This window comes from Niabella pedocola, from assembly GCF_021044425.1.
Taxonomy (GTDB): Bacteria; Bacteroidota; Bacteroidia; order Chitinophagales; family Chitinophagaceae; genus Niabella; species Niabella pedocola.
On record NZ_JAJNEC010000005.1, the window covers coordinates 1,499,091 to 1,960,463 of the forward strand.

The window sequence follows — 461,373 nt, forward strand, 5'->3', positions numbered from 1 at the left end:
AGGTTTCCCATTGCTTCGCAAACTGGATGACCTTGCTTCTTACAAATGAAGTGCCGCCATTCAAACTCACCTTAAGGGTGGTTCCGTTCGGCCATTGCTTGGTCTTAATGGTGGCGCCTCTTTCCGATACTCCCCCGGGGTAAAGTTCCGTACAAACTTTCAGGTTCTGGAATTCAGGGGCAATTGCTGCAAGCGTTTCCGGTTGTTCTTCATTTTGTTCGTTTACGCCGCTTTTCTGGCAAGCGGTAAACACGCAGGTGGTTGCAAACAACCATGCGGCCATTTTAACATGTTTCATAATTTGGGAATTGATTTGGTGAATAATTACGGTTTAAAGGGTCAAATTCAGCGCTCAGGGAAGCGGTCCCGGCACACACGGAATGTTGTGATTCTTTCTCATGTAAATAATTTATACCTGCATTAAAAAAACAGGTCACTAAGGATTCAATCCTCGTTCATATAAAAGCACCATAAATATACATTTTATTTTAATATAACAAGTATATTTCCGGATCGCCTGATCAGGGTAGGGCCTGTTATCGTTTGCCTGCATCTGGTTCAAACCGGCGTTGCGGCAGGGCAAAAAAAAGGGCTGTCTCAGATTCTGAAGACAGCCCGGATCAAAGGTGATTACCTTGCTATTCTGAATTATTGTTGAGCATGAGCTCGATCACCGGTACCACATAGGGCGGCTTTTGCTTCGGCAATTTCAATTCGAGGTCGTTCCCCGAAGTGGTATGCTGTACTTCAGAAGCATCATGCAGGAACTGAGCATATTTTATCTTACCCTTATAGCCGGGCAGCACCAGTTTTCCATCGGCAGGATAATCAAACAGGTGCAGATAGAGCCGCTTTGTTTGCGGATTGTACGTTATCCGCATACTTGATGCTGCAGGTAATGCATATGCATCGGCCGGGTAGGTGCAATTATATATCGAACGTTGGTTGGCATCCATCCAGTAGCCCAGGCTATCCAGTGCCCGGTTTGCCCGGTAATCAAATTGTCCTCTTGCTGTGGGCCCCACATTCAGGATCAGGTTGCCGCCATTGGCTACTGAAGTGATCAGCAGATCCAGCAGCTGCCGCTGGTTCTTCCAGGAATGTTCGTCGCGGTGATAGCCCCAGGATCCGGAAAAGGTTTGGCAGGTTTCCCAGTATTTGCCTTTGTATTTGACGAGCTCTTCCGGCCCGACCTGCTCTGGTGTTTCAAAATCATACCCGTCGGTATAGTCGTTCAGATCCATGCGGTTGTCCAGGATAATTTGCGGCTGCAATTTCCGGATCGTTTTGATCAGATCCATGGAAGCCCAGTCATTGCGACCCTTACCAAAGGTTCCGGGATAGGAAAAATCCAGCCAGAGGATATCAATTTTCCCGTACTTCGTCAGCAATTCGGTAAGCTGGTTTTTCAGGTATTGCTGGTACCTTTTCATATCCTTGCCCTTGTTGGCCGCAGCATAATCGGCCTCCGTTCCTTTATCGATACGTTGCGGATGCACCCCGTCTATCGTAAAGTCCGGGTGATGCCAGTCGATCAGCGAATAATAAAACCCGATCCGGATCCCTTCTGCACGGAAAGCATCCACAAACTCCTTTACCAGGTCGCGTTTGGCCGCCGTATTGGTCGATTTATAGTCGGTGTATTTCGAATCAAAAAGGCAAAACCCTTCATGGTGCTTGGTGGTTAACACCGCATATTTCATACCCGCAGTTTTTGCTTCCCTTGCCCATTTTTTGGGGTCAAATTTATCCGGATCAAAATTGTCGAAATATTTCTGGTAATTGGCATCCGTAATCTGCTCATAATTCTTTACCCACTCGTGCCGGGCCGGCAGGGCATAAAGGCCCCAGTGAATGAACATGCCAAAACGGGCATCTTCCCACCACTGCATGCGTTTTTTTTTCTGCTGCGGTGTTTCATTGAAGATGGATTTTTGCTGAGCCACTGCATGTATACTCAACAGGCAGCAACAGCTAAATAAAATCAATACTGTTTTTTTCATTTTTTAGAATTTAGATCTGTTCAACCGGAAGCAGGAACAATTACGTATTGCCCGTTTCAAATTTACGCCCCGGTCCTGTTATGTTATGATTGGTTTTTTTAATAGTTATCACCGCCGCTGCACTACCCTGCCGGCGCATTTACAACCGGTACCAGAAACTAAGCTGGCTCAGGTTGACGTAATTGGAATTATTGACCGTTGCTTTAAACCGGACGCGGATGAACCGGATGGGTGGCGGATTGTTGATGAACGAAAATTTCAGGGCATTGGCACCATCATCGGTACGAACGGCATCGGTGAGCAGCGTCCATCCCTTTGCACTCATTTGTGCAGCCCACTGCGGATCATTACCCGGCAATGCAGGGAAGGCACCCGTGGTATCGGCAATGCCCCATACTTCAAACTTAGACGGGTTGTTGCAACAACTCCTGCCGGTTTCTTCAATGGCAGAAAGATCCGCGTATAGTTTCCCCATATCAAAACTGATGGTACCGGGCAAGGGAGACGTTCCTGAATTATGATAAATATTCGGATATTCCTGAGGTCCAACACTTCCGTTCCACAAACGGAACACCCCGGTTTGATCTTCATAATTCCCCATATCATAGGCGTTCTTTACCACCGCAAACAGGTTTTTGGGCACCGGCATCTGAATGGTCACCGATAAGGTATCCGGCTGAGGAACCTGGAAGGTATCAATCGCATTTGAGGCGGGCACAAAAAAGGACCGGATCCACAATTTTGTTCCGGGCTTAAACAATGGTATTGTTGTTACATCGCCTTTAAAAAGGGTGCTATCCAGCTTACCGCTTTGCTGGTTATAATACCACAATCTTGAAAAAATATTGGAAGAATCTGTTTTGGTAAAAAACAACCGGATAGAATCGGTACCTGCCAGCTCCAGCGGATTTGCCGCATTGAGTTGCCGGTTATACAAAGAGGATTCATAGATGGGACCGTATAGTTTTACCACCGGTGTTTTTTGCCCGATGGACCGGTTGCCCCTGGTATCATAGGTATACAGGATAAAGTTCTGAACATTGGACTCCTGCAGGTTGGCGCTGATAAGGGTGCGGATGGTATCCGAAGTATTACTGCTGGTAGCAGGCAATACCAATGAGTCGTTGCCATTGTTCCAATACACCACATACCGGGAAATCGACGGGTCCGGACTGGGATTCCATTCCAGCCGCACTCTCAGGTTACCGGGTTTGGCCCGGAAGTTTGTAACTGTCCCAGTGTACGTGATCTCTTTATTATCCAGGTATTTTTTATAGTCATCGGCCTTCCGGCTGCATCCGGTGTATACGCTGCTGATCCATATACCGCAGAACGCAAAAATTAAAATTGTTTTTATAGTATTCATAACCCGTTCATACAATTAAGGTGATAAAAAATTGCTTATCTGGGATCGCCGTAAAAAGTAAGTTCCATAATATGCGCAAACGTGTTATCTCCGCCCCAGTTTTCAGGAACCACCACACGCATAAACCGCACCCTGGGAGCTGCAAAAGACACATTAAACTCGGTTCCCTGGTTGGCCCAAACCCGGTCTGCATCGGTGGCTGCCGATGGCGGATTTCCGGAAGGTGGATCCGGGTACCGGTAGTTGCCGATATTGACCCAATCCCCGATCACGGTGCCCTCGGCTGCCGTCATTGGCGGCTTAAAGTCGCCCGGCTGTTCGGCATTGGAGCCCCAGAGGGTGAATGTTTTGGGATTTCCATGCCCCCAGAGATAGCCGTCTCTGGGCCACAGTTTAAAGCGGCTGAGTTTGGCAGATACCCCCAACCCGAAACTGGTAGTAGGCGGCAATACATACGGCACACGCTGATTGGTATGCCAGCCAGACCCGGTGTTACCATCCCACATATACGGCGTTAACCAGCCATACTGATCTGTTGGGCTGTCGCTGCCCAGGTGGTACTCAAAGAACCGGCTTTTATCCAGTGTGATCTCATAAAGCGGACTGACGGTTTTATAGATCGTGTCCGAGTGGTTGCCCCATTGATCCGTGGTATATACAGCCACCGGTTTGGGCAGGGTATCAAAACCTCTCGAGGCAAAGTTGATCTCCCTGAAATTGGAGAATATCTGCTGCCGGATGGTGTACTTTTTAAAGTACGGGTCGTTGTATAAAAACACCACTCCCACGTTTTGCTGCAACCGGTTGATACCGGCCACCCGCACACCCGCAAAGTCAGGGGTCATGGCCAGGGTTTGCGCCACCACCCGGTACACCGGCGTATCCGGATATACTTTTACCGTTACCGGGTCCGACTCCACATTTGCACGGTTCACCACCCGAAGCGTAACCTCGTATTCTTTTTTCTCCGCAAACCCGTTTACTGTAAGCGTGTCTGAATAATAGCTGGACTTTGTTTCAAGCGTTGCACCGGTTTTATCATTGATGGTATAATTGGCTTTCACATACAGGATATTCTCCGATTGGGGAAGATCGTAGGTTACATAAGCACCTCCGTTAAAATTGGTGACTTTAACATTGGTAATCGTTCCGGGTTTTGTTGTGTCGTTCGACAATGGGTTGTTATAATCTGCCCGCTTCTGACAGGCCCCGATAAAAAGTAACAGAGCGGCTAAAGAGCAGGGTATAATTAAATAATGTAAGCGACGGTTGCTCATATAAAAAAGTTTAAGGATTCTGCAATTATTTCCAGTAGGGACTTTGTACCAGGTTCTCGTTGTATTGAAGTGCCCCGTCTGACAGGGGCCAGAAATAATCCCTGACGGTAAGGCTGGGTATGAACTGCGTTACAGGGATATAAAAATCAGAAGGATCGTGCTGGAAAACAGACCAGCCCTGTACCGGCTGCGCCATTACGGTGGTCCACTCCTTCCAGCGGCGCAGATCCCATCCGGCTCTTGCCTCAAAGCAAAGTTCTACCCGGCGTTCTCGGTGAATGATCTCCCGCAAACCATTCTTTGTAAGCGGTTTTCCCGGGTTAAAGGAATAGTTTGCCCAGGATGCTACCACGCCTTTCAGTCCTGCCCGGCTTCTTACACTATCTACATAAGCGTATACTTCGGAAGAAGGTCCGCTGCTTTCATTTAAACATTCGGCATACAACAGGTAAAGATCGGCCATGCGCATTCTTGGAATCCGGAACGCCGTTTGAGAAAAGCCGTTCTTGTCAAAAACACTCAGGTAATGCGCCAGCTTTTTGGGCCAGATGCCGGTAACATTGAGCCGTGAATTATCTTTGGGAGCCGCCGGTCCGGTTCTTGCCTGCACGAATATGGCAGCATCCGGATCCAGTACGCCATTGCCATACCATACTCCTCCATCAAACCCGATATTGGCATAGTAACGGGGTTCCCGGTCAAAATTATTTTTGATGGTCTGGTAGTCCTGCCCGATCAGGTATTTATTTTCGGCATCACCGGTTTTAAGCGAAAAGCGGTTGGCATAATCCCAGGTTTTATCTTCATTGATGGGCACCCCGTTCTTCGTATAAAAAAGATCTGTAGTGCCAATGGGCACGGCCAGGGTACCCGGCGCCGAGCCCAGGTTAAAATCGGGTACCAGGCGGGGGATGGAGTTTGCCTGCTCGTAATAGTTCGTATTTAAGGCCCAAACCACTTCATTATTGAGATCCCATTTTTCGGTAACGGCATTCTGAAGGGTTAGCACCTGGCGCAGTACGGCAGGCAGATTGGCGGGCAGATTGGCAGGCCTTATAAATTGGTACAGTCCCAGGTTCTGCTGCTGTGCCGCGTCAATGGCGGCTTTACAGGCGGCGGCAGCCGTGGTCCATTTCCCGGCATCAAAAGTGGTGGAAAACAGTTGCTGCCCGTCATGGTTCTTATATCCTGTGTAATCCGGGTTTCCATTAAACAAAGGGCTGGCCTGTGTGGTCCTGATCTCCGCCTTTACCGCTAAGGCAATCACTTTTGTGATGCGGCCCAGCTCGCGGTTAATATCGGTAATCACCAACGGCAAATTAGGTATGGCTTCATCGATCAGCTGTACGGCGTAATTAAACACGGAATCCACCGGCTGCCGTTTCACACGCAGTTCCGAAATGGGTGTGGTGATATCCTGGTTCTCTTTATAGATGGGTACCGGTCCGTACATCTTTGCCAGGAAGTAATGATAATAGGCTTTCAGAAATTTTAATTCGGCGATCCATCTTCCCTTTTCAAACGCCGTCAGGTCGATGGGTTTATTAATATTGTCCAGCATGATGTTACAGCGGCGGATGGCCTGGAAGACGGCTGCGCCGCCATAGGCTCCGTCCCAATAATTCAACACGGGGTTCGATATGTTTTGTGTGCCGCGCATCAATTGAAAACCGGCATCAAACACCTTCGGTCCTTCCCCGATGGTGGCCGGATACATAATTTCCCCGGAAGTGGTGAAAGAAGGATCTGTTGTTGTATTGCCAAAAGACTGTAAGGTACCATAACAGGCAAACAGATAGTTCTCGGCCTCATTCCGGTTCCGAAAAGCATAGTCGATGGTACCTACATTCTCGGGGGTCACATCCAGGTATTTTTTACAGGAGGATGCCGTGCCAAGTATCAACAGGAGCACTAAAAACCAGGTGGTATATCTTGAATTGTTCATGAGCTTTTGAATTTGTGTTGTTACAGGGTGATATTAAATCCCAGGTTAAATGCCTTTTGTAAGGGGTATAAAAACCCGTTACCCGTTCCGTCGCTATTTTTTTGTTCCACATCCCAAAGCTTGAAACCGGAGAACAGGAACAGGTTGGATCCATTCACATAAATACGGCAATTCTTGAGCCCTATTCTCCTGGCAAGGTGATTGGGCATGGAGTAACCCAGCTCCACCAGTTTCAGCCGGAGGAAGTCGCCCTTGCGCATCCACCAGGTGCTGGATTGCAAATTGTTCACTACGGAATTGTAGTTAACCCCGAGGCGCGGATAGAAGGCATACAGATTCTGGTTCGATTCCGACCAGTAGTCGTCGGCAACCGACTGCAGTACCTGCGCATCCCCTGCTACAAAAGGACTGATATCATAGGGCCTGATGAAAAGAGACGTGCGTGCATTTCCCTGGAAACGGAATCCCAAATCAAATGACAGGTACCGGATAGAAGCGCCAAAACCATAGGACACCTGTGGTGTTGACGGAAACCCGATGGGTACCATATCGGCCACCGTGATCTGGCCGTCGCCGTTGATATCGCGGTATTTGATATCCCCGCCGCGGGGGGCAAGGGTACCAAAATTCTGCATGGGTGAGGAGGCCGCTTCCTTATCATCTACAAAAAGACGTTCAGCTACATAACCAAAGGGCTGCCCCACAATGGATCCGGTACGGCGGCGCCAGGGCTCCGTCAGGTAGGCCGGTTCTTCATAGTTGGTGTGGATGGCCTGCGAATAGGTAAGGTTCGACATAAAAGAAATGGAAAGCCTATCGGAAAACACCTGGTTATAATTCGCTGTAAGATCCCAGCCATTGGCATCCACCACACCCACGTTCGCAAATACGGCAGCTTCCAATCCTGTAGAGGAGGGTATATTCCGCTGCATTAAGATATCTGATCGTCTTTCCTTCCAATACTCTGCAATAAGATCGATCTTTTTGAAAAGGGTAATTTCCGCAGCCCCGTTAAACTTTAATCCCCGCTCCCAGGTTACGGCTTTGTTTTCATAGTTGTTAATCCTTACCCCGGGACGGCCATACCCGTTATTGATCCCGAAGGCGGCTCCGTTGCCGGCAGCCAGGTTTACATCCGAAAGATAAAAGAACCGCTGGCTGCCCACCTGGTCATTACCCGTATATCCAAAGCTGGATCTTAATTTAAACGAAGAGATCAGCTTTGCCAGGCCATCTCCCCAGAATTTTTCTTTAGACACAACCCAGGATGCGCCGATGGTTGGAAAAAATCCGTACCGGTGACTTTCATCAAACCGCTCGGAACCGTTGTACCCAAAATTGAACCGCAGGAAATACCGCGATTTAAAAGCATAGCTGGCTTCCCCCGCGAAGTTAATGTTGCGGTAAGGAAGCGCATAGGGCAGTGACGGCTGCCGGGTATTGGGATCAATGCCGTTTGCATTGAGTTGCTGCAGCCGTATAATGTTTACCGTAGCGCCAACTTCATGATCTCCCATCCGCTTTGTGTAATCCAGCCGGCCCTGAAAATGTACATAGGCCGAAGCATCCTTGTTACCGGGATAATATACCAGGTATTCCGTGGCAGCGCCCGGCGTATTGTTGATCCATTGAAGCGTATACTGATTGGTACCAATATCATATCCCCCATCTGGTATGGTATAATAAAAAGGATTATAGGCCATGGTATTGTCGAAATATCCATACCGCTTAATGGTTACAAAACCGTCAAAAACCAACCCCGGGGTAATAAAGTTCAGTTTTTGGTTCAGCTTCATGGTAGCCGTCATGTTTGATGTGGAAAACCGTTTGTATCCCCGGAGCATCTGTGCATAGGGATTGCCATAACCCACGCTGTTCATATTTGATCCAAAGGCATTTCCAAAAAGGATATGCTGCGTAAGCAGGTTGGCAGAATCGGGTGCATAATAAGGGGGAAACAACACCGGACTGGTATGGGTAGCCACATTATAAAGATCTACCGAATAGCTGGCGTCATTGGTCAGCGGGCCGGTATAATCATTAAAGATCCCCCACAGCTGGGTGGTGAGCACGGTCGTTTTGGAAAGATTAAAATCAATATTCGTTCGCAGCTGGTAGGTGGTAAACCGCAGCCGGTTTTTAAAACTATTGGCAGGATCCGATTTCAGACTTCCATTATCATTACTGTAGGAGCCGGAAATAAAATAGTGTGCAAAATCGGTTCCGCCACTTACATTGAGGTTGGCCCGTTGCGTATAGCTGGACTTCTTAAAAAGCAGATCCAGCCAGTCTACCGCAGGGTATACATAGGGGTTGCTGCCCGGCGTATGGTCCAGTGTCAATTGCGTGTTATGAATTTTGTCGGCGCTGAAAGGCGGTGCCAGCGTAGGATCGCGGGTAACCGTGGCTTCATTATACATTTTCATATAGGTAACAGGGTCGGCCAGTTTTATGGTACTGGTGGGCGTTGAAAGCGTGTTCTCCAAAACGAGATTGATTTGCGCTTTTCCTGTTTTACCGGATTTTGTGGTTACCAGTATTACCCCGTTTGCCCCCCTGGCTCCATACAGCGATGTGGCGCTGGCATCTTTTAAAATGGTAAAGCTTTCCAGGTCGTTTACCTGCAGGCGCGCCAGGTCGTCCTTGCCTACTTCAATATTATCAATCAAAATAAGCGGGTCTGCCCGGTAACCAAATGTGGTAACGCCCCGGATAAAAAAGTTCGAATTATCGAGCCCCGGTTGTCCGCTGCTCTGAAACCCGATAATACCTGCGGCCTGGCCCACGATGGCATTGGTAAGGTTACTGGCAGGGATCCGGAGGTTCTCCGGTTTGATGGTAACCACAGACCCCACCACGGACTCCCGCAGCTGTTTGCGTCCTAATGCGGTAACCACCACCTCGTCCATTCCTGAAGTGATCTGCCGCATGGTTAGGGCCACAGTGGTATGGGCTGGTGTGATCGTTACCTGTTCCGGTTGGTAGCCCACCAGTGAAAAATGAATGACGGTACCGGAATCTACTTCCAGGATAAATTTCCCGTTCACATCCGTGGATGTCATCTTCTTATTATTGGCCGTAGAAACGGTAACGCCCATTAAGAGACTACCGGTTGAATCAACAACGGTACCCGTGGCGTTGATTTTACCCGTTTGCGAATGGGAAAGCATGGGCAGGGCTATCAGTAAACCCAATATTGCCCAAATAGACAATCGTTTGGCAGCAAGCATAGCATTTAAAGATTCGTTAAAAATTGTTGTACAAAATAAGCGGGGATCAGGGTGTGAGTCAATAGGGTTTTGGTTTAAAAAGATGGATTATTCGATATATTGTTTAAACATATGAATACATAAATGCTTTAAAAAAGATTCCGCATTGTTGCCCTGTTTTTTTAAAGAATCACTACGCTTTTACCTATCTTTAGTAGGTATTAAACCAAAAACGAGATGGATTATTCACCATATTTAATGGACAATTAAATACTTCTTTCCTATGTCTACCTTTAAACGAAGAGATGGATTTGTGGGTGAAAAAATGCTGGAGATCCCCCATCAGCTCCTGCAAAAAACGCTGCAGCAAAACCCGTTTTTAAAACAACTCTACCTCACCCAGATCGGTTATTTTCCAAAAGCATTTTATCATTACCGGGAACGGAGGAATGGATGCCATGACAACATCCTCTTCTATTGCCTCAAAGGAAAAGGCTGGTATATTATTGATAAACATTATTTCGAGATCCGGGCAAATGAGTATGCCATTATTCCTGCCACGGCCAAATACATCCGCTATGGGGCCGACATGGATGAGCCCTGGACCATTTACTGGGTACATTATACCGGAAATGAAATTGAAGACATGAACCGTTCGCTGGGGATCACGGCCGATCGCGGGCCGCGGGCTATTACTTTTAACGACAGGGGCATTACCACCTGGGAAATTATGTATAACAGCCTGGAACGGGGCTTGAACAACGAAAGCCTTTTTAACGCCAATTTCTGCCTGTATAAATTTGTTGCGTCTTTTTTATTTTCAGAACAGTGGGAGCAAAAGCCGGTTTCCCAAACCGGGTTGTTCGTGGATGCAGTTAAGGCCCATATGCAGCAACACATCAACAGCAGGATAACCATTCCGGAAATGGCAGCCGCCCAGGGGATCTCCGTTTCGTATTTTTCCCAACAGTTCCGGAAAGCCACGGGTATTGCCCCGCTGGATTATTTTATCCAGCTGAAGATCCGGCATTCCTGCCTGCTGCTCCTGAATCATTCCATTAAAATAAAGGAAGTAGCCCGGCATGTGGGCATGGATGACCCCTACTATTTTTCCCGGATGTTTAAAAAATACATGGCCATCTCGCCCCAGCAATACCGCCTCCAGAAACGGACGGATGCAGACAATCCCGGTCCTGGGTAAATTTATGGTGTTGTTACCACTCCGCAGAACATGGGACCATATCCGGCGGGCATTTTGCAAAGCCGGCGCAAAAAGCAGGTTTTTGAAGCAATTCCTAAAAGTTTTTTACTTTTACAATATATAAACGTCGTTTCGGATTATGAAAACAACAAATAAGTTCTGGGTTATTACGTTAATGATCGTGATCGCTGCACTGAGCCGCATTCTCCCCCATCCTTATAATTTTACACCTTTGGTAGCCATGGCGCTGTTTAGCGGTGCCCATTTTGATAAAAAATGGATGGCCTATATCATGCCGCTGCTGGCCTACCTTCTTTCGGACCTGGTGATCAGTCTTACTGGTGCGCGGGGCTTTTACGGCATCAGCCAGTTATTTGTGTACGGAGGCATGCTCCTTGTAACGGCACTGGGTACCACGCTCCGCCAGCCAAAAACCATAAAGGTGTTGGGTTATGCGCTTACCGGTTCGGCCATTTTCTGGATCATTTCCAATTTTGGGGTATGGGTTGCCAGTGGCATTCCCGGAAGCATCGAATATGAGCCGGGTTTGACCCTTGGGATGACCTACCTGCGGGCTCTTCCGTTTTACAACCAGTTCAGCAACCAGTTGTTCCTGGGTGCTTTTGGCGGCGATCTGTTTTACAGCGCGGTGCTGTTTGGGGTATATGCCCTGGCGCAGAAGCGCCTCCCCTCCCTCCGGTATTCAAAAGCCTGATATATAAAATCTAAATCATGAAAGCATGAATTCTTCATTCATGCTTTTTTTATGCGCAATCGGTTGCAACAATTGCCATTAGCAGCAATAATTTCCCTATTTTTAGAGCCATTAATTCATTTTAAACGATTTGTAATGGCAGGAACCAATTCCAATTCCCAAAACATTTTGCTTCCATTAGCTACGATCTGCGGACTTTTCTTCATTTTCGGGTTTGTAACATGGGCAAACGGAACGCTTATTCCCTTTTTTAAATTGTCTTTTGGCCTTTCGGATATACAGGCTTTTTTGGTTACGTTCTCTTCCTATATGGCCTACTTTGTACTGGCCCTTCCATCTTCATGGATCCTGAAAAAAACCGGCTTTAAGACCGGTTTGGTGCTGGGATTGATCGTACTGGCCCTGGGTTCTTTGATTTTTATTCCTGCTGCTAAATCCAGATCTTTTGAATTATTCCTTACCGGTATTTTTGTGCAGGGTGCCGCACTGGCATTGTTACAAACCGCCTCCAACCCCTACCTGTCCATCATCGGCCCCATCGAAAGTGCGGCCAAAAGGATCAGTATGGCGGGTATCTGCAACAAATTTGCGGGTATGATCGTGCCTTTTATTATGGGCGCGGTGTTCCTGAAAAATGCCGCTGAAACAGAAGCTAAAATCGCCGCAGCAACCGGTGCAGAAAAAGAGCAATTGCTGAGTGATGTACTGGGACGGGTAAACACTCCTTATATTGTATTGGCCATTGTATTTATCTTGTTTGCAGTGCTCATCAAATTCCTTCACCTCCCGGAAGTAAACCCCGAGGAAGATGTGGTAGACGAAGCCAGCGGAGAAGTGGTACATCACAAAAGCATCTTCCAGTTTCCTCACCTTTTCCTGGGTGCACTTTGTATTTTTGTATACGTAGGTGCCGAGGTAATGGCGGGCGACATCATTGGAGTATATGGAAAAGAGCTGGGTATTCATGCCGACCAGGCTAAATACTTCACGTCCTTAACCCTGGGCGGTATGCTGGTAGGTTATGTAGTGGGTATTTTCACCATCCCCAAAATCCTTTCCCAACAAGCCGCATTGAGAATCTGTGCCATACTGGGTATTGTATTCTCCGTTATCGCTTATTTCAGCTCCGGTTACGCATCGGTGATTTTTATAGCCCTGCTGGGATTGGCAAACTCCTTAATGTGGCCGGCCATTTTCCCGTTGGGGATCAGTCACCTGGGCAAATTTACCAAGATCGGCTCCGCCATCATGATCATGGGTATTGCCGGGGGTGCTATTTTACCCATACTGTATGGCTTTTTAAAGGATCACCTGCATATTAATTTTCAGCTGTCTTACTTTATATTGGTACTTCCCTGTTATCTCTATATCCTGTACTTTGCCATTAGTGGTCACAAGGTAGGATTGAGCAAACTGAAAAAATAATTGCTGCGCATTGCGCAGAACAGGACCTATAAGGTTTTTCGCCCAGGCGGATCAATGAAACCTTATAGGTTTTTTTATTTGGAAGCAAATAAAAGTTCGCAGGGTTTTAAGCCGGTAAGCCGTTTAAAGGCGGTACTGAAATGGGAAATAGAGGAATAGCCCAGCATCATGGATACATCGGTTACGCTAAGTCCTTTTTCATACAGCAGGTATTTAGCATGCTCCATCCGCTGGTTCTGGTAAAAATCAAAAATAGTGGTGCCATACATTTCTTTAAACCCCTTTTTAAGATAGCATTCATTCATTGCCACCTTCCGGCTCAGTTCTTTAATGGTGATGGGTTCTCCGATATGCCGGATCAGGATCTCCCGGGCTTTTTCCACTTTATCCTTATCCGCTTCATTGGATAAGAACTTACAACTGATCACTTCCAGCTGTTTATCATCTGCCATCGAATCCATCGTCAGCAATAATAACATCTGCAACTGGGCATTTACATAAATGTTTTCCAGCGTGCCGTCATAGCTGTGCTCCAGCAGGCCTTCGATAACCGTTTTGGTTTTGCAGCATAACGGGAGCGTACGGGTAAAAGAAACCTTATGTTTAAACTTCAGCAGCGAATCGCTGAAGCTGTTGCTGGTTCTGGTTTTTATAAACTGCGACAAATGCGCCGGTGTAAAATGCACATTGACCACATCCAGGCTGTTCTTACTGTCCTCACATTCCCGGGCCTTGCCGATAGTGCATTTTCCGCAGTTTTCACGGGAACAATACATGTTACCGGCAATGCAGAATTTCAGTTTCAGGTTATTTTCTTTGGGTTTCTGGCTATTGTATTCATATACCAGCATGCCCATATCTTCTGTTAAAATATTTGCTGCACGGCTGTAACGCTTAATCTCATACTGAACCGCTCCCGGGATCTGGTGTACCCGGTGCGCCATCAGCTCCAGCGAAGAAGGATGATCCAAGTCCTTGAAACTTAATCGTATAATTTCTTCTGTATCACTCATAACCGCCGGCAAAGGTATCTCCATTCGGTTATAAAGCCAACAAATAAATGTCAATTAATGGTAATAATCCCTGATTTGCAACCCATTATTAAAAAAATAATTACAATTAGTCAGTGAATGTCTAAATTTGCGCCATTATTTATTAATGGTTTGACCCTGTAAGTACATGATCCATTTTAATTCATATATACATCCGGATGCCAAGGTAGCAAGGAATGTAAAGATTGACCCATTTACTGTGATCCACCAGGATGTTGAAATTGGAGAAGGTACATGGATCGGTTCAAACGTAACGATACTGGAGGGTACCCGTATCGGAAAGAACTGCAAGATTTTTCCAGGCACCGTAATCGGTTCAGAGCCCCAGGATAAAAAGTTTGAAGGAGAAAAAACCAACGTGGAAATCGGGGACGACTGTGTGATCCGGGAATTTGTAACCATACACCGCGGAACCCGCGACCGCTGGAAGACCGTGGTGGGTAAAGGATGCTGGATCCTGGCCTACAGCCATATCGGTCACGACTGCGTTATCGGCGATTATTGTACGCTGAGCAACAGTACACAGATCGCAGGGCATGTGGTACTGGGCAGCCATGTGGGTTTTGGAGGTGTTTGCGCCGTACACCAGTTTGTAAAAGTAGGATCCTATGCCTTTATCAGCGGCGGATCGCTGGTAAGCAAGGATGTACCTCCGTATATCAAAGCGGCCCGCCAGCCCCTGAGCTATGCCGGCATCAATTCTGTAGGATTGAAGCGCAATGGCTATTCGGTAGAAAAAATTAACCACATCCTGGATATATACCGCACCATTTATAACCGCGGACTAAATGTAACCCAGGCCATGCAGTTGCTGGAAGAAGAATTTCCGGTTACAGATGAGCGCGATGAAATCCTCACTTTTATCCAGGAAAGCACACGTGGTATTATTAAACGATATACCAAAGGGAATGGCGATGACGATAGCCTTGAATAAGGCTGGGAAACGGTTTAACCGCGACTGGATTTTCAGAAACCTCACCTTTCAGTTTGAATCCGGCAATAGCTATGCCATCATCGGATCGAACGGGTCCGGAAAAAGTACCTTTTTACAGGTTATCAGCGGCGCTTATCATTTAAATGAGGGACATTGCACATGGACGGATGGAGCCACCCTGCCCGTGGAAAAAGTATACCGCCATATTGCTTACTGTGCCCCCTACCTGGAATTGATTGAAGAAATGACCCTCCTGGAATTCCTGGAATTTCATCAGCATTTTAAACCCTTTGTGGCGGGCATGACCCCCAAAAAAATCATCGAAGAAATTGGAATGCAGGCGGCAGCACATAAACGGATCCAGCAGTTTTCAAGCGGTATGAAACAGCGGGCCAAACTGGCACAATGTATTTATTCCGATGTGCCGGTATTGTTGTTAGACGAGCCCTGTACCAATCTCGACCGGCAGGGAATTGACCTTTACTATACGCTTATTGACCAATATGCCAAAAACCGGCTGGTGCTGGTAGGCAGCAATGATGAGGTAGAATACAAGTTCTGCACGCAGCGCCTCAATATCATGGATTATAAATCCTTTTAATTTTTTTATCCGGCCTTCCGTACTCCTATCGGCCCGGTTGTGTCACTCACTGCATCGTCCGGTACAGTACCCGGCAGTTTTGTTTCCGATCATGCAAAGCGTTAATGCTCCGGACCAGCTTTTTGAAGCTGCTGCTTTCTCTTTTCAAAAAGCAGGGAATCGTTTCGCCGCTCTTCAGGAGTATTAGCATAAGCAAACTTCCCAAGGTAAATGGTTTTTAGTCCGATAATGCCGGCTTGATCTCTATAAAAACGTTTATCATCTTTAAAAGTAATGATGCCCCATTGTTTCCTGATTTCTTTTAGCACTTTTTTTTCGTCTTTTGGCCGGTAATAATAGGCCAGCAAAACCAGACCCAGGTCGTCTTTCTGCAGAAATAAAAGCTTTGCCCGACTATATACGGACCGGTACGGAGTGGTTGGATTGGGATTCTTGTTAAAAATATACCCCCTGTCTGCATTTATTTTTCTTAACGCCCCCGGGGCAACAAGCGTGCAGGCAAACCTGGCATCGGCATTGCTGCGCGCAACGCTGTCGAACCGGTTGTTCATATTTCGGATCCATACAACAGGATCGTAATTGGGAGAACGCATTGGTGCTGGCGGGGCAGCAAACCAGCTGGTGCTGTGAACCGCTACCACGATACCGTCCTTTATAAAGGCGGCTTCTTCAAAATTCCCAAGCCCCCAATACCCCGATCTTGTTTTGGGGATTTGTTTATATTGGGGCGGTTGTTTGAAAATGGCATTCACTGCACTTACCTGGTCCTTTGCATTTTTTAGTTGTTGCGGCAGGCTATCACCAGGCTGGGCAACCAGGTTTCCGGTAAGCGTAAGCACAAAAAGAAGTGAAACAGCAATTGGCCGGGTCATAAAGCACTCTTTTTGTTAAGATGCAGAATACCTCCAAAATACATAAGTAACATAATTTTTTACACATACATTTGTATGCATGAACAGACCCATCCGTGTTTTAGTTGCCAAGATCGGCTTAGACGGTCATGACCGTGGTGCCAAGGTAATTGCCACCGCCCTGCGGGACGCCGGCATGGAAGTGATCTATACCGGTCTGCGGCAAACACCCGAAATGGTTATCCAGGCAGCCATCCAGGAAGATGTGGATGTGATCGGCATCAGCATCCTGAGCGGCGCACATATGACCGTTTTTCCAAAAGTGCTGGAATTGATGAACGCCAAACAGATGGATGATGTGCTGCTGGTGGGCGGGGGTATTGTTCCGGAAGATGACGCTGCACAACTAACCGCGATGGGCGTGGGCCGGATCTTTGCGCCCGGAAGCACTACGCAATCCATCGCAACCTATATCCAGGGTGAAGTAGCGAAAAGAAGGAATTTTTAATTTTTGTTCAAGGTTTGAAACTCCAGGTTCCCGCCGTATCCGAACCTGAAACCTGAAACTTCAAACCTGAAACATTAATATGCCCGCGCAAACAGCACCCGCTCTTTAGACGGTTTTCCGGATAAGATGCAAATGCCATCTTCCTGCGGATTGTTTAAGGGGATACAGCGGATCGTAGCTTTCGTTTTTTCTTTGATCGCCGCCTCCGTTTCCGGTGTGCCATCCCAGTGCGCGGCTACAAAACCACCTTTTTCATCCAGCGTTTTTACAAAATCATCCCAGGTATCTACCCAGGTGGTCTTTTCTTCGGTAAATTTCCGCGCCCGCTGCAGCATGTCGAACTGTATTTTTATCAGCAGCCCATCCACATATTGCGAAATACCATCCAGGTTGATGGTTTCCTTTTCCTTTGTGTCACGGCGGGCCACCTCAATTTTATTGTTTTCAAGATCACGCGCACCCAATACCAGTCGCACGGGAACCCCTTTCATCTCATACTCTGCAAATTTCCACCCGGGACGGTTGTTGTCATTGTCGTCATATTTCACGCGGATGCCTTTGCCTTTGAGATTTTCGAGGATCTCCGTGGCCTTCGCATCAATCAGCGCTTTTTGTTCCGCTCCCTTGTAAATGGGAATGATCACCACCTGCAGCGGAGCGATCCGGGGCGGTAATACCAGTCCCTGGTCATCGCTGTGCGCCATGATCAGCGCGCCCACCAACCGGGTGCTTACGCCCCAGCTGGTAGCCCATACATATTCCTGCTGGTTTTCCTTATTCAGGAATTTTACATCAAAGGCCTTTGCAAAGTTTTGTCCCAGGAAGTGAGAAGTACCTGCCTGAAGCGCCTTTCCATCCTGCATCAGGGCTTCAATGCAGTAGGTATCTTCTGCGCCGGCAAACCGCTCACTGGCGGTTTTTACTCCTTTGATGACCGGCATAGCCATAAACTCTTCTGCAAATGTGGCATACACATCCAGCATTTTACGCGTTTCTTCCACCGCTTCTTCTTTGGTAGCATGTGCGGTATGCCCCTCCTGCCATAAAAACTCCGCAGTACGCAAAAACAGGCGGGTACGCATTTCCCAGCGCACCACATTGGCCCACTGGTTAATGAGCAGGGGAAGATCGCGGTACGATTGTATCCAGTCTTTATACGTGCTCCAGATGATCGTTTCGCTGGTAGGGCGTACGATCAGCTCCTCTTCCAGCTTTGCTTCCGGGTCTACCACCACCCCCTTCCCGTCCGGGTCATTCTTTAACCGGTAATGGGTTACCACGGCACATTCTTTCGCAAATCCTTCCACATGAGCAGCTTCCTTACTCAAAAAGCTTTTGGGTATAAAAAGCGGGAAATAGGCATTCACATGCCCGGTATCCTTAAACATTTTATCCAGCGCATCACGCATATATTCCCAAAGGGTAAAGCCATAAGGCTTGATGACCATACATCCCCTTACGGCAGAATAATCGGCCAGGCCTCCTTTTATTACCAGGTCATTATACCATTGCGCATAATCTTCCGCTCTTGAAGTAACTTCCTTGCTCATATAATAGTTAATAATTAATTGTTATGGGTCGGTTCATTTTCATACTGCATCAGGGGTACACAACGGTGCTTTTGCACCGGAAAAAATAAACGTTAAACCATCCATCACAAACCGCTTCCCCTGTTGCATTTTGAACCTTTTCTACGTTAACTATGTTGTGAATTAACAACATATTATGCATCTTTTTTAACAAAAGAACGTCATTATTAACGTAACTTTATCAGCAATTGCAAATGTATATTTAAAAGGGTAACAATTAGCTGCAATTGGTGATTAATTATAACAATCTGATTCATAAACTATTTAATATCGCCAAAAAATGAACATCAGAACATTGATACTACTGCTTGGCTGCGCTTTCTTTATAGGGGGGTGTACCACGGCATACAAAACCGGCCAGACACCTGACGATGTTTACAGTTCCCCTGCACCTCCGCAGGATGAATATGCCAACGTTAAAAAGTCCGGCGAAAAACGGTATCGTGATTACGAATCATATGATGAAGATGAGTACGCCGATTATGACGACCGTTATCTGCGCATGAAAGTACGGAACCGTTACCGCTGGTCAGACCTTGATGACTGGTACTATTACGGAAACCGCTACAACTTCAGTTATTACAATAACTGGTATTACTGGAACGACCCCTTCTACTGGAACAGTCCCTGGAGCCCGGTTAGTTACTGGAACATGTATTATAACCCTTATTACTCCGGCTGGTACGGCGGAATCGGATTCGGCTGGGGCAATGGCTGGTACAATCCCTGGTACAGCGGCTATTATGGCGGATGGGGCGGCTACGGCTGGGGCGGATGGTACGATCCCTGGTATACCGGCTGGTACGGTAATCCTTACTACTACGGTTACGGCCCGGGTATCATTGCGGGTAACCGCGTCAATTACGGACCGCGTCGCGCCAATTTAGATACTTACAATCCGCGTGTGCTGAATTCCAATCCGAATTACAGCCAACGGAACGATGCCATGAGAAGAGAAGCGTACAGCAATGGTTCTTATGGTGTGCGTAATAACACGAGTGTAAATACCAATCCCGGCAATTCTTCCGGCAGCGGAAGGGCAGCGGCTATAAGGGAGCGGTACAACAGCCGTGGATACAATAGCAATACCAACTACAATAACAGAACGGAAAGTTACAATACCCCCCGCTCTGAAAATTATAATCAGCCACGGTCTGAAAATTACAGCAGGCCGAGTGTAGAGCCACGGTCATCCACCCCGTCCTACTCTCCCCCGGCCTCATCCGGAAGCAGTGGTGGTGGCGGCGGCGGCGGGCGCAGCAGTGGTGGATCCGGAAGAAGATTTTAATCTGTAAAAACTAATTTATCAATGAAGAAACTAATCATTGCGGCTATCGTACTAACCGCTGCAGGAACCGCGGTTGCTCAAACACCCGAGGATGCGTTGCGCTATTCCTGGCAAACAGCCGGCGGAACCGCGCGTGTTCAGGCATTGGGCGGTGCCAGCGGATCCATCGGCGGAGAGATCTCCACCCTGTTCTCCAACCCGGGAAATCTGGGGTTTTATAAAACGGGCGACCTGGTGATCTCGGGCGGATTGAATATGCTTAGTAATAAAACCAGCTATTACGACGGAACGGAGACCGCCAAAAAATCGGCGGGATTCTTTGGTACTTCCGGCGTTGTTTTTGGCAGCCAAACCAGGGGCAACCGGGCCATTAAAAGCTCTTCCTTTGGTATCGGTATTACGCGGGTGGCAGATTTTAACAACCGCGTAAGCTTTTACGGCATCAACAACAAAAGTGCCATGGGCGATATGTTTGCAGAAAATGCAAATGCCTTTGGAGGTCATGAACAGGATCCTTATGGCGCCGACATGGCTTTTAATTCTTACTGGATCAATAAGGATGGAAACGGAAACTATTCTTCACCGGCGGGAGCCATTGCCCGCAGTACCGGTTTATACCAGGAAGGCACGCTGAAAACCAACGGAGGCATTACGGAAGTTGCCGTTGGGGGCGGACTGAACCTGAATGACAAAGTATACCTGGGGGGATCGATCGGGTTGCCAACCCTGCGGTACGGTGCCACCCGGACTTTTGATGAGTTTGACCGCAGCGAAAATACCACCAACCAATTTGAATACGGCTATTTCGAAGACGACCTGGTCACCAAGGGGATGGGGGTAAACGTGAAACTGGGTGCGGTATTTACACCCACACAGAATTTCCGGATCGGTATCGCGGCGCATACCCCTACCTGGTACAGCCTTACGGATCATTATGATGCCTATGCAGAAGCAGGGTCTGAAAACAACCCCGATAATAAAGGCAAGCAGGTGAACAGCTGGCGGCCCGAACAGCCATCGGTTTATGACTATTCGTTGCAAACGCCTTATAAACTGCTGGGCAGCTTTACCTATCTTTTTGGCGACGTAAACAATGTTTCCAGTCAAAAAGGGCTGATCACCGCCGATGTGGAGTACGTAAACCATATGGCCTCAAAGTTTAAAGCATACGACGACAACGGCGTAGAAGATAAAAGCTATTTCCGGGACCTGAATACCGCCATCGACAATGCCTATAAAGGAGCTGTAAACGCACGCCTGGGTGCCGAGTTAAAATTCAATACCATTATGGCCCGGTTCGGTGGCGCCTATTATGGCAACCCGTATAAGAACCTGGCAGGAGAAAAAGGAAATGTTTACCAGGGCTCTGCAGGTTTAGGCTATCGTAACCATGGTTTCTTCATAGACCTGGGTTATATTTACACCGCCAGGGATGATGTGTATTATCCTTATCGCCTGGAAAACAAAAGTGCTTTTGATCCGGCAACCATTAAAGCCAATGGATCAAGAGTGGTACTCACATTGGGTTTCAAGATTTAACACATATCGCTCTCTGATGATTTAGTTATTGCCTCCGGAACGATCCGGAGGTTTTTTTTGTGTTGTATCCATCTATCGCCACGCTGAAAATGGCATTCCGTTCCGATAGATCCTGAAACAAGTTCAGGATCTATCGGGTCATTGGCATTACCCTTATTGATTTTGCTGCGCAAATAAAATATCGGCAAGGCCAACGGCTATAGCCAATTTTGATACCGCCCCATTTACCGTCCAAACATTTTTTCGATCTGGTCCTGTTTAAATTCCAGGTAGGTAGGGTTACCATCCGGAGCCGTGTTAAAGGGCTCGCACTGGAACAGGTCGGTTACCAGTTGCCGCATTTCGCGTTCGGTTAAACGGTTACCATTCTTTACCGCCCGCTGCCGGGCAAGGGAGCGGATCAGTTTTTCCCGGTTAGACACGCGGATATCGCTGCTGAAATGTTTGTATTGTTCCAGGGTAAAATCGATCAGGTGCTTTTCATCGGTATCCTCCAGATCAGCCGGTGTACCCTGTACCACAAAACTATTTTTGCCAAAAGGTTCTATTTCATACCCCAGCATCAGCAAATCCGGCAACAGTTCACCAAGCAATACCGCATCCGAAGGCGAAAGCTCCAGGGTTACCGGAAACATACTTTTTTGAATGGTGACCGGCGCTCCGGCCGCAGCCTCTTTCATTTGTGTATACAATACCCGCTCATGCGCCGCCTGCTGGTTAATGAGCAGGAAACTTTTATCTGCAGGCATAATAATATAAGTATTCAACACCTGGGTGAGTTCTGTATCCCCGTCTACTTCAAACCGGTTCCGCTTGTTTTGGATCACCAGGTGTTGTTGCTGTGCTGTTTTCTCATAGTCAAAAAGGGCTTCTTCCCTGGGAAGGGGCTCATAAAAATCTCTCCAGCTTTTCAACTCCTGGCCGGAGGGCTTTTCAATAAAATGCGCCTGGTGCTTTTGCGTAAATCCCTGGTATAAGGACGAACCGGATGCCTGCTGCTGCTGATCGCTTGTAAACGGCTGGCTTACAGAGGGCAGTTGCTGAATGGAGGCATCCAGGTCAAAATCCAGGGTGGGTGTAATACTAAATTGCGCCAGGGCATGCTTTACAGCGGCCTGCACAAATGCATACACGATCTTTTCATCTTCAAATTTGATTTCCTGCTTGGTAGGATGCACATTTACATCCACCTGCGTCGGATCCAGGTCTATAAATAATACATACATCGGAAAACTGTCTGCGGGCAGTAGTTCCTGGTAAGCACTCATCACCGCATGGTTCAGGTAGGCGCTTTTAATAAAGCGGTTGTTTACAAAAAAATATTGATCCCCCCGGGTCTTTTTGGCAGTTTCCGGCTTGCCCGTAAACCCGTGGATGTTCATATAATCTGTTTGTTCGGCTACAGAAACCATTTTGGCATTATAGCTGTTGCCCAGCAATTGAACGATCCGCTGTTTCAGGCTGCCCGGCTCCAGGTGCATTACTTGCTGGCCATTGCTGGTAAGGGTAAACAGGATATATGGAAAGGCCATGGTTACCCGCGTAAATTCCTCTACAATATGTCGCATCTCCGCCGCATTGCTTTTTAGGAAATTCCTTCGCGCCGGTACATTAAAAAACAGGTTCTTCATGGCAATACTGGTACCGTTTGGACTGGCCGCGGGTTCCTGCGTAACCACTGTGCTGTTTTCTACTTCTATGTATGTACCGGTTTCATCCTCCGGCCGTTTGGTCTTTAGCGCTACCTGCGCTACGGCAGCAATAGAAGCCAGCGCCTCTCCGCGAAAACCCATGGTATGAATATGAAACAGATCATCAATATTCCGGATCTTGGAAGTGGCGTGCCGTTCAAAACACATGCGGGCATCGGTTTCGCTCATACCACTACCATTATCAATTACCTGCAACAACGTTTTGCCGGCATCCACCACAATCAGCTGAATGGCGGTAGCCCCGGCATCTACGGCATTTTCCAGCAGCTCTTTTACAGCGCTGGCCGGACGCTGGATGACTTCACCGGCGGCAATCTGGTTAGCAATATTATCAGGTAATAAAAGAATCTTATCAGACACGGTATCTTGAGTTTTGAACCGGTAAAGGTACGCTTTACGGCCTAAATCTTCCGGGGTAACCGATGGGAATTTCAGTAGTTACGAGCTCCGGGGCCAGGGCAAATACTGTCCCGCCTTCCGGAAGTGTTTCATATACTTCCATAGCGGCTCTTGGCGGACGCTGGTATTTTTCTTTTGCCATTGTAAGTCCCATAGAAGCAAGTTAAAAAATAATCGGGTCATAAAGATTTCACACGGCCGTTTTCATCAAATCTTTATTTTTGTCCCTCGCAATGTCTCACCTTATTGTGATCTGAAGGCGGAGTAAAATTCAAAAAAATCATGAGTAAAGGACCTGTTTCTCAATTTATTGAACATCATTACCGGCATTTCAATGCAGCGGCACTGATCGATGCGGCCAAAGGTTATGAAGCCCATATGAATGCCGGCGGTAAGATGATGATCACCCTTGCCGGTGCCATGAGCACGGCCGAACTGGGTATTTCGCTTGCTGAAATGATCCGTCAGGACAAGGTACAGATCATTTCCTGTACGGGTGCCAACCTGGAGGAAGATGTGATGAACCTGGTGGCACATTCCCATTACAAACGCGTTCCCAACTACCGCGATCTCACGCCGCAGGAGGAATGGGACCTGCTGGAAAACCATTACAACCGGGTAACAGATACCTGTATTCCCGAAGAAGAAGCCTTCCGTCGCCTTCAGAAACATCTTGTAAAACAGTGGAACGACGCGGAAGAAAAAGGCGAACGCTATTTTCCGCATGAATTCCTGTACAAAACCGTTCTGAGCGGAGACCTCGAACAATACTATGAAATCGATCCGAAAGACAGCTGGATCGTTGCAGCAGCAGAAAAGAATATCCCGATCGTGGTTCCGGGATGGGAAGACAGCACCACCGGAAATATCTTTGCCAGCTATGTAATCAAAGGCGAATTAAAAGCCAGTACCGTAAAAAGCGGAATCGAATACATGACCTGGCTGGCCGATTGGTACCGCAATAACAGCGAAGGCACAGGTGTTGGCTTTTTCCAGATCGGTGGCGGTATTGCGGGCGATTTCCCCATCTGTGTGGTACCTATGATGTACCAGGACCTGGAATGGCATGACGTACCGTTCTGGAGCTATTTTTGCCAGATCAGCGATAGCACTACTTCCTTCGGCTCCTATTCCGGTGCAGTGCCTAACGAAAAGATCACCTGGGGGAAACTGGATATTCATACCCCAAAATTCATCGTGGAAAGCGATGCTACGATCGTAGCGCCCCTGATATTTGCCTGGCTCCTGGGCTGGTAAACAATTTCAAATACAGATCAAATCAGAAAGGGCCTTATGGCCCTTTTTTATGCTGCTGTAAAATTTAAAAGAGGGCTCCCATCCCTGTTGCCGTTGCTCAAAAAACCAAATTTCGGATGGCCCTGTGTTGCTGCTATAACAAGAAATGGGCACAGGGAGCCCCTCTTTTAATTACACGAAAGAACTACTATTTTGCAGTGAAACTGGCGGTGGCCCCAGCCGAAGTAACCACCAGCACACTGGATGTAAGCTGCTGAACAGCCCAGGTAACCTTGTTAGAAGAAGCTCCCTTTACCGTCAGGTTGCCCGAAGCATCTACCTGTAATAAATTGCAATATGCCTGTATAAAGGCATTAAACGCCACCAGTCCCCCGGTATAGGCATTTACAACCGCCTGCAGGTTAGCGGCGGCGCCGCCGTTCACCGTATAGCTGATACTGATATTTGAAATTTCAATATTATTTCCATCATAGCTCCATGTACCGGTTACCAAAGCCCCGATGCTGCTATAACTTCCGGCACCGGCTATCGCACTGTTCAGGTTCACACTAAAATTATGATTGGCACTAAAAGTGGCCACGGGCTTTTGTTCACCGGTTGTAGCAGTTGTATTGGTTTGCTGCCAGGAATGGGCTTCAAGCTTTTGTTCATCAGCGGATCCGGCATCCCCGTTTTCTTTGCTGCAAGCCAAACACAATACGATCATCAAGGTAGGTAAAAGAAGGTTCAAACGCATATATACAATTGAATAGATAAATGGAACAGGTGCACAAGATAGGCGTGCATTATGAAGGAAAGGTGAGCTCCTTGGGAGAGGGCACAAAAAAGAGGCTGTCTCAAAAGTCGTTTTACAACATGATGTCATTCTGAACTTGTTTCAGAATCTATTGACAAGCAATCATCTTTAGATGCCGAAACAATCCCGACTTATCGGGACGGCATGACAAAATAGAGACGTTTGATACAACCTCTTCAAAAATCAGTTGAATAGGCTTATTCGGGTAATTTCAGGTCCCGTTTCAACATGGCGTCCCTGTTAGCCATTTCCCAGGCGGTATAAAAGATCATCTGCGCTCTTTTAGCCATCAGCGGAAAATTGATCTTATCGATCGTATCGGTGGGTTTGTGATAATCGGCTTTTAACATCCCATCATAAAAAAACAGGATCGGAACACCCTTCCGGGCAAAGTTATAATGATCGCTGCGGTAGTAGATACGCTCGGTATCATTCGGATCGTCAAATTTGTAATCCAACACCAGCTTGGTGTATTTGTTGTTCATTCCCTCGTTGATCACCGGGAGGTCGGTACTCAATTTATCATGTCCGATCACATATACATAATTCAGCGTATCGGCGCTCATGCGCTCCGTATCAATTCGGCCGATCATATCAATGTTCAGGTCGGCAGTAGTTTTATCCATCGGGTATACCGGGTTTTCTGAATAATACTCAGAGCCCCAAAGGCCTTTCTCCTCCCCGCTCACCGTCATAAACACAACGGTCCTACGCGGACCTTTACCCGCTTTTTTGGCCAGGGCAAATGCTTCAGCCATTTCAAGAACGCTTACCGTTCCGGAGCCGTCGTCATCCGCGCCATAATAAATATTTCCTTCCGCGTCTTTGCCAACATGATCATAGTGCGCAGTAATGAACAGATACTCATCTTTTTTGTCGGTACCTTCAATCACTCCCAGCACATTGGAAGCCGTAGCCCGGTCTTTCTGCAACTGGTAATTCAAGGTTACGGATCCCTGGTTCATTCCCGGCTTGGTTTGGCCGTTATCGAGGGCTGCCTTTATTTCTTCGAAGCCGTGACCGCTCACTTTTTCAACAACATCAGCACTGATATAAAACACGGGTGCCGCCTTGCCCGGGGCCTCTTTTTCCCATTCGGGCCGGTAACTTACCTTTATTTTTGAGCGGGGTGGGATCTCCTTGGTAGCAATGAAAACGGCACCAGCACCTTTCGCCAGGGCATTTCTGACCTTGGCAGTAAATGTAGTGGAGGCCAATCTTCCCTGCACCGAAGGCGTAAACCCCTTAGGGCTTCCGGCAATAAGCACTACCAGTTTCCCCTTCACATCCAGTCCCTCATAATCGTCCCGGTTCTGATCCACTATGCCGTACCCAACAAATGCATATTCGCTATAATTGAGGTTTAGTTTGTCGTCACTGGTCCATATGGGCGCCACTTCATCTATTCCTTTAAAAGGCATCCCGTTAATGGTTAGGTCCAATACGGCCAGCGAATCCCTGGACAACTGGTAGGTTTGCCGGAAGCTTCCGTTGTTGCCGGGTTTCAGCCCCAGTTTTTTGAAATGCGCCGTAATATATTCTGCGGCTTTCTCCAGCCCTGGGGAAGGCGTATCCCGCCCCTCCATTTCTGCACTGGCTATTACATTTAAATGATTTTTCAGATCGGTGGTGGTAATGGATCGCGCAAAAGTTTGCGGATCAGCCTTTTTTTGCGCCGTTCCTGTTATGGCGGAGCAAACAGCAGCCACGGCAAAAAGATGCTTTATCATATTTCTCATTTTCTGTATTTGAGTCCGTTAACCCACCCGGCGCCGGATTGTTTTAACCGCAGCAGATCTTATCCACCCGGTTTGCGTGGCGGCCGCCTTCAAATGCGGTGCTGATGAATGCTTCCACCATTACCTCCGCCACATCCTCCGGAATAAACCGGGCAGGTATGCACAGCACATTGGCATTATTATGTTTGCGGGCCAGTTCGGCAATCTCCTTATCCCAGCAAAGTGCCGCCCGTACGCCCTGGTGTTTATTGGCGGTGATGGCAACGCCGTTACCACTGCCGCAAAGCAGGATCCCAAATGCATATTCCCCGCTTTCAACCGCAGCGGCCACGGGATGGGCAAAATCCGGGTAGTCGACCGAATCGGAAGAATGTGCCCCAAAATCTTTAAATGCCAGCCCCTTCCCTTCCAGGAAAGAAATCACATACTGTTTATACTCAAAGCCGGCATGATCACTGCCAATGGCAACGGGCTTCTGTGTATCAAATATTGTTTCCATAAAAAATATTTTTAGCTCCACTCTTCCGGGTTCTCTAATTTTCTTTTCCGCTCAATCTTCGACGCCAGTGCCACACTTACCTCAAAAAGGATATACAGCGGTGCGGTAACCACGGCCAGGCTAAACGGATCCGTAGTGGGTGTAATGATGGCTGCGGCAATAAGGATTACCACAAACGCGTGCCTGCGGTACTTTTTCAATACGGTACCTGTAAGAATTCCGGATTTGGCCAGCAGCAATACCAGTAACGGCAGCTGGAACAGCACGCCGATTCCCACGGTGGTATAGATCACGTTCTCCAGGTAGTCTGAAAATGTGGGAATGATCTGGATTTGATCGCTGAGCTTATAATTAAAATAAAAGCTTACCATCAGGGGCGTAAGAATAAAATAGCCAAACGCCACTCCCAGGAAAAATAATACAGACACCCAGAAGATGATCCCGGATGTTCCTTTCCGCTCTTTATCCGACAAGGCCGGCTTTACAAAGCGCCAGATCTCCCAGAAAATATACGGAAAGGCCAGTATAAACCCTCCTACAAAGGCCACCGTAAAGGAAGCAATGAACTGTCCGGTCATGGTGGTTTCCTGGAACTTCGGCTCAACCTTAAGGCAAAGCCCATCAATGCCCATTCGCTGTCCCATCGAACAAAGCCATTTTACAGAAATAAAGTCCGGCCTTGTGGGGCCGAAAATAATGTCATCCACAAAAAAGTTGGAAAACATAAAAACCACAATGGCACAAATCACCACTGCGATCACGCTGCGTATCAAATGCCACCTTAAAACTTCCAGGTGGTCTATAAAGGACATCTCATCCTCGCCACCACTCCTTTTCTTTAAAAAATCCAGTAAAGCCATCGTATATCAAAAATGGAGGACAAAGATGCGTATAAAATGCTCAAAAGTCTATTTTAATTTTTTGATTTTCACCATCTCGATCCGCGTATCATTTACCCCAAGAATATCAAATTCAAAATCGCCGATAATGATCCGTTCTTTCTGGGCGGGAATGGTTTCATAAAAATTGATAATATACCCCGAAAGGGTTTCTGAATCTGCCTTATCTTCAAATTCAAAATCGTATTTTTTTTCCAGGTAATCCAGCTCCATCCTTCCGGAAAAGATGTATTCATCCTCGGATATCCGTTTTTCCACAAAAAGCTGGGTATCATACTCGTCCCATATTTCCCCAAAAAGTTCCTCCAGCACATCTTCCATGGTAATAATACCCGCAGTACCACCAAACTCATCCACTACCCAGGCGATGCTTTTTGACTCTTTGCTGAATTTATTAATCAGCCCCACAGCCGTCATACTCTCCGGAACAGCAATAATGGGGATCAGGATCGACGCAATATCCGCCGGCTTTTTAAACAGATCCAGCTCATGGGCAAAGCCCAGGATATTATCGATGTTCGACTCATAAATAATGATCCGGCTTCGCTTTGTTTCTACAAATTTCTGAATCAGGGATTCAACCGGCGCATTTACATCCACAGCAATGATCTCTTTGCGGGGCACCATGCTCTGCCGTATTTTGATATTAGCCAGTTCCTGCGCGTTCTCCAGGAGATGGGTGCTCGTTTCTTCGCGCAACGTTTTCTTACTGTCGCGGAACATAAACTGCAGGTCGTTCCGTGCAAACGGCGATTTGCCCTTATCCAGCCGCACATTAAACACATACTTCAGGATCCAGTTAGACAGCCGGAAAAGCGCCGCAGTGATGGGATACAGCAGCCATAAAAAGAAATTGATGATCACTGCCAGCCGGCTGAGCAGGGTATTACTGTTTGCCCTGAAAACCGCCCGGGGTATGAATTCTACAAATATCAGGATGATGAGGGTGTTAAAAGTGATCTCCAGCAGGATTTGCGCCGTGCGCGAATTGATACCGCTTTTTTGCCAGAAAGGGATCAGTACTTCACTGGTTTGCAATACAAAGATGGTAAGGGCCGTGATATACCCGATTACGGTTGTTCCCCAGAAGATCGCCGGCATATCCACAAACTTACCCAGCAACCGTCCTGTTAAGGTGCCTTGTTTTCTTTTTAGCTCAATGTTCAGCCTGCTGGCGCCAAAGAAAGCCATTTCCACGCCGGCAAAAAAGATCATGAACAGCAAAGAAACGATCCACATTAATAGCTGCCATTCCATAAGATAAAGATAAATAAATTGCTACATCAAACCGCCTTTGTTCAGGCAGGTAAATTCAGGAATTTTCGCACCAGCGCCTCGGTTTCCGCACAGGCCTCTTCCAAGTCATCGTTTACCACCACTTTATTAAAATGGTTCATAAACGACAACTCATACTCCGCTTTATTTAAACGGGTTTGCAGCGAGTCCTCGCTTTCGCTCCCCCTGGAAATCAGCCGTCTTCTTAACTCCTTTACGGAAGGCGGCTCAATAAACACAGACAGGCTCTCTTTAGGATATTGCTGCTGCACATGAATGGCACCTTTAACATCAATATCCAGCAACGGGTATTTGTCTTTCTTCCACAACCGCTGCAATTCACTTTTCAGGGTGCCGTAGTATTTACCTTCGTATACCATTTCCCATTCTACAAACTCATTAGCCTTGATCTTTTTTGTAAACTCCGCCTCACTGATAAAATAATAATCCCTGCCATCCACTTCCCCGGCCCGGGCAGCACGCGTGGCTGCAGAAATGGAAAAGGACAGCTGGGGTATTTTTTTTAATAAATGATGTGTAATGGAAGTTTTCCCGGCACCCGACGGCGCAGTAAGAATAATAATTTTATGGTTTGCCTTTGCACCGGTAGCTACCGGAAAATATAAAAACGGCCGATTGGTAAATATCATGCATCTGCAAAATACTAAATATTAGCGATCAGACAAATAATATCCCGTTCCCTGAAAACGGGATCAGCATACCTTTTACTTCCGGAAAAATTGGCCTGCAATTGCAGGCTGAGGCGATTAGAACCCCCGGTTTTCGGTAGTCTGGTATTTCAGCAGACTGGGGCAGCCGCCGGCAGCATCCTTATCTACCAGGATATAAAATGTAGGAATCTTTTTCTGCAGCCATTTGTCCAGCTCCTGGTTCTTTTTTTGGCCCAACGCCATGTCTGCAATCTTGGCATAGTCGTCGTTCAGGTTCAAACGGTGTGGTTCCGAACGGGATTTCAGGTACACCAGCCGTACGCCTTTTTTACCCTGGTCGTTGGTAAAGTTTACCGGCCGCGAGAGGTCGCCCACCTTCATATCCTTGATGGTGTTTACCATATCCTTATCCAACGCATCAATGTTTACATAGGTAGAACCATCCCGGTTTAAAACATAGGGACCATAATTTTTTACATTTTCATCATCGCTGTACTTGTAGGCCGCATCTTTAAAGCTGATCTTTTTGGCTTCGATTTCCGCATGAACGGAATCGAGTTTTAAGCGTGCTTCTTTTAACTCGTTTTCGGTAACCGGCGGAATGCGAAGGATCATTTTGATTTTGGCATTATCGCCGCGGCGGCTTATCTGCTGGATCAGGAAAAAACCGAACCGGTTCGATTTTACCGGCAACGATATTTCACCGGCTTTCAGGCGAAAAGCGGTAGAAAGGAATACCGGATCCCAGGTCGATTTATCAGAGCGGTTGATTTCATAAAGCCCCCCGCGTTCGCGGCTTCCCGGGTCTTCCGAAACCCGTTTTGCCAACGCATCAAAAGTGGTGGAACCCGATTCGATCTGCTTTTTATAATTCACCATCTCATTATAAATGTAGTCGTCCACATCCTTGGATGCCGAAGGCAGGATGGAGATCTGCCCTACTTCAAGCTCAGACTCCAGGAATGGCAGACTGTCTGCCGGTACTTTTTCAAAAAATGTTTTTACTTCTGTGGGCGTAATATGCACACCGCTAACCACTTTATTTTTCATGCGCTCGGCCAGCATCTGCTCTTTAATCAGCGGGCGTTGGTCGTCCTTTAACTGGTATACGGTTTTTCCCGCTACCGACTCCAGTTCAGCCTGGCTGCCGAATTGCTGAATATAATAACGGATCTTCATATCCAGCTGCGCCTCCACCTCCTCATCGGTCAGTGGGATCGAATCCCGTTCGGCCTGCAATGCCAGGATCTTCGACAGCATAATCTGCTCCATAATGATACAATTGGCATTAGGAGGAAGGGTCTCACCCCGGCGCGGCGCATCATTCAGTTCATTCTGAACATCTGAATTCAGGATGATCCGGTCGCCTACCACACCTATAATTTTATCAACAACCTGCTTGCTCGCCTGTCCCTGTGCGGTAACAAGCGTGGAAAATAAAATACCTACAGCAGCCAGTATGCCTTTTACGGAAAAAAGACCTGTTCTTTTACTCATAATAAACATAGATCAAAATTAGCCTTGCCCGGGGCATCCTGCTCCAAACAGGGCTCTATTTAACAAAAGTTTGTTGCCCCTTTCTGTGCAACGAAAAACACCAGCCGGCGTTCCGACTGATGTTTTACCTGTATTTTACGATCCGGGATGATTTATAAAGTACGCTTCACTTCTTCCAGTTCGTACGCCTCTACTACATCACCAACCTTGATATCGTTGTAATTCTTTATCGTTAAACCACACTCCATGCCGGTCAGCACTTCCTTGGCATCGTCTTTAAAGCGCTTCAGAGAGCCCAGTTCCGCCACTGCATTTTCACCCGTGGGGTAGATTACGATACCATCGCGGATCACCCGAACCTTGTTATCGCGTTTGATACGGCCATCCAGTACAAAACATCCCGCAACCACAGCCTTATCAAATTTGAACACTTCACGGATCTCTACGTTACCCACAATCTTTTCTTTCATGGTGGGCTCCAGCATACCTTCCATCGCACTCTTCACTTCGTCGATTGCGGTGTAAATGATCGAGTACATCTTGATTTCGATGCCGGCATTGCTGGCCAGGTGAGATGCCTGCTGCGACGGGCGCACGTTAAAGGCGATCACAATGGCATCGGAAGCTTCCGCCAGCACGATATCACTTTCATTGATCTGACCTACACCCTTATGAATCACATTTACAAGGATCTCTTCTGTAGAAAGTTTTTGTAACGAATCGCTCAGTGCTTCTACCGAACCATCCACGTCACCCTTAATAATCACATTGAGTTCCTTAAAGTTGCCCAATGCCAGGCGACGGCCGATTTCATCCAGCGTAATATGCTTCTTGGTGCGCATACCCTGCTCGCGCAGGATCTGGGAGCGGCGGTTGGCAATGCTCTTGGCTTCTGATTCTTCTTCGTATACCTTGAACTTTTCACCTGCCTGAGGCGCACCGTTCAAGCCCAGCACTACTGCCGGAGCTGAAGGACCGGCGGCATCTTCACGTTTGTTCCGTTCATTGAACATCGCTTTCACACGACCGTAGTACTGACCACTCACGATCAGGTCACCCGGGCGCAGTGTTCCGTTCTCTACCAGCAATGTAGCCACATATCCGCGTCCTTTATCCAGGGTTGCTTCAATGATGGTACCCGTAGCTTCCCTGTCGGGATTGGCTTTCAGGTCCAGCAGCTCTGCTTCCAGTAATATCTTTTCCAGCAGCTTATCTACGTTCAAACCTTGTTTGGCACTCAGCTCCTGGCTTTGGAATTTTCCGCCCCATTCTTCCACCAGGATATTCATTTGCGATAACTGCTCATAAATCTTCTGGGGATTGGCACCGTCTTTATCAATTTTGTTAATGGCAAAGATCATAGGTACACCGGCAGCCTGTGCGTGACTGATCGCCTCTCTTGTTTGCGGCATCACCGCATCATCGGCGGCCACTACGATTACGGCAATATCGGTAACCTTGGCACCACGGGCACGCATCGCTGTAAATGCTTCGTGACCCGGCGTATCCAGGAAGGTGATCTCTTTTCCATCGGCCACTTTTACACGGTACGCACCAATGTGCTGGGTGATACCCCCGGCCTCACCGGCTACCACGTTCGCATTCCGGATATAATCCAGCAGCGAGGTCTTACCGTGGTCTACGTGACCCATGATGGTCACGATCGGACTTCTTGAAACGCGTTCTGTTTCGTCGTCTTCCTCATCGGCCTCCTCTTCCATTTCCATCTGCTGCTCCATATCAATAAAGGAAACATCGTATCCAAACTCACTGGCCACCAGTTCAATTACCTCCGCATCCAGACGCTGGTTGATCGACACCATGATACCCAGGCTCATACACTTGCTGATTACATCTGCAAAACTTACATCCATCAGGCTTGCCAGCTCGCTTACGCTGATAAATTCTGTTACGCGTAATGTTTTATCAACACCTTCTTCCTCCATGGCTTCGGCCGCCTCGTTGCGTTTATCTCTACGCGCCTTGGCACGCATGCTTTTCTGCTTGTTACCACCACCGCCGCTCAGTTTTGCCTGTGTTTCACGGATCTTCTCCTGGATCTCTTTTTCATCGATCTGCTTCTCTTCGCGGTGTGGCCGGTGACGGTCTCTGAAGTTGCCGCCTTTTCCATGATGCCCGCCGCCGCCATGATGCTGGCCACCGCTGCGGCCACCCTGGCCCTGCTGTCCGCCACCACCAGTATGCGGTCTGCGCTGATCCGGATCTGCCTTCACTTCTTTCTTTTCGATCGGAATACGTTTCCGTTTCCGTTTTTCATCACGTTTCGGGCGCGTATCATTATCTACCGGCAATTCGATCTTACCCAGGATCTTCGGACCCTCGATCTTTTCTGCCTGGATATTGCTGATTTGTACTTCTGCCGGTTTTTCTTCTTCCACCGGAGGAGGCGTTTCCTTAACAGGCGCCTTTTCTTCCACCGGAGGTACTACTGCTACCGGCTCTTTGGGCGCTTCAACAGGCTCCTCAACTTTCTGCGGTGTGGCCTCTACTGCAGGCGTTTCTTTTTTAGCCGCCTTTTTCGGACGGGTAGAAAAATCGATCGCAGACAGATCAATCTTACTGATGATCTTTGGTCCGCCAATATCCCGCGTTGGCGCTTTTGCTACAGGCGCTTCTTCTTCAGGTGTTTCCGCCGGAGCTTCCGCCTCAGCAGGCTGCGGAGCAGGGGGTTCCGGCTCTGCTGCGATAGGGGCTTCCGCCTCTTTAACCGGAATTTCGGGCTCCGCCACAGGAGCGGGTTCCGCCACCGGTGACGGGGTTTCCGCAACCGGTTCTTCTTTCGTCGCCGGACGAACAGCCGGTTTTGGCGACTCTTCCTCCTCGCGACGCTTTTTATTCTCGCCACCCAGTCCTTTTGGTAAGTCAACCTGGTCGCTGATGATCTTTGCGGCCTTGTCTCCATGAAATCCCTGTTGCAGGGCAAGATACATGGCATCGGTCAGCTTAGTGGAAGGCTTTAAATCATCCCGCTCAAAACCTTTGCCTACTAAGAACTCAACAAGGGTATCCTGGCCGATGTTAAATTCCTTAGCCGCTTGTAATAATCTTGGAAGTTTCTTTTCTACCATAAAATTTTTTATCCCTTATTCCGCTTTTTAGCGGAACGTTTTGTTTATCATTCACACCAATTCCTTTAATGAAGCCCGGGTAGCTTCATTATTCCCGCTCCAGTTCTTCTTGTAAAATTTTCCGAACGTCGTCAACTGTTTCTTTTTCCAGGTCGGCTCTCTTTTCAAGTTCGCTGGGCGACATCCGCAGTACGCTGCGTGCCGTATCACATCCGATTTTCTTTAATGCATCAATGACCCACTCATCAATTTCATCCGCAAACTCTTCCAGGTCCACATCAAATTCTTCCTCTTCATCCTCGGTATCCCGGTACACATCCAGCTCATAGCCGGTAAGGTCTGAAGCCAGTTTAATGTTCACCCCTCTTTTACCAATGGCCAGCGACACCTGGTCGGGCTTCAAAAAAATGCTGGCGTGCTTGCCTTCCTGGTCCAGGCTCATGCTGGTAATTTTTGCAGGGGTCAGCGAGCGCTGGATCAGCAACTGTATATTGGTGGTATAGTTGATTACATCAATGTTCTCATTTTTCAATTCCCGTACGATGCCATGGATCCGGCTTCCCTTCATACCCACGCAGGCACCCACCGGGTCAATCCGGTCGTCATAGGACTCTACTGCTACTTTTGCTCTTTCACCTGGTTCACGAACGATCTTTTTAATCGTGATCAAACCGTCAAAGATCTCCGGCACTTCAATTTCCAGCAGCTTTGCAAGAAAATCGGGTGAGGTCCGGGAAAGGATGATTACCGGGTTATTGTTCTTCAGATCCACCCGGATCACCACAGCGCGGATGTTTTCGCCCTTTTTAAAATAGTCCTGCGGTATTTGTTCGCTCTTGGGAAGGATCAGTTCATTGCCTTCTTCATCCAGCAGCAGGATTTCTTTTTTCCATACCTGGTACACCTCAGCACTGATGATTTCACCGATCCGATCTTCGTACTTCTTTGCCAACACATTTTTCTTCAGATCGCTGATCCGCCCGGCCAGTGTTTGTTTGGCAGCCAGGATGGCCCTGCGGCCAAAATCGATCAGATCGATTTCTTCGTACAGGTCTTCACCCACTTCATAATCCGGCTCCAGTTTCACAGCCTCCGAATACGCCACCTGGGCCAACGGATCTTCTACCTCCCCGTCTTCCACGATGGTACGGTGCCTTACGATTTCCAGGTCTCCTTTCTCCGCGTTCACGATCACATCAAAGTTGTCATCGCTGCCGTATTTTTTACGGAGCAATGTTTTAAATACATCCTCAACAACTTTCATCATTGTAGGACGATCTATATTTTCTGCATCTTTAAAATCCTGGAATGCCTCAATTAAATTAATACTTGCCATAGTGAAGTACGATTTACCTTAGTGAAATCACAGCCCCTGAGCTGTTACTTTTAAAATTTAATTTGAATTTTTGTTGTTTTAATTGTTTCCAATAAAATAGTGTGCGCCGTTTTTTCCATCTTTTTGCCGCGCCCGCTGGTGGTTTCCACCACAATGGCGTCGTCGTTTACAGCTAACAGCGTTCCTTCTGTTTTTTGGCCATCCAGTTGCAATACTTCCACATTGCGGCCGGTATTTTTTATATACTGCCGGTGTAGTTTTAACGGCTCATCCAGTCCGGGAGATGATATCTCCAGGGAAAAATCGCCGTCGGGGAACAAATCTTCTTCTTCAATCTGCTTATACAATGCCCGGTTGTATTTTACCAGGTCATCGATCCCCACACCATTGTCACCATCAATAAATATCTTAAAGTTATTGGTAGGCTTTATGCGGATGTCTACTAAAAAATGAGACGGGTTTCCCACCAGCAACGCAACTACTTTTTCCTGTAAATTTTGAATTATTGCCTCCTTATCCATATTTCTGAAAAAAGAAGAAGGGAACGCCTCCGTTCCCTCTGTCTCCTTTTCTGCGGCAAAATTAAGACAATTGCAGCAAAAAGCGAAGTTTTTGCAGGTATTTTCTCAATAAAGCAGCAGGAACATTTGTTACCACTCCGGGAATTGTCTAAAAAGCCGCCCTTCCACAACAATTTTACGGCTACAGCGTTATTTCTGTGTAATTTAGTACCATATTTTAGCACATGTCTGTTATCTTATACGCCTTATTGTTTTTTTTCCTGTACAACCTGATTGTAAAAGTGGTGTTGCCGGTATACCGTACTACCCGCCAGATCAAAAAACAATTCTCCCAGATGAAACAACAATTCCAGCAGCCGGAAGCGGCCACGCAGCCAGGCAGAACCGCATCGCAAACACCGCCGCCTCCGAAAAGCGGATCCAAGCTGGGTGAGTATATCGACTTTGAAGAAGTGAAATAATTAGCTGCTGTGATCCTGGATGATCTTCCAGTTTCCGGCGATCTTCTTAAAAACCAGGGTAAAATGACCATCAAGGTCGCCCATTTTCCGGGAAAGTTGCCATTTCCCTACCACATTATAAAAACCGGGTCCCAGGGGTTGTACCTTCAGCAGCGTAAACTTCAGTTGCCCCATTTCATCTCTTGAAGGATAGGCTTTCCGGTAATGATCGAGTGTTTGCTGCCAGCCATAAGTAACGCCCTTTTTGCCTACAAATAACAGGGAATCATTTTTCCAGTACGTATCCATAAATGCTTCCAGGTTTCCCTGGTTCCAGGCCGTAGTTTGCTGCTCCATTACTGCCTGTATTTTCTGCACATCACCCGGCTGCGCCCGGAAGCCTGTAAATGCGATGCAGAATAAAATAAGGAAACTGTATTTATTCATAACTCGTTGGATTCTTTAATCGCTAAATCCATTCAAAGTTATCATACCCGGATCAATACCGGTACTGTTTATTTCACGTTTAAAGTTTCAGGCAGGCATCCTTTAATGCTTGTGGAGTATTGGTTATTTTAAATTCCCGAAGGGGAAGCGCTTCAGGTTAGATCCGGCTTGATATTTAACGCTCTGCTTTTACGGGCTCAAAGCTCAATTCTCGAATCTCAAATCTGACCGCCACTAATAATGATCATGGTCACAATCATCGGCGTGTGCGTGATTATGATTCCGGCAGTACCGGTAGTTGACGATATGTGCCGATATGATAAAAACAACCGCGGGAATCAATAACAGCGCATGATATTGAAGATATACCTGCTTCAGCACTAAAAAGAAAATACCCGTTGCAAACAGCAACAGCGGCAGTTTTTTATGGTGATGATACTTATAACCATGCCGCAGTGAATACACACCAATCACAAAGGCGAGGGCGATCATTCCCAATTCAAAAGCCACATTTTCAATGATATTGACCCCAAAAAGCGGAAGACTTGCCATAAACAAAGGCAAAACTGCGCAATGAATGGCACAAATCACCGAAGCAGAAATGCCCAGGGCATCCCAATTAATTTTTGACCGCATGTTGCAAAATTATAAAAAAAGAAACATTGTTGCAAATATTTGCCATACTTCTTCTGGAATAAACGTTTTCGGACGTTAATTGTTAAACTGTTGGAATAACTTTGCACTTTAATTTTCAATAATGTCAAAAAAAGCTATTTTTTATACCTCATTTTTTGTGCTGCTATCCATAGCGTTCTATTTAACAGCGGTTTATTTTATTCCGGGTTTTAACGACCGCAAGCTGGAACCCGTGAGCAAGGTGGGCCAGTTTGCCTTTACAGATCAGGATGGAAAACCGTTCTCCAATAAGGATGTGGAGGGCAAGGTATACGTAGCCGAATATTTTTACACGACCTGTCCGGGCATTTGCCCGATGATGAATGATAACATGAAGCAGGTGTATCAAAAATACAAAGGTACCCCCGGCTTCCTGATCGTATCGCATACCTGCGACCCGGAGCGGGATTCTGCCGCCCAGCTAAAACATTATGCCGATTCGATGAACGTGGATACCCGGCAATGGGTGTTTTTAACCGGCCGCAAGGATAGCCTTTATAAAATGGCGCGATTGAGTTACACGATCGATGATCCCAAAAACTATTTCAATTCAAACGAAGATGATTTTTTGCATACCCAGTTTTGGGCGCTGGTAGACCGGAAAGGAAATGTACTGAAAATTTATGATGGGTTGAAACAGAAGGAGATCAACCGGTTGATTGCTGATATTGGAGACGAGCTAAAAACAACATCAAAAAATTAATTAATTTTAGATATGGATAGCATTGTTCAGATCTTAAAGCAAAACAATTTAAGTGTAACGGACGGACGCCGGAAGATCCTGTCCTTATTCCTGAACAGCAACGGCGCCCTGGCACATGCGGATATTGAAAAAAATACCCATAGCCATTTTGACCGGGTAACGGTTTACCGCACCCTGCAATCCTTTGTGGATAAAGGCATCATTCACACCATTCCAACATCCGATAACAGTATCAAGTATGCATTGTGCAAAGACGAATGCGGGGAAGGACATCATCATGATCATCATGTGCACCTGGTGTGTACCCGTTGCGGCAATACGTTCTGCCTGGATAACGTGGTAACACCAACGGTTAAACTGCCCAGGGAGTATACGATACAACAGGTTGAAGTAGTGGTAAAAGGCATTTGTAAATCCTGCAATAACCCATAAAAAAAAGCCCTGATGTAGAAACATCAGGACTTTTGATTAATGTTTTGACTAGCTGCTAATTTACAGCCCTAAACCATTTTTTCCAAATAAAATATCTTAATTTTTGCCGCCTCCAACCAGTGAATATAACACGGAAGAACCCAGAGAAAGCAAAATACTGAATATCAACGCCCACCAAAATCCGTTTACTTCCACCCCTTTAAAAAAGTTGGCTGCGATCAATACCATAAAGGCATTAATCACCAGCAAAAAAAGCCCCAGCGTAACCAATGTTACCGGAATGGTAAGGATCACCAGCACGGGTTTTACAATGGCATTCAGCAAGGCCAGCACCAGGGCAAACAGCGCTGCGGTTTTAATGTCTGCCACTTTTACACCCGGCAATATTGCAGGTAGTAAATATGCGATAAGCCCTGTTATAAGCACTTTTAGCAAAAAATTCATTGATCGGAAATCTATATTAAAAGTTAAAGGTAGCTAAAATTGAAGGATTCTGCATGGAAACCAATGATCTTTTAAGCGGCTTCTCCATCCATTGGAAAATATATCACGCTTTTTTGGTAACTTGTAATAGTAAAAGTTAGCCTCAAAAGAAATGATGATGAATCCGCAAGAAAAACATAATGAAAACAAAAAAGAGGATTTAAAAGAGCATCCTAAACATGAAGGAGATCCGCAGGAAGATATGGAAGGACCGGTATCTTCTCTGTTACAACGGGGAAAAGAAACCATTGATAAGATTGGAGATAAGAAAGGACATGTGGAACATCCCGAAGGAAATGATAAAAAATAAGGCTTTCTCCTGCGCGTTTCTGTACCATCCGCCCTATTGCAGCGGAATGAATGCTTTTAATCCTCACCAGGTGAGATAGTGATCCTGTTTCACCAGGGTTATAGTATTTTGATGTTCCGATACCCCCCGGTAAGGACTACCTGTACGCATTGTACCATCTCCCGTGGATAAACCATTTTACAAAAAGGACCTGCAATTCAAAAATTCTTCCCGGTCTGCCGTTATCTGCTGCACATGATCAGCACCGGCATTTATAAGCAGTTGCAGCTTTTTGCAATTTTCAAAACGGCGCATATTACCTATATTTAATTTCTATGAAGCATTTATGCTGTTTTGGTATGCTTTTGCTGGCTGGTGTTTTGTATACAACCGGAATTGCGGCACAACGGGCCGTATCTGAAGTGCCTGTCAGGATTGGTGTGCTGCCCCGTGGGCTTTATAACGCCATCACGGATGTGGAAGGTGTAAAAGTGGGACATAAAACGCTGATCAGCGGCACCGCTGTAAGAACTGGCGCCACGGTTATATTACCCCATGGCGGAAACCTCTTCCAGGAAAAAGTACCGGCGGCCATTTATGTGGGCAACGGCTTTGGCAAATTAGCCGGCATTACCCAGGTTCGGGAACTGGGAACACTGGAGAGCCCGGTGATACTCACCAATACCCTGAACGTGGCAGCCGGTATCAATGCGGGCATCAGCTATACGCTTGCACAAAAAGAAAACCGGGAAGTGCAGAGTGTGAACGTTGTGGTAGGGGAAACCAACGACGGTTATTTAAATGATATCCGCGGCCGGCATGTAACTGAAAATGATATCCAGGAAGCCCTTCAGCATGCGGCCTCCGGAAAAGTAGCCCAGGGTAATGTGGGTGCCGGTACGGGCACCGTTTGTTTTGGATTTAAGGGGGGCATTGGTTCGGCCTCCAGGGTACTTCCCAAAGCTTCGGGGGGATATACGGTAGGTGTGCTGGTGCAAACAAATTTTGGAGGGGTACTGGAAATTGCAGGCGTGCCCGTTGGCAAAGAACTGGGCAAATACTTTTTAAAAGACCAGCTTAACCATCCGGTTGATGGAAGCTGTATGATTGTGGTAGCTACCGATGCACCACTGGATGCCCGCAACCTGGAGCGGCTGGCCAAGCGGGCCTTTATGGGACTGGCCAAAACGGGTGGCATTGCCAGTAACGGCAGCGGTGATTATGTAATTGCCTTCTCTACCAATAAGGGATTACGGGTTACGCATGCACCAAAAGTACCGCTTTATGCTACGCAAACCCTTTTTAATGATGACAGCTCTCCGCTTTTTCTGGCGGCAATTGAAGCCACCGAAGAAGCCATTATCCATTCCTTATTTGCAGCAGCTACCATGACGGGGTACAAGGACCATAAGGTAGATGCATTACCCAGGGAAACCGTTATTTCAATTTTAAAAAAATACAACCGATACCAGCCATGATATGGACTTTTGTAAACAATACTTTTGAACCGGAAGAAAAAGCAACACTGCAAACAGGCGATCTGGCCCTGCAACGGGGTTATGCCGTTTTTGATTATTTCAGAACCGTTGATCATGTTCCTCTTTTCCTGGAAGATTACCTGGACCGGTTCTTCCACTCTGCACAAACCCTTTTTATTACCATCCCCCATACCCGCTCCCAGGTGCGTGCGATTATTGCCGAACTGATCAAAAAAAACAACCTGCCCGAAAGCGGCATCCGCATGATTGCCACGGGTGGCTATTCGCCGGATAGTTATACACCCGTACAGGGAAATCTGATCCTGCAGCAACAGCCCCTGCAATTGCCGGATATGGCAAGGTTTGAACGCGGCATCCGCATTATGACCTATGCCTATCAAAGAGACCTGCCCGCCGTAAAATCCATTAATTACCTGATGGGAATCTGGCTGCAAAAGCAGTTAACGGAAAAGGGTCTGGACGATGTATTGTATGTTCAGAACGACCTCATTTCCGAGTTTCCCCGGGCCAATATTTTTATCATCACCAACGGGGGAACCCTGGTTACACCGGCACATAATGTGTTAGCCGGCATCACCCGGAAAAAAATACTGGAATTTGCCGGGGCCTTGCTGCCGGTAGAAACCCGCGATATATCTGTAGCGGAATTGAAAAATGCGGCAGAAGTTTTTATGACCAGTACTACCAAGCGCATTTTGCCGGTAACGGAAATTGACGGCATCCGGATCGGGAGCGGAACAGCCGGCCCCTTAACACGGCAGTTGCAGGAGCAGTTTATACGGTTACAGGAATCCGTTACAACAGCGCCATACAGCCGCGCTTAACACCGGCGTATGGACACGAGCCCTTAGTTTCCTTTATTGGCGAGCTGGCCACAGGCAGCGTCAATATCCTTGCCCCGGCTGCGCCGTAAACGGGCGTTCACCCTGTTCTTTTCGAGATGATGCATGAACGCATCCACCTTTTCTTCTGAAGGTTTGGTGAATTTTGCAAACGCAATGGGATTGTATTCGATCAGGTTCACCAGGTCTGCCGGCACCTGCCGGTAAATCTTGATCAACTCATCAGCATCTTCCAGGGAATCATTGAAATTATTAAACAGGATGTATTCGAACGTGATTTCGTTCTTTGTTTGCTTGTAAAAATAATTGAGTGCCTCAATCAGCGACTGGATATTGTTACTGTCGTTGATGGGCATGATCTCATGCCGTTTTTTGTCGTTGGCCGCATGCAGCGACAGGGCCAGTTTAAATTTCACCTGGTCATCGCCCAGTTGCCGGATCTGTTTGGCAACGCCGGCGGTGGAAACGGTGATCCTCCGGGGACTCATGCCCAATGCATCCGGCGAAGTGATTTTTTCTATCGCCTTCAGCACATTGCGGTAGTTTAACAAGGGCTCACCCATTCCCATAAATACGATATTGGTGAGTTTTTTATCATATACTTCCAGCGACTGCTGATTGATCAGGGCCACTTCATCAAAGATCTCATCAAAACTCAGGTTCCGCTTCCGCTCCATATAGCCGGTGGCACAGAACTTACAGCTTAAACTGCAGCCGATCTGCGAGCTTACACAGGCGGTCTTGCGTTCATCGGTAGGGATGAGCACACCTTCGGTCAGATGCCCTTCCACCGTTTTAAAACGGGTTTTTATGGTACCATCCTCAGAATGTTGTGTCATATCAACACCAAGGGCCGGAAACTGAAAGGCGTGTTGTAATTTCTGGCGCAGCTCCTTACTGATATTGCTCATGGCTTCAAAGCTTTGTACCGGCTTCAGCCACAACCAGTCATACACCTGCCGGGCCCGGAATTTTTTCTCTCCGATGGATAAAAAATAATCCTCCAGTTCTGTAAGGCTGAGGGTACGGATATTCTGCTGCTTTGTGTTCATCCGGCAAAGATACGCCGGTTTTGACTTTCCGGTTGTTTCAATATACCAAAACGGGTTGGCGTTCCCTAGTTGCCGCTCCCAAATACCCTTATAGCCTGTGCTTTTGAAGTCACATGCAGCTTCCGGTATATATGGGCAATATGATTGCGAACCGTATTGGGGCTTACATTCATTTGATGCCCTATCTCCTTGTATTCCAGCCCCTCAACCAAAAATGTCAACACCTCTTTTTCCCGGCTGCTCAGCTTAAATGCATCCGCATCCTGCCTGGGTGACCCGCTTTTCAAATCAACCGTAGCATTCATCAGTAAGTTGAGGGCCCTCCGGGCAATACTTGGCGACATCGGGGCTCCTTCGTTGTTCATTAACTGGGTAATGGCCTTCTTAATATTTTCGATGGGCTCATCTTTGAGCAGGTAGCCGCTGGCACCGGCTTTTATAGCGTTAAAGATCTTCTCGTCTTCTTCGAAGATGGTAAGCATCAGAAACCGGACCTGGGGATACCGCATTTTACCCTGCTGTATCGCCTCCACTCCGTCCATCAGGGGCATATCAATATCCATCAGTACCACGTCCGGGCAAACCGATTGGCGGGCAGTCCGCATTTTCTCCAGGAAATCGCTTCCGTTTTCGGCGGTAAACAGCACTTCATATTTGCCGGCCTCACTTAGTTTTTCCTGCAAGGTCTTTCTCAGGTGCTTTTTATCATCTATAATGGCAATATGTATCATATGCTTTTTATTAAAATTACAGTAGCCTCCTGTTAAATAAAATAGTACATCTATACTACCAGGTTGTAACGGGTGCCCGCCCCTACAGCGGTTTCCAATGTAAGTTCGATTCCAAATTCTCCTGCACGTTTACGTATATTTTGCAGGCCATAGCTTTCGGTATTCGGCTGCGAAACATCAAACCCCGTTCCGTTATCTTCAATAGAAATCATCAGTGCCTCAGCATCCGACCGGATCCCTATCCTGATTTCATCTGCCCCGCTATACTTAAATGCATTGGTAAGAATCTCCTGGCAAATACGATAGAGGTTCAAACCCAGCAAAGCATTTAACTCCTTTTGCGATCGGATATTTTCGTTGAAAACAATTTTCACCTGGTTGCGGTTAAAGAGATTCCGGACATACAATTTCAGCTTGTCGGAAAAATCCTGCAGGCGGATGCTGGCATCACTAATGGCCCAAATCGTTTCACGCAGGCTCCCGATCACACTGCGTACGGACTGATTGATATTTGCTGTAATTTCAGCACGTTTTTCCCTGCTTTCTTCATGCACCCCGTCAAGTGAATAAATAATATACGACAACTGTCCGCCCACATTGTCGTGCAAATCACGGGCAATGCGTTCTTTTTCTTTCTGCAGATCGGCAACCGCTTTTAATTCGCCTTCCTTTTTGCGCAGGCGTACCCGCATTACCCAGCCAAACAGCAGTGCGGCCACGAATAGGGCCAATGCCACAAGTATATAAATGGTTCGGTTCTTATTACTGATAAGTGCCGCCTTCAGGGCATTTTCGTTTTTCAGGAGTTTATTCTCGTGTTCCTTTTTTTCGGTTTCGTATTGCACCCGCATAGTTGCAATGGCCTCACTATTGGCCTTTTCAAACAGTGTATCTTTCAAAATGCTCAACCGTTTATAAGTGCCGGCCGCATCCCTGTAGTTACCTGCGGCTTCATACCCATTGGCCAGGGAAAGATACAGCATCGGCAGTTTTGCATCGATGTTACGGGCCTTCGCAATGTCGAGTGCTTCCTTACTGGTTTGAATACCCGCTGTCGTATTGCCCATGGCATTATAAAGCGATGCCAGCGTGGCCATATCGGATACGATAAAAAAAGGGTTTCCCACTTTCTGCCGGAGCGATTTTGCCTGCAACAGTTTTTCCAATGCTTCCCTGTATTTCTTTTCCTCCATGAATGCCGTTCCCAAAATATTCAGCCCGTTAGCCGCAGTGGCATAGTCGTTGATCTTTAGTGCAGCAGCGATGCCCTTATTGGTATACAGATACGCCGAATCCATTTGCCCCTTGGCGCCATAGCAAGATGCAAGGTTATTATAAATTTTGGGGATATATACCGGAAGCATTTCACCCGTATTTGTCTCCGCCAGCGATTTTGCGGTATTGAGTTCAGTAATCGCCCTGTCGAACTGGTATAGCTCCATATACACCCAGCCGATATTGGTGATGGCCGCTACGCGTCCATAAACAGCGCCCGATTTTTCACTTATTTTCAGCAGCTCATAAAAGGTGTTCAGTGCCTCCTGTTGCTCATTTAACAGCATCAGACAGCCGCCCTTAAGCCGCCAGAAATCCACCATCAAATCGGCATGCTGCTCGTCCTTTGGCAACTGCGCCAGCACTTTTTCGCAAATGGCAAGCGCCTCTTTTGCTTTACCCGTTGTTGTAAAATACTGTGCAATGAGTAACTGTGCCCGGTATTGCCGATGCAGATCCTTATGTGCCGTTGCCATTGCTTCCAGCCGTTGCGCAAACAGGTAAGAAGAATCGGGATGCGCATTCTGGTAATATTTACTTAGCTCGTAGAGGAGGTCTGATTGCTGTTCATAGCCCGACGCCTTTTTAAATTTATACATCAGTTCGCCGGCCTCCTGCGCCTGGGCAGCAGCCAGCAGGTAGGCAAACGACAACAGGCCCGTAAATAAAACTTGTCTCATAGCAGTGGCAATTCTGTAGCAAGTTTACAAAATATTTGTGACGCCACACGTACGCATAGTACATCTGCACTATTGTTTATACCGCAATTTCTTTGGTGATTTGTAGCGAAATAGGCCCCTGCCTGATCTTTAAAACTTCTTCTACAAATGAACCAAACGATCCATCCTTCTGATTGTCTGCCCAATCCGGTGAATATCCCGGAAGCTCAAAAGAGCCCTCCTTTAAGACGTATGGCCGCACTCCTGAAAATGGTCCTGTTGATTGTATGCGGTTTTTTGCTTTTAACCGGATATTCCCAGGTAAGCGACGAAAATAAGCAGAATGCCGAAAAAATAAAGCTGATGTTAGCAGGCACCTTTGCAAAACCCAGGATCCTTCCGGGGCTTCAAAAATTTGCCATTGCACAACTAAGCATAACCTATAAATTAAACACCAGCGAGTCCGTGATCGGTAAAGAACGAAGCACCGGAGCAATGGCTGGCGCAAAGCTGAAGGCCTTCCTGGAAACCACAGACGGCGAGCTCACACAGGAAGATTTCCAGGAAATCACCGATTATTTTTACCATTCCTTTCAAAGGAAGCTAAAAGCAGCCGGAATTGATACCGTGGCCTGGAGCGCCATCGCCAATACCGATTTTTATAAAAGCCAGGACGACCGGAAGCCGGAATTTGACAAGGAGCAGGTGGTGATCGCTACCAATGCGAACAATGGCAATACCCTATGGGCAGGCAAAACAGGCTTCGCCTTTGGCAAGATAAAAAAAGCCATGCGCTTTTGCGATGAGCTGGGAGCCGATGCCGGATATTTTTACCTAACGCTGGATTTCGCCGATATTTTACTGGATGTAAAAATTAACAGCGGCGAGAAGCAGCATATGTTTTTTATTGAAAAAACAAGAACGTTCAAATATTCCGGTGCGGTGATACCCCGGATGGTTGTAAGTGCCAATACCAATGCCAACGCCGCGTTATCCATGCTTACAAACGGAAAAGGAGGCACAGAAACCCTGGTGATCATGAATAATCTTGAAGGAGACGGCGGCTATTCCGACAAGGTATCCCAGGATCCATCCCGGCTAAAACGCAATCTTTTTGCTTTCGCCAAATCGTTGAACCCGGTAGTTATAGAAACTACCCGCGCAAAATATAAAGAAGCAGCAAAGCAATCGCTCGACAAATATGCCGATGCGTTTATTGCAAAATCGGTACTGTTAAAAAAATAATCTTCATAAAAAATCAGCAATCATGACCGCAATCAAAACCAACTGCAACATTTTTTTTGCCGCTATTTTACTGGCAGCTTTTACGTTTACCGGGTGCAAAAAATCCGGCTCCGGCGATGACTCCGGGGGCACGCTGGGCAAGGCCTCCATCCAGTTTTCCACTAACAAAGCATTCGGTGGTAAAAATGAGTTTAAATCCAATTCTGTTACCGGTGGCGTGGTATCCAAGGTAAACTCGCTAAATAAGACACAGATCAGCATCACAGCCATCCAGATGAATGGTACACAAATCGGCACTGCAATGCTGGTTATTCATGTGCCACAGGGGCAAACCGGTGCCATCAGCGGAAAATTTGAAAATGGCAGTTCCGCCAGCACCCAGGCCGTGCTCACCATCGGTATCTCCAATGCCGGCGCCAACCAGGAAGCCTATACTTCCAAAACCGGCAACTTCAGTATCACCAGGCTAACCGACAGCGAAATCGAAGGTACGTTTGACGCCTATTGCATCAACGAAACCACCAATACCAATATCAATTTGAGCAGCGGAAAATTTTCCGGCAAATTTTAATATACAACAACCCGCCAACCTTCCGGGTACATCCATACCCGGGCAAAGCCCCCAGCCGGGGGTTTTGTTATTTACCGGAAACACCGTTGCGCATAAACCTCCGGGTGTCATAAAATTGTGACGCAGCTTCTTAAACCGGCAAAATAAAAACCAAAACGATGGCTATCTTTGCGGCATGAAGATTTTAATGGTATGCCTGGGCAATATTTGCAGAAGCCCGCTGGCTGAGGGGATTTTACAAAAAAAAGCTGCGGAACGGGGACTGAACTGGCAGGTTGACAGTGCCGGAACCAATGGTTACCATACCGGAGAAACACCGCACCGCCTGTCGCAAAAAGTAGCCGCCCAGCACGGAATTGACATTTCCGGTCAACGGGCCCGGGATTTTGTACCTGAAGATTTTGACCGGTTCGACAAAATATATGCCATGGCCGGAGATGTGATCGATGAAATAAAATATATCGCCAGGAACCGGTTTGATGCCTCCAAAGTAGCACTCATTATGGATGAAATGGAGCCCGGCAAAAACCAGGACGTTCCCGATCCCTGGTATGGCACCGAACCCGGCTACCACGAAGTGTACGATATGCTGGACAAGGCCACTGAGGCCATTATTGAGAAATATGAGGTAACAAATTTCAAATAACAAATTCAATTTGCAAGTGAGCAAGCCATCCCTACCACAAGGAACGAGAGATTTTGACGCCGCAACGGTACGCAAACGCAACTATATTTTTAATACGATAAAAGAAGTTTTTGAGCTGTACGGTTTTCAACCGCTGGAAACCCCTGCCATGGAGAACCTGGAAACCCTGATGGGAAAATACGGGGAAGAAGGCGATAAACTGATTTTTAAGATCCTGAACAACGGTCTTGATAACCAAGCCAAGGCCGATAAAATAAAGGCCGGTTTTGAAAAAGTGATGACCGGCCGGTCCAGCAAGGATATCACCGAGCGTGCACTGCGCTACGACCTTACCATTCCTTTTGCCCGCTATGTGGCCATGAATTATAACCAGCTGACACTGCCGTTTAAGCGTTACCAGTTGCAGCCGGTATGGCGGGCAGACCGGCCACAGAAAGGCCGGTACCGGGAATTTTATCAATGCGATGCCGATGTGGTGGGCAGCCGTTCCCTCGTCAATGAACTGGAGCTGGCTTCCATTTATGCCACCGTTTTTCAAAAACTGGGCCTTCCCGTGGAAATCCGGATCAACAACCGGAAGATCCTGTCCGCACTGGCAGCCGAATGCGGAGGAGCCGAAAAAATGACCGACATCGCTATTGCCATTGATAAACTGGACAAGATCGGCATTGAAAAAGTAAACCAAGAGCTGGCCGAAAGGGGGCTTTCGCAAGAACAGATTCAGCTCATTCAGCAATTTCTTGAAATCAGCGGCAGCAACGAAGAGAAGCTGGCCCGGCTTAAAACGATCTTTGCCGGCAACAGCACCGCACAGGAAGGGATTGGCGAATTGGAATACATCATAGAAAAATTTCAAATCTCAAATTCCGAATCTCAACGCTCAATCGATGTTACCCTGGCCCGCGGGTTGAATTATTATACCGGAACCATCTTTGAAGTAAAGGCCCTGGGTGTACAAATAGGCAGCATTGGCGGCGGCGGGCGCTACGACGATCTTACCGGTCTGTTTGGCGTGCCCAATGTACCTGGCGTGGGCATTTCTTTTGGGGTTGACCGCATTTATGATGTGCTTACCGAGTTAAACCTGTTTCCCGCCGATGTGTACAGCGGCACACGGCTGTTATTCTTTAATTTAGGCGTTGCGGAAGCTGCAAAGGCGTTTGAACTGATGCAGGAACTCCGGGCCGGCGGGATCGCCTGTGAACTGTTTCATGAAACCCTAAAGTTTGATAAACAGTTTAAGTACGCGGAAAAAAAAGGCATCCCTTATGTAGCCATCCTGGGCAGCCAGGAGCTGGAGGCTGAAATCATTGTAATAAAAAATTTACAATCCGGTGTTCAGGAACAGGTGACCTTTACCGGTTTGAGGAATTATAATTTTGACGGAAGGGAGCGTGCATGAGCAATAGGGTACAATGAACAGCTGCCGGTTCGGATTTAAAACACAAACAAAAAAACCAATATAACATGACAAACGTGAAAAACAAGGGCTTGCTTATTTTGAGCTTTTGCCTTGCGCTTATTTTTACTGCCTGTAACAAAGGAGGCAAAACCGGCCTGCTGATCCCGAACGATGCCGGTATGGTGTTCCACGTAGATCTGGCATCGCTTTCCTCCAAGCTGACCTGGGCAGAAATAAAACAAACCTCCTGGTTTACAGCGGCGCTCAATCAAACATCCGATTCACTGGGAAAACAACTGCTCAACGACCCGGAAACCTCCGGTATTGATCCGAAAGGCAGCCTGGTATTCTTTTTAAAGCGGAACAGCAGCAATGGATACGTAGCATTTGAAGGCAACCTGAAAGATGCTGCCAAATTTGCTAAAGTAATTGAAGACGGCGGCAAAGGAAAGGTAAAGGTTGAAAAAGACGGCGAATACAGCTTTGTAAAATCTCCGGATAACGATAATGCCGTGGTTTACTTTAACGATAAACGGTTTATTGCCGTTATCGATGCATCCGGTGTTAGTAAAGGATTCCCCGGCAGCCGCAGCAGCTTTGGCGGAAGTGTTGAAAAATACCCGGTAGACAGTCTGAAACTCTTTGCCAAAAACACCTTCCAGTTAAAAGGCAGCGCATTACTGGACAGTGATAAACGCTTTGCAGAACTGATCGGTGACAAAGCCGATATGCATTTCTGGGTAAACAGCGGGAATCTTTACAGCGGGTTAGCCGGTGGCGTTATGGCAATGATGAAATTCAACGCATTGCTGGACGGTGCCATTACCGCAGGCAAGGCCAATTTTGACAACGGTAAAATTACCGCGGATATGAAGAATTATTACGGAAAGGAAATGACCGAGCTGTTAAAGAAAAACAGCGGCAGCAACATAACGGATGAAACCATCAGCCATCTTCCGGAGCAGGATGTACTGGCTGCGTTCAGCATGAGCTACGCCCCGTCTTATATAAAAGACCTGATCAAGCTGCTGGGTTTTGATGGCATTGCAAATGCCGGACTGGCCCAGCTGGGGATCAGTATTGACGACTTTACCAAGGCAAACGGTGGTACACAATCCTTTGCATTAACAAACGTTACGGTAACTGCAAAACCAACCGCCGTTACACTGGACAATGGAGAAACCATCCCCTATGAAAAAGATGATACAAAGTTCGATTTCGTATTCGGATCTTCAGTGGGGGATAAAACCAGCTTCCAGAAACTGATTGACGCGTTCCGGAAAACGATCGATAAAGAAATGCCCGTAAAAGACAGCGCCCTGGAGCGCATCAAAAACAAACTTACCGATAAATGGTTTGCCATCGGAGGCTCCGATGCGGAAGTGGATGCCTTTCTTACCGGTGGTAAAAAACCAGCCTACGCACAATCATTTACCGGCCACAGCATGGGAGGATATGTGAACCTGCAGAAAATTTTCAACACTGTTATCGCCAACAGTAAAAAGGATTCGACCTATAAAAAGAACCTGGAAGTTTCGGCCAATTTCTGGAAAACAGTTACCATGCATTCCGATATCAAAGGCGGGGAAGTGAGCAGCAAAGTAGAGGTAAACCTGGCCGATGGTACAACCAATGCCTTAAAGCAACTGAATAAATACGTTGACCAGATGTACCAGGCGGCGCCCAAAAAAGATGTGATCGATGTAGAAGAAATAACAACACCGGCAGACACAGCGGCAGCTCCGGCCCCGCCGTCATCTGTTCATTAATCAAAAGCATTCATGAAGCTTGAGATAAAGAATCTATTACCGGTATATTTTGAAGAGGAGCGCAAATCCACCTCAGAGATCTGGGGAAAGGAGCGCTCCTTTTCCAATGGCGACCTGGTAAACATTGTGGCCCCTTCCGGCACCGGCAAAACGTCCCTGATCCATTTTCTTTATAAAATGCGGGAAAGCTACAGCGGTTCCATTTTGTATGATGGCCAGCCGCTCAGCCAATTCAGCAAGGAAGCGATCGCCAGCCTGCGCAAGGATCATGTAAGTATTATCCTTCAGGACATGCGGCTCTTTGAGGAACAAACCATCCTGGAAAACCTCGAGATCAAACGTCAGCTCCATCCGTATCACCCGCAGGAACGGATCATTGAAATGGCCAAACGGCTGGGGGTAGATCACCGGCTGAATGCGCTGGCAAAAAACTGCTCCTATGGCGAGCAACAACGGGCCGTGATCATCCGCGCCCTGTTGCAACCCTTCGGAGTATTGTTAATGGATGAGCCCTTCAGCCACCTGGACCACGCAAATGCTCAAAAAGCCATCGACCTCATATTGGAGGAAACCGCCGGCCGCAAGGCACTGGTCCTGTTTGCCGAGCTTGAAAAAGCCACCGGCTTCCCGGCAACCCATTTGTATCATTTATAAATTGTTCCTGTGGCACTATCATTTAAGCCCATAAAACCTTTATTGTATACCGGAACCAATGCCTCATCCCGCTGGTTCTCTTATATCGGATTGGGTATCGGTGTATTGTTACTGTTGTGCTCGGTGCAGATGTTCATCAATATCCAGCAGTTATTAAAAGAGGGCAGCATCCGGAAAGACGGCTTTGATTTTGTGTCCATCACCAAGAACATCACCAATGAAACCATGGGGCAGCCGGAGAAAAATTTATTTCATGCAGACGAAATCGAAGCGGTAAAAAAGCAGCCCTTTATAGCCGGGGTATCGCCCCTGCTGGCCAATGATTTCCGGGTACAGCTCAGCGCAGGGAATGTATTACCCTTCAGCACCGATATGTTCCTGGAAGCCCTGGACAATGATTTTATCGATACCCTTCCGCCCAATTTTACCTGGAAAGAAGGCGATCAGCATATTCCGATTATCCTCTCGTCTGATTTTTTTGAGATCTATAACATCTTTGCTCCCGGTCAGGGCCTGCCCCAGTTATCCAAAGAAACCGCAATGGGCATTCCTGTGCAGGTGGCCTGTTATGGAAGAGACAATTCCATTACCTTTTCGGGAAGAATTGTGGCGTTCAGCGACCGGGTAAACTCGGTACTGGTACCTAAAAATTTCCTGCAATGGGCCAACAAAACCTTTTCTCAAAAAGACCGCCAGGATGCCAGCAGGTTATTTCTGAAATTAAAGGACGTCAATGATCCCCAGCTGATCCGTTACCTGGATGCCCAACACTATGTGATCAATCGCGACAAAACGCTGCTGGGGCGTAATAAGATTGTGTTGCAGGGCATTTTCAGCGGGCTGGGTATTTTCGGACTGCTGGTAGTGATCCTGGCGCTGATGCTGTTTTCATTTTACCTGCAGCTGGTTGTTGCACGCAGCCGTCAGAACCTGGAGTTATTGTTAACCCTGGGATATTCGCCGGCCTGGCTGGGCAAGAACGTATCTAACCAGTTTGTACCGGTTTATATTTTTATTGTATTAACAGCACTGATCTGCACCCAGCTGATGCAATGGGCCTTTCACCGGTTCATCATGTTCAACCGGCCGGAGCTGTCTTCGCTGATAAACTGGATCGTGCTCCTCCTGGCCGCCGTGCTGGTGTTACTGGCCATTGTTACCAATGCCCGGCTGGTAAAAAAGCTATTGTACCGGTTAAGTTAAACCCGGCGTATTTCCGTTGATCTCCGTACGGAACACCAATCATTCATCCTTTGATCGTTCTGTTACCGTTAAGTAAATCAGACGTCTTTATTTGTATCTAAATCACAAATAGAGTTTTGCCTCCGCTCAGGGATTGCGCTTGCATTGCTCCTGTCAGCGCTCCGCCCACTCCAGGCATTCAGTGCCAAAGAAACTGTGTTCCTGTGTTTCAGGTGCTCGCTGAATCACTTAACTTTACGGGCATGATCCAGAAAGCTACTTTAAAATTCTTGGAGGACCTCAGACGCAACAATAACAAACCCTGGTTTGATGCGCACCGGAAAGCATACGAAGCCGCCCGGGAAGATTTTGCCGCATTTATCGACAGCCTGATTGCCGCCTTCGGTAAAACAGAGCCCGCTATATTGCACCTGAAGGCAAAGGACTGTATGTTCCGGATCAACCGTGATGTGCGTTTTTCCAAAAATAAGGAACCCTATAAAACCAATTTTGGAGCCTATATCAATGCGGAAGGGAAAAAATCGCTAAAAGGCGGTTATTATTTTCACCTGGAACCTGGTGGCAGTTTTACAGGAGGCGGGCTGTGGCAACCCATGCCCGCTGAGCTGGCCAAAATAAGGCAGGAGATCGATTACAACCTGCCGGAATTTGACAAGATCCTGGGATCCAAAAAGTTCCGCGACACCTACGGAGGCCTTACCGTGGAAGCGGGCCAGATCCTGTCGCGGGTACCAAAAGGCTATGAACCCGATAACCCCGCCGCCACGTATCTCAAGTATAAAAGTTTTACGGCACTGGCCAACCTGCCCGATACCGTATTGACCGGTTCCGCCTTATTATCCACAACGGTAAAAGCATTTCAGACCCTGCTGCCCCTGATCACCTTTATCAACAGAGGCATCGACGAATAACAAACACCCGTTTTTTTGGCTCTAAACCATGACATGCAGGGGTTTAGCTGCCCTGCATAAAAACCGCTACCGGTATCGTACCCTGCCGGCCAAAAAATACCAGGGCATTAACCTATATTAAGCAATCTTTAAACTTCAAAATCGTAACTTTGCATTTCTTTTTTATAAAGTTATGAGTGATCCCATAAAGCACGAGTGCGGTTTGGCCTTTATCCGGCTCCGCAAACCGTTTTCACACTATTTAAAGCAGCATGGAACCGTAATGTGGGGGCTGAACAAGCTCTACCTCCTGATGGAGAAACAGCATAACCGCGGACAGGACGGTGCCGGCATTGCCGCCGTAAAATTGAATGTGGAGCCCGGCTACCCGTTTTTGCACCGTATGCGCAGTGCCGAACCGCAGGCGATTTCCGGCTTGTTTAAAAATATTGCCGACGAAGTAGACGAAGTTTGCCGTTATAACCCGGATGCCCTGAAACATCCCGGTTTGATGAAAGGGCATATTAAATTCCTGGGCGAATTGTTACTGGGCCATCTTCGGTATGGCACACAAGGCAAGAACAATGCAGATTTCTGTCACCCCTTTATCAAAAGAAATACCGTACCCGGGCGCAACCTGGCCCTTGCAGGTAATTTTAACCTGGTAAACACCCAGGAACTTTTTGAACAGCTGAACATCGTTCCGGGAAATTTCCAGAAACAGAGCGACCTGGCGGCGATGATGGAAATCATCCATCATTACCTGATTGAGGCCGATAAAAAAAATCCGGGCAATATAGATATCAAAAGCGTACTGCAGGAAGTGATCCCTATGTTTGACGGAGGATTTGCCGTAGGCGGGTTAACCGGGGAAGGACTGGGATTTGTGTTCCGGGACCGGAACGGCATCCGCCCCTGTTATTATTATATCAATGATGAGGTGATTGTGGCCGCCTCCGAAAGGGCAGCCATCCGTACCACGTTTAACGTGGGCGAAAACGAGGTAAAAGAACTGATGCCCGGCAATGCCCTCATGGTAAACGCAAACGGGGAATATGAAATTGCAGAAGTGGTAAGCCCGGGCGAGCGCAAGGCCTGCAGTTTCGAACGCATTTATTTTTCACGCGGCAGTGATGAAAAGATCTACAAAGAGCGGAAGGCCCTGGGTTTTAACCTGAGCGAACAGGTATTAAAGGCGATCGATTTCGATCTGAAGAATACCATTTTCTCCTATATTCCCAACACTGCAGAAGTAGCCTTTCTCGGGCTTCATAAAGGCATGCAGCTTTACCTGAATAAGATCAAAATAGAACGCATCCTAAGCTGGGGAAAAGACTTTGATGAGGAAAAGCTGAGTGAGATGGTGAACCGCCGCATCCGGATCGATAAAATAGCGATCAAGGATGTAAAGATGCGCACTTTTATTACCGAAGACGCCAGCCGGAACGAAATGGTGCAGCACGTGTACGATATTACCTACGGTACCGTACGCCCCGGCATCGATACTATTGTGGTGATCGACGATTCGATCGTTAGAGGTACCACGCTGAAAGAAAGCATCATCAAAATGCTCTCCCGCCTGCAGCCTAAAAAGATCATCGTGGTTTCTTCCTGTCCGCAGATCCGCTACCCGGATTGCTATGGCATCGATATGAGCAAAATGGGTGATTTTATTGCATTCAGTGCGGCTGTAAACGTGTTAAAAGACAAAGGAAAAGAATCCCTGCTGGATGAATTGCTGCAACGCTGCAAGGAGCTGAAAGAACAAAACCTGTTACATACCGAGAATGTGGTAAAACAGCTCTACAAGAGCAGCACGGTAGATGAGATCACCGAAAAGATTGCTGAAATGATCACTCCGGCCGGTTTGAACATCCCCGTACAGGTGATCTTCCAAAGCATCGAAGACCTTCATAAAGCCTGCCCCGGAAACCTCGGCGATTGGTACTTCACCGGCGATTACCCCACACCCGGCGGTAACCGCGTGGTAAACCAGGCCTTTATGAATTATATGGAAGGAAAGAATGAAAGAGGGTATTAACCTGAACAACTTATAAAAAAAGAGCGGCCGTCCAAAGCCGCTCTTTTTTGTATGAATACCCGACCACCCGGAAATCCTGCCGCCGCAGTTAATACATCAAATGGTCCCTTACCCAAACGGATATACTATCCGGTTTAATGTTGTATTTTTTAAAATCCTCCGGGTACACCAGCAGCATGATCACACCTTCGTCTTCAGTATACAACGCCGGGAAACTACGGCCAACAAGCAATGACCAATAATCGCTTCTTACTGAAGTCCAGGCTTGCCTCTCATAGCTTATTCCGTTATAATCAAATTTCACAGTCAGATTCGTACGGTTCCCAGCCCCCAAAGTATAGTCTATCACTTTGGCAGAAACAAGCTTACCGTCCTTTTTCAGACTTCTTTCGCGAATGCAGGTTACAACAGAACCCAACGCAAATAAAAGCAAAAAACAGATGACTATATTTCTGACGATTGCAGCTTCCGATTTTTTTGCACCTAAATCTTCCATCATAGAATATCATTATTTTTCAATTCTAAAGATTGTCACTTGCCCACTTTGCCAGGCTATCCGGATAAGGCATATTAAAGTCCTCAAAGTCTTCAGCTGAAATCAAAATTTTGAGCATTCCCAACTTAGGGGAATATACTGCCGGGAAAAAATGTCCCTTTAACCGCTTCCATTTTTTAGCTGATATCGAAGTATTTGCGTTGATGACTAACAGCTGATCGTTGAACTTAAATTCACATTTTATAAAATTCATCCCCTTAGGCATAAACTTGTAGTCGACCACCTGCACAGTAACAAGAACGCCTATTTCTTTTAATCTTTCCCTGTTGATACATCCTCGAATTATGATTATAAAAAGTAGGGTTAAAGAAACTCCTATGATAATATTACTTCTGTTTACTTTCATAATTACATGCGGTATTAATCAAAAAAGATCATCTTTTCCCTTTTGATACACTTGACTCTATAATCCTTTCGTTGCCCAGCTTGGTCTAGGATTTCCTCCGTGCAGACGTTTGGGAGATATAAATTCGACGTACTACGGAACTATCTGTCTCGTAAAAACTAAGCAAAATGCCAGGTGCGTGCCACCGGTAAATTGTCCTTTTTCTGCCGGCAGATATGTAATCCCTGTTCAGCGTAGTTACATTATATCAGCCCTTCTTTCTGTTACACAATATTTCAAAACAGCATACTACTAATTCTAATGCCGCGTTATTGCTGTTCCGGTACCGGATAAACAGCAATCCGGTGGGTCCTTAGGCGATAACTGGTATTTTTCCGTTCTGCACTATTATTAAAATCTAAACTTTTTGATGCTTCCAGCGGCATATGACAATTGACACAATCGCTTTTTGCGCTGCGCATGGCAACTGCATGATCCGATTTTAAATGGCAGGACATGCAGCGCTGCACAAAGACCTCCTGCATATTATCTTCGTTTTTATGTGTATCATGGCAGCTGGTACAGGTAAGATTGCTCTGCAAAAAACACTGGCTCTGCATCAGCGACTGCATTTGCATGCCATGTGCATCCGGGTTGGCGGCAGCGCCCGGGTAATACATATAAAAGTTGGACAACGAATCTCCAGGCACGAAAGCAAAGATCGATTTGAGCGTTACCGGGTCGCCGGAATGGCAGGTAGCACAAAGATCCAGTTGCTGTTGCCGGCTCAACGATTGAATGGCGGTGATAAACTGAGGCTGCTGCTCCTGCGGGTGCTCCTGGTGAAACGTTACGTGTTGTGCCGCCGGCCCGTGACAGCGTTCACAATCGATGCCATAGATGATGGAACCGGCGTCTATCTTCTGGGCATAGTTCATCCCCTGCTCCAGGCTGTTTTCAACCGCCGCATAAGAACTATGACATTCCATACACCGGCCTACAATAGGACGTGCATAATTGGGATGGTCTGCAGGAAAGCCCGGGCTGTTCGTCCAGCGCTTTAAATCTGACAGATACGTAAGCGGTAATTGAAACAATTGCGCGTCTTTCCAATAACCAAAGGTCCATGCTTTTTCTCCGGAGCCAAATGCAAGATCCATCGGTTGTGCAGCTACCTGTTTCCCATCCCGCATATAGGTTTGCATTCCCCGTTTATCCGCCACCGCCAGTTGTACCAGCTGATTACCGGAAAAACGAACGGTATCATTGAGCGATGTGATTATTTTTCTGATCGCGCCCACATCCGTTTTTGAAGATGTTTTAAAATGACCGGAATGCGCATAACTGCCCGCTATTTCCTTATGACATTGTACACAACTGGCTGCTCCGGCGTATGGTGCACCCCGGGGATCATTGCCGGCCTTGTACCGGCTTGTACAGGTAAACATGCAGATAGAAAAACCCAATAAGAAAAGAATGGCGGTAATGATTTTCAAATGGAATATTTTATCGTTGTTGTAAACGAAAATAACGTTTTATTTCCGGCAGGCCCTGCATTACCGGTTTTGAAACCGATCGTATGAACCGGCCGCTGAATGTGTAGGGGGCCGTTTTACCTCTTTATATAAACGACCCTGCGCTCGTTTTGCAGTACACCCGCGCCGGAAATATAAACCCCCAACAATGCAATATTGATGGGGGTTTGTTTACATACTCCGGCTACCGGTTGAAATGCATGGTTTACTTATTCTGAATAAGCACCCCTTGTGCCCGGTCAATCTGCTCCTGCGGAATGGGCATGCCTTTATCCCAATCAGCATACGTGAACGCTGCCGGCTGAGATGCGGAAACATATTGCTTTTCAAAATTCATATACGATTTCAGCACCGTTTCCGCAACTCCCCATCGGATCAGGTCAAAGTACCGGTGCCCTTCCAGCGCCAGTTCCAGCCTTCGCTCAAACCGGACCGCATTCCGCGCATAATCCTGGCTGGGGAAAGAGGTATAGGTTTTGATCATGTATTTGGCTGCGGGGTTGCCATAGGCTGTTAATACCGCGCCCAGTTGAGATGCGCGCGTTCGTACCGCATTTACCCAGTCTTTTGCATCGCCCAGGGCACCCGTTTCCACCGCACATTCCGCCGCCATCAGGTATACATCGGATAGCCGGATGATATTTATATTCTGTGCATTCAGATAATTGGCCCCGTTTGCTACATTCCCGCTGAAATCGGCCTGGTTGATCGATTGCTTTACGGCAACAAAGGGCCCTCCGAATGGCTGGTCACGGATCCAGCCTGGTACTACCACGCCCCAATCGCGGTATCTTACCAGCCTCCGGCCGATGGTATAATCCAGGCGGGGATCAAACGTCAGGGTAGTATCCAGTGTATATGTATCAACCGCTCCGCCGCTCAGCCCCTGGTCTGATTTATAGGGGTTGGTCCGGTAGCTGCCATCCAGGTAAGGCAAGCCGTCCGAGCCTACTTTAAAAGCGTTCACCAGGTCTACCGAGGGTTGGTAAAACCCGCAGCATCCGCCGGGTGAATTACCATAGAGCCCTGCCAGCATATCGCCCACATTGGCGTTATCACCGCTTCCATCCGGGTTGATAATGCTCTGCGAAACCAGGATCCCTTCCACACTGTTCTTGGTTTTAATATTAAAATTGGCATCAAAGGCAAGTGTTGTCAATGCCGGTTTATGCGTAATTACATCCTTTAAAAGGGTCAGGGCTTCTCCATATTTCTTCTGATAGAGATATAGTTTTCCCAGGTAGGCCTCTGCGGCATATTTATCTACCCGGCCCACTTCGCCCAGCGGTTTTGAATAATCCTGGGGCAGGCCGGCCACAGCTGCTTTAAAATCCGCTTCAATCATCGGGTAAACATCCTTGTCATTTTTCACCTGCGCTGCCTGCTGAACCGTCATCGTCTCGTCGATATAAGGAATGTTTTTAAATACCCGGGCCAGGAAAAAATAATAATGCCCCCGCAGCATCCTGGCTTCTGCAGCAATCTGCGTAGCACGCGCATCACTGAATTTATCACCACTGCCGCTTTGTACGGTACTCAGCAGCTTGAGTGTGGTATTACAGCGGATAACACCTTCATAATACACCCGCCACATGGTGGGCAGGTTGTCGTTGGAAGGGTTCACTTTGTGCAACTCGATATCATTCATCGGCGACTGATCTGTACTGTTGCTGCCTTTATGTGCATTGTCTGCCGCTACTTCTCCAAACAGCCACTGGCTGGGACCGCTGGAGTAATTGCCCCAGGTACCACTGATATTTCCGTTCATAATACCATAAGCACCAATAAGGGCCGATTCCACTCCTTTTGTATTCGTTAACTGGGCCTCAGCAAGCGCACCCTGTGGTTTGGCATCTAAAAAACCTTTTCCACAGGAGCAGACCATGACAAGAACGAAAACGATAAATATTGCTTTATATAATCTCTTTGTCATATAATAATATTTAAAAAATCAATGTTTAAAATGTAACGTTTAAACCAACCAGGTACTGGCGAGACATTGGATACATCCCCAGGTCTACCCCCGGAGCCGTATAAGTTCCTACTCCCGGAGAAGAAGTTACTTCCGGATCCAGTCCGCTGTATTTAGTAACGGTAAACAGGTTTGTACCGCTTACATACAACCGCAGGTTTTTGATTTTGTCTTTAAAGGCACCGCCCGGTTTGAAATTATAACCGATCTGTACCAATTTCAATTTTAAATAACTGCCATCCTGTACGAAATAGCTGTTGGACAACATTTCAATAGCGGGCCGGTTCCGGTTGGGCGCCGGTATATCACTATTGGGATTTTCAGGACTCCAGGCATTCAGCATCCGGTCACTTACAGCACCGTCAAACAGGCTAAGATCTGTGTACAGGCGTGTAAAATCGAAGATCTTGTTTCCCTGGGACCCGTTAAAGGCGAGCGAAATATCAAAGTTGCTATAGCTTGCATTCAGGTTCAAACCATAGATAAAGTCTGGATGCGGGCTGCCGATAAAAGTAAGGTCCTGGTCATCAATAATACCATCCGGTTTACCATCCGGGCCGGATACATCTGCATAACGGAATCCTCCTAAATGCGCACCGGTCTGTTTGGCTGCACCGGAAATTTCCTGGTCTGTTTTAAAAATACCCTCTACCTTATACCCGTAAAAAGCACCAAAGGGAAGACCGGCCATGATCACCGAGGGAATCACAGAACGGTTGGTAAGCATATTCACTTTTTTAACGCCTTCCCTCAGTGAAACCAGCTTGTTGATGTTTCTTGAAAAATTTACGCCGGCATCAAACGTAAAAGGATTGTTATTGGCAGGGCTGGCATAATGATAATTTAATACCAGTTCAAAACCCTTGTTGCTCATTTCACCCAGGTTTACATAAGGTGATGATCCGCCACCGATGGCCTGTGCCGGCAGATCCAGCTTATAAAGCATGTCTACCGTTTTTTTGTTATACACATCAAACGACCCGTCTAATTTATGACGCAGCAGGGTAAAGTCGATTCCCACATTCAGAGACTGGGCCTGTTCCCATTTAATATCGGGGTTATCATAACTATAGGTCCATACCCCGCTGGAAAGACCGGTACCGTTAATGGGGTAGTTGGCACTGTTAATAGAAGCCTGCAACAGTTTCAGGTATTGGAAATCGGGTATCGACTGGTTACCGGTAACACCCCAGCCGGCACGCAGCTTCAGGTCATCTACCCAGGTTACGCTTTTCATAAATGCTTCGTTAGACACCCTCCAGGCCAGGCTCACAGCGGGGAAATTACCATACTTATTATTGGGTCCAAACCGCGAGGAGCCATCCCGGCGCAGGGTTCCGGAGATCAGGTACCGGTCCAGGTACCCGTAGTCCACCCTTCCGAAGATCGAAAACAGCGAGTTAGGCTGCGTGATCGGATCGTTATTCTTGGCAACGGGAGTAGAGGTTGCCGTATTCATATAATAATAGTTCATATCCCCCATCAGGAAATAACCATTAGCAGAGCCGGTCAGGTAGCGTCCCCAGGCCTTTACCGCCTCGGTACCAACCATGGCGGTCAGATCATGTTTTTCATTAAAGCTCTTTTTATAAGTAAGGGTGTTGGACCAGGTCCAATCTGTACCCCATCCCATGTTTTCACTGAACGTATGGTTGTTGTAACTTCCTTCTGCGCGTTCCGGATTCGGATATCCTACGGTTACCCCGTTATAGGTTTCGTACCGGACCCCATACGTGGTTTTCAGGTGCAGGAATTCCAGGATCTTAAGATCGGCAAAAGCGCTTCCGAAGAACTGATTGGAGGTGCTCACATTATCCCTGGCTCTGTAGAGCGCCGCCATCGGGTTCTCTGCATTTCCCAGCAGGTTGCCCCGGCTGCCCGCAAAATTGCCCATGATATCGTATACCGGTATAATGGTTTGGATCCGGTAGGCCCAGCCGATGGGAGAACCTTCACCCATGTAACTTCCGGCAGTATTTACATTGGTGGCAAAGCCCTGGTTCTGTGTGCGCGAATACTGGATGTTTTCACCCAGCTGAAGACGGCCGTCCAGTACTGTAAAATTGGTGTTGGCGCGAATGGTATAGCGTTTAAACCCGGTATACCGCACAATACCTTCCTGGTTCATATAGCCGCCGCTTACCGCGTAATTTGCTTTTTCCCCGCCACCGCTTACTCCAAGCTGGTAATTCTGAATCGGCGCATTTTGAGTAATGGTCCGGTACCAGTCTGTTCCCGTTTGGTTGGCCTTGGTGATCTGGTAAAATGTTTTCCCATCCATGGAATAATTATACCGGGAAGGATCTGCCATCGCCGGAGTAATTTTCTGACCGTAAGTGCCTCCTGCAAGTAAATACTCCGGTAAGGTAGGATGGTTGGGATCTGATCCGTAATAATCGTTCGCAATCGATAACCCGGCATTTTTGTAGCCGGCGTACAAAAATTCAGCAAATTGCTGGGGATTCAGATACTTGGGAAACCGGCCCCGGTTAGGATTCTGGCTGCCATAGTATATATCCAGGTTTACGCGGGGTGCCCCTGATTTTCCCTTTCTGGTAGTAACAATCACAACGCCGTTATTGGCGCGGGAACCATAGATAGAAGCAGCAGATGCGTCCTTTAATACCTGCATACTTTCGATATCATTGGAGTTCAGCCAGCTTAATTTTCCCTGATAGGGCATTCCGTCTATAATATATAATGGATCATTATTACTGATGGTGCTAAAACCACGGATCCGGACCTGAGGCGTTGCGCCGGGCGATCCGTCATTTACGATCTGCACCCCGGCGGCTTTGCCCTGCAACGCTTCCAGCGGACTGGCGGCCGGTTGTTGTTTCAACTCTTTCATATCAACAACCGCTACCGAGCCGGTAAGATCTTTTTTACGCGCAGTCCCATACCCGATTACCACCACGTCTGTTAAACTGGAAACATCGGCGGTTAACTGAACCGTCATGGGAGCTGTAAGGTTCGCTTTTAACGTAACTGTTTTGAATCCGACGCTTGAAAATTCCAATTCATCGCCGGCTTTGGCCGCAATCGAAAATTTTCCTTCGGCATCCGTAGCCGTTCCCGAAGTGGCCCCTTTTAATACAACAGATACATTAGGAATTGGACTACTCTTATCATCCGTAACAGTTCCAATGACGGTTTTAGTCTGACTAAAACTGTGTAGCATAAAAACCGGACAAAAGAGCACAAGTAGCAAGCAAAAGGCTTTCATTCTTTTCATATGGCTTTTTTAGGTTTATAATTAAAAAGAGGGAGTATCGTATTGAAGGTAACATTTCTTTAACAAAAAATTTTTTTTTATTATGTACCAAAAACACGATATTATTGACCGGTTACCGCATTTCGATGCGGCCTGGCCTTTCATCCAAAAAGAAGCTTGTCTGAACCGTATTATTACTTAAACTTGTGAAGATTTTTAAATTTTATTCTTGAAAACAGGTGCATGAAAACATTGATCATCATCCGGCATGCAAAGGCCGAGCAGGGTTTTGGAAAAGATATCGAACGGAAACTGACCGACAGGGGGGAGCGCAATGCCGCGAAGATGGCAAGGCTGCTTAAAGAGAAAGGATACCATATCGACAGGATTTTTTCCAGCAACTCCGAGCGGACGATGCAAACGACCCGGATCTTTGCCGAAACGCTGGACATTCCCGGAAACCATATCCGTTATTTTGAAAGCCTTTACCTGGCAGATGTACTGGGCATTACCGAAACCATCGAATGGCTAAAAGAAGGTGAGAACATTCAAACGCTGGCCATTGTGGCCCACAACCCGGGTGTAACCAATTTTGTAAATGACCTTACCCACACCGGCATCGATAGCCTGCCCACCTGTGGTATTGCTGTAATGGAAGTGGCGATGAACGACTGGAGCAATTTTGAGGCTGCTAAAAAAACGTTTGTAACAACATTTTCACCCAAAGACTGAAACTGTTGAAAGGGATGACCGCAGGGATCGATACCAATGCGCCACTGGTAGCTTACCCTGTATGTACGGAACCGGCGTCATCGTTTAAAAAACGTGCCACGGCCTGTTCTAAAACAGCAGCGGAGTTACTAAAAGGTGCAGCGTAATGAAGTTGTTGTGCTTTCTCAAGCAATGCTTCCAGCTGGAAGGATTCCTGTGAACTGGATATGGCGCGTTGTTGCTGGCTCAGCAGTCCGGCCAGGTATTCCTGCTCCGTTTGCCCGGGCGTGGGCACCAGGATGGACCGGGCGCCCACCGCCTGCAGATCCATTACCGAACTGTAGCCACTCCTGCAAATGATATACGCCGCATCGCTGATAAGCTGGTTGAGCGCTGCGGAGGGCAGATGATCATATACTTGTGTATAGGGCAGTTCCGGGAGCTGCGGACCTCCACCTTTTGGTAACCCTCTTACCAGTACGCTTGCTGTTTTGAACGATTTCAGTTGTGTACACAGGAGCTGTTCAAAAAGCGACCGCTGCGGCTCCGGACCGGATAAAAGAATCAATATCATTTCTTTTGCAGTTCGCTCCTTTTGCGGCTGCATGCGGGAAAGTGGTCCCAGGTATTCATAAGGAACAGCAGGCATTACAGCCGGATGCGAAAGGTCTCCGGCAAGGCCTGGCGGCTCCGCGTAATCGGGGATCCAGCAACGGGAAAATTTTTCGATCCACCGGTAATTCATCCGTTGTGAAATCGTTTCCATCCGCGCGCCCAGCGGATTTTTTACCCGCAGCTGGTGGGTGATAAAAACAGTGGGTACCGTGGTATGGTATAATCCGAAACGGTTGTCGCTGATGACCCCGTCAATATGGTATTTCGCCACCACATGTTGCAGCCATCGGTGCTCATGCCGGATCGCTTTCCATATGCGCGGCGCCTGTTTGAGCAGGTTGAAAACAAAGCCGCTTCGTTTAGCGGTATAATGCACATTATACCCTTCCAGATGAAGATAACGGATTTGCGGAAACTCCTTTTCCAACAACCCGCACTGCACTTCATTACCCGCTGCTATTACCTGCGCACCCTGCTTTACAAGCTCATAAATTACTGGTATGCATCTCGTTGTATGACCTAGCCCCCAGTCAAGCGGAGCCACCAGTATGTTTTTCTTTTGCTGTTCCGCATTCATGAATTACCGGTTCTTTACCAGTGGTTACCGAATAAAAATATTCTTGTACTGGATCGGAAAAAATCTTATTTTTATAAGTGTGAATGTCACATTTTTTTTGAGAACAACAAAATGAACGATTATAGCCGCGATATTATTTTCTTGCTGAAAGAACATGAATGTACACCCGAGTATATTGACCAGGAAGTTCAGTTTGTACACAAGGTGATCGCATGTGTGGATACAGACGAAAATTTTTGTATCGCTCACGAATTGGCCACGCGCAACCGCATTACCGGTAAAAAAAGAAAGATCCTCAGGGCTATTAACCGGCCCCAGCTAAAGGCTTTCGAATTCCTGATCAATAAAAATTAACCGCGTTCATCCCCGGTTTCAATACCCGCAGTTACCCACTTTACATTATTGGTTTCACAAAGCACAAAGATGAGCATCAGCCCCGGCATCGTATTGATCAGTACACCCGCAATGGATGATCCTGAATTCTGGCAGGCCGTATTATTGATCACTGAATATAATGCAGCCGGCGCGATGGGTTTTGTAATGAACAAACCCTTTCCAAGAGCATTCAATGAATTGGTGGAATTTCGTCATTGCGCTCCGTTTCCTTTATATAAAGGCGGACCGGTGGACCAGGAGCATCTGTTCTTTATACATCGCCGACCCGATCTGATTGAAGCGGGCATAGCGGTTCATGCATCCCTTTATTCCGGAGGGAATTTTAAACAGGCCGTGGCCCATCTCAACCAGGCCCCTCATGCCAGCCAGGATCTGAAATTATTTATTGGATATTGCGGCTGGGATACTGCCGAGCTTGAAACCGAAATAGCAGCCGGTTTCTGGCGGATCATTCCTGGTACTCCGGACGACCTTTTTTTTCGCCCAACAGAAGGGCTTTGGGAAGCGTTACACACAGGGAATGCGCAGCCATTATCTTAAAGGTGATCCTCCATTGAGGGATTGGTTAAAGTAAGATATTGAATATAAAATGAAAAACAGAAAAGATCTGTTGCTGCTCAGTGAGCTTCATTACGGAACAATTACCACCGCTGCATTTTACATTTAATATTCAATATCTTAAATTTTTACATTTTAATTTCTTCCTCTTCGCTGTTAAAAAACCGGTATTCCACCAGCTGATACGTACTGTTCTGTTCCAGTTTTATTTTTTGTCCGAATTTCTTATTCCATTTGGCAAGTTTGCTATTGAACCAGAAACCTTTGGTAAGATAGGCGAACACAATGGGGTTCACCACCAGCTTCAGGTCTTTATGCTTGTGCGTGATCAGGTAGCTCAGGTTCTTCTCGATCTCATCCTCCAGGATCAGTGATGAAGCGATTTTGCCCGTACCATTGCAGGTAGGACAAATCTCCTGGGTATTGATGTTCACCTCCGGGCGCATCCGCTGCCGGGTAATCTGCATCAGTCCGAACTTGGAAATAGGAAGTACCGAGTGCCGTGCGCGGTCTACTTTCATAAACTCCTCCATCTTTTCATAGAGGGTGCGCTTGTTCTCGGCCTGTTTCATATCGATAAAGTCCACCACAATGATGCCCCCGATATCCCGCAGCCGCAGCTGCCGCGATATTTCCTCCGCAGCCTCCAGGTTCGTTGCCAATGCATTTTGCTCCTGGTTGTTGCTTACATTTTTGTAACCGCTGTTTACATCAATAACATGCAGGGCTTCGGTATGCTCAATGATCAGGTAGGCCCCGCTGTTGAGGTTAACCGTTTTCCCAAATGATGCCTTTACCTGTTTTGTAATGCCAAACGAGTCAAAAATGCCACCGGGGCTTTGGTAAAGTGAAACGATTTCTGCTTTTTCCGGGGCGATCTTCTGGATGTACTGCTTGGTTTCTGTATAAATGTTCTTCGAGTTTACAATAATGCGGTTAAAGTCCGCATTCAGCAGGTCTCTTAAAATGCTGTTGGTTTTATTCTGCTCGCTCAGGATCTTGGCCGGCGCCACCGCCCCTTTCAGGTTCTGCTCGATCGTTTTCCAGGAGTTTACCAGGTTGGTCAGATCTTCATACAGTTCGGCCGTATTTTTTCCCTCTGCAGCCGTACGAACAATTACACCAAAGTTGCGGGGCTTTACCGCTTCCACAATTTTTTGCAGCCGCTTCCGTTCCTCAGAAGAATGGATCTTCTTGGAAACCGCCACAATATTGTTAAACGGGGTAATGACAATATACCGGCCGGGCAACGAAAGCTCGCAGCTTAGCCGTGGTCCTTTAGCCGCAATAGGCTCTTTCAAAATCTGCACCAGGATATGTGGCTTGCCGCTCAATACCTCGGTGATCTTACCGGTTTTAATAATTTCCGGTTCGATCTCAAATTTTGAAAAATCCATTCCCTGGTCGCCGCTCTGGTTCATTGCCTGCTGGGTAAATTTCAGCAGCGATTTTACATAGGGGCTCAGGTCCGTATAGTGCAGGAATGCATCCTTTTCGTATCCCAGATCAATAAATGCGGCGTTTAACCCGGGCATCAGTTTCTTTACCTTGCCCAGGTAAAGATCGCCAACGGCAAAACGGGAATCCGTTTTTTCACTATGTAGCTCTACCAGTTTATTGTTTTCAAGTAGCGCTATGTCCACCCCTGTTGGAGTGGCATTAATAATAAGGTCTTTATTCATGAGAAACCACCATGAGTACTCATCTTGAAGTATTATAAAGAAACGGTTAGCAGAATAATGAGGGGCAAAATATTATTTTATGGCAGCAAACAGGATGGGTATGCTCACATCATTATTTAAAACCGGTCCATACAAAAGCAATAACAGGTAATTTCTATATCAACAGAATACTACCTGTTATTTCAAATGTCTTAAAAGAAAAACGCTATCCTATTTTCTTTTCTTATGACGATTCTTTCTCAGTCTTTTTTTACGTTTGTGTGTTGCGATTTTATGACGTTTTCTTTTTTTACCACAAGGCATACTCAATAAATTTTTTAAAATGAACTTTAATTAAATATTGTTATTTCTTTAATGCTTCAATCCGCTTTTCCAGCGCTGTCTTGATGTCCGCTCTTTGGACCAGTTTTACAGCTTTTGAGTACCACTGTATCGCCTGGTCTTTATTACCATCCTTTTCGTATAGATCTCCAAGCATCAGGATTGCCTGGATATTTTGCGGCTGCAATTTCAAAACAGTTTCCAAACGTTCCTGCGCTTTTTGCTTTTGACCACTCATAAGGGAAGCCGCGGCCAGCGTCATTTGCGCATATACATTGGTACTGTCTTTTTCAACTACAGCCCTGATTTTTCCAATTCCTTCCATTGGCGTACCAATACCTCCGTAGAGATAAGTGGCCCCCAACCCCACCTGTGCCGAATCATTGGCGGGATTTACAGACAATACCTTTTCAAACAGGTCCTTTGCCTGCTCAGCCATCCAATGACGCGTTTGCACATTTTCAACCTGAGAGAGCTGGTTTAAAAAGATTTGGGCTGCAAAGTTGAGACTTTTTTCGGAATTTTCCAACCTTGCAGACTCAGCAGTAAACCAGGCATAGGGAATAAAGGCTTTTGCCGTGTCTTTCCAGAAATGCGCCAACTGGTGATATACATCCAGTTTTTGCTTCTTTACATCACCGCGGGTAATGCTTTGCTCCAGGAGATCCAGCCTTAAAGCCTGATCAGCAGGAAGCTCTTTTTTCGACATTGCAAGCACTGTATCAATGGAAAAACCACCGGCCGCATCCTCATGATCAGCATGGTCATGCTCCTGCTTTTGCGCCGTTTCACCGGCAGCCGGTTTCTGACCCGCTTTGGGGGTAGTACGTCCGAAAGCCAGCAGTAGCACGATTGCCACCACCGCTATAGCGATTGTTATTACCTGAGGTTTCTTCAACTGTCCTTAATTGGACGGCAAAGGTAACTGCAATCCGCTACAAAACGAAGTTTTTTTAAAGAATTCTAATCGTCCGCATCCTCACCCGGACCCGTATCCGGTTTGGGCTCAACGAGTTTTTTTACCTCAGCAGTAAACTCCTTTGCGGGCTTAAAGGCAGGGATATAGTGTTCCGGAATATGAACAGCTACATTCTTTTTAATATTCCGGCCTATCTTAGCAGCCCTCTTTTTGGTTATGAAACTGCCAAAGCCCCTGATGTAGATGTTCTCCCCGGAAGAAAGCGTATCCTTTACTTCCTTAAACATCGTTTCCAAAGTAACAAGCACATCAACCTTTGGAATACCGGTTTTGTCTGAGATCTTATTTACTAAGTCTGCTTTTCGCATAGTTCCTGATATTAAGATAGTTTAATGATTACTGTTACGTAAAGTTACTGCAATAAATGTGCAAAACTTTAATAAATAGTTTACAATCAATTATTAATCCAAATTTTATAAAATTGAAAAATTTTAAGGTAATTTACTAAATTTAATTGACAATCTCCACTTTTTAACACATAAAAAATTGATCCATAATCTTTTTTCGCATTATTTAATTGACTGGAACCGAAATAAGAACAACCGGAAAATGCCCTGGAAGGGGGTCAAAGATCCCTATAAAATTTGGTTAAGCGAAATTATTTTACAACAAACACGTGTAGATCAAGGACTAAAATATTACGAAAATTTTATTATAACTTTTCCTACCATTCATGACCTGGCAAAGGCCGACGAAAAAAAAGTATTTAAGCTCTGGGAAGGCCTGGGCTACTATTCCCGCTGTAAAAACCTGATACACACGGCCCGTGTATTAAGTTCAACGCAAAACGGACAGTTCCCGGCAACATATGAAGACATCCTGAAATTGAAAGGGATCGGCCCTTATACCGCAGCCGCTATTGCTTCCTTTGCCTTTGATCTGCCCCACGCGGTTATCGACGGCAATGTATTCCGGGTGCTTGCCCGGATCTTCGGCATCCGGGAACCCGTAGACACCACGGCCGGGAAAAAGATTATTACTGAACTGGCTGAAAAGCTGCTGGATAAAGAGCACCCTGGCGAATACAACCAGGCCATCATGGATTTTGGAGCCACGGTTTGCAAACCCGCAAACCCCGATTGTGAGCAATGTCCGTTTAAAAGCAATTGCGTCGCCTATAAAGAAGATATTGTTGCATTGCTGCCGGTAAAAATAAAAAGGACCACCGTGCGAACCCGTTACTTTTACTTTTTCCTGCCGCAATACCGGAACGCGCTGCCGGTAAGAGAACGACTTGATAAAGATATCTGGCAGCATCTCTATGAATTTCCGCTGATTGAAAAGGAGGAAGAAACCAGCTCCGGGGCCATCGTTGCCGCAGCAACAAAAAAAGGGTGGATACCAAAGGGAACGGCGGTTACGGTTAGTCCCGTATACGCACAAAAACTCAGTCACCAGCTTATAAAAGCCGTCTTCATTTCGTACCGGCTTGCCGAAAAAAGCGGGTTATTTGAAAACTACAGCTGGGTAAAGGCTGCAGCTTTAAACACCCTGCCCTTTCCCAAAACCATCACACAATACCTCAATAAAGCCGGAAATGACCACTGATGCGCAGGTTCCCGGTGCTTTTATACTGATTTTAGCTCGCGTGACGCTTTTACTCCTACGCCTTCCCGGAAGCCAATCGGAAAGCGGCTTATAAATGAACCGGCAAACCGCCAGCTGCCAATGGGCAAACCAGCAGCGTCAATGACCGATTCCTAACCCTTCAGGGATTTATGTGTGTTGTGGCGGCACAGGGCATTTTGCTGATTTCTGAAATCTCATTCTTAATTTTGTTTATCCGTTCAAAAAAATTAATTTTAGTTAGATTTTACAGAAGCCGGGATGTTTTAGGATACCAGTGTTTTTGTTAAGGTTAACCTTCGTAAACAAAAAATAAGGAAAAATATATCATATGAGAGGCGTTAATAGAGTTATGCTGATTGGAAATTTAGGAAAAGACCCGGATGTACAATTACTGGAAGGCAATATCGCTGTGGCAAAGTTTCCGCTGGCCACTACCGAAACCTTTAAAGACCGTACCGGTAAACTGATTTCACAAACCGAATGGCACACCGTTGTATTATGGCGCGGACTGGCCGAATTGGCTCAGAAGTTCCTCCGCAAGGCAAGCCTGGTTTATATTGAAGGGCGGCTGCGTACCCGTAGCTGGGAGGATAAAGATGGCACTAAAAAATATGTAACAGAGGTGGTTGGAGAAAACCTGATCATGCTGGATAAAAAAACAGAAGGCATTCCGTCCCCCGATGAACATACCGGCAATACCGGGCCCGAAGGATTTGATCTGCACCCTTTCTAAAAGATGAACCGGCGGACGGGCCGCCTTTGAAAGATCTGCTTCACGAAAACTGAAATATTGGAAACCCTATCTGACGTATTTGTTTTTTTAGATGTTGTACAGGGACAGCTTCCTGTTGGCATACAGAACGCAACACTGCTGGTGGCCGCACTGGTGGTGCTGGTGATTATCTCTTTTTCTATTGCAGGTTCGCAGGCGGCTATTTTTTCGCTGGACGAAAAAGATATTGATGTATTAAAAACCAAGCAGCAACCTTCCGCAAAAAGGATCCTGAATTTGCTGGAAGAACCGAAGGAGGTTTTTACCTCCATGCTGATTGCCAAAACCCTGGTCAATATCTGTACCATTGTACTGGCCAATTACCTGATCAACTATTATGTGCCGGCGCAATACCTGGATACAACCTGGGGCATTTTCCTGAAATTCGCCATTATCGCCTTTGCCATTCTTTTCCTGGTGGAAATCTTCCCGCGTGTATGGGCCACTCAAAACAACCTGCGCTTTGCATTTGAATGGCCCGTGCTCATCATGATCGTTGAAGGAATTTATCTTTCCCTGAGAAGAATCAGCCGGTGGACGGTTGCTGTGGCCGACAGCTTTGGCCGTACGGTAGGCGCCAATAAAGTGGAAGAAACCAATATTCAGCAAATTGATGAAACCATCGATATTCAAACAGATGAGGTAACCCCGGAAGAAAAAAACATCATGAAGGGGATCGTGAAATTTGGAAAGATCTCCGTAAAAAAGGTGATGCGGAACCGCCTTTACGTAAGCGGTGTGGCATATGATACTCCTTTTGAAGAACTGATCCAGCAGGTAGGTGATCTGCATTACTCGCGCCTGCCTGTTTATAAAAACAGCCTGGATGAAATTGCCGGCGTATTAAACATCAAGGACCTGGTGCCTTACCTGGATGACGGGTCCGAAATCAAAGACTGGCATACCAAGATACGTGCTCCTTATTTTGTGCCGGAAACCAAGCTGATTGAAGACCTCCTGCTCGATTTTCAGAAAAAGCGGATCCACTTCGCAGTAGTGGTCGATGAGTTCGGCGGTACCAGCGGCATTGTTACCATGGAGGACATCATTGAAGAAGTGGTAGGTGAGGTGAAAGATGAATTTGATGATGAAGACCTGCTGATCAATAAGATCGACGACAATAATTACATTTTTGAAGGGCGTACCATGCTGCACGATATGTGCAAAGCATTAAAATTACCCATCGAAACATTTGATGAAGTGAGGGGCGACAGTGAATCGCTGGGCGGGCTGATCAATGAACTTTCCGGTGAGCTTACACGGGCCGGCGATGTAGTACGAACCGGCGACTTTGAGTTTACGGTAATGGAAACCGAAAAGAACCGGGTAAAAACAGCAAAAGTTACGATCAACCATACCTTTAATGGACGTTGATCCGCATTTTACAAATAAAATCCTGCGCACCCGGCCCCGGGTGCTTAATTTTGCAAAAAAATTGAAGTGATCGTTATCGACAATAAACTCATCAGCGATGATGTGATTGAAAAGCAGTTTGTATGCGACCTGTCCAAATGTAAGGGCGGCTGCTGCGAAGACGGAGACGCAGGCGCGCCCCTGGATGAAACAGAATTGAAGCTGACAGAGGAATACTATGAAATCATTAAGCCCTATCTGCCCGCACCAGCCATTGCAGAGATCGAAAAAAAGGGCAAATATGTATACGACGAAGAATTTGGGTGGGTAACCCCTACGCTTCCCACCGACAACGAGATCTGCGTATATGCGTACCGGGAGCCGGACGGCCTGATCAAATGTGCTTTTGAACAGGCATACAATGAAGGCAAGATCCCCTGGAAAAAGCCCATTAGCTGTCACCTATACCCTATTATTTCTTATAAAGGGAAACATGGTGATTATGAACGGCTCAACTACGAGCCCCGGAAAAAAATGTGCAGCCCGGCATGTAAATTGGGCGCCTCCCTACAGGTACCGGTATATAAATTTTTAAAGGAACCCATTACCCGCAAATACGGACAGGAATTTTACGACGTGCTGGATCAGATCGCCGTAAAAAACCAGGAAAACCAGGAGCAGTAAACGGAAGTACCATGCTGAACGAAGACGCTTTACAGATCAAGATGCTGAACTATGGCTATAAAGGTGCATCCCGGCTTATCATCCGCCAACTCCAGCTCACTGTTAAACAAGGCAGCCGGTTTGGATTGTTTGGTCCGAACGGCGCAGGGAAAACAACCCTGATGAGCCTGATGACGGGATTGCTGCCCTATAAAGACGGCTCAATACTGCTATTTGGAAAGGAAGTGCGTGCCAATAGTCCGTTTGTTAAAAACACCATCGGGTTTGTACCACAGGACTTTTCCTTTTATGAAGAACTTAGTGCTGCTGAAAATATGGAATTCTTTGGCGCCTGGTATGGCCTAAACAGCCGGCAGGTAAAAGATGCCATTTCAACGCTCCTAAATGTGATGGGCTTAAGTCATGTGGCCGATAAACCACTGAAAGAATTTTCGGGAGGTATGAAGCGCCGGGTAAACCTGGCCATCGGTGTAATGAATAATCCACGCATCCTGTTCCTCGATGAGCCCACTGTGGGGGTGGATGTACAATCGCGCAATGCGATTGTTCAGTTCCTGAAAGAGATCAATCAAAAAGGCACTACACTCGTTTATACCTCACACCAGTTAAAAGAAGCAGAAGACCTGTGTACCGAAGTAGCCCTTATCGACGGCGGTACCATCATCAGCCAGGGCACCCTGGATGCCTTGAAGCAGGAACACAGACAGGACGGACTTGAAGGGCTTTTCTTACAACTTACCGGGCGGGATTACCGGGATTAAAAATGAGGAAATAATTTCCCCGAAAGGCAGTAGTGTCATTACACCTGTATCCCGGAATGGCTCTCAAAATGGTTTTCCATCAGGCAAAATCTTAAGGATGCAGCATGATTTAATAGCCGGAATCCTTTTTTTGGCATAGTTATTTGTGTACCTTTATATTAGAACCCGAATTTTAAACCCAAAAGTTAAAATATTATGAATAAGCTCGTTACAGGTTTTGCCCTTGGCCTCATCGTTGGTATTTTATATGCCCCGGATAAAGGAACCGCTACCCGCAGGCGTATTGCAGATAAGGGAAACGATCTTAAAGATCAGTTTGCGGATTTTATAGACAGTGTTGCCAGCCGATTTGAAGACCGGGCGGATGATTTTGAAGAGTATGTTCATGAAGAAACTGAAAATCTGAAGGCTGAAAGCATTTAATCCGGGAAATCTTTTTTTACATAAGGCTGTCTCAAAAATGAGCCGGCCTTTTTTTATTTTAAGGCTTCAGAGGCACTGAAGCGCTGCGTTTTTTTATTTCCCGCATCGTCTCAAAACTAAATGACGCGAGCCCGGGATATCATCAGGGCGCCTCTTTTACTGAATGCCATTGAGACGCTGAACACTGATATTTTTTTGCTCCCTGAAACTTTTGCCAGTTTATGTGACCATGCGGAACACCGGATCAAAAAGATCAGTGTTTCTGTGTTTCCGCAGCATCCTCTCCTAAATAAAATCCATCGTATTATACCGTGCCTTCAGAATGCGGGATGAATCGGCAGCCAGCCATTTTTCAAGGATGGTTGCGTACACATTTTTAAAATCAACATTGTATTTCAGGTCACCCTGGTTCAGATCTTCGAGGTTGGGCATGGCATTGAGGATCCCCTTCTTTTTCAATCCGCCGCTGATCAGGAACATATTGTTGGCGGTACCATGATCTGTTCCGTTACTGGCATTCTGCGCCACCCGTCGTCCAAATTCTGAAAAGGTAAACAACAGCACATCTTCCATCCGGCCATTCTTTTTCAGATCGTCGGTAAACGCTTTAATGGCTTCGCTCATCTGGGTAAACAACCGCCCCTGCTGCCCGTCCTGGCCCACATGCGTGTCAAAACTGCCCAGCGAAATATAATACACCTTGGTATTGATATCGGAGAAAATAAGCGAAGCGATCGTTTTTAATCCGCCGCCCAACTCGGTATTGGGATACGATCCTGATGAAGGATGCATGCGGCTTTGCTTAAAAATATAATCCGCCGAAGACATCGTCTCGGCCAGTGTTTTATACAGGTAATCCACCGGCTTTTCGTCGTGATGATCGCCCCCGTGATTTTTATTGATCTCCCGGAAATATTTTTCATTAGAGGTCCCAAATAAACGACGTGGATCTTTTACTGCCAATGCATTATTCTGCTCTCCTTTCAAAGCCAGGCTTAGCACATCATCTACTTCCAGCGCCTGCGTGGGCTTATCACAGCCATGGCATTGTGCATCCAGGTAACGGCCGATCCAGCCATTATTCCAGTACTCATTGCTTTGACTGGCCGAATGCCAGATATCCATACTGCGGAAATGCGAACGATCCGGGTTCGGATAGCCCACATTGTTCAGGATGGCCATATTTCCTTCATCGTACAATCCCTTTAAAGCTGTAAGTGAAGGATGCAATGACACTTCGTCTGTGAGGGACAGGGTTTTATCCCGCTGTATGCCCAGGCCCGGCCGCAGTTTGTAATAAATATCGTTGCGCACCGGTATCACCGTGTTCAGTCCATCATTGCCGCCACTCAATTGCAGTACCACCACCACTTTGTTGCCCGCAGGAACGGCGGCAGGATTTTCAAGTGCCTTCAGGAATTTGGGCATCATCAGCGAAGCCGTTGCCAAAGAACCCAGCTGTATGAATTCCTTGCGTTTGATGAGCAGACCAGGGCCTGTATGTTTTTTGTTAAAGAAAGAAGCGCTTTTTTTGTTCATGGGGGTTGGGTTTAACACATTTGATATTCCGGAGTGCTCATTAACTGAATGGTTACCGACCGGATGTATGCATCCCGGGCAGAACTATCTACAAATTTGGTAGCCACCTGGTCCACACCGGCGGTGTTTACCTGGAACAGATAATTGGAAATGGTGGGAAAAATAGCCTCCCGCTTTACTTTTTCAAATTTAGCAATATACTGTGGCCAGTCGATCTTTGCATTGATCAATCCTCCGCCAGAAGCGGGTTTTGCAGGCTTTGCCGTTTGTTTTACCGGGATATTGGCCATCCCGTCGGACTTGCGGCCCATCATCACGTCATCATCCTGTTTAGGCTTTACATTCAGCAGGTCTTTATCGTTGAACAGCTGTGGAATCCGCAGCCGCATCATCAGGGTACTGCTGTCGATCCATGATTTTCCGCCCGGCCATCCGGCCACATTGGGCGGGTACAATAACTGTTGTCCCAGGATCCGTTGCAGGTTCATCAATGCGTTATCATTATCCAGTCGCATGGGCACCATTCGCTGGATGCCGGCCAGCAATTCAATGGGCGATTTAATACGCGCGCCGATCTGTTGATCATCATAAAACCAGTCGGCCGTAAAGATCCGCTCCATCAGTTTGCCGATATCGTAATCCTTATAAAAAGCATCGGAAAGCACCTGTACCCGGTCTTTGTCGATTGTGTCATTTACAAAAAAACGATAGATCTTTTCGGTGATGAATGTAGCGGTTTGCCGTTTCTCTAAAATAATGTCCAGTACATCATTCCCGTCAAAATTGCCCTTCCGGCCCAGGAACTCTTTGACACCATCATCATGCTGTTTTTTATTGAACACAAATTCACCCCGTGGGTTTGCAGACCATCCTGTAAACGCCCGGGCGCCCTCCTTGATATCGTTCTCGGTATAATTGCCACGTCCCAATGTAAACAGTTCCATCACCTCGCGTGCAAAGTTCTCATTGGGATGGCCTTTTTTATTTTGCTGGTTGTTGAGAAAATAAAGCATGGCAGCCGACTGCGATACTTCTTTCAGCAGGGTTCTGAAATTGCCCAGGGCATGTGTTCGCAATGTATGCAGAAAAAGCTGGTTGTAAAACAGGTTCCCGTTGCGGCAGGCAAAATGGCCGTGCCAGAAATAAGCCATCTTCTCCCGCAGCTGTGCCGAGCTGGCGATCATTTCCTTTAACCAGTACAGGTTCAGATCCTTTACAGCCGCCTGTTGCTTCCGGTTCAAGATCCTGCGGTCGTCGGCCGTGAGGGTAGCCCGTTTTCCCGGAGTGAGGTAGGATTCATACAACTGTAATAAATCGTCACTGGCAATATTGATGTATTGCGGTGCTTTGGCGGAAGCTTTTGCAAGGGCGGCATAATATTCCCGGGGCGTGTATTGCTGCAGGTCCTGCAATTGCTCCACAGCCGGCCCGAAGCCTGCGCGCCATAAAAGATGTTGATTTTTTTTCTGATCGGAAGCCATCATCACATCGTATTTTAATTATTGACCCTTCACATTGAAGAAAGTTTAAATCCAGGTACCAAAAAGATGCCAGAAGGAATTTAAAATCATCAATGAAAAATACTAAAAGTAAAAGTGAAGCTGCCGTTGCGGGATTTCCTCTGATATAAATATTAACCGTGGCATCTGGCATGCGCTACAACCATCAAACGGCGCCAACCGGAAATGCCCCTTAGCTATATGCCAGCCATCAGTCCAGTTGCACCGAAACCGGGTCCAGCATAAAACCTGAAATATTAACCCTTAGATTTGTAAAAAGATCTTTATGAATTATCAAACGATAGTAACATCCGCTGAAAATGCGATTTTAACCATTACCATTAACCGGCCGGATAAGCTGAATGCGCTAAACAAAACTGTACTGGAAGAACTGGCGCAGGTGATCGATGATTTTATTGCCAACCCCGAACTGAAAGCCGCGCTCCTTACCGGCAGCGGAGAGAAAGCCTTTATTGCAGGGGCCGATATTGCTGAATTTACCAGGCTGGATGCTGCAGCTGGTACTGCGCTTGCTCAAAAGGGACAAGCACTTTTTGCAAGGATCGAAAACGCCCCCAAACCCGTTATTGCCGCCGTGAATGGTTTTGCGCTGGGTGGCGGATGCGAACTGGCCATGGCCTGTCATTTCCGGATCGCCAGCGAAAATGCAAAATTCGGACAACCGGAGGTGAATCTTGGCTTACTGCCGGGGTATGGCGGCACACAACGGCTGACCCGTTTGATCGGTAAAGGAAGAGCACTTGAATTGTTGCTTGCCGGAACTATGATTGATGCAGTGACCGCTTTTAATTACGGGCTTGTGAACCGGGTGGTGCCCCAGGCCGGTCTGCTTGCTGAAGCAAGATCCATACTTGCCGTTATCAATACAAAAGCTCCCCTGGCCGTTGCGGCCTGTATTGAAGCTGCAAACCTGGCGGATGCACCCGGTAAAACGGGTTATGAAAAAGAGGCTGAAAGTTTTGGCAAACTGATCGCCACCGGTGATGCACGGGAAGGTATTACCGCGTTTATGGAAAAGCGGAAGGCGGAGTTCAGGGGAAGTTGAGCGGTCAGACTTCAGTCTTCAGTTTTTAGTTGGTTTACATCGGTGATCAAGAGCCGGCATTGAGTAGCAAACCGGATCCGGCCGGGAACGTTAAACCCGAAACGTTACACAAATGATAGGTGTCAGACTTCAGCTATCAGCCGATTACATCCAGCATCTGCCATCTGACATAAAACAACGAGTAAACCCGAAACGCTCCACTACAACCGCTCCAAATACCTGTTCACATCAAACTTGTTCGGTGCATCCGGGTGTTCCCGGAAATATTGCGCACAGGATTCCAATGCTTCTTTCAGCCATTGCGCGAAGGGGGTTTTGTCCTTACCATCCCAGCCCACCTGGAAATAATCACCGGTTAATGCACGGTAAAACAGGAAGGGATCTTCCTTATCAAAACTTCCATTGCTATACCCCTGGATCTTATAATAAGGCGACAGCGCGGAAGGGCGGCCTACGATCTCAAACTGCAATAAGGCGTCCTTGCCTTCCGCTTTGGTGGCAATATTGGCATTCCGGATCTTTGACAACACCTCCATCGCTTCAATCTCATCGAGGATCTTCCGCTCCACGGCGGTATATTTAAAAGGATAAGGAAGATAGCCACCATCCACGGGCAGGTCTTTTTCTGTTTTCCGCTGCTTCATCAGCTGAACGCTTTTGCCCTCCCGGTTGATATAAAAGGTCTTTGCATTTTCTTTATAGGCCATAGGCGGATGTTCTGCATCCTTGTTCCGGTCCCAGTAGCACCCGTTGCAGGCAAAAGCATATCCATAGTTGAACGGCGACACCCAATCCCATTGCGGCCGGATGGCCACTTTTCCCTGCTCATTTACAAACCCCACTTTTCCCTTTTGGACACAGCGGGCCAGTCCCTCTTCAAAATAATCCGGCCCGTTATCATAGGCCAGTGGCCGGTATAAAAACTGGCCTTTCCGGTTATACATACTGCCAAAAGAAAGGGCCGTACCGGTATCGGTTTCATCCATATCAAAAAGGTTGATCAGTGAATCGGTGATTGGCACACCCGGTTCAAAATACATAATGGGGGCACCTTTCGGGGGAATTATCACCCGTCCTTTATCATCCTTCACCCCGATCAACGAGTCTTTCGGATCCATAAAATAGTAAAGCCGGCCCTGGGCCCGGGACTGCGAAGGAAGCAGGCCAACAATCATCAGGACAACAAAGCCGAACAGGCGATTTTTCATGTTTTTCTTTTTTACAACGTTTTTATATTTAAACCGGAAGTGAAGGTAAATAAACTTCATTTACCAATACCTTTGCGGGAACAACCAGACCTGTAAGGTTTTGTAAATCTTACAGGTTCTCAAACTTAAAAAACGAATATGGAGTACAGAATTGAAAAAGACACGATGGGCGAGGTAAAAGTGCCGGCAGACGCGCTCTACGGTGCACAAACACAACGCTCGATTGACAATTTTAAGATTGCCGCCGACATTAACCGGATGCCCAAAGAGATCATTAAGGCCTTTGCCTACCTGAAAAAGGCAGCGGCCATTACCAACGCAAAAGCAAAAGTGCTTCCGAAGAAAAAATCGGACCTGATCGGAAAAGTTTGCAATGAAATACTGGAAGGAAAACTGGACAACAGCTTTCCGCTGGTAGTATGGCAAACCGGAAGCGGTACGCAAAGCAATATGAATGTAAATGAAGTGATCGCCTACCGGGGCCATGTACTCAACGGTGGTCAGCTTACCGATAAAGAAAAGGCGCTGCATCCCAACGATGATGTGAATAAATCGCAAAGCAGCAATGATACCTTCCCTACGGCAATGCATATTGCAGCCTATAAAATCCTGGTTGAGGTAACCATCCCGGGTATTGAAAAACTGCGGGACACCCTTCAGAAGAAAAGCAAGCAATTTATGAAGGTGGTGAAGATCGGCCGTACGCATTTTATGGATGCCACACCGTTAACACTGGGCCAGGAACTGAGCGGTTATGTATCCCAGCTGAACCACGGTTTAAAAGCCATAAAAAATACGCTTCCGCATTTATCGGAACTGGCATTGGGCGGCACGGCAGTAGGAACCGGTATCAATACCCCCCCGGATTATGCAAAAAATGTGGCGGATGAAATTGCCAAACTCACCAAATTGCCGTTTAAAACTGCGGAAAACAAATTTGAAGCGCTGGCCGCACATGATGCCATTGTAGAATCGCATGGTGCGTTGAAAACAGTAGCGGTGAGCCTGATGAAAATTGCCAATGATATCCGTATGTTGTCTTCCGGTCCGCGCAGTGGTATCGGCGAACTGTTTATACCGGATAATGAGCCCGGTTCTTCCATTATGCCCGGCAAGGTAAATCCCACCCAATGTGAGGCACTGACTATGATTGCTGCACAGGTACTGGGCAATGATGTGGCCATCAATATTGGCGGTGCTACCGGTCATTTTGAGCTGAATGTATTTAAACCGGTTATGATCTACAATTTCCTGCACAGTGCCCGCCTGATCGGGGATGGTTGTGTTTCCTTTAATGATAAATGTGCAGTAGGACTGATGCCGATTGAGGAAAATATTAAAAAGCACCTGGACAATTCCCTGATGCTGGTAACCGCCCTCAATCCGAAGATCGGGTATTACAAGGCTGCGGAAATCGCCCAGAAAGCACATAAGGAAAATACCACGCTGAAGGCCATGGCCGTGAAGCTGGGCTATCTTACCGAAAAAGAATTTGACGAGTGGGTAGTGCCGGCTAAAATGGTGGGAAAAATATAATATTTACTGCGGCGGCGAAGTCGCTTCCAGAAGATCACCGCAAAAGCAGGTTTATTGATTCTCAAAGAGAAAACCGCCTTCAGATAAGGGCGGTTTTCTCTTATCAGTAAGTTTCCTTATGACTCTCGAACAATTGAAGATACCCTTCAAAAGCATATAGCTTTCCTCTTTGTCCGCCGGTAATTTCTTTTACAATCTCTAATTCCTCCAACAACCCGATCATTTTATAGGCCGCCTTGGGTTGCTTTCCAATTACAACACCTACAGTTTGCGCATTTACTACCGGTTGCGAATACATATAATTAACCACTTTATAAGCATCTCCACTGCGTACGCCCACATCTTTCAGTTTTTGATCAATCGCTTTTTGTAATTGCAGAATGCCATCAAATGTTGCTACACCGCTTTTGGCCGTTTCTATGATTCCGGTAAGAAAAAACTTTAACCATTGATTGATGTCGTTATGAATACGTACCCGCATCAGGTTATCATAATAGAGTATCCGGTTGCGTTCAAAAAAATCGGAAAGGTATAAGATCGGTTGTTTTAAGATTCCTTTGCTTACCAGGTAAAGCGTAATCAACAGGCGGCCAACCCTTCCATTCCCATCTAGGAAGGGGTGAATCGTTTCAAACTGGTAATGGATCAGTGCGACCTTCAGCAAATCGGGTAAAGGATTAAATTCATCATTGGCAAACTTTTCCAGGTCGCCCATTAATTCATCAATGGTATGTTGCGCCGGTGGTATAAAAACCGCATCATTGATCGTTGCACCACCGATCCAGTTTTGAGACCTTCGGTATTGGCCGGGCTGTTTATGCTTTCCCCTCACCCCCTGTAACAATACTTTATGTGTTTGCCGGATGAGCCGGGAAGAAAACGGCAGGGTATGCAGCAGCTTTACCGCTTCATTCATTGCCTCAATATAATTTTGCACCTCTTCCCAGTCGTCACGCTTTTCACTATCGATCTCCTCCCTGGGCAAAAACGCTTCCTCTATATTTGTTTGTGTACCTTCTATTTTGGAGGATTGGGTAGCTTCCTTGGCAATATGCATACGGATGAACAGCTCAATATTCACGTATTCAGAATACATATCGAGGCGGCCCAAGTGCCGGTCGGCCCGGGATAACAGTTGTAATAACTGCATATCGGTTATTTCCCAGCTCCGGTTAATAAAACCTGGCTGAAAGCTTTTGTAATACCCTTGCTGAATATAGTTTCCTGCCTGAAATTGGTGCATAGGGACTAAGAATATTGTTATTTTCCAAAAATACAAAAAAGGAAAATAGCAAACATCGTTATTTTCCCTTTTTCTTGAAAAGGAAAATAACATACTTTCTAATTTTCCTTTTATATGTTTTCGAAGCCTTTTCCGTAAAAAAACGCCCTATCCAGGCGTTCATCGTATAAATTTCCAGTAGCTTATTTGTTTATTTCTTTGCAGCTTTCTTCTTTTTGTCTTCCAAAAGCCGGAAATAGCTGGCCCTGAACCGGCCGTTCACGATCTCACCCTGTACCTCCGCCTTCCGGATGCGGTTGCAGAATCCGTCCTTTGCATGCGCATCGCCATGCTCATCAATAGAAGTTCCGTCTACAAAATAGGATTTGCCGTCCATCTTTACTGCCAGGTCGCAGCTTTTCCCCTCCATTCCAAACTGGCATTCGCCACAGGCAGCCTCAACAACCTGTACCTTTTTAGAAGGATCCGGCACGGCTAATTTAGATGCTTTCTGGCCCTGTACAGCAAAGGATATCACCGTAAACAAAAAAGAAAAAAGAATCGTCTTCATGACGTAGCATTTAGTCTGCAGATGATGTTTCACTGCCGGTATTGTTTACAACAGCATCGCCCGATGTACTGGCCTGAACCGCTGCCCCATCCACTTTCCTGTAAAACTTCTTTTGAAAAACCAACAGCGCGATCACTCCGGTGGAAATAGCCATATCGGCGATGTTAAAGATGGGTGCAAAAAATTCAAACGGCTGACCGCCCACCCAGGGAAACCAGGAGGGATAATGGGTCTTTACCATCGGGAAGTATAACATGTCTACCACGCTTCCGTGCAAAAAGGAGGCATACCCTTTTCCGCCCATTTTGGCAATACCGTCATAGCCCACATAATCGCCAAATGCCGGGTCAAAGTGCAGCCCCTTGTCGAAAATCATTCCGTAGAACATGCTATCGATCAGGTTGCCCAGTGCGCCCGCATAAATCAGCGCCACGCAAATCATAAAGCCCCGGGTATATTTTTCACGGGCAAACCGCACCAGCAGGAAGGAGCCGAAGATCACGGCAGCCAGTCTGAACAGCGTGAGGGTCACCTTTCCGGCTTCGTTCCCAAACTTCCAGCCCCAGGCCATGCCCGAGTTCTCAATAAAGTGCAGCCGTGCCCAGTTCATTCCAAAAATGCGGGTCACTTCCCCAATGGGATAGTGCGTTTTTATATAGATCTTTACCACCTGGTCTACCAGTAAAACCAACAGAATGATCCCTATTGCTGTGCTTAATTTTCCTGCTTTCATGCGGCAGCAAATATACGAGACTTTCCCCTGTGGGGATTTAAAATAATCAATCTAAAATATTAAATTAAAAAACAATACAACTGCCGTTACGGTTCATTATTTTTTATTTCATCGGGAGATTCCGTTCCACTTCTGCCGGTTACATTCAATAGGCGTAGTTTTACATTTCCATCTGTAACCCTCCTCAAAAATAAGCAGTTAGTCTAACCCCGAGCACCACATAATCCATATGATTCCGCATGCGTACGCGATTGCTGAAACCCGGTTCTATTTCCACAATGTTCTCATTAAATGCATATTTAAAAACAGGGTTCGTATAGTGATAATCGGCATAGCCCGTTACCCCGAGGCGGCTGTTAAGCTTATAGGTAAGCGCACCGCCCGCCCCTACACGGAACGTATTAGAGGGCTTATAGGCTGCAATTTCCTGTACCTCACTATTATTGGCGGCAGCTGCTTTTACTGATATGGTTCCCCGGGAACCGATGGAATACCCGCAGTGCGTCTTCAACATGAGCTGCCAGCGGTTGGTAAGGTGCAGGGCATAATAAGGGCCGGCAGCAATATTGGCGGCGCCGATCGACTGTGTTTCAAACTTCACATTCCGGTAGCTTGGGTCTTGCGCATTGGGCGTATAGATCTCGGAAGCCGTGATGGGGAAGCTGGTAAACGAAAGATCTCCGCCAACACCCCAGTTGCGGTTAAAAAAATAGGCCCCTTCCAGTCCGGCCTCAAAGCCCAGCTTGGAAGATGCATTAATTTCCAGGTTCTTGGCCAGGTTATGCATGGCATTGGCGTATCCCCATTTGATGGCCAGGAATGAAGGATTTTGGCTGGTAGGTTTATAGGCCAGGTTATTTAAGTTATCACCCTTATTCTTATAGATCCGGTCAATAAAAAAATACCCCAGCTGGGTAGATAAAATACCGATGCCGGCACCGGCAAGAATATCCGGGAACCAGTGGCGGTTGTTCAGTCCCCGGGCAATGCCGGTAAAGGTAGCCGTGCCGTAACCTGCAATGCTGTAAGAAGGATTTACCAATCCGTATTCCTTATGCATAAAGGTGGCATTGGTAAAGGCCATGGCCGTATGCCCTGAAGGAAACGAATTCCTGGATGTGCCATCCGGGCGCTCCACTTTTGCCGTATATTTTATCCCGTTGACCAGCACACCCATAATAGCAATACTGGCCCCATAGGAAAACGCGCTGCGCAGCAGCTTGTTCCTTCCTTTTACCCCGGCAAACTTTAAACCAAAGGTAGTGGCTGCGGGCAGGTACTGGGCATAGTTATCGAAGGTATGTTTAAACCCGGGCAGATACCGGTTGCGCACTTCGCGGATGCTTTTCTTCTCGCCCCAGGTAACGGCGGATGCCGCTAAAAATAACGCCGGCGCAAATCCGATCTCCACCCCCTGTTTTTCAAAAAAAGGCTTCCGTCTGGGCATCCGGAAAACAGTGTCGGCACGGAAAACGGTTCCCGGGGTTACCGGTTGATCCGGCAACAACATTTCCTGCTGCGCCCTGGCAGCACCAGCGCAGAAAAAGCAGTATATGAAAACAATCACCTGTTTTCCAAACAAGTTCATTCACACGGTTTTAAAGCAGGAGCAGGGGTGTTTTACCATTTAATCTTCGCATTCAGTTACGGCAACACGCAATTTCTGCTACAACAATTGGGGTTTAAGTTCCGGTCCGTTAAGACCATTGCGAAAGTAGGGAAAATGATTAAGAGATGAGGCGTGGTCCATTAGCGGCTTATTGGCCCGGCTTTAATGCTTATGGCGTCGGTCTTGCTGCCTGCACCCCTGAAAGCGGGATCATTCACTTCAACAGCTCTATATGGGGCGGCTTATTATTTTGCGGGACCTGGGCGACTGGTGGCACATGGAGTAATCCCCAAAGTTTTGAAAAATATCCGCAATACCTGGCGTCACCCTGCAAAAACCTAAGCTAACAGCGCTTTTTCCTTCGGCAGGCCACCTGGTCAGGTGGGGGTACGCGCCTACTGGTCTTTGGCCACAAAGGTTTTAAAACACCCAGCTCATCTGCAAGCTGCGTGCGCCAGGCTTTTAGGTGGGCCGGTTTAGTTTTTCACTCCAATGACGAATGTTTTTGCTTTGTCAGTTCAGGTTTCAGGTTTTCCTTCTAACCTTTTAGGTAGGGAAGGTATGGGGCTATATTTGGAACTTAGGTGATTGGTGGAACATGAAGTGATCCTACATACCCCTCTTGCGCAGGTTCCCCGACCTGTATGCATCCGTAATTCATCAGCTACCCTTCACCATAGTACACCCGCTTTACGCGCTGCGAGATGCTGGTCATGATCTCGTAGGGAATGGTGCCGATCCACTGGGCCAGCTGCTGCACCGGAACGGGCGCGCCAAAAATGATCACATCATCGCCTTCCCTTACACCCGGAATATGCGTAATATCGATCATCGTCATATCCATGCAAACCGTTCCGATCACCGGGGCCAGTTGCCCGTTTACCCAAACCTTGCCCACGCCATTACCCAGCCGGCGCGAATAGCCATCGGCATAACCGATCCGCAGGGTAGCAATCACCGAATCTTCTTTGGCAACGCCCCTGCGGTTATAGCTGACCGTTTCGCCTTTTTTGATCTTCTTTATTTGGGAAATGGTGGTTTTTAATGTGGCCACGGTTTGCAGCGGAACCCGTTCATTGCCGGAAATACCGTAGAGGCCAATACCCAACCGCACCATATCCAGCTGCAATTGGGGAAAGCGCAATATTGCAGAAGTATTGGCAATATGCTTCAGAAACGGATAGCCGACAGTGCTTTCCAACACAGCAACCGCTTCCATCAACAATTCGTATTGGTGCAGGGTAAACGAGTCCTCCACCTGATCTTCACTGGCTGCCAGGTGCGAAAAAACAGATTGAATCCGTATCCATTCATTGTTCTTTAAATACGCCGCCAGGGCGGCCATATCGCTTACGGCAAAGCCCGTGCGGTTCATCCCGGTTTCTACTTCTATGTGTACAGGATAATGTTTTAACCCGGCATTTTTCACATGCCGTTCAAAAGCCAGCAGCAGTTCAAAGCTGAAAAGATCGGGCTCCAGGTTATAATCTGTAAGCGCATCAAAGGCATTGGCCTCCGTATTAAGCACCATCACCGGTATGGAAATGCCCGCCTTCCGGAGCTCCACCCCTTCATCAGCATAGGCCACGCCCAGATAATCAGCCTTGTGAAACTGCACCACACTGGCAATTTCCGCAGCACCGCTTCCATAGCCAAAGGCTTTTACCATGGCCATCACCTTTACTCCCGGTTTCAGTTGCTGCTGGATCATTTTCAGATTCTGCGCCACCGCATCAAGGTTAATCTCCAGCACCGTTTCATGCACCTTTTGCTCCAGCTGGTTTACAATACGTTCAAAGCCAAATTTGCGGGCGCCCTTTACAAGAATGTGTTCATCCTGGTACTGTGTGCTGTGAAACTGCTCTAAAAACGCATCGGTAGATATATAAAAGGCAGATTCCGGAACAGTGTTGCCGGCCGCAAACAGGCTGGCCTGCGCCTGCATTTTTTCACCGATACCGATCAGGCGGTTTACACCATAGCGCTGTAACAGTTCCCGGATGGTGTGGTACAGTTGCTGTTCCTCCCCTTTGCTTTCGGGGATATCAGAAAGGATTACCGTTTTCCGTTTGTTGCCGGCCTGTTGCTGCAGGAATTCCAATGCCACCTTAAGCGAGTTCAGATCCGCACTATAGCTGTCATTGATCACAATGCAGTTGTTGATACCCTGTTTGAATTCCATGCGCATATGCACCGGCTGTAATCCCCTCATGCCGCTAATGATTGAAGCAGGGGCGATATGCAGCCATCGCAGTACGGTAATACAGGTAAGTGCATTTTCAATGGAGGCCTGATCGGTGAAGGGTATGGTCAGTTCCATGGGATCTTCTTCCTGCTGCTTTAACCGGAGTACCGTTTCCTCTTCTTTTACCAGGATGTTTAGCACCTGTACGGCATTATGCTCCTGTTTGCCCCAGGAGAAAAAAACAGCCGGATAGGTTTTGATGCCTGCGCTGATCAGCGGATGATCGCCATTGGCGATGATCACCCCGGCATGTTTGAACAGTTTCAGTTTTTCGGAAAGCTTTTCTGCATCGTCTTTAAAGCCCTCGGCGTGCGCCGGGCCAATATTGGTGAGCACCCCGATGGTGGGCGCAATGATGGTTTCCAGTTTCTCCATTTCCCCGGGCCGGCTGATGCCGGCTTCAAAAATGGCCAGGTTGTTTTCGGCGCTCATCTGCCACACGCTCAGCGGTACCCCCAGCTGGGAATTGAAGCTTTTGGGACTTCTTACAATATTTTTATAGGGTTGCAGCAATTGATACAGCCATTCCTTTACCACGGTTTTACCGTTGCTTCCGGTAATACCGATCACATCCATGGAATAGTGACTGCGATGCGCCGCTGCTACCTGCTGCAGCGCCTGCAACGGATCGTTTACCTGCAGGAATACCGCACCCGGATAAGCGGCTTCATCTACCGGCTGTGCCACCACAAAATTGCGGATGCCCTTTTTGTATAATTCACCAATAAAAAGATGTCCGTTCCGCTGCGGACCTTCCAACGCAAAGAATAAAGAGGTAGCAGGAGTAACCAGTTTCCGGCTGTCGGTTAGCAGGGTATCGATAACCGCTGTTGGAAACGGCCCTTGGAGCTGTAAACCGAGCAGCCGGGCAATATCTTGGATCGTATAGGATTGGCCGGCCACCGTTATAAGTTTATACTGCCGTCTTCTGTTTCTTCGGGAACGCCTTTTTTCTTTTTATAAATTGAAAAAAGGATGCTGCCTACAATACACAGCACAATAATACCCAGGGAAATGCCCACCTGTTGTTGTTTACTAAGCCATTGGTTGATCCAGTGTTCACAAAGCATTTTTACCCCGATAAACACCAGTACAATGGCAATGCCCTGTTGCAGGTAATCGAATTTATTTACCGCACCTCTTAACAGGAAGAACAGGGAGCGCAATCCCAGTACGGCAAAAATATTGGAGGTATAAATGATCATCGGGTGCCTGGAGATGCCCATTACCGCCGGGATGGAGTCCAACGCAAATACCAGGTCGATCCCGGCCAGCATCAGCACCACCACGAAAAGCATGGTGTATTTCTTTTTCCCGTCTTCGATCACCGAAAATTTTCCGTTTCCGTCATGCGGCACCAGCGGGATCACTTTTTTGATCCACTTATAAATAGCATAATCATGGGGATCTTTTTCCTCACCATCACCGGATGAGAACATTTTAATACCCGTATACAGCAGGAAGGCCCCGAAAATATACAGCACGAAATGAAACCGTTCTACCAACGCCACGCCTACGGTAATAAATATGATGCGGAATACAATGGCCATTAAGATCCCCAGCAGCAATACCCGTCCAAAATGCTTTTCTTTTACGGCAAAGGATGAAAAGATCAGGATGAATACGAAAATATTGTCTACACTCAGGCTCCATTCCATGAGGTAGGCACTGATGTATTCCAGCGCCAGGGTGCGGCCATCTTCAAACCATACAAATGCAAAAAAACACATGGATAGTCCTACCCAGAAAATGGTCTGGATCAGCGCCTGTTTGATCGTAACCACTTTATTTTTTTTACTCAGCAGCCCCAGGTCAAAGATCAAAGCCAATACGATGACTATCCCGAAAACCAGGTACGTGATCTGTTCTTGTGTCATTTATTTGTATGTATTTTAATGTGGTAGTTGATCTAAACAGCAAAACTTTCCCCGCAGGCGCAGGTTCTGGACGCATTGGGATTATTGAAATAAAACCCTTTGCCGTTCAGTCCGTCAGAAAATTCAAGCGTAGTGTCTAAAAGGTACAGCAAACTTTTCATATCGGTAACCACCTTCACATCATTATCCTCAAACACCTGGTCCATGGGCTTTTGCTGCGTATCAAAATCAAGCTTATAGCTTAAACCGGAGCAGCCGCCGCTTACCACGCTTACCCGTAAAAAATACGCAGCATTATCTTCTGCCTGCTTTTCAGCCAGGATCTCACGGATGCGCTTTTTGGCACTTTCGCTTACATAGATGTTACCAGGTATTGTATTTTTAGTTTGCTCCGCCATTTTAACTGCTATTTAGAAGTAACGATAACAATTATCCGGCCCAAAATGTTCACTGTCGCCGTTACTGCTGCTTTTACTTTGCAAAGATACTTTAGAAAGCGGCTTTTGCCAAACCGGGTGTGCTGCTTTCAATGAGTATACATGGCCCAATTGCCGATGCCGTGGAACACAAGACCGTTAATAATAAGGAAACAACGCCTGTCATTACCATAATTAGCAGCATCTGTCGTACTTTTGTACTTTATTTCAACAGTCTATGATATTACAGGATCTTTATAAAAAAGCCGCGGCGTTTGAGTTTTTGAGTGTGGAAGAAGGCCTTTTTCTTTATCATCATGCGCCGCTTTCCGATCTGATGCTGATTGCAGACGAATTACGGAAACAGCAGGTACCTCATGGAAAAGTCACCTGGCAGATCGACCGCAATGTAAATACAACCAATGTATGTATCGCCAATTGTAAGTTCTGTAATTTTTTCCGTATTCCCGGGCATCCGGATGCTTACATCACCGATATGCCTACCTACCGGAAAAAAATTGAGGAAACGATCAAATACGGTGGCGATCAGCTACTGTTGCAGGGGGGGCATCACCCGGAACTGGGACTTCAATTTTATGTAGACACTTTCCGCCAGATCAAGGCTGAATTCCCGGATATCCGGCTGCATGCGCTGGGGCCACCCGAAATAGCCCATATCACCAAGCTGGAAAAAAGCACGCATAAAGCGGTATTGCAGGCTTTAAAAGATGCCGGGCTGGACTCCCTGCCGGGAGCCGGAGCCGAAATACTCATCGACCGGGTACGCCGCCTTATCAGCAAGGGAAAATGCGGTGCACAGGAATGGCTCGATATCATGCATGAGGCGCATAAGCTGGACATTACCACTTCTGCCACCATGATGTTTGGTCATGTGGAAACCATTGAAGAACGTTTTGAGCACCTGGTAAAAATACGGGAAGTTCAGAGCCGCAAGCCGGAAGGCGCCAACGGCTTCCTGGCCTTTATCGCATGGACCTTCCAGGATGTGGACACCTTGCTTACACGGATACGTGGCGTGCACAACCTCACCACGGCAGATGAATACATTAAAATGGTAGCCCTGAGCCGCATCATGCTGCCCAATATAAAAAACATTCAGGCCTCCTGGCTTACGGTTGGAAAACCCACCGCACAGCTGTGTTTACATGCCGGGGCCAATGATTTCGGAAGCATTATGATTGAGGAAAACGTGGTAAGTGCTGCCGGAGCTCCGCACCGGTTCACTTATAAATCCATACAGGAAGCCATCCGCGAAGCCGGTTTTGAACCGCAGCTGCGCACGCAGAAATACGAATGGCGTAAGATTCCGGAGGCTATTGTGGAGCAGGTGGTGAATTATTAGATTCTCCGATCGGAGCGGTTTCCGGTTCGCCGGTTAAAAACCTCGCCGTTCTATCAGCAGCGATTTGCCATAAACATTAAAACAAATTCCTATGGATCAATCGTCTAAAAAAGTAGTGATTGTTGGTGGCGGATTCGCAGGGGTAACCCTGGCCAAGCAACTCAATAACCAACCAGGTTTTGACGTAACCCTGGTAGACAGCAACAATTATAATTTCTTCCCCCCGTTGCTCTACCAGGTAGCTACCGGCTTCCTCGAACCCTCCAGTATCAGTTATCCGTTCCGGAAATTTTTAAGAGGTAAAAAAAATATCCGTTTCCGGATGGGTGAGTTAAAGAAGGTACTCCCCGATGAACGGCAACTCGTTCTCTCCAATGGTACCCTGAGCTATGATCTTTTAGTACTGGCCACCGGTGCCACTACCAATTATTTTGGAATGGAACAGGTACAGCAAAATGCGATTCCGATGAAAACATTAAGCGATGCCCTCGCCATGCGGAATACGCTTTTGAACCGGCTGGAAGAAGCATCCCGTACTACGGATGTGGAGTATAAAAGAAAGCTGGTGACCTTTGTTGTAGCGGGTGCGGGCCCTACAGGCGTGGAAATCTCCGGCATGTTTGCAGAAATGCGGGCTACGATCATCCGGAAAGACTATCCCGATCTTGTGGGGAGAAACCTGGGGGAAATTTTCCTGGTAGACGGCGGGGATGCCGTGTTAAAACCCATGTCGAAAAATGCCCAGCAGTATTCCAAGAAATCGCTGGAGGCCCTGGGCGTACACATAAAACTCAATACTACCGTAAAGGATTTTGTAAATGATACGGTTCTTTTATCAGATGGCAGCACCATTGAAACGAAGAACCTGATCTGGGCAGCCGGTGTGGCAGCAAAAACCTTTGAAGGCATCCCGGCAGCCTGCTACGGACGTGGTAAGCGCCTGATCGTTGATGCCTATAATAAGGTAGCCGGCGTTGAAGATATCTATGCCATCGGCGATACCTGTTTACAAACCACCGACGCCGCTTTCCCCAACGGCCATCCCCAGGTGGCACAGGTAGCCCTTCAGCAGGGATCCAACCTTGCCAAGAACCTGTTGCATCCGCAACGGTTGAAGCCTTTTGCCTATGTAGACAAAGGCTCCATGGCCATTATCGGGCGCAATAAGGCCGTAGCGGATCTTACCAAACCCAAAATGCGTTTTGGCGGTTTTTTTGCCTGGCTGATCTGGCTGTTCATCCACGTGATGTCGTTGCTTACATTGAAGAACCGGCTGCGGACGTTGACGAACTGGATCATTGCCTATTTCAGCAGGGACCAATCCTTCCGGATGATCATCCGGCCGGAAGACCGGGAGGAACAGGTTTAAGGTTTCAGGTTCAATGTTTCACGTCAGATCCGTTTTAAAGACGGTTGTTCAAGGTACAGGTTCGCATTTCTGGCTTCTCATTTCTAATCCAGGTATTTCATCAGCATACAGACCACCGAACCGGAACGGCATCTTTATTTCCACATTCCCAAATTTTCAAATTCAAAAAAAGAATTCCGTATATTAAGGCATGATCGAAAGCCGGCTTTTACTGATCCTGACCATGCTCTTCCTCATTACCCTGCTTACTATGCTGGGTAATAAACTAAAAATTTCCTACCCGATCTTTTTGGTGATGGCCGGACTCGTCATCAGCATGCTTCCGGGCACACCTGAGATAAAGATCAACCCTGATATCGTTTTTCTGATCTTCCTGCCGCCGGTACTTTTCTCCGCCGCAATGCAGATGCCCTGGGCAGACTTCTGGAAATTAAAACGGCGTATCGCCCTGCTGGGATTTGGTCTGGTATTTTTCACTTCCACTATTATTGCGTTCCTCTCCACAGCATTGATACCGGGTTTTACGCTGGCACTGGGATTCGTATTAGGCGGTATTATTTCTCCGCCGGATGCCGTTGCTGCCACTTCTGTATTAAAAGGGCTGAAGGTTCCCCGCAATGTGGTAAACCTGCTGGAAGGCGAAAGCCTGGTAAATGATGCTTCCAGTTTGATCGTTTACCGCTTTGCACTGCTCGCCGTAATCTCCGGTCAGTTCAGTGTATGGACGGCTACAAAAAGTTTTTTTGTGGTTGCAGGAATGGGCATTTGTATTGGTTTGGCTATCGCAGGTATCATTTACCTGATCCTTCGTTTCTTTCCTACCACTTCAGCGATCGATACGGCCTTCACCCTGCTGTCGCCCTACGTGATGTACCTGGTAGCGGAGTATTTTCATTGCTCCGGAGTATTATCGGTGGTTGCGGGCGGGTTGTTCCTGAGCTATCATACCCACCGGATGCTGGGATACCAGTCGCGGATCCATATGGCGGGCGTATGGGACACACTTACGTTTTTACTGAACGGATTTATATTTATTCTTATAGGGTTGCAGCTGCCCTTTATTGTTTCCAATTTTACTAAAAATACGGTCAAGGAAGCACTTGGTTACGGGCTCATTATCAGCGGAGCCGTGATCCTGATCCGTATTGTGTGGGTGTATACCTCCAATTATATCCGCGTACGTATCAAACGCAGATGGGCGCCGGATACCGCGGTTCCTACAAACAAAGAGACCTTCTTGGTAGCCTGGTGCGGCATGCGGGGTGTGGTGTCGCTCGCCGCGGCACTGGCCATTCCGTTTTACATAAAAAACAACGTAGAGTTCCCCTACCGGTACCTGATCCTCTTCATTACCTTTGTGGTGATCATTGTAACATTGGTACTACAGGGACTTACAATATCACCACTGATCCGGTTGCTGAAGATCCGGGATGTTGCCGAAGACAAACGGAAAACAGAGAACCAGCAATTGAAATTGCGACTGGCAGAGCTGGCGCTGAAATATATTGATGTACATTACAGGGACGACCTCGAAAAAAGCGAGCCTTTTTTACTCACGCGTAACCGGTACAGTCATATGATTGACGCCGCCAAACAAAAGCTGGGACTGAAATCCGGTGATGCCCCTGCGGTGGATGAGTCTATGCCGCGGTTCCGGCAATTACTGCTGGAACTGATCAATGTAAAACGCAATGAACTGATGAAATTCCGGGTAAACGGAACCTTTAGCGAGGAGCTGATCAAGGAAAAGGAATGGGAACTGGACCTGGAAGAAGCCCGGCTGAGAAGCCGGAAACGACAATAAGTTCCAGGTTTAATGCTCAATGTTTCGGGTTGGGATTCGTTTGTTGCTTGATGCCGGATCTTCGATTCGGGGGTACTGACGCTGCCGATAGAAATTGACTACTGAAAACTGTCGGCTCATTTCAGAATATCAATTTATTTAACCAATGCGTTTTACATTTTGCAAGGTTGACTTTAGATCGCTGTTAAAACCACTAACAAAATCCCATGCCTGGCATTTAAATTAAAAAAACACGATCAACTGTTCGTATTGCAAAGCAGCGCCACGCCTGCATTCTGGCTTGAATGCGATACTTTTGTGGGTATGGCAATACGCATCTTTATAACCGGCGGAACTTTTGACAAAGAATATAATATGTTGAATGGTGAGCTTTATTTTAAAGACACGCATTTACATGACCTGCTGGAAAAAGGGCGTAATACCGTGCCGGTGGAGATCCGCACCCTGATGATGGTGGATAGCCTGGAGATGACCGATGAGGACCGCGAACTGATCGCCTACCAATGCGAGCAAAGTGAAGAGGAGCAGATCGTGATCACCCATGGCACCGATACGATGTCTGTAACGGCCCAGTTACTGGCGGAACGTATAAAAGATAAAACCATTGTGCTTACCGGAGCGATGATTCCTATCAAATTCGGCAGCTCCGACGGATTGTTTAACCTCGGCAGCGCTATCGCCTTTGCCCAATCCTTACCTCATGGCGTTTACGTAGCCATGAACGGCCGGTATTTTAAAGCCGGCAACGTACGCAAGAACCGGCAGACAGGCGTGTTTGAAGAAACTGTTTAAGGTTATCTATTCTATTTTGCGGAAACGGTATGCACATCCTTCCACACAGAACATACCCGACAGTTCCAGTGTGTCTTTGGATACACGAATATTGAAAAAGGCGGTATCCCGGCTATTGGCCGGTAGCAGGTAAATGACTGTTGAGCGGACCCGGTTCGTTAACCCCGCTGTTCCTTTATTTGAAGTAGGTATATTCGGCCACAATAAAGACTTATCTCCATTTATCTCATATGAAGAAGAATCCTTAAACGTCAGCACCGGCCCGTTAGGCACCTTTCCCCAGTCAACAAGTACCCCCGGTGATATCCTGGTTTCAGATAATTGCCAGGAGCCTACTGGTGCTGCAACCATAACAATGTCTTGCTTCACAATATTGCTATCTGGCCTGGTTGTATTGTCAACCGCATCCTTTTCATTGTTCGTTTCTCCGGTTTTCGAGCAGGCAGCAGCGGTGATAAGCATCATTACAGCTAATAAAATCTTCTTATTTTTCATATATTAAGTTTTGGTGCATCTCAAAGGTATGCTTTTTTAGAAATTTGCCTATTCTACCACTAACGTCGTCCGCAACCGGATATCTGCAGACGAGGCCCCGATCATGATGCTGAAGCTTCCCGGCTCCACCACCCATTTCATTTGCTGGTTCAGCAGCTGCAATAATTCCGGTGTGATCAGAAAATCAAGTTCCTTTGTTTCCCTTGGTTTCAACTGCACCCGCTGAAATCCTTTTAAGGCCAGTACCGGTTGTGCCAGCGAAGCCTCATCATCGCGGATGTAAAGCTGCGGCACTTCGTCACCTGTCATTGCTCCGGTATTCTTTATGGTAAAATGTACACGCACCGAATCGGTTATACCCATGCGCTGTTTGTCTAAGCGGATATGACTGTACGCAAATGTTGCATAGCTCAGCCCAAAGCCAAAGGGGAATAATGGCCGGCCGGACAGGTTTTCATAATCATCGCCCCGTCCCGTGGGTTTATGATTATATACAAGCGGCAGCTGGGCTTCGTGCAACGGAAACGTAATGGGCAGGCGGCCCGCCGGGTTATAGTCACCCATCAATACATCCGCCACCGCATGACCTCCTTCTTCACCAGGGTACCAGGCCTGCAGGATGCCATTTACCTGATCCTTCCAGTTATGCATGGTTATGGCGCTTCCGCCCACAAGCACCACCACTACCGGTTTGCCTGTTTCTGATACCCGTTGTATCAGCTCCTCCTGTTTCCCGGGCAGGGAAAGCAGGGCCCGGTCTCTGAACTCTCCTTCCTCGATGCCCGCTACAATAACGACCGCTTCGGCCTTTTCAGCAACGGCTACGGCTTCCCGGATCCTCGCCGCCCGCTCATCACCCTGCTGAAGAACCAGTTGCAATTTCCCATTGCCCACCGGTTCGTAGTATTCTATTCTTAATTGATAGGTTTTGCCTTTTACAAAGGAAACGGGGATCAGTTGTGTATGAAATGATTCCTTTTTCCAGTTATCAATCACCAGCCGGCCATCGATATATAACCGGAATCCATCATTGCCACTTAATCCAAGCTGATAATTCCCGGAAACATCCGGCCGGATCACTCCTTCCCAGCGGACTGCATAAAAATCCTGCTGCAGCTTTGATGACGGGCGAGAGAGCGTCCAGAGTTTACTAAGCTCCCGGTCAATGCCCGTATCAACCGGCATGCCCGAAAAATCAATCCGGTCAAACACTGCAAACCGCAATCCCTTTTTTAACCCGCCTCCTTCATAATGCCACAACAAATCTGCCGGAACGGTCTTCCACAGGTCATTCATTCTGCCGGGACCAGGGGCATACAGGATTTCGGTACCTGTCCCCGTCTTTTCTTTTAAGCCTTCCAGGATAGAAACTTTTTGCGTACCCGGGCCGCTGTATCCCCCCAGCCGGGCTTCCGTAGCATCCGTACCAATTACGGCCAGCTTCCGGATATTTTTTGCAAGCGGCAGGGCCTTGTTTTCATTTTTTAACAACACTAACGATTCCAGTGCGGCCTGTTTACCAATAGCTTTATGATCAGGTTTTACCGCTGCTGTCTTTTCATCAACATAGGGATTATCAAACAGCCCCAGTTCAAATTTCGCGCGTAGCACGCGCGCCACGGCGTCATCGATCCGTTGCCGGTTGATTTTTCCATCATAAAAATGCGGCGCAAATAATTTATAGTGTTCATAGTCCGTCTGAAAAATCACATCCAGTCCGCCATTGATCGCCTGTGCGCCGGACTCCGGGTAATCGCCCGCCGTATGGTGCAGTACCAATGCCCCGCCGGTGGCTCCGGCATCTGAAATCACAAAGCCGTTAAAACCCCATTCCTTTTTCAGTTTGGTATTCAGCAACCAGGAGTTGGCCGTACAAGCGGTTCCATCCAGTGAATTATAAGCCGTCATCACCGACCGGCTGCCGCCCTTCAGGAAGCAGGCTTTAAACGGCAGGAAATGCGTTTCTTCCAGGTACCGCTCGTTCCAATGAATGGGATAACTGTCACGGCCGCCGTCGCCTACATTTGCCACAAAATGTTTGGGAGTGGTAATAATATTCTTTTTTTCAAAAGAACTTACGAAAACAACGCCCATTGCGGATGTAAGAAATGGGTCTTCCCCATAGGTTTCTTCCGTTCTTCCCCAGCGCACATCCGTAGCCAGGTTCACCACCGGGGTGAGGATCTGGCGGATGCCCCGTTGTTTCGTTTCATCGGCGATGGCGTTGGCCACCCGGCGCATCATGGCGGTATCAAAAGTAGCGGCCAGCCCAATAGCCTGCGGAAACGAGGTCGCATCACTACGCACCAGTCCGTGCAGCGCTTCATCAAAAAACAATAACGGGATCCCCAGCCGGGTTTGCTCCACAAAATACCGTTGAATACTATTGATCTTCTTTGCCAGCGCCAGAGCGTTTTCCTTACTCCAGTTGTAATTCAGCATTTGCTGTGCTGCCTCCCCCGCACCGGTTGTAGCCGCGCTTACCTGAAATCCAAATAACCCGTTCTTATATTGGCCCGGCGCAGCCTTATCCAGATCTCCCGGAATCATAAATAACTGCCAGAACTTTTCCTCCGGTGTCATACGGGAGAGGAGGTCCTGTACGCGGGTTTCGATAGATAAATACTGATTCTTGTAAGCAGGCGGCTGCCCCATAACAGAGCTGCATATGATGCTGTATATCAATATTACACTCAAACACTTGATCATGAGAAATATATTCTTTGCCATTTTACCAACAATATGTCTTAGTTATCGATCGTTAAGATACGAATTCCGATTTAAGGAGGTTCCTTTCTCCACCAAAACCAACACCTATTAAATAGCAATTGTGGATTAAAGAGCCGCGCTGCTCACTCTTTAAGACAAAAAGAGGTTGCATTCAATTTTTTGAATACAACCTCTTTCTTAAAAGGAGATGAGAGGATTACCAATTATTTTTTTAAAATCTAAAAACCACCTGTCATCACAGGATTGTCTATCTATAATAACTAACACCTTTTTTATTTGCAGGCACCCAGAAAATAGGCGTGGTATAGTTGTTATCCGCACCAACTTTCAGAAATTCCGCCTGGTTAGTCTGCAATTCCGATGAAGGGTATTTAATCCTTTCAGGGCAGGGCTTCATAACAGTTCCGTTAAACACAAACGGATCTAATAATGGGTGCCTTGTTCTACGCAGCTCTGCAAACAATTCATACTGGTTGGATATATTCAGATGAATATATTTTTGCTGCATCAGCACTTCCATTTGATTTTCAATGCCGGTTTGCGCGCTGAATTTTGCCCTTACCTTATTGGAATACGTGTCGATATCTCCTGTGGATTTTACCGGATGCAACACCGCCTTATCCGGCCGGAAGCTCTTGTTGAGATCGTTAACAGCATACCAAAAATCACAGGAGTGAACTACCGCATCTTTTATATAATCTGCGGCCGTTTTATTAGTTGATGCATAGCCTTTAATAGCAACTTCGGCCCTTAAAAGATCAACTTCAGCCAGGGTGATCATGACTGCAGGAAAATTTGGAGCATTCATTGCAAATGTAACAATACTATATTCAGATTTTCCGTTCTGAGAAAGCGCTGCATCAATATTATCGGCAGCGGTATAATACCTGTCGCCCGCATCATAGTACCGTGCATTTGAATCGGTATTCATGCTTACAGACCTGTAATCACCATATTTTGTTGGCATTACGAGAACAGGCAAACGAGGATCGTCAACGCCTGCATTATAAGAGCTATCGGCAAAATTCATATTGCGCATCAGCAGGTCCGGCATAAAATGCACAAAGCTTCTTTCATAAACGCCTCTCAACCAGGTCCCCCCCCCGCCGCCATTGTCTGTTGTATAAGTAGGAAACATCAAATCGGTAGTTGGCAAATTCGCCAGCGCCTCTGTAATGTGAGGCTTTGCAGTAGATTCATCTACTCCGGCCAGCTTTATAGCATACTGTAGCCTAAGTGCATTTATATATTGCACCCACTGATCTATATTTCCTTTTAATGCAATATCCTGTTTCGTAAACAGTGCCTTGCCATCAGCAGACATTTTATTATAATTGTCTTTCAACGATGCTCCAATATCCTTGAAATCATTAAGGATCGACACATATATTTCCTTAGGATCATCATATTTAGGATATAAAACGCCCAGGTTTCCCTTCATTGCATCGAAATACGGTATCTTATTAAACAGATCTACACATCTTAGCGCCCATACATCTTTCATTACGGTAGCCAGCTGAAAAAACACAAGTACTTCATCTTTTGCACCTCCGGTGAGCTTTTCAACCCCGTCTCGCATAATCGCCCATTCCTTCATTCGCGTATAGTGCGCATTAAAATGACTCATAGCTCCGGATTCCGTAGAATAGAATCCATTTTCATTTACCAAATCGCCATAATCACTATACCAGGCATATCTGGAAGTAATGTATCGGTGGTTGATCTGTGAGTAGCAGGAAATGGTATTGCCGTCATTTTCCCACCAATATTCTCCATAATCTTTTACATATAGCTTCCACTCATAAACCATCCCCGTAAACATACCGGCAAATAAATTTCCGGTTGGTGGATCAACTTTTGAAGGGTCCTTAAACTGATCTGACAGATCCTGCTTGCAGGAAGCAAAGCAAACCATTGCACCGATGAGTATTATTATTAATCTTTTCATTTTATTAGAATTTATTTTTACTAAAAACTCATGTCCACTTTTAACCCAACGGAACGCATTTGAGGAAAAGGAGAATACTCCACAAAGGAATTGCTACCGAGGGCTGATTCCGGATCCACGTGTTTTATGGTTTTATACAGGTAGAACAGATTTCTTGCAATTAAAGACACAGCAATTTTCTGGAACCCGATTTTATTAACAAACGTTTTGGGCAAGGTGTACATTAACGACGCCTCCCTGAATTTGATATAGTCGTTCTTTGTTAACATATCTGGCTGAAACCATTCATTATTATCGTGTATAAACTGCCCATAATAATCAGTAGCGCTTATAATAATATCGTTTTGTACATAACTCTTATTACCGCTGCCGTCTGTAACTTCTTTTACACCCGGTTGAATCAAACCATCATGATAAACCCGTGCATTTGCTGCCCCCGCAGGAGCCGGCTGATTATGCTGCCATGCGACTTTTTTTCCGCTTGCATCAATATAGTAAGCCATGCCTCCGTTTGCTTCATCCCTGTATTTAAGCGATTCTTTAACAGAGCCGTTTCCAAGCAAATAATAATTAGAATATGACAGATACGTTCCACCAAATTTATAATCGAATCCTAGATGCAGATTGAAGCTTTTATAATAAAAATCAGTACCAAATCCTCCAATAAAATCAGGATTTACATTTGCCACGGTTATGAGCTTTGTTTTATCCGCACCATAAAGACCTGTACTGCCCACAATTTTATTTCCATTGGGATCTTTTAAGTAGTCAAATGCCTGAACATCACCAATCGGCTTTCCTTCAATAGCCATAATAGAATATGCTCCGCTTCCTGTAATAGCATATTGCGTCATTCCTGGATATAGCTTTACCACTTTAGACCGTTGGTTTGCTGCGTTAAAAGTTATATCCCACCGCATTTTTTCGTTTGAAAGAGGACTGTATTTCAAAAACAACTCATATCCCCATTTTTTTACATTACCTGCATTCAGTTTAATATTTGAAAACGCTGTAGAATTTGTCAGGTTTAATGCCATGATCTGATCATATACATTTCCTGTATAGAAGGAAAAGTCTACTTCCAGCGGCGTTTTTTTAAACCACCTGGTATTAAAGCCCACTTCGTATTCATTATTTCTTTCCGGCTTAATATCGCCTGCAAACAATGAGGTTGGTCCATAAACAGTTGGCACCTGAGAGGTACCAGCTACACCAAGTCCGTAAGATTGATAAGCAAAGTAGGGATAAGGAGCTCCCCGGCCCACATTGGCCCATGAGAATCTGAATTTACCATAATTAAGTTCCGGAATCTTTACTGTGTTGCTAAAGTTCCATGTTGCAGATGCACCCGGGTAAAAGTAAGAGTTATACTTGGGTGGCAGCAGTGACGACCAGTCGTTTCTTGCAGACAATTCTAAGTAGTATGTACTTTTGTATCCTAAAGATGCAGATCCTAACACACTGTATAGGACTGACGAATTGCGGCCGGTACTCCCAGTCTGACTAAAATCGCCAGATTTTGAAATGGATGCAGAAATATCATACCAATTAGGGTATAATAATCCCCCAACAGTCTGTTGTGAAACATCATTATACGTTGTTTTGCTATACTCTGGTCCTGCAAATGCAAATAAATCCAACCCATTAGCAAAGGTTTTATTAAAGTTCAGGAAAGAGTTATAATTTAGAACATTGTAGTTTTTCTTTTGAAAGGCATACTTGCCCCCGCTTACTGTAGGTATTACTTTTGTTACCGCATTATTGGTAATAAAATCCCAATCTGTATAATCCATACCGGCACTGCTTGTTAAAGAAAGCCAAGGCGTGAATTTCAATGTAAACTTAATCGAGCCAACAAGGTGCGTTTTATTGTCAATATTCTGATTTTCATTTTGTTCCCAAAGCATACCGAAATAACCTACGCCATCGCCTCCAACAGAGGTTGGTACTCTCAACGGATTTACGCTATATTGATACTGCTGCCCCAATCCATCTTTATAGCTGCTTGCCAGCGATTGATAGTCAATATCTCTGTTGAAGCCGTAAGAAACCAACCGGGATATATTGGGATAGCGATTTTGCGTTGAAATATTATACAGGTTTGTATTCACTTCAAAATTTGCAAACTCGGAGACGTTCATCTGGCCATGAAAACTTATAGTATTGTCTTTTTGAAAAAAGTTATTCATTTGACCTTTATAATCCTTCCTTGTATAAGAAAGGCGCATGCTTCCCTTATCGTTCGCTCCGGAAATTGCAGCATTATAAATATTAGTAAATGTGTTTTTAAAAAGATCGTTCCAGTTATTTGGGTATGCGCTGTAAGTTCTCATGGTGCTGTCATAAAACATAATAGGCGAGCCATCGAACTTAGGACCAAATTGCTGGCGGGTATTATTCATAATTCTCACTCGGGCACCGCTCCTGTCTTTACCATACACGGTATCATAAATTGTCGTGCCCGATCCGTATTCATTTTGCCAGTTAATAAAACTAACCGGTGTCTCCATCATTGACTGAAAAGAGAGGTTTACGCCAAACCCTCTTGTTCTTGACCCCTTCTTTGTGGTGATCATAATTACACCATTTCCCGCCCTGCTACCGTATAATACAGATGCCTTTGCACCCTTTAATATTTCGATAGACTCGATATCTTCACCGTTGATATCATTAATACCCGAGCCATAATCGAAAGAGTTCAATGGATCGTATCCCCGTGATTCCATATTGGAATTTTCATCATAGATGGGCACTCCATCTACAACAATCAGCGGCCTTGTTTTAGTGTCTGTTTGTAAACCCGCAGCACCACGTATTTTAATGTTAACACTACCGGTAGGACCGGCAGAGCCTACAGAGATCCCCACGCCGGCGGCTTGCCCGTAAAGCGCCGTTAACGGGTTAACAGTATTACCCGCCTTCATCAGGTCATCGCCTTTCAGCGAAGTGATGGCATATCCTACGGACTTTTTTTCTCTTTTTATGCCTAATGCAGTTACTACGACTTCATCCTCCGACTTATCGCCTGCACTTGTTAGCGAAATGTCAACAGGTCCTTCCTGAGTGACTTTTACTTCTTTGTTTAAAAACCCGATTGAAGAAACTTCCAGAACAGGGTTGGATGTAGTTACTTCAATCGTGTACTTTCCATTTAAATCGGTTGATGTTCCTTTACCGGCACCCTTTACCGATATCGTGGCACCAGGCACTGGCTTTCCCTCACTGTCGGTAACCACCCCGGTTATAGTACGCCTTACCTGGGCCAGTAAGCCGCTAACGCCTAATAAAAGGGCAAAAAATAACAACATCAGATGTTTCTTCTGCATTTTTTCTCATTTTAAATTATTAAAAACTGTCTGGTTTACACAATCAATCGAACGGGTAACGAATTGCTAATAAAATCCTAAAGCAATGTTAATGCAAATTTAACAAACTTTTTAAATAAATTAATAAGTAGGCAATTATTTTTTTATTGGCAATTCCCCTAAGCATCTTAAGTGCTCGAATTAGCACCTCTAAAAGAAAAAAGCCGCCCCTGGACTCTCACCCCGGGCAGCTTTAGCGTACGGATTAAAAAATGATACTCTCTAACAGTATATCCTTTCAGCAACAGCAAACTTCAATCTATCCTATGGCATCCAGTACACTTTTTGAGTTGCTTGCGTATTGGGATCCGCCCCGTTTGTTACCTTCATCCAATTATCCTTATTGTTTACCGCTTCATCTCCCGGGTAAGGTAGTTTGTTGAATACCTGCGGATTGTAATTGGTGGCTTTGGGTGTAAGCCCGGTGCGCCGTACTATGGCCCAGGCCTCGGGCGCTTCCCAAAGAGCAGCCAGCCATGCTTGTGTAATAATCTTATTCAGATTCCCTGTATTATCTCCCGCAATCAGCGCTACCCTTGGGTGCGCCAGGAAGTCGACGATTGCGTTTGCCCCCAACACCGGCTTGCTGGCCGGCCAGATGCCACTGCTTGATTTTGCTACATACGTATACCAGAAATTCACCGAAGCGGTTAAACCTGCCTGATACTCCTGGTTAGCCTTGGCAAAATCAGCAGCCACTCCCATTCCACGGGCATAAATCTCGGCCTTCAGAAAATGAACATCCGCCTCGGAAAGGGTCACATAAGGAAACGCAAGAAAGTCTCTCACCATATAAAAATTGAACCCGGAAAACTTGTTATCTGTTAACGTATTTGGAGGCGCGGGAGCATTACTGCTGGTATTGGGGTACAGGCTGCTGGATCCTTCTGCTATTGACTTGTCCTGCGGCTGCGGTACCCAAAGTCCGGCATTATTGGGCATAAACCAAACATAAACGCGGGGATCAAAGATGCCGGAGCCATCCGTTGCATTGGATGCAGACATTTGGTTCCAAACATTGGAGCTTAACCGGATATTTGTTACCGATATTTCGCGGAACGCATACCAGTAACGATCTCCATAACTGGGATTTGTGCTTAACAGTTGCGGATAAGTTCCATAATTGCTCTGCCGCATGGCTTCCATGTCTGCGTAGGAAGTGGCATTTGGCAGCGGCTTATTCCCTCCGATGATATCGGCGATGATCGGCGTTGCCAATGCAGCATTTTTTGCAAAAAGGCGTACGGCATAACGCAGGCGCAATGCATTCCCAAACCGGATCCAGGAATCATAATTATTATTTAAATAGGATTCACTGGCGCCCAGTGCTACCTGGTCACTGGCTGCACTCCCGGTTTTAATGGCGCTTACCGCTGTTGCCAGGTCATTCAATACGGAGGTATATACTGATAATTCATCGTCATACTCCGGCCGGTATGAAGCCGGTCCCTGTGCCGCAATACCTGCTTTTGAATACGGAATACTTCCATAACGGTCTAACATCGACAAGGTCTTGGAGGCAATCAATATGGTTGCAATGGACCGGAGATTCGTATAGGACGCCGGAGCCACATTCTCGTCGATCAGTTTCACCAGGAGTTTGTAATCCGCCAGGTCCGGATAATAGTTATTCCAGAAACTGGAAACATAATTCGTGTACGGGATGGACACATTTTGTACTCCCTGCTGATTGGTAATGGGCATAAATACCCCTGTATAAAGGGTATAATCTTCATTGGTGGCATTTCTTGAAAGCTGGTTAAACAATGCAACGGGCGATGCCGTACTAACAGCCACATCTTTATACGGCGTATTAATCTTCTCAAAATCCTTCGTGCAGGAACTTGCAGAGACCAGTAAACCTAAAATCCCCACAGCAATACCCCTCCGCATATTTAAGCTATTTGTATGTATAATTTTTTTCATAATAAAGACTTTTTCAAATGATGAACTTCTTTCCTGTCAATTTAAAATGCAGTTCTTATCGTAAATCCAAAGGAGCGGGTTTTGGGCATTGAAGAATATTCAATTCCCTGAATATTTCCGATACCATTCACGCCTTCAGGATTCAGCCCCTTGGGAATAGTAGTAAAAATGTAAAACAGGTCACGCCCGTACACAGAAAGGTTCAGGTTCTGTAATACTTTTGTCGATTTTATAATATGAGAAGGCACCTGGTAGGACAGGGAAAGCTCTCTTAATTTCATCCATGAATTTTTAAATACACCCTCAGAACGGGGAATACCTATATGATTCCATGCGGAATAAGTTCCGGCATAATACCAGAGGTAGTGTACCACGTCTGTATTAGGCGTAGTGCTGACAACATTACCCTGGACGTCGTAGGTAGCAAATACTCCTCCGAAATTAACCCCGGTATTTGCAGTCGAACCGTCAGGATATACAAGCGGAAGTCCGCCTCCGTTGCGCTCCTTCAATGTTCCTTTAAGCGTACCGCTACCCATTCCCGCTTCATAAGAACCAAAATAAGTATCACCTCCTATTTTTGCATCCGTTAGTACATACAATGAAAAGTTCTTATACCTGAAGGTATTGGTAATACCGCCTGTTACCAGTGGTTGCGAATTACCAATGGGTACTACATCTGAAGTCAGCTCCCACAAGGTTCCTGCATAGTACGTTTTGCCGTTCACCGTAAAGGTTGCAGGGCTTCCATTAGGGCCTGTGGCACGTTTCACAATCTTCTCCCCATTATGGTATCTATAGTCTTTGCCATAAATGGTACCGTAATATTCGCCTACCTTCACTTTCTCAAAAACACCGGCGGTTCCAAAATAACTTCCCAGTTGCAGTTCATTGATACCCTCCTGTAACGCCAGTACTTTGGTTCTGCCATTAGCTGCGTTGATGCCAATATTCCAGGAAAAATTATTTGTTTTAACAGGCGTTGCATTTAATATCACCTCTATACCGTTATTGCCCAATGAACCGGTATTGATCGTAATGGCGCTATAACCGGAGGATACAGGCAACGGATTATTGAGAATCTGGTTAAAGCTCTTGCTCCAGTAGGAAGTAACATCCAGCGTGATCCTGTTCTGCAGAAAGGCAAGGTTTAAGCCCACCTGGAACGACTTATTACGAGCCGGCTTAATGTCCAAAGATTTCACATTGGAAGGCAGGCTGGAAGCCAGTACCCCGTTGTAGGTATTGCTTTCTAATAAATTATAAATGGAATAAGGATCCGTATCGCTGCCGGTTTCTGCATAGGAAACTTTCAGTTTTCCAAAACTCAGCCAGGGCAAGCTTGCTTTCAGGCGCTTGAATCCATCAGTAAACACATAGCTCATATTTACCGTGGGATAGAAATAGCTGTTGTACTGCAAGGGCAGCGTGCTGGACCAGTCGTTACGTCCGGTGGCTTCCAAAAACAATAAATTCTTGTATGAGAAGTTTAAAAGGGAATATACCGAATTGATTTTTTTAGCATATTTAACCTCGTCCGGAACCGCAGAGGCTGGGTTTCCGCCTCCATTGTTCAATGCAAAAATGAAGGGCTTTACAAAGTCGCCATTGGTTGAATTGCCTACAGAATAATCACTTCTGTAAAAAGTTTGTCCTCCCATTGTAAGACTGGCATTAAAATCCGGGTGTATGAATCCTTCTTTGTGGAGCCGCATGTATGCCGTCAGATCCCTGGTAAAATTTTTTGCCATAGTTTCTTTATACGCGCCGCCTGCCCTACCCAATACATCCGTAGGGTAACTAATAAATGTAGACACATCATTAGAGTTGTCCACACCACCTTGGGCGGTTATATTCAGGAAACTTGTAAGATCGGCCATCAGCTTCAGGCTTCCCAGGAACTGGTTCCTGGTAAAATCATTATTATTCTTTAACAGGTTCCAGTACTGGTTATTCAGGTATCCTGTATTATAGGGATAGGCAGGCACATTTGACGAGGGATATTTTCCACCTCCGTTAGTAACGTCAATCCGTTCTCCGTTAGGACCAAATTGCTGTGAAAATGCTAACTGCGGATCAAAGTCACGCGCCATAGAATAAGTGGGTGCAGCCTGCCAGGCATTCCCGATCTGCGGAGCATTCAGCCGGTAAAAATTCACATAGCTGGAGGTTACTTCTCCCCTCACCCGCTCACTTACCTTAAACGTAGATCCTAAGTTAAATGTATTGGAATACATCTTACTATTGATCATATTGGGCTTGGTATTGTTCCTTGTATAAGATACCCGGAACGTTGCTTTATCGTTTCCTCCCGATACCGCCACATTGTGCTGTGCTACGGATCCCTTGGGAAAGAACGCTTTCCAGTTATCGGGTTGTGCGGAATAGGGTCTTAGTACTCCATCGTAATTCATAATAGGCTGTCCATCCATTTTAGCACCCCAGGAATAACTGCCGGGATAACTGAAATAGGTATAAAAATCGAAAGCATTGGTATAGGGCAGTGCTCCGAATGAATTTTTTAAATAATCGCCGGCAGCGTTTGTACCATTTCCTACCTGCATCCGTTGTCCATTACTATTGAGCGGAAACCACTTGCTCTGATCGGCGGTGGTCATGCTAGCTACACCACCCTGCCCGTATTCGTTTTGATAATCCAGCAGCTCATAAGGATCCGTTGTTCTGTAAGAGAAACTGTAATCTACACCCAGACCAGGTTTATTACCCCCTTTTTTTCGGGTAATCAGGATCACTCCATTAGCCCCCCTTGTTCCGTAAAGTGCCGCAGCTTCCGGCCCTTTTAATACGGTAATATCTTCAATATCCTCCTGGTTGATCATATTCATACCTGTTCCCCAGTCGTTGTTACCAGATACATCGGCGTTGGCACCGCCCAAGACCGATTTTCCGTTTCCCCCGTTGTTGGAGTTTACGTTAACCGGATCATTATTAATGGGAACCCCATCCACAATGATCATGGCACGGTTATCACCGGTGAGCATGGTATTCCCGCGGATTACAATCCTGGAAGACGCCCCGTCCGCGCCTCCACCCGATTGGGAGATCTGCAAGCCTGCTACCTTACCCATTAAGCCCTGGGCAATAGTAGGCGCCTGGGCAATGGTGAGGTCACTCCCTTTTACTGTTTGGGCCGAGTAACCCAAGGAGCGCGCTTCCCGCTTTATTCCCAGGGCTGTTGTAATGACAACATCTGCCATATCATTCGCCTGTGAGATGAGTGTAATGGGCAAATCATTGTCTGCACCCACCCTTAACGTTTTTGATACGAACCCAACAGAAGATACCACCAGTTCGGGATTTCCCTGAACCTCAATTGAATACATTCCATTTTCGTTGGCAACCACCGCCCGGGCGGTTCCCTTAACGGTTACGGTGGCTCCCGGAACCGGCTTTCCATCCGCATCTGTAACAGTGCCTGTAATTGTTCGCCGTACCTGGGCCAACAGGCTGCCGCAACATAAGAGGGTGGCAAAGAATACGAGTAATAAGCGTTTCTTCTTCATTTTTCTCATTTTTAATCGTTAATATAGTTTGGTGTGTTCCGGTTCTATCGTTCAATCTGCATTTTTTTCACTTCCCTGTTTTTTATGCGTACCAGGTTCTCCAGCACCAGCGCCGCCGCACCGATAAGCTCCGCCCGGCTTCCCATCTGTGAAACCTTAATGCCTGTATTTTCGGCAAGACGCAGAATGCAATGCTCATTTACGGCCTGCAATACCGGGGCCTGCCAGATGCGGCCAGCCTGGGCGCCACGGCCGCTTAACAGTACGAGTTCCGGGTTAAACAGATGGATCAGTACAGCCACTCCCCGCCCGATATCATAGCCCGCAGCCGTAAGCAACCGGATCACGTACTCATCCCCCGATTGTGCTGCTTTTACAATGGCCTGCCAATCCTTTTCAATAGCGCCCGTCCGGAAATTTTTTTTCAGAAACGTTGTATTGCCCTTCCGTTTCAATCCCTGCTCGGCTTTATCAATGATCACTTTTAAAGAGGTTTCCGTTTCCAGACAGCCTCTTTTCCCGCAGGAGCATACTTTGTTGTTGTTAAAAAAGGGGATATGACTAAATTCTCCGGCAAATCCATTTTCGCCCCGGTACAACTGGTTGTTGAGGATTAAGCCCAATCCCACACCCCAGCCCAGGTTTACCACCATCGCATTCCGGGCTCCGGCTGCAGCACCAAACCGATGTTCCGCCAGCGCTACAATGCTGGAATCGTTATCGATGTACACCGGCACTTCCAGGGCATTGCTCAGGTAGGCGGCAATATTGCTGCCCTCATTGGAGAAAAAGGAATAATTAATCCCCTGTTGCGCGTCAATGAACCCGGGCATCCCGATACCGACCCCCAATACCTTTTTCCGCGGAACCTTCGATTTTTTGATCGCCTGTTCAATAATGGTTTTTAACTGCTGCAGCGCATTGGAATTATGCGCCAGCTGCAACTCATGCTGCGCCACCACGCCCACCGGTTTATTATGAAAATCTACAATGGCGATGCGGGTAATCATTTGATCCATTGCCACAGCCACCACGTACATGGCATCCGGTTTTACGGAGTACATGGCAGGCCGCCGGCCGCCGTTTGACGGTGCCAACCCGTTTTCCTCCACTACCCCTTCTTCGATCAGGTTACCGATCATTTGGGTGGTTAAAGGTATACTCTTGCCGATACGGGCACTTAGCTCTGCACAGGATAAGGATCCCGCATAATAAAACTCCCGGAAGATGGCATGTTTATATTGCAATCGTTTTTGCATGACAGAATCGTTAATTCAAATTTAACTAAGTTTTTAAAATAATTAATAAGTAAGTTAAATTTTTTTCACATTCAATAAAAAATATTTTTATCGGAAACAACAGGCACTCCCAATGCGCCTGGTTCGCTTACTGCTTATATTCCCGTACTCCTGCTGCATCCCGGTCTTGGCGTAACGCCGCTGTTCTATAAAAAAGCCGCCCCCGGCACTTTACATACCAGGGGCGGCTTCTTATCAATCATCCCATCCGGGATCGCCTATTGTTGTTTGGCCCACCAAAGAGGAGTAAGCACAGCATCATCACTGCCCAGGGCATCTTTTGCCTGCTGGTATCCCTCAGGACTGGAGTTGGATAATACCGAAGGATATTTCAACCGCTGCGGGAAGAACTTCACATTGGAAGTCATGTACGTGCCGTCTGTTAATGCCGGCAATGTGGAAATCGGAAGCTCGATGGTCGGGTTCTCAAAGAACGGCAATCCCAGCCTCCGGTGATCGTTCCAGGTTTCCAGCGGCAGCCAGGGACATTGAGCAATGAATTTTTGCGTAATGATCTTGGTTAAACGGTCGTTCTTTACCGTGCCTGATTTATACAATGTATTTGCAGGATATACAATGGAAGCGCTGCCAGGAGTACCGGTATACCCGTCTTCGAATTGCATCGAACGGGACGCCGGGGGCTCTGTGGTATGATCCCAGCTTACGGAGGTACCGCAGTTATTGTAATCGGCAGATGCCAAATAGGCCGTAACAAAAGGAGATATGGCCGCGGTGCCCGGAGCTACAACTCCGTTATCCCAATAATTGAAACTTAAAGTGATGCCTTTTTCGTAAGCCGTTTTTCCATTCACCGGGGTTGTCCAGCCGCGCACACTGGCCTCTGCTAAAAGGAAATAGGTTTCCCAGGCAGCAAAGAAGATCCGCTTTTGTGTACTGTTTCTGAATTGCATATTGATCCGGGGCATGGTACCGCCATAATTGAACAATTCATTCATAGGATCTTTGGGTCCAAAATCACCGTCGATCCGGGCATTCCAGGTATACTTGGCATCAACGGATTTCAGTTTATCTCCTTTGGAAGTTTTCAGATTCCGGGTGCTGATCACATCAAAATCACCATTCTGTTTGGGGTAATTCGGATTGTTTACATCGCCGGGAATGGAGAAGGCTTTATAGGCCCGGGGATCGATCGAGTAAGGAAGGCCATCCAGCCAGTAACCGGTAACCGGGTCATTGTTCTTTACGGGGAAATGATCCAGGTAGCGCTGTCCGAGCCAGTTGGCCGGTTTAATTGCAGATTGAAAAGCAGCACCCAGCTGGTCGGCCGACTTAACGCCACCCAGTCCGAGGTACATATTCCGGAGTGTGACAGACAGCGGCTGGGTGTCCCAGGAACGCGTCATCACACCTGTCAGGGGCGACCATCCGTCTTTTTCCTGTACCTGGAAATTATCATCCAGCGAGGTAATGAGATTATTTACATCCGCACAGGCATCTTCGAATTCTGTTTTTGCCTTTCCAGCATCCACCTCGGATAACCGCATAGCCAGCCGGAGCCGCATAGAAGTAGCATATTTTTTCCATTGCGTATAGTTATAACCATAAGCCGGATCCTGCTTGGCAATATCGGAGGAGTTGACGGACAAATCCAGTTTGGATGCCGCATCTTTCAGTTCAGCGAGCATATAGTAATATACCGTTTTTACATCATTGAACTGGGGATTGGTTCCTTTAAACGCATCCACCGGCATCGGTCCGAAGTTATCCGAAAACTCACTCATCAGATATGCACGCCAGATGCGCGCTACCTGGATCAGATTGGGAGTGTACGATTTGGCGGTACCTGCGGCGATCTTCGACTCACCGATCTGGATGGCCGTATTGGCATTGTTTAACCAACCGGATAACTGGTTGTAATAGTTGGTAGACCATCCGTCGTTATAACTGCCTACATTGATCGCACCGCCATCCCAGTCGCTGGCCTGCCGGCCGGCCGGTTTCCAGTACAATACAAAGGAGCGCTCGGCCACATCCGGATCCATTTGCGCACCAACGATGGAATTATTGATAAAGTATTCTACCTGCACCTGCGACGAATCCGCAGCAATCGGGTTTACATTTATATCTGAAAATTTCTTACAGGATGCGAGCAGCAATACCGCACATACTGATACCGACATCTTCTTTATTATATATTTCATGATCATAAGAATTAAAAGTTAGAAACTCAAGGTTACATTAAACATGTAGTACCGGGATGTGGGAGGCGCACCGTTCTCGAACCCAACGGCATTAGAGCCAACGGCAAATACGGATTCAGGATCCATTCCCTGCATATGGCTGCTGATCAGCCATACGTTGTTACAGGATACACCTACCCGCGCTCTTTGAATAAACGAATTGCCCAGCATCTTCTGCGGAAGCTGATAGCTCAGCTGCACGTTCCTTAAGCGGATATTGGATGCATCATAAAGATTGGCCTCAGTGATACCGATATTACCACTTTGAATGGCCTGCCAGTATTGTTGTGGGGTTACTTCCTTCGTATTGTTTACATATCCTCCGTTACCATCGCTGATCACACCGGGAACCACCATATTGTCCCGGGCGCCGTTTACAACGGTAGCCGCAGCCGTTCCTGCACGCTGCATGCTTGCCAGCGTTGCTGAAAAGATTTTTCCGCCGAAACGTCCGTCCAGTAAGAACGACAGGCCTACGCCTTTATAGGAGAAGGTGTTGGTATTTCCCAACAGGAAATCCGGTTGCTGGCTGGCCAGCCGGCGCGCATCTGTGCCCTGGGGTAATCCGGTAGCGCTCAGCAGCAGCTGACCATTGTAAGGGCTGTTGGGATCGGTTACTCTCTGGAAAGCCGATCCGTAGATCTGTCCGTACTTTTGTCCGGATTCCGCATAAACGGTTACGGCATCATACCCACCTAAAGAATAGAGATCAATACCCGGAGCAATTGCATTCACCACGTTCTTATTGTTTGAGAAATTTACCTGTGAGGTCCAGTTCAGCCCGTTCGGGTTATCCAGGATCTTACCATCCACAATCAGTTCAATACCCTTGTTCTGAATATCCCCGGCATTGATCATCTTGTATTTGTATCCGCTGAGCGGATCCAGCGGGATGGCAATCAGCTGGTTGGTGGCATTCGTTTTGTACCAGGAGAAATCAATTCCCAGCCGGCTGTTAAACATGCGCAGTTCTGCACCCAGTTCGTAGGTTTTTAACAGCTCGTTCCGAACATTCGGATCAAACAAGGTTTCGTTTCTTCCGGCAGTTGTATTTCCGTTTGCATCCTTACCAATGGTATAGGTATTGTACAATTGGTAGGGCGCCATATCGTTACCGGCCTGCGCGGCAGAAGCCCGCACCTTACCATAGCTCAGCCAGCTGGGCAATGAGCCTCCGTTTTGACGGATCATATCCGTAATTACGAAAGACAGGTTGGTAGAGCTGTACAGGTAAGAACGATGGTCTTTGCTCAGTACGGAAGACCAGTCATTGCGCAGGGTTGTTTCCAGGAACAGGTAACCATCCCAGTTCAGTTGCAACGATCCGTAAACTGAGTTGATCTTTTTATTGCTGTACAGTTCATCAACCGTTGCCGGGTTCTTTCCGTTGTTTACCGAGAAGAGATCCGGTACCACCAGGTCGCCGGAACCTGTTTTGATCGAATTTACATTTTGTGACATCAGGTTACCGCCTAATGTTGCCAGGCCACCCAGTTTACCGATCACATTATCTTTACGTGCAGTAATCAGGGTGCTGTAGTTGGTTTCTGAAAAAGAGTATTTCCCAATGCTGTACTGGCCGGTAGTGGTAAGTGGACTTCCGGAATAGGTTTTACCCTCTGCAACTACATTGTACATATCTGAACCTGCTTTTATTTCGGCATTTAACCAGTCGGTAAATTCATATTTCAATGACCCGGTCATGATATACCGGTTACGCGTATCACTGTTCAGATAGTTATCCTGTGCCCAGTACGGGTTTACCGTGGTGCTGTTAGGTGCATACCAGATCATCTTTCCGTTTGCGTCTTTGCTTTGCTTAAAGTCTTCAATGTTCAGCGACACCGGCAATATGTACATCAACCGGTAAATATTTCCGGAATTGTTCCCCGCCTGTGGGCGGTTGGTTGCTTTGGAGTTGATGTACTGCAGTTTTGCATCCAGCGTCCAGCGGTCATCTTTCCCGAATTTCGACAGGGCTCTTGTGGTGATATTCGTACGGCCCAGCTTGGCACCCGGTATCATGCTTTTATCATCGAGCCGGTTTAACGACGTATAAACAGAGGTTCCCTTGAACTGCTGTGAAAAAGTAATGCTTTGATTGGAATTAAAGCCGGTTCCGAAATAATTATGAATATTGTCATAATATTTCAGCGGCACCGTAGCACCATTCCAGTTTTCCACATTCTGTCCTTCGATCTTGGGGCCCCAGCTGTTCGCCTGTGTTTTATCATAAACGCCTGTAGAACCCTGGCCAAAGGCGGTCTGCCTGTCGGGATTGGTAAAGATGCTCTCCAAACCGATGGTAGAAGAAACCGTAATCCCCAGGCCTTTTTGCGCCTTCCCTGTTTTGGTGGTAATTAATATAACACCATTACCGGCACGGGAGCCATATAAAGAAGCGGCTGAAGGGCCTTTTAATACGCTGATGGAAGCAATGTCATCGGGGTTGATATCCGAAAGGCCGTTCCCCATATCCAGTGAGGGGTTCCAGTAATCGTTGGTAGCCCCGGGCACGATGCCGGATTGGTTAATACCTTTTCCCACACCGGCTCCGGAAGTATTGCTGATGGGCACCCCATCTACTACGATCAGGGGTTGGTTATCGCCGGTAAGTGAATTGTTTCCCCGCAAAATAATCCGCGAAGATCCGGCGGGTCCGTTACTGGAACGGGTCACCTGCAGCCCCGCTACCCTTCCGGAAAGCGCATTGGTCACATTGGGCTCTTTGGCATCCGACAGGGTTTCTCCTTTTACTTCCTGTACGCCGTATCCAAGCGATTTCCGCTCTCTTTTAATACCCAGCGCCGTTACCACCACCCCTTCCAGGCTACGCTCCACCGAGCTTAGCTGAACGGCGATCGTATTATTGTCGCCTACTTTTATGGTTTGGGTTGTAAAACCCACAGCGCTGATTTCCAGATCAGGATGATCCTCCACGGTGAGCGTGTATGCTCCATTGTCGTCGGCAACTACGGCCTGACCGGAACCTTTAACGGTTATGGTAGCGCCCGGTACCGGCTTACCATCCGCATCCGTAATGGTGCCGGTGACGGTACGCTTTACCTGGGCCATTAAACTTCCTGCACCCAAAAAAAGAGCCAGGAGCACCAGTAGTGCATGTTTCTTCTTCATTTTCTCTGTGTTTAAAATTTAAATTAATTATACAGTGTTTGGCAGAGGTGATATCGTTTTTAGAGATTGTATCCTTTTTGTTTTTGACAGATTTTCCAGCACCAGCGCCGCCGCGCCGATCAGCTCGGCTTTATGCCCCAGGGTCGACATTTTTACCACCGTATTGCCCACCAGGCGCGGAATACAATGTTCATTTACCGCCTGCAATACCGGTGCCTGCCAGATACGGCCAGCCTGGGCGCCACGGCCGCTTAGCACAATAAGCTCCGGGTTAAACAGATGGATTAGTACGGCCACACCCCGCCCGATATCATAACCGGCAGCCGTAAGCAATTTAACTACATACTCGTCACCCATCTGTGCCGCCTTTACGATGGCCTGCCAATCCTTTTCTATTGAGCCGGTACGAAAATCTTTTTTCAGGAACGCGGAAGTACTTTTTCTTTTTAATCCCTGCTCCGCTTTTTCGAGGATCACTTTTAAGGAAGTTTCTGTTTCCAGGCAGCCCTTTTTCCCGCAGGAGCATACTTTATTGTTATCAAAAAAAGGAATATGGCTGAATTCCCCGGCAAAGCCGTTTCCACCCCGGTACAACTGGTGGTTCAGGATCAGTCCCAGCCCGATACCCCAGCCGATATTGACCACCATTGCATTGCCCACGCCCATGGCCGCACCAAAATGCTGCTCTGCCAATGCGATAATACTGGAGTCATTGTCAATATAAACGGGCACATCCAGTTCCTTATGCAGGTAGCCCGAAATACTGTTATCATCAATAGAAACAAAGGAATAATTCACGCCTTTTTGCGGATCAATAAAACCGGGCATCCCGATCCCCACGCCGAGGATTTTCTTTTTCGGGATCTTGGCCTTCTTGATGGCCCGCTCAATCAGCGCTTTTAAATGCACCAGCGCTTCCGGGTTATCCGCCAGTTTCAGCTCTTCCTGCTGCAGCGGCATCACCGGTTTGTTTTCAAAATCCATTACCAATACCCGCGTCACCAGCTGATCCATGGCCACAGCAATCACATACATGGCATCGGGTTTTACGGAGTACATCGCCGGCCTTCGCCCGCCGGCCGAAGGTGCAAGCCCGTTTTCCACCACGGTACCTTCCTCTACCAGGTTGGCCAGTAATTGTCCCGTAAAAGGAATACTTTTGCCAATGCGGGTGGACAATTCGGCACAGGACAACGTACCGGCATAGTAAAACTCCCTTAAAATCAGCAACTTATATTGCAACCGTTTTTTCATAGCTACATTTATTAATACAAATTTAATAAACTTATTAAAAAAATTAAAAAGTTTATTAAAAAAATCTTATTTCAAGAGGGGAATATTGCTTCGCAAGATCCGGAAAATTTATTCATCTTTGCTGCCCTTTTTTTACAACCGGTTAAAAACAGATTACCACCGGAAAAACCAATCGAATGAAACAGTCCCGCAATGCTGCTATCGGTTTTATCTTTATTACCATGACCATCGATGTGATCGGCTTCGGGCTGATCATACCCGTAATGCCCAAACTGATCGTGGAGTTAAAACACATCAGCATCAACGAGGCCAGCGTATACGGCGGCGACCTGCTGGCACTTTATGCCATCATGCAACTTTTATTTTCCCCGTTTATGGGCAACCTGAGCGACCGCTATGGAAGGAGACCGGTACTCCTGCTGTCGTTACTGGGTTTTTGTGTAGATTACCTGATCCTGGCTTTTGCACATACCTATTCGCTGCTGGTGGTAGGACGTATTTTATCTGGTATCACCGGGGCGAGCTTTACAACGGCCACGGCCTATATTGCAGACATCAGCACCAATGAGAACCGGGCAAAAAATTTCGGACTGATCGGGGCTGCCTTTGGACTGGGCTTTGTGATCGGCCCGGCACTGGGCGGACTATTATCGGTATGGGGGCTAAGGGCACCGTTCTTTGCGGCAGCCGGGCTGTGCTTGCTCAATTTCCTTTACGGTTATTTTGTGTTACCTGAATCGCTGAAGCCCGAGCACCGGAGACCCTTTAGCTGGCTCAAGGCAAACCCTGTCGGGTCCCTGCGCCTGTTCTTTAACTATCCCGGCATCCTGGGGCTGGTGCTTTGCTTTTTATTTGTATTTCTTGGAGGTCATGCGGTTCAAAGCAACTGGAGTTATTTTACCATGGATCAATTTAAATGGTCCGAAAAAGAGGTAGGGATCTCGCTGGCCATTGTGGGGGTTTTGGTGGGCGTGGTACAGGGCGGACTGATCCGGTATACCAATCCCCGGCTGGGTAATGAAAAAAGCGCTTATATAGGATTGTTCTTTTATGCCTTTGGTATGATCCTTTTTGCTTTTGCCACCAGCAGTTGGATGATGTATGCCTTCCTGGTTCCTTATTGTATGGGGGGTATTGCCGGTCCGGCTTTGCAGGCCCTCATCACCAACGAAGTACCGGCCAATGAACAGGGGGCCTTGCAGGGCGGTCTTAATGCGGTAATGAGCCTCACTTCGATCATTGGCCCGCCGATGATGACCCGCACTTTCTTTTATTTCAGCCATGATCAGGCCCCGGTTTATTTTCCGGGAGCTCCTTTTGTGCTGGGCGCAGCATTGATGCTGATCAGCGCTGTAATTGCCTATTATGTACTTCATGTTAAAAAGAAACCAGCCACGGTTATATAAGACCAGGCCGGTTTCTTTGTCTATCACCAAATCAGGAATCGTACGGGTTGCCCTTAAGCCTATTGCAGGGCAGCCCGTACGGTCTTAGATGTATATTGCTGCCCGTCTTTATCAACCTGTATGATGCGCACAAATAACGGGTGTCCGGTTTCAACAGTAGCCGCCTTACGTTTGTTACAGGCCACAACGAAACAAACGCCCGCCAATGCCAGGGCTACCAGGGCCCGCCGTCTTCCTGCCCAAACGCCCATCAGCAGCGGGCATAAAGCCAGCATACCCAATGCGGCAGCACCCGTGGCTGTTGTAAATGTGTAGGAAAGCGGTTGGCTCGAGCTGCCCTGTATGGCCTTACTGGCCACGGCTCCTGCATGTTTAAACGTGTTGCCGTCCGCCGATACTTCTACCTTGTAGTGCGAACAGTTTTGCTCACTTGCCGTTTCCCAGTCAACCCGGAGCTGTCCTTCTGAAACGGAAGCCCGCACTCCGGTAAAGACCACCGGAAGTACGGGGTCGGGCGCCAGCTTTACCAGCCAGGCTTCCCACCAGCCATGGCTACCGGTTACATCTCCGCCCGGGGATTCGGTCATACCGGCCACAATATATCCTCCGTCTGCTGTGGGTTCAACAGCGATGGGATCATCGGTTAAATGGCCACCCATCGACTTTTGCCATTGAAGTGAACCACCAATATTGATCTTTACCATCCAGTAATCCAGGTTCCCTTTGGGATTGGTAATATCTCCGTTATCGGAATTGGTATACCCCGCTACAATATAGCCGTTATCCGTAGTTTGCTGTATGGAACGGGCAACATCAGCCCCGCGCCCGCCGTAAGTCTTTTGCCATTGGATGCCTCCGCTGTTACTCAGTTTTACCACCCAGTAATCGCTGTTGCCGTGGTTACCGGCAACATCCCCGCCGGTGGATTCTGTATACCCGGCCACGATATAGCCGCCGTCAGCAGTTTGCCGGACGGCATTTGCCGTTTCACCGCCCGCTCCTCCCAGCGACTTTTGCCACTGGAGCGCTCCGCTGCCGCTCAGCTTCACCACCCAAAAATCCATATCACCATGGTTACCTGTCACATCTCCGTCATTGGAACGGCTTGAACCCGCTACAATATAACCGCCATCCGTAGTTTGCTGTATTGAAAAGGCCCGGTCCTCCGCACTGCCTCCCAATGTGCGCTGCCATTGAATGGCACCCGTACCACTCAACTTTACCACCCAGTAATCACTATTGCCGTGGTTACCGGTAACATCCCCGTCTGTTGAATAGCTAAACCCGGCCACGATATAGCCTCCGTCAGCGGCCTGCTGTATGGCATAGGACACATCAGAGGAATTACCCCCCAGCGCTCTCTGCCATTGAAGATCCCCGTTGCCGTTTAATTTTATCACCCAGTAATCATAACTGTTCCGGTATCCGGTAACATCCCCGTCGTACGAGCGGGTATGACCCGTAACAACATACCCGCCATCCGCTGTTTGCTGTACGGAAGTAGCATACTCATCAATAGAACCGCCGTAGGTCTTCTGCCATTGGATAGTGCCGCTGCTGTTTACCTTTACGATCCAGTAATCATAGCTTCCCTTACCACCGCTTACATCTCCGTCATCGGAAGTGGTGTAACCCACCATAATATACCCGCCGTCCCTTGCAGGTGCTACATCATAGGCTACGTCGTAGGCTGAACCGCCCATGGCTTTTTGCCACTGGATGGCGGGCGCCTGTGCCTGTACCCCGAAAGCAGCACCGGCAATGAGGCATAAACATGCGGCGAATTGCACTGTTCTTTTTTGTAAGTGATTCATATGTGTTTTAGTTTGAGTGTTGATCCTGTTTCCCTGTTCTTTCGAAAAGCCCGGAAGGCATGTGTATAGCAGCCTGTGGTATTTTTCTGACGGTTGCCAAAATTAGATCGTGCCAACAGGCGTCCTTCACACAATCGACAAAGCGCACCCCCTGCCGATCAACTATCGCTGAAGCCGATCAACAGCAATCGGCTAAATGAAATACAGGTATCAAAACAAGGGGTCATCCCCGCCGGTACGCACGAATCCGGACCAGGCATTTATCGTGGGCCCCGGTTGCACACAGAGGGATTGGTGCCGGAGCAACCGGTTATTGCATTGTTTTTAACCGCCTGAGGAATCGTATTCCGGACTTTTTCCGGTAGTGAAGTGGTATATTTTTATGGGTGTAATGTAATAGGAGAACGGTTATAGGTCCCGTATTCAGGCCGGAATACAAAACTCAAAGCAAAGCCCCGATCCGTTATCGGAAACCGCCAGTTTTTCGTTGTAATGCCGCTCCAGCCGGCGGGCCATGTTCACCAACCCTACACCCTTTGAATGAAAAAGCTGGTCAACTGTTCCGGAAAAAGGACGTCCGGTATTACTGATTGCGATATGTACTTTTGCGCCTTTCTGCCGGCAGGTAACCGAAACCGCTCCCCCGTTAATCGCAGGCTCGATCCCATGTTTCACCGCATTTTCCACCAATGGCTGCAACAACATGGGAGGTATCCGTACCCTGGCAATGCTGCCGTCTGCATCAACAGAAAACCGGAGTCGTTTTCCAAACCGTGCCTGTTCTAAAGCAAGGTAGGTGCGCATAAAATTGAGCTCATCCGAAAGCGGCACCAGCTCCTCCCGGGTAGACAGCAGTGCATACCGGAATGTATCCGCCAGCCGGGCAATCAGCATCCGCGCCTGCTCCTGCTCGGGAGGTAAGGAGGCACTGATACTGTTAAGCGTATTGAATAAAAAATGCGGCTGTATCTGCGCCTTCAGCGCATTGATCTCTCCCTGGTATGCCAGCTCCCGCAACTCTTTTTCTCTCGTCAGCTGCGTTTCCCGCTCCCGGAAAAAATGATAAATATGCAGGATACCGAATACCTGGATATAAAAGAGCAGGTTGGGCCCCAGGTTCTGGATGATCTGCCGGGTAGTCATCCGCGGCAGGCCATCCAGCGGGTTATACCACTGGTACAGCAGCACCCATATTCCATAATAAATGTAACAGGTAGCAAAATGCAGCAGGAACCGCTTTTTCAACGGCCAGTGCGTCAGCTTTCTGAAATGGATCCACCACACCGGGAAACAGGCAATGGCCATAAATACACAGTCGATGGCCAGCTCTTTAATATAATGGAGCGATGCCCGGTATTCGATCAGCCGTGGCATACCGTACAGGATGCTCATGATTACAAAACACGAGATAAACAACAAAAGCTCTTTCCGCGTAGCATTCGGCGATTGCGACGGTTGCGTCATAAATAGGCGATTAATGGATGCAAGTTTACAATAAATAACCATCGGTACGGCTCAAATCTACCAACCGCCCGGTTGGCCGACGAAAACCTGCTGCCGTTCGGCCACTCACAGGATAACTCCGCGGGTCCTGGTGTTGTTTGTCGAAAAGAACAACGACATTCAGGAATTCGGTTTATCTTGGCTCTTATTTACCCTTTCTAGCAAAAAACGGTTATGTCAAAAAGATCCGTACTGGTTGTGGATGATGAGGAACATGGAAGAGTACTGGTAAAGCAATACCTGAAAGCCCATGATCATTTTTTTGTGGCAGGCGAATGCCACAATGGACTTGAAGCTATCAAATACATTAACGGGATGGAGCCGGACCTCGTGTTTCTCGACATCCAGATGCCGGGCGCCGATGGTTTTGAAGTATTGCAGCGTATTGAGCACGTGCCCCGCATCATTTTCACCACTGCATTTGACCAGTATGCCATTAAGGCTTTTGAGATCAATGCCGTCGATTACCTGCTGAAACCTTATACCCGCGAACGCTTTGATAATGCCATGACCCGTTTAAACACAACGCCCCAGCAGCTTTCCAGCTTGATGGCGGAGGTTACCGCAACAAGAGGCAGCTATCCCGAGCGCATCATGGTGGAACATAAAAAAAGATACCAGAATATACCGGTGGCAGCTATTATTTATATGAAGGCCAACCGCGATTATACCGAAGTGCATACAGCATCGGGCTCCTATTTAAGTACACTGGGCATCAGCATTATCGAAGGGAAGTTTGACCCGGCCAAGTTTATCCGCATACACCGTTCTGTTATTGTAAATATGGATCACGTACAGGAGCTTTACCGCGATGCGGGCAAAACCTTACTGGTAATGGATAACGGGCTGGAGCTGAACGTGGGCCGGAACTACCTGGGCCATATCAAAAACCTGATCATTTAATAGTATAAACAGCCGTCATTTCGTGTTCCCGGCTGCCATTGTTAAACCGGTGCAGCAACACCAGCCGGCTTGTTTCGGATATGGCGACTTCGTATACTTTAGGTCCGGTGTTTTCTTCATTTACCGTTAGTTTTTTCTGCAGGGCATCGTAGGTCCAGTTTCCGGTTTCTCTTTGTGCCGTTTCCTCCTCACAACGGGCAGCGCCGTAAAACCGGAGTACCCGGCGATTGCTCCTGAAAAGAAGACCGTTATCCCGCTCGCAAAGATCCAGTTTTGCAGCAATATCCGTTTCCAGCTTGCCGTCCAGATCCCAGTCTACTGCGGGTTGTACGGTTAGCGAAACCAGTTGCCAGTTCTTTTCTGTGAAAGGCACTTCGCCCTCCGAAGCGTTACGCGCCTGCAGCTGACAGGAAGCAACCGCAAAGAGGCTTATGATAAAAATTCCATACAGGTGCCCCAACGGCCAACCGGTTGTTCTGTTCATAGTTGTTAATACGTTTGAATTTTCCGGCAAAACTAAGCGGCCATTCTGTTTCCGGGCCGCCCCTTCTACAAGCAGCGGTTCCGGAAGACAAAAGGCCGGTTTTATCGACAAATACCATTTACACTTCCATGCCGGCCAGTTGCGGGTTTCAAATGTTCCGTGTTTTGGTTCCCTCCCACCAGGCTCATATAATCGCAATCATCATCTGGTTGCGGAGAAGCCCGGTTGTATTATGTCTGTTCATCCCCGTATGCTGTTGTTCAACTGCCGTATATGGATTTAGAAGAATAACTCAAACCAGCGGCCGATCGCAATTTATCTTGCGCGGGCCTTTTTAAAGGGTATTGATAAACCTAAAATCAACTATTAAAATGAAAAAACGAACTATTGCAGCTACCCTATGCCTACTGGCGCTTTTTTTTGCTGGCTGCTCCAAAAAAGAAGGCCCATCTTCAGATGAAGATCCGGGCAAACCTTCTCCTGCAGATGAAGTACGCACACCTGTTCCCTTTCAGCAACTGCCCGCATCTTCCCGGGAATTTACGGTTGCCGGCACCCGCACTTATGTGGATCTAATGGGAAAACAACGCAGCAAGTTGCCTGCTTTCCGGAGTCTATCCGTTAAACAAAATACCATGCGGGGATATGTAAAAGATATCTATGGCCGCCCGCTGAAGGGAGCTGATATCGGCATCCGCTCTTCCATCATTGGCGGTACCTACAGTTCAGCCTCCGGTCAAACGGATGCCAATGGCTATTATGAGATCCTGCTTCCCGTAGGTACCGTTGCCGTTTGGGGAGCCAAATACCTGATGGATTATGAATCAGGAAAGGCACCGGTGTCCCTGTTTCCTGCAGACAGCAGCCTGGCAAGCTTCACGTCTACAAACGGGGCTGTAAAAAACTTTGTGCTGCTTCCTTATGGCCAGGGGCAACCGGAGCAGATCATCAAGGGCCCCTATTGGCCCAGCAGCTATATGGGCGGTTCCATACATCTTTCGTACAGCCTGCGTACTGAGTCGCTGCCCCTGCCCGGAAGTTTTCCGGTGGGTTCGGTGATCCTTATAAAACTTACGCCGCTGGATCTGTTGCATGCCGATGAAAAGATCAGCTTCAATATCCGCAAAGTGGTAGAAAGCAATGAGCTTTACATCAACAATATTCCCCTGGGCCGTTATAAACTAGAGCTGAAACTGGAGAACGGCCCCGATATCCGTATGGCAGAAAGCATTAACCTCAAGCCGGATTTTGGTATGCAGCCCAAACAGGCATCAGGCAGCACCCAGATCACCTTTATCCCCGGAGATCCCGAAGTGATGGTGTGGTATGGCAACTGGTGGATCGTACCCATCAATATCGAACTGCCTTAATGGTGAGATAGTGATGCATTGTTATTTTATGAGCCGGCCGCAACACTACGATGAAGACCCGTTGTAGCTTGTCAACCGCGGCGGATCGCACACTTCAGCGTCCTTCCACGCAGCATCTTTTTACGCAGCGTCTCCCGCAGGGGGCGCTGCATATCTATATAACCGGATCCCGCAAAGGAGCACCGTGCATATGATTATCAGGATAAGAAGGCCGTCAGCGCCTCTACATTTTTCTTTTCGCTGCCAATAAAAATGCGGTCGCCAACGATCACCACCGGGCGCTTCAAAAACGTATCCTGCTTAAGGATATAATCGCGATAATCGCTTTCTGTTAGTTTTTTATCTTTTAATCCCAGTTCCTTATACAGCAGTGCCCGGCGACTGAACAGCGCCTCATAACTCCCTGCAAGCTGTTTCATTTCGCTTAACTGTTGCGGCGTTATCTTTTCCGTACGGATGTCTTGCAGCTGAAACCCGCTTTGCGCGCTGATTCCGGCATCTTCCATTATTTTTTTACAGGTATCGCAGGTGGCGAGGTAATATATTTTTTTCATGTTGAGAGTTGAGATTCGAGAATTCAGATTCGAGAATTGAGATTTGAGATTTGAGATTGGCAGATATCATTTGACTGCTGATAGCGGACTATCGGCAGCCGTGCAGCCGGAAAAAAGATCACCCCTCCTGCATTCCGCATTCATTATTTTAAATTTCATTTCTTGTATCCGCCGGATTTAAAGATCTTTTCTGCCAATTGATAATAGCTTAGGGCTTGCCGGTATAAACTATCATTCATCTTCATTTTTGTAGCAGTTCCGGAGCTGAAATCAGGGCGCTGCTGTTCTACTTTAAGCGGCGGCTTTTGTACAATCAGCTGACTATCTCTTAAATAACCCAGTCCGCTATATGTGCTGATAAACGCCCGGTCCTTTCCGGCCGGCATGCGCAGCAGATCCTGGCCAAAAAATTTGGAACGGTAGCTTTTATTCAAAAGCCCCAAAATAGTTGGCACCACATCTATCTGGGAAACCATATGATCCACTACCTGTGGCTGCAGGTTGGCCGGACTGTAAATAAACAGCGGAATATGATACCCCGTAACCGGCAGGTCTGTTTTACCGGCTGCCGAGGCACAATGATCCGCAACAATAACAAATACAGTATTTGCAAACCAGGGTTTTGCAGCCGCCTGTTTCAGGAAATTGCCGATACAATAATCCGTGTATTTAACTGCTCCTTCCCGCTTCTGCAATTTTGGAGAAATATCGATCCGCCCTTCCGGATAGGTATATGGCCGGTGATTGGAAACCGTCATGATCTGTGCAAAAAATGGTTTTCCTGTTGCCGCATTTTTATCAAACTGCTTTAAAGCCAGGGTAAACATATCCTCATCCGCCACGCCCCAGATATTGGCGTAGTGGATCTCCTCCGGCTTTAGCGCAGAGCGGTCGATCACTTCGTAGCCATTGGCCGAAAAATAAGGCCCCATATTGTCGAAACTACTATACCCGCCATATAAAAATTGCGTGGTATAACCCCGTTCCCGCAACACGGCGCCAATAGTAAACAGGCTGTCGTTATTGGGCCGCCGCACAATGCTTTGTCCGGGTATGGGTGGTATAGCCAGTGAAAGCACTTCCAGTCCGCGTACGGTACGGGTGCCGGTGGCATAACATTTATTAAAAAATATGGATTGCCGGCTGAGACTATCCAAATAGGGCGTAATATTTTGTGTGTTGCCAAATGTGCCCATAAACCCGGCGCTGAAGCTTTCAATGCTGATGAGTACCACGTTCATCCGTTTTTCCGGACCAGGGTAACTGACCATCCGCTCAATGGAAAAAGTGTCATTGTTAAAAAAGCTGTCTGTGGGCGAACGTTCCAGCAACTGTTTCCGTACTTCGGTTAACGCCTCCCGATCCGGTACCGTTTTATAGAACCGGTAAAAATCCAGGTCGTTATTCCAGAAGGCGGCACCAAATTCATATACGCCGTTACCGGCCAGCTGGTTCACATAATCGTTATCACTGAAATTTTTGATCCGGTTATTGATCAGGAAATACACCAGTACTGGTACGGCAAGCAATCCCAGCGCCAGCAGCGATCGCCTTGAAAAACCCGGCCGGGCAAATGCCCAGCCATCCAGGCGCTTCCGGATAAGCAGGAATATCAGTAAGGTTACCAGCAATACCCCTGCAATGATCCAGCCGATAGGGTACGATTCCCGGATATTACCCACAACCTCATTGGTGTAGATCAGGTAATCTACTGCAATAAAATTATACCGGGAACCGAACTCATCCCAAAAGAAATACTCGCTGATGATATTGAAGACAAACAAAAACAGGACTATAAAAAAGAACACCTTCATCCCGCGGGTTCTCCAGCGGTGGCGATAGGCATCTGTTTTAGAAGCAAGCAGCAGATAAATTCCAAACAACAGCACCACCAACCCGGTAAACACCCAGGGCAGCTTTTTATCAAACTCCTTTGGAATCGGGTTGCGGATCACTGAAAGAATGATCCCGATAATAAAAAGCACAATCATCCCTTTTTTCCAGGGATTTTTGAAAAGGAGGTCATTCGTGAGCCAAGCGATCAGGATAAACGGAATGGATACAAAAGACAAGAAACAAATATCATAAAACAGGCCGATGAAAAAAATTCCCGCGATATTTTTCAATCCCAGCGAAAGATCCGCAAATGAAACACAAAGCAGCACCAGGCGCGTAATAAAATTGATTACGATCCCTGTAAGATACAAAAGCGCCACAGGCTTAAACCGCTCACTTAAAACACCTTTATTATCAACCATTTAAATATTTTTTCTCAAACAGATGTATGGATTTACCGACTGTCCCGGAACAATCGCAGGCTCCGGCAGAATATTCAGGACAAGATACAGATTATTCACGGTGGATCGCATTTTTAGGAGCTGTAAAACCCTGAATTTGTCCGGGGGAAACGCAACGGGCAACCCGTACCCGAAAATGTTATACCACGCGGTCTACTCTTTTAAACCAATACGGTCAAATATTGTTAATTTTGTAAATTAATAGCAGCATATCATGATAAAAACAGGTAATCCAGTGATCAGTATTTATACAGAAATGACTCCGAACCCGGAAACAATGAAGTTTGTGGCTAACAAATTGTTGTACCCCGGTAAAAGCATTGATTTCCCGGATGCAGAATCGGCCAAGCCTTCGCCGCTTGCTACCGAACTGTTTGGTTTTCCCTTTATAAAAGCTGTTTTCATAGCCAGTAACTTCGTTACTCTTACCAAAACCACCGATGCGGAATGGCAAGATATAACACCTTCGATCCGCCAGTTTTTAAAAGACTACCTGGAAGAGGGGAAAGTGGTGATCAACGAAGACGAAGTAGTTACCGTTAAAAAAGAAAGCAGCAATGAAGTATCTGCAGACGACGATGATGTAGTAAAACGCATTAAGGAGCTGTTGGAGAACTATGTAAAACCAGCCGTTGAAATGGATGGCGGAGCCATCCAGTTCCGGAGCTATAACGATGGCGTGGTAAACCTGATGATGCAGGGAAGCTGTAGCGGATGCCCGTCTTCCATGATCACGCTCAAAGCGGGCATCGAGGGAATGATGAAACGCATGATCCCGGAAGTAAAGGAAGTAGTGGCAGAAGCCGAATAATCCATCAGAATTAATACATTTGTTGGCGTCACCAGTACCGGTGGCGCTTTTTAATGCGTTTGATCGTCCTCATATCCCTGGTCATGGCTGTTTTATCAGGCAGCTGTGGATACATGAACAACCCTTTGCGCCGGGAAACGCACCGGCTTCAAAGGGGAAAAATCATTGATACCAGTTCCTTTATTTACGACCTGCCTTACCCCAAAGGTGTGCGCCATACCCTGGTACAGGGTTATTTTACGCAGTTTACCCACAAGCGCCGGGCCGCCCTCGATTTTAAGATGCCGGTAGGTTCTGTGGTATGCGCTGCAAGAGGAGGTGTGGTGGTACGACTAAAAGAAGACGGGAGCCAGGGCGGTATTAAAAAGTCGAACCGGGTACATGCCAATTATGTAGTCATTCAGCATGCAGACAGCTCGCGGGCCGGATACTGGCATCTGCAAAAAAACGGGGTACTGGTACATACCGGCGATACGGTAAAAAAGGGGCAGCCCATTGCGTATAGCGGCAATACTGGGTATACCTATTTTCCCCATCTTCATTTTATTGTATGGACCTTCGACCGCAACGGGCGGTTTAAACAGATGCCCACCCGGTTCCGGATCAAAAAAGGTCCGCGGTACCTGCGTGCGATCCGCAAATACCGGAATCCGCCCGGCTAAGCCGTTCCGGCTGCGATGCATTTTATTCGTTCATTATGCGCTTACTAAAAAAATCATGCTGAAAAAAATTGTGATCATTGGCCCTGAAAGTACCGGCAAAAGCAATCTTTGCGCAGACCTGGCCCGGCATTATCAAACAGACTGGTGCCCGGAATATGCCCGGACCTACCTGGTGGAAAACGGGAAAGATTATACCTATGATGACCTGCTGGTGATTGCAAAAGGCCAGCTGGCACTGGAAGATAAATACAGCCACCGGCTCCGGACCGCCGGGATATCACCGCTTTTTATTGACACCGATATGTATGTAATGAAGGTATGGTGCGAATTCGTTTTTAATCAATGCCATCCTTTTATACTGGATACGATTGCAGCGCGCCGTTATGATTTGTACCTGCTCTGTAATACCGATCTGCCCTGGGCCCCGGACGCCTTAAGAGAATATCCTGACCTTCAGACCCGGGAGGAGCTCTTCAGGATCTATAAATCCCTCCTGATCGACCAGGATACACCATGGGTGGAAATTAAAGGATCGGGCGTTAACCGGCTTCACATGGCTATCAAAGCGGTAGACGGCTTATTGAATTCCGGATCTCGTAACATTGTTTTAACAGAAACCCCTTAGTTTTGGTGCAAAATTTATCACCAAACCGAAAAACATGAAGAAAGTCGTATTTTCTATCGCTATCCTCACAACACTGGGCACCACTTCATCTGCTCAATTCAAACTCAACTCAAAAACTATCGGCGCCGCAGAAAAAGGGGTAAAAGCCGCCACATTCAGTGATGCCGATGCCGCCAAACTGGCCAGCCAGGCTGTAGAATGGATGGACGCCAATAACCCGGTTGCCAAGGCGGATGACCCGTATGCCATCCGGCTGAACAAGATCTTTGCAAAGCATAAAAGTGAAGACGGATTGAACCTGAATTACAAGGTTTATATGGTGAAGGATATCAATGCCTTTGCCTGCGCCGATGGCAGCATCCGGGTATTTGCAGCACTGATGGATCTGATGACCGATGAAGAGATCCTGTCGGTGATCGGCCATGAGATCGGGCATGTAAAGAACAAGGATACACGAGATGCCGTTCGCGCGGCTTATAAAAGAGCGGCTATTACGGATGCCGCAGCTTCCCAGTCCGGAGCCGTAGCACAATTAAGCGAAAGCCAGCTGGGCCAGTTTGCCAACGCCATTCTTGAGTCGAAATACAGCCGCAAACAGGAATCGGAAGCAGATGCCTACGGATACGATTTCCTGAAGCGCAACGGCTATAATGTAATGGCAATGGCCAGTGCTTTTAACAAACTGGCGGAACTGAGCAGCGGCGCCAAGGCCAGCAATACGGAGAAAATGCTGAGCAGCCACCCGGACAGTAAAGACCGCGCTGCCAAGGTGGAAGAAAAAGCCAAACAGGACGGGCTGTATAAGAAATAATTGAGCGCATTTGCAATAGCGCAGCGATCCTCCGGGATCGCTTTTTTTGTGCCCGCAACCGGAGAGCTCCGGGCGGCACAAAACCGGCAAATGCCGTTTTGCTTTACCTTTTTTTTTACCGGCCCGGGCTTAAAAATCGGGGCATTCATCGAATAATTTTAAAACAGAATTTTCAGCGTCCTACTTTTACCACGGTTTAGAGGGCTTAAGAGTGGGCTACCGGATCTTTCCAGATCATCGTACCCCCTCTTATTTTTTTGTATATATGCCACTGAAACACTGAATATTTTGTGCATCGATCTGCGCAAATCACTGCCGGCGGCGACAAGCAAACAACTTTATCCGGTTCCCGTGAAGCACACGCTGGGCGCCAGGGCAATACGGAGCATACAGTGGCATTAAAACTTCTGGCCCTCAGCGGCAAAAAAAATCCCGCCGTATTACGGCAGGATCCAATAACTTATACTACTTGCTACTTTATTCCTCTATTTTTTCATCTTCCAGCCGGGAAACCACCTCCGGTGATACCTTGCGTAACGGGTTGGCCCGCTGCTCCCCATACTCCGCACGCTGGCCGATGATATCGGCACAGGTATAAACGGCCTGGAGGAACGATCCCCCATCTGCCCGCCCCTTGCCGGCAATATCAAAAGCCACCCCATGGTCCGGTGAAGTACGTACAATTTCCAGTCCCGCCGTATAATTCACCCCTTCGCCCTGTGCCAGCGACTTAAAGGGAATCAATCCCTGGTCGTGATACATGGCCAGTACGGCGTCAAATTTTTCGTATTGTCCGCGGGCAAAAAAAGCATCGGCGCTATAAGGGCCAAAGGCCAGGATATTCCGGTTCCGCGCCTGTTTAACCGCCGGGGCAATGATCGTTTGCTCTTCATTTCCTACAAGCCCTTCATCCCCTGCATGTGGGTTTAATCCCAGCACGGCAATCCGTGGTTTGCTGATACCAAAATCCTGCTGAAGGCTGCTGTGGATAATCGCCAGCTTGCTCAGGATCGCCTCTGCAGTAATCTGTTTTGCCACTTCACTGATAGGCACATGTTCGGTTACCAGCGCCACGCGCATATTTTCGGCACACATCATCATCACCACATCCTTGGCATTGAAGCTGGCTTTGAGATAAGGAGTATGTCCGGTGTATGAAAACTGTTCCGACTGTACATTGGTTTTGTGAATGGGCGCCGTTACCAGTCCGTCGATCTTTTTTTCCTTTAACGCGTTAATAGCCATTTCCAGCGAGGTTACCGCATAACGGCCACCGGTTTCATTTAATGTTCCGGGTGTAATGTTCACCTCTTCTTCCCAGCAATTAAAAATAGTTACCTGTTTCGGATTGATCTTTTCAAATTCCCGGGTATGGAAGAAGCTGAAATTGCTTTCCGATATTGTTTTCCTGTAAAAATTCACCGCTTTATTATTGGCGAAAATAACAGGGGTACAGATATCCAGCAGGCGTGCGTCCGCAAACGTTTTTACAATAAGCTCAAGACCAATACCGTTCAGGTCTCCGGAAGTGATCCCGATAACTGGTTTTTGTTTATGCGTCATAAAATGGATCTCAATAATTAAGCAGTGAAAATACGATAAAAACCGTTATGTGGCAGTCGCAAAAGCCGTTTACAACGTATTGTCTTTCTGAACTCGTTTCAGCATCTGTTGATGGATCATTTTTTAAATGCCGAAACAATTCCGATGGCATAACAAATGAGCAGTTTCAAATTGCCGGAGGCAACAAGGTAATCATGCGGAACCTGAAGCCCGCGCAGCATAGGACGAAGCGGCCAGTAAAAAAGCCGGTACAAATAAATTTGCCCGGCTTCACTATAAAGTATTGTATGCTGTTACTTGCTCAGGAACATGCTCCGGTCTTTATACAATTGTCTGAAATAGGGATCTTTCAGGTTTTTGATAAAACGGATGGCCTCTCCGGTACTCTTCATTTCGGGTCCCAGTTCTTTGTTTACCCCCGGGAATTTATTGAAGCTGAATACCGGTTCCTTGATCGCATAACCGGTCAGTTTTTTCTCAAATTTGAAGTCGGTGAGCTTGTTGGCCCCGATCATTACTTTGGTGGCAATATTCAGATAAGGGATCTGATAGGCTTTTGCAATGAACGGCGTGGTACGTGATGCACGCGGGTTGGCTTCAATTACATAAACTGTTCCGTCCTTGATGGCAAACTGGATATTGATCAGGCCCCGGATGTCGAGCGCCCTCGCAATTTTTTCCGCATAATGCTCCATGGTGGTCACTTCCATCGGGGAAAGATTGAAGGCGGGCAATACCGCATTACTGTCTCCACTGTGAATACCAGCGGGTTCAATATGCTCCATCACCCCCATTACATGGAAGTTTTCTCCATCATAGATCGCATCTACCTCAGCCTCCTGGCAACGGTCCAGGAAATGATCGATCAGGATCTTATTACCCGGGATGTGTTTCAGCAGGCTGATCACCGCTCTTTCTACCTCATCGTCGTTCAGTACGATCCGCATCCGTTGTCCGCCCAACACGTATGAAGGACGCACCAATACCGGGTAACCCACACGGTTTGCAATCTGCACCGCTTCATCAACCGTCCAGGCCGAACCATATTCAGGGTAAGGGATCTTTAATTCCTTCAGCATATCGCTAAACCGTCCGCGGTCTTCTGCAATATCCATATTATCAAAGCTGGTGCCCATGATCGCTACGCCCATGTCCTTGATCTTTTCAGCCAGCTTCAGGGCTGTTTGTCCGCCCAGCTGCACGATTACGCCCGCGGGCTTTTCGTATTCGATCAGCTCACGTACATGCTCCCAGTATACCGGCTCAAAGTACAGCTTATCGGCCATATCGAAATCGGTGCTCACCGTTTCGGGGTTACAGTTCATCATGATGGCCTCATAACCCGCTTCTTTAATGGCCAGCAGTCCGTGCACGCAGCAATAATCAAACTCAATACCCTGACCGATACGGTTAGGGCCGCTGCCCAGTACAATAATCTTTTTCCGGTCTGAAACTTTTGATTCGTTGTGCACCAGGTCGCCGGCGCTCAGATCCGATTTGGCAGGAGCATCAAAAGTAGAATAGAAATAAGGGGTTTTAGCTTCAAATTCGGCGCTGCAGGTATCCACCATTTTATACACCCGGTTGATACCCAGTTCCTTTCTGCGGGCATACACGGCTTCTTCCGTATTTCCATGTCCCATGATCTCGGCGATCTGGGCATCGCTGAACCCGTTCACCTTGGCATCCCGCAGCAAATCGGCCGGCAGTGTATCCAGGTTATATTCCGCAATTTTCTTTTCCAGCACGCAAAGTTTCTGGATCTCCGAAAGGAACCAGCGGTCGATGCCATTGGTGGCTTTTGAAATGGTTCCTACCGATACACCGGCCATCAAGGCATCCTTAATGCGGAAAATGCGGTCCCATTTTGGCGTTTTAATATATTCCAGCAGTTCTTCTGCCCGCATCAGGCTTTTACCATAGTATCCCAGGCCGATGGCATTATTTTCCAGGCTCTGGCAGGCTTTCTGCACCGCTTCATTAAAGCTGCGGCCGATGGCCATCACCTCACCCACACTCTTCATCTGCAGGCCCAGGGTATCATTGGCTCCTTTAAATTTATCAAAATTCCAGCGGGGGATTTTTACAATTACATAGTCCAGTGCCGGTTCAAAATAAGCCGAAGTGGTTTTGGTGATCTGGTTTTCCAGCTCATCCAGGTTATAACCAATAGCCAGCTTAGCGGCTATTTTTGCAATCGGGTACCCGGTAGCTTTTGAAGCCAGTGCCGAAGAACGGCTTACCCTTGGGTTGATTTCAATGGCAATGATCTCTTCGGTTTCGGGATTCATGGCAAACTGCACGTTACAGCCACCAGAAAAATTGCCCAGATCGCGCATCATCCGGATAGCCGTATTCCGCATCAGCTGCATTCCGGTATCGCTCAGCGTCATGGAAGGTGCTACGGTAATGGAATCACCGGTGTGCACACCCATTGGGTCGAAGTTTTCTACCGTACAAATGATGCAAACATTGTTGGCCGCATCTCTCAATAACTCCAGCTCAAATTCCTTCCAACCCAAAACCGCTTTTTCCACCAGCACCTCATGAATGGGCGACGCCTGCAAACCCCGGTTCAGGGCTTCATCCAGCTCATCTTTATCATGTACAAAACCGCCACCGGTACCGCCAAGGGTAAAAGAAGGCCGGATCACCAGCGGAAAACCGATCTCCTGGGCAAATTCTTTTCCTTCCAGGAATGAATTGGCCGTTTTTGCTGTGGCCACCTGAATACCCAGTTCAATCATCCACTGACGGAATAATTCACGGTCTTCAGCCTTATCAATGGCCTTGATATCCACACCAATAAGCCGTACATTGTATTCTTTCCAAAGTCCCAGTTCTTCGGCTTCTTTACAAAGGTTTAATGCAGTTTGACCTCCCATTGTGGGCAATACCGCGTCAATATCATTTTCCTGCAGGATCTGTTCAATACTCTCTGTGGTCAGCGGCAAAAGGTATACACGGTCTGCCATCATCGGGTCGGTCATAATCGTGGCAGGATTGCTGTTGACCAGGACCACTTTGATCCCTTCTTCCCGCAAACTGCGGGCGGCCTGGGTGCCGGAGTAGTCAAATTCACAAGCCTGACCTATTACAATAGGACCGGAACCGATAATCAGTACCGTTTTAATGGAAGTATCTTTGGGCATCTTTTAGTTTTCTTTTAAAAAAAATAAATTGCGCAAAAGTAGGCCTAAAACAGGAAAAAGAAGGCTTAATTACCGAAGAATTTCCAGCTTATTTTTAAAAACGAACGATAGTACATTTTTAAGACGGTCAGAAACCGCAATACCGGTACGCTATGGCTTTTCTACAAACCGGTAACTACCGTGCGAATCATAATCAATATGATGTTTTTCTTTTAATTCTTTAATATACCGCAATGTTGTTTTGGTGTGCGGACTGGCTACGCTGTTGCCATATGGTTCAAAACTATGCAATAGCATTTCCTCGAGGCAGCTGCTTACAGACATTCCTTTATGTACCGCCAGATCCTCGAGCAATGCGGCCAGCCGTTTTTCCAATCGCACCGGCACATCCACCCGCTCTATTTCGATGGGCGGTTCCATATTATAGATATAATGCCCAAAAACAAGATCATTTCCATAGGGATCCCGGACGGTATAATCACGGACACCATATTCCCGGTCGGCAATGGGTTCCGTTATGGATGTTCCATTGGATTTGTGAAATGCATACAACGCATCCGCATTTTCAATCATAAAGAAAACGGAGCTCCCGGTATAGGATGCTCCTGCCAGCGCCAAAAATATTTGCTTATCACCAAGGAACACTCCTGCAAAATGAGGTGTGGCGCCCCAGGTGAACCCAAAAGTAAAGCCCAGGTGCCGCGTATAAAAATCAATAGCTTCCTGAATATTGTCCACCTTTAATGTGGGCTGCACCTGTAATGCTTCAACAACTGGAGGCTTCATACAAACGTTTTTCCAAAGCTACAATTAATAACAGACGTTTCCGGTTCCAACTCAACCTGTGAGAAAACAGTTCCCGTGATCCGCCTATCAGTTACCGGCTATCTTTATTGCCAGTTTTACCGCTCCGGCGGCATTTGCGATCCTGCCGGAACTGCAAAGTTCGGAAAGCATTACTTTTTCATCGCTGGTACCGGGTTTAATGACCGGTTCCTTCAAAAGTGTGCCGGACCTTTTTAAAATGTCTACCACCTCTGCCGCCTTTAATTTGGGGAAGTACGACCGTAAAAGGGCGGCAATGCCCGCAACCACCGGGCTGGAAAGACTGGTGCCACTGGCCACCTGCGTACCATCGCCGGCAATGGCACAGTGAATTTCGAGCCCCGGGGCAAACAGGTCTACTTTTTTCTTACCGTAATTGCTAAAACCAGCCACCAATGCGCCCAAACTGGCATCCCCGCTGGCGCCCACCTGGATTATATTTGGCAAAAACCGGTTATCGATAGTATAGGCATTGGGATAATGATCATCCGTATCAATATCGGCGGCATCATTACCGGAACCATGTACCAGCACCACGTCTTTCGACAGGGCGTATTCAACGGCCTCATCCACCCAATGTTTATCGGGCGATATGTATTTTCCAAAGCTCATATTGATCACTTTAGCACCGTGATCAACCGCGTACCGGATCGCAAGCGCTACATCTTTATCAAATTCATCTTTTCCCAGGATCCCCCGGATCATCATGATCTTAACATTATCAGCGATACCATCAATGCCGATGCTATTGTTACGTACGGCGCCGATCACACTGCTAACACCAGTGCCATGATAACCGCTGAAGCCGGTAAGATTATGATTCCCGTACCGGGTCCTTGTAATATCATAATCATCATCTTTCAGCAGGTTTCCCCGGAAGTCCTCCGGAGCTGTGGTCAGTTTTAACAGGTTGTCCTCCTGCTCTTTCTTGTAGTCACCCAGCCCTTTCATAAAGCCGGCATTGCTGGTCTGGCCGTCTTCGAGTATTCTTTTCCAGATCCCGATCCATTCCCTGTTGGCATCGGAAACCGGAATGCTGTCCAGGTCCTTTAAAGTGAACACATCTTTATTCAGCGCTTTTTTCAGAATCGTATTGGACCGTTCGGCCACTTCCCAGTTTCCACGCAGGTTGTCAATGATCTTTGAGGCGCTGTTATACGACTCAACCAGTTTCTGATGCGCCCGTTTCCATTCGCGGTAATGCCACTGCTGGTCCTTTGCAACCGCCGCACTGTCCTTTCCCTCAAACTGTGCCTTAAACCGGTGATAGGTACGCCAGTCATCGCTCACACTTACCGAAAGATTTGTTCCATCCGGTGCGCCCAGGTAATTCCATCCATAGTAGTCGTCAACCAGCCCGTTACCATCATCGTCTATATGATTATTGGGAATTTCTTTAGGGTTCTGCCACAACACGGGTTTCAGATCCGGTTGCAGGGTATCAATACCACTGTCGATCACCGCCACGATCACCGGTGTGCTTTTGCGGCCTTTCAGAAGGGCATAGGCCTGGTTGAGACTGATACCCTGGTAACCATCCTGCTGATAATCGAGGTAATGCCAGTCTTTTATCTTCGGCTTTACAGTTTGCGCTTCGCCGGTATTTGATCCAAACAGCAACACAGCGGTTACTGCCATCCATTTTTTCATGTTTCTTTTTATAAAAGCTATGAAAGTAGCCTTTATTGCTGATTTATTGCTGATTTAAAAATTTTATAAACTCCGATTGTTCATCCAAAAATATAAAACAGTCCTTTAGCTGGTGATAATTTTGTTTATCCGTTACCTGCGGAAAAACCAGTTTCGCCATTTTCAGCTTGTTATTGCCAAATTTAAAACTGGTGATCCATTGCCGCACCTGTGCCGTGGTAAAAGAATTGTATTGGGTACCGGCTCTGAAGATCGCTTCTTTATCATCATCAAACGCTTTGCCGCCAATGGCCCTGGCAAGTGCATTTGCATCCGCGTCCTTCATTCTCGGGAGCCGGGGATAAGTGACTCCTTCCGGGTACGCCAACGGATCGCGGGAAACAACCGGTCTCCCGGACCCTGTTTTTAGCAGTTCCTCGGTTTTTTCTAATTGCATTTCCTGCCGCACGGAAATCGTTACTTTTTGACCGGGTTTGAGATCCACATTTGTTTCGCGGGTAGACGCCTGCGGAAAGAACGGGTCCCATATCCTCAGCTTGTACCTTCCTCCAGGCAGGTTGGCAATGGAAATATTCGACCCGCTTTCCTCAAAGTAGTGGGTAGCATTTTCCAGAATAATATTAAAGCTGTGATTCCGGTCGTTTTTCACCTGAACCGTCGATTGGGCACCGGCAAAACAAGGCAGGCCCAGCAGCAGGAGGTAGTACAACTTCTTCATAACAATTTTGCTTTACAGCATAGAAGCGCCGTTTTATAAAAGCGTTCGCCTCCGGTTGTTAAGAATGTTACAAATTAAATCTCCCCATTAATAAAAGCAGCTGTTTTACTCCGCTGCTATTTTTTTGCTGCTGTAAATATCACCACGCGATGATCTGCCGGCTTTATTGTTTTGAGGTATGCAAAGATCGCTTTCAGGTCGCCCTCTGTCATACCGGCGTACATGCTCCAGGGCATAATGGTGTTGAATTCATTTTTGCCCACAGGGTGCAGTGCTTCCGGCCTGTTGAATAATTTAAACCGGCTTACGAACATACTATCCGTCCAGGCACCAATGCCGGTTTTAACATCCGGTGTGATATTGGGTGTGCGTAAAACACCAGCCGGCATTACAAATTCCCTTCCTCCATTGAATGCCTTTTCCGGTATGATCTGCCCTTTATCAACGGGTGTATGACACTCCACGCATGCGGCGATGGTCACCAGGTATTCACCCCGCTTTACAATATCAGCCGTATCAGGCCGCGGCATCGGCTCCGCTTTTTTCGGAATCGTATTGATGATAAAGTTCAGGGGGAAGTCGATCTTCCGGGCCGGCGGATCGCTTTTTTGGGATGTCAGGGTGCGCAGGTACGCAATGATGCTTAACACATCCTCCGGATCCATTTTCCCATAATTTAAATAGGGCATTACCGGGAACAAGGCTTCTCCGTTCTTGTTGACACCTGTTGTAATTGTCCTGTAAATTTCACCGTCGGTCCAGCCGGAAAGATGATACGGGGTAATATTTTTAGAATAAAAGGTGCCGGGGAAACCCATTTCGGGGCCAAAATATTCACCGCCCACACCGGTTGAGCCTTCCACAACCGGCCCCGAAAACCGCGTCCAGTCTCTTGTTGAATGACAATCCATACAAACGGCCACATGATTGGCCAGATAGCGACCTCTTTCTACCCGGTCCGGCAAAGCTTTCGCCTGTACATCCGGAGCCTTTCCTACCGCAGGCAATAAAATTTTAAGGTAGCCCAATGCGGCTACCATCAATATAATAATAGCAAGGACCAAAAATTTCAAAAAACGTTTCATAAAGCAGTTCGTTTATATGCCATGCAAAGTTAGCCACACTTCCAGGAAAACTACCCCTTATCACTAAAAATTGCGATATGCAGACACCAAGTCTGCCTGTTTCCCTATTTTTGAATGGATGGCAAAGCATTTTATCTTATCCATACTCTTGTTAGCCGGCTTTTTTTCGCACGCCCAACTTTATAAAAAACCGGTTTACCCGCAAAATTATTTCAGGTGGCCAACATTACTGAATCCCGATATTGTGGCCAACATGGGCGAACTGCGTCCCAATCACTGGCATATGGGTTTAGACGTGCGAACCAATCAAAAAGTAAATCAGCAGGTGGTAGCAGCCGCGGACGGCTATATTGCCTTTGTAGGAATTGAGCCGTTGAGCTGGGGGCGCTGGATCATTATCAACCATCCCAATGGTCTATCCACTCTTTATGGTCATTTAAATGATTTCCGGCCCGATCTTGAAGCCTATGTAACCGATCACCAATACGAGGAAGAATCCTGGGAAACACATCTCAACATTCCGCCCGGAAAATTTCCGGTTAAAAAGGGTGATTTTATTTCCTACAGCGGCACTACCGGCGGCTCCCAGGGCCCCCATGTGCACTGGGAAGTGATCGATACCAAATCCGGAAGACGTTTGAACCCGGACCTGTTTGGCACTCCATTCAACGATATCTATCCTCCATCGATCGTGAAGCTGGTCATGTACGACCGCAATAACAGTACTTATGACCAATATCCGGTGAGCGTTCCTGTTCATAGGTCCGGATCATCGTACACCGTGCCGGGCGGGCAGCTCCAGACGGCGTTCAACAACCTGAGTTTTGCCATACAGGCTTACGATACCTGGAACAGCGCCGGCAACCGTGATGGTATTTACAGTGCCCGGCTTTTTTTGGATGACCGCGAGATCTCCAGCTTTTACATCGACAGCATCGGTTATAACAGTACCCGGTATATGAATTGCCAGGTCGATTATAAAATGAAGGCCAATGGCGGGGCCTGGGTGCAGCATATTTCCAAATTGCCCGGCGACCGGGGCGGCGTCTATTATGACCTGGGGTGGAACAACAATACCATCCGGGTAAAGGATACCAGCGAACATGATATACAGATACTGGTAAGTGATACCCGCGGCAATACAGCCACACTTGCATTCAAACTGAAAAACAACGGAGCAACGCCTCCTGCGGTTAAATCCTACGAATGGCTGCCCAACCGGCTGAACCGCATTTTTAAATATGACTTTGAAGCCTACCTGCCCATGTTTGTTTTATATGATAAAATGAACTCCGGTTATACCCGGCTTTCATCCGGCGGCGGCAGCAGTATTTCTGCAAGACACAAACTGGGAGAAAATGATATACCGGCGCACAGCGACTTTGAAGTACGCATTAAGCCTGAAAAATCCATAGCTCCGGAAAACCGCGATCGCATCGTAATCAAAAGAACCGGCAGCGGCAGTACGGTGAAAAAAGCAAGCTGGAACGGGGAATGGGTGAGCGCATTGTTCCGCGATTTTGGAACATTCGAGGCGTTTGTAGACAACACGCCGCCGTCCATCAATGCATTGGGCAGCGGCGCCGTCGTAGATCTGAGCCGGTCCTCCCGGATCGCTTTTACGCCCACCGACAATTTCGGTATTGCCGACTTTCGCGCGGAAATAGATGGCCGCTGGATCCGGTTCACCAATGATAAGGGTAGAACCTATCTTTATTATTTTGACGAAAAAGTCCCCCCGGGTGAACATACCCTCGCTGTAACTGTTACAGATATTGCCGGAAATAAAACCGAACGAAGCTGGAAATTTAGAAGAGGCGGCGGATCTGTTGCGGATGAACCGGTGCGGGAACGGCCTAAAACCAGCACAAAGAAAACAGCCTCCGGCAAACATACCGTTACAAAAAAGCAAAGCAGTACCCGGTCTAAAACAGCTGCAAAAACAGCATCCGGCAAAACCACAAAAAAAGCCACCGGCAAGAAGAAAAAATAAGATCAAAAACTGTTTACAATTATATGGCAACACATTTGAAAGAAGGAGACAAAGCCCCGGCATTTACGGGTACAGACCAGGATGGAAAAAAAATTTCGCTGAAAGATTTTAAAGGCCAAAAAGTGGTGCTGTATTTTTATCCAGAGGATGATACCCCCACCTGTACCATACAGGCTTGCAACCTGCGCGATAACTACGCCCTGTTAAAAAAGGAAGGGCTTCAGATCATTGGTATCAGTCCTGATGATGAAGCCAAACACAAAAAATTCGAAAAGAAATTTTCGCTCCCCTTTCCCCTACTCGCCGACCCGCGGCATACCATTATTGAAAAATATGGGGTGTGGGGCGAAAAGCAGATGTTTGGCAATAAATACATGGGGCTGCACCGCACTACTTTTGTGATCGATGAAAAAGGCATCATCCAGAAAATCTTCCTCAAACCCAAAAGTGCCAGTCATGCGGAAGAAATCATCAGCAAGCTGAAAAAATAAGCCAGGAAGAAGTCCTTCCGTTTACACGGTTAATTTAGTGCCTTCATAAATTTCCTGGATCGGGATGGCTGTGTCAATCGCACTGATGATTAGCGTTTCGCCAGGTGTTTTATACTCTTCCAGCTCCCAATGTCCCGTGGTATTAAGCCGGAAGGCTTCAATATTGATACTTTCCGAATCGATCAGAATGTAGGCTTTCAATGCCGGAATATCACGGTATAGCTTAAATTTACTACCCCGGTCATAATCTCTTGTAGAAAGAGAAAGGATCTCGATCAGCACAACAGGCGCAACAGCGGTATCGGCATCTTCCGGAGATGGAACAATATCTCCGCAGATAATGGAAATATCAGGGTAGGTGAACAGGGTGTTTTCCGGGATATGGATACGGAGGTCGCTGCCATAAGGTTGACAAGGCCGGCCTTGCAGCTGCATATAGAGTCTTCCCAGCATGTTTTTAAATATCACATTGTGCTTCCGTCCGGCACCGGCTATGGCAAAAATTCCGCCGCGGTAGTATTCATGTTTTTCGGGGGAAGCTTTTTCCATTTCCAGGTATTCCGGAATGGTGTAATATGCTTTCTGGTAAGCAGGTGCCGGCTCATGTAAAATATGATCTTCCATATTTGCAAGTTACCACTTTTTATGGCGGGATTTCTGTCGTATTTTTGGGCAACTGATCATGCATTCTTTCCGTATCAAAGAAAACTCATTCATCGCCCGGCTGGCAGCCGGAAAGTTAAAATCGAAAAATGTGGCCATGGTCCTTGGCCATACCATTCATTTGTATGGGGTTACCCGGGCTGCATTCCTGGCGGATGAGCGCTGGGTACGGCACGAGCTGAAACACATCGAACAATACCAGCAATACGGAACACTGAAATTTTTATTCAAATACCTGGCGCAGGCTATAAAGTATGGATATTTTAACTGTCCGCTTGAAAAAGAGGCAAGAGCCGCTGAGCATGATGCCGCTATCCTGGCCCGGTTTGTACTGAAAAAGGGCGATAAAGTACAGGTATGATGCAGCAGCGGCACCGTCTGTGAAGTTTTTTATCACTAGAGTCCGGCAAGCCGGTAGTGAAGCCCCAATGATACCTGAAGCGGTTTACTTTTTTTGTATACATCCATACCCGTGTTTTCCTTTTGATACAGGGAACTAAAACTGTACCCAGCTCCCAGCACGCCGTCAAGAGGTTTCAGCACCCGGTAACGCATATTCAACTGTCCTCCAATCAGTAATTTCCTCGGGAGGCCTTTTTCTTCAAAATAGCCAGAAACCGCTTTGCCATCACTTCCATAACGAATAATCGTATTGGAATACTTTTTTGCGATAAGGTAATTCAACACAGGACCCGCCTGAAGGCTCAACCGGTTGAATTGTTTTTCAACATTCAGCAATTTCGAGTACAGATAGGTAAAACGAGAATCCCCATAACCGTTCCAGACAGATTTCATAGAAACCGCTTCCATACCTATTTTGGTATCATACGTAAAAACAGTTTGCGTCACACCCAGTGAAGCAGATAGTCCCCAATGATTCGCTAGCCTGCGTGTTATGGCTCCATCAACGTAAAAACCAACACCCGGTTTTGTTTGAGATGGTGCAGAATAATTTACAGGAGATTGTCGTGAATTATCAATATTAATATAGTCTGGAATAACAAAGTCCTCCACATAGATTATTTTGCTTTGAAAGTTCTTCACAAAACTGGCATTTCCTCCTGCATTTACAGAAAGACTGTATTGCTGGGCATAGCCGGCATACAGCTGGGTTACCATCAAAAGAAGCAGTACTGTTTTTTTCAAAAGAAGTCGTTTTATTGCAGATCATTGCGTTTTAGCATCATCAAAAATAACACATTCCCGGATTACCGTATCAGCCAGCTTAACGCGCCAAAATCATACATAGGCTTTGGTGCGCCTTCCAGCAATAGCCGGCCCTGGCTGTTTACCGCTTTTACGACAGCAGGGAATACCGTGCCCTGCTCATCGCGAAATATTACCGGTTCGTTCCGTTTGTATAAAAAACGGTTATATTGCTCAAGCACCAACGCGAATGTTGCTTCAAAACCGGTTTCCAGCGCGTTGAAGCGATTAAAAATGCGTCTTGCCAGTTCGTTAGCCAGCTCCAGGCAATCATAGCTTTTTCCGGTTACCTGTTTGAGGGAAACGGCCTGTTTCAGCTCCTCCGGAAAATGGTCCTGGTTGATATTGATCCCGATTCCCGCCACAGCCCAGTTCCATTTCTGTCCGGTAATGATGTTTTCGATCAGCATTCCAACTGCCTTTCTGTCTTGAAAGTAAATGTCATTCGGCCATTTTATAAACCAGTTGCCCGTTGCCAGATCTGCCAAAAACGCCCGGGTTTCCACGGCAATCATCGCGCTAAGCGCAAATAACTGTGCCAGTTCCAGGCCTTTAGGCGCTATAATGAGGCTCAGGTGAATGTTTTGCCCCGAAGCGGTAACCCATTTTTTTCCTCTTTGTCCCTTACCGGCCAGTTGCTCATGCGCAAAAACCCCCATGCCATGGTATGCCAAACCTTCACGTATCCGGCTAAGGGCATAGTTATTGGTACTGTCTACCTGCGGCAATTCAATGACAGCAGGAATTTGAGAAGCATCTGCCTTTTTTTGCGTCAATATTTGCTATTTTTGAACAAAGTAAAATAAGTTTAAGGACTCCGTTTCTGTAAAGGGACGGATTCCCGTTAAAAAAATATAAATTCTTCTATTTGGAACCATTAGCATCGCTAACAAAACGTAAAATTTCAGGTACAGCCAGGCTTACAAGAAATTCTAAAATTTTCAAAACGATTATTTCTGCCATTCAGGAAAAAAAAGGGGAACATATTGTTTCATTGGATCTCAGGCAGATCACAGAAGCCGTGTCCGATTTTTTTATCATTTGCGACGCAACAAGCGGCCCCCAGATCAAAGCAATCGCCGACAATATTGAATACCGGGTAAAAGAGGCAACCGGTGAAAATGTTTACCAGCGGGAAGGTACACAAACACTGCAATGGGTTTTAATGGACTATGTAAATATTGTAGTTCATATCATGCTGCCGGAACAACGCAAATTCTATAACCTGGAAGAAATGTGGAGCGACAGCAGTGTAAAAGAGCACAAAGAGCCTTAATTGAGGAAAAATAGTAATACCTCTTAAACATTTCAATAAAATTTGCCTTATAGTATCATAATTACAGAACATGTCTCAAAACAATTATAACAGACAAGAAAAACAGCGGAATAACCCGTTTTCACCGAAGCCTTCGGGCAATGGAGGCGGTAATGAACCCAAGAAGGTAAGATTTGGCAGCTATTGGGCATTTATTATCATCCTGGCCATTATGCTGGCCCTGCAATTTCTGAATCCGTTTGGTTCCAGCAGCAGCCAGACCAATTTTCAGGATTTTAAAAAAATGGTGCTAAAGGGCGATGTTCAGAAATACGTGGTGATCAATAACCGGAATGTAGTACGCGTGTGGGTAAACAAAGACAGCATTCAGAAATACCCCGATATTGCAAAGCAGACCAATCCCAAATCGACGCTTGGCGCATCCAACGATCCCCAGTTATTCTTTAAAATAACCAGCGGTGATAATTTCCAGGAGTCGATGGCCGATTTTTATAAAAACCACCCCGAAGTGAAGGTACCTACTGCGGATGTGGATGAAGATAGTGATTTCATGGCCCGTTCAATCAGCTTTATTCTGCCATTCCTCTTGCTTATCGGCGTATGGATATTGATGATGCGCAAAATGGGCGGTGGCGCCGGTGGCGGTGCCGGACCCGGGGGCATCTTTAATATCGGTAAATCCAAGGCGACCCTTTTTGACAAAGGAACCCGGGTAAACATCACTTTTGCGGATGTAGCAGGACTGGATGAAGCCAAAGTGGAGGTAATGGAGATCGTTGACTTCCTGAGAAATCCTAAAAAATATACCAGCCTTGGTGGTAAAATTCCCAAGGGCGCCTTGCTGGTGGGCCCTCCCGGAACCGGTAAAACCCTTTTGGCGAAGGCAATGGCCGGTGAAGCACAGGTACCTTTTTTCAGCCTGAGTGGTTCTGATTTTGTGGAAATGTTTGTAGGTGTGGGTGCCAGCCGGGTACGTGACCTGTTTAAGCAGGCCCGTGAAAAAGCCCCCTGTATCATCTTTATTGATGAGATCGATGCTATTGGCCGCGCCCGTGGTAAAAATGCCATGATGAGCAACGATGAACGGGAAAGCACGCTGAACCAGATGCTGGTGGAAATGGATGGTTTTGGCACCGATACCGGTATCATCGTACTGGCCGCCACCAACCGTCCGGATGTACTGGATTCCGCGTTGTTGCGCCCCGGCCGTTTCGACCGCCAGATCACTATCGATCAACCCGACCTGGCCGGCCGTGAAGCTATTTTTAAAGTGCATTTGAAAGAAATTAAAACCTCCGAGTCGCTGGATATTCACAAACTGGCGGAGCAAACGCCTGGTTTTGCCGGAGCGGATATTGCCAACGTTTGTAACGAAGCCGCACTGATTGCCGCCCGCAAGAATAAGAACGGGGTGGATATGGCCGACTTCCAGGATGCTATCGACCGTGTGATTGGTGGTTTGGAAAAGAAGAATAAGATCATTGCACCGCATGAAAAAGAGGTGATCGCCTACCATGAAGCGGGTCATGCCGTAGCAGGATGGTTCCTGGAGCATGCTTACCCATTGCTGAAAGTAACCATTGTTCCAAGAGGAACCGCTGCTTTGGGATACGCACAGTATACACCAAAAGAGCAATACCTCTACCGGACGGAAGACCTGGTACACCGCATGTGCATGGCCCTGGGCGGCCGCGTAAGCGAGCAGATCTTTTTTGGGAAAATATCCACCGGTGCCGGAAGCGACCTGGAGAATGTAACACAAATTGCCTACTCGATGGTAACGGTATATGGTATGAGCAAAAAAGTAGGTAACGTGAGCTTCTATAATCCCCACCAGGACACTTCCTTTACAAAGCCGTACAGTGAGGAAACTTCTAAACTGATCGATGAGGAAGTACGGGCCATCATTGCGGAATGCTATGATAAAACCGTAGCGCTTTTAACAGAAAAGAAAGTGCAGGTAGAGATCATTGCAAAGGCATTGCTGGAAAAAGAAGTATTGTTCCAGGCAGATGTGGAAACCCTGATTGGTAAACGTCCCTTTGAAGAAAAGAAATTACTGGCGGATGAACCCCCGGTAGTGCCGATTGAGCCGATTCCAGGTGGTGTGCCGCCTACAAGCCCTACAGCAAATTAATCGTTCAATATATAATTATAAAAAGCGTTGTTCCAGCAAAAAGAACAACGCTTTTTTATTGAACAGCCCTGAACGCGGTCTATTTAACCGGCGCCATCCGTTTTTATGGAAAACCGGAAGCGCTATTCCGCCCGCCCCTGGCACCTCCGGAAAATTTAAGGGCTGCTATTATAAGAATTCGTATGGATGCGCGTTTCAGTGGAATAACTGCTTTTGCGATAGCCACCAAAGCATTTCATTATTGGACCAGGTACCGCAAAATGGTTCCTTCCATAACGAAAAGACCACTTCTTTCAGAGCGCTGTCTTTTCGCGGCCAGTTATTCTTCACAGGTAAGGATCCGGCTGATGGCAGTGCTGTCCGTAGCACTATACAACCGGCCTGCGATCCTGGCCATATGGTCGATCCGGTCCTGTGCCAGGTGGTATTCCGGGTTGGCAGATTCCAGCTTTTTTATCAGGCGATGGCCATTAAAATAATACCGGCACTGGTATTTATATTCGGTAGGATTAGCTGCGCCGCCATAGGCATTATCCAGGTACATAAAAATCAGTTCTCCGTTCCGGAAATAATAATCCTCCTTCCATTCACCGTGGTCTTCGGCACCATGATTGTGAATCTTTACCAGCTTTTCATGATCATAATAATAGGTTGCAGTACCTTCCTGGTAAGGTGGCTCACATTTTTCGGGGCTGCGCCAGTTAAACTGCCTGGATATCAGCGGCGCTTTATTAATACGTTCAAATTCGGACCGGATACCGGCTACCATACGGGCAGTGTCTTCCACGACCGGAGCCGGAGCCTCAAGTGAGGCAGGGCTGTTCTTTACGGAACCGGCTTCTTCCGTTCTTTTTGCATCTTCCACGCCGCAGGATCCGAAAAAGAAAACCATCCACAAAACAGAAAAATAGTGTTTCATACTGTCTATTTGCAGTCAACAAGATATTACATATCCCGCAGAAATCGTATCTGTCCGCGTTTTAAAATATTGTAAGCCGATTCCATCCGCTACGTTTGCTAATTAACTAAATTCGCACAGTGATCAGATCCTCAAAAGATACCGTACTAAAGAAGATCCGGGAAGCACTGAGCCAGCCAACACCCATCCCTTTTCCTAAAAGTGAGGGTCAATCGCTGGTTTTCCAGCCGCTTCACCAGGAGCTGGAAATTGAATTTGCAGAGCGTTTTACTGCCCTCCAGGGACAATTTGCTTTTTGTTTAAGCCGGAAAGAATTGATCAGCCAGTTTCATGCACTATTATCTAAAACCGGCTGGCAGAAGCTCTATTGCCAGGAACCTGAACTCGCTGTATTGATAGGCCAGCAACTGGAGATCAGCAGTAACCCGGCAGACCTTGAGGGTTGTGACGTGGCCATTACTAGTTGCGAGTACCTGGTGGCCCGTACGGGAAGCATCGTAATGAGTTCCGCCCAGCTCAGCGGACGAAGAACCAGCGTTTATGCACCGGTTCATATTTGTATCGCCTACACAAGTCAGCTGGTTTTTGATGTAAAAGATGCACTGGAAGGCCTGAAGGAACGGTATGACAATGCATTGCCCTCCCTGATGACCTTTGCCACCGGGCCCAGCCGGACAGCGGATATTGAAAAAACCCTGGTGGTGGGTGTACATGGTCCAAAAGAAGTATTTGTTTTTTTAATTGACGATATCTCCGAATAGCAACCCCTACTATATGCAAAGCAATTACCTGTTTGTATACGGCTCCCTGTTAAGCGGATTCAAAAGCCCGGCTTATGAATATATTGCCCGCTATTTCGAATTGCTTGGACCGGCTACTGCTTCCGGTACCTTATACGACCTGGGCGAATACCCGGCAGCCATTCCGGACAGCAGCGGCCGGAAGATCATCGGAGAACTTTATAAAATCCGTCATACACATCAGCTATCCTACGCCATTGCACAACTGGACGGGTATGAAGGGGTGAACCCCGAAGCCGGTGAAACGGCCGATTACAAACGCGAACTTTCCCAGGTATTTCATAATCAGGAACCTTTTGAGGCCTGGGTTTACTGGTTCAGTCATAACATACACGATAAGCCGGTTATTGCGTCGGGGGATGTACTGGAATACCTGAATTCCAGGAAATAATATTCTGAAATTCAGCACGGCGCATAAATTTCGGTTCAGGAATTATCGAGGATCGTTTTCCCGGATTCGTACCGTGACGGTCGCTTCACCGACAATCGATTTCAACATTATTTAGGCCGGAAGGCTGATAATCTTCACCATCCGGGAATCATAGATCCGGAGCCCATTTGTACACGGATGAAAGAGAACAATCTATTTCACTCCTCCGGGGTTTAACTAACACATTGACCGAATCTATAAATCATTTCATCCTTGAGGATAAAAAACAACAGGAAATCATTTTAAAAGCGATGCGCTTACTCACTCCGGCCGGCGAACCCGTCACAACCAGACATATTCGAATCTATTTAGACCGGGAAGCTGGCTATCATTATTGAACGAGGCATACGGAAGATTTAAATCACGAGGGCAGATTTCACGCTTTCCAGGGTTTAAACAACATACTAACAAATCATAAATCATTTCATACCTTGGGGATTAAAAACAACAGGAAATCATTTTAAAATCGATGTGCTTACTCACACCAGTCGGCGAACCAGTCACAACCAACCATATCCGAGATCTATTTAAGCCGGGAGGCCGGCTATTATTATTGATCGGAGCATACGGAAGATTTAAATCACGCGGGATGACAAATTTCACCCCTCCGGGGTTTAACTAACACATTGACCGAATCTATAAATCATTTCATCCCTTTGGGATTAAAAAAACAGAAAATCATTTTAAAAGCGATGCGCTTGCTACGGCCTGCCGGTACCTTTCACCAACAAAAATATATCTGAATTTATTTAAGCCCGGAGGGCTGATATTATTATTGATCGGGGATAGGAACGGTTTAAATCCCAAAGGGATGGCAGAGACCAAACGACGCTATAGAGCATCCTATTCTTTGGAATTGCCAATACGCGGATCCTCGGTATTCAGCGCTTCATGCATCTATAGGCAACCAATATTATGTATCCGCTTTTATAACAACGACACTCCGGCTACTCATTCGCATATACTTTTTTCCAAAGATCTACCGGGGCATCATTTTCCTGGGGTATGCCCGGAGTGCTTCTTCCATTATCTACATATTGCTGTAACAATGCCGTTAGCCGCTTTACCACATCGGGATGTTCCGCCTGCACGTTGTGCTGCTCCCGGATATCGGCCTCAAGATCGTATAACTGCACAAGCGGCAGCCCCAGTTTAAATGCCTCGGCGTTTCTTGGCTTGGCCCACCCCCCGGAGCCGGGACATAATTCCAGCTTCCATTTTCCCTGCCGGATGGCGAAGTTGCCGTCTATGGAATGATGAACCGTTGCTTCCCGGATCTCGCGTGAAGATTGCCCCGTTAAATACGGCAGCATATTATAACTATCCTCCGCAGCTGCGGCCGGCAGCGGCTTATGGAGGATGCCGGCAACGGTAGCCATAAAATCGCTCAGGCAAACCGTACGGTTGCAGGTTGAACCGGCGCTTACTTTCTGCGGCCATTTCACCAGGAATGGTATGCGATGTCCGCCTTCCCATATATCAGCCTTATATCCCCTGTAATGCAGACTGGGATAATGCCCCTGCGCTTCCACATTCCAGGTATTTAATACATAGGGCGCAAATCCGTTATCACTGGTAAACACGATCAGGGTTTTGTCTGCAATTTTTTCCGCATCAACCGCCTTCAATAATTCACCCACGGCCCAATCGGTCTCCATCACATAATCACCGTATTCGGTTACACCGCTTTTCCCTTTAAACGCGTCCGATGGGACAACGGGTGTATGGGGCGATGGCATGGTAAAGTATAAAAAGAAGGGGCGCTGCTCACGCGATCGCTCATGGATATAGGTCACCGCCTTTGAAGTGAGCGTTGGCAGACAGTCTACCGCTTCAAAGTCAGCGGCAGCGGGGCCTTCACGTACCCATTTCTTTTTGGCGGTGGGAAGGCTTACCGTGTGATCGTTCTCAATAAAAACAAACGGCGGCATATCCAGCGAAGCGGCAATGCCATAAAAATAATCAAACCCCAACGCATTGGGTCCGCCTGTAATACGGCTGCTGTAATCCACTTCCGGTATTTTGCCAGGCTTGGTTACCTTCCATCCCAGTCCGAGATGCCATTTGCCAATACAGGCGGTAGCATACCCGTTTTGTTGCAGGAACCGGGCCACGGTCAGCCGTGAGGGATCGATCAGCGGTTTGCCATAACCATCAATTACGCCCTTTGCCAGCCGGCTGCGCCAGGCATAACGTCCCGTTACAATGCTGTAACGGGATGGCGTACATACCGCCGAAGAAGCATGCACATCATCGAAACGCATGCCCTCCTGCCCGATCCTGTCGATATTGGGAGTGGCGATCCTGCCGTTTGCATTGTAAAGCTTTACATCTCCAATGCCCAAATCATCCGTAAGGATATAGATGATATTGGGCGCTGTGACTGCCTGGTGTGGTTTCTGCCCCTGAACCACGGTAACCGCCAGCAGTAAAAACAGTGCGGTAGCAGTTCGTTGTAGCCGAATAAAAGCATTCATGGATCCTGATTTGAATTGTTAAAGAAAAATGGCATGCATTCGCTCTATAAAAATAGGGGTTAACGGCGCTTTATCGTCAACCATTTTTACCGATGATTCAATCATTTTAACCCTGCGGCCCTTTATTGAAAATTTGCGGTGCCTTTATGCGGTTAGCTAGCTGAGATCCCTGGCCGGTAAGAACCAGTTACATAAACGCAGCCGCTCCATTTGCATGCGCCCAAATCGATTACCTTTGCTGAAATTTATATATCAATTTGCAAGCAGGTAAACATATTTATTTCCTTTCCGATTTTCACCTGGGGGTGCCCACTTATGAAGACAGCCTGGAACGGGAAAAACTGTTGGTCCGGTTCCTCGATGAAATAAAAGAAAAGGCGGCTGAGATCTTTATCGTAGGCGACATGTTCGATTTCTGGTATGAGTACCGTCATGTAGTTCCCAAAGGTTATGTGCGTATTTTGGGTAAACTGGCCGAGCTGGCAGACAACGGCATCCGGCTTCATTTTTTTGTAGGCAATCACGATATGTGGATGAAAGACTATTTTCAGCGGGAACTGAATATGCCGGTCTATTTTGAGCCAAAGGAATTTGAATGGAACGGTAAACAATTCCTTATCGGCCACGGCGATGGCCTGGGCCCGGGAGATCATGGATACAAACGGCTAAAGAAAATTTTCCGTAACCCCATTTGCCAATGGCTGTTTGGCATACTGCCCCCCATGGTCGGGATCGGCACGGCCAATTACATGAGCCGGAAAAGCCGGGCCAAAACGGGCAGTACGGAGGAAACCTTTCTGGGAGCCGACCGGGAATGGCTGATCACCTACTGCAAGGAACAATTGCAAAAAAAACATTACGATTATTTTATCTTCGGACACCGCCATTTACCCATCGACTTCCGTCTTACGGCTACCAGCCGCTATATTAACCTGGGTGACTGGATCCGCTTTTTTACATATGCCGTTTTTGACGGAGATGATCTACAGCTGATTTCTTATCTGAATAAAGAAGAAAAAATAATCCGCAGATGAAACCCTATTCCTTTTTCTTAACCGTTGTTTTTTTACTGCGCCTAACGGCAAGTGGCCAGCCTGCTATTGAAAGGTTGCGGACCTTGCCGGGCAATTATGCCTTTGCTGCAGTGGATAACCTTGAGCAGATTTACCTTCTGGGAACCAATAACCAGTTAAAAAAGCTGAACGAAAAAGGAGACTCTGTGGCAGTATACAACAATGTAAAAAAACTGGGAGCCGCCTCTCTGCTCGACGTGTCGAACCCGCTGCGCGTACTTTTATATTATAAGAATTTCGCAACGGTCGTTATGCTGGACCGTCTGCTGTCTCCTGTCAACAATATTGATCTCCGCCGGCAGCAGGTCTTTAACGCGGAGGCGGTGGGCCTCTCCTACGACGGCAAGATCTGGCTGTATGACAACATGGAAAATGTATTAAAAAAGGTAGATGAGAACGGTAAGGTCCTGTCAAAAACACCGGACTTCCGGCAGCTCTTTAATGAAACGCTCGCGCCCCAGCAGATCATCGACCGCAATAAGTTGCTCTATCTTTACGATTCGGCGCATGGCATTTACACGTTTGATTATTATGGTGCATATAAGGGCCGGATCGCCATTACCCATTGGCGCAACCTCCGCATCACTGATAAATACATTTATGGCAACGATGCCGGCCGGTTCTACCGGTACACCCTCAGTTCCCTCAAATTTGAAGAATGGCCCATTCCGGAGGCCATCCAACATAAACAGCAATACATTTTTGAAGACGGATTGCTATATGTGCTGGACGCGGAAGGGCTTTCGGTTTATTCCTGCCGCATGTAATTCAACAGGTATCCGGGCCACATTTTTCCAGCGGCAGGGGGCGCTATCCAGCTTCACCAGGCCGGTCTTAATCTGGTCATTAATTTTTATTTTTGTTTTATGAACGAGTTCTTAAACCAGGTTTACTTCAATAATTCCATACGATCCTACATAGCAGTGGGCTCCACCATCCTGCTGGTATTGCTGTTTAAAAAATATATTGCGCATTACCTGGCCCTGGCAATCTTTAAGATACTAAAGATCCGGTGGAAGAATATCGATTTCCCAACATTCCGGGCATTGGCCGCAAAACCCCTGGGACTTTTTTTCGCGGTGCTCATTACCGTATCGGCCCTTGACAAACTAACCCTTCCTTCCGAGCTGGAGTTTACGCTTTATAAGATCACTTTCCGTGAATTATTGCGGATGACCGGTACCTTCTTTATCATTTTTACCTTCTTCCAGTTCATTATAAAGATGATCGACTTTGTGATGCTGATGGTGCAGGGAGTTTATATAAAAGAACAAGCCGGCCAGGGAACCCATCAGCTGGTGTTCTTTTTTAAGGATCTGATCAAAGTAGTGGTAGCGGTCATCGGCCTGCTTTTTATACTCAAATACACGTTCAACTACGATATAAAAGGCCTGCTTACCGGTCTGAGCATTGTAGGTGCCGCCATTGCCCTGGCGTTGAAAGAAAGCCTGGAAAACCTGATCGCTTCTTTTATTATCTTTTTTGATAAACCCTTTGCCACAGGAGATTCGGTGAAACTCAACTCCGTTTCAGGGGTTGTTGAAAAAATAGGGTTGAGAAGCACCCGCATCCGTTCAGATGACAAGTCCTATATTACGGTACCCAATAAACAGATGGTAGACAGTATCCTTGATAACCAGTCGAACCGCGTACAACGCAGGGCCGAGCTAAAACTGGAAGTTTCCTCCTCCACCAGTGCAGGAGCTATTGAACAGCTACTCAGCGGCATTCGTGGGATCCTGAGCGGGACCGGCGTTCTTGCTTCTTCTGCATTTGTAACGAGCATTACAGCCAATGCGATCCTGATCAATTGTGAATATTTCACCGGGGCCAATGCGCGGGAGTTTAATGTGATCCGGGAACGGAATACATTAAAAGTACTTGCCCTGTTAGAAGAGCTGCATATTGCCACGGCACAAAGTGTAAGTGATATCAAAATTATCCGGGATGAGCCCAGCGATCCCGATTTGAATGAGCATATACAAGTACAGAAATAAAACGCCTACATCAGAAAAGGGGTATAACGTCAACCCTTGAACTTCCAACGTGAAATCCGGGCTTATTTAACTTTCTGGATAATATCGGCCAGTTCTACATCAAACTTGCCGGTTTCGCCATATTCCACCACACGCCCCAGTTCAGTATCATGTTGATAAACAATGATGGTCGGTACCCGGGTAACATTCAGGTTTTCGGCAATTTTACCTTTGTCCTTCTTGCTCCGGTCAACCGCCAGCAGGGATACTTTCCCTTTGTCATACCCGGCGGCTTCCAATATCTTGTAAAACCGGGGGATTACATAATGTGAATCCGGGCACCAGGTTCCCATAAATACTTTAAACCAGATCTGGCTGCTGTTTTTCTTCACCGTCTTTACAACTTCCGGGCGGGGCTCGTAAATTTTTTCTCCCTCTGCAAACCACTTAAAAGAAGTATCGGCCCTTAGCAAACTATCTGAAATATGTCCCCGGTATATTTTTTCCTGTTTACCGTTATGATCTTCCAGGGCCACTTCATATTGCTGGGCCTGGCTTAGTATTGAAGTACTCATTAAAACAGCTGCCAAAATGATTTTTTTCATAAAATTTACCAATTTCACCACAAGGACGCAGAATCCCTGCAACAACGTTGTATTATAACAAAAAAGCGATCCGTTCTGTTCTGGAAATGAAAAAGGTCCGTGCTTTACGAACCTTTCTATAAAATCAGATCCCGGCCTTTAGTTCCAGGAGAAAGCCCCTGATCCGCTGCAGCGACTGCACGGCCGCAAATTTTTCATCCGCCTTTTTATGATTTTTTAAATATTCCTTAGCACCCTCAATGGTAAATTTCCTCCGGCGCAACAGATCGTAGATCAGGAAAAGATTCTTTACATCCTGCGGCCGGAAAAAGCGATCGCCTTTGCCGTTCTTCTTGGGCTTTAAGATATCAAATTCAGATTCCCAGTACCGGATCAGCGAATGACTTTCCTTGAACATGGCCGTCACTTCACCCATGCTGTAATAATGTTTTTTAAATAACAATTCTTCATCCGGCATTTCCACCGCGTCCGCTGCAATACTGTTTTCCCGTACAGATCTCCGGCCCCTGGTACCCGGAGGGCGGCGTTCCGGCAAATCGGTATTTTTTTCACCTGTATCCACTTCTTCCAGGTCTTCCTCCATGTCCGGATCTTCTTCCGCCGTTATCACCGCATCCTCCGGCAATTCCTGTTCCCCGGCCACCATTACTGTTTCGTCCGGCACCGGTGGCGCATGCTCCTCATCCGGTTCCTCCAGCTCAATCGTTGCAGGAGGCCGCAATATGTTCTTCTTGGGCTTGGGTATGGGCTCCACTTTTTCCACTTCATCCAGAAATGAAAAAGCGCCCTGAGGTTGTGCTGGTTTTGTCATGAGTGGTACAAATCTGGTAATAAACAAAAAATAAAAGTAAACAATGAAATGTTAAGGCATCTCAAAAAATACCGGCTGTTGCAATTTAACCTTTAATGCAGCGATCTCCAAAGTATTTTATCGCCTTCCATCACCATCAAAAAAAGGGCCATCCTTTATTTGCAGGATGACCCGTTGGAGTTTTTAGCGTTTAGCTGTTGACTGAATTTCCGATAAGTCAGGACATGTATGTTGATTGATTGTGTTTTTCAGCGGCCAGTTTTATGATTGCTTGCTTATGATGTTTGATTTTTTTTAATCTGATACTGCGAATCGCTTACTGTTCCTGTTTTGCATTACAAAGATGCAACAGCAGCCGGCCCCTGCCTATGGGATAAATACCCAATTTCAGGGGGATTTTCCCTGTGTGGATTACCGTATTTTTACGGATGGTGCTCCTGATTGGTTTTATCAGAAAAACAAACATATATTATTGATATTAAAGCCCTTGCAAATCGATCATCCGGATATATGCAAATTTGTTTTTTATCATCCGGTATTTGAATCTAGATTTATACTGCCATATCAAACAATAAAAACTAAAACCATTTATTATGAAACGATTTCCCTCCTTTTTGCTTTTCCTGGTCATGCTTGCCGGTCTGATTTACCTGTTTTTAGAAAACCGGAAATTGCGGGAAGCCGGCAATAACGATACCCGTTTTTTTGTATCGGAGGGCAGTGTGAATCCGAAAGATATCAACCTCAAGTATGTAACCCTGGATAAGGCGCTGGAGATGACCAAAACCTTCAGGGAATTTCAATACCGGTTCATCACAGAAGGGCTCAACCGGTACCTGGGCAACAAACCCGATAGTACGCAAAAGACCACATTCTGGGATTCGCGGCTGACCACATTTTCACTGGACAGCATTAAAAAACTGGTATATACCATGGATGAACTGGTACGAAATGGCAAACTGGTAAAACCCGACGGCAGTAAAGTAACCAGCTCCGAACTGGGTATCAAGATTTATGATGCGGCATACCCCGGCCTTCAACCCAGGGGTGCCGATTACGTGAGCCTTAAAGGCCGTCATACGCTGATACTGGTGCCGGCATACAAAGATCTGAGAACCGCGCAGTACCACGATTTCTTTCCCTCCGGCGAAATCCCGGGAAAAGGCAAACAGATGCACCCCTTACTGGCAGCTGCGCCCAACCGCAGACTGGTAACAACCATGAGTTTTCTTCCACCGCCGCCTTCCAATACGCAGGAAGTAGGATTGAATCAGGGTGGTGCCTGTCCTCCTCCCAGTGTAGAATAACATCAACTCTTTAATAACGCCTCGTAAAAATGATCTCCTTCTATATCCTGATCTTTTTAGAATGGACCGGTTTTTTAACGGGGCTGTTTTTTTTAAGAAAGGGCGACAGGGATGCGGCGCTGATCGTTGCCTTCCTGGCCTGCGTGGTCATTGCCGAAACTTCCGTATACTTTGCACGCATTTTTATGCATCCGGATATCATCGTACGCTTTACCAATATCTGGTATAACTGTATGCTGCCGGTGCAATGTGTCTGTCTTTTATTATTCTTTTACCGGAAAACCAGATTGGGGTACTGGAAACATGCCATTAAAGGCTTTATAAGCATTGTGCTCTTTATAACCCTGTTACAGTTCTTTGCAGGCGATCCGTACCAGTTCAATACATTTAACTATACCCTTGAAGCCATTTTTATTTCCGCATGCAGTCTTCATTATTTGTTTGAGTTGATGAATAGTGAGGAGATCGAAGAAGTGACGCGGGATCCGTTCATGTATGTTTCCATCGGCCTGCTCCTGTTTTACCTGGGTACCCTTCCCTATAATATTACCAAGTTTTACCTGTTTGGCACCTATCGCGGGCTGTTTTATATATACTATTATCTGTTCTTTGCCTTCAATTATTTTTTATATGGCATTATAACTTTTGGATTTCTATGGGCGAAAAAGAAATAAATGTTTTTTTCCTTTCGGTGATTCTGACGGTATTGCTGCTGGTAATGGCGGTATACTTTATCATTATCAGTATCCGCCGGCGTAACATTCTTTATAAAAGAGAGCGGGAAGCCAATGCCATCCTGCACAAACAGGAGCTGCTGGAAACGCGGCAGGAAGTACAGGAGCAACTGATGCAGAACATCGGCAGTGAATTACACGACACCATCGGGCAAAAACTGACGCTTACGTATCTGCAGATGGAGAACACGCTGCAATCGGATGATATGGACGACATCAAACGCAGGATCACTGCACAGAATGTGCTCATCCAGGAATCGCTGAACGAGTTGCGCAGCATCAGCAAGATGCTGACCACGCAAAACTTTTCCGATTTCAGTTTTGTACACTACCTGGAAAAAGAAATGGCACGGATCAATGAAAGCGGGCTCTGTCAAACATTTTTTTCCTGTCACCGGGATGTATCCGGGTTACTGAACGAGCATACCAACCTGTCTATCGTGCGCATTTGCCAGGAGTTTATCCAAAATAGTTTAAAACACAGCGGCGGTACCGCCATCGAGATCGAGGTGGCATTAGCCGGGTCGGTACTTAAGATCGCCTGTTCCGACAATGGGAAGGGGATCGATTGGGACCGGGCGGGCGGCTACCGCATCAGTGGTGGCAGCGGCCTGCAATCCATTGAGCGGAGGGTTCAGAGCATTGGCGCCACTTGTCATTGGAGCTGCAACAACGGTACGCAGTTGCACATTTCATTACCTTTAAACAAAATCCCCGAACATGAGGCATAGTATTGTCATTGTTGACGATCATATACTGATTGCGCAGGCCTTGTCTACCATGATCAGCTCGATCCCCAATTTTGATGTGCTGTATGCATGCAGCAGTGGCAATGAAATGATTGAACGGTTCCACCATCCTAAAAACATCCCGGATGTAGTGATCCTCGATGTGCAAATGCCGGTAATGGACGGTTACGCGGTGGCCAAATGGCTCACCGAACATCATCCGGGCGTTATCGTACTGGCGTTAAGCATGCAGGACGATGATGAAAAGATCATCAAGATGATCCGCTCCGGTGCAAAGGGGTATTTATTAAAAAGCATCCAGCAAAAGGACCTGGCCCATGCCCTCAACACCATTGTAAAAGAAGGCATCTTTTACAATGCGAAGGTGAGTAAGGCCCTGGCCAATGATTATATCAAAAAAGAGGTAACACAGCAGGAACTAAGCCCCAAAGAGCGGGAGCTGATCCCCTGGCTTTGCTCGGATGCCACTTACAAGGAAATTGCAGCTTCGGTTTTTTTAAGCGCACGTACGGTGGAAAGCTACGCCACCAATATTATGGAAAAGCTGGAGGTACGAAACCGGGTAGGTCTGGTGTTGATTGCCATTAAAAAGGGGTGGGTCTGAAAAATCACCTTCCGTTTTTACTAACATACCGTACTATCAGAAAGGAACTTTAACCTGTAGCTAAAGTCCCTTTGCCAATATGCAGCGCCGGCTTACCAAATGCCGGAAGCGTATCGTCTCTTTTTAATTTCCCATTCGCCTGGGCATTTCGATCATGCCTTTGAAACGCTGATCGGGTATCGGGTTCCGGATCATCAGTTTACGGTTATTGGCGGGTTCTTTCAACGCGGTCCGGCTCATAAGTTGAGCGGGCACGGTAACACCCAGGATCTTCAACGCCCTGCGCAGATAGATTTCGTCTGTGCTTCCCCAGTCTTTTGAGTAATCCTCAAACCGGTCATTCGTCCCTGCCACCGTATTCGCATCATCCGGGATCATTCCGTCAAAATAGTCACCTGCTCCGTCTTTATTTTTTGACCAAAGTGAAACCGCATACATATCGAACTTACCGATGGTCATTCCTACAAAACCTACTGGTTTGCCGTAGGTAGTGTCTCCTACCATTTTTATGGTCATATACGGCTTCAATACATTGATCAGCAATTCGCTTGCAGATGCCGTTTGACCCGACCCGATAAATGCTACATTGGATAGATTGAGCGTCTTTACCTTTTTAAATGGACTGGCGGCATACGTAACCCAGGAATCAAAAACATCACCCCATGAATAGCTGTATCCAGGTACGATCCTTGTCCTAAGATAATTGCTGTACTGGTGTGCAGAAAGATTGGCGTTGAAATACTCCGAGTACATCAGGTTGGTATTTGTTCCAACAGAAACAGGTGCAATAAGATTGGCCAGGTATTCGGTTGTTTCCACGGCCCCACCCCCATTATACCGCAGGTCCACGACCAGATCCGTGATCCCACTACTGATAAAATTGTCAAATACCGGGTCAATAAAGGGCTGTGCTTTATTCAGTGCGATAAACTCATTAAACACAATATAGCCCACCTTTCTTCCGGACAGGTTTAGGATCGTGCTGTACAAAACAGGGTTGATATTGTAGTTGGCGGCGTTTACCGTTACCGTCACTGTGCTGGCATCCGGCTTTTGCAAGGTCAGGGAAGTGCTATTGCTGTAATAAATGCCATTGATAACCCGCGTTACATTCGGGCCGGGGTTACTTCCGCCTCCGTCATAGCTGAGGTTGGTATTGCCGTTAATGGCGGTAATTCTCCAGGTACGGCGGATGCCCAGCTGGTAGGCCGGTGAACCAGGATAAACGGCCACCACACGGAGGTCATTCACATCGTTGTAGTTCACATCCATTCCAAACCCACCGGAAACACCACCGATCTCACCGGCAACGGTTCCGTCATCCAGGAAACTGTATTTATCCAGGTTTTTTCCGTTTTGTTTTTTAAAACTGATCAGCGCATTAAACATATCTTCCGTTTTGGCATAGCTGTTGGGCCTAAATGTTGCCGAATCGGGGATCACATCATTCCATAAATACTGATCCCTGAAAAGGAAATACATAGAATCATTTACACTGGGTACCTTATTTTCCGGTCTTGTTGGTTTATCCTTTTCGCAGGCAACCAGTACCAGCGAAAATAAGGCAGCAATGAATGCAGTTCTTTGCAATATGGTGGTCATAAGACATAGTTTAAAAATCAAAAGTACTTTAATTCACCGGAATACGGACATCCGCCCGCTTCCGGGAATGTCCGGTTCAAAAAGCAGCCGGTAACAGTGCAAGGCTCTATTGGATATTAATGCGCCTCCAGCCAATTGCTGCCTTCGCCGCATTCGGCGATCACCGGTACTTCAAACGGCAACGGCAGGGCGGCCTGCATGTTTTCGATGATCAGTGGTTTCAGCTCATGCACTTCCTCTTTTAACGCATCAAAGATCAACTCATCGTGCACCTGCAGGATCATCCGGCTTTTGAGTCCGGCTTTTTGCATGGCAGCATATACTTTTTGCATCGCCAGCTTGATCATGTCGGCGGCGGTACCCTGGATGGGAGAGTTGATGGCATTACGCTCGGCAAAGCCTCTTACGGTAAAATTGCTGGAATTAATGTCTTTCAGCCAGCGCTTGCGTCCCATCAGGGTTTGTACATAGCCATGCTCCCGGGCAAAATTGATGGTGTCATCCATATACCGCTGGATGCCGGAGAATTCCTTTTTATAGCTGTCGATAATGCCCTTGGCTTCGGTACGGGAAATGCCCAGGTTATCTGCCAGGCCAAAAGCACCCTGGCCATATATGATACCGAAATTCACGCTCTTTGATTTATAACGCATCTCCTTGGTAACGGCATCCATCTCCACGTTGAATACTTTGGAAGCCGTTGCCGTATGAATATCGGTGCCCTGTTTAAATGCATTCACCATGTTCACATCACCGCTCATGGCTGCTACGATCCGGAGTTCGATCTGCGAATAGTCGGCCGACAATAATACATGCCGTTCATCCCGCGGAATAAATGCCTTCCGGATCTCTTTGCCCCTTTCTGTACGTACGGGTATATTCTGAAGATTGGGGTTATTGCTGGCCAGCCGGCCTGTAACCGCTACTGCCTGTCCATAGGTGGTATGCACACGACCCGTTTTGGGATTGATCAGTTGCGGGAGCGCATCCACATACGTGGAGCGCAGCTTGGTCAGCTCCCGGAAGGTAATGATCTGATCGGCGATCGCATGCCCCTTTGCCGCCAGTTTCAATAAAACATCCTCCCCGGTCTGGTACTGGCCGGTTTTTGTCTTGCGGGCCGAGCTGTCCAGCTGCAGCCGTTCAAACAATACTTCTCCCAATTGTTTGGGAGATGCCAGGTTGAATTTTACGCCGGCGATCTCAAATACTTTCTTTTCCGCTTCGGCAGCGTCTTTTTCCAGTTCTTTTGAATAGTTTTTCAAAAACGTTTCATCAATACGGATCCCTTCAAATTCCATATTGGTCAATACCTGTACCAGCGGGTTTTCCACTTCTTCAAAAACCTGCCGCACCTGGCGTTGTTCCAGCATGGGATCAAATACTTCTTTTAACTGCAGGGTAATGTCGGCATCTTCCGCGGCGTAATCTTTTATTTTTTCAATCTCCACATCACGCATCGTGCCCTGGGTCTTTCCTTTTTTGCCAATCAACTCTTCGATGTGGATCGGCTCATAGCCCAGGTATTTGGCGCTCAGCTGATCCATACTTCGTTTGCCATCCGGCTCAATCACGTAATGTGCCAGCATGGTATCAAAGATCTTGCCTTTAGGTGCTACGCCATACCACTTTAATACCAGCAGGTCGTATTTTAAATTCTGGCCGATCCAAAGCTTACTTTCATCTTCAAATAAAGGTGCCAGCAATGCCAGTATTTTCTTTGTTTCTTCCTGGTCTGCCGGACAAGGAATATAGTACCCGGTTCCTGCTTTAATGGAAAAGCTCAACCCCACCAGTTCCGCAAGATTGGCGTCAATATTGGTGGTTTCCGTATCAAAGCATACCTCCGTTACTGGTAACAGCTCTTTTACCAATTCGGAGATCGCCTGTTCACCGGTAATGGCTTTATAAAGCGGCTGCGTGTCCTTAATGGTTTTTAGCGTTGTAAAACCTTCGGAAGCGGCTTCCGTTTCAGCAGGTAATGGTTCGGCTATTTCTGCTCCGCCGATCACATTTCCAAACAGGTCGATCTGCAGGCCCTTGTTGCCCGGCGTTTTTGCAACCGGGGCGGCGGCCAGCTCTCCTTCTTCGCCCAGCAGGCGCTTGGCCAGTGTCCGGAATTCCAGCTCGCCAAAAACCTCTTTTAATTCGTCTTTATTCCAATCCTTGATCTGGAAATCCTCCTCATGAAATTCAACCGGCACATCCGTAATAATGGTGGCCAGCTTCTTGGAAAGAATGGCCAGGTCCTTTCCTTCCTGCACCTTCCGCCCCAATGCCCCTTTTATATTTTCCGCGTTGGCCACTACATTCTCCAGGGTTTCGTATTCCGCCAGCAGCTTGGCCGCTGTTTTTTCGCCCACGCCGGCGATCCCGGGAATATTATCTACCGCATCCCCCATCAAACCCAGCACATCAATCACCTGGGATACGCTTTTTATATTCCATTTGGCGCAGACCTCCTCCGGCCCCATGATCTCTACGTCACCGCCCTGGTAACCGGGTTTGTAAATCTTTATCTTATCGGTAACCAGCTGGCCATAATCCTTATCCGGCGTTACCATAAATACATCGTACCCGGCTGCTGCCGCTTTTATACTCAGGGTGCCAATGATGTCATCCGCTTCATAGCCGTCTGACTCAATTACGGGTATATTAAATCCTTTAATGATGCGTTTGATATCCGGCACGGCGATCATGATATCCTCCGGTGTTTCCTGGCGATTGGCCTTGTAATCGGCATAGTCCGTATGGCGCTCCGTAAGGGCGTGTGTATCAAAACAAACGGCCATATGGGAGGGTTTTTGCTTATTGATCAGTTCTACCAGGGTATTCGTAAACCCAAACTGGGCATTGGTATTTTTATTTTTACTGGTGATACGGGGACTGCGGATGAGTGCATAATAGGCGCGAAAAACTAGCGCATACGCGTCTAACAGAAATAACTTTTTCTCCATTCCGCTAAGGTAATGTATAGAATCTAAAACGCGATAACGCAGCAATAATAACCAATGCTGGTGTTCAGATGGCGTTGCCGCAGATCCGCTGATTGTTTTTGGTTTCTGTAAATTAAAAGGATCTGTAAACGGTATCCACGCGGTTAATCTGTGCATCAGCGGCGTACAATTATTTTATTCCCGGTATGCGGGCGTTCCGTTGATTCCCGCAGACTTTTCCCCTCGGGTCTTCGCGGATGACTTCCACCTCTGCGTTTCATCTACGCAATCTGCGGAAAAAAGAAAGGCGTAACGAGGTTCAGCTATTCAATGGAAATCAATTCTGTTTTGCCGTATTTGGACTCCGTGCGCACCACGCCGAATCCCGGCACGAACCATTCCGTCATTTCCATTTTAAAGGGTACTCCAAAACCCATGTTGATCAGTGTTTTCGACTGGTACGTGATCTTATAGGCATCCCAGGTTCCGGCAGGAGTGGTCACCTTTTCCTTTGCCTCCACATGGCGGTCCGTAATATCCAGGGATACAGATGCCGGGATACCCGTAGCCATTTTCATGTCCATTTCAAAACTGCCGTCTTTCAGGTCCTGTCCAACACTGAGCGATGAAGGGTATTCCAGGTACATGCCTTTGGCACTGGCTTCGGTCGATTGCATTTGTCCACTCTGCTGCGGTGCCATCATCATTTTCATATCCATCATCAGGACGCCGCCCTTGCATTGAACGGTACCGGAAGATACCGCCAGGGATTTGTCTTTACGGTCAAATACCTCCGAACGCAATGCCGCGGTACTGCCGCCTCCACCGGCCGTTACCTCCGTCGTTTTATATACCACTTTGCCGTCGGAGCTTCCTTTTTTATTAAAGATCCCAATGGTGACCGTCTTATTCTTCTGAAAAAAATAATACCCGCATTGGGCGGAAGCGCTTTTATGTACCACCAGCAGGATCAGTATCCATACCCATTTTGTTTTCATATTTCTGTTGTTTGAGCATTAAGCGGTAAAGCTACCCTTTCCGCTGCGGTACCCCTATCGCTAAAATAAGGGAGCCATAAACGCCATGCATTGGCTACAGGTTTTTATACATGCGGCTTTTCATCTATATTTACCGCAAATCTGGCTACTATAACCATTTTTATATTATTCAAACTACCATGAAAAAAAGATCTTTACTGCTTTCCTTTGTCTGCCTGCTGGCCGCCATGCAGGTGGTTATTGCACAAGATGATGTTGTTACCAGCACTGCCAGCACCGATGACCCCGGTTATCCTTTATACCAAACAGGATTTTATGCCGGGCTGCGCGGGGGCTATCTTTTAAAAAACAAATCCCTTTGGGACAATCCCCTTTACCACCTGGGCAATGGAATGTTTGCGGAAGTGAACGGCGGTTGGCGAAAGAACGCTTTTGGGTGGGAGCTGGCCGTTGGTATGCTCAATATTAAAAGAAATCACCCGGAAATGAACCGTTTTACCGCCACTGCTGAAGAGGTACTGCGGGGAATGGGCAATTCCGGTCAGTTTAAAAATGCGCTGGACTCTGGTCAGGCAAAGAACGATTATTTTACATTTCCCGAAAGCACACAGCAGGTAAGCGCCGTTAAAGATTTTAAGGGATATTATGCACTCACCGGCCCCCGTCTCTGGTTTGGACGACAAAAGCTGCAGGGTTCGGTTTACGCGCAAGGAGGTATTTCCATGAATCGTTTTGGCTATTATTACCTGAAGGGAAATGGAGCGTCTCCGGATCGATATACCTACAGTTATAACAATACCCTGGTGTCCAGTGCCCCTGTTAATGAAGTGGCCATCGGAAGCCCAACAGTAGGCACGGCTACCGCAAATGTGGAGGGCAATTATGAAAAGTATGGCATGACCAGCGCTTTTTATGATGCCTATAAAGCCGATGGCTCCGCCAATCCGGCAGATATTAAAGAAAAAAATAAAATGCAGTTCCTCGCCCGCGGGGGAGCCAGCCTGGAGTTTTTCTTTTCCCCCAAGGTTTCGTTGTCGGCCGGTGTCGATTATTGGTACATCCCTTCCCCGGAAATGAAAGGGCAGGCGACATCTACCGGTACTGTAAGCGGCAGTATCAGTCTTTATAAAACAGATGCGGCTTCCGAGCGGGACCTGCGCTATTCCGATAAATACACTTTTACACAGCCTTATATGGAAAAAAAGAACCTCGGCTTTTTAAGTGCCAGCCTGGGCGTAAAGATCTGGATGGGCAAAAAACGGCCGGTCCCCGTCAATGATCCTCCCGTGATTGTACCGGCGCAACCAGCTGCCGATAAGAACCTGGCTGTAAAAGTGATCGATAAACCTACCGGTAAACCGCTGGATGGCGTAAATATCCGGATTGAAAAAGAGGGCGATGAATCTGTTATAGAAACCATGACCCGGGAAGATGGCAGCATACCCTTACAAAGGGCGCTGGCAGCCGGCAATTATAAGATCACCGGTATCAAGAATGGTATCAAAACCACGGAAGCTGCGGTTGCGGTTACCGATTTTTCTGCCCCTCCGGCAACCATCTACCGGGAACTGATCCATAATGATATCCGGTTTACGCTGGCGGGCAAGACGATCAATAAGGCCGATATGGAACCGATTCCGTTTATCCAGACCTCGCTCACCAATGTCACCCGCGGCAGCGCCGAGCAAAAGACCTCCGATTCCATTGGCCGTTTTTATTATCAGCTGGACCAGCGAACGGATTACAACGTCATTGCCCAGAACAAGGGCTATTTTTCCAACCGGGAAAAGGTGACCACGAAGGGCCTGAACCGGAGTGAGGTAATTTATGTAAACCTGGCGCTGGAAGTGATGGAACTGAAGAAAGATGCTTCTATTGTATTAAAAGATATCTATTACGATTATAATAAATGGGACATTCGCCCGGATGCTGCTGCCGTGCTGGACAACCTGGTAAAAACCCTGGAGGAGAATCCAACCGTTAAAATTGAACTTTCATCACATACGGACAGCCGGGGTGGTGATGCATTTAACATGACCCTTTCGCGTAAACGAGCAGAATCAGCGGTGCGCTACCTGGTAAGCCGGGGTATTGCAGCAGACCGGCTAAAGGCTAAAGGTTATGGAGAAAGCCGGTTGTTGAATGATTGCGGCAATGATGTACCCTGCAGCGAGGAACAACATCAATTGAATCGGCGTACGGAAATAAAGGTGCTGGAGTAACCCATCAAAACCTGTTAGGTCTTAACCGCGATCGGGCAGACCTAACAGGTCTTTTCGCTCCCCGGCAACCATCCTCCGATGGTTGCCTTTAATGGCGCCAGCAGGTCCCAGAACCAGCGGTTATTGTCGTGGTCTTTCTCGCCGCAATCGATCACTGCGCAGTATTTTTGAACGGGATGCAGCAGTTTTTTTACCAGTTTCAGATCGGTTAACCGGGCGATATAATCCGCAAACTGGTCTACATATACATGTCCCCAGATCTCAACAATAAATGAATCAGGGGTTATTTCCAGTTTTCGATGGAATTGTGCTTCATAGGCCCGCAAAATTTCTTCCACCAGCAACTCCGTATGTTGTTCCGGATCCTTGCTCAACAACTTCCACAATGGTTCATCATTGTGAATGTGAATGGCATGTAATTCCATGTCAATGATAACTCCGGATAAGATGATCTGCATAAAGGAAGAATATTTGCCATTGCAAAATAGGATAAATGTTCTGATCAAAAACCGCAAAACCAGTATACCAGGTAGGTGTATAGACCGTGCAGCCGCAAATTCGCTGATTAACCCTTTGTTCGAATCATCAAAACAACGCATAGATCGATCCTTCAAATCTGCGCATCTGCGGCTCCAATACACTAAAACTCCGCTACCAGCATCAACCACCTTGCGGCAGGAGCGCCCCAAACCTCTTTATAAGTAGCCGTATTGAACTGTGTCCAGTAAGGCCGGTCTTCGTTAAAATAAGACTGCATCCCCACTGGTATGGCGCCCACCGTTTCACCCGGGAGGGCCGTATATAACTGGGGATAGTTACTGCCTTCGCCATAGATCAATGATTGTCCGAAGGGATTTTTACCCACGATCCAGAACAGCTGCTCTTCGGCAATATCCATCAGCGCCTTATCTTTTAAGACCCGCCCGCAGATGGCCGCCGCTTTTCCTGTTGAAAGACTTACAGCACCATTTCCCCTGAATGAGTACCAGACCGGAAAAATACGGAGCCGGTGCTCCTCATCCAGCCGGATCCCGTTCTCATACTGCTCCTTGTAATCAGGACCGCCGCCGCTCCGTACGCCCACCTGCACGGCATAGAAATTGGCGGAATCTTTTACCTCATCCCGGTGGTACACGCCACTGGGCACCATGCCATAGGGTTGTACATATTGCATGATCTTTTTCAAATAGGTGCCATATAAAGTCATGGCGTTGATCCACTTTCCGTAATCCACATGTTTGGGCTGGGTTTCGCAGAGTGCCGCCAGCGCTTCCATATAAGCATAGTCCCGCGACTGGTGATTGTAATGCACAATGGAGCGCTTGTCCAGGTCGCGGTAAAAGAAACCGCTTAGTCCGTCTTTATCTTTTAAGGGTTCGGTACGCTGACATTGCAGCGTATATTGAATGGCCTTCACCGCTTCGTCTGCATATTTCTTTTCGCCGGTGAGCTGGTACAATATACTGGCGGCCCATGATATATTGGCCATATACTGACTTTGAGAAGCCATTCCCGCATGACCGCCACCTTTTTTATTCAGCTCTGCATAGCCCAGCTTTTCAAACCGGTCGAGGGCAAAGCCAAAATCTTCAATGGCGATCTTCCGGAGGTTTTGTTTTAATGCGTCATCATTATGGATCATCTGCGACGCATAAGCTTCGATACCGGCAAGCAGGAAATTTTCCAGTGCCCCGTTAAACACCAGCACGGAACGGCGGGCGGTGTCATCAATGGTGCCGATAGCCCGATCGGTCCACAGGTTGGTGCCCCAGGTCTGCGCGCGGTAGCCGTTGCCCAGCCGGGAACGCATCACAAAATCCATTCCCCAGAGGGCCTCTTCCATCAGCCGGTTATAAAGCTGTACATTGTTGCGCGCTTTTGCCTTTGCCGCCATTTCAAACAGCGATAAGGAGATCTCGCCGGTTTGCAGGGTTTGCTGCGACATATCGGCCGCATCGTGCCAGCCGCCGTTGATGGGAATGCTTTTTCCTTCAAAATCCGCATGCAGATCGGTATGACAGGCCCCGTGCTTACCCGGCACCGGGTAGCCGCAGCGTTCGGCATACAGGAAATTGATCATGCGCCATACGGAGTTTTCCCATACATCTTTGTGAATATAAAACGGCAGGGTTTGTACTGCCCCGGCATGCAGGATGTATTGTCCTTCTGTTTTCAGATCCGAAAAATCAGCGGTCCGGAAAGTGCCGATGCCGTTTTTTTGCTCGCGGATCTTACCGGTATAAACAATGCGCCCTGTTTGTGCATCTTTTACCTGGAAAGTTCCCGGGTTAGCCGTTACATTGATGATGGCAGACTTCTCGCTATTAATCCGGTAACCACTCGTGGAAAAAATGATCCGGTCGCGGGCCGGTGTCCATCCCCGCACGGTCTCGGGATTATCTACGGTTTGCAGTTCCACAGCATCCACATCAAATTGCAGCGAATCGCCCATGGTCAGCTCCTTGCCAAAGGTTTCAATAGCAAAGGAAATTTTGGTCACCTTATCCCGCGCCAGGCCCGTCATTTCCACAAAGCATTCGTTCCACTGGCCGTTTTTCAGATTGATCTCGTGATAGCCTTCCCGTTCATATTTATCCGGAACTTTTGTAACACCGTCATTTTCTACATACAGATTCAGGTAAATGCTTCTTGCCCCTTCACAATCAGGATAGATATAAAATTTAAGCCGGTTGTATTTTTCCCAGTTGGCGCCACCCACATTAAAGGAAGCCAGGCAGGTACCCCTGCCCAGTCCCCAATCCGGCAGCTTGGGCGATGTAGCCGGTGCTGCCAGCCGCAGACTGTACTTGCCGGATTTACTCCGCTCGGCCGTTTGGCGAATGCTGCCGATGCCCTTGTGCGTCCAAACATTGAGGTCTTCCATATCACAAAGCATAACGGTATTCAACACTTTCTTTTTAATACCAAAGGTTTCAAAGGCTTTTGACTCATCTAACGGCAACAGGCTTTGATGGATATAGCCGGTCTGGAGCAACTCCTGTTTTAGTTTGGGATCCGTTTGAGCCAACAGCATAAGGGGACCGAATACCGCTGTGGCAAGCAATGGTTTAAGGATCGGGTTCATGGCTTGGGTTTAAAAAATTTTATATAGCAACTGAATCAACGTATCGTTTATCATACCGAACAATGTCAAGCTGTCCCAATCAATCGGGATTGTTTCGGCTTCTATCCGGCATCTATAAATCATGCACATAGTTCAGGATGATTTAAAAAAAAGGACTCAATGACAATGCGCCACAAAACAACTTTTGATACGGCCTCTATTTTATTAACCGGAACATTTCTTCTCTGTATAACGAACATCTATAAAAGCCCCGGCAATGGCAACACGGGCCGGGTATTTAAAGTTAGGCAAAAAATAATTCAGCGTTGTGTTGCAATGTAAGCCGCTTCCTGTACTTATCAAGAAAAAGCTGTTTACCCAATGGTATAAGACGGGGTAACGGAAAAATTATGCGGGCGTGGCCGCCTTTTGTACTGAAATATTAAATATATTAGTATTTTTACATATAAAGCTATCAGTTATGAGAATAATCTATCTACCATTTTTGCTCATGTTGTTTACTGCCACGGCCTGTTCTAAAAAAGAAAAGGAACCTCTGGCTCCGGTTGAAGATACCACAATACAAAACCCTCCTTCAATCAATAACAGCGGCAGCAACAGCAATAACAATAACAAAATACTGGCGGGTAATTGGGATTGGCTGCTGAGCTATATTGATCATTCACCTTTTATTTTTACGCCGGAAAACACCTTCGGTACCAGGAAAAAAATGACGTTCTATGACGACTTCCGCTACAAATCCGTTACATATGGATCATCCGTCAATCCATCCTCTGCGGATTCCGGAACGTACCGGATTGTTGATACCCTTATTCGCGGCAAACAGGTCGTTGGTGTCTATTTTAATGAATCGCTTCAAAGATATAAGATCTTTCACCAGATTGATTTAACAGCGAACGGGGATTCCCTGTATTTGTTTGTTGAAGGTAACGGAGGCGATCGCTACAAAAGGGCTCAGTAAACACTGGCAGGTTCTTACAGCGCAACAGCCCTAACTTTAACAATACTTACTTAACCGCACCTTCCGGTTATGCGACCGTTTTTTTATTCTCTGACTTAGAGCTGTCGACCCCCCGCGGGAACATAATTGCCAGCAATACGAAGATCAGCAGGAAGTTAAACTCCATGCCATTTCGCCCACCGCCTACCACAAACCACCCTTCTTTATAATGTACCATGATGATACCCATGATCAATATAAAAATGGTTACACCACCGGCAATGCGGATCCATTTATTGGCAAGCAGGCATACGGCGGCCCCGATATGGGATAGTTTAATAAGCCAGGCAAGGGGTACGCCGCAGGGCGACCAGCCGCTTTCATTTAAATAAGATCCAAATCCAGTAACGCCACCATCGAACATGCCCGGCACACTGTGCACGAGTAAAATAATGGATACGGCAAACCGCAGCAGAAAGGTATTGCTTAGCATTTTTATGGTTTTTAAGAGGTAATATATTGTATTTCGTGGTCTTATTTACACTCCGGACTGCCACTCCGTAGCATATCATAAGAGACCCTTCCACTCCTTCCGCTTTCAGCGGAATGCGGTCAGGGTGACGAAAGAATATTATGTCATAGACACATTGATGTTACAACATAAATTAAAAACTCAAGGGGAAGGGGAGACTTGGGGGACTTGGCCTTAATGAGCAGCCACGAAGATGAACAATTACTCCCTGTCTCTTCAGTCGCCCGATCCCCGGTAGGTAATTTGCCGTCCTGTATTGAGGTGCTGAAGTGAGTGATCCGCCACGGCGGACAAGCTACAACGAAGCTGCCATAAGCGCTGAAGCCAGGCCAATAAAGATCAAAAAAGTTTTAATTCCTATTTTCCAATCAGCCTTCTACCGCTTCATCTCCTCCAGCTCTTTCTGCATTTTAAACATCTCATCTCTTAACCGTGCGGCTTCCATAAAGTCGAGGTCCTTGGCGGCTTTTTCCATTTCCTTCTTCACCCGGGCTACGGCCTTTTCCATTTGCGGGATGGTCTTATATTCTGCCGGGTCTTCAGCTGCTACGGTGATCATGTCCTGGTCGAAGCTGATGGCATATTTATCCTTTTCATCAAAGCCTTTGATATCCAGCACCGAGGTTTGTTTGAACACCTGCTCTTTTGATTTCTTTACGGTGCGGGGGGTAATATTGTGCTCAATATTATACTCGATCTGCTTTTCCCTTCTCCGCATCGTTTCATCGATGGTGCGCTGCATGCTGCCGGTCATTACATCGGCATAAAAGATCACGCGACCATCTACGTTCCGCGCGGCGCGGCCTGCGGTCTGCGTCAGTGATTTTTCATTTCTTAAAAAGCCTTCCTTATCCGCATCCAGGATCGCTACCAGGCTTACTTCCGGAAGATCCAGGCCTTCTCTTAAAAGGTTTACCCCCACCAGTACATCAATTTCGCCCAAACGTAACTGGCGCAGGATCTCCACCCGGTCCAGCGTATCCACCTCGCTGTGGATGTACTTGGACTTGATGTTGATTCGGTGCAGGTATTTATCCATTTCCTCCGCCATGCGCTTGGTAAGGGTAGTCACCAGTACGCGATCGCCTTTCTTAACCGTTTTATCGATTTCATCCAGCAGGTCATCGATCTGGTTGATGCTGGGCCGCACTTCAATGGGCGGATCCAGCAGGCCGGTTGGACGCACCACCTGTTCCACGATCACCCCGCCGGTCTTTTCCAGTTCGTATTTATCCGGCGTGGCCGAAACAAAGACCATCTGGTTTTGCAGGTTCTCAAATTCATGAAAATTCAGCGGACGGTTATCCATGGCCGAAGGCAGGCGGAACCCGTAATCTACCAGGATCAGCTTCCGGCTGCGGTCGCCCCCATACATCCCGCTGATCTGCGGCATGGTCTGGTGACTTTCATCAATAATGGTAATATAGTCCTTCGGAAAATAATCCAGCAGGCAGAAAGGTCTTGTACCCGGGTTACGCCGGTCGAAGAAGCGGGAATAGTTCTCCACGCCATTACAATAACCCAGCTCCCGGATCATCTCCACATCATATTCCACGCGCTCCTTCAGGCGCTGCGCCTCGATCAGTTTATTCTGTTGTTTAAAATATTCCACCTGGGCCGTCATCTCGTCCTGTATCTCAAACAGCACCTGGTTGATCATATCCTTGGGGGCTACATAGAGATTGGCCGGGAAGATGGCCGCATTCTCCATCTTGGCGATGCGTTTGCCGGTATTGACATCAATGCTCTCGATCTGTTCGATCTCATCTCCAAAGAAGGTCACCCGGTAACCAAAGTCGAGGTAGGGCAGGTTGATATCCACCGTATCCCCTTTCACGCGAAAACTACCCCGGGTAAAATCCAGCGTGGTACGGGTGTATAATGAATTCACCAGCGCGTGCAAAAAACCCTGGCGGGAAAGGGTTTGCCCCTTGTCGATCCGGATGATCCCGTTCTCATAATCCGTGGGGTTACCCATACCATAAATGCAACTTACGGATGCTACTACGATGATGTCCCGGCGACCGCTGAGCAAACTGGTGGTGGCCCGCAGGCGGAGTTTATCCAGCTCTTCGTTGATGGCCAGATCCTTTTCAATATAGGTATCACTCACCGGCATATAGGCTTCGGGCTGGTAATAATCGTAATAGGATACAAAATATTCCACCGCATTATCCGGGAAGAACTGGCGGAACTCACCATACAGCTGGGCTACCAGGGTTTTGTTATGGGTGATGATGAGCGTGGGCCGCTGTACATTCTGGATCACATTGGCCATGGTATAGGTTTTACCGCTACCGGTAACACCCAGTAAGGTCTGATAGGGTTCCCCTGCCAGGAGCCCCTCCGTTAACTGGCGGATGGCTTCCGGCTGATCACCGGCGGGCGGGAAGGGGATATTTAGGTTGAAAGGCATGTAGAATTGAGATTTGAGATTCGAGACTTGAGATTCGAGATTCGATCTCTTTAAGGACACAAGTTAAAAAAATAACGCTTTTTAAAATGCTTCATGTAAAAAACCAGTTATTTAACATATCCGAAATCGTATTGTTGCCAAAACACCGCAACCAATAGCACATTGCAATTTTCGGGTGACAGGGAGACCTGGGGGACGATGATTGTCGCATGAGTCGCATTGTCTCCTAGTAGACAAACCCCACATCAGCTATATGCTGCCTTCCGGCAATTTCCGTTTCAGATACGTCGAATAATCTGTTTGTAATGCCTTGTATTCCTGTATCATAAACGGAGCTGCAAACATAAAATCGGCAGTGGCGGCATTACAGGCTACAGGCAGGTTGTAAGTGGCCGATAACCGCAGCAGGGCCTTTACATCCGGGTCGTGGGGCTGGGCTTCCATGGGATCCCAGAAAAAGATCAGGATGTCCAGCTTATCCTCGGCAATCATAGCGCCGATCTGCTGATCACCACCCAGCGGACCGCTGAGCAGTTTTTGAATAGGCAATTGCAGGGCCTGCTCCAGGATGGTACCGGTTGTTCCGGTAGCAAATAAGGTATGAGCGGCCAGTTTTTCTTTATTCGTTATCACCCAGTGTAGTAACTCATCTTTTTTATGATCATGCGCCACCAGCGCAATCCGCTTCCGGGCTCCCAGTATCCGTTCCATTGTCGTATTTTAAGGATCTAAAGATAGATAAACCGGGTGCATAAAACTTTTTCGCATTTCTATATTTTTTTACCGCAGGAGAACCTTTGGAGGAGGCTTGTTTTAGTGCAGACCGATCCTGCTCTTTGTAGTTTTATTTACCGCGAAGGGCGCAAGGTTTTCGCGAGGTTCGCAAGGTTTTTTGTAAGGGTCGCGGAGCTATTCATTAACGATCCCATTGCGCCTTCGCAGATCCTTCGCGGTAAAATGTAACCGCAAAGCGCAAAGAAGCCGTGAAGGACGCCCCGTAGTCGCAAAAAATTTTTATGCCCCCGATAAACCTTCTATTTCGCCCGCCAAAGCCCGATTGGTTAAAAACTCATAATTTTAGCCCATAAAATGTAAACCATGCGCGTACCTTTTTATCCGATTGCAGCCATCCTGGCGCTTTTATTCCTGGCTTCCTGCAGCAGTACCAATCCCCGGTATATTCATAACCCTGCCGTTTACAATGCTTCATTTTTCCGCCAGCAGGGCGATTTTAAACTGAGCGGTGCCTTTGCAGCCAACCCTAATAACCTTTTCAGTAATGTGGATCTTGACAGCAGCAGCAAGGATAAAATGGATAAAAATCTTGGTTTTGATGTACAGGCGGCCGTTGCCGTTACCGATCATTTTATGATCCAGGTGGCCGGCATGCGCCGGTTTGAGAAAGACCGTTTCAATGATGATGATCTTTTAGATGCAAACGGATCCAGCAAAATAAACTATACCCGCTCCATGATCGACGTGGGCGCCGGTTTTTATACCGCCATGGGCCCATCGCATAAGGTTTACTTTAACGGGATCTTCGGTGCCGGTTTTGGCGCTTCCAAATCCACCGATAAGGGCAGCCCCACGGAACGCAACCGGTACTACGATTATAATTTCGTAAAATACCATATCACCCCTTCCTTTAATTTCTTTTTTTCCGACAATGCCCGTTTGTCGGTGGCACCACAGTTTTCACTCATGACCACCAACAATATCAGCACCAATTATACGGAGGATGAACAGGCCCGCGTAGGGTACAATACCCTGCCCAATAAAAACAAAGTGTTTTTTGAGCCCAGCCTGCTTTTCCAGGCGGGATTCCCCAATGTTACCTGGATGAAATTTGATGTGGGTATGAACTTTGCCACCAACCCGCTCAGCTCCAAATCCAATGAAGACGCGCCGCCTACGGTGTATGAAAACAGGGATCTACGCTCCCGGAAGTTCCTGTTGTCGCTGGGATTATCGTTTTACCCGTTCGAGGGACGGAAGTAGATATAAAAGCTGCAGATGCGCTGATTTTTATACCCGATGGCTTGGCTGCTAAATACATTCCAATTTGCGAATCAGCGGCATCTCCAATATTTCTCCAACGGTCGCCGCAGATGCGCGGATTTTTATATCAGATGACTTAGCCATTAAGCGCATTCCAATAATCTGCGAATCTGCGGCAGTCTTTATACGCCCTGAATCAACTAAATTTGCAGCCCACCGCCTTAATTACGGTGATTTTTATATGATGACCAGTACCGAGATCCGGCAGGCTTTTTTAGATTTTTTTAAAAGTAAAGGGCATGAAATCGTACCCTCTGCTCCTATTGTAGTAAAGAATGATCCTACCCTGATGTTTACCAACGCGGGGATGAACCAGTTTAAGGATTATTTCCTTGGGAACAAACAAAGTCCGTTTCCGAGGGTTGCGGATACCCAGAAATGCCTGCGTGTGAGCGGTAAACACAACGACCTGGAGGAAGTGGGGGTAGATACCTACCACCATACCATGTTTGAGATGCTGGGCAACTGGAGCTTTGGCGATTACTTTAAAAAAGAAGCTATTGCCTGGAGCTGGGAACTGCTGACCGAAGTATTGAACATACCAAAAGACCGTTTATATGTCTCCGTTTTTGAGGGCGATGAAAAAGAAGGACTGCCTTATGATGAAGAAGCCGCAACGGAATGGAAAAAATGGATCAGCGAAGACCGCATTATCCGAGGAAAGAAAAAAGATAATTTCTGGGAAATGGGCGATACCGGTCCCTGCGGCCCCTGTTCGGAGATCCATGTGGATTGCCGGCCGGACGAAGAACGGCAGCAGGTGGATGGCAAGACTCTGGTGAATGCCGACCATCCCCAGGTGATCGAGATCTGGAACAATGTATTCATCCAGTTCAACCGCCTGAAGGACGGAAGCCTGCAACCCCTGCCCGCCAAACATGTGGATACCGGTATGGGCTTTGAGCGCCTGGTACGGGTACTTCAGCAAAAAACATCTAACTATGATACCGATGTTTTCAGCGGCACCATTGCAGCCATTGAAACGATCACCGGTAAAAAATATGATTTCAGCGACAGCCGGGAGGCCATTGCATTCCGGGTACTTTCAGATCATATCCGGGCCATCAGCTTTACCATTGCCGACGGGCAACTGCCGGCCAGCACAGGTGCAGGTTATGTGATCCGCCGGATCCTGCGCCGGGCCGTACGTTATTATTACTCCTACCTGGATTATAAACAGCCGCTGCTGAACCAGCTGGTTGCTGTCATTGCGAACCAGTTTGAACATGTGTTTCCGGAACTCAAGCAGCAGGAAGCATTTGTGACCAAGGTCATTAAAGAAGAGGAAGATTCCTTCCTGCGTACCCTGGAGAAAGGACTGAAACGCATGGATGAGTTGATGAACCCTATTCGCGGAAAATCTGCAGGAACGATCGCCGGTAAGGACGCTTTTGAACTCTATGATACCTACGGTTTCCCGATTGACTTAACGCGCCTCATCGCCTCGGAAAATAATATCACCATTGATGAAGCCGGTTTTGAAGCCGAGATGCAACAGCAAAAAAACCGCAGCCGTGCCGCCACAGCGGTGGATACGGAAGACTGGCAGCTGGTGCATGAGGAAGTGCCGGTGACCTTTGTGGGCTACGAAGATTTGAATGTTCCTACCCGGGTGACCAAATACCGGAGGGTAAAAGCCAAAAATAAAGAACAATATCAGCTGGTGCTGGAAACCACTCCCTTCTATGCCGAAAGTGGCGGACAGGTGGGCGATACCGGCAGTCTGCAGTTTGGCGATGAAGTGATCCCGGTTACAGATACCAAAAAGGAGAATGACCTGATCATCCAGTTTGTTGATAAACTGCCTGCTACTATCAGCGGGGAAACCACCGCTATTGTAGATTTTGAAAAGCGGTTGAATACCACGTATAATCATACGGCCACCCACCTGTTGCATGCCGCATTAAAACAGGTACTGGGCGCGCATGTGAACCAGAAAGGTTCGCTGGTTTCACCGGATGTATTGCGTTTTGATGTATCGCATTTTGCCAAAATTACCGACGAAGAGATCCGCCAGGTGGAAATGATCGTGAATGAAAAGATCCGGGCAAACGTCCCGGTGGTCATTAAGGAAATGCCCAAGGAGGAAGCCCTTAAACTGGGCGCCATGGCACTTTTCGGTGAAAAATATGGAGATACGGTACGCGTGGTGACCATCGACCCCAATTTCTCTGTGGAGCTTTGCGGGGGCACCCATGTACCGCAAACGGGCATGATCGGCTTGTTCCTGATCACTTCGGAATCTGCCGTGGCAGCGGGTGTACGCCGGATCGAAGCATTGACCGGTCCTGCAGCCTTCCGCTACCTGAGTGAAAAAGTAGCCGAATACAAACAGGTGGGCGAATTGCTGAAAGCCGCCAATCCTTTAAAAGCGATCGAAAAATTAATCACCGATAAGGCCGCACTGGAAAAGAAAGTGGAGCGACTGGAAGCCAAAGAGCTGGTAGGCATCCGCAACAGTCTCCTGCAAAAAGATGAAATCATCAACCAGGTGAATTTTATCGGCGATATCGTGGAAGTGAGCAACCCGGACGCATTAAAGAAACTCTGCGGCGATCTGAAGAATCACCTGCGCGATTTTGTGGTGGTGCTCTGTGCCAATATCGGGGGCAAAGCCTCCGTAGCCGTTGCCATTGCCGACACGGTGGTAGCCGCAAAAGGCCTGGATGCAGGACAGATCATCAAACAACAGGTAGCACCCATTATCAAAGGCGGTGGCGGCGGACAAAAAACCCTGGCTACGGCGGGCGGACAGGAAGCGGGTAACCTGGATCAGGTGATCCATGCGGTGAAAGCATTGCTTTGATGCCTTGCTATTAAATTATAGCAAAAGTCCGGTAAAAGGGTTTGTTCGCTATTATTCTGATTAAAATTGCCGCGGATGCACAGATTGATAGCAATCTGCGCATCCGCGGCTAAAATTTTTAAGCCCCCACCGACCTGTAACAATAAAAAAATCCCCGATTTGCTATATTTGGAATATGTCTCTATTCCGGCTCATTCCAGACAGACCCGATGTGGTACAGGACCAGAACCGGCCTGATGAAAAAGGAACCTTCCGGGAATGGCTCTATATCACCATTTTCCAGGCTACCACTACGGCCGGGAAGATCTTTGATATCGGACTGTTTATGCTCATTCTTTCCAATATTGCCCTTTTAATGCTGGAAAGCGTGGAGTCCCTTGCGGTAAAACACGCAACACTTTTCAGGATACTGGATTATTTTTTCCTGGTGTTGTTCTCCATCGAATACCTGCTGCGGCTTTATTGTGTACGCTCCGCAAAACGGTATGCCACCAGCTTCTATGGTATCATCGACCTGCTGGCCATTCTGCCTTCTTATATGGAGTTCTTCTACCCGCAATGGCATGTGTTCATGATCGTGCGCAGCTTCCGGCTACTGCGGATCTTCCGCATTTTCCGGATGGTCAGGTTCCTGGATGAAAGCCGGGTGCTGATGTTCGCGCTCATCCGGGGGTTCCGGAAGATCATTGTATTTCTTTTTTTCGTTGTGCTGCTGGCCATCTTCCTCGGCTCCCTGATGTACGTAGTAGAGTTCCAGCATAACCCCGGATTTCATTCCATTCCGCAAAGCATTTACTGGGCCATTGTAACCATTACTACTGTGGGCTATGGAGATGTAGCCCCGGCAACCGCCCTTGGAAAGGTCATTGCCTCTTTTATCATGATCCTGGGCTATTCCATCATTGCCGTTCCCACCGGCATCATGTCGGCCTCCGTGATCCAGGAAGAAAAACGGAACCGGGGAAAACGTTGTCCGCACTGCCATGTGGGCGGACATGGATCGGACGCCCTTTATTGCAGAAATTGTGGGGAGCCTCTTAAAACCGATTGATCCCATGGAACCTGCAATAATCCTGGCGCAGCTAACACCTTTTGGTTGGGCACTCATCGGCGCAATGCTGGCAGCCGTTTTTATCGCTGTTAAATTTATTAAAAGAACCAGTCCCGGTGTTAAACCCGGATGCGCCGGTGTGGCGTATATAGCCACCATCTGTTTTATACTGTTTCTGTTTGTGATTGTTTTTTTGCCGCTTTTGTCCCAGCGTATTTACCAGGGCATTACAGGGACACGGTCTGGCGGCTTTTTAGAATGGATAACGGTGGGTGGTTGTTTTGTAATGGTATTGGGTATGTTTTACATCATGAGCTGGGGCATTGCCTTTGCCCTGGGGCGCAATACCCGGCGGTTTGCAGCCGTGGGCAGGCAGCTCCTGGCCTGGTTCCTCATTCCGATGGCCATGCTCTTTATGTTTTCCGTGCTGTGTTATGCCGTATACCTCCATTTTTCGGGTCAAAAACAGCAACCTTTTTGGGTAATCGCCATTTGCATTTTATTTGCAGTCGCGCTTTTTTTTGGATGTTGGGGATATCTGAAAATGCTTGCCGATCAGCAACGAACCTTGCGGAACAACAAAAACGACCCGCGCGGTAATAAACTTTAACATTTCCGAATGTCTTCGTATTTCTCAAACCTCCTAACTTTGATCTACGAAAGAAAACGTATTTCTGGAAACGGGTTGAACCATAAATTATTAAAAAATGAAGTCGTACTATGTACTTTTTGCGCTGTTGATGCCCGCCCTGGGGTTTGCGCAGAACCGCAATCAAAACAAAGAAGCCGAACAGATCATTATCACTAAAAAGGGCAAAACAGATGATAAGATGACCATTGTCGTAGACGGCGATAAGGTTACCGTAAATGGCGAACCGGTGGATGCCGATAAAGAAGGCAATATCATTGTAAAACGGAAAAAGATTAAGGATCTGGACGTGTACAATGAAGAAGGGCCGTTTGGACGGAGCCGCAGTTTCAGCACTTTTGGGGGCAACAACTGGCAGGAAATGCCCGCACCCAATAAGGCCATGCTGGGTGTACTGACACAGAAAACCGAAGACGGTGTAACAGTGAAGAATGTATCAGAAGAAAGTGCTGCTGATAAAGCAGGTCTGAAAGAAGGCGATATCATCACCGCTATAGACGGACAAGCCATTGAAACCCCTGATGCCCTTTCTGCAGCCATTAAAGATAAAAAACCGGGCGATAAGGTTTCCATCGCCTACAAAAGAGATAACAAAACCTACACAACCCAGGCAACCCTTTCCAAATGGAAGGCCCCTGCCACCCTGGGATTCAACCGTGACAGTGCGGAGTCTTTTCCGGCGCCCGATATCGATTTTAATGATCTGATGCGTCAGCTGCCCAACCAGAATGGCGGAAGCCGTAATTTCCGGTTCTATGGCAATCCTGGCTTTGAAACGAACAGTCCCAAAATCGGTATCCGCATCCAGGACCTGGATAAAGGTGATGGCGTGAAGATCCTCGACGTGGATAAGGGCTCCGATGCCGATAAAGCAGGTTTAAGAAGCGGCGATATCGTAAAAGAGATCAACGGTCAGCCCGCCAACGGTACCGATCAGGCCACCCGGCTGATCCGCAGCAACCGCAAACCGTCGCTGGACTTTAAGATCACCCGGAACGGGAAAAGTCAATCGATCACCGTAACCCAGTCTGCCCGTATAAAAACCGCAGATCTGTAAATTTTTCAACCTTTTTTTTCCGGAAGCGTTATAACCATAGCATATCTCTATATGCTGATAGTTTTTAAGTTTTCGTGATTTAGGGTTTAAAGGCCGCCCCGGTTGAATCGTGGCGGCTTTTTTAATGCCCGGGAAAACCAATCTCCTTGCGTATCTTCGCGAACCTGAACAATTGATACGGAACACATGGAATGGAGTGAAAAATATGAAATTGTGATCGGCCTGGAAGTGCATGCCCAGCTGCTGACGGAAAGCAAACTTTTTTGCGGAGACAGCATTGCATTTGGCGCGGCACCCAATTCCCATGTAAGCCCCATCACCCTGGCGCACCCCGGCAGTTTACCTAAAATGAACCGAAAAGCGATTGAATATGCGGTGAAACTGGGACTGGCCTGTCATTGCGAAATTGAGCAAAAGAACTACTTTGCCCGGAAGAACTATTTTTACCCCGATCTGCCGAAAGGCTACCAGATTTCGCAGCACACCACCCCTATTTGCAAAAACGGGCATGTGACCATTAAAACGGCTGCCGGAACCCGGGATGTCCGGCTCAACCGGATCCACATGGAAGAGGATGCGGGAAAAAGCATTCATGATGTAGATCCTTATAATACGGCTGTAGATTACAACCGTGCAGGAACCCCCCTGGTAGAGATCGTAACAGAGCCGGACCTCCGCAGCAGTGAGGAAGCCTTCGCCTATGTATCAGAACTGCGCAAACTGGTGCGCTACCTGGAGGTATGCGACGGCAATATGGAAGAGGGCAGCATGCGCTGCGACGCCAATATCTCCGTTCGCCTGAGAGGAACTGAAAAGCTGGGCACCAAGGTTGAAGTAAAAAACCTGAACTCCATCCGGAATGTAAAACGGGCCATTGATTTTGAAGCAGAACGCCTGATGGGTTTACTGGAGGCCGGAGAAACCATCCGCCAGCAAACCCGCAGCTTTGATGCCGGAAATGGCACCACCTTCGCTATTCGTGATAAAGAAGATGCAGAAGATTACCGGTATTTCCCGGATCCTGATCTGCCGCCTTTCGATTTGGAAGATGCCTTCATCGACAACATCCGCCAGATGATACCGGCCCTGCCCGCCGAACGCATTCACCGGTATACAACCGAATATCAGCTGCCCGAATATGATGCGCAGGTCATTACCGAAGAACGGGATAGCGCCGATTATTTTGAAACCATCCTGCAGCATACAAAAAATTATAAAGCAGCCGCCAACTGGATGCTGGGTCCAATAAAGACCTGGCTGAATGAAAACGGCCAGCCGATTGAGACCTTTCCGCTGAAACCGGCATCGATAGCAGCGCTGATCCAGTGCGTAGATTCCGGAAAAGTGAGCTTTTCCATTGCCTCCACAAGACTGTTCCTGCTGTTATTACAACATCCGGAAGAACAGCCCCTGGCGCTGGCAGAGAAAAACAACCTGATCCAGCAATCGGATGCAGCAGACCTGGAGCCGGTGATTGATGCCGTGCTGGAAAAGCTGGCACCCAAGGTTGCAGAATACAAAAAAGGAAAGAAAGGCCTACTGGCACTGTTTGTAGGGGAGGTAATGAAACAAACAAAAGGCAAGGCAGACCCGAAAAAGACCAACGAGATATTGTTGAAGAAATTACAATAAGCACATAGGACCTGTAAGGTTTTGCGCCGGCACAACAGGCCCGAACCTTACAGGTCTGTTTTTGAAAATTCAAAAAAATGAAACAGTTCATCGCCATTGCATTCCTGGCAATCATTTTTGCAGGATGTAAACAGGACCATAAAAAAAACTTTATCATCAACGGAAGCGTTGCTAATACCCAGGCAAAAAAAGTATACCTGGAAGAGGTACCCGTAGCTTCCATGCAACCGGTGATCGTAGACTCCGCCGATATCCTCACCGGAAAATTCACGCTTAAAACCGAGGCGCTGGAAGATGCCGTGTACAACATCCGGCTGGATGCCCTGGAGTTTCCGGTAGCATCCGTTATTAACGACGCTCCGGAGGTTGATCTCAGCATTACGATGAGCACCCGCAACCCCCAGATGCCTGAAAAATTTGAAGTAAAAAATTCACCGGCCAGCCAGGCGATGAAGGATTTTATGGTGGCTTTTAATGATAAAATGATCCTGCTGGTTAACAATACGCATAAGCTGGACAGCCTGCGTACTACAAAAGTTGCAGACAGTACCCTTGCCCCGCTGATGCAGACCATCAAACAAGATGGGGTGGCCCTCCGGGAATATGCGCTGGGCGAGATCAAAAAAGGTATTAACCCGGCCCTTTCCATGTTTGAACTGGGCTATTACCAGTCTACGGCTAACGGACAGGGATTGGGCCTGGAGCCGCTGGACAATAAACAGGTGGTTGCCCTGATTGATGATGTAACCAAAAAATTTCCCAATCATATTGCAGTTGCCGGCTTAAAACTCAACCTGCAGCAGGAGATCAAGGCAGCGGAAGACCGTACCTGGGTGGGCAAACAGGCCCCGGATTTTACCCTGCCCGATGTTTCGGGGAAACCGGTAGCACTGAACTCCTTCAGAGGACAGTATGTACTGGTTGATTTTTGGGCCAGCTGGTGCCGCCCCTGTCGCGCTGAAAACCCCAATGTAGTGGCCGTTTTCAATAAATACAAAACCAAAGGATTTACTGTTTTAGGTGTTTCACTGGATGATGATGCCAATGCCTGGAAGAATGCCATTCAAAATGACAAGCTGGCCTGGACCCAGGTAAGCGACCTTAAGAAATGGGAATCGCCCGTAGTGCCGATGTATAAATTCGGAGGGATCCCTTTTAATGTATTGATTGATCCGCAGGGAAAAATCATTGCGGAAGGCTTGCGGGGCATGGACCTGGAAAACAAGCTGACAGCAATCTTTCCCTGATCCTTTTCAGGCGTATAAACAGCTATTTTCGCCCTTTTTATGGAATAAAGATCCAAAAAAGGGCGTTTTTTATGGTTCAGCTTTATATGCAATGGGCCTGGATGCAAAACGATTTCCGATGGTCTTTACAAAATCTTAACCATCCATCTTAATCTAGGTTATTTTCAACCGGTTGTTCCGGTACTAATTTTGTGTTATCAAATCACAAAAACAAATATAACTATGGCTACATGGACAATTGATCCGATGCATTCGGAAATAGGTTTTAAAGTAAGACACCTGGTAATTTCAAACGTATCCGGGAAGTTTAACAGCTTTGAAGGCACCGTTATTGCCGATAAAGAAGATTTCAGCGATGCGCAGGTTACCTTCAGTGCAGATATCGACAGTATCTCAACCGGACCCGCGCAACGTGATGAGCATTTAAAATCCGCTGATTTTTTTGACGCGGCCAACCACCCCAAGTTAACGTTTGAATCAACCGCCATCACTTCAAAAGGCGGCGATGAATTTGAAATGACCGGTGATCTGACCATCCGCGGGGTAAAGAAAAGCGTTACCTTAAATGTGGAACTGGGCGGTATCGGACCCAATGCATACGGACAAACCGTTGCCGGTTTTGAACTGAACGGTAAAATCAACCGTAAGGATTTCGGACTGAACTGGAGCGCTGTTACAGAAGCCGGCGGCATCGTAGTAGCAGATGAAGTAAAATTACACATCAACGCAGAACTGGTAAAACAGGCTTAATCCGTTCTCAAATACGATAGAAAAAGGCGATCCATGCGATCGCTTTTTTTATGGCATCCGTTTCTTTTTACCCGGGAAAGCAGCATATTTGCAGCCGGATGATCACAATTTTAAACACCCTTTTATCGGCAACCGCAGTACCAATCCGGAATCATATTTTGTATAAGCAAATCACGTCGTTTCTTTTATTGCTGCTGATCTTTTGTACGGCATATGGTCAAAGCGGTCATTCATATAAACAGCTGCAGGGCCGGTATGGCGGCACATCTGATGGCATTTACCTGTTTGAAGACAGCACCTTCCTGTTGTATGGCTATGCCACGATGGTCTTTGGAAAATACACCCTCGAAAAAGAACTGCTTTTGTTTTATCCGGATAAGCCGGACCAGGTGTTCTCCGTATATGCCCGCAACGATACGGCCATCAAAGGTATCCGGCTGGCGTTTGGCGGATTTGAGCGGGGCCACACCTTTATCCGGTTTGATGAAGCTCCGGTGAAACGCGTATTTAATGAACATGCCAATTGTTTTTCCGCGCCTTTCGTGTATGATACGGTATATCATCCTCAACAGATCATGCTCAGCCATCAGCTGGATGCACCCTGGCGACTGCCGCAAACCGGAAAAGAGCCCGGTGGTTTTTTACTTCCGGTAAAAGCAAATGATTATATCCTGGTGTACCATCAGCCCGACCGGTACCACGACCCGTTTAGAGGGTGCATTGTTACACAAGAAGGAGTGCTGCTGCTGGCAACCACCCTTACAAGCCGGCAATTTGCAAAACAGGAAGAAGCGCCGGATCAACTGCGTGAAGTAATCCAATTGAAAGCCGATTATAAACAGTCCCGCGGGAGCGAAACCGTTATGTATACCAATGACCGGTACCGGCCGTTTGAGGAACCGGATACCGCTGCATATACGTACGATGCCGCTTCAAACCAATATATCAGCAACCAGGTGTTTGATAAAAAGAAGGATTACAACCGGCACAAAAGCAGCGATTATCATGATGATGGGGTGTTGAGAAAATATACCCGGGTAACGCTGCAGGCCATTGATAAGAACGATGCCGAAGCGCCAACGGATCCCCGTTCTTTATTTTACACCACCTGTGAAGAACCGGAAAAGTCGTACAAATATAAAGGCATACCGGAAATACCCGTTACCGATAAAGCTCCGCTAACTCCTGCCCCTGCGGCGCCGGTATTAACAGATTGAACGTTAAAAATACCGTACAAAAAAATAAAGCACCATTGCCGTAATCAGCAGCCACCAGATGGTGGGATTGCGCAGGCCCCGGTAATATTTTTTCTCCGGCTCTGGTATGCGCAGGCTTTCCCGGGTCCATACCAGGTTGTTTAATTCTGTGGATTTTGATGCCGCGGTAAACAGGCTTACTAAAGCACACAGGATCATACAGGTCCAGAAAACAATACCAGTGCGGTTGAAAAACGGCATTTGCGGAAAACAAAATTCCATCAGCAGCGAAAGCGGGATGGTCAGCAATCCGGCCGCCAGCGCCCCTGCTGCGGTGGTTCGTTTCCAGAAAACGCCCATCAGGAACATGGTTGCAATGCCCGGGGTGAACAGTCCGTAAAGATTCATCAGGTACAGGAATACCGGCTTATCGGAATAACTGATCAAAAGGATCGCGCTGAGAATCCCCAGCAGAATGATGACCACACCCGAGCGTTTGCCAAAACGAACGGCCTGTTCATCGCTCGCTTTTTTGTTGATGAACTGGGTATATACGTCTACCGTTAAAATGGTGGTACAGGAGTTGATGGCCCCCGAAATATGCGACATGATCGCGGAGATCAATCCGGCCATTACCAATCCCACCAAACCCTTTGGTAACAGTGTTTCCACAAGGGTTGCAAACAAAAGATCCGGCTGCTCCAGCTTCGGCAGGAATTTGGGTGCAATCAATGCCGGAACGGTAATGATCAGGGGTACCAGGAATTTGAGATAATCCCCAAAGATAACGCCCATACGCCCGTGCCACTCATTCTTCGCTGCCAGCACCCGCTGTACAATGAACTGGTTGGTGGCACAATAAAAAACGCTGATGCACAACAGGCCACCCAGGTACATCGTCCAGGGAAAATCCGGGTCCGAAGCCGGGTAAAACATTTTCCAGTTTTTTGAAGATTCGGCAATCGCACCGAAACCACCGGCCGCATGAATGGTACTGAAGGTTAAAATGATGCCGCCCAGCACCAGCACCACCAGCTGCACCATTTCGGTCCAGATCACCGCCCGCAGGCCGCCCAGCACGGTATACAATCCCGTTAGCAACGCCATTCCCAAAATACTGTACAGGATGGGGATACCAAATAAGGCATGCAGCGTAAGTCCGCCCAGGTACAATACGGCACCGATCTCCACAAAAACATAGGTAAATAAGATCAGCAGGGCGTACAATACCCGCGTTTTGGTACCGAAGCGCTTTTCCAGGTATTCGGGGGTGGTATAAAAACCGTTCCGCAGGTAAAAAGGCAGAAAGATCCACAACAATGCATTAAAGCCAATGAGGATGGCGCCCCATTCCAGTGTAATGGCCACAAAACCCCGGCTGTAGGCCGTTCCCATGGCGCCTACCAGGTGATGACTGCTGATGTTGGCCGCAATAATACTACCGCCGATCATCCACCAGGGTAGCTTATCCCCCGCCAGGAAATAATCCCGCTTGGTACGCGCACTTCTTCGCGTAGCATACAATCCCAGCGCCACTACGCCAATGATATAAATCCCAAAAATGAGCAGGTCAATCCATTGCAGTTTCATCTGTCAGTATTTTTTCAATTTCCTTCCGCGTTTCTTCGATCAGCAATTCCAGTGCACCGGGCGCATAGGGTGTTTGCCATACGGCATAAATGTCCTTATCATACAGATCCTGCGGAGGCAGGTACCCCACATAGCCGTTGGCAATATTGATACAGATAATGGCGGTACCCGGGAAAAAAGCCCGCAGCTTTTCCTGAAATTCGGAATAGGCCTCATTCGGCTGTGCCACCAATACAGCAGTCCCCAGACGCCAGATCCATACGGGTAGCGTTGCATGACTATTGTTTCCGATCGCGATGCGGGTATTGAGCTTCCGCCACAACCGGTCTTTTAATACCCGGTCTTCACATTGGTGGTATTCCTGCTCTATCAGTTCCGCATCCGGTAATTGTTTGTAGGGCACCCGCACGATCACTTTTCGTAGCCGGAGGCATTCAGACACTTCAACCGGTTTTTCTTTCCAGATCGCCAGCGGTGCGCCCGATACCAGGGCGCTGTCAAAGGTCCAGCTGGTATCTGAGCCCGGATGTGTTTCCAGTGCGGATAATACGGCATAACCCAGTTGCCGGCCATTGGCGTCTACAATCTCCGGATCACTTACATATTGTTTTTTGGGCGCCAGGTCTCCGGATGCACCTTGTAAGAACATACAGGGTACTGATGTATGGGTAGTAACCAGTTCCCGCAGGGCGCCTACAAAATCGGGGGAAAGCAGCCGGTTCTCGTGTGCAAAAGTGGTGGGATGGCAGGCATAATTGGCGAACACAGCTTTTAATTGACCATCCGGGCTTCTTAGTTCACCTACCAGCAGGGTTTGATCTGCTTTTGCTTCCGGGTCATAACCGATCAGGTAATCATTGCCTACTTTCAGATCCCGTTTTGTGGCCAGGTTGCAGCAACCGGTACTCCATACCAATATGTGCTCTTCCATTCCCGCAAGAGCCTCATGGATACAGGTTACCGCAGCTGCCTTTAATGCATCCAGGTAAGGCCGTATGTAAGAGCCGCCCGGCTGCTCCACATCATTGGAGCAAATGCTGGGGCCGGCATGTGTATGCGATAAACAAAAAAGCAATTGTTCCTCCTGCAGGTTAAAATGCTGCAGCAACGCCTGCCGCAGCCGGCGTTCATCTTCCTGGTTTTTCCACCAGCCAAGGTCGGCCGTAAGCAACAGGGCCTGTTGACCGGAGGCTGTTTCAATGGCCAGGCATTGCATCCATAGCGGCCGGTGTACGCCATTCGCATTATCGAAGATGGCTGCCCCCCAGTTGCGTGCATAAATACCCAGCGGTGGCGTAATATCCGCCTGTGCCATACCAAATTTTGCCCGCAGGCGTGCGGTATGATCCATCCGTTCGTTTGTTTTATTCATAACTGTTTATGGCCTGATTAACGAAAGTCCGCCATCCAGTAAAAGCGTGGCACCCGTCAGATGCCGGTTTTCCGGAGCTGTGATCCACAGTACCTGGGCGGCGACTTCACCTGCCTCGATGATTTTTTTTAACGGCACCTGGTTGCGCGCCGATTCCTGCAGATCCGGAGCAGCGCTCCACACCTCCTTACTCAGCCCGGCATTTACATAGCCCGGCGCCAGCTCATTGATGCGGATGCCATAGGGCGCATATTCCAGGGCCATGGATTGACAAAGCATCCGCAGGCCGGCTTTGGATACACTGTAAGCAGGCAGGTTTTTATGTACCGCATGCGCTGCCCAGCTTCCCAGGAATACAATATTGCCGGCCACCTGTGCATCACTAAAATAGCGCGCTGCCCCGTTAGCCAGGTAAAACGCTCCATCCAGGTTTACCTCCAGTTCCCGTTTCCATTCTTCCGGCGTTATGCTCCGGTAATCTTTAAGGGTAACCCTTGCCGCATTTACAATACAATCATCGATCCTGCCAAAACGCTCCAGTACGGCTGCGATCCAGTTTGCCACCGCCGCTGCATCGGAAACATCCACTTTGTGATAATCAACAGTTCCCTGCAGTTCGTTTAAGCGTTGGAGCGCTTTTTCCTGCGGCTCCGTATCGCATAAAGAAACGGTATGCCCTGCGTGCAGGTATGCTGTTGCAATGGCCATTCCGATATCGCCCAGTCCTCCGCTGATGAGAACCACTTTTTCGTTTAACTGCTGCATGCTTTTAAATTTACCAGTCGCCCACGCTACCATCCTTATAAAAGGTACGTTGTAACAGCTCCTGCTGGAACGGATATTTTTTTACCACGGCCTCATCAATCTCAATACCCAGCCCCGGTTTTTTATTGGGCAATACGATCCGTCCTTTTTCCTGTACCGTAAACCCTTCCGATACCACATCATTGCGCCATTCCACATCCTTATGTACACTTTCGCAGATGATGTAAGAAGGCGTGGCAAATCCAAACTCAATAGAAGCCGCGGTACTCACCGGCCCCTGCGGATTATGCGGCGCCATCGACACCCGGTAGGCTTCTGCCAGGGCCGCAATCTTGCGTACTTCTGAGAGTCCGCCACAGTGGGTAATATCCGGCTGGATCACACTCACCGCGCGTTTTTCCAGCAGCTCACGGAACGCATGCACCCCAATCAGCCGTTCGCCGGTTGCAATGGGTGTGGTAACCGCCCGCTGGATCAATGCAATATCTTCCATCGTTTCGGGCCAGCAGGGTTCTTCAAAAAAATACAGGCCGTAAGGCTCCAGTGCCTTGGCAAACTGCATGCCCATACGCGGACTGGGCCGGGCATGGCAATCCACCATAATATCAATATCATCGCCCACGGCTTCCCGCATGGCTCTTACACAGGCCTCCGCATATTTAACCGGCCGCAATCCTTCCAGCGGCATGGTTTCCGGTACAGCCATCGATTTAAAGGCAGTGAACCCTTCTTCCACAGCCTTCTGCGCCAGCTCGCCAAAACGCGTTGCATCGTCCGGCGCAGTTTCGTAAAAATCTTCCATACGTCCGCCGCCCAGGTGACAATACAGGCGGATATAATCGCGTACACGTCCACCCCAAAGCTCATGACAGGGCACGTTGTGAATTTTGCCCGCAATATCCCAGAGGGCAATGTCGATGCCGCTGATCGCCGTGCCCCGTACCACCCCGTTGCCATGCCAGAAGTGCTGACGGTACATCATTTGCCAGAGGTATTCGATCCGCCGCGGGTCTTCGCCAACCAGGAGTTCGCTCAGATCCCTGATTGCCCCAACCACGCCTTGCGTATGCCATTCCAGTGTGGCTTCACCCCAACCCCAGAGCCCCGGCTGATCGGTCACCACTTTTACAAAAATCCAGTTACGCATGCGTGCATGGCACACCAGCGTTTCAATCGCAGTTATCTTCATAATCGCTTTTATAAGTTTTTCAGCACGCTTTCGGTTGCTTCCAATGTTTGCTCAATATCAGCAATAGTATGTGCATAAGAAATGCTGCCCTGTTTGATCGCAGACGGGAAGTTGAAAATTCCTTTTTCAATTAACCGCTTCCGGTAGCGGGTATCCAGCTCAAAGTTGTGATGCTCCAGGATATCATGATAATGCACCGGCGCATGATCCATAAAATAAGTACAAAAAGCAGAACCCTGCCGCGCTACATAAAAAGGTACACCCAATTTAGGAAAAATTTCATTATACCCTTTTTCCAGCATCGCACCCAGTTGCTCTACATGTGCATACACCCCAACGGCAGGATCCGCCAGCTTTTCCAGCGTGGCAATTGCCGCTGCGGTGGTCAGCGGAAATGCATTAAAGGTTCCGGCGATCATTACCCGTTCTTCTTTATCAGGATGTACAAAGTAATCCATGTATTTCTTTTTGCCGGCGATCACCCCCAGGGGATACCCGTTGGCAACGGCCTTGCCAAATGTAGAGAGATCGGGAACGATATTGCAGATGGACTGGTAACCGCCCAGTGCATGACGGAAACCGGTTTTTACCTCATCAAAGATCAGCAGGAAGCCATGTTCGTCTGCAAGCGCACGCAGTCCCTCCAGGTATCCTTCCTGTGGTTTTACAATACCAATGTTTTGCAGGATAGGCTCCAGCAGTATACAGGCAACCGGGTATTGACGCACCATCAACTCCACGCTCGCCAGATCGTTAAAGTTTACCACATGCACCAACGCCTTATGTGCTTCGGGTACCCCGGCACTCAATCCATCAAAAGGATATTCCCCGGCACTTTGAAACGGTCCTACGGCCTCCTTCGGACTGATAACATTACAGGCCACATCGTTATGCCATCCGTTATAGCCGCCCTGCATCACGATCACATGATCTCGTTTTGTAGCGGCACGGGCGATCCGGATGGCATGATAGGTTGCCTCCGATCCGGTAGTGGTGATCTGGATACTTTCAGCCGTGGGTACGCATTCACAAAATAGCCGCGCGAAGGCTCCTTCCAGTAAAGTAGGGCCTGCACCCATTAACACCTGTTCTTCCCGCAGGGTTTCGGCCACCGCCTGATTTACGTCCGTATCATTGTGCCCCAGGAACGAAGCCGCAAATCCCGCCTGGTAATCGATGTATTCATTTCCGTCAGCATCCTGTACGCGGCTGCCTTTACCTTTCACAAAACAGATATTCGGGTCCGACTTCCGGTTTAACGAAACGATACCTCCCGGTATCCATTTTTGATTTTCCGCCAGGATCTGAGCGGAGTTGACATTTTCTTGCATAAATAACTAATGATTAAATTGTAATGCATTTAGCAGGCAATCTGTATGTTTAAAATATATATTGTTGGTTATAAACATATTAAGCAATCACATCAATTAGGTCTACGGTTTAAGTAGTTTTCTGTATACTAATTTAGTGCAAAAATGTATACATTTATGATATTATCCTAGCTTTTTATAAAAAAAATATGCGTACACTCATCAACAACATTGCATTTCCGGAAGGACCGGCTTTCGACCGGGAGGGCGCCATCTGGCTGGTTGAAAAAGAAGCCGGCAACCTGATCTGCTATAAGGACAACCAATTGTACCGGTATTTTGTAGACGGAGCACCCAACGGCATTGCCATTGATACAGACAACCGGCTTTGGTTTTGCGATTCGAAACAGAACAGCATCCGTACGTTTGATCCTGCAACCGGTACAACGAATACCATAGCTGACCAGTTGGATGACCAGCCATTGAAAATGCCGAATGATCTTGCCTTTGATCCGAAAGGCCGGCTTTTATTTACCTGTCCCGGCGACCGGTTGACCGATGGAGAAGGTTATGTATGCTGTTTAACCCCTGAAGGAACGGTTTTAAAAATAAGAACAGGCATGTACTACCCGAACGGACTGGCATTTAACCGGGAAGGCACCCGTTTATATATCGCGGAGACCGGCACCCGGCTGATCTGGAAGTTTTGCTGGGATGCGGATACCGCCCTGCTTTCACAACCCACGATCGTAGCCAACACCGGAGGCACCGTAGGCCCGGATGGTATGGCACTGGATGAAGCCGAAAATATCTATGTAGCCGTGTATGGTGCAGGGGTCATTCAAAAAATAAGCCGGGATGGATGTGTAACAGCGGCGATCCCTTTACCGGGAACAAATCCTACCAACTGTGCCCTGGATCCCCGCGGCAGTGAGGGACTGATCGTTACCGAGGCGGAAAAAGGTATGTTATTGCAGATACCAATTGATGCAAGGGGTTTGCTATAGACCACCTGTCCGCCGGATCATGTTAGCGCATCATTTCTTTTGCTATGGTAGCAGCTGTTCCAGCTTAAAGTTCAAGGTTGTGCCTCCGTTTGAGGCCTGCTATTTATTCTCCTGATGTAGTTACGGATTTCGACAGGGTATAACATCAGTGCCGCCTGCCGGTAATACGGGTTATACCAGTGAATAATGACTGGAAGAGCAGGTTATCTTAAACCATTTCCAGGGCTTCATGCTCACCACGGTCCAGATGTTTTACCAGGGTATCATAGGCTTTCTGCCAATCGTCCTGTTTTAATGCATTTACAATTTCCCGGTGCTCCTTACCCGTATCCTGGTAGTCTTCCATCTGCCGGATCATAGTACCCAGCTTCATATGAAAGAGGGGGATATTACTGTTATTGTACATGGCGATCAACCGGGAGTTGCCGGTACCTTCAATGATCTTTTCATGAAATTTAATATCCGCTTCGCAGGCGCCTCCATAATATTCCTTGCTGACCATTGCGTTAAAATCATCACAGATTAATTCCAGTTCTTTGATCAGCGCCTTATTCTTTTTTGTAAAAAGGATCTTCAATGCGCCCACCTCCAGCAGTTCGCGCAGCTCACGGATATCTTTCACATCCTGCAGGGTCATCCGTTTTACAAAGCATCCGCCTTTTTCGCCAAACTCCACCAGGTTTTCACCGGCCAGGCGCATAAACGCCTCGCGAACCGCCACCCGGCTTGCATTAATCTTCTTTGCCCAGTTGCTTTCTACCAGCCGCACACCGCCTACCAGCTGGTTTGACAATATCTTTTTACGAACTTCCAGGTATACTTTATAAGCTAACGAATCTTCTTTCATTCCCATTCAGTTTTTAAAAGCGAATGCACTTTTAAGTTGCACAATTTAATTATTTCTGCCCTAAACCACCGGAAAGGCTGGTACTATTTTTAAGGATCCCTTCCTGTGCATTGTATACTCTTTGCGGCTTTAAGACAAGGCGGCCACCCTTCATTTTTAGAGAAACGGTGTGCTTGTTTTTCAGCACCGCCGCGTTAAAATTCAGTTTTCCATCCGCACCGGAAAGATTCCAGAAGCCTTCCCGCAAGCCTGCCACAATGACCTCGTATTCCTGGTCACCCGGTACTTCCAAGGTAAACGCTTCCTGCAACAAGCTTCCCGGCCGGGCCAATACCACCAGCTTATCTGCTACCTGAAACTGTACATAGCCGGCCCTTTCCGTAAACTGCAGGGGCAGTTCGGCATGTGTTTCCTCTGCCATCTGGAATACCGTAACAAAGGTTGTTTGTTTTGTTTCCTTTAATGGCGACACCAGGATGCGGGAACCCTTGGCCTCCGGCCATGCAGACCTTGCGGAATACAGATCGCCCGATACAAAGGCCGATGAATCGCCGCTTAATACCTGGTACTTACGGTCGCGGGCAGCCGGCACCAGCATGTTTACATAGGTGGTGCCTGTTCTTCCTTTCAGGCTGCTGCTGAGAATAAACCGTCCGGCTGCAACCTGTGGCCGGTTCAGGGTATTGATCTGCCATGTTTTTTTAAAAGAAGGATCCGCGCTGGTTACTTCATCCAACAACATGATCACCGCCGGCACATCGGGGCGTTTCAGATCCAGGAACAAAAAACTGCGGGAGTATTGTTCCAGTTTAGCGCTATAGGCCGCAGTAAGATCTGCATTGAAATAGCTGTACGAAGGCGCTACCGGGTCTGGCCCATAATCACAGGAACGCACAAATCCCGTATGAAACCAGGAATCGTTCAGCACTTCCGCTACGGTCCGGGGAAACCGCTGGCTGAAACGGGTGCCCCCGTCGTTGGTTTTTGTACGGAACAGCAGCGGCTCCGCCGGATCCTGTACCAGCAGCATGCTATGCGCCACCGACCGCTTGTTAAAATTAAAATCGTAGGGCGAACCATAGGACAGGTATAAACCCAGGTCACCTACCTGCATGCCATGATGATAGATCTGGATGGCGCCGGCATCCGCATGCTGGTGATTGCCAAAATGAAAACCGCCGCCCTTGATCTCGGCCACCACATTGCCACTTTCCTTTTGTTCCTCCCAGCCGGTGCGCGCTACCATGGAGCCCAGAACCGGTCCAAAGTCGAGCGTACGCGGTAAACGATTCAGTTCAAAATCCGGTTTTAAGGCCGGGTCATCCAGCAGTAAAAATAACACCGGGTTATCGGGTAAGCCTCCCTGCCGGAGAAATTGTCCTTTAAACAGCGCGTTGCCGGAGTAGGCATAGCTCAATAACATCGTTTGCGGATTCTTCCAGTAAAAACTATCGCTTTGGGCATACTTTACACTAAACATATCCCCGTCCCGCAACATTTTTCCATCGGGGGTCCGCATATACAGCCAGTAATAAGGCAGATCTTTTATATTATCATCAAATACAGGAAACCCGGTCATGCGGTAAAACAGCCATGCAGCGTGCATTTCCCAGCCAAACCGGTAACCGCCATAATCAATGCCCTGGTTATGCCGGGGCGATTGGTATTCAAATTTCCGCATCGGTACGAGTTGCTCCAGCACGGTGTAGGCTGTGTATTTGTAAGGCACCGGGTCTTCGTCATAAATAGCGATACTCATGGCCAGCAGATCCCGGCAGATCTGGGCTTCGTTCCCATGTCCGTTAACAATGCTTTCCACGCCAAAAAACGGCGGCCAGCCAATCTCCATATCCCGGGCCAGGCGCTGCATATGCCTGCGCAGGATCGTTTTCTGTTCGATGCTCAGCAGCTCATAACACCAGTCGTATACCAGTGCGGCGGTATAAATAGCGCGGCCCATTTCGCGGGAAATATCCCCATAGGTAATATTACCGAATTCCAGCATTGAAAGGTAGTGCACCATCAGTTCCACCGCTTCGGCTCCGACCATGCGGTCTTTTTCCAGCAGGAAATAAAAGGCCTTGCTTTCTATGGCCTGCTCCAGCTTTTCATTATAGCTGACCTCCCGCTGCGGATCATATGCAAAAGCGAACTTGTGCAATGCCGCCTGCCTTACCTTCATCCATGCAGACTGGTGCGCCGTATCCTGCAGGCGTTGCCGGATCACGGGAAGGGTTTCATTGTTTACCCAAAGGCGTGGGTGGGAAGCCGGTGGCAATACCCTGGGCACATAGGCTTCCGCATCTTTGGGCGGAACCGGGGGAATATACGGCTTCACAGTGATGGTATAAAAAACCAGGTTCCCGGGCAGCCAGATTTTCAGCTTTTCTTTTTTCTTCCCGAACTCAAACTTGCCCAGCTCCTGTGTACCGCCTTTATAACTATCATAAACGATGCGTTTTGTGATCCGCGCTGTGCCCAGCTGAAGATACGCAAGGCGCGTTAGCAGGCCTGTTGTATCTTCTTTTTTCAATTGTTCCGGATCCCGGGGCTGGGCTTCCGCTTCCAGTATATACCAACCCGTTGCCGGCACTTCAAGTTCCAGCTCTACATCTGCCTTCCGATCCGGATATCCATCTGTAACCGGTTCCTTCAGCGTCAGGCCCTGCTTCACAAGCCCTCCTTCCCCGGTTTTGTGCAACATGACTGCGTTTTTATTGATCTTCCCTTTTTGAAGGAAAACCACTGCCGGACGCTGCCCTATTGAAAGCAGGCCGCACAAAACAAGGGGAATGAATACTACGAACTTTTTAAACATCTTCCTGTATCAGCATCTGGCAAAGGATGCCTGTTTTCGGTTACAAAAATGATCCGGTTACCAACCCGGGTTTTGTGTAAGATTGGGATTCACATCTCGTTCCGACTGCGGTATCGGCCACAGGTAGTAGTTATCCGGGAAGCCTCTTTGCCGGATTTTAACGCCTGTAAACTCCGTCATCCATACTCCATCGACTACGTCCCTGGCAATCCGCCATCTCCGGATATCTGAGTAGCGCTGTCCTTCTCCGCATAACTCCACCATCCGTTCATGGCGTATCCGTTCACGCATCTGTTCTTTATTTAATCCGGCGGGAAGGCGGGGCATTCCTGCGCGGATCCGTACGGCATCTACGGCATCATATACACTCTGGTCCGGCACACCTGCCGATTCATTCTTTGCTTCCGCATACATTAACATCACATCCGCCAGCCGGATGAGGGGAAAATTCTGTGGCATATTGTCCTGTAAGGTATAAACCGATCCGGTTTCTACAAATTTTCGCCAGGCATAACTTCCATTTGTCCATACCGGTACATAGGCCGCCGGATCGGAGGTCACCACCGGGAACCGGTACAAATAATCGATACCGCCCTTTCCGTTAAAGGTAGACCAGGGTACCACAATGCCTTTTTGCAAACGCGGGTCGCGGTTTTCAAACAGTTTCCGCACCGAAGCTTCATCCTTCCAGTCAGCCGCGTTGTCGGGATTAAATACAGTACCCTGTGCATTTTTGAAATTCGCAAAATCGAACGGAGTACCATCCTTCATCTCATATTCATTTACCAGCTTGGGTGTGGGGCGTGTACGCTGGGAGCCGGTTGTAGCGCCCCGGGCATTACCATAATTACGGTCGGTGGCCAAACCATTCCCCTGCTGCGCCACATACTGCACATCAAAAATAACCTCGCTGTTGTTATTGCCGGCCACACGGAACAAGGTATGATAATCGCCCACTAATGTCCGGTCGCTTTTTTCCATCAGCTCCTTAAAATCTGCAGCCGCTTTTTCATATTCCTTGGCCCATAGATGTGCCTTTCCCCGCATGGCCAGCGCAGCCCATTTGGTAATACGGCCTTTATTTGCCGCGTCATAACTGCCGGGCAGCAATGCGTAGGCGTCGGTCATATCTTTCACAATAAACGCATACACCTCTTTTTCCGTATTCCGCGGCTTAAACGACTCATCCACGTTCATCGGGTAATCATAAAGCGGTACGCCGCCAAAATAATCCCAGAGTTTAAAATAGAAATACCCTCTGAAAAACGCGGCTTCGCCAAGGGTGCGGTTTTTGACGCTTTCATTCATTTGTATCTCCGGCACTTTTTTCAGCGCCGTATTTGCCCTGTAAATACCCTTATAGAAAATGCCCCAGGAGGTTGAGTAGAAGGAGGCATTGGCGGGAAATACCCCTGTTGTTAGCCCGGTAGCGAACGACTGGTAAGAAATATCGGTAAAGTCATCCATCATACCATAGATCACGATGCTGTTTGTAAATTCGCGGTTGGCGTTATAAATAGCGTTGATACCGGTTACAGCATCCTGTTCGGATTTCCAGAAATCGCCTTCCGATAATCCAACTAACGAATTTCTGTCGAGGAACTTATTGCAGGAGCCCAGCACAAGTACGGACAATGTTGCTATCATTATTTTCTTTATCATGGCTTCTTCTTTAAAATGCAATGTTTAAACCAATGATCCATTGTTTCATCAACGGATAGGAGATCCCGGAATTTTCCGGATTGTATCCTTTAAAATCAGTGAATGTAAAATAGTTCTCCAGGTCGGCATACACCCTTAACCGGTCTATTTTAAGCCTGTTGGTCATCTGGCGGGGAAACGCGTATCCCAATTGCAGCGACTTTACCCGGAAGTAGGAGGTATTGTAGAGCCAGTAATCGCTGTAAGCGGTATTCAGTGCCGATCCTGAAGTAAGCAGGCGTGGATAAATCGTCGATTTATTTTCCGGGGTCCAGCGATTCAGTATTTCCGTCCGCTGCAGATAGCCTTCGTTCAGGTTAAAGGTATTAAACCCGTCATTGCCCCAGTATTGCTTTACGCCGCCAACACCCTGCCCCACTATATTAAGGTCGATGCCTTTATAGGCAACGCTAACATTCAGTCCATACGTATACTTGGGCAGTGATGAATAATTTTTAACTACCCGGTCCTTTTCATTAAATACTTTATCACCATTGGCATCCTTATAAAGCATATCGCCCGGCTTGGGAGTGCCACCTACATAGGTACCAAAAGTATATCCATCGGCAACCAGGCGGTCGATCTCCGACTGCTCCTGTATGATCCGGTCAAATTCCAGTACATAAAAACTGGTAAAGGGTTTGCCTTCGAGGGTAATCGTTGTACCGTCAATCGAAGTATCCCCGTTAAACCGGCTTACGCTGTTGGTTACGGTAGACAGGTTTGCATTTACCTGGTACGACCAGTTTTTCCCCGCTGCATTCCGGTACGTTAACTGAAATTCCATTCCCCGGTTCTTCATTGCCGCAATATTTTGCCAGGGAGGAAGGAAGTTCCCCATTACCAGTGGAATGGGAATTTTGGTGAGGATATCCGTTGTGGTTTTGTCGAAGTATTCTGCGCTCAGCAGCAACCGGTTTTTCAGCATTGCGATATCCAGCCCGATGTTTGTAGCCGTTGTGGTTTCCCATTTGATGCGGCTGTTAGCGATCTCTTTTGGCGCCACCCCTTGCTGCATCTGTCCCCCAAACGGGTACAGGTAAGAACCGTATACAACCTGGTAGGTATAATCTCCGATCCGGTTATTACCCAGCCGTCCCCAGGAACCCCGGATTTTTATGTCATCGAATATTGTCCTTAACGGCTGTGCAAAGGGTTCCTCCAGCACTCTCCATCCTGCCGAAAACGAAGGAAAGAATCCCCACCGGTTATCCCGGGCAAACCGCGATGATCCGTCATACCGTGCATTGGCTTCAAACAGGTATTTGCTTTTATAATCGTAATTCAGCCGTCCGAAGTAAGACTGGAGCGCATCATCTGTTCCGGATCCGTTTATGGCCTCCATGTTGGTTCCGGCATCCAGAATGTAAATGGCATCGTCTCCCAGGATATCGTTCTTCTTTGCGTCGAATTTATCCATCCGGTTGTATTGCTGATCGAAACCCAGCAATGCCGTAAAATGATGAACATCCTTAATGGATTCCCTGAACCGCAGCTGTGTATTCAGCACGGTTGTATAATCTCTTCTGCTGCCGTTAAACAAGCTGTTGATGCTTGGTTTTTTGGGATACTCAAAATTTGTCTGCAGGTTCCAGAGCGAATAGGGCCGGGCATATTCCCAATTGCGGTCGTTATTATAATTGAATCCAAAGCTGCTTTCCCATTCCAGGTTCTTCAGCAGGTTTACAATGCCATAAAATTTCATCCCCAGCCGCTGCCGCTCGTATTGCCCCCGTATATTATCTACATACGCTCTTGGGTTGGCCCCTGCCGGCAAACCATTGAACATTTCGCCCCCGTAACGACCGTCTTCATACTTTGGTATAACACCTGGTGTGGTGTTTCTGATGGTTGAAAAAAAGCTGGCCACATCCAACGGATCCCTGTTCGCCCAGTATCCGAACACATTACCTCCAATGGTCAGTATCTTCCTTATTTTCATGTCTGCGTTGATCCGGAAACTATATTTGGTGTAGTCGGAATGGTCAATAATACCCTGATTCTTTAAATAGCCTAATGACAGTGCGATGTTTCCTTTTTCGCCACCTCCCCGCACAGACAGGTTATGCTCGGTAAGCAATCCTTTTTTCAACATCTCATTATACCAATCGGTATTCGGGTACAGCGGGTTCCCGGCAGCAGATTCTGTTCTCCAGGTATCAATCAGCGTTTTCGCATATTTCTCGCGCCCTTCCGATTCATTCACCAGCTCCATATGCGTAGCCATATCCGTTATGAAATCAATGTGTTTTGCCACATCCTGCATGCCCGTATACCCGTTATAATTAAAGGTGAACCTGTCCCCCCGGCCCCGCTTCGTTGTAACAAGCAGCACGCCGTTGGCCGCACGCGAACCATAGATGGCCGAAGATGCGGCATCCTTAAGGATCGACACGCTTTCCACGTCGTTTGGATTCACATCATTTAGTGCTCCGGGCACACCGTCGATGACTACCAGGGGCGAAGCATCATTCATCGTTCCTTTGCCTCTTACCAGCAGGTTGAATCCCTCGGCCCCGGGAGCCGCAGAGGTTTGTGCAATATTCAGTCCCGAGGCGGCACCCACCAGCGCAGCCGCCAGGTTCAGGTTTGGCCGGCTTGTTGCCGATTCACCAAACTTAACCACCGATACCGCGCCGGTAAGATTTACTTTCTTTTGTGTACCGTAACCCACTACCACCACTTCATTCATTTCGCTGGATTGGGGTTCCAGCGTTACATTGCCCGCAGCATTTGCCGGCACCGTGAGGGTTTTAAATCCTACCAGGCGAAATTGCAGCGAATCCTCCGGGGCTGCACTGATGCGGTATTCCCCGTTTTTACCGGAGACCACCGTTTCCTTACTCGAAAGATTGCTTACTTCCACACCTGCCAGCGGCTCCCCGTTGCCGTCTGTTATCCGGCCTGTTACAACCAGCTCCACGGCCGGGTTCCGGGAATCATTCAGCGAGGAAACAGCATGTGATTCTTTTGCCTTACTCCATACGGTCTTTGAAAATGCCGGTAAACCGGTTGCAGCGTTGCCTGTTAACGCAACAAGGGGGAGTGCCCATAAAACGTACTTTCCTAAAAGCATGTTCCTGATTCTGCGTGAGTTTGGGTTCATGAATAATCGTGTTAAAAATAATTTTCCAAACAAATTAATTTTGGGCTTTCATTCCTTAGCATCAGCCATCTTGTGGCTGTTCGAAATACCGGTTCCGGAAAACAATAAACAAGAGAAATCGCAATCAAGTATTCGTTAATACTGTATACAATATTAATGTCTTTTTGTAAACAAACAAAATTTATTTTTATTTTTATATTAATTTTTCTTTGGTTAACCGAGGCAATTTTAAATATCACATACAACTGAAAATCAATATATTAAGATACAATCCGCCTAGAGACAGAAAAAACCAACTAAAAATATGTATACAAAATAATTCAATTTTTGTATATAAAATTAAATAATTAGATTTGGTTCGGGAATCATAAAACAACGCTTAAAATTCCACACTATGCGGCTTGCAGCATTACCTGTTTTATTATCTGTGGCAGCTCTTTTCGCCTCCTGCCATATCGAAAAGAAAAAAGAACCGCCGGTATTGAATACGATCCAACTCGGTCAAACAGCAGTATCCCTAACCAGGGTAGCAGACCACCTGGAGGTGCCCTGGGACCTGGAGTACGACCGGAAAGCACATGCCATCCTGTTTTCCGAGATCGCCGGTGTGATCAAACGGCTGGACCTGAATACCCATCGGGTTTCTCCGGTGGCACGGATAACGGAGGTATATCATCAGCGCACCACAGGGCTGCTGGGCATGGCCCTGTATCAGCCGGAACAGGGACCAGACTTCCTGTTCCTTTCCTATACCAGCAAAACAGGCGACAGTATTTATTCAAACCTGTTACGCTACACGTACAATAACGGTAAGCTGGAAGCCCCGCTGCGCTTGCTGCGCATCCCGGGCAGTACCGGGCATAACGGTTCCCGCGTAATGGTAGCAAAAGATCAAAAGATATACTGGGCTACCGGCGATGCCGCCAGCGATACCTTTGCCCAGGACAGCACCGCACTGAACGGTAAGATCCTGCGCTTAAACCTGGATGGCAGCATCCCGAAAGACAATCCCATCCCCAACAGTTATGTATATGCCTGGGGGTTCCGCAATATGCAGGGACTCACGCAATCGGAAAGCGGCACCATTTATACCTCTGAACACGGAGACGCTATTGAAGACGAGATCAACCTGATAAGCCCGCTGCAGAACTATGGCTGGCCGCAGATTGAAGGAAAGCATGATACGGAAAAGGAAATTGCCATTGCAAAAAAATCACCCCGTACAGAACCGGTCAGATCCTGGACACCGGTCATTGCACCCGCAGGACTGGCCTACTATGGCGCGGATGCCATCCCTGAATGGAAGAACAGTTTGCTATTGACGACCTTAAAAAGCCAGTCGCTCAGGATCCTGCACCTCTCGGCAAACGGCCAACAGATCACCGATGAAGCGGTTCTTTTTTCCAATTACCTGGGACGGTTGCGTTCCGTACTGGTACTGCCCGATGGTACGGTTTATTTCTGTACCAGTAACCGGGACTGGAATCCGCAAAAGGGATTTCCAAAATCCTACGATGATGGTATTTATTGTTTGCAAAAAACAACGGATACAACAGCCCCCGTATTAAGGCCGCAAAAGCCGGCTGCCGCACAGAACCTTTCCGGCAAGGCATTGTATGCATCCTACTGCGCCTCCTGTCATAAAACCGATGGCAAAGGCCTGTTAAACACCTTCCCCTCCCTGGCCGGTTCCAGGCTGGTAAACGGGGATAAAAATAAACTAGTACATATATTGCTGCACGGGGCAAGCGGTAACGCTTCGGACGGCGTACATTATGATGCATCCATGCCCGCTTTTGCATTTTTAAAGGACGAAGAGATCCGGGTGCTTACCAACTATATCCGTAGCAATTTCGGCAATGCATCCGATACGATCACATTGGAAACAGTAAAAAACAACCGGTAAATCAACATGCAGACCACTCCTCCCTACAAGCAATCCTTTTTCAAAAAATGGCTTTCCATCCTGGGGCCCGGTATCATTACAGCCGCGCTGGTATTTGGTCCCAGTAAGATGACCATTACCTCCAAAATGGGCGCCGATTATGGTTTCAGCCTCCTCTGGGTAATTATAGCCGCCATCTTTTTTATGATGGTCTTTACCAATATGGCCGCACGCATCGGTGCGCAAAGTGATGTTTCGCTGTTAACCCTGATCCGCAATAAATTCGGGAAAGCCACGGCGGCCATCATCGGCATCGGCATTTTCCTTGTGGCCACTTCCTTTCAATCCGGTAACGCCACCGGTATTGCGCTGTCCCTCTCCGAATCCATGGGTATCCCTCCTAAAATCAGCATCCTCGTTTTTACCCTTATCGGTATCCTGCTCCTGTTCTTCCGCTCTTTTTTCCTGGTGCTGGAAAAACTCATGCTGGCGCTGATCATTATCATGCTGTTTGCCTTTCTTTCTACAGCCGTAATGCTGCAGCCATCGTTTACAGAAATCACTGCAGGCCTGGTGCCGCGTATCCCGGACGGATCCCTGGGCCTCGTGATTGCTTTTACAGCCTCCTGTTTTTCCATTGTAGGTGCACTGTATCAAAGTTACCTGGTACAGGCACGGCGTAAACTATCGCCGGGACAGCAGCTTTCGGGCAATGAGATCCTGGGCAGCCGTGTAGGCATTATCATCCTGGGCCTGATGAGCGCTGCCGTGTTGACCTGTGCCGGTAATATCCTGCATCCCCAGGGCATTAAAATCAACTCCGCCGCAGAAATGGGAAAGGCCCTGGAGCCTTTACTGGGCACCTATGCTTCCCATCTCTTTTTTGCCGGGTTGTTCGGCGCTTCTTTTTCCTCGCTCATCGGCAATGCCGTATTGGGAGGCTCCCTGTTGGGCGATACATTTGGCTTTGGCAACAACCTGAACAATAAAACGGTAAAATTTTTTATTTCACTGGTAATGATCTTCGGATCGGTCATCGCCTATGTATTTGGTAACCTTCCGCTGGAGCTTATCGTATTTGCCCAAAGCATTACCATATTCCTGGTGCCCTTTATCGGCATCATCCTGTTCCTGGTAGCCAATGATCCCGTGATCATGAAAGAGCAGAAAAACAAACCCTTCACAAAAGTGTGGGCCATTACAGGGTTGGCGGTATTGCTGATCCTGGCCGCAAGTAATTTTATTAAACTTATAAAGTAACCCGTTTATGCAATCGAATGTACAAGAACTGGAAACCACGCTGCTGGCGCCTTCAGCTGCTTTAATAGAAGATCTAAAAAAAACAGATGGCGACCTGATGCTGCTGGGTGTAGGCGGCAAAATGGGTCCCAGCATGGCCCGCCTTGCGGTAAGGGCGATCCGAGAAGCTGGTCTCACAAAAAAAGTGATCGGCGTATCGCGCTTTTCATCCGGAACCCTGCGGCAGGAGCTGGAAGCCATAGGTGTGGAAACCATTGCCTGCGACCTGCTGGATGACGAGGCCCTGCCGCAATTACCACAGGTGCCCAATATCATTTACCTGGCGGGATATAAATTTGGTACCAGCGGCAACGAAGATTTTACCTGGGCCATGAACACCTTCCTGCCGGGAAGAGTGGCCGCACATTTTAAAGACTCGCGGATCGTGGCTTTTTCCTCCGGGAATGTGCTTCCGTTTGTACCCGTAACGGACGGCGGTGTTTCGGAAGAAACGGAACCGGCGCCCATTGGAGAATATGCACAATCCTGCCTGGGCCGGGAACGCATCTTCCAGTACTTTTCAAAGAAGAACGGAACACCCGTGCTGATCTACCGGTTAAATTATGCCGTCGATTTCCGGTACGGGGTGCTGGTGGAGATCGCAAAATCCGTACTGGCTGAAAAAGCAATCGACCTCACCACGGAGAACGTGAATGTGATCTGGCAGGGTGATGCCAATGAAATTGCGTTACGATCATTGCTGCATTGTACATCGCCGGCAACCGTGTTAAACGTTACCGGTCCGGAGATCTTGTCCGTGCGCTGGATTGCACAACGCTTTGGAGAATGGTTCAGCAAGGAACCGCAATTCATCAACCAGCCGGCTCCCACAGCCCTTCTCAACAACGCTTCTGCCTGTCATAAATTATTTGGTTATCCCCGCACCTCGATCCGCGAGGCCATCGATATCACGGCCAAATGGTTGCTGGAAGGCGGCGAATTATGGAACAAGGACACCCATTTTCAGGAACGAAAAGGAAATTTTTAAATGAAACCATTAGCACCCGAACTCAAAGCACAACTTCATAGCGGCCTGGTTATTCCCGCTCATCCGCTGGCATTGTTTGAAGACCGTACGATCGACGAAGCCGGCCAGCGCCTGCTTACACAATATTACCTGGCCAGCGGTGCCGGCGGCATTGCTGTTGCCGTGCATTCCACCCAATTTGAGATCCGCGATCCGGAAATCAATTTGTTTGAAACCGTACTGCAATGGGCATCCGAAGAGGTGGACCGGGCAAAACTGACAAGACCGTTTATGAAGATTGCCGGAATCTGCGGCCCCACCAGCCAGGCAGAAAACGAAGCCCGGGTGGCGGTTCATTATGGATATGATATGGGATTGCTGAGTATGGGCGGTCTGCAAGGCTGGACAGAAGCACAGATCCTGGAGCGAACCCGGATCATTGCCCGCATCCTGCCGGTATTTGGATTTTACCTGCAACCTTCCGTGGGCGGCCGGATCTTTTCTTATGATTTCTGGCGGCAATTTGTGGAGATCGAAAACGTAATGGCGATCAAATGCGCTTCCTTCAACCGGTACCAGACACTGGATGTGATGCGTGCCCTGGCCAACTCCGGCCGGAACAGCGAAGTAGCCATGTATACCGGCAATGACGACAATATTGTAAATGACCTGATGACCACGTACCGCTTCCCGGTGAACGGCCGCACAGTGGCTATCGATTTTAAGGGCGGCCTGCTGGGCCATTGGGCCGTATGGACGCAGAAGGCGGTACAACTGCTGGAAGAAATAAAACGATATAAGCACAATCCCGGTACAGCACAGGCGGATGCCTTGTTATCGAAAGCGATAAAAGTTACCGACAGCAATGCTGCTTTTTTTGACCCGGCGCATCAGTTTCACGGCTGTATTCCCGGCATTCATGAAGTACTGCGGCGGCAGGGACTGCTGGAGGGCACCTGGTGCCTTAACCCCAATGAAGTCCTTTCACCAGGCCAACAGGAAGAAATCGACCGGGTATACCGGGATTATCCTGAGCTGAATGATGACGCGTTTGTAAAGGAGTTTTTGTTGGGGCGATAAGATCATAAAACAGCAGGCAGCCAGCATAAGGCTGTCTTACAACTCTAAAGCTACAGGGCTACATAGAGGAGTACCGTAAATGCTATATCAGGCATACAGCTCCTTGTACATCTTTATGCCTTGGTGCCTTTGTAACTATAAAAAGATCGGCTTAATACTTTGCGGCCTTGCTGGGAATGGAGGCCTTTATAAACTGCCGGATCTGTTCCGTGCTTGTTTTCAGGTCTTCCTTACGCAGGTACATCATATGTCCGCTGCGGAACCCCGCCCATTGAATCCGGTCCTTTAACCGTCCGGAAGGATCCATCTGCCACAGGTTGTATTTGGCGTTGAAATAATCGCAGGCACCGTCGTAATACCCGGATTGTACCAGCAGGTGCAGGTATGGATTGGTGGACATTGCGCTCCGCAGGTTCTCCCCGGTACGGTCGTTATTGTTATCCCAGGGGTATACAGGCCCGAAAACATTGTACGGATAGTCTGTTTTATAATTCAGCTCATTTCGCAGGTACATGTTAACCGGCGGTGTAAAAGCGTGCAGCCAGGCTGTAAGCTCGGCATTAAAATCGGGCCGCTCCCCGCCATCCCGTTTATCAATGCCTTTGTAGCGCGAATCCAGCCGGCCGATCGTAAACCCTTCATTGCGCAGCAACTCCTTCCAGAACAGGTTGGGAGAAACGTCGAGGTTGTTTTGAAGGATCACCTGCTGTGACAAACCGGAGTAGGCTGCCATTTTTTCTGCAATGGATCTTTTGGTGGCTTCTTCGAGCAGGCTGCCCTTATTTAAAGCGGGCAGCAATTGGTTCATGGTAAAATCTTCTACTTCCGGCAGGAAAGCCTCCAGTTCCTTTTGCTGAAAATTGGCGGCCAGTTTTTTATGGTACCAGGCCGTGGCAGCAAAGTACGGCAGCCGCAACGCCGCATCCGTTGCGGTTCCCCGCTCAATACCCAGGGTAGTAGGCGATACCAGTACCACACCATTCAGGTACATCCAGTGCGCCTGCTGCAGTTCCAGCGCCAGGCCGGACACCCGCGTGGTACCATAGCTCTCACCGATCAGGTACTTGGGCGATCCCCAGCGATCATAGCGGGTAACAAAGGTATTGATCCAGTCTGCCAGGTATTTGATGTCTGCATTGACCCCAAAGAATTTTGTTTTGGCCACATCCTTTCCCACGATCCTTGAGTAGCCGGTATTTACCGGATCCACATATACGATATCGGCCACATCCAGTATCGAATACGGGTTTTCTTTATACCCGTAAGGTTGTACAGGATATCCCTCGTCATCGATGTTCAGCAGTACCGGTCCGGTATAACCGATATGCATCCAAACAGAAGCAGAACCGGGTCCGCCGTTAAAAGAAATCACCAGCGGCCTTCCGCCTTTAGCGGCATCGGTGCGTTCATAATACGTATAGAATAAACCGGCGATGGCCTTTCCATCCTCATCCCAAACCGGCAGGGTACCGGCAATGGCTTTATATGCCACTTTCTGACCTTTAATGGTCACCGTATGATTCGTGGTTACTACCGCATCGGGATTGAAGCTCAGATCCGGCGATGCATTTTTCCGGGTTTCCGCAGGAGCTTCCTGCTTTACAGGTGCCGGTTTGGGAGCCTGGGCAACCGTATGAAGTACTGTAAGCATTGCAGCAAAGCAGCAGCAAAGGATCTTATTCATGATGATTATTTAATGCGAAAGAATGGATCAAACCTACCGATTTTTTTTAAAGGAATATCCGTCATTTATACCAGCGGTACATGCAACACCGGCGCGCTTAACGCAGCCATCCCAAAAAGAAGGGCAACCCGTGAAAATGATCTACATGATCCGGAGCTGAATTGCCGGCAAAACCCAGTACCTTGAAATGCCCGCTTCCCGCTTCACTGATCTGCTGCATGCCCACCGGTCCTTTTTTTAAAACGGGAATAGCCTTTAGCTGTAGTTGCTGCAACAGGTAGCCCGCCGCTTCCGTAGTACTTACAAATGTGCCCGGGAAAATTTCCGAATGCGTAAACAGCATTTTCTTCCCTGTAATCGGCAGCACCGCTTGCCGGGCAAATGCCAGAAAGGGTGCCAAACCAGCCGTGTCGATCTGTCCGCCCTCGGCCAGTACCTTCCGTTCGGGAATATAGCTGGCATGCAAGCCATCCAGCAGCAATACGGCGTTTACCGCTTCAAAACCATCTGCGCCGGACAAGATGCTCCGGATGGCTCCATACCCCGCACTAAACCCGCTTAAAATGATCCGGCGCTGACGGATCTGGTTGCCAAGCTGCTCCTGAACAGAACGCCATACGGCCATTACCAATTTTTTAAACACCGTATCGTTTTGAAAGGGCCGGGCATAGGCCCCGGATCCGGATCCCAGATTTACCGATACAGCAACAAGATTGGTTTTGGATTTTTCAGCAGCATAGGCGGGTACATAGCCCATCCCATGAAAATGAATGAGGAGATCTGCTTCCGCTGCTTTCTTCAGCCGGCGGGGAATGTACACCAACACCGGTTTGGCCAAGATGCTGTCCAGCGTACAGGTAATCCCCTGTTGCATCTCAAAAGCGATCCGCTCATGTTTGCGTACGGTTTCCTGCATGGGTGAGGGATACTGATCGGGCAGCTTTACAGACTGGGCGGCAACCGCCTGGGCAAACAGTACGATCCAAACAGATAAGTATTTCATATCCTTATTTTAAAAAAGGTTCACGAAAGCCGTGCGGCCTTGGTGAACCTTCGTTATCATCGCTCTCTTTTTTTACTTCAGCACGCCCAGCTCTTTGCCCACCTTGGTAAAAGCAGCAATCGCTTTATCCAGGTGTTGCTGCTCGTGGCCGGCACTTAGCTGCACCCGGATCCGCGCCTGGCCCTTCGGCACTACCGGGAAAAAGAAGCCGATCACATAAATGCCTTCTTCCAGCAGTTTCGCCGCAAAATCGGCCGCCAGTACCGCATCATACAGCATGATGGGCACAATGGGGTGATCGCCCGGTTTAATATCAAAGCCCGCCGCCGTCATTTTTTCACGGAAATATTTCGTGTTATATTCCAGTTTATCTCTTAATTCCGTTGAAGAAGAAAGCATGTCCAGCACGGCAATAGAGCCACCCACAATGGAGGGCGCCAGGGTATTGCTAAACAGATACGGTCTTGATTTCTGGCGCAGCATATCAATGATCTCTTTCCGGCCGGAAGTAAATCCGCCCGAAGCGCCGCCCAGGGCCTTACCCAGCGTGCCGGTAATGATATCGATCTTTCCCATTACCCCGCGGTATTCATGGGTACCACGCCCGGTTTTACCCAGAAACCCGGAAGAGTGGCATTCATCGATCATGATCACGGCATCGTATTGTTCTGCTAGCTCCACAATTTTATCCAGCTGGGCAATGGTACCATCCATACTAAAAGAACCGTCCGTAACAATGATCCGGCTCCGGGCACCGGAAGCTTCTTTCAATTTGGCTTCCAGGTCTTCCATATTATTGTGCTCATACCGGAGCCGCTGTGCTTTGCAAAGCCGCACCCCGTCAATAATGCTGGCATGATTCAATGCATCGGAGATGATCGCATCCTGGTCGCTGAACAACGGTTCAAAAACACCCCCGTTGGCATCAAAGGCAGCGGCATACAAAATGGTATCTTCTGTACCCACGAAGGCGGATATCTTTTCCTCCAGCTCTTTATGAATATCCTGCGTACCACAGATAAAGCGTACGCTGCTCATTCCATATCCCCGCGCATCAATGGTGGCATGTGCCGCTTTGATGACCTCCGGGTGGGAAGAAAGACCCAGGTAGTTGTTTGCACAGAAATTGATCACGGTTTTACCATTCACCTGTATTTCCGCACCCTGTTCGCTTTCAATGATGCGTTCTGTTTTATACAAACCGGAAGCTTTGATTTCCTCAACTTCGGCTCCGATCCGTTTTGTAAAATTCTCGTTCATATAAAATTAATTTAACTGTGCAGCATGATTGGGGCACCCCGCAAAGGTGTTGAAAAAAGGCTTACAAAAGAAGGCTTTCCGGCGATTTGTTCAATCGGTTGAACGGCATCCGGAGGCCTGTATGCAGCCCCGGCCGGGACATTTATCCGAAAAATTTGTCCCGCAATCGCATTTAGCCTATTTTTATTACTTTACATCAACACAGTATTGTTGACCGTCATGAAAATAAAAACAGTTGTACTAACGCTTTTGTATACCCTGACTGCTGCCAATCTCCATGCTCAACAGGATGGTTTTTTGTCTTTTACGGCCCCCGCTTATCTGCCTGAAACATTTTACAAAACATTCGGGAAAGACCTGCCCATTTACAACGGCCGTCTGTACCAGGGGTACCTGCCCACCATTACCGGAACGCCTTTCCTCGACGAAGATCAATGGACCGGAGGAATTGTATTTTTTGACAGCACCTGGTATAAAGATGTGCAACTGAAATACGATGTGGTTGCAGGCGAATTGATGGTCGACAATCCCGGCAGAATGCCGGTGATCCTGCCCAATAACCGGCTTTACGGTTTTACACTGGGCCAGCGAAAATTTGTAAAACTGGGACCGGGTAACAGCAGCCTGCTATCCAGCGGTTTTTATGAAATGTTAAGTGAAGGAACCTTAACAGCACTGGCGCTGCGGAAGAAAACGATCAAGGAAACGACCGGCCAATCGGTGATCGAGCGGGAATTTATCTGGAACACCCGTTTTTTCATCTACAAAGACGGAACATTTTATCCGGTAAACTCAAAGAGAAATTTATACGCAATCATAAAAGAGAAGAAAGCGGCCATTCATAAAGTATTAAAGAAAAACGATATCCGGTTCAGAAAAAATCCTGAGGCAGCAATCCGGACGGCCACTCAACTCTATAACCAGGACTAATGTTAAACAGGCTATTTATATTCATCATTGGCTTCAACCTGTGTACGGCCGCTTCAACCGTAGCCCAAACAGTAGCACCGGGGGCTGTTGGAACAGACAGCATTCCGGCAACCGCTTATTTTTTACAGCTGGAGCAACAAACAGGCTACTTTTTTTATTACGATCACATCCTGGTTGATTCCGTAAAGATCAGGCGGCCCGAAGAAACCGGACCGCTGGCCGCGGTGCTGCAAAAGGCGCTCAACAGAACCGCATTAACCTACTCCATCGATGACCGGGAAAGGAAAGTATATATCACCGGAAACCTGAGGGTTCAGCTTTCCCTTCCGGAAGGCTTGTACCGGGAAACAGGCAAACCGGCAACGGCACTTAAACCGGTAACGGTAACCGATTACGGGCTGAGTGATAAGCAAAGAAGAAATGCTACTTCGGAAGAGCGGATTTATGAGATCGGCAACCGGAATGCACCCCGGCACCCGCAGGCATTGCTAACAGGGAACGTAAAAAGTGCACGTACCGGAGAGCCCTATCCGAATGCTTCCGTAGCCATCGACAACGAATATTTCACCAATTCCGATGCCTACGGCAATTATTCCCTAAGTATCCCTCCGGGAAAACATGTGCTCAACATTATGGGGCTGGGTATCCGGGAAACCAACCTGAACCTGCAGGTATATGCAGATGGACGGATGGACATTTCTGTACAGGAGCAGGTACCCACGCTTAAGGAGGTGGTGGTTTCTTCTACCCAAACCCGCAATGTACGCAATGTACAGATGGGTGTATCGCGCCTGAGCATCCAGGAAATAAAACGCATTCCCACGGTATTTGGTGAAGCCGATATCCTGCGTGCCATTACCACCCTGCCCGGTGTAAAAACAGTAGGCGAAGCCAGTACCGGGTTTAACGTAAGAGGCGGCTCTTCCGATCAAAACCTCATTTTGTTCAATGATGCCACCATTTACAACCCCTCCCATTTTTTTGGCATGTTTGCCGCGTTTAACCCCGAGATCGTTAAAGATGTGGAGCTTTACAAGAGTTCCGTACCGGCCAAGTATGGTGGAAGGCTGGCTTCCGTGCTGGATGTAAACAGCCGGGAAGGGAATAAGAAACAGCTGACCGGTTCTGCCGGGATCGGGCTGATCACCAGCCGTCTTCAACTGGAAGGTCCGATTGTAAAAGACAAGACCTCCTTTATTTTTGGCGGGCGCACCACTTATGCCAACTGGCTGATTGACCTGTTGCCCAAAGAATACGATAAAAGCAGGGCATCCTTCCAGGACCTGAACTTCGGCATCAGTCACCGGATCGATTCCAGCAGCAATATTTACCTGAATGCCTATTACAGCAACGACCGGTTTAACCTGAATAATGATACCACCTATGGTTATACCAACCGGAACCTGTCCTTGAAATGGAAGAAAAATTTTACCCGCCGTTTACAGGCGGAACTGATCGGAGGATACGACTATTACCGGTACCGTATCAACAGCGACTCCAATGTGGTAAACGGTTTTAAACTTTTCTTTGATATCCGGCAGTTTTACGGGAAGCTCAATTTTGTATACTTCCTGAACCAGAAGCATTCCTTCGATTTCGGGTTGAACTCCCTATCCTACCTGCTTAATCCCGGTACCTTTGACCCGGCCAGTAAGGGATCGCTGGTACAACCGGATACTGTTAGTGCCCAGCGGGCATTAGAAAATGCGGTCTATATCACGCACCGGTTTAACGCCACCGGTCAGCTTTCTTTCAGCACCGGTATCCGCTACTCGTATTATTCGTACCTGGGTCCTCAAACGGTAAGCAATTATCGCGACGGACAGCCGATAACGGACGAAACCCGTACCGGTACCACTACTTACGGCAAAGGCAAGTTCATCAACAACTACCAGGGTCCGGAAGTACGCTTTTCCATGCGGTATGCATTTACACCCAGTTTTTCCATAAAAGCCAGCTATAACTCCTTACGGCAATACATCCATTTATTGTCCAACACTACGGTAATCTCCCCCACGGATATCTGGAAGCTGAGCGACCCGAATATAAAGCCGCAAACAGGCGACCAGTTTTCTTTAGGTTTTTATAAGAATCTTAAATCAAACACCATTGAAACTTCCATTGAGGTATATTATAAAAACATTAAAAATTACCTGGATTATAAACCCGGTGCCACCCTGCTCTTGAATCACAATATCGAAACCGATGTGATCAATACCAAGGGAAAAGCCTATGGAATAGAACTCCTGGTTAAAAAACAAGTGGGTAAACTGAATGGCTGGATCGGGTATACCTATTCACGCATCCTGCTCCGTTCTACCGACCAAAGCCTTGGTTCTTTAGTAAACAACGGCGATTTTTACCCGGCCAACTATGACAAGCCGCACGATCTGACGATCGTGGGTAATTTCAGGATCAATCACCGGTTCAGCCTGTCGCTGAATTCCACTTACAGTACCGGAAGGCCCATCACGTACCCCATCGGCCGTTTTTATTACCAGGGAGCCGAAAGGATGCTGTACTCCGACCGGAACCAGTACCGGATCCCCGATTATTACCGGACCGATTTCTCAATGAATATCGACGGGAATCATAAAATACATCAGAAAACGCATAATTCCTGGACCATCGGCGTGTACAATCTCCTGGGAAGAAGAAACCCGTACTCGGTATACTTTGTTTCCGAGCAGGGAATTGTGAATGGATACAAATTATCCATTTTCGGAAGCGCCATACCTTTTATCAACTACAATATTCGTTTTTAAAATGAAACAGGGATATTTCTTACCGCTGCTGGTCGTCATCGTTCTTTGCTTTTCCTGTAAAGACCGGTACTACCCTGAAATTGATTCAATAAACACCAACTATCTCGTGGTAGAAGGCACCCTTATTTCGGGGAATGCAGCCACCAACCTGCAGTTATCCCGAACCACACCCATCAACGGCGGCAAAGGAGCTGCACCCGAAACCAATGCAACCGTTACGGTGGAAGGAAGCGATAACTCGGTCAAAAACCTCACCATGAGCGGAGGAGGCAATTACCAGGGCGTACTGGACCTTTCGCCCGCCAACCGCTACCGCGTGCGGATCCGGACGGGCGGCAAAGAATACCTGTCGGACTTTGTAGCCGTAAAAACAACACCCGAAATTGACAGTATCGGGTACAAGCAAAGCGATAAAGGCGCCCAGCTATATGTAAATACCCACGACCCCAGCAACAGCTCGGTGTATTACCGCTGGGACTTTGATGAAACCTGGGAGATCCGCAGCGCCTACCATTCCGGTTTGGTTTATGATCCTGCTTCGCCAGATGCAGATAAAGCCGGCGTGCGGAATCGCATTTTTCCCCAGGAAGAGATCTTTTTTTGCTGGAAATATGGCCGGTCTTCCAGTATTTATATCGGCAACTCCGCCAAACTCACCTCCGACGTCATTTACCAGCAACCGCTGAACCTGATCCCTTCCGGGGATGAGCGGCTTTCCGTAAAATACAGCATCCTGTTACGGCAATATGCCATGGATAAGGCCGCCTATGAGTTCTATGATCTGATGAAAAAGAATACCGAATCCATTGGTGATATCTTTGGACCTCTGCCCTCCGAATTGAGGGGGAATATACATTGCATCAGCGATCCGAAAGAGATCGTTATCGGATATATTTCTGCAACAGCCCCCACACAGAAGCGCGTATTTATAAACAGCCCGGCGGGATGGTCGTTCCGCCAGTTTTGTGAAACAAAATTTATCATTGCCAATGCAGACAGTACGCGTGACGCATTTTTACAGGGTGCACAGATCCCGGTTTCGAATAGCACACGGGGGGCGTTTGAAGAAGGATACCTTTCATCCTCATCCGTATGTGTGGATTGCAGGACAAGGGGCGGTAACACACAACGGCCTGCTTACTGGCCTCAATAATTTAGACAGAACATGCATATGACGATACATTCTTCCCGTTGTTATTTCAGGCTGCTGATGGCTGTCTTCTGCCTGCAGCTGCACCTGGCAGCACCGGCGCAACCTCAAAAGAACGAGCCCGACCCGGAGATCATCTTTGTACATAGCGACAAAGAATCGTACCTGGCGGGAGAGCTGGTATGGTTTAAAACCTACCTCATGGCTGCCGGTACGCATACACTGGCCGGCTATAGCAGCATTGTGTACCTGGAGCTGCTGAATGATAAAGGAAGGGCAGTGAGCCAGGCAAAAGTACCCGTAACAAAGGGCACCGGCAGGGGAAGCTTCTACCTCCCTGTTAACGCCACAACCGGTGCCTATACATTGATTGCCTATACCAACCAGATGAAGAATGGGGATGCCAGATTCCTGTTCCGGAAAAAACTCCTGGTTACAAATACGATCGCAGCAGGGGAACATACGACCCGCATAGCCCGTCCGGAACCGATCCTCAACTTTTTTCCGGAGGGCGGCGAGCTTATTGAAGGACTTCCCTCTAAAACAGGTATTCAGGTGCTGGATCCGCAAACCGGAAAGGGACTACCCGCAACCGGAAGTATTATTGAGAACGGCACGGATACCATCGCCCGGTTCCCCGTTTTAAAATTTGGCCTGGGCCAGTTCAGTTATACGCCGCTGCCGGGCAGAAAGTATACGGCAATCCTGTCTGTGCCGGGAAAAGATGTCATCAAAAAAGACCTGCCCACACCCAAAAGCAATGGAACCGTTTTAAGCGTTACCGATAACGGAGGCGATGCTTACCTGGTTAAAATAGCGGCCCACGCGGCTGCAGCTCCGCAAAAAATGGTACTGGTTGCACACAACAATCAAAAGAACACTTTTGCAACAGAAGTGGATCTGCAAACCCGTAATACGGCGGAGATCACCGTAAGCAAAGCCAAACTGGGCAAGGGCATCACCTGTTTCACCCTGTTTAATCAAAGCCGCAAGCCGGTAAATGAACGGCTGGTGTTCCTTCCACAGGTGCTGCCGACCCGGCAGGTAACGATCAGCACAAACGGGCAACAGCTTTCGGTAAGAGACAATGCCGGCTTACAACTGGTTCCGGCCTCCAACAGTGACGGGCAGGACATCATACAGGGTTCACTTTCCGTTTACGCCATGGATCAAAACTCCGAAACGGCCGGTATCAATGAATACCTGCAGCTCACCGCCGCGCTTTCAGGAACCGTTGAAGACCCCGGCTTTTATTTTACCTCCGAAGCAACCCAGGGAAATGCCATCGAAAACCTGATGCTCGTAAACGGGTGGCGGCGTTTTGATGCCGGTGCACCTCTTTTTGACCCGGCGGTAAAATATCTTCCCGAATACGACGGGCATATTGTTGCGGCAAGGGTCACCAACCAATGGGATAACCAGCCGGCAGCGGGAGCGCCGTATTTACTAACCGTGCCCTCCATTCCCTTTGGTCTTTATAACGGAACCAGCGACAGCAGCGGCATTGTACGGTTCAATGTAAAACGATACTTTGGGCCGGGGGATGTATTCCTTAAACCAACGCCCGCAACCAGCCTGGCGGGAAGTTATAAGGCGGCTCTTATTTCGCCGTTTATCGACAGTGCTAACCGGTCCTTTACCCAATTGCCTTATTTTCCGGCACCGGCAGACAGTGCCTACCTGCTCAGACGCAGCATTGCCATGCAAACAACCAATATTTACTACCGGGACAAAATCAATAGCTATGCGGTGCCTCAGCCACCGGATACCCTTCCTTTTTATGGAAAGCCAGAGATCAGCTACCTGCTCGACGACTACAAACGGTTTTCAACGATGGAAGAAGTATTACGGGAATATGTGCGGCCTGTAAATGTGGTGATGCGCGACCGCAAGCTGCACATGACGATCTATGACGACAAATATCAAACCGTTTATAAATACGCAGTGCTCGTATTGCTGGATGGGGTGCCTTTAACCGACTATAACAGCATCTTTAATTATGATCCTTATAAAGTAAAACGGCTGGACGTAGTTCCGCGGCGGTTTGTACTGGGAGCTTCCCTTTACTCCGGTGTGGTAAGTTTTCAAACTTATAATTCAAAATTTGACGGGTTTGAGCTGGATCCGGCTGCGGTTGCCATCGACTACGAAGGCCTTCAGCTACAGCGCGTCTTTTATGCACCGGTTTATGCAACTGGCCAGAAAGGCGATCCGAGAATTCCGGACAACCGCACCACGCTGCTTTGGGAGCCCGATATCCGGCTGCAAGGCCGCGAGCCATTAAAACTAAATTGTTTTACCTCCGATTTCAAAGGAGTCTATAAAGTAGTATTACAGGGCATTTCAAATAAAGGAACCCCTGTTTTTTCAGAAGCCACTTTTACCGTAAAATAAAGAAGAACAGCACCCTGCTTCCGGTTGTTTGCCACCGGTCATTCGTTAATGACAGCTATACATTCCTGAATTTCTGGATGTAGGATTTCGCAGTGGGCTGTTGTTTCCCGGTTGATGGTGATGGCAGTATAACGGGAGCCCTGCTCCCTTTTTCATTTAAAACAGCCGCTTCTTTCGCCCGCCCAGGCCAATGGCGCCCAGCAACGAACGCACAATGGTGTTGCCTGCGGTACGTGCCATGCTCTTTACGATGGGGTTATCAAAAAAGCCTTTTTCCTCCGCTGCCCTTGCCGGCTTTTTTTCCTCTTCCTGCTGCGCCGCTTTTTCTGCCGCATCATTGAGCTTTTGGGTCAGGATTTCACAGGCACTTTCATTGTCGATCTCTTCGTTATAATGTGCCGCAATTTTTGATGCACCCGTAATTGCGTCGATCTCCGCATCCGTCAATACATCCATACGGCTTTGCGGAGCCCGCAGCATACAATGTACTAGCGGCGTAGGTATCCCTTTTTCATTCAGCATCGTGATCAGTGCTTCCCCGATACCCACTTGTGTCAGCAATTCATCTGTTTGATAAAAGGTGCTGATGGGATAGTTTTCCGCTGTTTGTTTAATCACCTTACGGTCTGCTGCGGTAAATGCCCGCAACGCGTGCTGTACCTTCAATCCCAGCTGTGCCAGTATCGAAGCGGGAACATCCATTGGATTCTGGGTACAGAAGAATACGCCCACGCCCTTGGAACGAATCAGTTTAACAATCGTTTCCAGCTGGTTTAACAAGGCCGTACTGGCTTCATTAAAGATCAGGTGCGCTTCATCAATAAACAATACCAGTTTCGGTTTATCCAGGTCTCCGGCTTCGGGAAGGGTAGCATATAACTCCGCCAGCAGCTGCAGCATAAACGTAGAGAACAGTTTCGGGCGATCCTGCAGATCCGTAACCCGTACAATAGAGATCATTCCCCGTCCGTCATTGCTGATGCGCATCAGGTCATCTACATCAAAACTGCGTTCGCCAAAAAACAGGTCGGCCCCCTGTTGCTGCAATTCGATCACTTTTCGCAGGATGGTTCCTGTGGAAGTGGTCGATATTTTTCCATAGGTCTTTTCCAGCTCCGCCTTCCCTTCATCACTTACATATTGCAATACCTTTATAAAATCCTTAAGATCCAACAGGGGCAACTTGTTATCATCACAGTATTTAAAGATGAGGGCTACAAAACCTCCCTGAGTATCGTTCAGGTCCAGGATCTTTGAAAACAGCACCGGTCCAAATTCACTTACCGTTGCCCGTAGCCGGGTACCTTTTTCTTTACTCAATGTAAGGAATTCGACGGGGTACGCTTCCGGTTTAAAGTCAATACCCAGTTTCTGGCAGCGCTCTGTAATTTTATCATTCACGGTACCGGCGGCGCCGATGCCGCTCAGATCGCCTTTGATATCCATCAGCAATACCGGTATACTTGCATCACTCAATCCTTCTGCCAGTACCTGCAGGGTTTTGGTTTTACCCGTTCCCGTTGCCCCTGCAATCAGGCCATGCCGGTTCAGGGTTTTAAAGGGAATGTTTATATCCGCCTCCGGTACTACATCTCCATTTAAAATGGCCCGGCCTATTTTATAACTTTCACCTTTAAAGGTATAGCCTTCTTTTACGGTTTGCAAAAACTGAGTGGTATCCGCCATAACTAAATATTTGGTATTGCAATATTCCTTAAGTTTTTTGAAAAAAAGAATAAAATTCCATCCCCGTAAGAAATTCAGCCCCCATACCCGGCAGCAACGCTTGCTAAACCATAAAATGCGTATAAATACGGTAAGAAAAAGGGCAGATGTACGCTGGCCTGAGCCGGCAGCTGCCGGTACTTTTGAGTTATAAACACATTCATTTAAAAAACAGTGTTATGAAAACAACATTATTCCTGACGGCGATGGCCGTATTGATCATTGCCGGTTGTAAGAAGAAGAAAGAAGATGCCCCGGCGCCATCCGTAATCGGTTTTTGGGAAGGCAAATATGGCTCCGGCAGCACCGTACCCAATAAGCCTTATTTTTTCCTGTACCGCTCCAATGGCACCGTGCGGGTATATGCAGATGCCAGTGATACGGCCACCGCAGGCAAGGCAGAAGGCACTTATATTGTTACGGGCACTACAATAAAAACAACATACACCTACCCGCCCAGTACTTCTTATTCAACCACAGCCGCCGTTGATGCCGGTTTTACAACCATGGACGGTACCTGGGGCGCCGGCGCCAATACCAGCGGCAACGGTACATTCCGCATCTTTAAAAAGTAACGATTCGCCAGATTCAGGTATTGTATCCGGGCTGGTGATCCGTTTAACTTTGATCTGGAATGAAGCTGTACAAAGAGCCCGGTAAACCTTTCTTACAAAAATCAAAAAACGGAGTTATCTGAAAATCCCCAACAGAGTAAGACGTGGACGCTGAAAAACGAAAAGAGTAGGCATCATATATAAATCACAGATCATGGAGAACATTAAAGAATTTGAAGCCGGATTGCTGAAAAAACTGGATGTAAAAGACATCGACAAAACGGTTGTCCGCAACATTTCAAAAGAGATCGTGAACCTGAAGAAAAACGGTTTATTGATCGACCAGGTTTTTGTAAAAGGCATTCCCCGGCTGGACCGTTACATTATCAACGGCATCGTAGATCCGGAATTCTGGAGCAAGTTCAACAATGTAGGCGGGATCTTCTCCCGGTTCGAAGTATTCCCGTATGGCGTGATCGCCCATCAGGGTTTTAAATTCACCGCCGAAATTGAAAGATGATGAATGCCTGTTCAGAAAAAGGGAGTCCCGCATATGCAGCTCCCTTCCGAACGATTCAGTTGCACCCTACCCGCAGGTGCAACCTCTGCTGTAAGCATTGCTACTCCAGCTCTTCGCCGTTATTAAAAGAACAGCTTGACCTGGAGGCATTGAAAGCTTTTTTAATCTATGCCTACGACCAGGGGTTTAATAATATCTCCTTATCGGGTGGAGAACCGTTGCTGTACAAAGATCTTGAAGCACTGCTGCAGTTTACAAAGAAGCTCGGTTATAACAATACCATGGCCACTAACGGCATGCTGCTGGGTTCGGACCGGAACCAGGCGCTGCTACAGTACATCGACCTTGTTGCGGTAAGCGTAGACGGGCCACCGGCACTTCATGATTATATACGCGGGCAAAAAGGCGCATTTGAAAAAATGCAAAAGGGCGTACAGGTTTTACAACAGCATAACAAGCCCTTTGGTTTTATTCATACCGTTACACCCGATAGCTGGAAAGAACTGATCTGGCTGGGAACATTTGCCGCCGACGCGGGCGCCCGGTTATTGCAACTGCATCCGCTGGAAATGTTCGGAAGAGCCCGGCAGGAACTTCCGCAATGGACAAACGATGACCTCCACCTGCACCGTACCTACATCTTAGCCAATTATCTCAGCAGCAAATACCGCGGCCGGATGGTAGTACAGGCAGACCTGCTGCACCGTGACTATCTCGAATCGTTTCCGCAGATCGTAAACGGCTTTGCCCGGAGCTGTAGCGATCAGCACCGCCTGGCCCATGTGATCGACACGATCGTGATCGATGAAAAAGGGACGGTTACGCCTTTTGCATATGGCTTTGATCCGCAGCTGTCCATCGGAACCATCAATGACTTTGACGAAACGTTGTTTGACCGCTACCTGGACCGGTATGCCACCAGGATTGAACGCATGCTGGAGGAGGCCCTTTCGGGTATTTCTAAAAACAAGGATCAGGACATCATTAACTGGAACGAGGTATGGGTATATCACAGCAGGCAACCGGTAAAGGCATCTGCCTGAAAGATCATTCAGCATCTGCGAAGCCATAATACCATCGCCGGCAAAACCCCTGTTATCCCGTCCTGAAGAAGCTGCATTTCCGGTCATCTTCTATCTGCATCACCCCCGCAGGGTTTTTCCTCATCGGTAACGTTCACAACCATTCAACCGATATATCACATCCGCCACAGCTCAGCATTTCTCCAACAAACCGGAGCCGCAGCCCTGACCAGGGCTGCTTTTTAACAAAAAATTCGTTTCCATTTGTTAGTGTATTAAAAAGCATTAACTTTATTTGCCATCTAATAACATAAACACAGCAACATGGAAACAAAAAAACCCAGAATATTATTGTGCGAAGATGATCCGAACCTCGGCAATGTGCTGAAAAATTATCTGGAACTGAATGATTACGATGTAACCCTGGAGCGGGATGGCCGTTTGGGTTTGGCTGCTTTTCAGCGCGAAAAGTTTGATCTCTGTCTGCTGGATGTCATGATGCCGCATATGGATGGTTTTACGCTTGCAGAAGAAGTGCGTAATGTAGACCCCGATATTCCATTGTTTTTCCTGAGCGCTAAAACGATGAAAGAAGACATCATTCAGGGATACAAGCTGGGTGCGGATGATTATATCACCAAGCCTTTTGATAGCGAGGTATTGCTGTTAAAGATCAAAGCCATCCTTAAACGGAACGAAGAACTGAACAAGGAAACAGAGAATAAAGAATACCAGCTGGCCAGTTATCACTTTAACCCCAAACTGCGGCAACTGACCCATAACGACAATACGCAAACACTTTCTCCAAAAGAAAATGAATTGCTGAAGATGCTGGCAGAACACCTGAATGACCTGCTTCCCCGCGAACAGGCACTCAAAAAAATCTGGGGCAGCGATACCTATTTTAATGGCAGGAGTATGGATGTATATATTGCCAAGCTGCGCAAATACCTGAAAGATGATGAAAAGATTGAAATCGTAAACATCCACGGAAATGGATTCCGTTTGGTAGTGCAGGATTGATATTTTTGGAGATAATTATTTCCTCAGGCCTTCTGTAGCTGTCCGCCAGCTATAGAAGGCTTTTTTAATAGCATGTTATTTTCATTGTCTCTGCCTGGTATCAGCAGGCTTTCGCGTGTATTCATAGACGGAATGCCAATAGTGTCCCCCTGCAATTATAAGTACCCATCCTCCATCATTACTTACTCGTTCTTCTCTTAAATCATGATTAGCGCTCAACGAATACTGAGTTTGGCGGCTTTCCCAAACGTTATAAACGATGAGGGGAACAATTTTAAATTTTCTCCGGGATACAAAATAGTCCTTCTTTATGCTTCCCCTGATCAGTTCTCTGGAAATACATGAATCGTTCAAAAAATTTGCAACAAGTATTTTTGTTTTATTGATCGCAGTTATGGTACATGAACGCTTATGAAACCCGAATGTGTCGCGTTGTTCTTTTAACACAGTATCTCTTTCAATCGTAAACTCCCTATGTAAGTTGTAAGTCCCTTCCAAAGATTTTGTTGATGAAAGCGGCAATGTATCCTTAAGCTTCATTTGCTTTATTGAAACACAGCCAAACAAGCCTGTTAATATAGCGTTACATAGAAACACTACTATTACGTACGCTGGCTTTCTGTTATAAATCAAGTGCTAAATTTTGTAATATTTCCCGATTTGTTTTTGCAAACCATTGTGCTTGTTTTCTATATTTCACTTGTTATAAGGCTTATTGCTAAAGATCCAGCTCCAGGTTCTTCGATCTGTTTCCCGGCTTTTTGCCCAAATGCTCGTAGGCCTTATGTGTTACCTCACGGCCCCGCGGGGTGCGTTGTAAAAATCCTTCCTGTATTAAAAAGGGTTCATATACTTCTTCAATCGTACCGGGCTCTTCACCCACCGCAGTGGCAATGGTGGTAATGCCTACCGGCCCCCCCTTAAACTTTTCAATAATGGCCAGCAGGATGCGGTTGTCCATTTCATCCAACCCGTATTCATCCACGTTCAGGGCCTTCAGGGCATGCTGTGTAATGCCCACATCAATGATACCATCGTTTAATACCTGGGCAAAGTCGCGCACCCGTCTTAAAAGCCCGTTGGCGATCCGCGGCGTGGCCCGGCTCCGGCCGGCGATCTCCGCTGCTGCATCCTTCGATATCTGTACGCCCAGGATCTGGGCCGCCCGGAGTACGATCTTTTGCAGCGTTTGTGCCGAGTAATATTCCAGGCGCGCCTTAATCGCAAAACGCGACAATAAGGGTGCTGTGAGCAGCCCGCTGCGGGTGGTAGCGCCCACCAGTGTAAACGGGTTCAGGGAAAGCTGGATACTCCGCGCATTGGGCCCGCTATCCAGCAAAATATCCAGCCGGTAATCCTCCATGGCTGCATACAAATATTCTTCCACCACCGTACTCAGCCGGTGTATTTCATCTATAAACAATACATCATTCGGCTCCAGGGAAGTCAGCAAACCTGCCAGATCACCCGGTTTTTCAATTACCGGGCCGCTGGTTTCTTTGATATTCACCCCCAATTCATTAGCCACGATCCTCGACAGGGTGGTTTTTCCCAACCCCGGAGGACCATGAAAAAGAATATGATCCAGCGCTTCTCCCCGCATCTTTGCCGCCCGTATAAAGATCACCAGGTTCTCCACCAATTGCGGCTGGCCGGCAAAATCCTTTATCTGGCCCGGACGGATCGTATTCTCAAAATCACTTTCCAAAGCACTCAGCCCCTGCTTTTCTTTATTTAAATTGGGATTACTCATTGTTATTCAAAGATATTATAAATACGCCTGGAAGCACGGCTCCTTCCGGCATACGCGCCGTTTTTTTTCACCAACGCCGGGTTGAATTAATAGTCGTTTTCAATCTATTGCGAGGCAGCTTTCTTTATTTGGCACTGGATTCTGTTGAAAGAACGTTGGGTGCCGTGATTTTCCGGTCACCTCCCTGATGCCTGGCCGGATCCGTATCAACCGATAAAACCATTTTTTAATGTATAAATCAAAAACTTAATAACCAGGCGATTAAGCCATTCAAATGCAATCGTTTTCAGGAATTTCAGCCGGATCTGTTTCGTTTTTTGTATTTTGCCCGTCTATTGTTACAAAAGGCAGCTATGCGATTCTTTTTTTATTTATCTGTTTTACTTTTATCACTGGCCCAGTGTAAGAAGGGTGAAATGTCGGCTCCTTCCGGACCTGCTGGTCCTGCCGGGGCGGCAGGGTCGACGGGTGCCTGCCCGGGACCCAATTGCACTTCCGTACGGTTTTATGTGGAATTGACTGACAAAAGCTCCGGAGTCAACTATATCAGCACTAATAATATTGCGGCCACCGATATTGAACTCCGGAATGCCACCAACCAGGCCATCAGCTCCAATATTTCTATAGCCTCACCCGGCGACCTGAAAAGTGTGGTTATCCTTCCCATGCCCGACAGAACGCGGTTTTATCTCAAGGTCAGGACCTTTTTACTGGAAATATCTTATACATCCACATTGAACAGTTTGGGAATATATGAGATCAGTGATGTGAAAGTAAAAGACCATACACCTGTCTTCAGCAAAATTGCGGGAGGGTATCTTTTAAAAATTTCCGTTTAAGCAAAAGGTCACTTCTTCGAAATATTGATCACATTCATTACGGTTGTCAGCAACACTCCCTTTCGCCGGTAAATGATCTTTACTTTTCCATAAGTTGATTGCAGGGCCTGCTTCAGGTCATCCAGCTGCATTCCAAACCGGTTATTGATGGCCAGGATCTCATCACCTTCGTTTAGTCCTGCTTTTTCGGCCGGAGAGCCCGCGGGGATTTTACCCGTAACCGCTACACCATCGACCAGGTATAGTTCAATACCCGAGTACGCATAATCGAACGGAGATGTAAAAAAGCGGTTGGGCGTCAGGTGGATCTGCTGTTTCTCATAGTTCAGGATCACATTGAACCTCCGGAAGATCTCGTTTCCGATCAATCCCCCCAGCGAGGGATACGAGGTTACATTATAATCATCATTAAAAATATTTACCGGCACATTCCGGAAACGGTACGGACCGATGCGCAAGGACTTCATCACGGTCAGGTACATATCAACTCTTCCGCCCAAACCTTCGCCCTGCTTCAGGTATCGCTTCCGCTTCGTTTTCAGAAAAGCGCTGTCGTTTACAAAGTCATCGGAAAACAAAACAGTAAGACCCGCACCCAGGTCAAATAAATAATTGAAGCCGCTCTTACGATTATCGCTGATCGTTGATTTCAGATAGGGCAGCATCCGTATATAGGGCCGCAACAAGTATCCGCCTTTGGGATATTTCATAGTACCCTTTGTATAAAAATCGATCTCCTGTTTTTCATAATTGATCTTGAGGATATAACGGCTCAACACAGAATACCCGATAATTCCATCGATCTTTTGCCCATACAGGGATGTAAGCACTTCATAATCGATGATGTGAAAATCCAGGCTGTCGATCTCGTATTCACCCAGGTGAAGGCTCCGCTTTTTTAAAAAACCTACTTTACGTACACCGCCGATACCGCGGATGATCCGCTCCGGCGGTCCCGGCTTCAGCCCCAGGCTTTCCACAGTGGCAGAGTCCAGCGAAATACCTCCGCTTCCGGTATCCAGTATAAAATTGAGTGAATCCTTGAAATTATCCAGCAAGGCCTTAAATACAATAACACCACCGGTAAATTGTACAAAGGGAATGGTGACCAGGTGTTTGCTGGGCGGATCGATAAATTCCTCCTGTGCGGCTGTCTTTAAAAAGCAACACAAAAAAAGGAGCGTACAAAGTAAACGCAATCGTAACATTCATGAAGATTAACCAGCGGTTACTAAAGTTAGTAAAAATTCAGTCACGAAGCAACCAGGCAGGACTGCTCTTTCTCAATGTACCGATCGTATCCGTTACAAAGCGGATGGTATGATCGATTTCTTCAGCGGTGGTATAGCGGCCGCAACTAAAGCGGATGGCCGCCTTTGCGCGCGCATCCGGCAACTGCATCGCCTTTAACACATACGACGGGTCCAGCGAACCGGAGGTACAGGCCGAGCCGGAAGAAACGGCAAGATCTTTATTCAGCGCCGACAATATTTCATTGCTGTTCAGATAGTCAAAGGAGGCATTGCATACCTGGGGCAGCCGTTCGGATGCGGCACCATTGATATACACGTCCGGAATTCTCAGCAGTGCGGTTTCCAGTTGATCCCGGAAGGGCCGGAGGCGAAGGACTTCTTCCTGCATTGATTCCCGGCCAAGCGCCGCCGCTTTTCCAAACCCCACAATACCCGGCACATTCAGTGTACCACTCCGGATATGTTGCTGCTGTCCGCCACCGGTGATCTGCGCGGCCAGCCGTACGCGCGGATTCCTGCGGCTTACATACAAAGCACCTACTCCTTTGGGGCCATATAATTTATGACTGCTCAGCGCCATCAAACCCAGGCCGGCATCTTTTACATTAACGGGGATCTTACCCACCGCCTGCGTGGCATCTGAAAAAAATAATACCTGGCGTGCCCGGGCAATGGCGCCGATCTCGTTTATGGGCATCACTACACCGGTTTCATTATTGGCCCACATTACCGCAATAAGAATGGTGGCCGGTTTAATCGCCGCTTCCAGTGCCTGCAGGTTGATCTGACCGTTTTGATCTACATCCAGGTAGGTAATTTCCGCGCCGCTTTTTTCCAGCTCCCTGCAGGTATCCAGCACCGCTTTATGTTCTGTTTTTACGGTAATGATATGCCGGTCGGCTCCCGCATATAAATCACAAATCCCCCGCAATGCCAGGTTACAGCTTTCGGTAGCGCCCGAGGTAAAGATGATTTCTTCCGGCCGCGCACCAATGAGTGCGGCTATCTGTTGCTGTGCTTCCTCTACTGCGGCCTTCGCCTTCCATCCAAAGGAATGACTGCTGCTGGAGGCGTTGCCATAGTGCTGTGTAAAATAGGGTAACATCGCTTCTACCACCCGGGGATCACAGGCAGTAGTGGCACAGTTATCAAGATATATCGGAAACCGGAGCATGGGTCAAATAAAAAAGCGCTGCCGGGTTCTTCTCAACAGCGCCTGCACTAAATTAAGGAAAATTATTTTGCGGGCTCCGCATCTAACGGAAGCTTGTTCTTTTCAGCAAAGGCCTCGCGCTCTTTTACAAAGGCATCATCGGCCAGGGTTTCTTCTTCCTGCAGCTTAATGATCAGTTCGTTTACCTTGTTATCTGCCAGGGCCGAATCCTTCACCTCTTTATATACTCTTGCAATTTCGGTGTAAGAGCCGCTGATCGACCGCTTATAAAAAGCAGCCAGCCGTATGGCGGCATCGCGGTAGCTGGTATTTCCTTTATAGTCCGGAAGCTCTTTAAGATTGGTGGTGATGGAGTCTATCTGATGTACAAACCGGTCCAGTCCGGCGGTTGCAGTATCATCACTGCCGGTTGTTTTCTGAACGGCAAATAAGGTTTGTTGCATTTGACCGATACGGGAAATGATGTACTGATCATAATCACCGGCCTTATCAAATTTTTTTTTGCCGGCATCTCCACAGGCAGCGATGCCCGCAGCAAGACCTGCAAAAAGCAGGGTCATCCTAAAAAAAGATTTCATTTGCATAACTGTTGTTTTAAATAGCCGGGTACTTGTTTAACCAGGGCGGCCCGGGAGCAGACCGGTGTACCATGTTCGCATAAAATAACTTTATGCAGGCCTTTTGTTAATACGGATTACGGAGTTTACAGGCCTTCTTCGCTATTATTAATTCCGAGTGAAGTTACAGCGAGGCTGGCCGCTATCTGGGAGGCATCTTTTTTATTAAATGCTTTTCCCTGTGCTATTATTTCTCCATCAACAACTGCACCAATTGTAAATAACCGCCGGCCATTTTCCAGTTTTTCTTCAATGGTTACAAATTCCAGTGTTTTGCCTTGTTTGTTAGCCCAGCCGTATAGTTTGTTTTTATGATTGATTTCCCGCAGCTCCAGTTCATCCATGAACATATGCGGGGCAATGATGTAATTATATACCCATTTGCTGGTTTTTTTATAGCCCAGGTCCAGGTAAATGGCGCCCACCAGGGCTTCCAGTGTATTTCCAAAAATGTGGCTGCCCCTTAAGGTATGGTCCTGTTTGTTGAAATGGGCGATCTTTTTCAGATCCATTTTCAGCGCCACTTCATTCAGCTGCTGGCGGTTCACCATTTTGCTGCGCATCTCGGTTAAAAAACCTTCTCCCTGGTAAGGGTACCGTTTAAAAAGATAATCGGCCACCAGGGCGCTTAGCACGGCATCCCCCAAATACTCCAGGCGCTCATTGTTTTCATCCACATTTTCTCCAAGTGAGCGGTGGGTTAGCGCTGTTTTGTATAAAGAAATATTATCGGGAGCAAATCCCAATATGTTGCGTAACTGCTTTTTTAAAGCGGCATCGTTTTTTTCCTTAAAAATCCCTCTTATAAAATTCACAGATGACTATGAATATTTTTTTACAATGACACAGGCATTATGACCGCCAAACCCAAAGGTATTACTCAGTGCTACATTGATGGTGCGCTCCTGCGCCTTGTTAAATGTAAAATTCAATTTCGGGTCCAGTTCGGGGTCGTCGGTAAAATGGTTAATAGTAGGCGGTACAATATTATGTATAACGCTTTTGATACATGCAATGGCTTCTATCACTCCGGCGGCGCCCAAACAATGGCCGGTCATACTTTTTGTAGAGCTGATGTTGAGCTCATACGCATGCGCGCCAAATACTTCAAGAATAGCTTTTGTTTCTGCAATATCGCCCAGCGGTGTGGACGTGCCATGTGTGTTTATATAGTCTACATCTTCGGGCCGGATATGGGCATCCTTCATCGCCTCGATCATTACATTCTTGGCCCCCAATCCTTCCGGATGTGGAGCCGTTATATGATGCGCATCGGCCGTAGCGCCGCCGCCGATCACTTCACAATAAATGCGGGCACCGCGTTTTTTTGCGTGCTCCAGCTCTTCAAAAATCAACACACCGGCGCCTTCGCCCATTACAAAACCATCACGGTCTTTATCATAAGGGCGACTGGCGGTTGTGGGGTCATCATTCCGCTCGCTCATGGCCTTCATAGCGTTAAATCCGCCTACTCCGGCTTCACTGATCACGGCTTCGCTGCCCCCCGTTACAATAATGTCGGCTTTGCCCAGTCGTATCAGGTTGATGGCATCAATCATCGCGTTGGTACTGCTGGCGCAGGCACTTACTACAGAATAGTTGGGACCACGGAGATTATGGCGCATGCTGATCTGCCCCGCCGCAATATCCAGGATCATTTTTGGAATAAAAAAGGGATTAAAACGGGGCGTACCGTCGCCTTTGGCAAAATCCATTACCTCATGCTGGAAGGTAATCAGCCCCCCGATACCGCTGCCCAATACCACACCAATGCGGTCAGGGTTGATATTTTCCTTTGTAAGACCGGCATCTTTAACAGCCTGATCACTGGCTACCAAAGCAAACTGGGTAAACCGGTCTACCTTACGGGCTTCCTTTTTATCAAGAAACTGTGTAGGGTCAAAATGCTTTACTTCGCAGGCAAATCGTGTTCTGAACTTACTGGCATCAAATAAGGTGATCGGCGCTGCACCCGAAACGCCATTAATCAGCCCGTTCCAGTAGTCGTCCACTGTATTTCCCAACGGTGTTAATGCGCCCATCCCGGTTACAACGATCCTTTTAAATTCCATAAACTGGTTGTCCTTATTTTTTATGATAAAACCGCCTTTGTATATGGATGACCACAGTCAAAGGCGGTGTATGAGTTGTTTTACTTTAAAGCCAAGTTGGCTAGCCAATAAACTACTTGGCGTGCTCTTCCAAATAAGATACAGCCTGACCAACAGTAGTAATTGTTTCGGCTTGCTCATCTGGAATAGAAATATTGAATTCTTTTTCAAATTCCATGATCAGTTCAACGGTATCCAATGAATCGGCACCGAGATCATTTGTAAAAGAAGCTTCATTCGTTACTTCTGCTTCGTCAACGCCCAGTTTGTCAACGATGATTTTTTTAACTCTTGATGCAATGTCTGACATATCTTATTAATTTAGTTATTGGTGCAAAAATAGAGTTTTTGACCAAAATTGCATCGGAAAGAAAAAAAAAACTAAAAATGCTCCGGAACACCTAAAAATCCTTAATTTACGATACAAATTCCAGCTTTAGCCACCTATGATCTTTATCAAATCTTAAACCGTTTTATGGCATTAAAAATTATAGATCATGGTTCAAAGGAATACCAGCAAATGGTTGAGCTTCGTAATGAAATATTGCGAAAACCACTAGGGTTGCTGTTGACCGAAGAAGACATTAATGCCGACAAAAATAATATCCTGATTGGTGCATTTGAAGATGAAAAAATGCTGGGTTGTTGCATGCTGGTAAAACAATCCGGGCAAATTGTGTTACTGCGGCAAATGGCCGTGATCTTCGACCTCCAGGGAAAAGGCATCGGCCGGGCGCTGATGCAGTTTGCCGAAAACATTGCCCGGGATATGGGCTACCGTGAAATTTCGATGCATGCCCGCAAAAATGCGGCAGGTTTTTACGAAAAAATGGGGTACCGGGAATCCAGCAATGAATTCACCAATCTTACTATTCCTCATATTGTTATGAAGAAATATATTTAGCGTACGGCTACTTCCGCCGTATCTTATCCATCAGCAGGTTCCGGAACTTTGATACTTCATCGCTGTCAGCGAAGGCCGACTTAGGCACTAACAAGAACGATCGTTCGTCAAAGTACAGGTGAAAGAAATGCGGACTTTCCCGGTGCGAATGCAGGGCCGTGTAAGGCCAGCTCCGTTTTCCCTTTGTATGTTCCAGCGTAAAGTCAACATCGCTGAAGTACATGGTAAATTCATGCCGGAAGGTTTCTGCACGCCGGTACACCACGCCGGGCAGGATGAACCAGAGACTGATCATTAATAACAGCCATAAAAAAGAGTTGATGAGGAACGCAACCGGCGTGATCTTATGCAAGGCATACAATACCAGTGAAAGAATGGCAAACACATTTACCAGGATGATCATGATCCGGATCTCTTTTTTGGAAATAAAATGATAGCGCAGTGCCTGGATCACCTGTTTTTTATCGTAACCGAAATGGATCGTCATTGTGTATTTTTTTGGCATTTGCCGGGCTAAAGATAAGCCTAAAACAGAAAAACCGCCCGCAGGTTCATCCGTCCCGTTAAAATTAAAACAAGGCCTTACGAACAGTCCGGCCGGCGTATACTTATCGCATCGTACCAGCGTTGCACACGTGCTTTTTTATAATCAATTGATTGGCAATCATTGTTTTCCTACTTTAAATAGCCCTGCATGCCGGAGCCGCCGGATACCGGGGCAATGCATTCCCGCTTTTTTAAATTAAGAAGCGAACCTGTGTTACAGGTTCGCTTCCGGAATTATTTATGAGCCGGCTCAACTAACGGTTCATCATCGATTTTGCTTCCATGCTTAAAGTAGCATGCGGCACGGCACGCAGACGAGCTTTGTCGATCAGGTGACCGGTTACCCGGCAGATGCCGTAGGTTTTGTTCTCCACACGCATCAGGGCTTTTTCCAGGTGATCGATAAAAGTGATCTGGCGGCTGGCCAGCTGACTCAGCTGCTCCCGTTCCATACTCACACTGCCGTCTTCCATGGTCATGTAGCGGCCTTCATCCATATCACCGCCTTCATCCCTGCGGGTGATCAGACCCTGCAAATATGCCAGTTCCTTTTTTGCCGCATCCAGCTTCCGCAGGATGATCTCTTTAAATTCTGTCAGATCGCTATCTGAATAACGGATCACCGAAGTTGCTTTTTCGATTGCCGGAGTATCCAGTACGCTCTTTGTAAAATCCGGCTGATATTTTACCGAACTTTTTGTAGATAGTTTGGGAACTACTACTTTTTTAGGAGCTTTTGCTGCCTTTTTATCTTCTTTTGTTTCTTTTTTTGCCACGCTTTTTTCTATTACAGGTACCAATTCTTTAACAGCCGGCTTTTTTGCCGCTGCCTTTTTTTCGTTTGCCGGAGCCGGAGTTGCTTTGTTGCCCGACTTGGCCGCCACCTTCACGGGTGTTTTTGCCGCGGATTTCGACGACGCTTTTACAGGTGCTGCACTTACCGGTTTTGCAGGTGTTTTTGTTGTTTTGCCAGCCGGACGCATGGTTGCTCCGCTGCGTGCAGGGGTTGCTTTCTGTGTTGCTTTACTGCTGACGGCGGGTTTAGCTGCAGCCTTTACCGGAGTTTTAGGTTTGCTGGCTTTCCCACTTGCAGCGCTTGCAGATTTTGCAGGGGCTTTTGCTGCTTTCCCTCCGGCTGCTTTTGCAGCTTTTGCGGGAGCAGCTTTAGTGCTGGTAGCGCGGGCAGGCTTTGCTGCGGTTTTCTTCTTTGTAGCCATTGTTGTTACCCTTTTTTTGTTACAATCGTATATAACTGATGTTCGTTCACTTCAATTTCGGTTCCGCCTGCTGAAATTGGACTAAATTCCAGCTCATCTGCCAAAATTTCTGCGCAAATATAGTCTTTATACGTGGTTAACGAATTTTTTAATGTAGGATTTGTGTCAATTTGTACGTTGATCCGGTCCGTAACATCAAAATTGCTATCCTTGCGGATTTTCTGGATCCGGTTTACAAATTCCCGCGCATCGCCTTCCTGTTTCAGGTCTTCTGTGATGGTAATATCCAGGGCTACGGTTAAGGCACCCTTGTTGGCAACGGTCCATCCCGGAATGTCTTCGCTGCTGATATCCACCTCATTAAGCTGGATGGGCACTTTTTCGCCGTTGATATCCAGCTCTATCAGGCCGTTCCGCTCCAGGCTGCTGATGTCTTCCTGGGTAAAGGCAGCCAGAGCGCCGGAAACCGCTTTCATTTTAGCGCCTAGTTTTTTACCCAGGGCGATAAAGTTCGGTTTGATTTTCTTCTTTATAAATCCCTCTGTATCAACAAGGTACTCTACATCCTTGATATTCACCTCGGATTTGATCAGCTCAGCCACTTTTTCCAGCTGTTCCTTCATTGCCAGGTTTAAAACAGGTATTAATACTTTATGTAACGGCTGACGCACCTTAATGTTCACTTTTTTGCGCAGGGAGAGGATGAGCGAGGAAACATCCTGCGCCAGCTGCATCCGCTCTTCCAGCTTTTGGTCCATCAGGCTTTCGTCTGCCTTTGGAAACAACGCGTGGTGTACCGATTGTACATCATACCGCTGTGCCACTTCGTTCAGGTTCCGGAATACCGCATCGCTGAAGAAGGGCGCTACGGGCGCCATCAGGCGAACTACGGTTTCCAGGCATTCAAATAAGGTCTGGTAAGCGGCAATTTTATCGGCTTCATATTCCCCTTTCCAGAAACGGCGGCGACAAAGCCTTACGTACCAATTGCTTAAATGTTCGTCTACAAAATCTTCGATCAAACGGCCGGCCTGTGTAGGTTCATAATCGTCCATCGCCGCGGTCACTTCCTTCACCAGGGTATTCAGGGAAGAGATGATCCAGCGGTCGATTTCGGGGCGTTCCGCTACCGGGATCTTTGCCTCGTTGTAAGTGAAACCGTCTACATTGGCGTACAGGGCAAAAAACTGGTAGGTATTATATAAGGTACCAAAGAATTTACGCTGCACTTCTTTGATGCCGTCGATATCAAACTTGAGGTTGTCCCATGGAGAAGCGTTAGTAATTAAGTACCAGCGCGTTGCATCCGCCCCAAAGGTTTCAATGGTGGCAAAGGGGTCCACCACGTTGCCCAGGCGCTTGCTCATTTTATTCCCGTTCTTATCCAGCACCAACCCATTGCTTACCACGGTTTTAAAGGCCACACTGTCAAACAACAGGGACGCAATGGCATGCAGGGTATAAAACCAGCCGCGGGTTTGATCCACACCCTCGCAGATAAAATCGGCGGGGAAGTTGGTATCAAAGGGCTGGTTGAACGGCCGGGGATCGCCCGCCTTTAATTTTTCATAATTCAGGCCCCACTGGGCATAAGGCATGGCACCGCTATCAAACCATACATCGATCAGGTCCGGCTCCCGGTGCATGGGCTTGCCGGAAGTGCTTACCAGCACCACCTCATCCACATAGGGTTTGTGCAGGTCCAGGATGCCATCATGCAGGTAATGTTTATTTACATCGCCACCCAGCACTTCATTGGCCTTACGGATTTCCTCGTTCAGTTCTTCTACGGAACCGATGCATTTCATTTCGGCACCATCTTCTGTTGCCCAGATGGGCAGCGGCGTTCCCCAAAAACGGCTGCGGCTCAGATTCCAGTCTACCATGTTCTCCAGCCAGTTGCCAAAACGGCCTTCACCGGTCGATTTGGGTTTCCAGTGGATGGTTTTATTCAGCTCCACCATCCGGTCGCGCAGCGCCGTGGTCTTTATAAACCAGGCGTCCAGCGGGTAATACAGCACGGGTTTATCCGTACGCCAGCAATGGGGGTAATTGTGTTCGTATTTTTCTACCTTAAAGGCCCGGTTCTCTTTTTTCAGTTTTACGCTGATGTCAACATTCACATCCACATAATCCTTCTCGTCTTTATAATCTTTTACATATCGGCCGCTGAATTCGCCGGTGCCTTCGATAAATTTTCCTTCACGGTCTACCAGTGTGAGAATACCGATATTGTTCTTCTTTCCTACTTTATAGTCATCTGCCCCAAAGGCCGGTGCCGTGTGTACGATACCCGTTCCATCTTCAGTGGTCACAAAATCGCCCACCATTACTTTAAAAGGAGTGGCACCCGGGGTGATCTCCTGTATTTTTTCAAGGGAGTTAGATTCAAAGGGCAATAATTGTTCATATTCCAGGCCATCCAGCTGATTTCCTTTGAATTCCCCTAGGATCTTCCAAGGCAACAGCTTGGTTTCGGCGGTATAATTTTCAAAATCGCCGTTCTCTCCTTCTGCCTTAAAATATTTTGATATCAACGCTTTGGCGATCACCACATTTACAGGAATATGGGTGTAAGGATTGAAGGTTTGTACCAGCGCATAGTCGATATTGCCACCCACCGTTAGCCCCAGGTTGGAAGGCAGGGTCCAGGGTGTGGTGGTCCAGGCCATGAAGAAAATATCTGAGACTTCAGATTCGAGATTTGAGCTTTGAGTGCTGAGACCCGGAATCTGAAATAAAAATGCACTTTTGTCATTCCGAGCCACTTTAAATAATACGGTGGCGCTGGTGTCCTTTACATCTTTATATGTGCCCGGCTGGTTCAGCTCGTGGGAACTTAAGCCCGTGCCCGCTGCCGGTGAATACGGCTGAATGCTCACGCTTTTGTACAGCAATCCCCTGTTAAACAACTGTTTTAGCAGGTACCAAAGAGTTTCGATGTATTCGTTCTTAAAGGTAATGTACGGATCGTTCAGGTCTACCCAATATCCCATTTTACGGGTAAGGTCATCCCATTTGTCTTTAAACCGGAGCACCGCTTCCCGGCATTTCTGGTTGTATTCCTCTACAGAAATTTTCTTTCCGATGTCTTCCTTGGTAATGCCCAGTTCTTTCTCCACACCCAGCTCTACGGGTAAACCATGTGTATCCCAGCCCCCCTTGCGTTTTACCTGGAAGCCCTGCATGGTTTTATACCGGCAAACCAGGTCCTTGAGCGTACGTGAAATAACGTGGTGAATACCGGGCATACCATTAGCACTGGGCGGACCCTCGTAAAAAACGAAGGATTCAGCGCCATCCCGCAGGGATACACTTTTTTCAAAGGCCTGCTGCTCATTCCATTTTGCTAATATCTCCTGCTCTATGGAGGGCAGGTTCAAACCCGAATATTCTCTGTATTTCACACTCATAGTAGGTAAAAAATGAGTGCAAAGGTACGAAATTTCGTGCTGCCAAGCTCTCCGGAGGCTGAAGTCTCGAAGCGCCCAGCCCTATTTTTTCTTCCGCAGCTTCCACAGTACTTCTATGAACCGGTCTACATCGGCACAGGTATTGTAAAAGGCCAGCGACGGCCGTACGGTAGTTTCTACCCCCATCCGGCGGAGAATGGGCTGCGCACAATGGTGACCCGTTCTTACCGCAATGCCTTCCTCGTTCAATGCCCTGCCCACCTCATCATTGCTATACCCGTCCATTGTAAAAGACAGTACACTGGCTTTGTGTGCCGCGGTGCCGATCCGGCGCACACCGGGTATCTGTTTAATCAGCCCCGTAGCGTATTCCAGCAGGAAATGCTCATACTGCCCGATATTTTCCATCCCGATCCGGCTGATATAATCAATAGCGGCTCCCAATCCTACCGCATCCGCGATATTTCCGGTACCGGCTTCAAAGCGGCCGGGGGCATTATGATACCGGATCTCTTCAAATGTAACATCCTGAATCATATTGCCGCCCCCCTGCCAGGGCTGGGTAGCATTCAGCAGTCCTTCCTTTCCATAAACCACTCCGATACCGGTTGGTCCAAAAACCTTGTGCCCGGAGAATACAAACCAATCCGCATCCAGCGCCTGCATATTTACCGTCATATGCGATACGGATTGTGCCCCGTCTACCAGTACTTTTGCCCCCACGGCATGTGCCATGGCCACCATTTGCTGTGCCGGCGTTACTGTTCCCAGCGCATTAGACACCTGGGTAAAGGCTACCAGTTTTGTGTTCGCATTGAGCAGTTTGGCATATTCATCCAACAGGATCTGCCCGTCGTCGTCTACCGGAATCACCCGCAGTTTCAGCCCCTTCTTATCCGCCAGTCGCTTCCAGGGCACAATATTGGCATGGTGCTCCAGGTGGCTCACCACTATTTCATCACCAGGGTGCAAGTATTGTTCGCCCCAGCTTTGGGCTACCAGGTTAATGGCCTCGGTGGCGCCACGAACGAAGATGATTTCGTTTGCCGAACGCGCTCCCAAAAATACCCGTACTTTTTCCCTTGCAGCTTCGTAAGCATCCGTAGCCCGGGCCGCCAGTTCGTGTGCGGCGCGGTGAATATTGGAGTTTTCATGCTCATAGAACCAGGTAATGCGGTCCATTACCGCCTTTGGCTTTTGCGTGGTAGCAGCGTTGTCGAACCATACCAGCGGTTTCCCGTTTACGGTTTCATTCAGAATGGGAAAATCTTTTTTTAAAAGGTGCGCATCAAAGGCTGGTATTCCGGCCTGTTGCCGGAACGCTGTGCTGGTTTCCTGCGGCCGGTTTCCAAAATAATAAGAAGGTACTGCTGCGTCAAAGCCGGGCAACTGTGGTGCAAACGACGGCGTAACGATCTGCTTTAATAACGCGTTTACATCGGCCCAGTAGGGTTGGTCCTGCTCCAGTGGCAACGCCGCAGGAGCCGGCGCCGGCCCGGAAGTTCCGGAAAGATTGGCATCCGGGAAGCCTGTTTCGGGATCTTTGATATCAAAATGCTGGCCTTGCTCCAGGTGGGAGGGTGATGCCCCGCTGCCTGCAACGGAAGCCGGTATCCGCCCGCCGTTGGCACTGGTATGTTGAGTGCCGCCGGATCTGTCGTCTTCTGCTTTGGGCAGATCAGCCAGCGGCACATAGCTTATGACCGATGAAGAAGCACCCAGCCCTGTAGCCGAAGGGGGCGTTTGCAAACCGCTGAAAGGATGTTGCGGCACCACGGGTGTTTGCTGGGGTGCCATTCCGGACTGCCCCGAAAGGATATCATGACTGGCAGTTGTCAGTTCCGGTGGACCTCCATTACCCATTATCTTTCCGGCCATGGCGGTTGCGTTCGGATGATCTTCGGGGCGAAGCGATACCGATGGTTGTGCATCACCGGGTAATGCCTTGAAAAATGCATTGGCCAGCTGCTGCAGCTGTGCCAGATCCGGCAACCCTGTTTGCCCGTCAGTATTTATATTCATGGTATCTGTCAATTTCCACATCGTCCAGTACGGCAATGGCATCATCAACCAGCACCGCCAGTGAACAATACAATGAAACCAAATAAGATGCAATGGCCCGATCATTAATGCCCATGAACCGCACCGATAAACCGGGTGTTTGCTCTCCCTGTAAACCGGGCTGGAACAGTCCCACCACACCCTGGCGGCTTTCCCCGGTACGCATCAGAATGATCTTGGTTTTACCCTCTTTAATCGGCAGCTTATCTGAAGGAATCAGCGGAATACCCCTCCAGGTTAGGAACTGCGAGCCAAAAAGGGATACAGTGGGCGGAGGTACGCCTCTGCGGGTACACTCCCGGCCAAAGGCTGCAATGGCCCTCGGGTGCAGTAAAAAGAAGCCCGGCTCTTTCCACACTTTTGCGATTAACTCATCCAGATCGTCCGGAGTGGGAGCGCCGGTGCGGGTCTTGATACGCTGCCCGTCCACAACACTGTGCAGCAGTCCGTAACCGGCATTGTTGATCAGTTCGCTTTCCTGCCGTTCCTTAATGGTTTCTATGGCCAGCCGCAGCTGCTCCGATATCTGATTATAGGGTTTGCTGTACAGATCCGATACGCGGGTATGCACATCCACGATGGTTTGTACAGCCGCCAGATTGTATTCACGCGGATTGTCGATATAGTCCACAAAGGTCTGCGGCAACACCCGCTCATCCCGGGCCGAACAATCCACCTCGATCTGCGTAGCATTTTTTACCTTGTTTAAACGGTACACCCCCGACTCCACCGGCACCCAGCTCATCAGTTGCGTTAACCAGCGGGGCGAAATAGTGACCATCTGCGGGACGGTTCGGGTGGCAATGGCGAGCTGCCGTGCAGCTACATCGCCCAATGCGGTTTGTTGATGTTTTGCTTCTGCCATATTCTTATGTTTTAGTTTAGTCCAGCGCTCTTCAAAACTTTAATTTTCGAAGCGCACTAGCTATTATAAATATAAGCCAGTATCCGCAAAAAACAATGCCGGCCAAATATTCCCGATCGCGTTCTAAATATTCCTGATCTCGTAAGCAGGCGGAAATACCCGCTTCTATTTTTGCCCCCCGTTGATAAATACTTTTTTAACCAACATATAAGAACCAATGTTACAATTAAAGACTGCACGGCTTTCGATTCTGTTTTCGTTTTTACTCCTGCTTCCGGCGATGAAAACGACCGTGCTTGCCCAGGGAAAACAAACCGGTATTATAGATGGCCGTGTATTAAGTGCCGACCATCAGCCGCAGGAAAATGTAATTGTAGTACTGTCGCCTTCCGAAAAACAAACCATGTCGGATGCCGACGGGCATTTTGAATTCAGAAATATCCCCTACGGCGCATATACCGTTTCCATAAAATCACTGGGTGTAACGGCCGATCCGGTATCCGTTGAAGTGAACCGGGAAAAAGCAACTATTGGCACCATCCAGCTACAGGAAGTTGCCGGTGTGCTGGACCGCGTGATCGTATCCTCCTCATACCGCCACGTTAATAAAAACAGTACCCAGGTGGCCCGCATGCCGCTTACCTATACTGAGAATCCGCAGAACTATGCCGTTATTCCAAAAGAAGTGATCCTTACACAGCTGGCCACTACAACGGAACAGGCGCTGCTGAACATACCGGGTGTAAGCAACATGTCTGTTGCCGGTGGCAGCGGCGGTTCTACACTTACCTTCAAATCCCGCGGTTTCTCCAGTGGTTCCGTTATGTACCGGAATGGGGTATCAACCGGGTATGTGGCGTTGACGGACCTGTTCAACATGGAACGGATCGAAGCCATCAAAGGACCTTCTGCTACCCTGTTTGGCGGCAACCAGGGCGCTTCCTATGGAGGTGTATATAATATCATTACCAAACAGCCACTGGAAGTTAAACGCGGAGAAGTATCCTTTACCACCGGCAGCTATGAAATGGCAAGGACCACTGTTGATTATAACACGCCTTTAAACGAAGATAAAACGGCTTTGCTACGGCTGAATGGCATGTATGACAGCAGGAACACCTTCCAGCAGCTCTCGCAGAACAATATAGGGCTTGCTCCTTCATTATTGATAAAGGCCAATAGCCGGCTGACATTGCATTTTGATGGGTATTACTACAAGAGTGCACGCCCTATCGTGCTCTTCGGATTCAGTGCACCTCCCGGAGGAACGACCGCCAGCAGTACTTATGCCGGCAATGTAAAAGACCTGGGGCTGGATCCGCAGAATCCCTATATCAATCCCGACTTCAACAGCAAGCAGCAAACATGGGCGGTAACCGGAAAAGCCGAATACAAGCTCTCTGAGCAATGGCTTTCTCAAACCAATTTTGCGGTTGCCCGGAGCAATAATGAAACACATTATATTTCGCTTACGGCCAACAGAGCCACCACTGCCGATACTACAAAAATCACAAGGGCGATCCTCGAAATGCCCTATAGCCAGCTGTACACACAGCAGTTCCAGCAGAACTTTATCGGCGATTTTAAGATCGGCTCATTGCGCAACCGGTTATTGGTAGGACTGGATTATTTCAGAACAGATGTGGGCTCTGCACGGGCTTCGATAGCTTATGATACGATCTACGCCAATGCTTCCGCTGCACAGTTAATGATTAAAAAATCGAAACTGGACAGCCGGGCGGTGAATGCCCCCTATACTGCCGCCAGCAGGAGCATTGCAAACAGTTACGGTGCCTATGTATCTGAAGTGCTTAACGTTACCGACCGGTTGCTGTTAATGGCCAGCCTGAGGCTGAACCGGTTTTCCGATCTCAGTAATAAATACATGCAGACCTCCTATTCGCCCAAGCTCGGTATTTCTTATGAGATTATTAAACAGTCCCTTTCTGTATATGGAAATTATAACAACGGTTATAACAATGTTTCCGGCACCGATTCCCTGGGCAACCTGCTCAAGCCAACCTATGCCAACCAGCTGGAAGGCGGGGTAAAATTTGATGTATTACAGCATCGCCTTACCGGTACGGTTAGTGTATATGATATCAGGGTTAAAAACATTCCTGTTTCCATGGGCACCTACTCCGTACAGAACGATGAGCAGCGGAGCCGTGGCGTGGATGTGGACATCCTGGCCAACCCCCTTGCCGGTTTGAACATTGCCATGGGCTATGGCTATAATGACATCCGTTATGCTGCGTTTTACGGCAAGCTTCCGGTAGTAAATGGCAAACCGGTTGAAGTGAAGGGCAACCGGGTAGACGGAGCGCCTTACCATGCCGCCAATTTATGGGCAACGTATGGCGTTACTTCCGGTTCGCTGAAAGGCTTTGGTATTGGTGCCGGTGGTAATGGGCAAAGCAGTTCCTTTACCAATAACTCCAATACCATCACCCTGGACGGATATGTGGTTTATGGTGCCAGCGTATTCTATGATGCACCCAAATTCCGGCTTACCGCAAAAGTTGATAATATCGGTAACAAGAAATATTTCACTTATAACTCCTGGCTGTTTCCGGGAGCTACGCGGATGTTATTGTTCAATGTTATCTACCGGTTCTAATCCTCTGTATAAATTAGCAGGCACAACCTTTACCGGGTTGTGTTTTGCTTTTGAATGAATCCAATATGAATAAAGGGAAAACGTCTAAAAAATCTGTATTCAGCCGTATCAATGCCTGGCTGCATCTCTGGCTCGGAATTTTTTCCGGTATTATATTAATATTCGTGGCGCTCACAGGTACCCTCATCGTGTATGGCGACGAGATCATAGAATGGTCGGCAGGTAAGGCCCGCTATGCAGAACAGGTGAAACCGGAACGGTTGCCGATGGAAACCCTGATCGCCAATATGAACAAAGCCTATCCCCAGGCGAAGCTATCGGAAGTAACCGTGTATAAAAATCCCGAAAGGACTGTACGTTTCCGGACCTTTGCCAGGGGCAAGGGATTGGGTTTTGCCTATGCAGATCCTTATACCGGAAAAGTGCTGAAATACGACCGCACTGCCAACTTCTTTTATATCATGGCACACTTGCATGCCTCCTTTTTGTGGCATGGCACGGGTGAATGGATCGTGGATATTGCTACCATCATCTTCCTCATCGAAATTATTTCGGGCATTATTCTCTGGTGGCCCCGCAAGTGGAACCAGCACACACGCGATGCCAGCTTTAAGATCAAATGGAAGGCCCGCTTCAAACGGGTGAATTATGACCTGCACAATGTATTGGGTTTTTATGCTTCCATTCTGGCATTGATCCTGACGGTTACCGGTCTTATTATCGCCTTTCATCCCCTGGCCGCCACCACCGCAAAGATCTTCGGAGGCGATATTGAAACAAAATGGCAAAAGGACATGCCAAAGAGCGATACCACCCGGTCTGCCCTGGCCATTAATACGGTTTTTGAACAGGAATTTTCCAGGCATCCACAACAAAAAGCAGGACAAATATGGCTGTACAACCTGGATTCCGCCGGTTTTTACATGGTAACCACGGCCAGCAAACTCGGCTTAAAAAGCGCAGAGCATGCGCAGCTCTCGTTCATTAATAAATACACCGGAGCAGATCTCCGGCTTCCGCCTAAAAGTTTGAAAGGTGAGTACATAGAAAATACCGTATGGCAGCTGCATATGGGCACCTGGATGGGGCCGGTGGGCAAGCTGTTCACTTTTATCTGCGGGCTCATCTGCACTTCGCTTCCCATTACCGGCTTCCTGATATGGTGGCACAGGGGAAAGAAGAAGAAGAAAAAACAGCACCCGTTAAAAAAAACGGAGGTACTCGTTCCCGCATAAAACAGTTGTTATGAAAATAAAGTTGTTTCTGTTTTCTGTGCTTCTTTCAGTTTCCGGTATTGCCGGAGCACAGGACCTGAACCGTAGTTTCGCCACTACAGAATTACATTCCCGGATATTGAACGAAGATCGTGAAATCTATATTTCACTTCCGCCCAATTATGCAAATGAGCGGTACCAGAAAGAGCGCTACCCGGTACTCTATTTTTTTGACGGGGAAACCAGCATGGGCTTTTATAAGGCTGTTACCCAGTTCCTGGGCAGGGGCGTATATGCAAACATGCCGGAAGTGATCCTGGTAGGCATAAAAAACAAGGACCGGACCTACGATCTTACACCCACCCGTTCTTTTATAAAATCACCGGATGACAGCTCCAAACTGCTGTTTGAAAACAGCGGCGGTAACGAAGGGTTTGTACGGTTTTTAGAGGAAGAACTATTCAGTTATGTGAACGAACATTACCGCACCGACGGATATACGATATTAAGCGGGCATTCATTTGGAGGCCTGGCGGCTTCCAATATCCTGTTGCATCATACCAACCTGTTTAATGCTTATATACTGATAGATCCGAGTATCTGGTGGGACAACGGTTACATCGCCCGTGAAGCCATCCGGATCATTCCTACCGGGAAAGTGCAACCGGCCGTTGTTTATATGGCCGTAGCAAATAATAAAGAAAAAGCAAACGGCTTTGACGCCGGTGAACATGCGTCTCAACAACTAAAGGAGATCTTAACAAGCCGTCAGGATTCCGCCCTTCTTTTCAGATACAAATTTTATGAGCAGGAAGATCACGGAACTATCCCGCTTCCGGCTCTTTATGATGGGCTTAAATTTATTTTTGAGGGTTATGTATTCGATTTTAAAAAAATCACTACCCAACCTTCTGTAATTACCGATACCTATAAAGCATTTTCCGGGCGGAACCATCACCGTTTTATTCCATCGTTGCAAAAATTTGATTTTATCGTTCGCTATTTCTGGGAAAATAAAAAACCAAAGGAGGAACAAACCGTTCTGGAGCAACGCAAATTGTTCTACCCGGATGTAGAGTAAACGTTCCCGCTATGCTTGTTGCTCTTTGAGGCTTTATAAGTCTCAAAGAGCAACAAAGCCGAAAAAAGCCGCCCGTACAACTACGGAGCGGCCTTACAGATACATGAAGAAAACGTTATTGAATATGCTTCTCGAGCACTGCTTTTATCTTACTGTTCACATCCGCAGCCGTTAGTTTTTGCGCCTTCCATTCATCCGCCATCGCAAAGAGTTTTGTCATCAGTTCCTGGTCACCCACTTTTTCTGTCAGTGTTATACGGTTCTTTGCCTCCAGCAGCTTTTCCCATTCCTGCTCCAGGGCCAGCCAGAAGCCCTTATGCACTTCCCAGTATTTCTCCCCCGCAGCGCAATCGCCCTTATCCAGCTGCTCATAGCCATTCAATCCTCGTTCCTCCACCAGCAACTGATCACTGCCGTTTGAACGGATGATTTTTTTGTTCTCCTGGATATGATCGTATCCTTTATCTGTAATCACCAGGCGGTTGGTGCGGTTTAAAATATTATAGTCGGAACGCTGGGTATACTCCCTCCTGGGCAAGGGCGCATCTGCGGTACTTTCCCAAATCGTATGTCCGTTTACCACCTGCCAGGGCGCACTGCCCTGGTAGCGCGGCGCGTCCGTTACCTCCCAAACAGATTGAGACCATTTGCCTTTTACGCCGGCAGCAGGCAGCGTTACTTTTTCCCAAACCTTATCGCCTTTGTATACCCATTGTACCGGGTTCTCATAGGTCCAGTCCTCACGCCAGTGTTTTACAATGGTGCCACTGCCCATCACCAACAGGTGTTGGATCACCACTTTCTTATCCGTATTGACCAGCGGCAGCGCCAGCTCGGTAACGCCCATGATCTGCTCCCGCTCATGAAATTTATACTCCTTCTCCGGGGCAAAGGTTTCCGCATATTTAAAACTCACTTCAAAACAGCCGCAAAGCCTGTCTATATTTTCTTTCCCTGTTTGTGCCACCAGCACCGTTGTTGTAATAATGGCGCTGAACATAAAAACGATCTTTTTCTTCATGTGTATTTGTATTTTAACGCTAATTAATGAATGCATATTCAATCTGTGGTTTGCCACGGGTACCGCCATCCTGGGGAGCAAAGCTCAGGAACTTCATTTTATACAAATGGCCATCTGCATCTTTAACCACATAGAACCGGCTTTTTCTTACTCCAACGGGCTCGCTCGATCCTCCCAGGGATGAAGTAACACGCCAGTTACTTCCGATCACATCTCTTTTATTCTGGAAACTGTATTTGGCTACGCTGTCGCGGTTAAACTTTGTATAGGCATCGGCAGCAATATCAGCGGAAGCATAGGTTCTTTCAAAAGCCGTTACCCCCGCCAGGTTGTTGATAAAAACAAGATCAGAAAAACTATACGGAATGGTTCCGAACTGATATACGCTCCAACCCCAAACGATATCCCAATTTGCTTTCTCAGGTTCCACCGTTACCACCGTTCCTGATAACAAGGATGCAAACTGAAAATTAAAATCAGCCGCTTTGCTGATATCAAGCGTTTTAAAGGTTGTGGCATTTAAATTCGCATATTGCAAGGTATACCCCGTGCCTTTCCTGAGGATCCTTATTTTGAAGAGCTCAGCTGCCGGCAATATGGCACCGGTGGTACCTCCTTTCCTGTTGATCACATACACTTTGTTATCCGCGTCTGTTGCAGACACTTCCGCAATGGCCGTTTTCGTCAGGATCGACGCCTCCCTTGGATCGTCAATCACCGCAAAGGAACCATTGCCCTGGCCCAGTTTAAGTGTGTCCAGGTTCACATCGGCCTCCGTTACTGCATTCAGATCGGTTTTATTAACCGCCACCGCAGATACACCATTACTGGCGTTCAATATCACTTTAAACGCACCTCCACTGTAAAACCCAAGATCCCAGCTATCCCGCGCTACAGCCTTTTGCTTATCGGCGCTAAAATCCACAAAAACGGAATTAACCGCCGCGGCCTCGCCGCTGCCGCCGTCCAGCTGCATGGAGCTGCCACCGGAAGGCGGTATAATCATCAAGGGGTCTGTATCTTTTTTGCAGGAAGCAACGGCCGTAACGATCAAGGCAAATGTTATTGCTCTTTGAAATAGCATTGTACGATTCATATCGATGATTTTATTATTTATGAAAATGATAATTCAACCCTATAAAGAAAGACCGCCCATAGCTGATGGGTACCGGTCCGCTGCTGCTATGGGCGCCATCGCCGCCGATGGTATTGTTGATATTGCTGATATCAAAAATATTTTTGACGCCGGCCTGTACCGAAAGCAGGCTCCAGAGTTTTTTGGTAACGGAAAAATCGGCCCAATGAAAAGCTGCCATTTTTGTAAGCCGCACACCCTCACTGATATCAGAGCCGTTCTTTAGCTGGTATTGTTTGCGGGCATCGGTAAACTTATATGCCAGCGCCAGCTGCAGCGCCGGTTTGGTGATATTGTAGTAGAGGTTGGCATTTGCCTCAGGCGACCAGTTGAACGCCGGCAATTCCTGATCGTTTTCCTGAAACCGGTTGTAGCGGCCAATATAACTCAGCCCCCAGTCTAGCTGCAGTTGTTTAATGATCAGGTTGTGCTGCAGGAGTATGCCGGTCGTTTTAAATTTGCTTACATTAAAAAGAATGGTGGCGGTATTGTTGTTGGGATCTGTTGCATAATCGATCAGGTCATCAAATACATTGTAAAAAGCACTGAACGAAAACGAAGTCTTCCATCCGGACCTGTTTAAAAATGTATTCCAGGATACATTCAGGCTCTGTGAGGTCTCCGCTTTAAGACCGGGATTGCCATAAATGGTATGATTGGCGTCTACAAAATCAAAATACAGCTCGCGAAGTGCCGGTGCGCGATAGCCCTGCGCATACGAAAACCACAGGTCGGAGGTGGATGAAACTCCCAGTTTTATATGTAATGCCGGCACTACCGGAGGAGCATCATAGATGGAATTTTTGATCACCCTGAAACCCGGCCGGATGTTGATACGGTCTGCGGGCTTATATTCTGCAGAGGCAAAAAAAGCATAATCTGCAATCAAGGGATCGCCCTTGATCCGGTTCCCCGAGGCGTTATCTCTGCTGATCTCAATACCCGGTTGTACTGAAAACTTTTTATTGAATGTGTATACGCCCTGTGTTCTGAAGAATAGTGTATTGAATTTTGCCAGATCCTGCTCGCCGGCACCAGCGGTCAGCGCATCTTCTCCGGTTTCAAAATTATGACTGGAGCTTTTTGTACGCCGCTGATAGTTGGTATAAGACAGGAAGGTAGCCAGGTTAAAGCGATGGCCCAGCGTCCATTGATCCTGCACCTGGTGCATATAGCGGCGCGTTTGGTATAGCTGGTCAAAGGCCTTACGGATACTCAGGTTCAGCGCCCCTTTCTTTGTGATCGTTTCATCCAGCACATCCAGCCGGTAATATATATTGTTCTTTTCCGTGCGGTAGCCTGCCCGTATATGTCCCAGGTATTGTTCTTTGGGCAGCCATGCTTTTTCCCTTCCATAGTCATCACCGCCAAAACCATTGAACTGTATATGACTGATACCACCGCTAAGCGTAAATGGCCGTCTGAATTTATACGATCCATTCACCGATTGCTGGTGCAGGCCCTTATAACCAAACGGATAATACTCTTTTCCGGCAGTTTCTTCCTGTACCCTTGCCTGAACGCTGTATTGCGCCATACCGGCATCCTTTGTAATAATGTTGATCACCCCAGCCAGGGCGTCTGAACCATAGGTAACAGACATCGGCCCCTCCACGATCTCGATCCGCTCAATCGTTTGTACATCAATCTGGGAGAGGCTTTCACGTGTATCATTACGGTCCATCACCGGTACGCCATCCAGCAAGATCTTTATAGAACGGCCGCTCATGCCCATCAGTTGTATATCGGTTACGCCCAACGTATTGTCATTACTTAAACGCACACCCAGCTGTGTGTTCAGTACCTGCAGGATGTTAACAGCACCGCGCGCCTGTATCTGCGCGGCGGAGATCACCCGGACGTTGTATAACGATCTCCGGAGTGATTGAGGTGTGTATTGCCCTGTAGTGATCACCACCTCATCCAGTGCATGTGCAACAGTATCGGAGATCATCGTTTGCCCGTCTCCGTTAAAAGCCGCAAATAGTAAACAGATAACCAGGTGATATTTTTTAAACCGCTTCATTTGTTGTATCAATAACGCAGCAAATGTCTTGCAATGCGCATACAAGGGTTTTCGCATTCGGGAAAAGAAATTGCGAGATCAGGAAATTCATGGCAACAAAAAAGCCGCACCGATAGAGATCCGTGCGGCCACTTGATTGCTTATTATGAGAAGGTTTCCGGAGTTGCTTGTTTACTCCGGACCGGTGTTATAGGCTACAACATTTATCCTTTAACAAAGAAGCAAAGTTGTTGCCTAAAACAGGAATTGGTTTTCAAAATCGGGAAAATAAATTTCGAGATCGGGAAATTCTGAAGGCCTGTACCCATAACCACAGAAATGCCGAAACGCAGGCGTCTTCGGCTCCTCAATGGCAAAAGAAACCCAAACCATACCGATACAGGAGTCCCTGAACAGTTCATGCTCCGCCGGCGGCCGGTGGTTTGCCATACGACATCATCACAATGCTCCTCATCCGGAAACAGATCAGGCATAACCACACCAGGAATAGTAAAAATGTGATCTTTTGTATCAGGGGAAGCAGGTAGATCAGTGAGGGCGTATAGTAGCACAGGTTATTGAGAAGTACCAGAAAAACATTGAAGATGCCCAAACGAAAAAGGCCATGCCATTTCAAACGGAGCAACCCGGCAAATGTGAAAGCCATTGCAATAAAACCCAGCGCACCGGAAAGGGTCACCAATACATCATGTTCAGCAGTTGAAAGGAACATACCCAGCACCATTGCCACCGCACCACAGCCTGTAATTACTGCACGGGTTGCCTTTGAAAACCCAGTGTAATAAAAAAATGACCACCAGAAAATACAAAATGTGCTCCCCAACACCACCATGCCCGCCCGGGCCCACCATTTGGCAGGATTCCGCTGCCCGTTTATCCCCTGATCGTTTAAAAGATTGCACCAGTAATTATGCAGCCAGCTAAAGCCGGGGGCTTTGTTGTCGGCCTGGGAGCCGCCCGGATAAAGGAAGGTGGAAATGATGTACAGTAATACAAACAGGCACACGCCCGCTACCGGCAGCAGACAGATTGTTTTACTTCTGTAAAGGTCTTTTTTTGACTGCAACAGTTATTTTTCATAAAGTTAAACGGCATTAGCGATATTTAAAAAGTCTTGTTGGGCGGCATCTGTGTTTTTGGCTATAAATACCAACGTCCTGTTGCGAAACCGGGTACTCCCACGTTTTATCTTTAAAACAAGTCATATGAAGCCGATCGTTCTGCTATTACTGCCCCTTATATTTGTTGCCGCCTGCAACAGGAAAACGTCCGTTCCCACTGACGACGGTATGCAAAAGGACCTGGTCATCAGCGAACAGCAATACCAGGCTACCATTACCAATAACTACAACATTTCAAAGGTGAACATCCTGGGGGATTCTCTCTTTATTACGTTTGGCGCCAGCGGTTGCAGTGGCAGCAGCTGGGAAACCAGTATTATTGATGCGGACCGCGTTGCGGAGTCCAACCCGGTACAACGTTACCTGAAGTTGCGCCTTGTTAATAATGAATTATGTGCTGCGGCGTTTTCAAGGAAGATAGCTGTAAACATCCGGCCACTGCGGGTTACCGGCGCCGATAAGGTGTCCTTTAATCTGAATGGATGGTCTCAGCCGTTGCTTTACCAGTATTAATTGTAATACAGGATCCCATTTTATTATTTAGATAGGCATAAAAGACCTTACTCAGTGTCCAGCTTTTTTTCAAAGGCCTTGCGGGCAGCGCCCCGGAAATACACTTCCCCGCAATAGATGTATCCCAGTTTTTCAAATACCCGCAGCATACCGGCATTATCAAAATTGGTATCGGCCTTAATGCTGAAAACGCCCTGCTGCCGGCACACTGTTTCTACCGCGGTCATGATCTGCGTACCCAATCCCTTTACCGCCTTTTGTCCGGTAGCCGTTGCCAACCGGTGGATCACGGCGTAGCGGCGATTGGTAAGCCATTTCCCCTCCAGCGCTTCATACGCCGGTTCTCCATCAAAGATCAGCGCCGTGTAACCGATCACCGCACCGGCTTCATCGGTACAAACATATCCATATCCTTTCTCAATATCTGCGGCCACTACATTGGGGTTGGGATACCCATCCTGCCATTGATTGCTGCCTTCCTGCTTTCTTTTTTCAATTGCCTGCTCTAATAGCTGCCAGATGCCGCCGGCATCCGAAGTGGTGGCCCTACGTAGTTCCAGGTCATTTTGCTGTGGTATCATATGCATTCTTAAACTGCAATACTCGTAAAAAAAATAATGTTATACAACACGGTTCTGATACGCCGGAGATACCGGAGCACAGATGAATGGTAATATTTAATCTGCATACTAATCCCACCAGCAATACAATCGCCGGTTTTGCTTTAGTTCCCGCGCCAGCTCCTCTACAGATCCTGCCCCCTGGTCAACGGTGTCCGGGCAAATGGCATATACCTCCTTTGCCAGTTGATTCCAGTCAGCCGGCGGACGGTGAATGATAAATTCACAGTAATCGCCGGAAGCCCCGATCAGTTCCAGCTGGTATTTTTTATCCAGGTCTTTAATCATCGTTATTAAGCTGTCGTTTGTAATCTCATAATTAATACCATCCGTTGCCATGTATTTAAGGATGCGGTATGGATCTGTTTCCTTAATAATCCCTACACTGTGTTTCCAGTTACCGCTTTCACCTATCAGCTCCACTTTAAAGATCGTATAGCCTTTGTTACGCATACTGTCCTTTAATTTATAGATTAGTTCGTAGGCATTATCTTCCGTTTCACTAAAAATAATGCCCGGCAGGCGGATGGGATCCAGCTCCGTTACGGTATCGCCGGAATGCATCTTCCCCAGCGAATAATGAAAAGCTTCTACAGGAGCCCGGCTGTATTGCCGCAACTCCTGTACAATGGCCGGGTTCAGGTGTAAACTGTCACATATAGCCTGCTCGGATTGGGTAAGCATATAACCGCCTTTATGCGTAGATTCGGTGCAACTGTATAACATGATCAGCATTATAGCCCCAATCATCCATCCGTTTTGCTTCATAGATGCTTTTAAGCAGAAAGATACGCAGATCGGGGAAAAATTTCAACACCGTTATGCAACGGCCGACTGACCGCATTCCACCGCACATTCATTGCAGACTTCAGCACAGGCCCGGCAATGGTCATGCGCATGTTTGCTACATTCATCCGCACAAAGTTTACACACTTCTGCACAAAGCAATAAAGCGTTCTGCTCGCCAATACCCAATTCCAGCAATTGTGCCGTGGTCCGGCAAACGGAGGCACAGGCCATATCTGTCCGGATACAATCGGCCAAGTGCCCTACTTCTTCTTCCTGCAAACAGGCGGCTGCACAATGATCGCAAACCGCGGCACAGCGATTCAGCAATTCCGACAGGTGATTTCCAGTTGTTTCCATGATACATGTGTTTTATTAAAAAATCAGGTCTTTTGTAAAAGGGCACAAACAATATGCCTGTTTAACAATCGCCTTCCGGAAAGTAGTATACGAAGTCGGGAAAGGATTAAAAATATCGCATAAAAAAACGCCCCCTCAGGCGGTGATAAGTAATTAACAAGGTTCTATGATAACAATTGGCGATTAAATACGTGGTCCCAAACCGCCCCGGCATTGGCGTTCAACAGCAATGCCATACCCACAAAAGTCATGAATACGGTGTAAAGGGTGTGCGTCCATTTTTTATCTTCCGGCATTTTTGCGAAAAAAAAGAAACGGCGCCCACCGGCAACGAATATGCATGAAACGGTTTGGCTCAGGGCAGATCAATAATCCGGATCATCAGTGTATTGGTCAGCACACCCTTACCAAACTTATCCCAGAATTGTACCTGTACTTTATATGTCTGTTCCCAATCCATGGGTTTGCCGGTGTTAACGGTACAGCGCAGGTAATCCAGCTGGCGGGCATCAAAAATATCCGCGCCGGCAAACAGGTCCTGTTCAGCCATCAATACGTTTCCTTTAGGATCGGTTATGGTAAGTGCGCATCCCACAGAAACTTTACCATTCTTTGCTACCAATCCTTTTACACCGGTATTGATGATCTCAAAGGATTCGCCCAGGGGAATATCACGATGCCCCAATACTTCCTTATTCATAACCACACGGCTTTTGGCGGTGGTTATACCCCTCCATTGAGTTACCAGCCCGGTGCCGGATTGCCGTTGCGTGCCTGTAGGCTGCGCCTGGCAGCTGTATAAAAATCCCGCCAGCAACAAAACCACCAATGCGGTTTGTACCCAGGTACGGCGGTTTTTTTGTACCCGGCTTTTCATAAACAACCTCGTCCAGCGCAGGAATGGTACGCCTGCCAGGGCCGGCAGGGTGGTAAGCAGCCAGCCGGTACCGATGTAATTACTCAAAATGCGCAGATCTTCCAGCGGACTAAAATCCATTCCGTAAAATACCAGGCGCAGGCCTACATACACAGGCAGGGAAAATACCAGGCTTCGTAAAAACGTTGCCTTTAAAAATCGTTGCAGGGGTCTCTTCAGCAGCGGGTTCATCTTATTTATTCTTTTGTTTGATCGTACAAAACTCAGTTCCCGGTCGGCTTTTAACAAATCTATTGCGATGAAGTGCAGGAACCGTGTATTGAAGCGTGTAAAAACAGAAGCAGAAAGTGCGTATGGTTTTCTTTTGGAAGCCGGGGCAACCAGCTACAGGCCGTTATGTTGCTGCAATCGTATACCGTACCAGTGAACGTCTTTTAAATATTGCAGTTATCGATCCGGCCACCGCAGAGGGAACCGGTTTAAGGGTTCATTTTTGTACTATTACGGAAAGGGGTCCGTCTATGATCCTGAACATACGAAACCGCAATTATAAAATTATTCACGGTTATTTTCCGGCTAATACAAAAACGCTTACATCGGCCTCCCTGTTGTCAAGGGTTACAGTAGTGCTCCATTGCACGGTCGTATAAGGGAGTAAGGTTGTAATGAAGGATTTTGCCACCAGCCGCTGGGGCGTGCTGATGATCACGGTAACGGCATGTTGCAGGAAGTGGTCGATTACGTTTTTTAGCTCCGCAAATACGTCCGGCGCATAGTTTACATCACTCAGCAACACCACATCGGGCAATGGCTGTGTAACGGCATCCTTCCAGTCCAGTGCTTCGGCGGTTATATTGTTCAGCAGTAAGTGTTCCGCCGATCTTTTTACGTAATCGCTGGCAAGGGCTTCCTTATCGCTGATGGTTACCTGCCGGGCCTGGGATGCTGCATATAAACCCGGCAGGCCCAATCCCGCAGCCAGTTCCAGCACCTGTTGATCCGTTATATATTGCGGATGCTGTTGTAAGAACATACACAAACCAACGGCAGCCGGCCATACCTGTGCCCAATAGGCCGCGTTTTTATGGTGCACGTATGCCTGTTGTACAAAATCCGATGGAGGCATACAGATTTCAAGGCGGCGATCGCCTATGAGAAACGCCTTTGATATAAACGGAGCAGCCATATACCGGCAAAGAAAAGAATTTATTCAACATATCCGCTTAGCAAACGGAATGCCCACAGGTGTTGTGGCGCTGAAGTGAGTGACACAACGAAGCTGCCATCTGCACAAGCGAAGGGAAAATAAAAAAGCTCACCCGTTCTTTAAACCGGCCAGTTTTACCAGCAGCGGAATCAGACCGAATGATACCGCTACAAAAACACCAACGCGGATATAGTTGCGTGTTCGCCATTGCCGCGTCCGGTTTATTAAATCGATGCTGAAGGATTTACCATTTGCAATGGCCTGAAACTCTATAATATTGGGTGCAAAATAAGCCAGGGTCCATACCCGCAATGCAACATGTATGGCAAACAGCACCAGGAGGCTATTCCTTACAGGATCTATTTTCCAGCAAAAAACCATGGCCAGGACAAATGTTATTTCATGGATCGAATGCGCAACGATCCAGAAGGTTTTAAGATCTGCCCCATAGGGTGCTTTAAAGTACTGAAACGAAAGCGGCGGGGCAGCCGTCCATTTGGGAACCAGTACCGCCGTTTCGAACAGTTGCGCCCCGTTCAGTAAAAAATAAGCCAGGATGGTTACCAATAACCAGCCCTCGGCCCTTGATAAATATTCCATGTTAACGTTACTCATTATACTCGTTTTAAAAATATTGCGATGGTTTATTTGGATGCTTTATTAAGCTCATTGGTGAATGTTTGCATGATGTCGATTGATGCGCGGAGATAACCGGCAATCAGCTGTACTTCCTTCTTGTTATAAGTTGAAATCAGTTTTTCTACTTCTGCTTTCAGCCGGTGGTTAGACAGCTCAAACAGTTTACCGGCCTTTGTTTTATTGGCTACGATCAGCACCTTTCGCCGGTCGGTTTTATCCAGCTCGCGACTTACCAGCTTCTGCTGCTCCAACCGGTCGATCATGGCGGTTACCGCTCCGGTGGTAAGACCAGTAAGGTTAGATAGTGCTCCTGCTGTAAGCGGCCCCTGCCGCAGAATGAGACTAAGGTATTTATGATCCACACCCGTGAGTCCGGCGCTCCGGGCGATGGCCTCATGCATGCGTATGGTTACATCGGAGATCTCCCTTCCCAGGTCGCTTAAATTTTCAGTTGTTGATGCCCGCATATATCTTAATGATTAATTATCTTGATTATAAAGATAAATAGAAGATTCCGGGTTAGGAAATTTTTATCCTTTAAACCGGTAGCATCCCCAAAAAAGCCGGTGAACGGCATAGCCGGGCCATTTCCTTCCAGAGATCTATTTTCCGTATACAGAAGAAAAGTGCCGCAAGCTGCCCACATCCTGGCGTGAATGCCCCCGGTACGGGAACAGCATGCAGGCTACCTTTACCGGATCAACAATAAGCAATTATGAACCGTACACACAATCCTGTAGCAGGTCTTGAACTGGCGCAGATCGGCTGGGTGGTTCCCGACATTGGGGCCGCCGTTACAATGTTGACCAATCCCCTGGGTGTTGCCGGTTTTCCTCCTGTTCAACAGGTTCGGGCCCAGGATCTGGGAATGACCTATTATGACCGGGTGGTACCCGGGGAATGGCTCACTACACAAACCTATAACGGTGGTATTTTTGTTGAACTGGTGCAGCCGCTTTCTGGTCAAAGCATGTTTCATGACTATCTGTCCCGGTGTCCTGCGGGCGGCATCCAGCACCTGGCGTACCGGTTGCCGGTTGAGGGCTTTGAGCGGGTTACCGGTGCGTTGCGAAAACAGGGTCAAACGATGATCAGCGCAGTAGATCACCCCATTGCACGGATGGCCTTCTTTGACACGTACCAAATACTGGGCGTGGTTACCGAGATCATGGGCATAACACCGGAAGGATGGAAAGCCGTTGAGCAAATGAAAGGCGCATAGGCTCCTCCTCCTGGTTAAAATCATCTGCCATTGATGCCTGCAATACGGGATCCCGTAAACTTCGGGATCATTACCGTACAATCTTTGTAATATGTATTACAAGGACTACATCGACCAGATACTACAGAATTATGAGCAAAAAAAAGCGGCGGGCAACTTGTCGTTAAACCTTAGCGCCCCTACTCCTGCTCAACTAAGAGATGAATGCCTGATCGTATGTATGGAAAGATTGGAGCAGAAAGATGCGCAGACCTTGCGGACATTTTTCGGGAAGACCATTGATCAAAAAACATGTCGGCATACGATTGAACATTTTGACATTAATAGGTTCAGGCCGCTGATTAATTTTTTAGAAACCCCAACCATTGATACCAACCATAAAAATGTTGAGCTGTTAGCCTGGCTGATCAATTTTGAACCCAGGCCGTTGGACCGGTGGGAAAAAAAAGAAGCCAACAAACCGGATAAAGCGGCGATCCCAGACTCCTCTCCGGAAGAAACGGATAACGAAGCCCCCGGCGGTCCGGGGCAAACAAAGGCGGCAGCCACGGCGCCTCCGGAAGATACGGCTCAAGCTGATCCATCGGGGTCTGAAGCAGCATCCATGGCAACGCCCCTGGCAGCGAAAGACAATTCCGGGGTGCTTTCAACGGCCCTGCAGGCTCCCGGCAAACCCCGGTTCCATTTTAAAACCATTACCATCCCATTGGCCGCAGTAGCAATGGCATCAGCCAGTCTGCCGGTTTACAACTATATAAAAGAGGCATTTTCAAATGCAGATGCCTGTATGTACTGGACCGGCGATCACTACCAGTCTGTACCCTGCAATCAAAAAATATACGGGTCCCTTATTATTCCACTGGATACGGAAAAACTGTTCCATTTTAAAAAAATAACCCGGCCTGATACCATTACGGAAGCCGGTATTAACCGGATATCTTATATACGGCTCAACGGTGGCATTGAGTATTATACAAGAAAGGGTGATCATCCTGTGTTTACAGAAAAATCGCTGAGACCATTAACCGAGCATATGTATGAAACACATATACGCCCGCTGAAACAATAGGAGCTATTAACCGCACCTGTTTTTTATTGATGCATGGCTGCTGCCGGCTCAACTTCCGGTATTCGTTTATGTTTGCATGGCACATAACACGCCTATTTATATGATTCATTGGTATACCGCTTTGCTTTTATTATTTATAACAGGATGCAATGGCCTGTCTGGAAACCCCTATCACCAAGCAACACCGGAGACCGGACATGACTATAAGGTTACCGGTGTAAAAGATGGCGATACCTTTGTATTACTAATGGATGGCAGGGAGCAGGTAGTACGGTTTGCACATATCGACTGCCCGGAAAAGAAGCAGCCCTTTGGAAACCGCGCCAAACAATTTGTTTCCGACCGTTGCTTTGGTAAATATGTGTTCCTCCTGCATCATTACAAATACGACCGGAATAAACGGCTGATTGCAGAAGTGATCCTTCAGGACGGAAGCAATCTTAACAAAGAACTGGTGCGTAACGGGCTGGCCTGGCACTTTAAAAAATACTCCGATGATGCCGCATATGCCGCACTGGAAGCGGCAGCCCGGCAACACCGGAAAGGGCTTTGGGCAGATGCAACACCTGTTGCTCCCTGGGAATGGCGGCATCGTTAAAAGCGAGCCGTGGTAAAAATGGCCTGCGCAATGCATTCCATTTTTTCACAGGATACTTCCATTCAAAAATAAATCGTCCGTTTACGGTTTCCCGTAATTGACGCCGGTATGGCATCCTACCTTAGCGGCAGAAGGGATGCGTAACATAACAGACGTTCCCTTATTTTTTATCTTTCTTATCTATAAAATAACTGCCATAAAAATGGAGAACGATTTAAAACTAAAGCTGGAGCAGCTACATCAACGGGTGGATGCATTAAAGGAACAGATCAATACGGAAGAAGCTACAAAAAATGCCTTCGTGATGCCCTTCATCCAGGCCATTGGTTACGACATTTTCAATCCGACGGAAGTTATCCCGGAGTGCATTTGCGATATCGGAACCAAGAAGGGCGAAAAGATTGACTATGTGATTAAAAAAGATGGAGAACCGGTGCTGATCATCGAATGCAAACATTGGAAAGAGCAGGCGGATGCGCACAACTCCCAGCTGCACCGGTATTTTCATGTATCCAAATCGCGGTTTGGAGTACTTACCAATGGATTGGTTTATAACTTCTATGCAGACCTGGAGCGTCCGAACATTATGGATGACAAACCCTTTTTTACCCTGGAGCTGGCCAACCTGAAAGATTCCAGCATCAAGCTGCTCGAAAAATTCACCAAACAGGGTTACGATTTTACGGGTATCCTGGATTCTGCAGAGGATCTAAAGTATATAAAGGCCATCCGTAACGAGTTTGAAAAAGAGCTCCAGGAGCCATCGGATGAACTGGTGAAGCTCCTGGTGAACCGCTTTTTTGAAAAACCCCTCACCGCATCCCGGCTGGCCAGTTTTAAGGAGTACGCCCGGCGGGCCCTTTCCAATGCCATCAATGAGTCCATCAATTCGCGGCTGAAGAGCGCCTTAAACATCAACGAAAAAAATCCTTCAAAATCGGAGCCCCCTGAAGTGACCTCCGTTGATGGCAATATGGAATCGCCGAAATTTATTACCACTGAAGAGGAAGCAGAAGGCGCACAGATCATCAAAGCTATTTTAAGGGAAGTAGTGCCTGCCAGCAGCATTGCCTTCAGGGATACCCAATCCTATTTTGGTATTTTACTGGACGACAACAACCGGAAACCGTTGGCCCGGCTGCATTTTAATTTTACCAAAAAATACCTGGAACTGTTTCATAACGGCAAAGACAGCGGGGAGAAAAAGTTATTAAACTCGCTGGATGAGATCTACCAGTACCGGAGCGAGCTTTTGACCACTGTTGCCAATTACCGGCAGAAAGGCGGGCCAGAGGAACTTTCCAATGAAAAAGAAAATAGCGCATAAAGAAAAAAAATGCTTCCCTGAACCGGAAAGCAAAAACAACGCTTCAAACAACACGATAACCGGTGTTGACCGGTAGAAAGGCAGGCGTTGAAACAGCTTGCCTTTCTGATATTTTCAGGAGGTAATGCCGTTATAAGCGTTTTTACGGCAGTAACCACCCCTTTGCTCCCGGTTTAGAAGCATTTAATTTATTTTTTACCTGACCTGTAGTATATAGCCGGCATTACAACGCGGCTATTCTTTTACCGGACATTTCGCAGGCATGGCACCTGCTCTTATGCTGCCGTTACATTTACGGCAACCATGCCCTTTGGTCCCTTTTGAACCTCAAAAGCAACTTTTAATTGCTCTTTCAGTTGTACGGATGTGGAGTTTACATGTACAAAAATGCTTTCTCCTGTTGTACTGTCTTTTATAAATCCGTATCCCTTATTGCTGTCGTAAAACGTAACTACCCCTTTGCGGGTGTCGTCAATAGCATTCAGCTCCCGGCTATTGGCTACCACTGGTGGTATGTTGTCGATCTTTACGGCTTTTCGTTCCGGCGGCGGCGTGGCCGACAGATTGCCGTATTCATCTACATAAGCCAGCATATCATCCAGACCCTTGGCCTTTCCGGCATGCTCCTTACGTTCCTGTTTCCGTTCTTCTTTCTGCTTTTTAGCATTTCGCTTTTTTTGTTCCCTTTCTCTTTTGTTCCAGGTTTCTCCCATTCGATTGTTTTAAATGAATAAATGATGTTAACGTTATGATAGAATATTATTTTGCTGCAGCGCTCAGACGGGTGAATCCCGATCCGCTGAATAAGCGGGACAGGTTTACATCCCCGGTGCGCTCCCATAGTTGTACGTTTTTTGAACTCACAACGCGCCAGAAATTTTTCGCTTTTAATTCGTCATAGTCGCGCGAGTTGATAAAAATGCCGGTTACGGTAGAGCGGTCTTTAAAGTGAATATTTACTGCCCCGGTATTTTTTGTAGCCGAGGTCAAAAATTTTTCTATTGCATTTACATCCATAAAATTTTCTTTTTAGTGTTTTTTACTACAGAACCGGCATTCCATTTTTACCACCGGTTAGAATAGGTGCTCTTTTCTTCTTTCGGGCGGGCTTCCATTACCTTAATGGAACGTCCGTCCTGCATGGTACCATTTAAATCTTTAATGGCTTTTGTAGCGGCAGCTTCATCCGGCATTTCTACAAAGCCAAAGCCTCTGCTCTGTTTAGTAAATTTATCGGTGATTACACGGGCGGATTCTACAGATCCGTAGGTTGCAAATAATTCAGTAAGGTCTTCAGTACTGAAACTGTACCCAAGATTGGACACAAAAATGTTCATTGTTTTAATTTTAATACGGTGATAAAAGATTCGAGAAAAGGCAAAATATATAAAGCGGTAAAGCCAAAAAGCAAGTGCTTATAATAGAGCAGTGACTCAAATTAACCGTGCAAAGATACGGATAAAGGCCCATATAGCCTCTTTTGTTTCATTTCCGGCCTTAACACGATTACGCACAGCCTGTTAGCATACCATTTATAAACAATGGACACCATTAACAAAAATGCAACATACCTGCAAAGCAGATGATTATCCTTCATAAATAATTTTTATGGAACTATGAAATAAAAAGCATATCTTCATAATACATAGGAAATCATCCTGGCTTGATTGAAAGCGTTCTGATGCTATTATATACTTTTCTCCTCTTTCTGTTTTAAGCCAAATCAATATACGTGCATGATCAGGTTTTCCGGAATGCCTGATGATAGTAGGGTTGATGCGTTTGACATAACCTGTCAAGGTTATGACCCGTATCCGGCATTCATCAAATCCTTCAGACAGGAAAGGCATGTGGCATGCAATTCGTCGAAGTTAAAACCTACCCACTTACTGCTGTTTACTGTTTTAAAGACCGCCGGTGATGATGATTATTAACATTTAAAAAGAATGTCATGCATTTTCAAAAACAAGACCTTACACATAAACATTACAGCTGGAGCAGCAGCGAACACGTTTTTAAGGGGCAACCCAGCAGAAGAAGCTTTGATAAAAATAACGGAGACCAGGTACTGTTCCTTATCAATTTTTATGCTTCGCTTTCCGATCGATTTACCTTACGTGAGGGAAAGATCATTGAACAAAAAATTCATTCCAGTGTTCCGGAAGAGGCTAAAAGTGAGCTATCGGTTTTCAACTGGCTCCGGTGGCATGTTTTTATCTCCGAATAGACCGGCAACCATTACATAACAGATATGGCAGGGTTATCGATTTGAATATTGATTTCATGCTGTAGTTCAGTGAGCACCGGATTTACAGGAGAATGAGGCGTAGCCCGCGCCTGCTCAATTTGCATCCACAGCATCACATAGCCGTATACAGATTGGAATTGCCGGGATCAGGCCCTGTAGCAAACCGCATTGATATTCATTCCTGCTCCAACCGAAGCAAAAAGGATAACGTCACCTTTTGAAATGGAATGCCCATTCAGTTTATTACTTCGTATCAAATGATATAAGGTTGGGATGGTGGCTACCGAACTGTTACCCAGCCACTGAATACTCATGGGCATTACATCCCCGGGAGGAACAGCGTCATAAAGACCATAAAACCGCTTTATAATTTCTTCATCCATTTTTTCATTGGCCTGATGAATAAGGATCTTCTTTACTTCTCCGATAGCGATGCCGCTTTTATCAAGACATGCTTTCATTGCAGCCGGCACATACTTCAATGCGTATTCATATACCTTCCGGCCCTTCATTTTAATAAACAGGGTATTGCTTCCATTCTGCCGGTAGCTTTCACCCATGTTTATATAATCCGCCTCTTCCGTACTATGGGTTTGCGCGCAGCAACCCAGGATGCCCGCTCCTCCCGCAGTTGCAGGTTTGTATTCCATTACAACGGCGCCGGCGCCATCTGAAAAGATCATACTGTCGCGGTCCGATACATCAATCACGCGCGACAATGTTTCTGCACCGATCAGTAATACTTTTTGAGCCATACCGGCACTGAACCAGGCATGGGATTGGATAACGGCATGCAGCCACCCCGGACATCCCACCAATACATCGTAGGCAATACACTCCGGCCGGCTGATACCCAGTATATGTTTCACATTACTGGCAAGTGTAGGTACATTCTGCGATTGGGTGGTTCCGTAGGTAACATCTCCAAAATTGTGGGCAACCACGATCTGATCCAGTGTTTCAGGATCGAGGCCACTGTTGGATAGTGCCTGCCACCCGGCTGCTGCTGCCATGTCTGAGGCATTGATGTGTTCCGGAGCATAGCGCCGTTCGCTGATACCGGTAATCGCTTTAAATTTATCAATAACAACGCCTATTTCGGTCGATAGAGGAACTCCTGACGACTCATAAAAAGCATTGTCTTTAAAATCACTATTCCTGCGTATTTCCCCGGGTATATACGCTCCGGATCCGGTAATGACTGAAGAAAATTTCATTTGTTGTTGTTTTAGGTAAGCCTACACAAACCTGGGGTTACTTATGGTTGCCTTACTAAAACAGTAGAACAATCAGTGGAGTAATTTTAACAGTTGCTGAATATACCATTTTTTTTCAACAGCTTCTGTTAAATATTGTCATGACACCATCAAATGACGGCATTTCATTGTCCGGTATTTAGGCGTTTGAAATTTGTACTGCTATAATAGCTCAACACTTTACCTTCCCTGATTATTTGCGTGATATTGGGCAACCGGACACAACATTCGTTTATTGATCATACCAATCCGGAAAACATTTATACCCATTCGGTTAATTGCTGCAACACACCCTATACCCATGCCTGCCGGAACAACAGGTACCACATAATCCGTCATTTAAGACCGGGCATGCATTATACCGATATGACCGGGAGTTTTAAACAAACCGGATGTGTTGGCCTCGTAGAAAGCCATTAATTTGACAGCATTCATTACCTCTAATTTATTACCTGATGACCCGGCAATATCCTAAACGGGCAGGAAGCTGGTTAACATCAACAGTATGTTGAAAGCCGGAAGCAGGCCATTAATCTGATGAAGGAACCCGAAAGATCCTTTCTTCCGCCGCATAAAGCGCCACACCCGGCAGGCTTGTAAAAGAAACGCCGTTTACCGGTTTACCGGGTTGCCTTGCCGTTCCGGTTTCTTGTGCCCGTCTTTTTTTTGCCGGTTGTGAAAGTGCTTCGCCTTTCCCTGCTTCCAGTTCGGGTTCCGTTTTTCAGCGGGCGCCTGCGGTGCAGGTTTGGCCGCGATGGTTGGAGGTACGGCTGCCGCTTCGAAGGGATGGTCCTTTATAACGGGAATGGTCTTATTGATCAGTTTTTGAATATCTTTTAAATAGGGTTGCTCCTCCGCATCACAAAACGATACGGCAATACCACTGGCGCCCGCTCTGCCGGTACGGCCGATGCGGTGTACATAGGTTTCGGGTACATTGGGTAATTCGTAATTGATCACACAGCCCATACCATCCACATCAATACCCCTTGCTGCGATATCTGTAGCCACCAGTACGCTTATCTTTCCTGTTTTAAAGTTTCCGAGTGCTGCCTGCCGGGCGTTTTGCGACTTGTTGCCATGTATGGCTGCCGCACTGATCCCTGCCCGGTTCAGGCCTTTAGCAATCTTATCTGCACCATACTTTGTTCTTGCAAAAACCAGCGTGGCTTCCGCAGCAAAATCCTTTAGCACGTGTAAAAGCAAAGCAGGCTTATGCGATTTTTCTGTATGATATACCGACTGCTGTATCTTATCTACAGTTGTTGCCGGCGGGGTAATTTCTATCTTTACAGGGTGTTTCAGCAGGGAGTCAGACAGCTTTTGTACTTCCGGCGGCATCGTTGCCGAAAAAAAGATGGTCTGCCGTTCCAGCGGCAAGCGGGCCAGGATCTTTTTTACATCATGGATAAAGCCCATATCCAGCATACGGTCAGCTTCATCCAGTACGAGGTACTGAATTTCCTTTACCAGAGGATAGCCCTGGCTGATCAGGTCGAGCAGGCGGCCGGGTGTTGCAATTAACACATCTACCGGTTGCTGTAATGCCCTTACCTGGTTGTGTTGCGAAACCCCGCCAAAGATCACCACCTGTTTCAGTGGAAGATATTTACCATATGCCGCAAAACTTTCTGCCACCTGCAGCGCCAGTTCTCTGGTAGGCACCAGTACCAAAACCTTCGGCCGGCGGGATGATGCGTGTTTTTGACCGTACAGCAATTGCAGTAATGGCAGGGCAAAGGATGCTGTTTTACCGGTGCCCGTTTGCGCGCAGGCAAGCAGGTCTCTTTTTTGTAAAATTACCGGTATCGATTTTTCCTGTACCGGCGTGGGAGTGGTATACCCTTCATTGCTTAATGCCTTAAGAAGGGGATCAATAAGTTGTAATGTATGAAACGACAATTGAATAAAATTAAGATGAATAAAATCAGGTAGCGTCAGCAACAAAAAATGAAGATACGATACCGGCATTACGTTAAACAGCTGCCATATTTGCACGGAGGAAGGTGCAACAAAGACAGGGCCGGAATAACATAAAGGTTGCAAAGGTACGCGGTTTCTGCTGGTTTATGGATTTTATTCTTCAAAGATGCCGGACAGTTGCTCCCCGATAGGGCTCCCCACGCCGGGCGTTTTAATAAATAACCCTACATTTGCCGGCAAAAATCAGGGCATGGCAAACGAACATACGGAAAGAAGCAAAAATGGCTGCGAACTTTGTAAAAGCACCACAGGCGTAAACGCATATGAAGTAGCACCCCAAACACAAAACAACGCGGATCAAACGATCTTTATCTGCGGCAAATGTGTGGCGCAGATCGATAAAAAGGAAGCACTGGATGCGGGGCACTGGCATTGCCTTTCTGAGTCGATGTGGAGCGAAGTACCTGCGGTACAGGTAACGGCCTGGCGGATGCTGAACCGTCTCCGGAATGAAAGCTGGGCGGCAGAGAACCTGGACATGCTTTACCTGGATGATGAAACACTGGCATGGGCAAAGGCAACCGGCGATCATGAAGACGACGGCACGGTTGACCTGCATAAAGACAGCAATGGTACCGTTTTGCAAAACGGAGACACCGTTGTGCTCACCAAAAGCCTGGATGTAAAAGGCTCAACGCTGAATGCTAAAATGGGTACCGTTGTAAAAAATATCCGTCTTGTAGAAGATAATACCGGGCAGATTGAAGGAAAGATCGAAGGCCAAACCATTGTGATCCTTACCAAATATCTGCGGAAGCAGGGTGGATAGGAATGTAACGTAAGATTTCGTTGCGGCTCAATGACCCGGATCTCACCCAGGTAAGACATTCTACATTTTAAATTAGCCGTTCTGTATTTTGCATTGCTGCCACCTTCGGTGGAACCGCTACCGGGTGCTCCCGGTTATCTTTACATCATCCAAACTAAATGTACCGCCTGCAGCTTCGCTGTTGAAACCGTAAAAGCGAACGGTAACCGGCTTATCAAGGTTCGTAAACTCCGTTCCCATCGTTACCGTACATCCTTCATTGTCGGCTGTTGACGCATCATTTACCTGTAATACACCGGCTGGCGTAATCCGTACATTCGTATTGTCTGCAGGAACAGATACCGCCAGATTCGCCTTAAAACCATCCAGGCTGGAACGAATTACAAGCTGCCGCACGCCGGTTCCCGAGCGTCGTATGGTAAAGGTCATCCTGAAAAGGTGCATAGCAAACCCAGTGGCAGGAGCTATGGTTACCTCATAGTACCGGCCTTCATGTACAACTCCGCTGAATATGTCGGAACCATTTACCGCACCCGTGGGCCAGCCGGTAAACGAAAAACGGCCGTTTGCAGTGGAGTGATCGCCTACCCCAACGGCTTTGAACGGTGTAACCACCAGGTTGGCAGCCGCCGGCAATGGCGTAGGATCGACCGCTCCTGTTTTGTCGGAAACGCCGGCAAAGCCAAACAACAGGGTAAATGGTACAGCAGGCACAAAGCCCGAAACATCATCTGTATTCCGGATATAAAACTGTTGGGCGCCATTGAAATTTCCTGTGTAACCGATCCAGTTTTGAGGACCAGAAGGAATCACAGCTGTGGCAAACAGGGCTTCTTCCCTGGTATACAACTCCAGGGTATCACTGCCATCTGTAAGTGGATGGCCGCCTGAAAAAAAATCCGGCGCGGCCGCCGCCTGCACAACCCTGATCAAGGTGGCTTCAATATTTCCGGTATCCCCGGGTAAAAGCCCCAGGGCCGTGCGCACTTCCCGCAGCGTTTTTACGGCCGGTATTACCACGCGTTCCGTTGCCGCGGGGGCCGGTTTTACAAAACCCGGACTCACTTTTAGCTTTAACGATCCACGTTCATTGATCAGCGAATCCATATCTGAAAGCAGCAGCACAATAGAGTCTCCCGTACGATAGGTAACCGTACCGCCGAAGTTTACCAACAATCCGCTTTGACCGCTTTGAAGCACCACTATGCCGGCTGCAATATTACCCGAGCCGGCATCGGAAATAACGGTGCCCCCTACTGAATACCGGCCCAGTGCCCTGTTTACGCCCTTGTACATCTGCCGCAATGCAGCAATGGTAACGAGCACCCGTTCTTCCTGCCCACAGCGCGCCTGCAAAAACTGTACATCCCCTGTATCCCGTATAAAAAGTTGCTGCGTCGCATTGAAGATGCTGTAAATGCCGGTGATCGTACCGTTTCCGGAGGGTACTTTTAATGCTGCAAAACTGGCGTAACTGCTATTGCGCAAAACCATCGATTGCTGTTCACAATTACGGATCGTAAAGTTTACGGCACTTACACCTTTTTCAGGATCTGCATATGTTTTGGAGGTATCCCGTTCTGCAAACTGGTACCCTTCCAGCCGTACCAGCATACTTTGCAAAGGATCTTTTATATTGGTTGAAAGCTCGCCAGGAGTAATCACCCGGGGCGCAACCTCATTTCCAAACGAACCTTTTACAATAAACTGGTCAAACTGTACAACGGGAATCCGTCCCAGGTTCAGATAGCCACCGTCACGCACAGAATCCAGTCCCAGTTGAATGGCACCTCCATAATCCCCCAGCATCATGCCCTTCAGTTTCACAAAAACCCGGCGGCCAACAGGGTATGCCGTATACACGTTGTTTCCATCCAGCAACACCGGTATAGCGCCGGTTTCATCCTGTATCACAATCTGTTTATAAAAATTCCCGGAACGGTCATTAGCCGTTACAATACCGGCAATGGTAATATCATCATAGATCTTCTGAAAAATACCATATCCCTGGTAGCGTTCCTTTAATGCCCCGATGGTCATGTTTACCGGTATATCCGGATCCGCATTTACAGCAGGAACATCAAATGTCCGGTTACAGGCTATAATCAAAATCCATATCCAAAACAGCAGTGCGCTTTTCATGAGCGCTGAAACATCGATTTTCATGAAGTTGATTTTTTAGGTTAACAATGCCGGTGCCCCCTTATTTAAACCGGAGCATAACACCGGCATAATAATTCAGTCCATACGCATAATAATATTTTGGAGGGAAGGTATCCGGATCCTTGTCTTCCACATTGAACCGCAGCTGTTCAAAGCCTCCGGAACGGATATTTATATTATTCAGCAGGTTATTCATACCAATGCTAAATACCAGGTATACCGGTTTTTTATGGATGGTATATCGCAGGCGCTTAGACCAGCCGCCAAAAAGATCCAGCGTGAACTGTGCGGGAAATTTTTCCTGGACGGTGATGCGATCAATAAGCTCCTGCATACCGGATGATGAAGGATCCGCATCTCCGATGGCCGCAACCGTTCTCCGGATAGGATTTACACTCAGCCAGGATTGATCAAAATAATTACCGCTCAAACTAAGGAACCAGTACCGTGGCGACCGGTAAAAAAAGCCCGCACTGTAAGCATTTTGCGGAGTAGAAGGAACCCTGAAGTTTTTCAGATACACCACCTGTTCCGTTAAAAGGGCAGCATCGTTATCTACGGTAACCACGGCGTGCGGACGGCTGTTATAATAGTACCGGCCTACAGCAGCCGCACCATTAAAGCTCCATGCCGCGCTTAATTTGGCTTCCACACCGATCTCGCCGCCAAAATGAACCGTATGAATGCCACGCAATGCGTAATTGACAAAATTCCGGTATTGGTCGTGGTAAAAGGTCATTATATCATAGGCATCTTTTATTTCGGTATAATAACCGGTAAGTCCGATCCGCATACGTGGACTGTGATGCTTATACCCACCTTCTGCAGACCAGGCCGTTTCGCTTTTCAGCGGGTGTTGCTGCAACGCATTCCGGGTACGGGGAGCAATGAATACATTATCAAACAATGGTGGTGTTCTAAAATATCCCCCGCTGATAAAAAAATAATTCCGGCCATCGCGTTTATACGTAAGGCCTGCCTTCCAACCGGGATCAATAAACTGCTGGCGGGCAGAAGGCCCGTATGAATCATCCGGAAAAAGTCCGTTCCGGTTAAGGCCTTTCCGGTAGAACTGCGTTTGAACAGCATGCACATTCAAAAAAGCATCCAGCCTTTGCCCGGTAAGGGTTAGTTGTACCCATGCTGATATACGGCTCATCATCATCCGGTAATGATACCCGTATGGTTCACCCGTTTTTTTCAATTGATCGGGATGATCCAGGTCGTATTGTACCGAATAGGGATCATTGGGAAAATCCCTTTCTGCAAACTGGTTTACATTCAGCCAAAAATCACCGCCAAGCAGGTCTTTCACTTCCAGGTAGTGTTCATTTTCCTGGTGCTGGTAACCCGCTCCTGCTGCAAACCCTATCCTATCTGAATATCTTGTCCGGTAGACCGTGTTTGACATATAACGTTGCAAGGCGTTTACCCGGTTGGATAAAATATAGAGGGATCGTTTGCCGGTAACGTTTTCGCCCGGTTCACCGCCAGCATTGGGAATGGTTACGTTATTGGCCCGGTTCACCTCGTATAACTGATTCCAGTTCACCTGCAGCAGGTCCGGATCACCGGCAAGCAACGTCCGCAACGCAGCTGCTGCAGCGGGCTGTGTTTTTGCGTAGTAGCCGGGCAGGTACCTGTAATAATCCGGCCGCGGATCTGGTGCATTGTACCAGTCGAATCCCGAAAGCTTCCGTTTGCCGAATGTATAGGCCAGCGTGGTCATCCAGCTGGTTTTGGTATCGGGCTTATATTCGTATACGCCGATAAAAACGGGCTGAAATGTAGCAGTAACTGCCGCATTCCGTTTTACACCATGCTGATATCCCCATGAGGGATTGTAAAAATGGGTACCGGCCAGGTCCATGGCTTCCTGCACACTAGCCGTTTGCCGGCCGTTTTCTGTGGGTACGCCAAAAGCAATAAGGGAAAGGAGATTCCGCGTATTCAGTCGCTTATCAGCAGCGGCATAGTAGCTCAGACTGCGGTAAAAGGTACCGGGTATATACCCCTCCTGTGCATAGCGGGTACTGAGCATGAAACTATAGGCCCATCCCTTCTTATCAAATCCGGATCCATGCGTTAGCAAAAACCTGTGGCGGTAATTCCGGTTTGATAGGGCATACCCCACCTGTGTTTGTGCCCACTGTGCACCGGCCCGCATGTCGATATTGGTATACAACCCCAACTGGTTCGGCGCAAAATCAGCGGCTTCCAATCCATAGGCGTTCTGGCGGGCGCGCATTACATTGGTAAGCCCGGACCATAAGCCAAATGGAACAAAGCCATTATCCAGCCCGGTAAAATCAACGCCATTCAGATAAACAGCATCTCCGTTGGTATAGCCGCGCAGCCGGAAGCGTACCGCTGAAAAATTAAAAGCAGCCGCAGATAAAAATGGATTTCGCCCCGCAGCAAGTACCGATGAAACAATTGTGCTGCTGCCTTCATCCAGATCCGCTTCGTCTAAACTGATCACCGGCAGCTGTGCGGCTACTTCGGCCTTCAGATCTCCGGTCAGCGAATCGTTTCCCGGAATGGTATCACGGGCAGTCATAAACGGAGGGGATTGCGCATTCCCAGACAGGTACACAAACGCAAGCGTTAGCGCGATGGTGGTTTTCATTATGCTTGTTTTTATAGGTTACCGTAAATATAAATAAAAAAACAAATATTGAAATTTTTTTATCTAAAATTCTTTTCCAATCTTCGTAACAGGAACCGGAGGCGCGTTCGTAGCGGCCACTCATCTTCATCAAAATTTTGAAGATCCAACTGTTCAAAAAACCTTTGAAAAAAACCTATATGAACATCAATGAACTAACCTGTCAAATCAGAGCTGCGATATTTAACGTACATAGTACTTTAGGTCCCGGACTGCTGGAATTTGTTTACGAAGCGGCATTAACATACAAGCTTATTAGCAATCGAATGGGCATTAAAACGCAATTAGGGTTACCCGTAGTTTATGAGGATATATCACTCGAATTGGGTTTTAGAATTTAACATCCTGGTGGAAGATACGGTTATCATTGAAATTAAATCGGCAGCAATGCTACGTGATGTGCATAAAAAGCAGTTGTTAATCTATCTAAGATTGGAGGATAAAAAGATTGGCCCGTTCGTTCATTTTAATAGTAGTTCAATAATACGTAAAGAAAGCCTGATACGAATCATTCACTAAAGATATTTGTCAATCAACGAAAAATTGCTGAACACGGTTTCACACAGAACCAATCAAAATCTGTGCACGTCTGTGGAATCTGTGAGAATAAAAACGGCCTGCTTATTTATTTTTGAAAAATCCGGAGGAATCTATACGTCTCCTTCGCTAACCTGAACGATATGAAAAAAAATCCATTTCTGCTGATGCTCGCTGTTATCGGTACCTGCTGTGTGGGCATCTACGCACAGCCCCGGCAATACAAGAGCGCCATTGTTGCTTTTTACAATCTTGAAAACTTTTACGATACCGTTTTTCATGGGCGGAATGATGATGAAACATTTACGCCTGGTGGCTCCAAAGCCTATACCAGTGCGGTTTTCAATGAAAAAACGACCCGCCTGGCAACGGTAATTTCGCGGATCGGCACCGATGTCAATCCTGATGGGCCGGCCCTGCTGGGCGTGTCAGAGGTCGAAAACAGTACGGTGCTGCAACGGCTGGTACAACATCCGCTGCTTTCCAGCCGCCATTACCGGTATGTGCATTATGATTCAAAAGATGTCCGTGGCGCCGATGTAGCACTCCTGTATAACCCCCGGTATTTTCGCGTGCTCAGAAGCCGGCCGCTATATGTGCCGCTTCCCGAAGGCGCCAAAACCTCGGCTTATACCCGCGATATCCTATGGGTAACCGGTTTGTTGAATGAAGAACGGATACAGGTTTTTGTAAACCACTGGCCCAGCCGTTATGGAGGCGAAAAAAAATCAGAACCCGGTCGCATGGCAGCAGCGCTTACCATCCGGAAATTTGTAGATACCCTGATCCAACAGAATCCCATGGCCAAAATTATCGTAATGGGCGACTTTAATGACGAGCCGGTGAACAACAGTATTGTAAAAGGGATACAGGCTACGGATAACGCCACAACAATAAAAACAGGACAGCTCTATAATCCGTGGGCATCCCTTTATAAAAAGGGCATGGGTACCCTGGCATATCAGGATGCCTGGAGTCTCTTTGACCAGATCCTGATCTCTGAAGGTTTTTTATACAAACCCCAATCCGGTTTTTTCTTTTATAAAAATGCAGTCTTTAAAAAAGATTACCTTATCGAAAATACCGGTGCTTATAAAGGTTATCCGCTGCGCAGTTATACGGGAGAAGTGTACCGCGGCGGCTATAGCGATCATTTTCCGGCCTACATGGTATTATTAAAGAAGGCCCCCTGAAAGGGAAATGATCCGGATCCTTCTTAAAAAAGTACTACAAAAGCACCCGGTTAATTGTAAATTTTATAATTATAGCTCTATTCCCGCCCAGGAATTGGATTTAACAGCCCTTGGGGCTAAATTTGAACACTTAATTAATCATTTTAGTTTATACATTAATCTCGCGTAATTATGAATGAAGTATCCGACATAGGCGTAATTGGCCTGGCAGTGATGGGTGAAAACCTGATCCTGAATATGGAAAGCAAGGGCTTTCATGTAACCGCATTCAACCGCTCTGTTGATAAAGTGGAACATTTTGTAAACGGCAGGGCAAAAGGCAAAAATATTTACGGGGCCAAATCGATCGAAGACCTGGTAAGCTCATTAAAGTCACCCAGAAAAGTGATGCTGATGGTAAAGGCCGGTAAACCGGTGGATGACTTCATCGATTTGCTGATTCCGCATTTGGATAAAGGCGATATTATTATTGACGGCGGCAATTCGCATTTCCCGGATACCGAGCGCCGGGTGAAATATGTAGAAAGCAAAGGGCTCTACTTTATCGGCACCGGTGTTTCCGGAGGTGAGGAAGGCGCCCTGCTGGGCCCCTCTATTATGCCCGGCGGCTCTAAAGAAGCATGGCCCGCTGTAAAACCCATCTTCCAGGGCATTGCAGCAAAAGTAGCGGACGGTGCACCCTGTTGCGATTGGGTTGGTAGTGGTGGCGCCGGCCACTTTGTAAAGATGGTGCATAACGGGATCGAGTATGGTGATATGCAGCTCATCAATGAGATCTACCATATTATGAAGAACGTGCTGGGTATGTCGGCCGATGAAATGCATGAAGTATTTAAAGAATGGAACGAAGGTGAACTGGATAGTTACCTGATTGAGATCACCCGCGATATCCTGGCTTATAAAGAAGCGGATGGCACGCCGATTATTGACCGGATCCTGGACACTGCCGGACAAAAAGGCACCGGTAAATGGACCGGAACCGTTGCACTGGAACTGGGTGTGCCGCTTACGCTGATCACAGAATCGGTATTTGCCCGTTGTCTTTCCGCATTGAAAGATGAGCGTGTGGCAGCATCAAAGGTATTGACCGCCGGCCCCACACCGGCTTTTGAGGGCGACAAAAAAGCATTCATCGATCACTTAAGAGATGCGCTGTATGCCGCAAAAGTTATTTCTTATGCGCAGGGCTACCAGATGATGAAGGCGGCCGCGAAAGAATATAACTGGGAGCTGAGTTACGGTAACATCGCACTGATGTGGAGAGGCGGATGCATCATCCGTTCCCGTTTCCTGAGCAATATCAAAGAAGCATTTGACAAAAATCCCGATCTGGCCAACCTGCTGCTGGACCCTTATTTTGCAGAAAAGATCCAGACCTGTCAGAATGGTTTAAGACAGGTAGCTTCCACTGCGATACAAAACGGAATACCGGTACCCTGCCTGAATGCAGCGATCAGCTTCTATGACGGTTACCGTACCGAACGGTTGCCCGCCAATCTTTTACAGGCGCAGCGCGACTATTTTGGTGCGCATACGTACGAAAGAACAGATCAACCCCGCGGACAGTTCTTCCATACCAACTGGACCGGAAGGGGAGGCGATACGGCGTCTACCACGTACGACGTGTAGCTGCCCAGACCTATGAGGTTAAAAGCCTCATAGGTCTTTCTTTTTAAACACCAGTTCCCCTCCCGAGTAGGTCTTCAACACTTTTATTTTTAATAATTCCGCTTCCGGGGTTTGCATCAGATCTCGATCCAACACTACAAAATCAGCCAGTTTCCCCGGTTCCAGGCTTCCTTTTTCCTGCTCTTCAAAAGCTGCCCGTGCCGCCCAGATCGTCATTCCCCGCAAGGCCTGTTCCCTTGTTAATGCGTTTTCCATCTGGAACCCCGATGCCGGAAAACCTTCCGCATCTTTTCTTATTACCGCGGCAAAAAAAGTTTTTAAGGGTGAAATAGCTTCTACAGGAAAATCGGTTCCCAGCGGGATCCAGCCGTTTTGTTTTAATAATTGCAAATAGGCATAAGCGCCTTTTAAACGTTCCTTTCCCAGCCGGTCGCCAGCCCAGTACATATCCGATGTGGCATGCGTAGGCTGCACGGACGGTACGATCTGATAATCGCCAAAGAAATGAAAATCGCTGCTGTTGATCACCTGGGCGTGTTCGATCCTCCAGCGCAGATCATTCCTGCCTTTCAGGTGTTTTGCATAGATCTCCAGTACGGTACGATTAGCGCTGTCTCCAATAGCATGGGTACACATCTGCCAACCCTGCCCGGCAATAAAGCGGGCCACGGAATCAAAATGCTCCGGGTTGCTTAGTAAAAAGCCTTTCCATCCCGCCTTGTCCGAATAATCGTGCAGGAGACAAGCCCCCCTTGAGCCCAGTGCCCCGTCTGAAAAGATCTTGAATCCCCGCACATGCATCCGGCCGGTTTTAATAATACCCCGCTTCAGCAGGTAATCATAGTTTTGCTTTGCATCGCTCAGCATTACATATAAACGCATTTTCAGGTCGCCGCTTTTTTGTAACGCTTCCATTTTTTCAACCATATCATAGCCAAGTCCACAGTCATGAATTGAGGTCAGCCCCTGTTCAAAACAATTCGCCTCGGCCCGGTGAAGCGCTGCTTTCAACGCCTCAAGCGAAGGCTCCGGAATGCGCGAAACCACTTTATCCATGGCATTATCGATCAGGATACCGGTAAGCACTCCGTTCTTTGTCTGGTATTCACCTCCCGTTATGGTATCCCCGGCCTTCACCCCGGCCAGTTCCAGCGCCTTATTGTTGGCAATGGCCGCATGCCCATCGATCCGAACCAGGTACACCGGCCGGTCGGGATACCGTTTATTCAGTTCTTCATTAGTAGGAAACTCCTTAACCGGCCAATCATTCTGATCCCAACCCCGCCCGATGATCCAGCCGCTGGTATCACCGGTCTTATAATCGCTGAACCGGTGCAATACATCCTCCCAACTGGGTGCCCCTGTAAGGTCCAGTTCGGAAAGTCCCCTTGCATATCCCACAAAATGCGCGTGTGCATCGATGAAACCAGGATAAATAAATTTTCCAGCTGCATCCATTTGCTCCCTGCAGGCATATTGTTTTTCCAGGTCGCTTTTCCTGCCCAACGCAACAATCTTTCCATCCTTAACCACCATGGCTTCTGCCCTGTTAAAAGAGCTGTCTACGGTATAAATGGTACCGTTAAAAACCAGGAGGTCCGCTTCTTTTTGGGAGCTACAGGCAATCATACATATACTTATAAATACAATAAAGGCCAGCGTACGCATAAACTGTTTTACAGCGAATATAAAAAAATAGCCCCTTTTTATCGGGGCCATTAATTGCTTGTTGACAGAAAAAATATATAGAAAACTTAGTTCAGGTATTTTAAAAGCTCCTCACTCATGGGTTCTACCTTCGATGGGAACACGGCAATCAGCGCTCCCTTTTCATCCATCAAAAACTTTGTAAAATTCCACTTGATCGGATCTTTTATTCCTTTTTTTTCCGCTTCAGCAATTAAATACTTATAAATGGGGGCCATATCTGCGCCCTGAACGGATACCTTGTTGGCCATCGGAAAACTGACACCATAGTTTTTTTTGCAGAACTCAGCGATCTCTTCATTACTACCAGGTTCCTGCGACTTAAAATTGTTTGCAGGGAAACCAACGATCACCAGTTTGTCCTTGTATTTTTTGTATAATTCCTCTAATCCCTCATACTGATGGGTATAGCCACATTTGCTGGCAGTGTTTACGATCAGGATTTTCTTGCCCTTAAAATCCTTGAAATTAATAGATCCTCCGGTCAATCCGCCTACCTTGAAATCATAGATAGAACCTGCTGCCATTACTGCAGCCAGCACGAGCGTTGTAAGAAGTACTTTCATTATATTCGATTTATCCTTTAAAGATAACCGGTTTTTTTGATTCCGTTTGTTAAACAACGGAGCCCGGGCCATCAATCACTGGCAAAACACAGGACAGCAACACTCAACCTCACTCCAGGTATTTTCAACAAGACGCTACCACAGGCCTCCAACGTTGCACCGGTTGTTACCACATCGTCCACCAGCAACAGATGCCGGTTTTTGGCCATTGTATCATCCGGAACCCAGAATTTTCCCTGCATATTGTTCCACCGTTCCACCCGGTTCTTTTTTGTTTGGGTTTCAGTTGCTTCCGCCCTGTAAACCAACACGGTACAAACAGGTACACCGGTTACCGCCGCAATGCCGCCGCACAAAACCGCAGCCTGGTTATACCCCCGCCGGCGCTCCCGGGCGGCAAACAGCGGCATCGGTATAATAAGATCGATACCATTAAAGCGCGTCGATTGTACCAATGCCGTACCCAGCATAATACCAAGCTGATGGCCCAGCGCCCGGTTTCCCCCGTATTTCAGCTGGTGCAGCATATGCTGTATGGGCGACCGCTTGGAAAAATAACAATGCGCGCCGGCCGCTTCAATCTGCAACCTGCCGGCAAAGATCTTTTCAACCGGATTATCTGCATGCACTTCAAAGTCTGTAACCGGAAGACCGTATATACAGCGTAAACAAAGCTCACTGCCCTCTGGTAAAGCATCATTGCCACAACCGGCACAAATATGCGGATAAAAAAGATGCGTAAAGGCGTTCCAGGCGTATTGCAGGGTGTTCATCATTATCAGCTTCTGGTTCAAATATAAAAAAATAAACGTATACGGAAGCAAATTTTTATCTTTGCATCTGAACTTTAATTTAACCACAATTAAAGTTTATGCAACCGCTTTCAAAGCGGGCATAAATGAATATTATGGTTTCGCCCTCTACCTCTATTATTGATACGATCATCGTATCTGACAGTGTTTATTCTACAGAGTACCTAACAACCTTTCTGAGGCAAAGCACGGCTTTTAGCTTCAGGATACAGGTGGTAACGGACTCCCAAGATCATTCTTTGCATACCTACCGGCTCCTGTTTTCGCATCCACCCCTTATCTTATTTGCAGCCGATCTTACCCATCCGGAAAGCCTGGCTGTTCTATCGGCACTGGCTCAATCCTTTCCCGGCTGCCTGATGGTAACGGTGGGCGAGGTGGGCGACCTGGGACTGCTGTTGAAATATATACGGGTAGGCGTGCGGGGATTTATTCCCGGTTCATTCACTGCTGCGGCTTTTAATGAGGCACTGATAAAAATTATCGGTGGCGAAGCCTTTATCAGCACATCGGTAACCGGCAAGATCTTCGACTATTTTCATCATAGCGTTGAACTACCGGGCAAACTGACGCACCGGCAGCAGCAAATAGTGGAAGGTATCGTAGAAGGCCTCAGTTACAAGCTTATTGCGTATAAACACAAGATCTCCATTGATACGGTACGGGAGCATATCAAAAACATCTATAAAACATTCCGGATCAATAGTAAGGCAGAACTGATCGCGCTGCTCAAATTCCACTACCTGTAATCACATCTTTATGTGGTCATCCACCCTGTAAAATAGCAGGCCGACCCCGTACATTTGTGCAATCATTATACCTCTATTACTGCTTATTTTCCGTGCGCATTGCATTTTTTATCCTTGGCATTATGGGCTGCCTGTTTACTACAGCGCAGGAGCCATTGGTACGCTATGGATTCAAATACGACACGGTAGCGATCCGCTCCGGCGAAACCTTCTCCAACAGCCTTTGGATTGAGAACAACGGTGCCGCTGAAGTGCTTCTTTTTCAAACAAACGCCATAGCCTCTGTAAAAGGACTGCTGAATCTGCCGGACAGTATCCGTTTACAACCCCGGGAAAAAAAATGGTTTCCTCTTAAATACTTTGCCGACCGGCGTACCATTCATAGTAATTTTCAGCAGTTTCTTTTTATGCTCGCCGCTGTACAAAAAAATATTCCTGTACAGCATGCCGCATCCTTTATTACCTACCTGCAGCAAATGCAGGGACTGGTGGTGGACACCGACGAACCGGAAATATACCTTAGCCAGATCAGCCGGCAAACCAACGTTTCCGTCCGCTGCTATAATAACGGGCTGATCCCGGCCAGTTTTCACCTGGAGTTAAGCAATATTCCCGAAGGACTGGAATTTACCGGTAATGTAAATGAGCTGACGCTTGCTCCGGGACAGCAGCAAACCATCGTGTTTATTGCCACCAATAAATTGCGGAGCCGCACCGCCTCCGACTTCCTGGTTCTTATTCGCGCGCTTGACAAAGCCGGGAACCAGCTTGCGGTAAAGAACCTGCGGATGATGAGCATGAGCAGTGACAAACGGCTTGGGCTGAACCAGCTTTCTTTTTCACAAAGTCCACCCAATACCATCGGGCTACGTTACCTTTCGGGCAATGACGGTCTTTCCGCCTACCAGCTGCAGGGAAACGGAGTGTATCATATCTCCGACAGCCAGCAGCTCCGGTACCGGCTGAACGCAGACTATTTAAACACCCCGGTACAACAGGGACTCAATCTCTATGACACCTACGTAGATTATCAATCCCGTAAATGGGGATTGCGGGCAGGAACGATTTACGAGCTGCTCGATTTCAACCTGAACGGCAGAGGCGTTAAAGCCAGTTTCAAAACCGGCGCCCACCGGTCGTTGAATGTATATGGTGTTCAAAACAATTACCTGCTTTATAACGCCCTCCATCCTGTTCCGCAAAGCCAGGGAACAACCTTCGCTATTGCCTACCAGGATCAGTCTGCTCCCGTAAAAAATAAATCCCTGACCCTGTTACAGCATTCCGACAACTGGAATCATATCAACACTTCCCTCCTGTCCGGGAGTATCACCGCTCCGGTTAGCGAAAAAACATCTTTAGGGCTGGAAGCCGGTTACAGCCTGCTCCATATAAAAAATGCAGCCACCCGGCAAGGATTTGCCGGAGGAATAAAATTCGTACATAACAGCAGCGGCCTCCGCCTTTACAGTTACAACTATTATTCAAACCCCTACTACGGGGGACTAAGAAGAGGACTGCTTCAGCTGGACAATCATGTTTCTTTTGATCTTGGCAGGAGCAGTACCCTCTCTGCAGCCATACGCCTGCTGAATAGTAAGCCCCGGTTGCTTTATTATTTCGGAAACGAATACCTTTCGGCGGCCAGCCTGTATGGAAACAGCACCTATGAAATCGGTTATGGAACCCGCCTGGGAAGCTGGGATCTCGCCTTCAGGCCTTATTATTTTGCACAACGTATCCGGCTGCAAACAGAAGAGGAAACCTGGAAATCGGCTTCCCTCCGCGGCAAAATCAACCTGGGCCATACGTATGCCACCCATACTTTTTTTCTTGAGGCAGATAACGGTTATACCTTTCAAAATACCTCCCGCAGGCCCGAAGCGCCCTTTCTGTCCTCGCGCATCAACGCCTCCTATAAAAGCCAGGTGCTTGGCTTTTATGCATTCGCCCAGTTTAACAGTTATTATTTAACCGACGCCCTGGCGCTTAACCTGGAACGACCTAAATACACCTTTCTCTCTCTTGGACCAACCGCCGGTTTTGCGCTTTTTCAGCGACGGGTATCTGTAAATACCGGAGCCACCTATAATTATTCCGGCTATAATCATAGTTCCAATTACGCCGTAAACGGTAACCTTCGCTGGCACCTGAAAAACAACTGGGCTGTTACAACCGATGTGCTTTATGGCATCAATGTACAACCCATGGCCTATAATGTTGTCCAGGGCGCCGGCACAAACTATGACCCCGCCGATCCGTCCCTGCAATACCGTTACAGCAGCAGGCAACTCCGGTTCGGCATTGAAAAAAGTTTTCACAACAAGGATGATCTGCAGGAACGGAAGCTGGAGCTTTTCTTTTATGCAGATCTGAATACCAATGGCCATTACGACGCGGGGGAACCTGCCGCACCAGGAATCCAGGTGCGCATCGATGGAACGATGGCCATCACCAACCGGAAGGGACTTGTAAAATTCACTGGTGAAAAAAACAAAACCTATTCCGTTTCCATTCTCAATAATAAGAACTGGAGCCTGTTGAACAGCCCGGAAATTGTGCTGAGAAAAAACAGCCGGCTTGAAGTAGCGCTGGTAAAAACTGAGCTGTTAACCGGAAAGCTGATCTATGTGGCCGATAAATATGCAGATGTACCGCCGCCGCCGGCCGGCATCCGGGTAAAAGCCGTTTCAAGGAACGGAACTGTATTTATGACCTTTATAAATGAAGAGGGATTGTTTCATCTTTATCTTCCCGAAGATCAATACCTGCTTTCTGTAGAAGCCGGAGCATTGGGTTTTACGATGCTCCAGGAAAACAAAACAGTACAGATACAGCAACACCAGCAGGAAACCGTTGAATTGAAGTATACTTACCGGGCCCGTAAGGTTGAGATCACGCAATTTAATTAAGCGACTCAATGCGCTGTGAGGGTATAATTAATCACAGCCGTATAAATACCGGCGGGTTTGTTAATAAGGTATTGTGTGCGGGATGGCGGTATCCGGTAGCGTATATTCAGGTACCGGTCCACAGCAGGAAGCGCCCCGCTAACCAGCAATTGATCGGTTGTAGAAAGTGCACTGATCGTGTTCACACCGCTTTGGCCGGCGACCGGGCCCAACTCCAGTATGTTTACCGGCACCGTAGCACCGGAAGCACCGTTAGTTAGATCGCTGGTCTGCGCTTTTACACTGATATCATAAGGCGTTGTTTTGCTTACCTGTAAATGATTGGTAAGATCCAGGGCCACTCCATTTTTGTAATCTGCCGCCGTTTGGAACGGCAGGGTGACTCCGGTGGCCGACAGGTTGAATTCGGACAGATCATTTACGGTAACCACCAGGTTTAGTACTTTGCTGTACGTAGCTGCCGGGCTGGTATTGGTTCCTTGCAGGGTAAGGGTGGTGCTGTAATCTCCCTTATTGATAAATGCTGTTTTTAAATCGGACGGACTTATAAAAAACCGCGTAGTGAAATTGGTTTTATTTCCCACTGGCACCGGGGCATTGGCAACCAGTTGCTGGCTGGTGGTTGTCAGTGGCAGTATTGAACCGGCGGGTGTTGTCATTTGCAGCTGTATTTTACCCACCCCGGTTTGGGGATCTGCTACGCCACTATATCCATTCGCAAAAGCCAGCTGCGCTGTATTGGCAGCAAGGGTTAGTTGTACCGGTACGGTATGCCGCAGGGTAAAAGCGTTATTAATTTCGAGGGTAGTATTCCGGAAATATTTCAGGTCGTTCACTACCAGGGCCATATTCCCCGGCGCACTGCTGGCTGTTATAAGCGGATCCACGGTAACCGTTAAGGTAGCCTGTGTGGGAGTAACAGCGGAGCCGATGCCAATGGCACTAAGCGAGAAGGCCAATGTATTGGAATAGGTGCCGGCCTTCCAGGCTGTTGCGGAAAGACCGGGTGCCTCATATTTTACCGTAAAAGGGCCGCCGCTAAGCAATAACAACGACAAGAGTTCACTGGTCATTGACTGAGCGGTAGTAGTACTGAGTGTAATGGCATTGTCATGGTTTGCCCCTCTTACATACATGGCAGTAAACTTTGACAGGGGCAGGGCACTGTTGGTGCCGGAAACAGGATTCAGATCCCCATTGCCCTTCACCATAATATTGGGCAGCAGCGCCAGTATACCCGGGTTATAATTGTAGCCGGAGGCTGTCATGCTCACAGAGCCATCAATTAACGCGGTCTCATTAATCGTCAGCTGACCATTTTGAGCATGCCCGGCTACGGAGCTCCAAAGGAACAGTATTAACCAACAGGACCGGATCATCCTATTCTTCCACATGGATATTTTTTTCTGCAACTTTCAGTTCATTCTCTGCCCCCGCATCCAGTATGGCTACCGCCAGGTAATCACCTGCAGCCAGTTTGGGAAGCGGATAATTAATTACCTGGTCATCTCCGGGCATAATGGCAATGGGTACCGGTTGCGGTTTTATTTCTTCACCGGTTTGTTTATTCGTTAATTCGAACCGGATAAACCCATCCTTATGTACCTGTCCGGTATTTTGATATTTTACCACTAACCGGTGCGCCGCACTATCTTTTATATGCCGGGGAACATAATTAAAGGCCAGGAACCGGAGCGTTCCCCTTTGCGCCGCCTGCGGCGTATAAAAAAGCTGGATACCAAATTCCATGCTGATCCGGATGCCGATACCGGATTTATCCTTTGCTTCTGTACGCGGTGCATTGACCTGCGTAAAAAACAACATACTATTGCTTGCCGTTTTTTGGGTATCCGTAAGCGGGATCCGCATGTTGACAGTGTAGGTCTTTTCTTCACCGGGCGCCACAGCAAAATGCGTTTGGGGAAGGCTGATATCCCTGGCATTGGAATGGGGCCGGCTGCTTGCAGGAAAATAATGTTTAACGCCCAGCGAATCCCGGTTCCAGTCTTTAAGACTCAACAGGAACTCATAGGACTGTGTAGTGGTATTGGATATCGTAATGGTTTCACTTACGGTTTCGCCCGGGACTCCTTTAAAAAAAAGCCGCATGGGAGAAAAGGACAGCTGCTGTGCCTGTAAACCGCAGCAAAGAAAAAGGCTTAGGAAGAGGATGCAGAGGGACCGTTGGCTCATTGAGACTTGTACGATTTAAAATAATAAAGCAGAAATTTTTGAATTTCAAAAATTTCTGCTTTGAGTGTTATAAACGCTTATTGTGCAGTGGCCGTATAAACAATATTTGTTGTATAGAGCGTTTTTGTAGCGGTCAACAATGTTGCATTCTGGGGGATCTTGTATTGTACGTCAAAACCCTGATCCAGTGTTGCGGTACCGGAAATGAGGGTCAGATCCGATTCCGTGGGCGTAATGTCGGCCGGAAAACTGGCAGCACCGGTAGTGCGTGCAGCCAGCCTTAAGATACTTAAAGGCAGGGTAGCACCGCCGCCGGCAGTAAAATCACCGGTTCCGTGTACCTTTATATCGTAGGCCTTGGTACTGGTAACCCGGAACTGGTCCGTAATCGCTACCGTTTTTTCACTGTTGTAATCGGTAGGTGTTTGGTAAACAAAATTCACCTCCGCTGCTCCCGTTGGAGCTACCGGCGACACTCCGGTTACATCCCGTAAATCTACATTAACCGCAACAGTGCGTAATTGAGCCTGAGCAGTACTGATCATGCAAACGGCAAACGCGGCCAGCACGATCTTGTTTTTGGTTGTTTTGTGCATTCTTAAAAAGTTTAAGAGGAAAAAGTCAATAAAAGCAGAATAGTTTCCTATTTCTATTGCAAAATTGAAAAAAATATGTTCCAATAAAAAATTAAGTGTATCACATGATGATGTGAAACGCTTAAAAGAGATATTGGTACACTTCTTCCACCCGGCCCATACGGATCACCTCAATATTGAAACGGCTTGTATTCTTAAGGGATTGGTTATATTTTGATACGATGATCTTTTCAAAGCCCAGTTTCTCGGCTTCCGCAATGCGCTGGTCGATCTTATTTACCGCACGGATCTCACCGCTCAGACCCACTTCTCCCGCAAAGCAAATGGTTTGGGCCAGCGGCATATCTTCATAAGAAGACAGTAAAGAGCAAAGTACGGCCAGGTCGATGGAAGGATCCTCTACTTTAATACCTCCGGCAATATTCAGGAATACGTCTTTAACCCCGAAATGGAAACCGCCCCGCTTTTCCAGCACCGCCAATAACAACTGTAACCGCCGGAGGTCGAAACCTGTGGCTGTGCGCTGCGGTGTTCCATAAACCGATTGTGTTACCAGTGACTGGATTTCAATCAGCAGTGGCCGTACACCTTCGATAGTAGCCGCAATTGCTATGCCGCTCAGCTGTTCTTCTTTCTGGGTGATTAAGATCTCTGAAGGATTCAGCACGCCCCGCATGCCCATATCGGTCATCTCATAGATACCCAGCTCAGAAGTGCTCCCAAACCGGTTCTTTAACGTACGCAGGATCCGGTAAGCATAATGCCGGTCGCCTTCAAATTGCAGCACTACGTCTACCATATGTTCCAGTACCTTCGGTCCGGCAATGCTTCCTTCCTTGGTAATATGCCCGATCAGGAATACAGGCGTATGGGTTTCTTTTGCATACCGCTGGAATTCGGAAGTACACTCCTTGATCTGCGAGATGCTTCCGGGCGACGCATCGATGACCGGCGATTGTAATGTTTGTACAGAATCTACAATAACGATCTGTGGTTTTAGCTTTTTTATTTCCTGGAAGATCGTTTGGGTAGATGTTTCAGTGAGCAGGAAGAACTGATCGTTGATCTGCGCACTGCCACCGGCGGTTAGCCGGTCGGCACGCATCTTTATCTGCTGTTCACTTTCCTCTCCGCTTATATATAAAACTTTTGTATTTGTAAATTGCAGCCCGCATTGTAAAAACAAGGTGCTTTTCCCAATGCCCGGCTCTCCGGCAACCAGGATGATGCTTCCGTTTACAATACCTCCGCCCAAAACCCGGTTCAATTCCACATCACGGGTGATGATACGCCTCTCCTCCTGGCTCACCACATCATGTATCGAGATCGTTTTATTGCTGCGTTTTGCTTCACCGGTATATTGATTCCAATCTGTTTTATCAGATCCCTTGTCGATGATTTCCTCAACAAATGTGTTCCATTGACCACAGGACGGGCATTGGCCCAGCCACTTAACACTTTCATATCCGCATTGCTGACAAAAGAATGATTTCTTAACCTTAGCCATGCAGTAAAGATAACAGAATTGAAAGTTGAGATTTAAGTTCTGCCAACAAATTGGCATATTTGGAATGAGAATTGCATATGAAAATGAAACAGATAACAACAGGATGTTATCCGGTTTAAAGAGCAATTGTAAAAACCGGTGCTGCTTCCGGACCGGTGCTGCTAAAAAGTAAAAAGGCCAATCTTTCGACTGACCTTAATACTTACTAACCCATTAAATTCTGATACTAAGGTACAATTCTGGCTTAGAAATAAAAAATCAAATTCGGCTACACGGGGGTTAAGAAATTAAGAACTGATGAAATTTCAGGTTCTAAAAAATAAGTAATATTCTGATTATTAACTATTTATTAATAAAACAAGCTTTAAAATATCCTTAAAAAAACTTATCTACATGACAAAAAGTCGGTTCATTCCGTTTTAATACCGTTGGAAAGAGATTTGCAGGGTATTTACAAAAAACAAGAAATATGACACCTGGAATTATGATGGTATCGCTGTTATTTATGGGTATCAGCATGATCGTATCGATGATCTTAAAGAGCAAATTCAACCGGTACAGCAAGGTTCCGCTGTCTGCCGGTTTGAGCGGAAAAGAAGTTGCCGAGAAAATGCTCCGGGAAAATGGCATTTATGATGTTCAGGTAACATCTGTACAGGGGTTCCTGAGCGATCACTATGACCCCGCCAAGAAAACAGTCAATTTAAGTCCTGAAGTTTACGAAGGGCAAACGGTGGCTGCCGCAGCGGTGGCCGCACACGAATGTGGCCATGCGGTACAGCATGCCGCCCGGTATGCCCCACTCCAGATGCGCAGCAGGTTGGTTCCGGCAGTACAGTTCAGCTCCATGATCGTAAACTGGGTACTTTTAGCCGGTATCATCATGGCCGCTTCGGGAAGTTATACCCTGCTGCTGGCGGGTATTGTGCTGATGGGGATTACCGTGGTGTTTTCCCTGATCACCCTGCCTGTTGAATTTGATGCCAGTAAGCGGGCACTCGCCTGGTTAAACCATACCAATGTTACCAACAGCACAGAATATCCCATGGCAAAGGATGCCTTAAAATGGGCCGCAACCACCTATGTAGTGGCAGCCCTGGCCGCCGTGGTAACGCTGTTACAATATATTGCCATCCTCATGAACAGAAGGGATTAAACGGGTACCGGACCGGTTTTCTGCCACAGAGCAGGAAGCAAAACAATACGCTCAAAAAATAGAACGCTGAAGCTCCTCAGCGTTTTTTTTATGGCCGGCCTTACCGCAACCGGTAGGATACTATTTTTTTTGCATTAAACGTGGGCATATAGATAATCCGTTTAACCGGATCATAGCCCATATCGGCGGTATTCATTTTTTCAAGATGCGTATCTAATAACAAGTCCACCTGTCCGGACGCTGTTACATAAAACAGGTATCCGCTCCAGGCACTTACAAGAAAATCGCCGTTCCCAACCGGCTCAATGCCATCAATACCCTGGGGTAACTCCGCAACGGTGGTGATCCGTTTCTGCGCATCGGTCTTTTTCAGCTTTTTTCCTTCCGCAAAATACAGCGCATCACCTACCACTTTTAAGCCGTTTGCCCCCTTCACGCTGTCAAGGTATACCGATGCACGCCCATTTTCCAGCTTCCAGATCCTCGCCTTCCGGGAATCCGAAACATAAACAGCGCCCCGGCTGTCGGTAGTAATATCATTTAACCCGGTGGCGCCTTCCAGAGCTATCTTTTTTTCAATACGGGCGGTGGCCATATCAATTACCACGACCGCATCAATATCCGCAACAAAGAGTTTATTGCCCACGCGGCCCAGACCCTTCGGCGCATCCAGTCCCTCGATCCAGTTGCCCACGAACTCCCGGTTGCTGAGGTTCATTTTTCCAATACCCCCGATTCCGTCTTTATCCCAGCCGCCCCCGTTGATCAGCGATACATAAAGGGTATTTGCAGCAATATCGGGTAATATGGATTCCGGAACCGGAATGATGGTATCTGTTTCCCATAGTTTTTCAACTGTATGTACTTGTGCGGTTGCAATACCGGAGATCAACAAACACAGGAAAAGAATACTTTTTTTCATAACGGCAGGGTTTTATTACAATTACAATCCCGTAAAGAAACATAAACATAGCAGCCGGCCATTACATTTTATTGGCAATAAATGCAACTATTTTAACATCTACCATCTTTGCGGATTTCTTGAATAAATTTATAAAAAGTACCAATTATTTGGTAAAATGCTAAAAGCAACCTGGTCTATGCTGCTTCTGATGAAAAACTTCGACAACGATTGCGTAGATTTTTCGTGCAAAATTGTATAAACTTCTAATTTTATTCTTGCTTGTAATAACAATTGTTTGACGAATCCATTTGGCTATGAGACCTCAGTTGCTTAAAGTTTCCAATGAACCGCAGCGTTCATTCAGCGTCCGCAGGGACTTGGTTCCTCATGTAAATAACCGATGGCATATGCACGCTGAACTGGAACTCATCCATATTAAAAACGGAGCGGGAACACAATTTATCGGAGACAGCATTACGCCGTTCCAAAGCGGGGACGTGGTATTGGTGGGCCCCAATCTTCCGCATTACTGGAAATTTGATGATCACTTTTTTGAAGAGGAATTGCGCAACACCACCGATGTACGGGTAGCGCATTTCAACGAAAACTTCCTGGGCGGTCAGTTCCTGCAATTACCGGAAAACAACGGTATCCGCAATCTGTTGGAAAAATCGCGCAGGGGCCTGCAGGTACAGGGCAATGCACGCGGTGAGGTGGCTGCTATTTTGGAAAAACTGCTGACGGTTGAAGGCAGCCAGCGGATCATATTAATGCTGGAGGCGCTGGCCATTGTTGCTGAAGAAAAAGAATGTTTCCAGCTATCTTCCATCGGATTTAAACCGGATGGTGTTACTACCGACAACGAACGGATACAGGCCATTTTCGATTACACCATTAAAAATTTCAAACGCAAGATCAAGCTGGAAGAAATTGCTGATGTAGCCAATATCAGTCCTAACTCTTTCTGCCGTTTTTTTAAATCCCGCACCCGGAAAACCTATTCCCAGTTTCTTATTGAACTTCGGGTAGGCCATGCCTGTAAATTACTTATTGAAACCAATCAATGCCTGAAGCGGCTTTGTTTTGAAAGCGGCTTTAACAACTTCACCAGTTTTCATAAATACTTTAAGATCATTACCGGCAAAAGCCCCATGATGTATCAGAGAGAATTTACCGCCTAAGCAGGAAGGGAATTACTACCGTTTTACAAGGAAAAGCCAAAGCCTGCTCCGGCGCGGTGGCCGGGTGCCCAATTTAAACCCGCCCATCGCGGGAACCAGCCGTGTTATAGCTAAAAAGTCCCCTCCTAAAGACGATGCTTAACGGGATGCAGGAGCATGCTGAAATTGACGGCGAATGGTATTCAAATAATATGCCCCCGTTTAAGGCTCTGACCGATCAGCAGGTAGCAGGTGTGCTTACTTATATCCGGCAGCGTTTCGGGAACAATGCCAGCTCCGTTACCAAAACGGAAGTAACGCCGGTGCGTTCCGGAAAAATAAAATAAGCCCTGCCCGTTTAGAGTTTTTTTAGCACTGTTCTCGTTTTTTCCAGCATCCGCATGCGGTCGCCATCCATTCCGCCCGCAGCATAAATATTCATTTCAATTTCTGTAAGCGTGTGGAATACCTCATCCTGAAGGGCCTGCGGCACGTTCTGTAATGTCATCTGCTCTTTTAACCCGGTTTTATTGAACAAAGCTGCTGATATCTGATAACGCTGCTCCAGGTATTGCACCATGCCTTGTTTTAATAAGCTGTAAAATGAGCCGCCGGTTTTGGAAACGGCATTTTCTGCAGGTTGCAGCAATGCATCGATACCCATTGGAGCAAGCGGGGTGGGGTCGGGTATTCCAGACACGCTTACCGCTGGTTGCTGCCGGGTAGACGGTACCACGGCCCGCTTCCTTTTCGATCGCCGGATAAGGAACAGCACCAGCAGTAACAACGTTACACCACCGAGGCCCAGGAGCAGCGCGCCAAAATTATCATTGCGTTCGGCATTATTATTTACCGGTCCCTGGTCCCGCCGGGTAGATCCGGGCTCCCGCGAATAAAAAGTAATTGCCGGATTACTGATCGTATTATAGCGATTTTGCCGGGCATCAAAATAAGCAAACCGGATGGGCAAAATGGTATACGTTCCCGTTTTTCCCATTGTAAAAGGGATGGTAAAGGTTTTTACACCAGGTGCGGTACGGCTGTTGCGGTCGTATTGCTCCTCTACATTAGGCGGATACACCACGATCTCTTTGGGCCATTCCACTGAGGGCTGCGTTACCTGGCTAAAGTCGCCCGTTCCGGAAATGGTGATCCGGAGGGTTCCGCGCTCACCCGGTGTAAAGTTGATCTTTGAAAGCTTTACATTCATCTTAAAATCGCCCACCGCCCCGTTATATACAGCGGAAGGAGCATTGGCTGGGGCCTGGCCCACGTTAATCGTAATCGGTACCGAAGCAATGGTCATGCGGAATTCCCCGTTCTGCAACGGAATATTATCATCGATACCATCCAGGATCGAACTGCGGTTGCCCGAGCCATCTACCAGCCGGATCCGGTTAGCGATCACCATCGGGTCCAGCACCAGCTTTCCCGCTTCCATCGGAGTTAGCTGCACCTTGCGAATGGTATGCACATCAAAGGTTTCGCCGTTTACGGTTTCACGGCTTACGACCCCATCCCCCGAGCTGATCAGGTCCCGGAAATCGAACCCGCTAAACGCCGGATCCTTTACTACTTCAGAAACCGATTCCAGCGAGGAGTACAATTTATAGGTTACAATAATCGGCTCACCAATATAGCAATTGGTTTTATTCGCATATACATTTAAATAAATACTGCTTCTTAATCTTGCTTCCAATACATTCCGCTGGGCCATAACAGAAACTGAGGCCATCAGCAACAATATCAATAAACCAAACCGTTTCATGCGCACTTTTTAAAGGAGCTGCCTGCCGGAGCAGGTATTTTTGTAAAACCCGGCGTAAATGTACAGGTGGTTACCGCCAATCGCGTCCTGTTCATAAATCACCCAATTGCGGTCTTAAGATAATACTTTCTACGCAAGCTGCATCAGAAAGCCGGGTACTTGTTTCAATCAGTGTGGCCACATCGGCAGCCTCCATGATCCGTTTTTCACTATTGTCAAATCCGCCCCAGGAGGCTGTCATTACCGCTCCCGGGAATAATGCCGTTACTTTTATTCCATGCGGTTTTAATTCTTCCCGGAGGTTCTGACTAAAACCATTCAGTGCAAATTTGCTGATGCTGTACGCTCCTCCGCCCGGATAAGCCTGTAAACCCGCCACCGAACAAATATTAAATATAAATCCTTTCCGTTTTTCCTTCATCGCAGGCAACAAAGCCCGTGTAAGATGGTAGGCACTGTATAGATTAATGGCCAGCTGGCTTTCCAATACACCATCTGCCTCATCACTTACATTACCCGGTTCAAAAAAACCGGCATTATTCACCAATACATCAGGAGCGCCCTGCTCCAAAGCCCAGCCTGCAAGGGCCTGGGCCTGGTCCTTTTCAGAAAGATCAAATGCTTTCGCCCGGAAATCAGCATCCGGATACCTTGTCTGTAACGATTCCAGCGCCTGGTAAAGCCGTACTTCATTCTTTGAAGTGATCAGAACCCGGTTCCCCTTTTTTGCAAAAATTTCAGCAATGGCAAACCCGATCCCCTGCGAAGCACCGGTAATTAAAAGATTCATACGTTATTTTATTTACCCTGCGAAGTACGTATAATTTTTTTTATGGTTTCGTTAAAGAAGTACCCCGCTATCAGCCAACCGCTTTAACCTGCTGAACGCTAAAAGCTACCTGCTGAAAACTAATTTACCTATCTTAGCCCCAAAAAATCATATCTGTGTACATTCATCAGCAGCTTTGTATTTCGCCCCAGCAAACCGTTGATCCGGTAAACCTGGATGCACTCATTCCCGCTACAGACGGAAAACTGGTGGCCCTTGAACCGGCACTGGAGGGGGTGCCCCCGGGCATGCTGCGAAGAATGAGCAAGGCGGTTCGCATGGGCATCGGGGCCGGACTGCCCCTGTTAAAAGCGGTAGTGCCCGATGGCATCATTATCGGCACTGCAAACGGCGGCATGGAAGACTGCATCAAATTCCTGAACCAGATCATCGATTATGAAGAAGGCATGCTTACTCCCGGCAATTTTGTTCAAAGTACACCCAATGCCATTGCGGGTCAGCTGAGCCTCATTACCCGGAACCGCAGCTACAATGCCACGCACGTACACCTTGGACTGGCATTTGAAAACGCATTGCTGGACGCAATGATGTTCCTTAACGAGCACCCGGAACAGGTATATCTTACGGGCGCCGTGGATGAAATCTCCACCTATAATTATAATATCGACCGGCTGGCCGGTTGGTACGACCCGGCACTGAGCAGTGCCGACCTGTTTCAATCGGATCATGCGGCCACCATTGCCGGCGAAGGCGCTGCCCTGTTTTTACTCAGCGGAAAACCGGAAGGCGCGCAGGCCAGGATCGAAGCGGTTGAAACAGTGCATACAGAAGATCCGGCATATGTGGAAAAGCGGCTGCAACAGTTGCTGATCCGCTACCCAATTACCAAAAACACCTTACTGCTCTCCGGAGATAACGGTGACAACCGCTATCGTTTTTTTTATAATAATCTCGAAACCCTGATGCCGTTAACAACGGTACTCCGGTTTAAACATCTATGCGGCGAATATCCAACAGCCAGCTCCTTTGCAACATGGCTTGCAACATATATACTGCAACAACAAAAGGTACCGGAGGTTCTTTTAAAGAACGGTCCGCTGCCAACCGCCATTGACCGCATTATTATTTACAACCAGTACCACGGAAAACAACATGGTTTCCTGATCCTTTCAAACAATTAAACTGCATTTTATTTTTTAACCTTCAAATAGCTATGTTTATGAGAGTTTCTTTTCTGCTGCTGCTGATGAGCCTTACCCTTGCAGGGTATGCCCAAAAAATTAAAAAAACAAAAGGAGACCTGGCTCCGCTGAAAGACCAGTCCAGTATCAACGTTGAATTCAGCTACGAAGGCCTGAGCGTTGGCAAGTTTAAAAGTGAGGCCGACTACATTGCCAAAAAAACCGAAGAATTCAATAAAAAAGAGGCCGGAAAGGGTGATAAATGGGCAGAATCCTGGCAAAGTGACAAATCGCGGGCCTATGAGCCGCAATTCCTGGAGCAGTTTCTCGAAAAATCAAAACTGAAAAACGAAAAAAATGCCAAATACACGCTGATCTTCCGTACCACCTTTATTGAACCGGGATTCAATGTGGGAGCCTGGAGAAAGAACGCGTATATCGATGCTACCGTAACCATTGTGGAAACAGCCAACCGCAGTAATGTGATCGCAGAACTTACAGTTGACAATTCGCCTGGCCGGGATGCAATGGGCGTTGACTTTGATACCAGCTGGCGGATCTCAGAAGCATATGCCAAAGCCGGCAAATCGCTATCGAAATACATCTGGTAAATATAATTTTTTTGATAACGGTCTTCTTTTCAGAAGGCCGTTATTCTGTAGCCGCATCTGCTGCAGCTTCACCCGTATTCACAGCACCTTCCATAAAGCCCTGCCAATCGGCCAGATGCTCGCCGGCAAAAAAAGTATGCAGGAATTTTTTCTTTAGCTCGGGCATCACCGTAAACCACTGCCCGATACCGTAAAGCGCATAGGCCCCATAGGAATAGGCATCATTTCCCCAGTAATAATTGGCCTGCCCTTTGAGCAGGGAACGCAGATTGCCAAAATGCGGTTCGAGGCAACGGAATATATCGTTTGCCAAAAATTCATTGGACTGGTTGGCATTGGATGCCGCCTTATCACCGATGCTATAGGCGATCAACACCCCTTCTGCGGATGGCTGGTTCTTGGTGGCATGATAAAAATAATGCGGTGACTGATCCGACACCAGGTCAAATGCCTCTTCTTTCCAGAAGCGCTCCGAAAAATGCAGGGCATGTTTATTGATCCGGGCATATTGTAACGCATTCAAAGCCGCCGCATACGGTGCCGGCAATACCGGATCCCACTGGATCTTTTGAATGGAAAAGGTAGGAATGGCGCAGATCAACTTATCGCCGGTGAATTTCTTTCCGTTGGAGCAGGTTACTTCTACCCGGTCCTTTTGAACGATCTGGGAAACATGATGATCGCAGTAAATATGTTCGGACCCGATCTGATCCCGCATTTTTTGCGCCAGCATCGCATTACCGCCTTTTATCTTCAGATCCATCTCGTTCTTTTCGCTGCTCTCCGCATATTCCGCCAGCGCCGCAAAGGCGGAAACATGACGGATGCTCTCTCCAAAATCAGTACTGTCCAACAATTCCCGCAGATCAAGATCGCGCCCGTTACAACCATTATTTACCAGAAAGCGCCACCAGTCGTATTGATCCAGCTTTTGTTTATCGCTGTCTTTTAAATGCGGATAGGTCTCCAGGATGCGTTTGAACCTGGCATTCCATTCTTCACTATAGCTCCAGGAACCAGGGGCGTTGTATTGGTCCTTATAAATAAGATGCGTATCCATTTGGTTGTTTTCCAGCGGGAGACCAAACGTTGCGCACAGTTCCTGCATGCGGGTATGCGAGTTGCCCACCCATTCACCGCCCAGTTCCACCACCAGGTTTTCGTTTACGGTGTGTGAAAACACGCGTCCGCCGACCCGGTTCCGGCTTTCGATCACTGTTACCGGAATGCCCTTCTGTTTTAGCCGCAGCGCAGCCGCCAGCCCTGCAAAACCGGCACCAATCACCAACACTTCCGGTTTTTTGCCCGCATAAAATTTTAAAGGCGTATGTGCAGAAAGGATGAGGGAACCAGCAGTTAAGGTACTTTGGCGAATAAAACGGCGACGGTCCATGATGATTGATTTGGGACCTGAAGATAAGGTGGCGGCACAAGCGAGGCTATACCTGAATCTGGCGAGTACTCACCGCTTTAGCTGTTCCATAATGGCCGCAAGCGGCACTTCCTCCAGTACCGTACGGCCGGGCGTTTGACCTTTACTTTGCCATTTTACAAGGCGAATGCACCCGTTAGCTATTTCTATTCCGGTAATATCGCCATCTGAAAAACAGCAGCAGCCGGTATTGAAATAAGTAGGCAGTATTTTCTTATAATCGAATACCAGGTTATTGAAACGGTCCTGGTAAAGGTTGGTTTCTTCCTGTATTTTTTTGATCGTTTCGTCGTCGTTATTTTCCCGGGCCATGTCCATCTGGCGATACAAACGCTCAATATGCGTGAGCGATTCAAAAACGGGTTGATGGGTATGCCCGGTGATCAGCAGGATCTGGTCCTGCTCTGCGGACCATTCGTACATAATTTCATTATGCACTGTTTTTTTATACGCATTGTTGGATGGTTCATTGGTATTGATTTGCAGATACGACTGCAGCGGCCCCCAGATCCGTGAGATAAAAAACTTGGTAAACCAGTTCCCGTCGCTGTTCATATCCCCCTGGTGCCCGTGGGTACAGAAGATACGCAGTTCTTCTTCATTGATCCGGGTACGCAGGATCACCCCTTCCCAGGCTTTTATTTTCTTTCCAAACAGGGCTTCCAGTTCAAGCCCCGCCAAGGGATCATTGCCCCAATACAGGTCATGATTCCCGATCACTTTTACAAATGCATCCCGTTGTACAAATGCCGTTTCTGCTATAAACTCGTCTTTATTGTTTTTCTTAACCTTTGAAAGCGTATTCTCCCAAAGCTCTTCACAATCACCCAGGTTTATAAAACGGAAGCGCTGTTCATTGTAATACGTTAATGCCGCCCGGTAAGCCGGTGCAGCTATTGCAAAATCGTCGGCTCCATTGCGCGCGCCTTTGTGTTGATCAGAGAAAATAATCAACCGGTCTGTTATCTGATCAAAGTTGATGACCGGTCCCAGCTTGCCGGGACTGTTTAAAATATGATTGAAAAGTTTGGTCAGTGCATCATAGATGCGGGCCTTGTCCGGATTGGAATCAAACTTCCTGGCAGCCCATAGAACGGGTTTTAACAAAAGGGATCGAAGAACCCGGCGCATGGTTTCGTAATTACATATTGGAATTGATCAGAGCCGTAAGATTGACGGGCCTTACGGGTCATTGCTTTACATACCCGGATATACCGGGCCGTAACGGAGCTTTTTTGCACGGCGTTGTCCTTTGCCGGGATAGATAATATCATGTGCAGTTTCATAGCCTTCGTTTGCGGTATCCAGCAATCGTCTCATCGCATTTCTTCTGCGTGCTTCACATACCGCACCCGTAACTGCAGATGCAGCGATTCCTAATATCACAAATCCTATTAAACGATACGTATTCTTCATCACTCAAAACTATTTATTCATAACCGTAAGATATGAAATAAATGGCAAAAGTTGCTTGCTTTTTATCATTTTTAAAACGAATAAGTGTTAGCAACTGATTTCCATTTACCCCTACGCAAAAATATCTGCGTTTGGTACAACCGGGTACTAACCGATTGCTAATTCATAATAAATTAACAGCGATGGCCGTTAATTGTTGGATGTTTTTTTAAAATTATCTTTTCGTTTATGCGCAAAAAGCCATGGCAATAATCCGGGTTCCGCAAAGGCGGCATCCCAGCTGTTATGCCCTGCCTCGGGGTAAAAAGTAGCCCGCACATCCACGCCTTTCGCTTTCATAGCCTCCACCATTTTACGGGAATACTCCGGTGCCACCACCACATCTTTATCGCCATGAAATATCCACCAGGAAGCGTTTTTTAAATTTGCGGCAATAGCCGGATTAGCACCGCCGCAGATAGGAACAGCCGCTGCAAATACATGCGGCATGCGGTTTACAATTTCAAAGGTACCCATACCACCCATACTCAGGCCCATCACATACACCTGTTCTTCCTTGATCCGGTATTGCCGGCCGAGGTTTTCCATAAGCCCTACTACCAGCTGCATACTGGGCGATGGCGGGCCGTTTTCCGTAAAATAAAAACTCCGCTTTCCGCTGGAGTCTGCAACGGTCTGCACATTGCTCCAGTAGTACTTTACTGCATTTTGCGGAAATACCACAATGGCCGGAAATTTTTTACGGTTTTCTTCTTTTAAAAACAAGGACGCTCCATGCAATAACTGGGCTTCGTTGTCGTTGCCGCTTTCCCCACGGCCATGGAGGAACAATACCAGCGGATATTTTTTCTGCGGGTCGTAATGCTCAGGCAGCAATAACCGGTAGGGCAATGTATCCCCGCTTTGTATAAACCGGAACTTCTGAAACAATGCATAGTCCTGCGCCGTTGTTATTACGGAAATGAAAACAGTGGCCAATATCAATAATCCTTTTTTCATACGATCATTTTATAATTAGCGGTTGTTTATGGGTTTGTCCATTTTAAATTGGTATCTCATTTTTGAAATACCCGTACATAGTCCACTTCCATAACAGCCTTTGTAAGCTGCTCATCCACACCTTTAAGACCGCCCCAGTTTCCGCCCACCGCTATATTGAGCAACAGGTGAAACTTTTGATCAAAGGGCCATTCCTTAAATCCTTTTCCGGTATTCTTAAATGAAAAGAACAACTGGTTGTCTACAAAGAAATCGATCCGGCTCTTATTCCATTCAACAGCATAGCAATGAAAATTTGTTCCGGCATCCTTTAAAAAAAGCCCCTTTGTTTTTTGTGTGCCAATTACGTGGTTAAACGCCTTGGTATGTACGCTGCTGAATACCGTATCCGGGTTATACCCTACATTTTCCATAATGTCTATTTCACCGCTTGCCGGCCAGCCACCATATTTCCAATCCGTGGGCAGCATCCATATGGCAGGCCATACACCTCTGCCAAGGGGTAAACGGGCACTTACTTCTACCCGGCCGTATAACCAGTCGCCTTTTCCCTTTGTAATCAGCCGGGCGGAGGTATAAGTATTTTTATCGTGGTTTTGTTTGAGCGCCGTAATCAGCAGTTTCCCGTTTTTTACCACCGCATTATTGCTATCTGCCTTTGTATAATACTGCAGCTCACGGTTACCCCAGCCGTTGCCGCCTACATCATAGCCCCATTTGCTTTCATCTGGCAGGCCGGCCTGGTTGAATTCATCACTCCACGCCAGCTTCCATCCCTTGGATACAGGCGTCAATTGCATCCGCTCTGCCAGCAGCTCCGGCTCATTTGTGGTAATGAACTCAAAGCCATTTGCCAGCAGCCAGTCCATTTCGGCCTCCGTATTTACCGTCCAGGCATTGAGCGCAATGTGGTTTTTCTTTGCCTGCCCAATCCAGTCCGGGTGCTTTTGAAACACCGAATAATGATAGTCTACCCCATCCAGTCCATCGGCCTTTATTTCTTCCGGCGATTTATCGCCATTTAAATATTGTACATGCGCCCCGGGATCCAGTTGCTTCACTTTTTTGCAAACATCATAGTCAAAACTAATATATACCGCCATGGGTGCGGCTCCCAACCGGTGTACCAGGCGCACCACCTTCTCCGTCACCAGCAGTGCCCTTTCCTTACTGATACCGGAAGGCTTGATCTCAAATACCAGTCTTGTAGAGCGGTTGTTTTTTAACCCTGCCAGGGTATACTCCTGCAGCGTAGGCAGTTTTTCCCCGTTGGACAACGGCGTTTTGATCAGTTCTGCATAGGTGGTTTTTTCAATCGTCAGCTTATTATAATGCGGATCATGATTGATGACCAGCGAATCATCAGCCGTCATATGAATATCAAACTCACTACCGGTGCATTTTAGTGCAATGGCATGCTTCAGGGAAGCAATGGAGTTTTCCGAGAATCCATTCTTTTTAAAGGCGCCCCTGTGAGCTACAATAGGATTTGCTGCAAAAGTTATACGGCTTTTTGAGGATTGTGCGTTTGCCATTGGGCTGCTCAGCAACAGGGTCAGAACCGCAGCCGGAAATAAACGTTGTTTCATCTGTTTACTTTTATTGTTTTTTGCCAGATGGAATGCTGCATAAGAAATATTCATTCCGTTCAGGTGCAAAAATGAATATTTCCTGATGCGCCATTTCATGTTTTTATTGAAAAAATTGCTTTTATTACTTCAATGCCTGGTATACCAGGGCTTTAAATTTATCATTGATCTCACCATGCGAGAACGGCCACTGCTGTACAAAGAGCAGTGCTACGATCTCCTCCCGGGGATCGCCCCAGTAGGAGGTTCCAAAGAATCCACCCCAGGCAAAGCTTCCGGCCGACTGGCCCAGTTTTAAGAAGCCCTTGTCGGTTGTGATTTCAAAGCCCAGGCCAAATTTATTGTTGCCCAGGGAAAGATCTCCGATCTGGTTCTGGGTCATCATTTCAACGGAATGCCGGGATAGCAGGCGCTTCCCGTTATACATCCCTTTATTTAAGATCATCTGCAAAAAAGCGGCATAATCAGCCGTTGTGGAAACCAGGCCCGCCCCACCGGAATAATAGCCGTTATTGTTTACCGGGTAATTGACGGTAATACCGCGGAAGGTAGTATCGGCCCAGGGCATGAGTGCCTTCGTTGCTTTGTCTTCGGTGTAGACGCTTACCAGCCGTGATTGTTTTGCCTCCGGTAAATGAAAATACGTGTCCTTCATATTCAGCGGTTCAAAGATGCGTTTATGAAAGAAGTCATCCAGGCTCATACCAGATGTAATTTCTACCAGGCGGCCCAGTACATCCGTATTCAATCCATAGGTAAACCGTTCGCCCGGCTGATGCACCAGCGGAAGGGTTCCCAGTTTATCCATCGCATCTGCCAAACGCTGAGGGTGTATTACAAAACCTGCAGGGATACCGGCCCGGGCATAGATCGCCTTCATGTTGGAGGATCCTATTTGTGCATAATCCAGTCCGGAGGTATGGGTAAGCAGGTCGCGGATGGTAATATTCCTTTTTGCGGGTACTACGGTGTAGGAAGAGTCTGCGGCATTGAACTGGTCCAGCACTTTGGGATTTGCAAATGCCGGAATGTATTTGGAAATGGGATCATCCAGTAAAAACTTCCCTTCTTCAAAAAGCATCATTACCGCCACACTGGTAATGGCCTTGGTTTGCGAAGCGATCCGGAAAATAGCATCGGTCTTCAGCGGTATTTGAGCGCTGCTTACACCAAATGCCTTGTTATATACTACGGCGCCTTTATGCACGATAAGTGCAGTTGCTCCTTTTATCCAGTTTTTTTGTACATAATCCTGTATTACCAGGTCGATGCGCTGCAGCCGGTCCGCAGCAAAGCCGCCGGCATTTTTGCCGGGGTCCAAGGTTTTTGGCTGTGCCACGGCGATAAGCTGCAGGAGCATGCCAAACAGTAACAAGCGAATCCGTTTCATCTCTAAATTTTGGCACCTAAACTACAAAAAAATACAGGGAAAACCCGTCCGATGCAATAATAAAAAGGATCCGGCGCAAAATTACGGGTCTGTAAATGCCTCTTGTTTCGCTTATTCCCAAGGTTTTATCCTTTGCATCCCTTTGCGCTCCACCTGATGTGTGCCCTCCGGCTGCCGGCACCCACATTAAAAAGCCAATCTGCACTCGATGAATTTAGCAGTTGTTTTTACTAAATTTTACAGATTTTAATTAATCGAACGATCATTCGATTATATTTGCATGATGAAACCGAAGGATGATGCAAAGGAAGCACTGATCCGCAAAAAGGCGATCGCTTTGATCGTAAAACTGGGCTTTGACGGATTCAGCATGCAGAAACTGGCAAAAGAGACCAAGCTGTCGCCCTCCACGCTTTATGTATATTTCAAAAACCGGGAAGACCTGCTGCTGAAATTATATACCGGCGTACAGGAACAGTTTGAACGGGATGCATTGGCCGGTTTTTCAGAAACCATGCCCTTTGAAGAAGGACTGTGGCTGCAATGGAAGAACCGGTTTAAGAATATTTGTAAAAATCCTGTGGAATACCGTTTTTTTGAGCAGTTCCGGAATTCACCGCTTATCAAGCACCATGCGCCGCCTCCGGCTACGTTCCGGCAGGCAATGAATCAATTTGTAAAGCACGCGGTACGCAGCGGAGCTATAAAACAGTTGCCGCCCGAAATTTTCTGGTCGCTGGCATATGGCCCCTTTTATATGCTGATTAAATTTCACCTGGATCAAAGCAGCATGGCGGGTCTTCCGTTTTCACTTACCGAACAAAAACTGAAGCAGGCATTCTTTCCTGTATTACAGTCTCTAAAACGTTGATTTTTTTTAACCATTAACCGAATGATCATTCGGTTATACATTTTACTACAGATGATGACAATCAATCACCTCAACCTTGTACTGCCGGATGTGGCAAAGGGTATTTCTTTTTTTGAAACCTATTTCCAGTTTTCCTGCATACATGTAAAAGGAACCAACCAGGTTGCCGTATTAAAGAATGCCGCCGGTTTTACCCTTGTATTGATGACGCAAAAAGAGCCTGTTGTTTACCCGCCACAATTCCATATCGGCTGGATGCTTGAAAATGCGGCGGCAGTAGACCGGTTGTACCAGCAGCTGAGCGGAGACGGTTTTACCATGGCGCATGCACCACGGCCGATAAGGGACAGCTATGGTTTTTACTTTTATTTTGACCAGCTTTTTATTGAAATAGGTCATTATCAGGATGCGGCTTAAACCAACCGGCACCTCCCTAGTAGGCATCGTTCGAACGGCCTTACCGGAAAGCAGCTCCGATTTTCACCGGCTGCTTACAGCACCGAAATCTTTTCCGGTTTCCTGTTCTTCACCAGGTGAAGAATTTTGCTGTATAGTTCCTCCCGTTCAAATGGTTTGGAAATAAAATCATTGATGCCCATTGCCATGCAACGTTCATACTCGCCCTGGAACGTATGCGCCGACAAGGCGATGATGGGAATCCCGTTTTTGCCGTTATCCATCAACCGGATGCGTTGCGCGGCTTCATACCCATCCATTACCGGCATCTGGAGGTCCATCAGGATGATGTCAAAATCCGTTTGCCGGTATTTCTCCAGCGCTATCTGCCCGTTTTCTGCCAGTGCTGTTTCAAAACCCTGTTTTTTCAGCACTTTCATTACCAGCATCTGGTTAATCCTGTTGTCTTCAGCCACCAGTACCCGTATGCCGTTGCCGTTGATATCAACCGGACTGGTATTTTCTGCTACGGCCGTTTCCGTTTCGTGGTATTTCATAAAGGAAAGTCTGAAATGGAACCGGGAGCCGGCCCCGGGCCTGCTGTCAATAAACAGCTCTCCCTGCTGCATCTCAATGAGCTGCTTTACGATGCTAAGTCCTAATCCGATGCCGCCAAACCGGTGCGCATTGGTATTGGCCACCTGTTCAAAACTCTCGAAGATCCGTTCCTGTTGCTCGGCGGGAATGCCGATACCAGTATCTGCAACTTCAAATTCTATCCAACAGGATGCTTCATGCGTCTCGGCCAGGCGCGCTGATAACCGGATGCTGCCCAGGGAGGTAAACTTAATGGCATTTGACAGCAGGTTCAATAAAACCTGGTTGAGCCGCACAGAATCACCCATTACTTTTTCCGGCAGCTGTGCATCAATGGTACATTCAATAGCCAAACCCTTTTGCCGGGCCCTGGGTTCCATCATCAGTTTTGCGGTATGCATCACATCTCCCGGGCTAAAGGGTGCGTTTTCAAAAGTGATCTTACCCGCTTCCATCCTGGAGAAATCGAGGATATCATTCAGGATAATCAGCAAGCTATCGCCCGATTTGATAATGATGCGGATATATTCCTGTTGCTCACGGGTCGTAAGCGATTCTTCCAGTAACCGTGCAAAGCCCAGTATGGCGTTCATGGGTGTACGGATCTCATGGCTCATTTTTGCCAGGAAGAGTTGCTTGGCTTTTTCTGAAGCCTCGGCCCTTTCTTTATCCCGTTTCAAATTTACACCGGTATCTTCCAGTTGTTGTATTTGCTGGAAATTGCGCTCCAGTGTATCAATCATCTGGTTAAATGCCTGTGCCAGACGCCCGATTTCGTCATCGGAATACACATTTATCCTTGTATTTAATACCCCCTCACTCACCAACCCGGTACCCCGTATAATTTCCCGCACCCCTTTTACAATACTCCTGCTTACCGAAATAGCAACCAGGAGGCTGATGGCTCCGATGGTTAGCGATAATGCCAGCATCAGCCACAGCACGGTGCGCTCCAACCAGCGCGCACCGGCCCCCAGGGTAAGTGAAAAATCATCTTCCAGTTGCGTAACGGTAATGTTCAATTGTTTTATACGGCTGAGCGAAGCATCAATCTCCTGTTTTGAGGTGGAAGCCGTACCGATCTGTTGATGTAAGGTAGTGCCCATCTGCATCAGCTGATCCAGGCTTGAATCCGCTGCAGACCAGATGGCAATGGCATCTTTAAGGAAGGACACATTTTTAAACCGGAGGAAAAGCCGGATCACCCCATCTACATCTGCGGGATGATTACGTCCTTCCAGCATTCCACGTCTTGCCGCAACAATATCGGGTTTACTTCCGGAAAGGGACAGCCGGAGCTTACGGTCTCCCATCGGCACTTTTAGAAAATCGAGATAATCCCGGTAATCATTTTCATCCCGTGAATGGGCATACAGCAAGAGGCTGGTGACCGCATTCTTCTGGCCTTTCGACCATAACCCTTCACCATTTACAAACGCCCTGGTTGCTGAAAGTGTTCCCAGTGCCCACCAAAGGGTACAAAATTCCAGCACTAATAACAGCGCCATTATTCCAATCATGAAGTACAGCTTTTGCGCTATAGCAATACTTCTGAACATCTTTCGAAAAAATGAGGACAACATTAAGTGATAATGCAGGTTAAGGGTAGAGGAATTCGTTGAAGAGTATACGTACTTGGTAACGATGCGGCTCAGCAGCCTGGAAGCAGCGGATAAAGAAACTTTTTTTTATATTCCCGCTTTCCGGAAGCCGCCTGCCGGTTGCCCGGCTTTCCCGGCAAACATATAGCGTGTTCGTTCACCGGAACAGCTGTTCTTTTGTACAAAAAAAAGTGCATTATCAGGAGATCGTTGGTAATCCGTAACGAATATATGAATTTTTTAATGAATCTATTGTGTTTGGAAAAAGGATCCTAAAAAGTTGCAGCCATGCTCTGCCCGGTATCCTGAACACCCTGGTTAAACGGTTAAGGACCCGTTTATTGGCAGCACTCTTTAACAGCCATTTCAGGCAGGAACCACTTCGAGGAATCCCAGTCCCTGGTGGTTGTATGCACCCATCCCGGTGTTAAGCAAAAGGTGAAGAAAAGGCTTGCGGGCAGTTACTTTCAGCACAAAATTCAGGCATCCCCGGATGTTTTTTGTGGTTCCATCTTCATTAGCAATACTTGCAAACCGGAACCGGGTACGGTTTGCGGCACCCGCTATTTTTGAGGTTAACAAAGCATTTTCAGCCGTTGCCGCATCATAGGTTGCAGCTATTTTTTGCCGCCAGGCAGTGTTTACGGCGTCTGTAAAGCCCGGTTCTTCCGGGAACAGAAAGGCGGTGTTTGAGGGATTGTGTAATGCAACCGGCGAAACCGGTCTTACCAATAAAGAAGCAAAGCCGCCCTCTTCTGATGTATATTCCGGCCCGGGCAAGGGTTCCAGGGCTTTTATTTTGAAGGACGTTGTGGTAAGTTCATCACCAACAAAAAGCCGCTCATATTGAAAGAGCCCAATAACAAAGGATTCCATTTGTTCCGGTAAATGCAATCCCAGAAAAAAAGAAAGTTCTTTATTCAACAACCACAGCCGGTCTTCCTCCGGCTTAAATGCACAGTTCATATTTGAAAAGGAAAACAGCCCGGCATCCTGCCGATAACCTTCCTCGTGTGAAAAAGTAGTGGCGGCCAGTTTACTTTTCGAAAGAATGCGCCGGATGGCAGCCGCTAAAGAGCTCTGGTAATTTATGGGCAATGCCGACAAACGGGCCGCTTGTAATTTTACTAAAAAACGCATTTTAAAAGGCCTATACGAATTGTATAAATTTAAATATTAACATTTTTAAATAAAATTATAGAAATGCAATGCTAAATTGCATAAAACAAACACATTTATATTATATAAATATGTTTTCGGTATAGAGCATTCGCCTGCCTGTTTAATGCCGGCGCTTTTTATTTGAGCCAGTTGTTAGTTGTGCCAGCTGTGCGCGTCAGAGAATCTGTTATTTTTTGTTGTCTGCTGTTACCAGGGCTGTATCTGTTGGCAGGGTAGGTACGGTATAGCCACCGGAATCCAGCACCGTTTTAGGGAACGATTGTTTTAGCCGCGCCCATGCAGCGGTTCCAACACCCGTTTTATAGAGATACAGGGCTCTTAGTGATTTCAACTCTTTCAGGGATGCCAGTCCTTTTTCGGTAATTCCGGTTCCTACCAGATTTAATACCTGCAACTGTTGCAGCGACCTAAGCTGTGCCAGCCCGGCATCCGTTATTTTTGTGTTTGCTAATTGCAAGCGGGTAAGGTGTGTAAATTTTGCAATAACCGCCAACCCCTCATCGGTGATATTACTATCTTCCAGCTTTAACCATACTATCTGTTTTTTGAGGGGCTCCAGGAGTTTAACCAGTTCCTGTGCCCGGCTGCCAGCTGTAACGAAGCTCACGGAAAGGTAATTGGTTTCATTGGAAACCGGCACCGCTATGATGCCCGCCTCTTTTAGTTTATTTAGTGTACCCTCATCTGCCGGCCCCACTTCTTCTTCCGGCAACTCTGTCTTTTTTGCGATTTCGCCGGAACTACCCGACTGCAGGGCCGCCAATACCGGTTTTATTTTATCCGGCTGCGGCAATTCCTTTACTTTTTTTGTAAAACTATTACCCGTACTTATCCACCAGCTCAGCACGGCTACTTCGTTTGGTGTTAGCTGCGGTTTTTCTTTGGGTGGCATGTGGTCGTCGTCGTTTAGCGGCAGCAACAGCCGTTTGATCAGAGCACTTTCATCCGGTTTACCGCTTACAATGGCTTTTCCATCCTTTCCTCCTTTGAGGATCTGTGCTTCCGCATCAAGGCGCAATTTTCCTTTTTGCTTGCTGCTGCCGTGGCAGCTGTAGCATTTTCGCTGCAATACCGGCTGCACCACGTCGGTGTACAGGACGGCTTCCTGTATATTGGGGATCGGTTTCATTTCCTGCGCCGTACCCGCTTCGTTTATACCGGCGGTCAAATAATCCGCACCATGCGTTAAAGAGCCACCCAGGTGACCGGTAATCATGATCAGTATCAGAATGACAACCGCACCCAAACGGGTGTATCGGCCCGTTAATGAAAGCCGGTTTAAACCATAAAAGATCAATGACACGGCCGCGGTGGCAATACCCATCCACTGGTGCTGTGTTACGAGCGCCTGATCATAATCTCCGCTTAACGATAACAGGTACCCGGTGATACAGGAAGCAATCGCCGTTATTGCGCCCCAAAACAACAATACGGGGATGGCAGGTTTCAACAACGGATACCGCTTTGCAAACAACTGGAATAAACAGGCCATCAACAGGATCCCGATGGGCAGGTGCACCCATACAGGATGAAAGCGTCCGATAAAATCCACCAATGCAAGCATCTTCATAAACAATTATTGATACCGGGTTCTGAGTGTTTTCATCATGTGTACATTAATGGCCCACTGATCGGCTACGGGTTGCTGTGTGTAGGGCAATACCGGCATATAGGTGGGCGGGCCAAATTCGGTGAGCACCGTCATTGTTTCTCCCTGTTTCCGTTTGCGGGCCGCGATCACATCCCACCAGTCGAAGTGCTGCTTTACCACGGCCTGCCATTCCGGTGCACGCGGGTCGTTTACCTGCGGGCCTTCGGCGTGGCCAATCCGGGCATGAATATGTTCGGCTTTTGCAAGGGCCAGCGCAACGGTTTCCTGCTGATCGCCCAGCATGCTTTCGTGCACATTGCACCAGTGCGAGATGTCGAGCGTTAATTTTAACGACGGATTCTTTTCAATGAACTGTCGCGCCACATGTGCAGCAAACAACATCCGTGAGCGATGCGTTTCATGACAGATCGTGATGCCGGTTTTTGCAGAAAGTTCGCTGGTAAAATCGATGAAGGCTTTGTTTTCTTCATAACTGAAATGATCCCGCCCGGAATGGCAGTTGATGTACACCGGTTTTTGTGCCGGGTTTCCGGCAGCAGCCGCAGCGGTTTTTTTAAAGGAGTTCAAATGCTCTTTCCAAACGGGCTGATAGCCTCCGCAAAGAAACCCCACCTCCAGCTGATGCTTCTTTAATGCATCAAACAGTTCTTGCTGCTGGGCTGCTTCTCCCGGCCACCAAACTTCAATACCATCATATCCCTCTTTTTTAGCCGCAGCGCAAAAAGCCTCTGTAGACCCGTTGAAACCCCAGTTTGTTGCCAGGATCATCAGCCGGAAACCGGCCTTGGCAGGTTCCTTTAATCGTTCCGGTTTTGTGGTCATATCTCCGTAAGGGAAAAACAAACCCGCTGCTGCCGCAGCGGATGATGATTTTAAAAAACTTCTTCTGCTCTGGTTCATATATTTTCAATCGCTGTTACGCAATGATCTCCTGTATCACTTTTCCTCCCACATCGGTAAGGCGGAACGGCCGTCCCTGGTACGGATAAGTAAACTGCTCGTGATCAAATCCCAATTGATTTAAAATGGTTGCCTGGATGTCAAATGCATCTACCTTTCCGCTTACGGCACTGTATCCGATCTCGTCTGTTTCCCCGTGTGTATACCCTTTTTTAATGCCACCACCGGCCATCCAGATGGTAAATGCTTCTGTGTGGTGATCCCTTCCTTTAAAAGGGTTCTGCGCCCCGTTCCGGTTCTCCATCATTGGGGTGCGGCCAAATTCCCCGGCCCATACTACCAGGGTTTCGTCCAGCAGGCCGCGTTGCTTCAAATCCATCAGCAGGGCCGTAACCGGTTTATCCACACTCCTGTATTTGTTGATGATGCCGATGTTGAGCGCATTGCTGGGATTATCACCATGTGCATCCCATCCCCAGTCGAACAGCTGTACAAAACGCACTCCTTTTTCCACCAGTTTACGCGCCAGCAATACGTTATTGGCAAAACAGGCTTTACCGGGTTTTGTGCCATACATTTCATGGATATACTGCGGCTCGTCATTGATGTTCATTACATCCGGCGCCGTGATCTGCATCCGGTAGGCCATTTCGTATTGCGAAATGCGTGAAAGGATCTCCGGATCATTATAATCCTGGTACTCCTGCATGTTGGCTTTATTAACGGCTTCGATAGACGCCTTTCGCAGATCGCGGCTCATGCCATCCGGATCCTTTATAAATAATACCGGATCGCCTTCACTGCGGCATTGCACGCCCTGGTACACCGAAGGCAGAAAGCCACTCCCCCATACACTTTTGCCGGCATCCGGAAAACTTCCGCCGCTGGTGAGCACCACAAACCCGGGCAGGTTCTGATTTTCCGTACCCAAACCATAGGTTACCCAACTGCCGATGCTGGGCCTGCCCAGGCGCGGGCTTCCGGTATGTACCAGCAACTGTGCCGGAGCGTGGTTGAATTGATCGGTTGTAACGGCCTTCAGAAAAGAAACCTCATCCACTACCTGTGACAGATGGGGGAGATGTTCACTTACCCAGGCTCCCGACTGTCCATGCCGGGCGAAGGCAGCCTGTGGCCCCAACATTTTGGGAACACCCGTGATAAAAGCAAACTGTTTTCCTTCCAGGAAGGAAGGCGGACAATCCTGTCCGTCCATTTTCGAAAGTTCCGGTTTATAATCGAACAGCTCCAGTTGAGAGGGCGCTCCCGCCATGTGTAAAAAAATAACACTCTTTGCTTTTCCGAAAAAAGCCGGCGCCTTGGGCAACAGCGGGTGTGCCGGGTCAAATGCGATCGAGTGCGCTGCCTTTTTTTTGCTACCACAGCCTCCCAGCAGGGATCCCATCGCCAGTGCACCCAGGCCCATCGCACTCTCTTTTATAAAATGCCGCCGTGTGTGGGTACGCATTACCATTTGCTCGGCTTCTTTTACCAATCGCTGATCAATAAGGTCTTTCTTTGTCATTGTAGTCCTTTTGTGCGTTGTTTAATTTTTCACAACTACCTCATCCAGGTTCAACAGGGCATTGGCCACCACCACCAGGGCTGCTGTAGCCGGAGCCGCTTTTTCCTGTTGTCCTCCAACCATGGCCGTGGTTTTTCCGGTATCCGATTGAAACTCCTTTAAGGCCTGCTGGTACAGTGCTTCAAACACTTTCAGTTTTTCTTCTTTTATCGGTTTGTACAACATCAGCCGGTATCCCTTTTGTATTTGTGCCGCCACATCCCTGCCGCCCTCCTGCTGCATACGGTAGGCCAGGTGCCGTGCCATATCAATGTAGGCCGAATCATTGAGTGTGGTTAAGGCTTGCAACGGTGTATTGGTCTTTATCCGGCGCGCCGTACATAATACCCGTTGTACTCCGTCGAAGGAGATCATGGACGGATACGGGGCGGTACGCTTCCAGTAGGTATATACCGCACGCCGGTACTGGTCTTCACCGGCACTGTTCTGCCAGCGTGCCCCGTTATAAGGCGAGAGCCAGATGCCTTCCGGCTGCCAGGGCATTACACCCGGACCGTACATTTTAGCACTCATCAAACCGCTGATGCAAAGATTCTGATCCCGCAGCTGCTCGGCGCTGAGCCGCACCCGCGGCCCTCTGGCATACCATTTATTGACCGGATCTTTTTCCTTAAGTTCGGGCGTCAGCCTTGAATCCTGCCGGTAGGTAGCACTCATCACCATTTCCTTCAATAATTTTTTGACGCTCCATTTATAGTCATTCATAAATCGCCAGGAAAGATGATCCAGCAGTTCCCTGTGTGTAGGCAGCATGCCCTGGGTGCCCATATCTTCCAACGTTTCTACAATGCCGGCACCAAACAACTGCTCCCAGAGCCGGTTTACCATGGTTCTGGATACGAGGGGATTCCGTTTATCCGTAAGCCACAGTGCCAGTCCCATCCGGTTCTTAGGTGCATTGGCCGGCATGGCAAACTTCAATGACTGCGGCACCGCCGGTTCCACCGCTTTTCCCAATGTGAGCCGGTTGCCTCTTTCAAACACATGGGTTTGCCGTTGCATCCACACAGGATTTTCTACCATCACCGGTGTTGCGGTAACCGAAGCATTCAGCAGATCCCAGTATGTTTTCTTATGAGCCTCAAAACCGGGGCTTCCTTTCGCCGGCAGTTCCGGCAGAAAACCAAACCAGTCGAAGGTGGCCATAATCTCATCACCTCCGGCCGCCGGATTCTGGTAGGTAACGTATACATCATGAACGCCGGTTGATGCAAGGGTATTCACCATCCCATAACGCCACCGGTCTTCGGGCTGAACCAGGTAGGTACCCAATACCTCGCCCTGCGGCTGATCTTTTCTGAAAATAATTTTACCACCCGGTTTATTGGAACGGAACATAAAAACGATCTGTCCCATGCCATCCAGCTGAATATGTTTCAGGCGTGCATGCGCATGGTTGCGCATATTTAAAGGGCCGTTTTTATTTGTAGGCAGCGCATTCTCCAGGCTATCTGCAATGGTGGCATAAAACGCCGGCTGGAGGGTCTTCAAAAAATGACGTACGCGCTCCGACTGTTCGGAGGTACCATTGTCTTTGATCCAACTGATCAGCTGCGTTAATTCATTTTTAAGGGAATCGTTGTATTCTCTGAGAACGGGATATTCACCCGGAATATCATTGTCCCTTGTATTATTAAAATACGCCATAAACTTGTAGTACTCGTCGTGCCGGAAGGGATCATAGGGATGGCTGTGGCATTGTACACAGGAGAAAGTTGTACCCATTAATGATTCCCAGGTAGTATTTACCCGGTCCATCACGGCCGCTACCCGGAACTCTTCATTATCCGTGCCGCCTTCATCATTGGTCATCGTATTCCGGCTGAATGCCGTTGCAATGTATTGCGCATCGGTGGGCTCCGGCAACAGGTCGCCGGCAATCTGTTCGGTTAAAAAAATATTATAGGGCTTATCGGCATTGAATGCATCAATCAACCAGTCGCGGTACCGCCAGATACTGCGTCCGCCATCCGATTCATAGCCCTTGGTGTCTGCATAGCGTGCAAGATCAAGCCACATGGACGTCCATTTTTCCCCGAAGTGCGGCGAAGTCAGCAAGGCATCCACCAGGCGTTCATAGCCCTTGTCATCGCTGCTCTTCAGGTATTGATCGGCAATTTCAGCAGAAGGATACATGCCGATCAGATCGAGACTTACCCTTCGCAAAAGGGTTTGCGGATCGGTCTGTGCAGCCGGTTTCAGATCCTGCGCATCCAGCTTTTCGTAAATAAACCGGTCTATATCATTCCGGATCCAGGCATTATCCTCATCCGGTATGCTGGTTTGTTTTACCGGCAGGTATGCCCAATGATCCCCCCATTTTGCACCTTGTTTGATCCAGCGGCGCAAAATGCTTATCTCGTCTTCGCTTAACGGCTCGTGCTTGTAGGGCATGCGCTCCTCCGGATCTTTTAAGGTTAGCCTGCGGATCATTTCGCTGTTGTCCGGATCACCGGGAATGATGGCGGGCGTACCGGACTCCGTTTTTGCCAGTGCTTCCTCTCTGAACAATACGCTAAAGCCTCCTTTGGCTTTTACGCCTCCATGACAGGTAATGCATTTTTTGTTTAAGATGGGCTTTACATCGGTACTGAAATCTACTTTTTTTGACCGGCTGGTAAAGCACGCAGCAATGCCTGTAGTAACCAGAACGGCCAACACCAGCAACATCTTCCTGTTGTAATAAAAATGAGCCATCGTTTTTTTGCAATCATTAATCGAACCGGTCCGGGGGAAATCATCTGCACACGGTCTTCTTCTCTTCTCAAACTTACTAAAGTTTGCTATTCCGCTAAAGAAAAGTTACTGCTTTTAAGTAAAGACTGGCAAAACTGGAACAATTCTATCTGAAACCGATACTATTTTAACAATGGCTACCCGGCAACGGGAATATTTACCCGGTTCTTTTTTAAAACGGGGGCAACAGACCGCTCTTTTATGCTTGTTTTATACAGATGGTAAATCCCTGTAAACGATGTTGGGTTGTGCCATTATCGTGCAATATACCGGTTCCTATAAAGGACCGGACCTATATGTTTTACTAATGGTCTTTAAAAGGCGACCGGCTCATCCGAAAGCTACTTGTGTTTATTCGCCGGCGGGCTCAAACTTCCAGTAGAATTTTGCGTTTCCTTCTTCCGGAGGCTCAAACCGCATTTCCAGCGGCAGCGCCGCATCTGACAGATAAGACCGTAAGGCATCACCACTACTCTTTATGCTTTTGATATACCAGAGCCCCGCCTTACCGGGCACCGGTGTTATTTTATAAGACACGTTTCCTTCTTTATAACTGATGATGGGTGTGCGGTCGCTGCTACCGGGAAAGGGCTGAAACCAGAGATCTTCGGCTTCCCCCGACAATTTTATCGTATAGCTTATATTTTTTGCCGTGCCGCCTTTGGCCACCACCCATTTTTGCAAACCGCTGCGGCGAAACGGCTTCAGAAATACATTCTGACCCAACGAAGGGGCTTCGGGCGTTATGGCAACATTTCCGTTTATAATAAAGTAAGTGCCCGCTGCAAGCTGGGGTTCACTGGTTGTGACGGCGGGTACTTTTTTGGTTTGTGCAAATGCGTTACCGGCTATCAGGCAGGCAACGGCCATCAACAAAAGGGGTGTAAGCTGCTTCATGTTGGCAGGTTTTAATTGGTAAAATTAGCACTACGGCAAAGGAACCGGCATCCCCAAATCGAGTGATGCTCCGCTTATGCGGGCCTCAACCACGCTTGTTGAAAGGAGCCTGCAACAACACCGGTTGACCGCCAGCGGTCAGTACTTATAATAATCCCGCATGCTTTTTATAAAGACTTCTTTTTTCCGCCGAGACACTTCCACTTCATGTCCGTTGGACATCAGTACGCTTCCGCCTTCGCCGCGGATATATTCTTTAATATGTTCGAGGTTAACAAGGAAGGACTTATGCACCCGCACAAAAGAGCTGTCCTCCAGCAGGGTTTCATATTCAAAGATCGGTTTACTGGAACAGAGGGTACCTCCGTTTACCAGGTAAAAGTTGGTATAATTGCTGCTTGCTTCGCAATAAATAATATCAGTGATCTCGATCACTTTAACGCCCCGGAGTGAAGGCACGCACAGTTTCATTTTCTTTACAGCGCCGTTTTGCTGCAGGTTATATAAAAAGGCGCTTAATTGCATGCTTTCGCTCTTATCGGTAATGCGTTTTGCCGCCCGCTGTACCGCTTCGGCGAGCAGCTCATCCTCCACCGGCTTCAGCAGGTAGTCAACAGCGCTGAACCGGAAGGCCTGCATCATATAGCTATTGTGCGCCGTTACAAAAATGATCTCAAACGAAATCCGGTCAAGGCTGCGCAGCAGGTCGAAACCATTTCTGCCCGGCATGGCCACATCTAAAAAAACCAATTGCGGCTGCAGCCGTTTTATTTTTTCAAGGGCAGCATCCACATCCTGGCAACAGGCCAGGATCTCCACCTCCGGGCAATTCAGCTGCAATAATTTTTGAAGGGAAGAAAGTCCCCGGGGCTCATCATCTACAAGCAGGGCGGTAATCGGGTTCATGATCTGTTTATTTGAAGCGGCAGTGATAATTGTACGATCGTACCGGTTCCTCTATGGTTTTCAAGATCCGCTTTGTCGTAAATATGCACACTGCTGCTGAGGTGATACTTTTCGTTGAGCAACCGTATCCGGTTGGTGATATTTTCAATACCAACGGAATGATGCGTTTTACTTCCGTTAATCTTATTTTTCAATGAGTGCCGGATACCGATGCCATCGTCCTCTATAACGCAAAGAAGCTGCTCCCCCTGCTTTTTAAAATCGATCCGGATATCGATGTTTTTGCGGGCAGCCGTGGTGCCATGCCAGAGCGCATTTTCCACAAAGGGCTGAATGAGCATGGAAGGCAACAACACCTCATCCTGGTCCAGGTCATCATCTGCGAGTATACGGCTGGTAAACTCCCCATTCCGGATCTGCTCCATTTCAATATAACGGGTAAGATGATCTATTGTATTGCGAAGGGTAACAAAGGGCCTGCCAGACTGGTCCATCGTTGTGCGGATCAGCCCTGCAAATTTTCCAAGGAAATGCGAAGCTTCTTTGTTTTCGTTGCACAGGATCATTTCCCGTATACTGTTAAGACTGTTAAATACAAAATGCGGATTCATCTGCGCACGCATGGCCATCATTTCTGCTTCCGCGATTTTTTGCTTTAACCCCGCTTCTTTTTTTATTGCCTGTATGCGCCTGCGTATGATGCCGGCTACCACACCCGTTAGTGATAAAGTTACAATGGTAACAAACCACCATCGCTGCCACCAGGGGGTGCGGATGGTAAATGCCATTGAGTGCACCTCACTACTCCATTTTCCATCACTGTTCACCGCTTTGAGCTCAAATATATAATCGCCCGGAGGCAAACTTGTAAAATCGGCCCTGTTGCCGGCAGACAGGGGGCTCCAGGTATCCGTGAGCCCTTTAAGACGGTAACTGAACCGGTTGTTTTTTTCATTGGAAAAATTGGTCACTGCAAACTGAAAGGAGATGAAATTTTCCTGATGCTGAAGCTGCAGCTGGTTACCGGGTAAAACAGAGCGGGAACGGCCGTTTACCACCATACCGGTAACAATGGGCGATGGACTAAAACCATTTAACTTTAATGCCGAAGGCTGAAAATAAGTAATCCCTCCCATGCCGCCAAAGTAAAGGGTACCATCCGTATCCTTGAATGCCGCAGCCGTATTGTATTCCAGGAAGGACAAGCCGTTTGAAATATCATAATGCTGCACAAAATTGTAAGCCGCATCCATTTTATACAATCCAAAATTGGTGCTCACCCAGTAAAAGCCCTCATTGTCTTTCAGAACCGCATAGCATACGCTCGACCGGTTGCTGGTTTGGGGCACCAGGTGCCGTATGACTTTTTGTTGTTTATAATCATAGACGATCACCCCGTCATCGGTGGCCAGCCACAACAGGTTACCGGCTTTAAGCAGATGGCGTACAAATAAGGAAATCACGTTTACCGGCGTTACGGGCTTCATATACTTATCCGGGTAACGGTATTGCAATAGTCCCGCACCTTCGGTGCATATCCATACGGTACTGTCTTCATCTTCATACATGTACCGGGGCGTATAAACCGAGGTTGTCTTCTGCCTGCTCAGATCCACAAGTGCCAGCCGCCGGCTCCAGCGCCCGGTAGCCGGAAGAAACTGCCAAAGCCCGTTTTCAGTAGCTACCAGCATATTGGCTGTACCCTTCAGTTTTAGTAAGGCAACGGTTCTGTTCAGCGCTATCAAACCGCCGTCCTGGTAATATTGAACCGTTCCGGTTTGCGGGTTGTATTCCATGGGACCGGAAACAGTAGCCGCCCATATATGTCCGTCTGTGTTTTCGGTGATACTGTACACCATACTGTTTACCCCGTTGATGGTGGCAGGCTGCGTTACCGGTATTATGGTTCCGGAATAGCGGTTCCATTCCAGTATTCCATAACTCTGTGTACCGATATACAACCGGCCACTCCGGGCTTTATACATTATATACACCGATTTTTCAGGAAGGGCCTTGCCCGGCCAGCCCCGCTCTCCGAGGTATCCGAATTGCTGACGCAGGGGATCATATTTGGCAATACCGCCGCTAAGGCCAAACCAGGTAATCCCCTGCCTGTCTTTATACACTGCCAGTATAAAATCCGTTGCCGGGGCACTGGGGTCGTAGGGATTTTTGGAAATGCGCTGCGCCGTTCCGGTTTTGGTATGATACCTGTAAATGCCCCGGCCCCTGGATCCCGCCCACAGATGTGTATCATCTTCCTCTAAAAAAACATTGATGCCGCCCGGCATTGTTTTTACCAAATGAACGTTTCCGGACTCCAGGGCTCCTGAAATAGCATAGCAGTTTGGCGAAAGGGTACCCACCCAAAGCACATTCTTACTGGAATATAACTGGTTGATTTGTGTGAACGCCGTATTTCCGCACCTTCTTACGATTATATGCCTGTTGCCGGATGGTGTTAAAATATACAGGGAATACAGCAGCGAGACCACGAGCTCACCCCGGTGCAGGGTGATAGCGGTTACGCTTTCCCTGTTAACAGCATCATCAAAATAATACGTACTGGTTTGAGTATGCAGGTTAAGATACAGGAGACCCTTCCGGGGCGTAATAACCCAATATTCACCCCTACCAAAACTGATCACCCTTTTTACAGGCATGGTATCCAGCATGGCCGCAAACGGATATACGGCGGATACCCGCTGCATTACATCGCCTTTCCGGTTGTACAAACACACCCCTTTTGTGGTACCTACCCACAGTAATTTTTCCCGGTCATCAAAAAACAACGAAGAAATATGATTGGAGGGCAGCAGGCGACCAACCGCATTCTGCTTCAGAAATACTCTAAACTCCCGTCCATCGTACCGGTTCAACCCATCCTGGGTGCCAAACCACATAAAACCCAAATCATCCTGGGCAATGCTGTAACAACTGTTTTGTGAGAGGCCCTGTTCAGAAGTATAATTTTCAAAATACCACTGCTGCGCCGCCAGAAGCCCGGTATTATAAAAATAAATCCCTGCCAGCAGCAGCAGACGGATCCCTTTTTTCCGGGCACACATAATGCGGGTACCTATGATTCTTAAAAAATTCAAGCAGGTGACATTTTAGTAACCGGATGTTTCGCCTTTCGTAAAGTTAACAATAGTATCCAACAAAAAACGCTCCGCCACGCGGGCAAACATCCCGGTTTACCGGTAACCCTGCAACCCGTACCTTTTATACAGTAACGGCCTCCGTTTATGTAACGAAGCTTGCTAAAAATAAATCTTCAGCGCCGGACCGTTCTTTCAATCAGTGCCGCCATTGGCTCAATCCCTTTCCCAAAGGGTCTTTCAGCAACTTAGCTTTGGTTTACACAAACGATCATACTCTAACTTAAACGCTTTAAAATGAAAAATAAATTCCTGCCCTTCCTGATACTTCCGGTTGCATTGTTGGCGCATATAACACTTGAGGCACAGATCTCCATATCGGTACGAACGCCCAGGCTTCCCGGAACCCAAAAGGAGAAAACGGCTGCAAACGCATCCGATGATAACCGTTCTTCAAATGAACGCCCCGGTGGTGAAAGCTGGTTTACAGCCATTGGCAGGTTCCGGCAGGGCTATGACCCCGACCGTGTTGTAGCCGATGACCGTGCATTCTTCATTGGCCCTTACCTGGATTGTTATGCAAAAAAACACAACATCGATCGCGATAAGTTAGGGTATGCCAACCGCCGCATCAGCAATACTGATTATGACGTAAAAACCCAGCTCAAGAACGAACTGCCCAAACTGGCGGAACTGGAACGTGAATTTAAACGCATGTTTCCTTCGAGGCCCAACACGGGAAAGGGGTTTGATGAAAACCCGGCCATCTGGGACGATATTCTTACAAACCGTGAGGCCTATTATCAATGTGTGATAGCCGATCTGCCCGATGCAAGCGATTGCAGCCGGCTGAGCGATATTGATAAGGCGCGGGTGGATATTTACAAGGAGAACATGCAGAAAACACTGGAGCAGGCAAAAAGTTTTACTCCCGGAAGAGGTTGGTATGTGCAGGACTTTAACGACGGGTGGAACGAATACCTGAGGGCCGCCATTTCCCCTTCAGAGCGTAACGTCTTCGAAAAAAAATACGGGCACCTGTACGCCTGTCTTTCCGGGCTTTTGGAAGCAATAGCGCAGGCCGCACAAAAAACCTTACCCCTCTATAAACCGGTTGGCTATAATATACATAACGCCGCCGAGGAGCGGCTCCTGCGCAGCGGCGTTACAGACCTGGCCCAGGCAAAAGTGCTGGGCACCGGCTTGATGGAATCGAACTGGCTGATCTCAAAAAACGAGTTTGGTATACCGACAGCACGGTTTAAACATGGGATGATCTATGCCCAGTATCCCAAAACCAATACCGACGATGGGTTTTGCCGGATCATTTATGTAAATATTGTACAGGACTACTCCGGAGGCGGAACCTATGGGGCCAGTCGTGCCAGCTTTATCAAATCCGAACCTGCCGGTTGCTCCGCAGGCAAATGATCCGGCATTTCTAATCCATGAAATTTCGTTTATCTCACCGGAACAGATCAACAGGCGCCATATCCCTCATTCTTAAGAGCCATTTAAAAAACGTTCACATGAAATCGATTTTACTAATAACCGCGTTCCTGCTTTTAAGCCCCGTTACCAATGCTCAAAGCCGGAAAGCAGGCAAGGGTCAGCAGGATTTCCTCGTTGTCACCACCGACACTGCAAAAAGGAAATCCGCTGTTACTGCTACGGGCAGCAAACCGGCAGTTACCAATAGAGCCGTATTGCAAACAACCAACCGCATCAAAAAGAATTAAGCAACCCGGGTTTTATCCCAACAATAAACGATTATGAAATTAGAACTACAACCCAACGAAACCGCAATTGATACCTGGGCCATCAACTATATTGGTCCCAACAACAAAGCTGCAGCCGGCAAACTTACCATTACCAATCAGCGGTTACTGTTCCTGCCGCAGCATGGAGCAGACTCCTTATCCCTGTCTGTTTATAACCGAAAGGGATTGATTGTTCTTGATAAATCCGACATTAAAGATGTAGCGGCCCAAAAAAGCTTCCTGTCGAAAAAGGTACTGGTTACCATGCGGGATGATTCCGTTCATGTATTCAACTACGGGGTTATGAACATCGATAAGCTGGTAACAGCTATTCAAAATAATTGATTCCTCCTTTTACATTTAAAAAAACAACAAATGAGCAACCGTTATCAAAATCCCGGGATACTGCTGGTAATAGCCGTGCTGCTTTTTTCCTGTGCCGATAAAAAACAAACCCCCGAATCCATTGCCGCCCAATGGTGCACACTGAATGGCCAGGTAGCAGTAGCATCCGAAGGTGCCGAAAGAGACAAAGCCCTGGAGGCACGGAAAAGTTTTGAAAAACGTATAGAAGCAAAATACAGGGGAGATTCTGTTATGATGCATGCAATCTTCAAAGCGGTGGAAGCCTGTGAAGATGCCTCCGAGGGCCGTAAGGACAAGGCCGTAACTGACGATGACCCTTCATCGCTTTTGCCTGCAGCCTACAGCAATGCTACAGCCGCCGCTGAAGCCTACTGCACGCTTATTAATCAATCCATTGCCGCAGCCAAAAACAGCAACGATGCCGGTTTAAATAAAATTACAGCCGCCAAAGTATTGTTTGAAAAGAATATGGAAGAAAGCTATAAAGACAATGCGGAAAGACGGGATTCGATCTTTGCCCTGGTAAAACCCTGCATGGAAAAGGAAGTCGCATTCCGCTCCCGGTAGCGGACGGCTATCCTTGCTGAAAACAAATCGCCATGAACTTTAAAACATATGTGGATCTTTCCGGAAGCTGTCCGCATCACCCTGGCAGGCTTATTTCAGGCGGCCTCCGGAGCTGTTACTTTGCGGCGGCAGGCATCTTTTCAGGACGCTTATACAACACAATGCCACATTGTAACACCGCTTTTCTCATGCCTGTTTTTTTAATCCTGTTTAAAATCATAAACTCATGTCAACAAATCTTAAATTAAACGTTCACAGTGTAAAATGCATCGATGAAACCGGTGGCAAATGGAGGGAAAAAATCGGGAATGACGAAATCTATATGGCTGCTTTTACCATGACAGACAACCTGGAACTGGTACGGAAAAATGCCTTTTCTGTTTATGGCGATTTTGATGATGGGGATCAGTTCAATTTTAATCCTCCGAAAACACTCTTAAACATGAATATCGCTTCAGCAGAGAATGGCTCCACTTATGGCGCCGGGATTATTTTGGCCGAAAAAGATAACAACCGAAGCTGGGATAGCCTTTGGGACTTTTTGTACCATTATTCCAGTTCGAATCCAAAGGCAAAGGATCTGCCGGTGGCATTAAGGGTAGGAACACAATTGCTTCACAAAGGCACGCTTGCTTTAAAAAAGTTTGATGAATTTATCGGCTCAGAATTTTCCCGTGCCTACGAAGATGATTTCTTCCCTCCTATGCAGGTTTATACAACATTGTCCGGAAAAGATCATACCTGGAACGGGCAATTCACATCTCCCGTTTTTTCTGCAGAATGCACAGCGCATGATGGTAAATACAGGGTGTATTACAGCTGGGAACTGCTTTAAAAACGCGCAGGAAAATGTTCAACCTCCAAACCCATGGCAACAGGTACCGGCCAGTAGGCTAGGGTAAACAGTTACCGGTACAGCCGCGCGTCCTGTTTTTTATGGCCGCAGATCCCACGTTGCGGGATCTGCGTTAAAAAGTTTGCAGCGCCCCACGGTTCTAATCGAAAAACAAACGGATTGCGGGTAATTTTTCAAGTTCTTACGCCCAAAAATCTGCGAATCTGCGGCTTTTTTTTATTTTAAATCGGAAAACAAATCGCTTCATTAAACAGCAAGTCCTATTTACGGCACTGTTTCAATTAGCACTCCCGGAATGCGTGCCGGATAAAGCACCGGCTATTTTGTAGCATAAAAATCTGTAGCAATTTTTTTGCTAAAAAAAACTTTGTTACAAATTTGACGTATCCTGAAAAAAGACAGAACAGTAAAAATGCACCAGCGATCGCATCAATAAGCTGATATATATACAGCATTCGTACCCTTAGGTTTTATTTACTTATTCTGCGGGAATGGGGCGCTTTCGATCATAGATCCAAAAATGCACCGGTCTTATTATCAGCCCAGCTCCTTTTACATCCACTCGCAGATCATTATTTTTCCCAGTTCACCTGCTCCTTCTTTACATCCCGGGAATTGCCGCCGATCATGATCTCAAACGCGCCGGGCTCCCAGTTGTATTGCAGCTGGCTATTGTAAAATTTCAGGTCCCCGGTGGTGATATCAAATGCAACGGTTTTTGACTCCCCGGCTTTTAGCCAGATCTTCTGAAAGCCCTTCAGTTCTTTCACCGGCCGGCTAACCGATCCTACCAGGTCACGGATATAAAGCTGTACCACTTCGGCCCCATCGTAGGTTCCGCTGTTGGTGATGGTGACCGTTGCTTTTAATGTTTGATTTCCTTTCAGGGATTTATTGCTCAGCTTAAGATCGCTATATGTAAATGCCGAGTATCCTATACCGTATCCAAACGGATACAGCGGATCATTGGAAACATCGAGGTAATTGGAACGGAACTTCTGAAACCATTTACCTTCCGGTAAGGGGCGGCCCGTATTGAGGTGGGCGTAATACAACGGGATCTGTCCTACATTTTGCGGGAAGGACATGGTTAGTTTGCCGGAAGGATTTACATCCCCCAGCAATACATCTGCGATCGCCGCTCCGGCCTCCGAACCGCCAAACCAAACATTGAGGATCGCAGGCATATTCTTCTGCTCCCAGTTCAACGTAAGCGGGCGCCCGGTAAACAATACCAGGATCACCGGCTTGCCGGTTTTCAGCAGCGCTTTTAACAGGTCCTGCTGTATATGCGGAATATTCAAATCCGTTCTGCTGCTGCTTTCGCCGCTGAACTCGGCCGACTCGCCCATGGCGGCAACAATGACATCGGATTCCTTTGCCAGGCGCAGCGCCTCTTCTTTCATGGTTTCGGGGGTACGCGTATCCCGTTCCCGGTTGAGTGTTTTTCCAAACATGGTTGCCCGCTCTTCCAGGTCGGCATCCCCGGTGAGGTTGCAGCCTTTGGCATACCGCAGTTCGGCTTTATTGCCCATTGCCGCCTTTAAACCCGCCAGTACGGAAATGGAACGGTCCTGCACGGTAGCCACGCTCCAGGTGCCCGCCATATTATTGGCAGCATCGGCCAACGGCCCCACCAATGCGATCTTTGCCGTTCTTTTTAACGGCAATACATTTCCTTCATTTTTTAACAGCACAAAACTCTCCGCAGCAATCTGCCTTGCAATGTTGCGATGCTCCGGCGTATAAATCTCGGTTTTTGCGCGTTGTTCATTACAATATTTATACGGATCCGAAAACAATCCCAATTTATATTTGGCCACCAGCACATTGCGGCAGGCCATATTGATTTCTGCCAGCGTGATCTTTTTTTCCTCCAGCGATTTTTTCAGCGTTTTTAAAAATCCTTCGCCTACCATATCCATATCCACACCGGCCTTTAAGGCCAGCGCTGAAACGGCCTGCAGATCGCCCATGCCATGATCGATCATTTCGTTGATACCGGTATAATCCGTTACCACAAAGCCGTTGAAGCCCCATTGTTTCCGCAGCACATCGGTGAGCAGCCAGCGGTTACCGGTGGCCGGAATTCCATCCACCACATTAAAGGAGGCCATCACACTGCCTACGCCGGCATCCACTGCGGCCTTATAAGGCGGAAAATATTCATTGTACATGCGGAGATGACTCATGTCTACCGTATTATAATCCCGGCCGGCCTCTCCAGCACCATACAGGGCATAATGTTTTACGCACGCCATGATATTGGTATTTTTCGAATAATCGCCCTGGTAGCCGGTTACCATCGCTTTTGCGATCTGAGCACCCAGGTAGGGGTCTTCCCCGTTTCCCTCCGAAACCCGCCCCCAACGGGGGTCCCGGGATATGTCTACCATCGGGCTAAAGGTCCAGGAAATACCATCAGCGCTGGCTTCGGTAGCCGCGATCCTTGCAGACTGCTCAATGGACTTCATATTCCAGGTACAGGAAAGCCCCAGGGGAATGGGAAAGGTGGTCTCATAACCATGTATCACATCCATGCCAAACAGCATGGGGATCTTCATACGGCTCTCTTCAACCGCCACTTTCTGGATGGCCTTTATTTTCTCCACTCCCTTGATATTGAACAATCCGCCAACCCTGCCTTCTTTTACATTTTTACCGATATCTGAGTTGGTAGCCGTACCGGTGGTAAACTCTCCCGCGCTGGGTAAATTCAACTGACCGATCTTTTCTTCCAGCGTCATCTTACTCATTAGTGTATTGATGAAGGCATGCATCCGGTCGTTCCCGGATTTTGCAGTTCCTGCCTGCGCAAGCGCTCCGGCAGTAACAACCGTAATAAGCACCAACAGCATGCTTACTGTTTTACACCATGTCCTGCTGTTTTTGTTTTTCTTTATCATGGTCTCAGATTTTTATTATTAAATACCGGTATAAACGCGTAGGCGTCGGATACAGCGGATGCTTCCTTGCAGCGCCTGTTCAAACAGGCCAGTTCCTTTTATTTTTTCAAATAGGGCCGGATGATCTTTTGCCAGATCTGGTACCCACCGGCATTCATATGCAAACTATCACTCAGGAAAATACGCGGCATCGGCTTGCCATTTTCACCCAGCATGGCAGGAAATACATCGATAAAACGTGTATGTTTCCGGGTGGCGATAAATGCCCTGATACCGGCATTGGCCTCCTGTGCCTTGGTGAAATATTTGGCACGGACCGGACTGGGTTTAATCGAAATAAAATCAACCGGCACTTTTTTATTATACCCCCGGATCAAACTGTATAATTGTTTAAAACGGCTAATGGCACTGTCTGCAGGCGTTTGATCGTTTGCCAGGTCATTTTCTCCACAATAGATCACGATCTGCTTTGGCCGGTAAACCGGTACCAGGTCGTTAAAATAATAGATCAGGTCTTTTAGTGTGGATCCGCCAAAACCGCGGTTAATGATCGCATACCCGGGGAAATAATCGCTCACGTCTTTCCATTTGGTAAAGGAAGAACTTCCGATAAACAGGATCGCTTTTTTGGGTGGCGCCTGTTGCCGGTCCAGCTCTTTAAACTGCTGGATATCCTTATAAAACGGAGGTGTTTGCGCCCGTACGCCCGTTACAGACAGCGATAACCATACAAAAAACAAACAAATCTTCTTCATGTTTCTATTTTATTCTTTTCAATTTATATCCTGTTATAAAAAGCGAGCATTTTTTACATAGGAAACTTCGCAGATGTGCACAGACTTTGCGAATTTAATCCACTTTAATGATTTTGCTCCGTTCACTTACGCCATTTTCATTCACGGCCTCAACCTGGTAATAATATACTTTTTCACGATCCATTGCCTTCATCCAGTACTCATTATCTGAATGTACCATCATGCAGGTATATAATTTATCCGGAGCGGTTCCATAATAAATATTGTATGCATAGGCATTATCAACCGGCCGCCATTTGATATACGCGCTGCGTTTATCTTTTTCGGTACGCAGCACTACAAAATCTTTTACGGCTGCGGGTTTGGCCCCATTGCCGTTGCCAAATACCCTTAACCCGCTGATGGCGAATTTACCGGTTGGCATATGTATATTCTCCAGGCGGATAAACCGTGCCTGCACCGGCTTCTCCAGTTCCACATAATCATGCGGTATATCTTTTTTGTTATGGGTTTTATCGACCAGTACCTTCCATTTTTTGCCATCTACGGAATAAGACAGGATATACTGATGAAACTGTCCGTTCACTTTTCCAAGATGATCCGGAGCTGCACCCTGATCGGCATAATTGACCTGGATGGCCTGTACGGCAGATAGATTCCCCAGGTCGGATTGGATCCATTCTCCTTTATCGCCGGTTTTGGCGCTCCAGTAGGTTTTGATCTTTTCATCTACGGCGTTATTGGATGTATAGTTGCCCAGCGTGGAAGATACCTGCACGGGTTTATTATAATTCAGCAACATCCAGCCGGTAAACAGGGACCGCATCGTATCGCCCACTTCTCCGTCGAGTGATGAGGGAAGATAGGTAGGATAATCGCCAAAGGCCGTATTGCAGTAGAGGACACCATCCTTATCAAACCCAGCAGGCCAGATACCGATACGCCGTTCAAATGTATTCTTTACAGAGATGATACCGGTAGAAACATGCCAGTAGTTTTTAAAGTTGTCCTGGAAGGTGGCACCGTGCCCGCCCCCCCTTATAAAACCGCCTACCTTCATGCTATACGGATCCGACTGGGGCGTAAAAGGTCCCAGCGGGCTATCGCCCACCACCACCCCGTCTGCATAGCCGCTGAATTCCGTTCCCGGTGCGCCATACTGTAAATAATATTTTCCATTGTGTTTGGTCATCCATGCTCCCTCAATAAAGGGATCTAAAAAAGTATTGTCCATATACTCGCCAAACCGCTGCCATCCGTACCGCCAGCTTTGCAGCAAATACATTTCCTTACGGGTACCTACCGGCTGAAAGGTTTTCCGGTTCAGTTCAATGCCGTACAACGGATATACATTGCTGCTGCCATTGTACATATAAAACCGGCCGTCATCGTCTGTAAAGAATGCGGGATCCCAGCCGCCGATCTCCAAAGAATCCACCAGCGGCTTCCAGTCATTTTCCTTCGGATTGGTGCTCATCCAGAGCGTAAAGTGCTTGGTATAGGTAGAACCGAATACCAGCATGGTATCTCCAACAACACCCACCGCGGGTGCACAAAGTTCATCATAGGTATTAAGATTCCAGGGCCGCAGAAATTTTTTTGAAACAAAGTTCCAGTTGAGCAGATCCTTACTCCACCAGTAGCCCCATTGATTGGTACTGAAGAGGTAGTAATCGCCTTTATAATTTACGATCACCGGGTCGGCTGTGGCCCGGTGCCGCCCCCATTCACTGAAGTTTGGAATGGGCGTATAGCCATAATCAATATTGATGGGATTGCAATAGGTTTGCTGGGCGGCCGACCATTTTAATGCAAAAAAGACCAGGGATAACAAAATATATTTTTTCATTTATTTTATTATTGAGCGCCGCTACTCTTATAATCAACATATCCGCGGTTCCTGTTTAAACAATAGCTTCTTTTTATTTCCCAATCCATTTAGGGCCGCTGATGCGCAGATGATTACCCGCTCTTATAATCAGCGTAGCTGTGGCACCGCGGCATCACTTCAAATGCGGGCTTTTAAAGCCGAGTTTTTTTAGTCCGCGCTGCACGTCTTTATCTTTCATAAACCATTTCCACAACAACCCTGTACGGTAATTCTCAATCATCAGGATGGTTGCTCCCTGGTTGATGGCCAGGTGCGAAGTGGCAAACCATTTTCGTGTTTCGTTGTAGCTTTCGGCGAAACCGTATTTGCCCCAGATCTTATCGCCCAGCACTTCATAAAAATACCGCAGGGCAGCCATGGCTTCTTTTGGAAGATAGGGCATACTGCAGAGCGCCGCCGCACAACAGATGGTACCATTATCCTTTACCGGTGAATGTTCCCGGTATCTTCTTTTATAATCACAGGCCGATAATCCCCAGGAATGTTTGCCATAGTTTTTGTAGCGTTTGGGATTAGCTACACAATACCGGTAGTTGATCCGCGCATGGGCCTTGTTTTGCCGTGCATAGTCCGTAAAGCTGTCTTTCAGTCCTCGGGGATCCAGCCCGGTAAAACTATAATGGGCAAAGAACAACGGGCCGCCCAGGTCTGGTCCCAGCGGTAACCTTGCCCGGTAAAAAGCCTTTCCGTTTTTCATAGCTCCGTTCCGGGCCCAGCCGCATTCGTACACTTTTTTTGAAATGGAATGCTCCGGAGCTGCTGCGGCCAGTATGTAGGTGATGAGGGCCTCATTGTACCCCTCTATCGGCAAATTCATGGCCCAATGGTATTCCGGACTCCAGTGCCAGTACAATACATCACGCCCTCGCGTAAACCAGTTCCATTCCACCTGCTTCCAGAGTTCAGTGATGGTTGTGCGGATCGTCTGCTCTTCCTTGTTCCTCCGGTTAAAGTATTGCCGCACCGTTAGCAGCCCCAGGAATAAAAAGGCTGTTTCCACCAGATCGGCACCATCATCTTTTTTTGCAAACGGAATGGTTTTGCCGGTACGTCCGTTCAGCCAGTGGGAGAACGCCCCATGGTGTTTCTCCGCCCGGTTTAAAAAGGAAAGGATCTTCAACAAACGGGTTACGGCCTGGGTGCGATTAATCCATTTTCGTTCCGTTGCCACGATCAGGGCCATTACGCCAAAACCGGAGCCTCCGGTGGTGATCACCTCTTTATAATGCTCATGATCCCGTTCCCGGGGCAGGCCGCAAGTTGGGTGGGCAAAGTCCCAGAAATAGGAAAAGGTTTGCCGCTGCACCAAGTCCAGCAATGCATTATCAGTTAAACGGGCCGGGGGTTTTTGTTGTGTCATGCTTATTTTTGATAGGCATTGGTAAAACCCAGTTTCTTTAATCCGCTCTGCACCTCGGGGCAGCTCATGAACAGGTTCCAGAGCAGGCCCGTCCGGTAGTTCTCAATCATCACTACGATAGGTCCCTGGTCAATGGCCAGGTGACTTTTTGCATACCAGTTCTTGGTTTCATTGAAGGCATCCGTAAACCCGTATTCGGTCCATATTTTATCACCCAGTGTACCATAAAAATACCGCAGCGCCTTCATCGATTGCTGCGGCGTGTACGGAAATGCAGACAAGGCCGCCGTGGGTGTAATAGTGCCGTTATCATTGGCGGGCTGATGGGCGTCATACCCACCGGGGTCATCACTGGCCGTAAGCCCCCAGCAATGTTCACCATACCCTTTAAATGCCTTTGGATTGTCTACACAATACGAATAATTAATGAGCGTGTGATGTTGATTCTGCATCCAGTAATCCGCATACTGATCTTTTAACCCTTTTGGACTGAGCCCCAGGAAGGAATAATGCGAAAAGAACAACGGGCCGCCATAATCAAAACCCAGTGGCAGGGTATAGTTATAAAATGTTTTTCCATTTTTGAAAAAATTGCTTTGCGCCCATCCCCGGTCATACACCCGCCGGCTTACGGGATAACGCTCTGCGGAGGCGGCCAGCACATAGGTGATCAGGCATTCATTAAACCCTCTTAACGGGAAGTTCATGGCCCAACCGTTATTCGGGCTCCAATGCCAGTACAGCACTTCCTGCCCATCACGGGTAAACCAATCCCACTCCACCTCATTCCATAATCCGTTGATACGGCCGCGCAATTCTCTTTCCAGGGGAAGGTCCTTATCAAAATACTGGCGCACGCATAATAATCCCTCCCATAAAAACGAAGATTCCACCAGATCGGCGCCATCGTCCTTCCGGCTGAATGGAATGGTTTTGCCTGTTGCCCCGTCGTACCAATGCGGGAACACTCCGTGGTAGGAATCGGCCTTAGACAGCCACTTTACCATTTTCAGCAGGAACCGCGCAGCGGTATCGCGCCCGATCCATCCCCGGTTCACACCTACAACAATGGCCATTACTCCAAAACCCGTACCACCGGTGGTTACTACCTCCTGGCCATAGCTGAACGACTGATTGCTTCGTTCCCGGGCCATACCGCTTACCGGGTGCGCAAAGTCCCAGAAATAACGCAGGGTTTGTTTCTGAACCAGGTCTACCAATGCCGAATCGGAGATCTGCTTATCGATCTTTAAGGTATAGGGAATACCGCCGGATTTATTTGCCGTTTTTTGGGCGAACGAAAAAACCGGAAGTAACAGCAGAACAAAAATGTATCGTTTAAACATATTTAAAATTACTTTTTTTACATAAAATCACAGGTCCTATCCGCTTAAAACCACGTGCATTGCCGATTACGCCCTAGCTTTTATGCAGGGAGCCGCTCCTACCAAACCATCGTCAATACTGATTTTGCGGCTATTGTTACCAGGGCTTGTTTATTCTTATAACGGATATTAACGGTATCTGGAACAGCAGCTTCATTTAACGCGATCAGTACGTTCTTACCGTCGGGCCGTAAGAACGCCACATTCGGAACAACGCCGTCGGCGCTGCTTTCAATTCTTACTGAACCGGGCGGTACAAATTTGGAAGCGTGTGCGATGATATAGTACGAAACATTTCGGAACACAGACGAGCCGTTGATCGTAAGTGCCCCTTTACATTGGGTACAGCCCCCTGGTGTATGCAGCTCATACGACGGGTCATTAGCCAGGTTCCATTCCAATGCCGTTTTACTCCAGTTACGCATGGTTCCAATGATCACGTTTTTGATATGCCATTGCAGGTCTCCGTCAAAACTGCCCTTTGACCCCGTCCATTGTTCCGTGAAATAAAGATTTTTTTGGGGAAAATCATGATGCAGCCGGCCCATGGCTCCTACCTCACCTGCATAAAGGTGAAACGCCGCACCATCTACATATGAAGCCGCTTCCGCATCTTTATAAATGACAGCCGGGTAATCCGGCCGGTCCAGATTATGATCGTAAACCACAATTTTTGTGCGTAGCCCCGCGGTTCTGAAAGCCGGTCCCAGGCTATGTTTTATAAAATCCCGCTGTGCTTCAGCGGTCATATACATGCTGGGGTTGTTACCCGGATGTAACGGTTCGTTCTGCGGTGTAATGGCATCAATTGAAATGCCCCGGGCCTTCATCGCCCGGAGGTAGGTTACAAAGTAAGTAGCATAGGCATCGTAATATTCCGGCTTCAGACGACCGCCTTTACTTTGTTGATTGTCCTTCATCCACAGGGGTGCACTCCAGGGCGTTGCAATGATTTTTATGGCAGGATTGATGGCAAGGATCGCCTTCAGCAACGGTATTAACGCTGTCGTATCGGAAGCCAGGCTGAATCCTGATTGCTTCACATCGGTTTGCCCTTCCGGCAGATCATTATAGCTGAACACCGATGCATCCAGGTCTGAGGCCCCCATGCTGATGCGGAGGTAGCTGACCGCTATAGACCGGGTATCGTTCGAAAACAGCTCCTTTAACATTGCGGTCCTGGAAGCCGCATCCATTTGCCAGATGAGCTGCGCACTGCCACCGGTGAGGGTGTATCCAAATCCGTCCACGGTTTGATAACGCCGGCGTTCATCCACATCCAGCACGGGGTAACTGTTCTGCTCCGTTGTAAAACGAATTCCCGGTCCCGGTTGTTTTTCGAGCAAAGCGGTTTGGTCTGCCTTTGTGATCCAGATCCCCGCTCCGTCAGTATCCCGTGTATTGCCGGAACCGTTTTCCGGCTCCCGCGCGGCAATGCCGATGAATGTAAAAAGCACGAAAAGGACCCGGAGTGTTTTGTTCATTACTCAACCGTTTTTTTAGTTTGAAAAAGTAAATCCCAGTTTTTGCAGACCGGCCGTCACCTCGGGTGCACTCATAAACAACTGCCACAGCAAGCCCGACCGGTAGTTTTCCAGCATCACCACCACCGGTCCCTGGTCTATTGCCAGGAAGGCGTCATCGAACCAGGCTCCGCCGTTTTTAAGTACATCCAGTGAAAACGCGTCTGTAAAGCCGTATGCTTTCCAAAGTCTGTCGCCCAACACGTAATAGTAAAAATGCAATGCGGCCATGGATTCCTTTGGTGTATAAGGAAACGAGGACAACGCTGCAGTGGGCGCAATAAATCCCCGGTCATTTGTGGGGGAACCTGCCGTGTATCCGTCCCGGATGTTACTGGCCGTAAGTCCCCATACCGAATCACTATACCCATAATAGCCGGCCGGGTTGGTGCGGCAATACGTATAGTTGATCAGCGTATGATTTTTGTTCTGTGTGAAATACTGGGCATATGCATCCGTAAGCCCATTGGGATTTAACCCAAGGAAGGAATAATGCGCAAAAAACAACGGACCTCCGTAATCCGGCCCCAGCGGCAGCGGATAGGTGTAAAACACTTTGCCGTTCCTGATCCCGCCGTTCCTCGCCCATCCTTCATCATATGCCGTTTTTGGAATGGCACTATTCTTTGAGCCCGCCGCCAGCACGTAGGTGATCAGGCATTCATTCCACCCCTGGATCTTCAGGTTCATCGCCCAGGCTTTATCCGGACTCCAGTGCCAGTACAGTACCGGCTGGTTGTTCTGCTGAAACCAGTTCCACTCCACGTTGCCGATAATGGTATTGATATCTGCCCGGAGGTTTACTTCATCTATGTCCGAGCCGTTAAAATACTGCCGGGCACAGATCAGCCCCTGAACGAGGAAGGCCGTTTCCACAAGATCTGCCCCGTCATCATCGGCGCTAAAAGGGATCACCGCACCGGTAGCACCATTTAACCAATGGGGATAGGCCCCATGAAAGGTTTGCGCTGTATGCATTAAGAACTGCGTTATTCTCCGGACCTGCTCCAGGCCCGCCGCCTTTGTTATAAACGCCCGCTCCACACCCGTCAGCAATGCCATAATGCCAAATCCCGTGCCGCCTGTTGTAACGATATCCGGCGGATGTTTTGATCCTTCCCGGATCATACCCGAAACCGGGTGTGCGAAATCCCGGAAATAGTTCAGGGTTCTTTTCTGAATGGTGTCCAGTAAGGCATTGTCTGTAATAACCGGAAATTTCCGGGAAGAGTCGATGGAAGTTGCAAAATCCCTGCTAACCGCTGAAACCAGGCTTCCGCCAGAGGCGCTTTTCAACGCAGTACTAACGGAAAATGTATATTTTTCCAGATGCCGGAGCTGATGCCCCGGTTTGAACAGGGCGGTGGAATCGTTCTCAGCAAAAGTTACGGACAACGGTACGTCTGCATCGCCTGCATCTTTTAAACGCACGGATTGCAGCACGGCATTGCGTTGCAGGGGAGCCGAACATTTTACCCGGATCTGCGGATCGGTATTTATATTGTTGACCGATGTGGCTACCGGTTGACCGTTGATCGTGATCGCTGTAATTTCAATACGGTCGTTTTGTGCTCCGGTTTTATTATTTTTTTTACAGGATAAAAGCGAAACACCACTAATCAAAAGACCGGTATAAAAAAAGCGCTTCATTTCAATAGTGCAATATTGAGGCTAACTCCGTTATTTTTGATCCTTACCTAAATAATATAATGCTTTAATATTAGCGGCAGACAGCGGCTTGCTGAAGACCCTCAGGTCATCGATCATACCGGTCATGGGTGCTACATTTGCATCGGAACCCGGCACCTTACCGGGAATGCCGTTATAATTTGAACCGATGATGATCTCATTCGGTTCAAACGCATTAAACAGATTGTTGCCGGTACCCCTATTGGGGAAATTACCCACTTTAACACCATTTAACCAGTTATCAAACACCCCGGTATTGCCATCGTAGGTGAGCACGATATGGTTCCAGTTATTCAGATTGGTTTTATCCAACACATTGTTCAGGTTGTCCTGTGTTCCGGCGGTAACCGTTGTAAACGTTGGATTAATACGCAATACCGAGTCATTGGTAGCCGGGTAGCCATTCGTGTTCAATAAGAAATTGATACACCCCGTAACTGATACATCCTTCCGGGCCAGTTGCAGGATCATGGTACGCTTGCTTCCATTGTTTTTTACTTTTACCCAAACACTGATGCTCCATGATTTAAAAACACTGGTTTTAAATGCATCAAACTGTTTTGCAAAATATACATAACCGCCGCTGAGACTGAGTGCCTTGCCTTTTATTCCTCCATCAACGGTGGTTGCATTTGCTGCTTGTGTTGGAGCGGTGTTGGAAATCGTTTCATTATTGTTATCATCAAAATTCCAGTAAGCAACCAAAAATTTCTTAAACACCTCGTCCGAACTGCTGTAGCCACCGGTAGGTGGCAGGGGATCGCCGGGCGTAAAATCGTCGTCGTAATTGGCCTTTATACAGGAACCAAGCAGCACCATTAAGAGCAGTGCAATATATCCGTTAAGTTTTACAGTTGTCATAACAAAAAATTAAACCGGTTAGTAATTGGGGTTTTGCTTCAGCTTGCCGCCGCTCAGATCTATTTGCGACTGCGGAATCGGGAATACTTCATTCTTTCCGGTAGTAAAGCCTTTGGACGCTAACAAACCGGAGGCCCGGCCCTGTCTTACCAGGTCAAAAAAGCGGTCCGATTCCATCCCCAGCTCTGTCCGTCTTTCCTTCCAGATATTGTCTTCCGTAGCCGGCACGGCAGACAAACCGGCCCGTGTTCTTATCCGTGTAAGCGGCGTAAGTGCATCCTGTCCTACATGCATAGCGGCTTCCGCATTGATCAATAATACTTCGGCAAACCGGATCACCCGGATGTTCTTGGGTTTGTTGTCTTTGTCGTTTATAGAACCGTTACAGGCGATTGTTTCTTTAAATGGGCTATGATACGCTTTATAATTGTAGCGTTGATTTTCGACCAGGTTCTGAGCAGGGATCGTAAATCCGTCCCATAAAATAGTGGGGTTGGTCGGATTTATAAAAATGATCGTTCCATTTTTTCTTTTATCGTCCGACTCGTAGGCATTCGCCAGATCTGCGGAGGGCGTATTTAAACCAAAACCAAGATCACCGCTGTATACCTTACCATCAACAACGTTATTGGGCCAGCCGCCCTTTGCTCTTGGTCCCTGGAAATTGCTGAAGTTGGCGCTCACCGCATCACATTTACCATCTGTGGCCCTGCTGGGTCCTGTTTGTACTTCAAAAATAGATTCGATGTTATTTGCACCGGCTTCCCGGAACATCACCGCATAATCCGCCGCGAGGTCATATTTATTTGATTGTATAACGGCTGATGAAAGATCATATGCTTTTTGCCAGTCTTTCAGATACATAAATACTTTTGCCAGTAACGCCTGGGCGGCACCCTTGGTGGCTCTGCCTGCCTGTGTTCCCGCTGTGCCTTTTACCGGCAGGTTGTCTACTGCTATCTGCAAATCTTCCTTGATAAAATTGTAGATTTCCTCTGGGGTGGCTTTTACCTGGAACTGATCGCTGTTCGCTTCCGACAGTTGCGGTACACGATCCAGTTTAGGTACACCGCCAAATGCCCGCACCAGGTTAAAATAAAAGAATCCTCTTAAAAACCGTACTTCCCCAATGAGGCGTTTTTTGAGATCTTCGTCAATCGTACTTTCGTTCAGGATCGCCAACGCGCCGTTGGCACGGGCAATACCCGTATAATACGCACCCCAAACGTCGTTAAAAATGACGGTATTGGACGTAAACTTAAACTCATCTACATCTCCGGTATTAAACCCGTTGTCGGTAGGTGTGCTTCCCTTATCGGCATCATCTGATGCCACGCTGCCTAACACTACCCATTTTACCCCCAGCAACCCCTGGTCATAGAGTATATTATAAACACCGGCCGCAAGTTTTTGCGCGGCATCCGGATCCACCAGCACCTGCTCTCTTGTTAGTTTGCCCTGGGGCGGCACTTCCAGAAAGCTCTTTCCGCATCCCATGCCTGCAATGATCAGCAGCGAACTGATTATCATTGAATATTTATAATTCTTTTTCATAATTCGATTACTTTAAATAACATTAAAAGCTTGCATTGATACCAAAGGCAAAAGTTCTGGTAGCGGGATAGGTTTCTCTTTCGATACCTGCATCCAGGATGCCTCCACTCAGAATTTCGGGTGTGAACCCGCTATAGTGTGTAAACGTGAACAGGTTCTGGGAAGTTACATAGAGCCGGAGCCGGCTGATTCCTGCTCTTTCAATCCAATTACCGGAAAACGTGTAGCCTAATGTTACATTATTAATTCTGAAAAAATTTCCGTTTTCGAGGAAGTACGTCGAGTTGGGCAATGGCCCCAACGTAGCTCTCGGTACCTTGTTGCTGGGATTATTGAGCGTCCACCGGTCGTTTACAACGGCCGCCTCAATGTTATCTTTGGTATCCGTACCCCGCAGGGCTTTTTTTCCATTATAGATCTTGCTTCCGGATGTTCCGTATGTACCAATACTAAAGTCCCAGTTCTTATTGCTGATACTTCCATTGGCACCATAGGTCATCCGCGGCTGATAGGCTCCGCTGAACGCCCGGTCAAAATCGTTAATCACCCCGTCCGGTGCTCCCTGGGGACCGCTCAGGTCTTTATAACGGATGTCGCCAACGGAAGCGCCCGGCTGCGCGGAATTGGTAATTTCATCCAGGCTCTGGAAGATCCCATCCATCTGCAGCAGGTAAAAGCTTCCAATCGCATGCCCGTTATCGGAAAGCGTGGTGAAGCCTCCGTTTAAATTTCCATTAAACAAGGGCTGACCGCCTCCAAAATCCAATACTTTATTGTTATTGAATGCAAGGTTACCGCCAATGGAGTACCGCCAGTCTGTACCAAATTTATCTGCCCAGTTAAGACTGAACTCCATCCCTGTATTTTGAAACGAGGCGGCATTGGTATGCAGCTGGTCGTCTCCAAAAATTTTGGGGATATTCACCACGGTCAATGCCTCCTTTGCCTTCTTATTATAGTAATCAATGGTACCGCTCAGCCGGCTGTTTAAGGTGGCAAAGTCGATACCTATATCTGTTTCATCGGTTACTTCCCAATGCAGGTTGGGATCGGCGATATCATCAAACGTAACCGTAACATATCTTGTGCCGTCGAAATAATAGGGTTTTGATGTATTGGCAATGATCTGGTACAACGAAGAGGGGATGCCATCATTGCCCACATGGCCCCAGCTTGCCCTGATTTTGAAATCATTCAACACATCCTGGTTTTGCATAAATACTTCCCGGGCAACATTCCAGGCAGCACCTACAGAGGGGAAATACCCCCAGCGCTGACCACTTCCAAATCTTGAGGTGCCATCGGCCCTTATGGAAGCGGTTAATGAATACCGCTCGTCAAAGGAATACATTAACCGGGACAGGTATGAATTCCGTGCCCATTTATCGCCTTCATTGTTCACCGTTTGGGATCCCGGCGTGCCTGCGTTCAGATACCACTGATCCTTGTTTACCGGAACATTTATTGCCGTTCCCCGCTCTGAATTGCTTCTGAATTCTTCGGCGGTCATGCCTACCAGGAAGGTGATATTGTGCCGGTCGAACCGCTTGGCAAAAGTTACCGTATTATCCCATACATACCGGAAGTTGTCGTTTTTTTCCAGGGCCAGCTGGCTGTTGGCCCGCTGCTGGTTACCGCCGCCGGTAAGAAAGGTTACGGTATCGCTGAGAAATGCATAATCATAGGTTCTGTTCTTGATAAAATTTGCATCGATTCCCATACTCGACTTTAGGGTTAACCATTCAACAGGCTTGTATTCCAGTGTTCCGGCACCCTGAATCCGGTTGGTCTGGAACAGTGAACTCGTTTTATCGATGCTTACCAGGGGGTTCGAAACGTTGTTAGCCAGCGAGGTGTTTCCGTAACGGCTGCCCACTTTTGCCGGCACAATGGGTGCTGCCCTGTATGCACTTTGAAAGGCGCCAGCGTTAGGCCCGTCATCCTTCGAATTGGTAAAAGAGAGCAGGGTGGAAAACTTCAGTTTTTTGGAAATAATATACTCGTTATTGGATCTTAACGTAAACCGTTTGAAGTCATTTCCTTTCTGAATGCCCTGATCGGTCAGATAACCCGCGCTCAAAAAATAGGTAACGTTGTCGCCGCCCCCGGATATAGATAAATTATGGTTTTGTTGGAAGCCCTTTTGCAGGATGGCATCATACCAGTCGGTGTTGGCCCCGGTTAATGCGCTGCGCCGGATAACGCTGTCTCCGGTTCCGAAGCTGATATTTGCTTCATTCAGGTAGCCCGCATACTGGTTGGCCCCTGCCATATCCACCAATTTGGAAGCCTCCCGCAACCCGATATTCATATCATAACTCAGCTTCATCTTTCCTTTGCGGCCTTTCTTCGTGGTAATCAGCACCACTCCATTGGCCGCACGCATACCATAGATGGCCGTAGAACTGGCATCTTTCAGGATCTCCATGGTAACGATATCATTGTTATTGATGTTCCGGATATCATCGGTGATTACTCCATCCACCACATAAAGTGGTTCCGCACCGGAGAGCGTGGATCCGGTTCCTCTGATCCGCAGTTTGGGAGCCGCGTTGGGCTGACCGGAACTGATTACCTGAACACCGGATACTTTTCCCTGTAACGCCTGTGTGGGTGTTTGTACCGGTTGTTTTGCCAGTTCCTCTCCCTTCACAGATGCCACGGATCCTGTAAGCTCGCGTTTCCGGGCCGTACCATAACCAATCACCACTACCTGGTCCATCACCTGCTGGGAAGCGATCAATGTAATGTTCACCTGCGTATTACCGTTTAGTGGGTACTCCTGGGCGTCATAACCCACCATTGAAAACACCAACGTGCTGTTGGCATCCGGAACAGAAAGCGTAAATGCACCTTCAACATTGGTAACTGTACCGATCGTGGTTCCTTTTACCTGTACCGAAACTCCTGATAAGGGTGCACCGGAACTATCCGTTACTTTACCGGTAACGGTTATTGCTTTTTTTTCCAGCGGGTTTTCCCGGAGCACAATCAGGTCATTCGCCATCAGCTGAAAGGTCATATCCGTATAAAAGAGCAGCTGGGGAAGGACCTCCTCAATTGTTGCATCCCTTGCGTTGAGGGTTACTTTTGATCGCATCGCCGGAAGGTCATTGTTATACAAAAACCGGTACGAAGTTTTTGCCTCAATTGAACGCAGCACTTCCGCCAGTTCTGTTTTCTTTACTTTTAAATGGATGCGCTGCTGCCCAAAACCGCTGGCATGGATATGAAAGGTAAAGAACAGGAGAAACAGCATCGTCAATTTCATGGCAAGTAAAACTTTTTTTGTTTGTGGAGACCGTGTCCCCCTTGTTAAGCATCTCATGTGATAAATATTGCATTTTTAATAATATCACATAAAGCATTCGTTATATCGCTTCATGTAAAGTTAACACATCTTTGTGGCGGCCGCTTACTCCTGAACGCATGCGCTCAACAGGCGTTTCCGTTTACCGCGATGAACCAATCCAGACCTCGTTATCCTTCATTTTATAGTTAAACGCGTTGGCTAGTTTTAATGCCTCCAGGGCCTGGGCAATCGTTTCTTTTTCAAACGATCCGTTAAAACGCAATCCTTTTACGGTTTCATCGGTAAAGTGAATCGTTACATTATACCACTGTTCCATTTTTTGGGCCAGGGCTTCAAAATCATCTCCCCGGAACTCGAGCCGGTTATACATCCAGGCCGTTTCCGTACGTGCCTCTATAGCCTTTGTGCTGTCAATCGCCTCAATTTTCAGGGCTTCCTGTGTTCCGCCGGCAACCGGCTGCACTGCTACAAGCGTATTGGGAATCACCAGCTTCTGGTTGGGATAAAGCAACACCGGCTGAAAGCTGTCGGCTCCATCGTGCTTGGTAACACGGATCAGTCCCCTGTATAATACGGCAGTGGTAATCTTTTCATTGGCATACGCTTTTACATTAAAAGCGGTTCCCAGTACATTTATATCGATATTGCCCGCATGAACAATAAACGGGCGTTTGACACCTGTTTCCGTTTGGGCATGCACCACATCAAAAAAAGCCTCCCCTTCCAGTTTTACTTCCCGGGTGCTGCCTTTAAAATCCGTTACAAAAAACAGGCGGGATCCCCCATTCAGCCAAACCCTGGTTCCATCCGGCAGCGTTACCTGCTTCCGGGCTCCTTTAGCGGTGGCCGATGCCAACCGGAAGGTACCCTGCCGTTCCCGGGCGGGCGCATGCAGCTGCATCACACCCCAGCAAACTAGTACCATTACGGCAGCTGCAGCCGCACCATAGTAGTACAGCCGGCCCCGGACGTTTTTCTTACGGGGGTGCAGCAATGAAATGGGGGATTCCGTCTTTGCCAGGAGTATCCGCACCTGCTCCGCATGGTCGTCGTTTACGGCATGACCGTCACCTTCCGACCGCTTGAGCAACAGATGCAACAGCTCATACTGCTGCTGAAGCTCCGGATGCGTAGTAAGATACTCCTGCAACTCCTGTCTTTCAGACGCCTGCGCTTCTCCGTAGATAACGCGCGCCATCAGATTCCATATGAAATCATCATTTCTCATGTATAATAAGCAAATGGATTGCCCATATTAATGAAGGACAGCAACCGGTGCATGATCTACTATACCGGATACAAAAATTTTTATTTTTTTTTCAGGGGGGCTTTTTGACGCACGTATTGTGCAATACCCAGCGCTTCGCTGATGCGCCTTACGGCCGTAGCCATTTGCACATCGATGGTGTTTACGGATATATTTAAGATTTCGGCTACTTCTTTGTAACGCAATCCATCCTCCCGAACGAGTTTGAAGATCATTTTACAGCGCGGCGGCAGTTGTTCTACGGCACTGTTTACCCGGCGAAGCATTTCGGCGGTAACTACCTGCGTAAACGGATCGCTGCCAATGGCCGCTACAGACGTGGTGGTTTCATCCAGCCCGGATACCATCCACTCCCGGGCCTTTACAGATAACTTGTTCAGCGATTGATTTTTTACCGCCACATACAAATAAACGGCGGGATTATGGATATCTGTTATTCGGGCACGATTCAGCCACATCCTGGTAAACACATCCTCTACCACTTCATTGGCCGTATCCGGAAGTCGCACCAGCGTCAACGAAAAATGATATAACCGCTTATAAAACAAACCATACAAACGGGTAAATGCTAATTCGTCTCCTGCTGCAATCCGCTGCCGCAATAAGGGCCATTCATGTTCAATATAGTCTGGGTTGTTAATTGTTCTTAAAAATTAGAACTATAAAGGTAATCAATTCCTAACAACCGTTAGATATATACCGCTCCCAGTTATTTGAATAATTTCTAATAAGTGGGCGGTTCGTATACGAATCCTTTGCATATATTGTTCTTTTTCTCTGCAGAAATGAAGATTATTCATCCACAACCTTATAAATCAGGGATTTATTCGTTAATTTTGGGTGAAATAGCAAAACCGGGCTTGTTTTATTGTAGATCAAATGGATATATTTGTAATTTACGGCTCGATTTTTGAGACGCACCCACATTTTTATTAAGCATGGCTTTAGGACAATCATTACAACAGAAGCTTCTGCAGAAGCTATCCCCCCAGCAGATTCAGTTAATGAAATTGCTGCAGGTGCCTACGGCCAACCTGGAGGAGCGCATCAAGGAGGAAATGGAGGAAAATCCGGCATTAGAGCTGGATGAGGGTAAGCATAGTGACGAAGGGGAAATGAAGGATGAATTTACAGATGGTTCGGACTCACTGGAAGAGCCGGAGCACGGGCAGGATGAATATGATACCATTGACGTAAGTGATTATGTACACGAAGGCGATGATGATATTGCCGATTATAAAACCCGTGAAGATCATTACGGAGATGACGAAAACCGGCAGCTGCCTATTAAAACAGAAACCAGTTTTTACGACACGCTGGAAAACCAGCTGGGACTGCTTTCCCTTTCGGACAAGGAGCGCCAGATTGCACAACATATTATCGGGAGCATTGATGAAGACGGTTATCTGCGCCGTGATACCCCCGCCCTGGTAGATGACCTGGCCTTTCGCCAGAATATCGAAACCACTGCTGAGGAAGTAGAAAGCATTATTCAAAAGATACAGCAGTTTGATCCGGCCGGTGTGGCCGCCCGTGATCTTACGGAATGCCTGCTGCTGCAGCTAAGGCGTCAGAAACAGGAGGGTAAGGATGTAGACAAGGCGATCCTGGCCATTGAAAAGTATTTTGACGAATTTACCAAGAAACATTACGAAAAGATACAGCGCGGATTGGGCTTAACGGAGGATGAGTTACGGGATGTGATGCAGCAGATCGTTAAGCTGAATCCCAAGCCCGGCGGCAATATCGGCGCCGTAAACAAGGCGGAAAGTTATGTTGTACCGGATTTCTTTATTTTGAACAATAACGGGAAACTGGAACTGACGCTCAACAGCCGCAATGCACCGGAACTGCGCATCAGCGAAGGTTACCGGGACATGATGAAAGAGTATGACCGCGGTTCGAAAAAGGATAAACAACAAAAAGAGGCCGTGCTCTTTATCAAACAAAAAATTGATGCCGCCAAATGGTTTATTGATGCCATCCGGCAGCGCCAGCATACCTTGCTGGACACCATGTCCGCCATCATGGAGCACCAGGAAGAATTTTTCCTTACCGGCGATGAAACCACCCTGCGCCCGATGATCCTGAAGGACATCGCTGAAAAAACCAACCTGGATATTTCTACCGTTAGCCGTGTGGCCAACAGCAAATTTGTGCAAACGGAATTTGGAACCTACCGGTTAAAATTCTTCTTTAGTGAATCGCTGAGTACAGACAGCGGTGAGGAGGTATCCACCCGCGAGGTAAAAAAGATCCTTACGGACCTGATCGAAAATGAAAGCAAAAAACATCCGTACAGCGACGAAAAGCTCACCGAGCTGTTACAGGAAAAAGGCTATAATATTGCGCGCCGTACTGTGGCCAAGTACCGCGAACAGCTCAATATTCCGGTAGCAAGGCTTCGGAAAGAGTTAGTATAGCCACGCCACACCGGTACCGGCAACTTCAAAGAAGATCCCCAAAAAATTATGGATCAACGGTTTATTCCGGCGATGCCCTTTTTGTAATTCGCAAAGGACATGTTGCTGATTGTAAATCTGTAATCAAATAGTTTGTACTATTTGATTACAATATCGGTACCTTTTATTGCCAGGGCCCTAAACAGCCAACTAAAAGCCGCTATGGGCGGTTCCGGATCTTTTCCCTATTTCGTAAATCAATTTTCTGATCGCGTAAACCAGCACTTCTGAAGCAGGATACCTTTGCGGGCTGAAACAAAAAACTCCCCAAATGAACCGGTATTGCTACGCATTGCTTTTTTTATTGTCCCTTTTTTTTATCGCCCCGGCTATTGCCCAAACCACAGGAACCGTTAAAGGAAAAATCACCACCTCTGATGGCAAACCCGCTGCAGATGTATCCGTATCCTTAAATAACGGATCGGGTGCGGTGGCAAACACCCGGGGGCAGTATGAGATCCGGAACATAGCACCGGGAACTTATAAAGTACTGGTATCCTTTACAGGCCTGGCCAGCCAGGAGCAGCCGGTTACCATTATTGCCGGTGAAAATGCGGTGGTTAATTTCGTACTCACTGAAAACGAAAAGGAATTGCAAACCGTGGTTATTTCTTCACGCCGTGATAAACAGGCCAGCGAATATGCTGCAAAAATGCCGCTGAAAAATATGGAGAACCCACAGGTATATAACACCGTTTCTGCTGAACTGCTCAACCAGCAGGCCATTACTTCCTATGATGATGCACTGAAGAATGTTCCGGGTATTTTCCGGCTCTGGGAGTCAACCGGAAGAGGTGGTGATGGCGGATCTTATTTCACATTGCGGGGATTTGAATCGCAGGTAACCATGGTAAATGGCCTTCCGGGGCTTACCAACGGGAACCTTGACCCGGCCAACCTGGAGAAAATTGAAGTCCTCAAAGGTCCTTCGGGCACCCTGTTCGGAAGTCCCGTGATCGGTTATGGCGGACTGGTGAACAATGTTACCAAAAAACCTTATGATACCTTTGGCGCCACATTTAATTATATCGGCGGCAGCTTTGGATTGAACCGCCTGACGGCGGATGTGAATCTTCCGTTTACAAAAGAAAAAGGAACCGCCGTCCGGATCAATACCGCCTACCAGCAGGAAAACAGCTTTCAGGACCAGGGATTCCGGAAATCGTTCTTCTTTGCACCAACCCTGGCCTACCGGTTCAATGAAAAACTGTCTTTTTTGCTGGTTACAGAATTTATGCAGGAGGAAAAAACCAATCCCATGATGTTGTTCCTGGGCAGGGATGCACCCTTACAGTTCAAAGATCTCAACGAACTTAACTTCAACAATAAATTGTCATTTACCAGCAACGATCTCCCCATGAAAAACCCGCGCTTCAATCTCCAGGGGCAAATGATCTATAAGTTGTCGCATAACTGGAGCTCCCAAACGGTATTGTCCCGCGGACAGTCCGAGTCCAAAGGATATTACAGTTACGTATATGATAATGAGAATGGCAGAAAGGATTTCGGAGTTTTTGCCACAAAGGAAAATGCGCGCACCACCACTACCGATATCCAGCAGAATTTTACCGGGGATTTTTATATCGGCTCTATGCGGAACCGTATCGTGATCGGGCTTGATTATTTTGGGAGAGAGCAATCTGCCTCGGGAACCGGCTGGGGAAAGATCCATAATGTAACAGCCCAGGGAGCTGTTAACTATACAGATATTGATCCCGAAACCGGGGAGGAAATACCATTACCCGAAGTGTACCTGACCCAACAATCGGTAGACCAGATGCTGGCGGGTACGGGCGCCACCTCCTTTCGCTCAAAGGATAATGCCTACAGCAGCTATTTTTCAAATATCTTAAATATCACCCGCAACCTGATGGCAATGGTGAGCCTGCGCGCCGATTATTTTGATTCCAAAGGCAACCCGGCCGATAAAAGCGATGACTATCACCAATGGGCCCTTTCTCCAAAGTTTGGTTTGGTATATCAGCCGCTGCCGGATAAGATCGCTCTTTTTGGTAACTATATGAACGGCTTCCGGAATATTGCTTCATCCCAGGTAAATGATGCGGAGGGCAAGCCGGTTCCCGGCGAAGTACGGGTTTTTAAACCGGAGCATGCCAACCAGGTAGAATTTGGTATCAAAACGAATTTTGGCGGTGATAAATTCACTTCTACGATCAGCTATTATGATATCCGTGTAGACGACCAGGTATTACCGGATCCTGTAAACACCTTTAATTCCATCCAGGGGGGAAGCACTCGCAGCCGTGGCCTGGAACTGGATATCAGCGCGGCTCCCTTTACAGGCTTTTCTGTTACCGCCGGGTACAGCTATAACGACAGCAAGATATTAAAGGGCCGCGAAGGTGATGTATGGCTGGAAGAAGGCCGCCGCCCCTTTTGGGCAGGCCCGGCCAACCTGGTTAATTTATGGGCGGTTTACAAAATCAGTTCCGGAACAGCTAAAGGGCTGGGCTTTGGACTGGGCGGCAATTATGCCGGCGAAAACCGCATTCTTAACAACACTGCCGTGGGTGTTTTTTCGTTACCCGCCTATACCGTGCTGAATGGATCTGTTTTCTATGATGCCGACCAGTTCCGGGTAGGCTTTAATGTGAACAATTTTACCAATAAGGAATATTACGGCGGCGGCTGGAGTACCGTAAACCCACAGAAACCCAGAAATGTAGCCGTTAGCCTGACGTATAAGCTGTAAACTGTTTTGCCGCAAAGACACGAAGCCACAAAGAATACCCAAAGGGTTTGTTCTCACGGATGACAGAGATTTGCACGGATATATTATTAAGTATTACGTTGAGACCTTTTGTGTACAGCCTGAGAAATCCGCGAGCAAATATCACCTTGCGCTATACCTCGTCGCATAGATAAGCCTACGAATTACACGGATTAGCGCAGATTTTAATGTTTCTGTGCTAATCCGTGTAGCATGTGCGCAATAAAAGCTGCAGTTTATCAGAAGCTATACCGCAACCCGATCTGGAACTGGTAAGGATCGCCCGAAGGCGTAACCACACCGGCGGTATTTACGTTGTACAAGAATTGCCGGGTAGCGGCATCAAAGGCTGTTCCCGATTGCGGTGAATAAATGGCCTGGCTGCCCAGCGTTTTGCTGGACCCCTTGTATTTATTAAAGAAGTTCACTACGTTGAACAGATCTCCTGAAAGTTCCAGGGCATGAGTGCCTGCAATTTTGAATTTCTTTCCCACGTGCAGATCCAGTATCCCAAAGAACCCGTTAATACCGCCATTTCGTGCTGCCATTTGACCATTGTATTTACGGATATAATCTTTAATGCTCTCACTGGCATTGGGATTGTCCAGCACTGCCTGAAGCCCCTTGCGGATGTTTTCGGCAACGGCCGGATCATTGATATCAAAGATATACGCGAGGTCATTGTCGCTGGTTACAAAATCCCCATTACTGTTTACACCGGAACGCAGTGTATAGCGGGTGCCACCCATACCGGTATACCGTACACCAACGGTAAAACCGGCAAAGGTTGGAGAAGTACCGTAAACGACCACTTTATGCCGGAACTGGTTATCGGAATAGGACATATGGCTCAGGTCCCGGGGATCATCCTTCACCGGTAATACCAGTGTGGCTGTGTTAGCCACATTTCCATTATAGGTGGCATTATCTTTATTATCATTCCAGGTATAGCTGGCAGAGATCTCCCCATCCCTGAAATATTGCCAGGTAGCATCAACCACCACTGCAAACTGGTTCACCTTGCCAATGCTGTTCAGCTCCAGTACACGTCCCAGCTTGTTGCTGATACGGCCCTGCTTCCAGTCGGCATTACCGCTGGCGGGCATGGATGCCAGTGGTACAAATACACCCCGGTTATCTTCGTTGGGAATGGTAAAGTAAGGTGTTGTTACCATATTGCGATCGAGGTAGAAGTAGTTGTGCCGGCCCAGCGTCATAAACCCGGTGATGCCGGCTCTAAGGCGACTGGTAATGTATCGGGAGTAAGAGAGGTTGGCCTTATACACCGTAGGCACTTTTACATCCTTTCCGTTCATATTGATGGTGGGTACCTGAAACTGCGGTAATGTAGGCGCCGTGGAAGGGTTGTTGCGGTACCCGTTAAAATCAGGAACCGGAATATCGGCCCCTCTTACATCCACGGTAGCCAGGTGCGTGCCGTCAAATACCAGGTTATTAATCACCATATAGTTGTTCATATCCGATGCGAAGATGCCGGCGCCAAGCCGGATATAATCGGTATGTGCTTCATTAATATCCCAGCTGAACTGCAGGCGGGGTTGTACGATCAGTGAGTTTACCTTGTTATCGGTACGCAATTTCAGTTCATCAAATACCAGTTTGTTAAACGGAGCGGAAGGGTATTTGGCATAATCGATCCGGAGTCCACCCGTAAAATCAAGTCCCTTAGCCAGCCTTGTCTGCAACTGGCCGTAAGCGCCGATATTCCAGATGGATGATGATACTTCCTGGTTAGGACTAATAGGCGCTTCGCGGTAGAAAAGACTGGGTTTGTTGTTGAAAAAATCGGTCAGGCTGTTGTACTCAAATCTTCCGTTCACCTCGCTGCCGTAGATCGACTTTGCAAATGTGCCCATCAGGTCAAACCCAAATACATATTTGATCTTGTCGGTGTTCCAGTAAAAATTATCTACCAGCTGGATCACGTTATTTTTAAAACCCTCCTGGGCAAAGCGATGCCCGCCAAACTGTACATTGGTCTTATACTCTTTTCCGTCAATTACCGAAGGAATGTTCCGGATAATGGCGCGGGGAATATTGGTGCTGGGCAGTTCATCGCCCGGTTCACTGCTTTGATAGGTATGCAGGTACTGCAGCTTCAGTTCATTGGTCATACGGGAGTTGACCGAGGTTCTTAAAGTGGCCAGCAGGCTGTTGTCGCGGTTGTAGTCATTTCCGGCAGATTCATACAGGTTGATCGCCGTGTTATCGATAAGGCCGAGTTTATTTTGATCGCTGGTAAAGTTATTACGGATGGTTAACAGGTTTTTATCATTGATCTGCCAGTCGATCCGAGCAAATGCCGCATCGGAGTTACGTGTTTTGGGGAACGACCCATATTGGGCGTGATTCGATAATCCAAAATGCTGCCGGGCAAAATCGATGAGCTTGTCCAGTGTATCCTTTTTTATTTTTAACCGTAGTTCATCCTGCGGCGTCTGGATATCGGCAATCACCAGGGAACGCTGATCCAGCTGGTGATCCCAGGCTACAAAAAAGTGCAGCTTGTTTTTTATGATGGGGCCGCCCAGTGAAAACCCATATTGATAGGTAGCATAATTGTTATTACGCTTGTTGCCTACAATATCATAACGCGATGACAGTTCATTGGCCCGGCCAAATCCAAAAACGGATCCATGAAAATCATTGGTACCGGATTTTGTTACGGCACTTACCGTTCCGCCACCGCTTCGTCCGTAGGTAACATCATACTGGTTGGTCACTACTTTAAATTCCCTTACGGCCTCAATAGAAATGGAGTAAGGCGCTCCGCTGCGGCTGGTAGTAGGCCCGGCGGAAGTGGGGTTTTTTGCGTTCATTCCATCAATGGTATAGTTGGTAGAGGTGTTCAACTGCCCGGAGATACTACCGTTGCGGCCCGCAAGCGGCGAAAGCTCTGTAAGGTTTGCAAAATTCCGGCCGTTCACCGGCAGCTGGGTCATCAGCCTTGAACCGATGGCTGTGGCGGCCCCAATATTTTCCACTTTTGCCTTAAGCCCGGAGGAAACCGTAACATTTTCCAGGTTTTGCACATTGGTTTCCATCTGCATGTTTACCCGCAGAGCATCACCCTGGTTCAGGAACAGGTTCTCTTTTTTCTGTTCGGTGAACCCCGTAGAAGTGATCTGCACGTAGTATGGGCCACCCAGCGGCATTTCGTTAAAAATATAATTACCTTTGCTATTGGTTAGTGTTGTTTGTTTAAATCCGGTTGACTGGTTATAAACAAGCACGGTTGCGCCTGCTACCGGTTTGTTGTCCGAATCGGTTACCAGGCCGGAGACAGAAGCCTGGGTGGTTTGGGCGGTCAATGTGGTGGCATAAAGCCACATAAAGGTTAGTAGCAGTACAACTGCCCGGATCGGTTTATACATATTGAAAGTTTTTGCAAAAGAAGGGCACCTGTATTACCGGCAGTTCTCTTTAATATTAAGGATCTGTAAATAAACACGAGGGCGTTGACAAATGCAATCATTCACGGAGGTCCGGCGCACCCGGTTCCACACGCAAGAATAGCGCCAAACTCAGTACTGAAACGTTTAACCTGGTTGGTTACTAATGTGGAAACAGGCAGGTTCTGGTGATCAGATTCCCTGGAAAAGAGCTCCAATCCTCCGCTGAACCGGAAACCAATCCTGATTTTAAAATTTGGAATTGAGACCCCACACCAAGGACCAAACGGATCTAACCTGAAACCTATAAATTTAGCGGAAGTACAGGGCAGGCTTTCAGGGCGCCCGTTTTAACCGCAGGCTCCAGTTTTCTGCATAGGGTTTAAATTCAGGGGCCCGGTTTGCTTCCTCAAGTGTAATTTTTGCATTGAGATAGTCGACCAGTTTCCGGAACGTTGCGGGCAGGCGTTCCTTAAGAACGATCAGTGCTGCATTGGTGCCTGCTTTTACGGCAATGGGAACGCCTCCACCCAGTTCTGCCCAATGGCCGCCGATCAGCAGGTTTTTTACCGGTGTTTTATAGCGGGCTACTTTAGACTGCATATTCTTTTTATTGGGCCGGGTACCCATCATAGTACCATTTTTATTGCCGGTATAGCGCCAGTGGGTAACGGGGGTGGCCGCCTCATAAAAAAGGATATGCGCTTCAATGCCGGGATAAGTCAGCGCCAGGCGCCTGATCAGCTTTTCAGCAATTCCGTTTTTAAGTGCCGTATAGGCTTCGCCGCGCTCCATGTTATGGCAGGTATCCCATTGATTATACTGATGCATGTATGCGGGCATAAATACCACCAGCGTACCTTTCCCCTCCGGGGCTAACGAATCGTCTTTATGCGACGGGGCCAGGATGCTGAGTGCAGAAAACTCGGGATCCCCGCTGTTGTGTAACTCTTTGTCTAAACCATCCCTGAACAAATGGATCATTTCCTCCCCAAAACCCAGGGAGGCGGCGCTGCAATTCAGCGCGATGCTTAGCGTAAATGAGGATGCATAAATTTCTGCGGCATTTAACCGGTCTATTATTTTTTTAGGAATCACTCCCTCCGGGAGCAATTTGCAGTAAACGGTTTCAAGATCGCAGGCTGCAATCACATAATCGGCCTCAAACACCAGCGCCTTTCCCTTATGTACGGCTTCCACACCTTTGACAGCCCCGTTTTCAATAACTATTTTATTTACAGTGGTATTTAAAAACAATTTATTCTCATATTGTTTTACCACGTATGCCAGCCAGTCAGGAACCACCTGTCCGCCTCCGCACGGCGGTGTTTGATAGTCGTTATAGTAGGCCCAGCCAATGGGAACAAGGCAGGATAACAGATCCGTTTCTGAAGAAAAAATATCATGGATTTTTTCATTGGAGAAGAACTTTCTCAGTCCTTTTTTCATTCTTGTGCCGCTGTAAGGAATAAACGGGATAAAGGGCAGGGCAAACCGGAGCTGGCTCCATATATTTTTAATCCGCAACCATGGGCCCATGGTTTCCGTTGACAACATTACGGATTTGAAATTATCGAATGAGGCGCCGATCTTTTTTGCCTTTTGAAAAAAACGGTTGATCCCCTGTTGATCCTCGGGATAGGTTTGAATCAGCAGTTTCTTTAATTCATCGGGGTTGTTGGTCAGTAAAAAATCGATGGACTCGCTTTTATAACGCTGGATTTTTTCCAGGCATTTGAAGGAAGGGTGGTCCCTCCCGATAAAATCAAATATTTTGGAAACGCTGCCCGTGGCAGAACATTGGTTGAGCCAGTGAATGGCCGTATCAAAACGGAATCCTTTGCGCTGAAAGCCCGCAAGATAGCCTCCAATACGGGGTTCTTTCTCCAATACCGCCACTTTTAACCCCGATTTGCTAAGCATTGCGGCAGCAGTGAGGCCACCGACCCCGGAGCCGATAATCACCACATCGAACTGTAAAGAATGCACACTATCCATAAGCAGATTAAACTGTTTTGATCAGTAAAGTGGCTTTCTCTACCAATGCTTTTAATCAATACGCCCTAAATAGTCCATTGATCGTGCACGATGGCCACCAGGTAATACCGGCCGTGCTCCAGTTTATACACCAGGCGTACGGATTTCCAGTCCATTCCCCCGTTCTTCCGGGTTCCGTCCACGTAATTTTCCGTAAACTCTGCACCGGGATAAACCGTTTTCAGGTTGTTGATGGAATTCCCTTTTCCATATACTGTATTTACCCCCGCCTGTTTGGCATTTAAAAAATTGCCGTCATATACAAATTTCCCAAAATATTCTGCCGGGGAAAGGAGGATGGTGTTTCCGCTGCCGTCATAGGTTCCCCAATTGATCTTCTTATTTTTATTGCGGGTGATCAGTTCGAGGAACTCTTCCCGCGAAAATTTTTTGTCTGAACCGGGTTCCACGGTAGCATACGGAGAGAAACGGATGCCCTCACCCGGATGGATAAAGGAATCCAGTTTTGCATACTCTTTATTCTTAAACAGGGTCAGGATTTCCTTTGTAGTGGCCGAAAGCACACTGTCTTTATTGGCCTCTGTTACCCGGAATTCGGTAATTGTATCCTTTCCAACCAGCTGCATAGAATCATGCCGCTCCGAAATATCCGCGCCGCTTGTATCATCATCCGCGGATCCGGGTTTTGTACCTTTATTCTTACAGCCGTTGCAACCGGCAATCATACATCCCAGCACCAAGCTAAAACCAGCTGACCATATCCATTGTTTGTTCATCATATGCTGTTCTTTTTTGAATCTTCAGATCCGCATCCGGCACCCTGGAACCCGGTTATGCCAATTAAAACGGAAGATCGTCTGCTCCTCCGTTCAGATCGGAATACGTATCAGAAGGATTGTTATCGGTATACTGGTTACCGCCGCTGCTGCCGGCTCCGCCCGCGGGCTCCAGTTTCCAGGCCTTAATATCGGTATACCAACGACCGTTATATTCCCTGCTTTCCACATCAAATGAAATGGTCAGCGATTTTCCTACCTGCAACAGGCTTTCATTGATCTTATCTCCCCAAATAGAGATGCAAACCTTTTTTGGATATTGTGCCTGTGTTTCCACAATGATATCCTGTTTTTTCCATTCTCCATTTTTTCCCGTCCCTTTCTGCAAGGGCAAAATCTGAACCAGCGTACCTGTCAACTGCATCATTAAACTGCTTTATTTTTAAATAATAAACAAAATTTATGCTACAAATATAACAGGCTTCCCTCAAAGCCATTGGAAATAATGTGGTTTAGCCGCTAAAAATGGCTTCGGTCAATACCTGCGGAAACACCCTTACCGGTACTGGTAAAGAATGCCCTTGTCAAATGCGGTCCATCTGCAGGCTTTAGCCCCGGCGGCCTTTAGTCCGTCATTCGTCCAGCTGTTACAGGTATGAAACAGGCTGTATGCCCCTTTTGCTTCATAAAAAGCGTCGTCCCGGCTATAGCGCGCATCGGTCACAATCGCAAGCGGCTGACCCGAGGCGTTCCGGTCAAGCGATGCTTCTATATACCTTGCCAGATTATGATATTGGATTTCCGAAAGCAGTAATTTACGGCACCTTGGGCCTTCGGTCATGGATTTATAATACGTCACATGCAGGGCCGTTTCTCCCAGCCCTGTAACGGCTGTGAAGGCGGTGCCCACCGTCAGGTCGTCCCAATCCGGCGTATTCAGGTAAAATCCTTTGTCGCCCCAGCCGATAGCCACCCACTGGTAGGCGGTATCCCGGCTCAGGGTATGCTGATAGGAAAACGTGTGGCTCCAGTTCTTACCGGCCGCAGCAACCGGCAATACAAGATCTGTGTGTACGCCGTTCGACAGCAAAAATGCCGTGACGACACGGGGCAATCCATCCGGTTTTTCAGCAATGGTACTCCGCGAAAGCATCCGCTCCGCCAGCAGGTATCCGCCAACGAATACCAGGAACAGGCCCGTTATCCAAAGCACCCCCTTCAATATCTTTTTAATAATTTTCATACAGAATGATAAAGATGCTGAAAAGAAACGGTTTTCGCCCCGGGATTTCCTTTCTTTGCAGCATGGACTCCAGAATGGTATTAGATAGTGACAATGAGCTACGGGAAAAAATAGACGAACAACCCCGGTTTCAGAAGGTGATCGCCACCCTCCTTTCCTATATCTTTCACCCGGTGTTTGTGCCCATATATGTTATTTACTTTTTGTTGTATATAGAGCCGTTTTTATTTTACGGCACCACCGAAGATGGCCGGTTAATGGTACTGCTGCAAGCCATTGTTAACTATACATTCTTCCCGTTGATTTCCGTTTTGCTGCTGAGGGGACTTAAATTTATTCCTTCCATCAAGCTTAAGGAGCGGAAAGACCGGATCATTCCTTTTATCATCTGTAATATCTGGTATTTCTGGATCTGGTATGTGTGGCGCAACCTGGAAGGAATGCCCCGCGAGATGGTCGTTTTTTCAATGGGTGTCTTTATGGCCTCCTCCATCGGACTACTGATGAACATTTATATCAAAGTGAGCATGCACGGCATTGCCCTTGGCACAGCTGTTTCCTTTTTATGCCTGCTGGGTTTTGAATATGGCCAGGGGATGGGCATCTATATTATGATTGCCCTGCTGATTGCCGGACTGGTATCTACCGCCCGGTTGCTTTTGTCGGATCATACGGCCAAAGAGGTGTATTTAGGACTGATCGCCGGCACCCTGGGGCTGCTGATTGCACAAATGGTGGTGTAATGTCCCTGAGACTTTTGAATTGCCAACCGGTCATATAGAAAATCTACAAAAATGGGCTTCCATCGTGGGTATGCAGATCTGCATGACCCGATTCCGGCATATTTGCGGCGCTGCCGTCAAAAATAAGTCCAAAAACATTAGCACGGTATTACTAAATTTATTAGCTTTGCATTGTTGATAAATTCATTTATACGGACTGGGCTAAATTGTAATTTTGGTTATGGCAAAAACAGATAAAACAACAGAGATAGACATGAACAGCGAAAAGCTGAAAGCGCTGCGCCTTACAATGGACAAGATTGATAAGGACTATGGAAAGGGCAGTGTAATGCTAATGAATGAAAAAGCTGAAGTAACCCAGGAAGTCGTTTCCACCGGATCCATTGGCCTGGACACCGCCCTGGGAATCGGCGGGTTGCCCCGTGGACGTGTCATTGAAATTTACGGACCGGAATCTTCCGGTAAAACAACAATAGCTACCCATGTTATTGCGGAAGCGCAGAAAAAAGGCGGTATGTGCGCAATCATCGATGCCGAACATGCTTTTGACAGCAGCTACGCTAAAAAACTGGGTGTGAATGTAGACAATCTCCTGATCTCCCAGCCGGATTATGGAGAACAGGCGCTGGAAATTGCCGATCGCCTGATCCTTTCCGGCGCGCTGGATGTGGTGGTGATTGACTCTGTGGCGGCGCTGGTCCCCAAAAGTGAGCTGGAAGGTGAAATGGGCGACAGCAAAATGGGGTTGCATGCCCGTTTGATGAGCCAGGCTTTGCGGAAACTGACCGCAACCATTTCAAAAACCAATACGATCTGTATTTTCATCAACCAGTTGCGGGAAAAGATCGGGGTAATGTTCGGAAACCCAGAAACCACCACGGGCGGAAATGCATTAAAATTCTATGCCTCCGTGCGGCTGGATATCCGCCGTTCTGCCCAGATCAAGGACGGGGATGCAGCCATCGGTAACCGCGTTAAGGTTAAAGTAGTAAAGAATAAGGTGGCGCCGCCGTTCCGCGCAGCTGAATTTGATATCATTTTTGGAGAGGGCATTTCCAAAACCGGGGAAATCATCGATATGGGTGTGGAACTGGGTATTTTACAGAAGAGCGGTTCCTGGTATAGCTATAACAACGACAAGCTGGGACAGGGACGGGATGCCGTAAAAGCATTGCTGCTGGATAATCCGGAAATGGCCGCCGAGGTGGAAACCAAGATCCGGGAAAAGATCAAAGAAATGCAAGGATGATTTTTTGAATATAAACAGGTTAGTAAGTACGCCCCGGTTCCCCGGGGCGTTTCTTTTTTCCGGATCGCGTAATTTCTTTTCCTGTTTTCGAAACACCGGGAAGACACGGACGGATATTTTTGAAGAAAAAAACCGATGTGCAACTTTAAAACACTCTATTATGCATCCGACGGATACCTGATCATGTGCAACGATTGCCAGCATTTTCAACTGGCCTTTCAAACAACGTTGTTAACAATGACCGCGCAGGACCTGCACGTATTTCATACCCTGGTAAAAGAAAACCGGGAATACAACCAGTTTGATACAAGCCCCGAGCGGAAAACCATCTACATCCCCACTCCCCTGGAAGGCTATGGAATGATCCTGAACCACAAAGAACTGGACGCCCTTTTTCAGTTACTGGAAACTGCAGAGGTAAACTTTAAAGCAGAATCCCTGCTGGAATTGTTCAAAACGGCCTGACCGGCGGTTTTTCAATTTATCTACTTAATTCGGCGATGCTAATCAGGATTCAGGGAATCTGTTCCAGAAGAAGCAATGCGATAATCACAAATGCTGAAACAAGTTTAGTACGACAAAACGTTGTGGGCGAAACACAATTGCTTCGCATACCTAACAGCACTTCACTGGCAGATGTCATCCAGAGCCTGGTTCCGGATCTGTTCAAGGAACAACGCGATAATCACAGACGCTGAAACAATCCCGAATGATCGGGACGGCTTGACGGGGTATTGCAGCGCGGCGGTAATATCCACCTGTACACATCTTACGCTATTATGCTGCGGCTTTCTCCATAAAAAAACTGCCGCAGTTGAAGTCACTGCGGCAGAAAAATCGGTTATAGACCTGCGTCCTTTAATTCTTGCTGAATCTCATGTTAGCAAAGTAATACGTAATTTCCTGTGCCGGCGGGAATGTGGCGCCGGAAGGCTCACCCCCGATATTGATCACAATAACGCGGTTGTGCTTGCCTGCAAACTGGGAAAGATCTATGGTCATGTCTGTCCAGGTTTGCAGGTTGGCATCCGGAATTTTAAATGCATCCTTACCATGTTCCCAATACTGCTGTCCGTAGCTGCTCTCGGTGGTAAAGGCCCATAAATAATTCATTACGCGGAACCAAAGGCGCTGATAGGGCGCATAGGATCCGGACAATGCTGCTTTAGGCGGTGCATACACTTTCAGTTTTAAAAACTTGTATTGAGTAGCATCGAACTCGTATTCCTTTGGCAGCTGGATCACCAATGTGCCATTGGCTTTCCGCACCGTTGCTTTTACCACATTCTGCAAGCCGGTTCCTGCGGGGTAAGCGCCTCCTGTTTCATCCACGGCCAGTTCCCAGTTCGCATCCTGTATCACTCCGTTCAGTAAGAACGGCTGCAGCGGAATGAGTGCCTCATCGGGCTTGGCCACAATTTCAACTACTCCACTGCCTACATAAGGCGCCAGCAGGTTGTCGATACCCATCGAATTGGCCAGGTATTTTACCTTCGTCAGTTTTCCCTGTTCCAGCAGATCGATCAGGAATTGCGCGCTCTGAGCCGGCATATCGCCTACACGGCGGGCAAACGGAACAATGGGCCCGCCTCCGATCACATCGGTTACACTATTGCGGTTATAACTGTTCTTCGTCATTTCAAACAGGGTACCTCCCGTAAGATCCACTTCCTTTAATCCCTGGAAATAAAAGAGATCCTGCAGGTTAACGGTGTGCACCGGGAAGGTTAATTTTTGTACGGAAGCAACGGCATCGGGTGTAAAGGTGGTAACTCCGTTCACCGCTAATATTGCAGTTTCCGAAGGCTGGAACGGAGTGCTACCCGTTGGGATGCTGGTCTGAACCTTACGCGCCACCCACACCGTATCCAATATAGGTGTGCCATTTACTTTAGGAATGATCTTATAATTGATATCCACGGATGCGATGGCCCCTGCGTTCAGGTTGGTCATCAGGATGCGCGGACTTTGGGCCCGCTCTCCTTCTTTTGTAGCCCCGTTTTTATCTTTGTACGAATATTTTAAACCATAATAAGTTAACACCGCTGAAGAAAGCCCCGTTGGCCAGGTTAACACCGCCGAAGAGGGTGAGGTAAGGGCCTGGGGCGATGGCATCACCAAATTGCCCAGGTCGGTTTCCGTATAAGGAATTAACCCGATCTGCTGCGGTACCGATTTGTTCCCGTGCTCATCAATCGTGTAGATTCTGAACCGGTACAGTTTGGATACTTTAAGATCCTTGATATTAAGCCATGAGGCCAGCGAATCGATCGTAACCTGCTTGTTATCGTACTCCACCACCGTTTTCATGGCCTTTCCCAGCTTGATCTGGCTGGCGGGCACTCTTCCGGCCTTCATCAGGTCGATCTCCACCCGCTCAAATCCCACGCGGCCTACAATGGTATCGAACCTGCCCGGGTATATGGTTTCCCCCGCATATTTATCCAGGTTATCGTACATCTTGCTACAGGACGATACCAATACTACACAGAAGAACAGGAATATATATATTTTGTTGCTCATAATGTTGAATTTGGATGCTTACCTATTGCGATTTTTTTCCATAAAGAGTGATTTCAGACAAACAGTTGGCATCATCGAGGGTATAGTTCCCTGAAAAACCTTTAACTGCCTCAAACCGGAATTTGCGGGTGCGTTTGGTATATTTCGGGTTATCCGGATACATATAAGCCATATCGCCGGCCTCACCCATTTTTACAAACTCCAGCTCCGTAAGACCCGCTGGTACAGGTATGGTATATTGCATTACCTGCTCCCATTTATTCGTATCGTCGTCCCAGATATAGGTCCGGTACATACCCACATTCTCTGTACGGTAATATTGCCCCCGGCTTACATTAGCCAAACCACCGGAATGCCGCTGATGCGTAATGATCCGGCTGATCTCATAGTAGCCGCCCAGGTCTATGATGAAGTTCCAGGGCATATTGCCATCAGCGCTTCTGCCCGTTTTACCCCGGCTCTGGGTATGCAGGAAGTTTAGGTTATCTCCCCTGTCAATGAGATCATCAATTACTTTAAGCGATCTGCCCTCAAGCCCGTTTCCAAACATCATGGGTACCCCGCCAATAGAGTCGTTGGGGTTAGGAATGGTCCATGTCTGTTTGGGGATCTTCATATCCTCATAAAGTGAAAACGTTCCTTTCTCCACGAAGTCCGTCATATTTCCATAAATATCGCCCACTTTTACCCTTACTTTCACCTGCTCGTTGGATGAAAGGAACAGATCATTTACAAACCGGCGGTCTGCAGCCTGATTAGAGGAAAATACGGTGGTCAGCTTGCGGGTTGCACCGCCCTGGGGGAACTCATATTCCACAAACACGTTCACGTTCTGCTTTAACTCGTTCTGCCAATCAAGAAAAAATGAGCTAAAGCCGGCCTTTGCCTGTATGGTTTTAGCCACCCTTGTATAAGCCGGTTCCAGCGGTGTTACTTTTACATCCAGCGGATCGGATTTATTACCAGAACGGTCAACCGCATAAAGCTGCACCGTGTATTCATCAATACTTCCAAATCCATATACATCCAGCGAATCAATAAAATAGGATGCCATAAACTTAAACGACTGTCCGTTTTTGTTCGTGTAAAGCGCCTCAATACCCAGCAGGTCTTCATCCTTGGGAATGGTGTAAAAGAACCGGGCTCCGCCAAACAAGGGTTTATATTCTTTTAATGTAACCTTGCCGGGTGCCGTGCTGTCGCCGCTTTCCGTTTCAAAACGGTCCTGCTTTTTACATGCAGCTACCAGCATGAGTAATAATATGGGTATAATCAGTTGATTTTTCATAATCATTTTCATTAAATACACTTCATTTAAAACCTTGCTACCATCCGGGGTTCTGGATCAGTTTACCGTTTGTATTCATTTCATTCAGATCAATCGGCCACAAACAATCGGTAATGGTAAAACGACGCGCCTGTTTGTCTTCCAGTATAAAGAAAGAGGCTGCATTGGTGCCCGTATACGTCCATCCGCGAATGGGCGCAGAAAATACAGAAGCGGCTCTTTTATGGCGGATCATATCCCAGAAATACTGTCCTTCAAAAGCCAGTTCAATGGAACGCTCCTGTAAGATGATATCCCGCAGGCCTTCTTTGGTAAGGTGCTTGCCCGGGTTGCGGCAAAGACTCGGATCAGACCATACCGCCTGCACATCCGGCACGCCTGCCCGGCGGCGCACTTTATTGATTTCATCATATACCTGCGAGCTGGGTCCGCTGAATTCGTTCATCGCTTCCGCCTTCATCAGGTACAGGTCGGCCATGCGGATCAGCGGGTAAGGATATTTAATGGTCCGCTGCCAGGCCCCTGATTGCGATTCAGGATGTACAAATTTCTGAACCCCGATACCCGTAGCCAGGTAGTCGGTTTGGCTTACAGAAGAGGTAAAGCCGCCGGCTGTACCAGAAAACATTTGTGTAGCTATAAGTTGTGTATGTGCCCGCCAGTAGCCCCCGGTAATACCCAGGTTGGCATAAAAACGCGGCTCCCGGTTCATATAAAGCCGGATGGTTTGCGCGCCCGGCTGCATGTAACCGGCAAGTGGTGCATACTCCTGAGTACCTAAACCCGGGGTCGTTAACACTTCATACATGTTGCTTTTATCAAAGGTGGCATCATCGTCGATGGGTAAGCCGTTCTTGGTATAATAACGTTCTGCCATCTGGTAAGAAGCACCCATCCACTGCCAGGAAAACGCCGTGGTATTGATAACCCCTTCATAGCCTGTGGGCAGGCGGATGTTGGTTGAGTGTGCCAGTTCGCCCTGGTTATAGTAATCGATATTGGAATAACCCCATACCACCTCTTCATTCCAGGGATCGCAGATCACCATCCGCAGATTGTAGAGTGTTTTCATATTATCGTTGTTCACGGAAAAGGCACTGCGGTCATAGCTATACGGATCCCTGGTGAAATTGTATAAACGATGCCCGTTGCCTTCTGCAAGTGTAATGGCCTCATTAATGGCATCGAGTGCTTCTTTCCATTTTTCCTGCTTGTATTCCATAGGGAAGAACGGCTGACCGTCGTGATCAAAAAAATCGCCGAAATACTCCTGATTGCCGTTGAAGAAAGGACTGGCTCTGAAGAACAGGATCCGCGCCTTGATCGCTTTGGCTACGATCTGATCGATCTGTCCTTTATTATTGGCATCCGCCCGTTCGTTCAGATCCGGTACGGCTTCATTGATCAGGTTTAATATATACTGAAAACAATCTTCCACCTTGGAGCGTGGCAAAAAGAGGTCTTCCGGTTTGGATTCAGGCGTGGCCATTTTATCCGGTATTACAATCGGACCATAATGCTGCACCAGCAGGAACATATAATAGGCTTTCAGCATTTTTACCTGCGCTTTCCATTCTTTCTTCTCGCCATCCTGCATATCCCTTACCCGGTCGATATTGGCCAGGAACACATCCGTTTGGCGGATGCCCTGGTACAGCGGTTTTCCGCCCTGTGTACCGGACCAGAGTCCCAGCTGCGGAGATGTCATGGACTGCAGCCCGCGCATGATCCTCGTGGCCCTTAACTGGTCCGTGTTGTTATTGAGGTCCAAACGGCCCAGCCACTCATCGCCCAGTGTCCAGAAGGTCAGGTGAGTATTATCATCTCTTGGAATATAATTATAAGCTTTTGCCAATGCATTCCAGGCGTCTGTTTTGGTGTCGAAGACATCTTCCAGCGTCAGGGTGTTATCCGGAACCACATCCAGATATTTTTTGCAGGAAACAACAGTAAGCAGCAAAAGCGCAAATAAGGTGGTATTTAAAACTTTCATGTTCCTTTTTTTAAAATGACAATTGGATCCCGGCATTAATTCGTTTATTGTTTGGATACCCCAGCCCGCGGTCCCGCATCTCCGGATCCCATAGCTTGAAGGAGGAGAAGGTAAACAGGTTTTGCGCACTCACGTATACGCGGCTGTCTTTCTTTATGCCCCATCTTGTAAGCTTCCGGAGGCTGTAACCCAGTTCTACCGATTGCAGTTTCAGGAACGACCCGTCCCGGATCCACCAGGAAGATTGCTGTATATTGTTATCTACGGGGAAAGTGGATAAGCGGGGCCAGAATGCATGTACATTGGGGTTGGTCTCGCTCCAGTAATCTTCAGCAATCATGGCCAGTGCGTTCCTTCTGTTTGCAAAAGGAGCGATACCGGCGCGCGGAGGGTCTTCCGAACTTGCAGCGGTAGCGTCTATGAAGAAAGATACACGGGCACTTCCGTTGAAGAAAAATCCAAAATCAAACATCTTATACACCATGGAGGTTCCAAATCCATACTGTACTTCCGGTACCGTGGGGTAACCGAGAGCCACCCGGTCGTTGCCATTTATTACCCCGTCTCCGTTTACATCCTTATACTTGATATCTCCGGCAAGGTATCCGCCAAAGTCTTGTTTGGGTGAGTTCTGGATCTCATACTGATCTACAAAAAGCCGTTCGGCGATGAGCCCCCACTCCTGGTTGATGTTGCTGCCCAGCCGTTTCAGGTACTGATCCGGATAATTCCGTTCATCCAGCTTTACCAGCTTGTTGGTGGCATACGTAAAGTTGGCCCGTGCGGAAAACCAGAAATCCTGGGATACATTCTTTTCATAACTCAGGGAGCTTTCAAATCCTTTCGACAGTACTTCACCTACGTTACCGCTGATGGAAGCTTCCAATCCCGCTGATGCAGGAAAATTTTGCCGCTGCATGTAGATCTTGCTTCTGCGGTCCCGGTAGAAATCAGCCTGCAGCTTTAACGCCTCGTTGAAAAGATTCAGATCAACGCCGGCATTCCATTTTTCAGATTGTTCCCAGGTAATATCGGGGTTGGCATACCGGTTTACGCGGTATCCGCCATAAGAGTTCATAAATGATGTACCCCAACGGTACCCATTGTCGATAACGGTGGCACCATTAAACAGGCTGATATCGGAAAGGAAGAAGAAACGGTCTCTGCGCGCAGCAATGGCATCATTACCCACCAGACCCCAGGAACCTCTCAGTTTCAATGTACTGATCACATCTTTTAATGGCTCCCAGAATGCTTCATTCGATACAGACCAGCCCGCACCTACCGACGGGAAAAAGCCCCAGCGTTTACCACCGGTGAACTTTTCAGATCCCATATAGGAATAGCCGAACTCCATCATGTAGCGACGGTCATACGCGTAGTTTGCCCGGCCGGAGTTCCGTACATTCTTTTCGGGAAGGGCTTCAAAAATAGAAGTAGCCGTGCCGGAGGTCAGCAGGTTCTTCTCCATGGTGCCCACTTCGGTTACGGCCAAATTATGCGCACCAAATGAGCGTTCCCAGTTAAATAATAATTCATAATAATAACGGCCGCTGGCATTTCTTATGGGCGCAATATCACCCAGGTAGGGCCGGCCATCTGTAGGGTTTAAGGGAAACAGTTTATAGGCGCCCGTAACCTGGTTATAGGATTCCAGGTCGTAATAATAAGGCAGGTAGGTACGGCGGCCGGTGTTTTCGCCGGAGGTGGTAGCAGAAGCTTTTAACTGGGCTCTTAATCCTTTTAAGATCATTCCCAGGTCCTGCATCAGCGTGGCCTGTGCCGTTATATCCGATACGTTCTTATCCTGATAACCCCGTACCATTTCCGCATAAGGATTTACTTTGGCGGCACCGTTCACAAAGCTGCTTCCAAACAATACAAATTTTGTAAACTGGTTGGCAGAATCCGGTGCATATACCGCCGGGAAATCTACCGGGTTGCTGTTCATCACCAGCCGGAAGAGTTGTGAAGCCGAAATATACGGCCCGTTTTGTCCCTCGAAACGTCCCTGGATCCTGGTGTCCAGTTTTGTGGTGGGCGACAGTTTAAAGATTACGTTAGAGCGGATAAAATACCGTTCGATATTGATGTTATTGCTGTACCGGTTGCTTTGATCAGTTCTTAAATAGCCCTGTTCCTTATCCATACCCATGGACACATAGTAGGTAGCTACCTGGCCGCCACCTGAAATATTCACATTCGCTTTCAGGTTGGAAGCTGTGGATTTGAACAGCGTGTTGTACCAATCGATATTCGGATAGATCATCGGGTTTTCATTATCGATGGTAGACTGTATCTTTTGTTCGGAATAAAAGGGTCCCAGGTTGGGATCCCGGGTAATGCGGGCCTCGTTATACATTCTCATATAGGTAGGACCGTCCAGCATTTTTGGTACACGTACGGGGCTGGCCACGTTTACATCAAACCGCATGTTAAAGCCCACCGGGCCTTCTCTTCCGGCCTTGGTGGTTACCATGATGATTCCGTTGGCACCGCGGGCACCATACATTCCCGTGGCGAGGGCATCCTTCATAATGGAGAAGGATTCGATGTCATCGGGCTGCATCCGGGCCAGGTTGTCCATGGAAGATTCAAACCCATCGATCAGTACCAGCGGAGCAGACTGGTATCCAAACGTGGTAACGCCGCGTACAAAGAACTGGGCATTATCGGCTCCCGGCTCACCGGAAAGCGAGTAGGAGATCATCCCCGGTATGCGGCCGGCAAAAGCACTGGTAAGGTTGGACGCCGGTATACGCAGGTCTTTTGCGCTCACCGTTGTAATGGCACCCACCACTGTTGCTTTTTTCTGCTTACCGAAAGCTACTACTGTTACCTCGTCCATGTCGTTCTTGGCATTGTACAGCAGCACCTCCAGAATGCTTTTATCACCTACAACCTCGGTGTACTCTTTTTTTCCAACAAACGAAAAAACAAGCGAGTCCCCGACCGCGGCGTCGAGTTTAAACTCCCCGTTTTTGTCCGTAACTTTTTGAACCGGCTTATTGGCGATACTTACGGTAACGCCCCCGAGCGCCAGGCCGTCTTCTGCGTTCTTTACAACACCCGTTACACTTTTGGTTTGGGCATAACCAACCGCATAACTGAATACAAGTAGAACTACCCATATCAATCTCATATGATAATAGTTTGATTTAGTCCAATAAATTTTATAATCGACACGACAGTATCAGGAAACCAACAAAAACCAATATGGCAAATACTTTTTGGTTTAGTACAATCTTTTACAAAGAAAATAATCGCATCAATTCAACGATCATTTTCGTTTTTTGCTTCCAATTTTACAAAATGGGATTCTTATAAATTAGCACCAACATATTTGTATTATTAAAAAAATAACATCCGCTTCAATAAAGTATTTAGCATAACCCTATACTTTCGAAAAAATATATCAAAAGTTTTTCCGAGTAAGTTTATTTTTTCGTTTAAACGATTAAAATTTATAAAAGTTAAGAAATTGTTAAATATACTTAACTGAAACGTTTTTGCATCAGCCGTTCCTACTTTTTAACATATTGTTGGCAGCAAAAACCCGCATATACCCATATTAATAACAAGAGAAGTATTGCCTTGGAGAAAGAAAGCAGGAAGACCGGTAAACGAATCGAAATCCATGAATTTTAAAGAGGAATAACCAGCACGGAACAACCGTTTTTAGTTGTAACGGCCACCGGCGCATTGGCTATTGGTCTTTTAATGTGCTGGGTTCAACCGTTGGTTGCGGAAGCCCCAGGGCGGCTATTTCTGCATAAACGGAAGCATCAACCCTGAATCCCCATTTCCGGAAGAAATAGGTGAGATCCTTACCGGAAATGGTACAGGCTTTCAGCATAAAATAACGCATTTTGTCTGCATCGGCAGACAGGGCGGGCTTTTCCAGCCGCGTTTGCTGATGCAGCTTGATATAAAAAGGATCGCCGAAGGCCAGCCACAACTGATGAAACATAAACAGGCGGGTAAAATTACCATCCGCCATTTGCGTGTTGGCGTTAAAATCTTTATCAGGATTTGTAAGCGCCAGGAAATTCATCGCATTGGTGGTTGGCGCACCCTTTAATCGCGTTGCCCCGCCGCCGCCGATGGCCCGTTCTGCTGCCATTGTATAAATATTTACCGTTACTTCACCCAATGTGGACCATTTCCAGGCCTGCTGCTGCCGCATATGGCCCAGCTCATGCCAGGCACCCCAGCCGCTTGTTATTATTTTTTGGGCAGTCAATGCTTCATCCATCAATCCCGGTGCAAACCAGGTACGGTAATAACTCGCCGCGCCCCACAAATCCCGCTTGTTCGACTCTGTCATCAGGATCTTATGTACCGGCAATTGATGTTCGGGTGCAGAACCGTCTAAACCGCTGATATAGTTTTCGCCATTGTCAACGCCTTTATCAATTGTCTGTAAAATAAAATCAGCCGCATCACCGGTGGTATTCAGTGCCCTGCTCCGTTTAAAAACAAGGTATACATTTTTGTTAACCAGCAATGCCGCCGGAGATGCGGTATAGGTGTTCAGCTGCGCCTGCCAGTCGGTGGTCTGGTTTTTTACAAATACCGGGGCCCGCACCGCACCGCTTTGAAAAGTAATCCGCACTTTGGCGGCCGGTGTGCCGGTGGTCGTGTAACGGATCCACAGCAAACCGCCTAAAGGTTCAGCATTGATGGTATTGACGCCTGCCGTAAGCTGCACCGATAAAGGATCCCAGCGAAGCGTATCAAATGAGTAGGTGCCAATAAGCAGTTTGGGAAGCCGGGTGCCCTCCAGTTGCGTTACCGTTAGCCTCAGTGCTGTATTGGGCGGAAGATAAAATCCGGTGGGGTCAAAATCAGACCAGGGATTGCCCTGCCTCAGCCGGTCTACCGACTCTTTAAAAGCGTCTGTTTTTTCACTGAACTCCTGCTCCTCGGAGCCAATTGCATTTTTTGCTACCTTCACCAGAGAATCCGGATTTTTGGGATTGCCCGGTTCCGGAACCGGGCGCTCTTCAACTTTTAAGGGTGCTGCCTTCTGGCAACCAAGGGCCATGCCTATCAAGAGGCTGGCAATCAACCAGCGCTTCCTAAATACCGGTAATTTCATACAGACCTGTCGCTTTTTAAAAAGATGTTTCCACAAGAACTGTGCACAAATTTCAGACAATCGATTGCACAGTTAAAAAAAGAAGATCGTTGACAAAGCGCATCGCGAATTAAACAGTATATCAATATGTCACCTGATCAACCGCAACGTTTTGAAGATATTTGCTCCGCAGCCATTCACAGCATTCATGATGAAGGAAGTCTGCACAGTCATGCCATTCCTATTTATGCCACTTCCACATTTGTATTCGACAGTGCCGAGCAGGGCATGAACCGGTTTGCCGCAACAGAGCCGGGATATATTTACTCCCGTTTTGCCAACCCTACCACCACGGCTGCCGAAAAACTGATAGCCGCGCTGGAAGCATTCGGGCTGAAGGATGCCGGGGGCGCAGCACTGCAGTTAAAGGCATTGCTGCATGCCAGCGGACAAGGCGCCCTCTCTACGCTCTGTTTTTCCCTGTTAAAAAGCGGCGATATAATACTTACCAATATAGCCCTGTATGGCGGCACGCACGAATTCTTTGCCTATCTCCTGGCCGGGTTGGGGATACAAACATTGTTCATTGATCTTTCGGACCTGGATGCCGTGGAACAGGCATTGCGCCAGCATCCGCAGATCCGGCTGATTCATATAGAATCACCCACAAACCCGCTGATGGGATGTACCGATATAGCAGCCGTTTGCAAACTGGCTGTGCCTTACGGCGTAAAAGTGAGTGTAGATAATACCTTTGCCACACCCTACCTGCAACAGCCCTTTGCACTGGGCGTTGACTTTGTATACCACTCCACCACGAAATTTTTAAATGGCCATGGCACGGCTATTGGCGGTGTACTGGTGGGGAAAGACACTGATTTTATGAACACCACGGCAACAAAAACGTTCAAGCTGTTGGGAGCAAATGCCAATGCCTTTGATGCTTTTTTGCTCATCAATGGTATTAAAACATTACCCCTGCGGATGCGGCAGCATAGCTCCAATGCCCAGCATGTGGCAGAATGGCTGGAAGCACATCCCGCTGTTGCAAAAGTAAATTATAACGGGCTGAAGGCGCACCCGGATTATGCGTTAAGCGCCCGCCAGATGCGATACCCCGGCGCCGTACTGAGTTTTGAGCTGGCAGGCGGTATTGCAGCAGGGAAACAATTCATCAACCGGCTGCGCATGTGTACCCGCGCCGTATCCCTGGGCACGGTGGATACCCTGATCTCGCACCCGGCATCTATGTCGCACGCCATTATGAAACCCGAAGAACGGTTAAAGGCCGGCATTACAGACGGGTTGATCCGGATGAGTGTAGGCATCGAAGCAGTAGAAGATATTCTTGCAGACCTCGAACAGGCGCTTTCCGGATTGCCTGTTTAATCTGCAAACAGATCCAGGAAAGCTGCTGCAAACCCTGAAGCGTTCAGTGTTTTATTCAAATTGCGCCGGAACGGGTTAAAAAATCCGAAGCCAAGTCCCGGAATGGGCTTTACAATATGATAGAACGGCCGGCTGAGGTCCTGCGAATTGGCCAGGATAATAAAGGTCAGGTCCTTTTGCGGGATCTTTACAAAAAGAGCGGAATAACCATACCACCAGCCTGTATGCCATAACAGTTTCATGCCCCGGTATGTTTTTACAAACCATCCCAGTCCATACTGGATGGTCTTCCCCTTCGGCGTTATATAGGGCGTGGTCATCTGCTGCCAGCTGCTGTCTGATAAAATGCGCCTTTCATCAATAGCAACCGTATATATGGCCAGGTCCGATACGCTGCTCATCATACCCGCGGCAGGGCTAAACCCATAGCGGAACCTTACGGGTTCCAGCTTTCCATGTTTCCAGTCATAAGGCCGGGCCACTTTTTCGAGGAAGGCCGTTTTATTGTATCCCGTAAGTGCAAAAGCCGCGCTATCATCGGTACTGGGCACCGTTTGCTGCATATGCAATGGCAAAACGATCTGCTGCATTAGCAATGCCCCAAATGACTGACCGGAAGCCTGGGCAATCGCCTTCCCGATCTCCCCGTACCAACCACCATTATACCGGAACACATAGCCGGGTTTAAATCCGTTCCATGCATTGCCCATTGCCGTGTGCGTCATCAGATGCTTTAGCCGGATGCGCGGGTTGCTGCCCCACCGGGCACCCAGATTGATCCCATACTTATTGATGGGGTCATTGAGCTGTAACCTGCCGGCAGCCACCTGCTGCATAAAAATAATTGATCCAAAGGTTTTGGTAACAGAGGCAATATGGTATACCGTATGTTCATCCGGTGGTATGCGGCGATCCACATCGGCATAGCCGAAACCCTTTTTCCATACCAGCTGCTTTTCATTTACAATACCGGCCGACATTCCGGGAATATGATACCGTTTCCGCAGCTGTTCTATTTTTTTTTCAAAAGCGGCCAGCCGCCGGGTATTCCACAGGGTGCTATCCGATGCTTTTACCGGAGCAACCTGTGATAACGGGCGCGGGGTACCACAGGAAAAGAGCAGGATCGTTGCCAGCATCGTGGGGAGACTGTGTTTCATTATCATCGATTGTTTTTCGCAAAGCTCTCCGATCTGCAGGCAACCGCCGGCCTAAATACTGCTCAAATCACGATCTGATCGATATTGCACGCCCGTTCCTGTATGATTTTTCCTGAATTCGGAGGGCGACATACCGGTTACCTGTTTAAATACCCGCTGAAAAGTTGCGGACGAACTAAATCCACACTCCTGGGCCATGCCAGCAAATGTCAACTGTTCTGCGCCGTCTGCCAGCAGTTTTTCTTTAAACAGCGCCACCCGGTATCCGTTTATAAACTCATTAAAATTTGTATGCAGGTGCTGGTTCAGTACCGCCGAAATGGTCTTTGCGGCCAAACCGGTATGCTGTGCCACCATCTGAAGGGTCAGTTCCGGGTTCAGATAAAGCCGGTCCTCTTCCATCATCTTTTTTAACAACCCGGTTGCCGTATGCACGATCGCATCCGGCAGCCAGGGGGCTTCCTGCTTTTTTTCCGCCGCCTGTTGCTGCCAGGCAACCAGGTATCCCTTAATGCCCAGCCAGTAAATGAGCAGGGTAATGGGGATATAGAGGGGATACCAATCCAGGTGGTCCAGCATCCAGCCGGTATACCGGGGAATTATATAGGGCACTAAATACACCAACCAAATACACAGAAACACTCCAAAAACCACCGCCACCTGTTGCAGCCACCGGAAACCGGTGCGATTCTTCTGCTTTTGTACGGCAAGATACCGGAGTGTGAGCACCGTATAAACCGCCAGTGATATCCAGCGGGGAATATCGGAATATACATTATAGGTATCGATGGCCATTCCCCAGGGCCGTGCGTCATTTTTAAGAAGGCCGGTCCACACACCTGCCAAAAATACCCAGGCAATCAGCGGTCCACCCAGATCTACGATAACCGGCAGAAACTGCATCCGTTCTTTTTTCCCGATCTTAAATTCCGGCTCAAGAAACGAGCGTACATAAAAGTACAGCAATGGCCCAACCGGCATTACTACAATCAGCGGAATAAGGTTTGCCAGAAAATTCAGCCATTTTGAGCCAAACCAGTCCATATAATACCCAGATAAACAAAGGCTGGCAAGAGTGAGTAAAAAAATCAACACGGCCAGCAGACGGTTTGGTGTGCGCAGGCGCCTGGAAAAAAACAAAAGGCTGCTTACAATAAGCCCCTGTACTACGCCCAGCAAAATAATGGTTTGCAGAAAACGCTCCATACACTTAATTCAGCGGTAAAATAATCATTTTTTCATAAAAAGAGTTCCCGGCTGATACATATGTTCAAAATGGCCACGCTCCGTGCCTCCGCAACCCGTATCACCCATAGTAAAAAAAAACATACCTTATAAATAGCAATAAAGCATCATTTTACATGGCATGTTTATTGAAGGAGATCAAACGTATTTCAACAAACTATAAATGATTCCATTCAAAATCCGGGAAGGGGGTGCCGCTGTGTTACCCGCTGCTTCTACAGGATAAGGACTAACTTTATAGATACAACCGGAGGTCGGTAAGTTTTTTATTGGTAGTACTATGAAAATTTCAAAGCCCGTTGATGATTTTGTGTTGCGCATGCGCGAGTTCCTGACAGGAGATGTTACTCCTGAATTCAAAAAAGAAGAACCTTTCCGGCTGGAATTGTTCAGTCATGATCAAATGCAGCAACACGGTATAGTGGTTGCCCGGTCACATGTGGTAGCAAATGGCCATCCGGCAGATAAGGTATTGCCCCGGCTGGATGATAATGAAGAAGTAATTGCGAAAGTATATGACCTGCTCAATGATTCGGTAAGCTCTAAACAACCCATTGCCCCTGCCAGCGAGTGGTTCCTGGATAACTATTACCTGATCAAAGAACAGATCGCACTTGGAAGAACCCATTTACCTAAAGGATATAGCGAAACCCTTCCCATCCTGGCAAAGGGAAGATCGGCCGGCTTTCCCCGGGTATACGATATTGCACTGGAGCTCATCGCGCACAGCGACGGGCATATCAGTATTGCTACGCTCACCGCATTTATAGACGCCTATCAAACCGTAACCCGCCTAACCCTGGGCGAGCTTTGGGCTATACCCATTATGCTGCGACTGGCCATTATCGAAAATATCCGCCGTATTGCGTCACGGGTGGCTGTGGACCGGCTGGAAAAAAATGTGGCCGTATACTGGTCGGAGCAGCTGCTTGAAACGGCTCAGAAAAACCCGCGCGATATCATTATTATTATTGCGGAAATGGCCAAGTCGAAGCTGCGGATGGACAGTGCATTTGTTGCAGAGTTTATACGGCGGTTACAGGGCCGGGGCCAGGGATTGGCATTACCACTTACCTGGCTGGAAGAACGGCTGGCAGAAACCGGCAGCTCCTCCGTAGAACTGGTCAATATCGAAAATCAGAAACAGGCTACGGACCAGGTTTCTATCCGGAACTCCATTGAAAGTATCCGGCTGATACGGAGCACCGACTGGCGCAGCTTTGTAGAACAGGTAAGCATCGTTGAAAAAATATTGAACACCGATGTGGACGGCGTTTACGGGCAAATGGATTTTGTAACCCGCGACCGGTACCGGCATATTGTGGAATGGGTGGGCAAACACAGCACGCTGGAGGAATACCAGGTAGCACAGCTTGCTATTGACCTGGCCAAAGAAAGCGCCGGAAAAGGCGCCCCCCAGCGGCAGCATCACGTGGGTTATTACCTTGTGGACGAAAAAGGACAGCAGGTACTGATCCGGAAATCGGGGATGCGGATTTCCTTACGACACCGGTTTAAAAACCTGCTGAAAAAAAACCGGCTGCTGTCGTATGCCGGTTCTGCCCTGCTGCTCTCCCTGCTGCTCAGTATCTGGATCGTTCTGTATGCATACAAACTGAACAGCGGTATTTATGCCGCTCTCGTATTGGGGGCCGCCGCTTTTATCGCATGCAGTCAGGCCATTGTAATTCTCATCAACTGGATCGCCACGCTCATCGTAAAGCCCCGGCCTCTTCCCAAAATGGATTACTCCGATGGGATCCCCGAATCCGGCCGTACCGTAGTAGCGGTTCCCAGCATGCTCTCCAGCGAAAAAGCGATTGAAGCGCTGGTGGATGAACTGGAAGTGCGGTACCTGGCTAACCCCGAAGAACAGCTCTACTTTGCATTGCTGACCGATTTTACCGACGCCCCGCAGGAAAAAATGCCGGAGGACGATGCCTTGCTCACCTATGCCCGCAAACGTGTTGAAACATTAAATCTCCGGTATATAAAAGACAGCGGTTCCGGAAGCCGGTTCTTTTTATTTCACCGGCCGAGAAAATGGAACCCCCGTGAAAAAATATGGATGGGGCAGGAACGCAAACGGGGTAAACTGGCCGAACTGAACAGCTTTTTAAGCGATACCGGCCACTATGATTTTATAGAGATCACCGGCGATACCGCTTCGCTGAAAGCGGTGCGGTATGTGATAACACTGGACGCCGACACCCAGCTTCCACGCGAAGCCGCCTGGAAACTGGTAGCCACGATGGCGCATCCGCTGAATCAACCGGTACTAAACGCGCAGCAAACCCGGGTGGTGGACGGATACGGTATTCTACAACCACGCACCTCGGTAACCATTCCCCGCATCAACAGCAGTTATTATGCAAAAATGCACAGTAACGATTCCGGCCTGGATCCCTATACCCGCCTAGTTTCTGATGTGTACCAGGACCTGTTTTCCGAAGGCTCCTTTGTTGGGAAAGGGATCTACGACATCGATGTTTTTGAAACCGTACTGGGTGATGCCTTTCCGCCCAACCGTATTTTAAGTCACGACCTGCTGGAAGGATCTTATGTACGCTCGGGTTTACTTACAGACGTAGAGTTATTTGAAGAATATCCGGAAACGTATTGGGCAGATGCCAACCGCCGCCATCGCTGGATCCGGGGCGACTGGCAGATCGCCAGCTGGGGAACCCCCTTTGTACCGGGCAGGGAAAACAAACTCCGCCGGAATTTTATATCCAGTCTATCCCGCTGGAAGATATGGGACAATATCCGCAGGAGCCTCGTAGCCCCGGCCATGGTGCTTTTTTTAATAATGGGCTGGGCATTTGTTCCCTACCCTCAATTATGGACCCTTCTTTTTTTTGCAGCGTGGCTGCTGCCACTGATCGCCAATTCCATTTGGCAACTGTTTCATAAGTCTGAAAGTATGCACTGGCGGGCGCATCTTTTAGAAATACGCGACAATGCCATCAGTAGCCTGGCGCATATCCTGTTCAGCATTCTCTGTCTTCCTTTTGAAGCCGTTCAAAACCTGGATGCTATTTTCCGGGCCAACTGGCGGATGCTGATCTCCCATCACCGGCTGCTGCAGTGGACCCCGTCCGGCATGGCTGGCGGAAAACAAAAAAGTATCCCCGGGGCTTATGCCTATATGTGGCCTTCGGTATTAATCCCAGCCGGCATCGTTGCCTTGCTGATCATCATCAATCCCACTGCGCTGTGGCTGGCGGGTCCCATCCTTGCAGCATGGTTACTGGCGCCGGCGGTGGCCTGGAAGGTAAGTACCCCTTCCACCAAAAGGACGGTGGACCTGTCGTCAAAGGATATCGAACGGCTGCATTTTTATGCCCGTAAAACCTGGGCTTATTTTGAAGACTTTGTGGCGCAGGAAGACAACTGGCTGGCCCCGGATAACTATCAGGAGCACCCGATAGCATCATTGGCACACCGCACATCTCCCACCAATATCGGTCTTGCACTGCTCTCCAATTTATCTGCGTACGATTTTGGTTATTTATCCGTTAACAAAATGACGGAGCGCACCTATAAAACCTTTGAATCGCTTTCGGCACTGGAACGTTACCGCGGTCATTTCTACAACTGGTACGATACGGTTTCACTGGTTCCCCTGCAGCCCAAATATGTGTCTGCTGTGGATAGCGGCAATTTTATTGCAAGCGTTATGCTGCTGCGGCAGGGGCTGGATGAAATCCGGCAGGAAAAACTCTTTAAGCAACAACATATAAACGGCCTGCTGGATGCTTTTGCCGTATTAAAAAGCGTTTGTGATAAAAAAGCACAGACGGAATTACTGGCTTTGCCCGCCAAGATCCTGAACAACCTGAAAGCCACGTTTCCGCTTTCACTGAACGAACTTGTATCACAGCTGAGCGCGTTGCAGGAACAGGCCGGTCTTTTAAAGAGCAGCAGCCTCATGGCTGCAAACGCCGAAGCACTGAACTGGACCGAACGCCTGGAAAACCAGCTGACGGACCTCCTTACCTGCATCCGGACCTTTTGCCCATGGACGCAGCACCTGCCGGTTCCGGACGCATATTCCCGGTTGCGGATCCTGGAGGAAATACCTTCGATCAATAATATACTGGAGCTGCAACGCATATTGCCCGGGTATATTCATGAACACATCAGCGAAACCGGCAATAATGCTGATACAGCACATTTAGATCTGTTATTGAAAGCACTGGAAACAGGTGCCGCCGCCGCCGACCGGTTCCTGTCGGGACTTGAAAAAATAAAACATAATTGTGTTGAATTTTCAACGGCAGACTACGATTTCCTTTATAATAAAACCCAGCACCTTTTCCACATCGGATATAATGTAAGCGAGGATGCCGCCGATAAAAGCTATTACGACATGCTGGCCTCCGAAGCCCGTTTGGGTATTTTCGCAGCCATCGCACAGGGGAAGATTCCGCAAACGGCCTGGTTTACGCTTGGCCGGCTGGTTACCAATATGGGCAACAACCCGGTATTGCTGTCCTGGAGCGGGTCCATGTTCGAGTACCTGATGCCTCAGCTGCTGATGCCCTCTTATGAAAATACGCTGCTGGACCGCAGCAATAAAGGCGCTGTAAAAAACCAGATCGAGTATGGTAATAAGAACAATATCCCCTGGGGTATTTCAGAATCGGGTTATAACCTGGTAGATACCAGCCTCCACTATCAATACCAGTCGTTCGGCATTCCCGGCCTGGGGTTAAAAAGAGGCTTGGCAAATGACCTCGTTATTGCTCCTTATGCAACCATGATGGCCCTGATGATTGATCCGGCTGAAGCGATGGACAACCTCCGGACCCTGTCACAAAAAGGATTTGAAGGCCGTTATGGTTTTTATGAAGCCATCGATTATACCCCGTCGCGCATGCCGCGGGGCCAGTCCCATGCCATCATAAAATCGTTTATGGTGCATCACCAGGGAATGAGCTTCCTGGCTATGGCATACCTCCTGCTGGATAAAAAAATGCAGGAACGGTTTATCAGGGATCCGCAATTTCAGTCGGCCCTGCTATTGCTCCAGGAAAAAGCGCCACGCTCTACAAACTTCTATGAGCATACAGAAGATAACAGTGCGCGGCAAACGGTTTCTCATGAGTCGCATATGCGGGTACTCACTACTCCCAACACGCCCGTTCCGGAGGTACAGCTATTATCCAACGGAAGGTATGCCCTCATGGTCAGTAACAGCGGCGGCGGCTATAGCCGCTGGAAGGGCATTGCATTAAACCGCTGGCGGGAAGACACGACATTGGACAACTGGGGTATATTCTGTTATATAAAAGACCTGAGTACGGGTCATTTCTGGTCCAACACCTATCAGCCCACCCTCCGGAAAAGCAAGGCCTATGAAACGGTGTTTTCACAGGGGCACATCGTATTCCGCCGTGTGGATGATGGTTTTGAAACAAAAACAGACCTGGTGGTTTCACCGGAGGACGATGTGGAGATCCGCCGTATCCGGATCACTAACCGGTCCGCATCTACCAAAACCATAGAGGTCACCAGTTTTGGAGAAGTGGTGCTGGCAGACCAGGCAGCCGATGAGGCACATCCGGCCTTTAGCAATTTATTTGTACAAACGGAGATTGAAAAAGATACCGGGGCCATCCTCTGTACGCGCCGGCCCAGGGCCCGGAAGGATACGCCCCCATGGATGTTCCACAGTTTTATGGTGTATGGAGCCACCAGCGAACAGGTATCGTATGAAACTGACCGCATGCGGTTCATTGGCCGCGGCCGGTCCGTTGCCGCTCCCGCAGCCCTGAAGCAGGATGGTGCGCTTTCAGATACAGCAGGCTCGGTACTGGACCCCGTTGTTGCCATCCGGCACCGGATTACACTGAAAGGCCGCCAAACGGTAACGCTGGACCTGGTAATGGGCATTGCCGAATCGAAAGAGAGCTGTATGGGCCTGCTGGCCAAGTACCAGGACCGGTATATCAAGAACCGGGTATTTGAACTGGCTTGGACCCATAGCCAAGTGCTGCTGCGCCAGATCAATGCCACCGAAGTAGAAGCCCAGCTTTTCAATGCCATTGCCGGCTCTATTATTTATGCCAACAATAACTTCCGGGCTGCCGCTTCAGTTATTGAAAGCAATTTAAAAGGGCAGCCGGGGCTTTGGAGCTATGCCATTTCCGGCGACCTGCCCATTGTGCTGGTGCGCGTAAAAGATAGCAACAATATCGACCTGGTTAAACAGCTGATCAAAGCACACTCATACTGGTCATTAAAAGCATTGCGGGTAGACCTTGTGATCTGGAATGATGATTTCGGATCCTACCGCCAGGTGTTCCAGGACCAGGTGATTGGTTTTATCACCGCTACCAGCGGCGGCGTGCTGGATCAGCCCGGTGGTATTTTTGTAAGGGCGGGCGACCAGATCTCCAGCGAAGACCGCATCTTGTTTCAGACCGTTGCCCGGGTTATTTTTGATGATGACAAGGGTACGCTGGCGGAACAGGTGCTTCGGAAAACACCGGCAAAAGGACTGCCCGAGCCGCTTGCCGTGCAGCCGCGGCATCCCAAAACAGACCCGCAGCAAACCGTGGCGCTGCCCGGTCAGCTGCTGTTTAACAATGCTACCGGCGGATTTACACAGGATGGTAAAGAATACATCCTGGAATCCGGACAAGAGAAAAAATCCCCGGCGCCCTGGTGCAACATCATTGCCAATAAAGAAATCGGGTCCATGCTCTCCGAAAGCGGATCGGCCTATACCTGGGTAGACAATGCGCAGGCATTCCGGCTTAGCCCCTGGCAAAACGACCCGGTAACCGACAAATGCGGCGAGGCCTATTATATCCGGGATGAAGAAACCGGCGTATACTGGTCGCCCACGCCCCTGCCCGCACCCGGCAAAAACGCCTACGTTACCCGGCATGGCTTTGGGTATTCGGTTTATGAGCATATTCATTATGGCATTGCGTCGGAATTTTGGGTGTATGTAGATGAAGCCTTGCCCGTGAAATATGTGGTTCTGAAGCTGCGCAATCTTACCAGCCAGCAACGTAACCTATCGGTAACCGGCTATGTGGAATGGGTACTGGGCGACCTGGCACATAAAAACAAAATGTTTGTGGTGGCCGACAAGGATCCCCAAACCAACGTATTGTTTGCACGCAACCGTTATAACTCAGCCTTTTCAGAAAAGGTGGCCTTTTTTGATACCGATGCGCGCGAGAAAACATTCACCTGCGACCGTACAGAATTCATCGGCAGGAACGGCACCCTTAGCCGCCCCGAAGCACTTTCGCGAAAGCATCTTTCCGGTAGAACCGGTGCGGGTCTTGATCCCTGTACAGCACTACAGGTAGTCATACACCTGGCACCGGAAGAAGAGCAGGAGATCGTATTTCGTATGGGCGCGGGCAGAAACGAACAGGAAACCCGGGAACTGGTGGAAAAGATAAAAGGAAATGCCTTTGCACAGGAGGCCCGGATAAAGGTACACGACCAGTGGAACCATATCCTGGGCGCTGTTTTTGTAAAAACCCCGGATGCAGCCATGAATGTGATGACCAATGGCTGGTGGCTGTACCAAGCGCTGGCCTGCCGGGTTTGGGGCCGAAGCGGATTCTATCAATCCGGTGGGGCCTTCGGTTTCCGCGATCAGTTACAGGATGTACTGGCATTGATGCATACGACGCCCGAAATTACAAGAGAACAGATCCTCCTGGCTGCTTCGCGGCAATTTAAGGAAGGGGATGTGCAGCATTGGTGGCACCCGCCCAGCGGCCGCGGTGTGCGTACAACCTGCTCCGACGATTATCTCTGGCTTCCGTATGTAACCGCCCGGTATATTACCGCCACAGGCGACAGGGAAATATTGAATGAATACGTATCCTTTATAGACGGGCGTCCTTTACAGCCGGATGAAGAATCGTATTACGATCTGCCCGTGTTCCTGAATCATTGGGAAACCTTGTACAATCACTGTAAACATGCCATTCGCCATGGATTAAGATTCGGGCAGCACGGATTGCCGCTGATCGGGTCGGGCGACTGGAACGATGGCATGGATAAAGTGGGCGAACACGGGAAAGGCGAAAGCGTTTGGCTGGCATTTTTCCTTTACGATGTACTTACACACTTCGCCGTTATTGCTGCGGAATATGGCGATGAAGATTTTACCACGCTTTGTAAAACAGAAGCTGCAAAATTAAAAGAGCATATTCATCAGAATGCCTGGGATGGCGACTGGTACCGCCGTGCTTACTTCGATGACGGTACGCCCCTGGGATCTGCTTCTAACGAAGAATGTAAGATCGACTCCATTTCCCAAAGCTGGTCCCTGCTATCCGGCGGCGGCGAGCCGGAGCGGAGTTTACAGGGCATGCAGGCATTGAACAAATACCTGGTAGACCGGCAGAACAAGATCATTAAACTGCTGACTCCACCCTTTGACAAATCGGATCTGTATCCCGGCTATATCAAAGGTTATGTGCCCGGAGTGCGTGAAAATGGCGGTCAATACACACATGCTGCCATCTGGACCATCATGGCCTTCGCCGCTTTAAAAGACAGGGAACGGGTATGGGAATTGTTCTCCATGGTAAACCCGGTGAATCATACGCTTACGGCTGCCGACGTTGAAAAATACAAAGTGGAGCCTTATGTAATGGCCGCGGATGTTTATGGTGCGCCCCCGCATGAAGGCCGGGGTGGCTGGACCTGGTATACAGGTTCTGCAGGCTGGACGTATCAGCTGGCGATCGGTTCCATCCTGGGATTGCACCGGGAAGGCGAGCGCCTTTACCTGAATCCCTGCATTCCTGATGCATGGGACGCATATGAGATCCGCTACCGGTTTGGAAATACGGTTTATCATTTACAGGTTAAAAACAATAAAAAAGATGGCCATATCCGGCTCAGCGAAAACGGGCAAGCCTTAAATGATCCGTTTATCGCATTGCAGGACGACGGTAATGAACATCATGTACTCGTGGAATTGTAAGTACTTTTTAAGATCAGATGATCCGCTGGCGGGGTAGATATATAAGTTGACCTTAGGTGCTGATTATTGCACGCTTAATGCCTGAAATAAACGGCAGCAGTTGTATCAAAAGCACCTTTATAATGCCTTGACACGCGGAGTGTTTGATTTGCATAGCAAAACCGATGAGGCAACGACAAATACGCTTCAGGTCACCCTGAACTTGTTTCAGGGTCTATTGGAACGATCCACATAGATTTTGAAACAATCCCGATTGATCGGACAGCATAACTAAAGTACGATTGGGTTTCAATGTATCACTCCATGGGTCATCCTGAAGATGTTATCCGGGCCTGTTCTGGGATGACATTTTCAGGATCTGGTTGAATAATACATAGATACCGAAACAAGCTGCCAATGACAAAGTAGCAACTTTTGATACAATTTCTGTGTATCTGCGGCATTCAAAATATATAGCTTAGTCAAATTCATAGGTCCCGTCCTGGCTTCCCTGCGTTCATTATAGCAAAATCATCCCGAATGAAGTATTTTCGCTCTATACAGAAATACAGCATTTATTCATATGAAGAAATTGTTCCCATTCACCATCGGCCTTGCCATTATCAGCAACCTTACCGGAACCATTGCCGCACAAACCACCATCCCTGTTGAAACCGGGAATGTAGCCGTAGTGCTGCAAACAGATAAGAACAATCATTTAAAGATCATTCATACCGGGAAAAAATTACAGGCGCCGGATGAGTATACGGCAGCAGGCCGGATGTACCATCTTTCCGGCGATGGCGGAAGCTCTAACAACAATGCTTTTACCGTGGCAGGGATCGATAATAATTTTTCCGAACCGGCCATTGCGGTGGTACATGCAGATGGTAATAACTCGCTCGACCTTCGCTATGAAAACTATACGGTAACCCATGAAGATGCTGCTACGCTTACGAAGATCACGTTAAAAGATGCCGTGTACCCGTTTTATGTAGACCTTTTTTTTAAAGCCTGGAAAAACGAAGACGTTATGGAACAATGGAGCGTGATCCGGCATATGGAAAAAGGAACCGTAACCCTTAACAAATACGCCTCGGCCAATCTTTACTTCTATAATAAAGATTACTACCTTACCAGCTATAACGGCAATTGGGCAAAAGAGATGCAGCCGGAGCAAACACAGCTGAAACAGGGCATGCATACCATCCAGTCGCGACTGGGTACCCGCGAAAACCTGGTTGGCTCGCCCAATTTTATGCTGGCACTGGACGCACCGGCTACCGAAACCAGTGGTACGGTAATGCTGGGACAGATCGCCTGGAACGGAAATTATTCCATACAGTTTGAAACGGATATCAATAAAAAAATGCACCTCGTAGCGGGCATCAATCCCTACCAGTCTGCCTATACCCTTAAACCAGGCACCACGTTTGAAACCCCGCGGTTTACCTATACGCTGTCCTTTACAGGAACCGGAACCGGCAGCCGCAACCTGCAGAACTGGTTGCGCAACCACCAGCTGCTGGATGGCAAGGGGCAGCGGCTTACCTTACTGAACAACTGGGAGGCCACCTATTTTGATTTTGACCAGGAAAAACTGGTAGGGCTTTTTAAAGGCGCTAAGGATCTTGGAGTAGATCTCTTCTTGCTGGACGATGGCTGGTTTGGTAATAAATACCCGCGAAATGGCGATAAGGCCGGCCTGGGCGACTGGCAGGAAAACAAAAAGAAATTGCCGGATGGCATTCCTTACCTGGTAAATGAAGCAGGGAAACAGGGCATCCGGTTCGGCATCTGGATTGAACCGGAAATGGTGAATCCCAAAAGCGAGCTCTATGAAAAACACCTGGATTGGGTGCTGCGCGAACCTCAACGCTCGGAAATCTATTACCGGAATCAGCTGGTGCTGGACCTTACCAACCCCCAGGTGCAGGATTTCGTATTTGGGGTGGTGGATGGCTTATTTAAAAAGAACCCGGACCTGGCCTTTATCAAATGGGATTGCAATGCGCCGGTATTTAACGGGCACTCGCAATACCTGGAAAAGAGCAGGATCCCGCAATCGCATTTATACGTGGAGTATACCCGCGGGCTCGAAAAGGTATTACAACGTATCCGTGCCAGATATCCCAAAGTGCCGATGATGCTTTGTTCCGGCGGCGGCGGTCGATCGGATTACAGCTCCCTCAAATACTTTACTGAATTCTGGTTGAGCGATGACACCGACCCGCTGGAACGGGTATTCATTCAATGGAATTACTCTTATTACTACCCCGCCATTGCCATGTGTAATCATGTAACCGACTGGGGCAAACAACCGCTGAAATACCGCGTGGATGTAGCGTCAATGGGCAAGCTTGGGTTCGATATCCGCGCCAACGAGCTCAAACCGGAAGACCGCTCTTTCTGTCAGGAAGCCGTTAAAAACTACAACGGTTTTAAAGATATTGTATGGCACGGTGATCTGTTCCGGCTGGTGAATCCTTATCAAAGCGATCTGGCCTCGCTCATGTTTGTAAATCAGGACAAGCGCAGGGCCGTTATGTTCAACTATCTTACCAACTCAAGGTATATCAGCGAAGCGGCTGCAAACCCGATAAGGCTACAGGGGCTTGATCCCGCAAAAAAATACCGGATCCGGGAGCTGAACCTCTATGCCAATCAAAAATCCGGCATCGATGAAAGCAACACCTACAGTGGTGATTTTTTAATGACCATCGGGTTCAACCCCAATGTAACCTTGAGCCGAACCAGTGTGGTGTTGAGTATAGAAGCATTGTAACGGTCCGATTCAGGGTGCCTTTTTTTTGCTCACAGATTACACGGATTTACACCGACGTCTAAGAACCGAACGCGGAAAGCTGATAGCTGAGTGCTGATGACCATCAGCTGATAGTTTTAATAACCCTCGCCGGGTTACCCGCTGCAAAGCTATTTGCCGGCACATCCCGCGTTACCACGCTGCCTGCACCAATCACGCAATTATCGCCAATATGTACCCCGGGCAATATGGTTACATTTCCGCCAACCCAAACACTATCGCCGATAACCACTTCTTTTGCATATTCCAACCCTGTATTCCGTTCCGCCGCCTTCATAGGATGCAATGGTGTATAGATCTGCACACCGGGTCCAAACATGCAATGATCGCCAATGGTCACCTGCATCGTATCGAGGATGGTGCAATTGAAGTTAAAGAATACATGGTCTCCAATGTTAATATGCACTCCATAATCGCAAAAGAAAGGACCTTCAATATAGAGCCCCTTTCCCTGACGGGGGATCAGCATTTTCAGAATGGCGGCCTTTGCATCATGGTCTGTTGCGTTACATTGGTTATACTCCTGGCAGAGACGGTGTGCCTGGTCGCTCATGGCCCGCAGCTCAGGATCAGACGGAGTATAAAGTGCTCCTGAAAGCATTTTTTCTTTTTCGGTAGGCATTGAAGACGGTTTTATATGCCGTAAATATAACAAAAGCCGAAGCACATAAACAGGATGTGCGGGATTGTACCCAGTTCTTTAATTGCTGGCCTGGTTAGAATAAAAGCACCGTTTTTTTACATATCGACCGTGCGAAAGCTTTCCGGAGCGGACCATCGTATATAAAAAAATCGTACTTTCAAATATGGCTACTATGAAAACCCTGTCGATGGCCCCGATAGGCCGGTACATCGACCCGCTAACTGACTTCGGCTTCAAAAAACTATTTGGTTCGGAACCCCATAAAGACCTGCTGATTGCATTTTTGAATGCGTTGTTCAAAGGCCGCAAACAAATATGCGACCTGGTATATACGCCACAGGAAAACAACGGTCCGGCAAAACATTACCGGAAGACCATTTTTGATTTAACCTGTACCGGGACAAACCGGGAAACCTTTATTATCGAAGTGCAACGGGCCAATCAGAAATTCTTCACCGATCGCGCCATTTTTTATACTGCCAGCCGGATACACGGGCAGGGCCCAAGGGGAAATAAACATTGGGACTTTGAATTAAAGGAAGTGTATTTTGTGGGCCTTATGGACTTTACAGTTCATAACACCCCACCCGGCAAATACCTGCACCGGATACATCTTACGGAAGAAGAAACCGGAGAAGTGTTTTATAACAAGCTGGGATTTATATTTTTAGAGTTGCCCAATTTTAACCTGGAAGAAAAAGACGTAAAAACCGACCTGGAACGTTGGCTGTATGTACTGCGCAATATGGCGAAGTTGGATAAAATTCCGGTAATTTTGCAAAAGAAGATATTTCAGAAACTATTTAAAATTGCTGAAGTAGCCAATTTAAAAGCGGAGGAATATATGTTATATCAAAAAGACGTTTTAAATAAGTGGACCGAATATTCCGTATTAAAAACTGCGGAAGAGAACGGCATAGCTGAAGGCAAGGCAGCAGTTGTTGCCAACCTGATTGACAAATTTGGCTTTACGGATACGCAGGCCATGCATGCCGCTGATGTTTCCCTTGATTTTGTAAAAAAAGTCCGCGCTTCTTTAAAGAAAAAGAAATAGGTGTTCTTAAATAAAACGAAAGAACCGCTCCTGTTACCGGGTAGCGGTTCTTTTGTTTTTGAGATACCCATAAATGGATTGCCCGCTGCATTATCATTATTCCCCAACAACCCCGTATTTTTGCCGGATTCTTTCGTGCAGACACAAAAAAAACATACCGGGTTAAAGTGGATACTGGCAGGGTTGGTATTCGCCGTATTATGGTCATCTGCATCTACAGCAACCAAAGTAGCACTAACTGTTTCCCAGCCATTGGTAATTGCTGTAATGCGCTTTGGTGTAGCCGCGTTCATCATGCTGATCATTGCACACCTGGTGCTTCGCAAGCCCCTCCCCCGTAAAAAAGAATGGAAACCGCTGATCATTTACGGAATGCTGAACATCACCATTTACCTGGGGCTGTATGTAATTGCCATGCAGCAGGTAACAGCCAGCATCGGCGCCTTAACGGTGGCGGTTAGCCCTGTGTTCATCAGCTTTATTTCCGTGTTCTTTTTAAAAAAGCCATTGCCACTCCGCATTCTTCTTGCCATCTGCATTTGCCTGCTCGGCATCCTGGTAGTAGCCTGGCCCTTATTGGGCGGAGCTTCGGTAACACCCTTAGGGTTGATCTTATTGTTGGCCAGTATGCTTTCATACTCCATCGGCACCATTTATTTTTCGTCAAGAAGCTGGGGACAAATGCACCTGTTTGTCATCAACGGCTGGCAAACTTTTTTCGGAGGGCTGCTTATGTTGCCCATTGCGCTGTATACCTATAAAGGAACAGCCAACCATTACACCGCCGCGTTCTGGGGAGGCACCCTTTGGCTGGCCATACCGGTTTCTATCGGCGCCGTTGCATTGTGGCTTCACCTGTTGAAACAGGATGCCGTAAAAGCGGGCATGTGGCTGTTTATCTGCCCGGTATTCGGCATCATCATTGCGGCACTTTGGGTACACGATCCCGTAAGCATCTATACCATTGCCGGTGTATTAATGGTATTAGCCGGTTTGGCGCTTAGTCAGCTCGAAAAACGCAAAACCGATAAGCATTAAACATTATTATACCGTTTGCTAAACATAGCGCTATCATTGTATATGAAAATAGTACCACATACAAGAAATGACCGGACAGTTGCTGAAATAACAAGTGAAGAAATATACCTTCAGCAAATAGAAGATGGTATCGATCTTATAGGAAATGTCTATTACCAGGGATATGATCATGTTATCCTGCATGCCGGTAATATAACACCGGCCTTCTTTGACCTGCGCACAAAGCTGGCTGGTGAAATCCTGCAAAAATTCACCAACTACCGGATATGTGTGGCAATTGTCGGTAATTGGGAAAACATTACCTCCGACAGTTTACATGATTTCATCCGCGAAAGCAATGCCGGACGGCAGGTATATTTTACAGATACGATCGACAATGCCCTTGAAAAACTGACCCGGTAACCCTTCATAAACACAGCATACCGGGTATAAAAAAAGGATCAGCTGCGCCGGTTCAATACGGATAAAAACCAATCATAATTGCCAGGCAACCGCTCATACAATTTTTTTTGCAGAAAAAAATCTTTTTATAAATTAGCGCACCTTTTACTCAAGAACAATCAACGTTTGCACTCAAAAAGGTATTTCCATATTTGAGGCGCTATTATTTTATTAATGAATTTTATTATTTATTAATGTTATGTTAGCACAACAACGTCTAATTTCGTTACAGAGCGGAAGTAAAAAAGTATTCCGCTACCTGCTGTTTTTATCAGCACTTGTTTTTCACCCCGGGTTCTCCTTTTCCCAATCACCGGGTTCTGCATTTACCGCCCGGCTAATGAACCTGGAAGCGGCCGTTAGTGAAACCTTCCGGTACAATGCCACCCTTCACAATGAAGCGCGACAGGCGAAGATCTATGAGCTGAAGTCCGATGCACCCATCGGGTGGAGTGTAGCATTTAAAGTAGAGGGAAGCCAGGTAGCTTCTTTCCGGCTGGATTCGAACCGGACGCAGGACATTTCCATAGAGGTGGTGCCGTCTCCGGCAGCCAAACCCGGTAAGTACAGTATTCCTTTAAAAGCCGTCTCCGGCACCGATACAGCCGCATTGACCATTGAAGCGGTGGTAAAAGGATCCTATGCCGTAGAACTAACAACACCTACCGGCAGGTTAAGTGATGAGGTTACGGAAGGATCTTCCACGCAGTTGCATCTGGTGGTGCGGAACACTGGCACCATTGCGCTGGACAACCTGGAACTTTCCGCGCAGGCGCCGTCGCAGTGGGAGGCATCTTTTGAACCTTCGAAGATCAGCCGGCTGGATCCGGGAAAAACCATTGATGTAACCGCAAACCTGAAGGTACCGGATAAAACCATTGCAGGAGATTACGTAGCTAATTTCAGCATAAAGAACCCGAACGCCAATGCCAGTGCTGCGTTCCGCATAACGGTAAAAACCTCATTCCTCTCCGGCTGGATCGGGATGCTGGTAATCCTGCTGGCCATAGCAATCATCTATTACCTGATCCGCAAATACGGAAGGAGATAAGTATGGAAGCTCCGATCATTGAACTGAAGGGGTTAACAAAATGTTACCGCTCACTTCGGGCAGTCGATAACCTGGACCTGGCTATTCATAAAGGAGAAATCTTCGGGCTACTGGGCCCCAATGGCGCCGGCAAATCCACTACGATCCTTATGATGCTGGGTCTTACAGAACCTACTTCCGGTACGGCAACGGTATGTGGTTTTAACGCTACAAGAGATCCCATACCGGTAAAGCGGAAAGTGGGTTATATGCCAGACAATGTAGGCTTTTATAACAACATGACAGCCCTGGAGAACCTGGTATATATCGGGCGCCTGAATGGCATTCCGGAGCACGAGGTAAAAGAACGTGCCCGGGATACACTGGAAGAAGTGGGCCTGGCCGGAGCCCTGAACAAACGGGCCGCCACCTTTTCCCGGGGAATGAAACAACGGCTGGGCCTGGCAGATGTATTGATCAAGCGCCCGGAAGTGATCATCCTGGATGAGCCCACCCTGGGCATCGATCCCAGCGGGGTAAAAGATTTTCTTACACTTATAAAGCAGCTGAGCCGGCAACAGGGGCTTACGGTTTTGTTGTCTTCCCATCACCTGCACCAGGTACAGCAGGTCTGCGACCGGGTGGGCATTTTCGTTGGCGGAAAACTATTGGCGGAAGGCAATATTGACGCACTGGCCGGTAACCTGTTTTCCAGCGAACCTTTTGTTGTGGAAATAGCGGTTAAAAATGTGGCACCCGACACATTGAAAACCGATCTGTTAGCAATAGATACGGTGAAAAAAGTGCATATAAACGATCAGCTGCTGCAAATATCCGGAGATACCGACATCACACCCGAGCTGGTACGTTTTCTTGTACAAAAAGGCATGGACATTACAGGTGTACAACGACGGACCTATGGTTTAGATGAAATTTATGAACGTTATTTTGAAACCAATTTAAATGAAAACAGTTCCAGTGAAAAATCCAGCGGTTTATTTCAAAGGTCTTTTTTCAGGAAACGTAAGTAGCCGGAAAAAACCGGTGGGTGAACAGCCATTTTCAGTGATGGTCCGGAAGGAAGTGGCCGACCATATCCGCAGCTGGCGATTCATTATATTACTGGCTATTATGTTGCTGACCTTTTTGGGTTCGATGTACGTATCCTTATCCAATATTTCCAGAGCGGTAGGAAATACGGAAGACCCCGACCGGTTGTTCCTATACCTCAAACTGCTAACAATCACAGATAATAGTCTGCCGCCCTTTCACATCTTTGTAGGCTTCCTGGGGCCGCTGTTGGGCATTGGACTTGGATTTGACGCTATCAACGCGGAGCAGAATAACGGCACCCTGATCCGCTTGCTGGCCCAGCCAGTGTACCGGGATAATTTACTGCTGGCCAAGTTCACGGGTGCCCTTGTTGTGATCAGTGTACTGTTTTTGTCATTGGCCTTGCTGATGATCGGCGGCGGATTGATTATTACCGGCGTACACATGGAGCCACAGGAGTTTTTGCGCATCCTTTGTTTTATTGTACTTACCATTGTGTATGTGGGCTTCTGGCTCAACCTGTCTATTTTGCTTTCGGTCGTTTTTAAACAGGCAGCCACGTCTGCATTAACGGCCATCGGGATCTGGTTATTCTTCACTATTTTTTACCAGATGGTCATGAGCCTGGTGATCAAGGCGGCACTACCGGATCCGGCCCTTCTTTCGCCGGATGAGGTGGCGGGTTATAACAGTACCATTACCACGTTCCTGAGAATGGCACCCAGCCAGCTTTATGCAGATGGTACAACTACGCTGTTGATGCCTTCGGTGCGAAGCCTGGGACCGTTGTCGATGGAGCAAATGGCAGGAGCAATCCCTACTCCACTTTCGCTGCGGGAAAGTATTATGATCGTATGGCCCCAGCTATGCGGCTTGCTGGCGGCTACCCTGGTATGTTTTGCCCTGGCATATCATCGCTTTATGAGAAGAGAAATACGGAACTGATCGCTGTAGATATACTCCGGGAAAGAACGACATTCTTCAGTTCGCAGCGATTTTATATCCATTGCAGCGATGTTTCTGTGCCATTATCTCTAATTTCGTAGTCTGGGTACGCTTTATGGACCGGAGGCAATATGGCCTCGTAAAAAATTTTAAAGTAAAACGGCACGTGGTGCGTCTTCCATAACAGAAATTCCGACCCGGCAATGGCCACTCATCGTGTATAAAGTATATCATGCAGGAAAGAACAAACGCCCGTAAAGCAGCAAAGCCCAATATGTTTGCCATGTTAAAGCCCTATAAAGGGCTTATCATCGTATTATTATTGCTGGCTTTGTTTAGTAATGGATTGAGCCTCGTCATTCCTAAACTGGTCCAATCGGCCATCGATGATTTTTCCCAAAACCGGTTTCAGCTGCAGCGGCTGATACTTTATTTCACCGGTGCTTCCGTGCTGATCCTGGTGCTTACCTATTTGCAAAGTCTCGTTCAAACCTATGCCTCGGAAAAAGTGGCCCGGGACCTGCGGGAGCAACTGGCCGGGAAAATATCCCGTCAAACACATGCCTTTATCCAGGAAACAAGCCCGGATAAACTGCTGACCAATATTACCTCTGATGTAAACGCGGTTAAGACTTTTGTTTCACAGGCCATTGTCAATATCATTTCCTCCATCGTGCTCATCGTGGGTACCGCCATCCTTTTACTTAGCATCAACTGGAAGCTGGGCCTCATCGTGCTCGGCGTGATCCCCATCATTGGCCTCACCTTTATGCTGGTATTTAAAAAAGTAAAATCGCTTTTCAAACGTTCGCAGGAGGTGATCGATAAGCTCAATAAGACCATTAATGAATCGATACTGGGCGCAGCACTGATCCGGGTGCTCAATGCACAGTTTCAGGAATACAATAAATTTATGGAGGCCAGCGGTGAAGCCCGGAACCTGGGATTGTCCATCCTCCGGTTATTTGCCACGCTCATCCCCATTATTGTGTTTACGGCCAACCTGGCGGTATTGGCGGTAGTGGTCATCGGCGGCCGCTTTGCCATTACCGGTTCAATGACCATGGGCGCATTTGCGGCGTTTAACAGCTACATCGCCATCCTGATCTTTCCCATCTTGCTCATCGGGTTTATGAGCAACCTGATTGCAAGGGCTTCGGCTTCTTATGCCCGTATTCACCAGGTGCTTACGGCGCAGGATACCGAAGAAGGGGGCGATTTTGAAAAGCAACTGGAAGGTGCTATTGAAGTGAAGGAACTTACCGTGGCATTTGGCGAAAAAAAAGCATTGGATGCGGTTTCCTTTTATGTAAAACCAGGATCCCGTACCGCCATCATCGGGCCTACTGCCGCCGGTAAAACGCAATTGTTTTATGCGTTAACCACATTGATCAAACCCCAGCATGGAACTATTTATTATGATAATGTTCCTATAGCAACATATAACCAGGAAGTATTATTGCGCCAGATCGGACTGGTATTCCAGGATGCTATCATCTTTAATATGAGCCTGAGGGAGAATATTGCCTTTAATGCCGATGTTTCGGAAGCCGCCCTGCAAAAAGCCGTACAGACCGCAGAACTTTCCGATTTTGTGGCATCGCTTCCTAACGGACTGGATACAGAAGTGTCTGAGCGGGGACTTAGCTTATCCGGGGGACAGAAGCAACGCATCATGCTGGCGCGGGCATTGGCCGGCAATCCGAAAATTTTATTGCTGGATGAGTTTACGGCACGGGTAGACCGTACCACCGAACAGCGGATCTGGAAAAATGTAGCGGCAAACTACCCGGGCATTACAATCGTTTCCATTACCCAGAACCTGGAGCCGGTAAAGGATTATGAGCAGATCATTTTATTAATGGAAGGTGAACTGGTGGCCAAAGGTACCCATGAAGAACTACTACAATCCAATCCCGAATACAACCAGATCTTACAGAGTCAGCAAAGCCTGAACAATTATCAAACTACAGAAGCCTAACAATATGCAGGAACAAAACGGCAACCATCAAACAGATTACAACCTGAACCGGGAGCAGAAAAGCCCGGCCGGTGCGGCATTGCGTAAGATGTTCCGGTTTATGAAGGGGGAAAAAAGGAATCTAGGGATTGCCTTTTTTGTAATGATGCTGAATGCCGGTCTTACCATGCTTACGCCCTACCTGATTGGTTATATTGTAGATCATTTTATCCTTAAAAAACAATATGGCCTTTTAATGCAGTACAGTGCGCTCCTGCTGGGCATCTATATTGTTTGGGCCGGTACGGAATACCTGCAGGCCAAGCTGATGGGCGGCGTTGGACAGCGTATGCTGTATACCCTGCGGAATGAAGTGTTTAATAAACTGCAGCAATTGCCGGTTGCGTTCTTTAATAGCAACCGTTCCGGAGACCTGATCTCGCGCATCAATAACGATACAGATACGGTGAACCAGTTCTTTTCCCAATCGCTGATGCGGTTTATGGATAGTATCTTTTCGATGATCGGGGTAGCGGTATTTGTACTGTCCATTCACTGGGAACTGGGTGCCGCATCATTGATCCCGGCTGTTTTTATCCTGCTGTTTGCATTGGTTGTTTCTCCCTGGGTGAAGAAAAAGAATGCCATCAGCTTAAAAGCAAACGGGGATCTTAGTGCCAACATACAGGAAGGACTTCACAATTTTAAAACCATTATTGCGTTTAACCGGCGCGATTACTTCCGGGCCCGTTTTTCAAAGGCTAACGACATCAACTACAAAACATCCATAACAGCGGGTATCGCCAATAATTTGTTTACGCCCGTATTTGGCTTCTTTTCTAACCTGGCACAACTGATCGTGCTGGGTTTTGGAATTTACCTGATTATTGAGGGACAGTTCACATTAGGATTGCTGATCAGCTTTATGAGTTATGTGCAATATTTTTACCGGCCGTTGCGTGAGCTGGCAGCATTGTGGGCCAGTTTTCAAACGGCGCTGGCGGCCTGGGACCGCATCTCCGTGATCCTTTCCCGCCAATCGAACCTGCCGGTATTAAGTAAAACAGATACGGCTATGTCTACATCGGGTAACGTATTGACATTTCAGCACGTATCCTTCAGTTACCCGGATGGTAAAAGCGTATTGCACGATATTAACTTTAACCTGCAGCGCGGGAAGACCTACGCGCTGGTGGGACCCACCGGTGGCGGTAAAAGTACTACGGCGGCACTGATCGCACGGTTATATGATCCTACGGAAGGATTGGTACTGTTGAACGGACAGGATATCCGTACCTATACTCCAGAAGAGCGTACGCGGGAGATCGGGTTTATTTTGCAGGAGCCGTTTTTATTTACCGGCACGCTCCGGGAAAACATTCTGTATGGCAACGCGGAACTGCGCCAGCTGAATGACGAGCAGCTGCTGCAGGCCATCAGCGATACCGGCTTAAGCGATCTTCTTTCGCGGTTTGATGCCGGTTTGAGCACGCAGCTGGTTACCACTTCGGACTCCGTCAGCCTGGGCCAAAAACAACTCATTGCTTTTATACGAGCCGTATTGCGCAAACCCCAGATCGTGGTGCTGGATGAGGCCACCGCCAACATCGATACCGTTACCGAAAAGATCCTTGAAGAAATATTAGAACGGTTGCCCGCAACCACCACAAAGATCATTATTGCGCACCGGCTAAATACGATCGAAAATGCGGATGAAATTTTCTTTGTCAACGCCGGGGAGGTAATTCCCGCAGGAACCCTGGAGCATGCAATGGATATGCTGCTGCAGCATAAACGGGCCAGTTAAAAACTAAAATATATTAATCAGAACTAATGTATCTTTATGAAAGAATCATTGAAACACTTTCTTTTTTGAACCATTAAGAAGTTAAGCTATATGATGCAGTTACTTAATGGTCCTTAATGTCTTAATGGTTTATATATACACCTCACTGATAAATAAAAAAACCTATGACAAAGAAACAAGTAACACAGCTCTCCTATGAAATTACCGGATATGCCATTAAAGTACATAAAGAATTAGGGCCGGGTTTATTGGAAAGTGTTTATCAAAAATGCCTGGAATATGAGCTTTCCCGGAGTCATTATGGTGTTGTGCGACAGGTTTTGGTGCCAGTCATGTATCAGAATATTGCAATTGATGCCGATCTCCGCCTGGATCTGTTGGTGAATGACTGTGTGGTAGTAGAACTAAAAGCAGTGGAGTGTTTATTACCGGTTCATGAAGCGCAACTGCTTACCTATATGAAGTTATTACAAAAGCCACAGGGCCTGCTTATCAACTTTTATACAGACAATATTACAAAAACCATGAGGCCTCTTGTAAATGAATACTTCAAAGCATTGCCCGAATAACGCACCGTAAACGGCCTCATTTATTCGTTGACGTAGGACAAACAAATTCCGTAACCTTAAACTTACCGGAATCTTTGATGGCCTTAAAACCACCTTGTACATCAATCACCTGATCAAATCCACGTGCTTTTAAAATAGAAGCAAAGATCATGGAGCGGTATCCGCCGGCACAATGCACATACACCGGGTTATTCCGGTCGATGTCCGCAATATGGTTATTGATATAATCGAGCGGCATATTTGCGGCACCGTCAATATGTTCCGCCTGGTATTCACTTTCTTTACGCACGTCCAGGATATGCGGTTGTGCTACTGCCGCCAGCGCTTCCGGGGTAATACTTTCGATCTGGTCCGTTTCCTTACCGGCCTTTTTCCAGGCGCCGATGCCTCCTTTCAGGTAACCGATGGCATAATCATATCCTACACGCGCCAGGCGGGTCACTACTTCGGCTTCGCGCCCTTCGTCGGCAATAATCAGAATTTCCTGTTTCAGATCGGGGATCAGGGTACCTACCCAAACGGCAAAACTGCCGTCGATACCGATATTGATCGAATTGGGAATAAACGCTTTTGCAAAATCCTGGGGTGCGCGGGTATCGAGCATGATTGCGCCTGTATGGTTGGCAGCCTCTTCAAAAGCATCCGGATCCAGGGCATGATTGCCCCGCTCCAGCACCTCGTTGATACTATCGTAACCCTCAATATTCATCAATACATTCTTGGGGAAATATTGGGGCGGTTCTGTTAAACCGTCTGTAACCGCCGTAATAAATTGTTCCCGGGTCAGCTCAGGATTCAATGCGTAGTTCACTTTTTTCTGATGCCCCAGGGTATCCGAAGTTTCGCGGCTCATATTTTTGCCACAGGCGCTTCCCGCACCATGCGCCGGGTAAACGATCAGGTCATCCGGCAGCGGCATTATTTTATTGCGCAGCGAATCAAACAGCAAACCCGCCAGCTTTTCTTTGGTAAGATCCCCTGCAATTTTCTGTGCCAGGTCCGGCCGGCCCACATCCCCGATAAACAGGGTATCCCCAGTAAAAATAGCGGTTTCTTTCCCCGTTTCATCCAGCAGTAAATACACCGTACTTTCCAGTGTATGTCCGGGTGTGTGCAGTACTTTTATTGTGGCATCGCCTATTTTAAACAGCGCGCCGTCCTGCGCAATATGTGCGTCGTATCCCAAATGCGCATCTGTTGGGCCCAAAACGATCCGGGCACCGGTTTTAGCCGCAAGATCAATGTGGCCGCTTACAAAATCTGCGTGAAAATGTGTCTCGAAAATGTATTTGATCGTTACGCCGTCCTTTGCCGCCCGGTCGATATACGGCTGCACTTCCCGCAGGGGATCAATAATCGCCGCTTCACCTTTTGAAGAAATGTAATAGGCCCCCTGGGCGAGGCATCCGGTATAGATCTGCTCTACTTTCATACACACTGTTTTAAACAGCAAAGATCGTTATTTATAATGAACTCATTCTTCACCCTTATTGATTAACAGATAAACAGGCAAAGGGTTTTGCAGGGAACGGTTTTCCCAATTCCCGAGACCGGCTATCTTTAAAAATGATTGATGCGGATAAGGGTGTAATTCTGCTTTTTGCGGGACGGGATCCGAATAAAAACAATACCCGTTCCGGACCTGCAGGTGTGGATTATGATTTTGCTGCCACTACCAATAACTCAGATACATTCACTTCGAGCACCTCAGCTATATCAAATAATGTATCCAGTGTAGGTTGCTGATCATTGGTACACCATTTTGAAACGGTGCTTTTGTTTTTGTCCAGTTGTTCGGCCAGCCACAGATTGGTTCGCCCTTTATCTGCCAACACGCTCTTTATCCGGTTCAGTATGCGTTTTTTTGCCATAGTTAATTGTGGATTACACCATTTAGTTGGCAATATAAGAAACCTCAAATGATCAATATTGAACCATAAATTTCCATAAAAAGAACTAAAATTTAAATTTACAGAAATAAAATGCTGTTTTTCGGAAATTACTGTTACTTTTGATAACACAATCAAATTTTCTATGAAAGATCCGCTCTTTTTTGAAAGTGGGTAGTATACGGGCCTGCTTACGCTCACGGCCAGGATATGATTTCTTTATTAAACCGAAAACAATCCCTGTTTTGAATAGCATCCTAAAAACACTACCATGCGTACAACAAAACCATCTGCGCAAAACTACCACGCGCCATTTATGGAATGGCAGACCGGACAGTATGAGCGGTTTGCCCGTTTCAGCTTTATACTTCCCTACAAATTCCTGCTGCTATGCGGGATCATAGAAATACCACCTCAAAAGATACTCGAGGATTTTATGGCGGCGCTGAGCGGCCAATGTAACGGCCGGGAGGAATGGAAGATCGCCCACAAGCACCTTAAATATTATTTTCTGGCAAATGGTTACGGTCAGCAATATTATACCCGGAAGGAATTGTACCAGATATTTACTGAAATGAATGATGTAAAATTATTATTACCGGATAGTAATGACGAAGAACAGATCCAATCCCATGTAATCTGGAGGGATGCGTATCAACATCGCTGGTTTGATAAATGGTATCAAAAACCCCGGCGGCGTCCCCGCAACCACCCGATTTTACCAGCATGTACCATTGAGCGATTGGAGCAGGCAATGGAGCATCAGCGCATTATAGAAAACGGCGATCCGCTGTCGGCTGGTAGTATCCAGCCATAGGATGTTTGCCAAAAGCTGATGGCTGACTGCTGATCGTTAAATGGCACTACCGTAAAAACCCTATAAAAAACCGTGCTTTTACGCTTTGATTAGCCTGTTTGCTATGCGAACTTTATGGCTGAAATAAAACAAAGCATATGTCCCTTAAACACGAAATCCCCTTAAAGCACAAAAAAATCGGGTATATGGAGTTCTTAGCCGGTTTTTTCATCTGCGGCACAGTGGCAACCATCGTTTTATTTGTTTATGTGCTGTTGAGCTTACTGGTATAATATAAGCGTTCAACCTGTTAGGCCCCCTTACATCCCGGTTTACTGCAAATTCCCGTCCTTTAACTGCACAAGTGTATTTCCCTGCATCCCCATAGCTTGTGCCCCTACGAGCCATCAAAAAATCTGTGCATCCGTGACAACACAAAACTGCCGTCGCTATTGCATGTTTCCCTACGCGCCATCCTATCCCAAAATCTGTGCATCTGCGGCAGGCCGTCACCGGTAAAAACATTTCTCTAAAAAGTAACCACATCCCTGCCTGCATCCACCACCCTAAAATCTGTGTATCTGCGATAACACCAAACTGCCGCCGCTATTGCCTATCCCTACACGCCGTTTTATCCCAAAATCTGCGCATCTGCGGCCATACCATCCATAACACGCGCCCGCAAAAACATCTACGTATCAAGAATGCTGCTTACAGCTATTACACGTATTAAAGAATTTATACCAATAACATTGTCCTAAATAAATGGGGGCTGCTCTCCAAGGCCCCGGCTCCTCAACGTACGGGACGCCAACAATCTGCGCATCTGCGGCACGCCATTGCTTATGAAAAATGTCATTATCCCCAAAAGCAGCTCCCTGCTTACAACCGCGCCCCAGCAATCTGTGCCGCTGTGGCATAGCACCCCATTCCCTCAATTTTCACTACATTCGGCAGAAGAAATACCAAATCTTCAAACATGAAACGTAGTCTGTTCCTTGCCCTTGCCCTGCTTTGCTTTTTAACCGGTGTTCTGGCCCAGGAGGGCAGCACCTACCAAAAGCCGCCCGCCATTATTGAAAAATTATTACTCGCCACCTTTAATCCCGGTGTCAGCTTTAACGACGATGGTTCCTGGATGGTGCTTATGCAGCGCAGCGCCGGGCCTACAGTGGAAGACCTGGCCCAACCGGAGCTCCGGATCGCCGGGCTACGCATCAACCCCGCCAATTTCAGTCCCAGCAGGGGCAGCTACTACACCGGGCTCACGTTAAAAAATGTAACCACCGGTAAAGAAACCGTCATCAGCGGACTGCCCGAGCCCTTAAGAGCTTCCTCCATATCCTGGAACCGCGCGGGTAATAAACTCGCCTTCCTCCAGGAAACGCGTACGGCCATGGATCTTTATATGGTAGACGTAAAAACCGCGCAGGCCGTTAAAATAAACCGCACGCCACTCAACACCGCTACCGGCAACGATTTCAGCTGGTGGGATAATGATCAGCTGCTCTACCAGGCAACCACGGCCACTCCCTCGGCCCTGCCGCAAAAGCCTGCCGCGCCGGACGGACCGGTCATCCAGCAGAACCTGGGCAAAGTGGCCGCTTCCCGTACTTACCAGGATCTGATTAAAAACAAATACGACGAAGCCCTGTTCCGCTTTTTTGCTACATCGCAACTCCTGCTCAACAACGGCGGTGTGGAAACGCCCATCGGCAAGCCGGACCTTTATGCCTCCATCCAGCTTTCGCCCGATAAAAATTATTTACTGGTGGAGCGCCTTGCCGGCGATCTTTCCTACCTGGTGCCTTCTTATGGTTTTGCATCCATCATTGAAGTGTGGGATACGAAAGGTACACCGGTAAAAACCATTGCAAAGATCCCCTCTTCGGAACTTGCGCCCAGCGGTTTTGATAATGTGCTGAACGCCCCAAGAGCTCATAGCTGGATCGCCACCCAACCCGCCACACTGGGCTGGATTGAGCCGCTGGATAGTGGTTTTATTAAACACAATGTGCCCAATCACGATCAGTATGTAACCCTCGGCGCACCGTTTACCGCCAGCCCGAAACCCGTGGTGGCCACGCCCATGCGGATGTACAATGTCAGCTTTGTTAATAAAGAGATGGCGCTCGTGACCCAGGGCTCCTTTGCCCAGCAAAAACGCATCTGGCAACGACTGGACCTGTCTACCCAAAAGCTTATCACCCTCGACGACCGCAGTACCAATGATGCCTATAACGATCCCGGTACACCCTTCACCGTCAGGAATGAATACGGCCGGCTGGTACCGCTCATCTACCAGAAAACAAAATTCATCATGAACGGACAGGGCGCTTCACCCAAAGGTGATTATCCATTTGTGGGCACCTTCGATTTCATATCCTCGAAAAAGGAAAAGCTATGGCAGGCAAAAGACCCGTATTATGAAGTACCGGTTAAATTGCTGGCGCAGCAAAAAAGCCTGGCCTTTGTAACCAGCCGCCAGAGCAATACCCAGCCGCCCAACTACTTTATTATAAACGGTAAAAAACAAACCCCGCTCACCAGCTTCCCCGACCCTCAGCCGGAACTGCGTGATCTTAAAAAAGAAAAAGTTACCTATACCCGAAAGGACGGCATCCAGCTTACCGCCAATGTATATGTGTCAAAAAACTACGATCCGGCAAAGGACGGCAAACTGCCGGTAGTCATTGTGGCCTACCCGCGGGAGTACAAACAGGCTTCCGATGCAGCCCAGGTGCGCGGCAGCAAGAACACGTTCACACAGATCAACTACGGCAGCTTTGTATTCTTTGCGCTGGAAGGCTATGCGGTTATGGACAATGCCGAGTTTCCCATTGTGGGTGAGGGCAGCAAGTATCCCAACGACAATTTTGTGGAGCAGTTGGAGTGGAACGCCAAAGCAGCCATTGATAAAATTGCCTCCATGGGCATTGGAGACAGTACCCGCGTGGCCGTTGCAGGCCATAGTTATGGTGCATTTATGACGGCCAATTTACTGGCACATACCCGCCTGTTTAAAGCAGGCATTGCGCGCAGCGGCGCCTACAACCGGACCCTTACCCCGTTCGGATTTCAAAACGAAGAGCGCACGTACTGGCAGGCGCCGCAGGTGTACAACCGTATGAGCCCCTTCAGCTATGCAGATAAAATAAAAACGCCGCTGTTACTCATCCACGGCGAGGCGGATAATAATCCCGGCACCTTCCCCATCCAGAGCGAGCGGCTCTTCAATGCCGTTAAGGGGCATGGAGGCACAGTGCGTTTTGTGCAATTACCCTTCGAGTCGCACGGCTATGCCGGCAAAGAAAACCTCCTGCACCTGCTTTGGGAGGAGTACCAGTGGTTAGAGAAATATGTAAAAAAAGGGGAATAATTTTTGGGGCTGTCGGCTGTAGTGCAGGTGGCATCAGCAGTTCCGGCTGCTGCTGGCTGCGGCCCCTGCGTTGCAGTGGCGGCCCCTTCGCATCCGGCAGCCCATTGGCTTATAAACAATAACCGGTGCGCTGCTTCCGTGGCCGCGGGTTCTCATATACCGGAAATGGCGATGGGATTCTGGCTGGTTTTTAGCACTTAAAAAGCCGTATCTGCTTTTTAATTTTCCGCTATTATTTCACGCCAAAAACCAAACTCCGCTGTTCCGTCAAGAAATTCGGCCGCCGTTTTAAGGAATGCCTGCATATGTGGCGTTTGCATGTGTGGTCCTGTAAAAGCAGCTTCGCTATCCCAATATTCAATAATCAATAAACGGTGCGGGTTCTTTGGGTCGTCATGCACACGAATGCCATGGCAGGCCGGCTCTTCACGCAGCACCGTTTTAATATTTGTCTCAAGCGCCTGCCGGGCCCTGCCAACCTTACCAGGTTGAATGGCACAGGTAATTACAACAGTAACCGGGTTTATATCCATACTACGGTTATTAACTTGTTTAGTGGCGCAAACAAATATTGAATCGTTAACATGATCCTTTTTCCTTCTTCATTTTTGTTAACGGCTCAACCTCATAAAAATCAGGCTAAGCATTTTTTATTTCGTAATGTAACTGAACCGTATTGCCGTTTAGTTTTGCCACTTCCACCAGGTTAAGCTTAAACTCAGCGGCGACGTCTTTTAACAAGGGCAGGCCGCCTCCGAAAAGAACGGGTTCTATTACAAAATAAATATCACTGACCAGGCCCGCATTTATAAACGTACTGATCGTGGCTGTTCCTCCAATAATAACGGCATTGGTGTGCCCTCGGTCTGTAAGCAGCTGCACGATTGCAGCAGGTTCATTTTTTGTAAACACTACCGTTGAGTTGTCGGATTTTGCATCTTCGTTGTTAGTTAACACAACCGTTGTTCCTTCATGGGTAAGTGGCAGGTAATCCGGCGCCAGGATATCATAAGTAACCCGCCCCATGATCACAGCCTTATATTCCTGGCAAATAGCCATCATTCCTGCACCATATTCGGGAGAAAGCCAGTCAGGCACATTTCTTGACTTAGATATCAACCCGTTTGCAGATGCGGCTATGTAGATACTGATTTTCATATTTCGTATTTTTGATCAAAGTTCTTTATTCATTCTTTTATAAACAATGACTAACAAAATTGTTAGCCATCATTCTTTAAGTATGAGAAAAAAGCAGTCTTCCAATTATATCAACGAGCAATTTTTGTTTGAGACCTGTGAGCGCAACTCCGCTATCAGTATCGTAAGTGGACGGTGGAAGTCGCAAATCATTTATTACATTTCCCAGGGCAATAACCGCTTTCATCTTTTAAAGCAAAAGCTGCCGGCTATTTCAGAAACGGTATTGGCAAGACAATTAAAAGAACTGGAAACGCATGCTATTTTGGTAAAACGGGAAATTGCTGATACCGTTCCAACCGGTGTAAAATATTTGTTGACCAATAAAGGCTGGGATCTGGTACCGATTTTAGACAGCCTATGTAACTGGGGAAAAATTTATGCAGAGGGAAAGGAAATTTTTGTTCCTGTGGATCCTGCTTACAAATCTTTCTGAGTAGGTGTGAAATTATCTATACTATTCCGAGGTACCGGTTCACCAAATGACTGGATGTAGTATACACTTTTTCTACAGGAACAAGTAAACGTTTGATCTGATCATTGTCTATCATTTGTTTTTGTTCCTTTACATGTTTTCGTACGCAAATAAAAATTCAGAATCTCAGTATTTTATACGTCAACTTCAGGTTAGCTTATAAATAAATTCCTCTATTTCTGCCTGCCGGGCATTGGCAAACCCTTTATCCTTTCCTATTCTTACAAAACCACATTTTTCCAAAACCCGCTGGGAGCCGATGTTATCAAAGGCTACCCGCCCGAAGATGGGCCGGGCCTTCTCAAGCGCGAGGAATTGTTTCAGAACCGCGGTACCAATCCCTTTGCCCCAAAATCCCCGGTCGATCCAGTAGGTGATCTCCGCATCGCCTTCTATTTCAAATTTTGAAATACTGCCAACGATAATATTGTTCACCACTATGGTGCGCATATGTACCGTAGGCTCGCTCAATAATTTTGCATACTTATTTAAGTAGGCCTCTTTATCTGTTGGATCTTTTGGGGTAAAGGCCGCCAGGTGGATCGCTTCCTTATCCAGTTGAAAAATAAAGAACCGTTCCAGATCAGCGGCTACTGTCGGCTGTAATCGTATGTTGTTGCCCGTTATCATTTTCGTTATAATATGATTTGTTTGCTGTTCTTACAGATACCGGAGTTGTTTACTTTATGCACCAGCCGTACCCGTCTTCACCGCACCCGCCCGTTTGTAATTGGCAAAAATCACACCGCCTGGAGTAATGGAACTCTCTGTTAACGTAAATGCCGCAGGAATGGGGCCGCCTTCAAACAATCTTTTTCCTGTACCAAGCGTTACCGGAAAAATCTTGAGCCAGAGTTCATCCACCAGATCCTGTTGCAGCAATAGCTGAACCAGTTTACTGCTGCCCCAAACCTGGATATCCGGACCGGTTGATTTTTTAAGCTCCCTGATCCCTTCCAGCCCTTCAAGAAAAACGGAATTTTTCCAATCCGAGCTTTTCCGCGTGGCAGACAGCACATATTTCGTGCCCGCATTAACAGCCGGCCAGAAGTCGTCATGTTGCGGCCAGTAGTTTTCCCAGATCTCAAATGTCTTCCGGCCTAAAAGGTAATCGGCTGCCTGCATCTGTTTTTGATAGATCCTGCCGGACTCCTCATCTCCGTAAGCCGCTGTCCAGCCGCCATAGGTAAAACCGCCGGATACATCTTCTTCCGGACCGCCGGGGCCCTGCATTACTCCATCCAATGTGATCATTTCTGATACGATTATTTTACGCATGGTATTATCCTCCTTTTTTTAAAAATTTTTCAAACCCGTTTTGTGCGATACGAAGCTCGCTAATAAAAAGTATTCGATTGTAGTGCGGATACGACAATTTAAGGGTGTAAATACGAGTGGAACCACAATAAATGGATGGTTGCACTATGTTGTCACCAGTGTCTTATCCATCCTATTTTACTGCTGTCTGTAATGGTTACCTGTGGAAATAAATCATCCGTTGTATGGGGTATGCCGTCCTGGCCTGATGAGAAAAGCACGTATTTCTCGCCAATTTTTTCATAGTTATAATAGGCGATCCCTTTTATGTTCATACCCTGCGCTGCATCATTAATTGGTGCTAATTTGTCATCGTCCCGAAGCTGTTCTAACCTGTCCGGATATTGCCCGTGTGAGCGTTTGTAGAACTCAATATTTTTTACCAGGCTATTTAACTGCATTTGTGAAATGTTTTCAAACCCTTTCTTAAAAACCGAAGCGTGCGTTCCTGCATAGAATAGTGCCGAATAAACAAGAATTGTCCATAGGATCCCCGCAACCCCAATGATTGAAAGCCGTTTGTCCTTGTACTTTAAAAGTCCATACAATAAAAGCCCTAAACCGACAAAAGCTCCAACTAATGGAATTACACAAAGGAGGCCTAATAAATAGGGTGGTTTTGATTTCTCCGCAATAGTTATTGCTTCCATTGTCAATTATGATGCATGTCAGTAAACAGTTACAACATCATATAAATATACAAATAACCATTTTTTTTAATGGCCTATGAATTTAAGAAATCGGTTGTTATCGCGTCATTTATTTCCTTGCATAATAACAGCTTTGGCTATAAAGCCTTTGAAGGTTTTCTTTATCGATCCATCCGAATTTTTTAAGCACCTGAGTACTGAAAATCTCAACATCAACAAAGCCGGTGTCAGGACCATTGAATACCGGGTTTTCATACACAAACCGGTGGGCCTCTTTATTTACTTCGGTACACAGGCTATTACACCAAGTTAATTCGCGATGGGATAATTCCGGGTATATCTTTGAAAGCCGATCGTTGACCGGCTGCAGCCAGTTTTCACCCCACTCCATAGACAACAACAGTGCCTGGTTTAATATTTCATCACGCAGGTTCATGTTTGTATTTTATGCTCCGGGTTCAGTTTTTAAGATTAATAAGGTTCACCACCACTTTTACCATCATTTCCTTTTCCTCCGGTTTGCTTTCTGCAATCATCAGTGTAAGCGCTACCAGGGCATTATCTGCAATTTTTCGGGAGCCATCTTCTTTATAAAGAATTTTATTTTTATCCAGGAACCAAACAAACAGGAATGCGGCAATCCGTTTATTACCATCCGAAAAAGAGTGATTTTTTACCACAAAGTACAACAGGTGGGCGGCTTTTTCTTCTACACTGGGATAAAGGTATTTTTTGTCAAAGGTTTGATAAATGGCCCCCAGCGAACCCAGGAAAGATTCGTCTTTTTCATTGCCAAATAAAGAGCTGCCTCCAAATTTTTCCCGTAATCCGTTAACCGCGACCATGGCTTCCTCATAATTGATCCGGAACAGCTCTTCCTTAGTCGTTTCTTTTATTTCCAGCACCTGGTGATCATACCGGTCCAGCACATCCAATGCATAGGTATAATCGGTGATCACTTTCAGCAGACCGGATGCTTCATCTGAATTTAAAGGCTGACTTTCCAGCACATTTTCCAGCAGTTTTACCGTTTGTTTCAGTTGGTCCAATTGCCGGCCTTGCTCTTTCAGACGTTTTTCATTAACGGCATATCCTTTTACCAGGAAATCCTTCAGCACCTTATTAGCCCAGATGCGGAATTGGGTGCCCTGCGGCGATTTTACCCGGTAACCGACGGAAATGATTACATCGAGGCTAAAATGTTCAACCTGGTACGTTTTACCATCTGTTCCAGTTGTTGCATTTTTTGCAACAACTGAATTTGCATTTAACTCAGACTCCTTGAAAATATTGGATATATGTCTGGAAATTACAGATTTATCCCGGTTAAATAAGCCTGCCATTTGATTTAGAGTCAACCAAACTGTCTCCTTTTCCAATCGTACCTCAATAGCTGCCTGTCCATCCCGGGCCTGATAAATGATGATTTCTCCTGTTTGCATAGATTAAAAGGTGTTTGTGTTTATAATTAGATGCGTATAAGCGCTTTGGTATTGGTGTGTTATAAAAAGCCGATTTCATAAGATCGCAAATGCAATTTAGTATTTTTCGTTGCTAACGGCCGGGTTTTTCATTTATGATCTTTCAGAAAACCGGCTCCGCCTAAATAAGCATTCCTGGCAAATCTTCAGTTTCCCGTGTTTTGCATTACTTTGCAGCCGTTTTAAAAACAGCAGCATGCAGTATTTTGAAGGATCGGCTATTACCCACATCGCCGTGCATAAAGTGGGCAACCAGTTAGAGGAAGAATACCTGACCCTTTCCAAAAAGGAACTGGCGGTAGACCCGGAGGTAAAGGATTTGATGACCCGCTATTTTCTGAATCCCTTTAAGTCGGAAGAATATTTCCAGTTTTACGCCGATGGGCATATCAGCACCAATGAGGCATGGAACTATGTTTCCGCCATTTTTGAAAAACCGGAACAAACCCTGGCACAATCCAAAAACCTGGCCCAGCACCTGTACAACCAGGGCACACATCCCAGCATTAAAGGGGGCGAGCTTTATGTGGTCTATTTTAAAGAAGGCCTGCTGAACGGTGAAACGGTGGATGCCATCGGGCTGTTTAAATCGGAAAACAAGGAGCCTTTTTTAAAAGTATTCCCCGTAGAAGATGCTTTTGAAGTGGAAAGCGAAGAAGGCATCAATATCAATAAACTGGATAAAGGCTGCATGATCTTTAATACCGACAAGGAGAACGGCTATATTATTTCTATTGTGGATACGAAGAATAAATCGCCGGAAGCCCGTTACTGGACAGACAGCTTTCTGCGCATCCAGCAGCGCCAGGATCAGTATTTTAATACGGAAAGTACCATGGCCTTGTACAAGTCATATGTAGTAGACCATTTACCGGAACAATACAATGTAACCAAGGCCGATCAGGCAGACTTGCTGAACCGGAGCCTCAGTTTTTTTAAGGAGAAGCAGCATTTTGACCAGGAAACCTTTAATAATGAGGTCTTGCACCATAAAGAATATGTGGAAAGCTTCGACCGTTATAAACAGCACTATTCCGCAGAGCGGGATATTGAAATAGCCGACAATTTCTCCATTTCACCCGCAGCTGTAAAACGGCAGAACCGGGCGTACAAAAGCGTGATCAAACTGGATAAGAATTTTCATATCTATATCCATGGCGACCGGAACATGATTGAGCACGGTGAGGATGATAAAGGACGGTTTTACAAGTTGTATTTCCACAATGAAGAATAGGAGCACAGGTTATTATCCTTCCAAACTGTTAAAACCGGTTAATAAAATATAGCAATCAGCAAATATTGAATGTTGATTATTCGTCAATTCAGATAATTTTGACGAATGCAAATAAAGTTACCTGTAGTGTGTTCCGGCACCAGCCTGTTGGGCAACCTGTACCGGGCATTGCCTTATGATGAAAAGCTAGCTATTGTAAAAGAATATATTGCCGCCACGCCGGCCGGAGATACCCCCCTGTTTGATTCTGCAGGGAAATATGGTGCCGGGCTGGCCCTGGAGGAACTGGGCAAATGCCTTAAGGACCTGGGCATCGCAAAAAATGAGGTTCTGATCAGCAATAAACTGGCCTGGGTGCAAAAACCCCTGACCACACCTGAGCCTACATTTGAAAAAGGCATTTGGCATGCGTTGAAGAATGATGCCGAACAAAAAATCAGCTACGAAGGAATTTTTGAGTGTTTCCGCCAGGGAAATGAATTATTGGGCGGTTATATACCACAATTGGTTTCTGTACATGATCCGGATGAATACCTCGCTGCCGCCACGGGCGAAGCCGATTACCAGCAACGGTACGAGGATATCCTGGGTGCCTACCAGGCACTTACGGAGCTAAGAGCAAAAGGTGAAGTGGCAGGTATCGGCATCGGGGCCAAAGATTGGAGGGCCATTGAAAAAATTGCCCGGGATGTAAAACTGGACTGGGTAATGATTGCCAATAGCTTCACCATCTACCATCATCCGAAAGACCTGATCGCCTTTATGGACAGTTTGTATCAACAGGGGATCACCATCATCAATTCCGCGGTCTTTCACGGGGGGTTCCTGATGGGCAGCGATTATTTTAATTATATCCTGCTCGATCGCAATAACCCGGAACATGCCCATTATTACCAGTGGCGCGACCGGTATTATGAGATCTGCAAGGAATTTGAGATCGACCCCGCTGCAGCTGCCATTTATTTTGGGCTGCACGTACCCGGGATAAAAAGTATCGCCTTAAACAGCAGCAATCCCGCCCGCGTACGTAAAAACGTAGAAATGGGACAGATAGAAATCCCCATTGATTTCTGGAACCGGCTGAAGGAAGATGGGCTGATTGCCGCGGATTATCCTTACCTGTAGGCTTTCGGCGGTCAGCAATCAGCTTAAATTCCGGCAATTGGTGCTGGTTCTGCTCCTGCTGATACTGATCACTCAAAGTCAAACTTGTCCAATTGGATATTTAATTGTTATTTTGACAATTATTTAAGTAATGAAAACTCTTGTTTGCACAGCTCCTGGTCATTTTGCCTTCCGGGAAGATGCACTTCCGGAAGCCGGCGCCGGCAATGCCCGCATCCGTTTGAAGCGGGTGGGCATCTGTGGTACAGACCTTCATGCTTTTGAAGGAACCCAACCGTTCTTCAGCTATCCTCGCATCCTGGGGCATGAGCTTTCCGGAGCATTGATTGATAGTGGCAGTGCCGAAGGTTTTGAACCAGGTGAGCTGGTGACCATCATCCCTTATTTCAGTTGTGGTACTTGTATTGCCTGCCGCTCGGGCAAGCCGAATTGTTGTGTGTCCATCCAGGTATTTGGGGTGCATATTGACGGAGGCATGCGGGAAGAGATTGTGGCACCCGCGGGCAGCCTGCTACATGGACAGGGATTAAATGCAGACGAACTGGCATTGGTAGAACCGCTGGCCATTGGTGCTCATGGAGTGCGCAGGGCAAACGTACAACCCGGTGAGTTTGTACTGGTAATTGGTGCCGGGCCCATCGGACTGGGTACCATGGAACTGGCCCGTATTGCAGGTGCACGGGTCATTGCCCTGGATATTAATACAGACCGCCTGCGCTTTTGCCAGGAACACCTGGGCGTTCATGCCGTGGTAAACGGCACCGATAAAGATGCTGTTGAACAGGTAAAAGCCATCACCAATGGTGATTTTCCTACCGTGGTTATCGACGCCACCGGCAACCTGCGGGCTATCAACAGCGGCATCCAATACCTGGCACATGGCGGTCGTTATGTGTTGATCGGTTTGCAAAAAGAGGCTTTCTCGTTCAGTCACCCGGAATTTCACAAACGGGAAAGCACCCTCCTGAGTAGCCGCAATGCCGTCAAGGACGATTTTGAGCATGTCATACGGTCCATGAAAAAAGGCTCCATCCGGCCACAGACCTATATCACGCACACGATTCGCTTTGATGAAGTACCCGCGCAGTTTGAAAGCTGGCTCAACCCTGCCTCCGGTGTCATAAAGGCAATGGTGCATTTTTAAAAAGCTGTATTATAACTTTTTTTTATCCTTAACACATTAAGAAGTGGTCCTGTTTCTTAATAAATCTTAACGGCTGAACGGTTATCAAGCCGCCGGTATTGGTTACTACGCCGCTTTTATCTCCCGAAATTTAAACAGTGTTAAGACGGCTCCTTTAGCAGTTCGCCTATAAAGCCTTCAAATTCTTTTTTGAATTCCTCATAGTGTTTGCCGGTGCCCGGCCCGTTAAACCCTGAATGGATTTTCCGGATCGTTCCTTTTTTATCAATCACAATGGATGTTGGAAATGCCTTAATGCTTTCCAGTTGCGGCAATGTTTTTTCTGTACGCCGCTCGTCGGAAACGGCAACGCCGGTAACCAGGAAAGGATATTTTACATTATAGCGTTTCTGGAAAGGCACCAGCGCCTTGCGCGATGCTTCAAAATCACCGGTACGTTCATATGCCAATCCGATGATCTCCACCCCCCGGGCCTTGTTCCGGGTATAATAATCGCTCAGATAGGCCGTTTCATCCATACAATTGGGGCACCAGGAACCCAGCAGCTGCACAATGACCACTTTATTTTTATACCGGGCATCGTTAATAGACACCCATTCACCGGAGGTAGCCCGGAACCGGAAGTTCAGCCGGCTCTCGCCCTCCCTTAATTTGGTATAGGTATTTTCATCCGGAAGCTGCACGGTATCGTTGCGCCGGGCCGTCCAGCTTTGCGTGGCTTTTAAGCCGGAATATACAGCAGCCTGGCCGATGCTGTCTTTATCATTCAGCAAGGCGGTAAAAACAAAGGCATGACCTCCGTCAAAACCCGAAAGGTGCAGGGAATCGCCGCTTACGGATCCCTCCAGGTAGCGGTAATCGCCGGAAGGTGTGAGAAAGGTACCGGTAATCCGGCCACCGGGCTCCTGCGCAAACTCACCAATCGCCTGCTGTACCTTCCCATTACCGGCATTAAAGCCTACCGCCCAACGCCCGCTGATATCCGCTACTGCAGGTTTGTTCAATGGATACCGCTCTGCTACGCCGTGCGTAGCGTAGAAGGGAATTTCCTCTTTGCGCGCACCGTAGCTTTTTATATACAGTCCCTTCAGATTGCCGTTCTTTTCTACCTTTAGTGCAAAGCCGGAGGCAAAAAATGGCATCCGGATCCAGAGGGAGTCGCCTTTTTGCCTTACATCGTCTACCAGCAACCGTTCCCCGGCATTGATCACATAAAGCACCGGCCTCCCCTTAAGCGTAGCCGATTCAAAATTAAAAATGATCTGCTGTCCGTCTGGCCGCTGTAATACGCCCTGCCAGATACCGGGTTTTATGCGTTGTGCCTGGCTGGCCACAAACGAACCCAGTAAAATCAGTATCAAAAAAAAGTATCGGTATATTTTCTGCATGATCGTAAAATCTGTTGAAGTAAAACAACGTCCTTTCATGTAAAGTTCGCTAAGTTCTTGCATTTGCGCGATTACACGGTCGTTGCCACAGAAACAGCGCTTCAGTGTTTCTGTGGCCAAACCAGATCAACATCAGTTTACATCAAACCATAGCTTTGTAAGCAGGTTATCCGTTCCCTGGGCAGCTACAGCAGCTTTATAATTATCACCATTGAGCGACTGTTCTGTACCCGGGTAAATGAACCGCACCGGTATCTTTCCGTCCAGCACCCCGGATGCACCCGCCGTCAACTGCGGATAATCTAAGCGACGCCACTCGGCAAAAGCTTCCAGCCCCTGGCCGTACAATGCAATCCACTTCTGTTCACCAATTGATTTTTTATAGTTCGCAGGATTGTACACTACTGAAGGCTGGTTAAGATAATTGCTGATCACCGCATTGTCTTTGATCTGGTATTGATTGAATGATGCGGTAATGGCCTGTTTGTACAGATCGGCTGCATCGCCGGTCAACAATCCACGGGCCACTGCCTCCGCTTTTGCAAACAACACTTCAGCATAGCTTATAATCACTGCTGGATTGGCATCCGACCGGAAAAACGTCAACCCCGGTTTAGACGTTTTTGCAAACCCCAGGTTATTGGCATCGCTGTTGGTAAGCCCGCTGGGTACCCCTACATAGCTGGTAACAGAGGGATCTGTGGGTTTATCGGCAAATACAACCAAACGCGGATCATTTAATGCATATAATTTATCGATGATGGTCTTCCCTACCCGGTAGTCATCCCTGGTGGAAAACCAGGCGGCCACGGGGTTTTGCAGCGGTGGCTTATCGTACGCCTGCTGTGCGATCTCTGCATTGCTGCTGATCAGCAAAGCAGGGTCGGCGGTTAATTCGCTGATCACCTGTTTTGCTTTTTCCGGTTCCCGGTCGGCAATACGCAGCGCTATGCGCAGCCGGAGGGCGCCTGCAAATTTTTTCCAGCTGGCCAAACTGCCGCCGTATAAAACATCTCCGGAAACACTGCCGGCAGCCGGGTTCAATGCAGTTGCTGCCGATTTCAGCTCATCCAGCAGACCAAAGTATACGTCCTTCTGTGAATCGTATACGGGTGTTAGGGTTTGTTTTATTTTTCCGGATTCTTTATATGGAATGGCTCCATATGCATCCGTTAACAACTGGAATATCCAGGATCTTAAAATGGTAGCAACGGCTTTATAATTAGTATTGGCTTTCTCTTCCGGAAACTGAATGATCGTATTCAGATTCGTGATCACCTGCGCATAACCGGTATTCCAGAGCGCCGTAAAACTGCTGTTGCTGAAAATATAGCGGTCCGGTTCCGTATACTGGATCTTGGCCCAGTGCTGAATGATGAGCAGGCTGGAGTTGAAATTATTATCTGCCCCCCAATAGGTATCAGCCGCAATCTTTTCAGCTGCGGTTAACAAATAATCCGGCTGCGGATCTTCCACCGCATTGGGGTTCCGGTTGATTTCCGCCAGGTTCTTTTTGCAGGCAGTAAAAGAAAGCGTAATAAGAAGCACCAGTAAATTGAATATATTTTTATACATGACTGCCATTTTAAAATTTAAGGTTCAGGTTAAATCCGATATTCCGCACGGTAGGAAGCGTCAGATCTTCCAGCCCCTGTGCATTGCCGGTGGTAAAGGCCACTTCGGGGTCGATATTGGGTACATTTTTATGAATGATCCAGAGATTACGGCCTACCACAGAAAAGGAGGCCCCCTGAAAACCGATCTTGCGGATCCATTGTGCCGGCAGGTTGTACCCCAGCTTTACCTCCCGCAGCTTTACATAAGAAGCATCATACACGTACTCTTCCTCAATACTCCGGGATGCCTTATAATACTGCGATGCCGGAATAATGGTGGCATTTTTCCTACCATCGGCGGTTACGCCGTTAAAGATCATCCCGTCATCATATACGGTTTCCCCGTTTGGCCCGCTGGCGCCGGCTTTTGTGCCGTTTGCTTTATTATTGTTTGGATAGTAGTAGCTAAGTCCCCCGTGCTCGGCATCCCGTCCCGGAAGCGTAAGTGCCAGTACGCCGGTATAGCTTCCGGTTGAGTTGGTTCCCGCAAACAGCGAGCCGCCGATGCTGGCATCCACCAAAAAGGAAAGACTGAAGTTTTTATAGGAAACGCTGTTGCTGACACCTCCCACCCAATCGGGCGTAAACTTACCCAGCACTTTTTTATTCGGATCCGCCAGCGGAATACCGCTGTTGTTTACCACGATGTTGCCCTCGGCATCCCTGAGATACGCATTGCCGAATAAGGTACCGTACGGCTTTCCAACGGAGGCCAGTACCTGCACACTGCGGTAAGATCCCAGCACATAATTCTGCAGGCGCTTTTCATAATCCAGGATCAGTACACGGCTTCTGTTCGCTGCATAGTTTAAATCAACGTTCCACTGAACGTTATTATTCTTTACCGGAATAACACCTAACTGTACTTCGATACCCTTATTATTGATCTTGCCTGCGTTCATCAGTTTTTGATTATAGCCGGTTGCAGCCGTTACATCCACTTTCAGGATCTGGTCAATGCTGTTTGAATTGTAAAGGCTCAGATCCAGCCGAACCCGGTTATTGAGCAGCGCGGCTTCTAAACCTACTTCTGAAGCAATTGTGCTTTCTGATTTAAGACCGGGAGCATAGTCAATTCCGGAAGTAACCAGCGGAGGACTACCCAAAAACGGAGCATTAAAGTTGAATATATTTGCTAATTGATACGGCTCAGCACTGTTTCCCACTTTGGACCATCCGCCCCTGATCTTTAAATAGTTCAGTGTTGATGATTTTATATCCAGTGCATCTGTCAGCACCAGGCTGGCGTTTATAGAGGGATAGAAATAGGAAAGATTTTGTACCGGGAGCGTGGAAGACCAGTCATTACGCAGCGTTAGATTTATAAAGGCAAAGTTCCTATATCCTAGTTGTCCAGACGCGAATGTGCTGTAGATCTTCGATTTTGAATAATAATTCGAAGACACTAAAGGGTCCCTTGAATTCGTAAGGCTATATACATTGGGCACCGCCAGGCGGGGCGCCTGCTGAATATTTTCCTCATAAATTTTTGTACGCAGATTCCATCCGGCAAAGGCATCCAGACTGAACAGACTTCCAATGTTTTTATTGTAGCGCAACATGGCTTCCGTATTGCTTTCATTCACTGCAAAAGCATCTTCTTCATAAGAACCGAAGGGTGTTCCGTTGGTTCCATAGGCTATTTTCAGCTTGCGCCGGTCGTTATAATAATCGGTACCGGTACGGAAGTTGGCACTTAACCCGTCAAGGATTGTATAATTGATGTTTACATTTCCGATGATGCGGTTGCGGCGTTGGCTCACGGTATTTTCATACGCGATCCAGTAGGGGTTGCTGTAATAGCTGTTATTCCAGTTAATGCCGTTGCCGCTGGCATCTTTGTAATTTCTCAGCTGACCGATATCTACCTGGCGGCCAAACCAGGTAAATTGCAGCATGGTGCTGGTGGCTCTTTTACCGCCTGCCCCAGGAAGGTTGGGCGCATTATTAACGATATAGTTGGCATTCACGCCTACCTTTAATTTTGAAGTAACATTGTAATTAGCATTGAAGGATACATTGTCTTTTTTTGCCTCACTGTTGGGCACTACCCCCTGTTGTTTTTCATTATTATATGAAATGCGGTAGTCATAATTTTCTCCGGCATTTGCCAATGCGATACCATTGCTGTAGGTAACGCCCGTCCGGAAATAATCCCGTACATTATCGGGGTGCGCTACAAAGGGTACCGGTTGGCCATTGGAATAGAATTGCGGGATCAGCCGCCCATCCAGCTTCGGCCCCCAGCTTTCATCCACCCCATCGTTTATGCCACCACCCTTTCCATCTACATAGCTGAATTTTCCTTCAGAGCCCTGACCAAAAACATTCTGGTATTCCGGCAGGATCAGCAATTTGGCAATATTCACATTGGAGTTTAGCGTTACGCCCAGGCCCTTTTTGCTTCTTCCGGTTTTTGTTTTGATCAGAATAACTCCCTGCCCTGCACGTGAGCCATAAAGCGCCGCCGCATTGGGTCCCTTCAGCACGCTGATGGTTTCAATATCTTCCGGGTTCAGATCCGCAATCGCATTGCGAAAATCGCGCGATCCCCCGGCGCCCAGTTGTGAGTTGTCCACGGGGATACCATCTACCACAAAAAGCGGCTGGTTATTGCCCGCAATAGAGGTTTCGCCCCTTATCACGATCCGCGAGGATCCCATATCTCCCTGTGTATTGGTAATACGTACTCCGGCGATCTTTCCGGCCATCGCATTTACGATATTGGTTTCCCGTGCTTCTGAAATATCCTTTGCTTTTAACTCCTGCGTGGCATAACCCAGGGATTTTTTAGCCTTGGAAACACCCAACGCCGTCACCACCACTTCGTCGAGCGCCGTATTGGAACTTTGCAGCTGCACCTGCAGGTTTCCCTGTATGGTATCTGTATTTACCTGGCGGTTGGCATAGCCCACATAGGAAAAAAGCAGCGTTGCATGCGGCCCCGCTTCTATGGAGAACTGTCCCTGTTCACTGGTGAGTACACGCCGGTTGGTACCGGAAACTTCCACCGTTACCCCTGCCAGCGGGGCTCCCGTCTGAAGTTCCTGTACGGTGCCCGTTATCGTTGCCGACTGTGCGGCTCCCAGCAAAGGGAAAAAGACGAGCGCTGTATAAATAAGTCTTTTTAGAAATTGGTTCATTGTTACATGCTATTTTAAAGTATTCGGATGGTTACAGTCAGGGCATACGGGTCCCGTTCGGCCTCTGACCGTTAATTAAAACTGAAATGAAAAAGGGATGAAGATCAACAGCAACAACACGCCAACCTCATCGTAAGAAGTTGCAGCGTTTGTGTGTTACGACAGTTCATCTGCCGGCAATTGGGAGACATATGGTCATACCCCGACGATTGCATTTTTGTGTTCATGTTCAAAAATTGCCGTTTAAAAAATTTGTTATGGAAAGAAAATCGTGAATAGCAGACAATGCAGGGAACATTGACGACTCACTTATCTTTCCTTTTTGGATGGATGTAGCACCGCTCCTTGATGGTGGTTGCTAAGACTTCCCCGGGCCATTTCCCTCAGTCTTTCTTGATAAGTTGTCTGTTAAGACAGGGCAAAGGTAATTGCTAAAATATTATTAGCAAAATAAATTTCTACAAAAAAGGTAGACTATTATTGAAGGAGGAATGCCCGTTTTATTCCGTTCGCATCATCCGCAGGATTGCAGCTTTTTCTGTGGCTGCGCGCAGCAGGATCGATCCATTCCTGTTTTATCCGCCTGGAAAGTGGTATAAAAAAACCATCTCCCTGTATAAAAGGAGATGGCCTGATAAAAAACAAAAGATCCTCTTTATGGCAATGCATTCAAATCAACCTGTGGTGCCTTACCCGTGGGCGCACGCTCCAGCAGGGTATCATACGGCACATAATCATTAAAGAAGCCGCAATTTCTCAGGTAAAACTGCTGCCCCCTGGTGCCGCCTGCATAGTCCTTGCGATACCCGACGCGCGCCGTATTATCGGCCGTAAAGCGCGCCTTTGTAAGCTCATGCCAGTTGCCTTTGGTATCCCGCACCCACTGGTTTCCAAAAAACACTTTCCGCTCCAGATCGCCCTGGTTGGGACTAAAGTTTTCCAGGAAGGAATGCGGCCGCTTCAGGTATGTAGCCAGTTTGGGGCGCCGGAAACTAGCCACCAGTAACCAGGTATTTTTTGCACCATCGTAAAAATAAGCGGTATAAATCGTGTGGCTATCCCCGTCCGGTACCACATGCAACAGGAATTTGTAGGTTATAGCGGCCTTCCAGTTATACCGCAGGATGCTTTGTCCGCCCGATCCTTCATTGCCAAATTCGCCGGAATAAACGCCTTCTCCTTTTTTCAGCATCTTGATCTTATGATCTTCCGGGATCTGTTTGGGATCATCCGTCTGGTAAGGGCTCCATACAGAGAACAGGATGCGGCGCTCGGTAGCCGAGTTCACCTGCATTCCAAAATAACCTTCGCCAAAACCATTGGCCATAAAATAAGAACCGATCAGATCATTGCCTTCCGGCACGGTTACTTCATTATAAAACCACTCGGCATCCACCTCTTTCGGCAGCTGATAGCCCATGTGTACAGAAGGGCCTCTTCTTCCCCAATGAAAAAAGTTGCCTTCGTTATTTTTTGTATAACTGGCTTTATCCGTAAGGGCGGAGCCCTCCAGCTTCAGCGCCGTTACATCCGGAAAACAGCAGCCGTCCTTTTTTATACCCTTCACCACAATAGGTACATAGCCGCTATCTTTTATGTTCCATTCCCCGATATAAAAAGAAGGGCCCGCCCCTTTAAGCGTTGCCTTTTGAACTTTTTTGAACAGGGACACTGCAATTTCCGGGCTGCCGGTAACGGCACCGGTTTCCAGCCATACTTTAAGGGTCCCGGGCTGTGTAACCCGTATATAGGTGGTAAAGCCGTCATTGACCTTTGTCCAGTTGGTTACCCCGTTGTTGCGGATCCGTACGGCCTCCTCGCTTCGCTCCAGCGCCCAGGCATTTCCCCCGGTGGGAACGGTTACGGACTGGGCATTGATAACAGAAGAAAAAAGCAGTAATCCTGCAAGCAATCCTTTCGCGGAACGGTTCATAAGCGTATTTTTTTGTGTATGCGAATATATCGTGAAAGCCCGTGATTCTGCTGCTCAACCGATTGCATTCATTATGGGAGGCCGCCATCCTTCCATACCGCCGGATGATCTGCCGCCGATGCGCTGATCCCTGACCTGCACATAGCCATCCATTACAAAATCCCCTGTCTGCACAGCTGCAGCTACTTACACACAATATTCCGGCCGGATTATTTACATTAAATTTGTTACTATGACAGACCCGATCAATATTGAGATAAAAACACTTGAAAAGGACCAGTACGATGCCCTCAAGGAAACCATGATCGCCTGCTATCCCAGCATGCCCGAAAGTTACTGGCAGCGGCACCAGATCAACCGGCTCATCAATCTTTTTCCCGAGGGCCAGGTGGTGATCTATATAAACGGGGTCATGGCAGCCTGCGCACTTTCGATCATTGTGGACGAAAAAAAAGTGAATAACCGGCACAATTATAAAAGCATCACCGGCAATTATTCATTCAACTCGCACGACCCGGAGGGTGAAATCTTATATGGTATCGACGTGTTCATCAAACCTCAATTCCGCGGCATGCGCCTGGGACGGCGTTTATACGATTACCGGAAGGAACTGGCAGAGCGCCTGAACCTGAAAGGTATTGTATTTGGCGGCCGGATACCCGGCTATCATAAATATGCCCAGGAAATGACGCCCAGCGCGTATATCCAGAAAGTAAAACAAAAAGAACTGCATGACCCGGTGCTGGACTTTCAGCTGTCCAACGACTTTCACCCTGTACGTATTATAAAAAATTACCTGCTTGGGGATGTACAGTCGAATGAATATGGTGTGCTGCTGAAATGGGACAATATCTATTATGAAGACCGGAGCGAGCAAGCCTTCCCGCTTAAGCGCGTGGTGCGGCTGGGACTGGTACAATGGCAGATGCGGCTTTATAAGAACCTGGAGGAAATGATGACACAGGTGGAATACTTTGTGGACACGGTTTCCGGCTACCGCTGCGATTTTGCCGTGTTTCCCGAATTTTTTAATGCCCCGCTGATGGCCGAATACAACCATCTTTCTGCTGCCGACGCCGTAAAAGAAGTATCTAAATACACCACGGTTATACGGGACCGGTTTGCTGCCCTGGCAGTAAGCTATAATATAAATATTGTAACGGGCAGTATGCCGGAAGTAACAGACGGCCGCCTTTATAATGTAGGATATCTCTGTCAGCGCGACGGATCCGTTGATAAATATGAAAAGATCCACGTTACGCCGGACGAAGAGCGGGTATGGGGGATGGTAGGCGGCAGCCAGGTAAAAACCTTTGATACCGATTGCGGTAAGGTGGGCATCCTGGTTTGTTATGACTCCGAGTTTCCCGAGCTCAGCCGCCTGCTGGCAGATGAAGGAATGGATATTCTTTTCGTGCCCTTTCTTACCGATACACAAAACGCCTATTTCCGGGTGCGGCATTGTGCACAGGCCCGGGCCATTGAAAATGAATGCTATGTGGCCATTGCCGGCAATGTGGGCAACCTGCCCCAGGTACAGAATATGGACATCCAGTATGCCCAGTCGATGATCCTCACCCCCTGTGACTTTTCTTTTCCCTCCAATGGTATAGAGGCAGAAGCCACCCCCAACACGGAAATGGTGGTGATCGGCGACGTGGATATTGACCTTTTAAGGCACCTCCATAAATTCGGAAGCGTTAAAAACCTGGCCGACCGCCGGAAAGATGTATATGAAGTAGTTCGAAAAGGTTGAGAATGCCCCGCAGCCGCTGGTATCTTTCCGCCCCGGAATGGCCCGTTATCAAGCTATTCCGGCCCTTTTTTCCACAGTTTGTTGATATCTTTAAAAACGCTATTTTTGCCAACCTTTTAATTAACTATATTATTTAACATGTCAGTAATACAGAACATTCAGGACAAGTATGGCAAGGTGATGGCTGTTATCATTGGGCTTGCATTGGTCATATTTGTAGTGATGCTTGCTTTTGAGAATGGCGGAAGCCTGTTTACCGGAGACGTCCGGACCATTGGAAAAGTAAACGGAGAAAAAATTGAGTTCCAGCAATTCAGCGGCCTTGTAGAACAGCAAACGCAAATGCTGCAGGCCCGCGGAATGGGCGGTGGTGAAGGTTCTGCCCAGCAGGCCAACGAAATGGCCTGGGGCCAGGAAGTTTCCCGGATCCTGCTTTCCCAGGAATCTAAAAAACTGGGACTGGATGTGGGCCGCAAAGAACTGAACGACCTGCTTTTTGGCGCCAACCCTCCGCAGGAGCTGGCACAAGGCTTTACGGATCCTCAAACCGGGCGCTTTGATGCTGCGGCAGCACAGCGCCAGATCAACGAGATCAAATCAAAAGGAACAGCGGAGCAAAAAGCCCAGATCAATGGCTTCCTGGACCAGCTGATCCTTCAGCGCCAGGCAGAAAAATACGATGCCCTGTTAACCACCAGCATCAACTTCCCCAAATGGATGATGGAAAAACAGCAGGCCGATGAAGCCCTGATGTCGAAAGTTTCTTTTGTAAGAGCACCTTATACCAGTATTTCCGATTCGGCGGTGAAGATTACCGATAGCGACATACAGGATTATATCAACAAACATAAAACCGACTTTAAACAGCAGGAAAGCCGCGGCATCTCTTATGTTGCGTTTAATGCACAGCCAAATGCTGCCGATAGTGCTGCGGCACGCCAGCGGGTGCTGGATCTGAAACCGGCTTTTGACAGCACGCACAACGTAAAAGACTTCCTGGTAAGCGAAGGCATCAATAACTACTACGATGGCTTCATCAGCGGCAGCCGCATCCAGGTACCCATGAAGGATTCCATCCTACGGGTAGGTGCCGGAAATACCTATGGCCCATATGTGGATGCCAATAATTATGCACTGGCGAAGATCATTGCCACTACCAGCATGCCGGATACGGTTAAAGTACGGCATATCCTGGTAGGCACGGTAACGCAGGACCCACAAACCGGTCAGCAGGTTCCCTTGCGCGACAGCGCCGCTGCACGTAAACTGGCCGACAGCTTATTTGCCGCTATACAGAACGGATCCAACTTTGATTCATTGGTTGTAAAGTTCTCTACAGATCAAGGCAGTGTTGCAACCGGTGGTGTTTACGACAATGTACCTTCCGGACAAATGATGCCTTCTTTTAATGATTACATCTTTACACATCCCGTAGGTAGCAGGGGCATTGTAAAAACCGACTACGGTTATCATATTATTGAAGTACTGGGTACCAAAGGAAGTGCTACCGGTTATAAGATCGCATATGTAACCAAACCGATCGAAGCCAGCCAGGAAACCGATAATGCCGCCAGCAGCGCCGCTACACATTTTGCAGCACAGGCTACCAATCAAAAAAGCTTTAATGCGGCCGCCGAAAAACTGCAGCAGGAAAAAGGCGTGCTGAAGTCTGTGGCCACCGATATTCCGCCTACCGGTGCGATGATCCAGGGGCTGGGCGCTTCCCGGAGCTTTGTAAAAAATATTTATAAGGCCGGCCAGGGCGATGTGATCCAGCCGGAAAGAGTGGGCGATTTCTACGTTGTAGGATTGGTTACCGAAATAAACAAAGAAGGCACCATGAGCCCGTCGAAGGCGCGCATGATGGTAGAGCCATTGCTCATCAACAAGAAAAAAGCAAAGATCATCAGCGATAAGATCGGCAAGATCACCACGCTGGAAGCAGCGGCATCCGTACTGAAACAACAGGTAGAAACAGCAGACAGCCTGCGCTTTAACGGCCAGTCGCCATCCGCCATCGGATTTGAACCCAAAGTGATCGGCGCTTCGTTCAATAAAGCCAACCTGCAAAAGGTAATACCGGAAGCCATTGCAGGCACACAGGGTGTATATGTAGTACGGGTTGACAATTTAATGAGCACCCCGGCTCCGGCTCAAAACCTGGATGAAGCCCGCAAGATGCGTTATTTGCAGGCGAAACAACAGGCTCAGTTCCAATCCCTCCAGGCGCTGCGGGAAGCCGCTACGATTAAGGATTTCCGGAGCAAGTTCTATTAGCCGAACGCTTAATATATCTTTTTACAGCCCCGCTCCAGCGGGGCTTTTTATTGCCAGCCGGGCTACAGAAATAAACCGAAACCCGCTTAACTTTGTTTTATTATCATGGAGCCTATTATCAGAAATAAAGTAGCAGAAAGCGGTATCATTACCCTTAACCTGGAATCCTATTATCCGGCAGAACCGGTTAAACTCTTTGATATCAAGGATTATCTTTTTATGGGCATGATCCTTAAAGAAAAGGATTTCCGGGCCGCGCTGAAAGAGCAGGACTGGTTGGTATATGAAAACCAGCTGGTGGGTATTGTATGTTCTGCTGATGCCATCATTCCGCTTTGGGCCTATATGCTTATTGTGAGTTACCTGCAGCCCATTGCCCGGTTCGTAACGCTGGGCGATGAAGCTTCCGTTAAAAATAAGTGGCTGCTGAAAAATATTGACGCCATAGATGCGGCCGCCTTCACCGATACCCGCGTGGTGATCAAGGGCTGCGGCGACATCCCGGTATCGGAAGAAGCTTATGCCGCCATCTCTTTAAAATTACTACCGGTGGTAAAAAGCCTGATGTACGGCGAACCCTGCAGTACCGTACCGGTGTATAAACGGAAATAACCCTTTCATTCAGATCGGTACCCGCTAAACAAGAGATTGTTCTCCGGACAAATTGTAATCAAACCACCTGTAATCAGATCATTCAGTTACAAAACTTTTGATAAAGCCACCCCGGCGTAAGAAAGATGAATGTAAAAGGAGTGCATTTCCGGTGACAGGCTTGCATCGTATTGGATTAGTGCTTCTCCGTTCTTAAATCAAATTCAAGAATAATCCGGTGGTATGATTTTACCGGCCTGCCATTTTGAGTAGCAGGCGACCACTTATAAGGGAATGCTATGATCCGCTTTTGAACCGTATCGCCTAATCCAAACGGGTTTCCCAGCGCTTTTGCCAGCGCTATCCTTCCTGCTGTATCCACCATAAATTGCGTATGTATTTTATATATCCCTTCAGGAATCGCGTTCCTTTTCGTGCTATCTAAAAATAAACTCCAGTTTAAATAATCACTCCAGAGATCCGGGTCAATAGATGCCGGGGTTCCAAATCCTGTATGACGCGAACGGGGAGCAGTTACCTGGTGCACCGGGACATTATTCCAGCTAACCTGGGCAAACACGGGATCACCGAAACAGAGCGCAAATACGAACATCAATTGTTTCATAATCCTATAGACCCGGATTGAAAAAATTCCATAAACGTGTTAGAACCAGCCTTTCCTTTTAAAGATCAGTAACATCCAGATGGGGATCAGGATCATCGCCGCTACGGCGATCCAGAAACCAAAATGCTGATTGGTTAATGGCAGTACATTAAAATTCATTCCGAAAATACCCCCTATTACGGTAGCCGGTGCCAGAAGGCAGGTTACAATCGCCATTACCTTCATTACCTCATTCATCTTAAGGTTTACATTGCTGAGATAAAGATCCTGCATGCCTGTAAGCATATCCCGGTAATTATCTACCAGGTCTATGGCCTGTACAATATGATCGTAAACATCTTTATAATAGCGTTCGTTCTGCTCCGCCAGCAAGGTATTTTCGCTTTTGATGAGGCCGCTGATCACCTCGCGTACCGGGTAGATCGTTCTTTTTAAAACAATGAGTTCTTTTCTTAAAGAGTTGATATAGGCCAGCGTCCGTTTACTGGCGCTGCGAATGATTTCTTCTTCCAGGTCTTCGATCTCATCACCCAGTTTGTCCATTACAATAAAATAATGATCAACGATCGTATCCAGCAGGGTATAATACAGATAATCGGCGTCCTTGGTGCGTGTTTTACTGGTGGGCAATTTCAACCGCTCGCGCAGTGCGGTAAATACATCCCGGCTCAGATCTTCCTGGAAGGTGATCACGAAATTTTTTCCCAGGACCAGGCTGATCTGCTCCTGGTCTACCGATTTTTTGGGCTCGTTATAGTAGAGCATATTCATCAGGGAGAAAAGGATCTCATCCTCTTCATCCATCTTTGCCCGCTGGTTCACACTCAGGATGTCTTCCTGCAGCAGGGGATGAATACCATAACGGGCACCGAAGTTTTCCACATCAGATTTACGAAGCCCGTCTACATTGATCCATATGATCTTATTGCTTTCTTTTAGCGCCAGGGCCTCCTGCAACGAAATATCTTTCCGTTCTTCTATGGTTTCTTTGTTGTAACAGTAGGCTGTAATGAGCACCTGCTGTGCCTCCTCTCTTTTAGGGATAACGGTGGGGTTAACAGAGAGGATCTGCCGGGTGCGCTCTGTGCCAAAAAGCTCAAACAGGTTGGGCAAAAAAAGGTATCGCAGATATTTTTCCGGACGCATCTTCATACAGGAAAGATAGTTATTTTAACGCATAACAAACCGGTGCATCAGCCCGTGTGTCATTTCAATTCCCATCCCTTTTCAGGAGGTACCGGAGCGAAAAGAATCTGCCTGCAGGAAGGGATCCTTAGATCCTGAAACAATCCCGACTTGTAGGGACCGGATGACTATTCGCATATTTGTTATTGCTACCATTGGCCTTCCAAGCAGGATGGCCCGAAGCCCCTCCCGAGTTTCTGCCATCATTCAGCTCCGGTGTCTCTTCAAGAAATAACGGGAACGAAAGAAATCGGTCGGCAAGACCGCGTTTATATAGATACTAAAACAGAAATAAGCCCTGAAATATTCCGATCATCGGAAAAGGCCAACAGGAAGCTTGTTTTCTTCCCGGCGGCACCCACCCCGGATGCGGATCCTTTCCCGGTTTTACCGGTTCAGGAGTGCCATCGCTCTTTCCAGATCTTCCGGTGTATCAATAGCCACCGTTTCGTAACCGGTTTCCGCCATATAAATGTCCACTCCGTTATCCAAAAAACGCAGCTGCTCCAGCTTCTCCGTTTGTTCCAGTGGGGAGGGTGGCCAGGCGGTAAAGTCGAGCAAGGCCTTCTTCCGGAATGCATATACACCAATGTGCAGGTAATAGGGCACGGCTATATGTTCATCCCGCTTATAAGGGATCACACTCCGGCTGAAATACAATGCCTTCCCGTTCTTATTGGTTACCACTTTTACGGCGTTGGGATTTTGTGCTTCGTTTTCTGATGCGAATTTCCGCATCAAAGAACCAACCTGCACGGCATCGGAGTTGAACAGCGCAGCAATTTTTTCCAGGGGTTCCTTTTGCATAAAAGGCTCATCGCCCTGTACATTCACAATAACATCCACCTCCATATCTTTCACCGCCTCTGCGATCCGGTCGGTGCCGCTTTCATGTTCCGCAACACTCATGATTGCCTTTCCACCCCGGGATACAATTTCTTCAAAGATCAATGCGCTGTCCGTTACCACAAAAACATCATCAAACAAACCGCTGCCGGCCACGGCCGCATAAGTATGCGCAATCACCGGCCGGTCGCCCAGCAGCTGCATTAATTTTGCAGGGAACCGCGTTGCCGCATACCGGGCAGGAATTACCGCTATCATCTTCTTTTTTATCATGCTTCAAATGTAGGAAACTCTTTCAGGTTGAAGGACTTTTCTTCCCCGGTTGGATCAGCGCAGTATCCTGCCGCTGCTGTTTTTTTATAAACGGATCTTTCATCAAACTCAAAAAATCTTCATCCTTTTCGTTGTCGTAATAACGGTCCAATCCATACCGGATTTTGGAAGGATCCAGTTCTTTATACGTGCCCAGCAAACGGTCCCATATGGAAAAAACCGCTCCATAATTACTATCTGTATACGGCTGCTTCCAGTGGTGATGCACCTTATGCATATTGGGCGAGATGAGCACATAGCTGAGCCATTTGTCCAGCTTTTTTGGTAACCGGATATTGGCATGCGTAAAGGCCGTGGTGATCACCACCAGGGTTTGATAAATCATCACGCTGTACATGGGCGCACCGCTTACAAAGATGAGCAGGAGGAAAAAGACACCACGCAGCAGGCTGTCGCCCGGGTGATGCCGCAATCCGGTGGTTACATCCACTTTATTATCACTGTGATGAATGAGGTGATAGCGCCATAAATATGGCTGCTGGTGCATACTCCAGTGTACCAGCCAACTGCTGAAATCCAGGGCCAGCACGCCGATGGCGATCGTACCCGCTACGTTGGCATGCAGCCAGTACACCAGGCCAAAGCCTGCACTGCGGCACCAGTCAGACAGCAATACGATCAATACCGCAAGTGCTGTATGAATGATCAGATGGATAACGGTAAATCCAAAATTGACCAGCGCATGTGAAAATTTTGTTTTCCGGTATTTCAGCTGAAACAAGGGAATGGCACCTTCGATGATCCAGAAAAAGATCAGTCCGCCCACGAGCAGAGCCATACGCTCTACGGGGCGCTGTTCCAGGGTTGAAAAATATGCCACAACAGATTCCATCATGTTTCCTTGTTATTAACCGTGTCTTTATATTCAAACCCGCAATCAAAACAATGGTATACTTTTTCAATGGCCATCGGAGCACCGGCATTCAACACCACGCTTACAAAGGTTCCCAGCCAGTTGGATGCCTTTTTGGGCGTACTTACATACTCTACATTAACGGATCCGCAATGCGGGCAGGGATTTTGCGCCTGGTATTGCTGTTTGGTGCGCTGCAGTATGTCCAGTGCCCGGTCGATCTGCGGTTCAGCCACCATCAGTTTAATGCCCCCGATGGCATTGGTTAGTATCGGGTCAATGGTAACTGTGTTTTCATCCTTCAGCCAGCAATTTATGTCTTCACTCAGCAGGTTCCCCATTGCCAGGTGTGCATCAATATAGCTGTCATATGTGGCTGCAATGATAAAGTCCATACCTTAAAGTTATTGCAGTAATATGGATAAAAAAAGTACGCCGGCGCTTTATTTTTTTATGCGGAGCGGGCTGTTGGCAGCGATTTTACAGCCTCGTAAAAGTAGTATAATACCTGTGCATGCGGTTTTCCAGATCCTTCAGAAAATCCAGATCCGCTTTCTGAACAGTTTTCCTTTGGCCCGCACCGGGAAGCCGTACCTCGGCATAGGTACTCAAACCCAAGAGCTGGTCCCGGAATTTCAATAACAGGACATCTGCCCATATCGAGCGGTCGGTACCGCTGAGTCCAAGTTGCGCCAGCTGCATCGTACGCTGGCGGATGGAATCTTTTGCCGCCCCAAGGGCTTTGTCCATGCTTGCACCGGATTGGCTGCTTCCCGAAAGGAGCTGCTCCAACAGCAGGATATAACCGTTACAATCCGCTATCGATTGCTGCATCAGGGTTGCTGCCGGAGCGAAGGCATCTTTCTTTTCCGGTACTTCGTAGATGTCTTTGAATATATGGTCAGACCGGAGTATGATGCTGTCGCTGATGGTATCGAACCGGTTCTCCAGTAACCGGATGGAATCGATCAGTTCCAGACCATACAATCCCTTATCTTCTTTATAGCTACGCCTGGTGTAATATTGATCAAAGCGTTTGTACGCCTGGTTTATCTGCCGGAATACGGTTACCAGACCGTTGATCCGCTCCTCCAGCCAGGCAGCTTCCGCATGCGTAACGTTATCCGGGGGGGTATGGTCAGCTGCAGCGCCGGAACCGATTTTTTTTACCGGCTCATCAAGCAGCTCATCAGACCGGAAGAACAGGCTATCATATGCTGCAAGATGTTGCTGATCGCCCTTCAGGGTATCTGTCCTTGCAGGGTTCAGTATCGTTTTCTTTTTTTCCTGCAGGGTATTCCGTAACAGCTCTAAATAAAATTCGCGGTCGTTGACCGCCGATACCAGGAAAAAAGCATAATGATCCAACTGGTACTCCCTGCTCCGGTCGTGCCGCTTTTGCTTACAGGAATAAAGGCCAAGGGTAAGGGGGAATAAAAAAATAAAAACCAGCCATTTAGTGTTGTTCATTTTATATGAAGGTTTTGTTACCGGTATCGCAGAATCCGTATCTATCTTCAAATTTAGGCAATCCCAGCCTCCGGTTCAAATCTGTTTGCCGGTGCATTTAAACCCGGCTGATCATTTTTGCGTGGCAACTGCCTTGATTTAACTACATTTGTCCTCCAATAAGTTCTTTCATTTTTCATCAACCGGAAAAGGTCCCTGATGAAGATCAGGGATAATAGGGAATCGTGTGTAAATCACGAGCTGTCGCGCAACTGTAAACAGCGCAGAAGGCTTTACCTTATATGTCCACTGTGGCGTCCAACGCCATGGGAAGGATGGTAAATGCTGCTGTAAGCCAGGAGACCTGCCTTATCTGTAAGAGCAATGCTTTCGCGGTATAAAGCAAGAAGCTGCATGATGTCTTTATTCTTTTCCATTCTGTAACGGGTTCAGCCTCCTCACACTGTTCCCGGTTACGGCATCTGTCTGTCTTTTTCTTTATCACCGTCGTATTGCGAAACTTGCAAAGGGCTTTTAGCTTATTCTTCATTAAAAAAGTTAAAAGAGATGCAAACGCACAACCTCGGCTACCCGCGTATTGGTAGCAACAGGGAACTGAAAAAGGCCAGTGAACAATACTGGGCCGGCAGCATGACCGCCGCACAACTGGAGCAGGTGGCAAAAAAAATCAGGGAAGCCAACTGGCAACTCCAAAAAGATGCGGGTATGGACCTGCTACCCGTAAATGATTTTTCCTTTTATGACCAGGTATTGGATACCTGCCTGATGACTGGCGCCATCCCGGACCAGTATCACCCCTTGATCGAAAAGGAGCATACCGCCCCGCTTGATCTGCTTTTTGCGATGGCAAGAGGTTACCAGAAAAACGGGTACGATCTTACAGCCATGGAAATGACCAAATGGTTTGATACCAACTACCATTATATCGTTCCGGAGTTTAAAAAAGATCAGCCATTTACTCTTTTTAACAACAAGGTAATCGACCAGTTCAATGAAGCTAAAAAGGCCGGCTTTAACAGCAAGCCCGTGCTCCTGGGCCCGGTTAGTTTCCTGTTATTAGGCAAAGAAAAAGAGGAAGGGTTTGACCGGCTTGACCTGCTGAAAAACCTCCTGCCCGTTTACATGGAGGTACTGGAAAAGCTGGATGCACTGGGGGCTTATTATATCCAGATCGATGAGCCCTGCCTGGCGCTTCCGCTTAGTGAAAAAGCGCAACAGTCCATCCGAACCACCTATACCAGGCTTTGCGGACGTTTTCCCAATCTCCGTATCCTGTTAGCCAATTATTTCGATTGCTTCGGAGCCAACCTGGAAACGGTGCTTTCATTACCGGTACACACCTTGCATCTCGACCTGGTGCGGTGCCCCTCGCAACTGGATGACGTCCTGGATGCACCCGGATTCATCAACGGCAGAACCCAGCTTTCTTTAGGTGTGGTGGATGGCCGCAATATCTGGAAAAATGATTTTGAACAATCCCTGCTGCTGATCCAAAAAGCAATGGATGCCATTGGGTCCGACCGGATCTGGATCGCGCCTTCCTGTTCCCTGCTGCACGTACCTTGCGACCTGGACCTTGAAACCGATGAAAAAAATCTGCCGGACGCCATCCGGCAATGGCTGTCCTTTGCCAAACAAAAGCTGGCGGAAGTGGCTTCGCTCAGACAAATTGCAACCAATCCCCAGGCGGCACATTCAAAAACGCTCCTGGAAGAAAACGCCCGTTGTATCGAAGCGCGTAAAACCTCTTCACTCATCCACAACCCACAGGTAAAAAGCCGTGTAACAGCGATCACGGATGCGGACGCCGAGCGAAACAGTCCTTTTCCTATTAGAAAAGTGCAACAACAGGAACTCGGCCTTCCGCTGTTTCCAACCACTACCATCGGATCTTTTCCTCAAACAAAAGAAGTACGCCAATGGCGGGCACAGTGGAAAAAACAACAGCTTTCTGATGCGGACTATCTCCAACTGGTAAAAGATGCAACCCGTAACGCCATTCAATGGCAGGAGGAAATTGGGCTTGACGTACTGGTGCATGGGGAATTTGAACGCAATGATATGGTGGAATATTTTGGTGAACAGCTGGCCGGTTTCGCCTTTACGAAGAACGGCTGGGTACAGAGTTATGGCAGCCGTTGTGTAAAACCGCCGGTGATCTATGGTGATGTATACCGGCCCCAACCGATGACCGTGGAATGGAGTGCTTATGCACAATCCTTAACCCATAAACCGGTAAAAGGCATGCTTACCGGTCCGGTAACCATTTTGCAATGGAGTTTTGTGCGGGATGATCAGCCGCGCAGCGTTACCTGCAACCAGATCGCCCTGGCCATCCGCGATGAAGTGACGGATCTGGAAAAAGCGGGTATAAAAATCATCCAGATCGATGAACCTGCAATCAGGGAAGGCTTACCTTTAAGAAAGGAACAGCAACAGGCGTACCTGACCTGGGCCGTAACCGCCTTCCGTATTGCGGCTGCCGGTGTTCAGGATCAAACACAGATTCATACACATATGTGCTATTCGGAATTCAATGATATCATTCATGCTATTGCAGCCATGGATGCGGATGTGATCACAATTGAAACATCCCGCTCCCAGATGGAATTGCTAGATGCATTTGCGTTGTTCGAGTACCCCAATGATATCGGCCCCGGCGTATATGATATCCATTCACCTCGCGTTCCTTCAAAAGACGAAATGGTAGCATTGCTGGAGAAAGCGCTGTATTCTATTCCTGCAGAACGCCTATGGGTAAACCCCGATTGTGGTTTAAAAACCCGGGCATGGGAAGAAACCACGGAGGCGCTCAAGGCCATGATCCAGGCGGCAAAAGCATTGCGTAAAAAAATAAACACACCGGTACCGGAATAACGATGTGTCAACACGAAGATAAATACTGCCCACGCTGTAAACAACCCTTTGAATGCAAAGTGGGCAGTATTCTTCTTTGTCAATGCAGCACTGTTTCTTTAAACGACGAGGAACGGGACTTTATTCATAAACAATACGAAGATTGTCTCTGTGCCGGATGTTTAAAGGCCCTCAAAGCACAATATCATCAACAACAATTTCAACACAAGCTCAAAGGGATCCTGGGTGTATTCTATAAGGACCCGTCTGATACCTGAGTATCTTTTTTCCAGCTTTAAAAACTCATTGCACATGCACACAGAAGACCGGATTGCCGCAGCTGCAACCCGTATATTCAAAGCCGTTTTTCCCAATACTACCAACCATTATGATACGCTCTTTGGCGGTATGGCCATGCAACTGATGGACGAAGTAGCCTTTATTACTGCTACCCGCTACAGCCGGTTGCGGATGGTAACGGTCAGCAGCGACCGGATCGACTTTAAACATCCCATCCCCTCCGGAACCATCATCGAACTGGCAGGCACCATTATCCATATCGGCAATACGAGCATGAAAGTACAGGTGGATATTTATGTAGAACAGATGTATAGCACACACCGGGAAAAAGCCGTGAGCGGTGTATTTTCCTTTGTGGCCGTGGATGAAAATAAGAAGCCGGTGATCATTGTATGACACCGGCTTCTTATCCGTTGTATAGATGTGTTTATTAAAAAGGCCGTATTCTGGCAATCACAGCCGTTTCTTTAACGAGGTTCCGGTTAGTAAAAAACGGTGAGCTCCGGGAAGTAAATATGGTTAAAATCTACAACGGATCCATCGTTTCCGTAGGTGATTTTCTTTACCAGTGCGCCGGTAGAAGCGTTATAGATCAAAAGGAAATTCACCCCTGCCAAGCCTCCGTATCCCTTGATACCGTTTACCACCAGGTAGTCTTTGTTACGATCGTAACGGATAGCACCATATACCATAAACGGAGATTCACTAATCGTAATAAAAGGTTGGCCAAGCGATCCGGCATTACCATCCACATATTTATAAATAGCCGATCCGGAATGATAAAAAACCGCATTCTCTTTTGCAGAGGCCGTGATCCTGGTGGGCGCATCTAACCCAAACGAGCCGATACCCACCGGTAATGCAACACCCACGGTATCCAGGTTTTTATCGATAGCGATCAGACGGCTGCCGGTAGATGCCCATACTTTTCCATTGGGGGTTCGGGCAAAACCCCGGTTGATATTTGCAAACCCTTTTACAAATGAGTAATTCGTTGCATCAATGATTTTTGCACCGTTGGCCTGTAACAGGTATACGTAATTTCCTTCTTTCAGCATATCGCCGGTATTAACTGCGGAAACAGCACTCAGTTTATACTGCACGCCCAGCGTATTCAGATTAATTGCGTACACCCCATCTGCAGCACTTACCAGCCCCTGGTTGTCCTTTACACCGATCAGGCTTCTCCAGTTACTGGATTCCTGATTATAACGCGCTTCTTCCTTCAGGGTACGTGCATCCAGCCGGAGAATAGGTCCGTTCAGCTTGCTGATCAGGTACAGCTTTTGGTTGTACAGGCACGCAAACTGCAGCGTGCTGGACAAGGAGGCGTTGGAAGTAATTTTGCCGGGGTTTGCCTTTTCATAGGCCCGGGTTATAACCGTATCCGCTCCGTAAGCATAAAAATTAACGGTTCCGGCTGTTTGCCCATATGAACCTTCGGTGATTACAAAAAATCCGTTGGAATAAGGCTGGGCATTTTCTAATGGGTCAGGCCGCGGACGTTCCCGGAAATAGTCGTCATCTTTGGAGCAGGCCTGCAGTAACAGACCCAGCGTTAATAGCAGCAGTAATTTGAGGAATGGTTGTTTCATGTACATATTCATTATTCAATTTTTATTTTCCAAAATGCAAATCTTCGGCGCCCTTGATCTCAGTGGAGATCTCGCCCATTAACGCGTTTCCTTTATTGTTCTGAGCCGTATATACTTTTACAAAATCGATCGCCTTCAGCTGAACGGGCTTGCCGCTGGCGTCTACCGCCCGGGCAATATCAAAGGAGTTGTATTTTTTAGTGTCATAATCATCGCCGGATGAATAGGAATCGGCATATCCCCAGCTAAACCCGGCATTGATCCAGATGCCGCTCACCTGCCCAAACGTACTTTTCAACAGGGTACCGGTAAACACCAGGGAATCCTGGTTAGAGGCAAACAAGGGATAGTATTGCTGCTTATGAAAGGCATTGATTTCCACAGCTCCTGAGTTGTCCTGGTTATCCTTCCAGGGTACGTTTGCATAGGCTTTCGGGTTATAGTAGGTGATCCGGTAATTCTTAATGGTTTCTGCACTGTTGTACTCGCTTCCGGCCAGCTCGTACCAGGTATCATCCGCTTTTCCGTTTCCGTTATCATCGCGGCTTACCATTACGATACCCGGCTCGCTCCAGTCTGTTGGCGGCTTTAAAGGATTTCCGTAAATCGCAAGATCGGCGCCTTCCTTATTTTGGATCGAATGATCAAATGTAAAGGTGATGTATCCCCCATATGCACCCAATGTTACCAGGCCGCTGTTCTTTCCTACAATACCTTCGGCGCTTGCCATATTGCCCGGTGCCACATTAATGAACTGGCCGGGAGCCGGTAAATATTCCAGTATCCTGGAAATATATTTGCTTTCTCCCCCTTCACGTACCTGCGGCGCTACATCAATAATAAATGCTTTCTCAAACGTTCCTGCCTGATTCCGGGCTTTGAAAAGTACTTTATAAAAACCGGCCACCTCAAATACATGTGCAAATGCCTGCGCCGACGACAACTCCTTGCCATCAACGATCCAGGCAACCGTGGCTTCGGAACCACCGGTCTTGCTGGACTCGATGGCAACGGGCTGTTGGATAACGGCACTGATTGTGTCTTTGGCTATGGAAAAACTGTATACAGGGGCCGTAGTTACATCCTTGTCCTTCTTGCAACTGCTTATGACAACCGGAAGAAAGAATGCGAAAAATAAAAATCGTTTCATTTGTTTTTGTTTGTTTGTTTTTGGTACACGGAATTACGTGTTGTTATGATTTGATGATAATGTGTGATACGCCGTTGAAAATGGGCAGCTTAACGGCCGGCTGATGCGCTTCGGTTATAAAAGGCTATATGACCGGGAATGATCCCTGTTTTTTTTATCGTACTTTTTAATTTTCCATTTGTGTCAAAACCATACAGGTCGCCCGCTTCGCTGTAATTCCGGGCATCTGCTATGTAAATGCTGCCATTGTTCGGATCCACGGCAATACCATAGGGCATAATTATTTTTGTGCCATCGGTAACAAAGGACCCTGGAATTACTTTTTTGTTTTTGAGATCTACCCGTGTATAGGCATGCTGTCCGCCACCATAGTCGGTTCCATATATATACGCCGTATCCCGTATAATCGTAAAATCTTCCACCATTACCCCAATGGAATCGGTTAATTGGTCCGTTTTCGTATCTACCACGTACAGTTTATTGGTGGTGCCCCAGGGGCAGATATACAGATACCCGTTACTGTCTTTTTTCAGCCGCCTCAAATTGGGCGCAACCGTTATGGCCTTGGTTACTTTAAAAGCAGATAGATCAATCACGGAAACCGTATGCTCTAAATTGGCCGGACTGTAGCCGCCACTATTGGCAACATATAATTTATTACCCACTACCGTCAGCTCATCCGGCTGCCGCCCTACTTCCACCGTTCTTGTGATGCTAAGCGTAGCCGTGTCTATTTCCAGCACCATCCCTTTTTCGGAAGTTGTATAAGAGCTCAGATAAGCATAGCCATTTGCAAAGGTGATATAACGCGCATTTTCGATGGCCTTATGTGTTTGATCGGTTAGTACTTTGATCCGCCGGGCGGTGCGGGCATCCAGTATCTCTATTTTTTTTGACCAGTTCATTACGATATATAATTTGCTGCCATATACACCGATATCATTCCCGGTATCGCCCAACCCCAGCACAGCATCCGGGTTTGCTTTTGTAAATACATCCCGCTCGTATATCCCGTTATGGATATCAAAATAATCCAGCGTGGCATTATTATATCCCCAGCCGCCTTCATTTAATAAATAGAAGCCGGTACTGGTGGTATCTTTTTCAGTGTTCTGAGGAGGGGGTGTCCAATCGCGGTCTTTTCTGCAGGCACTAAAAAGCAGGATGCCTGCCAGGAAGATGCAAACGGGTAGCCAGTGGTTTTGTTTCATATTTTATATTTATAAGTTAACGGCAATTTTTACCAGGTAGTTTCGCCCGGGCATGGGGTAATTGACCACCACATCATAGTATTGATTCAACAGGTTGTTCACCTCCAGGGCCAGCACCGCACGGACCTGCCTGAGCCGCACCGTCTTTGTAAGCGACAGATCGTGCGTATACCAGGGCTCCAGGTAATTTTGCGGGTCGTTTTCCGGCAGCATATACCGCTCCCCGGTATAAATAAAACTATAGTTAAGCCCCCAGCTGCGACAAGCCGTTTGCACGGTTGCAGATCCACTGTGTTTGGGCGCATATGGAATTTGCTGGTCATAGGACCGGTCTTCTGTTGTTTTATTTACGGCCTGCTGATACGAGTAGGTAAGCGTACCGTTAAGCAATACCTGCTGCCCAATGCCGGCGGCATATGTGAGTTGCAGATCCATTCCTTTAACCGCCACCTTTCCCATATTGATCATGCTCCACCGGAACAGGTTATTGGCCGGAATGGCAATGATCTTGTCTTTGATATCGTTATAGTAAACATCAGCCTGCAAGCTGATCGCGGACCCGGAGTCGGCAAAGCTCTTTTTATACTGAAGGCCGATATCATACTGGGTGGTGTATTCCGGCTTCAGGGTTACGCTGCCAATGATCGTGTAATACAGATCATTAAAAGTAGGCATCCTGAAAATGCGTTTGTAAAAAGAGCGAACACTGATGGGAAGATGGTTCCAGGGCCGCCAGGAGGCGCTGATGGCAGGCGTTAGTACATTCCTGTCTGCTGCTGCAGCGCCCGTGCTTACTTTTTCCCGGGTAAACGTCCCCAGCAAATTACCGGCAGCAATAAATTGTTTCCGTTTCAGCTCGGTTGCAATCGCCACCAAAGCGGTGTTCCGTACCGGGTACGCAAAATGATCAAGGTTCGCCTGCATCTTATTTACGATCCAGTCGGTGGCCAGCGAAACCTTCCATCCGGCTGCAACCAGGTATTCGTTTACCAGTGATGCATCATATTCCTGCTGACGATAGGTATTGTTAAGCGGCGCTCCGCCGGTTTTTTTGATGGTGGTATCCAGGTACCGGGTATAGTCGTTGGCATACTTTCCCTGTACTAAAAGCTGATAGCGGGTATTGATTTGTTTACGCCACATGCCCTGCGTAAAGAAGTTACGGTCCCACAACCGTTGCGCATTATAAAACCGTTCCGCAACAATGGCACCGGGCAGTCCTCTTGCAGCGTTATAAAAGTAGGTTTGTATTTTCCACCGCGTGGCCGCATTCTTATTCAGATCCTGTACGGCCAATTCCATTCTTTGTGAAGCTACCGCTGCATTTTGCCGGGTGATGGTTGTATCGTATGCATACTTTTGATAGCGAGTTTTATATCTTCCATGCGCATGAACGGTTTCTACGCTAAGCGTTGTTGCCATATTTGCAGCTATTTGCTGCTGCCAATGGAGTGACGGGTTTATTAATCCGAAAGAACCCGTTTTATATGCCGCGCTTATATGGTACTTTTTATGCGGTTCAAATACCGCTTGTTTGGTTTTTATATATAAGGCGGCAGCGCTTCCAAAGTTCCTTGCAGATTGCAGGGTGGACGTGTTCTGGCTGTTATACAAACTCAGTGCTTCAATATTATCCAGCGAGAACTTTCCCAGGTCTACGATGCCGTTCTGCGCATTGCCCAGCTGTAGTCCGTCGTAAAAAACACCCAGGTGCTGTGCGCCCAGGTTTCTTACATTCAGGGTTTTTAATCCGCCAATGCCGCCATAATCTTTGAGTTGTACGCCTGAAAAATAACGCAATGCATCCGCTATTGAAAAGCTGTTTACCTGTTGCAGCCGGCTCCCGGTAAGTGTTTGAACGGGCGTGGTGGTATTGAGCTGAACGGCGTTCCTGCCGGAACGGATCCATACGCTATCCAGTTCCTTTGCGCTCACAGCGTCTGGGACCTGGGCCATTCCTTTTGTACAACCAACGCTGTACAAAAGGCCTATTACTCCGGAAAACCGGATCCAAAAATTAAATCGGTTCATTACTATTTGAGTTCATCAAACAGCTTCACCTGAAATAAACAGAAAACAAATGGGTAACGATTACCGGCACATTTGCATTCCAAGCCTTATTCCACGAAAGCTTAAAACAAAAACTGCGCTGGCAGGTCTCCTGACTTATCCCCGTCTTTAATGGCCTTCCCATGATGCCTGGGCATCACAGTGGCCTTCAGATTGTTAAAAACGTTGCATAGGACTTACAGTAGCGGGTCTGTTCAGGATTTGCACCTGATTCCCTTTTAATAAATGTTCCCGTGTAAGAGTGAACATTTAACCAATGCGCGGCGAAGGTAAGAAAAAAACAGACCTGTTAAGTTTTGTAAACCCAACAGGTCTGCTTCTTATACCGCAAGGCGGCTGTTTATTTAATATTTCTCCGGATGGTGTCCATCAGGTCATTGAGTCCTTTCCAGGTGCCTTCAAAAATATTACCGCTTTGAAGGGCGGGCAACAGCTGGTTGCGGATGATCTGATCGGCTTCTGAGCGGGATAATAATTTTCCTACAAACGGGCCATAATCGATGGCTACTTTATTCAGCCCCCTGCTGATGGAAACCACCAGGGCTTTATCGGTATTGCCATGTACACCGGCCCATTCTTTGAGAAGAATCTTATTATTATTTCCAAAGGAGCCGGCCGTAACCTTGTCTGCCGGCAAGGTGATGACTTTAACCGCGATCAGGTTACTTTTTTCAAATACCCGCACCAGGCTGTCGATCTGTTTGTTTTGAGCTTCAGTAAACAGCTGCTCCAGGTCGTACGACATATTAACATTCTGCGGCGTTGCCGTTTGTTGCTGCGGATATTTGATCTTTACATCTCGTCCGTCTCCGTCCCGCTGATGTACCTGGGTATTCAGGTTTTTACCGGAATTACAGGCCAGCGTTAACACGGCGGTCAAAAAAAACGCGCTCCGAAACATCTTTTGTAGCATAGGATCATTTTAAGTATATACTCTATTGCAAAATTAGCGCCGTTTTTATCTATTGAGCAACAACCCGATATAAAACGAAGGCTTTGTTAGCTTTTTTCGCAGATCCACTTCATAAAACATACAGGACAATAGCTCCTGTACCTTTTTATTCCGCGCGCTGATATTAATAAGCAGGTTAAACAGCCGGGGGTAATGCACCAGTTTCTGAAGACGGGTACTTAACCGCAATTCGGACCCCAGCACACGGTCGATGTCCTTATCATAACCGGAGAGGCCGGCTGCGGAAAAATCACCGGCCTGAATGGCTTTTGCAGCCTGCAGGGCGGCCAGCCGGCCGGAGCCCATGGCATTGCCAATGCCTTCACCGGTAAACGGATCAATCAGGAATGCCGCATCGCCCACGAGCAGGTACCGCTCTCCCGTAAGGACTCTCTTTTTGCTTCCCAGCGGCAGGCCGTAGCCTTCAATGGGGCCTTCCAGCTGCGCATTTTTAAACCGTTCCTTAAACACAGGATCCTGCTCTACGATCCGGATCAGTTCCTTTTTAAGATTGATCTTTTTCCGGCTCACGGTTTCGCTGAGCATCCCTACACCTACATTGGCCTGCCCGTTTGGAAGGGGAAAGATCCAGAAATAGCCCGGCAACAGGCTTTTTAAGAAATGCAGTTCAATAAAGTTCTCGGGATGCATGCCCTCCACATTTTTATAATAGGCCCGCAAACCGGCTACATAATGCGCCGGCTCCATCTGGATACCGGCCACCTTTTTGGTAAAGGGAGAATGCGCGCCGTTGGCGATGATCAGCAGGTCCGCCTTTATTACAAACCCGTTGCCATCGCTTATCCGGTAGCCGTCGGCTTCCAATGTATACTCGGTAATAGCAACGCCTTCATAAAGGGTTACATGTGCACAGCGTTTTAGTTCTTCCACCAGGAAATGATCAAAATCCATGCGCTTACATACATAGCCGATGGGCACTTCCTTGTGATTGTTGTTCCCGGCGTCAAAATCGGGGCGGTAACCTACTTCCAGTACCCTGCGGTTGGGTGCAATAAAACTCACGCCCCAGCTGTTGAGCTTAAACCCGGCCTGTTTCAGCCGTCCGGCCACCAGGGGATCGATCTTTTTTAAACAGGTGAGCACTTTGCCGCTTAACCCATCGCCGCAAACTTTATCCCGCGGAAAAACCGCCTTATCGACCACAACGCAGTCGATGCCGTCCTTATTCAGCTGAAGGGCCGCTGTAGCGCCTCCTGGTCCGGCGCCAATAATGCAAACTTTGGTAGAAATCATTGTAGAAGGCTCTAATAAACGAAGCCTGACCACTCGCCAAAGGCAGAAATTAGTCAGGCTTGACCGCCCAAACAGGCAGATTTAAAAATATCATTTTTTACTATTGGTTCAGCATCAACGGCATCACCAGCATCAGCTGCTCTTCATTTTCCTCCTGGTCTACCGGTTTGATCAAACCCGCCTTTGTAGGGGTACTCAACTCCATGTATACCTCATCACTGTCTGTTGCATTAAGCATTTCGATCAGGAATTTGGCATTAAAGGCAATTACCAGGTCTTCTCCGTTGTACTGGCATTTCATACGCTCATTTCCTTCAAAGCTGAAATCCACATCCTGCGCCGCCAGTTGCAGTTCGCTGCCACTGATGTTGAGGGCTACCTGGTACGTGCTTTTATTACTGAATACGCTTACCCGGCGCAGGGCTCCCAGGAATTCGGTCCTGTTCACCGTTAACCGGTAAGGGTTTTCTGCGGGGATCACCACTTTATAATCCGGGAAACGGGCATCGATCAGCCGGCAACTCATTTGGGTGGTACCGTGTATTACAAAGAAGTGGTTGGTATTATAGTTGATCGTGATCTCGTCGCTGTTGTCCGGCAGGGCCGATTTCAACAGGTTCAGCGGTTTACGCGGAACAATAAACGTATCCACATTGGGGGAGCTTACATCGGTCCGTTTGTACCGTACCAGCCGGTGCGCATCGGTTGCCACAAACTGGATGCCTTTTTTATCCAGCTCAAAATAAACACCGGTCATTGCAGGACGCAGGTCATCCGTACTGGTAGCAAATAAGGTCTTATTGATTGCTGTTACCAGGGCCGAGGAGGTCATTGTAAAGCTGGAGGCATCGTCTGCGGTAGGGTCTTTCGGGAAGTTATCCGGATTTTCGCCCATTACCTTGTACTTACCGTTATCGCTGGTAATTTCTACGCTGTAATTTTTATCAATATTAAACGTGAGCGGTTGCTCGGGGATGTTCTTTAAAGAATCGATCAGGATCTTTGCGGGAATACAAACGCGGCCGCTGTCCTTTGCCTCCACCTGCATCTCCGTTTTCATTACTGTTTCGAGGTCGGTGGCTACAATAGTCAGACGGTTTTTATCAATATCAAACAAGAAATCCTCCAAAATGGGTAATACGTTATTCGCATTAATTACCCCTGAAATATTTTGAAGTTGTTTCAGTAAAGCCGATGACGATGCAATAAATTTCATCTGTTGTTATATTAATTTTTACGTTTCTGTTCCCCGTTAGGGCAAAATGGAGGTAGCGAAACTACTATTTTATTAGATAAAGTTTCGAAAAATCTATGCCCATTTTTCGGTAAATATAGGGGGAAAAACGCTGATTTGGCCCCGGGCAAAATTTTTTAGGTAGTTTGATAAGGTTTAGTAACTTCCCCGACTTAAAAAAAGGCCTATGTTGAATAAATTTTTAAATTGGGTCAGGGGAAAAGAGGAGCCCTCCGGGCAGGGCAATCCTACCATCGAGTTCGGCCGGTATTCGGATAATAATAAGATGTCCGGAAAAGTGCGCCGCTGGAAAGAGGCCGACAGCCTGTTTAAAGAAAAAGACTATGCCGCCTCCGTAGATGCCTTTTTTGATTACCTGAAGGACGATGCCATACAAAATGTGCGCTATACTCGCAACGGGGATACCGCCACTTTTGAGCTGTTTCAGGGATCCAAGATCATCCGCGGGGAAATCCGCGACAACCGCCTGTCGGCCGATGTAAAACTGGCGCTGATGGCGGAGCCTTCCGTGCCGGTGATGCGCCGGCTGCTGGAAATGAATTTCGGCCTGTATTACAGCCGTTTTGCCTTAAATAATAATGAGCTGTGCATGCGCTTTGATACGGACCTGAGCACGGCCAATCCTAATAAATTATACTATGGCCTGAAAGAACTGGCCACAAAATCAGACAAGCAGGACGACCTGCTGATCGAGGACTTTTCGCATCTGGCAGCCGTAGACCAGGATCATATTACGCCGCTCTCTGAAAAAGAAAAGCAGGTAAAATACGATTTCCTGATGCGCTGGATCGATGAAATACTGGAAAAGATAGGTGGTGTTGACGCCGATAAATTTTCAGGCGGTATTTCATACCTGCTGCTAAGCCTGGTATACCGCATCGACTTTCTCATTACCCCCGAAGGCCAGCTGCTGAACCTGCTGGAAAAGGTAGGTGCGATCTACTTTAAAAAAGATGAGCGTTCCATTGTGGATAAAAACCGGGATATGATCGAAGCCTTCCGGGAGCTGAAGGCCAAGCCCAGGGAGGAGATCTTTAAAAACCTGTTCCGGTCTAAATACACCTTCTCCATTGTAACCCCGCAGGTACACAAGGTAATGGCCGATGCCATCCACGAGGCAAACGAAAACATGCTCTGGTACCGGGATAACGGATATGAGTATTTTGCCAACAAACTGATGGAATATGGATTGTCCTATTGCCAGTATTCTTACAGTTTGCCCCGGCCCATTACCCTGCTGGTAAGCCTGTTTATGCAGGTAAACTATCCTTCCTTTTTTAACGCACTGGGGTATGCGGAGGATCTCTATGACCCCGCATCCGGACGTTTTAAAGAAGATACCATTATCCGGTATATCCGGGCTGTTGAAGCACAATGGAAAGAACGGTATCCGTATATGAGCTTCAGAACCGAAGGACTGAATTTTTCTGGTCTGCTGGCGTTTAACTACAGCTTTACCACGCAGATCGAAAAACTGAATATGGACGTACCGGCATAGCATTATTTTTAACGGAGCATTTATGAACACGCAGGAAATCATTAACAAATATCAGCAGGCCATTATCCAGATCGCCACGCAAACCGGTACCGGAACGGGGTTTTACCTTAAAACAGCAGATCTTATCATCACCAATAACCATGTGGTGAATAATACCCCGGAAGTAACCATACAGGGAAAGCTTTTTGAAAAACAGCTTTCGCGCGTGCTGTACACAGATCCTAAACACGACCTGGCATTTCTACAGCCGCCTTCGGGCGTGGATCTGCCGGAAGTAACTATGGGCCATTACGACCTTATGAAGGATGGCGACAACGTAATTGCGATTGGTCATCCCTATAACCTGAGTTACTCTGCCACTCAGGGTGTTATTTCCAAGGTAGACCGTATCCGGGAAGGGCTTAAATACATCCAGATCGATGCGGCGATCAACCCCGGCAACAGCGGGGGCCCGCTGGTTGATTATGCCGGGGATGTGATCGGTGTAAACTCCTTTATTATAAAAGGGGGGGACAACCTGGGGTTTGCGCTGCCGGCAAGTTATCTGAAAGAGGCCATTGATTTGTACCTCCCGCATAAGGGGCAGGAAGCGGTCCGCTGCTCCAGCTGCGATTCGCTGGTAACGGCTGAAAACATCGATAACAATAAATACTGCCCCAATTGCGGATCGGAGGTAAAACTACTGCAGGTGCCCGAAAAGGAAGCCGAGCTGATGGGTGTGGCCAAACTGATTGAGGATATTTTAAAAGACCTGGGAAAGGATGTGCGGCTGGCGCGCGACGGGTCTAACCAATGGAGTGTAAAACAGGGCTCGGCGAAGATCAATATCAGCTATAACCCGGATAATTATTTTATTGCGGGGGATGCGTATCTGTGCCAGATGCCCATGGAAGCAGCCAAAATAAAACCCCTGTACCAGTACCTGCTGCAGGAGAATAATAAATCCCACGGGTTGGTGTTAAGCTGCAATAAGAACAATATTGTCCTGAGCCGGTTACTGTACGACCTGGATATGACGCGTGAATCGGGTGTTGAGGAGTTCCGGCATCTTTTTGAGCAGGCCGATCATTATGATGATTACCTGAAAAATGAATTTGGCTGCACGGCAAGGCTGGAAGAATAGTTATGAAACAGGAATCTTCGAATATCCGGCTTTCGCCCGAACAGGCATTGAAGAAACTGCAGCACTATTGTGCATACAGCGAACGCTGTCACCAGGATGTGGTGAATAAATTATTTGAACTGGGCGTGTGGAAAAAAGAACATGATGCGATCATTGCCGCCCTCATTGAAGAAAGTTATTTAAACGAAGAGCGTTTTGCAAAAGCCTTTGCCGGAGGGCATTTCCGGCAGAAAAAATGGGGCCGCAATAAAATAAAAGCGACCTTACAGCAAAAACAGGTCAGCCCGTATTGTATTAAAGCCGCGATGAAGGAAATTGATGCAGCGGCTTACGAGCAAACCCTGAACGAATTACTGCAGCAAAAATGGAACAGTCTCAAAGGAGAACGTAACCGTTTTGTAAAAATGAAAAAAACGGCTGTTTTCCTGATCCAGCGGGGATATGAGCCGGAGCTGTTTCAGCCGCTGCTGCATACCATCCAATAACAATTGCCATGAACGGTTTCAGTTACCACGAACAAATACTGCTGTTATTTTCTACTCCTTTTTACATCATTATCATCGGAGCAGAGATCCTGCTGTCTAATTTTCATTTTCATAAAAAAACCTATACCTTAAAAGATACGCTTACCAATATCTACCTGACCCTTGCCAACGGGTCCATCGATATGGCATTCAAGCTTTCCTATTTATGGATACTGACGCTGGTGGCCAATCACAGTGCAACTCAACCGCTCAGTAACACGGTGGTTTATTGGCTCCTGCTGTTGATCCTGGAAGATTTTGTTTATTACTGGCTGCATCGTTTCGATCATACCACCCGGTTTTTGTGGGCGGTGCATGTTACCCACCACAGTTCTCAACAGTTCAATTTCAGCGTGGGATTCCGATCATCCGTTTTTGAGCCCCTGTACCGGTTTATTTTCTTTATTCCGCTGGCCTGGCTCGGTTTCCGCCCGCTGGATATCCTGTTTATGTACTCGGCCACACAAATATGGGGTACCCTGGTGCATACCGAGCTGGTGGGCAAACTGGGCTGGCTGGAAAAGATCCTGGTAACCCCCTCCCATCACCGCGTACATCATAGCTCCAACCCCAAGTACCTGGATAAAAACATGGGCATGTTCCTGATCATCTGGGATAAGCTCTTTGGTACCTTCCAGGAAGAGCTTTCTGAAAAAGAATACGCCCCCATCCAATACGGGCTTACCCACAACCTGGAAAACCCCAACGCGTTTACCATCATTTTTCATGAATGGATACAGGTTTTTAAAGACGTTACCCGGGGCGGACTTACCTGGAAACAACGGATGGGTTATCTGTTTGGCCCACCGGGTTACAGTCACGACGGCAGTCGTAAAACCAGCCGGCAGCTGGAAAAAGAAGAGGAAGAAGCACGGCTTTCTTCAAAATAACCGAACTTTAGACCTGGTATGTCTTTAACTATTACCCTGATACAAACCCAGCTTCACTGGGAAGATAAAGCGGCCAACCGGGCCATGCTGCAACAGAAAATCGAACGCATTAAGGAAAAAACACAGATCGTTGTACTTCCCGAAATGTTTTCCACCGGGTTTTCCATGCAGCCGGAACTGCTGGCGGAAACCATGGACGGCCCCACCGTACAATGGATGCGGGAAATGGCCGCGGCGCACCGGGTCATTTTAAGCGGCAGCCTCATCATCCGGGAGGGAGCGGATTATTTTAACCGGCTGATCTGGATGCTGCCCAATGGGCAGTACGGGCTGTATGACAAACGCCACCGCTTTGCTTTTGCCGGGGAAGACCAGCATTATACCGCGGGGAATAAACGGATGATCGCTTCCGTAAATGGCTGGAAGATCAACCTGCAGGTTTGCTATGATCTCCGGTTCCCGGTGTGGGCCCGGCAAAATACCGGCAGCGCTTCTCCTGAGCAGCCGGAATATGATCTGCTCATCAACGTGGCCAACTGGCCGCAGCGGCGGAGCCTGGCCTGGAAAACATTGCTGCAGGCCCGGGCCATCGAAAACCAATGCTACGTTGTAGGGGTAAACCGGGTAGGAGAAGATGGCAACGGTATTTATTACAGCGGAGACAGTATGGTGATTGATCCGCTGGGCGAGATCCTGTATCACAAGGCGGAGGATGAAGATATCTGTACGATCACGCTCCATAAAACCAAATTGGAAGAAGTGCGCAGTAAGTTTCCGTTCTGGAGGGATGCCGATGGGTTTATGATCTATTAATACCAGATAGCGGCCTGGAGTTGCCGCTACGCCTTCGAAGGCATCCGTTTTCCAGCACCAACATTTAACTCCGATGAGCCTTTATGCGCAGCCGCCTAAGCCAGGCTTTGCTGCATTGGACGACTGTTATCTGTCCGATATCCCCTCTGCTACTGCACTTACAGCCCTGTTTATTTTTAAATATTCACTCATTTGGGCAGTTGATTAATTAAAGTCGCCTGCCGGTTAACCGCACCTTTTGCCGGAGGTGAACGGCAGATATCTTGCACCCGGTTTCGTTGAAAGAAGCCATTATCATTCACTTTTAAAAAATCTTATCATGAAAAAAATGAAAGTTCCCGTCCTTGTATGTGCATCCGTTTTATCCGTTGCCCTTTTTGCCTCCTGTAAAAAAAGTAAAGAAAGCGTAGCGCCACCACCACCCACTGTTGAAGGCTACTGGATGGGAAACTACGGGCTGGGGAATAACAATCCCGATCTCTTTTACGCCTTCCTGTTCCGGGCAAACGGCACCGTGCGGATTTACTCCGGCAATACAGACACTTCAAAGGCCGTAAAGGCAGAAGGTAGCTACACACTCCAGAACAACACAGTGAAAACCACGTATAATACCGGTGCAGATATGAGCTACTCCACCACAGCTACCTTAAATGCCGCATTCAATGCCATGGAAGGCAGTTGGAAAGACAACCAGCTTGGTCTTAACAAAGGCGGGTTCAGCGTGGCGAAGAAATAAAGCACCATTCCCATTTGCAATACCTTCTCCGGCCCGGACGGGCTATTGGCCGGATCAACAATTCCTGCTCTATTCTCAATCATCAAACAATCAATTCATGCAAACAATAGGAATTATCGGCGCCGGTATCAGCGGCCTTACCACCGCAAAAACGTTCCGGGAACGCGGTTATAAGGTGGTGGTACTGGAAAAAGCCAGCGCCCTCGGAGGCGTTTGGGACCGGAACCGGTTTTATATCAACGTTTCCACCCAAACCACAAAAAACGAATACGCCTATACCGATTTCCCGATGCCGGATCATTATCATGAATGGCCCACCGGTGAACAAATGAATGAATACCTTCATAACTACGCGCAGCACTTTGGTATCAATGATTCGATTTTCTTCAACATGCAAGTGCAGGACATGACCTGTAACGAGGATGGCTGGCAGCTACAGGCGATGCATACAGGCACAGGAAGTTTACAAAATTATACATTCAGTTTTGTGGTGGTATGTACCGGCACCTTTCATGAAAAATACCTGCCGTCCTTTCCCGGTATGGAGGCCTTTACTGCGGCCGGGGGGCAGATCCTGCACAGCTCGGAGATCACCAGCAATGCTCTTTTGGAGGGCAGGGATGTTGCCGTTGTGGGCTTTGCAAAATCGGCCACGGATATTGCTACCCAGGCGGCCGATACCGCGGCCTCCTGTACCTTGTTATACCGGAAGGCGCAATGGAAAGTGCCCCGTTTTTTTGGAGGAAAGGTTAACCTCAAATACCTTTTGTTTTCGCGTTTTTCCGAGGCTTTTTTCCGTTCTTATCGCCAAACGGCCTTTCAAAAGCTGTTGCACAGCATTGGCAAACCCCTGGTGTGGATGCAATGGCGTGGTGTGGAGCTGCTGTTAAAAAAACAGTTCCGTCTCAAACAATGCGGCATGCTGCCCGGGCACCGGATCGAAGACCAGGTAAGTTGCAGTTTGGGAATTGCGCCTGAAGGTTTTTATGAAAAAGTAAGCGCCCAGAAAATAAAGGCCATCTGTACGGAGATCGATACCTTTTCGGAGGATGGGGTGCTGCTGAAAAACGGGGCAACCATCCGGCCCGACCTGGTAGTGATGGGCACCGGTTTCCGGCAACGCCTTCCCTTTCTCAATGGTGATTACCAGCGGCTGATCTGCAACGAAAACGGGCAGTTTATGCTCCATAGGAACATCATCAGTCCCAACCTGCCGCTGCTGGGGTTTGTAGGATTTAATTCCAGTCTCTTCTCCACGCTTACATCAGAAATTGCGGCCAATTGGCTCGTTGAGTATGTAAACGGCAACATCCAGCTGCCGGTACAAAGTGAAATCATAAAAGAACGGGCCATTATCGAACAATGGAAGAAAAACGTAAGGCCGGTAGCCACGGAATTCAGCGGCCTTTGCATAGCGCCGTTTAATTTCCAGCACCTGGATCAACTGATGAAGGATATGGGTTTAAAAACCGGGGGCCGCAACCGGTTGCTACAGTTTTTTAAACCGGTGAACCCCGCCGGTTATCAACAGCTTTTAGCTGGCCTCCGGAATGTTCGTCAGCAACACAGCGCTGACAATAGCCATACATCCCCTGTTGCCCGGTTCTCCAAAGAGCTTTCCTGAACCGATTTTTCCTTATCCACCAGGCCGGAACCCTTCGTTCCGGCTTTTTTATACCAGCCGGTGCGACATCTGCTGCAGGAACTCTTCCTTCTTTTTGGGCGAAATGGCAATCATGGAAGCATCACTCATAACGGCATAGCCACCGTCGGTCTTAATCATTTTCCGTACCTCCTTCAAATTGATCATATGCGAATTATGTACCCGCAAAAAGCCATGGTCTGTTAAGAGCAACTCGTATTCCTTCAGGTTCTTGCTCACCATAATTTTATCACGGCCTTTAATAAAGAAGGTGGTATAAGGACCGCTGGCTTCCAGGCGTATGATCGTTTCCAATTGTATATACTCCACACCATCGGATGTAGAAAGGCTGATGGAAAAATTATGCTCTTTCATCCGGTTAAGATTCTGCATCAGCAGGCCAATGCTGCTTTCCTCCCGCCTGCGGATAGCTTCAACAGCCTTCTGCGCAGCGGCCTGCAATTCTTCAATATCTACCGGTTTCAGAATATAATCGATTGCGCTGAACTTGATGGCCTTTATGGCATAATGATCGTAGGCGGTTATAAAAATAAGCTGGAAATGATGCTGCCGGAGCTCTTTTAACACATCAAACCCGGTTCCCGGCTGCAGTTCAATATCCATAAAAACGATGTCCGGCTGCTCCTGTTCTATTATCCGCACCGCATCTGTTACCGTTGCCGCCATGCCCCCGATAAAAATTTCAGGACAGAATTCTGTAACCAGGCTCTCCAGGAAATTGCGGTTTTTTATTTCATCTTCTACGATAATGGCTTTGTACTTCATGGCATTTAGGTTTTATGAAAAGGATGCGCATCCGTTACGGGCTCAAACAACGGCTGCGGCACTTTGATAGTGGTGGTACTAACGGAGCCCTGTTCCTCCGTGGTCACGGATATTTTGCGCTTGCTATGCTTGTTAAAAAGCCGGATCCGCTCTTCTAATAACGCGTTCTCTTTTTGTACGCCGGCATCATTCACATAGGCTTCCGGCAATGCCGTACCCGTTACGGCTACGGTTATCACTACGGTAAGCACATCCGCTCCGGGATGAAACTGCACATAAAGTTTGCCCGGTACGCCCTGGTTAAGGAGCCGTTTATACAGCTGTTTTTCCACAATGGCATGCGTAAGAAGCGGAAGTACCTGCTGACCGGTGGCGGTATCTGTTTCCGCCACTTCATATTCCAAGAGATCCGGGAAGCGGCTTTGTTCCAGCCATAGATATGCTTTCAGCAGGGCTATTTCATCAGCCACCGCAACAACCGTTTCATCGCCAAACTGGATCAGCTTTCTTAAAAAACCGGAAAAGCGCTTGATGTACTGAAGCGTCAGCCGTTTGTCTCCTTCAACAACAAAATACTGGATCGCATTCAGGGAGTTAAACAAAAAATGCGGATTCATACGGGTCTGCAATACTTTCAGCTGCAGCCTGCGGTTCATCTGGTCGATCTGTGCATTTTGTGTACTGATCAGCTGATTGCGTTGTTTCAACACGCTGTTGAGCCGCTGCTTTGTACGGAACCTTGTATACAACAGCAGTATAAATACCACCGAACAACCCAGTAACAATAACATCCTGTTCCGGTACGACTGCTGCCGTTCCAGCTCCACCGCGGCATCCATCAGCCGGTGGGTTACAATTTCACGTTCCTTGGTCAGTAAGCTGATATCATCCGAATTGCCGTTGTAGTTCCCGGCCTCCGAAACACCCAGGATGATGGCCGCCACTTCTTCCCCCAGGTATTTCCGGATCAGTGATGCAACCAGGGTTTTGCATTCCTGGGAGTTAAAATAAGCGGTAACCGGGGTTTCCCAATCGCTATGCTTGGAATATATGGCCGCAAATCCCTCACGATGTATGTCAAACAACCGCTGTCGCTTGATCTTATAGCCTCTTTGCAGTGCCACTACATAAATGGTTACAGGTACATACGCCATCGATTGCGGGGTTTGTGATACCTGCTTCAAAATAGCATAATCATCTGTATCATAGGCAACCGGCAGCGCGGGAAAATACTGCGCCTGTAGCTGCCGGAGGTCGGTTTCCATAGTAGTGCCCCGCTGCGTATACCCGCGCAATGACCGTACCTGCGCCCGAAAGTCTTCCCTGCTTTCGAATACAGGTACCTGGTTATTGGTTACAAGCACGTTCAGGTCCGGCATATAGGGCGGGGAAAAGCGCACATCCTTTTTACGGTCTTCTGTTATCGAATAATAGGAAACCGCAAAAACCCCCGGCTGGTCCGCATCTCTCACAAGCGGATAAATTTTTTCAAAATCGCTGATCTCTTTCCAATTGATCTCGAGCTGCACCTGGTAATGTTTCTTTAAAAAGGCTTTGAGCCCTTCCATCAGCTCGTATTCCACGCCGATCAGTTTTCCGTCTTTTGCCCGGTAAATAAACGGCTCTATCTCATCCCAAAGAACCGTAATCGATCCCTTGCCCTGCTCCGATACCCGCGTCCAGGAATCCGCCTTTGTTTGTGCACACAGAGCGCTTCCGGTGAAAAGGATGAGCCATAAACCCGCTGATAACCGTTTGATACAGGAAATGAACATTCCTTGTTTTTTGTAAAGATGCATCAAATATAACCAGGACGGCATTTGACTTAACAAAACAGGTATATGGGTTAACAAAACCGGCCCGCGTTTTTTGATCAACCGGAACTGATGAATTAACTTTACACCCTCTTTATAACAAAGTGCGCCTCATCATCTTTATACTGCTTTGTTGTACTTCTCAGATCCGCCTGACGGCACAAACACTTAGTTTCAGACACCTGAATAGTACAAACGGGTTGCTTAGCGACCAGGGAATCCAGTTTTGCGAAGATCGCCTCGGACGTTTGTGCGTGGCAACCGACGAGGGGGTGAATGTTTTTGACGGGGTACACGTTGACAGCTATACGTCTTACAATAAAAGCGGCATGGGTAACAGCCGCATCAAAGCCATTTATTGCGACAGCCGCGGCACTTTGTGGATTGCAACTCCGGCAGGCGTGCAATACAAAAGCGAAAATGCCCCTGTTTTTGCTACCCTCCCCAATCCGGATAAACTACCCCTTGAAAAAGTAACGATTATACGGGAAAGCACATCGGGACTGCTTTTGCTTACCTGGGACAGTGCTTTCCTTGTACAGAAAGACGGCCGGATACGTTCATTGAACAAATTGTCGGCGATCCTTAAACCCTATAAAGAGGTGCTTTCCGTCAGCAATGTGGAAAAAGATACCTGGCTGCTGGGCGTACGCGGAGAAACGCTGATGGTGGATGTTTCAAAAGAATTGGTCATCCGCACTTTTCCGTACCACAATGCATGGAGCTTGTGCCGGGTAAACAACGACGAATGGCTGGCCTGCAGCCTGGCAAGAGATACCGTGGTGTTGATGAATATCCGGTCCGGGAAAACAGCACTTGTCAACAACTGGCGTACACAGCAGGGAGAAAAGATCACGGGGTATGGCAGTGAAATAGCCAAGATCAACGCCGATGAATACGCCATGGGCACACGCTATCACGGATTGTACATTTTAAATGTCCGGAAAAAAACGGCGGTACATTATATCAATAACCCCGATGATCCAGCGTCTGTTCAGGGTAATTTTATCCGCCGGGTAATGATCACCCGCACAGGAATACTTGCCCTGCACAGCAACGGGGTTTCCTATAGCAGCCTTGATCCGCCGGCGATGGCATCCGTATTGTCTTTTTCTGACCGCCAGGGAAAAAAGTATAAAGATGTGGTGAACTGTTTTTACCAGGATCCCGGGGGACAAATGTGGATCGGCACGAACGGATACCTGATTAAATGGAACCGGGAAAACGCAACCAGCACCATTTATCCCTACTATGATAAGGGCGCCGGCCCCTTAATGACCCGCACGCTGCGGGCAGTAATTCCGGACGAGAAGAACCGGTTGTGGATCGGAGCCTTTGGCTCAGGACTCGGAAGAATGCTCCCCGGTGGAGCTATTGAAAAAACGAGGTTTTCCGACCTGCTCCGCAGCGAAGACCTCAGTACGGAGTTTCACAGGATCACATCCGATAAAAACGGTAATTTCCTGGTGGCAACCGGTGCCCAGTTTTATATGCTTAACCCGCTCACCGGCCGGCTCCAGACCTTTTCCACCCACCCAACACTCAAACAGATCGTGAACGGTTACACCACGCATTTCTTTGCAGACCGCTCAGACAACTGGTGGTTTGCGCAGGGCCGGGGATTGAGTTATTACGACCGGCAAAAAGACCGTTTATATACCATCCGGCCACCGGGTTCGCAAAAAGACAATAATATCTTCGCCGTGGAGCAGGACGCCAACGGGATGATTTATGCCTGCGGCTTTTATGGTGTTTATATCATTGATCCGCAAACACGGCAAATAAAAACAACGATCGATAAACGTTCGGGGCTCGAAACATCTTATGTGATCGGTCTTTTAAAGGATCTCGAAGGCAATATATGGATCATCGGCAACCGGGGGCTGGCCTGTTATACCCCCCAAACAGGAGCGCTCACCGTTTTTGATGAAAATGACGGGCTCATACAAAGCAATCACCGTGTATCATCCTATTACCTGGCACCAGACGGAGAAGTATTCATCGGTACCCAAACGGGATTCAATCATTTTTATCCGTCGGGCCTTAAAAGAAAATCCTATACGCCCCATGTATACATCACCCGTTTGCAGGCGGGCAACCAGGTATGGGGTACGCTCAACAGCAGCCGGCCCCTGGTTTTTAACCACCAGCAAAACAACCTGGTGTTTCATTACCTCACCGTAGATTACCGGAACGGCAACGCCGTCAGATACCGCTACCGGCTAAAAGGATTTGATACGGCATATATTAATGCGTTTAAAGAGCGGCAGGCAAGATATACCAACCTTCCGGCCGGCAACTACCAGTTCCTGGCAGAAGCATCAGTAAACGGTAAACATTGGTTTGCTGCAGCCAACCCGGTGCAGTTTTCCATAACTCCTGCCTTCTGGACAACCTGGCAATTTCGTTTGCTGGTTTTATCCGCTGCATTTTTAATCATCTTCGCATTGTATAAATGGCGTATTACACAAATAAAAAATGAAAGCCGCCTGCGGCGTGATTTTGAAATACGGTTAAACGAACTGGAGCATAAAGCCCTGCGTACGCAGATGAACCCGCATTTTATTTTCAATTCATTAAATACCATTAATTCGTTTATCAATACCAACGACCGGCTCCAGGCCAACCAGTACATCAGTAAATTTTCGCGCCTGGTGCGGTTAACGCTCGATCATTCCCGGGCAAAGAAAATAGCCCTGAAAGATGAACTGGAAGTTATAAAAATATATGTGGCACTGGAGCAACTGCGGTTTGACCAGCGTTTTTCCTATACCATTGACGTACGGAATGTAGATACCGACACCGTTGAAATACCCTCAATGATCATACAGCCCTTTGTAGAAAATGCCATTCTTCATGGATTGCTGCCTGCTCCGCACACAGGGCAGCTCAGGATCGAAATTTCTGAAATGCAGGGAATGCTGTTGGTGATGATTGAGGATAACGGGATCGGGAGGGCCGCCGCCCGGAAAAACAGGGAACAACTCAACTTTAACCGTAAATCGCACGGAATGGATATTACGCTTAAACGGATCGAATCCTTCAATAGCGAACACCAGGTATTTAAGCCGGTGCAGATAACGGACCTTAACGATGAGCAGGGCCTGGCAGCCGGCACCCGCGTGGAAATGCTGCTGGCCCTGTCAACCGCTTTTTAATACATCAAAAAAAGCAGCCGGAAGTCCAACACAGCCATCAGCCCTCATCTAAAAAAACAGATACATAAAATACTTATGTATCGATTTCTTATGTATCTTTATGCAAGAAATCCATTACTGTGAACAAATCCAATTTATATAAAGGCTGCCTCGAGCCCATCCTGCTAAAGCTGCTGAAAGAAAACGGACGGATGTACGGGTATGAGATCACCCAGAAAGTAAAAGAGCTTACTGCAGGTGAGTTAAAGATCACCGAAGGCGCCCTTTATCCCCTCCTGCACCGGCTGGAAGCGGAAGGCATCCTCGAAGTGGAAATGGAGAACCTTGGAAACCGGGTACGCAAATATTATTCGCTGACGGCATCGGGCAAAAAAGAACAGGCCAGGTCGATGATTGAACTGGAGTCCTTTAAAAATACCCTGCAGCTCATCTTTAACCCCAAACTGGCCTGAGATGCTGAACAAGGAGCAGATACAGAAAATAGATGCTTTTTTTAATGAAAACGGCGTACAATATTATGATGTACGACAGGAGCTGATAGATCATGTTTCCGAGATCATGGAACAAAAAATGAACAGCAACCCTTCATTACCGTTTGAAGTAGCTTTTGATGAAACGGTGGCCCGGTTTTCTAAAAAGGAACTCGTGCTGCTGAATGAGGCAGCAGGTTCCAATTATGATCCCAGAAAGGAATGGCAGTACTTTACCAAACAAAGGATCCTGAAATTCCTGCTTATTTACCTGGCAATGGCGTTACCCTTGTATTACCTGCCATCCCGGCCGGCCCTGCTCACAGGAGCACTGTATTTTGTACTATGGATGGTATTTAATGGCCGGATGCTGCTCGCCTTTCGGAAACGGCATCCCGCACCCTGCAAAAAGCTGAATACCTTTTCGCATCCATCATGGTTTATAACACTTTTGCCGGTATTGTACCAGACCTATATTATAGGCAAATACATGTTGAAAATAAATACGGAAACCCAGGTTCATCCTGTTACGCTTGCCCTATTGCCCTTCTTTATGCTCTTTGCCACATCCGCCCAGATGGCGCAACAGCATTTAAAAGAACAAGATTACCTGGCGGCCAAAAACAATTATCCTTTTTTGTTTTAATCGATAACCCCAGATGCTTACAAACGAACAAATAACATTCCTTGATCAGTTCTGCGAAAAAAAAGGCGTGCGGTACTACGACCTGCGGATGGAGATCGTGGATCACCTGGCCACGGAAATAGAGGCGGAAATGCAACAGCAGGCCGATACCGGTTTCCCGTTACTGGTGCAGCGTGTTTTTGAATCATTTGGAGAAAACGGTTTTCGTTCCATTGTAGCAGCGAAGACCGAAAGCACACAGGATGCCTATACCCGGAGCCACCGCAGCTATTTCTGGTCTTTTTTTACACCTCCTAAGATTATCCTGACGCTTTTAATAGCGGGCCTGCTTTTTCTTCCGTTTATTTATTCCAGTGAAAAAGCGGTGCTTTACTTATTCCGGGTATATGTTTCGTTCACTGCTTTTATCTGCTTATTGACCGTATCCGCGATACTGATCCAACCTGGCGGTTCGAAGATGCCCCTGCTTTTGCTATCGGGCGTCAAACAAAAATCGCTGCTCCGCAATATCGGGCTCCTGGCCGCATTATTAATAAACGGATATAACCTGCTGAGAAGAGATCATTTCATTTTTGTCAATCCCCGTTTCGCAGGTGGCGTCATCGTTTTCTCAACAATGCCCTATGTATTTATATTCATTGCCCGGTATCAGGCAGTACTAAAGATGTATGCGAAAGCAAGGCGCGAATATCCCCTTGCATTTATGAAAAATAATTCCTGAATATGCTTACACACGAACAAATACAATACCTCGATCAGTTCTGTGAACAAAAAGGCGTGCACTACTACGACCTGCGGATGGAATTGACGGATCATCTTGCAGCAAGCATTGAAAATAAGATATCCGAAAACCCTGCACTGTCTTTTGATACGGCGTTGATGGCCGTTCACCATTCCTTTGGAAAAAACGGCTTTTCCAACCTGGTGGAAGAGCGGCGCGCAGTACTTACCCAGGCCCGTAAAAAGGCTTACTGGGAAAACATTCGCCATTATTTTGAATGGCCCCGGATCCTTTTGAGCACGGCGCTCTTAGTGGCCGCTTTTATTCCCACACTTTTTATAACAGCGGCAGATACCCGGATGATTTATGCATTATGTATACTGCTGATGCCATCGCTGATCCCTTTACTGCAACCGAAGTTTATGCGGCGCCGGTTTAAACCGGTTCTCCCGCTCATCAGCTTATATGCACTCAGCTGGCGTCCTTTTTCGCTGCCATCCTTTTATTTTATATACCGGATCCTGCTGGCGGTCTTCCACAAAAAAATTGATGCGGTTCCGTTCAGCGTTCCGTTCTTTTTAACATTAGGCGTTGCGGGGCTGATCTTTGAGCTCAGTAATTTTAAAGCCGCCCACGATCTGTATACAAAAGCCACTAAGGAATACCCCCTTGCATTTATAAAAAAGACTTCCTGATTATGCTTACAATCGAACAGATACAATACCTCGATCGGTTCTGCCAGAAAAAAGGAGTGCATTATTATGACCTCCGGCAGGAAATGGTGGATCATCTTGCAGAAAGCATCGAAACCGATATGGCCGCCGATCCGAAAACAGATTTTGAAAAGGCCCTTCACCAGGTATATAGCGCCTTTGGTATTTCCGGCTTTTCAACTGTGATCCGTCAGCGGGAAGAAGCGGCACGGAAGGCCTGCCGCCAGAAAGAATCCCGGCTTTTCAAAGCATATTTTACGTTTCCGGAAATAGCGGTTTCACTGCTGGCCTTTTTACTGCTGATGACCCCGGTTTACCTTTTCAACATCAGGCAGGCGGAATTGGTATATGGCGCCTACTGTATCTTTCTATTCGTTTTCAGTATTGCTGCCATCGTTTTTGTACAGCTCCGTTTTAAACGCCCGGCCCAAAAACTATTGTCTTTAAAGCATACGGGCAGCTTTACCGTTTTTGTGGGGCTTTTCCAGGTGCCCAACCTCTATTTTAACCTGGCCGTGAAGGGTCTTGAAATCGATATCAATCATACACCCTGGTTTAACCTGGCAATGGCGGCATTTTGCACCCTGGCGATCACATTTACAATGGCCCGCTACCATGCCTATAAGGCTATTTACTTAGATGCCTGCCGGCGATATCCTTTAGCGTTTGAGAAATAGTTGTTTCCCGTTTAAGGTTCAAGTTACACGTTATTTTTCTGATACCTGGTGATCTATTGACCATTGATTGGTTCTACATTTCCAGATCTTCAAATTCTCACATTTAAGAACGGTTCGTTAACTTGCCGGTATGAAAAGGATCCGTTTAAAATTAACCCTGCTTACAGCCATACTGATTGCTTTTACAGCCAGCAGCCAGCAATACCAGCCTACCTGGGAGTCGCTGGAATCGAGGCCGGTACCGCAATGGTATACCGATGCCAAGTTTGGGATCTTTATCCACTGGGGCCTGTACAGCGTTCCGGCCTGGGCCACCAATTCCAATGCAGATGGCTTTGGCAGTAATTATGCTGAATGGTACTGGGAACGGCTGAACAATACCAAGCTTAAGATCCATAAAGAATTTGTTGATTTCCAGAACCGGGTTTACGGACCCAATTTTAAATATCCCGACTTTGCCCCGTTGTTCAAAGCGGAGCTGTTTGACCCGGCAAAATGGGCGCAGATCTTCAAGAATGCCGGCGCGCAATACGTGGTACTCACCAGCAAGCACCATGATGGTTTTGCACTATGGCCCAGCCGCGAATCCTGGAACTGGAACGCCGTGGATGCAGGTCCGCACCGGGATCTTGCCGGAGATCTTTCAAAGGCCGTAAAAGATGCGGGCTTGCATATGGGCTTTTATTACTCACTGTATGAATGGTACAATCCGTTGTATAAAACAGATATTGCAAAATATGTAGACCAGCATATGTTGCCGCAGTTAAAGGACCTGGTGAACCGTTATCAGCCGGATGTGATCTGGGCCGACGGTGATTGGGATCATTCCGATACGATATGGAAAAGCCGCTCCTTTATTCACTGGCTATACAATGAGTCGCCAGTAAAAAACACCGTGGTTACCAATGATCGCTGGGGAACCGGTAATAAACATTACGGTACCTTTAATTCAACCGAATACGGAAAGGGGAGCGCCGGTTTGCACAAACCCTGGGAAGAATGCCGGGGCATTGGCGAATCCTTTGGTTTTAACCGCAATGAGAACCTGGAGCAATACCAAAGCAGCCAAAGCCTGGTGCATATGCTGATTGATATCGTTTCGCGCGGGGGCAACCTGCTGCTCAACATCGGGCCGGCGGCCGATGGCACCATACCGGTGATCATGCAGCAGCGGTTGAAAGACATCGGCGATTGGCTAAATGTGAACGGCGACGCCATTTATGGTACTACCGCCTGGATTGCTGCGCCCAAACAAACAGATTCTACCATCCGTTTTACCAGAAAGGGAAATACCCTTTATGCGATTGCCACCAGCTGGAAGGATGCTTTAACGGTAAAAGGCGTTCGGAAAGCATCCCGTATCCGGTTGCTTGGTGTTCCGGGAACCGTAAACTTCCGGTCTGCAGCGGGCGGTATCACCATTCAGGCACCGCAGGTTACACCGGCCAATAATCCCAGTTCGTATGCATGGGTGTATAAAATAGAAGGGGCATTTTAAATCGTTGTGCCACACCGCACCCTATCCTGCTGAAGCGGATACCGGACAATAAAAAACCTCAGGCATTTAAGCCTGAGGTTGGGGTGAACGTTCTGTTCATCCAGATTTGCCGTTTCCATGGGAATGATTTTGCAGGCTCTTTTTCTGCGATTATTCATACGTGATATCAACCACTGAGGATTCCCCGGATAACATATAATTGATGATGTATTTACTAACCATACCGTCAGCAGTAATAGTATAGTTTCGTTTTACATGTGAATTCAGATCGCCATTCGATTTAAATCCTTTTGCTTCCAGTAAAAGATTTTTCGATGGTTTTCCAAACAACCCATCCACGGGCCAATAACCAAAATAACTCTTATACAGGGTATTGGATGCCGATCCATAGGTGTACGCATCATCATAAACGGCCCCATAGCTAAACGTTTCCTTTGCGCGTATATAGTTTCCGTCTTTTATTTCCGGCACTATTTCATACCAGTCACTGGAGGAACCAGAACCTTTTACCCATGTGGTATATCCTTCTGCATTATAGGCATACTGATAGGTGTAGGTAATCACATCTGAAGTGTTTTTAAAGCGCATTTCTGTAATGGCTCCTTTATCATTGAGCGTACATTCGATGGTTCTTTCCAGCGTATTTTCCGGTAATTTATATGTAGTAACCAATAGCCTGGACACGGACTGGAAATCAAAAACATCCTTCCGGCTGTTTGTTGCATAAACTGCAGGCCGCCCTTTTGCATCGTAGGTCAACGTTTCTGTCTTTTTGGTATTATCCGCGTATGTTTCAACCATCTGTGCTATGCGCCTGCCTGCCGGGGGGTCTGGTGTAGCAACAATATCATTTTTCTTTTTGGTGCAGCTTACTGCCAGCAAGCCGGAAAGGAATACAGCCATGATTACCGTTTTCATTATTTCTGATTTTTAAGCGTTATTTTATTAATTACGCTGTAAAATTGATACGCTTATTGCCGGCATAAAACTTTATCCGGCCGGAGGCGATCAGGTTTTCTTTTAAACGGATAAAACAACGGTTCAACCGTAAATACCCTTGCCAGGTATAACAACCGCTTTCAAAGGATTACGGCAACGTCATCATTGAATTGAACCAGAAAGAGTGGTCAGAAAGCAAGCGGTCTTTCTGCAGCCGGTAAGGCCGGGTTTAGGGTTTCCCCGATCCAATACGGGATAAATCGTGCGGCTATCAAATTACTTCTTGTTGATCAGCGCTCGCACCTTTTCCATCTTATAATCCCGCCCCTGGCGGATGTCTTTAACCGTAGGCTGCACCAGGATATCCGGCTGCACGCCCTGTCCGTTTTTGGGAAGGCGCTGATCCCGCACCATCCGGAACAGGGGAAGCCGGAAACGGATGTTGGTAACCGGCAGGGTTACATCCGGAATCAACAGGGCGCTGTTGCCATAAGCGCCTCCCCCGGTAGGTTCGCCCAGCACGGTTATCTGTTGCTGCCCCTTTAAACCACCCATGACCAGCGATGTGGCCGAAAAGGAATTGCCGCCGCTCAACAGGTATACCGAACCTTCATAATGATTGGTTTTTTTGGGCCGGAAATAATGCTTTTCATACCAGGTGAAGTGAAACCGGCCATCGGCCTTTTTATGCGTGGCCAACCGAATAAACCATTTCAACGCTCCGTCGTTACGGATATAGCGACCGTAGGAAGAGCTGCGGGCAGGTGTATACAGCGAATCCGCCAGTTTGAACGGCTGGTTGCTGAGGTATTTCATAAACAGGTTGGAATTGCTGACCCTTCCGCCGCCGTTGCTTCTCAGGTCTACCACCAGGTATGCTATTTTTTTCCGGCGCAGTTTCCGGAAAGAACGCCGGAAAAAAGCCCGCAGCTGCAGTTTTTCGGAAAAGCTGTTCAGTTCCATTACGGCAAAGCGGCCGCTGCTGTCAATCGTCATTGAGCGCTCCTCCTGCAGCCGTTTGCGGCGGGGCTCCCGCTGTTTGCGCTTTGAAACCGCACCCTGCTTACGGCCGGTATCAACAGGCGGTCGGTAGGGCCGGATCAGGCGTTCACGCGGCACACCGGTACTGTCGCGGAACTGTACACGCAGGTCCTTTGGCCAGCCATAAACCCAGGTGTACAGAGCACCGAAATAGGTACCGGTGCTCAGGCGCTGGTCCTGTGCCACCCGGTTTCCACCGTCTGCAGGTACATACCTCCGCAGACTGTCCAGCACGGTCTTTACCGGTTTACCTCCAACGGAATCGATCAGCGCACCTCGTACCAGGCTGCTGTCGTTTTTAAAAATATTATAGGCCACCACCACCGTATCATTCCAGGTTTTTATATATACCGGGAAGATGTCTTTTCGCTTCAGTGTATCCAGGTATTTCGTATACTTTTTTGATGCCCTTACAGAAGTATGTCCGCAACGGATCTGCGCCGCCACTTTTGTAAGTACCTTACGGAATTCCTGTTCGGTGAGGCTATCCTGAAGCTGGCGGCTTCCGTCCTCAAACGTACTGTCCATGACTCCTTTGGGAGTGTACCAGTATAAAGAAGGATGGCGTTCTTCCAGGATCTTCCGGAAAAGCCGGTAATCGGACTGCAGTTGCTGCGGGCCGAATTTTTTATACGGGTTAAAGGCCGTCTTCCCTGTTTTGCAGGAATACAGTATTATGCCCATAAACAAAACGAACCACCATTTCATGCCAAAGCCGCTTTTACAAATAACCGATGCAATGGCTGCAAACTACAATTTATAGGTTACATATCATGCGCGGCCGTTCAATTTTCATGGCCATTGCCCGGTATTGCAGGATGGCGTTTCGGCAAAAATGCGGAACGGATCCGGTATATGAATGCCGCTGACACACGGACCCGCACCTAAAAACCGTGTCAGAAAATCTGCGCGTCAGCGGCAATAGCGCTTACAGCCGCTAGCCATCAGTTCTTTAACCCGTTCACCGAATAGATATCCCTTGTTTTAAAATAATTGACCCAATTGTAATTTTTGAACCGGTCCTGGTCGGCCGCGCTCATTTTATGACAGCTCGAGCAGTTGTAACCGGAACTGGCAATGATCACATTGTCGATCCCCTGCTGGGTCTGATCTAAAAACACGGTGGTGTTCCGCTCAGCCTGCTGGATCCGTTTTTCCAGTACTTCCTTAAACGCCCAGCTATCATAATTGGGTGAAGCCTTTGCCAGGGCATATATTTTTTTGGCCGTTGCAGCATCGCCGGTACGTACGATCATATCTCCCATATTTAAAAAATAGCCTTCTATATTATGGGGAGCAATCCAGCTATTGTAACATGCCCGTTTCCTGCCCAGGTTATGACCGGAAAGGTCGCGGTTGATGAATTCCTGGATGGCCGGGTTTGAGCGGTCTACGGAGGCCGTGTAACAATCTTCTAAAGTGGTCCATTGCCATTCCAGTGCCTGCTGAAAAAGCGGCGACTGTACGGGAGCGCCGGCAAAAGAGATCCCGATCGTAAATTTATTAAACTCCGGCCAGGCATTAATCGACTCCAACCCCCTGGTATAGCCCTGTTGCTGAAGTTCCTGGGATTGAAGTATTCCCGCATGTGCCATTTCTGCATCCGCCAGAAAACCCAGTACCCGTTTGTCATTGGGATTCATCTGGTACGCCTTTTCAAAAAACCTGCGGGCATCAGCCACATGGCCGGGAATCTCTTCTGGTGAAATGCCGCCCCTCATCCCCTCAGACAACAGCCAGAACCGCGCAAACCCCAGGTGCGCCGTAGCGATCAGGTTGGTTGAATCTTCCTGGTACTGTTGCTCCAGCTTACTGATCACAGTCTTCACATTTTCAATATTCCCGGCATGAAACTGTTCCCAGAAATAATGGTTTTGCGGATCGTTCACCCGCTCATAGAGTTTATCAAATGCAGATTTTTCGGTTTTATTCTTTCTGCAGGAAAGGATGGACACCGTGCCTGCAAGAATAATGCAGGCCAGCACAAGGATACTTTTTTTCATTTTCGGTTGGTTTATTGATAAGCGTAATAAAACGGGTTAAAATGTGAACCGGAAATAAGGCACTACGAGGATGCCCGGCTGATACTGGTTCACTACCTTTTGTGCTTTCCGGTCGTATAGCTGCACAAAAAGATTCTGCCGGTTGGTAACGTTGCGCAGGTCAACGCCGCCTTCCAGGGTAGACCGTTTAAAATTCCTGCGGCCTCCAAGCTTAAGATCGGTGCGGAAGTAAGGCGATTGTTTGATGGAATAGGGATTGCTGTCTTCATCATAGGTGGTACCCCTGCCTGACGCCGACGCATGTTCATCAACCGGGGAGGCATAACGCCCGCCCATAACCGTCATCCGCAGACTTACGGAAAAAATATGCTGATCACCCTCCAGGCGGAAGTCCTTACCCGTAAGCATATTTCCAATGTAATGATTATTGAAGGTGGTGTTCCGCTCTATGCCGTCGCTCCCTTTATACTTCGACTGGAACAGGCTTCCGGTGATCAAAAAATAATAATCCCGGTTGAAGGTCTTTTCCAGGGTAAGGTCCAGGCCATAGTTGGCCCCGGTGCCTTTATTAACCAGGCTGTCCTTTAAAATAATACCAAAACCCGCGCCCTCATTCAGCATGGAAAAACCGGAGGGATAACGGGTCACCGGCACATGTGATAGTTTTTGATAATAGGCTTCCGCTTTTAACTGCAGCGATGAAGCCAGCCGGTTGGCATAGCTCAACACCCACTGGTGGCTGCGCGTAAAGCCCAGTTGCCGGTTGGTATACACCGGCAGGTCGTTAACATAGGACCGCTTAAAGTACACAACCGGGCTTTGCATTTGTGCATGCGTTCCATAAGCCGCACTGATCGTTTGCCGGCCCGGCAGGTCATACTGAAGAGATGCACGGGGCTCTATTGCATGGGATCCGTTAAGGCTTAGCTGTTGGTAATGAAGTCCTGCCATTAACGTTAGCTGCTCTGTAAACCGGTGTTTGAGCTGACTGAAAGCTTGCAGCAATGCAGTATGGGTGTTTTCATCGATCTGGATGGTTGCTCGTTCGTAATTGCCATAGATCCGTTTATCAAACAGCTGGTACTGAAAAGCGGTTGCCGTAACTCCGGAAAGAAGACTGCTTTTGGCGTTGAATTTATGCGCCAGGGTATATGCGATCTCATACCGGGAGGTATTGAACCTGCTTTCTCCGGTGCGGAAGGCCTCACGGGTTTGTTCACTGATCGAATCAGCCAGCCCTTTTTCCGTGGCTCTGTTGATACCGATGCTCAGTTTTCCAAATGTGTTGCGGTTGAAGTTCGTCTCCAGGCTTACCCCGGCAATGCCGGTAAAAAACCGGGAGAAGAGATTGGTGTTTTCGGCGCCGTAAAGATTTTTGTTATTTACGGTGTCGGCTTCGTTCCCCAGGAAATCAATTTTGCTGGGGCCGCCCATTCCCCAAAAAGACAGGGTGTTTTTTGACGACAGCGGGATGTGGATCTTAAAACTTAGATCCTGGTACTGCGGAATGGCGGATCCCGTACCTACATTAAAACCGATGGCCTGCAGCAGTCCAACCGTCGAATACCGGTAGTTCACCAGGTAAGACGCCTTGCTCTTCCGGGAAAAAGGCCCTTCGATGCCCGCCTCAAAACCGGCAAAACCGATCTCCCCGACCATCTCGGTTTTTTCGGAATTCCCGTTCCTTAGCCGCAGATCAAATACACCACCCAGGGCATTGCCGTACTGTGCCGGAAAAGCGCCGGCTATAAAATCGGATTTTGCCAGGCTGTTGGCATTTAAAATACTTACCGGACCGCCGGTGCTTACCAGGGAACCGTAATGATTGGGGTTGGCAATATTGACGCCCTCCACCTGCCATAAAAGTCCCAGGGGTGAATTGCCCCGCACTACAATATCATTACGGCCGTCTGATGCATTGGCCACACCCGCCATCCCGCTGATCATGCGGGCAGGATCGCCGATGGAACCGGCAAAACGGCGGGTATCTGCCGGGTTGAACACGGTGCCGCTAACGGCGATCATTTCATTGTTGAGATTACGCCCGCCCCGTGTTTGCACCACCACTTCGTCTAAAACGGTGGTCTTTTCTGTTAGCAGTAGGGTCAGTTGCGCCTCCTTTCCCGCTGTTACCAGTACTTCAGGCGCCGTACGAGGCTCATAACCGGTATGCGTAACTACAAAACTATAACGGCCCAGGGGTACATGCAGCGTAAAATAGCCGTCTTTATCAGACAGCGCCTGTGGCTGGCCGGTGCCTGAAACCGCGATCGTGGCACCCCCGATCGGGAACTGGGTCACATCATCCAGCACCCGACCCCGCACCAATTGGGTTTGGGTGGTTTGCGCCATCAACAGGGAATGATTAAAAAACAGGAAAAAAAGGGGCAGGATCGCCCTCCACCAAATAGCAGCCGGATTCATTTGCACAAAGACAAGTTTAAAAAGATAAGAATTGATTTTTTGCAAATATGGGCGCCGTACATGCGCAAATCGCCCCACCAAATAGGGTGGCACCTCTAAAAACGGCCTTTTTTGTTAATGAATTCCTAAAGCCCCGCGGCTCCGTGCACTTTCTTGACCCGAAATTATAGTTACGTTAGTATGTCCGGCCTGTCAGCTTTTCAAATAATCAGATGGCGCCTGCCCGGTAAATTTTTTAAAATTCCGGTTAAAGGATGATTTGGAGTTAAAGCCACATTCGAAGGCCAGGGACAACAGG

At 47.6% G+C, this 461,373-nt stretch carries 366 protein-coding genes and 3 riboswitches (2 of these 369 running past the window's edge); of the genes, 158 read left to right on the forward strand and 208 right to left on the reverse strand.

The window, feature by feature from the left end; genetic code table 11:
- The 6 genes from LQ567_RS13855 to LQ567_RS13880 all read right to left on the reverse strand — a co-directional run.
- A protein-coding gene (locus LQ567_RS13855) for a M12 family metallopeptidase (protein ID WP_231005114.1) crosses the window boundary here: on the reverse strand, positions 1 to 298 show its start. It extends 494 nt beyond the left edge of the window; 298 of the gene's 792 nt are visible here — the first part of the coding sequence; its start codon is at positions 296 to 298; its stop codon lies off the left edge, out of view.
- A 340-nt stretch (positions 299 to 638) separates the two neighbouring features.
- On the reverse strand, positions 639 to 2,003 hold the full coding sequence (locus LQ567_RS13860; protein ID WP_231005115.1) for an alpha-L-fucosidase: 1,365 nt from the start codon (positions 2,001 to 2,003) through the stop codon (positions 639 to 641).
- Between the two features lie 139 nt (positions 2,004 to 2,142).
- On the reverse strand, positions 2,143 to 3,369 hold the full coding sequence (locus LQ567_RS13865; RefSeq protein ID WP_231005116.1) for a DUF4998 domain-containing protein: 1,227 nt from the start codon (positions 3,367 to 3,369) through the stop codon (positions 2,143 to 2,145).
- 35 nt (positions 3,370 to 3,404) lie between these two features.
- Positions 3,405 to 4,646 (reverse strand): DUF4959 domain-containing protein, encoded by a 1,242-nt coding sequence (locus LQ567_RS13870; RefSeq protein WP_231005117.1) that lies wholly within the window; start codon positions 4,644 to 4,646, stop codon positions 3,405 to 3,407.
- Between the two features lie 25 nt (positions 4,647 to 4,671).
- Positions 4,672 to 6,591, reverse strand: coding sequence for a RagB/SusD family nutrient uptake outer membrane protein (locus LQ567_RS13875; RefSeq protein WP_231005118.1), 1,920 nt, complete (start codon positions 6,589 to 6,591; stop codon positions 4,672 to 4,674).
- A gap of 20 nt (positions 6,592 to 6,611) precedes the next feature.
- A complete protein-coding gene (locus tag LQ567_RS13880) occupies positions 6,612 to 9,785 on the reverse strand; it encodes a SusC/RagA family TonB-linked outer membrane protein (RefSeq protein ID WP_231005119.1) in 3,174 nt (1,057 codons plus the stop codon).
- A gap of 298 nt (positions 9,786 to 10,083) precedes the next feature.
- Between LQ567_RS13880 and LQ567_RS13885 the strand changes: the two genes are divergently transcribed.
- The 3 genes from LQ567_RS13885 (at position 10,084) to LQ567_RS13895 (ending at position 13,141) form a co-directional block, all read left to right on the forward strand.
- Positions 10,084 to 11,001 carry an AraC family transcriptional regulator gene (locus LQ567_RS13885; RefSeq protein ID WP_231005120.1) on the forward strand — a complete coding sequence of 306 codons (918 nt, stop codon included), beginning with the start codon at positions 10,084 to 10,086 and terminating at the stop codon, positions 10,999 to 11,001.
- A gap of 139 nt (positions 11,002 to 11,140) precedes the next feature.
- A complete protein-coding gene (locus LQ567_RS13890) occupies positions 11,141 to 11,716 on the forward strand; it encodes a DUF6580 family putative transport protein (protein WP_231005121.1) in 576 nt (191 codons plus the stop codon).
- 135 nt (positions 11,717 to 11,851) lie between these two features.
- On the forward strand, positions 11,852 to 13,141 hold the full coding sequence (locus tag LQ567_RS13895) for a sugar MFS transporter (RefSeq protein ID WP_231005122.1): 1,290 nt from the start codon (positions 11,852 to 11,854) through the stop codon (positions 13,139 to 13,141).
- Between the two features lie 74 nt (positions 13,142 to 13,215).
- On the opposite strand, the gene LQ567_RS13900 is transcribed toward LQ567_RS13895, so the two are convergent.
- Complete coding sequence (locus tag LQ567_RS13900; protein WP_231005123.1) at positions 13,216 to 14,154, reverse strand: helix-turn-helix domain-containing protein; 939 nt, start codon at positions 14,152 to 14,154, stop codon at positions 13,216 to 13,218.
- 166 nt (positions 14,155 to 14,320) lie between these two features.
- Between LQ567_RS13900 and lpxA the strand changes: the two genes are divergently transcribed.
- Positions 14,321 to 15,127: an acyl-ACP--UDP-N-acetylglucosamine O-acyltransferase gene (gene lpxA / locus LQ567_RS13905; RefSeq protein ID WP_231005124.1), complete on the forward strand. Its 807-nt coding sequence runs from the start codon at positions 14,321 to 14,323 to the stop codon at positions 15,125 to 15,127.
- Positions 15,102 to 15,728, forward strand: a complete 627-nt coding sequence (locus LQ567_RS13910; protein WP_231005125.1) for an ABC transporter ATP-binding protein — start codon at positions 15,102 to 15,104, stop codon at positions 15,726 to 15,728. The genes lpxA and LQ567_RS13910 overlap by 26 nt, the downstream gene beginning before the upstream one ends.
- 101 nt (positions 15,729 to 15,829) lie before the next feature.
- On the opposite strand, the gene LQ567_RS13915 is transcribed toward LQ567_RS13910, so the two are convergent.
- Positions 15,830 to 16,600 carry a hypothetical protein gene (locus LQ567_RS13915; protein ID WP_231005126.1) on the reverse strand — a complete coding sequence of 257 codons (771 nt, stop codon included), beginning with the start codon at positions 16,598 to 16,600 and terminating at the stop codon, positions 15,830 to 15,832.
- A 79-nt stretch (positions 16,601 to 16,679) separates the two neighbouring features.
- On the opposite strand from LQ567_RS13915, the gene LQ567_RS13920 reads away from it, so the two are divergent.
- Entirely contained in the window at positions 16,680 to 17,087 is a 408-nt protein-coding gene (locus LQ567_RS13920; RefSeq protein WP_231005127.1) for a cobalamin B12-binding domain-containing protein, read from the forward strand.
- A gap of 74 nt (positions 17,088 to 17,161) precedes the next feature.
- On the opposite strand, the gene proS is transcribed toward LQ567_RS13920, so the two are convergent.
- The gene (gene proS / locus LQ567_RS13925) at positions 17,162 to 18,637 is read right to left on the reverse strand and encodes a proline--tRNA ligase (protein WP_231005128.1); all 1,476 of its coding nucleotides are present in this window, start codon (positions 18,635 to 18,637) and stop codon (positions 17,162 to 17,164) included.
- A gap of 319 nt (positions 18,638 to 18,956) precedes the next feature.
- On the opposite strand from proS, the gene LQ567_RS13930 reads away from it, so the two are divergent.
- Together LQ567_RS13930 and LQ567_RS13935 are read left to right on the forward strand one after the other, a co-directional pair.
- Positions 18,957 to 19,964, forward strand: coding sequence for a hypothetical protein (locus tag LQ567_RS13930; RefSeq protein ID WP_231005129.1), 1,008 nt, complete (start codon positions 18,957 to 18,959; stop codon positions 19,962 to 19,964).
- A 21-nt stretch (positions 19,965 to 19,985) separates the two neighbouring features.
- Positions 19,986 to 21,503, forward strand: a complete 1,518-nt coding sequence (locus LQ567_RS13935) for an OmpP1/FadL family transporter (RefSeq protein WP_231005130.1) — start codon at positions 19,986 to 19,988, stop codon at positions 21,501 to 21,503.
- Between the two features lie 224 nt (positions 21,504 to 21,727).
- On the opposite strand, the gene mutL is transcribed toward LQ567_RS13935, so the two are convergent.
- Entirely contained in the window at positions 21,728 to 23,575 is a 1,848-nt protein-coding gene (mutL, locus tag LQ567_RS13940) for a DNA mismatch repair endonuclease MutL (protein WP_231005131.1), read from the reverse strand.
- A 34-nt stretch (positions 23,576 to 23,609) separates the two neighbouring features.
- Positions 23,610 to 23,768: a hypothetical protein gene (locus tag LQ567_RS13945; RefSeq protein WP_231005132.1), complete on the reverse strand. Its 159-nt coding sequence runs from the start codon at positions 23,766 to 23,768 to the stop codon at positions 23,610 to 23,612.
- Between the two features lie 128 nt (positions 23,769 to 23,896).
- On the opposite strand from LQ567_RS13945, the gene LQ567_RS13950 reads away from it, so the two are divergent.
- Entirely contained in the window at positions 23,897 to 24,871 is a 975-nt protein-coding gene (locus LQ567_RS13950) for a deoxyhypusine synthase family protein (RefSeq protein WP_231005133.1), read from the forward strand.
- A 187-nt stretch (positions 24,872 to 25,058) separates the two neighbouring features.
- Here the strand turns inward: LQ567_RS13950 and LQ567_RS13955 are convergent, their stop codons facing one another.
- The 10 genes from LQ567_RS13955 to LQ567_RS14000 all read right to left on the reverse strand — a co-directional run bounded on the left by LQ567_RS13955 (position 25,059) and on the right by LQ567_RS14000 (position 37,193).
- Complete coding sequence (locus LQ567_RS13955) at positions 25,059 to 25,607, reverse strand: hypothetical protein (RefSeq protein ID WP_231005134.1); 549 nt, start codon at positions 25,605 to 25,607, stop codon at positions 25,059 to 25,061.
- Positions 25,608 to 25,864: 257 nt separating this feature from the next.
- On the reverse strand, positions 25,865 to 27,397 hold the full coding sequence (locus LQ567_RS13960; protein ID WP_231005135.1) for a M28 family peptidase: 1,533 nt from the start codon (positions 27,395 to 27,397) through the stop codon (positions 25,865 to 25,867).
- A gap of 52 nt (positions 27,398 to 27,449) precedes the next feature.
- Complete coding sequence (gene rpiB / locus LQ567_RS13965) at positions 27,450 to 27,905, reverse strand: ribose 5-phosphate isomerase B (RefSeq protein WP_231005136.1); 456 nt, start codon at positions 27,903 to 27,905, stop codon at positions 27,450 to 27,452.
- An 11-nt stretch (positions 27,906 to 27,916) separates the two neighbouring features.
- Positions 27,917 to 28,765 (reverse strand): twin-arginine translocase subunit TatC, encoded by an 849-nt coding sequence (tatC, locus tag LQ567_RS13970; protein WP_231005137.1) that lies wholly within the window; start codon positions 28,763 to 28,765, stop codon positions 27,917 to 27,919.
- A gap of 48 nt (positions 28,766 to 28,813) precedes the next feature.
- Entirely contained in the window at positions 28,814 to 30,061 is a 1,248-nt protein-coding gene (locus LQ567_RS13975) for a hemolysin family protein (RefSeq protein ID WP_231005138.1), read from the reverse strand.
- Between the two features lie 41 nt (positions 30,062 to 30,102).
- Positions 30,103 to 30,729 (reverse strand): guanylate kinase, encoded by a 627-nt coding sequence (gmk, locus tag LQ567_RS13980; protein ID WP_231005139.1) that lies wholly within the window; start codon positions 30,727 to 30,729, stop codon positions 30,103 to 30,105.
- Between the two features lie 117 nt (positions 30,730 to 30,846).
- Positions 30,847 to 32,247: a peptidylprolyl isomerase gene (locus LQ567_RS13985; protein ID WP_231005140.1), complete on the reverse strand. Its 1,401-nt coding sequence runs from the start codon at positions 32,245 to 32,247 to the stop codon at positions 30,847 to 30,849.
- A 152-nt stretch (positions 32,248 to 32,399) separates the two neighbouring features.
- Entirely contained in the window at positions 32,400 to 35,336 is a 2,937-nt protein-coding gene (infB, locus tag LQ567_RS13990) for a translation initiation factor IF-2 (protein WP_231005141.1), read from the reverse strand.
- Positions 35,337 to 35,424: 88 nt separating this feature from the next.
- On the reverse strand, positions 35,425 to 36,672 hold the full coding sequence (nusA, locus tag LQ567_RS13995; RefSeq protein WP_231005142.1) for a transcription termination factor NusA: 1,248 nt from the start codon (positions 36,670 to 36,672) through the stop codon (positions 35,425 to 35,427).
- A gap of 50 nt (positions 36,673 to 36,722) precedes the next feature.
- Positions 36,723 to 37,193: an LSm family protein gene (locus LQ567_RS14000; RefSeq protein WP_231005143.1), complete on the reverse strand. Its 471-nt coding sequence runs from the start codon at positions 37,191 to 37,193 to the stop codon at positions 36,723 to 36,725.
- Between the two features lie 224 nt (positions 37,194 to 37,417).
- On the opposite strand from LQ567_RS14000, the gene LQ567_RS14005 reads away from it, so the two are divergent.
- Positions 37,418 to 37,654 (forward strand): DUF4834 family protein, encoded by a 237-nt coding sequence (locus LQ567_RS14005; RefSeq protein WP_231005144.1) that lies wholly within the window; start codon positions 37,418 to 37,420, stop codon positions 37,652 to 37,654.
- On the opposite strand, the gene LQ567_RS14010 is transcribed toward LQ567_RS14005, so the two are convergent.
- Positions 37,655 to 38,080 (reverse strand): YybH family protein, encoded by a 426-nt coding sequence (locus LQ567_RS14010; RefSeq protein WP_231005145.1) that lies wholly within the window; start codon positions 38,078 to 38,080, stop codon positions 37,655 to 37,657.
- A 234-nt stretch (positions 38,081 to 38,314) separates the two neighbouring features.
- Positions 38,315 to 38,716: a MerC domain-containing protein gene (locus LQ567_RS14015; protein ID WP_231005146.1), complete on the reverse strand. Its 402-nt coding sequence runs from the start codon at positions 38,714 to 38,716 to the stop codon at positions 38,315 to 38,317.
- A gap of 121 nt (positions 38,717 to 38,837) precedes the next feature.
- Here LQ567_RS14015 and LQ567_RS14020 point away from each other — a divergent pair, with 121 nt between their 5' ends.
- The gene (locus LQ567_RS14020; protein WP_231005147.1) at positions 38,838 to 39,458 is read left to right on the forward strand and encodes an SCO family protein; all 621 of its coding nucleotides are present in this window, start codon (positions 38,838 to 38,840) and stop codon (positions 39,456 to 39,458) included.
- 12 nt (positions 39,459 to 39,470) lie between these two features.
- A complete protein-coding gene (locus LQ567_RS14025; RefSeq protein ID WP_231005148.1) occupies positions 39,471 to 39,890 on the forward strand; it encodes a Fur family transcriptional regulator in 420 nt (139 codons plus the stop codon).
- A gap of 96 nt (positions 39,891 to 39,986) precedes the next feature.
- On the opposite strand, the gene LQ567_RS14030 is transcribed toward LQ567_RS14025, so the two are convergent.
- Entirely contained in the window at positions 39,987 to 40,334 is a 348-nt protein-coding gene (locus LQ567_RS14030) for a phage holin family protein (RefSeq protein WP_231005149.1), read from the reverse strand.
- 151 nt (positions 40,335 to 40,485) lie between these two features.
- On the opposite strand from LQ567_RS14030, the gene LQ567_RS14035 reads away from it, so the two are divergent.
- The 3 genes from LQ567_RS14035 to LQ567_RS14045 all read left to right on the forward strand — a co-directional run bounded on the left by LQ567_RS14035 (position 40,486) and on the right by LQ567_RS14045 (position 42,985).
- Complete coding sequence (locus LQ567_RS14035) at positions 40,486 to 40,683, forward strand: hypothetical protein (RefSeq protein ID WP_231005150.1); 198 nt, start codon at positions 40,486 to 40,488, stop codon at positions 40,681 to 40,683.
- Positions 40,684 to 40,997: 314 nt separating this feature from the next.
- Positions 40,998 to 42,140 carry a DmpA family aminopeptidase gene (locus LQ567_RS14040; RefSeq protein ID WP_231005151.1) on the forward strand — a complete coding sequence of 381 codons (1,143 nt, stop codon included), beginning with the start codon at positions 40,998 to 41,000 and terminating at the stop codon, positions 42,138 to 42,140.
- Complete coding sequence (locus tag LQ567_RS14045; RefSeq protein ID WP_231005152.1) at positions 42,137 to 42,985, forward strand: aminotransferase class IV; 849 nt, start codon at positions 42,137 to 42,139, stop codon at positions 42,983 to 42,985. The genes LQ567_RS14040 and LQ567_RS14045 overlap by 4 nt, the downstream gene beginning before the upstream one ends.
- Positions 42,986 to 43,008: 23 nt before the next feature.
- Here the strand turns inward: LQ567_RS14045 and rlmN are convergent, their stop codons facing one another.
- The 3 genes from rlmN to LQ567_RS14060 form a co-directional block, all read right to left on the reverse strand.
- Positions 43,009 to 44,055, reverse strand: a complete 1,047-nt coding sequence (gene rlmN, locus LQ567_RS14050; protein WP_231005153.1) for a 23S rRNA (adenine(2503)-C(2))-methyltransferase RlmN — start codon at positions 44,053 to 44,055, stop codon at positions 43,009 to 43,011.
- Between the two features lie 65 nt (positions 44,056 to 44,120).
- Positions 44,121 to 44,786: a response regulator transcription factor gene (locus tag LQ567_RS14055; protein WP_231005154.1), complete on the reverse strand. Its 666-nt coding sequence runs from the start codon at positions 44,784 to 44,786 to the stop codon at positions 44,121 to 44,123.
- A gap of 50 nt (positions 44,787 to 44,836) precedes the next feature.
- The gene (locus LQ567_RS14060) at positions 44,837 to 46,741 is read right to left on the reverse strand and encodes a tetratricopeptide repeat-containing sensor histidine kinase (protein WP_231005155.1); all 1,905 of its coding nucleotides are present in this window, start codon (positions 46,739 to 46,741) and stop codon (positions 44,837 to 44,839) included.
- A gap of 147 nt (positions 46,742 to 46,888) precedes the next feature.
- Here LQ567_RS14060 and LQ567_RS14065 point away from each other — a divergent pair, with 147 nt between their 5' ends.
- The 9 genes from LQ567_RS14065 to LQ567_RS14105 all read left to right on the forward strand — a co-directional run bounded on the left by LQ567_RS14065 (position 46,889) and on the right by LQ567_RS14105 (position 57,141).
- The gene (locus LQ567_RS14065; protein WP_231005156.1) at positions 46,889 to 47,965 is read left to right on the forward strand and encodes a hypothetical protein; all 1,077 of its coding nucleotides are present in this window, start codon (positions 46,889 to 46,891) and stop codon (positions 47,963 to 47,965) included.
- 22 nt (positions 47,966 to 47,987) lie between these two features.
- Positions 47,988 to 48,536, forward strand: a complete 549-nt coding sequence (locus LQ567_RS14070; protein WP_231005157.1) for a hypothetical protein — start codon at positions 47,988 to 47,990, stop codon at positions 48,534 to 48,536.
- Between the two features lie 175 nt (positions 48,537 to 48,711).
- Positions 48,712 to 49,182, forward strand: coding sequence for a low molecular weight protein-tyrosine-phosphatase (locus LQ567_RS14075; protein ID WP_231005158.1), 471 nt, complete (start codon positions 48,712 to 48,714; stop codon positions 49,180 to 49,182).
- A gap of 16 nt (positions 49,183 to 49,198) precedes the next feature.
- Positions 49,199 to 50,584, forward strand: coding sequence for a histidine--tRNA ligase (hisS, locus tag LQ567_RS14080; protein WP_231005159.1), 1,386 nt, complete (start codon positions 49,199 to 49,201; stop codon positions 50,582 to 50,584).
- A gap of 65 nt (positions 50,585 to 50,649) precedes the next feature.
- Complete coding sequence (locus LQ567_RS14085) at positions 50,650 to 52,353, forward strand: DUF4836 family protein (RefSeq protein ID WP_231005160.1); 1,704 nt, start codon at positions 50,650 to 50,652, stop codon at positions 52,351 to 52,353.
- 12 nt (positions 52,354 to 52,365) lie between these two features.
- Positions 52,366 to 53,007: an ATP-binding cassette domain-containing protein gene (locus LQ567_RS14090; protein WP_231005161.1), complete on the forward strand. Its 642-nt coding sequence runs from the start codon at positions 52,366 to 52,368 to the stop codon at positions 53,005 to 53,007.
- 9 nt (positions 53,008 to 53,016) lie between these two features.
- A complete protein-coding gene (locus LQ567_RS14095; RefSeq protein WP_231005162.1) occupies positions 53,017 to 54,210 on the forward strand; it encodes a hypothetical protein in 1,194 nt (397 codons plus the stop codon).
- A gap of 242 nt (positions 54,211 to 54,452) precedes the next feature.
- Positions 54,453 to 55,121 (forward strand): DUF2461 domain-containing protein, encoded by a 669-nt coding sequence (locus LQ567_RS14100; protein WP_231005163.1) that lies wholly within the window; start codon positions 54,453 to 54,455, stop codon positions 55,119 to 55,121.
- A gap of 172 nt (positions 55,122 to 55,293) precedes the next feature.
- Positions 55,294 to 57,141: an amidophosphoribosyltransferase gene (locus tag LQ567_RS14105; protein WP_231005164.1), complete on the forward strand. Its 1,848-nt coding sequence runs from the start codon at positions 55,294 to 55,296 to the stop codon at positions 57,139 to 57,141.
- An 88-nt stretch (positions 57,142 to 57,229) separates the two neighbouring features.
- Here LQ567_RS14105 and LQ567_RS14110 read toward each other — a convergent pair whose 3' ends face one another.
- The 5 genes from LQ567_RS14110 to LQ567_RS14130 form a co-directional block, all read right to left on the reverse strand.
- Positions 57,230 to 57,640, reverse strand: coding sequence for a hypothetical protein (locus LQ567_RS14110; protein WP_231005165.1), 411 nt, complete (start codon positions 57,638 to 57,640; stop codon positions 57,230 to 57,232).
- A 22-nt stretch (positions 57,641 to 57,662) separates the two neighbouring features.
- Positions 57,663 to 58,043: a hypothetical protein gene (locus LQ567_RS14115; protein ID WP_231005166.1), complete on the reverse strand. Its 381-nt coding sequence runs from the start codon at positions 58,041 to 58,043 to the stop codon at positions 57,663 to 57,665.
- A gap of 308 nt (positions 58,044 to 58,351) precedes the next feature.
- On the reverse strand, positions 58,352 to 59,518 hold the full coding sequence (locus LQ567_RS14120; protein ID WP_231005167.1) for a hypothetical protein: 1,167 nt from the start codon (positions 59,516 to 59,518) through the stop codon (positions 58,352 to 58,354).
- 244 nt (positions 59,519 to 59,762) lie between these two features.
- Positions 59,763 to 61,490 (reverse strand): RagB/SusD family nutrient uptake outer membrane protein, encoded by a 1,728-nt coding sequence (locus LQ567_RS14125; protein ID WP_231005168.1) that lies wholly within the window; start codon positions 61,488 to 61,490, stop codon positions 59,763 to 59,765.
- A 25-nt stretch (positions 61,491 to 61,515) separates the two neighbouring features.
- On the reverse strand, positions 61,516 to 64,764 hold the full coding sequence (locus tag LQ567_RS14130; RefSeq protein WP_231005169.1) for a SusC/RagA family TonB-linked outer membrane protein: 3,249 nt from the start codon (positions 64,762 to 64,764) through the stop codon (positions 61,516 to 61,518).
- Between the two features lie 222 nt (positions 64,765 to 64,986).
- On the opposite strand from LQ567_RS14130, the gene LQ567_RS14135 reads away from it, so the two are divergent.
- Positions 64,987 to 65,475 (forward strand): SixA phosphatase family protein, encoded by a 489-nt coding sequence (locus LQ567_RS14135; protein WP_231005170.1) that lies wholly within the window; start codon positions 64,987 to 64,989, stop codon positions 65,473 to 65,475.
- Positions 65,476 to 65,527: 52 nt separating this feature from the next.
- Here the strand turns inward: LQ567_RS14135 and LQ567_RS14140 are convergent, their stop codons facing one another.
- Positions 65,528 to 66,646 carry a glycosyltransferase gene (locus tag LQ567_RS14140; protein ID WP_231005171.1) on the reverse strand — a complete coding sequence of 373 codons (1,119 nt, stop codon included), beginning with the start codon at positions 66,644 to 66,646 and terminating at the stop codon, positions 65,528 to 65,530.
- A 111-nt stretch (positions 66,647 to 66,757) separates the two neighbouring features.
- Here LQ567_RS14140 and LQ567_RS14145 point away from each other — a divergent pair, with 111 nt between their 5' ends.
- A complete protein-coding gene (locus LQ567_RS14145) occupies positions 66,758 to 67,000 on the forward strand; it encodes a hypothetical protein (protein WP_231005172.1) in 243 nt (80 codons plus the stop codon).
- A gap of 69 nt (positions 67,001 to 67,069) precedes the next feature.
- The gene (locus tag LQ567_RS14150; protein ID WP_231005173.1) at positions 67,070 to 67,582 is read left to right on the forward strand and encodes a YqgE/AlgH family protein; all 513 of its coding nucleotides are present in this window, start codon (positions 67,070 to 67,072) and stop codon (positions 67,580 to 67,582) included.
- A gap of 146 nt (positions 67,583 to 67,728) precedes the next feature.
- On the opposite strand, the gene LQ567_RS14155 is transcribed toward LQ567_RS14150, so the two are convergent.
- From LQ567_RS14155 to LQ567_RS14170, 3 genes are all read right to left on the reverse strand, one after another.
- Positions 67,729 to 69,282, reverse strand: a complete 1,554-nt coding sequence (locus tag LQ567_RS14155; RefSeq protein ID WP_231005174.1) for an Rne/Rng family ribonuclease — start codon at positions 69,280 to 69,282, stop codon at positions 67,729 to 67,731.
- A gap of 343 nt (positions 69,283 to 69,625) precedes the next feature.
- Complete coding sequence (locus LQ567_RS14165) at positions 69,626 to 70,501, reverse strand: tetratricopeptide repeat protein (protein ID WP_231005175.1); 876 nt, start codon at positions 70,499 to 70,501, stop codon at positions 69,626 to 69,628.
- A 65-nt stretch (positions 70,502 to 70,566) separates the two neighbouring features.
- Positions 70,567 to 70,890 carry an HU family DNA-binding protein gene (locus LQ567_RS14170; RefSeq protein WP_231005176.1) on the reverse strand — a complete coding sequence of 108 codons (324 nt, stop codon included), beginning with the start codon at positions 70,888 to 70,890 and terminating at the stop codon, positions 70,567 to 70,569.
- A gap of 178 nt (positions 70,891 to 71,068) precedes the next feature.
- Between LQ567_RS14170 and mutY the strand changes: the two genes are divergently transcribed.
- The 6 genes from mutY to LQ567_RS14200 all read left to right on the forward strand — a co-directional run bounded on the left by mutY (position 71,069) and on the right by LQ567_RS14200 (position 76,144).
- Complete coding sequence (gene mutY / locus LQ567_RS14175) at positions 71,069 to 72,130, forward strand: A/G-specific adenine glycosylase (protein ID WP_231005177.1); 1,062 nt, start codon at positions 71,069 to 71,071, stop codon at positions 72,128 to 72,130.
- A gap of 349 nt (positions 72,131 to 72,479) precedes the next feature.
- Entirely contained in the window at positions 72,480 to 72,884 is a 405-nt protein-coding gene (locus LQ567_RS14180; RefSeq protein ID WP_231005178.1) for a single-stranded DNA-binding protein, read from the forward strand.
- 57 nt (positions 72,885 to 72,941) lie between these two features.
- Positions 72,942 to 74,297 carry a gliding motility-associated protein GldE gene (gene gldE, locus LQ567_RS14185; protein ID WP_231005179.1) on the forward strand — a complete coding sequence of 452 codons (1,356 nt, stop codon included), beginning with the start codon at positions 72,942 to 72,944 and terminating at the stop codon, positions 74,295 to 74,297.
- Between the two features lie 66 nt (positions 74,298 to 74,363).
- Positions 74,364 to 74,960, forward strand: coding sequence for a DUF3109 family protein (locus tag LQ567_RS14190; RefSeq protein ID WP_231005180.1), 597 nt, complete (start codon positions 74,364 to 74,366; stop codon positions 74,958 to 74,960).
- An 11-nt stretch (positions 74,961 to 74,971) separates the two neighbouring features.
- On the forward strand, positions 74,972 to 75,721 hold the full coding sequence (locus tag LQ567_RS14195) for an ABC transporter ATP-binding protein (RefSeq protein WP_231005181.1): 750 nt from the start codon (positions 74,972 to 74,974) through the stop codon (positions 75,719 to 75,721).
- 195 nt (positions 75,722 to 75,916) lie between these two features.
- Entirely contained in the window at positions 75,917 to 76,144 is a 228-nt protein-coding gene (locus LQ567_RS14200) for a YtxH domain-containing protein (protein ID WP_231005182.1), read from the forward strand.
- A 285-nt stretch (positions 76,145 to 76,429) separates the two neighbouring features.
- Here the strand turns inward: LQ567_RS14200 and LQ567_RS14205 are convergent, their stop codons facing one another.
- Both LQ567_RS14205 and LQ567_RS14210 read right to left on the reverse strand, forming a co-directional pair.
- Positions 76,430 to 77,683 carry a DUF1501 domain-containing protein gene (locus tag LQ567_RS14205; RefSeq protein WP_231005183.1) on the reverse strand — a complete coding sequence of 418 codons (1,254 nt, stop codon included), beginning with the start codon at positions 77,681 to 77,683 and terminating at the stop codon, positions 76,430 to 76,432.
- 11 nt (positions 77,684 to 77,694) lie between these two features.
- The gene (locus tag LQ567_RS14210) at positions 77,695 to 79,167 is read right to left on the reverse strand and encodes a DUF1800 domain-containing protein (protein ID WP_231005184.1); all 1,473 of its coding nucleotides are present in this window, start codon (positions 79,165 to 79,167) and stop codon (positions 77,695 to 77,697) included.
- 301 nt (positions 79,168 to 79,468) lie between these two features.
- Here LQ567_RS14210 and LQ567_RS14215 point away from each other — a divergent pair, with 301 nt between their 5' ends.
- On the forward strand, positions 79,469 to 80,248 hold the full coding sequence (locus LQ567_RS14215; protein WP_231005185.1) for an enoyl-CoA hydratase/isomerase family protein: 780 nt from the start codon (positions 79,469 to 79,471) through the stop codon (positions 80,246 to 80,248).
- 200 nt (positions 80,249 to 80,448) lie between these two features.
- Here LQ567_RS14215 and LQ567_RS14220 read toward each other — a convergent pair whose 3' ends face one another.
- Complete coding sequence (locus LQ567_RS14220; RefSeq protein ID WP_231005186.1) at positions 80,449 to 81,456, reverse strand: WG repeat-containing protein; 1,008 nt, start codon at positions 81,454 to 81,456, stop codon at positions 80,449 to 80,451.
- A 138-nt stretch (positions 81,457 to 81,594) separates the two neighbouring features.
- On the opposite strand from LQ567_RS14220, the gene fumC reads away from it, so the two are divergent.
- The gene (gene fumC, locus LQ567_RS14225; RefSeq protein WP_231005187.1) at positions 81,595 to 82,992 is read left to right on the forward strand and encodes a class II fumarate hydratase; all 1,398 of its coding nucleotides are present in this window, start codon (positions 81,595 to 81,597) and stop codon (positions 82,990 to 82,992) included.
- Between the two features lie 103 nt (positions 82,993 to 83,095).
- On the opposite strand, the gene LQ567_RS14230 is transcribed toward fumC, so the two are convergent.
- From LQ567_RS14230 to LQ567_RS14260, 7 genes are all read right to left on the reverse strand, one after another.
- A complete protein-coding gene (locus LQ567_RS14230) occupies positions 83,096 to 84,235 on the reverse strand; it encodes a Fic family protein (protein ID WP_231005188.1) in 1,140 nt (379 codons plus the stop codon).
- Positions 84,236 to 84,425: 190 nt separating this feature from the next.
- A complete protein-coding gene (locus LQ567_RS14235) occupies positions 84,426 to 84,785 on the reverse strand; it encodes a DUF6370 family protein (protein ID WP_231005189.1) in 360 nt (119 codons plus the stop codon).
- Between the two features lie 10 nt (positions 84,786 to 84,795).
- Positions 84,796 to 85,518, reverse strand: coding sequence for a lipoprotein signal peptidase (locus LQ567_RS14240; protein ID WP_231005190.1), 723 nt, complete (start codon positions 85,516 to 85,518; stop codon positions 84,796 to 84,798).
- 184 nt (positions 85,519 to 85,702) lie between these two features.
- Positions 85,703 to 87,106: a phosphatase PAP2 family protein gene (locus LQ567_RS14245; protein WP_231005191.1), complete on the reverse strand. Its 1,404-nt coding sequence runs from the start codon at positions 87,104 to 87,106 to the stop codon at positions 85,703 to 85,705.
- Between the two features lie 685 nt (positions 87,107 to 87,791).
- A complete protein-coding gene (locus LQ567_RS14250; protein WP_231005192.1) occupies positions 87,792 to 90,275 on the reverse strand; it encodes a bifunctional UDP-N-acetylmuramoyl-tripeptide:D-alanyl-D-alanine ligase/alanine racemase in 2,484 nt (827 codons plus the stop codon).
- 2 nt (positions 90,276 to 90,277) lie between these two features.
- Positions 90,278 to 91,249, reverse strand: coding sequence for a TerC/Alx family metal homeostasis membrane protein (locus tag LQ567_RS14255; protein ID WP_231005193.1), 972 nt, complete (start codon positions 91,247 to 91,249; stop codon positions 90,278 to 90,280).
- Between the two features lie 32 nt (positions 91,250 to 91,281).
- On the reverse strand, positions 91,282 to 91,647 hold the full coding sequence (locus LQ567_RS14260) for a HesB/IscA family protein (RefSeq protein ID WP_231005194.1): 366 nt from the start codon (positions 91,645 to 91,647) through the stop codon (positions 91,282 to 91,284).
- Positions 91,648 to 91,903: 256 nt separating this feature from the next.
- On the opposite strand from LQ567_RS14260, the gene mqnC reads away from it, so the two are divergent.
- From mqnC to LQ567_RS14280, 4 genes are all read left to right on the forward strand, one after another.
- Entirely contained in the window at positions 91,904 to 93,028 is a 1,125-nt protein-coding gene (gene mqnC, locus LQ567_RS14265) for a cyclic dehypoxanthinyl futalosine synthase (RefSeq protein ID WP_231005195.1), read from the forward strand.
- Positions 93,029 to 93,119: 91 nt separating this feature from the next.
- Positions 93,120 to 94,397, forward strand: a complete 1,278-nt coding sequence (locus LQ567_RS14270) for an NAD(P)/FAD-dependent oxidoreductase (RefSeq protein ID WP_231005196.1) — start codon at positions 93,120 to 93,122, stop codon at positions 94,395 to 94,397.
- Positions 94,398 to 94,587: 190 nt separating this feature from the next.
- Positions 94,588 to 96,201, forward strand: coding sequence for a Na+/H+ antiporter (locus tag LQ567_RS14275; protein ID WP_231005197.1), 1,614 nt, complete (start codon positions 94,588 to 94,590; stop codon positions 96,199 to 96,201).
- 303 nt (positions 96,202 to 96,504) lie between these two features.
- Entirely contained in the window at positions 96,505 to 96,993 is a 489-nt protein-coding gene (locus LQ567_RS14280) for an asparaginase domain-containing protein (protein WP_231005198.1), read from the forward strand.
- Positions 96,994 to 96,999: 6 nt separating this feature from the next.
- On the opposite strand, the gene LQ567_RS14285 is transcribed toward LQ567_RS14280, so the two are convergent.
- The 10 genes from LQ567_RS14285 to LQ567_RS14330 all read right to left on the reverse strand — a co-directional run bounded on the left by LQ567_RS14285 (position 97,000) and on the right by LQ567_RS14330 (position 118,869).
- The gene (locus LQ567_RS14285; protein ID WP_231005199.1) at positions 97,000 to 97,488 is read right to left on the reverse strand and encodes a hypothetical protein; all 489 of its coding nucleotides are present in this window, start codon (positions 97,486 to 97,488) and stop codon (positions 97,000 to 97,002) included.
- 48 nt (positions 97,489 to 97,536) lie between these two features.
- Positions 97,537 to 100,143: a glycoside hydrolase family 3 C-terminal domain-containing protein gene (locus tag LQ567_RS14290; protein ID WP_231005200.1), complete on the reverse strand. Its 2,607-nt coding sequence runs from the start codon at positions 100,141 to 100,143 to the stop codon at positions 97,537 to 97,539.
- Between the two features lie 322 nt (positions 100,144 to 100,465).
- A complete protein-coding gene (locus LQ567_RS14295) occupies positions 100,466 to 102,166 on the reverse strand; it encodes a SusD/RagB family nutrient-binding outer membrane lipoprotein (protein WP_231005201.1) in 1,701 nt (566 codons plus the stop codon).
- 20 nt (positions 102,167 to 102,186) lie between these two features.
- Positions 102,187 to 105,492 (reverse strand): SusC/RagA family TonB-linked outer membrane protein, encoded by a 3,306-nt coding sequence (locus tag LQ567_RS14300; protein ID WP_231005202.1) that lies wholly within the window; start codon positions 105,490 to 105,492, stop codon positions 102,187 to 102,189.
- A 303-nt stretch (positions 105,493 to 105,795) separates the two neighbouring features.
- Positions 105,796 to 107,457, reverse strand: a complete 1,662-nt coding sequence (locus tag LQ567_RS14305; RefSeq protein ID WP_231005203.1) for a SusD/RagB family nutrient-binding outer membrane lipoprotein — start codon at positions 107,455 to 107,457, stop codon at positions 105,796 to 105,798.
- 41 nt (positions 107,458 to 107,498) lie between these two features.
- The gene (locus LQ567_RS14310) at positions 107,499 to 110,981 is read right to left on the reverse strand and encodes a SusC/RagA family TonB-linked outer membrane protein (RefSeq protein ID WP_231005204.1); all 3,483 of its coding nucleotides are present in this window, start codon (positions 110,979 to 110,981) and stop codon (positions 107,499 to 107,501) included.
- A gap of 44 nt (positions 110,982 to 111,025) precedes the next feature.
- Positions 111,026 to 112,240 carry an ROK family protein gene (locus tag LQ567_RS14315; RefSeq protein WP_231005205.1) on the reverse strand — a complete coding sequence of 405 codons (1,215 nt, stop codon included), beginning with the start codon at positions 112,238 to 112,240 and terminating at the stop codon, positions 111,026 to 111,028.
- Positions 112,241 to 112,497: 257 nt separating this feature from the next.
- The gene (locus LQ567_RS14320; RefSeq protein WP_231005206.1) at positions 112,498 to 114,441 is read right to left on the reverse strand and encodes a SusD/RagB family nutrient-binding outer membrane lipoprotein; all 1,944 of its coding nucleotides are present in this window, start codon (positions 114,439 to 114,441) and stop codon (positions 112,498 to 112,500) included.
- Between the two features lie 18 nt (positions 114,442 to 114,459).
- A complete protein-coding gene (locus LQ567_RS14325; protein ID WP_231005207.1) occupies positions 114,460 to 117,615 on the reverse strand; it encodes a SusC/RagA family TonB-linked outer membrane protein in 3,156 nt (1,051 codons plus the stop codon).
- A gap of 27 nt (positions 117,616 to 117,642) precedes the next feature.
- Positions 117,643 to 118,869: an ROK family protein gene (locus LQ567_RS14330; RefSeq protein WP_231005208.1), complete on the reverse strand. Its 1,227-nt coding sequence runs from the start codon at positions 118,867 to 118,869 to the stop codon at positions 117,643 to 117,645.
- Positions 118,870 to 119,045: 176 nt separating this feature from the next.
- Between LQ567_RS14330 and LQ567_RS14335 the strand changes: the two genes are divergently transcribed.
- A complete protein-coding gene (locus LQ567_RS14335; protein WP_231005209.1) occupies positions 119,046 to 120,275 on the forward strand; it encodes a TCR/Tet family MFS transporter in 1,230 nt (409 codons plus the stop codon).
- Between the two features lie 59 nt (positions 120,276 to 120,334).
- Here LQ567_RS14335 and LQ567_RS14340 read toward each other — a convergent pair whose 3' ends face one another.
- On the reverse strand, positions 120,335 to 122,089 hold the full coding sequence (locus LQ567_RS14340) for a hypothetical protein (RefSeq protein WP_231005210.1): 1,755 nt from the start codon (positions 122,087 to 122,089) through the stop codon (positions 120,335 to 120,337).
- 423 nt (positions 122,090 to 122,512) lie between these two features.
- Entirely contained in the window at positions 122,513 to 123,553 is a 1,041-nt protein-coding gene (locus LQ567_RS14345; RefSeq protein ID WP_231005211.1) for a sensor histidine kinase, read from the reverse strand.
- A 213-nt stretch (positions 123,554 to 123,766) separates the two neighbouring features.
- Here LQ567_RS14345 and LQ567_RS14350 point away from each other — a divergent pair, with 213 nt between their 5' ends.
- Positions 123,767 to 124,495 carry a LytR/AlgR family response regulator transcription factor gene (locus LQ567_RS14350; RefSeq protein ID WP_231005212.1) on the forward strand — a complete coding sequence of 243 codons (729 nt, stop codon included), beginning with the start codon at positions 123,767 to 123,769 and terminating at the stop codon, positions 124,493 to 124,495.
- Here LQ567_RS14350 and LQ567_RS14355 read toward each other — a convergent pair.
- Positions 124,488 to 124,979 carry a hypothetical protein gene (locus LQ567_RS14355; protein WP_231005213.1) on the reverse strand — a complete coding sequence of 164 codons (492 nt, stop codon included), beginning with the start codon at positions 124,977 to 124,979 and terminating at the stop codon, positions 124,488 to 124,490. The genes LQ567_RS14350 and LQ567_RS14355 overlap by 8 nt on opposite strands.
- 371 nt (positions 124,980 to 125,350) lie before the next feature.
- Here LQ567_RS14355 and LQ567_RS14360 point away from each other — a divergent pair, with 371 nt between their 5' ends.
- A complete protein-coding gene (locus LQ567_RS14360) occupies positions 125,351 to 126,349 on the forward strand; it encodes an Ig-like domain-containing protein (RefSeq protein ID WP_231005214.1) in 999 nt (332 codons plus the stop codon).
- Between the two features lie 197 nt (positions 126,350 to 126,546).
- Here the strand turns inward: LQ567_RS14360 and LQ567_RS14365 are convergent, their stop codons facing one another.
- Positions 126,547 to 126,903, reverse strand: a complete 357-nt coding sequence (locus tag LQ567_RS14365; RefSeq protein ID WP_231005215.1) for an arsenate reductase family protein — start codon at positions 126,901 to 126,903, stop codon at positions 126,547 to 126,549.
- A 155-nt stretch (positions 126,904 to 127,058) separates the two neighbouring features.
- Complete coding sequence (locus LQ567_RS14370) at positions 127,059 to 129,161, reverse strand: LTA synthase family protein (protein WP_231005216.1); 2,103 nt, start codon at positions 129,159 to 129,161, stop codon at positions 127,059 to 127,061.
- Positions 129,162 to 129,414: 253 nt separating this feature from the next.
- On the opposite strand from LQ567_RS14370, the gene LQ567_RS14375 reads away from it, so the two are divergent.
- From LQ567_RS14375 to LQ567_RS14390, 4 genes are all read left to right on the forward strand, one after another.
- Positions 129,415 to 130,011, forward strand: a complete 597-nt coding sequence (locus LQ567_RS14375; RefSeq protein WP_231005217.1) for a NifU family protein — start codon at positions 129,415 to 129,417, stop codon at positions 130,009 to 130,011.
- Between the two features lie 83 nt (positions 130,012 to 130,094).
- The gene (locus tag LQ567_RS14380) at positions 130,095 to 130,673 is read left to right on the forward strand and encodes a M23 family metallopeptidase (protein WP_231005218.1); all 579 of its coding nucleotides are present in this window, start codon (positions 130,095 to 130,097) and stop codon (positions 130,671 to 130,673) included.
- Positions 130,674 to 130,728: 55 nt separating this feature from the next.
- Positions 130,729 to 131,298, forward strand: a complete 570-nt coding sequence (locus LQ567_RS14385) for an AAA family ATPase (RefSeq protein ID WP_231005219.1) — start codon at positions 130,729 to 130,731, stop codon at positions 131,296 to 131,298.
- Between the two features lie 34 nt (positions 131,299 to 131,332).
- Positions 131,333 to 132,109: a M48 family metallopeptidase gene (locus LQ567_RS14390; protein WP_231005220.1), complete on the forward strand. Its 777-nt coding sequence runs from the start codon at positions 131,333 to 131,335 to the stop codon at positions 132,107 to 132,109.
- A gap of 477 nt (positions 132,110 to 132,586) precedes the next feature.
- Here LQ567_RS14390 and pdxA read toward each other — a convergent pair whose 3' ends face one another.
- The 6 genes from pdxA to LQ567_RS14420 all read right to left on the reverse strand — a co-directional run bounded on the left by pdxA (position 132,587) and on the right by LQ567_RS14420 (position 141,102).
- Positions 132,587 to 133,672: a 4-hydroxythreonine-4-phosphate dehydrogenase PdxA gene (gene pdxA, locus LQ567_RS14395; RefSeq protein ID WP_231005221.1), complete on the reverse strand. Its 1,086-nt coding sequence runs from the start codon at positions 133,670 to 133,672 to the stop codon at positions 132,587 to 132,589.
- Between the two features lie 293 nt (positions 133,673 to 133,965).
- Positions 133,966 to 136,824, reverse strand: coding sequence for a carbamoyl-phosphate synthase large subunit (carB, locus tag LQ567_RS14400; RefSeq protein ID WP_231005222.1), 2,859 nt, complete (start codon positions 136,822 to 136,824; stop codon positions 133,966 to 133,968).
- Between the two features lie 150 nt (positions 136,825 to 136,974).
- Positions 136,975 to 137,610 carry a VOC family protein gene (locus tag LQ567_RS14405; protein WP_231005223.1) on the reverse strand — a complete coding sequence of 212 codons (636 nt, stop codon included), beginning with the start codon at positions 137,608 to 137,610 and terminating at the stop codon, positions 136,975 to 136,977.
- Positions 137,611 to 137,697: 87 nt separating this feature from the next.
- Entirely contained in the window at positions 137,698 to 139,299 is a 1,602-nt protein-coding gene (locus tag LQ567_RS14410; protein WP_231005224.1) for a S8 family serine peptidase, read from the reverse strand.
- A gap of 43 nt (positions 139,300 to 139,342) precedes the next feature.
- Positions 139,343 to 140,017, reverse strand: a complete 675-nt coding sequence (locus tag LQ567_RS14415) for a DUF4476 domain-containing protein (protein WP_231005225.1) — start codon at positions 140,015 to 140,017, stop codon at positions 139,343 to 139,345.
- A 116-nt stretch (positions 140,018 to 140,133) separates the two neighbouring features.
- Positions 140,134 to 141,102: a c-type cytochrome gene (locus LQ567_RS14420; RefSeq protein ID WP_231005226.1), complete on the reverse strand. Its 969-nt coding sequence runs from the start codon at positions 141,100 to 141,102 to the stop codon at positions 140,134 to 140,136.
- A 118-nt stretch (positions 141,103 to 141,220) separates the two neighbouring features.
- Here LQ567_RS14420 and LQ567_RS14425 point away from each other — a divergent pair, with 118 nt between their 5' ends.
- Both LQ567_RS14425 and bcp read left to right on the forward strand, forming a co-directional pair.
- A complete protein-coding gene (locus LQ567_RS14425; RefSeq protein ID WP_231005227.1) occupies positions 141,221 to 143,095 on the forward strand; it encodes a M23 family metallopeptidase in 1,875 nt (624 codons plus the stop codon).
- A 23-nt stretch (positions 143,096 to 143,118) separates the two neighbouring features.
- Positions 143,119 to 143,586 carry a thioredoxin-dependent thiol peroxidase gene (gene bcp, locus LQ567_RS14430; RefSeq protein ID WP_231005228.1) on the forward strand — a complete coding sequence of 156 codons (468 nt, stop codon included), beginning with the start codon at positions 143,119 to 143,121 and terminating at the stop codon, positions 143,584 to 143,586.
- 21 nt (positions 143,587 to 143,607) lie between these two features.
- Here the strand turns inward: bcp and LQ567_RS14435 are convergent, their stop codons facing one another.
- Positions 143,608 to 144,210: a Uma2 family endonuclease gene (locus tag LQ567_RS14435; protein WP_231005229.1), complete on the reverse strand. Its 603-nt coding sequence runs from the start codon at positions 144,208 to 144,210 to the stop codon at positions 143,608 to 143,610.
- A gap of 58 nt (positions 144,211 to 144,268) precedes the next feature.
- Between LQ567_RS14435 and LQ567_RS14440 the strand changes: the two genes are divergently transcribed.
- The gene (locus tag LQ567_RS14440) at positions 144,269 to 144,610 is read left to right on the forward strand and encodes a DUF4157 domain-containing protein (protein ID WP_231005230.1); all 342 of its coding nucleotides are present in this window, start codon (positions 144,269 to 144,271) and stop codon (positions 144,608 to 144,610) included.
- Between the two features lie 35 nt (positions 144,611 to 144,645).
- Here the strand turns inward: LQ567_RS14440 and LQ567_RS14445 are convergent, their stop codons facing one another.
- Together LQ567_RS14445 and LQ567_RS14450 are read right to left on the reverse strand one after the other, a co-directional pair.
- Positions 144,646 to 145,395 carry a porin family protein gene (locus tag LQ567_RS14445; protein ID WP_231005231.1) on the reverse strand — a complete coding sequence of 250 codons (750 nt, stop codon included), beginning with the start codon at positions 145,393 to 145,395 and terminating at the stop codon, positions 144,646 to 144,648.
- A 62-nt stretch (positions 145,396 to 145,457) separates the two neighbouring features.
- Complete coding sequence (locus tag LQ567_RS14450; RefSeq protein WP_231005232.1) at positions 145,458 to 146,231, reverse strand: biotin--[acetyl-CoA-carboxylase] ligase; 774 nt, start codon at positions 146,229 to 146,231, stop codon at positions 145,458 to 145,460.
- A 92-nt stretch (positions 146,232 to 146,323) separates the two neighbouring features.
- On the opposite strand from LQ567_RS14450, the gene rsfS reads away from it, so the two are divergent.
- Together rsfS and ftsH are read left to right on the forward strand one after the other, a co-directional pair.
- The gene (gene rsfS, locus LQ567_RS14455) at positions 146,324 to 146,731 is read left to right on the forward strand and encodes a ribosome silencing factor (protein WP_231005233.1); all 408 of its coding nucleotides are present in this window, start codon (positions 146,324 to 146,326) and stop codon (positions 146,729 to 146,731) included.
- A gap of 70 nt (positions 146,732 to 146,801) precedes the next feature.
- A complete protein-coding gene (ftsH, locus tag LQ567_RS14460; protein WP_231005234.1) occupies positions 146,802 to 148,868 on the forward strand; it encodes an ATP-dependent zinc metalloprotease FtsH in 2,067 nt (688 codons plus the stop codon).
- A 319-nt stretch (positions 148,869 to 149,187) separates the two neighbouring features.
- Here ftsH and LQ567_RS14465 read toward each other — a convergent pair whose 3' ends face one another.
- The gene (locus tag LQ567_RS14465; RefSeq protein ID WP_231005235.1) at positions 149,188 to 149,787 is read right to left on the reverse strand and encodes a hypothetical protein; all 600 of its coding nucleotides are present in this window, start codon (positions 149,785 to 149,787) and stop codon (positions 149,188 to 149,190) included.
- A 119-nt stretch (positions 149,788 to 149,906) separates the two neighbouring features.
- Between LQ567_RS14465 and LQ567_RS14470 the strand changes: the two genes are divergently transcribed.
- Entirely contained in the window at positions 149,907 to 150,548 is a 642-nt protein-coding gene (locus LQ567_RS14470; RefSeq protein WP_231005236.1) for a LutC/YkgG family protein, read from the forward strand.
- 13 nt (positions 150,549 to 150,561) lie between these two features.
- Positions 150,562 to 150,978, forward strand: a complete 417-nt coding sequence (locus LQ567_RS14475) for a gamma-glutamylcyclotransferase family protein (RefSeq protein WP_231005237.1) — start codon at positions 150,562 to 150,564, stop codon at positions 150,976 to 150,978.
- A gap of 986 nt (positions 150,979 to 151,964) precedes the next feature.
- Here LQ567_RS14475 and LQ567_RS14480 read toward each other — a convergent pair.
- Positions 151,965 to 153,494: a sulfatase family protein gene (locus LQ567_RS14480; RefSeq protein WP_231005238.1), complete on the reverse strand. Its 1,530-nt coding sequence runs from the start codon at positions 153,492 to 153,494 to the stop codon at positions 151,965 to 151,967.
- A 257-nt stretch (positions 153,495 to 153,751) separates the two neighbouring features.
- On the opposite strand from LQ567_RS14480, the gene LQ567_RS14485 reads away from it, so the two are divergent.
- The 3 genes from LQ567_RS14485 to LQ567_RS14495 all read left to right on the forward strand — a co-directional run bounded on the left by LQ567_RS14485 (position 153,752) and on the right by LQ567_RS14495 (position 156,564).
- Positions 153,752 to 154,528, forward strand: a complete 777-nt coding sequence (locus LQ567_RS14485) for a UDP-2,3-diacylglucosamine diphosphatase (RefSeq protein WP_231005239.1) — start codon at positions 153,752 to 153,754, stop codon at positions 154,526 to 154,528.
- Positions 154,525 to 155,334 carry a hypothetical protein gene (locus LQ567_RS14490; RefSeq protein WP_231005240.1) on the forward strand — a complete coding sequence of 270 codons (810 nt, stop codon included), beginning with the start codon at positions 154,525 to 154,527 and terminating at the stop codon, positions 155,332 to 155,334. Before LQ567_RS14485 ends, LQ567_RS14490 begins: the two co-directional genes overlap by 4 nt.
- A gap of 99 nt (positions 155,335 to 155,433) precedes the next feature.
- Positions 155,434 to 156,564 (forward strand): mechanosensitive ion channel family protein, encoded by a 1,131-nt coding sequence (locus tag LQ567_RS14495; protein ID WP_231005241.1) that lies wholly within the window; start codon positions 155,434 to 155,436, stop codon positions 156,562 to 156,564.
- Between the two features lie 62 nt (positions 156,565 to 156,626).
- On the opposite strand, the gene LQ567_RS14500 is transcribed toward LQ567_RS14495, so the two are convergent.
- Both LQ567_RS14500 and LQ567_RS14505 read right to left on the reverse strand, forming a co-directional pair.
- Positions 156,627 to 157,148: a thioredoxin family protein gene (locus LQ567_RS14500; RefSeq protein WP_231005242.1), complete on the reverse strand. Its 522-nt coding sequence runs from the start codon at positions 157,146 to 157,148 to the stop codon at positions 156,627 to 156,629.
- A 124-nt stretch (positions 157,149 to 157,272) separates the two neighbouring features.
- Positions 157,273 to 157,959, reverse strand: coding sequence for a MerR family transcriptional regulator (locus LQ567_RS14505; protein ID WP_231005243.1), 687 nt, complete (start codon positions 157,957 to 157,959; stop codon positions 157,273 to 157,275).
- Positions 157,960 to 158,552: 593 nt separating this feature from the next.
- Here LQ567_RS14505 and LQ567_RS14510 point away from each other — a divergent pair.
- The 4 genes from LQ567_RS14510 to LQ567_RS14525 are packed head-to-tail and all read left to right on the forward strand — an operon-like array spanning position 158,553 to position 161,353.
- On the forward strand, positions 158,553 to 159,266 hold the full coding sequence (locus tag LQ567_RS14510; protein WP_231005244.1) for a hypothetical protein: 714 nt from the start codon (positions 158,553 to 158,555) through the stop codon (positions 159,264 to 159,266).
- Positions 159,267 to 159,295: 29 nt separating this feature from the next.
- Positions 159,296 to 159,940: a hypothetical protein gene (locus LQ567_RS14515; RefSeq protein ID WP_231005245.1), complete on the forward strand. Its 645-nt coding sequence runs from the start codon at positions 159,296 to 159,298 to the stop codon at positions 159,938 to 159,940.
- Positions 159,922 to 160,731: a sensor histidine kinase gene (locus LQ567_RS14520; protein ID WP_231005246.1), complete on the forward strand. Its 810-nt coding sequence runs from the start codon at positions 159,922 to 159,924 to the stop codon at positions 160,729 to 160,731. The genes LQ567_RS14515 and LQ567_RS14520 overlap by 19 nt, the downstream gene beginning before the upstream one ends.
- A complete protein-coding gene (locus LQ567_RS14525; protein ID WP_231005247.1) occupies positions 160,721 to 161,353 on the forward strand; it encodes a response regulator transcription factor in 633 nt (210 codons plus the stop codon). The genes LQ567_RS14520 and LQ567_RS14525 overlap by 11 nt, the downstream gene beginning before the upstream one ends.
- A gap of 123 nt (positions 161,354 to 161,476) precedes the next feature.
- Here LQ567_RS14525 and LQ567_RS14530 read toward each other — a convergent pair whose 3' ends face one another.
- The 3 genes from LQ567_RS14530 to LQ567_RS14540 form a co-directional block, all read right to left on the reverse strand.
- The gene (locus LQ567_RS14530) at positions 161,477 to 162,955 is read right to left on the reverse strand and encodes a S41 family peptidase (protein ID WP_231005248.1); all 1,479 of its coding nucleotides are present in this window, start codon (positions 162,953 to 162,955) and stop codon (positions 161,477 to 161,479) included.
- Positions 162,956 to 163,071: 116 nt separating this feature from the next.
- Positions 163,072 to 165,912, reverse strand: coding sequence for a DNA polymerase I (gene polA / locus LQ567_RS14535; protein ID WP_231005249.1), 2,841 nt, complete (start codon positions 165,910 to 165,912; stop codon positions 163,072 to 163,074).
- Positions 165,913 to 166,214: 302 nt separating this feature from the next.
- On the reverse strand, positions 166,215 to 166,889 hold the full coding sequence (locus LQ567_RS14540; RefSeq protein WP_231005250.1) for a TapB family protein: 675 nt from the start codon (positions 166,887 to 166,889) through the stop codon (positions 166,215 to 166,217).
- A 179-nt stretch (positions 166,890 to 167,068) separates the two neighbouring features.
- Between LQ567_RS14540 and LQ567_RS14545 the strand changes: the two genes are divergently transcribed.
- Positions 167,069 to 169,111: an OmpA family protein gene (locus tag LQ567_RS14545; RefSeq protein WP_231005251.1), complete on the forward strand. Its 2,043-nt coding sequence runs from the start codon at positions 167,069 to 167,071 to the stop codon at positions 169,109 to 169,111.
- A gap of 41 nt (positions 169,112 to 169,152) precedes the next feature.
- Here the strand turns inward: LQ567_RS14545 and LQ567_RS14550 are convergent, their stop codons facing one another.
- Complete coding sequence (locus LQ567_RS14550; protein WP_231005252.1) at positions 169,153 to 169,569, reverse strand: hypothetical protein; 417 nt, start codon at positions 169,567 to 169,569, stop codon at positions 169,153 to 169,155.
- 182 nt (positions 169,570 to 169,751) lie between these two features.
- Positions 169,752 to 172,196, reverse strand: a complete 2,445-nt coding sequence (locus LQ567_RS14555) for a glycoside hydrolase family 9 protein (protein ID WP_231005253.1) — start codon at positions 172,194 to 172,196, stop codon at positions 169,752 to 169,754.
- A 397-nt stretch (positions 172,197 to 172,593) separates the two neighbouring features.
- Here LQ567_RS14555 and LQ567_RS14560 point away from each other — a divergent pair, with 397 nt between their 5' ends.
- Positions 172,594 to 173,157, forward strand: coding sequence for a hypothetical protein (locus LQ567_RS14560; RefSeq protein WP_231005254.1), 564 nt, complete (start codon positions 172,594 to 172,596; stop codon positions 173,155 to 173,157).
- A 67-nt stretch (positions 173,158 to 173,224) separates the two neighbouring features.
- Here the strand turns inward: LQ567_RS14560 and LQ567_RS14565 are convergent, their stop codons facing one another.
- The 3 genes from LQ567_RS14565 to LQ567_RS14575 form a co-directional block, all read right to left on the reverse strand.
- On the reverse strand, positions 173,225 to 173,629 hold the full coding sequence (locus tag LQ567_RS14565) for a DoxX family protein (RefSeq protein ID WP_231005255.1): 405 nt from the start codon (positions 173,627 to 173,629) through the stop codon (positions 173,225 to 173,227).
- Between the two features lie 415 nt (positions 173,630 to 174,044).
- The gene (gene uvrB / locus LQ567_RS14570; RefSeq protein ID WP_231005256.1) at positions 174,045 to 176,084 is read right to left on the reverse strand and encodes an excinuclease ABC subunit UvrB; all 2,040 of its coding nucleotides are present in this window, start codon (positions 176,082 to 176,084) and stop codon (positions 174,045 to 174,047) included.
- A gap of 249 nt (positions 176,085 to 176,333) precedes the next feature.
- Positions 176,334 to 176,795 carry a methylglyoxal synthase gene (locus tag LQ567_RS14575; protein WP_231005257.1) on the reverse strand — a complete coding sequence of 154 codons (462 nt, stop codon included), beginning with the start codon at positions 176,793 to 176,795 and terminating at the stop codon, positions 176,334 to 176,336.
- Between the two features lie 387 nt (positions 176,796 to 177,182).
- Between LQ567_RS14575 and LQ567_RS14580 the strand changes: the two genes are divergently transcribed.
- The 9 genes from LQ567_RS14580 to LQ567_RS14620 all read left to right on the forward strand — a co-directional run bounded on the left by LQ567_RS14580 (position 177,183) and on the right by LQ567_RS14620 (position 188,551).
- Positions 177,183 to 178,082 carry a hypothetical protein gene (locus LQ567_RS14580; RefSeq protein WP_231005258.1) on the forward strand — a complete coding sequence of 300 codons (900 nt, stop codon included), beginning with the start codon at positions 177,183 to 177,185 and terminating at the stop codon, positions 178,080 to 178,082.
- Positions 178,083 to 178,323: 241 nt separating this feature from the next.
- Positions 178,324 to 180,948, forward strand: a complete 2,625-nt coding sequence (gene alaS, locus LQ567_RS14585; RefSeq protein WP_231005259.1) for an alanine--tRNA ligase — start codon at positions 178,324 to 178,326, stop codon at positions 180,946 to 180,948.
- A 175-nt stretch (positions 180,949 to 181,123) separates the two neighbouring features.
- A complete protein-coding gene (locus tag LQ567_RS14590; protein ID WP_231005260.1) occupies positions 181,124 to 181,999 on the forward strand; it encodes an ion transporter in 876 nt (291 codons plus the stop codon).
- Between the two features lie 4 nt (positions 182,000 to 182,003).
- Complete coding sequence (locus LQ567_RS14595; protein ID WP_231005261.1) at positions 182,004 to 182,609, forward strand: hypothetical protein; 606 nt, start codon at positions 182,004 to 182,006, stop codon at positions 182,607 to 182,609.
- Between the two features lie 97 nt (positions 182,610 to 182,706).
- Positions 182,707 to 183,705 (forward strand): PDZ domain-containing protein, encoded by a 999-nt coding sequence (locus LQ567_RS14600; protein WP_231005262.1) that lies wholly within the window; start codon positions 182,707 to 182,709, stop codon positions 183,703 to 183,705.
- 186 nt (positions 183,706 to 183,891) lie between these two features.
- The gene (gatB, locus tag LQ567_RS14605; protein WP_231005263.1) at positions 183,892 to 185,337 is read left to right on the forward strand and encodes an Asp-tRNA(Asn)/Glu-tRNA(Gln) amidotransferase subunit GatB; all 1,446 of its coding nucleotides are present in this window, start codon (positions 183,892 to 183,894) and stop codon (positions 185,335 to 185,337) included.
- 77 nt (positions 185,338 to 185,414) lie between these two features.
- Complete coding sequence (locus LQ567_RS14610) at positions 185,415 to 186,584, forward strand: TlpA disulfide reductase family protein (protein WP_231005264.1); 1,170 nt, start codon at positions 185,415 to 185,417, stop codon at positions 186,582 to 186,584.
- Between the two features lie 222 nt (positions 186,585 to 186,806).
- A complete protein-coding gene (locus LQ567_RS14615) occupies positions 186,807 to 187,334 on the forward strand; it encodes a YceI family protein (protein WP_231005265.1) in 528 nt (175 codons plus the stop codon).
- 98 nt (positions 187,335 to 187,432) lie between these two features.
- A complete protein-coding gene (locus tag LQ567_RS14620; protein WP_231005266.1) occupies positions 187,433 to 188,551 on the forward strand; it encodes a hypothetical protein in 1,119 nt (372 codons plus the stop codon).
- A 3-nt stretch (positions 188,552 to 188,554) separates the two neighbouring features.
- Here the strand turns inward: LQ567_RS14620 and LQ567_RS14625 are convergent, their stop codons facing one another.
- Genes LQ567_RS14625 through LQ567_RS14645 form a run of 5 tightly spaced genes read right to left on the reverse strand, consistent with a single transcriptional unit; the run spans position 188,555 to position 194,777 of the window.
- Positions 188,555 to 190,120 carry an SLC5 family protein gene (locus tag LQ567_RS14625; protein WP_231005267.1) on the reverse strand — a complete coding sequence of 522 codons (1,566 nt, stop codon included), beginning with the start codon at positions 190,118 to 190,120 and terminating at the stop codon, positions 188,555 to 188,557.
- Positions 190,101 to 191,492, reverse strand: coding sequence for a hypothetical protein (locus LQ567_RS14630; protein WP_231005268.1), 1,392 nt, complete (start codon positions 191,490 to 191,492; stop codon positions 190,101 to 190,103). Before LQ567_RS14630 ends, LQ567_RS14625 begins: the two co-directional genes overlap by 20 nt.
- 6 nt (positions 191,493 to 191,498) lie before the next feature.
- On the reverse strand, positions 191,499 to 192,257 hold the full coding sequence (locus LQ567_RS14635; RefSeq protein WP_231005269.1) for an SDR family NAD(P)-dependent oxidoreductase: 759 nt from the start codon (positions 192,255 to 192,257) through the stop codon (positions 191,499 to 191,501).
- Between the two features lie 10 nt (positions 192,258 to 192,267).
- Positions 192,268 to 193,446 (reverse strand): galactonate dehydratase, encoded by a 1,179-nt coding sequence (dgoD, locus tag LQ567_RS14640; RefSeq protein ID WP_231005270.1) that lies wholly within the window; start codon positions 193,444 to 193,446, stop codon positions 192,268 to 192,270.
- An 8-nt stretch (positions 193,447 to 193,454) separates the two neighbouring features.
- On the reverse strand, positions 193,455 to 194,777 hold the full coding sequence (locus tag LQ567_RS14645) for an aspartate aminotransferase family protein (protein WP_231005271.1): 1,323 nt from the start codon (positions 194,775 to 194,777) through the stop codon (positions 193,455 to 193,457).
- Between the two features lie 188 nt (positions 194,778 to 194,965).
- On the opposite strand from LQ567_RS14645, the gene LQ567_RS14650 reads away from it, so the two are divergent.
- Positions 194,966 to 195,763: an SMP-30/gluconolactonase/LRE family protein gene (locus LQ567_RS14650; protein WP_231005272.1), complete on the forward strand. Its 798-nt coding sequence runs from the start codon at positions 194,966 to 194,968 to the stop codon at positions 195,761 to 195,763.
- A gap of 208 nt (positions 195,764 to 195,971) precedes the next feature.
- On the opposite strand, the gene LQ567_RS14655 is transcribed toward LQ567_RS14650, so the two are convergent.
- The 4 genes from LQ567_RS14655 to LQ567_RS14670 all read right to left on the reverse strand — a co-directional run bounded on the left by LQ567_RS14655 (position 195,972) and on the right by LQ567_RS14670 (position 204,235).
- Positions 195,972 to 196,610: a GntR family transcriptional regulator gene (locus LQ567_RS14655; RefSeq protein WP_231005273.1), complete on the reverse strand. Its 639-nt coding sequence runs from the start codon at positions 196,608 to 196,610 to the stop codon at positions 195,972 to 195,974.
- A 49-nt stretch (positions 196,611 to 196,659) separates the two neighbouring features.
- Positions 196,660 to 199,314 carry a DUF4962 domain-containing protein gene (locus LQ567_RS14660; protein WP_231005274.1) on the reverse strand — a complete coding sequence of 885 codons (2,655 nt, stop codon included), beginning with the start codon at positions 199,312 to 199,314 and terminating at the stop codon, positions 196,660 to 196,662.
- A gap of 171 nt (positions 199,315 to 199,485) precedes the next feature.
- Complete coding sequence (locus LQ567_RS14665) at positions 199,486 to 201,090, reverse strand: RagB/SusD family nutrient uptake outer membrane protein (RefSeq protein WP_231005275.1); 1,605 nt, start codon at positions 201,088 to 201,090, stop codon at positions 199,486 to 199,488.
- A gap of 10 nt (positions 201,091 to 201,100) precedes the next feature.
- On the reverse strand, positions 201,101 to 204,235 hold the full coding sequence (locus LQ567_RS14670; RefSeq protein ID WP_231005276.1) for a SusC/RagA family TonB-linked outer membrane protein: 3,135 nt from the start codon (positions 204,233 to 204,235) through the stop codon (positions 201,101 to 201,103).
- A 394-nt stretch (positions 204,236 to 204,629) separates the two neighbouring features.
- On the opposite strand from LQ567_RS14670, the gene LQ567_RS14675 reads away from it, so the two are divergent.
- Genes LQ567_RS14675 through LQ567_RS14690 form a run of 4 tightly spaced genes read left to right on the forward strand, consistent with a single transcriptional unit; the run spans position 204,630 to position 209,466 of the window.
- Complete coding sequence (locus LQ567_RS14675) at positions 204,630 to 206,141, forward strand: PQQ-dependent sugar dehydrogenase (protein ID WP_231005277.1); 1,512 nt, start codon at positions 204,630 to 204,632, stop codon at positions 206,139 to 206,141.
- A 6-nt stretch (positions 206,142 to 206,147) separates the two neighbouring features.
- Complete coding sequence (locus tag LQ567_RS14680) at positions 206,148 to 207,380, forward strand: Nramp family divalent metal transporter (protein ID WP_231005278.1); 1,233 nt, start codon at positions 206,148 to 206,150, stop codon at positions 207,378 to 207,380.
- A 7-nt stretch (positions 207,381 to 207,387) separates the two neighbouring features.
- Positions 207,388 to 208,407, forward strand: a complete 1,020-nt coding sequence (locus tag LQ567_RS14685; protein ID WP_231005279.1) for an NAD-dependent epimerase/dehydratase family protein — start codon at positions 207,388 to 207,390, stop codon at positions 208,405 to 208,407.
- Positions 208,408 to 209,466: a dihydrodipicolinate synthase family protein gene (locus LQ567_RS14690; protein ID WP_231005280.1), complete on the forward strand. Its 1,059-nt coding sequence runs from the start codon at positions 208,408 to 208,410 to the stop codon at positions 209,464 to 209,466. It abuts the gene before it with no gap.
- Between the two features lie 151 nt (positions 209,467 to 209,617).
- Here the strand turns inward: LQ567_RS14690 and LQ567_RS14695 are convergent, their stop codons facing one another.
- From LQ567_RS14695 to kbl, 3 genes are all read right to left on the reverse strand, one after another.
- Positions 209,618 to 211,150: a S10 family peptidase gene (locus tag LQ567_RS14695; protein ID WP_231005281.1), complete on the reverse strand. Its 1,533-nt coding sequence runs from the start codon at positions 211,148 to 211,150 to the stop codon at positions 209,618 to 209,620.
- A 97-nt stretch (positions 211,151 to 211,247) separates the two neighbouring features.
- On the reverse strand, positions 211,248 to 212,153 hold the full coding sequence (locus LQ567_RS14700) for a hypothetical protein (RefSeq protein WP_231005282.1): 906 nt from the start codon (positions 212,151 to 212,153) through the stop codon (positions 211,248 to 211,250).
- Positions 212,154 to 212,225: 72 nt separating this feature from the next.
- Entirely contained in the window at positions 212,226 to 213,413 is a 1,188-nt protein-coding gene (gene kbl / locus LQ567_RS14705) for a glycine C-acetyltransferase (protein ID WP_231005283.1), read from the reverse strand.
- Positions 213,414 to 213,632: 219 nt separating this feature from the next.
- Between kbl and LQ567_RS14710 the strand changes: the two genes are divergently transcribed.
- Genes LQ567_RS14710 through LQ567_RS14725 form a run of 4 tightly spaced genes read left to right on the forward strand, consistent with a single transcriptional unit; the run spans position 213,633 to position 220,652 of the window.
- The gene (locus LQ567_RS14710; RefSeq protein ID WP_231005284.1) at positions 213,633 to 214,343 is read left to right on the forward strand and encodes a hypothetical protein; all 711 of its coding nucleotides are present in this window, start codon (positions 213,633 to 213,635) and stop codon (positions 214,341 to 214,343) included.
- Positions 214,343 to 217,108, forward strand: coding sequence for a TonB-dependent receptor (locus LQ567_RS14715; protein ID WP_231005285.1), 2,766 nt, complete (start codon positions 214,343 to 214,345; stop codon positions 217,106 to 217,108). Before LQ567_RS14710 ends, LQ567_RS14715 begins: the two co-directional genes overlap by 1 nt.
- A 1-nt stretch (position 217,109) precedes the next feature.
- A complete protein-coding gene (locus LQ567_RS14720; protein WP_231005286.1) occupies positions 217,110 to 218,261 on the forward strand; it encodes a DUF4249 domain-containing protein in 1,152 nt (383 codons plus the stop codon).
- Between the two features lie 12 nt (positions 218,262 to 218,273).
- Positions 218,274 to 220,652, forward strand: a complete 2,379-nt coding sequence (locus LQ567_RS14725; RefSeq protein ID WP_231005287.1) for a hypothetical protein — start codon at positions 218,274 to 218,276, stop codon at positions 220,650 to 220,652.
- 156 nt (positions 220,653 to 220,808) lie between these two features.
- Here LQ567_RS14725 and LQ567_RS14730 read toward each other — a convergent pair whose 3' ends face one another.
- Positions 220,809 to 222,338, reverse strand: coding sequence for a helicase HerA-like domain-containing protein (locus tag LQ567_RS14730; RefSeq protein ID WP_231005288.1), 1,530 nt, complete (start codon positions 222,336 to 222,338; stop codon positions 220,809 to 220,811).
- Positions 222,339 to 222,556: 218 nt separating this feature from the next.
- Here LQ567_RS14730 and LQ567_RS14735 point away from each other — a divergent pair, with 218 nt between their 5' ends.
- The 4 genes from LQ567_RS14735 (at position 222,557) to LQ567_RS14750 (ending at position 225,496) form a co-directional block, all read left to right on the forward strand.
- Entirely contained in the window at positions 222,557 to 222,952 is a 396-nt protein-coding gene (locus LQ567_RS14735; protein ID WP_231005289.1) for a hypothetical protein, read from the forward strand.
- 193 nt (positions 222,953 to 223,145) lie between these two features.
- Complete coding sequence (locus LQ567_RS14740) at positions 223,146 to 223,451, forward strand: hypothetical protein (RefSeq protein ID WP_231005290.1); 306 nt, start codon at positions 223,146 to 223,148, stop codon at positions 223,449 to 223,451.
- Positions 223,451 to 224,494, forward strand: a complete 1,044-nt coding sequence (locus LQ567_RS14745; protein ID WP_231007322.1) for a radical SAM protein — start codon at positions 223,451 to 223,453, stop codon at positions 224,492 to 224,494. Before LQ567_RS14740 ends, LQ567_RS14745 begins: the two co-directional genes overlap by 1 nt.
- Before the next feature lie 303 nt (positions 224,495 to 224,797).
- Positions 224,798 to 225,496: a response regulator transcription factor gene (locus LQ567_RS14750; protein ID WP_231005291.1), complete on the forward strand. Its 699-nt coding sequence runs from the start codon at positions 224,798 to 224,800 to the stop codon at positions 225,494 to 225,496.
- A 718-nt stretch (positions 225,497 to 226,214) separates the two neighbouring features.
- Here LQ567_RS14750 and ruvB read toward each other — a convergent pair.
- The gene (ruvB, locus tag LQ567_RS14755; protein ID WP_231005292.1) at positions 226,215 to 227,249 is read right to left on the reverse strand and encodes a Holliday junction branch migration DNA helicase RuvB; all 1,035 of its coding nucleotides are present in this window, start codon (positions 227,247 to 227,249) and stop codon (positions 226,215 to 226,217) included.
- 353 nt (positions 227,250 to 227,602) lie between these two features.
- On the opposite strand from ruvB, the gene LQ567_RS14760 reads away from it, so the two are divergent.
- Positions 227,603 to 228,088, forward strand: coding sequence for a hypothetical protein (locus tag LQ567_RS14760; RefSeq protein WP_231005293.1), 486 nt, complete (start codon positions 227,603 to 227,605; stop codon positions 228,086 to 228,088).
- A gap of 8 nt (positions 228,089 to 228,096) precedes the next feature.
- Here LQ567_RS14760 and LQ567_RS14765 read toward each other — a convergent pair whose 3' ends face one another.
- From LQ567_RS14765 to LQ567_RS14790, 6 genes are all read right to left on the reverse strand, one after another.
- Positions 228,097 to 229,296 carry an aspartyl protease family protein gene (locus LQ567_RS14765; RefSeq protein WP_231005294.1) on the reverse strand — a complete coding sequence of 400 codons (1,200 nt, stop codon included), beginning with the start codon at positions 229,294 to 229,296 and terminating at the stop codon, positions 228,097 to 228,099.
- A gap of 40 nt (positions 229,297 to 229,336) precedes the next feature.
- Positions 229,337 to 230,515, reverse strand: coding sequence for a cysteine desulfurase family protein (locus LQ567_RS14770; RefSeq protein WP_231005295.1), 1,179 nt, complete (start codon positions 230,513 to 230,515; stop codon positions 229,337 to 229,339).
- A gap of 62 nt (positions 230,516 to 230,577) precedes the next feature.
- Positions 230,578 to 231,093 carry an LIC11966 family surface protein gene (locus tag LQ567_RS14775; protein WP_231005296.1) on the reverse strand — a complete coding sequence of 172 codons (516 nt, stop codon included), beginning with the start codon at positions 231,091 to 231,093 and terminating at the stop codon, positions 230,578 to 230,580.
- Between the two features lie 125 nt (positions 231,094 to 231,218).
- Positions 231,219 to 231,947: a ribonuclease III gene (rnc, locus tag LQ567_RS14780; RefSeq protein ID WP_231005297.1), complete on the reverse strand. Its 729-nt coding sequence runs from the start codon at positions 231,945 to 231,947 to the stop codon at positions 231,219 to 231,221.
- A 6-nt stretch (positions 231,948 to 231,953) separates the two neighbouring features.
- On the reverse strand, positions 231,954 to 233,204 hold the full coding sequence (gene fabF, locus LQ567_RS14785; protein WP_231005298.1) for a beta-ketoacyl-ACP synthase II: 1,251 nt from the start codon (positions 233,202 to 233,204) through the stop codon (positions 231,954 to 231,956).
- A gap of 112 nt (positions 233,205 to 233,316) precedes the next feature.
- Positions 233,317 to 233,553, reverse strand: coding sequence for an acyl carrier protein (locus LQ567_RS14790; protein WP_008587437.1), 237 nt, complete (start codon positions 233,551 to 233,553; stop codon positions 233,317 to 233,319).
- Between the two features lie 165 nt (positions 233,554 to 233,718).
- On the opposite strand from LQ567_RS14790, the gene LQ567_RS14795 reads away from it, so the two are divergent.
- Positions 233,719 to 234,147, forward strand: a complete 429-nt coding sequence (locus LQ567_RS14795; RefSeq protein WP_231005299.1) for a GNAT family N-acetyltransferase — start codon at positions 233,719 to 233,721, stop codon at positions 234,145 to 234,147.
- Between the two features lie 7 nt (positions 234,148 to 234,154).
- On the opposite strand, the gene LQ567_RS14800 is transcribed toward LQ567_RS14795, so the two are convergent.
- Both LQ567_RS14800 and LQ567_RS14805 read right to left on the reverse strand, forming a co-directional pair.
- A complete protein-coding gene (locus tag LQ567_RS14800; RefSeq protein ID WP_231005300.1) occupies positions 234,155 to 234,634 on the reverse strand; it encodes a YcxB family protein in 480 nt (159 codons plus the stop codon).
- A gap of 313 nt (positions 234,635 to 234,947) precedes the next feature.
- Complete coding sequence (locus LQ567_RS14805; RefSeq protein ID WP_231005301.1) at positions 234,948 to 235,469, reverse strand: TraR/DksA family transcriptional regulator; 522 nt, start codon at positions 235,467 to 235,469, stop codon at positions 234,948 to 234,950.
- Here LQ567_RS14805 and LQ567_RS14810 point away from each other — a divergent pair.
- Positions 235,402 to 235,995: a hypothetical protein gene (locus LQ567_RS14810; RefSeq protein ID WP_231005302.1), complete on the forward strand. Its 594-nt coding sequence runs from the start codon at positions 235,402 to 235,404 to the stop codon at positions 235,993 to 235,995. The genes LQ567_RS14805 and LQ567_RS14810 overlap by 68 nt on opposite strands.
- On the opposite strand, the gene ileS is transcribed toward LQ567_RS14810, so the two are convergent.
- The 3 genes from ileS to LQ567_RS14825 all read right to left on the reverse strand — a co-directional run bounded on the left by ileS (position 235,916) and on the right by LQ567_RS14825 (position 242,249).
- Positions 235,916 to 239,323, reverse strand: a complete 3,408-nt coding sequence (gene ileS / locus LQ567_RS14815) for an isoleucine--tRNA ligase (RefSeq protein WP_231005303.1) — start codon at positions 239,321 to 239,323, stop codon at positions 235,916 to 235,918. The two genes, LQ567_RS14810 and ileS, sit on opposite strands and share 80 nt — an antisense overlap.
- A gap of 81 nt (positions 239,324 to 239,404) precedes the next feature.
- Positions 239,405 to 241,345: a family 2A encapsulin nanocompartment cargo protein cysteine desulfurase gene (locus LQ567_RS14820; RefSeq protein WP_231005304.1), complete on the reverse strand. Its 1,941-nt coding sequence runs from the start codon at positions 241,343 to 241,345 to the stop codon at positions 239,405 to 239,407.
- Positions 241,329 to 242,249: a family 2A encapsulin nanocompartment shell protein gene (locus LQ567_RS14825; RefSeq protein ID WP_231005305.1), complete on the reverse strand. Its 921-nt coding sequence runs from the start codon at positions 242,247 to 242,249 to the stop codon at positions 241,329 to 241,331. The genes LQ567_RS14820 and LQ567_RS14825 overlap by 17 nt, the downstream gene beginning before the upstream one ends.
- Before the next feature lie 217 nt (positions 242,250 to 242,466).
- On the opposite strand from LQ567_RS14825, the gene LQ567_RS14830 reads away from it, so the two are divergent.
- The 3 genes from LQ567_RS14830 to LQ567_RS14840 all read left to right on the forward strand — a co-directional run bounded on the left by LQ567_RS14830 (position 242,467) and on the right by LQ567_RS14840 (position 247,164).
- The gene (locus LQ567_RS14830) at positions 242,467 to 244,869 is read left to right on the forward strand and encodes a TonB-dependent receptor domain-containing protein (RefSeq protein WP_231005306.1); all 2,403 of its coding nucleotides are present in this window, start codon (positions 242,467 to 242,469) and stop codon (positions 244,867 to 244,869) included.
- Between the two features lie 65 nt (positions 244,870 to 244,934).
- Positions 244,935 to 246,104 carry a PepSY-associated TM helix domain-containing protein gene (locus tag LQ567_RS14835; protein ID WP_231005307.1) on the forward strand — a complete coding sequence of 390 codons (1,170 nt, stop codon included), beginning with the start codon at positions 244,935 to 244,937 and terminating at the stop codon, positions 246,102 to 246,104.
- 10 nt (positions 246,105 to 246,114) lie between these two features.
- Complete coding sequence (locus LQ567_RS14840; protein ID WP_231005308.1) at positions 246,115 to 247,164, forward strand: alpha/beta hydrolase; 1,050 nt, start codon at positions 246,115 to 246,117, stop codon at positions 247,162 to 247,164.
- Between the two features lie 115 nt (positions 247,165 to 247,279).
- Here the strand turns inward: LQ567_RS14840 and LQ567_RS14845 are convergent, their stop codons facing one another.
- The 4 genes from LQ567_RS14845 to LQ567_RS14860 form a co-directional block, all read right to left on the reverse strand.
- Positions 247,280 to 248,185 (reverse strand): DUF6607 family protein, encoded by a 906-nt coding sequence (locus tag LQ567_RS14845; protein ID WP_231005309.1) that lies wholly within the window; start codon positions 248,183 to 248,185, stop codon positions 247,280 to 247,282.
- Positions 248,186 to 248,204: 19 nt separating this feature from the next.
- Positions 248,205 to 249,281 (reverse strand): HmuY family protein, encoded by a 1,077-nt coding sequence (locus tag LQ567_RS14850; RefSeq protein ID WP_231005310.1) that lies wholly within the window; start codon positions 249,279 to 249,281, stop codon positions 248,205 to 248,207.
- A gap of 13 nt (positions 249,282 to 249,294) precedes the next feature.
- A complete protein-coding gene (locus LQ567_RS14855; protein WP_231005311.1) occupies positions 249,295 to 251,346 on the reverse strand; it encodes a TonB-dependent receptor plug domain-containing protein in 2,052 nt (683 codons plus the stop codon).
- Positions 251,347 to 251,743: 397 nt separating this feature from the next.
- Positions 251,744 to 252,412 carry a hypothetical protein gene (locus LQ567_RS14860; protein ID WP_231005312.1) on the reverse strand — a complete coding sequence of 223 codons (669 nt, stop codon included), beginning with the start codon at positions 252,410 to 252,412 and terminating at the stop codon, positions 251,744 to 251,746.
- A gap of 139 nt (positions 252,413 to 252,551) precedes the next feature.
- Here LQ567_RS14860 and LQ567_RS14865 point away from each other — a divergent pair, with 139 nt between their 5' ends.
- Entirely contained in the window at positions 252,552 to 252,980 is a 429-nt protein-coding gene (locus LQ567_RS14865; protein WP_231005313.1) for a hypothetical protein, read from the forward strand.
- A 47-nt stretch (positions 252,981 to 253,027) separates the two neighbouring features.
- Here the strand turns inward: LQ567_RS14865 and LQ567_RS14870 are convergent, their stop codons facing one another.
- From LQ567_RS14870 to LQ567_RS14900, 7 genes are all read right to left on the reverse strand, one after another.
- Entirely contained in the window at positions 253,028 to 253,561 is a 534-nt protein-coding gene (locus LQ567_RS14870; protein WP_231005314.1) for a GNAT family N-acetyltransferase, read from the reverse strand.
- A 108-nt stretch (positions 253,562 to 253,669) separates the two neighbouring features.
- On the reverse strand, positions 253,670 to 254,368 hold the full coding sequence (locus LQ567_RS14875; protein WP_231005315.1) for a DUF4253 domain-containing protein: 699 nt from the start codon (positions 254,366 to 254,368) through the stop codon (positions 253,670 to 253,672).
- Positions 254,369 to 254,419: 51 nt separating this feature from the next.
- A complete protein-coding gene (locus tag LQ567_RS14880) occupies positions 254,420 to 254,746 on the reverse strand; it encodes a four-helix bundle copper-binding protein (protein WP_231005316.1) in 327 nt (108 codons plus the stop codon).
- Between the two features lie 355 nt (positions 254,747 to 255,101).
- A complete protein-coding gene (locus tag LQ567_RS14885; protein ID WP_231005317.1) occupies positions 255,102 to 255,854 on the reverse strand; it encodes a hypothetical protein in 753 nt (250 codons plus the stop codon).
- A gap of 334 nt (positions 255,855 to 256,188) precedes the next feature.
- On the reverse strand, positions 256,189 to 256,716 hold the full coding sequence (locus LQ567_RS14890) for a class I SAM-dependent methyltransferase (protein WP_231005318.1): 528 nt from the start codon (positions 256,714 to 256,716) through the stop codon (positions 256,189 to 256,191).
- 222 nt (positions 256,717 to 256,938) lie between these two features.
- A complete protein-coding gene (locus LQ567_RS14895) occupies positions 256,939 to 257,445 on the reverse strand; it encodes a transposase (protein ID WP_231005319.1) in 507 nt (168 codons plus the stop codon).
- 29 nt (positions 257,446 to 257,474) lie between these two features.
- On the reverse strand, positions 257,475 to 257,936 hold the full coding sequence (locus LQ567_RS14900) for a MarR family winged helix-turn-helix transcriptional regulator (protein ID WP_231005320.1): 462 nt from the start codon (positions 257,934 to 257,936) through the stop codon (positions 257,475 to 257,477).
- Between the two features lie 248 nt (positions 257,937 to 258,184).
- On the opposite strand from LQ567_RS14900, the gene LQ567_RS14905 reads away from it, so the two are divergent.
- From LQ567_RS14905 to LQ567_RS14920, 4 genes are all read left to right on the forward strand, one after another.
- Positions 258,185 to 258,691: a VOC family protein gene (locus LQ567_RS14905; protein WP_231005321.1), complete on the forward strand. Its 507-nt coding sequence runs from the start codon at positions 258,185 to 258,187 to the stop codon at positions 258,689 to 258,691.
- A 91-nt stretch (positions 258,692 to 258,782) separates the two neighbouring features.
- A complete protein-coding gene (locus LQ567_RS14910) occupies positions 258,783 to 259,760 on the forward strand; it encodes a hypothetical protein (protein ID WP_231005322.1) in 978 nt (325 codons plus the stop codon).
- 100 nt (positions 259,761 to 259,860) lie between these two features.
- The gene (locus LQ567_RS14915; RefSeq protein ID WP_231005323.1) at positions 259,861 to 260,358 is read left to right on the forward strand and encodes a thermonuclease family protein; all 498 of its coding nucleotides are present in this window, start codon (positions 259,861 to 259,863) and stop codon (positions 260,356 to 260,358) included.
- Between the two features lie 202 nt (positions 260,359 to 260,560).
- Positions 260,561 to 261,685 carry a type I restriction endonuclease gene (locus LQ567_RS14920; RefSeq protein ID WP_231005324.1) on the forward strand — a complete coding sequence of 375 codons (1,125 nt, stop codon included), beginning with the start codon at positions 260,561 to 260,563 and terminating at the stop codon, positions 261,683 to 261,685.
- A gap of 275 nt (positions 261,686 to 261,960) precedes the next feature.
- On the opposite strand, the gene LQ567_RS14925 is transcribed toward LQ567_RS14920, so the two are convergent.
- The 3 genes from LQ567_RS14925 to LQ567_RS14935 are packed head-to-tail and all read right to left on the reverse strand — an operon-like array spanning position 261,961 to position 263,022.
- The gene (locus LQ567_RS14925; RefSeq protein ID WP_231005325.1) at positions 261,961 to 262,398 is read right to left on the reverse strand and encodes a cold shock domain-containing protein; all 438 of its coding nucleotides are present in this window, start codon (positions 262,396 to 262,398) and stop codon (positions 261,961 to 261,963) included.
- A gap of 46 nt (positions 262,399 to 262,444) precedes the next feature.
- Positions 262,445 to 262,702, reverse strand: coding sequence for a short-chain dehydrogenase (locus LQ567_RS14930; protein WP_231005326.1), 258 nt, complete (start codon positions 262,700 to 262,702; stop codon positions 262,445 to 262,447).
- Positions 262,703 to 262,749: 47 nt separating this feature from the next.
- On the reverse strand, positions 262,750 to 263,022 hold the full coding sequence (locus LQ567_RS14935) for an RNA recognition motif domain-containing protein (protein WP_231005327.1): 273 nt from the start codon (positions 263,020 to 263,022) through the stop codon (positions 262,750 to 262,752).
- Between the two features lie 614 nt (positions 263,023 to 263,636).
- Here LQ567_RS14935 and LQ567_RS14940 point away from each other — a divergent pair.
- Positions 263,637 to 263,912, forward strand: a complete 276-nt coding sequence (locus LQ567_RS14940; RefSeq protein ID WP_231005328.1) for a hypothetical protein — start codon at positions 263,637 to 263,639, stop codon at positions 263,910 to 263,912.
- A 167-nt stretch (positions 263,913 to 264,079) separates the two neighbouring features.
- Here the strand turns inward: LQ567_RS14940 and LQ567_RS14945 are convergent, their stop codons facing one another.
- Positions 264,080 to 265,150, reverse strand: a complete 1,071-nt coding sequence (locus tag LQ567_RS14945; RefSeq protein WP_231005329.1) for a 3-oxoacyl-ACP synthase III family protein — start codon at positions 265,148 to 265,150, stop codon at positions 264,080 to 264,082.
- Positions 265,151 to 265,801: 651 nt separating this feature from the next.
- Entirely contained in the window at positions 265,802 to 267,091 is a 1,290-nt protein-coding gene (locus tag LQ567_RS14950) for a DEAD/DEAH box helicase (protein ID WP_231005330.1), read from the reverse strand.
- A gap of 271 nt (positions 267,092 to 267,362) precedes the next feature.
- Between LQ567_RS14950 and LQ567_RS14955 the strand changes: the two genes are divergently transcribed.
- Entirely contained in the window at positions 267,363 to 267,941 is a 579-nt protein-coding gene (locus LQ567_RS14955; protein ID WP_231005331.1) for a PhnA domain-containing protein, read from the forward strand.
- A gap of 117 nt (positions 267,942 to 268,058) precedes the next feature.
- Here the strand turns inward: LQ567_RS14955 and LQ567_RS14960 are convergent, their stop codons facing one another.
- Positions 268,059 to 270,107 carry a DUF5689 domain-containing protein gene (locus LQ567_RS14960; RefSeq protein ID WP_231005332.1) on the reverse strand — a complete coding sequence of 683 codons (2,049 nt, stop codon included), beginning with the start codon at positions 270,105 to 270,107 and terminating at the stop codon, positions 268,059 to 268,061.
- A 37-nt stretch (positions 270,108 to 270,144) separates the two neighbouring features.
- Positions 270,145 to 272,733 carry a TonB-dependent receptor gene (locus LQ567_RS14965; RefSeq protein WP_231005333.1) on the reverse strand — a complete coding sequence of 863 codons (2,589 nt, stop codon included), beginning with the start codon at positions 272,731 to 272,733 and terminating at the stop codon, positions 270,145 to 270,147.
- Between the two features lie 179 nt (positions 272,734 to 272,912).
- Here LQ567_RS14965 and LQ567_RS26280 point away from each other — a divergent pair, with 179 nt between their 5' ends.
- The 4 genes from LQ567_RS26280 (at position 272,913) to gnd (ending at position 276,131) form a co-directional block, all read left to right on the forward strand.
- A complete protein-coding gene (locus LQ567_RS26280) occupies positions 272,913 to 273,113 on the forward strand; it encodes a GxxExxY protein (protein WP_394800386.1) in 201 nt (66 codons plus the stop codon).
- On the forward strand, positions 273,076 to 273,291 hold the full coding sequence (locus LQ567_RS26285; RefSeq protein WP_394800387.1) for a GxxExxY protein: 216 nt from the start codon (positions 273,076 to 273,078) through the stop codon (positions 273,289 to 273,291). The genes LQ567_RS26280 and LQ567_RS26285 overlap by 38 nt, the downstream gene beginning before the upstream one ends.
- 161 nt (positions 273,292 to 273,452) lie before the next feature.
- A complete protein-coding gene (locus LQ567_RS14970; RefSeq protein WP_231005334.1) occupies positions 273,453 to 274,502 on the forward strand; it encodes an endonuclease/exonuclease/phosphatase family protein in 1,050 nt (349 codons plus the stop codon).
- Positions 274,503 to 274,673: 171 nt separating this feature from the next.
- A complete protein-coding gene (gnd, locus tag LQ567_RS14975) occupies positions 274,674 to 276,131 on the forward strand; it encodes a decarboxylating NADP(+)-dependent phosphogluconate dehydrogenase (RefSeq protein WP_231005335.1) in 1,458 nt (485 codons plus the stop codon).
- Between the two features lie 27 nt (positions 276,132 to 276,158).
- Here the strand turns inward: gnd and LQ567_RS14980 are convergent, their stop codons facing one another.
- The 3 genes from LQ567_RS14980 to LQ567_RS14990 all read right to left on the reverse strand — a co-directional run bounded on the left by LQ567_RS14980 (position 276,159) and on the right by LQ567_RS14990 (position 279,198).
- Entirely contained in the window at positions 276,159 to 277,850 is a 1,692-nt protein-coding gene (locus LQ567_RS14980) for an amidohydrolase (protein WP_231005336.1), read from the reverse strand.
- 35 nt (positions 277,851 to 277,885) lie between these two features.
- Positions 277,886 to 278,404, reverse strand: a complete 519-nt coding sequence (locus LQ567_RS14985; RefSeq protein WP_231005337.1) for a glutathione peroxidase — start codon at positions 278,402 to 278,404, stop codon at positions 277,886 to 277,888.
- 71 nt (positions 278,405 to 278,475) lie between these two features.
- Positions 278,476 to 279,198: a ComF family protein gene (locus LQ567_RS14990; protein ID WP_231005338.1), complete on the reverse strand. Its 723-nt coding sequence runs from the start codon at positions 279,196 to 279,198 to the stop codon at positions 278,476 to 278,478.
- Positions 279,199 to 279,302: 104 nt separating this feature from the next.
- On the opposite strand from LQ567_RS14990, the gene LQ567_RS14995 reads away from it, so the two are divergent.
- Both LQ567_RS14995 and LQ567_RS15000 read left to right on the forward strand, forming a co-directional pair.
- Positions 279,303 to 279,965, forward strand: a complete 663-nt coding sequence (locus LQ567_RS14995; RefSeq protein ID WP_231005339.1) for a helix-turn-helix transcriptional regulator — start codon at positions 279,303 to 279,305, stop codon at positions 279,963 to 279,965.
- Positions 279,966 to 280,087: 122 nt separating this feature from the next.
- Complete coding sequence (locus LQ567_RS15000) at positions 280,088 to 282,877, forward strand: hypothetical protein (protein ID WP_231005340.1); 2,790 nt, start codon at positions 280,088 to 280,090, stop codon at positions 282,875 to 282,877.
- Positions 282,878 to 282,882: 5 nt separating this feature from the next.
- On the opposite strand, the gene LQ567_RS15005 is transcribed toward LQ567_RS15000, so the two are convergent.
- From LQ567_RS15005 to radA, 4 genes are all read right to left on the reverse strand, one after another.
- Positions 282,883 to 284,271: a hypothetical protein gene (locus LQ567_RS15005; protein ID WP_231005341.1), complete on the reverse strand. Its 1,389-nt coding sequence runs from the start codon at positions 284,269 to 284,271 to the stop codon at positions 282,883 to 282,885.
- Positions 284,258 to 285,070: a fimbrial biogenesis chaperone gene (locus LQ567_RS15010; RefSeq protein ID WP_231005342.1), complete on the reverse strand. Its 813-nt coding sequence runs from the start codon at positions 285,068 to 285,070 to the stop codon at positions 284,258 to 284,260. The genes LQ567_RS15005 and LQ567_RS15010 overlap by 14 nt, the downstream gene beginning before the upstream one ends.
- A gap of 77 nt (positions 285,071 to 285,147) precedes the next feature.
- Positions 285,148 to 285,666 (reverse strand): hypothetical protein, encoded by a 519-nt coding sequence (locus LQ567_RS15015; RefSeq protein ID WP_231005343.1) that lies wholly within the window; start codon positions 285,664 to 285,666, stop codon positions 285,148 to 285,150.
- A gap of 121 nt (positions 285,667 to 285,787) precedes the next feature.
- The gene (radA, locus tag LQ567_RS15020) at positions 285,788 to 287,173 is read right to left on the reverse strand and encodes a DNA repair protein RadA (RefSeq protein WP_231005344.1); all 1,386 of its coding nucleotides are present in this window, start codon (positions 287,171 to 287,173) and stop codon (positions 285,788 to 285,790) included.
- Between the two features lie 469 nt (positions 287,174 to 287,642).
- Here radA and LQ567_RS15025 point away from each other — a divergent pair, with 469 nt between their 5' ends.
- On the forward strand, positions 287,643 to 288,329 hold the full coding sequence (locus LQ567_RS15025; protein ID WP_231005345.1) for a zinc metallopeptidase: 687 nt from the start codon (positions 287,643 to 287,645) through the stop codon (positions 288,327 to 288,329).
- Between the two features lie 100 nt (positions 288,330 to 288,429).
- On the opposite strand, the gene LQ567_RS15030 is transcribed toward LQ567_RS15025, so the two are convergent.
- Positions 288,430 to 289,251 (reverse strand): SMP-30/gluconolactonase/LRE family protein, encoded by an 822-nt coding sequence (locus LQ567_RS15030; protein ID WP_231005346.1) that lies wholly within the window; start codon positions 289,249 to 289,251, stop codon positions 288,430 to 288,432.
- Positions 289,252 to 289,640: 389 nt separating this feature from the next.
- Here LQ567_RS15030 and LQ567_RS15035 point away from each other — a divergent pair, with 389 nt between their 5' ends.
- Both LQ567_RS15035 and LQ567_RS15040 read left to right on the forward strand, forming a co-directional pair.
- Complete coding sequence (locus LQ567_RS15035; RefSeq protein ID WP_231005347.1) at positions 289,641 to 290,414, forward strand: AraC family transcriptional regulator; 774 nt, start codon at positions 289,641 to 289,643, stop codon at positions 290,412 to 290,414.
- A gap of 146 nt (positions 290,415 to 290,560) precedes the next feature.
- Positions 290,561 to 290,740, forward strand: coding sequence for a c-type cytochrome (locus tag LQ567_RS15040; RefSeq protein WP_231005348.1), 180 nt, complete (start codon positions 290,561 to 290,563; stop codon positions 290,738 to 290,740).
- A gap of 11 nt (positions 290,741 to 290,751) precedes the next feature.
- Here the strand turns inward: LQ567_RS15040 and LQ567_RS15045 are convergent, their stop codons facing one another.
- Both LQ567_RS15045 and LQ567_RS15050 read right to left on the reverse strand, forming a co-directional pair.
- Positions 290,752 to 292,161, reverse strand: coding sequence for a BatD family protein (locus tag LQ567_RS15045; protein ID WP_231005349.1), 1,410 nt, complete (start codon positions 292,159 to 292,161; stop codon positions 290,752 to 290,754).
- A 91-nt stretch (positions 292,162 to 292,252) separates the two neighbouring features.
- The gene (locus LQ567_RS15050) at positions 292,253 to 292,951 is read right to left on the reverse strand and encodes an SDR family NAD(P)-dependent oxidoreductase (protein WP_231005350.1); all 699 of its coding nucleotides are present in this window, start codon (positions 292,949 to 292,951) and stop codon (positions 292,253 to 292,255) included.
- Between the two features lie 155 nt (positions 292,952 to 293,106).
- Between LQ567_RS15050 and LQ567_RS15055 the strand changes: the two genes are divergently transcribed.
- Both LQ567_RS15055 and LQ567_RS15060 read left to right on the forward strand, forming a co-directional pair.
- Positions 293,107 to 294,132: a beta-ketoacyl synthase chain length factor gene (locus LQ567_RS15055; protein ID WP_231005351.1), complete on the forward strand. Its 1,026-nt coding sequence runs from the start codon at positions 293,107 to 293,109 to the stop codon at positions 294,130 to 294,132.
- A gap of 38 nt (positions 294,133 to 294,170) precedes the next feature.
- Positions 294,171 to 294,743 (forward strand): hypothetical protein, encoded by a 573-nt coding sequence (locus tag LQ567_RS15060; RefSeq protein WP_231005352.1) that lies wholly within the window; start codon positions 294,171 to 294,173, stop codon positions 294,741 to 294,743.
- A gap of 40 nt (positions 294,744 to 294,783) precedes the next feature.
- Here the strand turns inward: LQ567_RS15060 and LQ567_RS15065 are convergent, their stop codons facing one another.
- From LQ567_RS15065 to LQ567_RS15090, 6 genes are all read right to left on the reverse strand, one after another.
- The gene (locus LQ567_RS15065) at positions 294,784 to 296,136 is read right to left on the reverse strand and encodes a flavin monoamine oxidase family protein (protein ID WP_231005353.1); all 1,353 of its coding nucleotides are present in this window, start codon (positions 296,134 to 296,136) and stop codon (positions 294,784 to 294,786) included.
- A gap of 69 nt (positions 296,137 to 296,205) precedes the next feature.
- A complete protein-coding gene (locus LQ567_RS15070; protein WP_231005354.1) occupies positions 296,206 to 297,306 on the reverse strand; it encodes a metallophosphoesterase in 1,101 nt (366 codons plus the stop codon).
- A 66-nt stretch (positions 297,307 to 297,372) separates the two neighbouring features.
- Positions 297,373 to 297,591 (reverse strand): hypothetical protein, encoded by a 219-nt coding sequence (locus LQ567_RS15075; RefSeq protein WP_231005355.1) that lies wholly within the window; start codon positions 297,589 to 297,591, stop codon positions 297,373 to 297,375.
- Positions 297,592 to 297,780: 189 nt separating this feature from the next.
- Positions 297,781 to 298,590: a carboxylesterase family protein gene (locus LQ567_RS15080; RefSeq protein WP_231005356.1), complete on the reverse strand. Its 810-nt coding sequence runs from the start codon at positions 298,588 to 298,590 to the stop codon at positions 297,781 to 297,783.
- A 56-nt stretch (positions 298,591 to 298,646) separates the two neighbouring features.
- Positions 298,647 to 300,179: a glycerophosphodiester phosphodiesterase family protein gene (locus tag LQ567_RS15085; protein ID WP_231005357.1), complete on the reverse strand. Its 1,533-nt coding sequence runs from the start codon at positions 300,177 to 300,179 to the stop codon at positions 298,647 to 298,649.
- A gap of 124 nt (positions 300,180 to 300,303) precedes the next feature.
- Positions 300,304 to 301,569, reverse strand: a complete 1,266-nt coding sequence (locus LQ567_RS15090) for a serine hydrolase domain-containing protein (protein ID WP_231005358.1) — start codon at positions 301,567 to 301,569, stop codon at positions 300,304 to 300,306.
- A 280-nt stretch (positions 301,570 to 301,849) separates the two neighbouring features.
- Between LQ567_RS15090 and LQ567_RS15095 the strand changes: the two genes are divergently transcribed.
- Positions 301,850 to 302,440, forward strand: a complete 591-nt coding sequence (locus LQ567_RS15095) for a TetR/AcrR family transcriptional regulator (protein WP_231005359.1) — start codon at positions 301,850 to 301,852, stop codon at positions 302,438 to 302,440.
- A 21-nt stretch (positions 302,441 to 302,461) separates the two neighbouring features.
- A complete protein-coding gene (locus tag LQ567_RS15100; RefSeq protein WP_231005360.1) occupies positions 302,462 to 302,857 on the forward strand; it encodes a VOC family protein in 396 nt (131 codons plus the stop codon).
- 74 nt (positions 302,858 to 302,931) lie between these two features.
- On the opposite strand, the gene LQ567_RS15105 is transcribed toward LQ567_RS15100, so the two are convergent.
- The 9 genes from LQ567_RS15105 to LQ567_RS15145 all read right to left on the reverse strand — a co-directional run bounded on the left by LQ567_RS15105 (position 302,932) and on the right by LQ567_RS15145 (position 317,953).
- On the reverse strand, positions 302,932 to 304,953 hold the full coding sequence (locus LQ567_RS15105; protein ID WP_231005361.1) for an ATP-binding protein: 2,022 nt from the start codon (positions 304,951 to 304,953) through the stop codon (positions 302,932 to 302,934).
- Positions 304,954 to 305,400: 447 nt separating this feature from the next.
- Positions 305,401 to 306,174: a CRISPR-associated endoribonuclease Cas6 gene (locus LQ567_RS15110; RefSeq protein WP_231005362.1), complete on the reverse strand. Its 774-nt coding sequence runs from the start codon at positions 306,172 to 306,174 to the stop codon at positions 305,401 to 305,403.
- Positions 306,175 to 306,382: 208 nt separating this feature from the next.
- Entirely contained in the window at positions 306,383 to 307,786 is a 1,404-nt protein-coding gene (locus LQ567_RS15115) for a c-type cytochrome domain-containing protein (RefSeq protein ID WP_231005363.1), read from the reverse strand.
- Between the two features lie 6 nt (positions 307,787 to 307,792).
- Positions 307,793 to 308,728: a sugar phosphate isomerase/epimerase family protein gene (locus LQ567_RS15120; protein ID WP_231005364.1), complete on the reverse strand. Its 936-nt coding sequence runs from the start codon at positions 308,726 to 308,728 to the stop codon at positions 307,793 to 307,795.
- A 16-nt stretch (positions 308,729 to 308,744) separates the two neighbouring features.
- Positions 308,745 to 310,253 (reverse strand): DUF1501 domain-containing protein, encoded by a 1,509-nt coding sequence (locus tag LQ567_RS15125; protein ID WP_231005365.1) that lies wholly within the window; start codon positions 310,251 to 310,253, stop codon positions 308,745 to 308,747.
- A gap of 21 nt (positions 310,254 to 310,274) precedes the next feature.
- Entirely contained in the window at positions 310,275 to 313,010 is a 2,736-nt protein-coding gene (locus LQ567_RS15130; protein ID WP_231005366.1) for a DUF1553 domain-containing protein, read from the reverse strand.
- A gap of 390 nt (positions 313,011 to 313,400) precedes the next feature.
- Positions 313,401 to 313,946 carry a hypothetical protein gene (locus LQ567_RS15135; RefSeq protein WP_231005367.1) on the reverse strand — a complete coding sequence of 182 codons (546 nt, stop codon included), beginning with the start codon at positions 313,944 to 313,946 and terminating at the stop codon, positions 313,401 to 313,403.
- Between the two features lie 138 nt (positions 313,947 to 314,084).
- The gene (locus tag LQ567_RS15140; protein ID WP_231005368.1) at positions 314,085 to 314,852 is read right to left on the reverse strand and encodes a LytR/AlgR family response regulator transcription factor; all 768 of its coding nucleotides are present in this window, start codon (positions 314,850 to 314,852) and stop codon (positions 314,085 to 314,087) included.
- Positions 314,849 to 317,953, reverse strand: coding sequence for a ligand-binding sensor domain-containing protein (locus LQ567_RS15145; protein WP_231005369.1), 3,105 nt, complete (start codon positions 317,951 to 317,953; stop codon positions 314,849 to 314,851). Before LQ567_RS15145 ends, LQ567_RS15140 begins: the two co-directional genes overlap by 4 nt.
- A gap of 297 nt (positions 317,954 to 318,250) precedes the next feature.
- Between LQ567_RS15145 and LQ567_RS15150 the strand changes: the two genes are divergently transcribed.
- The 5 genes from LQ567_RS15150 to LQ567_RS15170 all read left to right on the forward strand — a co-directional run bounded on the left by LQ567_RS15150 (position 318,251) and on the right by LQ567_RS15170 (position 321,481).
- Positions 318,251 to 319,384: a hypothetical protein gene (locus tag LQ567_RS15150; RefSeq protein WP_231005370.1), complete on the forward strand. Its 1,134-nt coding sequence runs from the start codon at positions 318,251 to 318,253 to the stop codon at positions 319,382 to 319,384.
- A 98-nt stretch (positions 319,385 to 319,482) separates the two neighbouring features.
- A complete protein-coding gene (locus tag LQ567_RS15155; protein WP_231005371.1) occupies positions 319,483 to 319,692 on the forward strand; it encodes a hypothetical protein in 210 nt (69 codons plus the stop codon).
- A gap of 33 nt (positions 319,693 to 319,725) precedes the next feature.
- On the forward strand, positions 319,726 to 320,058 hold the full coding sequence (locus LQ567_RS15160) for a hypothetical protein (RefSeq protein ID WP_231005372.1): 333 nt from the start codon (positions 319,726 to 319,728) through the stop codon (positions 320,056 to 320,058).
- A 30-nt stretch (positions 320,059 to 320,088) separates the two neighbouring features.
- On the forward strand, positions 320,089 to 320,646 hold the full coding sequence (locus LQ567_RS15165) for a hypothetical protein (protein ID WP_231005373.1): 558 nt from the start codon (positions 320,089 to 320,091) through the stop codon (positions 320,644 to 320,646).
- Between the two features lie 226 nt (positions 320,647 to 320,872).
- The gene (locus tag LQ567_RS15170) at positions 320,873 to 321,481 is read left to right on the forward strand and encodes a hypothetical protein (RefSeq protein WP_231005374.1); all 609 of its coding nucleotides are present in this window, start codon (positions 320,873 to 320,875) and stop codon (positions 321,479 to 321,481) included.
- Positions 321,482 to 322,074: 593 nt separating this feature from the next.
- Here LQ567_RS15170 and bglX read toward each other — a convergent pair.
- The 12 genes from bglX to LQ567_RS15230 form a co-directional block, all read right to left on the reverse strand.
- A complete protein-coding gene (gene bglX, locus LQ567_RS15175; RefSeq protein ID WP_231005375.1) occupies positions 322,075 to 324,408 on the reverse strand; it encodes a beta-glucosidase BglX in 2,334 nt (777 codons plus the stop codon).
- 98 nt (positions 324,409 to 324,506) lie between these two features.
- Positions 324,507 to 325,163 carry a GDSL-type esterase/lipase family protein gene (locus LQ567_RS15180; RefSeq protein ID WP_231005376.1) on the reverse strand — a complete coding sequence of 219 codons (657 nt, stop codon included), beginning with the start codon at positions 325,161 to 325,163 and terminating at the stop codon, positions 324,507 to 324,509.
- Between the two features lie 94 nt (positions 325,164 to 325,257).
- On the reverse strand, positions 325,258 to 327,012 hold the full coding sequence (locus LQ567_RS15185) for a family 43 glycosylhydrolase (protein ID WP_231005377.1): 1,755 nt from the start codon (positions 327,010 to 327,012) through the stop codon (positions 325,258 to 325,260).
- Between the two features lie 154 nt (positions 327,013 to 327,166).
- Positions 327,167 to 328,414, reverse strand: a complete 1,248-nt coding sequence (locus LQ567_RS15190) for a glucoamylase family protein (protein ID WP_231005378.1) — start codon at positions 328,412 to 328,414, stop codon at positions 327,167 to 327,169.
- A 2-nt stretch (positions 328,415 to 328,416) separates the two neighbouring features.
- On the reverse strand, positions 328,417 to 329,760 hold the full coding sequence (locus LQ567_RS15195) for a glucoamylase family protein (RefSeq protein WP_231005379.1): 1,344 nt from the start codon (positions 329,758 to 329,760) through the stop codon (positions 328,417 to 328,419).
- Between the two features lie 98 nt (positions 329,761 to 329,858).
- Positions 329,859 to 331,283, reverse strand: a complete 1,425-nt coding sequence (locus LQ567_RS15200; RefSeq protein ID WP_231005380.1) for a glycoside hydrolase family 30 protein — start codon at positions 331,281 to 331,283, stop codon at positions 329,859 to 329,861.
- Positions 331,284 to 331,298: 15 nt separating this feature from the next.
- A complete protein-coding gene (locus tag LQ567_RS15205) occupies positions 331,299 to 332,972 on the reverse strand; it encodes a glucoamylase family protein (protein ID WP_231005381.1) in 1,674 nt (557 codons plus the stop codon).
- Between the two features lie 30 nt (positions 332,973 to 333,002).
- Positions 333,003 to 333,872: a LamG domain-containing protein gene (locus LQ567_RS15210; protein ID WP_231005382.1), complete on the reverse strand. Its 870-nt coding sequence runs from the start codon at positions 333,870 to 333,872 to the stop codon at positions 333,003 to 333,005.
- An 18-nt stretch (positions 333,873 to 333,890) separates the two neighbouring features.
- Positions 333,891 to 335,402, reverse strand: a complete 1,512-nt coding sequence (locus tag LQ567_RS15215; protein ID WP_231005383.1) for a RagB/SusD family nutrient uptake outer membrane protein — start codon at positions 335,400 to 335,402, stop codon at positions 333,891 to 333,893.
- Positions 335,403 to 335,448: 46 nt separating this feature from the next.
- Positions 335,449 to 338,697 carry a SusC/RagA family TonB-linked outer membrane protein gene (locus LQ567_RS15220; protein WP_231005384.1) on the reverse strand — a complete coding sequence of 1,083 codons (3,249 nt, stop codon included), beginning with the start codon at positions 338,695 to 338,697 and terminating at the stop codon, positions 335,449 to 335,451.
- A gap of 181 nt (positions 338,698 to 338,878) precedes the next feature.
- Complete coding sequence (locus LQ567_RS15225) at positions 338,879 to 339,937, reverse strand: FecR domain-containing protein (RefSeq protein WP_231005385.1); 1,059 nt, start codon at positions 339,935 to 339,937, stop codon at positions 338,879 to 338,881.
- 110 nt (positions 339,938 to 340,047) lie between these two features.
- Positions 340,048 to 340,608 (reverse strand): RNA polymerase sigma-70 factor, encoded by a 561-nt coding sequence (locus LQ567_RS15230; RefSeq protein WP_231005386.1) that lies wholly within the window; start codon positions 340,606 to 340,608, stop codon positions 340,048 to 340,050.
- 336 nt (positions 340,609 to 340,944) lie between these two features.
- On the opposite strand from LQ567_RS15230, the gene rpoN reads away from it, so the two are divergent.
- Positions 340,945 to 342,429, forward strand: a complete 1,485-nt coding sequence (gene rpoN, locus LQ567_RS15235) for an RNA polymerase factor sigma-54 (protein WP_262909613.1) — start codon at positions 340,945 to 340,947, stop codon at positions 342,427 to 342,429.
- Between the two features lie 310 nt (positions 342,430 to 342,739).
- Complete coding sequence (locus LQ567_RS15240; protein WP_231005388.1) at positions 342,740 to 345,181, forward strand: TonB-dependent receptor; 2,442 nt, start codon at positions 342,740 to 342,742, stop codon at positions 345,179 to 345,181.
- 257 nt (positions 345,182 to 345,438) lie between these two features.
- Here the strand turns inward: LQ567_RS15240 and LQ567_RS15245 are convergent, their stop codons facing one another.
- The 5 genes from LQ567_RS15245 to LQ567_RS15265 form a co-directional block, all read right to left on the reverse strand.
- Positions 345,439 to 348,594 carry a TonB-dependent receptor gene (locus LQ567_RS15245; protein ID WP_231005389.1) on the reverse strand — a complete coding sequence of 1,052 codons (3,156 nt, stop codon included), beginning with the start codon at positions 348,592 to 348,594 and terminating at the stop codon, positions 345,439 to 345,441.
- A gap of 354 nt (positions 348,595 to 348,948) precedes the next feature.
- Positions 348,949 to 350,610, reverse strand: a complete 1,662-nt coding sequence (locus LQ567_RS15250) for a phytoene desaturase family protein (protein WP_231005390.1) — start codon at positions 350,608 to 350,610, stop codon at positions 348,949 to 348,951.
- A 65-nt stretch (positions 350,611 to 350,675) separates the two neighbouring features.
- Complete coding sequence (locus LQ567_RS15255; RefSeq protein ID WP_231005391.1) at positions 350,676 to 351,389, reverse strand: hypothetical protein; 714 nt, start codon at positions 351,387 to 351,389, stop codon at positions 350,676 to 350,678.
- Between the two features lie 61 nt (positions 351,390 to 351,450).
- A complete protein-coding gene (locus LQ567_RS15260; RefSeq protein WP_231005392.1) occupies positions 351,451 to 351,813 on the reverse strand; it encodes a DUF3127 domain-containing protein in 363 nt (120 codons plus the stop codon).
- Between the two features lie 129 nt (positions 351,814 to 351,942).
- The gene (locus LQ567_RS15265) at positions 351,943 to 352,629 is read right to left on the reverse strand and encodes a TIGR02117 family protein (RefSeq protein WP_231005393.1); all 687 of its coding nucleotides are present in this window, start codon (positions 352,627 to 352,629) and stop codon (positions 351,943 to 351,945) included.
- A gap of 14 nt (positions 352,630 to 352,643) precedes the next feature.
- On the opposite strand from LQ567_RS15265, the gene LQ567_RS15270 reads away from it, so the two are divergent.
- The 3 genes from LQ567_RS15270 to LQ567_RS15280 all read left to right on the forward strand — a co-directional run bounded on the left by LQ567_RS15270 (position 352,644) and on the right by LQ567_RS15280 (position 355,086).
- Positions 352,644 to 353,372 carry a hypothetical protein gene (locus LQ567_RS15270; RefSeq protein WP_231005394.1) on the forward strand — a complete coding sequence of 243 codons (729 nt, stop codon included), beginning with the start codon at positions 352,644 to 352,646 and terminating at the stop codon, positions 353,370 to 353,372.
- Positions 353,373 to 353,592: 220 nt separating this feature from the next.
- Positions 353,593 to 354,621, forward strand: a complete 1,029-nt coding sequence (gene recA, locus LQ567_RS15275; RefSeq protein WP_317206840.1) for a recombinase RecA — start codon at positions 353,593 to 353,595, stop codon at positions 354,619 to 354,621.
- A gap of 135 nt (positions 354,622 to 354,756) precedes the next feature.
- A complete protein-coding gene (locus LQ567_RS15280; protein ID WP_231005395.1) occupies positions 354,757 to 355,086 on the forward strand; it encodes a DUF6686 family protein in 330 nt (109 codons plus the stop codon).
- A 393-nt stretch (positions 355,087 to 355,479) separates the two neighbouring features.
- Here LQ567_RS15280 and LQ567_RS15285 read toward each other — a convergent pair whose 3' ends face one another.
- The 5 genes from LQ567_RS15285 to LQ567_RS15305 form a co-directional block, all read right to left on the reverse strand.
- A complete protein-coding gene (locus LQ567_RS15285) occupies positions 355,480 to 357,144 on the reverse strand; it encodes a DUF4998 domain-containing protein (RefSeq protein WP_231005405.1) in 1,665 nt (554 codons plus the stop codon).
- A gap of 22 nt (positions 357,145 to 357,166) precedes the next feature.
- Positions 357,167 to 358,432, reverse strand: a complete 1,266-nt coding sequence (locus tag LQ567_RS15290) for a DUF4959 domain-containing protein (RefSeq protein WP_231005407.1) — start codon at positions 358,430 to 358,432, stop codon at positions 357,167 to 357,169.
- Between the two features lie 37 nt (positions 358,433 to 358,469).
- On the reverse strand, positions 358,470 to 360,425 hold the full coding sequence (locus LQ567_RS15295; RefSeq protein WP_231005409.1) for a RagB/SusD family nutrient uptake outer membrane protein: 1,956 nt from the start codon (positions 360,423 to 360,425) through the stop codon (positions 358,470 to 358,472).
- A gap of 10 nt (positions 360,426 to 360,435) precedes the next feature.
- Positions 360,436 to 363,567 (reverse strand): SusC/RagA family TonB-linked outer membrane protein, encoded by a 3,132-nt coding sequence (locus tag LQ567_RS15300; RefSeq protein ID WP_231005419.1) that lies wholly within the window; start codon positions 363,565 to 363,567, stop codon positions 360,436 to 360,438.
- A gap of 564 nt (positions 363,568 to 364,131) precedes the next feature.
- Positions 364,132 to 365,526, reverse strand: a complete 1,395-nt coding sequence (locus LQ567_RS15305; protein ID WP_231005421.1) for a M60 family metallopeptidase — start codon at positions 365,524 to 365,526, stop codon at positions 364,132 to 364,134.
- A gap of 126 nt (positions 365,527 to 365,652) precedes the next feature.
- Here LQ567_RS15305 and LQ567_RS15310 point away from each other — a divergent pair, with 126 nt between their 5' ends.
- A complete protein-coding gene (locus LQ567_RS15310) occupies positions 365,653 to 366,894 on the forward strand; it encodes a trans-sulfuration enzyme family protein (protein ID WP_231005423.1) in 1,242 nt (413 codons plus the stop codon).
- Here LQ567_RS15310 and LQ567_RS15315 read toward each other — a convergent pair.
- Both LQ567_RS15315 and LQ567_RS15320 read right to left on the reverse strand, forming a co-directional pair.
- On the reverse strand, positions 366,891 to 368,054 hold the full coding sequence (locus LQ567_RS15315; RefSeq protein WP_231005424.1) for a serine hydrolase domain-containing protein: 1,164 nt from the start codon (positions 368,052 to 368,054) through the stop codon (positions 366,891 to 366,893). The genes LQ567_RS15310 and LQ567_RS15315 overlap by 4 nt on opposite strands.
- 51 nt (positions 368,055 to 368,105) lie before the next feature.
- On the reverse strand, positions 368,106 to 369,260 hold the full coding sequence (locus LQ567_RS15320; protein ID WP_231005426.1) for a helix-turn-helix domain-containing protein: 1,155 nt from the start codon (positions 369,258 to 369,260) through the stop codon (positions 368,106 to 368,108).
- A 319-nt stretch (positions 369,261 to 369,579) separates the two neighbouring features.
- Between LQ567_RS15320 and LQ567_RS15325 the strand changes: the two genes are divergently transcribed.
- Both LQ567_RS15325 and LQ567_RS15330 read left to right on the forward strand, forming a co-directional pair.
- On the forward strand, positions 369,580 to 378,270 hold the full coding sequence (locus LQ567_RS15325) for a glycoside hydrolase family 94 protein (protein WP_231005428.1): 8,691 nt from the start codon (positions 369,580 to 369,582) through the stop codon (positions 378,268 to 378,270).
- A 562-nt stretch (positions 378,271 to 378,832) separates the two neighbouring features.
- The gene (locus LQ567_RS15330; RefSeq protein WP_231005430.1) at positions 378,833 to 381,034 is read left to right on the forward strand and encodes an alpha-galactosidase; all 2,202 of its coding nucleotides are present in this window, start codon (positions 378,833 to 378,835) and stop codon (positions 381,032 to 381,034) included.
- A gap of 103 nt (positions 381,035 to 381,137) precedes the next feature.
- Here the strand turns inward: LQ567_RS15330 and LQ567_RS15335 are convergent, their stop codons facing one another.
- Positions 381,138 to 381,695, reverse strand: a complete 558-nt coding sequence (locus LQ567_RS15335; protein WP_231005431.1) for a sugar O-acetyltransferase — start codon at positions 381,693 to 381,695, stop codon at positions 381,138 to 381,140.
- A 184-nt stretch (positions 381,696 to 381,879) separates the two neighbouring features.
- Here LQ567_RS15335 and LQ567_RS15340 point away from each other — a divergent pair, with 184 nt between their 5' ends.
- The 9 genes from LQ567_RS15340 (at position 381,880) to LQ567_RS15380 (ending at position 391,613) form a co-directional block, all read left to right on the forward strand.
- On the forward strand, positions 381,880 to 382,770 hold the full coding sequence (locus tag LQ567_RS15340) for an Rpn family recombination-promoting nuclease/putative transposase (protein WP_231005433.1): 891 nt from the start codon (positions 381,880 to 381,882) through the stop codon (positions 382,768 to 382,770).
- The gene (locus LQ567_RS15345; protein WP_231005435.1) at positions 382,771 to 383,808 is read left to right on the forward strand and encodes a DMT family transporter; all 1,038 of its coding nucleotides are present in this window, start codon (positions 382,771 to 382,773) and stop codon (positions 383,806 to 383,808) included.
- Between the two features lie 42 nt (positions 383,809 to 383,850).
- The gene (locus LQ567_RS15350) at positions 383,851 to 384,210 is read left to right on the forward strand and encodes a DUF4180 domain-containing protein (RefSeq protein ID WP_231005437.1); all 360 of its coding nucleotides are present in this window, start codon (positions 383,851 to 383,853) and stop codon (positions 384,208 to 384,210) included.
- Positions 384,211 to 384,448: 238 nt separating this feature from the next.
- Positions 384,449 to 385,300 carry a COG1470 family protein gene (locus tag LQ567_RS15355; RefSeq protein ID WP_231005439.1) on the forward strand — a complete coding sequence of 284 codons (852 nt, stop codon included), beginning with the start codon at positions 384,449 to 384,451 and terminating at the stop codon, positions 385,298 to 385,300.
- 2 nt (positions 385,301 to 385,302) lie between these two features.
- Positions 385,303 to 386,310 carry an ABC transporter ATP-binding protein gene (locus LQ567_RS15360; protein ID WP_231005441.1) on the forward strand — a complete coding sequence of 336 codons (1,008 nt, stop codon included), beginning with the start codon at positions 385,303 to 385,305 and terminating at the stop codon, positions 386,308 to 386,310.
- Complete coding sequence (locus tag LQ567_RS15365; RefSeq protein WP_231005443.1) at positions 386,258 to 387,277, forward strand: ABC transporter permease; 1,020 nt, start codon at positions 386,258 to 386,260, stop codon at positions 387,275 to 387,277. The genes LQ567_RS15360 and LQ567_RS15365 overlap by 53 nt, the downstream gene beginning before the upstream one ends.
- Positions 387,278 to 387,509: 232 nt before the next feature.
- Positions 387,510 to 389,258, forward strand: a complete 1,749-nt coding sequence (locus tag LQ567_RS15370; RefSeq protein ID WP_231005445.1) for an ABC transporter ATP-binding protein — start codon at positions 387,510 to 387,512, stop codon at positions 389,256 to 389,258.
- 4 nt (positions 389,259 to 389,262) lie between these two features.
- Positions 389,263 to 391,044: an ABC transporter ATP-binding protein gene (locus tag LQ567_RS15375; protein WP_231005447.1), complete on the forward strand. Its 1,782-nt coding sequence runs from the start codon at positions 389,263 to 389,265 to the stop codon at positions 391,042 to 391,044.
- 164 nt (positions 391,045 to 391,208) lie between these two features.
- Entirely contained in the window at positions 391,209 to 391,613 is a 405-nt protein-coding gene (locus LQ567_RS15380; protein ID WP_231005449.1) for a GxxExxY protein, read from the forward strand.
- A gap of 16 nt (positions 391,614 to 391,629) precedes the next feature.
- Here LQ567_RS15380 and LQ567_RS15385 read toward each other — a convergent pair whose 3' ends face one another.
- The gene (locus tag LQ567_RS15385; protein WP_231005451.1) at positions 391,630 to 393,045 is read right to left on the reverse strand and encodes an MBL fold metallo-hydrolase; all 1,416 of its coding nucleotides are present in this window, start codon (positions 393,043 to 393,045) and stop codon (positions 391,630 to 391,632) included.
- 223 nt (positions 393,046 to 393,268) lie between these two features.
- Positions 393,269 to 393,484 (reverse strand): helix-turn-helix transcriptional regulator, encoded by a 216-nt coding sequence (locus LQ567_RS15390; protein ID WP_231005452.1) that lies wholly within the window; start codon positions 393,482 to 393,484, stop codon positions 393,269 to 393,271.
- Positions 393,485 to 393,773: 289 nt separating this feature from the next.
- Here LQ567_RS15390 and LQ567_RS15395 point away from each other — a divergent pair, with 289 nt between their 5' ends.
- Positions 393,774 to 394,319, forward strand: a complete 546-nt coding sequence (locus LQ567_RS15395) for a hypothetical protein (RefSeq protein ID WP_231005454.1) — start codon at positions 393,774 to 393,776, stop codon at positions 394,317 to 394,319.
- A 958-nt stretch (positions 394,320 to 395,277) separates the two neighbouring features.
- On the forward strand, positions 395,278 to 397,677 hold the full coding sequence (locus tag LQ567_RS15400; RefSeq protein WP_231005455.1) for an alpha/beta hydrolase family protein: 2,400 nt from the start codon (positions 395,278 to 395,280) through the stop codon (positions 397,675 to 397,677).
- A 218-nt stretch (positions 397,678 to 397,895) separates the two neighbouring features.
- On the opposite strand, the gene LQ567_RS15405 is transcribed toward LQ567_RS15400, so the two are convergent.
- Both LQ567_RS15405 and LQ567_RS15410 read right to left on the reverse strand, forming a co-directional pair.
- Positions 397,896 to 398,210, reverse strand: a complete 315-nt coding sequence (locus tag LQ567_RS15405) for a putative quinol monooxygenase (RefSeq protein WP_231005457.1) — start codon at positions 398,208 to 398,210, stop codon at positions 397,896 to 397,898.
- Between the two features lie 106 nt (positions 398,211 to 398,316).
- Positions 398,317 to 398,835 carry a dihydrofolate reductase family protein gene (locus LQ567_RS15410; protein ID WP_231005459.1) on the reverse strand — a complete coding sequence of 173 codons (519 nt, stop codon included), beginning with the start codon at positions 398,833 to 398,835 and terminating at the stop codon, positions 398,317 to 398,319.
- An 82-nt stretch (positions 398,836 to 398,917) separates the two neighbouring features.
- Between LQ567_RS15410 and LQ567_RS15415 the strand changes: the two genes are divergently transcribed.
- Positions 398,918 to 399,310, forward strand: a complete 393-nt coding sequence (locus LQ567_RS15415) for a winged helix-turn-helix transcriptional regulator (RefSeq protein WP_231005461.1) — start codon at positions 398,918 to 398,920, stop codon at positions 399,308 to 399,310.
- 186 nt (positions 399,311 to 399,496) lie between these two features.
- Here LQ567_RS15415 and LQ567_RS15420 read toward each other — a convergent pair whose 3' ends face one another.
- The 5 genes from LQ567_RS15420 to rhuM form a co-directional block, all read right to left on the reverse strand.
- On the reverse strand, positions 399,497 to 399,979 hold the full coding sequence (locus LQ567_RS15420) for a GNAT family N-acetyltransferase (RefSeq protein ID WP_231005464.1): 483 nt from the start codon (positions 399,977 to 399,979) through the stop codon (positions 399,497 to 399,499).
- Between the two features lie 54 nt (positions 399,980 to 400,033).
- Positions 400,034 to 400,627, reverse strand: a complete 594-nt coding sequence (locus LQ567_RS15425; RefSeq protein ID WP_231005466.1) for a dihydrofolate reductase family protein — start codon at positions 400,625 to 400,627, stop codon at positions 400,034 to 400,036.
- Between the two features lie 152 nt (positions 400,628 to 400,779).
- Positions 400,780 to 401,316 (reverse strand): hypothetical protein, encoded by a 537-nt coding sequence (locus LQ567_RS15430; protein WP_231005468.1) that lies wholly within the window; start codon positions 401,314 to 401,316, stop codon positions 400,780 to 400,782.
- A gap of 109 nt (positions 401,317 to 401,425) precedes the next feature.
- Entirely contained in the window at positions 401,426 to 401,752 is a 327-nt protein-coding gene (locus LQ567_RS15435) for a hypothetical protein (protein ID WP_231005470.1), read from the reverse strand.
- A 22-nt stretch (positions 401,753 to 401,774) separates the two neighbouring features.
- A complete protein-coding gene (gene rhuM / locus LQ567_RS15440; RefSeq protein ID WP_231005472.1) occupies positions 401,775 to 402,659 on the reverse strand; it encodes a virulence protein RhuM/Fic/DOC family protein in 885 nt (294 codons plus the stop codon).
- A 334-nt stretch (positions 402,660 to 402,993) separates the two neighbouring features.
- Here rhuM and LQ567_RS15445 point away from each other — a divergent pair, with 334 nt between their 5' ends.
- From LQ567_RS15445 to LQ567_RS15455, 3 genes are all read left to right on the forward strand, one after another.
- Positions 402,994 to 404,031, forward strand: coding sequence for a nucleoid-associated protein (locus LQ567_RS15445; RefSeq protein WP_231005473.1), 1,038 nt, complete (start codon positions 402,994 to 402,996; stop codon positions 404,029 to 404,031).
- Positions 404,032 to 404,136: 105 nt separating this feature from the next.
- Positions 404,137 to 405,156 (forward strand): aldo/keto reductase, encoded by a 1,020-nt coding sequence (locus LQ567_RS15450; RefSeq protein WP_231005475.1) that lies wholly within the window; start codon positions 404,137 to 404,139, stop codon positions 405,154 to 405,156.
- Between the two features lie 130 nt (positions 405,157 to 405,286).
- Positions 405,287 to 406,300 carry a zinc-binding alcohol dehydrogenase family protein gene (locus tag LQ567_RS15455; protein WP_231005477.1) on the forward strand — a complete coding sequence of 338 codons (1,014 nt, stop codon included), beginning with the start codon at positions 405,287 to 405,289 and terminating at the stop codon, positions 406,298 to 406,300.
- Positions 406,301 to 406,440: 140 nt separating this feature from the next.
- On the opposite strand, the gene LQ567_RS15460 is transcribed toward LQ567_RS15455, so the two are convergent.
- The 4 genes from LQ567_RS15460 to LQ567_RS15475 form a co-directional block, all read right to left on the reverse strand.
- Positions 406,441 to 407,661 (reverse strand): peroxiredoxin family protein, encoded by a 1,221-nt coding sequence (locus LQ567_RS15460; protein WP_231005479.1) that lies wholly within the window; start codon positions 407,659 to 407,661, stop codon positions 406,441 to 406,443.
- 159 nt (positions 407,662 to 407,820) lie between these two features.
- Positions 407,821 to 409,263 (reverse strand): SusD/RagB family nutrient-binding outer membrane lipoprotein, encoded by a 1,443-nt coding sequence (locus LQ567_RS15465; RefSeq protein WP_231005481.1) that lies wholly within the window; start codon positions 409,261 to 409,263, stop codon positions 407,821 to 407,823.
- 10 nt (positions 409,264 to 409,273) lie between these two features.
- Positions 409,274 to 412,447 carry a SusC/RagA family TonB-linked outer membrane protein gene (locus LQ567_RS15470; RefSeq protein ID WP_231005482.1) on the reverse strand — a complete coding sequence of 1,058 codons (3,174 nt, stop codon included), beginning with the start codon at positions 412,445 to 412,447 and terminating at the stop codon, positions 409,274 to 409,276.
- 306 nt (positions 412,448 to 412,753) lie between these two features.
- Positions 412,754 to 412,850: riboswitch (SAM riboswitch) on the reverse strand.
- A 252-nt stretch (positions 412,851 to 413,102) separates the two neighbouring features.
- Entirely contained in the window at positions 413,103 to 414,380 is a 1,278-nt protein-coding gene (locus LQ567_RS15475; protein WP_231005484.1) for a DUF3472 domain-containing protein, read from the reverse strand.
- A 232-nt stretch (positions 414,381 to 414,612) separates the two neighbouring features.
- Here LQ567_RS15475 and LQ567_RS15480 point away from each other — a divergent pair, with 232 nt between their 5' ends.
- From LQ567_RS15480 to LQ567_RS15490, 3 genes are all read left to right on the forward strand, one after another.
- On the forward strand, positions 414,613 to 416,136 hold the full coding sequence (locus LQ567_RS15480; protein WP_231005486.1) for a bifunctional GNAT family N-acetyltransferase/carbon-nitrogen hydrolase family protein: 1,524 nt from the start codon (positions 414,613 to 414,615) through the stop codon (positions 416,134 to 416,136).
- 138 nt (positions 416,137 to 416,274) lie between these two features.
- Complete coding sequence (locus tag LQ567_RS15485; protein ID WP_231005489.1) at positions 416,275 to 418,413, forward strand: peptidylprolyl isomerase; 2,139 nt, start codon at positions 416,275 to 416,277, stop codon at positions 418,411 to 418,413.
- A 105-nt stretch (positions 418,414 to 418,518) separates the two neighbouring features.
- Positions 418,519 to 419,025 (forward strand): DUF2480 family protein, encoded by a 507-nt coding sequence (locus LQ567_RS15490; protein ID WP_231005491.1) that lies wholly within the window; start codon positions 418,519 to 418,521, stop codon positions 419,023 to 419,025.
- A gap of 175 nt (positions 419,026 to 419,200) precedes the next feature.
- Here LQ567_RS15490 and LQ567_RS15495 read toward each other — a convergent pair whose 3' ends face one another.
- The 6 genes from LQ567_RS15495 to LQ567_RS15520 all read right to left on the reverse strand — a co-directional run bounded on the left by LQ567_RS15495 (position 419,201) and on the right by LQ567_RS15520 (position 424,316).
- Complete coding sequence (locus tag LQ567_RS15495) at positions 419,201 to 419,629, reverse strand: hypothetical protein (RefSeq protein WP_231005499.1); 429 nt, start codon at positions 419,627 to 419,629, stop codon at positions 419,201 to 419,203.
- A gap of 39 nt (positions 419,630 to 419,668) precedes the next feature.
- Positions 419,669 to 420,781, reverse strand: a complete 1,113-nt coding sequence (gene corA, locus LQ567_RS15500; RefSeq protein ID WP_231005501.1) for a magnesium/cobalt transporter CorA — start codon at positions 420,779 to 420,781, stop codon at positions 419,669 to 419,671.
- 420 nt (positions 420,782 to 421,201) lie between these two features.
- On the reverse strand, positions 421,202 to 421,918 hold the full coding sequence (gene kdsB / locus LQ567_RS15505; RefSeq protein ID WP_231005503.1) for a 3-deoxy-manno-octulosonate cytidylyltransferase: 717 nt from the start codon (positions 421,916 to 421,918) through the stop codon (positions 421,202 to 421,204).
- A gap of 37 nt (positions 421,919 to 421,955) precedes the next feature.
- Positions 421,956 to 422,828 carry a sterol desaturase family protein gene (locus LQ567_RS15510; protein WP_231005505.1) on the reverse strand — a complete coding sequence of 291 codons (873 nt, stop codon included), beginning with the start codon at positions 422,826 to 422,828 and terminating at the stop codon, positions 421,956 to 421,958.
- A complete protein-coding gene (locus LQ567_RS15515) occupies positions 422,825 to 423,241 on the reverse strand; it encodes a putative signal transducing protein (protein ID WP_231005508.1) in 417 nt (138 codons plus the stop codon). Before LQ567_RS15515 ends, LQ567_RS15510 begins: the two co-directional genes overlap by 4 nt.
- A gap of 85 nt (positions 423,242 to 423,326) precedes the next feature.
- Positions 423,327 to 424,316: a hypothetical protein gene (locus LQ567_RS15520; RefSeq protein WP_231005516.1), complete on the reverse strand. Its 990-nt coding sequence runs from the start codon at positions 424,314 to 424,316 to the stop codon at positions 423,327 to 423,329.
- 172 nt (positions 424,317 to 424,488) lie between these two features.
- Positions 424,489 to 424,681, forward strand: a riboswitch (cobalamin riboswitch).
- Between the two features lie 181 nt (positions 424,682 to 424,862).
- Between LQ567_RS15520 and metE the strand changes: the two genes are divergently transcribed.
- Genes metE through LQ567_RS15535 form a run of 3 tightly spaced genes read left to right on the forward strand, consistent with a single transcriptional unit; the run spans position 424,863 to position 427,868 of the window.
- Positions 424,863 to 427,193, forward strand: a complete 2,331-nt coding sequence (gene metE, locus LQ567_RS15525; RefSeq protein ID WP_231005518.1) for a 5-methyltetrahydropteroyltriglutamate--homocysteine S-methyltransferase — start codon at positions 424,863 to 424,865, stop codon at positions 427,191 to 427,193.
- Positions 427,194 to 427,195: 2 nt separating this feature from the next.
- On the forward strand, positions 427,196 to 427,450 hold the full coding sequence (locus LQ567_RS15530; protein WP_231005520.1) for a cysteine-rich CWC family protein: 255 nt from the start codon (positions 427,196 to 427,198) through the stop codon (positions 427,448 to 427,450).
- Positions 427,451 to 427,484: 34 nt separating this feature from the next.
- Positions 427,485 to 427,868, forward strand: coding sequence for an acyl-CoA thioesterase (locus LQ567_RS15535; protein WP_231005522.1), 384 nt, complete (start codon positions 427,485 to 427,487; stop codon positions 427,866 to 427,868).
- An 86-nt stretch (positions 427,869 to 427,954) separates the two neighbouring features.
- Here LQ567_RS15535 and LQ567_RS15540 read toward each other — a convergent pair whose 3' ends face one another.
- The 7 genes from LQ567_RS15540 to dnaN all read right to left on the reverse strand — a co-directional run bounded on the left by LQ567_RS15540 (position 427,955) and on the right by dnaN (position 436,920).
- Positions 427,955 to 429,079 carry a DUF5074 domain-containing protein gene (locus tag LQ567_RS15540; RefSeq protein ID WP_231005524.1) on the reverse strand — a complete coding sequence of 375 codons (1,125 nt, stop codon included), beginning with the start codon at positions 429,077 to 429,079 and terminating at the stop codon, positions 427,955 to 427,957.
- A 10-nt stretch (positions 429,080 to 429,089) separates the two neighbouring features.
- Positions 429,090 to 430,217: a hypothetical protein gene (locus LQ567_RS15545; RefSeq protein ID WP_231005525.1), complete on the reverse strand. Its 1,128-nt coding sequence runs from the start codon at positions 430,215 to 430,217 to the stop codon at positions 429,090 to 429,092.
- 89 nt (positions 430,218 to 430,306) lie between these two features.
- The gene (locus tag LQ567_RS15550) at positions 430,307 to 431,428 is read right to left on the reverse strand and encodes a YncE family protein (protein ID WP_231005534.1); all 1,122 of its coding nucleotides are present in this window, start codon (positions 431,426 to 431,428) and stop codon (positions 430,307 to 430,309) included.
- A 9-nt stretch (positions 431,429 to 431,437) separates the two neighbouring features.
- Positions 431,438 to 433,459: a TonB-dependent receptor plug domain-containing protein gene (locus LQ567_RS15555; protein ID WP_231005536.1), complete on the reverse strand. Its 2,022-nt coding sequence runs from the start codon at positions 433,457 to 433,459 to the stop codon at positions 431,438 to 431,440.
- Positions 433,460 to 433,562: 103 nt separating this feature from the next.
- A riboswitch (cobalamin riboswitch) is annotated at positions 433,563 to 433,771 on the reverse strand.
- 67 nt (positions 433,772 to 433,838) lie between these two features.
- Positions 433,839 to 434,411 carry a TPM domain-containing protein gene (locus LQ567_RS15560; protein WP_231005538.1) on the reverse strand — a complete coding sequence of 191 codons (573 nt, stop codon included), beginning with the start codon at positions 434,409 to 434,411 and terminating at the stop codon, positions 433,839 to 433,841.
- A 45-nt stretch (positions 434,412 to 434,456) separates the two neighbouring features.
- Entirely contained in the window at positions 434,457 to 435,704 is a 1,248-nt protein-coding gene (locus LQ567_RS15565) for an NAD(P)/FAD-dependent oxidoreductase (RefSeq protein ID WP_231005540.1), read from the reverse strand.
- 100 nt (positions 435,705 to 435,804) lie between these two features.
- On the reverse strand, positions 435,805 to 436,920 hold the full coding sequence (gene dnaN, locus LQ567_RS15570) for a DNA polymerase III subunit beta (protein ID WP_231005542.1): 1,116 nt from the start codon (positions 436,918 to 436,920) through the stop codon (positions 435,805 to 435,807).
- A 205-nt stretch (positions 436,921 to 437,125) separates the two neighbouring features.
- Here dnaN and LQ567_RS15575 point away from each other — a divergent pair, with 205 nt between their 5' ends.
- The 7 genes from LQ567_RS15575 (at position 437,126) to LQ567_RS15605 (ending at position 444,167) form a co-directional block, all read left to right on the forward strand.
- Positions 437,126 to 438,457: a YbjN domain-containing protein gene (locus LQ567_RS15575; protein WP_231005544.1), complete on the forward strand. Its 1,332-nt coding sequence runs from the start codon at positions 437,126 to 437,128 to the stop codon at positions 438,455 to 438,457.
- Positions 438,458 to 438,479: 22 nt separating this feature from the next.
- Positions 438,480 to 439,580 (forward strand): trypsin-like peptidase domain-containing protein, encoded by a 1,101-nt coding sequence (locus tag LQ567_RS15580; protein WP_231005546.1) that lies wholly within the window; start codon positions 438,480 to 438,482, stop codon positions 439,578 to 439,580.
- Positions 439,581 to 439,582: 2 nt separating this feature from the next.
- Positions 439,583 to 440,065 carry a regulatory protein RecX gene (locus LQ567_RS15585; protein ID WP_231005548.1) on the forward strand — a complete coding sequence of 161 codons (483 nt, stop codon included), beginning with the start codon at positions 439,583 to 439,585 and terminating at the stop codon, positions 440,063 to 440,065.
- Positions 440,066 to 440,073: 8 nt separating this feature from the next.
- A complete protein-coding gene (locus LQ567_RS15590) occupies positions 440,074 to 440,994 on the forward strand; it encodes a sterol desaturase family protein (RefSeq protein WP_231005550.1) in 921 nt (306 codons plus the stop codon).
- 18 nt (positions 440,995 to 441,012) lie between these two features.
- Positions 441,013 to 441,807 carry an amidohydrolase gene (locus LQ567_RS15595; RefSeq protein ID WP_231005552.1) on the forward strand — a complete coding sequence of 265 codons (795 nt, stop codon included), beginning with the start codon at positions 441,013 to 441,015 and terminating at the stop codon, positions 441,805 to 441,807.
- A gap of 319 nt (positions 441,808 to 442,126) precedes the next feature.
- The gene (locus LQ567_RS15600) at positions 442,127 to 442,543 is read left to right on the forward strand and encodes a hypothetical protein (protein ID WP_231005554.1); all 417 of its coding nucleotides are present in this window, start codon (positions 442,127 to 442,129) and stop codon (positions 442,541 to 442,543) included.
- Between the two features lie 97 nt (positions 442,544 to 442,640).
- Positions 442,641 to 444,167 carry a flavin-containing monooxygenase gene (locus LQ567_RS15605; protein ID WP_231005563.1) on the forward strand — a complete coding sequence of 509 codons (1,527 nt, stop codon included), beginning with the start codon at positions 442,641 to 442,643 and terminating at the stop codon, positions 444,165 to 444,167.
- 48 nt (positions 444,168 to 444,215) lie between these two features.
- Here LQ567_RS15605 and LQ567_RS15610 read toward each other — a convergent pair whose 3' ends face one another.
- On the reverse strand, positions 444,216 to 444,971 hold the full coding sequence (locus LQ567_RS15610) for a LytR/AlgR family response regulator transcription factor (protein WP_231005566.1): 756 nt from the start codon (positions 444,969 to 444,971) through the stop codon (positions 444,216 to 444,218).
- 5 nt (positions 444,972 to 444,976) lie between these two features.
- Positions 444,977 to 446,746, reverse strand: coding sequence for a histidine kinase (locus LQ567_RS15615; protein WP_231005568.1), 1,770 nt, complete (start codon positions 446,744 to 446,746; stop codon positions 444,977 to 444,979).
- 143 nt (positions 446,747 to 446,889) lie between these two features.
- On the opposite strand from LQ567_RS15615, the gene LQ567_RS15620 reads away from it, so the two are divergent.
- From LQ567_RS15620 to LQ567_RS15650, 7 genes are all read left to right on the forward strand, one after another.
- Entirely contained in the window at positions 446,890 to 449,943 is a 3,054-nt protein-coding gene (locus tag LQ567_RS15620; RefSeq protein ID WP_231005570.1) for a sensor histidine kinase, read from the forward strand.
- Positions 449,944 to 450,062: 119 nt separating this feature from the next.
- Positions 450,063 to 450,395 carry a PadR family transcriptional regulator gene (locus tag LQ567_RS15625; protein WP_231005579.1) on the forward strand — a complete coding sequence of 111 codons (333 nt, stop codon included), beginning with the start codon at positions 450,063 to 450,065 and terminating at the stop codon, positions 450,393 to 450,395.
- A 1-nt stretch (position 450,396) separates the two neighbouring features.
- Positions 450,397 to 451,059, forward strand: a complete 663-nt coding sequence (locus tag LQ567_RS15630) for a hypothetical protein (RefSeq protein ID WP_231005581.1) — start codon at positions 450,397 to 450,399, stop codon at positions 451,057 to 451,059.
- 13 nt (positions 451,060 to 451,072) lie between these two features.
- Positions 451,073 to 451,780, forward strand: a complete 708-nt coding sequence (locus tag LQ567_RS15635; protein WP_231005583.1) for a hypothetical protein — start codon at positions 451,073 to 451,075, stop codon at positions 451,778 to 451,780.
- A 2-nt stretch (positions 451,781 to 451,782) separates the two neighbouring features.
- A complete protein-coding gene (locus LQ567_RS15640; protein WP_231005585.1) occupies positions 451,783 to 452,475 on the forward strand; it encodes a hypothetical protein in 693 nt (230 codons plus the stop codon).
- A 2-nt stretch (positions 452,476 to 452,477) separates the two neighbouring features.
- Positions 452,478 to 453,170, forward strand: coding sequence for a hypothetical protein (locus tag LQ567_RS15645; protein WP_231005587.1), 693 nt, complete (start codon positions 452,478 to 452,480; stop codon positions 453,168 to 453,170).
- 130 nt (positions 453,171 to 453,300) lie between these two features.
- Entirely contained in the window at positions 453,301 to 454,668 is a 1,368-nt protein-coding gene (locus tag LQ567_RS15650; RefSeq protein WP_231005589.1) for an alpha-L-fucosidase, read from the forward strand.
- A 150-nt stretch (positions 454,669 to 454,818) separates the two neighbouring features.
- On the opposite strand, the gene LQ567_RS15655 is transcribed toward LQ567_RS15650, so the two are convergent.
- The 5 genes from LQ567_RS15655 to LQ567_RS15675 all read right to left on the reverse strand — a co-directional run.
- Positions 454,819 to 455,586, reverse strand: coding sequence for a hypothetical protein (locus tag LQ567_RS15655; protein WP_231005590.1), 768 nt, complete (start codon positions 455,584 to 455,586; stop codon positions 454,819 to 454,821).
- Positions 455,587 to 455,883: 297 nt separating this feature from the next.
- Positions 455,884 to 457,356, reverse strand: coding sequence for a S41 family peptidase (locus tag LQ567_RS15660; RefSeq protein ID WP_231005611.1), 1,473 nt, complete (start codon positions 457,354 to 457,356; stop codon positions 455,884 to 455,886).
- Positions 457,357 to 457,592: 236 nt separating this feature from the next.
- A complete protein-coding gene (locus LQ567_RS15665; RefSeq protein ID WP_231005612.1) occupies positions 457,593 to 458,651 on the reverse strand; it encodes a tetratricopeptide repeat protein in 1,059 nt (352 codons plus the stop codon).
- Between the two features lie 36 nt (positions 458,652 to 458,687).
- Positions 458,688 to 461,075, reverse strand: coding sequence for a carboxypeptidase regulatory-like domain-containing protein (locus tag LQ567_RS15670; protein WP_231007324.1), 2,388 nt, complete (start codon positions 461,073 to 461,075; stop codon positions 458,688 to 458,690).
- Positions 461,076 to 461,267: 192 nt separating this feature from the next.
- Positions 461,268 to 461,373: the final stretch of a helix-turn-helix domain-containing protein gene (locus tag LQ567_RS15675; RefSeq protein ID WP_231005614.1), read on the reverse strand. It continues 1,052 nt past the right edge of the window; only the last 106 of its 1,158 coding nucleotides appear in the window; the start codon falls outside the window, past its right edge; the stop codon is at positions 461,268 to 461,270.

What these genes read in the sequence shown, in the direction of transcription:
- LQ567_RS15000 (WP_231005340.1), top strand. Translation starts at nt 280,088, where the DNA reads ATGGGCTGCCTGTTTACTACAGCGCAGGAGCCATTGGTACGCTATGGA.
- LQ567_RS15260 (WP_231005392.1), bottom strand. Translation starts at nt 351,813, where the DNA reads ATGATGCAGTTGACAGGTACGCTGGTTCAGATTTTGCCCTTGCAGAAA.
- LQ567_RS14235 (WP_231005189.1), bottom strand. Translation starts at nt 84,785, where the DNA reads ATGAAGACGATTCTTTTTTCTTTTTTGTTTACGGTGATATCCTTTGCT.
- ftsH (WP_231005234.1), top strand. Translation starts at nt 146,802, where the DNA reads ATGTCTCAAAACAATTATAACAGACAAGAAAAACAGCGGAATAACCCG.
- LQ567_RS14475 (WP_231005237.1), top strand. Translation starts at nt 150,562, where the DNA reads ATGCAAAGCAATTACCTGTTTGTATACGGCTCCCTGTTAAGCGGATTC.
- LQ567_RS15090 (WP_231005358.1), bottom strand. Translation starts at nt 301,569, where the DNA reads ATGAAACGGATTCGCTTGTTACTGTTTGGCATGCTCCTGCAGCTTATC.
- LQ567_RS15080 (WP_231005356.1), bottom strand. Translation starts at nt 298,590, where the DNA reads ATGAAAAAAGGATTATTGATATTGGCCACTGTTTTCATTTCCGTAATA.
- LQ567_RS14515 (WP_231005245.1), top strand. Translation starts at nt 159,296, where the DNA reads ATGATCTCCTTCTATATCCTGATCTTTTTAGAATGGACCGGTTTTTTA.
- LQ567_RS14055 (WP_231005154.1), bottom strand. Translation starts at nt 44,786, where the DNA reads ATGATACATATTGCCATTATAGATGATAAAAAGCACCTGAGAAAGACC.
- LQ567_RS15200 (WP_231005380.1), bottom strand. Translation starts at nt 331,283, where the DNA reads ATGAACAAAACACTCCGGGTCCTTTTCGTGCTTTTTACATTCATCGGC.
- LQ567_RS14875 (WP_231005315.1), bottom strand. Translation starts at nt 254,368, where the DNA reads ATGAAGCAAAACGGATGGATGATTGGGGCTATAATGCTGATCATGTTA.
- LQ567_RS15575 (WP_231005544.1), top strand. Translation starts at nt 437,126, where the DNA reads ATGTTGAATAAATTTTTAAATTGGGTCAGGGGAAAAGAGGAGCCCTCC.
- alaS (WP_231005259.1), top strand. Translation starts at nt 178,324, where the DNA reads ATGATGACCAGTACCGAGATCCGGCAGGCTTTTTTAGATTTTTTTAAA.
- LQ567_RS15490 (WP_231005491.1), top strand. Translation starts at nt 418,519, where the DNA reads ATGGAGCCTATTATCAGAAATAAAGTAGCAGAAAGCGGTATCATTACC.
- LQ567_RS15470 (WP_231005482.1), bottom strand. Translation starts at nt 412,447, where the DNA reads ATGAACCAATTTCTAAAAAGACTTATTTATACAGCGCTCGTCTTTTTC.
- LQ567_RS15255 (WP_231005391.1), bottom strand. Translation starts at nt 351,389, where the DNA reads ATGATGAACAAACAATGGATATGGTCAGCTGGTTTTAGCTTGGTGCTG.
- LQ567_RS14205 (WP_231005183.1), bottom strand. Translation starts at nt 77,683, where the DNA reads ATGAACAAAAAAAGCGCTTCTTTCTTTAACAAAAAACATACAGGCCCT.
- LQ567_RS15195 (WP_231005379.1), bottom strand. Translation starts at nt 329,760, where the DNA reads ATGTTTAAACGATACATTTTTGTTCTGCTGTTACTTCCGGTTTTTTCG.
- LQ567_RS14735 (WP_231005289.1), top strand. Translation starts at nt 222,557, where the DNA reads ATGAAAACAACATTATTCCTGACGGCGATGGCCGTATTGATCATTGCC.
- LQ567_RS14155 (WP_231005174.1), bottom strand. Translation starts at nt 69,282, where the DNA reads ATGAATAAAGACCTTATTATTAATGCCACTCCAACAGGGGTGGACATA.
- LQ567_RS14280 (WP_231005198.1), top strand. Translation starts at nt 96,505, where the DNA reads ATGGCAATACGCATCTTTATAACCGGCGGAACTTTTGACAAAGAATAT.
- LQ567_RS14010 (WP_231005145.1), bottom strand. Translation starts at nt 38,080, where the DNA reads ATGAATAAATACAGTTTCCTTATTTTATTCTGCATCGCATTTACAGGC.
- LQ567_RS15610 (WP_231005566.1), bottom strand. Translation starts at nt 444,971, where the DNA reads ATGAAGTACAAAGCCATTATCGTAGAAGATGAAATAAAAAACCGCAAT.
- LQ567_RS14540 (WP_231005250.1), bottom strand. Translation starts at nt 166,889, where the DNA reads ATGAAAACAAAATGGGTATGGATACTGATCCTGCTGGTGGTACATAAA.
- LQ567_RS14635 (WP_231005269.1), bottom strand. Translation starts at nt 192,257, where the DNA reads ATGCAGCAGTTAAACGAAAAAGTGGTTCTCATCAGCGGAGGACTGGGC.
- LQ567_RS14285 (WP_231005199.1), bottom strand. Translation starts at nt 97,488, where the DNA reads ATGAAAAATAAGAAGATTTTATTAGCTGTAATGATGCTTATCACCGCT.
- uvrB (WP_231005256.1), bottom strand. Translation starts at nt 176,084, where the DNA reads ATGCCTTTCAACCTAAATATCCCCTTCCCGCCCGCCGGTGATCAGCCG.
- LQ567_RS14415 (WP_231005225.1), bottom strand. Translation starts at nt 140,017, where the DNA reads ATGAAGAAGTTGTACTACCTCCTGCTGCTGGGCCTGCCTTGTTTTGCC.
- LQ567_RS14775 (WP_231005296.1), bottom strand. Translation starts at nt 231,093, where the DNA reads ATGAAATCTTTTTTTAGGATGACCCTGCTTTTTGCAGGTCTTGCTGCG.
- LQ567_RS14770 (WP_231005295.1), bottom strand. Translation starts at nt 230,515, where the DNA reads ATGCTCCGGTTTCCGATATATCTTGATAACTGTGCCACTACTGCCTGT.
- LQ567_RS14595 (WP_231005261.1), top strand. Translation starts at nt 182,004, where the DNA reads ATGGAACCTGCAATAATCCTGGCGCAGCTAACACCTTTTGGTTGGGCA.
- LQ567_RS14995 (WP_231005339.1), top strand. Translation starts at nt 279,303, where the DNA reads ATGAATATTATGGTTTCGCCCTCTACCTCTATTATTGATACGATCATC.
- LQ567_RS14610 (WP_231005264.1), top strand. Translation starts at nt 185,415, where the DNA reads ATGAAACAGTTCATCGCCATTGCATTCCTGGCAATCATTTTTGCAGGA.
- LQ567_RS15325 (WP_231005428.1), top strand. Translation starts at nt 369,580, where the DNA reads ATGAAAATTTCAAAGCCCGTTGATGATTTTGTGTTGCGCATGCGCGAG.
- LQ567_RS15590 (WP_231005550.1), top strand. Translation starts at nt 440,074, where the DNA reads ATGAACGGTTTCAGTTACCACGAACAAATACTGCTGTTATTTTCTACT.
- mqnC (WP_231005195.1), top strand. Translation starts at nt 91,904, where the DNA reads ATGATATTACAGGATCTTTATAAAAAAGCCGCGGCGTTTGAGTTTTTG.
- LQ567_RS15580 (WP_231005546.1), top strand. Translation starts at nt 438,480, where the DNA reads ATGAACACGCAGGAAATCATTAACAAATATCAGCAGGCCATTATCCAG.
- LQ567_RS15540 (WP_231005524.1), bottom strand. Translation starts at nt 429,079, where the DNA reads ATGAATATGTACATGAAACAACCATTCCTCAAATTACTGCTGCTATTA.
- LQ567_RS15105 (WP_231005361.1), bottom strand. Translation starts at nt 304,953, where the DNA reads ATGATTGGAATAATGGCGCTGTTATTAGTGCTGGAATTTTGTACCCTT.
- kdsB (WP_231005503.1), bottom strand. Translation starts at nt 421,918, where the DNA reads ATGATAGCGGTAATTCCTGCCCGGTATGCGGCAACGCGGTTCCCTGCA.
- polA (WP_231005249.1), bottom strand. Translation starts at nt 165,912, where the DNA reads ATGGAGAAAAAGTTATTTCTGTTAGACGCGTATGCGCTAGTTTTTCGC.
- LQ567_RS14325 (WP_231005207.1), bottom strand. Translation starts at nt 117,615, where the DNA reads ATGAAGAAGAAACATGCACTACTGGTGCTCCTGGCTCTTTTTTTGGGT.
- LQ567_RS14125 (WP_231005168.1), bottom strand. Translation starts at nt 61,490, where the DNA reads ATGACAAAGAGATTATATAAAGCAATATTTATCGTTTTCGTTCTTGTC.
- LQ567_RS15095 (WP_231005359.1), top strand. Translation starts at nt 301,850, where the DNA reads ATGATGAAACCGAAGGATGATGCAAAGGAAGCACTGATCCGCAAAAAG.
- LQ567_RS15375 (WP_231005447.1), top strand. Translation starts at nt 389,263, where the DNA reads ATGCAGGAACAAAACGGCAACCATCAAACAGATTACAACCTGAACCGG.
- LQ567_RS15605 (WP_231005563.1), top strand. Translation starts at nt 442,641, where the DNA reads ATGCAAACAATAGGAATTATCGGCGCCGGTATCAGCGGCCTTACCACC.
- LQ567_RS14685 (WP_231005279.1), top strand. Translation starts at nt 207,388, where the DNA reads ATGCAATCGAATGTACAAGAACTGGAAACCACGCTGCTGGCGCCTTCA.
- LQ567_RS15270 (WP_231005394.1), top strand. Translation starts at nt 352,644, where the DNA reads ATGCTGAAAAGAAACGGTTTTCGCCCCGGGATTTCCTTTCTTTGCAGC.
- LQ567_RS15100 (WP_231005360.1), top strand. Translation starts at nt 302,462, where the DNA reads ATGATCATTCGGTTATACATTTTACTACAGATGATGACAATCAATCAC.
- LQ567_RS14545 (WP_231005251.1), top strand. Translation starts at nt 167,069, where the DNA reads ATGAAAAAAAGATCTTTACTGCTTTCCTTTGTCTGCCTGCTGGCCGCC.
- LQ567_RS13910 (WP_231005125.1), top strand. Translation starts at nt 15,102, where the DNA reads ATGGCGATGACGATAGCCTTGAATAAGGCTGGGAAACGGTTTAACCGC.
- LQ567_RS14720 (WP_231005286.1), top strand. Translation starts at nt 217,110, where the DNA reads ATGAAACAGGGATATTTCTTACCGCTGCTGGTCGTCATCGTTCTTTGC.
- LQ567_RS15030 (WP_231005346.1), bottom strand. Translation starts at nt 289,251, where the DNA reads ATGAAAAAAAGTATTCTTTTCCTGTGTTTGTTGATCTCCGGTATTGCA.
- tatC (WP_231005137.1), bottom strand. Translation starts at nt 28,765, where the DNA reads ATGGCTTTACTGGATTTTTTAAAGAAAAGGAGTGGTGGCGAGGATGAG.
- LQ567_RS14075 (WP_231005158.1), top strand. Translation starts at nt 48,712, where the DNA reads ATGAAGATTTTAATGGTATGCCTGGGCAATATTTGCAGAAGCCCGCTG.
- LQ567_RS15615 (WP_231005568.1), bottom strand. Translation starts at nt 446,746, where the DNA reads ATGTTCATTTCCTGTATCAAACGGTTATCAGCGGGTTTATGGCTCATC.
- ileS (WP_231005303.1), bottom strand. Translation starts at nt 239,323, where the DNA reads ATGAGTGTGAAATACAGAGAATATTCGGGTTTGAACCTGCCCTCCATA.
- LQ567_RS14375 (WP_231005217.1), top strand. Translation starts at nt 129,415, where the DNA reads ATGATAAAAACAGGTAATCCAGTGATCAGTATTTATACAGAAATGACT.
- LQ567_RS15110 (WP_231005362.1), bottom strand. Translation starts at nt 306,174, where the DNA reads ATGCGTTTTTTAGTAAAATTACAAGCGGCCCGTTTGTCGGCATTGCCC.
- LQ567_RS14960 (WP_231005332.1), bottom strand. Translation starts at nt 270,107, where the DNA reads ATGAAAATCGATGTTTCAGCGCTCATGAAAAGCGCACTGCTGTTTTGG.
- LQ567_RS15530 (WP_231005520.1), top strand. Translation starts at nt 427,196, where the DNA reads ATGTGTCAACACGAAGATAAATACTGCCCACGCTGTAAACAACCCTTT.
- LQ567_RS13885 (WP_231005120.1), top strand. Translation starts at nt 10,084, where the DNA reads ATGTCTACCTTTAAACGAAGAGATGGATTTGTGGGTGAAAAAATGCTG.
- LQ567_RS13960 (WP_231005135.1), bottom strand. Translation starts at nt 27,397, where the DNA reads ATGATAAAGCATCTTTTTGCCGTGGCTGCTGTTTGCTCCGCCATAACA.
- LQ567_RS14315 (WP_231005205.1), bottom strand. Translation starts at nt 112,240, where the DNA reads ATGCAAAAACGATTGCAATATAAACATGCCATCTTCCGGGAGTTTTAT.
- LQ567_RS15445 (WP_231005473.1), top strand. Translation starts at nt 402,994, where the DNA reads ATGCAGTATTTTGAAGGATCGGCTATTACCCACATCGCCGTGCATAAA.
- LQ567_RS15335 (WP_231005431.1), bottom strand. Translation starts at nt 381,695, where the DNA reads ATGCCTACCGAAAAAGAAAAAATGCTTTCAGGAGCACTTTATACTCCG.
- LQ567_RS14220 (WP_231005186.1), bottom strand. Translation starts at nt 81,456, where the DNA reads ATGAAAAATCGCCTGTTCGGCTTTGTTGTCCTGATGATTGTTGGCCTG.
- LQ567_RS13920 (WP_231005127.1), top strand. Translation starts at nt 16,680, where the DNA reads ATGAACAGACCCATCCGTGTTTTAGTTGCCAAGATCGGCTTAGACGGT.
- LQ567_RS14725 (WP_231005287.1), top strand. Translation starts at nt 218,274, where the DNA reads ATGCATATGACGATACATTCTTCCCGTTGTTATTTCAGGCTGCTGATG.
- LQ567_RS15185 (WP_231005377.1), bottom strand. Translation starts at nt 327,012, where the DNA reads ATGAAAAAATATATTTTGTTATCCCTGGTCTTTTTTGCATTAAAATGG.
- LQ567_RS14195 (WP_231005181.1), top strand. Translation starts at nt 74,972, where the DNA reads ATGCTGAACGAAGACGCTTTACAGATCAAGATGCTGAACTATGGCTAT.
- LQ567_RS26280 (WP_394800386.1), top strand. Translation starts at nt 272,913, where the DNA reads ATGAACATCAATGAACTAACCTGTCAAATCAGAGCTGCGATATTTAAC.
- LQ567_RS14935 (WP_231005327.1), bottom strand. Translation starts at nt 263,022, where the DNA reads ATGAACATTTTTGTGTCCAATCTTGGGTACAGTTTCAGTACTGAAGAC.
- kbl (WP_231005283.1), bottom strand. Translation starts at nt 213,413, where the DNA reads ATGAACGAGAATTTTACAAAACGGATCGGAGCCGAAGTTGAGGAAATC.
- LQ567_RS15430 (WP_231005468.1), bottom strand. Translation starts at nt 401,316, where the DNA reads ATGGAAGCAATAACTATTGCGGAGAAATCAAAACCACCCTATTTATTA.
- LQ567_RS14870 (WP_231005314.1), bottom strand. Translation starts at nt 253,561, where the DNA reads ATGATACCACAGCAAAATGACCTGGAACTACGTAGGGCCACCACTTCG.
- LQ567_RS14750 (WP_231005291.1), top strand. Translation starts at nt 224,798, where the DNA reads ATGGAAACAAAAAAACCCAGAATATTATTGTGCGAAGATGATCCGAAC.
- LQ567_RS13900 (WP_231005123.1), bottom strand. Translation starts at nt 14,154, where the DNA reads ATGAGTGATACAGAAGAAATTATACGATTAAGTTTCAAGGACTTGGAT.
- rhuM (WP_231005472.1), bottom strand. Translation starts at nt 402,659, where the DNA reads ATGGCAGGCTTATTTAACCGGGATAAATCTGTAATTTCCAGACATATA.
- LQ567_RS14590 (WP_231005260.1), top strand. Translation starts at nt 181,124, where the DNA reads ATGTCTCTATTCCGGCTCATTCCAGACAGACCCGATGTGGTACAGGAC.
- LQ567_RS15295 (WP_231005409.1), bottom strand. Translation starts at nt 360,425, where the DNA reads ATGAAAGTTTTAAATACCACCTTATTTGCGCTTTTGCTGCTTACTGTT.
- LQ567_RS13895 (WP_231005122.1), top strand. Translation starts at nt 11,852, where the DNA reads ATGGCAGGAACCAATTCCAATTCCCAAAACATTTTGCTTCCATTAGCT.
- LQ567_RS14885 (WP_231005317.1), bottom strand. Translation starts at nt 255,854, where the DNA reads ATGAACCCGCTGCTGAAGAGACCCCTGCAACGATTTTTAAAGGCAACG.
- LQ567_RS14745 (WP_231007322.1), top strand. Translation starts at nt 223,451, where the DNA reads ATGAATGCCTGTTCAGAAAAAGGGAGTCCCGCATATGCAGCTCCCTTC.
- LQ567_RS15560 (WP_231005538.1), bottom strand. Translation starts at nt 434,411, where the DNA reads ATGCTACAAAAGATGTTTCGGAGCGCGTTTTTTTTGACCGCCGTGTTA.
- LQ567_RS15085 (WP_231005357.1), bottom strand. Translation starts at nt 300,179, where the DNA reads ATGAAACAACGTTTATTTCCGGCTGCGGTTCTGACCCTGTTGCTGAGC.
- LQ567_RS15155 (WP_231005371.1), top strand. Translation starts at nt 319,483, where the DNA reads ATGAAATCGATTTTACTAATAACCGCGTTCCTGCTTTTAAGCCCCGTT.
- LQ567_RS15390 (WP_231005452.1), bottom strand. Translation starts at nt 393,484, where the DNA reads ATGGCAAAAAAACGCATACTGAACCGGATAAAGAGCGTGTTGGCAGAT.
- LQ567_RS14620 (WP_231005266.1), top strand. Translation starts at nt 187,433, where the DNA reads ATGATCACAATTTTAAACACCCTTTTATCGGCAACCGCAGTACCAATC.
- LQ567_RS14510 (WP_231005244.1), top strand. Translation starts at nt 158,553, where the DNA reads ATGAAACGATTTCCCTCCTTTTTGCTTTTCCTGGTCATGCTTGCCGGT.
- LQ567_RS15300 (WP_231005419.1), bottom strand. Translation starts at nt 363,567, where the DNA reads ATGAGATTGATATGGGTAGTTCTACTTGTATTCAGTTATGCGGTTGGT.
- LQ567_RS14140 (WP_231005171.1), bottom strand. Translation starts at nt 66,646, where the DNA reads ATGAATGCGGAACAGCAAAAGAAAAACATACTGGTGGCTCCGCTTGAC.
- rlmN (WP_231005153.1), bottom strand. Translation starts at nt 44,055, where the DNA reads ATGAACACAAAGCAGCAGAATATCCGTACCCTCAGCCTTACAGAACTG.
- LQ567_RS15555 (WP_231005536.1), bottom strand. Translation starts at nt 433,459, where the DNA reads ATGAACCGATTTAATTTTTGGATCCGGTTTTCCGGAGTAATAGGCCTT.
- LQ567_RS14000 (WP_231005143.1), bottom strand. Translation starts at nt 37,193, where the DNA reads ATGGATAAGGAGGCAATAATTCAAAATTTACAGGAAAAAGTAGTTGCG.
- LQ567_RS15450 (WP_231005475.1), top strand. Translation starts at nt 404,137, where the DNA reads ATGCAAATAAAGTTACCTGTAGTGTGTTCCGGCACCAGCCTGTTGGGC.
- LQ567_RS14680 (WP_231005278.1), top strand. Translation starts at nt 206,148, where the DNA reads ATGCAGACCACTCCTCCCTACAAGCAATCCTTTTTCAAAAAATGGCTT.
- LQ567_RS15075 (WP_231005355.1), bottom strand. Translation starts at nt 297,591, where the DNA reads ATGAAGAATACGTATCGTTTAATAGGATTTGTGATATTAGGAATCGCT.
- LQ567_RS13865 (WP_231005116.1), bottom strand. Translation starts at nt 3,369, where the DNA reads ATGAATACTATAAAAACAATTTTAATTTTTGCGTTCTGCGGTATATGG.
- LQ567_RS14565 (WP_231005255.1), bottom strand. Translation starts at nt 173,629, where the DNA reads ATGCTAAGCAATACCTTTCTGCTGCGGTTTGCCGTATCCATTATTTTA.
- LQ567_RS14550 (WP_231005252.1), bottom strand. Translation starts at nt 169,569, where the DNA reads ATGCAGATCATCTTATCCGGAGTTATCATTGACATGGAATTACATGCC.
- LQ567_RS15240 (WP_231005388.1), top strand. Translation starts at nt 342,740, where the DNA reads ATGAACCGGTATTGCTACGCATTGCTTTTTTTATTGTCCCTTTTTTTT.
- LQ567_RS15370 (WP_231005445.1), top strand. Translation starts at nt 387,510, where the DNA reads ATGCAGGAAAGAACAAACGCCCGTAAAGCAGCAAAGCCCAATATGTTT.
- LQ567_RS15510 (WP_231005505.1), bottom strand. Translation starts at nt 422,828, where the DNA reads ATGATGGAATCTGTTGTGGCATATTTTTCAACCCTGGAACAGCGCCCC.
- LQ567_RS15520 (WP_231005516.1), bottom strand. Translation starts at nt 424,316, where the DNA reads ATGAACAACACTAAATGGCTGGTTTTTATTTTTTTATTCCCCCTTACC.
- metE (WP_231005518.1), top strand. Translation starts at nt 424,863, where the DNA reads ATGCAAACGCACAACCTCGGCTACCCGCGTATTGGTAGCAACAGGGAA.
- LQ567_RS14150 (WP_231005173.1), top strand. Translation starts at nt 67,070, where the DNA reads ATGAGCATCAGCCCCGGCATCGTATTGATCAGTACACCCGCAATGGAT.
- LQ567_RS14900 (WP_231005320.1), bottom strand. Translation starts at nt 257,936, where the DNA reads ATGCGGGCATCAACAACTGAAAATTTAAGCGACCTGGGAAGGGAGATC.
- gatB (WP_231005263.1), top strand. Translation starts at nt 183,892, where the DNA reads ATGGAATGGAGTGAAAAATATGAAATTGTGATCGGCCTGGAAGTGCAT.
- LQ567_RS14245 (WP_231005191.1), bottom strand. Translation starts at nt 87,106, where the DNA reads ATGAACTTGTTTGGAAAACAGGTGATTGTTTTCATATACTGCTTTTTC.
- dgoD (WP_231005270.1), bottom strand. Translation starts at nt 193,446, where the DNA reads ATGAAGATAACTGCGATTGAAACGCTGGTGTGCCATGCACGCATGCGT.
- recA (WP_317206840.1), top strand. Translation starts at nt 353,593, where the DNA reads ATGGCAAAAACAGATAAAACAACAGAGATAGACATGAACAGCGAAAAG.
- LQ567_RS14940 (WP_231005328.1), top strand. Translation starts at nt 263,637, where the DNA reads ATGCATTTTCAAAAACAAGACCTTACACATAAACATTACAGCTGGAGC.
- LQ567_RS15355 (WP_231005439.1), top strand. Translation starts at nt 384,449, where the DNA reads ATGTTAGCACAACAACGTCTAATTTCGTTACAGAGCGGAAGTAAAAAA.
- LQ567_RS14255 (WP_231005193.1), bottom strand. Translation starts at nt 91,249, where the DNA reads ATGACACAAGAACAGATCACGTACCTGGTTTTCGGGATAGTCATCGTA.
- LQ567_RS15435 (WP_231005470.1), bottom strand. Translation starts at nt 401,752, where the DNA reads ATGAACCTGCGTGATGAAATATTAAACCAGGCACTGTTGTTGTCTATG.
- LQ567_RS15060 (WP_231005352.1), top strand. Translation starts at nt 294,171, where the DNA reads ATGAGAGTTTCTTTTCTGCTGCTGCTGATGAGCCTTACCCTTGCAGGG.
- LQ567_RS14660 (WP_231005274.1), bottom strand. Translation starts at nt 199,314, where the DNA reads ATGTTGCACAAAACCGGGGAAGGAGGGCTTGTGAAGCAGGGCCTGACG.
- fumC (WP_231005187.1), top strand. Translation starts at nt 81,595, where the DNA reads ATGGAGTACAGAATTGAAAAAGACACGATGGGCGAGGTAAAAGTGCCG.
- LQ567_RS14970 (WP_231005334.1), top strand. Translation starts at nt 273,453, where the DNA reads ATGAAAAAAAATCCATTTCTGCTGATGCTCGCTGTTATCGGTACCTGC.
- LQ567_RS14730 (WP_231005288.1), bottom strand. Translation starts at nt 222,338, where the DNA reads ATGGCGGATACCACTCAGTTTTTGCAAACCGTAAAAGAAGGCTATACC.
- LQ567_RS15310 (WP_231005423.1), top strand. Translation starts at nt 365,653, where the DNA reads ATGTCACCTGATCAACCGCAACGTTTTGAAGATATTTGCTCCGCAGCC.
- LQ567_RS13875 (WP_231005118.1), bottom strand. Translation starts at nt 6,591, where the DNA reads ATGAACAATTCAAGATATACCACCTGGTTTTTAGTGCTCCTGTTGATA.
- LQ567_RS15010 (WP_231005342.1), bottom strand. Translation starts at nt 285,070, where the DNA reads ATGAGCCAACGGTCCCTCTGCATCCTCTTCCTAAGCCTTTTTCTTTGC.
- LQ567_RS14130 (WP_231005169.1), bottom strand. Translation starts at nt 64,764, where the DNA reads ATGAAAAGAATGAAAGCCTTTTGCTTGCTACTTGTGCTCTTTTGTCCG.
- LQ567_RS13860 (WP_231005115.1), bottom strand. Translation starts at nt 2,003, where the DNA reads ATGAAAAAAACAGTATTGATTTTATTTAGCTGTTGCTGCCTGTTGAGT.
- LQ567_RS14965 (WP_231005333.1), bottom strand. Translation starts at nt 272,733, where the DNA reads ATGAAAACCACCATCGCGCTAACGCTTGCGTTTGTGTACCTGTCTGGG.
- nusA (WP_231005142.1), bottom strand. Translation starts at nt 36,672, where the DNA reads ATGGCAAGTATTAATTTAATTGAGGCATTCCAGGATTTTAAAGATGCA.
- fabF (WP_231005298.1), bottom strand. Translation starts at nt 233,204, where the DNA reads ATGGAATTTAAAAGGATCGTTGTAACCGGGATGGGCGCATTAACACCG.
- LQ567_RS14295 (WP_231005201.1), bottom strand. Translation starts at nt 102,166, where the DNA reads ATGAAAAGATTAATAATAATACTCATCGGTGCAATGGTTTGCTTTGCT.
- LQ567_RS14275 (WP_231005197.1), top strand. Translation starts at nt 94,588, where the DNA reads ATGATCGAAAGCCGGCTTTTACTGATCCTGACCATGCTCTTCCTCATT.
- LQ567_RS15655 (WP_231005590.1), bottom strand. Translation starts at nt 455,586, where the DNA reads ATGAAAACGGTAATCATGGCTGTATTCCTTTCCGGCTTGCTGGCAGTA.
- LQ567_RS14035 (WP_231005150.1), top strand. Translation starts at nt 40,486, where the DNA reads ATGATGATGAATCCGCAAGAAAAACATAATGAAAACAAAAAAGAGGAT.
- LQ567_RS14320 (WP_231005206.1), bottom strand. Translation starts at nt 114,441, where the DNA reads ATGAAATATATAATAAAGAAGATGTCGGTATCAGTATGTGCGGTATTG.
- LQ567_RS14360 (WP_231005214.1), top strand. Translation starts at nt 125,351, where the DNA reads ATGAAAAAACGAACTATTGCAGCTACCCTATGCCTACTGGCGCTTTTT.
- rpoN (WP_262909613.1), top strand. Translation starts at nt 340,945, where the DNA reads ATGGCTTTAGGACAATCATTACAACAGAAGCTTCTGCAGAAGCTATCC.
- LQ567_RS15665 (WP_231005612.1), bottom strand. Translation starts at nt 458,651, where the DNA reads ATGAAAAAAAGTATCCTTGTGCTGGCCTGCATTATTCTTGCAGGCACG.
- LQ567_RS15395 (WP_231005454.1), top strand. Translation starts at nt 393,774, where the DNA reads ATGCGTACAACAAAACCATCTGCGCAAAACTACCACGCGCCATTTATG.
- LQ567_RS14115 (WP_231005166.1), bottom strand. Translation starts at nt 58,043, where the DNA reads ATGAAAGTAAACAGAAGTAATATTATCATAGGAGTTTCTTTAACCCTA.
- LQ567_RS14135 (WP_231005170.1), top strand. Translation starts at nt 64,987, where the DNA reads ATGAAAACATTGATCATCATCCGGCATGCAAAGGCCGAGCAGGGTTTT.
- LQ567_RS15340 (WP_231005433.1), top strand. Translation starts at nt 381,880, where the DNA reads ATGGCTACTATGAAAACCCTGTCGATGGCCCCGATAGGCCGGTACATC.
- LQ567_RS14330 (WP_231005208.1), bottom strand. Translation starts at nt 118,869, where the DNA reads ATGAAAAAACGGTTGCAATATAAGTTGCTGATTTTAAGGGAGTTTTAC.
- LQ567_RS14740 (WP_231005290.1), top strand. Translation starts at nt 223,146, where the DNA reads ATGGAGAACATTAAAGAATTTGAAGCCGGATTGCTGAAAAAACTGGAT.
- LQ567_RS13935 (WP_231005130.1), top strand. Translation starts at nt 19,986, where the DNA reads ATGAAGAAACTAATCATTGCGGCTATCGTACTAACCGCTGCAGGAACC.
- LQ567_RS14670 (WP_231005276.1), bottom strand. Translation starts at nt 204,235, where the DNA reads ATGAACCCAAACTCACGCAGAATCAGGAACATGCTTTTAGGAAAGTAC.
- LQ567_RS15125 (WP_231005365.1), bottom strand. Translation starts at nt 310,253, where the DNA reads ATGACAAAGAAAGACCTTATTGATCAGCGATTGGTAAAAGAAGCCGAG.
- LQ567_RS15205 (WP_231005381.1), bottom strand. Translation starts at nt 332,972, where the DNA reads ATGAAGCGCTTTTTTTATACCGGTCTTTTGATTAGTGGTGTTTCGCTT.
- LQ567_RS14065 (WP_231005156.1), top strand. Translation starts at nt 46,889, where the DNA reads ATGAACCAAACGATCCATCCTTCTGATTGTCTGCCCAATCCGGTGAAT.
- LQ567_RS15165 (WP_231005373.1), top strand. Translation starts at nt 320,089, where the DNA reads ATGAGCAACCGTTATCAAAATCCCGGGATACTGCTGGTAATAGCCGTG.
- LQ567_RS14520 (WP_231005246.1), top strand. Translation starts at nt 159,922, where the DNA reads ATGGGCGAAAAAGAAATAAATGTTTTTTTCCTTTCGGTGATTCTGACG.
- LQ567_RS14980 (WP_231005336.1), bottom strand. Translation starts at nt 277,850, where the DNA reads ATGGCCCCGATAAAAAGGGGCTATTTTTTTATATTCGCTGTAAAACAG.
- LQ567_RS15660 (WP_231005611.1), bottom strand. Translation starts at nt 457,356, where the DNA reads ATGAAATGGTGGTTCGTTTTGTTTATGGGCATAATACTGTATTCCTGC.
- LQ567_RS14905 (WP_231005321.1), top strand. Translation starts at nt 258,185, where the DNA reads ATGAACCGTACACACAATCCTGTAGCAGGTCTTGAACTGGCGCAGATC.
- LQ567_RS14180 (WP_231005178.1), top strand. Translation starts at nt 72,480, where the DNA reads ATGAGAGGCGTTAATAGAGTTATGCTGATTGGAAATTTAGGAAAAGAC.
- LQ567_RS15595 (WP_231005552.1), top strand. Translation starts at nt 441,013, where the DNA reads ATGTCTTTAACTATTACCCTGATACAAACCCAGCTTCACTGGGAAGAT.
- LQ567_RS15040 (WP_231005348.1), top strand. Translation starts at nt 290,561, where the DNA reads ATGCAGGAGCATGCTGAAATTGACGGCGAATGGTATTCAAATAATATG.
- LQ567_RS14310 (WP_231005204.1), bottom strand. Translation starts at nt 110,981, where the DNA reads ATGAAGAAGAAACGCTTATTACTCGTATTCTTTGCCACCCTCTTATGT.
- LQ567_RS14835 (WP_231005307.1), top strand. Translation starts at nt 244,935, where the DNA reads ATGAATAAAGGGAAAACGTCTAAAAAATCTGTATTCAGCCGTATCAAT.
- LQ567_RS14710 (WP_231005284.1), top strand. Translation starts at nt 213,633, where the DNA reads ATGAAAATAAAAACAGTTGTACTAACGCTTTTGTATACCCTGACTGCT.
- corA (WP_231005501.1), bottom strand. Translation starts at nt 420,781, where the DNA reads ATGAAGATGCGTCCGGAAAAATATCTGCGATACCTTTTTTTGCCCAAC.
- LQ567_RS15635 (WP_231005583.1), top strand. Translation starts at nt 451,073, where the DNA reads ATGCTTACAAACGAACAAATAACATTCCTTGATCAGTTCTGCGAAAAA.
- LQ567_RS14650 (WP_231005272.1), top strand. Translation starts at nt 194,966, where the DNA reads ATGCGTACACTCATCAACAACATTGCATTTCCGGAAGGACCGGCTTTC.
- LQ567_RS15140 (WP_231005368.1), bottom strand. Translation starts at nt 314,852, where the DNA reads ATGAACCCGATTACCGCCCTGCTTGTAGATGATGAGCCCCGGGGACTT.
- LQ567_RS15220 (WP_231005384.1), bottom strand. Translation starts at nt 338,697, where the DNA reads ATGAAATTGACGATGCTGTTTCTCCTGTTCTTTACCTTTCATATCCAT.
- LQ567_RS14480 (WP_231005238.1), bottom strand. Translation starts at nt 153,494, where the DNA reads ATGAATGCTTTTATTCGGCTACAACGAACTGCTACCGCACTGTTTTTA.
- LQ567_RS15385 (WP_231005451.1), bottom strand. Translation starts at nt 393,045, where the DNA reads ATGAAAGTAGAGCAGATCTATACCGGATGCCTCGCCCAGGGGGCCTAT.
- LQ567_RS15455 (WP_231005477.1), top strand. Translation starts at nt 405,287, where the DNA reads ATGAAAACTCTTGTTTGCACAGCTCCTGGTCATTTTGCCTTCCGGGAA.
- LQ567_RS15415 (WP_231005461.1), top strand. Translation starts at nt 398,918, where the DNA reads ATGAGAAAAAAGCAGTCTTCCAATTATATCAACGAGCAATTTTTGTTT.
- LQ567_RS14070 (WP_231005157.1), top strand. Translation starts at nt 47,988, where the DNA reads ATGACCGCAATCAAAACCAACTGCAACATTTTTTTTGCCGCTATTTTA.
- LQ567_RS15315 (WP_231005424.1), bottom strand. Translation starts at nt 368,054, where the DNA reads ATGAAACACAGTCTCCCCACGATGCTGGCAACGATCCTGCTCTTTTCC.
- LQ567_RS15210 (WP_231005382.1), bottom strand. Translation starts at nt 333,872, where the DNA reads ATGACAACTGTAAAACTTAACGGATATATTGCACTGCTCTTAATGGTG.
- LQ567_RS15015 (WP_231005343.1), bottom strand. Translation starts at nt 285,666, where the DNA reads ATGCACAAAACAACCAAAAACAAGATCGTGCTGGCCGCGTTTGCCGTT.
- LQ567_RS15215 (WP_231005383.1), bottom strand. Translation starts at nt 335,402, where the DNA reads ATGATAATCAGTTCGCTGCTGATCATTGCAGGCATGGGATGCGGAAAG.
- LQ567_RS13915 (WP_231005126.1), bottom strand. Translation starts at nt 16,600, where the DNA reads ATGACCCGGCCAATTGCTGTTTCACTTCTTTTTGTGCTTACGCTTACC.
- LQ567_RS15420 (WP_231005464.1), bottom strand. Translation starts at nt 399,979, where the DNA reads ATGATAACGGGCAACAACATACGATTACAGCCGACAGTAGCCGCTGAT.
- LQ567_RS14500 (WP_231005242.1), bottom strand. Translation starts at nt 157,148, where the DNA reads ATGAAAAAAATCATTTTGGCAGCTGTTTTAATGAGTACTTCAATACTA.
- LQ567_RS14945 (WP_231005329.1), bottom strand. Translation starts at nt 265,150, where the DNA reads ATGAAATTTTCTTCAGTCATTACCGGATCCGGAGCGTATATACCCGGG.
- LQ567_RS14200 (WP_231005182.1), top strand. Translation starts at nt 75,917, where the DNA reads ATGAATAAGCTCGTTACAGGTTTTGCCCTTGGCCTCATCGTTGGTATT.
- LQ567_RS15305 (WP_231005421.1), bottom strand. Translation starts at nt 365,526, where the DNA reads ATGAAATTACCGGTATTTAGGAAGCGCTGGTTGATTGCCAGCCTCTTG.
- LQ567_RS14110 (WP_231005165.1), bottom strand. Translation starts at nt 57,640, where the DNA reads ATGATGGAAGATTTAGGTGCAAAAAAATCGGAAGCTGCAATCGTCAGA.
- LQ567_RS15065 (WP_231005353.1), bottom strand. Translation starts at nt 296,136, where the DNA reads ATGGACCGTCGCCGTTTTATTCGCCAAAGTACCTTAACTGCTGGTTCC.
- LQ567_RS14025 (WP_231005148.1), top strand. Translation starts at nt 39,471, where the DNA reads ATGGATAGCATTGTTCAGATCTTAAAGCAAAACAATTTAAGTGTAACG.
- LQ567_RS15225 (WP_231005385.1), bottom strand. Translation starts at nt 339,937, where the DNA reads ATGGCGCGCGTTATCTACGGAGAAGCGCAGGCGTCTGAAAGACAGGAG.
- LQ567_RS14340 (WP_231005210.1), bottom strand. Translation starts at nt 122,089, where the DNA reads ATGAATCACTTACAAAAAAGAACAGTGCAATTCGCCGCATGTTTATGC.
- gmk (WP_231005139.1), bottom strand. Translation starts at nt 30,729, where the DNA reads ATGATATTTACCAATCGGCCGTTTTTATATTTTCCGGTAGCTACCGGT.
- LQ567_RS14625 (WP_231005267.1), bottom strand. Translation starts at nt 190,120, where the DNA reads ATGAAACTGCAATGGATTGACCTGCTCATTTTTGGGATTTATATCATT.
- pdxA (WP_231005221.1), bottom strand. Translation starts at nt 133,672, where the DNA reads ATGACGCATAAACAAAAACCAGTTATCGGGATCACTTCCGGAGACCTG.
- LQ567_RS15130 (WP_231005366.1), bottom strand. Translation starts at nt 313,010, where the DNA reads ATGGCTCATTTTTATTACAACAGGAAGATGTTGCTGGTGTTGGCCGTT.
- LQ567_RS14700 (WP_231005282.1), bottom strand. Translation starts at nt 212,153, where the DNA reads ATGAAATACTTATCTGTTTGGATCGTACTGTTTGCCCAGGCGGTTGCC.
- LQ567_RS14910 (WP_231005322.1), top strand. Translation starts at nt 258,783, where the DNA reads ATGTATTACAAGGACTACATCGACCAGATACTACAGAATTATGAGCAA.
- LQ567_RS14920 (WP_231005324.1), top strand. Translation starts at nt 260,561, where the DNA reads ATGGAGAACGATTTAAAACTAAAGCTGGAGCAGCTACATCAACGGGTG.
- LQ567_RS15565 (WP_231005540.1), bottom strand. Translation starts at nt 435,704, where the DNA reads ATGATTTCTACCAAAGTTTGCATTATTGGCGCCGGACCAGGAGGCGCT.
- LQ567_RS15480 (WP_231005486.1), top strand. Translation starts at nt 414,613, where the DNA reads ATGACAGACCCGATCAATATTGAGATAAAAACACTTGAAAAGGACCAG.
- LQ567_RS13950 (WP_231005133.1), top strand. Translation starts at nt 23,897, where the DNA reads ATGAGTAAAGGACCTGTTTCTCAATTTATTGAACATCATTACCGGCAT.
- LQ567_RS15115 (WP_231005363.1), bottom strand. Translation starts at nt 307,786, where the DNA reads ATGAAGATGCTTGCATTGGTGGATTTTATCGGACGCTTTCATCCTGTA.
- LQ567_RS14765 (WP_231005294.1), bottom strand. Translation starts at nt 229,296, where the DNA reads ATGTTACGATTGCGTTTACTTTGTACGCTCCTTTTTTTGTGTTGCTTT.
- LQ567_RS14985 (WP_231005337.1), bottom strand. Translation starts at nt 278,404, where the DNA reads ATGAAAGTACTTCTTACAACGCTCGTGCTGGCTGCAGTAATGGCAGCA.
- LQ567_RS14760 (WP_231005293.1), top strand. Translation starts at nt 227,603, where the DNA reads ATGCGATTCTTTTTTTATTTATCTGTTTTACTTTTATCACTGGCCCAG.
- LQ567_RS14105 (WP_231005164.1), top strand. Translation starts at nt 55,294, where the DNA reads ATGAGTGATCCCATAAAGCACGAGTGCGGTTTGGCCTTTATCCGGCTC.
- LQ567_RS15050 (WP_231005350.1), bottom strand. Translation starts at nt 292,951, where the DNA reads ATGAATCTTTTAATTACCGGTGCTTCGCAGGGGATCGGGTTTGCCATT.
- LQ567_RS14210 (WP_231005184.1), bottom strand. Translation starts at nt 79,167, where the DNA reads ATGATGGCTTCCGATCAGAAAAAAAATCAACATCTTTTATGGCGCGCA.
- LQ567_RS14690 (WP_231005280.1), top strand. Translation starts at nt 208,408, where the DNA reads ATGAAACCATTAGCACCCGAACTCAAAGCACAACTTCATAGCGGCCTG.
- radA (WP_231005344.1), bottom strand. Translation starts at nt 287,173, where the DNA reads ATGGCTAAGGTTAAGAAATCATTCTTTTGTCAGCAATGCGGATATGAA.
- LQ567_RS15465 (WP_231005481.1), bottom strand. Translation starts at nt 409,263, where the DNA reads ATGTATAAAAATATATTCAATTTACTGGTGCTTCTTATTACGCTTTCT.
- LQ567_RS15600 (WP_231005554.1), top strand. Translation starts at nt 442,127, where the DNA reads ATGAAAAAAATGAAAGTTCCCGTCCTTGTATGTGCATCCGTTTTATCC.
- LQ567_RS14020 (WP_231005147.1), top strand. Translation starts at nt 38,838, where the DNA reads ATGTCAAAAAAAGCTATTTTTTATACCTCATTTTTTGTGCTGCTATCC.
- LQ567_RS14840 (WP_231005308.1), top strand. Translation starts at nt 246,115, where the DNA reads ATGAAAATAAAGTTGTTTCTGTTTTCTGTGCTTCTTTCAGTTTCCGGT.
- LQ567_RS15535 (WP_231005522.1), top strand. Translation starts at nt 427,485, where the DNA reads ATGCACACAGAAGACCGGATTGCCGCAGCTGCAACCCGTATATTCAAA.
- LQ567_RS15280 (WP_231005395.1), top strand. Translation starts at nt 354,757, where the DNA reads ATGTGCAACTTTAAAACACTCTATTATGCATCCGACGGATACCTGATC.
- LQ567_RS13945 (WP_231005132.1), bottom strand. Translation starts at nt 23,768, where the DNA reads ATGGGACTTACAATGGCAAAAGAAAAATACCAGCGTCCGCCAAGAGCC.
- LQ567_RS15250 (WP_231005390.1), bottom strand. Translation starts at nt 350,610, where the DNA reads ATGGATAGTGTGCATTCTTTACAGTTCGATGTGGTGATTATCGGCTCC.
- LQ567_RS15160 (WP_231005372.1), top strand. Translation starts at nt 319,726, where the DNA reads ATGAAATTAGAACTACAACCCAACGAAACCGCAATTGATACCTGGGCC.
- LQ567_RS14085 (WP_231005160.1), top strand. Translation starts at nt 50,650, where the DNA reads ATGACAAACGTGAAAAACAAGGGCTTGCTTATTTTGAGCTTTTGCCTT.
- LQ567_RS15120 (WP_231005364.1), bottom strand. Translation starts at nt 308,728, where the DNA reads ATGAACCAGAGCAGAAGAAGTTTTTTAAAATCATCATCCGCTGCGGCA.
- LQ567_RS15670 (WP_231007324.1), bottom strand. Translation starts at nt 461,075, where the DNA reads ATGAATCCGGCTGCTATTTGGTGGAGGGCGATCCTGCCCCTTTTTTTC.
- LQ567_RS14335 (WP_231005209.1), top strand. Translation starts at nt 119,046, where the DNA reads ATGAAACAGTCCCGCAATGCTGCTATCGGTTTTATCTTTATTACCATG.
- LQ567_RS14830 (WP_231005306.1), top strand. Translation starts at nt 242,467, where the DNA reads ATGTTACAATTAAAGACTGCACGGCTTTCGATTCTGTTTTCGTTTTTA.
- LQ567_RS14865 (WP_231005313.1), top strand. Translation starts at nt 252,552, where the DNA reads ATGAAGCCGATCGTTCTGCTATTACTGCCCCTTATATTTGTTGCCGCC.
- LQ567_RS14955 (WP_231005331.1), top strand. Translation starts at nt 267,363, where the DNA reads ATGGCAAACGAACATACGGAAAGAAGCAAAAATGGCTGCGAACTTTGT.
- LQ567_RS14380 (WP_231005218.1), top strand. Translation starts at nt 130,095, where the DNA reads ATGGCTGTTTTATCAGGCAGCTGTGGATACATGAACAACCCTTTGCGC.
- LQ567_RS15585 (WP_231005548.1), top strand. Translation starts at nt 439,583, where the DNA reads ATGAAACAGGAATCTTCGAATATCCGGCTTTCGCCCGAACAGGCATTG.
- LQ567_RS15410 (WP_231005459.1), bottom strand. Translation starts at nt 398,835, where the DNA reads ATGAAAATCAGTATCTACATAGCCGCATCTGCAAACGGGTTGATATCT.
- bcp (WP_231005228.1), top strand. Translation starts at nt 143,119, where the DNA reads ATGGCAACACATTTGAAAGAAGGAGACAAAGCCCCGGCATTTACGGGT.
- LQ567_RS14665 (WP_231005275.1), bottom strand. Translation starts at nt 201,090, where the DNA reads ATGATAAAGAAAATAATGATAGCAACATTGTCCGTACTTGTGCTGGGC.
- LQ567_RS15070 (WP_231005354.1), bottom strand. Translation starts at nt 297,306, where the DNA reads ATGCGCCGGGTTCTTCGATCCCTTTTGTTAAAACCCGTTCTATGGGCT.
- LQ567_RS14045 (WP_231005152.1), top strand. Translation starts at nt 42,137, where the DNA reads ATGATATGGACTTTTGTAAACAATACTTTTGAACCGGAAGAAAAAGCA.
- LQ567_RS14300 (WP_231005202.1), bottom strand. Translation starts at nt 105,492, where the DNA reads ATGCAGAAGAAACATCTGATGTTGTTATTTTTTGCCCTTTTATTAGGC.
- LQ567_RS14270 (WP_231005196.1), top strand. Translation starts at nt 93,120, where the DNA reads ATGGATCAATCGTCTAAAAAAGTAGTGATTGTTGGTGGCGGATTCGCA.
- LQ567_RS15150 (WP_231005370.1), top strand. Translation starts at nt 318,251, where the DNA reads ATGAAAAATAAATTCCTGCCCTTCCTGATACTTCCGGTTGCATTGTTG.
- LQ567_RS14790 (WP_008587437.1), bottom strand. Translation starts at nt 233,553, where the DNA reads ATGTCAGACATTGCATCAAGAGTTAAAAAAATCATCGTTGACAAACTG.
- LQ567_RS15650 (WP_231005589.1), top strand. Translation starts at nt 453,301, where the DNA reads ATGAAAAGGATCCGTTTAAAATTAACCCTGCTTACAGCCATACTGATT.
- LQ567_RS15545 (WP_231005525.1), bottom strand. Translation starts at nt 430,217, where the DNA reads ATGAAACGATTTTTATTTTTCGCATTCTTTCTTCCGGTTGTCATAAGC.
- LQ567_RS15495 (WP_231005499.1), bottom strand. Translation starts at nt 419,629, where the DNA reads ATGAAACAATTGATGTTCGTATTTGCGCTCTGTTTCGGTGATCCCGTG.
- LQ567_RS14715 (WP_231005285.1), top strand. Translation starts at nt 214,343, where the DNA reads ATGTTAAACAGGCTATTTATATTCATCATTGGCTTCAACCTGTGTACG.
- LQ567_RS14425 (WP_231005227.1), top strand. Translation starts at nt 141,221, where the DNA reads ATGGCAAAGCATTTTATCTTATCCATACTCTTGTTAGCCGGCTTTTTT.
- LQ567_RS14290 (WP_231005200.1), bottom strand. Translation starts at nt 100,143, where the DNA reads ATGGGGCAGCCGCCTGCTTACAAGAATCAGTATTTATCTATCGAAACC.
- LQ567_RS14530 (WP_231005248.1), bottom strand. Translation starts at nt 162,955, where the DNA reads ATGACCACCATATTGCAAAGAACTGCATTCATTGCTGCCTTATTTTCG.
- LQ567_RS15245 (WP_231005389.1), bottom strand. Translation starts at nt 348,594, where the DNA reads ATGTATAAACCGATCCGGGCAGTTGTACTGCTACTAACCTTTATGTGG.
- LQ567_RS14345 (WP_231005211.1), bottom strand. Translation starts at nt 123,553, where the DNA reads ATGACGCAACCGTCGCAATCGCCGAATGCTACGCGGAAAGAGCTTTTG.
- infB (WP_231005141.1), bottom strand. Translation starts at nt 35,336, where the DNA reads ATGGTAGAAAAGAAACTTCCAAGATTATTACAAGCGGCTAAGGAATTT.
- LQ567_RS15485 (WP_231005489.1), top strand. Translation starts at nt 416,275, where the DNA reads ATGTCAGTAATACAGAACATTCAGGACAAGTATGGCAAGGTGATGGCT.
- LQ567_RS15360 (WP_231005441.1), top strand. Translation starts at nt 385,303, where the DNA reads ATGGAAGCTCCGATCATTGAACTGAAGGGGTTAACAAAATGTTACCGC.
- LQ567_RS14845 (WP_231005309.1), bottom strand. Translation starts at nt 248,185, where the DNA reads ATGAAGAAAAAGATCGTTTTTATGTTCAGCGCCATTATTACAACAACG.
- LQ567_RS15290 (WP_231005407.1), bottom strand. Translation starts at nt 358,432, where the DNA reads ATGAAAAATCAACTGATTATACCCATATTATTACTCATGCTGGTAGCT.
- lpxA (WP_231005124.1), top strand. Translation starts at nt 14,321, where the DNA reads ATGATCCATTTTAATTCATATATACATCCGGATGCCAAGGTAGCAAGG.
- LQ567_RS15265 (WP_231005393.1), bottom strand. Translation starts at nt 352,629, where the DNA reads ATGAAAATTATTAAAAAGATATTGAAGGGGGTGCTTTGGATAACGGGC.
- LQ567_RS14495 (WP_231005241.1), top strand. Translation starts at nt 155,434, where the DNA reads ATGAACGAGTTCTTAAACCAGGTTTACTTCAATAATTCCATACGATCC.
- LQ567_RS14240 (WP_231005190.1), bottom strand. Translation starts at nt 85,518, where the DNA reads ATGAAAGCAGGAAAATTAAGCACAGCAATAGGGATCATTCTGTTGGTT.
- rpiB (WP_231005136.1), bottom strand. Translation starts at nt 27,905, where the DNA reads ATGGAAACAATATTTGATACACAGAAGCCCGTTGCCATTGGCAGTGAT.
- LQ567_RS15045 (WP_231005349.1), bottom strand. Translation starts at nt 292,161, where the DNA reads ATGAAACGGTTTGGTTTATTGATATTGTTGCTGATGGCCTCAGTTTCT.
- LQ567_RS15405 (WP_231005457.1), bottom strand. Translation starts at nt 398,210, where the DNA reads ATGGATATAAACCCGGTTACTGTTGTAATTACCTGTGCCATTCAACCT.
- LQ567_RS15190 (WP_231005378.1), bottom strand. Translation starts at nt 328,414, where the DNA reads ATGACACAACAAAAACCCCCGGCCCGTTTAACTGATAATGCATTGCTG.
- LQ567_RS15475 (WP_231005484.1), bottom strand. Translation starts at nt 414,380, where the DNA reads ATGAACCGTTCCGCGAAAGGATTGCTTGCAGGATTACTGCTTTTTTCT.
- LQ567_RS14925 (WP_231005325.1), bottom strand. Translation starts at nt 262,398, where the DNA reads ATGGGAGAAACCTGGAACAAAAGAGAAAGGGAACAAAAAAAGCGAAAT.
- LQ567_RS14895 (WP_231005319.1), bottom strand. Translation starts at nt 257,445, where the DNA reads ATGAGTAACGTTAACATGGAATATTTATCAAGGGCCGAGGGCTGGTTA.
- LQ567_RS15630 (WP_231005581.1), top strand. Translation starts at nt 450,397, where the DNA reads ATGCTGAACAAGGAGCAGATACAGAAAATAGATGCTTTTTTTAATGAA.
- LQ567_RS14695 (WP_231005281.1), bottom strand. Translation starts at nt 211,150, where the DNA reads ATGAATAAGATCCTTTGCTGCTGCTTTGCTGCAATGCTTACAGTACTT.
- ruvB (WP_231005292.1), bottom strand. Translation starts at nt 227,249, where the DNA reads ATGAGTAATCCCAATTTAAATAAAGAAAAGCAGGGGCTGAGTGCTTTG.
- LQ567_RS15135 (WP_231005367.1), bottom strand. Translation starts at nt 313,946, where the DNA reads ATGAAGCAGCTTACACCCCTTTTGTTGATGGCCGTTGCCTGCCTGATA.
- LQ567_RS14145 (WP_231005172.1), top strand. Translation starts at nt 66,758, where the DNA reads ATGAACGATTATAGCCGCGATATTATTTTCTTGCTGAAAGAACATGAA.
- LQ567_RS14230 (WP_231005188.1), bottom strand. Translation starts at nt 84,235, where the DNA reads ATGCACCAATTTCAGGCAGGAAACTATATTCAGCAAGGGTATTACAAA.
- gnd (WP_231005335.1), top strand. Translation starts at nt 274,674, where the DNA reads ATGAATGAAGTATCCGACATAGGCGTAATTGGCCTGGCAGTGATGGGT.
- LQ567_RS14440 (WP_231005230.1), top strand. Translation starts at nt 144,269, where the DNA reads ATGCATTCTTTCCGTATCAAAGAAAACTCATTCATCGCCCGGCTGGCA.
- LQ567_RS14645 (WP_231005271.1), bottom strand. Translation starts at nt 194,777, where the DNA reads ATGCAAGAAAATGTCAACTCCGCTCAGATCCTGGCGGAAAATCAAAAA.
- LQ567_RS15320 (WP_231005426.1), bottom strand. Translation starts at nt 369,260, where the DNA reads ATGGAGCGTTTTCTGCAAACCATTATTTTGCTGGGCGTAGTACAGGGG.
- LQ567_RS14015 (WP_231005146.1), bottom strand. Translation starts at nt 38,716, where the DNA reads ATGCGGTCAAAAATTAATTGGGATGCCCTGGGCATTTCTGCTTCGGTG.
- LQ567_RS14675 (WP_231005277.1), top strand. Translation starts at nt 204,630, where the DNA reads ATGCGGCTTGCAGCATTACCTGTTTTATTATCTGTGGCAGCTCTTTTC.
- LQ567_RS14915 (WP_231005323.1), top strand. Translation starts at nt 259,861, where the DNA reads ATGATTCATTGGTATACCGCTTTGCTTTTATTATTTATAACAGGATGC.
- LQ567_RS15005 (WP_231005341.1), bottom strand. Translation starts at nt 284,271, where the DNA reads ATGTGGAAGAATAGGATGATCCGGTCCTGTTGGTTAATACTGTTCCTT.
- LQ567_RS15035 (WP_231005347.1), top strand. Translation starts at nt 289,641, where the DNA reads ATGCACGCTGAACTGGAACTCATCCATATTAAAAACGGAGCGGGAACA.
- LQ567_RS14820 (WP_231005304.1), bottom strand. Translation starts at nt 241,345, where the DNA reads ATGAATATAAATACTGACGGGCAAACAGGGTTGCCGGATCTGGCACAG.
- LQ567_RS13955 (WP_231005134.1), bottom strand. Translation starts at nt 25,607, where the DNA reads ATGCGTTTGAACCTTCTTTTACCTACCTTGATGATCGTATTGTGTTTG.
- LQ567_RS13890 (WP_231005121.1), top strand. Translation starts at nt 11,141, where the DNA reads ATGAAAACAACAAATAAGTTCTGGGTTATTACGTTAATGATCGTGATC.
- LQ567_RS14365 (WP_231005215.1), bottom strand. Translation starts at nt 126,903, where the DNA reads ATGAAAAAAATATATTACCTCGCCACCTGCGATACCTGTAAAAAAATA.
- LQ567_RS14505 (WP_231005243.1), bottom strand. Translation starts at nt 157,959, where the DNA reads ATGACAAAACCAGCACAACCTCAGGGCGCTTTTTCATTTCTGGATGAA.
- LQ567_RS14600 (WP_231005262.1), top strand. Translation starts at nt 182,707, where the DNA reads ATGAAGTCGTACTATGTACTTTTTGCGCTGTTGATGCCCGCCCTGGGG.
- LQ567_RS14465 (WP_231005235.1), bottom strand. Translation starts at nt 149,787, where the DNA reads ATGAAACACTATTTTTCTGTTTTGTGGATGGTTTTCTTTTTCGGATCC.
- LQ567_RS15640 (WP_231005585.1), top strand. Translation starts at nt 451,783, where the DNA reads ATGCTTACACACGAACAAATACAATACCTCGATCAGTTCTGTGAACAA.
- LQ567_RS15350 (WP_231005437.1), top strand. Translation starts at nt 383,851, where the DNA reads ATGAAAATAGTACCACATACAAGAAATGACCGGACAGTTGCTGAAATA.
- LQ567_RS14615 (WP_231005265.1), top strand. Translation starts at nt 186,807, where the DNA reads ATGGCTACATGGACAATTGATCCGATGCATTCGGAAATAGGTTTTAAA.
- LQ567_RS14855 (WP_231005311.1), bottom strand. Translation starts at nt 251,346, where the DNA reads ATGAAGCGGTTTAAAAAATATCACCTGGTTATCTGTTTACTATTTGCG.
- LQ567_RS14005 (WP_231005144.1), top strand. Translation starts at nt 37,418, where the DNA reads ATGTCTGTTATCTTATACGCCTTATTGTTTTTTTTCCTGTACAACCTG.
- LQ567_RS15515 (WP_231005508.1), bottom strand. Translation starts at nt 423,241, where the DNA reads ATGGACTTTATCATTGCAGCCACATATGACAGCTATATTGATGCACAC.
- LQ567_RS15180 (WP_231005376.1), bottom strand. Translation starts at nt 325,163, where the DNA reads ATGAAGAAGATTTGTTTGTTTTTTGTATGGTTATCGCTGTCTGTAACG.
- LQ567_RS14040 (WP_231005151.1), top strand. Translation starts at nt 40,998, where the DNA reads ATGAAGCATTTATGCTGTTTTGGTATGCTTTTGCTGGCTGGTGTTTTG.
- LQ567_RS14630 (WP_231005268.1), bottom strand. Translation starts at nt 191,492, where the DNA reads ATGAATAAAACAAACGAACGGATGGATCATACCGCACGCCTGCGGGCA.
- LQ567_RS14930 (WP_231005326.1), bottom strand. Translation starts at nt 262,702, where the DNA reads ATGGATGTAAATGCAATAGAAAAATTTTTGACCTCGGCTACAAAAAAT.
- LQ567_RS14350 (WP_231005212.1), top strand. Translation starts at nt 123,767, where the DNA reads ATGTCAAAAAGATCCGTACTGGTTGTGGATGATGAGGAACATGGAAGA.
- LQ567_RS14305 (WP_231005203.1), bottom strand. Translation starts at nt 107,457, where the DNA reads ATGAAAAAAATTATACATACAAATAGCTTAAATATGCGGAGGGGTATT.
- LQ567_RS14060 (WP_231005155.1), bottom strand. Translation starts at nt 46,741, where the DNA reads ATGAGACAAGTTTTATTTACGGGCCTGTTGTCGTTTGCCTACCTGCTG.
- LQ567_RS14490 (WP_231005240.1), top strand. Translation starts at nt 154,525, where the DNA reads ATGAAACCCTATTCCTTTTTCTTAACCGTTGTTTTTTTACTGCGCCTA.
- dnaN (WP_231005542.1), bottom strand. Translation starts at nt 436,920, where the DNA reads ATGAAATTTATTGCATCGTCATCGGCTTTACTGAAACAACTTCAAAAT.
- LQ567_RS14370 (WP_231005216.1), bottom strand. Translation starts at nt 129,161, where the DNA reads ATGGTTGATAATAAAGGTGTTTTAAGTGAGCGGTTTAAGCCTGTGGCG.
- LQ567_RS14385 (WP_231005219.1), top strand. Translation starts at nt 130,729, where the DNA reads ATGCTGAAAAAAATTGTGATCATTGGCCCTGAAAGTACCGGCAAAAGC.
- LQ567_RS13985 (WP_231005140.1), bottom strand. Translation starts at nt 32,247, where the DNA reads ATGAGTAAAAGAACAGGTCTTTTTTCCGTAAAAGGCATACTGGCTGCT.
- LQ567_RS14575 (WP_231005257.1), bottom strand. Translation starts at nt 176,795, where the DNA reads ATGGAACGGATACTGGGAGCCCGGAAGCGGATTGCGCTGGTGGCGCAT.
- LQ567_RS14880 (WP_231005316.1), bottom strand. Translation starts at nt 254,746, where the DNA reads ATGGAAACAACTGGAAATCACCTGTCGGAATTGCTGAATCGCTGTGCC.
- LQ567_RS14405 (WP_231005223.1), bottom strand. Translation starts at nt 137,610, where the DNA reads ATGAAGCCTCCAGTTGTTGAAGCATTACAGGTGCAGCCCACATTAAAG.
- LQ567_RS14030 (WP_231005149.1), bottom strand. Translation starts at nt 40,334, where the DNA reads ATGAATTTTTTGCTAAAAGTGCTTATAACAGGGCTTATCGCATATTTA.
- LQ567_RS14825 (WP_231005305.1), bottom strand. Translation starts at nt 242,249, where the DNA reads ATGGCAGAAGCAAAACATCAACAAACCGCATTGGGCGATGTAGCTGCA.
- carB (WP_231005222.1), bottom strand. Translation starts at nt 136,824, where the DNA reads ATGCCCAAAGATACTTCCATTAAAACGGTACTGATTATCGGTTCCGGT.
- LQ567_RS14260 (WP_231005194.1), bottom strand. Translation starts at nt 91,647, where the DNA reads ATGGCGGAGCAAACTAAAAATACAATACCTGGTAACATCTATGTAAGC.
- LQ567_RS13870 (WP_231005117.1), bottom strand. Translation starts at nt 4,646, where the DNA reads ATGAGCAACCGTCGCTTACATTATTTAATTATACCCTGCTCTTTAGCC.
- LQ567_RS14795 (WP_231005299.1), top strand. Translation starts at nt 233,719, where the DNA reads ATGGCATTAAAAATTATAGATCATGGTTCAAAGGAATACCAGCAAATG.
- LQ567_RS14525 (WP_231005247.1), top strand. Translation starts at nt 160,721, where the DNA reads ATGAGGCATAGTATTGTCATTGTTGACGATCATATACTGATTGCGCAG.
- LQ567_RS13975 (WP_231005138.1), bottom strand. Translation starts at nt 30,061, where the DNA reads ATGGAATGGCAGCTATTAATGTGGATCGTTTCTTTGCTGTTCATGATC.
- LQ567_RS14555 (WP_231005253.1), bottom strand. Translation starts at nt 172,196, where the DNA reads ATGAACCCGATCCTTAAACCATTGCTTGCCACAGCGGTATTCGGTCCC.
- LQ567_RS15425 (WP_231005466.1), bottom strand. Translation starts at nt 400,627, where the DNA reads ATGCGTAAAATAATCGTATCAGAAATGATCACATTGGATGGAGTAATG.
- LQ567_RS15380 (WP_231005449.1), top strand. Translation starts at nt 391,209, where the DNA reads ATGACAAAGAAACAAGTAACACAGCTCTCCTATGAAATTACCGGATAT.
- LQ567_RS14215 (WP_231005185.1), top strand. Translation starts at nt 79,469, where the DNA reads ATGAATTATCAAACGATAGTAACATCCGCTGAAAATGCGATTTTAACC.
- LQ567_RS14655 (WP_231005273.1), bottom strand. Translation starts at nt 196,610, where the DNA reads ATGAAAGAAGATTCGTTAGCTTATAAAGTATACCTGGAAGTTCGTAAA.
- LQ567_RS26285 (WP_394800387.1), top strand. Translation starts at nt 273,076, where the DNA reads ATGAGGATATATCACTCGAATTGGGTTTTAGAATTTAACATCCTGGTG.
- LQ567_RS15550 (WP_231005534.1), bottom strand. Translation starts at nt 431,428, where the DNA reads ATGAAACAAAACCACTGGCTACCCGTTTGCATCTTCCTGGCAGGCATC.
- LQ567_RS15170 (WP_231005374.1), top strand. Translation starts at nt 320,873, where the DNA reads ATGTCAACAAATCTTAAATTAAACGTTCACAGTGTAAAATGCATCGAT.
- LQ567_RS15285 (WP_231005405.1), bottom strand. Translation starts at nt 357,144, where the DNA reads ATGAGCAACAAAATATATATATTCCTGTTCTTCTGTGTAGTATTGGTA.
- LQ567_RS15330 (WP_231005430.1), top strand. Translation starts at nt 378,833, where the DNA reads ATGAAGAAATTGTTCCCATTCACCATCGGCCTTGCCATTATCAGCAAC.
- LQ567_RS14580 (WP_231005258.1), top strand. Translation starts at nt 177,183, where the DNA reads ATGCGCGTACCTTTTTATCCGATTGCAGCCATCCTGGCGCTTTTATTC.
- LQ567_RS14850 (WP_231005310.1), bottom strand. Translation starts at nt 249,281, where the DNA reads ATGAATCGTACAATGCTATTTCAAAGAGCAATAACATTTGCCTTGATC.
- LQ567_RS14170 (WP_231005176.1), bottom strand. Translation starts at nt 70,890, where the DNA reads ATGCGAAAAGCAGACTTAGTAAATAAGATCTCAGACAAAACCGGTATT.
- LQ567_RS14355 (WP_231005213.1), bottom strand. Translation starts at nt 124,979, where the DNA reads ATGAACAGAACAACCGGTTGGCCGTTGGGGCACCTGTATGGAATTTTT.
- bglX (WP_231005375.1), bottom strand. Translation starts at nt 324,408, where the DNA reads ATGATAAAGAAAAACAAAAACAGCAGGACATGGTGTAAAACAGTAAGC.
- LQ567_RS15645 (WP_231005587.1), top strand. Translation starts at nt 452,478, where the DNA reads ATGCTTACAATCGAACAGATACAATACCTCGATCGGTTCTGCCAGAAA.
- LQ567_RS14100 (WP_231005163.1), top strand. Translation starts at nt 54,453, where the DNA reads ATGATCCAGAAAGCTACTTTAAAATTCTTGGAGGACCTCAGACGCAAC.
- LQ567_RS14435 (WP_231005229.1), bottom strand. Translation starts at nt 144,210, where the DNA reads ATGGAAGATCATATTTTACATGAGCCGGCACCTGCTTACCAGAAAGCA.
- LQ567_RS15025 (WP_231005345.1), top strand. Translation starts at nt 287,643, where the DNA reads ATGACACCTGGAATTATGATGGTATCGCTGTTATTTATGGGTATCAGC.
- proS (WP_231005128.1), bottom strand. Translation starts at nt 18,637, where the DNA reads ATGAGCAAGGAAGTTACTTCAAGAGCGGAAGATTATGCGCAATGGTAT.
- LQ567_RS14420 (WP_231005226.1), bottom strand. Translation starts at nt 141,102, where the DNA reads ATGAAACGTTTTTTGAAATTTTTGGTCCTTGCTATTATTATATTGATG.
- LQ567_RS14390 (WP_231005220.1), top strand. Translation starts at nt 131,333, where the DNA reads ATGAAGAAAGTCGTATTTTCTATCGCTATCCTCACAACACTGGGCACC.
- LQ567_RS14410 (WP_231005224.1), bottom strand. Translation starts at nt 139,299, where the DNA reads ATGAAAAAATGGATGGCAGTAACCGCTGTGTTGCTGTTTGGATCAAAT.
- LQ567_RS14090 (WP_231005161.1), top strand. Translation starts at nt 52,366, where the DNA reads ATGAAGCTTGAGATAAAGAATCTATTACCGGTATATTTTGAAGAGGAG.
- LQ567_RS13930 (WP_231005129.1), top strand. Translation starts at nt 18,957, where the DNA reads ATGAACATCAGAACATTGATACTACTGCTTGGCTGCGCTTTCTTTATA.
- LQ567_RS15400 (WP_231005455.1), top strand. Translation starts at nt 395,278, where the DNA reads ATGAAACGTAGTCTGTTCCTTGCCCTTGCCCTGCTTTGCTTTTTAACC.
- LQ567_RS14800 (WP_231005300.1), bottom strand. Translation starts at nt 234,634, where the DNA reads ATGACGATCCATTTCGGTTACGATAAAAAACAGGTGATCCAGGCACTG.